The sequence below is a fragment of the Enterobacter sp. JBIWA005 genome (genome assembly GCF_019968805.1).
Taxonomy (GTDB): domain Bacteria; phylum Pseudomonadota; class Gammaproteobacteria; order Enterobacterales; family Enterobacteriaceae; genus Enterobacter; species Enterobacter vonholyi.
Genome location: NZ_CP074159.1, coordinates 2,473,657 through 2,935,029, shown reverse-complemented (window position 1 = coordinate 2,935,029; position 461,373 = coordinate 2,473,657). Strand labels below are relative to the sequence as shown.

General features: G+C 54.8%; 445 protein-coding genes, 6 tRNA genes, 1 other RNA gene, 6 pseudogenes, 1 riboswitch and 1 other annotated feature (2 of these 460 cut by a window edge). Of the genes and pseudogenes, 278 read left to right on the top strand and 180 right to left on the bottom strand.

From position 1 onward, the window contains the following. Positions 1-316: the 5' end (the start) of a bifunctional UDP-sugar hydrolase/5'-nucleotidase gene (locus KGP22_RS13980; RefSeq protein WP_111966050.1), read on the bottom strand. 1,238 nt of this gene lie to the left of the window's left edge; 316 of the gene's 1,554 nt are visible here — the first part of the coding sequence; its start codon is at positions 314-316; its stop codon lies beyond the left edge, outside the window. A gap of 130 nt (positions 317-446) precedes the next feature. Here KGP22_RS13980 and KGP22_RS13975 point away from each other — a divergent pair, with 130 nt between their 5' ends. Then, positions 447-1,580 carry a cytoplasmic protein gene (locus KGP22_RS13975; protein ID WP_223582454.1) on the top strand — a complete coding sequence of 378 codons (1,134 nt, stop codon included), beginning with the start codon at positions 447-449 and terminating at the stop codon, positions 1,578-1,580. Positions 1,581-1,710: 130 nt separating this feature from the next. Here KGP22_RS13975 and KGP22_RS13970 read toward each other — a convergent pair whose 3' ends face one another. Both KGP22_RS13970 and KGP22_RS13965 read right to left on the bottom strand, forming a co-directional pair. Beyond that, positions 1,711-2,208 carry a hypothetical protein gene (locus KGP22_RS13970; RefSeq protein ID WP_223579616.1) on the bottom strand — a complete coding sequence of 166 codons (498 nt, stop codon included), beginning with the start codon at positions 2,206-2,208 and terminating at the stop codon, positions 1,711-1,713. A gap of 249 nt (positions 2,209-2,457) precedes the next feature. Further along, positions 2,458-3,378 carry a LysR family transcriptional regulator gene (locus tag KGP22_RS13965; protein ID WP_223579614.1) on the bottom strand — a complete coding sequence of 307 codons (921 nt, stop codon included), beginning with the start codon at positions 3,376-3,378 and terminating at the stop codon, positions 2,458-2,460. Between the two features lie 141 nt (positions 3,379-3,519). Here KGP22_RS13965 and KGP22_RS13960 point away from each other — a divergent pair, with 141 nt between their 5' ends. Next, complete coding sequence (locus tag KGP22_RS13960) at positions 3,520-3,909, top strand: RidA family protein (RefSeq protein WP_223579612.1); 390 nt, start codon at positions 3,520-3,522, stop codon at positions 3,907-3,909. A gap of 192 nt (positions 3,910-4,101) precedes the next feature. On the opposite strand, the gene KGP22_RS13955 is transcribed toward KGP22_RS13960, so the two are convergent. The 6 genes from KGP22_RS13955 to KGP22_RS13930 all read right to left on the bottom strand — a co-directional run bounded on the left by KGP22_RS13955 (position 4,102) and on the right by KGP22_RS13930 (position 12,308). Beyond that, positions 4,102-4,177 (bottom strand) — tRNA-Asn (locus KGP22_RS13955). Positions 4,178-4,341: 164 nt separating this feature from the next. Further along, positions 4,342-6,531, bottom strand: a complete 2,190-nt coding sequence (locus KGP22_RS13950; RefSeq protein WP_223579610.1) for a TonB-dependent siderophore receptor — start codon at positions 6,529-6,531, stop codon at positions 4,342-4,344. A gap of 26 nt (positions 6,532-6,557) precedes the next feature. After that, positions 6,558-7,883, bottom strand: a complete 1,326-nt coding sequence (locus tag KGP22_RS13945; RefSeq protein WP_223579607.1) for a SidA/IucD/PvdA family monooxygenase — start codon at positions 7,881-7,883, stop codon at positions 6,558-6,560. Continuing rightward, positions 7,880-9,622, bottom strand: a complete 1,743-nt coding sequence (gene iucC / locus KGP22_RS13940; RefSeq protein WP_282443074.1) for an aerobactin synthase IucC — start codon at positions 9,620-9,622, stop codon at positions 7,880-7,882. Before iucC ends, KGP22_RS13945 begins: the two co-directional genes overlap by 4 nt. Continuing rightward, positions 9,619-10,566 (bottom strand): GNAT family N-acetyltransferase, encoded by a 948-nt coding sequence (locus tag KGP22_RS13935; protein ID WP_223579591.1) that lies wholly within the window; start codon positions 10,564-10,566, stop codon positions 9,619-9,621. Before KGP22_RS13935 ends, iucC begins: the two co-directional genes overlap by 4 nt. Beyond that, entirely contained in the window at positions 10,566-12,308 is a 1,743-nt protein-coding gene (locus tag KGP22_RS13930; protein ID WP_111966042.1) for an IucA/IucC family protein, read from the bottom strand. Before KGP22_RS13930 ends, KGP22_RS13935 begins: the two co-directional genes overlap by 1 nt. Before the next feature lie 138 nt (positions 12,309-12,446). Here KGP22_RS13930 and KGP22_RS13925 point away from each other — a divergent pair, with 138 nt between their 5' ends. Beyond that, positions 12,447-13,658 carry an MFS transporter gene (locus KGP22_RS13925; protein ID WP_223579588.1) on the top strand — a complete coding sequence of 404 codons (1,212 nt, stop codon included), beginning with the start codon at positions 12,447-12,449 and terminating at the stop codon, positions 13,656-13,658. Here KGP22_RS13925 and mtfA read toward each other — a convergent pair. After that, a complete protein-coding gene (mtfA, locus tag KGP22_RS13920) occupies positions 13,655-14,452 on the bottom strand; it encodes a DgsA anti-repressor MtfA (RefSeq protein WP_223579585.1) in 798 nt (265 codons plus the stop codon). The two genes, KGP22_RS13925 and mtfA, sit on opposite strands and share 4 nt — an antisense overlap. Positions 14,453-14,667: 215 nt before the next feature. Here mtfA and KGP22_RS13915 point away from each other — a divergent pair, with 215 nt between their 5' ends. The 3 genes from KGP22_RS13915 to KGP22_RS13905 all read left to right on the top strand — a co-directional run bounded on the left by KGP22_RS13915 (position 14,668) and on the right by KGP22_RS13905 (position 17,332). After that, positions 14,668-14,814 carry a DUF2256 domain-containing protein gene (locus KGP22_RS13915; RefSeq protein WP_071530926.1) on the top strand — a complete coding sequence of 49 codons (147 nt, stop codon included), beginning with the start codon at positions 14,668-14,670 and terminating at the stop codon, positions 14,812-14,814. Continuing rightward, the gene (locus KGP22_RS13910; protein WP_223579581.1) at positions 14,811-16,340 is read left to right on the top strand and encodes a cryptochrome/photolyase family protein; all 1,530 of its coding nucleotides are present in this window, start codon (positions 14,811-14,813) and stop codon (positions 16,338-16,340) included. The genes KGP22_RS13915 and KGP22_RS13910 overlap by 4 nt, the downstream gene beginning before the upstream one ends. A 92-nt stretch (positions 16,341-16,432) precedes the next feature. Next, the gene (locus KGP22_RS13905; RefSeq protein ID WP_111966038.1) at positions 16,433-17,332 is read left to right on the top strand and encodes a LysR family transcriptional regulator; all 900 of its coding nucleotides are present in this window, start codon (positions 16,433-16,435) and stop codon (positions 17,330-17,332) included. On the opposite strand, the gene KGP22_RS13900 is transcribed toward KGP22_RS13905, so the two are convergent. The 3 genes from KGP22_RS13900 to KGP22_RS13890 all read right to left on the bottom strand — a co-directional run bounded on the left by KGP22_RS13900 (position 17,307) and on the right by KGP22_RS13890 (position 20,985). After that, positions 17,307-18,095: a substrate-binding domain-containing protein gene (locus KGP22_RS13900; protein ID WP_111966037.1), complete on the bottom strand. Its 789-nt coding sequence runs from the start codon at positions 18,093-18,095 to the stop codon at positions 17,307-17,309. The two genes, KGP22_RS13905 and KGP22_RS13900, sit on opposite strands and share 26 nt — an antisense overlap. Then, positions 18,092-19,405 carry an MFS transporter gene (locus KGP22_RS13895; RefSeq protein WP_223579578.1) on the bottom strand — a complete coding sequence of 438 codons (1,314 nt, stop codon included), beginning with the start codon at positions 19,403-19,405 and terminating at the stop codon, positions 18,092-18,094. Before KGP22_RS13895 ends, KGP22_RS13900 begins: the two co-directional genes overlap by 4 nt. A gap of 281 nt (positions 19,406-19,686) precedes the next feature. Continuing rightward, a complete protein-coding gene (locus KGP22_RS13890; RefSeq protein WP_223579575.1) occupies positions 19,687-20,985 on the bottom strand; it encodes a serine hydrolase in 1,299 nt (432 codons plus the stop codon). A 106-nt stretch (positions 20,986-21,091) separates the two neighbouring features. On the opposite strand from KGP22_RS13890, the gene KGP22_RS13885 reads away from it, so the two are divergent. Then, entirely contained in the window at positions 21,092-21,985 is an 894-nt protein-coding gene (locus KGP22_RS13885; RefSeq protein WP_223579572.1) for a LysR family transcriptional regulator, read from the top strand. On the opposite strand, the gene fumA is transcribed toward KGP22_RS13885, so the two are convergent. Then, positions 21,974-23,623: a class I fumarate hydratase FumA gene (gene fumA, locus KGP22_RS13880; RefSeq protein ID WP_223579569.1), complete on the bottom strand. Its 1,650-nt coding sequence runs from the start codon at positions 23,621-23,623 to the stop codon at positions 21,974-21,976. The genes KGP22_RS13885 and fumA overlap by 12 nt on opposite strands. 56 nt (positions 23,624-23,679) lie before the next feature. Further along, complete coding sequence (locus KGP22_RS13875) at positions 23,680-25,188, bottom strand: anion permease (RefSeq protein ID WP_023325580.1); 1,509 nt, start codon at positions 25,186-25,188, stop codon at positions 23,680-23,682. Positions 25,189-25,797: 609 nt separating this feature from the next. On the opposite strand from KGP22_RS13875, the gene KGP22_RS13870 reads away from it, so the two are divergent. Both KGP22_RS13870 and KGP22_RS13865 read left to right on the top strand, forming a co-directional pair. Beyond that, a complete protein-coding gene (locus KGP22_RS13870; protein WP_223579567.1) occupies positions 25,798-28,578 on the top strand; it encodes a flavocytochrome c in 2,781 nt (926 codons plus the stop codon). A gap of 95 nt (positions 28,579-28,673) precedes the next feature. Beyond that, positions 28,674-29,636 carry an FAD:protein FMN transferase gene (locus KGP22_RS13865; RefSeq protein ID WP_223579565.1) on the top strand — a complete coding sequence of 321 codons (963 nt, stop codon included), beginning with the start codon at positions 28,674-28,676 and terminating at the stop codon, positions 29,634-29,636. On the opposite strand, the gene dcuR is transcribed toward KGP22_RS13865, so the two are convergent. Next, a complete protein-coding gene (gene dcuR / locus KGP22_RS13860) occupies positions 29,617-30,336 on the bottom strand; it encodes a two-component system response regulator DcuR (protein WP_127731534.1) in 720 nt (239 codons plus the stop codon). The genes KGP22_RS13865 and dcuR overlap by 20 nt on opposite strands. Further along, positions 30,333-31,949, bottom strand: a complete 1,617-nt coding sequence (locus KGP22_RS13855) for a sensor histidine kinase (protein ID WP_223579563.1) — start codon at positions 31,947-31,949, stop codon at positions 30,333-30,335. Before KGP22_RS13855 ends, dcuR begins: the two co-directional genes overlap by 4 nt. 164 nt (positions 31,950-32,113) lie before the next feature. Here KGP22_RS13855 and KGP22_RS13850 point away from each other — a divergent pair, with 164 nt between their 5' ends. Continuing rightward, positions 32,114-32,977, top strand: coding sequence for an N-acetylmuramic acid 6-phosphate etherase (locus KGP22_RS13850; protein WP_223579560.1), 864 nt, complete (start codon positions 32,114-32,116; stop codon positions 32,975-32,977). Positions 32,978-33,030: 53 nt separating this feature from the next. Here KGP22_RS13850 and ompC read toward each other — a convergent pair whose 3' ends face one another. Continuing rightward, positions 33,031-34,137, bottom strand: a complete 1,107-nt coding sequence (ompC, locus tag KGP22_RS13845; protein ID WP_223579557.1) for a porin OmpC — start codon at positions 34,135-34,137, stop codon at positions 33,031-33,033. Between the two features lie 284 nt (positions 34,138-34,421). Here ompC and KGP22_RS13840 point away from each other — a divergent pair, with 284 nt between their 5' ends. The 3 genes from KGP22_RS13840 to KGP22_RS13830 all read left to right on the top strand — a co-directional run bounded on the left by KGP22_RS13840 (position 34,422) and on the right by KGP22_RS13830 (position 37,108). After that, positions 34,422-35,123, top strand: a complete 702-nt coding sequence (locus KGP22_RS13840) for a phosphohydrolase (RefSeq protein WP_223579554.1) — start codon at positions 34,422-34,424, stop codon at positions 35,121-35,123. Positions 35,124-35,184: 61 nt separating this feature from the next. Then, on the top strand, positions 35,185-36,600 hold the full coding sequence (locus tag KGP22_RS13835) for a DNA cytosine methyltransferase (RefSeq protein ID WP_149366552.1): 1,416 nt from the start codon (positions 35,185-35,187) through the stop codon (positions 36,598-36,600). Beyond that, complete coding sequence (locus tag KGP22_RS13830) at positions 36,581-37,108, top strand: very short patch repair endonuclease (protein ID WP_223579552.1); 528 nt, start codon at positions 36,581-36,583, stop codon at positions 37,106-37,108. The genes KGP22_RS13835 and KGP22_RS13830 overlap by 20 nt, the downstream gene beginning before the upstream one ends. Here KGP22_RS13830 and yedA read toward each other — a convergent pair. Beyond that, a complete protein-coding gene (gene yedA, locus KGP22_RS13825; protein WP_115875733.1) occupies positions 37,080-37,994 on the bottom strand; it encodes a drug/metabolite exporter YedA in 915 nt (304 codons plus the stop codon). The two genes, KGP22_RS13830 and yedA, sit on opposite strands and share 29 nt — an antisense overlap. A 178-nt stretch (positions 37,995-38,172) precedes the next feature. Between yedA and KGP22_RS13820 the strand changes: the two genes are divergently transcribed. The 3 genes from KGP22_RS13820 (at position 38,173) to dgcQ (ending at position 41,119) form a co-directional block, all read left to right on the top strand. Then, positions 38,173-39,084: a DUF808 domain-containing protein gene (locus tag KGP22_RS13820; RefSeq protein ID WP_008500306.1), complete on the top strand. Its 912-nt coding sequence runs from the start codon at positions 38,173-38,175 to the stop codon at positions 39,082-39,084. A 78-nt stretch (positions 39,085-39,162) separates the two neighbouring features. Beyond that, on the top strand, positions 39,163-39,345 hold the full coding sequence (locus KGP22_RS13815) for a DUF2158 domain-containing protein (RefSeq protein ID WP_008500307.1): 183 nt from the start codon (positions 39,163-39,165) through the stop codon (positions 39,343-39,345). A gap of 73 nt (positions 39,346-39,418) precedes the next feature. Continuing rightward, a complete protein-coding gene (gene dgcQ / locus KGP22_RS13810) occupies positions 39,419-41,119 on the top strand; it encodes a cellulose biosynthesis regulator diguanylate cyclase DgcQ (protein WP_149366554.1) in 1,701 nt (566 codons plus the stop codon). Here dgcQ and KGP22_RS13805 read toward each other — a convergent pair. Then, positions 41,104-41,904 carry a mannosyl-3-phosphoglycerate phosphatase-related protein gene (locus tag KGP22_RS13805; protein ID WP_223579549.1) on the bottom strand — a complete coding sequence of 267 codons (801 nt, stop codon included), beginning with the start codon at positions 41,902-41,904 and terminating at the stop codon, positions 41,104-41,106. The two genes, dgcQ and KGP22_RS13805, sit on opposite strands and share 16 nt — an antisense overlap. A gap of 301 nt (positions 41,905-42,205) precedes the next feature. Then, entirely contained in the window at positions 42,206-42,433 is a 228-nt protein-coding gene (gene yodD, locus KGP22_RS13800; protein WP_008500310.1) for a YodD family peroxide/acid resistance protein, read from the bottom strand. Between the two features lie 136 nt (positions 42,434-42,569). Between yodD and dsrB the strand changes: the two genes are divergently transcribed. Further along, on the top strand, positions 42,570-42,758 hold the full coding sequence (gene dsrB, locus KGP22_RS13795; RefSeq protein WP_008500312.1) for a protein DsrB: 189 nt from the start codon (positions 42,570-42,572) through the stop codon (positions 42,756-42,758). A 101-nt stretch (positions 42,759-42,859) separates the two neighbouring features. Here dsrB and rcsA read toward each other — a convergent pair whose 3' ends face one another. From rcsA to fliF, 14 genes are all read right to left on the bottom strand, one after another. Continuing rightward, the gene (gene rcsA, locus KGP22_RS13790) at positions 42,860-43,483 is read right to left on the bottom strand and encodes a transcriptional regulator RcsA (protein ID WP_008500313.1); all 624 of its coding nucleotides are present in this window, start codon (positions 43,481-43,483) and stop codon (positions 42,860-42,862) included. 294 nt (positions 43,484-43,777) lie between these two features. Further along, complete coding sequence (gene fliR, locus KGP22_RS13785; protein WP_008500314.1) at positions 43,778-44,563, bottom strand: flagellar biosynthetic protein FliR; 786 nt, start codon at positions 44,561-44,563, stop codon at positions 43,778-43,780. A gap of 7 nt (positions 44,564-44,570) precedes the next feature. After that, positions 44,571-44,840 carry a flagellar biosynthesis protein FliQ gene (gene fliQ, locus KGP22_RS13780; RefSeq protein ID WP_008500315.1) on the bottom strand — a complete coding sequence of 90 codons (270 nt, stop codon included), beginning with the start codon at positions 44,838-44,840 and terminating at the stop codon, positions 44,571-44,573. A gap of 9 nt (positions 44,841-44,849) precedes the next feature. Next, positions 44,850-45,587, bottom strand: a complete 738-nt coding sequence (fliP, locus tag KGP22_RS13775; RefSeq protein ID WP_023619313.1) for a flagellar type III secretion system pore protein FliP — start codon at positions 45,585-45,587, stop codon at positions 44,850-44,852. Then, positions 45,587-45,961, bottom strand: a complete 375-nt coding sequence (gene fliO / locus KGP22_RS13770; RefSeq protein WP_223579545.1) for a flagellar biosynthetic protein FliO — start codon at positions 45,959-45,961, stop codon at positions 45,587-45,589. Before fliO ends, fliP begins: the two co-directional genes overlap by 1 nt. Before the next feature lie 2 nt (positions 45,962-45,963). Continuing rightward, positions 45,964-46,377 carry a flagellar motor switch protein FliN gene (gene fliN, locus KGP22_RS13765; protein WP_008500318.1) on the bottom strand — a complete coding sequence of 138 codons (414 nt, stop codon included), beginning with the start codon at positions 46,375-46,377 and terminating at the stop codon, positions 45,964-45,966. After that, positions 46,374-47,378 (bottom strand): flagellar motor switch protein FliM, encoded by a 1,005-nt coding sequence (gene fliM, locus KGP22_RS13760; RefSeq protein ID WP_008500320.1) that lies wholly within the window; start codon positions 47,376-47,378, stop codon positions 46,374-46,376. Before fliM ends, fliN begins: the two co-directional genes overlap by 4 nt. A 4-nt stretch (positions 47,379-47,382) precedes the next feature. Further along, on the bottom strand, positions 47,383-47,853 hold the full coding sequence (gene fliL / locus KGP22_RS13755) for a flagellar basal body-associated protein FliL (RefSeq protein ID WP_023312306.1): 471 nt from the start codon (positions 47,851-47,853) through the stop codon (positions 47,383-47,385). 106 nt (positions 47,854-47,959) lie between these two features. Then, entirely contained in the window at positions 47,960-49,189 is a 1,230-nt protein-coding gene (fliK, locus tag KGP22_RS13750) for a flagellar hook length control protein FliK (RefSeq protein WP_223579542.1), read from the bottom strand. Next, positions 49,186-49,629: a flagellar export protein FliJ gene (fliJ, locus tag KGP22_RS13745; RefSeq protein WP_023312304.1), complete on the bottom strand. Its 444-nt coding sequence runs from the start codon at positions 49,627-49,629 to the stop codon at positions 49,186-49,188. The genes fliK and fliJ overlap by 4 nt, the downstream gene beginning before the upstream one ends. 21 nt (positions 49,630-49,650) lie before the next feature. Next, the gene (fliI, locus tag KGP22_RS13740; RefSeq protein WP_023336182.1) at positions 49,651-51,021 is read right to left on the bottom strand and encodes a flagellar protein export ATPase FliI; all 1,371 of its coding nucleotides are present in this window, start codon (positions 51,019-51,021) and stop codon (positions 49,651-49,653) included. Further along, the gene (gene fliH / locus KGP22_RS13735) at positions 51,021-51,686 is read right to left on the bottom strand and encodes a flagellar assembly protein FliH (RefSeq protein ID WP_223582450.1); all 666 of its coding nucleotides are present in this window, start codon (positions 51,684-51,686) and stop codon (positions 51,021-51,023) included. The genes fliI and fliH overlap by 1 nt, the downstream gene beginning before the upstream one ends. A gap of 34 nt (positions 51,687-51,720) precedes the next feature. Further along, a complete protein-coding gene (gene fliG / locus KGP22_RS13730) occupies positions 51,721-52,719 on the bottom strand; it encodes a flagellar motor switch protein FliG (protein WP_023312301.1) in 999 nt (332 codons plus the stop codon). Further along, on the bottom strand, positions 52,712-54,391 hold the full coding sequence (fliF, locus tag KGP22_RS13725; RefSeq protein ID WP_133294723.1) for a flagellar basal-body MS-ring/collar protein FliF: 1,680 nt from the start codon (positions 54,389-54,391) through the stop codon (positions 52,712-52,714). Before fliF ends, fliG begins: the two co-directional genes overlap by 8 nt. A 228-nt stretch (positions 54,392-54,619) precedes the next feature. Here fliF and fliE point away from each other — a divergent pair, with 228 nt between their 5' ends. Together fliE and yedD are read left to right on the top strand one after the other, a co-directional pair. Beyond that, the gene (fliE, locus tag KGP22_RS13720; protein WP_008500329.1) at positions 54,620-54,934 is read left to right on the top strand and encodes a flagellar hook-basal body complex protein FliE; all 315 of its coding nucleotides are present in this window, start codon (positions 54,620-54,622) and stop codon (positions 54,932-54,934) included. A gap of 74 nt (positions 54,935-55,008) precedes the next feature. Next, complete coding sequence (gene yedD / locus KGP22_RS13715; protein WP_223579539.1) at positions 55,009-55,422, top strand: lipoprotein YedD; 414 nt, start codon at positions 55,009-55,011, stop codon at positions 55,420-55,422. 102 nt (positions 55,423-55,524) lie between these two features. Here yedD and amyA read toward each other — a convergent pair whose 3' ends face one another. Genes amyA through fliD form a run of 4 tightly spaced genes read right to left on the bottom strand, consistent with a single transcriptional unit; the run spans position 55,525 to position 59,294 of the window. Continuing rightward, positions 55,525-57,012 (bottom strand): alpha-amylase, encoded by a 1,488-nt coding sequence (amyA, locus tag KGP22_RS13710; protein ID WP_111964881.1) that lies wholly within the window; start codon positions 57,010-57,012, stop codon positions 55,525-55,527. A 51-nt stretch (positions 57,013-57,063) separates the two neighbouring features. Continuing rightward, positions 57,064-57,438, bottom strand: a complete 375-nt coding sequence (gene fliT, locus KGP22_RS13705) for a flagella biosynthesis regulatory protein FliT (protein ID WP_033145899.1) — start codon at positions 57,436-57,438, stop codon at positions 57,064-57,066. Between the two features lie 5 nt (positions 57,439-57,443). Then, complete coding sequence (gene fliS / locus KGP22_RS13700; protein ID WP_033145898.1) at positions 57,444-57,848, bottom strand: flagellar export chaperone FliS; 405 nt, start codon at positions 57,846-57,848, stop codon at positions 57,444-57,446. A gap of 21 nt (positions 57,849-57,869) precedes the next feature. Continuing rightward, a complete protein-coding gene (gene fliD, locus KGP22_RS13695) occupies positions 57,870-59,294 on the bottom strand; it encodes a flagellar filament capping protein FliD (RefSeq protein WP_223579536.1) in 1,425 nt (474 codons plus the stop codon). A gap of 401 nt (positions 59,295-59,695) precedes the next feature. On the opposite strand from fliD, the gene KGP22_RS13690 reads away from it, so the two are divergent. The 9 genes from KGP22_RS13690 (at position 59,696) to sdiA (ending at position 67,606) form a co-directional block, all read left to right on the top strand. After that, positions 59,696-60,520 carry a flagellin gene (locus tag KGP22_RS13690; protein ID WP_111964862.1) on the top strand — a complete coding sequence of 275 codons (825 nt, stop codon included), beginning with the start codon at positions 59,696-59,698 and terminating at the stop codon, positions 60,518-60,520. 62 nt (positions 60,521-60,582) lie between these two features. Continuing rightward, positions 60,583-61,788 (top strand): flagellin lysine-N-methylase, encoded by a 1,206-nt coding sequence (gene fliB / locus KGP22_RS13685; RefSeq protein ID WP_223579534.1) that lies wholly within the window; start codon positions 60,583-60,585, stop codon positions 61,786-61,788. Positions 61,789-61,917: 129 nt separating this feature from the next. Next, the gene (locus tag KGP22_RS13680; protein ID WP_014170714.1) at positions 61,918-62,637 is read left to right on the top strand and encodes an RNA polymerase sigma factor FliA; all 720 of its coding nucleotides are present in this window, start codon (positions 61,918-61,920) and stop codon (positions 62,635-62,637) included. Positions 62,638-62,691: 54 nt separating this feature from the next. Further along, positions 62,692-63,243, top strand: coding sequence for a flagella biosynthesis regulatory protein FliZ (fliZ, locus tag KGP22_RS13675; RefSeq protein WP_008500339.1), 552 nt, complete (start codon positions 62,692-62,694; stop codon positions 63,241-63,243). An 86-nt stretch (positions 63,244-63,329) separates the two neighbouring features. After that, a complete protein-coding gene (tcyJ, locus tag KGP22_RS13670) occupies positions 63,330-64,130 on the top strand; it encodes a cystine ABC transporter substrate-binding protein (RefSeq protein ID WP_023336163.1) in 801 nt (266 codons plus the stop codon). 106 nt (positions 64,131-64,236) lie between these two features. Next, on the top strand, positions 64,237-65,223 hold the full coding sequence (gene dcyD / locus KGP22_RS13665) for a D-cysteine desulfhydrase (protein ID WP_223579532.1): 987 nt from the start codon (positions 64,237-64,239) through the stop codon (positions 65,221-65,223). A 21-nt stretch (positions 65,224-65,244) separates the two neighbouring features. Further along, complete coding sequence (gene tcyL / locus KGP22_RS13660) at positions 65,245-65,913, top strand: cystine ABC transporter permease (protein WP_014884380.1); 669 nt, start codon at positions 65,245-65,247, stop codon at positions 65,911-65,913. Continuing rightward, complete coding sequence (tcyN, locus tag KGP22_RS13655; RefSeq protein WP_008500343.1) at positions 65,910-66,662, top strand: L-cystine ABC transporter ATP-binding protein TcyN; 753 nt, start codon at positions 65,910-65,912, stop codon at positions 66,660-66,662. Before tcyL ends, tcyN begins: the two co-directional genes overlap by 4 nt. Before the next feature lie 221 nt (positions 66,663-66,883). Further along, positions 66,884-67,606: a transcriptional regulator SdiA gene (gene sdiA, locus KGP22_RS13650; RefSeq protein WP_127731506.1), complete on the top strand. Its 723-nt coding sequence runs from the start codon at positions 66,884-66,886 to the stop codon at positions 67,604-67,606. A gap of 66 nt (positions 67,607-67,672) precedes the next feature. Here sdiA and KGP22_RS13645 read toward each other — a convergent pair whose 3' ends face one another. Further along, complete coding sequence (locus KGP22_RS13645) at positions 67,673-67,897, bottom strand: DUF2594 family protein (RefSeq protein ID WP_008500345.1); 225 nt, start codon at positions 67,895-67,897, stop codon at positions 67,673-67,675. 466 nt (positions 67,898-68,363) lie between these two features. Here KGP22_RS13645 and uvrY point away from each other — a divergent pair, with 466 nt between their 5' ends. The 6 genes from uvrY (at position 68,364) to KGP22_RS13615 (ending at position 71,900) form a co-directional block, all read left to right on the top strand. Continuing rightward, a complete protein-coding gene (uvrY, locus tag KGP22_RS13640) occupies positions 68,364-69,020 on the top strand; it encodes a UvrY/SirA/GacA family response regulator transcription factor (protein WP_111964857.1) in 657 nt (218 codons plus the stop codon). Then, positions 69,017-70,849: an excinuclease ABC subunit UvrC gene (gene uvrC / locus KGP22_RS13635; RefSeq protein ID WP_223579530.1), complete on the top strand. Its 1,833-nt coding sequence runs from the start codon at positions 69,017-69,019 to the stop codon at positions 70,847-70,849. Before uvrY ends, uvrC begins: the two co-directional genes overlap by 4 nt. Before the next feature lie 56 nt (positions 70,850-70,905). Further along, a complete protein-coding gene (gene pgsA / locus KGP22_RS13630; protein ID WP_149366561.1) occupies positions 70,906-71,454 on the top strand; it encodes a CDP-diacylglycerol--glycerol-3-phosphate 3-phosphatidyltransferase in 549 nt (182 codons plus the stop codon). A 152-nt stretch (positions 71,455-71,606) separates the two neighbouring features. Next, positions 71,607-71,682, top strand: a tRNA-Gly gene (locus KGP22_RS13625). A 46-nt stretch (positions 71,683-71,728) separates the two neighbouring features. After that, positions 71,729-71,802: transfer RNA gene (locus KGP22_RS13620), tRNA-Cys, on the top strand. Between the two features lie 11 nt (positions 71,803-71,813). Beyond that, positions 71,814-71,900 (top strand) — tRNA-Leu (locus KGP22_RS13615). A gap of 126 nt (positions 71,901-72,026) precedes the next feature. On the opposite strand, the pseudogene KGP22_RS13610 reads toward KGP22_RS13615, so the two are convergent. From KGP22_RS13610 to KGP22_RS13590, 5 genes and pseudogenes are all read right to left on the bottom strand, one after another. Continuing rightward, positions 72,027-73,028: pseudogene (locus tag KGP22_RS13610) on the bottom strand (tyrosine-type recombinase/integrase). 1 nt (position 73,029) lies between these two features. After that, positions 73,030-73,449, bottom strand: a complete 420-nt coding sequence (locus KGP22_RS13605) for a hypothetical protein (protein WP_008500350.1) — start codon at positions 73,447-73,449, stop codon at positions 73,030-73,032. After that, complete coding sequence (locus tag KGP22_RS13600; RefSeq protein WP_008500351.1) at positions 73,449-73,802, bottom strand: hypothetical protein; 354 nt, start codon at positions 73,800-73,802, stop codon at positions 73,449-73,451. Before KGP22_RS13600 ends, KGP22_RS13605 begins: the two co-directional genes overlap by 1 nt. A 10-nt stretch (positions 73,803-73,812) precedes the next feature. After that, the gene (locus KGP22_RS13595) at positions 73,813-74,448 is read right to left on the bottom strand and encodes a hypothetical protein (protein WP_223579528.1); all 636 of its coding nucleotides are present in this window, start codon (positions 74,446-74,448) and stop codon (positions 73,813-73,815) included. Positions 74,449-74,457: 9 nt separating this feature from the next. After that, the gene (locus KGP22_RS13590; protein WP_071530941.1) at positions 74,458-74,850 is read right to left on the bottom strand and encodes a helix-turn-helix domain-containing protein; all 393 of its coding nucleotides are present in this window, start codon (positions 74,848-74,850) and stop codon (positions 74,458-74,460) included. Positions 74,851-75,161: 311 nt separating this feature from the next. Between KGP22_RS13590 and KGP22_RS13585 the strand changes: the two genes are divergently transcribed. From KGP22_RS13585 to KGP22_RS13530, 12 genes are all read left to right on the top strand, one after another. Beyond that, positions 75,162-75,365, top strand: a complete 204-nt coding sequence (locus KGP22_RS13585) for a hypothetical protein (RefSeq protein WP_008500353.1) — start codon at positions 75,162-75,164, stop codon at positions 75,363-75,365. Then, positions 75,346-75,576 (top strand): DUF4761 family protein, encoded by a 231-nt coding sequence (locus tag KGP22_RS13580; RefSeq protein ID WP_223579526.1) that lies wholly within the window; start codon positions 75,346-75,348, stop codon positions 75,574-75,576. The genes KGP22_RS13585 and KGP22_RS13580 overlap by 20 nt, the downstream gene beginning before the upstream one ends. After that, positions 75,566-75,739 (top strand): hypothetical protein, encoded by a 174-nt coding sequence (locus tag KGP22_RS13575; protein ID WP_223579524.1) that lies wholly within the window; start codon positions 75,566-75,568, stop codon positions 75,737-75,739. The genes KGP22_RS13580 and KGP22_RS13575 overlap by 11 nt, the downstream gene beginning before the upstream one ends. Positions 75,740-75,751: 12 nt before the next feature. Then, positions 75,752-75,979, top strand: a complete 228-nt coding sequence (locus KGP22_RS13570; RefSeq protein ID WP_223579519.1) for a phage filamentation protein Fil family protein — start codon at positions 75,752-75,754, stop codon at positions 75,977-75,979. A 17-nt stretch (positions 75,980-75,996) separates the two neighbouring features. Next, on the top strand, positions 75,997-76,269 hold the full coding sequence (locus tag KGP22_RS13565) for a hypothetical protein (RefSeq protein WP_008500355.1): 273 nt from the start codon (positions 75,997-75,999) through the stop codon (positions 76,267-76,269). Positions 76,270-76,336: 67 nt separating this feature from the next. After that, positions 76,337-76,561, top strand: a complete 225-nt coding sequence (locus KGP22_RS13560; protein WP_008500356.1) for a hypothetical protein — start codon at positions 76,337-76,339, stop codon at positions 76,559-76,561. Beyond that, entirely contained in the window at positions 76,558-77,109 is a 552-nt protein-coding gene (locus KGP22_RS13555; protein WP_008500357.1) for a 3'-5' exonuclease, read from the top strand. The genes KGP22_RS13560 and KGP22_RS13555 overlap by 4 nt, the downstream gene beginning before the upstream one ends. An 8-nt stretch (positions 77,110-77,117) precedes the next feature. After that, positions 77,118-77,345, top strand: coding sequence for a hypothetical protein (locus KGP22_RS13550; RefSeq protein WP_008500358.1), 228 nt, complete (start codon positions 77,118-77,120; stop codon positions 77,343-77,345). Further along, the gene (locus KGP22_RS13545; protein WP_223579517.1) at positions 77,342-78,307 is read left to right on the top strand and encodes a Dam family site-specific DNA-(adenine-N6)-methyltransferase; all 966 of its coding nucleotides are present in this window, start codon (positions 77,342-77,344) and stop codon (positions 78,305-78,307) included. The genes KGP22_RS13550 and KGP22_RS13545 overlap by 4 nt, the downstream gene beginning before the upstream one ends. Beyond that, positions 78,307-78,513 (top strand): hypothetical protein, encoded by a 207-nt coding sequence (locus KGP22_RS13540; protein ID WP_000152897.1) that lies wholly within the window; start codon positions 78,307-78,309, stop codon positions 78,511-78,513. Before KGP22_RS13545 ends, KGP22_RS13540 begins: the two co-directional genes overlap by 1 nt. Further along, entirely contained in the window at positions 78,510-78,683 is a 174-nt protein-coding gene (locus KGP22_RS13535; protein ID WP_001098742.1) for a hypothetical protein, read from the top strand. Before KGP22_RS13540 ends, KGP22_RS13535 begins: the two co-directional genes overlap by 4 nt. Positions 78,684-78,690: 7 nt before the next feature. Then, positions 78,691-81,321 carry a replication endonuclease gene (locus KGP22_RS13530; protein ID WP_223579514.1) on the top strand — a complete coding sequence of 877 codons (2,631 nt, stop codon included), beginning with the start codon at positions 78,691-78,693 and terminating at the stop codon, positions 81,319-81,321. Between the two features lie 62 nt (positions 81,322-81,383). Here KGP22_RS13530 and KGP22_RS13525 read toward each other — a convergent pair whose 3' ends face one another. From KGP22_RS13525 to KGP22_RS13515, 3 genes are all read right to left on the bottom strand, one after another. Further along, positions 81,384-82,214, bottom strand: coding sequence for a hypothetical protein (locus tag KGP22_RS13525; protein ID WP_223579511.1), 831 nt, complete (start codon positions 82,212-82,214; stop codon positions 81,384-81,386). A gap of 422 nt (positions 82,215-82,636) precedes the next feature. Beyond that, a complete protein-coding gene (locus tag KGP22_RS13520) occupies positions 82,637-83,689 on the bottom strand; it encodes a phage portal protein (RefSeq protein ID WP_000043651.1) in 1,053 nt (350 codons plus the stop codon). A 2-nt stretch (positions 83,690-83,691) separates the two neighbouring features. Continuing rightward, positions 83,692-85,413, bottom strand: a complete 1,722-nt coding sequence (locus tag KGP22_RS13515) for a terminase family protein (protein WP_223579508.1) — start codon at positions 85,411-85,413, stop codon at positions 83,692-83,694. Between the two features lie 160 nt (positions 85,414-85,573). On the opposite strand from KGP22_RS13515, the gene KGP22_RS13510 reads away from it, so the two are divergent. From KGP22_RS13510 to KGP22_RS13435, 16 genes and pseudogenes are all read left to right on the top strand, one after another. Next, entirely contained in the window at positions 85,574-86,407 is an 834-nt protein-coding gene (locus tag KGP22_RS13510) for a GPO family capsid scaffolding protein (RefSeq protein ID WP_223579506.1), read from the top strand. A gap of 23 nt (positions 86,408-86,430) precedes the next feature. Then, a complete protein-coding gene (locus KGP22_RS13505; RefSeq protein ID WP_057063499.1) occupies positions 86,431-87,480 on the top strand; it encodes a phage major capsid protein, P2 family in 1,050 nt (349 codons plus the stop codon). Positions 87,481-87,526: 46 nt separating this feature from the next. After that, positions 87,527-88,390: pseudogene (gene gpM, locus KGP22_RS13500) on the top strand (phage terminase small subunit). A 103-nt stretch (positions 88,391-88,493) separates the two neighbouring features. Next, complete coding sequence (locus tag KGP22_RS13495) at positions 88,494-88,991, top strand: head completion/stabilization protein (RefSeq protein ID WP_038253350.1); 498 nt, start codon at positions 88,494-88,496, stop codon at positions 88,989-88,991. Next, complete coding sequence (locus KGP22_RS13490; protein WP_000864915.1) at positions 88,991-89,191, top strand: tail protein X; 201 nt, start codon at positions 88,991-88,993, stop codon at positions 89,189-89,191. The genes KGP22_RS13495 and KGP22_RS13490 overlap by 1 nt, the downstream gene beginning before the upstream one ends. After that, positions 89,182-89,463, top strand: coding sequence for a hypothetical protein (locus KGP22_RS13485; protein ID WP_223579503.1), 282 nt, complete (start codon positions 89,182-89,184; stop codon positions 89,461-89,463). The genes KGP22_RS13490 and KGP22_RS13485 overlap by 10 nt, the downstream gene beginning before the upstream one ends. Further along, positions 89,460-90,011 carry a lysozyme gene (locus KGP22_RS13480; RefSeq protein ID WP_038253339.1) on the top strand — a complete coding sequence of 184 codons (552 nt, stop codon included), beginning with the start codon at positions 89,460-89,462 and terminating at the stop codon, positions 90,009-90,011. Before KGP22_RS13485 ends, KGP22_RS13480 begins: the two co-directional genes overlap by 4 nt. Beyond that, a complete protein-coding gene (locus KGP22_RS13475) occupies positions 90,008-90,403 on the top strand; it encodes a DUF2570 domain-containing protein (RefSeq protein ID WP_223579500.1) in 396 nt (131 codons plus the stop codon). Before KGP22_RS13480 ends, KGP22_RS13475 begins: the two co-directional genes overlap by 4 nt. A 141-nt stretch (positions 90,404-90,544) precedes the next feature. Beyond that, positions 90,545-90,994: a phage tail protein gene (locus KGP22_RS13470; RefSeq protein WP_010835077.1), complete on the top strand. Its 450-nt coding sequence runs from the start codon at positions 90,545-90,547 to the stop codon at positions 90,992-90,994. After that, on the top strand, positions 90,991-91,632 hold the full coding sequence (locus KGP22_RS13465; RefSeq protein ID WP_223579497.1) for a phage virion morphogenesis protein: 642 nt from the start codon (positions 90,991-90,993) through the stop codon (positions 91,630-91,632). The genes KGP22_RS13470 and KGP22_RS13465 overlap by 4 nt, the downstream gene beginning before the upstream one ends. After that, positions 91,632-92,216, top strand: a complete 585-nt coding sequence (locus tag KGP22_RS13460; RefSeq protein WP_198887648.1) for a phage baseplate assembly protein V — start codon at positions 91,632-91,634, stop codon at positions 92,214-92,216. Before KGP22_RS13465 ends, KGP22_RS13460 begins: the two co-directional genes overlap by 1 nt. Continuing rightward, positions 92,213-92,581: a GPW/gp25 family protein gene (locus KGP22_RS13455; protein ID WP_223579494.1), complete on the top strand. Its 369-nt coding sequence runs from the start codon at positions 92,213-92,215 to the stop codon at positions 92,579-92,581. The genes KGP22_RS13460 and KGP22_RS13455 overlap by 4 nt, the downstream gene beginning before the upstream one ends. Then, entirely contained in the window at positions 92,568-93,464 is an 897-nt protein-coding gene (locus KGP22_RS13450) for a baseplate J/gp47 family protein (RefSeq protein WP_223579492.1), read from the top strand. The genes KGP22_RS13455 and KGP22_RS13450 overlap by 14 nt, the downstream gene beginning before the upstream one ends. After that, positions 93,457-94,071: a phage tail protein I gene (locus KGP22_RS13445; protein ID WP_008500379.1), complete on the top strand. Its 615-nt coding sequence runs from the start codon at positions 93,457-93,459 to the stop codon at positions 94,069-94,071. Before KGP22_RS13450 ends, KGP22_RS13445 begins: the two co-directional genes overlap by 8 nt. Beyond that, a complete protein-coding gene (locus KGP22_RS13440; protein ID WP_223579488.1) occupies positions 94,061-95,359 on the top strand; it encodes a phage tail protein in 1,299 nt (432 codons plus the stop codon). Before KGP22_RS13445 ends, KGP22_RS13440 begins: the two co-directional genes overlap by 11 nt. Beyond that, a complete protein-coding gene (locus KGP22_RS13435) occupies positions 95,359-95,973 on the top strand; it encodes a tail fiber assembly protein (protein ID WP_223579484.1) in 615 nt (204 codons plus the stop codon). The genes KGP22_RS13440 and KGP22_RS13435 overlap by 1 nt, the downstream gene beginning before the upstream one ends. On the opposite strand, the gene KGP22_RS13430 is transcribed toward KGP22_RS13435, so the two are convergent. Together KGP22_RS13430 and KGP22_RS13425 are read right to left on the bottom strand one after the other, a co-directional pair. Beyond that, entirely contained in the window at positions 95,945-96,544 is a 600-nt protein-coding gene (locus KGP22_RS13430) for a tail fiber assembly protein (RefSeq protein WP_223579481.1), read from the bottom strand. The genes KGP22_RS13435 and KGP22_RS13430 overlap by 29 nt on opposite strands. Beyond that, a complete protein-coding gene (locus tag KGP22_RS13425; RefSeq protein ID WP_223579478.1) occupies positions 96,544-96,999 on the bottom strand; it encodes a phage tail protein in 456 nt (151 codons plus the stop codon). The genes KGP22_RS13430 and KGP22_RS13425 overlap by 1 nt, the downstream gene beginning before the upstream one ends. 141 nt (positions 97,000-97,140) lie before the next feature. Here KGP22_RS13425 and KGP22_RS13420 point away from each other — a divergent pair, with 141 nt between their 5' ends. Next, the gene (locus tag KGP22_RS13420) at positions 97,141-97,710 is read left to right on the top strand and encodes a recombinase family protein (RefSeq protein ID WP_223579474.1); all 570 of its coding nucleotides are present in this window, start codon (positions 97,141-97,143) and stop codon (positions 97,708-97,710) included. Between the two features lie 7 nt (positions 97,711-97,717). Here the strand turns inward: KGP22_RS13420 and KGP22_RS13415 are convergent, their stop codons facing one another. From KGP22_RS13415 to KGP22_RS13390, 6 genes are read right to left on the bottom strand one after another with little or no spacing between them, the layout of a single operon-like run. Further along, complete coding sequence (locus tag KGP22_RS13415; protein ID WP_023307196.1) at positions 97,718-98,206, bottom strand: phage tail protein; 489 nt, start codon at positions 98,204-98,206, stop codon at positions 97,718-97,720. Between the two features lie 9 nt (positions 98,207-98,215). Further along, positions 98,216-101,155, bottom strand: coding sequence for a phage tail tape measure protein (locus KGP22_RS13410; protein ID WP_223579471.1), 2,940 nt, complete (start codon positions 101,153-101,155; stop codon positions 98,216-98,218). After that, the gene (locus tag KGP22_RS13405) at positions 101,145-101,288 is read right to left on the bottom strand and encodes a GpE family phage tail protein (protein ID WP_039268621.1); all 144 of its coding nucleotides are present in this window, start codon (positions 101,286-101,288) and stop codon (positions 101,145-101,147) included. The genes KGP22_RS13410 and KGP22_RS13405 overlap by 11 nt, the downstream gene beginning before the upstream one ends. Before the next feature lie 29 nt (positions 101,289-101,317). Continuing rightward, positions 101,318-101,617, bottom strand: coding sequence for a phage tail assembly protein (locus KGP22_RS13400; RefSeq protein ID WP_223579468.1), 300 nt, complete (start codon positions 101,615-101,617; stop codon positions 101,318-101,320). 53 nt (positions 101,618-101,670) lie between these two features. Further along, the gene (locus tag KGP22_RS13395; RefSeq protein ID WP_010835090.1) at positions 101,671-102,186 is read right to left on the bottom strand and encodes a phage major tail tube protein; all 516 of its coding nucleotides are present in this window, start codon (positions 102,184-102,186) and stop codon (positions 101,671-101,673) included. Next, positions 102,187-103,368, bottom strand: coding sequence for a phage tail sheath subtilisin-like domain-containing protein (locus tag KGP22_RS13390; protein WP_023307193.1), 1,182 nt, complete (start codon positions 103,366-103,368; stop codon positions 102,187-102,189). Between the two features lie 151 nt (positions 103,369-103,519). On the opposite strand from KGP22_RS13390, the gene KGP22_RS13385 reads away from it, so the two are divergent. The 3 genes from KGP22_RS13385 (at position 103,520) to KGP22_RS13375 (ending at position 106,108) form a co-directional block, all read left to right on the top strand. Continuing rightward, positions 103,520-104,674, top strand: coding sequence for a phage late control D family protein (locus KGP22_RS13385; RefSeq protein ID WP_223579465.1), 1,155 nt, complete (start codon positions 103,520-103,522; stop codon positions 104,672-104,674). A gap of 45 nt (positions 104,675-104,719) precedes the next feature. Continuing rightward, positions 104,720-104,968 (top strand): ogr/Delta-like zinc finger family protein, encoded by a 249-nt coding sequence (locus KGP22_RS13380; protein ID WP_071995285.1) that lies wholly within the window; start codon positions 104,720-104,722, stop codon positions 104,966-104,968. Between the two features lie 462 nt (positions 104,969-105,430). Beyond that, the gene (locus KGP22_RS13375; protein WP_149366562.1) at positions 105,431-106,108 is read left to right on the top strand and encodes a DUF2076 domain-containing protein; all 678 of its coding nucleotides are present in this window, start codon (positions 105,431-105,433) and stop codon (positions 106,106-106,108) included. Between the two features lie 280 nt (positions 106,109-106,388). Here KGP22_RS13375 and KGP22_RS13370 read toward each other — a convergent pair whose 3' ends face one another. The 5 genes from KGP22_RS13370 to KGP22_RS13350 form a co-directional block, all read right to left on the bottom strand. Further along, positions 106,389-107,105, bottom strand: coding sequence for an ABC transporter ATP-binding protein (locus KGP22_RS13370; protein WP_033145889.1), 717 nt, complete (start codon positions 107,103-107,105; stop codon positions 106,389-106,391). Next, the gene (locus tag KGP22_RS13365) at positions 107,102-107,977 is read right to left on the bottom strand and encodes an ATP-binding cassette domain-containing protein (RefSeq protein WP_149366563.1); all 876 of its coding nucleotides are present in this window, start codon (positions 107,975-107,977) and stop codon (positions 107,102-107,104) included. The genes KGP22_RS13370 and KGP22_RS13365 overlap by 4 nt, the downstream gene beginning before the upstream one ends. After that, on the bottom strand, positions 107,974-109,248 hold the full coding sequence (gene livM / locus KGP22_RS13360) for a high-affinity branched-chain amino acid ABC transporter permease LivM (protein ID WP_223582448.1): 1,275 nt from the start codon (positions 109,246-109,248) through the stop codon (positions 107,974-107,976). The genes KGP22_RS13365 and livM overlap by 4 nt, the downstream gene beginning before the upstream one ends. An 11-nt stretch (positions 109,249-109,259) precedes the next feature. Then, the gene (locus KGP22_RS13355) at positions 109,260-110,174 is read right to left on the bottom strand and encodes a branched-chain amino acid ABC transporter permease LivH (RefSeq protein WP_223579462.1); all 915 of its coding nucleotides are present in this window, start codon (positions 110,172-110,174) and stop codon (positions 109,260-109,262) included. Positions 110,175-110,273: 99 nt separating this feature from the next. Then, positions 110,274-111,395: a branched-chain amino acid ABC transporter substrate-binding protein gene (locus KGP22_RS13350; RefSeq protein ID WP_048992270.1), complete on the bottom strand. Its 1,122-nt coding sequence runs from the start codon at positions 111,393-111,395 to the stop codon at positions 110,274-110,276. Positions 111,396-111,820: 425 nt separating this feature from the next. On the opposite strand from KGP22_RS13350, the gene KGP22_RS13345 reads away from it, so the two are divergent. After that, positions 111,821-112,489: a YecA family protein gene (locus KGP22_RS13345; protein WP_149366565.1), complete on the top strand. Its 669-nt coding sequence runs from the start codon at positions 111,821-111,823 to the stop codon at positions 112,487-112,489. Between the two features lie 623 nt (positions 112,490-113,112). Here the strand turns inward: KGP22_RS13345 and tyrP are convergent. Further along, a complete protein-coding gene (tyrP, locus tag KGP22_RS13340; protein ID WP_223579459.1) occupies positions 113,113-114,324 on the bottom strand; it encodes a tyrosine transporter TyrP in 1,212 nt (403 codons plus the stop codon). A 229-nt stretch (positions 114,325-114,553) separates the two neighbouring features. Between tyrP and KGP22_RS13335 the strand changes: the two genes are divergently transcribed. Further along, entirely contained in the window at positions 114,554-114,895 is a 342-nt protein-coding gene (locus KGP22_RS13335) for a hypothetical protein (RefSeq protein ID WP_111964847.1), read from the top strand. A 36-nt stretch (positions 114,896-114,931) separates the two neighbouring features. Here KGP22_RS13335 and ftnA read toward each other — a convergent pair whose 3' ends face one another. After that, a complete protein-coding gene (gene ftnA, locus KGP22_RS13330) occupies positions 114,932-115,429 on the bottom strand; it encodes a non-heme ferritin (protein ID WP_111964846.1) in 498 nt (165 codons plus the stop codon). Positions 115,430-115,633: 204 nt separating this feature from the next. After that, entirely contained in the window at positions 115,634-115,972 is a 339-nt protein-coding gene (gene yecR / locus KGP22_RS13325; RefSeq protein WP_111964844.1) for a YecR family lipoprotein, read from the bottom strand. A 234-nt stretch (positions 115,973-116,206) separates the two neighbouring features. On the opposite strand from yecR, the gene azuC reads away from it, so the two are divergent. Then, positions 116,207-116,290 (top strand): stress response protein AzuC, encoded by an 84-nt coding sequence (gene azuC, locus KGP22_RS13320; RefSeq protein ID WP_014884364.1) that lies wholly within the window; start codon positions 116,207-116,209, stop codon positions 116,288-116,290. Between the two features lie 109 nt (positions 116,291-116,399). Further along, positions 116,400-116,651, top strand: coding sequence for a DUF2766 family protein (locus KGP22_RS13315; protein ID WP_008500405.1), 252 nt, complete (start codon positions 116,400-116,402; stop codon positions 116,649-116,651). 42 nt (positions 116,652-116,693) lie between these two features. On the opposite strand, the gene KGP22_RS13310 is transcribed toward KGP22_RS13315, so the two are convergent. Both KGP22_RS13310 and KGP22_RS13305 read right to left on the bottom strand, forming a co-directional pair. Next, positions 116,694-118,037, bottom strand: a complete 1,344-nt coding sequence (locus KGP22_RS13310) for an anaerobic C4-dicarboxylate transporter (protein WP_111964843.1) — start codon at positions 118,035-118,037, stop codon at positions 116,694-116,696. 157 nt (positions 118,038-118,194) lie between these two features. Continuing rightward, on the bottom strand, positions 118,195-118,698 hold the full coding sequence (locus tag KGP22_RS13305) for a non-heme ferritin-like protein (RefSeq protein WP_111964842.1): 504 nt from the start codon (positions 118,696-118,698) through the stop codon (positions 118,195-118,197). A gap of 788 nt (positions 118,699-119,486) precedes the next feature. On the opposite strand from KGP22_RS13305, the gene araF reads away from it, so the two are divergent. The 5 genes from araF to otsA all read left to right on the top strand — a co-directional run bounded on the left by araF (position 119,487) and on the right by otsA (position 125,442). Beyond that, complete coding sequence (araF, locus tag KGP22_RS13300; RefSeq protein ID WP_003859687.1) at positions 119,487-120,476, top strand: arabinose ABC transporter substrate-binding protein AraF; 990 nt, start codon at positions 119,487-119,489, stop codon at positions 120,474-120,476. Between the two features lie 71 nt (positions 120,477-120,547). Further along, entirely contained in the window at positions 120,548-122,062 is a 1,515-nt protein-coding gene (gene araG, locus KGP22_RS13295; RefSeq protein WP_223579456.1) for an L-arabinose ABC transporter ATP-binding protein AraG, read from the top strand. 14 nt (positions 122,063-122,076) lie between these two features. Continuing rightward, the gene (araH, locus tag KGP22_RS13290; protein ID WP_223579453.1) at positions 122,077-123,063 is read left to right on the top strand and encodes an L-arabinose ABC transporter permease AraH; all 987 of its coding nucleotides are present in this window, start codon (positions 122,077-122,079) and stop codon (positions 123,061-123,063) included. Positions 123,064-123,239: 176 nt separating this feature from the next. Continuing rightward, positions 123,240-124,043, top strand: a complete 804-nt coding sequence (otsB, locus tag KGP22_RS13285) for a trehalose-phosphatase (protein ID WP_223579450.1) — start codon at positions 123,240-123,242, stop codon at positions 124,041-124,043. Beyond that, positions 124,018-125,442 (top strand): alpha,alpha-trehalose-phosphate synthase, encoded by a 1,425-nt coding sequence (otsA, locus tag KGP22_RS13280; protein ID WP_223579447.1) that lies wholly within the window; start codon positions 124,018-124,020, stop codon positions 125,440-125,442. Before otsB ends, otsA begins: the two co-directional genes overlap by 26 nt. Before the next feature lie 19 nt (positions 125,443-125,461). On the opposite strand, the gene uspC is transcribed toward otsA, so the two are convergent. After that, complete coding sequence (gene uspC / locus KGP22_RS13275; protein WP_223579444.1) at positions 125,462-125,887, bottom strand: universal stress protein UspC; 426 nt, start codon at positions 125,885-125,887, stop codon at positions 125,462-125,464. A 794-nt stretch (positions 125,888-126,681) separates the two neighbouring features. Between uspC and flhD the strand changes: the two genes are divergently transcribed. The 6 genes from flhD (at position 126,682) to cheW (ending at position 132,117) form a co-directional block, all read left to right on the top strand. Further along, on the top strand, positions 126,682-127,032 hold the full coding sequence (flhD, locus tag KGP22_RS13270; RefSeq protein WP_008500415.1) for a flagellar transcriptional regulator FlhD: 351 nt from the start codon (positions 126,682-126,684) through the stop codon (positions 127,030-127,032). Between the two features lie 2 nt (positions 127,033-127,034). Beyond that, positions 127,035-127,613, top strand: a complete 579-nt coding sequence (gene flhC, locus KGP22_RS13265) for a flagellar transcriptional regulator FlhC (protein WP_013096051.1) — start codon at positions 127,035-127,037, stop codon at positions 127,611-127,613. Positions 127,614-127,736: 123 nt separating this feature from the next. Then, the gene (motA, locus tag KGP22_RS13260) at positions 127,737-128,624 is read left to right on the top strand and encodes a flagellar motor stator protein MotA (protein ID WP_008500417.1); all 888 of its coding nucleotides are present in this window, start codon (positions 127,737-127,739) and stop codon (positions 128,622-128,624) included. Next, on the top strand, positions 128,621-129,550 hold the full coding sequence (motB, locus tag KGP22_RS13255; protein ID WP_109845187.1) for a flagellar motor protein MotB: 930 nt from the start codon (positions 128,621-128,623) through the stop codon (positions 129,548-129,550). The genes motA and motB overlap by 4 nt, the downstream gene beginning before the upstream one ends. Before the next feature lie 4 nt (positions 129,551-129,554). Further along, on the top strand, positions 129,555-131,594 hold the full coding sequence (gene cheA / locus KGP22_RS13250; RefSeq protein WP_223579441.1) for a chemotaxis protein CheA: 2,040 nt from the start codon (positions 129,555-129,557) through the stop codon (positions 131,592-131,594). Between the two features lie 19 nt (positions 131,595-131,613). Next, positions 131,614-132,117: a chemotaxis protein CheW gene (gene cheW, locus KGP22_RS13245; protein WP_023312262.1), complete on the top strand. Its 504-nt coding sequence runs from the start codon at positions 131,614-131,616 to the stop codon at positions 132,115-132,117. 104 nt (positions 132,118-132,221) lie between these two features. On the opposite strand, the gene KGP22_RS13240 is transcribed toward cheW, so the two are convergent. After that, the gene (locus KGP22_RS13240; protein WP_111964836.1) at positions 132,222-133,487 is read right to left on the bottom strand and encodes a dicarboxylate/amino acid:cation symporter; all 1,266 of its coding nucleotides are present in this window, start codon (positions 133,485-133,487) and stop codon (positions 132,222-132,224) included. A gap of 430 nt (positions 133,488-133,917) precedes the next feature. Here KGP22_RS13240 and KGP22_RS13235 point away from each other — a divergent pair, with 430 nt between their 5' ends. From KGP22_RS13235 to KGP22_RS13170, 14 genes are all read left to right on the top strand, one after another. Next, positions 133,918-134,490 carry a spore coat protein U domain-containing protein gene (locus KGP22_RS13235; protein WP_115875706.1) on the top strand — a complete coding sequence of 191 codons (573 nt, stop codon included), beginning with the start codon at positions 133,918-133,920 and terminating at the stop codon, positions 134,488-134,490. 12 nt (positions 134,491-134,502) lie between these two features. Next, positions 134,503-135,051: a spore coat U domain-containing protein gene (locus tag KGP22_RS13230; RefSeq protein ID WP_111964834.1), complete on the top strand. Its 549-nt coding sequence runs from the start codon at positions 134,503-134,505 to the stop codon at positions 135,049-135,051. Between the two features lie 16 nt (positions 135,052-135,067). After that, on the top strand, positions 135,068-135,823 hold the full coding sequence (locus KGP22_RS13225) for a molecular chaperone (protein WP_223579426.1): 756 nt from the start codon (positions 135,068-135,070) through the stop codon (positions 135,821-135,823). Continuing rightward, positions 135,799-138,183 (top strand): fimbria/pilus outer membrane usher protein, encoded by a 2,385-nt coding sequence (locus KGP22_RS13220; RefSeq protein WP_111964832.1) that lies wholly within the window; start codon positions 135,799-135,801, stop codon positions 138,181-138,183. The genes KGP22_RS13225 and KGP22_RS13220 overlap by 25 nt, the downstream gene beginning before the upstream one ends. Beyond that, positions 138,180-139,142 (top strand): spore coat U domain-containing protein, encoded by a 963-nt coding sequence (locus KGP22_RS13215; protein ID WP_223579424.1) that lies wholly within the window; start codon positions 138,180-138,182, stop codon positions 139,140-139,142. Before KGP22_RS13220 ends, KGP22_RS13215 begins: the two co-directional genes overlap by 4 nt. An 84-nt stretch (positions 139,143-139,226) precedes the next feature. Further along, a complete protein-coding gene (gene tar, locus KGP22_RS13210) occupies positions 139,227-140,894 on the top strand; it encodes a methyl-accepting chemotaxis protein II (protein ID WP_115875701.1) in 1,668 nt (555 codons plus the stop codon). Positions 140,895-140,938: 44 nt separating this feature from the next. Continuing rightward, positions 140,939-142,540 (top strand): methyl-accepting chemotaxis protein IV, encoded by a 1,602-nt coding sequence (gene tap, locus KGP22_RS13205; RefSeq protein WP_133294695.1) that lies wholly within the window; start codon positions 140,939-140,941, stop codon positions 142,538-142,540. Between the two features lie 19 nt (positions 142,541-142,559). Further along, complete coding sequence (gene cheR, locus KGP22_RS13200; protein WP_111964829.1) at positions 142,560-143,426, top strand: protein-glutamate O-methyltransferase CheR; 867 nt, start codon at positions 142,560-142,562, stop codon at positions 143,424-143,426. Further along, positions 143,423-144,472: a chemotaxis response regulator protein-glutamate methylesterase gene (locus tag KGP22_RS13195; protein WP_008500430.1), complete on the top strand. Its 1,050-nt coding sequence runs from the start codon at positions 143,423-143,425 to the stop codon at positions 144,470-144,472. The genes cheR and KGP22_RS13195 overlap by 4 nt, the downstream gene beginning before the upstream one ends. 17 nt (positions 144,473-144,489) lie before the next feature. Further along, positions 144,490-144,879, top strand: a complete 390-nt coding sequence (gene cheY, locus KGP22_RS13190; protein ID WP_008500431.1) for a chemotaxis response regulator CheY — start codon at positions 144,490-144,492, stop codon at positions 144,877-144,879. A 10-nt stretch (positions 144,880-144,889) separates the two neighbouring features. After that, entirely contained in the window at positions 144,890-145,534 is a 645-nt protein-coding gene (gene cheZ, locus KGP22_RS13185; protein ID WP_111964828.1) for a protein phosphatase CheZ, read from the top strand. Between the two features lie 147 nt (positions 145,535-145,681). After that, complete coding sequence (flhB, locus tag KGP22_RS13180; protein ID WP_048992249.1) at positions 145,682-146,830, top strand: flagellar biosynthesis protein FlhB; 1,149 nt, start codon at positions 145,682-145,684, stop codon at positions 146,828-146,830. Further along, positions 146,823-148,901, top strand: a complete 2,079-nt coding sequence (gene flhA, locus KGP22_RS13175) for a flagellar biosynthesis protein FlhA (RefSeq protein WP_111964827.1) — start codon at positions 146,823-146,825, stop codon at positions 148,899-148,901. The genes flhB and flhA overlap by 8 nt, the downstream gene beginning before the upstream one ends. Next, complete coding sequence (locus KGP22_RS13170; protein ID WP_111964826.1) at positions 148,901-149,293, top strand: flagellar protein FlhE; 393 nt, start codon at positions 148,901-148,903, stop codon at positions 149,291-149,293. The genes flhA and KGP22_RS13170 overlap by 1 nt, the downstream gene beginning before the upstream one ends. A gap of 56 nt (positions 149,294-149,349) precedes the next feature. On the opposite strand, the gene argS is transcribed toward KGP22_RS13170, so the two are convergent. Further along, entirely contained in the window at positions 149,350-151,083 is a 1,734-nt protein-coding gene (gene argS, locus KGP22_RS13165; protein ID WP_223579420.1) for an arginine--tRNA ligase, read from the bottom strand. Positions 151,084-151,322: 239 nt separating this feature from the next. Here argS and KGP22_RS13160 point away from each other — a divergent pair, with 239 nt between their 5' ends. After that, positions 151,323-151,883, top strand: a complete 561-nt coding sequence (locus tag KGP22_RS13160) for a VOC family protein (protein WP_127731458.1) — start codon at positions 151,323-151,325, stop codon at positions 151,881-151,883. 78 nt (positions 151,884-151,961) lie between these two features. Beyond that, positions 151,962-152,705 carry a copper homeostasis protein CutC gene (cutC, locus tag KGP22_RS13155; protein WP_223579418.1) on the top strand — a complete coding sequence of 248 codons (744 nt, stop codon included), beginning with the start codon at positions 151,962-151,964 and terminating at the stop codon, positions 152,703-152,705. 99 nt (positions 152,706-152,804) lie between these two features. Here the strand turns inward: cutC and cmoB are convergent, their stop codons facing one another. From cmoB to KGP22_RS13130, 5 genes are read right to left on the bottom strand one after another with little or no spacing between them, the layout of a single operon-like run. Then, a complete protein-coding gene (gene cmoB / locus KGP22_RS13150; RefSeq protein ID WP_111964822.1) occupies positions 152,805-153,776 on the bottom strand; it encodes a tRNA 5-methoxyuridine(34)/uridine 5-oxyacetic acid(34) synthase CmoB in 972 nt (323 codons plus the stop codon). Further along, entirely contained in the window at positions 153,773-154,516 is a 744-nt protein-coding gene (gene cmoA, locus KGP22_RS13145; protein ID WP_111964821.1) for a carboxy-S-adenosyl-L-methionine synthase CmoA, read from the bottom strand. Before cmoA ends, cmoB begins: the two co-directional genes overlap by 4 nt. 40 nt (positions 154,517-154,556) lie before the next feature. Further along, positions 154,557-154,952 carry an MAPEG family protein gene (locus tag KGP22_RS13140; protein WP_021240443.1) on the bottom strand — a complete coding sequence of 132 codons (396 nt, stop codon included), beginning with the start codon at positions 154,950-154,952 and terminating at the stop codon, positions 154,557-154,559. 51 nt (positions 154,953-155,003) lie between these two features. After that, positions 155,004-155,822 carry a DUF72 domain-containing protein gene (locus tag KGP22_RS13135; RefSeq protein ID WP_223579415.1) on the bottom strand — a complete coding sequence of 273 codons (819 nt, stop codon included), beginning with the start codon at positions 155,820-155,822 and terminating at the stop codon, positions 155,004-155,006. Further along, positions 155,819-156,385: a hydrolase gene (locus tag KGP22_RS13130; protein ID WP_223579413.1), complete on the bottom strand. Its 567-nt coding sequence runs from the start codon at positions 156,383-156,385 to the stop codon at positions 155,819-155,821. Before KGP22_RS13130 ends, KGP22_RS13135 begins: the two co-directional genes overlap by 4 nt. Positions 156,386-156,648: 263 nt before the next feature. Here KGP22_RS13130 and aspS point away from each other — a divergent pair, with 263 nt between their 5' ends. The 6 genes from aspS to ruvB all read left to right on the top strand — a co-directional run bounded on the left by aspS (position 156,649) and on the right by ruvB (position 161,904). After that, positions 156,649-158,421, top strand: coding sequence for an aspartate--tRNA ligase (gene aspS, locus KGP22_RS13125; protein ID WP_111964818.1), 1,773 nt, complete (start codon positions 156,649-156,651; stop codon positions 158,419-158,421). A gap of 1 nt (position 158,422) precedes the next feature. Then, positions 158,423-158,866, top strand: a complete 444-nt coding sequence (gene nudB / locus KGP22_RS13120) for a dihydroneopterin triphosphate diphosphatase (RefSeq protein WP_008500446.1) — start codon at positions 158,423-158,425, stop codon at positions 158,864-158,866. A 27-nt stretch (positions 158,867-158,893) separates the two neighbouring features. Continuing rightward, entirely contained in the window at positions 158,894-159,634 is a 741-nt protein-coding gene (locus KGP22_RS13115) for a YebC/PmpR family DNA-binding transcriptional regulator (protein ID WP_008500447.1), read from the top strand. Between the two features lie 34 nt (positions 159,635-159,668). Beyond that, positions 159,669-160,190 carry a crossover junction endodeoxyribonuclease RuvC gene (ruvC, locus tag KGP22_RS13110; RefSeq protein ID WP_003859749.1) on the top strand — a complete coding sequence of 174 codons (522 nt, stop codon included), beginning with the start codon at positions 159,669-159,671 and terminating at the stop codon, positions 160,188-160,190. An 80-nt stretch (positions 160,191-160,270) separates the two neighbouring features. Continuing rightward, positions 160,271-160,885, top strand: coding sequence for a Holliday junction branch migration protein RuvA (gene ruvA, locus KGP22_RS13105; protein WP_223579409.1), 615 nt, complete (start codon positions 160,271-160,273; stop codon positions 160,883-160,885). A gap of 8 nt (positions 160,886-160,893) precedes the next feature. Next, positions 160,894-161,904: a Holliday junction branch migration DNA helicase RuvB gene (gene ruvB / locus KGP22_RS13100; RefSeq protein WP_045372540.1), complete on the top strand. Its 1,011-nt coding sequence runs from the start codon at positions 160,894-160,896 to the stop codon at positions 161,902-161,904. Between the two features lie 58 nt (positions 161,905-161,962). On the opposite strand, the gene znuB is transcribed toward ruvB, so the two are convergent. Together znuB and znuC are read right to left on the bottom strand one after the other, a co-directional pair. Next, positions 161,963-162,748: a zinc ABC transporter permease subunit ZnuB gene (znuB, locus tag KGP22_RS13095; protein ID WP_149366578.1), complete on the bottom strand. Its 786-nt coding sequence runs from the start codon at positions 162,746-162,748 to the stop codon at positions 161,963-161,965. Then, positions 162,745-163,500: a zinc ABC transporter ATP-binding protein ZnuC gene (gene znuC / locus KGP22_RS13090; RefSeq protein ID WP_023312233.1), complete on the bottom strand. Its 756-nt coding sequence runs from the start codon at positions 163,498-163,500 to the stop codon at positions 162,745-162,747. The genes znuB and znuC overlap by 4 nt, the downstream gene beginning before the upstream one ends. 77 nt (positions 163,501-163,577) lie before the next feature. Here znuC and znuA point away from each other — a divergent pair, with 77 nt between their 5' ends. The 3 genes from znuA to lpxM all read left to right on the top strand — a co-directional run bounded on the left by znuA (position 163,578) and on the right by lpxM (position 166,950). Continuing rightward, complete coding sequence (znuA, locus tag KGP22_RS13085) at positions 163,578-164,522, top strand: zinc ABC transporter substrate-binding protein ZnuA (protein ID WP_127732807.1); 945 nt, start codon at positions 163,578-163,580, stop codon at positions 164,520-164,522. A gap of 15 nt (positions 164,523-164,537) precedes the next feature. Then, complete coding sequence (gene mepM, locus KGP22_RS13080; RefSeq protein WP_045326742.1) at positions 164,538-165,857, top strand: murein DD-endopeptidase MepM; 1,320 nt, start codon at positions 164,538-164,540, stop codon at positions 165,855-165,857. A 121-nt stretch (positions 165,858-165,978) separates the two neighbouring features. Beyond that, positions 165,979-166,950 (top strand): lauroyl-Kdo(2)-lipid IV(A) myristoyltransferase, encoded by a 972-nt coding sequence (lpxM, locus tag KGP22_RS13075; RefSeq protein ID WP_029741765.1) that lies wholly within the window; start codon positions 165,979-165,981, stop codon positions 166,948-166,950. A 44-nt stretch (positions 166,951-166,994) separates the two neighbouring features. Here lpxM and pyk read toward each other — a convergent pair whose 3' ends face one another. Then, positions 166,995-168,437, bottom strand: coding sequence for a pyruvate kinase (gene pyk, locus KGP22_RS13070; protein ID WP_008500455.1), 1,443 nt, complete (start codon positions 168,435-168,437; stop codon positions 166,995-166,997). A gap of 140 nt (positions 168,438-168,577) precedes the next feature. Beyond that, on the bottom strand, positions 168,578-169,447 hold the full coding sequence (locus tag KGP22_RS13065; RefSeq protein ID WP_115875687.1) for a MurR/RpiR family transcriptional regulator: 870 nt from the start codon (positions 169,445-169,447) through the stop codon (positions 168,578-168,580). 356 nt (positions 169,448-169,803) lie between these two features. On the opposite strand from KGP22_RS13065, the gene zwf reads away from it, so the two are divergent. From zwf to kdgA, 3 genes are all read left to right on the top strand, one after another. Next, positions 169,804-171,279 (top strand): glucose-6-phosphate dehydrogenase, encoded by a 1,476-nt coding sequence (gene zwf / locus KGP22_RS13060; protein ID WP_008500457.1) that lies wholly within the window; start codon positions 169,804-169,806, stop codon positions 171,277-171,279. Between the two features lie 233 nt (positions 171,280-171,512). Next, positions 171,513-173,324 carry a phosphogluconate dehydratase gene (gene edd / locus KGP22_RS13055; RefSeq protein WP_223579406.1) on the top strand — a complete coding sequence of 604 codons (1,812 nt, stop codon included), beginning with the start codon at positions 171,513-171,515 and terminating at the stop codon, positions 173,322-173,324. Between the two features lie 39 nt (positions 173,325-173,363). Next, complete coding sequence (gene kdgA / locus KGP22_RS13050; RefSeq protein ID WP_063409039.1) at positions 173,364-174,005, top strand: bifunctional 4-hydroxy-2-oxoglutarate aldolase/2-dehydro-3-deoxy-phosphogluconate aldolase; 642 nt, start codon at positions 173,364-173,366, stop codon at positions 174,003-174,005. A 41-nt stretch (positions 174,006-174,046) separates the two neighbouring features. On the opposite strand, the gene purT is transcribed toward kdgA, so the two are convergent. Continuing rightward, positions 174,047-175,225, bottom strand: a complete 1,179-nt coding sequence (gene purT / locus KGP22_RS13045) for a formate-dependent phosphoribosylglycinamide formyltransferase (protein ID WP_223579403.1) — start codon at positions 175,223-175,225, stop codon at positions 174,047-174,049. Between the two features lie 171 nt (positions 175,226-175,396). On the opposite strand from purT, the gene KGP22_RS13040 reads away from it, so the two are divergent. Together KGP22_RS13040 and ptrB are read left to right on the top strand one after the other, a co-directional pair. Further along, on the top strand, positions 175,397-176,044 hold the full coding sequence (locus KGP22_RS13040; RefSeq protein WP_223579400.1) for a tellurite resistance TerB family protein: 648 nt from the start codon (positions 175,397-175,399) through the stop codon (positions 176,042-176,044). 85 nt (positions 176,045-176,129) lie between these two features. Continuing rightward, the gene (gene ptrB / locus KGP22_RS13035) at positions 176,130-178,190 is read left to right on the top strand and encodes an oligopeptidase B (protein WP_223579397.1); all 2,061 of its coding nucleotides are present in this window, start codon (positions 176,130-176,132) and stop codon (positions 178,188-178,190) included. On the opposite strand, the gene exoX is transcribed toward ptrB, so the two are convergent. The 3 genes from exoX to KGP22_RS13020 all read right to left on the bottom strand — a co-directional run bounded on the left by exoX (position 178,187) and on the right by KGP22_RS13020 (position 179,865). Further along, on the bottom strand, positions 178,187-178,849 hold the full coding sequence (gene exoX / locus KGP22_RS13030) for an exodeoxyribonuclease X (RefSeq protein WP_010432611.1): 663 nt from the start codon (positions 178,847-178,849) through the stop codon (positions 178,187-178,189). The genes ptrB and exoX overlap by 4 nt on opposite strands. Before the next feature lie 24 nt (positions 178,850-178,873). Further along, entirely contained in the window at positions 178,874-179,524 is a 651-nt protein-coding gene (locus KGP22_RS13025) for a carbon-nitrogen hydrolase family protein (RefSeq protein ID WP_223579394.1), read from the bottom strand. 110 nt (positions 179,525-179,634) lie between these two features. Next, positions 179,635-179,865 (bottom strand): DNA polymerase III subunit theta, encoded by a 231-nt coding sequence (locus tag KGP22_RS13020; protein ID WP_008500465.1) that lies wholly within the window; start codon positions 179,863-179,865, stop codon positions 179,635-179,637. 137 nt (positions 179,866-180,002) lie between these two features. Here KGP22_RS13020 and yobA point away from each other — a divergent pair, with 137 nt between their 5' ends. The 3 genes from yobA to KGP22_RS13005 are packed head-to-tail and all read left to right on the top strand — an operon-like array spanning position 180,003 to position 181,600. Beyond that, positions 180,003-180,374 (top strand): CopC domain-containing protein YobA, encoded by a 372-nt coding sequence (yobA, locus tag KGP22_RS13015; protein WP_111964809.1) that lies wholly within the window; start codon positions 180,003-180,005, stop codon positions 180,372-180,374. Position 180,375: 1 nt separating this feature from the next. Further along, a complete protein-coding gene (gene copD, locus KGP22_RS13010) occupies positions 180,376-181,245 on the top strand; it encodes a copper homeostasis membrane protein CopD (protein WP_223579391.1) in 870 nt (289 codons plus the stop codon). A gap of 16 nt (positions 181,246-181,261) precedes the next feature. Beyond that, positions 181,262-181,600, top strand: a complete 339-nt coding sequence (locus tag KGP22_RS13005; protein WP_223579388.1) for a YebY family protein — start codon at positions 181,262-181,264, stop codon at positions 181,598-181,600. 440 nt (positions 181,601-182,040) lie between these two features. Here KGP22_RS13005 and KGP22_RS13000 read toward each other — a convergent pair whose 3' ends face one another. Then, positions 182,041-182,937 carry a benzoate transporter gene (locus tag KGP22_RS13000; protein WP_223579385.1) on the bottom strand — a complete coding sequence of 299 codons (897 nt, stop codon included), beginning with the start codon at positions 182,935-182,937 and terminating at the stop codon, positions 182,041-182,043. 172 nt (positions 182,938-183,109) lie between these two features. Beyond that, complete coding sequence (locus KGP22_RS12995; protein WP_223579382.1) at positions 183,110-184,051, bottom strand: VirK/YbjX family protein; 942 nt, start codon at positions 184,049-184,051, stop codon at positions 183,110-183,112. A gap of 166 nt (positions 184,052-184,217) precedes the next feature. Between KGP22_RS12995 and pphA the strand changes: the two genes are divergently transcribed. Beyond that, positions 184,218-184,862 carry a protein-serine/threonine phosphatase gene (gene pphA / locus KGP22_RS12990; RefSeq protein ID WP_223579379.1) on the top strand — a complete coding sequence of 215 codons (645 nt, stop codon included), beginning with the start codon at positions 184,218-184,220 and terminating at the stop codon, positions 184,860-184,862. Between the two features lie 34 nt (positions 184,863-184,896). Here pphA and KGP22_RS12985 read toward each other — a convergent pair whose 3' ends face one another. The 4 genes from KGP22_RS12985 to yebS form a co-directional block, all read right to left on the bottom strand. Then, the gene (locus KGP22_RS12985) at positions 184,897-185,136 is read right to left on the bottom strand and encodes a YebV family protein (protein ID WP_008500472.1); all 240 of its coding nucleotides are present in this window, start codon (positions 185,134-185,136) and stop codon (positions 184,897-184,899) included. Positions 185,137-185,243: 107 nt separating this feature from the next. Further along, positions 185,244-186,692, bottom strand: coding sequence for a 16S rRNA (cytosine(1407)-C(5))-methyltransferase RsmF (gene rsmF / locus KGP22_RS12980; protein ID WP_223579377.1), 1,449 nt, complete (start codon positions 186,690-186,692; stop codon positions 185,244-185,246). Between the two features lie 71 nt (positions 186,693-186,763). Further along, positions 186,764-189,397 carry a PqiB family protein gene (locus KGP22_RS12975; RefSeq protein ID WP_223579375.1) on the bottom strand — a complete coding sequence of 878 codons (2,634 nt, stop codon included), beginning with the start codon at positions 189,395-189,397 and terminating at the stop codon, positions 186,764-186,766. Further along, the gene (gene yebS, locus KGP22_RS12970; RefSeq protein ID WP_045908227.1) at positions 189,366-190,649 is read right to left on the bottom strand and encodes a membrane integrity lipid transport subunit YebS; all 1,284 of its coding nucleotides are present in this window, start codon (positions 190,647-190,649) and stop codon (positions 189,366-189,368) included. Before yebS ends, KGP22_RS12975 begins: the two co-directional genes overlap by 32 nt. Before the next feature lie 132 nt (positions 190,650-190,781). Here yebS and KGP22_RS12965 point away from each other — a divergent pair, with 132 nt between their 5' ends. The 4 genes from KGP22_RS12965 to htpX all read left to right on the top strand — a co-directional run bounded on the left by KGP22_RS12965 (position 190,782) and on the right by htpX (position 195,205). Then, entirely contained in the window at positions 190,782-191,279 is a 498-nt protein-coding gene (locus KGP22_RS12965) for a GAF domain-containing protein (RefSeq protein WP_149366585.1), read from the top strand. Positions 191,280-191,375: 96 nt separating this feature from the next. Next, positions 191,376-192,062: an RNA chaperone ProQ gene (gene proQ, locus KGP22_RS12960; RefSeq protein ID WP_223579359.1), complete on the top strand. Its 687-nt coding sequence runs from the start codon at positions 191,376-191,378 to the stop codon at positions 192,060-192,062. A gap of 19 nt (positions 192,063-192,081) precedes the next feature. After that, entirely contained in the window at positions 192,082-194,130 is a 2,049-nt protein-coding gene (prc, locus tag KGP22_RS12955; RefSeq protein WP_223579356.1) for a carboxy terminal-processing peptidase, read from the top strand. A 193-nt stretch (positions 194,131-194,323) separates the two neighbouring features. Then, a complete protein-coding gene (htpX, locus tag KGP22_RS12950; protein WP_014884290.1) occupies positions 194,324-195,205 on the top strand; it encodes a protease HtpX in 882 nt (293 codons plus the stop codon). Positions 195,206-195,255: 50 nt separating this feature from the next. Here the strand turns inward: htpX and KGP22_RS12945 are convergent, their stop codons facing one another. Continuing rightward, on the bottom strand, positions 195,256-196,629 hold the full coding sequence (locus KGP22_RS12945; RefSeq protein WP_223579353.1) for an MFS transporter: 1,374 nt from the start codon (positions 196,627-196,629) through the stop codon (positions 195,256-195,258). Between the two features lie 180 nt (positions 196,630-196,809). On the opposite strand from KGP22_RS12945, the gene kdgR reads away from it, so the two are divergent. Continuing rightward, positions 196,810-197,601, top strand: a complete 792-nt coding sequence (gene kdgR, locus KGP22_RS12940) for a DNA-binding transcriptional regulator KdgR (RefSeq protein ID WP_111964800.1) — start codon at positions 196,810-196,812, stop codon at positions 197,599-197,601. A gap of 61 nt (positions 197,602-197,662) precedes the next feature. Here kdgR and KGP22_RS12935 read toward each other — a convergent pair whose 3' ends face one another. After that, positions 197,663-197,902: a YobH family protein gene (locus tag KGP22_RS12935; protein ID WP_111964799.1), complete on the bottom strand. Its 240-nt coding sequence runs from the start codon at positions 197,900-197,902 to the stop codon at positions 197,663-197,665. A gap of 161 nt (positions 197,903-198,063) precedes the next feature. Here KGP22_RS12935 and mgrB point away from each other — a divergent pair, with 161 nt between their 5' ends. The 7 genes and pseudogenes from mgrB to rlmA all read left to right on the top strand — a co-directional run bounded on the left by mgrB (position 198,064) and on the right by rlmA (position 203,296). After that, entirely contained in the window at positions 198,064-198,207 is a 144-nt protein-coding gene (gene mgrB / locus KGP22_RS12930; protein ID WP_013096124.1) for a PhoP/PhoQ regulator MgrB, read from the top strand. Positions 198,208-198,281: 74 nt separating this feature from the next. Then, positions 198,282-198,572 (top strand): YebO family protein, encoded by a 291-nt coding sequence (locus KGP22_RS12925; RefSeq protein WP_111964798.1) that lies wholly within the window; start codon positions 198,282-198,284, stop codon positions 198,570-198,572. A 23-nt stretch (positions 198,573-198,595) separates the two neighbouring features. Beyond that, positions 198,596-199,585, top strand: coding sequence for an MBL fold metallo-hydrolase (locus KGP22_RS12920; protein WP_223579339.1), 990 nt, complete (start codon positions 198,596-198,598; stop codon positions 199,583-199,585). 524 nt (positions 199,586-200,109) lie between these two features. Further along, positions 200,110-200,254, top strand: a pseudogene (locus tag KGP22_RS12915) (DUF2627 domain-containing protein). 13 nt (positions 200,255-200,267) lie between these two features. Then, complete coding sequence (gene cspE / locus KGP22_RS12910; RefSeq protein ID WP_001062678.1) at positions 200,268-200,477, top strand: transcription antiterminator/RNA stability regulator CspE; 210 nt, start codon at positions 200,268-200,270, stop codon at positions 200,475-200,477. Positions 200,478-200,696: 219 nt separating this feature from the next. Then, a complete protein-coding gene (ftsI, locus tag KGP22_RS12905; protein ID WP_223579335.1) occupies positions 200,697-202,415 on the top strand; it encodes a peptidoglycan glycosyltransferase FtsI in 1,719 nt (572 codons plus the stop codon). A 65-nt stretch (positions 202,416-202,480) separates the two neighbouring features. Continuing rightward, entirely contained in the window at positions 202,481-203,296 is an 816-nt protein-coding gene (gene rlmA, locus KGP22_RS12900) for a 23S rRNA (guanine(745)-N(1))-methyltransferase (RefSeq protein WP_223579332.1), read from the top strand. Here rlmA and mntP read toward each other — a convergent pair. From mntP to manX, 5 genes are all read right to left on the bottom strand, one after another. After that, positions 203,293-203,859: a manganese efflux pump MntP gene (mntP, locus tag KGP22_RS12895; RefSeq protein ID WP_047074362.1), complete on the bottom strand. Its 567-nt coding sequence runs from the start codon at positions 203,857-203,859 to the stop codon at positions 203,293-203,295. The two genes, rlmA and mntP, sit on opposite strands and share 4 nt — an antisense overlap. A gap of 10 nt (positions 203,860-203,869) precedes the next feature. Then, a riboswitch (yybP-ykoY riboswitch) is annotated at positions 203,870-204,059 on the bottom strand. Between the two features lie 198 nt (positions 204,060-204,257). Then, positions 204,258-204,716 (bottom strand): DUF986 family protein, encoded by a 459-nt coding sequence (locus KGP22_RS12890; RefSeq protein WP_223579329.1) that lies wholly within the window; start codon positions 204,714-204,716, stop codon positions 204,258-204,260. A gap of 55 nt (positions 204,717-204,771) precedes the next feature. Next, positions 204,772-205,623 carry a PTS mannose transporter subunit IID gene (locus tag KGP22_RS12885; RefSeq protein WP_028018668.1) on the bottom strand — a complete coding sequence of 284 codons (852 nt, stop codon included), beginning with the start codon at positions 205,621-205,623 and terminating at the stop codon, positions 204,772-204,774. A gap of 12 nt (positions 205,624-205,635) precedes the next feature. Next, positions 205,636-206,436, bottom strand: coding sequence for a PTS mannose transporter subunit IIC (gene manY, locus KGP22_RS12880; protein WP_008500490.1), 801 nt, complete (start codon positions 206,434-206,436; stop codon positions 205,636-205,638). A gap of 46 nt (positions 206,437-206,482) precedes the next feature. Further along, positions 206,483-207,448, bottom strand: a complete 966-nt coding sequence (gene manX / locus KGP22_RS12875) for a PTS mannose transporter subunit IIAB (protein ID WP_223579323.1) — start codon at positions 207,446-207,448, stop codon at positions 206,483-206,485. 463 nt (positions 207,449-207,911) lie between these two features. Here manX and yoaE point away from each other — a divergent pair, with 463 nt between their 5' ends. Beyond that, positions 207,912-209,471 carry a CNNM family cation transport protein YoaE gene (gene yoaE / locus KGP22_RS12870; RefSeq protein WP_111964792.1) on the top strand — a complete coding sequence of 520 codons (1,560 nt, stop codon included), beginning with the start codon at positions 207,912-207,914 and terminating at the stop codon, positions 209,469-209,471. Between the two features lie 6 nt (positions 209,472-209,477). Here the strand turns inward: yoaE and KGP22_RS12865 are convergent, their stop codons facing one another. The 4 genes from KGP22_RS12865 to pabB all read right to left on the bottom strand — a co-directional run bounded on the left by KGP22_RS12865 (position 209,478) and on the right by pabB (position 214,666). Further along, the gene (locus KGP22_RS12865; RefSeq protein WP_223579320.1) at positions 209,478-211,076 is read right to left on the bottom strand and encodes a cyclic diguanylate phosphodiesterase; all 1,599 of its coding nucleotides are present in this window, start codon (positions 211,074-211,076) and stop codon (positions 209,478-209,480) included. A 130-nt stretch (positions 211,077-211,206) separates the two neighbouring features. Further along, complete coding sequence (gene sdaA / locus KGP22_RS12860; RefSeq protein ID WP_023312197.1) at positions 211,207-212,571, bottom strand: L-serine ammonia-lyase; 1,365 nt, start codon at positions 212,569-212,571, stop codon at positions 211,207-211,209. Positions 212,572-212,755: 184 nt separating this feature from the next. Then, complete coding sequence (locus KGP22_RS12855) at positions 212,756-213,334, bottom strand: CoA pyrophosphatase (protein WP_223579317.1); 579 nt, start codon at positions 213,332-213,334, stop codon at positions 212,756-212,758. Positions 213,335-213,340: 6 nt separating this feature from the next. After that, entirely contained in the window at positions 213,341-214,666 is a 1,326-nt protein-coding gene (gene pabB / locus KGP22_RS12850) for an aminodeoxychorismate synthase component 1 (protein WP_223582446.1), read from the bottom strand. A 61-nt stretch (positions 214,667-214,727) separates the two neighbouring features. On the opposite strand from pabB, the gene KGP22_RS12845 reads away from it, so the two are divergent. Further along, complete coding sequence (locus KGP22_RS12845) at positions 214,728-214,910, top strand: YoaH family protein (protein WP_008500497.1); 183 nt, start codon at positions 214,728-214,730, stop codon at positions 214,908-214,910. Positions 214,911-214,916: 6 nt separating this feature from the next. Here the strand turns inward: KGP22_RS12845 and KGP22_RS12840 are convergent, their stop codons facing one another. After that, complete coding sequence (locus KGP22_RS12840; protein ID WP_008500498.1) at positions 214,917-215,261, bottom strand: RidA family protein; 345 nt, start codon at positions 215,259-215,261, stop codon at positions 214,917-214,919. 133 nt (positions 215,262-215,394) lie between these two features. On the opposite strand from KGP22_RS12840, the gene KGP22_RS12835 reads away from it, so the two are divergent. The 5 genes from KGP22_RS12835 to rnd all read left to right on the top strand — a co-directional run bounded on the left by KGP22_RS12835 (position 215,395) and on the right by rnd (position 221,774). Then, positions 215,395-217,305, top strand: a complete 1,911-nt coding sequence (locus tag KGP22_RS12835) for an ATP-dependent DNA helicase (RefSeq protein ID WP_223579313.1) — start codon at positions 215,395-215,397, stop codon at positions 217,303-217,305. Between the two features lie 66 nt (positions 217,306-217,371). Continuing rightward, on the top strand, positions 217,372-218,067 hold the full coding sequence (gene tsaB / locus KGP22_RS12830; protein WP_223579310.1) for a tRNA (adenosine(37)-N6)-threonylcarbamoyltransferase complex dimerization subunit type 1 TsaB: 696 nt from the start codon (positions 217,372-217,374) through the stop codon (positions 218,065-218,067). Between the two features lie 37 nt (positions 218,068-218,104). Then, on the top strand, positions 218,105-218,686 hold the full coding sequence (locus tag KGP22_RS12825; protein WP_111964786.1) for a Slp family lipoprotein: 582 nt from the start codon (positions 218,105-218,107) through the stop codon (positions 218,684-218,686). A gap of 203 nt (positions 218,687-218,889) precedes the next feature. Continuing rightward, positions 218,890-220,575, top strand: a complete 1,686-nt coding sequence (gene fadD, locus KGP22_RS12820) for a long-chain-fatty-acid--CoA ligase FadD (protein WP_072253790.1) — start codon at positions 218,890-218,892, stop codon at positions 220,573-220,575. A 71-nt stretch (positions 220,576-220,646) separates the two neighbouring features. Next, positions 220,647-221,774 carry a ribonuclease D gene (rnd, locus tag KGP22_RS12815; RefSeq protein WP_127732801.1) on the top strand — a complete coding sequence of 376 codons (1,128 nt, stop codon included), beginning with the start codon at positions 220,647-220,649 and terminating at the stop codon, positions 221,772-221,774. Between the two features lie 74 nt (positions 221,775-221,848). Here rnd and minE read toward each other — a convergent pair whose 3' ends face one another. The 3 genes from minE to minC are packed head-to-tail and all read right to left on the bottom strand — an operon-like array spanning position 221,849 to position 223,665. Further along, positions 221,849-222,118: a cell division topological specificity factor MinE gene (minE, locus tag KGP22_RS12810; protein WP_008500504.1), complete on the bottom strand. Its 270-nt coding sequence runs from the start codon at positions 222,116-222,118 to the stop codon at positions 221,849-221,851. Between the two features lie 3 nt (positions 222,119-222,121). Further along, positions 222,122-222,934: a septum site-determining protein MinD gene (minD, locus tag KGP22_RS12805; RefSeq protein ID WP_023312187.1), complete on the bottom strand. Its 813-nt coding sequence runs from the start codon at positions 222,932-222,934 to the stop codon at positions 222,122-222,124. A 23-nt stretch (positions 222,935-222,957) separates the two neighbouring features. After that, complete coding sequence (gene minC, locus KGP22_RS12800; RefSeq protein WP_111964785.1) at positions 222,958-223,665, bottom strand: septum site-determining protein MinC; 708 nt, start codon at positions 223,663-223,665, stop codon at positions 222,958-222,960. Positions 223,666-223,788: 123 nt separating this feature from the next. Between minC and KGP22_RS12795 the strand changes: the two genes are divergently transcribed. From KGP22_RS12795 to KGP22_RS12785, 3 genes are all read left to right on the top strand, one after another. Then, positions 223,789-224,064, top strand: coding sequence for a YcgL domain-containing protein (locus tag KGP22_RS12795; RefSeq protein WP_029742143.1), 276 nt, complete (start codon positions 223,789-223,791; stop codon positions 224,062-224,064). 47 nt (positions 224,065-224,111) lie between these two features. Beyond that, positions 224,112-224,771, top strand: coding sequence for a fumarylacetoacetate hydrolase family protein (locus tag KGP22_RS12790; protein WP_024909871.1), 660 nt, complete (start codon positions 224,112-224,114; stop codon positions 224,769-224,771). Positions 224,772-224,864: 93 nt separating this feature from the next. Beyond that, entirely contained in the window at positions 224,865-225,305 is a 441-nt protein-coding gene (locus tag KGP22_RS12785) for a YcgN family cysteine cluster protein (protein WP_024909872.1), read from the top strand. Positions 225,306-225,420: 115 nt separating this feature from the next. Here KGP22_RS12785 and dsbB read toward each other — a convergent pair whose 3' ends face one another. After that, entirely contained in the window at positions 225,421-225,951 is a 531-nt protein-coding gene (gene dsbB, locus KGP22_RS12780) for a disulfide bond formation protein DsbB (protein WP_063408593.1), read from the bottom strand. Positions 225,952-226,094: 143 nt separating this feature from the next. Continuing rightward, positions 226,095-227,633, bottom strand: a complete 1,539-nt coding sequence (gene nhaB, locus KGP22_RS12775; protein WP_223579307.1) for a Na(+)/H(+) antiporter NhaB — start codon at positions 227,631-227,633, stop codon at positions 226,095-226,097. Positions 227,634-227,833: 200 nt separating this feature from the next. On the opposite strand from nhaB, the gene fadR reads away from it, so the two are divergent. Then, positions 227,834-228,553 carry a fatty acid metabolism transcriptional regulator FadR gene (gene fadR / locus KGP22_RS12770; protein ID WP_023336056.1) on the top strand — a complete coding sequence of 240 codons (720 nt, stop codon included), beginning with the start codon at positions 227,834-227,836 and terminating at the stop codon, positions 228,551-228,553. Between the two features lie 44 nt (positions 228,554-228,597). Here the strand turns inward: fadR and KGP22_RS12765 are convergent, their stop codons facing one another. Then, on the bottom strand, positions 228,598-230,130 hold the full coding sequence (locus KGP22_RS12765) for a SpoVR family protein (protein WP_023293929.1): 1,533 nt from the start codon (positions 230,128-230,130) through the stop codon (positions 228,598-228,600). Positions 230,131-230,451: 321 nt separating this feature from the next. On the opposite strand from KGP22_RS12765, the gene KGP22_RS12760 reads away from it, so the two are divergent. Both KGP22_RS12760 and dadX read left to right on the top strand, forming a co-directional pair. After that, positions 230,452-231,750, top strand: a complete 1,299-nt coding sequence (locus tag KGP22_RS12760) for a D-amino acid dehydrogenase (RefSeq protein WP_223579302.1) — start codon at positions 230,452-230,454, stop codon at positions 231,748-231,750. Positions 231,751-231,759: 9 nt separating this feature from the next. Continuing rightward, positions 231,760-232,830, top strand: coding sequence for a catabolic alanine racemase DadX (gene dadX / locus KGP22_RS12755; protein ID WP_223579293.1), 1,071 nt, complete (start codon positions 231,760-231,762; stop codon positions 232,828-232,830). A 47-nt stretch (positions 232,831-232,877) separates the two neighbouring features. Here dadX and KGP22_RS12750 read toward each other — a convergent pair whose 3' ends face one another. Both KGP22_RS12750 and ldcA read right to left on the bottom strand, forming a co-directional pair. Further along, positions 232,878-234,611 carry a potassium/proton antiporter gene (locus KGP22_RS12750; RefSeq protein ID WP_111964781.1) on the bottom strand — a complete coding sequence of 578 codons (1,734 nt, stop codon included), beginning with the start codon at positions 234,609-234,611 and terminating at the stop codon, positions 232,878-232,880. A 97-nt stretch (positions 234,612-234,708) separates the two neighbouring features. Further along, complete coding sequence (gene ldcA / locus KGP22_RS12745; RefSeq protein ID WP_111964780.1) at positions 234,709-235,623, bottom strand: muramoyltetrapeptide carboxypeptidase; 915 nt, start codon at positions 235,621-235,623, stop codon at positions 234,709-234,711. A 106-nt stretch (positions 235,624-235,729) separates the two neighbouring features. Here ldcA and emtA point away from each other — a divergent pair, with 106 nt between their 5' ends. Next, the gene (emtA, locus tag KGP22_RS12740) at positions 235,730-236,341 is read left to right on the top strand and encodes a membrane-bound lytic murein transglycosylase EmtA (RefSeq protein ID WP_024909815.1); all 612 of its coding nucleotides are present in this window, start codon (positions 235,730-235,732) and stop codon (positions 236,339-236,341) included. Positions 236,342-236,378: 37 nt separating this feature from the next. Here the strand turns inward: emtA and KGP22_RS12735 are convergent, their stop codons facing one another. Then, positions 236,379-237,110, bottom strand: a complete 732-nt coding sequence (locus KGP22_RS12735) for a flagellar brake protein (RefSeq protein ID WP_023312174.1) — start codon at positions 237,108-237,110, stop codon at positions 236,379-236,381. Between the two features lie 207 nt (positions 237,111-237,317). Here KGP22_RS12735 and KGP22_RS12730 point away from each other — a divergent pair, with 207 nt between their 5' ends. Together KGP22_RS12730 and KGP22_RS12725 are read left to right on the top strand one after the other, a co-directional pair. Continuing rightward, the gene (locus KGP22_RS12730; protein WP_008502662.1) at positions 237,318-237,572 is read left to right on the top strand and encodes a GlsB/YeaQ/YmgE family stress response membrane protein; all 255 of its coding nucleotides are present in this window, start codon (positions 237,318-237,320) and stop codon (positions 237,570-237,572) included. Between the two features lie 112 nt (positions 237,573-237,684). Next, complete coding sequence (locus KGP22_RS12725) at positions 237,685-239,787, top strand: TonB-dependent siderophore receptor (protein ID WP_223579290.1); 2,103 nt, start codon at positions 237,685-237,687, stop codon at positions 239,785-239,787. 63 nt (positions 239,788-239,850) lie between these two features. Here KGP22_RS12725 and KGP22_RS12720 read toward each other — a convergent pair whose 3' ends face one another. Then, entirely contained in the window at positions 239,851-241,536 is a 1,686-nt protein-coding gene (locus tag KGP22_RS12720) for an alpha,alpha-trehalase (RefSeq protein ID WP_223579287.1), read from the bottom strand. A 102-nt stretch (positions 241,537-241,638) separates the two neighbouring features. Beyond that, entirely contained in the window at positions 241,639-242,595 is a 957-nt protein-coding gene (locus tag KGP22_RS12715) for an AraC family transcriptional regulator (protein WP_111964777.1), read from the bottom strand. A 115-nt stretch (positions 242,596-242,710) separates the two neighbouring features. Between KGP22_RS12715 and KGP22_RS12710 the strand changes: the two genes are divergently transcribed. Then, complete coding sequence (locus KGP22_RS12710) at positions 242,711-243,898, top strand: MFS transporter (RefSeq protein WP_127731392.1); 1,188 nt, start codon at positions 242,711-242,713, stop codon at positions 243,896-243,898. Positions 243,899-243,939: 41 nt separating this feature from the next. Here the strand turns inward: KGP22_RS12710 and gap are convergent, their stop codons facing one another. Together gap and KGP22_RS12700 are read right to left on the bottom strand one after the other, a co-directional pair. Continuing rightward, positions 243,940-244,950: a type I glyceraldehyde-3-phosphate dehydrogenase gene (gap, locus tag KGP22_RS12705; protein ID WP_223579284.1), complete on the bottom strand. Its 1,011-nt coding sequence runs from the start codon at positions 244,948-244,950 to the stop codon at positions 243,940-243,942. A gap of 78 nt (positions 244,951-245,028) precedes the next feature. After that, positions 245,029-246,009 carry a helix-turn-helix domain-containing protein gene (locus KGP22_RS12700; protein WP_223579281.1) on the bottom strand — a complete coding sequence of 327 codons (981 nt, stop codon included), beginning with the start codon at positions 246,007-246,009 and terminating at the stop codon, positions 245,029-245,031. Between the two features lie 149 nt (positions 246,010-246,158). Here KGP22_RS12700 and KGP22_RS12695 point away from each other — a divergent pair, with 149 nt between their 5' ends. Beyond that, the gene (locus KGP22_RS12695) at positions 246,159-247,130 is read left to right on the top strand and encodes a fatty acid desaturase (protein ID WP_223579279.1); all 972 of its coding nucleotides are present in this window, start codon (positions 246,159-246,161) and stop codon (positions 247,128-247,130) included. After that, a complete protein-coding gene (locus KGP22_RS12690) occupies positions 247,123-247,881 on the top strand; it encodes a PhnD/SsuA/transferrin family substrate-binding protein (protein ID WP_223579276.1) in 759 nt (252 codons plus the stop codon). Before KGP22_RS12695 ends, KGP22_RS12690 begins: the two co-directional genes overlap by 8 nt. Here the strand turns inward: KGP22_RS12690 and KGP22_RS12685 are convergent. Beyond that, complete coding sequence (locus KGP22_RS12685) at positions 247,860-248,756, bottom strand: LysR family transcriptional regulator (protein WP_111964772.1); 897 nt, start codon at positions 248,754-248,756, stop codon at positions 247,860-247,862. The genes KGP22_RS12690 and KGP22_RS12685 overlap by 22 nt on opposite strands. Positions 248,757-248,777: 21 nt before the next feature. Continuing rightward, positions 248,778-251,066, bottom strand: coding sequence for an FdhF/YdeP family oxidoreductase (locus KGP22_RS12680; protein WP_223579273.1), 2,289 nt, complete (start codon positions 251,064-251,066; stop codon positions 248,778-248,780). A gap of 1,001 nt (positions 251,067-252,067) precedes the next feature. Between KGP22_RS12680 and KGP22_RS12675 the strand changes: the two genes are divergently transcribed. From KGP22_RS12675 to KGP22_RS12475, 41 genes and pseudogenes are all read left to right on the top strand, one after another. Further along, a complete protein-coding gene (locus KGP22_RS12675; RefSeq protein ID WP_223579271.1) occupies positions 252,068-252,562 on the top strand; it encodes an SH3 domain-containing protein in 495 nt (164 codons plus the stop codon). 23 nt (positions 252,563-252,585) lie between these two features. Further along, complete coding sequence (gene tssJ, locus KGP22_RS12670; protein ID WP_047652274.1) at positions 252,586-253,089, top strand: type VI secretion system lipoprotein TssJ; 504 nt, start codon at positions 252,586-252,588, stop codon at positions 253,087-253,089. A gap of 28 nt (positions 253,090-253,117) precedes the next feature. Further along, on the top strand, positions 253,118-254,461 hold the full coding sequence (tssK, locus tag KGP22_RS12665; RefSeq protein ID WP_133294655.1) for a type VI secretion system baseplate subunit TssK: 1,344 nt from the start codon (positions 253,118-253,120) through the stop codon (positions 254,459-254,461). A 17-nt stretch (positions 254,462-254,478) separates the two neighbouring features. Then, positions 254,479-255,717 carry a DotU family type VI secretion system protein gene (locus KGP22_RS12660; RefSeq protein WP_223579268.1) on the top strand — a complete coding sequence of 413 codons (1,239 nt, stop codon included), beginning with the start codon at positions 254,479-254,481 and terminating at the stop codon, positions 255,715-255,717. Between the two features lie 3 nt (positions 255,718-255,720). Next, on the top strand, positions 255,721-259,341 hold the full coding sequence (gene tssM, locus KGP22_RS12655; protein ID WP_223579265.1) for a type VI secretion system membrane subunit TssM: 3,621 nt from the start codon (positions 255,721-255,723) through the stop codon (positions 259,339-259,341). A 16-nt stretch (positions 259,342-259,357) separates the two neighbouring features. Continuing rightward, positions 259,358-260,074, top strand: a pseudogene (tagF, locus tag KGP22_RS12650) (type VI secretion system-associated protein TagF). Between the two features lie 11 nt (positions 260,075-260,085). Further along, a complete protein-coding gene (gene tssA / locus KGP22_RS12645; protein WP_223579263.1) occupies positions 260,086-261,102 on the top strand; it encodes a type VI secretion system protein TssA in 1,017 nt (338 codons plus the stop codon). A 75-nt stretch (positions 261,103-261,177) separates the two neighbouring features. After that, a complete protein-coding gene (gene tssB / locus KGP22_RS12640; protein ID WP_008502644.1) occupies positions 261,178-261,702 on the top strand; it encodes a type VI secretion system contractile sheath small subunit in 525 nt (174 codons plus the stop codon). Between the two features lie 3 nt (positions 261,703-261,705). Continuing rightward, positions 261,706-263,205, top strand: a complete 1,500-nt coding sequence (gene tssC / locus KGP22_RS12635) for a type VI secretion system contractile sheath large subunit (protein WP_014884232.1) — start codon at positions 261,706-261,708, stop codon at positions 263,203-263,205. A gap of 337 nt (positions 263,206-263,542) precedes the next feature. Further along, entirely contained in the window at positions 263,543-263,962 is a 420-nt protein-coding gene (locus KGP22_RS12630) for a T6SS amidase immunity protein Tai4 family protein (protein WP_223579260.1), read from the top strand. A 180-nt stretch (positions 263,963-264,142) separates the two neighbouring features. Continuing rightward, positions 264,143-264,625 (top strand): type VI secretion system tube protein Hcp, encoded by a 483-nt coding sequence (locus KGP22_RS12625; RefSeq protein WP_008502640.1) that lies wholly within the window; start codon positions 264,143-264,145, stop codon positions 264,623-264,625. A gap of 56 nt (positions 264,626-264,681) precedes the next feature. Further along, positions 264,682-265,224: a hypothetical protein gene (locus KGP22_RS12620; protein WP_021240381.1), complete on the top strand. Its 543-nt coding sequence runs from the start codon at positions 264,682-264,684 to the stop codon at positions 265,222-265,224. After that, positions 265,215-265,622, top strand: coding sequence for a putative T6SS immunity periplasmic lipoprotein (locus KGP22_RS12615; protein ID WP_348984601.1), 408 nt, complete (start codon positions 265,215-265,217; stop codon positions 265,620-265,622). Before KGP22_RS12620 ends, KGP22_RS12615 begins: the two co-directional genes overlap by 10 nt. Positions 265,623-265,703: 81 nt before the next feature. After that, entirely contained in the window at positions 265,704-267,467 is a 1,764-nt protein-coding gene (gene tagH / locus KGP22_RS12610; protein ID WP_223579253.1) for a type VI secretion system-associated FHA domain protein TagH, read from the top strand. After that, positions 267,464-268,261, top strand: a complete 798-nt coding sequence (locus KGP22_RS12605; RefSeq protein WP_014884226.1) for a protein phosphatase 2C domain-containing protein — start codon at positions 267,464-267,466, stop codon at positions 268,259-268,261. The genes tagH and KGP22_RS12605 overlap by 4 nt, the downstream gene beginning before the upstream one ends. A 16-nt stretch (positions 268,262-268,277) precedes the next feature. Beyond that, complete coding sequence (locus KGP22_RS12600; RefSeq protein ID WP_111964762.1) at positions 268,278-269,276, top strand: hypothetical protein; 999 nt, start codon at positions 268,278-268,280, stop codon at positions 269,274-269,276. A 9-nt stretch (positions 269,277-269,285) separates the two neighbouring features. Further along, on the top strand, positions 269,286-270,098 hold the full coding sequence (locus KGP22_RS12595) for a type VI secretion system accessory protein TagJ (RefSeq protein ID WP_111964761.1): 813 nt from the start codon (positions 269,286-269,288) through the stop codon (positions 270,096-270,098). After that, positions 270,091-270,654 carry a type VI secretion system baseplate subunit TssE gene (gene tssE, locus KGP22_RS12590; RefSeq protein WP_111964760.1) on the top strand — a complete coding sequence of 188 codons (564 nt, stop codon included), beginning with the start codon at positions 270,091-270,093 and terminating at the stop codon, positions 270,652-270,654. Before KGP22_RS12595 ends, tssE begins: the two co-directional genes overlap by 8 nt. 2 nt (positions 270,655-270,656) lie before the next feature. Further along, complete coding sequence (tssF, locus tag KGP22_RS12585) at positions 270,657-272,528, top strand: type VI secretion system baseplate subunit TssF (RefSeq protein WP_223579250.1); 1,872 nt, start codon at positions 270,657-270,659, stop codon at positions 272,526-272,528. Then, on the top strand, positions 272,525-273,568 hold the full coding sequence (gene tssG, locus KGP22_RS12580) for a type VI secretion system baseplate subunit TssG (protein WP_223579247.1): 1,044 nt from the start codon (positions 272,525-272,527) through the stop codon (positions 273,566-273,568). Before tssF ends, tssG begins: the two co-directional genes overlap by 4 nt. 38 nt (positions 273,569-273,606) lie before the next feature. After that, complete coding sequence (tssH, locus tag KGP22_RS12575; protein WP_223579235.1) at positions 273,607-276,222, top strand: type VI secretion system ATPase TssH; 2,616 nt, start codon at positions 273,607-273,609, stop codon at positions 276,220-276,222. 24 nt (positions 276,223-276,246) lie between these two features. Continuing rightward, the gene (locus tag KGP22_RS12570) at positions 276,247-277,665 is read left to right on the top strand and encodes a serine/threonine-protein kinase (RefSeq protein WP_223579226.1); all 1,419 of its coding nucleotides are present in this window, start codon (positions 276,247-276,249) and stop codon (positions 277,663-277,665) included. Between the two features lie 122 nt (positions 277,666-277,787). Then, positions 277,788-278,489 carry a hypothetical protein gene (locus KGP22_RS12565; protein ID WP_223579223.1) on the top strand — a complete coding sequence of 234 codons (702 nt, stop codon included), beginning with the start codon at positions 277,788-277,790 and terminating at the stop codon, positions 278,487-278,489. Further along, positions 278,473-278,925, top strand: coding sequence for a hypothetical protein (locus KGP22_RS12560; RefSeq protein ID WP_045404275.1), 453 nt, complete (start codon positions 278,473-278,475; stop codon positions 278,923-278,925). Before KGP22_RS12565 ends, KGP22_RS12560 begins: the two co-directional genes overlap by 17 nt. 71 nt (positions 278,926-278,996) lie before the next feature. Next, entirely contained in the window at positions 278,997-280,925 is a 1,929-nt protein-coding gene (gene tssI, locus KGP22_RS12555) for a type VI secretion system tip protein TssI/VgrG (protein ID WP_223579219.1), read from the top strand. An 11-nt stretch (positions 280,926-280,936) separates the two neighbouring features. Next, positions 280,937-281,731, top strand: coding sequence for a DcrB-related protein (locus KGP22_RS12550; protein WP_223579208.1), 795 nt, complete (start codon positions 280,937-280,939; stop codon positions 281,729-281,731). Between the two features lie 2 nt (positions 281,732-281,733). Continuing rightward, the gene (locus KGP22_RS12545; RefSeq protein WP_045404269.1) at positions 281,734-282,996 is read left to right on the top strand and encodes a polymorphic toxin type 46 domain-containing protein; all 1,263 of its coding nucleotides are present in this window, start codon (positions 281,734-281,736) and stop codon (positions 282,994-282,996) included. Further along, complete coding sequence (locus tag KGP22_RS12540) at positions 282,989-283,336, top strand: immunity protein Tsi6 family protein (RefSeq protein ID WP_045404268.1); 348 nt, start codon at positions 282,989-282,991, stop codon at positions 283,334-283,336. The genes KGP22_RS12545 and KGP22_RS12540 overlap by 8 nt, the downstream gene beginning before the upstream one ends. A gap of 199 nt (positions 283,337-283,535) precedes the next feature. Further along, positions 283,536-284,605: pseudogene (gene tri1 / locus KGP22_RS12535) on the top strand (ADP-ribosylarginine hydrolase Tri1). Positions 284,606-284,685: 80 nt separating this feature from the next. Further along, positions 284,686-285,066 (top strand): immunity protein Tsi6 family protein, encoded by a 381-nt coding sequence (locus KGP22_RS12530; protein ID WP_223579206.1) that lies wholly within the window; start codon positions 284,686-284,688, stop codon positions 285,064-285,066. A 37-nt stretch (positions 285,067-285,103) separates the two neighbouring features. Next, entirely contained in the window at positions 285,104-286,201 is a 1,098-nt protein-coding gene (gene tri1, locus KGP22_RS12525) for an ADP-ribosylarginine hydrolase Tri1 (protein ID WP_223579204.1), read from the top strand. A gap of 107 nt (positions 286,202-286,308) precedes the next feature. Then, a complete protein-coding gene (locus KGP22_RS12520) occupies positions 286,309-286,755 on the top strand; it encodes a hypothetical protein (RefSeq protein ID WP_223579202.1) in 447 nt (148 codons plus the stop codon). A gap of 63 nt (positions 286,756-286,818) precedes the next feature. Continuing rightward, positions 286,819-287,256 (top strand): hypothetical protein, encoded by a 438-nt coding sequence (locus KGP22_RS12515; protein ID WP_223579198.1) that lies wholly within the window; start codon positions 286,819-286,821, stop codon positions 287,254-287,256. 59 nt (positions 287,257-287,315) lie between these two features. Continuing rightward, entirely contained in the window at positions 287,316-289,238 is a 1,923-nt protein-coding gene (locus KGP22_RS12510) for a type VI secretion system tip protein VgrG (protein ID WP_223579194.1), read from the top strand. Then, positions 289,231-289,728 (top strand): hypothetical protein, encoded by a 498-nt coding sequence (locus KGP22_RS12505; RefSeq protein ID WP_223579190.1) that lies wholly within the window; start codon positions 289,231-289,233, stop codon positions 289,726-289,728. The genes KGP22_RS12510 and KGP22_RS12505 overlap by 8 nt, the downstream gene beginning before the upstream one ends. Positions 289,729-289,803: 75 nt before the next feature. Further along, positions 289,804-290,358 (top strand): hypothetical protein, encoded by a 555-nt coding sequence (locus KGP22_RS12500; protein WP_223579188.1) that lies wholly within the window; start codon positions 289,804-289,806, stop codon positions 290,356-290,358. Positions 290,359-290,361: 3 nt separating this feature from the next. After that, positions 290,362-291,438 (top strand): hypothetical protein, encoded by a 1,077-nt coding sequence (locus KGP22_RS12495; protein WP_223579185.1) that lies wholly within the window; start codon positions 290,362-290,364, stop codon positions 291,436-291,438. A gap of 75 nt (positions 291,439-291,513) precedes the next feature. Then, on the top strand, positions 291,514-291,954 hold the full coding sequence (locus KGP22_RS12490; RefSeq protein ID WP_149367120.1) for a DcrB-related protein: 441 nt from the start codon (positions 291,514-291,516) through the stop codon (positions 291,952-291,954). Between the two features lie 3 nt (positions 291,955-291,957). Next, positions 291,958-296,382: an RHS repeat-associated core domain-containing protein gene (locus tag KGP22_RS12485; RefSeq protein ID WP_223579172.1), complete on the top strand. Its 4,425-nt coding sequence runs from the start codon at positions 291,958-291,960 to the stop codon at positions 296,380-296,382. A gap of 8 nt (positions 296,383-296,390) precedes the next feature. After that, on the top strand, positions 296,391-296,954 hold the full coding sequence (locus tag KGP22_RS12480; RefSeq protein ID WP_115875499.1) for a hypothetical protein: 564 nt from the start codon (positions 296,391-296,393) through the stop codon (positions 296,952-296,954). A gap of 114 nt (positions 296,955-297,068) precedes the next feature. Further along, positions 297,069-297,494, top strand: a complete 426-nt coding sequence (locus KGP22_RS12475; RefSeq protein WP_223579169.1) for a tetratricopeptide repeat protein — start codon at positions 297,069-297,071, stop codon at positions 297,492-297,494. A gap of 59 nt (positions 297,495-297,553) precedes the next feature. Here KGP22_RS12475 and ychF read toward each other — a convergent pair whose 3' ends face one another. Both ychF and pth read right to left on the bottom strand, forming a co-directional pair. Then, positions 297,554-298,648 carry a redox-regulated ATPase YchF gene (gene ychF, locus KGP22_RS12470; protein WP_223579165.1) on the bottom strand — a complete coding sequence of 365 codons (1,095 nt, stop codon included), beginning with the start codon at positions 298,646-298,648 and terminating at the stop codon, positions 297,554-297,556. A 126-nt stretch (positions 298,649-298,774) separates the two neighbouring features. Then, a complete protein-coding gene (gene pth, locus KGP22_RS12465) occupies positions 298,775-299,359 on the bottom strand; it encodes an aminoacyl-tRNA hydrolase (RefSeq protein ID WP_008499504.1) in 585 nt (194 codons plus the stop codon). Between the two features lie 274 nt (positions 299,360-299,633). On the opposite strand from pth, the gene ychH reads away from it, so the two are divergent. Together ychH and KGP22_RS12455 are read left to right on the top strand one after the other, a co-directional pair. After that, positions 299,634-299,909: a stress-induced protein YchH gene (ychH, locus tag KGP22_RS12460; RefSeq protein ID WP_111965910.1), complete on the top strand. Its 276-nt coding sequence runs from the start codon at positions 299,634-299,636 to the stop codon at positions 299,907-299,909. 123 nt (positions 299,910-300,032) lie between these two features. Then, a complete protein-coding gene (locus KGP22_RS12455; protein ID WP_223579152.1) occupies positions 300,033-301,091 on the top strand; it encodes a MerR family transcriptional regulator in 1,059 nt (352 codons plus the stop codon). Here KGP22_RS12455 and dauA read toward each other — a convergent pair. From dauA to lolB, 4 genes are all read right to left on the bottom strand, one after another. Next, positions 301,077-302,756, bottom strand: a complete 1,680-nt coding sequence (gene dauA / locus KGP22_RS12450; protein WP_223579150.1) for a C4-dicarboxylic acid transporter DauA — start codon at positions 302,754-302,756, stop codon at positions 301,077-301,079. The two genes, KGP22_RS12455 and dauA, sit on opposite strands and share 15 nt — an antisense overlap. Before the next feature lie 124 nt (positions 302,757-302,880). Further along, positions 302,881-303,828: a ribose-phosphate diphosphokinase gene (gene prs, locus KGP22_RS12445; RefSeq protein WP_003856663.1), complete on the bottom strand. Its 948-nt coding sequence runs from the start codon at positions 303,826-303,828 to the stop codon at positions 302,881-302,883. 125 nt (positions 303,829-303,953) lie between these two features. Next, positions 303,954-304,823 (bottom strand): 4-(cytidine 5'-diphospho)-2-C-methyl-D-erythritol kinase, encoded by an 870-nt coding sequence (ispE, locus tag KGP22_RS12440; RefSeq protein WP_111965913.1) that lies wholly within the window; start codon positions 304,821-304,823, stop codon positions 303,954-303,956. Beyond that, positions 304,820-305,431 carry a lipoprotein insertase outer membrane protein LolB gene (lolB, locus tag KGP22_RS12435; protein ID WP_223579147.1) on the bottom strand — a complete coding sequence of 204 codons (612 nt, stop codon included), beginning with the start codon at positions 305,429-305,431 and terminating at the stop codon, positions 304,820-304,822. The genes ispE and lolB overlap by 4 nt, the downstream gene beginning before the upstream one ends. Positions 305,432-305,632: 201 nt before the next feature. Between lolB and hemA the strand changes: the two genes are divergently transcribed. Genes hemA through kdsA form a run of 6 tightly spaced genes read left to right on the top strand, consistent with a single transcriptional unit; the run spans position 305,633 to position 310,936 of the window. Then, positions 305,633-306,889: a glutamyl-tRNA reductase gene (gene hemA, locus KGP22_RS12430; protein WP_024907067.1), complete on the top strand. Its 1,257-nt coding sequence runs from the start codon at positions 305,633-305,635 to the stop codon at positions 306,887-306,889. 41 nt (positions 306,890-306,930) lie between these two features. Continuing rightward, the gene (prfA, locus tag KGP22_RS12425; protein WP_021240360.1) at positions 306,931-308,013 is read left to right on the top strand and encodes a peptide chain release factor 1; all 1,083 of its coding nucleotides are present in this window, start codon (positions 306,931-306,933) and stop codon (positions 308,011-308,013) included. After that, positions 308,013-308,843: a peptide chain release factor N(5)-glutamine methyltransferase gene (gene prmC, locus KGP22_RS12420; protein ID WP_149367112.1), complete on the top strand. Its 831-nt coding sequence runs from the start codon at positions 308,013-308,015 to the stop codon at positions 308,841-308,843. The genes prfA and prmC overlap by 1 nt, the downstream gene beginning before the upstream one ends. Beyond that, positions 308,840-309,232: an invasion regulator SirB2 gene (sirB2, locus tag KGP22_RS12415; protein WP_111965916.1), complete on the top strand. Its 393-nt coding sequence runs from the start codon at positions 308,840-308,842 to the stop codon at positions 309,230-309,232. The genes prmC and sirB2 overlap by 4 nt, the downstream gene beginning before the upstream one ends. A 3-nt stretch (positions 309,233-309,235) precedes the next feature. Then, positions 309,236-310,045: an invasion regulator SirB1 gene (gene sirB1 / locus KGP22_RS12410; RefSeq protein ID WP_024907069.1), complete on the top strand. Its 810-nt coding sequence runs from the start codon at positions 309,236-309,238 to the stop codon at positions 310,043-310,045. A 36-nt stretch (positions 310,046-310,081) separates the two neighbouring features. After that, positions 310,082-310,936 carry a 3-deoxy-8-phosphooctulonate synthase gene (gene kdsA, locus KGP22_RS12405; RefSeq protein ID WP_104950756.1) on the top strand — a complete coding sequence of 285 codons (855 nt, stop codon included), beginning with the start codon at positions 310,082-310,084 and terminating at the stop codon, positions 310,934-310,936. Positions 310,937-311,027: 91 nt separating this feature from the next. Here kdsA and chaA read toward each other — a convergent pair whose 3' ends face one another. After that, positions 311,028-312,128 (bottom strand): sodium-potassium/proton antiporter ChaA, encoded by a 1,101-nt coding sequence (gene chaA, locus KGP22_RS12400; RefSeq protein WP_223579145.1) that lies wholly within the window; start codon positions 312,126-312,128, stop codon positions 311,028-311,030. 270 nt (positions 312,129-312,398) lie between these two features. Between chaA and chaB the strand changes: the two genes are divergently transcribed. After that, positions 312,399-312,629: a putative cation transport regulator ChaB gene (chaB, locus tag KGP22_RS12395; protein ID WP_045908986.1), complete on the top strand. Its 231-nt coding sequence runs from the start codon at positions 312,399-312,401 to the stop codon at positions 312,627-312,629. Between the two features lie 177 nt (positions 312,630-312,806). Continuing rightward, positions 312,807-313,502 carry a gamma-glutamylcyclotransferase gene (locus tag KGP22_RS12390; protein ID WP_061097960.1) on the top strand — a complete coding sequence of 232 codons (696 nt, stop codon included), beginning with the start codon at positions 312,807-312,809 and terminating at the stop codon, positions 313,500-313,502. A gap of 30 nt (positions 313,503-313,532) precedes the next feature. On the opposite strand, the gene KGP22_RS12385 is transcribed toward KGP22_RS12390, so the two are convergent. The 3 genes from KGP22_RS12385 to KGP22_RS12375 form a co-directional block, all read right to left on the bottom strand. Beyond that, positions 313,533-313,772 (bottom strand): DUF1883 domain-containing protein, encoded by a 240-nt coding sequence (locus KGP22_RS12385; RefSeq protein ID WP_111965917.1) that lies wholly within the window; start codon positions 313,770-313,772, stop codon positions 313,533-313,535. 211 nt (positions 313,773-313,983) lie between these two features. Further along, positions 313,984-315,768 (bottom strand): methyl-accepting chemotaxis protein, encoded by a 1,785-nt coding sequence (locus tag KGP22_RS12380; RefSeq protein ID WP_111965918.1) that lies wholly within the window; start codon positions 315,766-315,768, stop codon positions 313,984-313,986. A 106-nt stretch (positions 315,769-315,874) separates the two neighbouring features. Beyond that, the gene (locus KGP22_RS12375; RefSeq protein WP_008499522.1) at positions 315,875-316,228 is read right to left on the bottom strand and encodes a DsrE/DsrF/TusD sulfur relay family protein; all 354 of its coding nucleotides are present in this window, start codon (positions 316,226-316,228) and stop codon (positions 315,875-315,877) included. Positions 316,229-316,300: 72 nt separating this feature from the next. Here KGP22_RS12375 and nasR point away from each other — a divergent pair, with 72 nt between their 5' ends. The 7 genes and pseudogenes from nasR to KGP22_RS12340 all read left to right on the top strand — a co-directional run bounded on the left by nasR (position 316,301) and on the right by KGP22_RS12340 (position 328,615). Next, a complete protein-coding gene (gene nasR, locus KGP22_RS12370; RefSeq protein ID WP_223579142.1) occupies positions 316,301-317,485 on the top strand; it encodes a nitrate regulatory protein NasR in 1,185 nt (394 codons plus the stop codon). A gap of 227 nt (positions 317,486-317,712) precedes the next feature. After that, positions 317,713-318,960: a CmpA/NrtA family ABC transporter substrate-binding protein gene (locus tag KGP22_RS12365; protein WP_223579138.1), complete on the top strand. Its 1,248-nt coding sequence runs from the start codon at positions 317,713-317,715 to the stop codon at positions 318,958-318,960. Positions 318,961-318,962: 2 nt separating this feature from the next. Then, positions 318,963-319,841 carry a nitrate ABC transporter permease gene (gene ntrB / locus KGP22_RS12360; protein WP_127731329.1) on the top strand — a complete coding sequence of 293 codons (879 nt, stop codon included), beginning with the start codon at positions 318,963-318,965 and terminating at the stop codon, positions 319,839-319,841. 9 nt (positions 319,842-319,850) lie between these two features. Next, entirely contained in the window at positions 319,851-320,639 is a 789-nt protein-coding gene (locus KGP22_RS12355) for an ABC transporter ATP-binding protein (protein ID WP_033145769.1), read from the top strand. Between the two features lie 13 nt (positions 320,640-320,652). Continuing rightward, a complete protein-coding gene (gene nirB, locus KGP22_RS12350) occupies positions 320,653-324,639 on the top strand; it encodes a nitrite reductase large subunit NirB (RefSeq protein WP_223579135.1) in 3,987 nt (1,328 codons plus the stop codon). Beyond that, positions 324,636-327,161, top strand: a pseudogene (locus KGP22_RS12345) (nitrate reductase). The gene nirB and the pseudogene KGP22_RS12345 overlap by 4 nt, the downstream one beginning before the upstream one ends. Before the next feature lie 47 nt (positions 327,162-327,208). Beyond that, the gene (locus KGP22_RS12340) at positions 327,209-328,615 is read left to right on the top strand and encodes a YchO/YchP family invasin (protein ID WP_223579131.1); all 1,407 of its coding nucleotides are present in this window, start codon (positions 327,209-327,211) and stop codon (positions 328,613-328,615) included. Between the two features lie 3 nt (positions 328,616-328,618). On the opposite strand, the gene narL is transcribed toward KGP22_RS12340, so the two are convergent. Together narL and narX are read right to left on the bottom strand one after the other, a co-directional pair. Continuing rightward, positions 328,619-329,269 carry a two-component system response regulator NarL gene (gene narL, locus KGP22_RS12335; RefSeq protein WP_008499531.1) on the bottom strand — a complete coding sequence of 217 codons (651 nt, stop codon included), beginning with the start codon at positions 329,267-329,269 and terminating at the stop codon, positions 328,619-328,621. Beyond that, positions 329,262-331,058, bottom strand: a complete 1,797-nt coding sequence (gene narX, locus KGP22_RS12330) for a nitrate/nitrite two-component system sensor histidine kinase NarX (RefSeq protein ID WP_111965926.1) — start codon at positions 331,056-331,058, stop codon at positions 329,262-329,264. Before narX ends, narL begins: the two co-directional genes overlap by 8 nt. Positions 331,059-331,367: 309 nt before the next feature. Here narX and KGP22_RS12325 point away from each other — a divergent pair, with 309 nt between their 5' ends. The 5 genes from KGP22_RS12325 (at position 331,368) to narI (ending at position 339,806) form a co-directional block, all read left to right on the top strand. Then, complete coding sequence (locus KGP22_RS12325) at positions 331,368-332,765, top strand: NarK family nitrate/nitrite MFS transporter (RefSeq protein ID WP_014884177.1); 1,398 nt, start codon at positions 331,368-331,370, stop codon at positions 332,763-332,765. A 381-nt stretch (positions 332,766-333,146) separates the two neighbouring features. Continuing rightward, positions 333,147-336,890 (top strand): nitrate reductase subunit alpha, encoded by a 3,744-nt coding sequence (locus tag KGP22_RS12320; protein WP_223579128.1) that lies wholly within the window; start codon positions 333,147-333,149, stop codon positions 336,888-336,890. Beyond that, complete coding sequence (narH, locus tag KGP22_RS12315; RefSeq protein ID WP_223579125.1) at positions 336,887-338,422, top strand: nitrate reductase subunit beta; 1,536 nt, start codon at positions 336,887-336,889, stop codon at positions 338,420-338,422. Before KGP22_RS12320 ends, narH begins: the two co-directional genes overlap by 4 nt. Continuing rightward, positions 338,419-339,129, top strand: a complete 711-nt coding sequence (gene narJ / locus KGP22_RS12310; protein WP_223579121.1) for a nitrate reductase molybdenum cofactor assembly chaperone — start codon at positions 338,419-338,421, stop codon at positions 339,127-339,129. The genes narH and narJ overlap by 4 nt, the downstream gene beginning before the upstream one ends. Then, the gene (narI, locus tag KGP22_RS12305; protein WP_023312107.1) at positions 339,129-339,806 is read left to right on the top strand and encodes a respiratory nitrate reductase subunit gamma; all 678 of its coding nucleotides are present in this window, start codon (positions 339,129-339,131) and stop codon (positions 339,804-339,806) included. The genes narJ and narI overlap by 1 nt, the downstream gene beginning before the upstream one ends. Here narI and KGP22_RS12300 read toward each other — a convergent pair. Further along, entirely contained in the window at positions 339,803-340,699 is an 897-nt protein-coding gene (locus tag KGP22_RS12300; protein WP_223582444.1) for a DMT family transporter, read from the bottom strand. The genes narI and KGP22_RS12300 overlap by 4 nt on opposite strands. A gap of 107 nt (positions 340,700-340,806) precedes the next feature. Here KGP22_RS12300 and KGP22_RS12295 point away from each other — a divergent pair, with 107 nt between their 5' ends. Further along, positions 340,807-341,250, top strand: a complete 444-nt coding sequence (locus tag KGP22_RS12295) for an Lrp/AsnC family transcriptional regulator (protein WP_223579118.1) — start codon at positions 340,807-340,809, stop codon at positions 341,248-341,250. A 100-nt stretch (positions 341,251-341,350) separates the two neighbouring features. Here KGP22_RS12295 and KGP22_RS12290 read toward each other — a convergent pair. The 5 genes from KGP22_RS12290 to KGP22_RS12270 form a co-directional block, all read right to left on the bottom strand. Further along, positions 341,351-341,481: non-coding RNA, RtT sRNA (locus KGP22_RS12290), on the bottom strand. Positions 341,482-341,525: 44 nt separating this feature from the next. Further along, a tRNA-Tyr gene (locus KGP22_RS12285) sits at positions 341,526-341,610 on the bottom strand. A 35-nt stretch (positions 341,611-341,645) separates the two neighbouring features. Further along, positions 341,646-341,730, bottom strand: a tRNA-Tyr gene (locus tag KGP22_RS12280). Between the two features lie 158 nt (positions 341,731-341,888). Further along, a complete protein-coding gene (gene purU, locus KGP22_RS12275; RefSeq protein ID WP_023312104.1) occupies positions 341,889-342,731 on the bottom strand; it encodes a formyltetrahydrofolate deformylase in 843 nt (280 codons plus the stop codon). 46 nt (positions 342,732-342,777) lie between these two features. Further along, positions 342,778-343,236 (bottom strand): YchJ family protein, encoded by a 459-nt coding sequence (locus KGP22_RS12270; protein WP_111965930.1) that lies wholly within the window; start codon positions 343,234-343,236, stop codon positions 342,778-342,780. A gap of 114 nt (positions 343,237-343,350) precedes the next feature. Between KGP22_RS12270 and rssA the strand changes: the two genes are divergently transcribed. The 3 genes from rssA (at position 343,351) to galU (ending at position 346,467) form a co-directional block, all read left to right on the top strand. Beyond that, positions 343,351-344,253, top strand: coding sequence for a patatin-like phospholipase RssA (gene rssA, locus KGP22_RS12265; protein ID WP_149367100.1), 903 nt, complete (start codon positions 343,351-343,353; stop codon positions 344,251-344,253). A 91-nt stretch (positions 344,254-344,344) separates the two neighbouring features. Continuing rightward, positions 344,345-345,358, top strand: a complete 1,014-nt coding sequence (gene rssB, locus KGP22_RS12260; protein WP_223579115.1) for a two-component system response regulator RssB — start codon at positions 344,345-344,347, stop codon at positions 345,356-345,358. Between the two features lie 200 nt (positions 345,359-345,558). Then, positions 345,559-346,467 (top strand): UTP--glucose-1-phosphate uridylyltransferase GalU, encoded by a 909-nt coding sequence (gene galU / locus KGP22_RS12255; RefSeq protein WP_008502780.1) that lies wholly within the window; start codon positions 345,559-345,561, stop codon positions 346,465-346,467. 203 nt (positions 346,468-346,670) lie between these two features. Here the strand turns inward: galU and hns are convergent, their stop codons facing one another. Further along, the gene (gene hns, locus KGP22_RS12250; protein WP_223579112.1) at positions 346,671-347,084 is read right to left on the bottom strand and encodes a histone-like nucleoid-structuring protein H-NS; all 414 of its coding nucleotides are present in this window, start codon (positions 347,082-347,084) and stop codon (positions 346,671-346,673) included. Positions 347,085-347,632: 548 nt separating this feature from the next. On the opposite strand from hns, the gene tdk reads away from it, so the two are divergent. Beyond that, positions 347,633-348,247, top strand: coding sequence for a thymidine kinase (gene tdk / locus KGP22_RS12245; RefSeq protein WP_111965933.1), 615 nt, complete (start codon positions 347,633-347,635; stop codon positions 348,245-348,247). A gap of 68 nt (positions 348,248-348,315) precedes the next feature. Here tdk and adhE read toward each other — a convergent pair whose 3' ends face one another. Beyond that, positions 348,316-350,994, bottom strand: a complete 2,679-nt coding sequence (gene adhE, locus KGP22_RS12240) for a bifunctional acetaldehyde-CoA/alcohol dehydrogenase (RefSeq protein ID WP_223579109.1) — start codon at positions 350,992-350,994, stop codon at positions 348,316-348,318. A gap of 478 nt (positions 350,995-351,472) precedes the next feature. On the opposite strand from adhE, the gene KGP22_RS12235 reads away from it, so the two are divergent. The 7 genes from KGP22_RS12235 to KGP22_RS12205 all read left to right on the top strand — a co-directional run bounded on the left by KGP22_RS12235 (position 351,473) and on the right by KGP22_RS12205 (position 359,358). Continuing rightward, positions 351,473-352,120 (top strand): YchE family NAAT transporter, encoded by a 648-nt coding sequence (locus KGP22_RS12235; protein ID WP_223579106.1) that lies wholly within the window; start codon positions 351,473-351,475, stop codon positions 352,118-352,120. A 770-nt stretch (positions 352,121-352,890) separates the two neighbouring features. After that, positions 352,891-354,522 (top strand): oligopeptide ABC transporter substrate-binding protein OppA, encoded by a 1,632-nt coding sequence (gene oppA, locus KGP22_RS12230; RefSeq protein ID WP_111965934.1) that lies wholly within the window; start codon positions 352,891-352,893, stop codon positions 354,520-354,522. A gap of 84 nt (positions 354,523-354,606) precedes the next feature. Beyond that, positions 354,607-355,527, top strand: coding sequence for an oligopeptide ABC transporter permease OppB (gene oppB, locus KGP22_RS12225; protein WP_008502786.1), 921 nt, complete (start codon positions 354,607-354,609; stop codon positions 355,525-355,527). A 12-nt stretch (positions 355,528-355,539) separates the two neighbouring features. After that, the gene (gene oppC / locus KGP22_RS12220; protein ID WP_008502787.1) at positions 355,540-356,448 is read left to right on the top strand and encodes an oligopeptide ABC transporter permease OppC; all 909 of its coding nucleotides are present in this window, start codon (positions 355,540-355,542) and stop codon (positions 356,446-356,448) included. A gap of 11 nt (positions 356,449-356,459) precedes the next feature. After that, a complete protein-coding gene (locus KGP22_RS12215) occupies positions 356,460-357,473 on the top strand; it encodes an ABC transporter ATP-binding protein (RefSeq protein WP_008502788.1) in 1,014 nt (337 codons plus the stop codon). Then, the gene (gene oppF / locus KGP22_RS12210) at positions 357,470-358,474 is read left to right on the top strand and encodes a murein tripeptide/oligopeptide ABC transporter ATP-binding protein OppF (protein ID WP_045404928.1); all 1,005 of its coding nucleotides are present in this window, start codon (positions 357,470-357,472) and stop codon (positions 358,472-358,474) included. The genes KGP22_RS12215 and oppF overlap by 4 nt, the downstream gene beginning before the upstream one ends. 14 nt (positions 358,475-358,488) lie before the next feature. Beyond that, on the top strand, positions 358,489-359,358 hold the full coding sequence (locus tag KGP22_RS12205) for an ion transporter (protein WP_188035101.1): 870 nt from the start codon (positions 358,489-358,491) through the stop codon (positions 359,356-359,358). A gap of 31 nt (positions 359,359-359,389) precedes the next feature. Here the strand turns inward: KGP22_RS12205 and KGP22_RS12200 are convergent, their stop codons facing one another. Beyond that, positions 359,390-359,719 (bottom strand): HI1450 family dsDNA-mimic protein, encoded by a 330-nt coding sequence (locus KGP22_RS12200; RefSeq protein ID WP_006810881.1) that lies wholly within the window; start codon positions 359,717-359,719, stop codon positions 359,390-359,392. Between the two features lie 33 nt (positions 359,720-359,752). Then, entirely contained in the window at positions 359,753-361,213 is a 1,461-nt protein-coding gene (gene cls, locus KGP22_RS12195; RefSeq protein WP_008502791.1) for a cardiolipin synthase, read from the bottom strand. 144 nt (positions 361,214-361,357) lie between these two features. Between cls and KGP22_RS12190 the strand changes: the two genes are divergently transcribed. From KGP22_RS12190 to KGP22_RS12180, 3 genes are all read left to right on the top strand, one after another. Continuing rightward, positions 361,358-361,531: a YciY family protein gene (locus tag KGP22_RS12190; protein ID WP_086379783.1), complete on the top strand. Its 174-nt coding sequence runs from the start codon at positions 361,358-361,360 to the stop codon at positions 361,529-361,531. Positions 361,532-361,641: 110 nt separating this feature from the next. Then, positions 361,642-362,277 carry a leucine efflux protein LeuE gene (leuE, locus tag KGP22_RS12185; protein WP_045404924.1) on the top strand — a complete coding sequence of 212 codons (636 nt, stop codon included), beginning with the start codon at positions 361,642-361,644 and terminating at the stop codon, positions 362,275-362,277. 94 nt (positions 362,278-362,371) lie between these two features. Continuing rightward, positions 362,372-363,325 (top strand): helix-turn-helix domain-containing GNAT family N-acetyltransferase, encoded by a 954-nt coding sequence (locus KGP22_RS12180; protein ID WP_223579103.1) that lies wholly within the window; start codon positions 362,372-362,374, stop codon positions 363,323-363,325. 41 nt (positions 363,326-363,366) lie between these two features. Here KGP22_RS12180 and KGP22_RS12175 read toward each other — a convergent pair whose 3' ends face one another. After that, on the bottom strand, positions 363,367-363,663 hold the full coding sequence (locus tag KGP22_RS12175) for a YciI family protein (protein ID WP_023327637.1): 297 nt from the start codon (positions 363,661-363,663) through the stop codon (positions 363,367-363,369). Between the two features lie 220 nt (positions 363,664-363,883). Between KGP22_RS12175 and tonB the strand changes: the two genes are divergently transcribed. After that, complete coding sequence (gene tonB, locus KGP22_RS12170) at positions 363,884-364,606, top strand: TonB system transport protein TonB (RefSeq protein ID WP_111965936.1); 723 nt, start codon at positions 363,884-363,886, stop codon at positions 364,604-364,606. A 37-nt stretch (positions 364,607-364,643) separates the two neighbouring features. Here tonB and yciA read toward each other — a convergent pair whose 3' ends face one another. From yciA to KGP22_RS12150, 4 genes are all read right to left on the bottom strand, one after another. After that, a complete protein-coding gene (gene yciA, locus KGP22_RS12165; RefSeq protein ID WP_008502796.1) occupies positions 364,644-365,039 on the bottom strand; it encodes an acyl-CoA thioester hydrolase YciA in 396 nt (131 codons plus the stop codon). 104 nt (positions 365,040-365,143) lie between these two features. After that, positions 365,144-365,683, bottom strand: a complete 540-nt coding sequence (locus KGP22_RS12160; protein ID WP_025756566.1) for a septation protein A — start codon at positions 365,681-365,683, stop codon at positions 365,144-365,146. Between the two features lie 56 nt (positions 365,684-365,739). Then, positions 365,740-366,483, bottom strand: coding sequence for a YciC family protein (locus tag KGP22_RS12155; RefSeq protein WP_033145752.1), 744 nt, complete (start codon positions 366,481-366,483; stop codon positions 365,740-365,742). A 25-nt stretch (positions 366,484-366,508) separates the two neighbouring features. Next, positions 366,509-366,913, bottom strand: coding sequence for a YkgJ family cysteine cluster protein (locus tag KGP22_RS12150; protein WP_032674935.1), 405 nt, complete (start codon positions 366,911-366,913; stop codon positions 366,509-366,511). Here KGP22_RS12150 and KGP22_RS12145 point away from each other — a divergent pair. After that, positions 366,806-367,081, top strand: coding sequence for a hypothetical protein (locus KGP22_RS12145; protein WP_223582514.1), 276 nt, complete (start codon positions 366,806-366,808; stop codon positions 367,079-367,081). The genes KGP22_RS12150 and KGP22_RS12145 overlap by 108 nt on opposite strands. 114 nt (positions 367,082-367,195) lie before the next feature. After that, a complete protein-coding gene (gene ompW / locus KGP22_RS12140; RefSeq protein ID WP_223579092.1) occupies positions 367,196-367,828 on the top strand; it encodes an outer membrane protein OmpW in 633 nt (210 codons plus the stop codon). Between the two features lie 46 nt (positions 367,829-367,874). On the opposite strand, the gene KGP22_RS12135 is transcribed toward ompW, so the two are convergent. The 8 genes from KGP22_RS12135 to KGP22_RS12100 form a co-directional block, all read right to left on the bottom strand. Then, complete coding sequence (locus tag KGP22_RS12135; protein ID WP_127731309.1) at positions 367,875-368,213, bottom strand: hypothetical protein; 339 nt, start codon at positions 368,211-368,213, stop codon at positions 367,875-367,877. Between the two features lie 126 nt (positions 368,214-368,339). Further along, on the bottom strand, positions 368,340-368,573 hold the full coding sequence (gene yedF / locus KGP22_RS12130; protein ID WP_003856774.1) for a sulfurtransferase-like selenium metabolism protein YedF: 234 nt from the start codon (positions 368,571-368,573) through the stop codon (positions 368,340-368,342). After that, a complete protein-coding gene (gene yedE / locus KGP22_RS12125; protein ID WP_111965940.1) occupies positions 368,570-369,781 on the bottom strand; it encodes a selenium metabolism membrane protein YedE/FdhT in 1,212 nt (403 codons plus the stop codon). Before yedE ends, yedF begins: the two co-directional genes overlap by 4 nt. A gap of 181 nt (positions 369,782-369,962) precedes the next feature. Then, a complete protein-coding gene (trpA, locus tag KGP22_RS12120) occupies positions 369,963-370,772 on the bottom strand; it encodes a tryptophan synthase subunit alpha (RefSeq protein WP_223579089.1) in 810 nt (269 codons plus the stop codon). After that, positions 370,772-371,965, bottom strand: coding sequence for a tryptophan synthase subunit beta (gene trpB, locus KGP22_RS12115; protein WP_024907111.1), 1,194 nt, complete (start codon positions 371,963-371,965; stop codon positions 370,772-370,774). Before trpB ends, trpA begins: the two co-directional genes overlap by 1 nt. Positions 371,966-371,975: 10 nt before the next feature. Next, on the bottom strand, positions 371,976-373,334 hold the full coding sequence (trpCF, locus tag KGP22_RS12110) for a bifunctional indole-3-glycerol-phosphate synthase TrpC/phosphoribosylanthranilate isomerase TrpF (protein WP_223579085.1): 1,359 nt from the start codon (positions 373,332-373,334) through the stop codon (positions 371,976-371,978). A gap of 3 nt (positions 373,335-373,337) precedes the next feature. Then, on the bottom strand, positions 373,338-374,933 hold the full coding sequence (trpD, locus tag KGP22_RS12105) for a bifunctional anthranilate synthase glutamate amidotransferase component TrpG/anthranilate phosphoribosyltransferase TrpD (protein WP_223579082.1): 1,596 nt from the start codon (positions 374,931-374,933) through the stop codon (positions 373,338-373,340). Next, positions 374,933-376,495 (bottom strand): anthranilate synthase component 1, encoded by a 1,563-nt coding sequence (locus KGP22_RS12100; protein WP_136194979.1) that lies wholly within the window; start codon positions 376,493-376,495, stop codon positions 374,933-374,935. The genes trpD and KGP22_RS12100 overlap by 1 nt, the downstream gene beginning before the upstream one ends. Before the next feature lie 23 nt (positions 376,496-376,518). Continuing rightward, positions 376,519-376,613 (bottom strand) — a sequence feature (Trp leader region). A gap of 160 nt (positions 376,614-376,773) precedes the next feature. On the opposite strand from KGP22_RS12100, the gene rnm reads away from it, so the two are divergent. From rnm to rluB, 3 genes are all read left to right on the top strand, one after another. After that, positions 376,774-377,655, top strand: coding sequence for an RNase AM (gene rnm / locus KGP22_RS12090; protein WP_115875441.1), 882 nt, complete (start codon positions 376,774-376,776; stop codon positions 377,653-377,655). Next, the gene (locus tag KGP22_RS12085; RefSeq protein WP_003856793.1) at positions 377,652-378,272 is read left to right on the top strand and encodes an L-threonylcarbamoyladenylate synthase; all 621 of its coding nucleotides are present in this window, start codon (positions 377,652-377,654) and stop codon (positions 378,270-378,272) included. The genes rnm and KGP22_RS12085 overlap by 4 nt, the downstream gene beginning before the upstream one ends. Positions 378,273-378,368: 96 nt before the next feature. Then, complete coding sequence (gene rluB / locus KGP22_RS12080; RefSeq protein ID WP_023312076.1) at positions 378,369-379,244, top strand: 23S rRNA pseudouridine(2605) synthase RluB; 876 nt, start codon at positions 378,369-378,371, stop codon at positions 379,242-379,244. 35 nt (positions 379,245-379,279) lie between these two features. Here the strand turns inward: rluB and cobO are convergent, their stop codons facing one another. After that, positions 379,280-379,870: a cob(I)yrinic acid a,c-diamide adenosyltransferase gene (gene cobO / locus KGP22_RS12075; protein WP_223579079.1), complete on the bottom strand. Its 591-nt coding sequence runs from the start codon at positions 379,868-379,870 to the stop codon at positions 379,280-379,282. Then, positions 379,867-380,628, bottom strand: coding sequence for a YciK family oxidoreductase (locus tag KGP22_RS12070; RefSeq protein ID WP_223579077.1), 762 nt, complete (start codon positions 380,626-380,628; stop codon positions 379,867-379,869). Before KGP22_RS12070 ends, cobO begins: the two co-directional genes overlap by 4 nt. A gap of 251 nt (positions 380,629-380,879) precedes the next feature. Here KGP22_RS12070 and sohB point away from each other — a divergent pair, with 251 nt between their 5' ends. Beyond that, positions 380,880-381,926 (top strand): protease SohB, encoded by a 1,047-nt coding sequence (gene sohB / locus KGP22_RS12065; protein ID WP_223579072.1) that lies wholly within the window; start codon positions 380,880-380,882, stop codon positions 381,924-381,926. A 34-nt stretch (positions 381,927-381,960) separates the two neighbouring features. Here the strand turns inward: sohB and KGP22_RS12060 are convergent, their stop codons facing one another. Beyond that, a complete protein-coding gene (locus KGP22_RS12060) occupies positions 381,961-382,212 on the bottom strand; it encodes a YciN family protein (RefSeq protein WP_223579070.1) in 252 nt (83 codons plus the stop codon). A gap of 399 nt (positions 382,213-382,611) precedes the next feature. Here KGP22_RS12060 and topA point away from each other — a divergent pair, with 399 nt between their 5' ends. From topA to acnA, 6 genes are all read left to right on the top strand, one after another. After that, positions 382,612-385,209: a type I DNA topoisomerase gene (topA, locus tag KGP22_RS12055; protein ID WP_149367044.1), complete on the top strand. Its 2,598-nt coding sequence runs from the start codon at positions 382,612-382,614 to the stop codon at positions 385,207-385,209. A 187-nt stretch (positions 385,210-385,396) separates the two neighbouring features. After that, positions 385,397-386,371, top strand: coding sequence for an HTH-type transcriptional regulator CysB (gene cysB / locus KGP22_RS12050; protein ID WP_223579066.1), 975 nt, complete (start codon positions 385,397-385,399; stop codon positions 386,369-386,371). Between the two features lie 338 nt (positions 386,372-386,709). Then, positions 386,710-386,850: a YmiA family putative membrane protein gene (locus tag KGP22_RS12045; protein WP_213327741.1), complete on the top strand. Its 141-nt coding sequence runs from the start codon at positions 386,710-386,712 to the stop codon at positions 386,848-386,850. 2 nt (positions 386,851-386,852) lie between these two features. Then, a complete protein-coding gene (locus KGP22_RS12040; protein WP_032656727.1) occupies positions 386,853-387,023 on the top strand; it encodes a hypothetical protein in 171 nt (56 codons plus the stop codon). Positions 387,024-387,161: 138 nt separating this feature from the next. Next, positions 387,162-387,260 (top strand): small membrane protein YmiC, encoded by a 99-nt coding sequence (ymiC, locus tag KGP22_RS12035; RefSeq protein ID WP_032623144.1) that lies wholly within the window; start codon positions 387,162-387,164, stop codon positions 387,258-387,260. Between the two features lie 161 nt (positions 387,261-387,421). Then, complete coding sequence (gene acnA / locus KGP22_RS12030) at positions 387,422-390,097, top strand: aconitate hydratase AcnA (protein ID WP_223579061.1); 2,676 nt, start codon at positions 387,422-387,424, stop codon at positions 390,095-390,097. 37 nt (positions 390,098-390,134) lie between these two features. Here acnA and ribA read toward each other — a convergent pair whose 3' ends face one another. Continuing rightward, the gene (gene ribA / locus KGP22_RS12025) at positions 390,135-390,725 is read right to left on the bottom strand and encodes a GTP cyclohydrolase II (RefSeq protein WP_008501210.1); all 591 of its coding nucleotides are present in this window, start codon (positions 390,723-390,725) and stop codon (positions 390,135-390,137) included. Between the two features lie 197 nt (positions 390,726-390,922). Between ribA and pgpB the strand changes: the two genes are divergently transcribed. The 5 genes from pgpB (at position 390,923) to yciH (ending at position 394,573) form a co-directional block, all read left to right on the top strand. Further along, complete coding sequence (gene pgpB, locus KGP22_RS12020; RefSeq protein WP_223582441.1) at positions 390,923-391,690, top strand: phosphatidylglycerophosphatase B; 768 nt, start codon at positions 390,923-390,925, stop codon at positions 391,688-391,690. A 148-nt stretch (positions 391,691-391,838) separates the two neighbouring features. Beyond that, positions 391,839-392,147, top strand: coding sequence for a LapA family protein (locus KGP22_RS12015; protein WP_023312067.1), 309 nt, complete (start codon positions 391,839-391,841; stop codon positions 392,145-392,147). 6 nt (positions 392,148-392,153) lie between these two features. Next, positions 392,154-393,323, top strand: a complete 1,170-nt coding sequence (gene lapB / locus KGP22_RS12010; protein WP_111965952.1) for a lipopolysaccharide assembly protein LapB — start codon at positions 392,154-392,156, stop codon at positions 393,321-393,323. A gap of 186 nt (positions 393,324-393,509) precedes the next feature. Continuing rightward, positions 393,510-394,247, top strand: a complete 738-nt coding sequence (pyrF, locus tag KGP22_RS12005) for an orotidine-5'-phosphate decarboxylase (protein WP_023335943.1) — start codon at positions 393,510-393,512, stop codon at positions 394,245-394,247. Beyond that, a complete protein-coding gene (yciH, locus tag KGP22_RS12000; protein ID WP_223579059.1) occupies positions 394,247-394,573 on the top strand; it encodes a stress response translation initiation inhibitor YciH in 327 nt (108 codons plus the stop codon). The genes pyrF and yciH overlap by 1 nt, the downstream gene beginning before the upstream one ends. A 105-nt stretch (positions 394,574-394,678) precedes the next feature. Here yciH and osmB read toward each other — a convergent pair whose 3' ends face one another. The 3 genes from osmB to KGP22_RS11985 all read right to left on the bottom strand — a co-directional run bounded on the left by osmB (position 394,679) and on the right by KGP22_RS11985 (position 396,139). Next, a complete protein-coding gene (osmB, locus tag KGP22_RS11995) occupies positions 394,679-394,897 on the bottom strand; it encodes an osmotically-inducible lipoprotein OsmB (RefSeq protein WP_008501216.1) in 219 nt (72 codons plus the stop codon). Between the two features lie 263 nt (positions 394,898-395,160). Beyond that, positions 395,161-395,913 carry a DNA-binding transcriptional regulator YciT gene (locus tag KGP22_RS11990; RefSeq protein WP_111965954.1) on the bottom strand — a complete coding sequence of 251 codons (753 nt, stop codon included), beginning with the start codon at positions 395,911-395,913 and terminating at the stop codon, positions 395,161-395,163. A gap of 43 nt (positions 395,914-395,956) precedes the next feature. Beyond that, positions 395,957-396,139: a hypothetical protein gene (locus KGP22_RS11985; RefSeq protein ID WP_111965955.1), complete on the bottom strand. Its 183-nt coding sequence runs from the start codon at positions 396,137-396,139 to the stop codon at positions 395,957-395,959. 193 nt (positions 396,140-396,332) lie between these two features. Between KGP22_RS11985 and KGP22_RS11980 the strand changes: the two genes are divergently transcribed. Continuing rightward, the gene (locus KGP22_RS11980; RefSeq protein WP_111965956.1) at positions 396,333-397,202 is read left to right on the top strand and encodes a crotonase/enoyl-CoA hydratase family protein; all 870 of its coding nucleotides are present in this window, start codon (positions 396,333-396,335) and stop codon (positions 397,200-397,202) included. Here KGP22_RS11980 and pdeR read toward each other — a convergent pair. The 4 genes from pdeR to fabI form a co-directional block, all read right to left on the bottom strand. After that, the gene (gene pdeR, locus KGP22_RS11975) at positions 397,199-399,190 is read right to left on the bottom strand and encodes a cyclic di-GMP phosphodiesterase (RefSeq protein ID WP_111965957.1); all 1,992 of its coding nucleotides are present in this window, start codon (positions 399,188-399,190) and stop codon (positions 397,199-397,201) included. The two genes, KGP22_RS11980 and pdeR, sit on opposite strands and share 4 nt — an antisense overlap. A gap of 322 nt (positions 399,191-399,512) precedes the next feature. Next, positions 399,513-401,447, bottom strand: coding sequence for an exoribonuclease II (locus KGP22_RS11970; RefSeq protein ID WP_111965958.1), 1,935 nt, complete (start codon positions 401,445-401,447; stop codon positions 399,513-399,515). 88 nt (positions 401,448-401,535) lie between these two features. Next, the gene (locus KGP22_RS11965) at positions 401,536-402,522 is read right to left on the bottom strand and encodes a CMD domain-containing protein (RefSeq protein WP_223579057.1); all 987 of its coding nucleotides are present in this window, start codon (positions 402,520-402,522) and stop codon (positions 401,536-401,538) included. Between the two features lie 154 nt (positions 402,523-402,676). Continuing rightward, a complete protein-coding gene (fabI, locus tag KGP22_RS11960; RefSeq protein WP_003856831.1) occupies positions 402,677-403,465 on the bottom strand; it encodes an enoyl-ACP reductase FabI in 789 nt (262 codons plus the stop codon). 978 nt (positions 403,466-404,443) lie between these two features. Here fabI and KGP22_RS11955 point away from each other — a divergent pair. Both KGP22_RS11955 and KGP22_RS11950 read left to right on the top strand, forming a co-directional pair. Beyond that, on the top strand, positions 404,444-404,971 hold the full coding sequence (locus KGP22_RS11955) for a hypothetical protein (protein WP_223579055.1): 528 nt from the start codon (positions 404,444-404,446) through the stop codon (positions 404,969-404,971). Positions 404,972-405,419: 448 nt separating this feature from the next. Beyond that, complete coding sequence (locus tag KGP22_RS11950) at positions 405,420-407,078, top strand: O-antigen ligase family protein (RefSeq protein WP_223579053.1); 1,659 nt, start codon at positions 405,420-405,422, stop codon at positions 407,076-407,078. A gap of 29 nt (positions 407,079-407,107) precedes the next feature. Here KGP22_RS11950 and KGP22_RS11945 read toward each other — a convergent pair whose 3' ends face one another. Further along, complete coding sequence (locus tag KGP22_RS11945) at positions 407,108-407,845, bottom strand: helix-turn-helix domain-containing protein (RefSeq protein WP_223579050.1); 738 nt, start codon at positions 407,843-407,845, stop codon at positions 407,108-407,110. A gap of 364 nt (positions 407,846-408,209) precedes the next feature. Between KGP22_RS11945 and KGP22_RS11940 the strand changes: the two genes are divergently transcribed. The 10 genes from KGP22_RS11940 (at position 408,210) to KGP22_RS11895 (ending at position 416,831) form a co-directional block, all read left to right on the top strand. Further along, positions 408,210-408,746: a fimbrial protein gene (locus tag KGP22_RS11940; protein WP_111965113.1), complete on the top strand. Its 537-nt coding sequence runs from the start codon at positions 408,210-408,212 to the stop codon at positions 408,744-408,746. A 55-nt stretch (positions 408,747-408,801) separates the two neighbouring features. Continuing rightward, positions 408,802-409,320: a fimbrial protein gene (locus tag KGP22_RS11935; RefSeq protein ID WP_149367036.1), complete on the top strand. Its 519-nt coding sequence runs from the start codon at positions 408,802-408,804 to the stop codon at positions 409,318-409,320. A 19-nt stretch (positions 409,321-409,339) separates the two neighbouring features. After that, positions 409,340-411,859, top strand: a complete 2,520-nt coding sequence (locus KGP22_RS11930) for an outer membrane usher protein (protein WP_338070373.1) — start codon at positions 409,340-409,342, stop codon at positions 411,857-411,859. Positions 411,860-411,886: 27 nt separating this feature from the next. Continuing rightward, the gene (locus KGP22_RS11925) at positions 411,887-412,639 is read left to right on the top strand and encodes a fimbria/pilus periplasmic chaperone (RefSeq protein ID WP_149367034.1); all 753 of its coding nucleotides are present in this window, start codon (positions 411,887-411,889) and stop codon (positions 412,637-412,639) included. Between the two features lie 4 nt (positions 412,640-412,643). After that, positions 412,644-413,213, top strand: a complete 570-nt coding sequence (locus KGP22_RS11920) for a fimbrial protein (protein ID WP_149367033.1) — start codon at positions 412,644-412,646, stop codon at positions 413,211-413,213. Further along, entirely contained in the window at positions 413,213-413,737 is a 525-nt protein-coding gene (locus KGP22_RS11915; protein WP_149367032.1) for a fimbrial protein, read from the top strand. Before KGP22_RS11920 ends, KGP22_RS11915 begins: the two co-directional genes overlap by 1 nt. A 10-nt stretch (positions 413,738-413,747) precedes the next feature. Beyond that, positions 413,748-414,290 carry a fimbrial protein gene (locus KGP22_RS11910; protein ID WP_188035097.1) on the top strand — a complete coding sequence of 181 codons (543 nt, stop codon included), beginning with the start codon at positions 413,748-413,750 and terminating at the stop codon, positions 414,288-414,290. Then, positions 414,290-414,796 carry a fimbrial protein gene (locus KGP22_RS11905; protein ID WP_338070381.1) on the top strand — a complete coding sequence of 169 codons (507 nt, stop codon included), beginning with the start codon at positions 414,290-414,292 and terminating at the stop codon, positions 414,794-414,796. The genes KGP22_RS11910 and KGP22_RS11905 overlap by 1 nt, the downstream gene beginning before the upstream one ends. Beyond that, positions 414,783-415,715, top strand: a complete 933-nt coding sequence (locus KGP22_RS11900; RefSeq protein WP_149367029.1) for a fimbrial protein — start codon at positions 414,783-414,785, stop codon at positions 415,713-415,715. Before KGP22_RS11905 ends, KGP22_RS11900 begins: the two co-directional genes overlap by 14 nt. A gap of 204 nt (positions 415,716-415,919) precedes the next feature. Continuing rightward, positions 415,920-416,831, top strand: a complete 912-nt coding sequence (locus KGP22_RS11895; protein WP_223579045.1) for a fimbrial protein — start codon at positions 415,920-415,922, stop codon at positions 416,829-416,831. Between the two features lie 34 nt (positions 416,832-416,865). Here the strand turns inward: KGP22_RS11895 and KGP22_RS11890 are convergent, their stop codons facing one another. The 3 genes from KGP22_RS11890 to KGP22_RS11880 form a co-directional block, all read right to left on the bottom strand. Next, positions 416,866-419,961 (bottom strand): multidrug efflux RND transporter permease subunit, encoded by a 3,096-nt coding sequence (locus KGP22_RS11890; RefSeq protein ID WP_223579041.1) that lies wholly within the window; start codon positions 419,959-419,961, stop codon positions 416,866-416,868. Between the two features lie 4 nt (positions 419,962-419,965). After that, complete coding sequence (locus KGP22_RS11885) at positions 419,966-420,877, bottom strand: ABC transporter six-transmembrane domain-containing protein (protein WP_223579038.1); 912 nt, start codon at positions 420,875-420,877, stop codon at positions 419,966-419,968. Positions 420,878-421,002: 125 nt separating this feature from the next. Further along, complete coding sequence (locus KGP22_RS11880) at positions 421,003-421,389, bottom strand: transporter (RefSeq protein ID WP_223579035.1); 387 nt, start codon at positions 421,387-421,389, stop codon at positions 421,003-421,005. 271 nt (positions 421,390-421,660) lie between these two features. Here KGP22_RS11880 and KGP22_RS11875 point away from each other — a divergent pair, with 271 nt between their 5' ends. Further along, on the top strand, positions 421,661-422,365 hold the full coding sequence (locus KGP22_RS11875) for a response regulator (RefSeq protein WP_111965101.1): 705 nt from the start codon (positions 421,661-421,663) through the stop codon (positions 422,363-422,365). Then, positions 422,362-423,426 carry an ATP-binding protein gene (locus KGP22_RS11870; protein ID WP_149367023.1) on the top strand — a complete coding sequence of 355 codons (1,065 nt, stop codon included), beginning with the start codon at positions 422,362-422,364 and terminating at the stop codon, positions 423,424-423,426. Before KGP22_RS11875 ends, KGP22_RS11870 begins: the two co-directional genes overlap by 4 nt. Here KGP22_RS11870 and KGP22_RS11865 read toward each other — a convergent pair. From KGP22_RS11865 to pspF, 7 genes are all read right to left on the bottom strand, one after another. Further along, the gene (locus KGP22_RS11865) at positions 423,407-424,348 is read right to left on the bottom strand and encodes an ATP-grasp fold amidoligase family protein (protein WP_223579032.1); all 942 of its coding nucleotides are present in this window, start codon (positions 424,346-424,348) and stop codon (positions 423,407-423,409) included. The genes KGP22_RS11870 and KGP22_RS11865 overlap by 20 nt on opposite strands. A gap of 161 nt (positions 424,349-424,509) precedes the next feature. Beyond that, positions 424,510-425,316, bottom strand: coding sequence for a putrescine export ABC transporter ATP-binding protein SapF (sapF, locus tag KGP22_RS11860; RefSeq protein WP_023312051.1), 807 nt, complete (start codon positions 425,314-425,316; stop codon positions 424,510-424,512). 1 nt (position 425,317) lies between these two features. Then, positions 425,318-426,310, bottom strand: coding sequence for a putrescine export ABC transporter ATP-binding protein SapD (gene sapD, locus KGP22_RS11855; protein WP_008501228.1), 993 nt, complete (start codon positions 426,308-426,310; stop codon positions 425,318-425,320). Beyond that, complete coding sequence (gene sapC, locus KGP22_RS11850; RefSeq protein ID WP_111965098.1) at positions 426,310-427,200, bottom strand: putrescine export ABC transporter permease SapC; 891 nt, start codon at positions 427,198-427,200, stop codon at positions 426,310-426,312. The genes sapD and sapC overlap by 1 nt, the downstream gene beginning before the upstream one ends. Further along, entirely contained in the window at positions 427,187-428,152 is a 966-nt protein-coding gene (gene sapB / locus KGP22_RS11845; protein WP_069719064.1) for a putrescine export ABC transporter permease SapB, read from the bottom strand. The genes sapC and sapB overlap by 14 nt, the downstream gene beginning before the upstream one ends. Continuing rightward, entirely contained in the window at positions 428,149-429,789 is a 1,641-nt protein-coding gene (sapA, locus tag KGP22_RS11840) for an ABC transporter substrate-binding protein SapA (protein ID WP_223579029.1), read from the bottom strand. The genes sapB and sapA overlap by 4 nt, the downstream gene beginning before the upstream one ends. Positions 429,790-429,876: 87 nt before the next feature. Next, positions 429,877-430,854 carry a phage shock protein operon transcriptional activator gene (pspF, locus tag KGP22_RS11835; RefSeq protein WP_136194970.1) on the bottom strand — a complete coding sequence of 326 codons (978 nt, stop codon included), beginning with the start codon at positions 430,852-430,854 and terminating at the stop codon, positions 429,877-429,879. Between the two features lie 166 nt (positions 430,855-431,020). On the opposite strand from pspF, the gene pspA reads away from it, so the two are divergent. The 15 genes from pspA (at position 431,021) to KGP22_RS11760 (ending at position 445,456) form a co-directional block, all read left to right on the top strand. Then, the gene (gene pspA, locus KGP22_RS11830; protein ID WP_023335926.1) at positions 431,021-431,689 is read left to right on the top strand and encodes a phage shock protein PspA; all 669 of its coding nucleotides are present in this window, start codon (positions 431,021-431,023) and stop codon (positions 431,687-431,689) included. Between the two features lie 49 nt (positions 431,690-431,738). Beyond that, positions 431,739-431,963: an envelope stress response membrane protein PspB gene (gene pspB / locus KGP22_RS11825; protein ID WP_023312045.1), complete on the top strand. Its 225-nt coding sequence runs from the start codon at positions 431,739-431,741 to the stop codon at positions 431,961-431,963. Further along, on the top strand, positions 431,963-432,322 hold the full coding sequence (gene pspC / locus KGP22_RS11820) for an envelope stress response membrane protein PspC (RefSeq protein ID WP_008501237.1): 360 nt from the start codon (positions 431,963-431,965) through the stop codon (positions 432,320-432,322). The genes pspB and pspC overlap by 1 nt, the downstream gene beginning before the upstream one ends. Before the next feature lie 12 nt (positions 432,323-432,334). Next, complete coding sequence (gene pspD / locus KGP22_RS11815; RefSeq protein ID WP_111965095.1) at positions 432,335-432,559, top strand: phage shock protein PspD; 225 nt, start codon at positions 432,335-432,337, stop codon at positions 432,557-432,559. Between the two features lie 196 nt (positions 432,560-432,755). Next, positions 432,756-434,453, top strand: coding sequence for a sugar phosphorylase (locus tag KGP22_RS11810; RefSeq protein ID WP_282443073.1), 1,698 nt, complete (start codon positions 432,756-432,758; stop codon positions 434,451-434,453). 14 nt (positions 434,454-434,467) lie between these two features. Continuing rightward, complete coding sequence (locus KGP22_RS11805; RefSeq protein WP_223579026.1) at positions 434,468-435,760, top strand: ABC transporter substrate-binding protein; 1,293 nt, start codon at positions 434,468-434,470, stop codon at positions 435,758-435,760. Positions 435,761-435,782: 22 nt separating this feature from the next. Next, entirely contained in the window at positions 435,783-436,664 is an 882-nt protein-coding gene (locus KGP22_RS11800) for a sugar ABC transporter permease (RefSeq protein ID WP_114977065.1), read from the top strand. Then, entirely contained in the window at positions 436,651-437,493 is an 843-nt protein-coding gene (locus tag KGP22_RS11795) for a carbohydrate ABC transporter permease (protein ID WP_223579023.1), read from the top strand. The genes KGP22_RS11800 and KGP22_RS11795 overlap by 14 nt, the downstream gene beginning before the upstream one ends. A gap of 28 nt (positions 437,494-437,521) precedes the next feature. Further along, positions 437,522-438,574 carry a zinc-binding alcohol dehydrogenase gene (locus KGP22_RS11790; protein ID WP_115875353.1) on the top strand — a complete coding sequence of 351 codons (1,053 nt, stop codon included), beginning with the start codon at positions 437,522-437,524 and terminating at the stop codon, positions 438,572-438,574. A 17-nt stretch (positions 438,575-438,591) separates the two neighbouring features. Beyond that, positions 438,592-439,380 carry a sugar phosphate isomerase/epimerase family protein gene (locus tag KGP22_RS11785; RefSeq protein WP_223579019.1) on the top strand — a complete coding sequence of 263 codons (789 nt, stop codon included), beginning with the start codon at positions 438,592-438,594 and terminating at the stop codon, positions 439,378-439,380. An 11-nt stretch (positions 439,381-439,391) separates the two neighbouring features. Next, the gene (locus KGP22_RS11780) at positions 439,392-440,450 is read left to right on the top strand and encodes a Gfo/Idh/MocA family oxidoreductase (RefSeq protein WP_223579017.1); all 1,059 of its coding nucleotides are present in this window, start codon (positions 439,392-439,394) and stop codon (positions 440,448-440,450) included. Continuing rightward, positions 440,444-442,723 carry a glycoside hydrolase family 65 protein gene (locus tag KGP22_RS11775; RefSeq protein WP_223579015.1) on the top strand — a complete coding sequence of 760 codons (2,280 nt, stop codon included), beginning with the start codon at positions 440,444-440,446 and terminating at the stop codon, positions 442,721-442,723. Before KGP22_RS11780 ends, KGP22_RS11775 begins: the two co-directional genes overlap by 7 nt. Then, positions 442,713-443,378 carry a beta-phosphoglucomutase gene (gene pgmB / locus KGP22_RS11770; protein WP_223579013.1) on the top strand — a complete coding sequence of 222 codons (666 nt, stop codon included), beginning with the start codon at positions 442,713-442,715 and terminating at the stop codon, positions 443,376-443,378. Before KGP22_RS11775 ends, pgmB begins: the two co-directional genes overlap by 11 nt. Before the next feature lie 13 nt (positions 443,379-443,391). Continuing rightward, positions 443,392-444,474 (top strand): ABC transporter ATP-binding protein, encoded by a 1,083-nt coding sequence (locus KGP22_RS11765; protein ID WP_223579011.1) that lies wholly within the window; start codon positions 443,392-443,394, stop codon positions 444,472-444,474. Positions 444,475-444,541: 67 nt separating this feature from the next. Further along, positions 444,542-445,456 (top strand): OmpG family monomeric porin, encoded by a 915-nt coding sequence (locus KGP22_RS11760; RefSeq protein WP_223579009.1) that lies wholly within the window; start codon positions 444,542-444,544, stop codon positions 445,454-445,456. A gap of 34 nt (positions 445,457-445,490) precedes the next feature. Here the strand turns inward: KGP22_RS11760 and KGP22_RS11755 are convergent, their stop codons facing one another. Next, the gene (locus tag KGP22_RS11755; RefSeq protein WP_223579007.1) at positions 445,491-446,501 is read right to left on the bottom strand and encodes a LacI family DNA-binding transcriptional regulator; all 1,011 of its coding nucleotides are present in this window, start codon (positions 446,499-446,501) and stop codon (positions 445,491-445,493) included. A 155-nt stretch (positions 446,502-446,656) separates the two neighbouring features. Here KGP22_RS11755 and KGP22_RS11750 point away from each other — a divergent pair, with 155 nt between their 5' ends. From KGP22_RS11750 to tyrR, 3 genes are all read left to right on the top strand, one after another. Further along, a complete protein-coding gene (locus KGP22_RS11750) occupies positions 446,657-448,054 on the top strand; it encodes a YcjX family protein (RefSeq protein ID WP_223579005.1) in 1,398 nt (465 codons plus the stop codon). Beyond that, positions 448,051-449,103, top strand: coding sequence for a YcjF family protein (locus KGP22_RS11745; RefSeq protein WP_223579001.1), 1,053 nt, complete (start codon positions 448,051-448,053; stop codon positions 449,101-449,103). Before KGP22_RS11750 ends, KGP22_RS11745 begins: the two co-directional genes overlap by 4 nt. A gap of 112 nt (positions 449,104-449,215) precedes the next feature. After that, positions 449,216-450,757 carry a transcriptional regulator TyrR gene (gene tyrR, locus KGP22_RS11740; protein WP_133294547.1) on the top strand — a complete coding sequence of 514 codons (1,542 nt, stop codon included), beginning with the start codon at positions 449,216-449,218 and terminating at the stop codon, positions 450,755-450,757. 36 nt (positions 450,758-450,793) lie between these two features. Here the strand turns inward: tyrR and KGP22_RS11735 are convergent, their stop codons facing one another. After that, positions 450,794-452,002, bottom strand: coding sequence for an aldose 1-epimerase family protein (locus KGP22_RS11735; RefSeq protein ID WP_223578996.1), 1,209 nt, complete (start codon positions 452,000-452,002; stop codon positions 450,794-450,796). Positions 452,003-452,277: 275 nt separating this feature from the next. Then, entirely contained in the window at positions 452,278-452,784 is a 507-nt protein-coding gene (gene tpx / locus KGP22_RS11730) for a thiol peroxidase (protein WP_023335907.1), read from the bottom strand. Positions 452,785-452,891: 107 nt separating this feature from the next. On the opposite strand from tpx, the gene ycjG reads away from it, so the two are divergent. Beyond that, positions 452,892-453,857 (top strand): L-Ala-D/L-Glu epimerase, encoded by a 966-nt coding sequence (gene ycjG / locus KGP22_RS11725; RefSeq protein ID WP_223578993.1) that lies wholly within the window; start codon positions 452,892-452,894, stop codon positions 453,855-453,857. Here ycjG and mpaA read toward each other — a convergent pair. After that, the gene (mpaA, locus tag KGP22_RS11720) at positions 453,848-454,561 is read right to left on the bottom strand and encodes a murein tripeptide amidase MpaA (protein ID WP_111965078.1); all 714 of its coding nucleotides are present in this window, start codon (positions 454,559-454,561) and stop codon (positions 453,848-453,850) included. The two genes, ycjG and mpaA, sit on opposite strands and share 10 nt — an antisense overlap. Positions 454,562-454,746: 185 nt before the next feature. Here mpaA and KGP22_RS11715 point away from each other — a divergent pair, with 185 nt between their 5' ends. Next, a complete protein-coding gene (locus tag KGP22_RS11715) occupies positions 454,747-456,363 on the top strand; it encodes a peptide ABC transporter substrate-binding protein (RefSeq protein WP_111965077.1) in 1,617 nt (538 codons plus the stop codon). 120 nt (positions 456,364-456,483) lie between these two features. After that, on the top strand, positions 456,484-457,239 hold the full coding sequence (locus KGP22_RS11710; protein ID WP_223578991.1) for a hypothetical protein: 756 nt from the start codon (positions 456,484-456,486) through the stop codon (positions 457,237-457,239). A 98-nt stretch (positions 457,240-457,337) separates the two neighbouring features. Here the strand turns inward: KGP22_RS11710 and KGP22_RS11705 are convergent, their stop codons facing one another. The 4 genes from KGP22_RS11705 to KGP22_RS11690 form a co-directional block, all read right to left on the bottom strand. Next, on the bottom strand, positions 457,338-457,901 hold the full coding sequence (locus tag KGP22_RS11705) for a DJ-1/PfpI family protein (RefSeq protein WP_223582435.1): 564 nt from the start codon (positions 457,899-457,901) through the stop codon (positions 457,338-457,340). A gap of 217 nt (positions 457,902-458,118) precedes the next feature. Continuing rightward, complete coding sequence (locus KGP22_RS11700) at positions 458,119-458,259, bottom strand: Ecr family regulatory small membrane protein (protein ID WP_143345725.1); 141 nt, start codon at positions 458,257-458,259, stop codon at positions 458,119-458,121. A 74-nt stretch (positions 458,260-458,333) separates the two neighbouring features. Then, a complete protein-coding gene (locus KGP22_RS11695; protein WP_223578989.1) occupies positions 458,334-459,566 on the bottom strand; it encodes a sensor domain-containing diguanylate cyclase in 1,233 nt (410 codons plus the stop codon). Positions 459,567-459,658: 92 nt separating this feature from the next. Further along, on the bottom strand, positions 459,659-461,373 hold the 3' portion of the coding sequence (locus KGP22_RS11690) for a bifunctional diguanylate cyclase/phosphodiesterase (protein WP_223578987.1). Its footprint extends 415 nt past the window's final position; only the last 1,715 of its 2,130 coding nucleotides appear in the window; its start codon lies off the right edge, out of view — the gene reads right to left on this strand; it ends in the stop codon at positions 459,659-459,661.

The window sequence follows — 461,373 nt, the reverse complement described above, 5'->3', positions numbered from 1 at the left end:
TGACAGCATCAAACGACATAGTATTCATAATATCAATAATAGCCTTTCCCTTCGTTAAGCTACTGATATAAGGCCCCGTAAAATAGTCACCCGCATCAAAAAACCATGTTGCTTTACTTTTTTGTTTTTCCTCTTTTACCAGGGTAGTGATATTAGCCCAACCCCCAACATCACGTTTACCTTCCGCGATCCATGGGACTTTATAAGGTTCCACATGCGCGTGGAGATCGTTGGTGTAAATAAGGGTGATATCCCTGGCGCAGGACCAAAATGGTAACGCCAACAAAATACCTGCGGTAATCGCTTTTATATTCATAACCTGTTCCTTTCAGTTATATAAAGATGCGTTACTTTACATTCTGAAAGGGTTTATTATGCGAGTCTGCTCACAATTAGTCTGAGGAGATGAGGCAAAATCAGCGACCTCTTGAAATCGTTGGTGACGCATATTGGCTCAATTTACGATTAATACCTGCAAATCGTTTGGTTGCCGAAATTTAGGGCTACCCATATCAGCCTCTGCAGACTACAGCTGGCCAGACTACAGGCTGGGATTTCCGGCATTACACTGTCGGGCATGCGGGAGTTATCCCCCGCTTTTTGATGAGCAACACTTTAATGAATGGTTGTCTGCGCACTTACGCGCCTATGCTTCAGAAAACGGTTATTTTTGTCCTGAATGTTATAGGCAAGAAATTATTTGTTATGGTTATAACCCGCAGGGAACACAGCGCGTTCAGTGCCGAATTTGCAGAAAAGTCTGGACACCCAAACAGCAAAAACAAAGAAAAAGAAAAAGAGTAACCCCTGCATGCATTGAAACGGTTCCACTTATTGTGCCGTTCCAGGGAAGTTGTGCAGAACAGAAACTGTATGTTCTGCTTAGCTTCGATGCTGACAGTGGTCATATTCTTCATATTTCCACAAATTTTACTCAGCATGATATTGGTGAGACTCTGCGTTATCGCTGGCGAGGGAAGCGTGAGCCCGATCTGCATCAACATGATATTGTCAGTCGTGTTGATATGCGTGAAATGCAATTTCTACGTCGGAGCCAGTTTGATGAAATTCAATATGGCAGTGCGGCCCTCAAGCGTAATGCCAGAGGTGCGATACTGCGTCCCGTCATCGCCGCTCACGGGCATTTTCGCGTGCTGAACATCCTTTTTCCTGAGGTAAAAATGCACGTTTTTTCACACGAATGCTTTCTTCGTGGAGCCGCCATTACCGCCTGGGCAGATCTGTTTCGCGAGCGGCAAGGTGAGCTTTGGTTTATAGAAGAGGAGATCAATGAGGAGGAGTGCGATATACCCTGGACTTTTCAGCGAACAACACAGCACGGCTGGTGGCAAACTCAGTGGCAGCTTTGGAGGCAGGGCAAAAATTTCAAGATGGTTTGCCCGTTAACCGGTGGTGATATCAATAATGCTAAAATGCTCTCTTTAACGGCCAGCAGGCACTTTATCGATTGGCTATACAAACAAACGAATTTTACCCATAGTGCCAAACTATCTGCAGGTCGTGTAACGCAGGTTCTTCTTTCCCTGATGCATGACTATAACGATAAAATTGCGGGATAGGTTCTCAATACGTGGTCTATTTCGTCAAGGGTTCATGTAGATACATGAACCCTTTTAATTTATGCAGAGAAGTCAATTGTTTATAAAAGTCTGATGATCAATTGCATCTATTTATTATAATTATACTTTTTTACAAATTTGCATGAATGGATGCCGTAGTGATTACGTCAGTAAGCTCCGTTTCGTTAAACAATCTTGCACGATAGGCCTCCCCATGGAATTGAGGCGCACCATCAGGTAAAGAAATTACATCGTAGATAGTTGCAATCATATTACCATTCACATCGCTAATAAAGAATGAACGAGCGTGGCAGGTAAAAATAGCGAAGTAATCATCATGGTCAAAAACGCCACCCATAAAATCATTCCACTGGACGATAGGTTTTGTGGGCAGTTCAATCGGTGCATGAATTTCCACAGCTGTTTTGGCAGCTAAGTCTACTGCATAGAAAAGAATGCGAGCCGGAGGTGTTGAATAAGCATCGCTTGTTGCATTGTCATTCATCGGACGAATAACAGGATTTTCATTTGCATCAAGACAAGATCGATTATCAAAGACAGATAAAACGAATTTTCCTACTGTCGGGTCGATATATTCTGCAAATGCACTATTATTCGTGATGCACACAGTGTGAGCATCATTTTTAGCAATGGAATATATAAGAGGAACCAGTAGGAGAGGGGATATTACGGTAGCGCGGTAATTAACGGATTCAGTAAAGAAAGTATGCTGTAACCGTGACGCTCTGGCCTTCAGCGTTCGTGGTCTTACCCGAGATGATTTCGCTCCGGTGGCAGAGCGGGGAAGTGATTTTTATTTGGTGACGGCAGGAGATAAAACAATACTCAGAAAAGCGAATCAGAGGCTGGGATATTGCTACTTATTATTGGAATTTGGGACATGCTGCTGCATCAATTCAACGATCCAATCAATAAAAACGCGCAGTCTGGCGTTGACATGGCGGTTAGGCGGAAATGCCAGGTACAGGGGCATTGGCTTAATACGCCAGTCTTCAAATAGCGGAATTAAAGAGCCAGCAGTCTGATGCGCTGCCGCCATATAGACGGGGAGCGCAATCACGCCTAATCCCGCTAGCCCAGCCTCGAGATAGGCGTTGCCATCATCCACTGCAAGCACATAGTTTCCCGTGATTTCAATATGTTCACTCTCACAGCGCAGTACCAGAGGATCAATCTTACCGGTGCGTGAGGATAAGAACCCCACTATGCGATGGTCGGTGTTTTCCAGCTCTCGCGGGTGCGCAGGGGCGCCGAGGCGTTGCACATAGCTCGGTGCGACGTAAACACCGATTTGCAAATCGCCGACATGGCGTGCGATCAGGGACTGGTCGTTGATTTCGCCGCCCCGAACGACACAATCCACGTTGTCGCCGATCAGATCCACCACCCGGTCACTCACGCCCATGTCGAACTGGATATCAGGGTAGCGCGCGTGAAAAGCCGGTAGCGCCGGCACCAGCACCAGGCGGGCGAGAGGCGTCGGCACATCTACCCGCAGGCGTCCCCTGGGCGTCATTGTCGCACTGGACAGGCTGTTTTCAGCATCTTCCATGTCCGCCAGCAGGCGGATGACGCGCTCGTAGTAGATCGCGCCATCAGGAGTAACGCCGAGCCTGCGGGTGGTGCGATGGAGCAATTTGACGCGCAGGCGCACCTCCAGCTGCTGAATGAGCTGCGTCACCGTGGTTTTGCTCATATGAAGCGTTTGGGCAGCCTTTGTGAAACTGCCTGCCTCCACCACGCGAGCAAAGGCGCGCATCGCGTCGAAACGATCCATTCCTTATCCTCTCTTTTCACCGATTGTTTGGATATTACAAACAATGATGGACAAAGTCGCTTGTTTATCCGCCCGAACCCGCACCTGTAAAGTGTCTTTATGTTCAACGGGCTGATTTCGCCCTATTGCAAAGGAACAAACATGACAACACGCGAAGCTGTTTTTCCCCTCGGACGCCAGGCGCTCTATGAGCGCAATCGGTATTCACCGGCCATTAAATCCAACGGTTTCTTGTTCGTTCCGGGGCAGGTGGGTAGTCGCGAGGATGGTTCGCCTGAGCCCGATCTGAAAGCGCAGGTCAGGCTGGCCTTCGATAATCTTATTGCTGTCCTCGCGGCTGCGGGCTGCACGTTCGATGACGTGGTTGACGTGACCCTCTTTGTCGTCGATCCCGAGTCAAACCTCGACGCTATCTGGAGTATTCTGCCTGAATATTGGGGAGAAGCGCCTTACCCTACGCTGACCGGGGTCGGCGTGACGTGGCTGTACGGGTTCCAGTTTGAAATTAAGGTGATTGCCAGGCTGCCCTGAGTATTACTGGTCTTTCCGCCAGTCGAAAATAAGACAGAGGAAAAATGATGAGAGCAGCGGTTTATTGCCTGGAGGCGCTGCGCTTACCGTGCCCCAGGGTCCCCTAGGCCGGGTAAGGCGAAGCCGCCACCCGGCAAATTTTCCGAATTCAGAAAAGCAAAAAGCCTGCTTCAAAAGCAGGCTTTTCAAATTTGGCTCCTCTGACTGGACTCGAACCAGTGACATACGGATTAACAGTCCGCCGTTCTACCGACTGAACTACAGAGGAATCGTGTGAACGAGGCGCATAGTAGCGACCTCGGTACGCCTTGTCAAAGGGTGAAAACGCACTTTTCTTTCGTTTGCCGAGAATTTCAGCAAATCGCTGATTTTATAGCAAATTCGCGTTGAAATTACACAGCAAAATGCGCCGCCCGCAGGCGGCGCGCAGGATTAGAACAGTACGGAGTAGTTCAGACCAAACGTCCGTCCACGGCCTTTATAGGTATACAGGCCCGGTGCACCGTAGGTTGGGCTATACAGCCCCGGCGCGCGCTGGCCCCAGGCGGTGGTGTAGTCTTTGTCCAGCAGGTTCTCCACGCTGAAGCTGACTTTACCCACCGGCAGGGCGTAGCTGCCCAGGAAGTCGACCGTGTTATAGCCATCGATCTTCTTGCCGTCGGCGTCAGAGACGTCAAAGGTCTGCGTGCTCTGCACGCGCAGGGTCCAGTCGCCCGGCGCCCAGTTGACCCACGCGCTGGCTTTCAACGGGCTGGCGCTGTCAACCGTCAGCTTCTCCCATTTCCCGTTTTCGCGGGTTTCTGACTTGATGGCGTTAAAGTTCGCGCCCGTGCTCCAGTCGCTGTCGGTGAAGAAATAGTCCACCTGACCTTCCACCCCGTAGATACGACGCTTGTCGTCTTCCAGGTTGATGGTCATATCCGTCTTGTTGATGGTGATGGTTTTATCCGAGAGCGAGTAATATGCCGCGACCTGGGTGCGCAGGTTATCCCCGGTGTAGCGCCAGCCCAGCTCATAAGCGTTGACCTTGATACCGTCCAGCTTTGAGTCGTTCACGTTGACGCTGTTCAGCAGGCGATAGTGACCGTTGTTGAGCTGATAGGTGCCGGAGCCGTAGTACTTCGCCAGGTCCGGAATTTCGAAGCCCTGGGAGAAGTTAAACCACAGCTGCTGCTGTTCGGTCAGGCGACCGAGGATCCCGGCGTTAAACAGGAAGTTGTTGTAATCGGTTTTCCCGCCCGGCACCGCGTCGGCGGAGGCTGCTTTCCCGGTGGCAATGGCCTGCTGCTGGGTGTAACCGACAAAGTCGTCCACCTTGTTCTCGGTGTACTGGTAGCGCACGCCGCCGCTCAGGGTGATGGCGTCAATGTCATAGCTGGCCTGCAGGAACGGGGCGAGGTTGGTGATGCTATAACCCGGGTAGCGACCCACGTTGTAGGCGTTATCCAGCTCCATGCCGCCGCTCGCCGCGGCCTTGCTCAGGTTAAAGAACTGCTGGTTGGCGTCGAAGGTTTCGTGGTCGGCATCCACACCCCAGGTCAGCGTTAAATCGTCCACCGGCTTGCTGTTCAGCGTCAGCTTGCCGCCGTAAAAATCGGTTTTCTGCTGCGACGCGCCGATGCTGGTGACCACGCCTTTGGTCAGGGTCGGGAACGGATAGTAGGTCAGGCTCTCGTCGCGATAGTAAATCTGCGCGACCAGATCCTGTCCCCAGAAGTCGGTATTGGAGTATTGCAGGTTGATCAGACGGCGCTCGGTACCCGGCACGCGGTCAGAATCGAGGTTACCTTTGTTGTACGCTGTCGCATCCCCCGTTACCGCCGAGAAGTTCTTCCCAAGATACAGCCCATGCTTGCCGTCGGACTCGCTCTTGTAGTACTGGGTAGTCAGCTGCAGCTGCTGATGATCGTCGATGTTAATGGTGCCTGTGCCCATCACGTCAATACGGTCGGAATACTGTAATCCGGTCTGGGTGTTATCAATGATCACCTCGTCGCCGTTGCCGTCATACCAGCCGCCGTAGCGCTGATACGACACCGACAGACGACCGGAAGCGTTATCGTTGCCGCCGCTGACCGCTGCCGACACGTTCTCATCGTGGTCGTTATGGCTGTTAAACCCGCTCTTTGTCCCGGTCTGGAACTCGACCTCGGTCTCCGGCTGGCCCTTTTTGGTGACGATGTTCACCAGGCCGCCGGTGCTGCCGCCGCCGTAGAGTGACGTGGCGCCGGAGATGACTTCGATACGGTCAATGTTGAACGGATCGATAGAGTCCAGCTGGCGGCTGTCGCTGCGGGACGAGTTCAGGCGTACGCCGTCCACCATCACCATCATGGAGCGGCCGCGCAGGTTCATACCGTAGTTGGTACGCCCCTGGCTGCTGACGTCCATGCCCGGAATCAGCTGCGCCAGCACTTCTTTAATCTCTTTCCCGCCCTGAACCTGCTGTTCAATTTCAGCCCGCTCAATGACCCAGGTGGTCTGCGCCATCTCCGCCACGCTGCGGTGCGCGCGGCTGGCGGAGACTACGATATTTTCTTCCTTTTGTTCTTCCGCCCACGCAGAGGTAGAAAGCATTGCAAGCAAGCAAGGATTTAAAACCCAAAGATGAGAACGTTTCATTGTTATGTTGACCCTGATTGTGTGTGTCAGTACTCGGTGGTTTTTGCTAAGGATTTAAAAACCTGACTATTCTCCGGGCTGGTGGTGCTTCGCCAGTGGATAACGCCAGGGGTGGTAGCCAGCTCAAACGGCTCGTCGCCGTGCGCGCGATTCAAAATTCGCGCCGCACGCCAGGCCATCAGGCTGAGCTGGGGTTCGGCAATGCCGAGACGGTGCATCCCGGCATTCACGGCAAACAGGCGGTTGCTCTGCGGGCCGTCCCATTCGAGGGTGAAATCGTTGTTGATGCAGAAGGCTTCGTCCGTATCCAGATGCAGGCGGTGAGACAGCGGCGCGAGGAACGCAGGCTGCACGGCGCGATAGCCGGTGGCGAAGATCGTCACGTCGCTCTCCAGCTGCTCGCGGCCGCCGTCGAGGTGATGCTTTATGCTCAGGCGCTGTCCGTTTTCCAGGCGCGTCAGGGCCGTCACCGAGCGGGACGGCATCAGGTGCGCCCAGGGTTTTTCACGCAGCACTTCAAAGCGGTGGTACATGGCGCGGTAAATCGCCAGCAGGGACTCGGTGGTGATGCCGTCGGAGGTCATCTTCTGCTCGTGAAGCATTTGGCGACGCGCCTCTGCACCGAGCGTAGAGAAGCTGTCCACGTACTCCGGCGTGAAATACTCGTTAGCAAAGGCGGCTTCATCCAGCGCGTTGTAGTTGTTGCGGCGCGAGACCCAGTTCAGGCTCAGCGGCTGGCCCCATTCGCCACGGAAAATATTCAGGAACAGGTCGGCGCCGCTCTGGCCGCCGCCGACGACGGTGACGCGTTTGCCGGTGAGATCCGGCGTGCGCAGCATCATCTCGCTGGCATGGAAGCAGCTATCGTCCTGCGTCGTTACGCAGTCCGGCAGGTTGATCTGCTTACCGATCCCCACGCAGACGTGGCGCGCCAGGAAGCGATCGCGTTGGGTCACTACCTCAAACAGGCCGCTTTTCTCATCAAAGTTCACCTGCTGCACCTGCTGGCTGAAGGCAAGGTTGGTGAGGTTGTCTGCCGCCCAGCACAGGTAGTCCGCAAACTCTTCGCGGGAGACGGTGCGCTGCTCGGTGGTCAGGAAGCGGTAGAACTTTTTGCGCTGCACCAGGTAGTTCAGGAAGCTGTGGCGGTTGGTCGGCTCAACGGCGCTGACCAGATCCTTCAGGAAGCTGGTCTGCATGTGGCAGTCCGGCACCATCATTCCCGGGTGCCAGGAGAAGTGCGGTTTACGCTCAAGAAACAGCGAGCTAAAGCCGTCCAGCCCTTCCGCCAGCGCGGCGACGCTGAGGTTAAAAGGGCCGATACCAATGCCGATGAAATCATAGGTTTTCATTGCGCTGACTCCCTGGAGGCCAGAAAAAGAGGGTTGTCTAGGTCGGTGACGTAGTTCGGCAGCATGCGGCTGCCGCCGTCGTGTTCGGAGAAGGTCAGTTTGACCGGGTTGAGGATCACGCGAATAATCTGCGGCTTGAAGAGATCGAATTTGGCGAAGCGTTCCGCAAGCTCGGGGTGCGCGGCCATATAGCGGTGCAGAACCCCGGCGAGGAGCTGATAGAACCGCGTTTCGCTGACGCCGCTTTGCAGCGTGAGACGCGAGATAAAACGCAGCACCGTCACAAAGTTGCCGGTTTGCAGATCGTGGATGATGTAATCCGCGCTCAGGCGCGCCGTGACGGCCTTCACCTGTTCCGGCAGGCTCTGGGCCTGCGGGAAATCCTCGTCCACCAGGCGCATATCGCCCTGGAAATCCTTCAGCAGGATGCGCTGCGGAACATAATCCTTCATCACCAGCGTCACGTTCTGCCCGTGGGCGATCAGCGCCACTCCGTAGCGGCAGAGCAGGTGATAGAACGGGATCACCGTTGCCTCAAACATCTTTTCCAGCCACGCTTCGGCGCTGAACCCCGATCGTTTAATCCACGCGTCGATCAGCGGGCGCCCGTTGTTGTCGGTTTCCATTAGCGCCGCCAGCAACAAAGCCTCTTCGCCATCCTGAAGATAACAGGATGGGTTCTCGCGCCAGATCACCCCCAGCATCTCCTGATAGCGATAGGGCGCTTTCGGCAGCGCCGCATAGCCCGGATGCGACAGGTATCCGGCGGCGGGTTCGCCAAGCACCTGCGCGCCAGAGCGCGCAAGCGTAGCGTCGCTGGCGAACTGCTGCTGCAGCCAGCGCGAGGCCAGCGGCCCGGCGGCAATGTATTTGCCGGGAATACCGCGATAGCAGGAGGTGTTGTAAATAGTCAGCGGAAGCTTGATGTCATAAGGCGCGCGACGGCTGGCGTTAGTGAGCGTGCGCAGGGACTGCTGGGCAAGATACTCGTCGCCAAATTCGCCCAGCTCAACCATCTCACCGCGCGCCAGCTGCGCCAGGAAATGAATGGCGATCTTCTGCTGCCACTGCCACGGGTGCAGCGGTACGGGCAGCCAGCCGTCGTTGAGACCCAGCGCCTGCCAGCGGGCGTCAAAGCGGGTGCGCTCGGCGTTGTCCATGGCGCTGGCCAGCAGGGCGCTGATATCGCAATCGACGTCGCTGCTCCAGACCAGATGCTCCCGCTGAACGGCAACCCAGTGCAGACGAAAACGCCCGCGATACTCAGGCGCGTACTGACGCAGCGCGTCCAGACCCCAGCCGCGGCGGCCTTTGTTGAAAATAAACTTCGGGTGGCCGCGCATCAGACACTGTAATTCGTCCGGGTCGAGGTGGATCAGCGCGTCCGCGTCCAGCGCGTCACGCGCCTGCAGCAGCTGTATGTCGCCGCGAAGCGTGGAGTAGAGGTCTTCCATGTGCTCCGCCGTTTGCGCGTCGCTCATCTCCAGCACCTTCGCCAGCTGCAGCAGCGCGCTCTCCGCCTCCACGGCGGCACCGCTGGCGGCGATCAGGCTGTTCGGGTCGATATGCAGCCAGCCCCAGATCCCGCGCGCGGCGCTAAACTGCCAGGACTCGTTGCCCATGACGATGCGCCAGGCGTCAGACGAAACTGGCTCGGCGCGCAGGGTGCGTTCATACTCCAGCTCGGCGAGGATCTTCGCCACCATCTCGCGGTTCACTTTCTCCCAGAGCGCGTTCACAGGCCCACCTCGCTGAAGAAGCGGTGACGCTGGCTCATGATGAGGCGCGAGCGCTTGTGCGGGAAGTCGAACTCTTTCACCGTGTCGAAACCGGCAGAGGCCAGATGGCGGAACAGGCGCTGGTTGTCGAAGCGCGGCTCGGCGACAATCCGCGCGGTGCGCGGTTCATCGAGATACAGATAGTGGCTCAGGCCGCGCAGCCAGCTGCGGATGTAGTGCGCGCCGCGCCAGTTCTCTTCGCCCACCAGCATGTGCAGCCCGCGATCAAACGGCTGCCAGCGGTAGTGACGACCAATGCGGTCTTCCGCCGCCCAGTAGAGTTCAAAATAGCCGAACGGCTGGTCGTCGAAGCAGCCGATAACCGGGTAGCAGTAGGTCGAGTCAAGCTGACGGCGCAGGTAGTTTTCCTGCTCGGCCTGCGGGCCCGCCATCTCCCAGAAGGCGTTCACGCGCGGGTTGTTCATCCAGCGGGTAAAACGCTCGCCGTCCAGCGCCACGTCGGCCACGCGGAAGCTGAGGGTGCGCTTAATCTGCGGATCGTAACGGCGATACACTTCGCCCTGCGGGCGGCGAGGGCGCAGCGGGAAGTACAGCTGACGGCTCTCGTCAAACTGCATTCCGCCGCTCGCCTGCGGCCGTTCGCCTTTCAGCCACAGCGGCAGCTGCCAGAAGGCGTCGCGCGCCAGATAATCTCCGTGGGCCAGGCCAAACAGCGCCCGAGCCTGGGGTTCATCCTGCCAGTCCGCCCACGGCAACGTAACGCCGGTCAGCGCGGGGGCGGCAACAAACAGCTGATCCAGCGCTTGCACCAGCCAGCCGTCCGGGAGCCCCTTCAGACGCTCCAGCACCGCGCTGCCGTCGAGACCCAACGTCAGCGGCAGCGTGCGATCCGTTGCGGTGCAGCGAAAGCCGTAGCCGGAATGGACAATATTCGCGATGGCCATCACGCCTTCTCCTTGTAAAACGGGTTGCTAAAGTCGAAATAGATCACCGCCGGATCGGCGATGGTGTTTTCATTGCGATCGTGCAGGTAGCAGAAGAAGTTGCCTTTGCAGTTCCAGGTCGGGCTGTCGAGAACGTAGTCGAGGCAGCGGGTCTGCTTCGCCGTGCGGCGCAGTTGGGCCAGCGCAGCACGCACCCGGGACATCAGGCTCTCTTCGCTGTCGAAACCGGCGGCAGCGAGGGCGGCGGTTACGGCAAGGGTAGAGTTCAGCAGCAGGTAGTAAGGGAAGTAGCGCAGCAGCTGGCTCTCGCCGAAGCGGTTTTCCACCTCAGTTTCGCCAGCTTCTTTCAGCCACGCGTCGGCACTTTCGGTCCACGCGCTGCCCTGGCAGTCGCGGTAGATAAGTCCGATCGGGAAATCCTGCTGCATCTCAACGAGGATATTTTGCTGGTGCGCCAGCAGGACCAGGCCGTAGTCCGCCTCGGCGCTGAACAGCGGGATTAATACGCGGTCGCAATAGGCGTCCAGCCAGCAGCGGGCGGCCTGGGCGAGCGGTAAATCGAGACGCTGGCTCAGACGGCGCACCGCCGCGGCCAGCAGGCTGTCGCCGCCGTCCGGCGCGGCCTGCGTCAGGCTGACCAGCACGTTGGTCTGGGTGTCTGGCGTATCGAACAGCAGATTGACGCGCAGGGCCATCAGGCTCTCTTCCTGAATAGCGCCACTTTCGTCGCGCAGCCCCGCCCAGCCGTCTTCCTGCATCACGCGCATGGTCGGGTAGCGTGCCTGTAAATCTTGCCAGCGTTCCGTTTTCGCCAGGCGCGCCAGGCGCATGCCGCGCTTAACTTCTTTGACCGACAGCGTGCGCACGGAGTTGGTCAGGCGCACGCTGAGGGAGAACTTAATCATGTCGCAGTTAGTTTCGCTGTACAGCGAGCGGGAGGAGCTGGTGGGCAGCCACTGTGCGCCCGCTTCACCCAGGTCCTGCAGTGAACCGTTTTCTGCCAGACGCTGGCACCAGTCCTGCTCCAGCAGATAGTCGGCCTGCCACGGATGCATGGGCAGCAGCCAGCGGGTGTCGGTGAAGTGGCTGAGCAGCTCGGGCGCGCTCTGGGCCGCGAAGCGCAGCAGACGTTCGCGCAGGGAGACGTTCAGGCTGTCGCCGGCAACGAGCGTGCTCTCAACGGCAAACCAGCGCAGCGGGAAGCGTGAGGCGAAATCGGGCAGGTAGCGGCGCGCCTCGGCTTCGTTAAACGGCTCGTGCGACTTTGGTGCCGGGTGAAACGCGTGGCCGACCAGCAGCGCCTGTTCCGCGTCGGCAAACGTCAGCGGCTTATCGCGCAGGGTTGCCCAGTTGTGGCGTAAATCGATCGCCTGCCAGGTGTGGGCATGGCTTTCGAGGACGCGCTGCTTAAAACGCGCCAGCGTGTCGGCATCCAGCGAGCCTTTTACGGATGGTTTTTCAAGAATTAAATCAACCAGTTGAGAGAATGTGACGGCGTCACTACTATCTAGGTTGCTCTGAATAAGCGTTGCCGGTAAACGGTACTGATGGTGCTGGGTGGGAGAGAAATAGCGTACCGGCACCCGAAGCGCCTGGGTCTGGGAAAGCGGGATATGGATCTCAGATAGCGCATCCGCATCGGTAGCGGGGAGATAGCGCCAGTCCTTCGTTTCGCGCAACAGGGCGTTTAAAAAACACTGGGCTGCAACGTCTGTACCGGCTGAGCGGGGCAGAGCACGCATAGATGTACCTCATTCCATGATTGATAATGATTCTCGTTATGATATTCATTCTGTTTACAGTCGCAACCATTTTTGCAATATTTGTTTTCATAAATTTCATAATTTCCACACATTTATTGACACTATGTTCACATTCTCATGCGCGCTGACTCTGAAATATTGACCGAAAACGTCACCTCAAAATCCAACTGGCCCCTGGCGTTATGTGCGGGTTTATTAGGTATCGGGCAAAACGGCCTGCTGGTGATGCTCCCGCAGCTGGTGAACCTGACCGGGCTGTCGCTCTCTGTCTGGGCCGGGCTGTTGATGTTTGGATCCATGCTCTTTTTACCCGCATCGCCCTGGTGGGGGCGTCAAAGCGAGCGAAAGGGGTGTAAGTACGTGATGCTCGCCTCGCTGGGCGGCTATCTGGCCAGTTTTGTCGTGATGGCGCTGGTGGTCTGGGCGATGGCAGACGGAAGGCTGGATACCGTCTGGGGACTGGCGGGGCTTATATTCTCGCGCCTGCTCTACGGACTGACGGTCTCGGGGCTGGTGCCTGCAGCCCAGACGTGGGCAATTCAGCGTGCGGGACTGGAGAAAAGAATGGCCGCGCTGGCGACGATAAGCTCCGGCCTGAGCTGCGGGCGTTTGCTCGGCCCGCCGCTGGCGGCGCTGATGCTCAGCGTTAATCCGGTGGCGCCGCTCTGGCTGATGGCGGTTGCGCCGCTTATCGCTCTGCTGCTGGTGCTTCGCGAAGTCGCTGATCCGCCGCTGCCGCCGGTAGCCCACCAGGCAACCCGTCTGCAGGCCTCCATGCTGCCGTTCCTGCTGCTGGCGCTGCTGCTGGCGGCGCTGGTGAGCCTGATGCAGCTTGGCCTGTCGCCGCATCTTAGCCCGTTGCTGGACGGCAACGCCCGGGAGATCAGCCATCATGTCGCGTTTCTGCTGAGCCTTGCCGCGCTGGCCACGCTCGCGGCACAGTTTCTGGTGGTCCGCCCGCAGCATTTCACCCCGATGACGTTGCTCTGCATCGCGGCGGTGTTGATGGTGGCAGGACTAGGGCTGATGACTGTCCCCGGTTTAGCGCTGTTCTACGTGGGGATTGTTATCACGTCACTCGGGGCGGCGATGGCCACGCCGGGCTACCAGTTGCTGCTTAACGACAGGCTGACCACCGGGAAAGGGGCGGGCGTCATCGCCACCAGCCACACGTTAGGCTACGGCGTCAGCGCGCTGCTGGTGCCCGTGGTGACGCGTTTTTACGGCGAGCAGTCTTTAACGGTAGCCGCATGGGGAATGGCATTGCTGTTTTTAGCGTTGAGCATAGGGGTACGGTCAACCGAGCGTCCCCCTGCTGAAAAACCTTAATGGATCTGGCGGGAGGAATGGCCGCCAGACTCCTCATTTTGCCGCAGACGCTGCAGCGGATCCTGCTGATAAAACTGGCAGAAACGCTGCCACAGCGCCGGGAAACGGGGCGCGAAGAGCTCGGGCGCGCTGAAGAAATACTCCGAGAGCACCGCAAAGCACTCGGCCGGGTCGGTTGCCGCATAGGCGTCAATGCTGGCCGCGCTTTCGCCTACAAGGTCTATTTCATCCTGAATGTTATCCATCGCCGCGTGCAGATCGTGCTCCCAGCCCGCCACTTCGCGAAGCGGGATAAATGGAACGCCGCTGGCGCGATCGCCGTTGCGGGTATCCAGCTTATGCGCTACCTCATGGATAATCAGGTTAAAACCGGAGGCGTCGAACGAGTCCTGAATATCGAGCCAGTTGAGGATAATCGGCCCCTGCTGCCAGCTTTGTCCGGACTGCACCACGCGCTGGTTGTGCACCAGCCCGATATCGTCCTGCCATTCGTCATCCACTACGAAGGGAGCGGGATAGATTAGCACTTCGTGGAAACCGTCCAGCCACTCAATGCCGAGCTCAAGCACCGGCAGACAGAATAGCAGGGCGATGCGGGCGTTTTTAAGCGGATCGAGCTCGAAACCCTGCAGTGGAACCAGGCGTTTTTGCTGTAAAAAACGATCCGCAAGCTGAACCAGTTTCGACTGCTCATCCGGCTTAAGATTAGCCAGAACAGGGATTGTCAGCGCGTCATTCCATGGCAGCGCCATATCCCGGCCAGCTTCATTCGTTTTCCAGGGCCACTTTATCATCGCTTTGCTCGCAAACTCGTCACTTGAACAAAAATGGGAAAGTCAGGTTCGGTTAAGATGCCAGAAAATCGCGCACTGCGACAATTCCAGCCTGAATAAACTATCATTCGTACGTAGCGGTGGGTAGCGGTTTGCGGGCATCACCTTCATTTTGTGAAGTCTGTCGTAGCCTTCATCCACAGGTTCAGTGAAAAAATCAGTACGGTATTGAAAAGATGAGCGATTTTAAAGGTAACAAGCAGGACCTGCCCAGTCGGCTGTGTGTGCACTGCCAGCGACCCATGACGTGGCGCAAGAAATGGGCGAAATGCTGGAATGAGGTTAAATACTGTTCCGAGCGTTGCCGCAGGAGCCACCGTTGACCGAGCTGCGTCTGATCCTGGGCGATCAGCTTAATCCGCATCACAGCTGGTTTGATACCTGCAGTCCGAACGTCATTTACGTGATGCTGGAACTCCGGGCAGAAACCGCCTATGTGCTTCATCACGCCCAGAAAGTTATCGCTATCTTCGCCGCCATGCGCGCGTTTGCCTCTGCATTAAAGGAGAAGGGGCATCGGATGAGGTATGTCCGGCTCTCTGACGGCTCAAACCGCGGCGCGCTGGAAGACAATCTCAACGCGCTTGTCGCGCATTACGGCGCGGGTAGGGTGATATGGCAGGAGCCCGACGAATGGCGTCTTGATACGCAGCTGCAGGCGTGGGCGAAAACGGTCTCCGTTGAAACGGCCTGCGTCAGCAGCGAGCATTTTTTCACCGTGCGGGAACAGGTCAGCGCGTTCTTTGCGTCACGCAAAAGCTGGCGAATGGAATACTTTTACCGGGAAATGCGTCGTCAGCACGGCGTGCTGTTAACCTCTGAAGGCGATCCGGAAGGGGGGAAATGGAACTTCGATGCTGAAAACCGCAAGCGCTGGTCCGGCGAGCCGCCCGCGCCGGGCGACTCGCGTCCCGGCCACGATTATTCAGCCTTATGGGCGGAGATCCAACGCTGTGGGGTAAAGACCTTCGGCGAACCGCAGGCCGACAATTTTCGCTGGCCGCTTAACCGTTCGGAAGCCAAAGCCAGGCTGGAGGAATTTATCACTCACGTGCTCCCCCATTTTGGCGCCTGGCAGGACGCGATGCACGCGGAGGAACCTTTTCTTTTCCACTCGTTAATTTCATTCGCGCTAAACACCAAAATGCTTAATCCGCGGGAAGTGGTCGCAGCCGCCCAGCAGGCATGGCGTTCGGGCCACGCGCCGCTGCCTGCCGTTGAAGGGTTTATCCGGCAAGTTCTCGGCTGGCGGGAGTACGTGCGTGGGATTTACTGGTCGCAGATGCCGGGCTATCGGGATCTGAATGCCTTAGACCAGCAGGCTCCGCTGCCGGACTGGTTCTGGACCGGCAGGACGCAGATGCGCTGCCTGGCGCATGCCGTTGGACAGTCGCTCACCGAGGCTTACGCCCACCATATCCAGCGCCTGATGGTCATCGGGAACTTTAGCCTGCTCAGCGGCCTGTCGCCGCAGGCGGTTCATGAATGGTATCTGGGGGTCTATATTGATGCCTTTGAATGGGTGGAGCTGCCCAACACCCTCGGCATGAGCCAGTTTGGGGATGGCGGGTTACTGGCGAGTAAACCCTACGTCTCGAGCGCGTCATATATTTATAAGATGAGTAATTACTGTCAGGGGTGCCGGTATCAACATAACCAGCGCACTGGGGAGCTGGCGTGCCCCTTTAATGCCCTTTACTGGGATTTCTTTGCGCGCAATCAGGCGCGTCTGGGTAACAATCCCCGCCTGGGCATTGTCTTTAAACAGCTTGCGGACATGAAGGAAGAGGAGCGGCAGGCCATTGCCGATCGTGCAGGGTATGTTCGCCTGCATCTCAACGACCTCTGACCTATTTCATCGCCGTACAGGTTGCGGTGGTTCAGTAAGACGCTATTATTTTTGACTTTGTTGCGTATTCCCTGACAGGACATCCAGACGCTATGCCCGTGAATTTTGACCTTAACGATCTTTATGCTTTCAGAGCGTTAGTGGAATACGGTAACTTCCGTGTCGCTGCTGAATCTATCTGCTTATCCCAGTCGGCCCTGAGCCGCAGGATTGAAAAGCTGGAAGCCGCGCTGGGAAACCGGCTGTTCGATCGTACCACCCGCCGCGTGGCCTTAACGTTATACGGGCAAAACTTTGCCGAGCGCTCCGCGCAGCTGCTCGACAACGTTGAGTCAATGCTGGCGGATGTCGATAAAGCCAGCGAAGAGCGGACGGGGCTGATCACGGTTGCCACGGTACCTTCCGCCGCCTGTTACTTTATGCCTGATGTGATCCGTCGCTTTCAGTCTCGCTATCCGCGCGTGCGCATTAAGCTCATCGACAGCAGCGCGGGGAATGTGATTGACGCCGTGGCCCGAAGCCAGGCGGATTTTGGTATCTGCTTCGCAGGAAACCTGCCGTCTGAAATCGAATTTTTCCCGCTGGTGGAGGATGTCTACGTCGCGGCGTGCAGAAAGGATCATCCGCTGGCGCAGAAGAGTCACCTGACGTGGCAGGCATTTTATCAGCAGGATTATATCTCTCTCGATAAAACGTCAGGTAACCGCAATCTGCTCGATCGGATGCTGGGGGATATCGTTCCCGAGCGGCCCAGCGTCTGCGAAACACGTCACGTTACCACGATGCTCGGTATGGTTGAGGCGGGGATCGGCATCGCTGCCGTTCCCGCCATGTCGATGCCGACCTCAGAGCACACGCTGCTGACGCATCTGCCGCTGGTGGCGCCGGAGGTCAAACGCACCGTAGGGCTTATCCGGCGCCGGGGGCGCATCCAGTCTTATATCGCGGCTGAACTGGAAAAGCAGATCACCGAGCAGTATCGCCGGACGTAACGGGGATCATCCCCGTCTTCTCGATGACGGCGCGTGAGGGCGGTGAGGCGAGATAGGTCAGCAGCGCTTTCCCCTCGTCAGGATGTTCAGCGTGACGGGTGACCGCACCCGCGAAGCGCGTGATGTACTGCAGATTATCCGGGATTTTACCGATAAAGGTGACGCCCTGAACGGGCAGCAGCTCGCTAACCTGCTGGAAGCCCACGGCGTATTTTCCTTTCGCCACTTCAGAGGCGACCGGGATACGCTCGACCATTGTCGCTTTACCCGCCACTTCTTTTTCAATCCCCAGCTTTTTGAACAACGTCTGGCTGACGTACCTGCCGCTGGCGCTGTCAGAGTAGGCGATGGAGCTGGCCTGCAGCAGCGTTTCACGCAGTTTCGCATCGCTGCTGATATCAGGGACATCCGCACCTTTTTTCACCACCATGCCAACGGGAGAGTCCGCGAGTTCAGTTCGCGAACCCGGCTGGGTCTGGCTGGCTTTTTCGAGTTTCTCCAGCGCATCGCCCACCATAATCACCACGTCGGCCTTCTCGCCGCGCGCCAGACGGTTTGGGATCGCCTGCGGCGTAGCGCCCATTGAGGGGCCGGGGATGATCACGATTTTATCCCCGGTCTGGCGTTCATATTCCGGAGCCAGTTTTTCAAGGGCGGCTTTGAAGCCGCCTGAGATCATGACCTTTACGTCCTGGGCAAAGGCATTGACGCTCAGGAACATCAGCACCAGCGCGCTGGCGGTATAGCGATAAGTGCGTTTCATACTGCCCCCTGTGACTTGACGGTGTTTTGCAGCGATACCGCACGGCGGCGGTAGAGGTAGAGCGTGGCCAGCAGGGCACACACCGCAGCGAAGCTCATCCAGTAGCCCGGCGAGGCTTTGTCACCGGTGTATTCAATCAGCGCGGTGGACATTACCGGGGTAAAGCCGCCAAAGACCGCCGTTGCCAGGCTGTAAGCCAGCGAGAAGCCCGCCACGCGCACTTCGGCAGGCATGATCTCCGTGAGGGCCGGGATCATCGCGCCGTTATACAGGCCGTAGAGGAAGGAGAGCCACAGCAGCACGCTCAGCATCATGGAGAAGCTGGGCGCGTTCGCCAGCAGCGTCAGGGCCGGGTAGCTGGTCGCCAGCGCCAGCAGGGTCATGGCAATCAGCACCGGCTTGCGGCCAAAACGGTCCGACAGGGCACCGCCCACCGGCAGCCAGATGAAGTTAGAGATCGCCACCAGCAGCGTGACCAGCAGGCTGTCTGACGCGCTGAGCATCAGCACTTTTTTACCAAAGGTGGGAGCGTAGACGGTGATCAGGTAGAACGCGGTGGTGGTCATCGCTACCATCAGCATGCCCGCGACCACCACCTGCCAGTTGCCAAGCAGCGTTTTAAAGACCTGACGCATCTCCAAATGCTGGCGGCGCGCGCTGAACTCTTCCGTCTCTTCCAGCTTGCGGCGCAGGAAGAAGATAAACGGCACGATTAAACAGCCGAACAGGAACGGGATGCGCCAGCCCCATTCGCGAATGGCGCTCTCCGCCATCAGGGCATTCAGCGCAAAGCCCATCGCCGCGGCGACCATAATGGCGACCTGCTGGCTGCCGGACTGCCAGCTGGTGTAAAACCCTTTGCGGCCCGGCGTGGCGATTTCAGCCAGATAGACCGAGACGCCCCCAAGCTCCGCACCGGCGGAAAAGCCCTGCAGCAGACGGCCCGTCAGCACCAGCAGCGGCGCCCACAGGCCGATGCTTTGATAAGAGGGGATAAGCACGATCAGAAACGTCCCCGCCGCCATGATGGAGAGCGTGACGATCAGTCCCTTTCTGCGCCCCACCTTGTCGATATAGGCGCCAAGCACGATGGCCCCGATGGGACGCATCAAAAAGCCCGCGCCGAAGACGGCGAAGGTCATCATCAGCGACGCAAATTCACTGCTCGCCGGGAAGAACGTGTGGGCGATATATGTGGCATAGAAGCCGAACAGAAAGAAATCGAACTGCTCAAGAAAGTTGCCGGACGTCACGCGAAGTATGGCGCCCGCTTTCGAGCGTACGGTTGCAGGTGAGGTTGAGGAAAACATGGTTATCTCCAGTTTTATTGTTGACGTTTTACGCGTCTGTTTCTGAAAACTGGATCAGGATGAGGAATTAGATAAGCGCAAATGCCGCATCGACTGATGCATTTCTTGCATGAATATAATCCGACGAATAAATACAATTAATGGCAACAATAACTTAACAAACGGTTGGCTTTTTATTCACCAATATTCTGTAAGTCTCTGATATTGCGATTTTGTGATGTGGCGCAGAGGCGCGTTTCAGAATGAGCCGGGTAACCGCTTCATTACCCGGCGGATGCAATTTAGCGCAGCGCCCTGGCAATCGCGCTAAACATCAGAGAGGCTTCCAGCGGCTGGGCACTGAAGGACGGTTCCGCCTGCGGCCAGGTAGACCACTGGACGATGACCAGATTTTCCTTTGGGTTCACCACGATCATCTGCCCGAAAATGCCCAGCGCCCAGAGCGAACGTTTCAGCGAATCCTGTGCCGTCGGCTCTACGCCCGTGGCGTTGGCGGGCACTTCATTGTTCCACCACTGATAGCCGTACAGCCCCTCGGGATGGGCGTCTGACACCGAGCCTTTGGCCTTCGTCCAGTCTGACGACTGCCTGATCCAGTTTTCCGGCAGTATGGTCTTACCGTTCGGTAACGTACCGTTGTTCAGGATAAATTGCCCAAAGCGTCCCCAGTCCTCCAGCGTGGCGTTAAAGCCGTGCGCGCCGACGTCGTGCTGGCCTTTGCTGTAGGCATGCCACACGCCGTCGCTCGCCATGCCGTAAGGCTGCCAGATGCTTTTCTCCAGATAGGCTGCGAGCGTCATGCCGGTGGCCCGCTCCAGCACGTCACCCAGCAGCCAGGCACCGCCCGAAGAGTAAGACCAGTTCTCTCCGGCCGGATGCGCTCTGCGCAGCCCCTTCACCAGCTTGCGCACGCAGTCATAGGTACCCGGCTTCGCCTCGCACTCGGTGAGCTGCGCAAAGTCGGAGTGGGGGTTGGTGTAATCCTCGTTCCAGGCCACGCCGGACGTATGGGTGATCAGCTGTCTGAGCGTCACGCCGTCCCACGCGGTGCCTTTCAGATCGGGTTCATACCGCGTGATCCGATCGTCAAGCGAGTGGATCTTTCCCTCTTTGAGGGCTACGCCCACCAGCGCCGATACCACCGATTTCCCAACCGAGCGCGAGGTCCAGAGCGTCGAGTCGGTATTGCCCTCTCCAAGATACTTCCAGGCGATTTTGCCGTCCTTCAGCACCAGCATGCCGCTGACGTTCTGCCGCTGGAGGTAGTCCTTAAGGCCGTAGCGCCTGCCGTTAACCTGATAGTGTGCGTCCGTGAGCGGCTTGTCCGACATTTCCAGCGGCACGGCGCTACCGTGGCGGAAAACATCCCCGGGGTAGTTGCGGTAGTCATTGCGAAAGCCCACCACGCGATCGGCCTGACTCCAGGTGAGCATCTTATGGGTGTCAGGCAGCGTGGTGTCGAAGGGGGCAGGGCAAGCGCTGAGGTCGGTGCCTTTACAGGCGGCCACTGCCGCAGGGGAGATCAGGGTGCTGAAGATGAGGCCCGCCAGCAGGGCATGGTTTACTTTTCTGTTTTTCATATCCGTCTCTTACAGGTTAGGAACGGCTTCAGTTTAAAAACCCCGGGGCTATAATAAAAAACGCGTAGCGGGGGAAAATCCCCCTAAAAAACAGAGGGAGCGTAGCGTGGCGGGACTGATTTACTCTTTTGCACAGCTCGAGGCATTTACCGCCGTGGCCGAGAACGGGAGCCTGAGTAAAGCCGCGGTGGCGCTGAAGAAGGACCGAACGACGCTTCGCGATCTGGTTGATTTTCTTGAGGATGGGTTAGGCTACGCGCTGTTTATTCGCGACGGCCGCACCCTGCGGCTCACGCCCGAAGGGGAACAGCTTCAGCGCCAGGCGCACCTCCTGATGCGGCAGGTAAAAGCCTTTGAGGCGTTTGCCAGAGAGGTGCCGCACGGTGCCACGCAGGACCTGACGCTGGTCTACGATCCTTTTACGCCCAGAACCTTTCTGCATGGGGTGATTGCTGAAATGGCGGTGCGAAAAATCCGCCTGAGCCTTATCTGCGCCTCGCGGGATGAATCGGAACGGCTGCTGGCGAATAACGACGCGGATCTGGCCATCTGCCAGGCACGCAACCGCAGCGTGGGCAACGATATGGAGTGGCGTGCCCTGGGTGCCATCGAGATGGATTTTTATGCCGCCAGCGGGCTGTTTGCGGACAGTGCTTCCCCTCTGTCGCTGCTCGATCTCTCCCTGGTACCTCAGGTCATCATGCACCCCGCCTCGGACGAGCCGGTGGCGCGCCGCCTGCAGATTTCCGGGCATACCCTCTTTACCAATGAACCGGAGATGCTGCGCGGTCTGCTGGAGCGCGGCTGCGGCTGGGGATTCTTACCGACGCATTTTCACGCCGGTCAGTGGCAAAACGTAAAAAGGCTGCACACCGAAGTGGGCAGCCAGGGAATTGGTCAGACGATGGTCACCATCTGGAAGCCGGGGAGCGACAAGCGCAGCACAATCGCTGAAACGCTGTCGCTCTTGCCGGACGTATGGAAGCACTCAGCGCTGTGAACAGCCTTTACACTGCTGGTTCTGGATCTGCTGGAAGAAATCGTTGCCTTTGTCATCCACCAGGATAAACGCCGGGAAGTTTTCCACTTCTATCTTCCAGATAGCTTCCATGCCCAGCTCCGGATACGCGACACATTCCAGGCTCTTAATGCTGTTTTGCGCCAGCACCGCCGCCGGGCCGCCAATGCTGCCCAGGTAGAAGCCGCCGTGCTTATGGCAGGCGTCGGTTACCTGCTGGCTGCGGTTGCCTTTTGCCAGCATGATCATGCTCGCGCCGTGAGACTGCAGTAAGTCCACATACGAATCCATGCGTCCCGCCGTGGTTGGGCCAAGTGAGCCAGACGCGTAGCCTTCCGGAGTTTTGGCCGGGCCCGCGTAGTAGATCGGGTGATCTTTGACGTACTGCGGCAGTTCTTCACCGTTGTCGAGCAGCTCTTTCAGTTTCGCGTGGGCGATATCGCGCGCCACGATGATGGTCCCATTTAGCGACAGGCGGGTAGAGACTGGGTGCGCGGAAAGCTGCGCCAGGATCTCATTCATCGGCTTGTTCAGGTTGATGCTGACCACGTCGCCTTCGCCCTGCTGGCGCAGTGACTTCGGAATGTACTGGCCCGGGTTGTGCTCCAGCTTCTCAATCCAGATCCCGTCGCGGTTGATTTTCGCTTTGATGTTGCGGTCCGCGGAGCAGGAGACGCCCATGCCAATCGGGCAGGACGCGCCGTGGCGCGGCAGGCGGATCACGCGGATGTCGTGGGCGAAGTATTTACCGCCAAACTGCGCGCCCAGGCCGAGGTTCTGTGCTTCCTGTAGCAGCTCCTGTTCGAGCTGAACGTCGCGGAAAGCCTGGCCGTGTTCGTTACCTTCCGTCGGCAGGGCGTCGTAGTAGCGCGTGGAGGCCAGCTTCACGGTTTTCAGCGTGCTTTCCGCCGACGTGCCGCCAATCACGAATGCGATATGGTACGGCGGGCAGGCAGCGGTACCGAGAGTGCGCATCTTCTCAACCAGGTAGTTTTTCAGCTTTGCCGGGGTGATCAGCGCTTTGGTTTCCTGGTAGAGATAGGTTTTGTTGGCAGAACCGCCGCCTTTTGCCATGCACAGGAATTTGTATTCGTCGCCGTCCACGCTGTAGAGGTCAATCTGCGCGGGCAGGTTGGTGCCGGTATTCACCTCTTTATACATGTCCAGCGCAGCGTTCTGGGAGTAGCGCAGGTTGTCTTCAATGTAGGTGTTGTAAACCCCCTGGCTCAGCGCCGCTTCGTCACCGCCGCCGGTCCAGACGCGCTGGCCTTTTTTACCCATGATAATGGCCGTGCCGGTATCCTGGCAGGTCGGCAGCACGCCTTTGGCCGCGATCTCAGAGTTACGCAGGAACTGCAGGGCAACGTATTTGTCGTTCTGGCTGGCTTCCGGGTCGTTGAGAATGGCGGCAACCTGCTTCTGATGGGAAGGACGCAGCATAAATGCGGCGTCGTGGAAGGCCTGCTGCGCCAGCAGGGTCAGGGCTTCCGGCTCCACCTTCAGGATTTCCTGGCCTTCGAACTCGGCAACGGAGACGTGCTCTTTGGTCAGCAGGTAGTATTCGGTGTCGTCATGCGAAAGAGGGAAGGGGTTCTGGTAGATAAACGGTTTGTTTGACATAGCGTATTGCTCCACAAAAAATAAAACCGCCGGAGGAGAAGTCCGGCGGTCAGGAATCAGAACATCATGGACATCCACGGATAGCCAATCAGCAGGAGGGCCGCCAGGAAGATGGCACCGAAGATGGTGCCGAGGCGCCAGTAGTCTTTGGTTGGCAGGTAGCCGCTACCGTAGTAGATCGGGCTTGGGCCAGTACCGTACGGGGTGATGATCCCCATCACACCCAGCGAGGTCACCATCAGCAGAACAAACACTTCCATATTCATGCCCGGGATGGTGGAAGCGATGGTCAACATCGCTGGCAGCAGCGCCGTAGTGTGCGCGGTGGTGCTGGCAAACAGGTAGTGCAGCAGGTAGAACGCCAGCAGCAGGACGATGGTCGCCACGCCCGGAGAGATACCGCTCATCAGCAGACCGCCTTCTTTACCCAGCCAGCTGATAAAGCCGGTAGAGGAGAGACCATCCGCCAGCGCCACCAGGGTGGCGAACCAGACGAAGGTGTTCCACGCGGCTTTGTTACCGGTGATGTCGTTCCACTCCAGCACGCCGGTCCACAGCATCAGGCCGACGATGAGCAGGGCAGCCATAGCCGGTTCAATCCACGCAGCGGCGAAGATCCACATCAGCAGCGCGCAGCACACGAACACCAGCAGCAGAATTTCATTGCGGGACAGTTTGCCGAGTTTTTCCAGTTCGCGGGTCGCCCACAGCGGCACTTCGTTGTTGACCTTCACTTCAGGCGGGTAGAACCAGTAGGCCAGCAGCGGCATGGTCAGAATCAGCAGAATACCCAGCGGCAGGAAGGCGAGGAACCAGGTGCCCCAGGAGATATCAATCCCAACCGTACTTTTCACCAGCGCCAGGGCCAGCAGGTTTGGCGCGAGGGCGGAGAGGAACATTGAACTTGTGATACAGGCCGCGGTGATCGCCACCCACATCAGGTACGAACCAATCTTACGCGCGCTTGGGTCATTAGGTTTTGAACCGTACAGCGGCGGCAGGTTAGCGATGATCGGGTAGATGGTCCCGCCGCTGCGCGCGGTGTTGGACGGGGTGAACGGTGCCAGCAGCAGGTCAGCAAACGTAATTGCGTAACCGAGCGTCAGGCTGCGACGGCCGAGGTATTTCACCAGAATCAGCGCCAGACGGCGGCCGAAGCGGGTTTTGTCATAGCCTGCGGCGAACATAAAGGCACCGAAAATCAGCCAGACGGTAGAGTTACCAAACCCGCTTACCGCCCATTTAAAGGAGGCGCCAGCCAGCTTGAATTTAGGATCGGCCAGCTGTTCAGGGCTAAACAGCACCCACTGGCTGCACAGGGCAATGGCGACCACGCCGGTCAGACCGATCACCGCACCTGGCAGGGGTTCGAAGATCAAACCGACGATCACGCCGACAAAGATTGCGAAGTAGTGCCACGCGTAAGGAGGCAGGCCTTCCGGTACCGGAACAAACAGCAGCAGTACGGCGACGATGACGGGCAGTGCCATCATCAGCAGACGTTTTGCGTTTCCATTTGATGCCTGGTTCGCCACAGGGGGCGTTACAGCAGTTTTTGTATTCATAGTTTCACGTCTTAAGTTGTCAAAGATTCGGTCGTACTGAAAAACAAAATCACTTTCTTAAGTTTCTTTGCTTTCTTTAGTTATTAAAGGTGCGGTTTTGTATTTTCAGTAATAGCAATTTAACGCTTTTGTAGAGGCGCCAAATTAAAAATTGATGATGTTTTTATATTGCGCCTTTGGATGCCATAACTATTGATCGCGATCAAAAAAACAGAATTGCAGCGTTATTTTTATGCTTTTATTAATAACCACTCAGGCGTATGTGGGTATTACCTGTTTTATTGGTTTGTTTTATCATTTTTGTAACATCTATGCCTTCTTTGTTTTTTTATCTTATTGTTTTTTATTGTTTTTCATGTGATACGGAAATTGGTTTTACCAATTTTTATTTAACGAATTTTAAATTATTGTGAATGACTAAATTACATTCGCTAACACCAATGTGTTATTTGTGTTATTGCAGGGATTAAATAGTTTATTAACTAACGTAATAACTTTAGAAACTAAAAAAATCATTATATTAATATCATGACATCGGCAAATAACGACGAACTAAAAAATCACTCCGATAACGAATTCTTAATTTTTTAAAAGTTTGGAGTTTCTATTATGAGCACTAACGAACGCATTCTTAGCCCCTTCACATTACCGAATGGCACTGAACTGAAAAACCGTTTGTTAATGGCCCCTATGACCACCTGTACCGGCTATTACGACGGCACCGTTACCAGCGAACTGGTGGAGTACTATCGTGCTCGTTCCGGCAGCATCGGCACCATCATTGTGGAGTGTTGCTTCGTTGACGATCTCGGCCTCGCCTTCCCGGGTGCGATCGGGATTGATAATGACGAGAAAATTGCCGGGCTGGCGAAAATCGCGGAGGCGATTAAATCCAAAGGGTCAAAGGCCCTGCTGCAGATCTACCACGGCGGCCGCATGGTTGACCCGAAACTGATCGGTGGCCGTACGCCGGTTGGCCCGAGCGCTGTTGCCGCGCCGCGTGAGGGCGCAGCAACGCCAGTGGCGCTGACTGGCGAAGAAGTCGAAGGCATGATCGGCAAGTTTGGTGAAGCGGTGCGCCGCGCGATCCAGGCCGGCTTCGACGGCGTGGAAATCCACGGGGCGAACACCTATCTGATTCAGCAGTTCTATTCGCCAAACTCTAACCAGCGTGACGACGAGTGGGGCGGCAGCCGCGATAACCGCGCGAAGTTCCCGCTGGCGGTTCTGGATATCACCCACAAAATGGTGCGCCAGTACGCGGACGACGCCTTTATTATTGGCTACCGCTTCTCTCCTGAAGAGCTTGAAGTGCCGGGCATTCGCTTTGAAGACACCATGTACCTGCTGGAAAAACTGGCGGCTCGCGGCGTGGACTACCTCCACTTCTCCGTCGGCGCGACCCTGCGTCCTTCCATTGTTGACACCCAGGACCCGACGCCGCTTATCGAAAAATACTGCGCGATGCGTTCTGAAACGCTGGCTCAGGTACCGGTGATGGGCGTGGGCGGCGTGGTGAATGCCGCCGATGCCAATGAAGCGCTGGACCACGGTTACGACCTGATTGCCGTTGGCCGTGCCACCATCGCTTACCCGGACTGGACCGACCGCATCGCGGCCGGGGAAAACCTGGAGCTGTTTATGGACAGCACCCAGCGCGAGGCGCTGAACATTCCTGAACCGCTGTGGCGCTTCTCGCTGGTGGAAGCGATGATCCGCGACATGAGCATGGGCGAATCAAAATTCAAACCGGGTACCTTTGCTGAGAAAGTGCAGGATGACGCTAACGAACTGGTGATTAACGTCAGCCTGGAAACCGATCGCATTGCGGACATCGAGCTGGCCTCCGGCCCGAGCGAAGACGTTGAGTTCGTCACCAGCTTTGAAGAGATCCGTACCCGCATTCTGGATGCTAATACTCCGCACGTGGATGCCATCACCGGCGCAACCAGCCAGAGTGAAGCGGTGAAGAAAGCGGTCTCTAAAGCGATGCTGAAATCCAGCAAAGCGCTGGCAGCGGAAGAGGGCGTTGACCCGAACGAAACCCGCAGTGTGGACGTGGTGGTTGTCGGCAGCGGCGGCGCCGGTCTGGCTGCGGCGATTCAGGCTCACGACGAAGGCGCGAGCGTGCTGATCGTCGAGAAAATGCCAACCATCGGTGGGAACACCATTAAAGCCTCTGCCGGTATGAACGCCGCCGAAACCCGCTTCCAGCGCGTGAGGGGCATTCAGGACAGCAAAGAGCTGTTCTACCAGGAAAGCCTGAAAGGCGGCGGCAACAAGAACAACCCGGAACTGCTGCGCCGCTTCGTCGAGAACGCGCCGCAGGCTATTGAGTGGCTGGCAACGCGCGGCATCATGCTGAACGACATCACCACCACCGGCGGGATGAGCATCGACCGTACTCACCGTCCAAAAGACGGTTCTGCGGTGGGCGGTTACCTGATTAGCGGCCTGGTGCGTAACGTCAACAAACGCAACATCGAGGTAATGCTGGATACCTCCGTCAGCGACATTATCTTCGAAAACGGTGAAGTCACCGGCGTGCGCCTGACCACCGAAGAGAATGAAAACGTCACCGTAGCAGCGAAAAGCGTGATTGTCGCCACAGGCGGCTTCAGCGCCAACAGCCAGATGGTCGTGAAATACCGTCCGGATCTGGAAGGTTTCGTCACCACCAACCACAAAGGGGCGACCGGTGGCGGTATCGCGCTGCTGGAGCGCATCGGGGCTGGCACTGTCGATATGGGCGAGATTCAAATTCACCCAACCGTAGAGCAGAAAACCTCGTACCTGATTTCCGAATCCATCCGCGGGGGCGGGGCGATTCTGGTCAATCAGAAAGGGGAACGCTTCTACAACGAAATGTCGACCCGCGATAAAGTCTCGGCTGCAATCATCGCGCTGCCGGAGAAATACGCTTACATCGTCTTTGACGAGCACGTACGCGCCAAAAACAAAGCCGCTGATGAGTACATTGCCAAAGGCTTCGTGACCAGCGCCAGCTCGCCAAAAGCTCTGGCGGAAGCGCTCGGTATGGATCACCACGCTTTCCTGGCGACCCTGGAACGTTACAACGGTTTCGTTGAAAAACAGCACGATGATGACTTTGGTCGTACCACCGCGCTGCGTGCGCCAATCAATGAAGGGCCATTCTACGCCATTCAGATTGCGCCGGGCGTGCACCACACCATGGGCGGCGTGACCATCAACACCGAAACCTGCGTGCTGGACAGCAACCATAACGTGCTGCCGGGCGCGTTTGCGGCCGGTGAAGTGGTCGGCGGGATCCACGGTGCTAACCGTATCGGCGGTAACGCGGTGGCAGATATCATTATTTTTGGTACCCTTGCAGGACATCAGGCGGCTCTGCGTTCGAAAAAGATGTGAGGCACCTGCTTCCCGGGCCGGATACGCGCAGCGCTATCCGGCATTTTCCCCGGCGGCGCGGTGCCAGCCGGGGGCTACAGCTGAGGACTCCTGCCATGCCTGATAGCCATCGCGTTTACAGTTACTCCGCCGTTCTGATGGGCTCGCCCATCCTCCTGAAGCTCTTCTCCCATGACGAAGCCCTCGCGTCCCGCGTGTTTCGCCTGATCAAACAGTATGAAGACCTGCTTACCGTCAACCGCGCGCACTCGCAGGTGATGGACATCAACCATGCGGCGGGCCAGCATCCGGTCACCGTCAGTCGGCCGGTGTTTGATCTGATCCGCTGTGCAAAAGCGGCAAGCCTGCTCAAAGACAGCGCCTTTAACCTGGCGATCGGTCCGCTGGTGAAGCGCTGGAAAATTGGCTTTCAGGGGGACAGCGTTCCGCCTGCCGATGAAATCGCCTCGCTGCTGGCGATTACCCGTCCCGAGGATGTTCTCCTTGATGAGGCCAGCAGCAGCGTGTTTCTGAGCCGGGCGGGGATGGAGATCGATCTGGGGGCGATTGCCAAAGGCTATATCGCCGACAGGGTGCGGGATTACCTGCATAAAGAGGGCGCGGAGCTGGGGCTGATTAACCTCGGCGGTAACATTCAGACGTTAGGCTCGCCGGAAGGGGGCTGGAGCGTCGGGCTGAAAAAACCGTTCGCCGGCGACGCGCTGATCGGCACTATGAACGTAGAGAACCTGTCGGTCGTCACGTCGGGAACGTACGAGCGCTATTTTGAACAAGAAGGCAAACGCTATCACCACATTCTCGATCCGCGCACCGGTTACCCGCTCGATAACGAACTGGAGAGCGTGACCATCATTTCAAAAGATTCCATCGACGGCGATATCTGGACCACGCTGATGTACGGCATGGGCGTGGAGAAGGGCCGCGCTGCGCTGCGCGCGCGTCCCGACATAGAAGCGATCTTTGTGACCAAAACAAAAGAAGTGGTGTTCTCTTCAGCACACCACTTCCGCTTTACCCTGCTGGATGATACCTACCGCGTTACTGGCAGTATTGTTTGAGCAGGCCCGTCTGCTCCGGCTGGAGGCGGTAGCGATACACCGGACGCCCGGTGGCGCCGTAGTGAATGCTGGTGAACAGAATGTTGATTTGGGCGAGCCAAATCAGGTATTTGCGACAGGACACGCGGGAGATATTGACCGCATTTGCCAGGTCATCGGTAGAAAACTCCGTCTCCGGATGAGCGTCAATCCACTGGCAAATCGTGCGCAGCGTTTGCGGCGTTAATCCCTTCGGCAGCTTTTTGCTGTCCGCCAGTTCCGGTGCCCCGCCGTGGATCAGCCGGTCGACGTCGGCCTGCTCGTAATACTGGTGCGAACCCATCAGGCTATGCTTTGCCTTCCAGCCGTTCAGCGCCTCTTCAAAGCGCGGGAACTGGAAAGGCTTGATCAAATAATCCACCACGCCGTAGTGAATGGAGGTCTGGATCGTGGCGGCGTCGGCGGCCGAGGTGATCATGATCACGTCGATTGGGCGGCCGGATGCGCGAATGACGGGCAGCAGATCCAGCCCGTTATCCTGCTGCATATAGACATCCAGCAGCACCAGATCGACAGGATGGCTGGGGTCATTAATGATGGCCTCGGCCTGGTTTAGCGTGGAGGCGACGCCACTGCAGGTAAAGCCTTCAACACGGTTGACGTACAGACGGTTGAGGTCGGCCACCATGGCGTCATCATCGACAATTAACACATTTATCACGCGATTTTCCTCTCGCTATCCCAGGGGATGTGAACAAAAAATTGGGTAAATACGCCGGGCTCAGACTCGACGGAGATATCGCCGCCGAGGTTCTGAATCTGCTGGCGAGCAAGGAACAGCCCAACGCCGCGGTTTTCACCTTTTGTTGAGAAGCCCTTTGTAAAAATAGACTCCAGCTGAGTGGGATCAATGCCGGGGCCATCGTCGCTGACTTCACAGCTGAGCCAGCCATTCTGATAATGCAGCAGCAGGCCGATCTCGCCCTCCTGCTGTCCTTCCATCGCGTCGAGCGCGTTTTCAATGAGGTTGCCCAGCGCGGTGATCAGCACCGCGACCTGCTCTTCACTTGCTGTATCCGGTATCTGGCTTTCATCCGCCAGCGTCAGGGTGACGCCCGCTTCTTTCGCCCGGTTGATTTTACCCAGCAGGAACCCGGCAACCACCGGGGATTTTACCTTGCTCTGTATCGTACCGATATCCGTCTGGTAATGATGTGCCGTCTGGAGAATGTACTCTTCCAGCTTGTCGTAGCGCTTAATATTCAGCAGGCCGAGTATCACATGCAGTTTATTCATAAACTCGTGGGTGTGGGCGCGCAGGGCATCGACGTAGTTAACCATGCCGTCCAGACGCTGCATCAGCTGGCTGACTTCCGTTTTATCACGGAAGGTGGTGATGGCGCCGATCACCCGATCCTGACTTTTCACGGGGACCATGTTGCACAGCAATAGCCTACCGTTGCAGCTGATCTCCTGATCCTGGCGTGCGACGCCCGTCTTCGAGACGTCACGCAGGCTGGCCAGCAGGGGCGCGCTGGCGTTTTCGGTCTGCTTACCGGAGGGGAGAAGCAATATTTCTCTGGCGGTCTGGTTGATCATCGTCACGCGCCCGTGAATATCGACGGCCAGAACCCCTTCGCGAAGCGACTGCAGCATTGCCTGACGCTGTTCGAACAGGGCGGAAATTTCGTAAGGTTCGAGCCCGAACAGGATGCGTTTAAGTACCCGCACCAGACCCCAAATCGCCATCGAACTCATAAAAATACTGAATAAAATGGTCCAGACGGCGTTTAGCCGCCCGCGGGCAATCTGCTCTTCAACCTTATTCAGGGAGATACCGACCACTACCACGCCTATCTGCTCGTGCTGGCCGTCGTAGACGGGCGTAAAAACGCGCAGCGCTTCGGCGAGCGCGCCCCGGTTAACCGATACGTTCTCTTTGCCTTCCAGCGCAGGGGTTAAATCATCGCCGATAAAATGCAGCCCCAGCAGCGCCTCGTTCGGGTGTGAATAGCGGATCCCGCGCATATCGGTGACCACGGTGAACAGCAGATCGTTTCGCTTCGTCACCGCCTGGGCGATGGGCTGAATAATATTCTCCTGCGGTGCCTGCATCAGGCCGCGCTGTATCTCGGGGCTGTCGGCGAGGGTGCGGGCAATGCCGAGCGCAGTGTCTTTAACATCATCGCGGGTCGCCCGAGTGATTTGTACGGAGTAGAGCGCAAAGACCACCAGCAGCACAGAGGCAATAATCGCGCACACCATCAGCGTGACCAGCGTATTGAGTTTCATGGGGCGCTTGCGCGTCGGAAGGAAAGGCTGCAAATCGCTCATCAACACTCCGCGATGATTAAGAAAGGGGTAATTATCGCCGATGACGCGCTTTTCTTAAAGCCATGTAAAGGCGTGGATTTGGTCCTCTTTTCGTGACCCTCCTCGCAGGTCATCTATATAAAACACTTTATAGTGTATGGGTACTCATAATAAGGAGGCTGTTTATGAGCGTTATGCTTACCGGTTCGGTCAGGGAAAGACGGCACGCCAGCACGATGAATATTGATAGATTGTCCACGCTGGACATGCTGAAAGTCATTCACCAGGATGATGAACTCATTTCTGCTGCCATTACCCCCTGTTTAGATACTATTGCACGCGTGGTGGACAACGCCGCCGCGGCGCTCAGCCACGGTGGTCGCCTGGTCATCGTTGGCGCGGGGCCGTCTGGGCGCGTTGCGCAACAGGTTACCGATGAGTATGCGCCGGGCAAAACCCCGGTGATTGCCGTTACGGCACAGGAAGGGGAAGGGAGCTACGAGCGCGGCGTTGCCGATCTGCAGGCCATTAAGTTTGGTGAACACGATATGATGCTGGCCGTGACCGTCAGCGGAAAAACGCCGTGGGTCTGGGGGGCAATGCGCCATGCATGGTCGCTGGGTTCGCCGGTGGCCATCATTACCGGCGATGCGCAAAGTGAAGCCGCGCATCTGGCGAGCATGGTTATCGCTCCGGAGCTGGGTGCGGATGTTGTCGCAGGCTATATCAACACCAAAGCGGGGATCGCGCAGAAAATGATCCTCTCAATGATCGCCACCGGGCTGGCCGTTCGGACCGGACGGGTTTATAGCAACCTGCGCGTGGATCTTGAGGCAAGCAACACCAAATGGGCCGAACGCCAAATCGCCATCGTGATGGAAGCGGGGGGATGCTCCCGGGCTGAAGCAAAAGCCGCGCTGGAGAGCTGTAACCATCACTGTAAAACGGCGGTATTGATGGTGCTCACAGGGCTGGATGCGTGGAAGGCCCATGAACTGCTGGCGCATAATAACGGGTTTATTCGGGTGGCGCTGCAGGAAGCGCCATAATAAAAATGAAGAAATAAAAAAGGCCGCAATTGCGGCCTTTGGTATTTTGGGGATTAGAACTGATAAACAAGACCGACTGCTAAGATGTCATCGGTGCTGATGCCATTCGCGTTGTAGAAATTGTCATCTTCATCCAGCAGGTTGATTTTGTAGTCAACATAGGTGGACATATTTTTGTTGAAATAATAGGTCGCACCCACGTCAGCATATTTCACCAGATCTTTATCACTTCCGTAGAAGGAATTCAGATCCTTACCTTTAGACATCAGGAAAGAGACCGCAGGGCGCAGGCCGAAATCAAACTGATACTGCGCTGTCACTTCAAAGTTCTGAGTTTTATTAGCAACGCCGAAGTCACCGTAAGGCGTCATATTGCGGGTTTCTGCATACATGGTTGCCAGATAGATATCGTTGGCATCGTATTTCAAGCCAACAGTCCAGACGTCAGCCTTGTCACCACCGGCTGTTGTTTTGGTAACCTGGTCGTTGGTACGGTCAGATGAAGCATATGCCGCGGCGGCGTTGAATCCCATACCGAAATCGTAGGAGGTTGAAATACCCCAACCGTCTCCGTTTTCTTTGCGGATATCACGGCCATTGTTGGTACCTTCCTGATCGTTAGAGGCGCTTTCGTTATTGCCTTGATACTGAATAGCGAAATCCAGGCCCTGAGCCAGGCCAAAGAAATCATTATTACGGTAGGTTGCAACACCGTTTGTACGGCCGGTCATAAAGTTATCGGTATAGGTATAGGAATCTCCGCCGAACTCAGGCAGCATATCGGTCCAGCCTTCAACATCGTAAACCACGCCGTAGTTACGACCGTAGTCGAATGAACCGTATTCACCAAATTTCAGACCAGCGAAGCCAAGGCGTGTCCATGACTGATTGCCTGATTTCTCAGTTTTGTTAGCCTTAATATTATATTCCCACTGGCCATAGCCGCTAAGCAGGTCGTTGATCTGCGTTTCGCCTTTGAAGCCCAGACGAACGTAGCTTACGTCGCCATCTGAACCCGTGTCGTCAGAGAAATAATGCAGACCATCTACTTTACCGTACAGGTCGAGTTTATTGCCATTGCTGTTGTAAATTTCAGCCGCGTTTACTAAGCCTGCCATTAATAACGCGGGTGCAAGAATTGCCAAAACTTTTCTTTTCATTATATATTCCCTTAAAGGATAAATTATATGAATATATGTAACCACCCTCCGTGGTTACTGGGTTGATACTATTTCAATAGATGTAATTTAGTTTCAGAAATAAGTGTAATTAAATTATTTGTAATATTTCCAAATGTTTCTATAAGTCTCTTTATTTTTCTCGTGAATTAATTCATTGAATTTATATGGTGTAATTATTATTAAGTATTTCGTGGTTCTATTTTTAGATTGGTTTAATTCGGCTGTGTTATAATTCATCCTCTTTTAAACAACAGGACATGACGATGGAACTTGCCCGGTGGCAGCAACGATTTGAGCACTGGCTCGAGGAGAATCACAGCACCGACGATACCGCACATGATATTTCGCATTTTCGTCGGGTCTGGATGACGGCGCAAAAAATCATGGTTCACCACATGGTCGAGCCGCTGGTGATTCTGGCCGCATGCTATTTTCACGATATTGTCAGCCTGCCGAAAAACCATCCTGAACGCAGCCAGTCGTCACGGCTCGCGGCGCTTAAGACGAGCGACATTCTGCGCCGCGACTTCCCTGACTTTCCGCCAGAGCATATTGCCGCCGTCGGGCACGCGATTGAGGCGCACAGCTTCAGCGCCGGAATTGCGCCGCAGAGCATGGAGGCCAAAATTGTGCAGGATGCAGACCGGCTGGAAGCGTTAGGCGCTATCGGCCTGGCGCGCGTTTTTGCCGTTTCGGGCGCGCTTGGCGTGCCGCTTTTTGATGCCAACGATCCCTTCGCCGATGCGCGTCCCCTCGACGACCGTGCGTTTGCCCTCGACCATTTTCAGACCAAGCTGCTGCGATTGCCTGATACAATGCAAACGGACATGGGCCGCGAACTGGCACGTCACAATGCCGATTTCCTGATCCAGTTTATGGCGAAACTCAGCGCCGAATTACACGGCGACTGCCTCGGGCTGGATAGCCAGGTGCTGGGCCGTTTCCGTCGCAGTTTGCGCAACTGAACTGTGGTAATCTGTTCCCAGTCTTTATTCTCCGGTTAAAAGAATGCAGGAAAATCGATCAGTGACAGAGCCCGCGCCCGCGCAGGCTGAGAAATCAACGGCAACGGTGCAGGCCTTACTGCGCCAGCTGTTGGATATCTATGATGCTAAAACGCTGGCCAGTTTGCTGATGGCGCACGGCGAGAGCCACTGGAGCCCGGCGATCCTTAAACGCCTGCTGACCAGCGAGCGAGCAGGGCGTCGCCTGAGTGAAGGCGAGTATCGTTATCTGCAAAATCTGCTTCCGCGTCCTTCTGCCGCGCACCCGAACTATGCCTTCCGCTTTATCGATCTTTTTGCCGGTATCGGCGGCATCCGGCACGGTTTTGAAGCCATCGGCGGACAGTGCGTGTTTACCAGCGAGTGGAACAAACATGCCGTACGAACCTACAAAGCTAACTGGTACTGCGATCCGAACGAGCATCATTTCAACGCGGATATCCGCGATGTGACCCTGAGCCATAAAAGCGGCGTGAGCGATGAACAGGCCGCCGAGCACATTCGTCAGACGATCCCGGCGCATGACGTGCTGCTGGCAGGCTTCCCTTGTCAGCCCTTCTCGCTGGCGGGTGTCTCCAAAAAGAATGCCCTTGGACGCGCCCACGGTTTCGCCTGCGATACGCAGGGAACGCTTTTTTTTGATGTGGCGCGCATCATTGACGCTCGCCGCCCGCCCATCTTTGTGCTGGAAAACGTCAAAAACTTAAAAAGCCACGACGGCGGGAAAACCTTCCGCATTATCATGCAAACCCTGGATGAGCTGGGTTATGACGTGGCCGATTCACAGGACATGGGGGCGGACGATCCTAAAATTATTGATGGGAAACATTTCCTGCCCCAGCATCGCGAACGTATCGTGCTGGTGGGCTTCCGACGCGATCTCAATCTGAAAGGCGATTTTACCCTGCGGGATATTCCCTCTCTGTATCCCGAGCGGCGTCCCACCGTGGCCGACCTGCTGGAACCGGTCGTCGACGCGAAATTTATCCTGACTCCGGTGCTATGGAAATACCTCTACCGCTATGCCAAGAAGCACCAGGCGAAAGGCAACGGCTTCGGCTTTGGGATGGTAAACCCTAACGATCCGCACAGCGTCACCCGCACGCTGTCTGCTCGCTACTACAAAGACGGCGCGGAAATCCTGATCGACAGAGGCTGGGACAAAGCGCTGGGTGAAAAAGATTTCGACGACCCGCACAACCAGCGTCACCGTCCGCGACGCTTAACGCCGCGGGAATGTGCCCGGTTGATGGGTTTTGAAACGCCGCAAGGCTACGGTTTCCGCATTCCGGTTTCGGATACCCAGGCGTACCGGCAGTTTGGTAACTCGGTGGTGGTGCCCGCGTTTGCGGCGGTCGCAAAGCTGCTGGCCTCGCGCATCAGACAGGCGGTGGCGCTCCGCCAGAGTGAGGCCGTCAATGACGGACGTTCACGATAAGGCGACGCGCAGCAAAAACATGCGTGCCATCGGCACGCGTGACACCGCGATTGAAAAGCGCCTGGCCGCGCTGCTGACGCAGGCGGGGTTTGACTTCCGCGTCCAGGATGCCGCCCTGGCGGGGTTTGACTTCCGCGTCCAGGATGCCGCCCTGGCGGGGCGTCCCGATTTCGTCATCGACGCCTGGCAGTGCATCATCTTTACTCACGGCTGTTTCTGGCACCATCACGACTGCTACCTGTTTAAAGTCCCCGCGACGCGCACCGATTTCTGGCTGGATAAGATTGCTAAAAACGTCGAGCGCGACGAGCGGGACCTCTCGACGCTTATTGAGCAAGGCTGGCGGGTGCTGATTGTCTGGGAGTGTGCGCTGAGAGGCAGATTAAAGCTGAATGATACCGATCTGACCGAACGGCTTGAAGAGTGGATCTGCGGCGGCGGCCAGACCGCGCAGATCGACACGCAGGGCATTCACCTGCTTACGGTTTCTCCGCCTCGCAAGGCGTGACTACCGGTTTTGCCGGCAGCAAATATTTGCCCAGCGTGACCAGCACGACGGCAAACACAATGATCCCTAATGCAATCCATTCCACTGGCGAGAGCGTTTCTCCCCCCAGACCTGTCCCGAGCAGCACGGCCACGACCGGGTTAACGTAGGCGTAGCTGGTGGCGACAGCCGGAGAGACATTGCGGATCAGGAACATATAGGCGTTAATGGCGATGATAGAGCCGAACAGCGCCAGGTAGCCTACCGCCAGCAAGCCCGACAGCGGCGGCAGGGTTGTCAGCTTTTCTCCCGTAAGCATGGAGGCGAGCAGCAGTACAATCCCGGCGGCAAGCATCTCGATTGCGCCCGCCATCATGCCGGTAGGCAGTTCGATACGCGAACCGTACACGGAACCAAACGCCCAGCTCATCGAGCCAATCAGGATGATGACTGCACCCCACGGATTCCCGCTCAGGTTACCGCCGCTATTCAGCAGAATGATGCCGGCAAGGCCAATCCCAATACCCAGCCACTCCAGCTTGCGGGTGCGGATACCAAAGAGGCGGCTGAAGCACAGGGTAAACAGCGGTACGGTGGCAACGACCACGGCGGCGATCCCGGACGGTACGTTCTGGTGCTCGGCAATCGTCACAAATCCGTTCCCCACAGCCAGCAGCAGCAGGCCGATCAGGGCGGCATTCAGCATCGGACGCAGCGGGGGAAGCTTATGCCCGCGCAGCAGCAGGAAGGCAAGCAGCAGGATGCCCGCCGAGAGAAAACGAATGCCCGCCATCATCAGCGGCGGCCAGCTTTCCACGCCGATGCGAATGACAAAGTAGGTTGACCCCCAGATGATGTACAGCGAAAAGAGTGCCCCGATGAGCGGTAGCAATTGCCGGAAACGCATAATCCCTCACGACGAAATAAAAAGTTCGCTGATAGTAAACGCGAAAACTATCTCGCTGGCGAGCCCTTTAATTGTGTGGCAGATGTGAATTTTTTGTTGACGTAAGGTGCCTGTTTCCGGGTTGGCGCTTTTGCTCCATACTATTCACTTAATTACCAAAAAATGAAGGATTAAGATTTTGGCAGGAAGTAGCTTATTAACATTGCTGGATGATATTGCCACCTTACTGGACGACATTTCAGTGATGGGGAAACTGGCGGCGAAAAAAACCGCAGGCGTGCTGGGCGATGATTTATCGTTGAACGCCCAGCAGGTGAGTGGGGTAAGGGCTAACCGTGAACTGCCGGTGGTGTGGGGCGTGGCGAAAGGCTCTTTCCTGAATAAGGTGATCCTGGTGCCGCTGGCGCTGCTGATCAGCGCCTTTATCCCCTGGGCCATCACGCCGTTACTGATGATTGGTGGGGCATTTCTCTGCTTCGAGGGCGTGGAGAAGGTGCTCCACTCCTTTAGCGCGCGCAAGCAGAGCGATACGCCGGAGGTGCGCCAGCAGCGTCTTGAAGCGCTGGCCGCTCAGGATCCGAAAACCTTCGAGCGTGATAAGGTCAAAGGCGCCATTCGGACCGACTTTATCCTGTCTGCGGAAATCGTCGCGATTACGCTGGGGATTGTCTCTGACGCGCCGCTTCTGAACCAGGTGCTGATCCTCTCCGGCATTGCGATTCTGGTCACCGTGGGCGTGTACGGTCTGGTGGGACTGATCGTCAAGCTGGACGATATTGGCTACTGGCTGGAAGAAAAGTCGAGCGCGGTAGCAAGAGGCATCGGCAAAAGCCTGCTGGTGCTGGCGCCCTGGCTGATGAAGAGTTTGTCTGTGGTGGGCACGCTGGCGATGTTCCTCGTAGGCGGCGGAATTGTGGTTCACGGCATCGCGCCGCTGCACCATGCCATCGAACATTTCTCCTCCACGCAGGGGGCCGTTATCGCGGCGATTCTACCCACCCTGCTGAATCTGGTGCTGGGCTTTATCATTGGCGCTATCGTCGTTGCGGCGGTGAAGCTGGTTGAGAAAATTCGCGGCACGTCGCACTAATTGTTACCCGCGGCAGGATGCAAAAAGACCATTCCTCGTCTAAATTGAAACAGTTTCACCCTGATACAGGAGGCAGGTATGGTCTTTTTGGTCAGTGATGAAGTTAAGCCTAAAAAGGGCGGCCCACGTATGATCGTCACCGGGTATTCCAGCGGAATGGTGGAATGCCGGTGGCACGATGGCTATAGCATCAAGCGGGAAGCATTTCGTGAAGATGAGCTTCAGCCGGGTGACGGGCAGCACAAGCGGGACAAGGCTTAATCACATAACGCCCGGCTTTGCCGGGCGTTTTTATCTCTGGTACTGGGTGTTAGGTAGCGATCATGGAGTGTGTGTGCAGCGCGATACCTTTGTTGTAAGACAATCTTTTTTGCAATGGCTGCATAAGCGTAGCAATCCGGGGCGGATTGTTAATCTCTGTTTTCTGATCGTTCTGGTATTTTCCACTCTACTTACCTGGCGTGAGGTGGTGGTGCTGGAAGAGGCATACATCTCCAGCCAGCGCAATCATCTGGATACGGTGGCCAGCTCTCTGGACAGGCAGTTACAGAACAGCATCGACAGGCTGCTGTTATTTCGCCAGGGCATGCATGATGCAATCGAGACGCCGCTGGCCTTTGAAGTCTTACAGGATGCGGTGTCACGCTTCAATACCGTCCGCATGCTCTCCACCTGGCAGCTTGCCGTTGATAAAAAACGTACCCTTCCCATTAACGGGGTCTCGGACGCCTTTGTCGAAAAAACCACGCTTCTCAATCGGGACGCTGAACGCATAAGCCATGAAATTTCTGCCGCGCTCGAAGTGGGCTATTTGCTCAGACTGGCGTCGTCGAGAGCGCAAACGGAAGCGCGAGTGATCTACGTCTCCCGCGCCGGATTTTTCCTTTCCACGGATACGCCGGATCGGGCGGGTGATATTACCGCCCGCTATTATAATCTGGTCACGCAGTCCTGGTTTACCCAGCAGTCAGAACGTAACAACCGCGCCCGCGCCGTGCGCTGGTTTATCTCCACGCCTTCATCCTGGACCGGGGATGAACGAACGATCACCGCCAGCGTCCCCATCTATTTCGATCGTTACTGGTACGGCGTCGTGGCGATGGACTTTACATTGAGCACGATGCAGCGTCTGCTGGCCGATGCGACGGAAGACCGAACGGAGGGAGAGTATCAGCTGTACGATACCCGGCTAAATATGATCGCCACCTCAGCCCATGCGGGAAGCCCGGTTAACCATTTTGACGAACGCGAAGCGGCGCAGATTGCCCAGGCGATTGAGCATGATACCGGCGGCGGTATCCGCCTCGGGAGCCGGTTTATTACCTGGGAGCGGCTCGATCACTTCGATGGCGTCGTCCTGCGGATCCACACTCTGCATGAAGGGGTACAGGACGACTTCGGTAGCATCAGTATCGTACTGGCGCTGCTGTGGGCGCTCTTTACCGCCATGCTGTTGATCTCGTGGCTGGTGATCCGCCGGATGGTGAGTAACATGTATACGCTTCAGCACTCCCTCCAGTGGCAGGCCTGGCACGATCCGCTTACGCGGTTGAATAATCGCGGCGCGCTGTTCGACCGCGCAAAAATGCTGGCAGAAACCTGCCGCCAGCAGTCGCTGCCGTTCTCGGTGATTCAGATCGATCTCGACCATTTTAAAAACATCAACGACCGGTTCGGCCATCAGGCCGGTGATAAGGTGCTCTCCCACACGGCAGGACTGATTGCCAGCGCGTTACGCAAGAATGATGTGGCAGGGCGTGTAGGCGGAGAAGAGTTTTGCGTCGTCCTGCCGGGGATTGGTCTGGAGGAGGCGAGAGGCGTCGCGGATCGCATTCGTTGCCGAATCAACAATAAGGAGATCCTGGTGAAGAAGAGCACGACCCTGCGCATCAGCGCGTCACTGGGGGTCAGCAGCGCGGATGAAGCGGGTAACTATGATTTTGAGCAGCTGCAATCCGTGGCGGACGTCCGGCTCTATGAGGCCAAGCAGAGCGGGCGTAACCGGGTCGTGTGGCGAGATCAGGACAGGAAGTGATTCAGCCCCTCCCGCCAGCCTGCCGGGCCGGGCTGTTGGGTGTGATAAACGCGGGCAGGGTTATCATCCCGTAGCGTGATGCCCTGGCGGTTAATCCCCTTGATGACCACCGCGAAGTCAACGCTGTCGAGCAGCGGCGCATCGTTAGGGCCGTCGCCGAGCCCCAGCGTGGTGGGCTCGATCTCGTCCTGCTCGCGATACTGTTCAATCAGCCAGTTCACCGCTACGTCTTTGCCGCAGCTGGCGTCCAGAATATGCCAGAACCGCGCACCCTGCAGGCATTTCAGGCCGATATTCGCCAGTTCCTCTTCAAACTGAACCATTTTCTCGTCGGTATCGCGCCAGATGAGCGTGACGGACGCTTCATGCTTGCGGGCAAGCGCCGAACGGTAGCGCGTCAGCCCGGTCCACTCGCTGATAACATGCTCATCCACATCGTCAAAGGTGGTGAATTTAGAGCCCGTCTGCAGACGAATCTGCTCGATCCGAGGACGAATATCCCGGTGAGTCATCCCTCTGGTCTGGCGCTGAACCTTATCCCAGCGCACGTCAGGCTGAATCACCGCGCCGTTCTCGGCAATAAAAGGCAAGCCTTCAAGCCCAAGATCCTGCTGGATATCCAGCATCTCTGCCGCGGTCTTGCTGCTGCAGAGAATGACCGGAATCTGATTATTCAGCAGTTTGTCCAGCCAGGGCATGGCGGGTTGCCACTCATAGGTATGAATATCCAGCAACGAGCCGTCCAGGTCAGAAAAAATCAGCAAGTTATCCCGCAGTGAAGGCATAGTGGCTCCCGGTAACGGCTGTGCCCTTATCTAAGAAAATTCCTAAAAAATAACCGAATTGTTAACAGGAGAAATGAGAGTATTCCCTGGCAAACCCGCATTCGGCGTATGTTATTGCTCATTGCGAAAAGCATTATGTTAAAAATATTATATTCATCATAAGAATATATGCTTTTCAGACAAATTCGTTGGGGATAGTGTGGCTTGTACATCAGATTTCCTGGTGTAACGAATTTTCAAGTGCTTCTTGCATAAGCAAGTTTTGATCCCGGTCATCCCCATGACCGGGATTTTTTTCGCCCTAACGATTGGCTTCAGACACGCTAAAGTCGTGAATATCGAGCTCGAAGGCCTCCGCCAGCTCACGATAGGTGTGATAATCCCTTCCGTTGACAATGACGCGGTCCGAATTGTCGTCCGACCGGCGGACTTCTGACTCACTGATCTCATTGATGGCGGCCAGCAGGGCATCGACATCCACCTCGACTTCGCGCTTGATGGTGTCGCTGTACTCTTTATCGGTCTTCATTGCGGGACTCCTCTTTCAACCTGCAAACGTGTCTAGGGTTAAGTATAGCCTGTGTATAAAAACGCCATTCACGCCGGGCGGCGATGTGTGTTTTTGCGTTTTGTTCTACACTGGCTCAAAACCAGAGGAGGAATGTATGAAGGTCAACGATCGGGTAACCGTTAAAACGGACGGTGGGCCGCGCCGCCCGGGTGTGGTGCTGGCAATTGAAGAGTTTAGTGAAGGGACAATGTATCTGGTATCACTGGAAGACTACCCGCTCGGCATTTGGTTTTTTAACGAACTGGGGCATCCTGACGGTATCTTTGTTGAGAAAGCAGACTAACACGGCGTCGGGTAGCGCATCGCGGCCCGACATCCTCTGCAGAAGCAAAAATCTCTGGCCAGGCCAGAGATCAAAGGTAGGGTGCACAGGGTCTTAAGCGACTAACGCATGTTAACGAAAATCCCGTTCGTCACATTATCGGTCAGGCGTACCACATGGTAGATCACTTGCTTATTATGCGTTTTAATTTTCCGTTTAATATTTCCTTTGTGTGACGAAACGGTTTTCGCTTTAATATTCATCTGGTCGGAGATCTGAATAGTTCCTTGTCCCGCCATCCACATTCGCAGCATACTTGATTCAGTCCTGCTTAATGATAGGGTGGGTAAGTTAACCGCTCCTACATTTTTAACTTCTTTATTCAAATAATCACCCAAAATGTCATCCAGCGACTCGGGTTTAATCGATTTAGAACTGATCAATAAATTTTTACGGACCAACAAATACTCATCGAAATGGATATTCGCGATCGCCATAAAAACAATAAACAGGGTTTTTGGATGCTGATTAATGATTTGCTTAATGTGCTGACTGTTGGCTGGATCGTGAATGAAACAGTCCTCATTAATAAACACCACGCCTGGTTTTAGTTCGTCACAAGCGGCTGCGAGTTCGTCAACGGTGTGTGCATCGTTGATGTCTCTCTTTCTTACCCCTCTGCTTGCCAGGTACCCGGTTAACCCTAGCCGGGTGTAGCTGCATAAATCCATAATGATCGTTGACATGGCATACCCTCACTCAATGCGTAACGATAATTCACCATCTGCCTGAGAGCTCAAAACAGCCATACGGGATGGAAAAAAATAATAAACCTGTGAGCATGACAAAGACTTTCAGGCGGACTCACTATCCCGTAAAGTTACGTATAATTTGCCAGGAATCTTCTTAAAGTAAAGTAAATATTAAGTATTGTGAGGTGGTTAGAAACAATTAAACCGCGTCAGATATATCCTGGAAGATGTTTTTCGCATTTTATTTTAGGAATATCCTCAGAAAGACAATAGCAACAGTGAGGGCTATTATTTACGTGGCAGCTCGCTGACAATATCCGCTAACAGGTTGAATATCTCGCCGAATAAATGTTCACAGAAGGGAGCGATCAGTGGCATCAGTAATGACATTAATAAAATTCCGACCGTCAGCGTCAGCGGAAAACCAATGACAAACACCGAAAGCTGCGGTGCCATTCGGTTGAGTAAACCTAAAGCCAGGTTGACGGTCAGCAGCAGGGTGATGATGGGTAACGCCAGCATCAGCCCGTTCAGGAAGATCAGCCCCGCCGCTCGGGTGAGCGCCAGGAAAGCGTTGCTGTTCACCGGGTTTTCGCCAATCGGCAGGGTATGGAACGTGTCCACCAGCATGGAGATAAGCCACAGATGGCCGTTGAACGACAGGAACAGCAGCATGGCGAGCAGATCGATAATGCGCGCCAGCACGGGCATGTTGAGATGACTGCCGGGATCGACAAACGTGGCAAAAGATAACCCCATCTGCAGGCCAATCAGTTCCCCCGCGGTACGCACGGCGGCAAAGGCCAGCTGCATGGTAAAGCCGACGGCGACGCCAATCATCACCTGCTGCAAGGCCACCCACACCGCATTCGCCGAGAAGATCGGAATATCCACGGGGGGCAGAGAGGGCGCGACGATAATGGAGATAATAATCCCCAGTCCCACCTTGACGCGTTTGGGTATCGATTTCTCGCTGAGAATGGGGGCGGTGGAGATCAGCGCCATGATGCGCAGCATCGGCCAGAAGTAGACGCCGAGCCACTGAACCCACTGGTCGCTGGTGAAGTGCAGCATCGTCAGATCAGCCGATGATGTACGGCAGGTTGGTAAACAGGTTGCGCATATAGTCCAGCAACAGGTTCAGCATCCACGGCCCGGCTACGATGATCGCCACGAACACGGCGATGATTTTCGGGATGAATGACAGCGTCATTTCGTTAATCTGCGTGGCGGCCTGCAGAATACTGATAATCAGACCGGTAACCAGCGCGACAAGCAGCAGCGGAGCGGCAACGGCAATCGCGATTTTCATCGCCTCCGTGCCCATCATCATGACCGATTCGGGTGTCATTGCCGTTCCTTAACTGTAGAAACTCTGCGCCAGCGAGCTGACCAGCAGCTGCCAGCCGTCGACCAGCACAAAGAGCATGATCTTAAAGGGCAGGGCAATGGTCGCGGGCGGCACCATCATCATCCCGAGCGCCATCAGGACGCTGGCGATCACCAGATCGATAATCAGGAACGGAATAAAAATGGTAAAGCCAATCTGGAACGCGGTTTTCAGCTCGCTGGTGACATAGGCGGGCAGCAGAATACGCATTGGCACCGCTTCCGGTCCCTGCAGCTCGCCGGTGTTGGACAGGCGGGCGAAAAGGGCCAGGTCGGCTTCGCGCGTCTGGCGCAGCATAAATTCCCGCAGCGGCTGTGCGCCTTTGTCGAGCGCCTCCTGCATGGAGATTTTGTCTTCGCTGAACGGCTGATAGGCGTCGGTATAAATCTTATCGATCACCGGCGACATAATGAAAAAGGTCAAAAACAGCGCCAGCCCGAGCAGAACCTGGTTTGGCGGAGCGGAAGGGGTGCCCAGCGCGTTTCGCAGCAGACCGAAAACGATGATGATGCGGGTGAAGCTGGTCATCATCAGCAGGATGGCCGGAATAAACGTCAGCGAGGTGATGAACACCAGCGTCTGAACGGGAAGTGACCAGCTTTGTCCGCCGCCCGCGAGAGGGGTTGAGACCAGACCGGGCAGCTGTGCATAGACCGCGGGAGCAAACAGGGCAACGCCCGCAAGCGTCAGGGATAACAAACGGCGCATCAGGATCTCCCGGAACGCTTAAGCAAACTCTTCATGACGGACTGAAAATCCGCAGGGGCCTCTGCGCGCTCGTCCACCACAACAGGGGCGGGCGGCAGCTTGTGTAATACGCTGATGTTTGAGGTCGTTACGCCCAGAACCAGACGCGCATCGTCCACCTCGACGATGACCACGCGTTCGCGTGGACCCAGGGTGGTGCTGGCGCTGACCTTCAGGCCGCGGGCACCGGCGGTTTTACCCGCCAGGCCAAAGCGCTTCGCCAGCCAGGCGGCGATAAGAATAAAGGCAATAATACCGAACAACGCCCCGCTCACCTGGAGCAGAGGTGAGCCGGGAACGGCAGAAGGCTGTGATATTGTTGCCTGGGTTTTCATGCTTAACGGCTCAGACGACGCATACGTTCAGACGGGGTAATGATGTCGGTGATGCGTACGCCGTATTTATCGGCAACCACTACGACTTCACCCTGGGCAATCAGATAGCCGTTGATCAGGATATCCAGCGGCTCACCGGCCAGACCGTCAAGGGCCACCACGGAACCCTGCGTCAGGCGCAGCAGCTCTTTAATGGTCATACGGGTGCGTCCCAGCTCAACGGTCAGCTTAACCGGGATATCCATGATCAGGTCGATGTCCTGCAGCGTGCCGCTGACGTCACCGCCGCCGAGCTGCTGGAATACGGCATCCGCTGCGCTTTTGGCCGGGGTCGCTTTTTGCTCGTTTAACGCGTCAGCCCACAGATCGTCCAGTGCTCCGCTGTTTTCATCGGACGGATTGTTCATGTCACTCATTTGGGCTGTTCCTCATTCAGCGAATTCAAAATCGGGTTGATCAAGTGCTCAACGCGTAACGCATACTGACCGTTAATCGTGCCGTACTGGCTTGTCAGCACGGGGACACCATCCACATGGGCAATAATGCGGTCGGGTTTTTCTATCGGCAAAACATCGCCGGGTTGTAATTTCAGGATCTGAGATAACCGCAGCGGGATATCGGCGAAGCTCGCCACCAGTTCAAGCTGCGAATGCTGGACCTGGCGGACCAGGTTTTCACGCCAGTTCTGGTCTTCGTTGCGGGAGTTCTCCAGCGGCGGGTTAACCAGCAGCTCGCGCAGCGGTTCGATCATGCTGAACGGCAGGCAGATGTTGAACTCGCCGGTCAGATTACCGATCTCCACGTGGAACGGCGTGTTAACGACGATATCGTTCGGGGAGGTGGTGATATTGGTAAATTTCACCTGCATCTCAGAACGGACGTACTCCACTTCCAGCGGGTTAATCGCTTTCCACGCGTCGCTGTATGATTCCAGCGCCAGCTTCAGCATGCGGTTAATGACGCGCTGTTCGGTGTGGGTGAATTCACGACCTTCTACTTTGGTCGGGAAACGCCCGTCGCCGCCGAACAGGTTATCCACCGCGATGAACACCAGGCTTGGCGAAAACACCACCAGACCGGTGCCGCGCAGCGGCTTCAAATGAATCAGGTTAAGGTTGGTTGGCACCGGCAGGTTGCGGGCAAACTCATGGTACGGCTGAATGCGGATCGCACCGACCGTAATATCCGGGCTACGACGCAGCAGGTTAAAAAGCCCCATACGGAACTGACGTGCAAAACGTTCGTTAATGATCTCCAGCGCCTGCAGACGTTCACGTACCACGCGACGCTGGGTATTCGGGTCATAGGGACGAATATCGCTATCGCCGCCAATACCCGGTTGCGGATCATCACTTTTATCGCTGTCGCCGTTGAGCAGCGCATCGATTTCTGCCTGAGAAAGAATACTGTCGCCCATGTCGTTACCGCAGAATGAATGCTGTATACAGAACGTCAGTGACTTCCTGCTTAGGTTGGCCGTTTACCAGCGGGGTCGCCAGCGTTTGTTTAATAGCGTCGACCAGCTTTTGCTTACCCACATCGGTGGCCAGCGCCGAAGCGTCCTGACGAGAGAACAGCAGCAACAGACGGCTACGCACTTCAGGAAGGTAATCGTTCAGACGTGAACGGGTGGCTTCATCTTTCAGGCGCAGCGTAATGCCAACGTAAAGCACGCGATCCGCATCACCGAGATTGACGGTGAAGGTATCCAGCGGGAAGAACACTGGAGCCGGCGGAGGAGGTGCTTCAGCTTTGGCCGCAGCGGTGGTCGGTTCCTGCTGCATACGCCAGTAACTATAGCCCGCGGTAGCGCAGGCGGCGAGCGTGATCAACACCAGCAGCGGGATCCAGATGGAACGCTTACTTTTTTTGGTGATAGCGGAGTCAGTCATCTGATACGAGCTTCCTGTTTCGGTACAGCTTAATAAGGTGATTATCCCGTGTCCTGCTGTCGTCAAAGCGTGGAAAAGACGGGGATAATCACGCTACCTCTGGCGTTTAGGCGAAGATGTCTACGGCACTGTTACCCCGCGCTGCGGACTGCAGGGCGGAAGGAACAGGCAGCAACTCATCGCTCTCTTCATTAAAACCGCCGGTATTGCCGGAACGCGAAGCCTGGTGCTGCTGCTGGGATGAGGACTGCTGCTGCCCGGCGAAGCTCTCGCTGCTGACGCTGCTCTGTGCAAGCTGAATGCCGTTTTCCGCCAGTGAGGTCCGCAGTACCGGCAGCGCGGCTTCCAGCGCCGCACGAACATGGCTGTGCGCAGAGACCATCTGCAGCTGGGCCTGGTTGTCATCCAGCTTAAGTGAAATTTGCACCTGACCCAGATCTTCCGGGTGCAGGCGCAGCTCTGCCGTCTGCTGGCCCTGCTTAGTGAACAGGGTGATGTGCTGGCTCAGAGACTGCTGCCACTCGTGGGTTCCCAGAGGCTGGCTTAACACCGGCGCGGTGGCAACGGTAGCGGCCGTCTGGCTGGTCGCATGGCTGGACATAATCGGTGCCAGGGTGGCCGTTGGAGATGATGAAGACGAACTGGCGAGCTCCTGCTTCTCTGCTGCTGCGGCCACGGCCGGTGTAGCAGGCATGTTGCCCGACAGAGCGGGTTCGTTGGTTTTCGCCTGGCTCTGATAAGGCGTAGAACTCTGCGCTTTATCGTGGCTTCCCGCGGACGCGTTCAGGGACGGCTGGCCCACGCCGTTTTGCGAAAACGTCGCGGAACTCAGCGTTGAGGTGGCGGAAACGCCCTCACTGCCTGCCGCGCGAGAGGCGGTAGTTTGCTGGTGAGGCAGCATCGCCATCAGCGCGCTTAATCCGGCCAGTTCTTCTTCGCTCAGCTCGCTTTTACCGTCATCTTTGCTGTTCGCCGCATTGAGCGTCTTCAGCGCGTCGCCCTTAGACAGCGGCACCAGCCCGGAAACCAGCGTATCAAGCGACGTGACGGGCGACGTTTCATCGCCATTCAGCGCCGTCTGGCGCGAGAGCAGGTCGGCAATTCTGGCCTGCAGGGTGGTATCACCTTTTGCGTCCTGGGCCACTTTTGACAGTTTACTGCCGGCGGCTTTCAGGTCAGCCAGGGTCAGCGGCGCATCTTTGCCCTTGCCCGTTGCGTCCGACAGGGCGCCCGCCAGCAGAGAGAGAAAGTTCTGAGCACCGTCGGTGCCTTTCCCTGTTTGCGTGCCGCCTGACAGGTCGCTGTCGCTCATCAGCAGTTGTTGCAGTGTGATCATTCCGGTTTCCTCATTGATGCGCGCTGGGCAAACTCATCCATTTTCTTCTGATCCAGACGGTTTTCCGCCAGGGTCGTTGCCGCGATCTGTCGGTCCTGTAAAGTCTGCCAGGCCTGCAGCCGCTGCTTCTTCTCGCGCCAGAAATTCAGCGCGGTATCGACTTTCTGGGTCCACTGGTTAAGCTGCTGGCGATGCTGATCTATCGCCTTCTCCAGCGTCTGGATAAACTGCTGATAGTTAATCCAGCGCTGGCTTCCAATGCCCTGTGTCATATCGGTATTGAGGTTGGTGCGATATTCATGCTGATAGTCGATTAACATCTTCAACTGTTCTTCAGCCTGCTGGCACCCGCGTCGCATTGCGCCAAGCTGCAATGCGGCATCATCAACTTCTTTCTCAGCCAGATCTTTCAGCGTTGATAACGCGCTGTTTTGCGCCATGACCTTCGCCCTCCACCTGTGTTACACCTGCGGGAAAATCAGCTCCAGTGCCTGAATTGAATCTTCCCAGTCGGCGCGTTCAAAAATGCCTTGTTGCAAAAATGCTTCCAGCTGCGGCCACAGGCTAATCGCCTTGTCGAGCATCGGGTCGCTGCCTTTGGCATACGCCCCCACGCTGACCAGATCGCGGTTGCGCTGGAAGCTGGAAAGCAGTTGTTTGAAGTTACGCACGCGAGCGTAGTGCTTCTCGGTTATCAGCGCCGTCATTGCGCGGCTGATAGACGCTTCAATATCAATGGCCGGATAGTGCCCGGCTTCGGCCAGACGACGCGACAGCACAATGTGACCGTCAAGAATTGCGCGCGCGGAGTCGGCAATCGGGTCCTGCTGGTCATCGCCTTCCGTCAGAACCGTGTAGAACGCGGTGATGGAGCCGCCGCCGCTGATGCCGTTCCCCGCGCGTTCCACCAGCGCAGGAAGTTTGGCGAAGACCGAAGGCGGGTAGCCTTTGGTTGCCGGTGGCTCACCGATGGCCAGCGCGATTTCACGCTGCGCCATCGCGTAGCGGGTCAGGGAATCCATGATCAGCAGCACGTGCTTGCCGCGGTCACGAAAATCTTCGGCGATGCGGGTGGCGTACGCGGCACCCTGCATACGCAGCAGCGGCGACACGTCCGCCGGCGCGGCAATTACCACCGAGCGGGCACGGCCTTCCGCACCCAGAATGTTTTCAATAAAGTCTTTTACTTCACGACCGCGTTCGCCAATCAGCCCCACGACGATCACATCGGCCTGGGTATAGCGCGCCATCATGCCGAGCAGGACGGATTTACCCACGCCAGACCCGGCGAACAGGCCCATACGTTGTCCACGTCCCACGGTGAGCAGGGCGTTAATCGGGCGCACGCCGGTGTCAAGCACATGCTCGATAGGGGTACGCTGCAGGGGGTTGAACGGCTGGGTGATTAGCGCACCGGTTTCGGTGGTGTCGGGGGAGGGCAGGCCGTCGAGCGGTTTACCGCTGCCGTCCAGCACGCGGCCCAGCAGGGCAGGGCCAAGCGGCAGCTGTTTCCCACTTTGCAGCCCATCGCCAGAAATGTTTTTGGCATAGACGCGCGCGCCGGGCAGAATGCCTTCCACCTCTTCAAGCGGCATCAGGAACAGGCGCTGGCCGTTAAACCCAACCACTTCGCTTTCAACTTCGCGCGTTTCCAGACCGTCCTGACGCTCAATCACGCAGGTCGCGCCCAGCGGCAGCTGCAGGCCGGTGGCTTCGAGAACCAGCCCGGTGGCGCGCGTGAGTCGTCCATAACGACGAACAGATGGCAGTTGCGCCATCTTCGTCTCAAAGTTGTCGAGCGTGGTGAGCCAGCGGGTGAGGCGAGCGGTCATCAGACGACTCCCGGTGCCGCCAGGCGGCACAGTTCCTGCCAGCGGGTAGCAACGCTGGCATCCAGGTCGCCTTCATCGGCAGAGACTTTGCAGCCGCCATGATGTAACGACGGGTCACCGCGCAGACGCCAGCCGTGCAGGTTTAGCGTCGCGCCCAGGCTCTCTTCAACGCGCTGCAGATCGTCCGGATGGACGCGCAGCTGAGGTTTCCCGCTGAACAGCGGCTCCTGCTGAAGCAGACCCTGAATTTGTTTGATAAGTGCGGTGTTATCCACCACGGGCGTCTGGCCGATCACCTGACGCGCGGCTTCCAGCGCCATCTGCATCAGTCGCGAGGCAATCACGCTGTCCAGCGCGTCAAGAGTGTGCTGGAACTCGCTGACCAGCTGCTGCATGCGGGCATGGATCGGCGCCTGCTGCTGGCGCGCCTGATCGATACCGTGCTCTAACCCTTTCGCCAGACCTTCCTGATATCCCTGCTCGTGGCCTTTCTGCCGGCCTTCGTTCAGACCGGCATTGTAACCCTGCTCGTGCGCCTGCATTTGCAGCTGAGCCAGCATTTGAGCTTGCTGCTCTTCTTCGCTCAGCTCGGGCTGCTCGACGTCCGGGTCAAGCTCCTCGGTCGGTATCACGGCTGGCGTGAACTCGGAGAGGGGAGGAGCCAGATCGTCCGGCGTCCAGCGTTTCTACGGCAGCTCATTAGACATAGGTGTCGTCTCCGCTGCCAATCACCATCTCGCCGGTTTCCGCCAGACGACGAACAATAAGCAGAATGGCTTTCTGTTCGTTTTCCACCTGAGAAAGACGAACCGGGCCGCGGTTGGCAAGGTCGTCGCGCAGGATATCGGCCGCGCGCTGAGACATGTTGCGCAGGAACTTCTCGCGCAGCGGCTGCTCGGCGCCTTTGAGGGCGATAAGCAGCGACTCGGAATCCACTTCCTGGAGCAGGCGCTGGATGCTGCGATCGTCCACTTCGACGAGGTTTTCGAACAGGAACATCTCGTCGATGATTTTCTGTGCCAGCTCGCCGTCGAATTCGCGAACCGCCGTAATGACGGCCTCTTCCTGCTGCGTTTTCATCAGGTTGATGATTTCCGCCGCCGTTCTCACGCCGCCCATTTTGCTGCGCTTGAGGTTCTGGCCGTCGAGCAGGTTGTTCAGCACCTCGGTCAGCTCCGCCAGCGCGGCCGGCTGGACGCCGCCGAAGGTGGCGATACGCAGCATCACATCGTGACGCAGACGCTCTTCGAACAGCGCCAGAATATCGGCCGCCTGACCACGTTTGAGGTGGACAAGGATGGTGGCGATAATCTGTGGGTGCTCGTCGCGAATAAGGTCGGCGGCACTCTGCGGTTCCATAAAGTTGAGCGTTTCGATACCGCTGGCGGTATCGCGGGTTTCCAGAATGTCTTCCAGCAGGCTGGAGGCACGTTCTTCGCCCAGCGCCTTGACCAGCACGGAACGGAGGTAGTCGTTGGCGTTGATGTTCAGCGCGGCAAACTGTTCGGCTTCCTGTTCAAACTCTGCCAGCACTTCAGTCAGCTGCTTGTTGGAGATCTGACGCACGTTGGCCATGGCCGCACTGAGAATTTGCACTTCTCGCTGGGAGAGGTGTTTAAACACCTCTGCCGCGCGATCTTCGCCAATGGTCATCAGCAGGATGACGCTTTTATCGGTGCCCGTAAGCGTATTACTCATGTTCGTTACCCATCCACTGGCGGATGACCAGCGCCACGACGCGCGGATCGTTATCTGACATTTCGCGAATGCGCTGGCTCATGACCTCAGCGCCCATGCGCTGGTTAGCACGACGCTGCTGCATCTGTTCATCTTTGCTGAGGCGCACTTCAACCGCTTCTTCCGTTTCCTGACGCGCATTCATCTGCTCGCGAGCCGCTTTTTCGGCTTCAGCACGGCGCTGGAGCTGCGGACGAACGCCCTTACGCCACAGCAGCCACGCGACAATCAGCACCAGCAGCCAGCGTCCTGCGGACATCAGCTGATCGATAAACGCCTGCTGTTGCCAGAACGGCAGTTCGCCGCCGGTCTCATCAACCGAGTTGAACGGTGAGTTCACCACGTTGAGGGTATCGCCGCGCTTCTCGGAGTAACCCATCGCTTCACGGGTCAGGTTTTCAATCTGCTTCATCTGCTCGGCGGTCAACGGCAACGGTTTGCCATCCGCCAGCGTTTTGTAGTTCACCACTACCGCAACGGAAAGACGCTGAATATCGCCCACGTTCAGTTTAGTGTGGCGAATCGTTCTATCCACTTCGTAGTTCGTGGTTTCATTACGGCTGGTGTTTCGAGGGCCGCTGTTATTCGCCGTTGAGGTGGTCTGCTGATTAGTCTGCTGACCGTTCTGCTGATTGGCCGGCGGCGTAGAGATCGGCGCCGCGTTAGCCGGGGCAGGCTGGTTAGACAGCGCGCCCGGCACGCCGCCCGGGTTTGCACCGCCAATCTGCTCGCTGGTATTGATCTGGCGCGAACGCATCACCGCCTGAGCCGCATCGCCGTTCGGGCTGTATTGTTCTTCAGTTTGTTCTTTATTCGCGAAGTCGATCTGGGCGGTTACCTGCGCGTGCACGTTGCTGTTGCCCACTACCGGGCCCAGGATCGCTTCGATACGACGCTGGAGACGGCTTTCGACATCGGCGGCATATTTCAGCTGCGCGTCATTCAGATCGCGACCGGCGGTATTGGATTGCGTCAGCAGGTGACCGCTCTGGTCAACCAGCGTCACGTTACCCGGCGGTAGACCGGCCACGGCGCTGGAGACGAGGTGCGTCACCGCGCTGATTTGCCCTTCGTCCAGCGCGCGGCCGGGTTCGAGGTTCACGGTAACGGAAGCCGAAGGTGATTTCTGTTCGCGGACAAATAAGGAAGGCTTAGGCATCGCCAGATGCACGCGGGCACTCTTCACCGGGCCTAATGTTTCAATGGTGCGGGCCAGTTCACCTTCCAGCGCACGCTGGTAGTTCACCTGCTCGCTGAACTGGCTGATACCGAATTTTTCCTGATCCAGCAGCTCAAAGCCCACCGCGCCGCCTTTCGGCAGCCCCTGCTGAGCCAGACGCAGACGCAGTTCGTGCACCTTATCTGCCGGTACCTCAAGCGCACCGCCATTATCGGCAAAGCGATAAGGGATGTTCATCTGGGTAAGCTGGGTGACGATGGCGCCGCCATCCTGATCGGAAAGATTGCTGTAGAGCGTCCGGTAATCAGGGCTTTTCGCCCACAGGACCATCGCTACAAGGATCGCAATTGCGGCAGCGCCTGCCACGATCAACGGGATTTTAGGATTCGCGCGAAGGCGGTTCATCCACTCGAGTGATTTATTCTGCGGCGCTGTCGATGCTGTTGCACTCATTGCGCACCTCTTAAATCCTGGTGGTTTACGTTATTCGTGTAGAGAAACAAAACTGACTCCCGGGTCGGCAAACACGACAAAAGTTCCATATTGATGGCCCTGCCATTATTTGATGATTCGTGATTTTCTATGCGTCAAATAACCTGGTTTTTTCATGCTATTTACCGCCATTATCTTATTGACAAGCTGTTAGTCTTGACCGCGTAAAAAACCATCCAGGGGAGAGTCATGGCTATACAGGGCATTGAAGGGGTAATCAGTCAGCTGCAGGCAACGGCAATGACGGCCCGTAATCAGAATGTGGCAGATCAGCAGCCGAGCATCAGCTTCGCAGGGCAACTGCATGCCGCTCTTGACCGTATCAGTGATACCCAGACCGCTGCGCGCACTCAGGCCGAGAAGTTCACCCTCGGCGAGCCGGGCGTGGCGTTGAATGATGTGATGACCGATTTGCAAAAAGCCTCGGTTTCCCTGCAGATGGGGATCCAGGTGCGTAATAAGCTGGTGTCGGCCTATCAGGAAGTGATGGGGATGCAGGTTTAAGACCTGTCGATCTCCGCTGGCAGCCGCAGCGCTTTAATGCCACAATATTTTTTTCTTCGAATGCAGGAAAGATGATGAAAAAAATAGCAATTGCTGGCGCGCTGCTGGCACTGACCGGGTGCGTTAAGGTCGATAATTATAAAGACGTGATTAAGCACCCTGTCCCGGCGCACCTGGCGGGATACTGGCAGTCGAAAGGGCCGCAGAGCAACATGGTCAGTCCGAAGGCGATTGCCACGCTGGTGGTGACGGAGGAGGGCGATACGCTGGACTGCCGTCAGTGGCAGCGCGTGATTGCCGTGCCGGGTAAAATCATGCTGCGTTCAGACAGTTATTACAACGTGACGCGTAAGCTGGATATCTATCCGCTGGAGCGCGATGGCTCGACGCTTGAGTACGACGGGCTGGAGCTGCAGAAGGTCGATCGCCCAACGGTTGAGTGTGCCGATTACCTGAGCAAGAATCCGCTGGAGAGTAAACTGCCCTAAGGGTAAAAGCAAAACGGCAACCTCGTTGCCGTTTTTGGTTTTTACGCCCTCTCCCTGTGGGAGAGGGACGGGGTGAGGGCATCAGGCCGCACGTTTCCCGTTCTACAGCGCTTCCTCTATTACCCACACGCTCACGCTTCCGCCTTTGCATGTAAACGTCCCTTCGCCATCCGCCGCCGTGGTGATGGTTTCTTCGCGATTGCCGAGAAAATCCCGCCACGTTTTGTTGCCGTAGTTTTCCCCAAGACAAATCACTTTTTCACCGTCGTCCCCGTTCGACATCACCACCACGCAGCCGGGATCGTCTTCCGTACCGCTGCGGCTGAAGGCGATGCAGTTTGGATGGTCGAAAAACAGCGTTTGCACGCCGTGGGCAAAACGCTGGCGCGCGAGGATCAGCTCGTGAAGCTGCTCAATGACCGGCATATCAATATGGTACGTTTCACCGTCACCTCCCGCGTCGTCATAGCTGGCGCCGAAGAGATCCGGATAAAAGACGCTCGGCACGCCATTTTCCCGCAGCAGGATCAACGCGTAGGCCAGCGGCTTAAACCAGGCTTCGACCGGCGCTTCCAGCGCCTGCAGAGGCTGAGTATCGTGGTTCGCGACGAGGGTGACCGCATGAAACGGATCGGCTTCCACCAGGGTACCGGTGAAGATTTGGCTCATGTCGTAATCCCGGCCCTGACGTGACGCCTCGTGGAATTTCATCTGCAGGGGGGCATCAAACAGCATGGTTTTGCCTTCGACCTGGTCAATATAGGCCTGAAGTTTATCCACCTCATGGGACCAGTACTCCGCCACGATAAACAGCGGCTGGTCGGCAACTTCCTGGACGTGCTCAATCCACTCTTTGTAAAACCAGGCGGGAATATGCTTGACGGCGTCCAGACGAAAACCGTCGCAGCCCGTCTGTTCCATGACCCAGCGGGCCCAGTATTTGATCTCCTCGGTCACGGCGTGATTGCGAAAGTCGATATTTTCGCCCATCAGATAATCGAAGTTACCCATCTCATCATCAACCTGATCGTTCCAGCCTTCGCCGGTGTAGTCGTTGACGATTTTAAAGATGCCGTCCTCATCGGGGTTTTCAATATGGTCGACGCCGCTGAAGCATTTGTAGTCCCAGATAAACTGTGAATACTGCCCGGCGCGGGCAGGGAAGGTGTAGCGGGTCCAGGCTTCGCACTCGATGACCTCGTCATCAATTTGCGTGCGGTCCTGCTCGTTCACGCGCTGAACGCGCACGGGCTCTTTTTCATCGGCGCCCATTTTGTGGTTGACCACCACGTCCAGCAGCACGGCAATGTCGTTGCTCTTGAGGGCATCAATGGCCTCCAGCAGCTGTGCTTTGTCGCCATATTTGGTGGCGATACTGCCTTTCTGGTCAAACTCGCCAAGATCGAACAGGTCATAGGTGTCATAGCCGACAGAATACCCGCCGGATGCCCCTTTACAGGCGGGCGGCAGCCAGATCATGTTGATGCCGATTTCGTTAAGATTGGGAGCTAACGCCGTGACCTCTCGCCACAATTCACCGCCAGCAGGGTAGTACCAGTGAAAACATTGTAACAGGGTGGGGTTTTTCATCATCCTTGCTCCAGAAGCCATTGGCAGACTTCTGGAGTATGGATGAAGAAATCATAGTTGTGTGTCGCGGGTCAAACTTTCTGGATAAAGAATATTCCCTGACAGCTTTCCATAGGTAGACGTGATGGATTGCTGTTTACCGGTTTGATCAATCAGATTACGCAGTTCGTCCATCCGGACTTTCAGCAGAGCCTTTAGCGCATTCTCATTTTCAAGGATCATTTCCAGCAGCGCACGCGCTTGCTCAACCTGAGCCGGAGGGCATGACATGATGGGTGTTTGCGAAATTTTTTCCACCAGTTGAACGTAATGCATTTCCTGCTCGATAAGCGCATCCCATTGACCAGAATGTGCGAGATTGAGCATAGCAATGCTCTGAGCATGTAACGCCTGCCAGTGGCTAAGCGCTGCGCTGGGATTATTCATCAAAATTATCCTGAAATAGAGGACGCATTGGGGCCGATTTGCTTCCACGCATCCGCAATGTTGTTTAATAAACCCTCGACTTCAACAATTGCGTCTACGTCGTTACTGACATTCGCCAGCAACAAACGTCGAACCATATATTCGTACAAGGAGGCAAGATTACCGGACAACTCGCTCTCAACCTCCATGTTCAGTCCTGCTTTTAAACCGTTGTCGATGATGTTGATGGCTTTCGTTAACGCTTCGCCTTTCTCACGAATTTGTCCGGCTTCCATGAACAAACGCGCGCGAACAAGGGCGCTATGCGCCCCGTCGAATAACATGACAATCAGCTGGTGTGGACTGGCATTCATGACTGCGCTTTCGACTCCTATCTGCTGATAGGATTGAACACCAGAGGTCTTATACATATCCACTCCTGAAGGCTACGACTACTTTTGTGAGAACTGTTGGGTCAGGTAGTTGGCTGTACTGGTCATTTTGGTGACTAATACGTCCAGACTGGTGAACTGGGTTTTGTAACGCGCCATGGTGGCATCAATAGTGGCTTCCATAGCATCGTAACGCTCACCCAGCGTTTTTAGCGTTTTGTTGATCCCGTCTTTCGCGTTCTGGATCACCCCGGCGCTGCCGGTACTGGTGCTGAGCATGGTGGTCAGCGTGTTGTTCATCTGGGTGGCCATACCGGTTTTCTTTCCGTCACCGACAAAATACTGCTGTACGGCGTTTGGGTTATCGGTCAGCGCTTTTTTCAGCTTATCGGTATCGACTTTCAGGTTACCGACGGTACCGTCAGAACCTTTAACCGGGTCCTGGGTAATCCCCAGCTGGGCCATGATCTGTACCGAGCCGCTCTGCACTTCGGTCAGCAGGCCGCGCAGCTGAGACTGGATCCCGCGCACGTTCGCATCACCAACAAGTGCCCCGTTGCTGGCTGACTGGCTGCCGGAGCCAGCATCAACCGGAACATATTTCGTCAGGCTGTTAATGGTGGACTGCAGGGAGTTATACGCCGTTACCCAGTCCGTGATCGCTTTCTGGTTAGCATCCGTTGCGCGAGTCACCTCTAATGTTTCATCTGCCTTGCTTTCTGCTTTCAGCGAGAAAGTCACGCCAGGCAGGGCATCGGTAATGGTATTCGACTGGCGCTCGATGGAGATGTTGTTCACTACCACAATCGCGTTCTGCGCGTCGGTGTTCACCGTCAGCGCGCCCGTTTTGGTGGTTGAGTCGTAGCCAATGGCGCTTTGCAGCTTGGCGTCGCCAGTGACGCTTACCGTCATCGCACCATCCATACCGGTGGTTTTAGATGACAGCATCAGGCGGTAATCACCGTCTTTCGCTTTAATGACGCTGGCGGTGACGTTGCCGTTCGCTTTATTAATGGCGCTCGCGATCCCGGCCAGAGACGTATCGCCATCCGCCAGGGTGACCTCTAAAGGCGTTTTCGTGCCCGGCTGGGTGATGGTGATTTTACGCGTTGTACCTGTCGTATCGCCCAGCAGATCAGTGTTGTTTGCATAGGAGCCGGTAGTGAGTGCCTGTGCCTTGGCAACCTGGTTGACGTTTACAACAAAGGAACCGACAGATGCGTCAGCCGTTGTCGTGGCGGTAAAGGCCGTATTGGTACTGCTAACGGACGTTGAGTTCCAGGTGGTTGCTTTACCCAGCGCAGCGGTCGCGGTCTGCAGCGATGTCATGGCGCTCTGCAGCTTGCCGTAAGCGCTTAACTGCGCGTTATACGTTGATTGCTGGGAAGTAATCGTCGTCAGCTTGGTTCTTTCTGCTGCATCCAACTGATTATATAAATCCCCGAGTCCTGCAGAACCTATCCCGAGGTTACTGATAGTAGCCATGCATATTTTCCTTAAAATACGAAAGTAGTTCAGGACTCTTATCGGCCTCTCAACGTAAAAGTTTACGATGGTGAGAAAAAAATAATCCAAAGAATAGACGCGTCCTGGCGGGGTAAATGAAAGGATTGCACTTTAGGATCATTATCTGCGCTTTGAAAACACGAATAAGTGTGTGCCTTTTTAGTCATCTCTTTGCGCGTTAAAAAAGCATAAATAATAACGCTCTGTTGGACCTTAATTGATTTTTTAAAAATAAATCTGTTAATAATCAGCTGGTTGTAATTTTTTCAAAATTGATTCTAAAGTCTTTTGGGGACCCGTCGATAACCTTGTTGACGGTGAGAGACGCTGTGAGTGTTAGGCACCGGACCTAAAACCCAATTTTTGAAGGAAAGAAAATTATGGCAGTTATCAATACTAACCTGTTGTCCCTGACCACTCAGAACAACCTGAACAAATCTCAGTCTTCTCTGGGCACTGCTATCGAGCGTCTGTCTTCCGGTCTGCGTATTAACAGCGCGAAAGACGATGCTGCTGGCCAGGCGATTGCAAACCGCATGACCGCTCAGATCAAAGGTATGAACCAGGCAGCACGTAACGCCAACGACGGTATCTCCATGGCGCAGACTGCTGAAGGCTCTCTGAACGAAATCAACAACAACCTGCAGCGCGTTCGTGAACTGGCTGTTCAGGCAAGCAACGGCACCAACAGCACCTCTGACCTGGCTTCTCTGCAGGATGAAGTTACCGCTCGTCTGGCTGAAATCAACCGCGTTGCGGGCAAAACTGACTTCAACGGCATCAAACTGCTGGACGGCACTGCTGGTACTGCTGGCGTAGTTAAAATTCAGGTTGGCGTTAACGACGGCGACACCATCGATCTGGACCTGAGCGGTGCTAAAGCTGACACCACCACTCTGGGCGTGAACGCTATCGACCTGAAAACTATGACCGCTACTGACCTGGGCACCATCGACGCAGCTATCGCTAAAGTTGATAAAGCACGTTCTGGCCTGGGTGCTGTGCAGAACCGTTTCACTTCTGCAATCAACAACCTGAACAACACCTCTAACAACCTGTCTGCTGCTCAGTCCCGTATCCAGGACGCTGACTACGCAACTGAAGTTTCCAACATGTCCCGCGCGCAGATCCTGCAGCAGGCTGGTACTTCTGTTCTGTCTCAGGCAAACCAGGTTCCACAGACCGTTCTGTCTCTGCTGCGTTAATTTTACGCGTGAAACCCCGCTTCGGCGGGGTTTTTTTATCTCTGCTATTTGAGAATCCGCCTGTGAAACAAATCAGTGTCACTCAACCAAAGCTGGTCGCAGATTTTTCATGTGTCGGTGGGGAATGCCGTGAACATTGTTGTCAGGGCTGGACCATCGCGTTTGATAAATCCTCCGTTAATCGCTATCTGAACAGTAAAAATGCCGCTATTCGTCAGACGGCGAAAACGGCGATAAAAGTCACCAAAAAAAACTATGACCACTGGGGTGAAGTGATTTTCCATACGGAAAGTAAAAACTGCCCGTTTATGGATACGGAAAAACTCTGTTCTGTTCATGGCGCCATGGGCGTCCAGGCCTTAAGCCCAACCTGTTCGACATTTCCACGGACAAGCCGGGTCTATAAAAATGAAATCGAAAAATCGCTGAACCTGTCGTGTCCGGAAGTGACCCGACTTCTGTTGAACGATCGGGAGTCTATGTCGTTGATGGAATCTGTCATTGTTCAGCAGGACGTCAATAATGCGCCGATGATTGATTTGAAGGCCAAGGTCATCAATCTCTTCTGCCAGAATATTTTCAGCGTTGAGGGCGTCAGCGTTGAGGAACAGGTTTACGCCGTAGTGAAATTCCTCATGGTGGCGGAAAAGCTCGATAATATCGCAGAGAATATCGGCACGCTCGAAACGGTCTATTTCTCACTGGTTAACGAACTGGTGAGCGGTAAAATCAAAACGGAATTATGCGGCTTTAATCAGAACTACAGCCTGAAGTTCGCGTTAATTTCGCTCATCCAGAGCTACTTCACGAAGAAAGTAACAGCCCGCGGCGGTGCGGTATTAAACCGTTATTTTACCCAGCTTTATCAACAATTTGACTCTGCGGGTGACACCGTGCCGGCAGAGAAGGTCATGGAAAACATCGAGTCCGTCTGGCGCGATGTGGCGGGCAGTTATCTGGCGACCAATGACCATTTATTCAAGAACTTTTTTAAATACAAACTTTGGGAGCAGGGCTTCCCGCAGAACAACGGCCGCAGCATGTTGAATAACCTTTATTTAATCGTTGCGGAGTTCTATTTCCTTAAAACGTTACTTGCCGGTCAGGCTCTCGTGGCGGGGAAAATTGAACAAGATAATATCATTGATGTTATTTACAGCTTCCACTCCCTTAGCCAGCATAATCAGGAAGCAGGAAAGCTCTTTCATCAACATATAGATAGCGTCAAACTGGGCGACGATCTTTCATTGTTACAACTGTTAATTTAGGCAGAAAAGTTGCCCCTGTTGTGGGCAACCTCAGAATAACCTCACTTTATCCCCCTTTTTCATCCAATTGAACGCCCTGCAGAATCGGATAATCATGCCGATAACTCAACTAACGCAGGGCTGTTTATCGTGAATTCACTCTATACCGCTGAAGGTGTAATGGATAAACACTCGCTGTGGCAGCGTTATGTCCCGCTGGTGCGTCACGAAGCATTGCGCCTCCAGGTGCGCTTGCCGGCGAGCGTGGAACTCGACGATCTGCTACAGGCGGGCGGTATCGGGTTATTGAATGCAGTTGACCGATACGACGCTCTGCAAGGAACGGCATTTACGACTTACGCAGTTCAGCGTATTCGTGGTGCGATGCTGGACGAGCTGCGCAGCCGCGACTGGGTGCCGCGCAGTGTTCGCCGCAACGCGCGCGAAGTGGCGCATGCGATGGGGCAGCTGGAACAGGAACTGGGACGTAACGCAACTGAAACCGAAGTGGCGGAACGTCTTGGCATTGCTGTTGAAGAGTATCGTCAGATGTTGCTCGATACCAATAATAGCCAACTCTTCTCATATGACGAGTGGCGAGAAGAGCATGGCGATAGCATCGAGCTGGTGACGGACGAGCACCAGCAGGAGAACCCGTTACACCATTTAATGGAAGGGAATTTACGCCAGCGCGTCATGGAGGCTATTGAAGCTCTGCCTGAACGCGAACAGCTGGTATTGACCCTTTACTACCAGGAAGAGCTTAACCTCAAAGAGATTGGCGCTGTTCTGGAGGTGGGAGAGTCGCGGGTGAGCCAGCTGCACAGCCAGGCCATTAAACGCTTACGAACCAAGCTGGGTAAGTTATAGGTGATTGATTCACCTTAAAAATGCCGCACAACGTATTGACAACCAGGAGTTATCATGACGGTGCAGCAATCTAAAAGACGGCCTTTAAGCCGCTACCTGAAAGACTTTAAACACAGCCAGACGCATTGCGCCCACTGTAACAAGTTACTCGATCGTATCACGCTGGTTCGCCGGGGCGAAATCGTCAATAAGATTGCGATTTCGCGTCTCGACACGTTGATGGACGAAGCAGCATGGCTCGAAGAGCAAAAAGAGTGGGTGGCGCTTTGCCGTTTCTGTGGGGATCTCCACTGCAAAGAGCAAAGCGACTTCTTCGATATTATCGGCTTCAAACAGTTCCTGTTTGAACAAACGGAGATGAGCCACGGCACCGTTCGCGAATATGTCGTTCGCCTGCGCCGCCTTGGGCAACATCTGACCGTAAACAATATTTCTCGCGATCTGCTGAAAACCGGTTATCTGGATGAAAATCTGGAGCCGTGGCTGCCTGCGACCAGCACCAACAACTACCGAATTGCGCTGCGCAAGTATGCGCAATACAAGGTACAAATGCCGGGTGCCATAAAGCAGAAAGCCCACGCCGGAACAACTTCTGATATATATTAAAAAAGAATAAGATGTAGCGCAGTCGCCTTTGACGTTGCAGGCGATTTCTCTACACTACGTAAAAATTCCACTATATCGGGGTATTTATGAAATTTGCACTTCTGGGTCGTCAGGCGCTGATGGGTGTTATGGCCGTTGCGCTGGTTGCGGGCATGAGCGTGAAAACGTTCGCCGCAGAAAACCTGCTGAATAAAGTAAAAGAGCGCGGTACGCTGCTGGTCGGGCTGGAAGGAACCTATCCTCCGTTCAGCTTCCAGGGCGATGACGGTAAGCTGACCGGTTTTGAAGTGGAGTTTGCTGAAGAGCTGGCGAAGCACCTCGGCGTGAAAGCGTCCCTGAAACCGACCAAGTGGGACGGTATGCTGGCGTCGCTGGATTCCAAACGTATTGATGTGGTGATTAATCAGGTGACCATTTCTGACGAGCGTAAGAAGAAATATGACTTCTCTACGCCGTACACCGTGTCCGGTATTCAGGCGCTGGTGAAGAAAGGCAACGAAGGCGGAATTAAAACTGCCGCGGACCTGAAAGGGAAGAAAGTCGGTGTTGGTCTGGGTACTAACTATGAAGAGTGGCTGCGCCAGAACGTGCAGGGCGTTGATATCCGCACCTATGATGATGACCCGACGAAATACCAGGATCTGCGCGTGGGCCGTATCGACGCCATTCTGGTTGACCGCCTGGCCGCGCTGGATCTGGTGAAGAAAACCAACAATACCCTGGCGGTAGCGGGTGATGCGTTCTCTCGTCAGGAATCAGGCGTTGCCGTTCGTAAAGGTAACGAAGACCTGGTCAAAGCGATTGATTCCGCGATTGCTGACATGCAAAAAGACGGCAGCCTGAAAGCGCTCTCCGAGAAGTGGTTCGGTGCAGACGTCACGAAATAAGTTTCTGCCGTAAAAAAAGGCGCTTTTAAAAGCGCCTTTTTTATTTCTTTCGCGTCTGCGTGCATAATGAAAAATATCACATTTTGTCAGAGTTACCGGAGAACCCATGTCACTACAGAATTTAACGCGCTTTCCCCGCCTGGAGTTCATCGGCGCGCCGACGCCGCTGGAGTACCTGCCGCGATTTTCTGATTATTTAGGGCGCGATATTTTTATTAAGCGTGATGACGTGACGCCGATGGCGATGGGGGGCAACAAGCTGCGCAAGCTGGAGTTTCTGGCTGCTGACGCCCTGCGCGAAGGCGCGGATACGCTCATTACTGCCGGGGCCATCCAGTCCAACCACGTTCGCCAGACGGCGGCCGTGGCGGCAAAGCTTGGGCTCCACTGCGTGGCATTGCTGGAAAACCCGATTGGCACGCGGGCAGAAAACTATCTCACCAACGGTAACCGTCTGCTGCTGGATCTGTTTAATGTGCAGGTAGAAATGGTGGATGCGTTGACCGATCCGGCCGCCCAGCTCGACGAGCTGGCGACGCGTCTGGAAGCGCAGGGGTTCCGCCCCTACGTTATCCCCGTCGGCGGTTCGAACGCGCTGGGCGCGCTGGGGTATGTGGAAAGTGCGCTGGAAATTGCGCAGCAGTGCGAGGGCGCAGTGAGCCTCTCCTCTGTGGTTGTCGCGTCCGGAAGCGCGGGCACGCATGCCGGGCTGGCGGTGGGGCTCGAACAACTGCTGCCGGACGTCGAGCTTATTGGGGTGACGGTGTCCCGCAGCGTCGCGGATCAAAAGCCGAAAGTGGTCACTTTACAGCAGGCGGTAGCCGCGCAGCTGGAGGTGAAGGCCAAGGCCGATATTTTGCTCTGGGACGACTATTTTGCGCCGGGTTACGGTACGCCTAACGAAGAGGGCATGGAAGCGGTGAAGCTGCTGGCGCGCCTCGAGGGGATACTGCTCGATCCGGTCTATACCGGCAAAGCGATGGCCGGACTGATTGACGGCATTGCACAGAAACGCTTTAAGGATGAAGGGCCGATTTTATTTGTCCATACCGGCGGGGCGCCTGCGCTGTTTGCCTACCATCCTCATGTCTAAAAGTCAGGTCGAAAAATAATAATGCAAGAAAGTATTCAACTGGTTATTGATTCTCTGCCGTATCTGCTGAAAGGTGCGGTATTTACGTTACAGCTCAGTATCGGCGGGATGTTCTTTGGGCTGGTTCTGGGATTTGTGCTGGCCTTAATGCGCATGTCGCCCATCCTGCCGGTGCGCTGGCTGGCGCGTTTTTATATCTCCGTGTTTCGCGGTACGCCGCTCATCGCCCAGCTCTTTATGATCTACTACGGCTTGCCGCAGTTTGGTATCGAGCTGGATCCGATTCCGGCAGCGATGATTGGTCTGTCTCTCAATACCGCGGCGTACACCTCTGAAACCCTGCGTGCGGCCATCTCCTCCATTGACAAAGGGCAGTGGGAAGCGGCGGCCAGTATCGGGATGACGCCATGGCAGACGCTGCGCCGGGCCATTCTGCCTCAGGCGGCGCGCGTGGCGCTACCGCCGCTCAGCAACAGCTTTATTAGCCTGGTGAAAGATACTTCCCTGGCAGCAACGATTCAGGTTCCGGAACTTTTCCGTCAGGCACAGCTTATTACTTCGCGCACGCTTGAAGTCTTTACCATGTATCTGGCCGCCTCGCTAATTTACTGGGTGATGGCGACGGTACTGTCTGCTCTGCAAAACTACTTCGAAAACCAGCTTAACCGCCAGGAGCGTGATCCAAAATGAGTGCTATCGACGTCAAAAACCTGGTGAAAAAATTCCACGGTCAAACGGTGCTCCACGGGATCGATCTGGAAGTAGAGCAGGGGGAAGTGGTGGCGATTATCGGACCGAGCGGTTCGGGAAAAACGACGCTGCTGCGCAGCATTAACCTGCTTGAACAGCCGGAAGGCGGCACCATCCGGGTAGGCGAGATAACGATTGATACAGGGAAATCAATCAGCCAGCAGAAAGGTTTAATTCGCCGCCTGCGCCAGCATGTCGGTTTCGTTTTCCAGAACTTTAATCTCTTCCCGCACCGTACGGTGCTGGAGAACATTATCGAAGGGCCGGTTATCGTTAAAGGTGAGCCAAAAGAGGAGGCGACGGCGCGCGCGCGCGAACTGCTCGCCAAAGTCGGGCTGGCGGGGAAAGAGACCAGCTATCCGCGCCGTCTGTCGGGCGGCCAACAGCAGCGCGTGGCGATAGCGCGCGCGCTGGCGATGCGTCCTGACGTGATCCTGTTTGATGAACCGACCTCTGCGCTCGATCCTGAACTGGTGGGTGAAGTGCTGAACACCATTCGCCAGCTGGCGCAGGAAAAAAGGACGATGGTGATCGTAACGCATGAAATGAGCTTTGCACGCGATGTTGCTGACAGAGCCATCTTCATGGATCAGGGACGGATTGTTGAGCAGGGGCCGGCGAAAAGTCTGTTCGCCAATCCTCAACAGCCGCGAACCCGTCAGTTCCTTGAAAAATTCCTTATGCAGTAGCATTTATGCACTAATTTGCTCCAGAAATTTAGGCTGGAGCAAATTATTCTCCCTACGGGCGCCGTCCTTTGATTTTTTATTCCGCCCAGCTCGGATAAACCTTATGAATACTAAAGTTAATTGGGCTATTGCCGATATTTTGCAGTTAGAAAAAAGTTTTATGTGTTAGTTTATATTCACCATAATAATGATTATCTTTTCAGAGGCTTCATTTAGTAAGTATGAAGGATTCAGACTTTTTCAACTGGCGACGGGACTGCTCACTCCGGTTTCAGCAATTGACGAGTACCGATGAGGTATATCAGGAGCTAGAGCGGCAAACTCAGGCGCTGGAATTCGATTATTACGCGCTCTGCGTGCGGCATCCCGTACCCTTTACGCGCCCTAAAATCTCTTTGCAGACTACTTATCCAAAGCCGTGGATGGCGCAATATCATTCCGCGAACTATTTCGCTATCGATCCGGTTTTAAAAGCGGAAAATTTCATCCAGGGTCATCTACCCTGGACAGACGCATTATTTGCCGAGGCGCAGGAATTATGGCATAGCGCCCAGGACCACGGTTTACGCGCGGGAATAACGCAGTGTCTGATGCTGCCTAACCACGCGCTCGGCTTCCTGTCAGTATCTCGTACGAGTCTTAAGGAAGGGCCATTTGCCCGTGAGGAAATAGAACTGCGGTTGCAAATGCTGGTGCAAATGGCTTTAACCTCTCTGACGCGTTTTGAAGATGAGATGGTCATGCCGCCAGAAATGAAATTCAGTAAACGCGAGCGCGAAATTCTGAAATGGACTGCGGAAGGGAAGACGTCAGCGGAAATAGCGATCATTCTCTCTATCTCAGAGAATACCGTTAACTTCCATCAGAAAAATATGCAGAAGAAATTCAATGCGCCTAACAAAACCCAGATTGCGTGTTACGCAGCGGCAACGGGGCTGATCTGACAGGATAATACGTTCTGCGTGACAGACGAGGGAACGGCTGAATGCACTGCATCCAGCCGTTTTTTGTTACTGGCGATAGGCTTGTTTGATTTGCTTAACGGTGTTAGCAAATACCGCAGATTCAGCCTGGTCTTCCATCTCCGCGATTTGTTTTTCCATTTTAATGATCACACGACCGGCATCAGCCTGGCCCATCGCCTGCAGCATCAACGTTAGCAATGCTTTCAGGCAGTTTACTTCCTGTGCCAGTTCCTGGTTATTCTCCGCAGTGGCAAATTCAGGTGTGCTCATTTATTTTCCTCATTATTAAACGGCGCTAAAGCGCGACGACGAAAGTCAAGGCGGCGGAGTATACCACAAGCTGAAGCAAAAAATGCAGTGGTTGTTTTTTGTACTTTTACGTGGATGTTTAATTGCGTAAACAGAACGTACCGGTAAACTTAACAGCCGTTAAAGGCTATTAATTGTTTATGCCCGGTTCGCTTGCCGTTAATTATTGTTACAAAAATTTGAGATCTGTTTTTTTGCAGAAAAAGCCTGCTAGTTTTTTGTAACTTTTTGAATACAGATGCTTAAAAAAAGCTGCAAAAGCCCTGACTGCATGGTCTCTCTTTCCACGGACTGTACAGCCTAATTTCCAAAAACGAGAGCAAAATCGAATAGCCGGTTTTTTAACGTTTTAATCTTGTGAGGAAAACCGTTAATATAAACCAAATTATCACTCAGTAGCGTTATCCCTATTCTGGAGACATTTCCTTTGATCAACGTCCTTCTTGTTGATGACCACGAACTGGTGCGCGCAGGGATACGACGCATTCTTGAAGATATTAAAGGTATTAAAGTTGCCGGTGAGGCGTGCTGTGGCGAAGATGCGGTAAAATGGTGCCGCACAAACTCGGCAGATGTGGTACTGATGGATATGAACATGCCCGGTATCGGTGGTCTTGAAGCAACACGCAAAATCGCGCGTACTTTTGTTGATACAAAAGTCATCATGCTGACCGTGCATACCGAAAACCCACTGCCCGCGAAAGTGATGCAGGCGGGCGCAGCGGGCTATCTGAGCAAAGGAGCGGCGCCGCAGGAAGTCGTCAATGCGATCCGTTCCGTGTATGCAGGACAGCGTTACATTGCTTCCGACATCGCACAGCAGATGGCCCTGAGCCAGATCGAGCCCGAGAAAACCGAATCACCGTTTGCCAGTTTGTCCGAGCGTGAATTGCAGATTATGCTGATGATCACTAAAGGTCAGAAGGTGAATGAGATCTCGGAACAGCTGAATCTCAGCCCGAAAACGGTCAACAGCTATCGTTACCGTATGTTCAGTAAACTGAACATTCATGGTGATGTGGAACTGACGCATCTGGCCATCCGGCATGGTTTGTGTAATGCGGAGACGTTGTTAAGTCAGTGAGTGATGTGTTCGATTCAAAAACATTTCTGAAAACCGTAACCAGCCAGCCTGGCGTCTATCGCATGTATGACGCTGGCGGTACGGTTATCTACGTGGGGAAGGCAAAAGATCTTAAAAAACGTCTCTCCAGCTATTTTCGCAGCAACCTGGCCTCCCGTAAGACTGAAGCGCTGGTCTCACTCATTCAGAATATTGATGTCACCGTCACGCACACGGAGACAGAAGCGCTGCTGTTAGAGCACAACTATATTAAGCTCTACCAGCCGCGCTATAACGTCCTGTTGCGTGATGATAAATCCTACCCGTTTATTTTTCTGAGCAGCGACACCCATCCGCGCCTCGCCATGCACCGCGGTGCGAAACATGCAAAGGGTGAATATTTCGGGCCGTTCCCTAACGGCTATGCCGTGCGTGAAACGCTGGCGCTGCTGCAAAAAATCTTCCCAATCCGCCAGTGTGAAAACAGCGTTTACCGTAACCGCTCGCGCCCGTGCCTTCAGTACCAGATTGGTCGCTGCCTGGGGCCGTGTGTAGCCGGGCTGGTGAGTGAAGAGGAGTATGCTCAGCAGGTGGAGTATGTGCGCCTGTTCCTGGCCGGTAAAGACGATCAGGTCTTAACGCAGCTTATCGCGCGGATGGAAAAAGCCAGTGCCGCACTCGAGTTCGAAGAGGCCGCACGGATCCGCGACCAAATCCAGGCGGTGCGCAGAGTCACTGAGAAACAGTTTGTCTCGAATACCGGTGACGATCTCGACGTTATCGGCGTAGCCTTTGACGCCGGGATGGCCTGCGTGCACGTGCTGTTTATTCGCCAGGGCAAAGTGCTCGGCAGCCGCAGCTATTTTCCGAAAGTGCCTGGCGGTACCGAACTGGGTGAAGTGGTGGAAACCTTTGTCGGCCAGTTCTATCTGCAGGGGAGCCAGATGCGCACGCTGCCTTCTGAGATCCTGCTCGATTTTAATCTTGACGATAAAACCCTGCTGGGCGAGTCGCTCTCTGAGCTGGCGGGGCGTCGGGTCAATGTACAAACCAAACCGCGCGGCGATCGTGCGCGTTATCTGAAGCTGGCACGCACCAACGCGGCGACGGCGCTCACCACTAAGCTGTCGCAGCAGTCGACGGTGCACCAGCGTTTAACGGCCCTGGCAACGCTGCTGAAGCTGCCGGAAGTGAAACGGATGGAGTGTTTCGACATCAGCCATACGATGGGGGAACAGACGGTGGCCTCCTGCGTGGTGTTCGATGCTAACGGCCCGCTGCGCGCCGAGTATCGTCGCTATAACATCACAGGCATCACGCCGGGCGATGACTATGCGGCGATGAATCAGGTGCTGCGTCGTCGCTATGGTAAAGCCATTGAGGAGAGCAAAATCCCGGATGTGATCCTGATTGACGGTGGGAAAGGGCAGCTCGGCCAGGCGAAAGCGGTATTTGAATCGCTTGATGTCAGCTGGGATAAAAAACATCCGCTGCTGCTGGGTGTCGCAAAAGGGGCCGATCGTAAGGCCGGGCTGGAGACACTGTTCTTCGAGCCGGAAGGTGAGGGCTTCAGCCTGCCGCCGGATTCGCCGGCGCTTCACGTCATCCAGCATATTCGCGATGAATCACACGATCATGCCATCAGCGGTCACCGCAAAAAACGGGCGAAGGTGAAAAATACCAGTAGCCTGGAAACGATTGAAGGCGTGGGGCCAAAACGTCGCCAGATGCTGCTGAAATATATGGGCGGATTGCAAGGATTACTCAACGCCAGCATGGAGGAAATTGCAAAAGTGCCGGGTATTTCGCAAGGGCTGGCAGAAAAGATCTACTACTCGTTGAAACATTGAGGGCTCTGTAGCAACATAGAGCTAAATTTTACTGACAACAAATAGTTACCGTCACTATGCAATATAATATCCCTACGTTGCTCACTCTTTTTCGTGTTGTACTCATCCCGTTCTTTGTGCTGGCGTTTTACCTGCCGGTTGTCTGGGCACCCTTTGCGTGCGCATTGATCTTCCTTATCGCAGCGGTAACAGACTGGTTTGATGGCTATCTGGCGCGCCGCTGGAATCAAAGCACCCGTTTCGGCGCCTTCCTCGATCCGGTGGCGGATAAAGTGATGGTCGCGATTGCCATGGTGCTGGTGGCCGAGCACTATCATACCTGGTGGGTGACGCTGCCTGCGGCAACCATGATTGGCCGTGAGATTATTATCTCTGCGCTTCGCGAGTGGATGGCGGAACTGGGAAAACGCAGCAGCGTGGCGGTCTCGTGGATTGGTAAAGTGAAAACGACGGCGCAGATGGCGGCGCTGGTCTGGATGCTCTGGCGTCCGAACGCCTGGGTTGAGTGGGCGGGAATTGTCCTGCTGTGGGTAGCGGCAGTGCTGACGCTGTGGTCAATGCTGCAATATTTGAACGCTGCCCGAGGGGATTTGCTTGATCAGTGATCGTTTCGCCGTAATTTTCAGCAAACGATCCGGGGATGCAAAAAATAACGTTGACTCATAACGTCATATCAGTAGAATGCAACGCATCGAACGGCGGCACAGTCAGCCGGACGATAATGAAATCAAGTAGTTAGACATTTACTTGATGACATGCGGGAATAGCTCAGTTGGTAGAGCACGACCTTGCCAAGGTCGGGGTCGCGAGTTCGAGTCTCGTTTCCCGCTCCAGATTAAAGACATGCGCAATAGCGGGTGTCAGTTTGAAAAGTTTTACGGCGCGTTAGCAAAGCGGTTATGTAGCGGATTGCAAATCCGTCTAGTCCGGTTCGACTCCGGAACGCGCCTCCACTTTCTTCCCTGGCCGGATGGTGGAATCGGTAGACACAAGGGATTTAAAATCCCTCGGCGTTCGCGCTGTGTGGGTTCAAGTCCCACTCCGGCTACCATGGGAAAAGTAGAATAAAATCAATGATAAGCAGTGTCGTATAAACCACCGAAAGGTGGTTTTTTTATGTCTTCAATATGGGGCAGTGGCAGCAAAATGGCAGCAGCATGGCAGCACACCTTTAAATTTACTCTGCACGATTATCAAAGGGGTTGAGTGCAACGGCTGCATCAAGATGATTTGGAGCGAAGTGAGCGTATCTCATAGTCATCATGATCGTGCTGTGCCCGAGAATTTGCTGTAATACCAGAATGTTTCCTCCTCGCATCATAAAGTGGCTGGCAAAGGTATGTCTGAGCACATGGGTGCGCTGACCTTTAGGCAGCTCTATCCCAGCCCGTGTAAGTGCTGATTTGAAAGCCTCATATGCAGGGGAGAAAAGTGAACCGCGTTTTTTGGGAAGCATTTCTTGTAACTGCGGCGAAATGGGTACTGTTCGGTTCTTTTTGCTTTTGGTCTGTGTAAAGGTCAGACGTCCGGGAAGAATTTGAGATTGTTTTAAATCCTGCGCTTCACTCCAGCGTGCACCAGTGGCCAGGCAAATACGCACGATAATTCCCAAATCTTTGTTTGCTGACTGGTCACATGCTTCAAGTAGACGAGCAATCTCCCCCTCGTAAAGAAAAGCCAGCTCCTGATCTCCTTCCTTAAACTGCCTGATACCTGAAAGCGGGTTATCTCCCTCCCACTCACCCAGCCGTTTCATTTCCGAGAATACAGCATGCAGGTATGACTGCTCGCGATTTACTGTCGCTTCACTTAGCTTCTTCTTGCCTTTCTGATTCCACTCCCCGCTTAATCGTCGTTCGCGGTATACGGCGAACGTATTTTTATCGAAGTGGGAGGCGAGAGGGTTACCGAGGCGCTCACAGATAGCCAATAGCTTCACTTTTCGCTCATCGCCAGAAGAGAGCGTTTTGCCATGCATTTCGTACCAGCGTTCAACGAATGCCGCTAGCGTTAAAGCATTGTCGCCTATCGCCTGGCTTGAGGCACTATTCATAGTGCGACGCTCAAATGAAAGCGCCTCGCCTTTGGTGGCGAACTGTTTGCGAATGCGCTTTCCATCGCGCCCATAGGGGAAACATTGGCAAAGTCATTTGCCAGAGGGAAGTTTTCGAACCGTCATATTAACTGAATAAGTATTTGGCAATGGCCAAGGCGATACCGGTTGTACCAATCATGGTCGCCGCAATCCATTTAGTCTGATTTGCTATCTCTTTATGCACTGAAATAAGCTCTTTTTGTAATTCTGACTTCAGAGATGCGGTTTCGGTTTTTTGTTCGTTCCGTAGGCTGGCTATTTCTGTTTTCAGCTCCGTCTTGAGTGCCAGAACATCACTTTTTGTTGAAAATTCTTCAGCACGCGCATTGAGCTTGGCTAGGTCGATTTTTATCTGAGTGATGTTTTCTTCAGTTCGCTCTACGCGTCTCTTCAGATCGTCCATACCATTACCCCCATCGTTGCCGTCTGAGCCTCCTTTTTTCCATTTATCACGTGGAAAATCCTTGAGGTTCAAGATGTTGCTAGATTCTGCATTGTTAGCCATCAGAAGCTTCCTTTTTCTTGCTCTATCCAGTTTAACACTGGATAAACCGCGTAATGACTGGTAAACCCGCAATTTTTACAAATCAATCGGTATTCATAATTTAGCAAAGAGTACTGTGGTTCAAACGATTCGATTTGCACAAAGCTGACGTATGCTTCGTTGGAGGCACCTTCTGGTCCAGCAGTCATCACTTGAGCTTGAGGAATGCCAATATCGAGACTACCGCAACTAAGGCACTTGATGTCCTTGCCGACCTTTGCATCCAAAAACTCAGCGAACAGCTCAGGAGTTACCTTTTCTAGTCGTGAGAACAATAAGCGTTTTAACTGTTCAGGCCTTTTTTCTTCACTCATGATCCTGTCCTTAAAAAATAAGAGCGCCTAAAATGAACCCAACTAGGAACGTAAGTCCGATTTCCTTAGGGTATCTTTGAAGTAATGCAACAAAACCGAGTCGGGAAACTTCTTCTCCGCTAGATTTAGATATAGGGAGAACTGAGTTGTTTTGTTGATCAAGCCATAAAAGAGCCATTTGAAGTTGATTACGAGTGAGATCATTTAAACGCCCAGTGCCAAAGTTGACGTGGCAGTAATGAATCAACTTTTGTCGTAGCTCGCTATCTTCACTATTACGAAGAAGGAGACTGACTAAAGCTTTGCTGGCATCTTTTTCTTTACATCGCTCAACCATCGCCTGCAAGTAGCTAAGTGCCGTCTGGTACTGATTGACGGTCATTTCCTCTATGCTTGACACACCAATCTCTGCGTGCACTTTTTGCCAAACTTCATACGCTTCAGAATTAGAGGTTTCTGACACTTCTGCAACAAGGGCATTCAGTTCTTTTCTTTGCGCTTTGACGAGCGGCCGCTCGTCATGAGCATCTGAGGGGATCGCAATGTTGATGGTGTGACGACCATCAAATTTATGTATTTGAACGCGGTTTTCTGTGAAGTCGCGTCCAGCTGTCCGGTTTAGATCTCCTGAGGAATTCACTTCCATACTACTTCCCTATTTATTGTTTTCGTTGTAATCCCTGCCAGCAACACGGTTGCCACTTCCTGACACGTTGACTGAGTTTGAAACTGAGTTGCCAGCTGTTAAGGCTGCAAATACAGCAGCTTTGATAGCTAATGGAGCGTTTCTGAAATGATTAATTAGCTCATGCTCGTCCCTTGTTAGTGCAACTCCTCCTGACTCTTGCCCCGTCAAAATGAACTGGACGTTAGCCCCATTCATTGCAAATGAGAGTAAAACATCTCCTCCGGGCACTATTGAGCCTCTCTCGTATTTTCCCCATGTTTCACGCGAAACACCGCACAGAGCCGCTGCCTCAGCCTGACTTAGGGCTAAACGCTTCCTTTCTGATTTCAATCTAATGACGCAATGAGATGTAAAGCTCACATTTACCACCTTGACAAAAGAGATCTATAGATCTCATAATGTTTTCCACAGACACTTAGCAGATCACAATATACCACTATGACACAAGTACAAAACACACAGCGGGCACGTACGCCCAAAAACAGCGTAGCTGGCGGTTCTTTGCCACTGCGTTTGTCCCCTGAAGAACGCTCAGAGATCGAGACCATGGCAGAGGCTGAGTGCCGTTCAGCATCAAACATGGTACGCATCGTCTTTTTGCGTGGCCTTGAATCCATGAAATCTGAGCCGCAACAGCATTCTGGTAATTAACATCGGACACCGAGGTAAAAATGACGGGCGTAACCATCAATATGAATGTTGCAGCTCCTTATATATCTCTGAAGGAGTATTCCAGAATAACCGGGATTCCATTCGAAACATGTCGGCTAATGGTTCGTGATGGGAGAATAATTATCAGACCTAAAGAGTTAACGGGGGGCAAGGTGGAAGTGAATATGATAGCCATGCTCAAGGATGCTATCGCAAACAGTTAACAGGAAAGCCATGCATCAGCTCATTCAACTTAGTCGGCATAGTTATGTTTATCGCGGATTCACGATTCATATGTGTCCAAGAAGATCACGAACTATGCAGAGAGCGTATAGCGTTTTAAATGACGGTAACTATTTCGGCAGAGACTTTGCACTAGCAGAGGCAATGCAGACAATTGATAAACTAAGAAGTGGGGGAAGGAATGAAGCTTGAAATGATTGTTGGGCTTTTATTTTTCTCAATCGTGGTATTGAGCATTATTCAGTTTCTAATCAGATTGCACTGTAAGAAAGTAAGGCAGAAAAGAGAAAAAGCCTTATCAGAATTTAAAGCGCGTCGGGAAGAGGTAGAGCGCAAAGCACGCGGGCAACTTTAACAGGTATACGATATGAACGAAGAGATCCCTTCACTCGCAAGCCTCCTGAAAAATGGTTGTCAGATAACGCACTACCGTAATACGCGGGGCTGGATTGAATGCCCGGACGGGCGTTTCTTTAAGCCGGAACCTAATAAGGTTCGTTTTGTTAAGGGTATGAGCAAACCTTTTATTTATACAAAAAAGATAAATAAAGGTGTGCTGGCTACTCTGGCAAGAGCATTTAAAAAACTCTTGTAATAAGAAAAGGGGCTTACATGTTTACTGAAGAGAAAACATCGTGGGAACGGGAAATGCTGATCCGCGAGGCGGTAGAAAATGCGGAGCAGGGTTTTACCGTAATTTTGAAAAACGGAAATCGCATTATCGTTTCGCCAGATAGCCCATCTATTGATCTGATTATTTACGGGCTAGAGAAAACAATCCGAGGTAATCACGAGCGTGCGCGAATGACCTTTATTGATTTTCTTTATTACTGGCACGAAAGGTTGTTTAAACAGGTTAAAAGAAAACCTCGCCCTAACCACTAATTAAGCAGGCTTAAATTAACGGCATTTATTTTGCCGGGGATTCGTTTTGCCTTTTTCAGGAGGTTGCATGTCGGTTAAGTCAATAAAGCTGGATGGCGAAATAAGTGATCCGGAGTTTGTAGAGATAAGCACCAACGCACGAAAACACGAACGCGCCCACCTTTTGGGGTTGCTTCGTATTTTTGTCGGCCAGCTGAAAAAGGAAAGCGCCACACCAGAAGAGATTTATTCATCAGTCGAGCGGTGGATCGCAAGCCGCGAATTAACCATTAACGAGGGTAACAAACAATGAATAACTTCATGTTAGATATTCGCGCGCTGGGGAAAGCGCCAGACTCGCCGATCTTTGCTATTGAGTGCGTATTCTTCGAGCCATCAACGGGGAAGATTGGCCCGCAATTCTATCGCGCTATAAATATCAGGACGATAGGGGCTATTTATCCTGAAGCTGTTTTGCAGCTCATGAAGGGGGACAACGCGCAGCGTGCTGAGGTTATCAGTGCGGCATGTAGCGAGGTAAGCGCTATACGGTTAGCCTGCCAGTTTATTAACACCACCGCATCAAAACACGAAAACCTCTATTGCTGGTCTGCGGCCAATTCAGCTGATGTGGCTACGCTGGCTCATGCTCTCTCTCGTTATGGCATCTCAGAGCAGCTTCTGCCTCCTTTTGAAATTCGGCATCTCTCAACGTTAATCCACATCGCCGGTATCACCGGATATACACCACACCCGCGCCGCTCGACGGCAACCTACATGCTGACCGATGCCGTATATCGGGCAGAGCAGGTTTGCGAGGTCTGGCAGCGTCTGACCAGTCCTCACTTTGAATCCCTGTGAGGCCAGCCATGCATCCGCGTCTTTCAGTCGTTTGCAGCGCGCCATTGCCTGTATGCACCAGGGCGATTGCCGCCCTGAAATGTTTTTCACGTGGTCAGCGCAACTTCACCCGCATCAAGCCGCACGCCTATCTCGTGATCCGTATTGGCCGCCGCTGGCGCTTGCTTAGCAAGAACGGCGGCGCTCAGTGGCGACTCATGACCCATGAAACCTACAACCAGGAGTTTCGCAAATGATCAGATCGCCAATTAAATGGGTGGGAGGAAAAACCCGCGTTATGCCGCAGCTGCTTAAGCGTTTGCCGAAAGCGGATTGTCTGATTGAGCCGTTTGTGGGCAGTGGAACTGTGTTTATGAACACGGATTACCGCCGCTACGTTCTCTGCGACAGCAATATCGCGCTGATTAATTTTTTCCGACAATTAACCGGCCGCAAAGAAGACGCTATTGCCGCCTGCCGCTGGGCTTTCAAAGGCGGAAACAGTGCGGAGGAATACTACAGACGGCGCACAGAGTTCAATTCACTGGCCCGCCAGGCTGACTCCGATCCGGACGCAGCAATGCTTTATGCCGCGTATTTCCTGTATCTGAATCGCCATGGCTATAACGGTCTGTATCGCGTTAACCAGAAGGGTGAATTCAACGTTTCATTCGGTAAGTATGCCGAACCTTACTTTCCTGAAGCGGAAATGCGCTTATTCGCCGAAAAGGCCAGCGACACAAAAGCGGTCTTTATCCATAGTGATTTCCGCCAATCTATCCCTGACGTTATGCAACTCGCGCATGACGCGGTGATTTATTGTGACCCACCCTATATCCCTGCGAGCGACACCGCCAATTTCACCGCATACGGCAAACCCTTTACCCTAGATGATCATCGCGCTCTGGTAGCGGCTCTTGTGGCTGTTAACCGTCAGTACGCCACCCGCTCGATCATCTCAAACAGCGACACGCCTGATACCCGCGAAATTTATTCCGCCTTCAACCTTCACTCCCTGAGTGTCCGCCGCTCTGTGAGCGCCAAAAGCCGCGATATGGCTGGCGAGGTTATTGGCGTTCTTCGCGTGTGTGATGGCTGCGAGCGTGCTGGCGGTGGTTGCTGTCCGGATTGTGGGCCGGTAGTGGGGAATGCGACTTACGGCGAGATGTTTTTAGGCTTTGACCCTGCCAAGGGCTGTGAAACGCAGGAGCCTTTCTGATGACCATTAAAAAGACTCATACGGGCATCGTTATAACCAAAGACGGCCCGCAGCGCAAGAAGCTGCACCAGACGGAATCCATGTGGGTAGTCGGCAAAACAGAGTGCTACCGGAAAGACACCGGCAAACGTCACTTTGCCGAACATACCCGCCGTCGATTGCTGCTTGACTCAATCGAAGAGATTCGGGAGGTCGCCACCCGATGAACACAGTTGATGCAGTGATCACTCGCGTGCTCGACGTTCGCCCATACCGCCATTTCTGGATCGTTGAGGTGGAGGTATTGAGTTGGGGCAGGTACAGCCGTACGACCATTATCCGTGATACCGAAAAAGATGCTCGCCAGGTTCAGCCCGGTGACACAGTGACGGTTTAGGTGGTGTATGTCAGATCTCACCGCCTTAGCATGGGAATGGAATACCAAACGGCAGGCCATCAACCCCCATAAAACCGAAAGTTCAGCCATTGAGTATCTGACACCGAAAGGCGAGCGCAGGGCGCTCGCTTATGGTGATCTGGTTGATACGGTCTACCGCGCACCATTGCGCCCGCGCGAGGGCGATGCGCGTGAGGCATTTGATCGAAAAGGCCGCGCTAACTACCTCCGCCGCCGGGTGCAAACGCTCCCGGCGTTTATCCGTAAGCGCTTCTCGCAGCACCTTGAAAACCTCGAACGCAGCAAACCAAAAGACGTCGTGCGTTGGCTGTTCGGTACGTTTGAGCGTCATGTCTTACGCCGTGTTGATGCGGTTAACGCGCAATACCTCCCACAAAGTACGCTCCCGGCGCTTCTTCTTCCGCTGCGTGATGAATTTCACCTGCTGCCGTGGGCGGACAAAAAGCGTCTGAAAAGACTGGCGTATAAGCTTGCGAACTTGATGAAAAGCGAGTTTATGCGCGAGTTTGATTTTCAGTATGAGCAAACATCCGATCTCGAGTTTTCGTCGATTTACGCGTACGGGGCTATAGCGAGCAAAGCGGCGACGCTCAATATCGCGATCCCCGGATGGGCGCGTTATTGCGACGAAGAACTGGACGCCGACGAGGCGCTGCGTGCCGCTGGCAGACTTCATTCCGAAAAATGGTGGCTTAACAAAATCCGCCGCATCCATGACTGCTGGCGCGAACATCTAATGATCGCGACCGGCTACGTCAGCAAAGTGGCTTCACCATATTGCTCTGATCCCTGCTTCAGGGAATGGGTGGCGCAGAAAAAAGCGAACTTCGAATTCCTTCAGGCGATGGACCTGGAAGACCAGGACACCGGCGAGCGCAGCTCATTACTGGATAAGGTGATGGGTAGTGTTTCCAACCCGAAGATCGCGCGGCATGAGCTGATGGTGCGCATGCGCGGGTTTGAGGATATGGCGAATGAAATGGGGCTGGTTGGCATGTTCTACACGCTGACAGCGCCGTCGCGTTACCACTCAACGCATGTCCAGTCAGGCAGACGAAACGATAAGTACCAGCACACCAGCCCGCGACAGACGCAAAAATACCTTTGCAAAGTCTGGGCGCGCGTCAGAGCCAAATGGAGTCGTGAAGGTATCCGCACGTTTGGTTTTCGTGTTGCAGAGCCACACCACGATGGAACCCCTCACTGGCACCTGCTGCTCTTCCTCCGTCCTGAGGAGGTGGAGTATGCAACAGCCATTTTCCGTAAGCATGCCATGAGAGAAGACGGGCAGGAGCCGGGGGCACAGGAGCACCGCTTTACCGTTAAGCCAATCGACGAGCAATTTGGCTCGGCGACGGGCTACATCGCCAAATACATTTCCAAAAATATCGATGGATACGGCATGGATGGTGAGCTTGATCTTGAGTCAGGCCAGCCAGTAAGGGATATGGCAAAGCGCGTGCGTGCCTGGGCTTCACGATGGAATATCCGCCAGTTTCAGCAGATTGGCGGCGCGCCGGTGACCACCTGGCGGGAGCTGCGCCGGTTAGGTGACCGTGAGCTGGTATTGCATCCGGAGCTGGAAGCGGCACGCGCCGCAGCCGATGCGCCAGACTGGCCGGGATATACCAACGCTCAGGGCGGGCCATTTGTCGCGCGCGATTGCCTGCGCGTTCGGCTTAACTATGAATTCACCGAAAACGGCAATGATTATGGTGACACGGTCGCCAAAATTACTGGCGTTTATTGCCCTTATACGGGCAGCGAATCAGTCATTTTCACCCGTACCACCGATTACAAGATTGTGCCGAAGCGTAAGCCGTCGTCGGTCGAGATTTTGACCTTAGAAGGCCGCGCAGCGGCCCCTCGGAGTTCTGTCAATAACTGTACGGGGTGCTCCGGAACGGACGAAAAACCACCGTTAAAAGCGGCGGTGCCAGCTGGTACCACACCGTCAAAACCGGCGATGCATGCCGGTTTTGATCACCCGGACAGTCAAATGACAGAACTTCTGCTGAATATCGAAGACTTGCGCCGATATTCACGCCAGCAGCGGCAGGAAATCACCAGCAGACTGAAAAACTTTGGCCGCGAAAGCTCAGATCAGGCCTTCGAACGTACCGCGCGCGGCTTGCGCACGTCTGTTGATGATGAAACTGCGTTGACGTGGGGGCCAAAAGTGGCAGCTGCGCAAGATCTGAGCCTGACACCGGAAGAGGCAGAACAGCGTTGGCGCGAACAGCTAAGAACCGAGAGTGAGCGGCGCGCGGAAAACTATGCCGCCGCAGTTGCGGAATACCAGCAGAAAAAAGCCGAAGCGGCGCTGCGGCTGGTACAGCAAAGAGTTGCGGAGAAACAAAATGCAGTTAGCCAAGAAACCATCGCCAGCATTGGCGCGCAGCTGCGTAGCTGCAGAATTTTCGTCACTGATGACGTTGTGCGGTCGATTGCTTGCGGTGCGCGAGTTCGTCAAGGGATAAGGCTGCTCGCTATAAATAAAGGACGATTGCAGGAGGTAAGAGTATGGCGAGCAGGTGATAAAAATAAATTAACGACCGAATACATGGCTGTTTGGGATATGATCACTCGTTTGAAGAGTGCGAGTGATCATAAATAACAATCCCAATACCCTTTAAAAATTCCCCTAGGATTAGTCTTTACTAAAAGGTGATTATATTTTCAATTTTTAATCTTTGCCTTTAAGTGTTCATTAATACAATCTTCATTGAAAAGGCTTGGGTAGCTTTTAGTTCCGTATATTTCATAGGTGTCATTGTTTTTGTCGTCGTAATAAATAACGACATCTTTTGGAGTGAGATCCCATATATAAAATCTCTCTTGGCATGGAGTGATGCTCCCGAAATTGTTAATTAAAAAATCTTTAAGAGATAGGTTTTCTAAAAACTTCCTCTTTTCCTTATCAAGAGTTAAAGTATTTTCTTTAAAAACAACGATGTGAGATATTTTGTCTTTTGGGTTTTTACTTCTTGAGGAAAAGTAATACACAATATGATCAATGCCACCATAACCATATTTAACAGAAATATAGCCATAATCTTCATCAGTGATTGCCCTGGGGGTGCCGTAGTATTTAATTAGAGACTCTCGATCATCACCAATGCTAATTCCATCATAACCAATGGGTAATAATGCACCTTTTTGATATAGGTTACTTAATTTTGAAAAGCTCAAAAATTTTTGCATGTTGTCAAGTTTTTCGACGGCACTATCTCGTTCACTTTGGATTTTTTTTATTTCACTATTTTTGAAATTATTTAGAATTGTTATTTCATTATCTTTCTTTTCTACAGAGGAATTGTTTTTATTTGTTAGCTCATTTATTAATAATTCTTTGTTTTCAATATTCTTTTGAAGATCGATGATTTTATTATGATCTTCTTTCTGATACACAGGGATTACATAAGTAAATACGATGAATAGAGTTGTGGTCAAAACGGCTGAACCCGCAATAAAAGCAGTTATAATAGGATTGCTCTTCCAGTCGGACACTTCAAAAATCTCCAATAAATATCGTTGAGATGCCATAGTAATGGTTTGAGCAAATTTGCACAATTATGCACAATTTCAGAAAAGTAGTTACTGACCCTTCAGGCCAGAATTGGCGAGGCTTTGACTGACTGCACAAAGTGCACAAAAAGAGGCCGGTTTAGCGCGCAGGCGAGGCGGGGGAGCAAGCGCGCGCAAAGGGGGTCAGGCAGGGGGGGGCATATCCTTCGCCACTCGCCGCCTGCTGGGCGCTCATGTTGATGGTTGAGCGAAGCGGCAGCGCGAGAGAAGTCGCGCCAGAAGCTCGCATGCTGCGTCTGGTAGGGGGAGTGATTTATTTGTGTTTCGTGAGTGGCCTATATGGCCGGAAATGATGGTGCTGCGGGTGGTACCGCACCGCCAGAAATGACGATGCGGCCAGGAGATCACTTCGTGGGTTCAAGCAAAGCGTAAGGGTTGAAGCGAATCACTTCCTCACCCAGCCAGTCGTTAACATGCTTCATGGCCTCCATGCAGGGTGTCAGCTCGTTGACGGCGAACACGCGGGCGGCTTTCTCAATATCACCGAATGAACCGTTCCCTTCCGGAATGGCGCCCATCAGTTGCGGCGGCACCCGGTGCGCTGCCAGCATGTCATCGCGGGTGGAAGACTTTACCCCCACAAACTCATCCTTAGCCGATATCTGGCTGAATGGCAGTATTTGCACTGAGTCTTTGCCGCCGTTAGGTGCGTGCAGAAGGATGTTCTTAAACGCACCGCCGCGCCGGGTATCCGTCAGCGTCTTTTTGAGCTTATCAAGGCTCTCCTGGTCGGCCATCGCGCTGTTAACGTAGACGATGCAGCCAGCGTGTGAGCCGTTGTCGTAGTAGAGCTTTCTGAACTTGTCAGCAGAATGGGCCAGGTTTGCAGACAGCAGGCCAGCGAAATACTCAGGCATGCCGTATATTTCCTGGTGAATATCCGGGCTGAGAACGTGGCATACCGAGCCCGTTGAAAACATGTGATCCTGTAGCCCGGCCTGAATAAACCAGTAAGTGTCCAGGTCAGAACCACGGCGTGTGTATTTTGCCAGCGAGTGACGAAAGCCAAAGGAACCACCAAGCCGGTTTTTTCGCATCTCAAGATAGCCATTCCCGAAGACAAACCAGTCCAGCGCGAAGGCGGAGAACACCTGGCGGGAAAGAAGTTTGTGCGGGATAAAGCATCCGGCAAGGACATTGCGCTTGAAATAAAGCGCCGACTGGTGCCAGCTCGCATAGCCAAACTGACGGGCGAGGCCATACCAGTCAATAGGGGTTTCGTAGTATCGCCCGTTGTCTGCGCAATACATGTTATCAAGCAGGTCGCTGGCACCACTCACCGGCCATGGGCCGTCGAAGGTGAATGAGTTCAGCTCCGGTGATGCTTTCAGTGAGGCGGCGAGATCTGCCTGCTCCCTGGCATACTTCCTGCCGCGTGTGGGTCTTTGTTTGCTCAAGGTTAATACTCCGTAACTGTCATACTGCTGCCGCCTTCTTGTCCCAGCGGTTCGTTAATGGTGGCAAGCATCGTCGCCCATGCGAGATCGCCATGACTGACGCCGCGAGAGCGGTCCGTGTCGTAAGTGACAACGCCTCCAGGGGTAACGATCTTGCGGACAGAGTTGAATGCACCAACCAGGTCAAGCTCACCACGATCAAACTCCCAGCGCCCGCCACGAATCAGCTGTTGCATCTTCAGCACGAGCATTCGCTTGCTGGACGGTGAGAACTGGTAACAAACCGCTGCCGGGAAATGCTTTTTAACCAGCTGATAAACCGCTTCACCAATACCGGTGCCATCGATCCCAATGTGCTGCACGTTGTACCGGGTGAGCATGCCGATAATGAGATTGGCCTGCTCTTCGAACTCCATCCCTCGTATGCTTAGTGTCTCAATCGTGCGGAACTTGCCGCCGGGCACCATCGGCACAGCGTTAACGGATATGGCTCCACTGTCCCCATTGCCGCTGGCGCCGTTCGGGTCGTAGCCAATCCAGACGGGACGATCAGCCATGGGGCGGGCCGCATATGGCCGCCAGTCGGGCCAGTCGTCATAACCATCAGCGCCGCATGCCAGTAGCCTGTTATAGTCAAAGGCGCTTTCACCGCTTTTGATGAACTGGCATCCGTACAGGTTGTCGTATTCCTCCGGGCTGTTCTCTTCCCTGATTTCGTCGATATCAGTCAGATCCCATCCATGGTCGATAGCATCCTGCAACGTGACAATCTGCCTCCAGATCTTGTCCGGGCACATCAGGCCGCTGTTAAGTGTTTTCCAGGATGTATCAAACTCAATGCGCTTGCCATGGCTGCGACCTTTGTTAAATGCTTCACCTGTCCAGAATGGATAAGCCTCATGGCTTTCGGCTGAAGGGGTGGAGAAATAGGTACGCGTTAGGCCTTTTAGCGTTGCCATGGCGCCCGCGACTTTTTTCAGGTTGGCAAACTGGCCTACCCAAAAGAATTCGTCGAAATACAGGTTGCCCGTGTATGACTGAGCGGTAGCCGCTGACGTGCCAAGAAAATGCAGCTCGGCGCCGTTGAACAGCTGGATCATGTCGCCGCCCTTAAGCTCCACGTCAACTTCTTCGGCGGCCGAGCGAATGAAACTACGAAACTGGTACGCCTGGCGGCGGCTTGCCGATAAAAAGATTTGGTTGCGCTGATGCTTATATTTCACATCCTCAGACAGGGCGCGCACCAGAGCTTCACGTGCGAAATACCACGTCGCGCCAACCTGACGGCTTTTCAGGATCATGCGGTTGCGCCAGTGGTGATTGTCATACCACCCTTTCTGGTGCCAGTGCAGAGAGCCGAGAATGTTCTCCCGCAGCGCGGCAATCTGCGACTCTGAGAAATAGTTTTGCTTTTTGCGGATCTTTTTCTTCGGCTGGGTGGCTGCTGTGCCGTTATCCAGCTTTTTCAGCTGACGGGTGAGCAGGTCAATCTCTTTGAAATCACCGCCGGTCTTTTTGTCTTTGCCAGTGAGCTGAATTAGCCTGGCATCAATGGATGTTGTCACGCGCTGGATCGGCGGTGTGGCGTCCCATTCATCTCGCTTTTTCCATGAGTAAACCGTGTTCTGGTTGATCCCCATCAGGCGTGCGATCTCTGCTGGCGGGTAGCCCTGCCAGTAAAGCTGTCGTGCACGCTGCATGATGAATGCTTCTTCAATCGCCATTAATCCTCCTCGCTTCCTGCCGGGGAGATTAACCCGCGCGCGCGTACCCTTGCGCTCGCTTTAGGTTGTAGTGCTCCGCTCACAACAACAACGCGTTGAGGGGGGATGCGTCCCCCTGCCATCATCTCCGGGAACTCAGAAAACAAGCGAGTAAACGAACATGGCAGGCACAGCAAAACCACGTAAGAAGTTTCGCGTGGCCGTCTCCGGAAATACCGTTGACGGGCGCGAAATTCAACCGCAGCACCTTCGCGATGCGGCAGCAAATTACAACCCTGAGGTGTATGGCGCGCGGGTCAACATTGAGCACTATCTCTCTATGTTCCCGAACAGCGATTTCGGGGCGATGGGGGATGTGGTAGCCCTCAGCACTGAAGACATCACCGAAGGTGCACTGGCGGGGCGCACTGCGCTTTATGCCGAAATCGAACCATCCGAGCGCATGGTGCAGATGACCGACAAAGGGCAAAAAGTCTATTCCAGTATTGAGCTGCATCCGCAGTTTGCCCTCAACGGCAAAGCCTATGTTGTCGGGCTGGCAATGACCGATACCCCGGCGAGCCTGGGCACTGAGCGTCTTAAATTTGCCTCACAGCAGCGTGCATCGGTGATGGCCTTCAATAACCAGCAGGGTGAGGCGCCGATGTTCACCGAAGCGCTTGAAGCAGAGGTGCTCGAGCTGACCGCCCAGCGTAGCGATGAAGGTGCTAAGTGGTTTAATCGCGTGATGAGCATTATTGGCAAAGGTCAGAAAACGGACGATCAGCGCTTCAGTCAGATGCATCAGGTCGTTGAGGCCGTGGCGCAATCTCAATCCGAGCAAATTGATCGCTTCAGTGTCGCAGAGCAGGAGCGCCAGGAGGATAAGGCCGCTATCCAGAAGCTGACCACTGAGCTTGCGGAGCTGCGCCAGAAGCTGGTGAGCACTGAAGCTTCCTTCAGTCAGCGACCACCTGCGAACGGCGGCGCCAACGCGCAGCTGGCTGATTACTGATATCCACTACGAGAGCAGAGAACATGGAAAACAATACCCGCCAGCTGTTTGATCAGTACATTGCACAACAGGCGCGCTTAAACGGCGTATCGACTGCGGCAGTCGCTGCGAAATTTGCGGTAGACCCTGCGCGTCAGCAGCGCATGGAGCAGGCCGCACAGGAGAGTGATTCTTTCCTGAGCAAAATTAACGTGTTTGGCGTTAATCAGCAGATTGGTCAGAAAGTGCTGATTGGCAGCAAAGGCCCGATGGCTGGCGTTAACAACAGCACCACCAACCGTCGTAATCCAGGGGCTAACCATTCAATGGAGCCGTTTGATTATATGTGCCGCAAGGTCAACTACGACTACGGGATCAGCTATGAACAGCTTGATGCCTGGGCGCATATGCCGGAATTCCAGCCCTTGATCAGCAAGGCGATGGCTCGCCAGATGTCACTTGACCGCATCATGATCGGTTTCAACGGCACCAAATACAGCGATCCATCAGACCGCGCGGCTAACCCGCTGTTACAGGATTGTGGTATTGGCTGGCTGGAGAAAATCCGTACCGAAGCCTCACACCGCGTGATTTCCGGCGTCACGATCACTTCCCGTGATGAAGATAACAAGGTTATTGCGAAAGGGACTTACGGCAACCTGGGCGCGGCGGTGTATGACGCCAAAAACAGCCTGATGGATGAGTGGCACAAACGTAATCCTGACAACGTGGTGATCCTGGCGGGCGACCTGTTGACCACCGGCAACTTCCCGGCGATTAACGCCATGAGCCAGACCAACCCGAACACCGAAATGCTGGCCGGTCAGCTGATTGTCGCGCAGGAACGTGTCGGCAATATGCCGACCTTTATCGCGCCGTACTTCCCGGTCAATGGCGTACTGATCACGCCATTTAAAAACCTGTCCGTGTACTACCAGCGCGGTGGAATGCGTAGGACGATCAAGGAAGAGCCGGAATACAACCGTATTGCGACCTATCAGTCATCGAATGATGACTTTGTGATCGAGGACTACGGCAACGTCGCATTCATTGACGGCATTACTTTTGCCGAGGCGCCGGAAGGCGGCGCATAACCGCACACTGGCGGGCTTAGGCCCGCCGTTCATCGGGGAAGAAACAATGCTGACACCGGCACAACGACATTTTCAACGCGTCATGGCTGAGCGCCATGGCAAGGCAGATGATCTGTCAGAAACGGCGCGTACTGCGCACGAGCAAATTCTGCACCGCATGCGTATGGATATGAGTGCGCTGAAGAAAATTCAGGGCGAACAGGCGAAAGCCGCGCTTAAACGCCAGCTGCTACCCAATTATGAGGGGTAGATTGAAGGAACGCTGGAGGGAGACAGCGGGCGACAGGATGAAGTGATCACGCGCCTGATGATTTGGGCGATTGATATTCGGGATTATCCGCTGGCCGTGCGCATCGGGCGGTATGTCATCGCGCACAATCTGGCAATGCCAGACCGGTTTAACCGCACGGCAGCGACAGCGCTGGTCGATGAGATTTGCGATCCCATTCTGGTGCAGGTCAAGGCGGATGACAGCACTGATGTTAAGCCATATCAGGCGGTGCTCGATGAGGTCCAGGAGATCACTGAAAACAGCGATATGCCAGACGTCGTCCGGGCCAAGCTGTATAAAGCCCGCGCTTTTGCATTGTGCAACGGCACTGCTGATGAACAGGCGACTGCGCTGGAACTGTTGCGCCGCGCGCTGAATCTCGACTCCGGCGCCGGGGTGAAAAAGCTGATCGATAAGCTTGCCAGGCAGGTAAAAAAAGCCTCTGCGGAGAATGCATCAGGCAGTGAGGGTGCAGACCAGAGCGGGGGCGAAGAGGGCAATAATCATGCTGCAGCAACGCCGGAAGTGACGGTGCCAGATGCCAGAAAGCCAGCCGCCAAAAACAACCCTGGCAGCACAACACGTAAAACGGCGGCCCGCAAAACAACGACGAAAAAGCCCACCGCCGATAAAAAATAACCGACTTGCGCCCCGTGCGCTGGCGGCGCGGGCGGAGATCTGCAACGCATCGCGTTAGCTTTTCTCCGTCCGCTCACCGCCAACCTTTTCTGGAGACTACACGATGAGCCTTGTGGCCCCTCGCACAGTTACCCCCTCTGCGGAGGATGTGCCGGACGTGGATGACGGCGGAGAGAAAGTCACCGCCGGGGAGTTCTGGCCCGAGATAGTGCTGAGCAACGTCCGTAAGGAGATGCGGATCACCGGTGCGGTTACCACTTCGCGTTTAAAGCAGGTGGTCATCGAAGCCGTAGCCCACACAGCTGACCAGCTGAAGCAATGGCAGGCTGAACAGATCGGGGCCGGATATGCCAGTTTAGCCGCTGTACCGGCCATGGTGATTAACGACGAGAGCGTAAAGGTATATCGCTGGCGCCGCGCAGTTTACAGCATCTCGCGGGCCCTGCTGATCGAGACTTTCCGCGATGTTGACACCACGGGCGACGCGGGCGAAAAGCGCGCCGCCGCGCTCGCAACCCAGGCGAATGATCACTGGCGTGATGCGCGCTGGGCTATCTCGGATATTCAGGGCGTGGTCCGTAACTCTGCGGAGGCGTTCTGATGAAAGTGAAGGCATTGCAGGGCGATACAGTGGATTTGTTGTGTCAGCGTCACTACGGCATCACCCAGGGCGTGACCGAGATCGTACTGGCTGCGAATCATGCGCTGGCCGGTCAGATCTTCCTTGATGCAGGGCAGGAAGTTGAACTGCCTGACGTCGACACCTCTGCGACAAAGGAGACCGTTCAATTATGGAGCTGATAAACCGCCTCTGGAACTGGACGGTGTACCTCTGGTCGATGCTGCTGACGGGCGTCGGCATGATGACGCAGAAGGACTGGCTGGCTTTCATTGCTGCGCTCACCGGGATCGTGGTTGCCGTGCTGGGTGAGCTTCATCGCCGCCGGATGTCCCGCATCCATGAAACCAATAATATTCTGCTGAATGAATTGATCGATGCGATTCGGGACGATACCGAGAACCGGCAGGACGTGAAGGAGTTAATCCGGACTATCAGGGAGTCACCGCGATGAAAAGAGGAATTATTGCCTGTTCTGTTGCGGCGATTGTTTCTCTCGCAGCGGCACTCTGGCCGCAGACGCTGCGCACAAGTCCTGAAGCGCAGCTGAAGATGGCGAAATACGAGGATTGCCGAAAGACGCCGTATTACTGCCCGGCGGGTGTGCTGACCGTTGGCATGGGGTCGACCAGCAACGTGCAGAACCGCGAATACGCCGAGCGCGAGATCGCCGAGCGATGGGTGAATGACCTGTTTCGTGCTGAGAAATGCGTAAACCGCGAGTTTAATGGCACAGCTGCACCACAACGGGTTTTCGAAGCGCTGACTGACGGCGCATTTAACGTCGGTTGTGGTGGTCTTGGCTGGTACACCAACAAAAAGGGCCAGAAGGTCAGAACAACAATCTGGCGCAATGCGCAGGATGGCAACTGGCAGGGCGTTTGCGAGCGACTCACAGACTTTGTCAACTCCGGCGGAAATCGTCTGCCGGGGCTGGTAAAGCGCCGGGAAGAGTTTCGGGACTGGTGCCTCTCAGAGCCTGAGCTGAAGGGGGCGAAATGAAAGCGCTGGGTGTATTTACCGTTTTTATTTCCCTTCTGCTGGTCATCGCAGGCGTCAGGCTGACGCTGGAGAGCAGTAAGCGAGAGGCCGCAGAGACGGCCCTTGGAGAAGCCAACCAGAAGCTTAAGCAAACCGGTGATGTGCTGGCCGAGATCAGGGCGTTACGTAACGACGTGAACGAAGTGGCCGCTGGTCTGAAAACACTGGCTCAGAAGCGTAGCGATACAGGGGAAAAGCGCCGTGAAAATATCAAAACTGAGCTGGCCGGTGATAAATGTGCCGCTGTGCCTGTACCTGACCGTGTGGCTGACAGCCTGTACCAGCGAGCCGCCGAAGTCAGCGCCGGTGATTATTCAGGAACCTTTACCGGAAAGCCTGACGGCAAAAACTGAAACGCCAGCACCGCCAAAACCAATGACATACGGGAGCCTCGCTCCGTGGTCCGATGCGCTGCTGGATGCGCTGGACACATGCAACGCCGATAAGGCGGGTATCAGAGAGCTGGAACTGCGGCGAATCGCCAGGGGGATAAAGTGAAAAAAGCAGAGTTGATGCGTGAAGCCCTGATAGCCGGTAACACCTGGTGTAAGGCCAACCCGGAGCAAATTACCGTCTGGGTGGAAAAAGGCAATATCGGCATTGAAGCGACCGGCGAACCGTCTTTCATGTACCTCTACACCATCAATATTCTCGCCGTGGAATTCCCCGGGGCGGTTGATGATCTGATGCTGCCGATCATGGCCTGGGCCTGGCAATATCAGCCTGATTTACTGCTGAATCCTGACAATAACCGCAAGGTGGAGTTTGACGCTGACATTATCAGCGACGACCTGGCCGATCTTCTGTTCAAGGTGCCGGTCTGGGAGCGCGTCATGGTGGAAACCGTTGACGGGAAGCCCGTCGCGAAGCACCTGAGCGAAGACCGCCCGCGCATCAATGGCGGAGAGTGGGAAGTGGTATTTGGCGGAGGAGAGCTGGCATGACCGATGATGCCGCGCTGTTTCATCAACTCGATCAGGTTTTTGCAGACATCCTGTCCGCAATGGCGCCAGCACGCCGGTTGCGTACAGCGCGCGGAATAGCGACTGCCCTACGTCGAAGTCAGAGCCAGCGCATCGGTAAGCAGACTGCTCCGGATGGTACGAAATACCCGAAGCGCCGCCGTCGCGTACTGAAGTCACGCGCTGAGATCGGCTTTATCTGGAAAGGGGAAGAGCGCCATCTGCGCAACTGGCGGGCAACCCGTGGAAGTCGCGGGCGTATGCTGACCGGATTTGATGAAGGGAAAGGTGCCGTGCGTTCGTTCTATCGTGCGGATATTGAGCGTTACCTTGAACTCAACGCCAGCGAGACGCGCCGCGATACCACGAAAAGCGATCCTATGTTTCGTCGACTGCGCACAGCTCGTTTTCTGAAAGCAAGCGCCACTTCTGAGGGGGCTGTAGTTGGTTTTTCTGGTGCAGTTGCCCGTATTGCCCGCGTTCACCAGTACGGACTGCGGGACCGGGTAAACGACAGTGGCGCGATGGCAAGCTATCCGCGCCGTGAGTTGCTCGGCCTGAGCAAGGCGGACCGCATGGCTATTGCCCGGCAGGTCATTGATTCTCTGGGGGTGAGCTGATGGATCTGGCTGAAGTCATTCGCCTGCTGGAAAACATCGTTCGCACCGGTACGGTGACGGAGATTGACGAGGAAAAGTGGCGGGTAAGGGTAAAAAGCGGAGAGCTGGATTCCACCTGGCTGCGCTGGAATGCACAGCGTGCAGGCGCTTTCAGCTTCTGGGTGCCGCCGTCTGTTGGCGAGCAGGTATGGTTCCTGTGCCTTGGGGGTAACACTACCGCCGCGATCATCGGGGGAAGTCTTTACAGCAACGACAATCCGGCGCCAGGTATATCGGCAAAAGAAATGATCGTGACCGCGCCGGATGGAGCGAAGTTTCGCTATGACGCAGAAGCAGGGGCTTTGCAGGTCAGCGGCATCAAATCAGCAACGATTGAGGCGTCGGTTAAGGTCTTGCTGAAAACGCCACTGGTCGAGTGTACCGAGATGCTGAAAACCAAGAATTTCACCGTTACGGAAGGCGGCGAAATGCAGGGGGACTTTACGCACACTGGCGGTGCATTCATCTCAAACGGTGTGCAGGTTGATGATCATGGACATGGTGGAGTGCAGCGTGGCGGAAGCTGGACGGAGGGCACGCGATGACGGTGCGTTATACCGGGATGAATCCTGATAGCACGGGAACGCTGACGGACTCCGCCCACGTGTGGCAGTCAGCCAGTGACATTCTTAACACCCCGATCGGCTCGCGGGTCATGCGCCGTGACTACGGCTCTCTCGTTCCTGATCTGATTGATGGTCCGCAAAACGACGTTACACGCATGCAGCTGATGAGCGCGGTGGTTATTGCGCTGGCGACATGGGAACCGCGGATCACGCTGAGCATCGTGGATGTGCGTTATTCGCAGTCCGGAGCAGTGGAGGCGGGATTGTCAGGGGCTCTGACGGAATCTATGGAACAGCAGACGACAACCTTAACACTCAGGAAAAGCAGCAATGGCAACAGTTGATTTGGCGCAGCTACCGCCGCCGCAGATTATTGAGGCGCTGGATTTTGAAGTGATTCTGGCGGATGTCAAAGCCGTCATGATCGCGGCTTTCCCTGATGAACAACAGGCTTCTGTTGCCGCTGCGTTAAAACTTGAGTCTGAACCCCTGACCATACTGGCGCAGGTGATTGCCTACCGGGAATTAATACTGCGCCAGCGAATCAATGAGGGGGCTGCGGCCTGCATGTTGAGTCATTCCGTCTCCACCGATCTTGATAACCTTGCGGGTAACCTGAACACCGAGCGCCTGGTTCGTATTCCGGCTACCGAAACCACCGATGCAGAGATGGAAAGCGATACCGCACTGCGTCTGCGCGCGCAATCCGCTTTTGAAGGGTTGAGCGTTGCTGGCCCTACCGGTGCATACGAATATTTTGCGAAGAGTGCCAGCGGAAAAGTTGCAGATGCCAGGGCAACCAGCCCATCACCCGCTGTTGTCGTCGTGTCCATTCTGTCTACCGAAGGGGATGGCACGGCGAGCGACGAGCTGATCGCAACAGTAAACGATACGCTCTCAGCGGATGATAAGCGGCCTGTCGCTGACCGGCTAACCGTCCAGTCAGCGGAGATTGTGAATTATGAAATTGACGCTCTGCTTTATCTCTATCCGGGGCCGGAATCTGAGCCGATCCTGAGTGCGGCAGATGATGCACTGCGGGCATGGCTGGCAGAGCAGGGGAAAATCGGTCGCGATGTTGCGCGTTCGGCCATTATGGCCGCTCTGCATGTGCAGGGGGTGCAGCGTGTAGTCTTGCTGAACCCTCCGGAAGATATCGTGATCGATGATACCCAGGCGGCACGATGTATTTCGCACACCATCAACGTAGGGGGAACGGATGAATAACAGCCTCCTGCCGCCTTCAGCCAGCACCTTCATGCGGAATGCGGAGAAACCGACGGCGCGGATCAGCGGTATTCCTGTCGACCTTCGAAAGCTCTGGAATCCGGATGAATGCCCCGTGGAGTTTTTACCCTATCTTGCCTGGGCGTTGTCTGTTGATCGCTGGGATAAGCGCTGGTCTGAACAGACTAAGAGGCAGGTAATCAAAGCCTCCTGGCTTGTCCATCGTCACAAAGGCACGATTTCAGCGCTGAGGCGCGTTGTTGAACCTTTCGGCTATTTGCTGAGGGTGATTGAGTGGTGGCAGAACGGCGAGGAGCCAGGCACTTTCCGGCTTGAAATCGGCATTCAGGATGAGGGGATCACCGAGGAAACTTATCGGGAGCTTGAGCGCCTGATCGACGATGCAAAACCCAGAAGCCGTCACCTCACCGGCCTTTCACTTTCGCTTCAGTCTCAGGGTTATATCGAAATAGGGGCGGGGTGTTACGTGGGAGATACGTTGACGGTATATCCCTATTTTCCTGAAACCATCGCTGTGGGTGGCAATGACTACACCGGCGCAGCAATCCATTTAATTGATACCGTGGAGATCGCAAGTGGCGACTAAATATCTTGCCCTGTTGACCAATATCGGGGCGGCAAAACTGGCAAAAGCCACGGCGTTGGGTACGAAAGTTGAGATTACCCAACTGGCCGTTGGTGATGGCAATGGTGTACTGCCTACACCGAATCCGGCACAGACTGCCCTCGTACATGAGTTACGCCGCGCCCCTCTGAATATGCTGACGGTGGACCCGGCGAACGCCAGCCAGATCATTGCGGAACAGGTCATACCGGAAGACGTCGGCGGGTGGTGGATTCGTGAGATCGGCCTTTTCGATAAAGATGGCGATATGGTGGCGATTGCCAATTGCGCTGAAACCTATAAGCCTCAGTTGCAGGAGGGGAGCGGGCGCGTTCAGGTTATTCGCGTGATCCTGATTGTCAGCAGCACCGAAGCCGTTACGTTGAAGATTGATCCGGCTGTTGTACTGGCAACACGCCAGTATGTTCACAGCCAGCTGCGCGCGCATGAGCAGTCACGTAATCACCCGGATGCGTCAACGACAGAGAAAGGGCTTGTGCAGCTCAGCAGCAGTGTGACCAGTGACAGCGAATCGCAGGCGGCAACATCGAAGGCCGTTAAAATTGCGATGGATAACGGGAGCGCACGGCTGGCAAAAGATCGCAACCTGTCGGACTTACCCAATACCGCATTAGCACGGCAGAATTTAGAGCTGGGTGACAGCTCGACGCGAAATGTTGGAACAACGGCCGGAACGGTAGCCTCGGGGGATGATGCTCGAATTACCGGGGCGATGCAGAAAAGCCAAAACGGCGGGGATATTCCTGACGTGGCGAAGTTTCTCCAAAACCTTGGTTTAGGGGAAGGCTCTGCGTTACCGGTTGGCGTACCTGTTCCGTGGCCATCAGCAACGCCACCAACGGGGTGGCTTAAGTGCAACGGTTCGGCGTTCACGGCCTCCCAGTATCCTAAGCTGGCTCAGGCCTATCCGGCGCTCAGACTGCCTGATTTACGCGGGGAGTTTATCCGTGGCTGGGATGACGGGCGTGGGGTTGACTCCGGGCGCTCGCTACTGAGTTCACAGACGGGAATGCTGGAAAAACACCGTCATATTATTGTTGCGAATGAAGGCTACGACGCAGCAGAGGAATGGGATATCGGCGTAATTGTTAAATCATCATATGTCCAAGGCAGAGGAATAGATGCTGCTGCACCAGGCACGTTAATTGCCTCCCCAACATTACATACCAAGGGGCGTATCGGAAATACCGGCGGTACTGAGACACGTCCGCGCAACATTGCATTTAACTACATCGTGAGGGCTGCATAATGGCTACAGCAGAACTAAACCAGGACATGATTGCCACGGTAGCCGGTGATATTACTGTGTTTAACTATGACGGTGATACGCGCGAATATCTCTCTTCATCAGTGGAGTATCTGGCTGTGGGGGTCGGTATTCCAGCTTTGTCCTGTACTGACGCGCCAGGAGAGGAAAAAAACGGTTTTACCATCTGCCGTACAGCAGATTTTACCGCTTGGGAATATGTCACGGATCACCGGGGTGAAATGGTCTACAGCACTGAAACCGGCGAGTCCTACATCATTTCTTTGCCCGGTGATTACCCAGAAAAGACCACCATCCTTGCACCCGTCACCCCATACGATATGTGGGATGGCAGCAAGTGGGTCACTGATGCTAACACCCAACATTTAGCTGATGTAGCCAGTGCTGAAGCTGATAAACACTCCAGAATCGATAAGGCCAATGATTACATCAATAGTAAACAGTGGCCCGGCAAAGCAGCTATTGGCCGCCTGAAAATAGACGAACTGGCGCAGTACAATCTGTGGCTGGACTATCTTGATGCACTTGAGGCGGTAGATACATCCAGCGCACCAGACATCAAATGGCCTACACGTCCGGCTTTGGTGGGAGGGTAATGGCAGGCGCGGTGCTGGTATCGACTTTAGTTAGTTTATAGCGGTACCGCTGCCATTCAGCCAAGCGTGGCACGTCATCATCGTCGATATAGCCTCCGGTCTGAGCATCTGCCAGTGGGGTGATTATCGCCGTTGCTTCCGCCAGCAACGCGTTTTTCTGCCGTTCGGCCTCGGCCACATCCGCAGCATGCTGTGCCTTTGTGTCGGTCTCCCACTCGCGCCCGTTCCACTTATCGTATGGTGTGGCAGGAGTCTGCGTGGTGGTATCCTCTGGATAATCACCAGGCTTGGTGATAACAACCTTTTCACCTGTAACTGTGCTGTATAACGTCTCGCCGCGATGGTCGACAATAACCTCCCAGGCTTTGCCATTCTCTGCTCTGCAAACTGTAAAGCCTTCATTAATTGTGCCGGGGGCATCGAGGCACGAATTGGCGGGAATACCCACACCAACTGGCAAGAACTCAACGGATGAAGAGAGATATTCACGGGTCTCACCATCGTAATTAAATACGGTGATATCACCAGCCACTATAGCGATAAGGTTTTTGTCTAACTCTGCTTTTGCCATTATGCGGCCCTCACAATGTAATTAAATGCAATGCTGCGTGGACGGTTTTCAGAGGCGACAGGGACTACTTTAGAGGCATCAAAGCTAAAGTTGACCACCCCATTTCCCTGACCGGGAGGTGACATTGTTAAACCATTTGTTTGAGAAATATTATCCAGAACCCCTCCGAACGCCCCATCGCGATAAATGCTTGGAAACAGCTGGGCATTACCGAACTTACCAGTGATGTTTCTAATCGCGTCCGACTGAGCCGACAGCAGGCTACGCCCGGAATCCACACCTCGTCCGTCATCCCAGCCTCGGATGAATTCACCACGCAGGTCTGGCAATTTGAGTGCGGGATAGGCGAGCGCCAGCTTTGGATATTGTTCGGCAGTGAACGCAGCACCATTGCACTTTAGCCACCCGGTGGGTGGTGTCGCAGATGACCACGGAACAGGTACGCCAACTGGCAAAGCAGAGCCTTCCCCTAAACCAACGTTTTCCGGAAGACATAGTTACTTCTGACGGTGCGGTACCTAACCTGCAGTACAGCCAGAAATGACGATGCTCGATACAATGCGAGGAACTATGGCATCTAAATAAAGGGGATTTTTATGCTGATCGGGTATGTAAGGGTGTCAACAAATGACCAGAACACCGCGCTGCAAAGAAACGCACTGGAAAGCGCAGGATGTGAACAAATATTTGAAGAGAAAATAAGCGGAACAAAAGCGGAGAGGCCGGGGCTTAAGCGTTTATTACGAACCTTATCGGAGGGTGATACGCTGGTTGTCTGGAAGCTTGATCGTCTCGGGCGGAGCATGCGCCACCTGGTGACCATGATCGAAGAGCTACGCAATCGCGGTGTTAACTTCCGCAGCCTGACAGACAGCATTGATACCTCAACACCTATGGGGCGCTTTTTCTTTCACGTCATGGGGGCGCTGGCAGAAATGGAGAGAGAGTTAATCGTTGAGCGCACCCGCGCCGGTTTGGTTGCAGCTCGTGCAGAAGGAAGGATAGGCGGGAGGCGACCAAAACTGACAAAGCAGCAATGGGAACAGGCGGGAAGACTGATAGCCGCAGGGGAGAAACGACAGCGGGTGGCTATTATTTTTGATGTCGGAATGTCGACGCTTTATAAAAAGTTCCCTTCAGCAAGAAGGGAACATGAAGGGGCTTAAGGCATCACTAAAACAGACCGTTGAGCGAGTCTTTCACCTGGTTTATCGCATTATTTGCACTTGTCTTTAACCCGGCCAGGGCATCGCTGACGGTCGAGCTTTGCAGCTTCTCCCTGTAATCCGCATCGACACGGCTCAGGCTGAGGGTAAATTCGATTTTTTTTGGATTCCCAAATCGGTCGAACTCGGACTTGCCCCGCTCCAGACGTGTTAAAACGTACATACCATAAATACGCCCCGTACCCTCAATAAGGGGCCATGGGCGCCCTGCGTAGCCGATAGTTTCAAGGGCTGACAGCGAGAGATTTCCACCGGTGATTTCCGGGTAAAGGACGCCTGACAGCGTTATATTGTCATCACCGGCGCCAATGTACTGCCAGCCAGCTGACTGGTTAACCCGCTCGTTTTTTACGTGCCTCCACTCCTGCGAGTGCTGGAGTTGCTGGTAAGGGGTGGTGCGAAGCATAAAAACGAACATTCCAAAAACCATCATCATAATTGTCACCTAATCTCTGTCGCGGAAAGAACCACGGTTAATTCTGCCGGTGCTGGCCATCGCATCACGCACCACATTGCGCATCATTCTTTCCAGCTCCTGATCCGTGCGCTTACCAACATCGTTAAAGGTAATGTTAAAAATTGGGGCGCCGCTGGTTGGAGCGGTAACGGGAGCTGATACCGGGGCCTGTGTGGCTGCTGTCGCTGAAATAATTCCGCCAGCTGCGGGCGTTGCCACTCGCGGTACTGATTGCGGTGTGACGCGCGCTTCCTGATATGCGCCACGCAAAGCCAGAGCACGCGGCAGGTTTTTGAAAATAATGTCGCCAGGACCGACTTTCTTGGTGTTGTCAGCGGTTGCTTTTGTATTGTCTGCGATGCTTTGCAGACGTCGTTGCGTACCGGTATTTCCTGACAGTGGCGAGGCCGCGGGTGGTGCGCCAGTAGTAACTGGCGACTCTGCTTTTTTGGGGGCAACTTTAGCCATATCACCGGCAAGGAAAGCCACCTTATCCTGAAGGAGGGCGGAGCGTTGCGCATCCTCAATTTTCTTGCGCGCCCTCTCTGCTTCATCGGGTAATACACCAAGTTTTTCAAGTATCCAGCCAAGGGTATCAAGAAGCATCTTGGCTGGGGTCAGGACGAGATTTATTGCACCGCCGAGCACGTTACCGAAGATCTCGCCAGCGCTAGTGCATTTATCAAGCGTCTCCTTGCTGGTCTGCACTGGCGATAAGAGGTTCGTAAACCACTGCCAGACGGATTTAACCCCATCGCTGATCATGTCAAAGATGGGGGAAAAGGTGGCAAAGGTATCCCTGAGAGGAGAGATCGCCTGCATAACTCCGGTAAACACACCGAGGAAAAACGCCTTAATGGGTTCCCAGTATCGCCAGATTAGCAATCCCGCAGCGACAAATGCGGCACCAATCAGGCCTATTGGACTGAGTAAAAAAGATAAAGCCCCACCAAGAATAGATACCGCACCGGTGATCATGCCCCAGATTGCTGGTAAGCCAGTGAGGCGCAACAGCAACATGCCAATGTTTTTAGTCAGCGATCCCAAAAGTGCGCCGGGAGACAGGAATGCAGTAAGCAGACTAGAGCGAACCGCGGGGAGAATAGCTGAAATTCTTCCCAGTTTAGGGGCGATTCCTGACAGTAAGACGGACCACCCTCTGACGTTCGCCATGGCCGGGCCCGCGGCAGTGCCGAGAGTGCGAAAAGCTGCAATGGTGCCGAGTAGCCCGCGACCACCGGTCAGCAGTGAAAAACCGAGCTGTAGTTTGGTGAGGGGGCCAATAAGAATACCCATCGCCAGTGATGCAGCGCCAATTGCCGCCACCAGTGCAAGTGCCCCACCCACAACCAGAATGATTGTTTGTGTCAGGCGGGGGTTTTCTTTTACCCAAGTGCTGGCAGCGGTGATCATATCGCTAAGCCCCTGAGTGAGAGAGCGCAGAGGGCCGTCGGCAGTCTCCTCAACCTGAATGCGGAAACCTTCCCATGCGCTGTCCAGGTTTTTCAGATCACCGCTGAGGTTGTCAGCCATGACCTTCGCTGCCTTCTGCGCTTCGCCCTGAGAGCCGCGCAAATCGGCAAGGAGTTTTTGCAGCTCACCGCTACCAGCCGATCTTACCAGCGCCTGAAATGACTTTGCTGCTTCCTCGCCCGCTATGTCTTTAAAGAATGACAGCTGGTCTGTATCGCCGTACTTTTTGATAGATTTATAAATATCAGACAAGACCACTTCGGCCGGTCGCATTTTCCCTGTGGCATCGGCAACAGAAACGCCCAATTCTTTCAGGGCTGCCTGGGCTTTACCTGTTGGTGCGGCCAGACGCGAGAAGGTGGTTTGCAGTCCCGTACCTGCAATACTGCCGCGCAGGCCAACGTTCGCCATTACGCCGATCATGGCGGTTGTGCGTTCAACATCAACGCCAAGACCGGCCATCCCCGTTCCTGCATACTTCATCGCCTCACCGATGTTCATTAAATCGGTGTTAGTACGGGTAAATGCTGCGGTCAAAACATCGCTGACCCGATCCATTTCCTTTGGATCGAGACGGAACTGCGAAAGAATGTTGGAGCTGATGTCGGCACTTTCACCAAGGTCCATGCCGCCAGCCAGCGCCATATTCAGAACGCCAGGCAATGCAGCTTGAATAGCTTCTGGAGTAAAGCCAGCCATTGCAAGAAACGCCTGCCCACTGGCAGCATCTCGTGAAGTAAATGCAGTTTCTGCACCGAGTTTTTTAGCCTGCGCGCGCAGATCCCCCATTTGGGAAGAGTCTTTATTAAGGCGGGTTAATGCCTGGACGCGTGACATTTCCTCGTCGAAACCAATTGCAGGCGCCAGGAATGATCCGCCAGCGTAACCCGCAGCGGCGGTGCCGAGCATCATCCCCATACCCGCACCGCGAAGTTTGCCCGCAGTCTCTTTTGCCCGATCGTATCTGGCCTGGGCTTTCTGAGTAGCAGCCAGCTGGCGCCGTTCGCGCTCAAGTGTCTGGTTGTATTGCTCCGTGCGCCTGATGGCACTCTGGATGGCGCCGCTGCCGGTGGTGAGGTTAACGCCATGCTGGCGCACTGCCTGTGCAGCTGTGCGAAGCTGCGTCGTTTGCCTGCCGTATGTTTCAGTCAGCCGGGAAAGTTTGGTGCGAAGTGACTCAAGTCGCGCCGTCTGGGCTTCAGTAAGCTGGCCGCCTTCGCGTTGTTTCTGGTTGAGACCGTCAAAGGCCCGCTGGGTGCTTTTCAGCTTCAGCGCAGTGTCATTGGCTTGCGAGCGCAGCTTATCAAATGACGTTGCGCTTTTTTCCAGGTCTCTGATGGAAGACTGTGTTTTTTTGAGGGAGTCAGAAAGGCCGCCAATGGCTTTACTGGCGGCGCTGACCGGGCGGGTGAGCTTGTCAATTGCACTGAACGCAACGCGAATACTAAGATCCATCGTCGTCATCCTCCTTCTCATGGTTACCGCTTCTGATGGCCGCCCGTTCGCGCCAGGCCATCAGCTCGCGCAACTCCATGCTGTGCATTTCGGAGGGCGGCCAGTGAAATATCACAGCGATGTCGGCGATCAGATCGTCGACATCGCTGAATACTGCCTCTCTTACTTGCTCGCCGTCGCCGCCTCGCTCGGTGCGGACGGCGCCGCTTTCGTCAAAAAAGGCGTGATTTCTTCGCACAGCGCCGTAAAGTCGCCGGTCGCCATTGAGGAAATATCGGCGGTTGTCAGCTGAGGCGCGGTGACGCGAGTCAACAGAGTTGATACCGCGTCATAGTCGAAGTTGAGAACATCAACCAGACGCAGCCCGCGCAGTGAGCCAGCCTGCTTGATTGTATCGGTGATTGCGACGGATTTAATTTCCTGGTCGCCGCGTTTAATGGGTTGGCTGAGAGTTACTGACATTATTCATTCTCCGGGCGGCCAGGCTGGCCGCCATTGGTAGTGGTTAAAAAAGATTACTGGCCGAGACCCAGGGCGGACGCAATGCGATCCGGGTAGAGACTCTTGCCGTTGCGCTTGTAGATGAAGTTCAGCAGGTCGATTTCCAGCAAAGGCTTGTCATCCACAGACAGCTTGTAATACGTATTTTTGAGCGCATAAGTATGGCTGGTGTCATCACCCTGCTTGGCCTCGCCTTGGTCGACTTCGGTAATACGTCCGCGCATCTCGACCTCAAGCAGGGAGCTTGTACCGCCGCTGTAGATCTCACCGACAAAGCGCGTGCGTAGTTCGTCAATATCCCCACCCCATTTCAGGATCAGCTCCTCGACCATGCCACCAACAACCATTGAGGCATCCAGCGCGCCTGAATCAAGGCCGAGGTCAACAGCAGCGGAGCCAAGCATCCCGCCACCCTGGTAATCTTCCGTTTTACGGGTAATTTTCGGGAGCGTGACGCTGGGAATTTTCCCGATGTAGTTGTCACCGTCGACAAACATCGTGAACAGACGGAGTTTCTTAGGAATAGCCATTTATGCACCTCCCAGCGATGCAAATGCTGGCTCGTAATACTGATCGGTAAACGTCTGAATCAGCGTCAAGTTTTCCAGCGGTGGTACGGGGCTGTAGTTGTAGCGAACAACAGCCTTACCCTGGCGAATACCGGTGGTTGGGTTATCGACAATATCAAACCAGCATGCAGCACCAATCAGTTTGCCAGCAGTGACCAGCGCCTGAAGTTTGGCATTGATCCCACTCACGACGTCTTTGACGTTAGCCGGGGTAAGCGGTTTGTCCACGGTGGTGAACTGTGCTTCCGCAATGCTGTCCGCCAGAATTTGGGCCGTACGGGTAAACACCTCGAAAATATACTCTTCGGTGTCGGTGGTGCGGTTCCCCCAGAACCGGAAGCCGTCGCGTTTGATCAGCGTGGTAATCTCGTTGGCGTTCAGCTCGTTAGCGTCGGAGTCCTCCGCCTGTAACGCCCAGAACACGTCTTTGGAGATACCCAGGACGTTTTTCACCGCAACGTTAGAAAGTGACTTGTGCCAGCCCTGCTCATTGTCAATCAGTGCCCGCAGGCCAAGCGCATAGGCAACAGCTGGGAATTCTTCATTAACGCCGGTCTGCGGGTTGTAGGCGATGAAGTTAGGCCAAATCATCATCCCTTCACGTTCGGCAAACTGCTCGCGGTAGGTTTTCGCTTCGGCAATAGTCTCGCAGCTATCGCAGTAACTGTAAGAGAATGCACGCAGCTGCTTCGCAATTACGCGCAGCTGTGCGGTTACTTCCTGCGTGTCGTACATCGGAATGCCGAGGATACGAGGGCGATAACCGGTTTTCTGCTCTGCGGTCAGCAGGGCAAACATCCCGGTATAGCTTCCGTCAGCCTGTGTGCCACCGATAATGAGCTGGGATTGAGTTTTGGCATTTTCTCCTTCCTTTGCTTCGGCGACACGAACAACAATTACACGTGTGCTGACCTGGTCGGAAATAGCCTTGAGAGATTTATACAGTGAGCCTGTTTTGCCCGCCTTACCCAGCACGCTAATCACACGAGTGATCAGGACTGGCGTATCAAGTGGAAAGGTTAGGGGATCGGCATCATCGGCCACCGCAACCAGACCAATGACCGTTGAATCAATGTCATTGATCGCGGTCTGGAGGTCGGTGTTTTCTTTGGTGCGCGCCCCGTGGAAAAAGTTGTCGGTCATACTCTACCGCCATCATGTTTAGTGAGTTCATGGTGATATTCGCTGAATTCCGGGCGGCAGACACGTTGCGATGGATGTAGCAGAAAGGCGACAACAAAAGGCTGTTTGTCCTATCGCGCGCGCATGGAAATATTTGCGGGAGGAGAAAGTGATGGCACTGACAACTGACGCAATAGAGAGTGCAAAAAGCCTGCTGAATGCAGGTGCTGAGAAATTCAAAAATTATCCTGGCGACCTGTCACGTGTGCCAGCGTTTAACGTCATGCTTGGCGGCAAGGCGCTGATCGTGCTGGATGAGAAAATACTCTCGTTAGAATTAACAGATAACAGGGGCTTTAATGCTGATGAACTGACTATCACTGTTGATGACAGCCAGGGAGATATTGAGTTACCGCCACGTGGCGCTGAATTATCGGTAGCGATAGGCTGGCAGGGAGAAAAACTGGTACACAAAGGGATTTTCATCGTGGATGAAATTGCGCACTCAGGGCCGCCGGACCGTATCGAGATCACAGCCAGAAGTGCAGATTTCCGCGATGAATTTAACGTTAAGCGGGAGGTGTCGTGGCATGACGTTACAGTAGAGCGCATCGTCTCTGCTATAGCTCACAGGTACAAGTTAAAACCTCTCATCTCAGAGCAACTGATGTCCGCCGAGATCGATCATGCAGATCAGACGCAGGAAAGCGATATGTCGTTTCTGACGCGCATGGCGGAAATGCTGGGCGCTATTGCAACTGTGAAAAATGGTTACCTGCTCTTCATCCTGCCTGGTGGTGGTGTTAGCGCAAACGGCAGAGCGTTGCCGGAGTTTTCCATCACGCGCAGCAGCGGAGATCGCCATTCTTTCCGGATTGCAGATCGCGACGCATACACTGGCGTGCAGGCGTACTGGCTTGATATGGAATTCGGGAAAAAGAAAAAGGTTACTGTTAAAAAGCGGAAGAAAACCGCAGACAAAAAGCCGCGTAGCAGCAGCCGGGAAGGGGACTATATTGCCGGTGAAGATGGTAACGTTTTTGTACTCCGTACGACGTACAGCAGTGAGATGGCCGCACAACGTGCAGCAGCTGCAAAATGGCAACAACTCCAGCGCGGAGCTGCTGAGTTCTCTTTAACCCTGGCTTACGGGCGCGCGGATCTTTATCCGGAGATGCACGGAACGGTAACGGAGTTCAAAGATGTTATTGACGGCCAGGACTGGATAATTGCGAAGGCGAGCCACACTATTGACGATGGTGGGTTTAAAACACGTCTGGAGCTGGAAGCAAAAATACCTGAATGGATTGCAGAAATCGAATCATAGCGGCCATAATATGAGCGAGTTCAACTCCCGCCATGGGAGGCCATTATGTTTAAGTGTCCTGTTTGTGGTGCCGTCGCACGTACGCGCACCAGTCGCCCTCTTAGCGAAATGACAGTTCGGCATTATCACCAGTGCCAGAATTTCGAATGCAGTATTACGTTTACTACGCTCAACAGCGTTGAGAAGCTGGTAACCAAACGCGCCCCCCGCGAAAAGTTACCGGCTGATTTCATTCCATCCGATGCTTTTCCCGCTTCGCACTATGGGAGGGATCAGCTTAATTTGGCCCTCTAAATAGTGGCAGCAAAAGTCCAGCCATTACCTGTGATTACCAGCGATTACCTTCAGAGAGAGTCTTATTTATCATAAGCTTATGATTAATAAGACTCTCTAATAGTTTTTAAAATCCCTCGGCGTTCGCGCTGTGTGGGTTCAAGTCCCACTCCGGCTACCATGGGAAACAAAGAATAATCAAAGCAATAAGCAGTGTCGTGAAACCACCGAAAGGTGGTTTTTTTGTGCCTCTGGCTTAGCGCGAAGTGATCATATCTCATCATCATCCCGATCCTGCTGTGCCCAAGGATTTGCTGCCATACCAGAACGGTAAGCCTAACTTTCTAATATCAAGCCCGGAAAGCAGGGCGATTTTCAGATAACCTGCAACCAATCTTAAACAAACATTTCACTGGTCAGACACAGGTTGCCGCCGCTGATAAACTGGTTGGTATCCACCCCGGAGAGCGGAAGGTTATTGTCATGCAATATGAAGAACAGCAGCTTATCAACGGCCTTTTCGAGCGTCTTAAACAGGCCGGACAACAAAACAGCCAACGGGATGCAGATGCGGAGCGTCAGATCGCTGAATTCGTCAGACAGCAGCCTGCGGCCCCCTACTATATGGCGCAATCGATTTTGATTCAGGAAGCGGCGTTGAAACGCCTGCAGTCCAGGGTTCAGGAGCTGGAAAGCGAATTAGCCGCGCAAAAAAGCAAACCCTCGACGGGCGGCAGTTTCCTCGGCGGCCTGTTTGGTGGCGGGAAAAGTAACCCGCAGCCTGACAACAGCTGGAATGCCCAGCCGCAACAGCCGCCGGCGCAGGATTACTCTCGGGCGCCAGTGCCGGCTACTCGCGGCGGCGGTTTTATGGCTGGCGCGCTCAAGACAGCGGCTGGCGTGGCCGGTGGCATCGCGCTTGCTGAGATGCTTACCAGCATGTTCCATCAGTCGCGGCCGGAAGAGATAGTGAACATCATCGAAGAACCGACAATACCCGTCGGTGGTGAACCGTTTGTCGGTAATCAATACGGCGACTTCAATAACGTCTCTGACACCCGTTTCCTCAACCAGAACGATCCGCTCGGCAATAATAACGACGCCTGGCTGAACGACGATGTAGATGACGACTACAGCAATGACGACGACAGTTTTATTTAACGACGTTATCGTGTGACCACCGAAATGAAGTGAACCCCGAAAGTTGGACATCCAACGATTAGGGGTTTTGCGTTTCCGGGTCAAAAGAATCCTTCGACGCTACCCCTGAAGGCTCATAAATGAGATTCGTTTTACTACTTTCCTTACTAGCAAACCTGTAAGAATTGCCGGAAGCAATCTAAATAAAGAGGCGATATCGACTAAGATATCCTCTAATTCTTCTATTCCGTATGTGCCGAAATGGTCCATCACTGTATAAGCGCATTAGGCAGGTATCAAATCACACCCCGCCCAAATACGCCTTCCTCACCTCCTGATTCCCCAGCAGCTCCTCGCCGCTGCCGCTCAGCCGGATCTGTCCGTTCACCATCACATACCCGCGGTCAGAGAGCTTCAGCGCGTGATGCGCATTCTGCTCCACCAGAAAGATAGTCATGCCGTTGCGGGCCAGCTCGCGCAGAGTCTGGAAGATCTGTTTCACCACAATCGGCGCCAGACCGAGGCTCGGTTCATCCAGCAGCAGCAGCTTCGGACGGCTCATCAGCGCCCGGGCGATCGCCAGCATCTGCTGTTCGCCACCGGACATGGTCATCGCGCGCTGCTTGCGACGCTCTTTCAGGCGAGGGAAAAGGTCAAACATGGTTTGCATATCTTCAGCCGCAAACTGGCTGCCGATGGGGATAGTCCCCATCAGCAGATTCTCTTCAACGGTCATATCCGGAAAAATTCGTCTGCCTTCAGGCGCCTGCGCAATGCCGCCGGACGCGACGTAGTGGGTGGATTTATGGCTGATATCTTCACCGCCGAAAAGGATCTGCCCGCTGCGGATACGCGGCTGGCCAAAGATGGACATCAGCAATGTCGATTTTCCCGCGCCGTTTGCGCCGATCAGCGCCACGGTTTCCCCCTTATTCACCTCGAGGGAGACCTGCTTCAGTGCCTGAATGACGCCGTAAAAGACATCCACTTCGCGAAAAGCCAGCAGCGGTTCGCTCATAGGGAGACCTCACTTTCGTCCGTACCCAGGTAGGCGGCAATGACCTTTTCATCATGCTGGATCTGCTCGGGTTTCCCCCTTGCGATCACATCGCCGTGGTCGAGCACGATAATGTCGTCCGAAATTTCCATCACCATCCCCATATCATGCTCAATCAGCAATACCGTGATGTCATGATGATCCCGCAGAAAGCGAATAATGCTGCTGAGCTTATGCGTTTCAACCGGGTTAAGCCCGGCGGCGGGTTCATCCAGACAGATCATTTCCGGCCCGGTGCACATTGCCCGCGCGATTTCCAGACGCCGCTGCTGGCCGTACGACATCTCTCCCGCCAGGCGATTGGCGCACTCCACCAGATCCACCACTTCAAGCCAGTAAAAGGCTCTGTCCAGGGCGTCGCTTTCTGCCCGCCGGTAGGACGGCGTATTCAGGATCCCGGCAAGCAGATTGCGGTTAACGCGCATATGCTGCGCGACCAGCAGGTTTTCAACGACCGACATCTCACGAAAAAGACGGATATTTTGAAACGTGCGCGCCAGCCCGGCTCGGTTAACCAGATGCGTGCCGCCGAACATTTTGTAGAACAGACGCTGCCCGAACTGCGCGGGGTTAATCCAGTCGCCGGGCTGGAATTTTTGCCCGAGTACCTGAATGACGTTGGTCGTTTTATGGCGGGTATTAAATAAAATGTTGCCGCCGGAGGCTCTGTAGAAGCCCGTCAGGCAGTTAAACACGGTGGTTTTTCCCGCTCCGTTTGGCCCAATCAGGGCGGTAATGGAGCCACGCTGCACGTTCAGGTTGACGTCGTTTAGCGCTTTAATCCCGCCGAAGTGCATCATCAGATGTTCAACGCGTAGTATCGTTCCGTTCATGGTGCGACGCCCTTACGCACGGCAAACCCGCTGCGGTTGATGCGGATCAAACCGCGTGGACGCCAGATCATCATCACCACCATCAGCATGCCAAACAGCAGGACGCGGTATTCGGCAAAACTGCGCAGCAGTTCCGGCGTTACCGTGAGCACAAAGGCGGCCAGCACCACGCCAAGCGTAGAGCCCATACCGCCCAGCACCACAATGGCGAGGATCAGTGCCGATTCAAAGAAGGTAAACGAGGTAGGATTCACGAACCCCTGATAGGTGGCGAAGAACACCCCGGCAATGCCCGCGGTCGACGCGCCCAGCGTAAAGGCGGAAAGCTTAACCAGAACATGATTCAGCCCCATTGAGCGGCAGGCAATTTCGTCTTCACGCAGCGCTTCCCACGCCCGACCAATCGGCATTCGCGTCAGGCGGTGCTTAATGTAGAGCACCAGCATCACCACCAGGAACAGCACCGCGTAGATAAAAATAAACTTCATGTTCGGGTTGTAGGTCAGGTGGAAAAATTCGTGGAAGGGCACGCCGCCTTCTTTCGCGCGTCGTCCAAATTCCAGGCCGAAAAAAGTGGGGGGAGGGGCCGACACGCCGTTGGGTCCGCCGGTGAAGGTCAGCCAGTTGTTCAGTATCAGGCGAATAATCTCCCCGAACCCGAGGGTGACGATGGCCAGATAGTCACCGTGCATGCGTAGTACCGGGAAACCGAGCAGGGCGCCTGCGGCGGCGGCCATGATCGCCGCCAGCGGCAGCATGCTCCAGAAGCCTAAGCCGAGATACTGGTACCCCAGCGCCAGACCGTACGCCCCAATCGCGTAGAACGCGACATATCCCAGATCCAGCAGACCGGCCAGACCCACGACGATGTTAAGCCCCAGACCGAGAAGCACGTAGATCAGCCCGAGAATGGCGACGGTCAGCACATATTTAGTGGCAACAAACGGAAAGCAAATCGCAAGAGCAATCACCAGAGGAATAATCCAGCGCATGCGGCTTTTGTATTCCGGTGGCCGGACATATACGCCTGCGCTATCGGCTTCGAAGCGTGCCTGGAAACGGGCGCGCGCGGCGGTACCTAAAAAGGCGCTCAACAGAAAACGTCCGAGCATTACGGTGCCAACCATCCAGGCCAGGCGCTGCCCGGCGAAGGTAAAGCTGTACCCGTCCAGCACCACGCCCGCAATGGGGCCGAAGATTATCAGCGCAACCAGCCCGGAAAAAATCGCGTCCAGCATGCAGCGTTTAAGTGAAAAGCCGTGTGATGTCATCATTCTCTCCTTCACACCTTGGCCACAACCGGGCGCCCGAGCAGTCCCTGGGGACGGAAAATAAGGATCATGACCAGCAGGCTGAACGAGAAGACGTCTTTATAGTCCGAGTTCACCATGCCCGAAAACTGGGCTTCCGCCACGCCCAGGATAAGGCCACCGAGCATGGCGCCAGGGAGGGAGCCGATGCCGCCGAGTACCGCCGCCGTAAAGGCTTTTATACCGATCACGAACCCGACGTAGAAATCAAAGGTGCCGTAGTTCATGGTGATCAGCACCCCCGCCAGGCCCGCCATCGCCGCGCCGATAACAAAGACAAGCGAAATAATCCGGTCGGTGTTAATCCCCAGAATGGAGGCCATCTTACAATCCTGCTGGACCGCGCGGCACATTCGCCCCAGCCGGGTACGATTGATTATCCAGGTGAGCACCAGCATGCCGGCAAACGAGGCCACCAGAATAAACACTTTGGTGTAGGTTATCTGCACGAACCCGTCGCCCAGATGCAGGCGAATCACGCCGTCCAGCATGGTCGGCACCCCTTGCTGGCGCGGGCCCTGGCTCAGCTGCGCGTAGTTTTGCAGGATAAGCGACATCCCGATGGCGGAGATCAGCGGCGCCAGGCGCGTGGAGTTACGCAGCGGCTTGTAGGCGATACGCTCGATGGTCCAGCCGTACACCCCGGTGACCACAATCGTGAACACCAGCGTCCCGAGGATCAGCAGCGGGAAGGACTGCAGTCCGAAGAACGAGAGCAGCGCCAGGCCAATGGCGCAGAGATAGGCGGAAATCATATACACTTCGCCGTGGGCGAAATTAATCATGCCGATAATGCCGTACACCATGGTATAGCCGATGGCGATCAGGCCGTAGACGGAACCCAGCGTTAAGCCATTGATTAACTGTTGCAGGAAGAATGTACTCATCTTAGCGCGCTCGTTTTATGGGCCGCGCGAGACGCGCAGCCTGATGTTTATTACGCGCCGACGGGCAGGCCCGCCGACGTTGAGCGTGACTCCGTCCCGTTACTGCACTTCCTTATATTTTCCTTTGTCGTCCCACTGGTAAACCACGTAGTCAGAGACCTTCAGGTCGCCTTTGCTGTCCCAGGCTTTTTTGCCCATCACCGTGTCGACGGAATTGGCCTTTAGCCACTCGCTGGCTTTGGCAGAGTCCTTGCCGCCGGTGGCCTTGAAGGCCGCGGCAATGGCCTGTACGGAGGCATAGGAGTAAAGGGTGTAACCTTCCGGCTCGAATTTACCGGCGCGGAATTTCTCTATAACCGCTTTGCCGTCCGGGATCAGGCGCGGGTCTTTACCGAAGGTCATGTAAATGCCGTTGGTGTACTGCGGGCCGCCCGCCGCGGTCACCATCTCCTCGTTGACGATACAGTCGCCGGAGAAGAATTTGGCCTGCACGCCCTGTTCACGCATCTGGCGAACCAGCGGACCGGCTTCCGGGTGACAGCCACCGAAGAATACGACGTCCGGTTTTTGCGCGCCGATCTTGGTGACCAGCGCGTTAAAGTCTTTTTCACCGCGGGATAACCCTTCGTACATCACATCCTGAACCCCGCGTTTCGCCAGCGCCGCTTTGGTGGCGTCAGCCAGACCCTGACCATAGGTGTCTTTGTCGTGAATAATCACCACGCGCTTGGCTTTCAGCTTGTCGATGATGAAGTCGCTGGCAACTTGGCCCTGCTGGTCGTCGCGGCCGCACATGCGGAACATGTCGCTCATACCGCGTTCGGTAATCAGCGGGTTAGTGGAGCCGGGGGTAATCGTAATAATGCCCGCATCGCTATACACCTCGGAGGCGGGCATGGTGGAAGAGGAGCAGAAATGGCCGACCACGGCGTTGACTTTATCCTGGTCAACTAAACGGTTAGCGACGGCCACGGCCTGCTTGGGCTCGCAGGCATCATCCCCCTGAACCAGTTTGATCTTCTCGCCGTTAATGCCGCCTGCGGCATTAATGTCTTCAGCGGCCTGCGTTGCGCCGTGCCAGTACTGATCGCCATAGGTGGCATTCGGACCCGTGAACGGCCCGGCCACGCCAATCACAATATCTGCCCGGGCGGAAAACGCCGTCACCAGGCAACCGGCCAACACAAGAGAAAGAGGAGTTCTGATAAATTTCAGCGACATTATTATGTTCCTTAGCAAAGAGGTTTTTGCACCACGGCGTAAACCCGAACGCCCGACGGCGCAGCCAATCCGAAACACGAGCAAGAACAAAATGCACTAAACGAACAAGATACAGACGGCATCCTGCATATTACGGCGAGATTTCCCTGCGCAGAGACGCGCGAAGAACGTTAAGCAAAAACGTTGCCAGAATGGCTAACCCATTGACGGGCATGTGACATGTTTGAGTATAGAGCGCCGCGTTATGCCGCCTTAGGGGAGGAGAAGAAATTACAGCGGAGATCACATATCGTTAACAATAAAGCCCATAAGTTGTGCAAAGGTCACGGTTTGCACGTTTTTGCAGCAATAAAGACCTAAACTTCAGCCCGGAGAGGGGTGAGATATGTGTTAGGATCGTTTCCTTTTTTGCAGGAGTATCAGCGATGACTGAAGGCCCATTGAATGAAAGCGAAATGGCGTGGCTTGAAGAGACGTTAATGTCTTACGGTCATGATGACGCGTCCGTGATTGACGTGTCCGAACTGGACGGCATGCTTACCGCAGTGCTTTCCGGTCCTGTTGTCGTTGAGCCAGATGCCTGGCTGGTGGCGGTGTGGGGTGGCGAAAAGTACATTCCGCGCTGGAAAAACGATCGTGAGATGAACCGTTTTATCGATCTCTGCTTTAAGCACATGAACGATATTGCCGAGCGCCTGAGCGAATACCCGGATCAGTTTGAACCGATGTTTGGCTATAACGACGTGAACGGCGAGAGCTATACCGTGGTGGAAGAGTGGTGCTATGGCTACATGCGCGGCGTGGCGCTGACGGACTGGTCTGCCTTGCCGGAAGCCCTGAAGGCCGATCTTGATGTGATTGCGCTGCACGGGACGGAAGAGAACAGCGAAAAGCTGGATGAACTGTCCGAAGAGGAATATATCGCCAGCATCGAGAGCATCCAGCCTGCGGCGCTGCGCCTGTATAATTACTGGGTAAACAACCCGCAGCAGCCGGAAGCGAAGAAGCCGATTGTGAACGGTACGAAAGTCGGGCGTAACGATCCGTGTCCTTGCGGCAGCGGGAAGAAGTTTAAGAGCTGCTGTTTGCACTGATCAATTTTTTATTAACTTAGGTGGATTTGTTTCGTTCACCTCCAGTCAGTAGAAAATAATACGATCTTTACCTGTGAACGAGATAAGGGGGCTACCGCGGCCCCCTTATCGATCCCCGCGGCCCCGCGGAAAATCGGTGCTTCGCACTGCGCTCACCTCACGACCGTCTGCCTGCGGTCGGCTCAACTCGACATCCTGTCTCGCTTCGCCTCTGGCCGCCATCCATGGCGTCCAGCCCTTGTCCCCCGGTCTCCGGTTCGCCGATTTTAGCGGGGATGCAACCCCCGTGCCCCATGCAGACTATGAAGAAGGTGGAGGGAGCGGGAGTCCGGCTAAAATCGCCGAATCGTTTCCTGGAGGCCGGGGCGACGCGCACGGATGCGCGGCGAGGGCGGCTTTACAGGGACGTTGCATCCGCCCGTCCCCGAAAAGCCGTAAGGAATAAGATGAGGGCACCGCGAAGCGGCGATTTTCTTGCCGGGAGCCGGGATTGTTAAGGGGGCGGCGATAGCCCCCTTAACACGTTCACCGCAGCGGGCAAAACAGGTAGCAGAAGAGTATAAGTGAACGGAATTATCCCCCGATATTACATATAAAATGGACTTGCCATTGAGATAAACAATTCAACCCACTTCCGGCAGCATCCCTGCTGCAATCAACACCTGCACCAGAATAATCACCACCCCGCAGCCAAACACAACGCACAGCAGCGGTTTTCCGCCCGCCACGCGGTACCCCTGCTGAGAGTGCTGCTGACGGCTTTTCCATGCCAGCAGGGAGGGGAGGAGGAGGGCAAGGATCGAGAGCGCTACCCCTGCGTACCCCAGCGCCATCACAAACCCGCGTGGGTAAAACAGCGCGAACGCCAGCGGCGGCAGGAAGGTGATTGCGCCCGTCTGTAACCGTCCCGCGGCGGTATTACGACGCTGGAACAGGTCGGCCAGGTAATCAAACAGGCCGAGCGCCACGCCCAGGAACGAGGTTGCCAGCGCCAGGTCGGCAAACAGGTGTACCGCCAGCTCAACGTGCGGGGAGGTGACGACCTCGCGCAGGGCGAGCAGAAAACCGTTCAGGCCAGCGTGTTGCGCCATGAGCCCAATAAAGGTTGAAGAGTCAATGCTGCCCAGCGTTACCAACTGCCAGAAAATATAGGCGATCAGCGGGATCGCGCTGCCGATAACAAAAACGCGGCGCAGCTTGCGGATATCGCCGTTCATATAGCTGACGATGCTCGGCACGCTGCCGTGGAAGCCAAACGAGGTGAAAATGACCGGGATAGCGGAGAGCGCCAGACCTTTTTCCAGCGGCAGCGTAAGCAGGTTGACCTTGTGCACGTGCGGGGCCAGCAGCACCAGCATGATAATGAGGAAGAGAATTTTGGCGCTGAACAGAAAGCGGTTAAACAGATCGACCAGCGACGTTCCCACGCAGACCACGCCGCCGCCGATGAGTGCAAAGAAGATGGCGCCCGTTGCAGGGGGAATGTCAGAGCCAAACCAGTCGTTGACGCTGGAGGCAATCAATTCCCCAGCGCCGCTAATGTAAGCGGCGGTCAGGGCGTACATCAGGAACATCATGCTAAAGCCGGTTATCCACTGGCCGTAGCGTCCCAGATAGCGCGCCGCAAGCGAACCCAGACCGGTGTCAGCGGGCACGTGCTGGTAAACCTCAAGCAGCAGCAGGGCGGTGTAACACATCAGCGCCCAGAGCGTTCCTAGCAGCAGCAGGGTCATGCCAAATCCCACGCCCGCGGCCGCCAGTGGCATTGCCAGCATTCCTGCGCCAATCGTCGTTCCGGCGACGATAAAAATACTTCCCAGGGTTCTGTTTTTCACGCTTTCCTCTACAACGATGCTTAACCGCGACAAAATCTGCGGCGCAGAGTAAGGGAAAAGCCGTAATTCGTCAAATCACCGTTACAAGTAGTGTAATGAATGATTTACGAAATAATGACCCTCTGATCCTTTATAGGCCTCTGCCTACTTCATAAGGGCAATGTTGCTGCGCGACGTTCCGGCGTAACGTAAACAATAAGTATAAATTATCAAATTAAGTGAGGGTTTTATGGCAGGTGAGAATCCTTTTACCGCGGCGTGGAGTCGGGGAGGTAACCTGTTGTGCCATGGCCACTGGATAATCAGCTGGCAGAACCAGCCCCTGAATCTTCCCGAGTCCCGTTGCGAAAAGGATATGGGCACCTGGGGGATCTATTCGGTTATCGATCCTGAAGATGAAACCTTTGCGCAAGGCTTACAGGAAGATGAGTGGATAATCGAGAATGTCGACTGGTTAACGGATATGTTCTTCGAGGTGGGTATTCCGCTCGAGACGGCCAGCTACCGCTATTTTTACCAGGCCGTGAATCCCCACGACTGGCGCTGCACCAGCTGTGCGGGGTGTATGTAAATTAACGCGGTGCAGGGAACCCGCACCGCGCTGATATTAATTCTGAGTATCGAGAGTGGAAAGTTCTTTATCAATAAAGTAAAGACCTTCACCGGATTTCCCCACCAGCGATAATTTATCCAGCACGGATTTAAACAGCTTCTCTTCTTCGTGTTGTTCAGCGACGTACCACTGCAGGAAATTAAAGGTTGGATAATCCTGGCTGGTCATCGCAGCATGAACCAGTTCGTTAATTTTCTGGGTGATCAGCTGCTCGTGCTCGTAGGTGGCGCGGAACAGTTCATCGAGAGAATTATACTCAGCAAACGGTGAGGCCACGGTGTCAATGCGCGGCAGGCTGCCCGTATCTGTCAGATAATCAAACAGACGCTGCATGTGGGTCATCTCTTCCTGAGCGTGACGACGCAGAAACGCGGCCGCACCTTCGAAGCTGTGGTAGCTGCACCAGGCGCTCATCTGCTGGTAGAGCAGGGATGAAAAAAGCTCAAGATTCATTTGTGCGTTGAGCTTGTCGATCATTTCAGTTTTCAGCATGTTGACGCTCCGGATTATTATTTCTGGTCCACAATGAGCGACACTATAATTTGTTATTTAATTATTTGCAAAACGTAAAATTATTATTTTATTTATTCAAAATACGAATGGGAATAAAACGCATTGGCGATTTTTATAATGTATTAATGAGAATTATTTTTGTTCATAATGAAATAAACTGCCAGCACACGCTGGCAGCTTCGATTAATACCACGGATTATTTGACTTAGGATTAACGGCGTAACCCATACATTTGTACTGGATAGTCACGCTCTCGTTCAGGCACAGAGAACCGCTTGTCAGGGTACAGGTTTTAATGGGCTGACCATAGGCTGAGGCGGTGGCATACCCCATGCTCTGACACGCTTTTGCCGCCGTGCCGTTATTCACATACTCATCGGAATACGCATTTTGCAGCGCTGCCTGGCCGTAGTCGAGGCGGACGATGCCGTTCGGCGCGTCGAGGCTGCTGACTTCAGCCTGGCGGTTAATACTGCACCCCGCGAGCAGCAGGAGTGTGCCGGCTACAATGACTCTTTTCATGGTTCGCTCTGAGTGGATGGAAATACGTTATCGTACCCGCAGATGTCCGCTGCAATGCCTGGAATAGCCGGACAATCTGCCCTCACTCTTTGCAACGGGTCCGGGATGAACGCTGTCAGGCCACACGCTAAGAAAATTGTGATGTGAATCACAAAAATATTGATTTTTGAGACAGTGGTCATATTATAGGCGCATTGACAATAAAGTTGTATAACAAGTTAATGGAGCCTCATCGTGAAACTGCGCAAAATCCTGAAAAGCATGTGGGCCAATTACTGCCGCACGTTCAAAGACGTGCCGCCGGGCGCCATGTTCTGATAAAAAAACCTGCTTCGGCAGGTTTTTTTATACCTGCAGGCGTTGAAGGGAAGATGTCAGGGGGCGTGTTTTGGTACTATGGCGGCCTTTAAATAAGGAGAAAGCCCCCATGTCACAAAACCTGAGCGCCGATCAGGAACTTGTCTCTGACGTTGTCGCCTGTCAGCTGGTTATCAAACAAATCCTTGATGTTCTGGACGTGATTGCGCCGGTCGAAGTGCGCGAGAAGATGTCTACCCAGCTCAAAAACATCGATTTCGCCAGCCATCCTGCTGCCGCAGATCCGGTAACGCTTCGTGCGATCCAGAAAGCCATCGCGCTGATCGAACTGCGATTCACGCCGCAGGGTGAATCCCACTAAAGCAGGGAAATGGGCGACGGTACGTGTCGCCCTTTGATGCTGTCAGAAGAACGTCTGGACCAGCAGGTAGCTCGCCGCGCACGCGCAGCTCACGCCAATCAGCCCTGGCAAAATGAAGCTGTGGTTGATGATAAATTTCCCGATGCGGGTCGTGCCTGACCGGTCAAAGCCGATGCAGGCCAAATCACTTGGATAGGTTGGCAGCACAAAATAGCCGTATGATGCCGGGAAAAAGGCGATCAGCATTTTCGGGTCGATGCCCAGCATGAGGCCCATAGGCGCAACGGCCGTCAGCGCCGCCGCTTGGCTGTTCACCAGTTTCGACACCAGAAACAGTACAATGGCATACGTCCACGGGTGGCTTTTCACCACGCCTTCCAGCGCCAGCTTTAACTCCTCGAGATGTGCCTGAAAAAAGGTATCGCTCATCCACGCCACGCCGAACACCGAGAAGATCGCGACCATACCGGCTTTGAATACCGCGCCGTTGGAAATGGCCGACGCATTGACCTTGCAGGCCATCAGCATCACCGCGCCCGCAATTAACATCATCATCTGAATGACAAGGTTCATCGACAGCGCCGTCATTTTGCCTTTCACTTCAAAGGCGGGGCGCAGTTCAGGGAATGCACCCAACAGAACGACCACGGCAATACCGGCAAAGAAAATCCACGTGGACCAGTAGGCCTGTTTAGGAAAACGTTGATTCATTAACGTCTCCGTTCCGCCGTAGATAAATTCGCGCTGCTTAGGATCTTTCAGCTTTTCCTGAAACTCCATGTCATCGGCCAGATCTTTCCCACGGCGTAAGCTCCACAGGGCCGCTATGGCCACGCCAAAAAGTGAAGCGGGAACCGAGACGGCAAGTATTTCCAGGATCCCCCACGCGTGGCCGAGCCCATGCTGGGCCGCCAGGATGGAGACCAGCGACACGACGGCAACGGAAACGGGGGAGGCCGTGATCGCCATCTGCGACGCGACCGATGCCACGGCCATAGGGCGCTCCGGGCGGATCCCTTTTTTCAGGGCGATATCCGCAATGATGGGGAACATGGTGTAGACCACATGCCCGGTGCCGCACAGAAAGGTCAGCATCCAGGTGGTGAAAGGGGCGAGCAGGGTGATGTGCTGCGGGTGTTTGCGCAGAAGACGTTCAGCAAACTGCATCATGACGTTGAGACCACCCGCCGTTTGCAGGGTAGCGGCACAGCCAATCACCGCAAGGATGGTCAGCATAACGTCAACCGGCGGTTTACCCGGCTGCAGACCAAAGACAAAACATAAAATAAAAAGACCAATACCGCTGATTAACCCAAGCCCCATTCCGCCGAAACGCGTACCCGTCAGCAGGCAGAGGAGAATGACAACAAACTCAATGGTGATCATGATGCTCCCTCGTCAATGATTATGTAACTAAATAAATCATCACACGTTGTGTGGTTAATCATTGGGAGCCAGATCTGATTTGTTAAATTTCAGCAAAAGCAGAAGGTTGGAGAGGGGAAGGGAGCCTGCTCCTCCGGATGGGAGCAGGCCAAAAAACTCAGTGGTGCTGCACCGCCACGATGTCGAGCAGATGACGGTCGGTTTGCTCAGGACATAAACCCGCCTGCTGCGCATTATGGATCTCATCCGCCAGCGTCTTCAGCAGAAGGCCATCCTGCTGCTGCTCTTTATCCATATCGCGTAAGAATCTGAGCGTCGTAATGTCCTGCTGCGCTTTGGCTTCATCGGCCAGTTTGCTGAGGGTGCTGCAGCGTTGTTCATACTCTTCAAGCGTTTTCTGAAACAGTTCTTCCAGGCAAGAGTAGTTCTCGTTGATCCCATCAAGAGCTTTAACGACAGGATTTGCCCCTGCGGCTTTCAGGAAGTTAAAGACACGCATCATATGAGTGACGTTACTTTGCGCCTGAGAGCGAAAGAATGTGGCAGATCCCGTGAGGCTATTCTCGGCACACCATGCACTTAAGTGAAGGTGCAGATTCGAGGCGTAGAACTCAAGGTTCATCTGCGCGTTAAGTTTTTGCATCATCGTTTGGGTAGCCATACTCATATCCTTATTGACTGTGGGACGTGATGTCCGTTGCTTAACCTGAGCGCCAGGCAAATATGAAGAAAAGAGCAGAAATACACATTCTGCCGTGACCGAAGTCGACCGAAATACACTTCCTGTGTTCGATATAAATAAGCATACCCTTGTCAGTGGTCTAAGAAAACTCTTAATTAGGCTGTGTTTACCATACATTACAAAGCTTAATATAGTACAGAAAAGCAATTAGCTCGCCATGAAGTGAGTGCTTTTTAAGTGTCTAAATATTAAGGTTTTTTACTGAGGTGACACACTGTTACTCTTTCGAAAATATTAAGTTGGAATAATGCTCCGTGAAAAAGAGAAATACGGCTTAATCGTTTCGAATATATGATGTGCCAATAAAATTGCGCTAAATCAAATTCTGCGGAATAACGTTTTTCCTGGTGCGTTATACATTCTTGATAAAACAGCATGTGAACCCGTTTAACGCCAGGCGCCGTTTTGCCCGCTGAGGAGCATCAGGGATATCTTAGCTAATCTTATGGATAATTCTGCTTAACCCCCTTCTATTTGTCAGACAAATCCTGCCTTTTTTATGTCATTTTTCGCTGAATTTATGTACGCAATTACTGTAATTCTGCGGTGTGATGGGGCTCTCTTATGGATGATTAATTTCCCGCTAAAACTATCACCAGCAATAACGCTTATGACGAGGTAAGCGCTAATGCCTTGTTTTAAGTCCGATTAAATTAGAAGCACGCACATATTCCCTACAGAAAAGAATGCTAAAGCTGGAGTTTACCATGCACAAATTTACTAAAGCGCTGGCGGCCATCGGTCTGGCTGCCGTTATGTCACAATCCGCTATCGCTGAGAATTTAAAACTCGGTTTTTTGGTAAAACAGCCCGAAGAGCCCTGGTTCCAGACTGAGTGGAAATTCGCAGATAAAGCCGGGAAAGATTTAGGTTTTGAAGTCATTAAAATCGCCGTGCCTGACGGCGAAAAAACCCTGAACGCCATCGACAGCCTTGCGGCCAGCGGTGCAAAAGGTTTCGTTATCTGTACCCCTGATCCAAAGCTGGGATCGGCGATTGCGGCGAAGGCGCGCGGTTACGACATGAAGGTCATCGCGGTTGACGATCAGTTCGTCAACGCTAAAGGCAAGCCGATGGATACCGTCCCGCTGGTCATGATGGCGGCGACAAAAATTGGCGAACGCCAGGGCCAGGAGCTCTATAAAGAGATGCAAAAGCGCGGCTGGGATGTCAAAGAGACCGCGGTGATGGCTATCACGGCTGACGAGCTGGACACCGCACGTCGTCGTACTACCGGTTCAATGGATGCGCTAAAAGCAGCCGGCTTCCCGGAAAAACAGATCTATAAGGTCCCAACAAAATCCAACGATATCCCAGGCGCTTTCGACGCCGCGAACTCTATGCTCGTCCAGCATCCGGAGGTCAAACACTGGCTGGTGGTCGGCATGAACGACAACACCGTGCTGGGGGGGGTACGCGCGACGGAAGGCCAGGGCTTCAAAGCGCCTGACGTGATCGGTATTGGCATCAACGGCGTTGACGCCGTCAGCGAGCTGTCCAAAGCGCAGGCTACCGGTTTCTACGGTTCTCTGCTGCCAAGCCCGGACGTTCACGGCTACAAATCCAGTGAGATGCTCTACAACTGGGTCACCAAAGGGGCCGAACCGCCGAAATTTACCGAAGTGACCGACGTGGTGCTGATCACCCGCGACAACTTCAAAGAGGAGCTGGCGAAAAAAGGACTGGGCGGTAAGTAATACGCTGTGATTGCGCCCCTCATACATCGTGAGGGGCCAGACGTACACACTACAGGAATCACGGAGACGTTATGCGACAGTCTGATCCGTATCTCTCTTTTCGCGGCATCGGGAAAACCTTCCCCGGTGTGAACGCGCTGACCGATATCAGCTTCGACTGCTATGCCGGCCAGGTTCACGCCCTGATGGGGGAAAACGGTGCGGGAAAATCCACGCTGTTGAAGATCCTCAGCGGCAACTACGCGCCCACGACCGGCACGCTGGCCATTCGCGGCGAAGAGTTGGCGTTTGCAGATACCACGGCGGCGCTCAATGCAGGGGTTGCCATTATCTATCAGGAGCTGCACCTCATCCCTGAGATGACCGTGGCGGAAAATATCTATCTAGGACAGCTCCCGCATAAAGGCGGCGTGGTGAATCGTTCGCTACTTAATTATGAAGCGGGGCTGCAGCTTAAACACCTGGGTCTGGACGTCGATCCCCAGACGCCGCTGAAATATCTCTCCATCGGCCAGTGGCAGATGGTTGAAATTGCCAAGGCGCTGGCGCGTAACGCCAGAATTATTGCCTTTGATGAACCCACCAGTTCGCTCTCTAAGCGTGAAATCGAAAATCTGTTCCGCGTGATCCGCGAATTGCGTCAGGAAGGCCGTACGATCCTGTACGTTTCGCACCGAATGGAAGAGATTTTTGCCCTGAGCGATGCCATCACCGTGTTTAAAGATGGACGCTATGTGCGCACCTTTACCGACATGGCGCAGGTGAACCATGACCAGCTGGTTCAGGCAATGGTCGGACGCGAGCTGGGTGACATCTATCACTGGCAGCCGCGCCAGTACGGTCCGGAACGCCTGCGCCTGGATAGCGTAAAAGCACCGGGTGTCAGAACGCCGATTTCGTTATCGGTTCGCAGCGGCGAAATCGTCGGCCTGTTTGGTCTGGTGGGCGCGGGGCGTAGTGAATTAATGAAAGGCTTGTTCGGCGGCACTCGTATTACCGATGGGCAGGTCTCCATTGACGGCGAGCGGATAGATATTCAGAAACCGGCCCACGCGATCAGGGCGGGCATGATGCTCTGCCCGGAAGACCGTAAAGCAGAGGGGATCATTCCGGTGCATTCGGTACGCGACAACATCAATATTTCCGCTCGCCGCAAGTTTATTCGCGCAGGCTGCCTGATAAACGATAGCTGGGAGTCGAGCAACGCCGACCACCATATTCGCTCGCTGAATATCAAAACGCCGGGTCCGGAACAGCTGATCATGAATCTTTCCGGCGGAAATCAGCAGAAAGCCATTTTAGGCCGCTGGCTGTCAGAGGATATGAAGGTGATTTTGCTGGACGAGCCGACGCGCGGTATCGATGTGGGGGCAAAACACGAGATCTATAACGTGATCTATGAACTGGCAAAACGCGGCGTGGCGGTGCTCTTCGCCTCCAGCGATCTGCCGGAGGTGCTTGGCGTGGCCGACCGCATTGTGGTGATGCGTGAAGGCGAAATTGCCGGTGAATTACTTCATGAACAGGCGAATGAACAACAGGCGTTGAATCTCGCCATGCCTAAAGTCAGCCAGGCTGTCGCCTGAGTAAGGAGTTAATGATGTCCTCTGTTACTACATCCGGGGCGCCGAAATCGAAATCGGCGCTGAGTTTTGGGCGTATCTGGGATCAGTACGGCATGCTGGTCGTCTTTGCCGCGCTGTTCCTCGCCTGTGCTATTTTCGTCCCTAATTTTGCCACCTTCATTAATATGAAGGGACTGGGGCTAGCTATTTCCATGTCCGGGATGGTGGCCTGCGGTATGCTGTTCTGTCTGGCCTCCGGCGATTTTGACCTGTCGGTGGCGTCGGTGATTGCCTGTGCGGGCGTCACGACGGCCGTGGTGATCAACATGACGGAGAGCCTGTGGATTGGCGTCCTGGCCGGACTGCTGCTCGGCGTCGTCAGCGGTCTGGTGAACGGGTTTGTTATCGCTCGCCTGAAGATTAACGCCCTGATAACCACGCTTGCGACAATGCAAATTGTCCGCGGGCTGGCCTATATCATCTCCGACGGTAAAGCCGTGGGGATTGAAGACGAGCGCTTCTTTACCCTGGGTTACGCCAACTGGCTGGGTCTGCCCGCGCCTATCTGGCTGACCGTGGCCTGCCTGATCCTGTTCGGCTTCCTGCTTAACCGGACCACCTTTGGCCGTAACACGCTGGCGATTGGCGGTAACGAAGAGGCCGCTCGTCTGGCAGGGGTGCCGGTGGTGCGAACCAAGATTATTATCTTTGTGCTCTCAGGGCTGGTTTCTGCCGCCGCGGGGATTATTCTGGCTTCGCGTATGACCAGCGGCCAGCCGATGACCTCTATCGGTTATGAGCTGATCGTCATTTCAGCCTGCGTTTTAGGGGGCGTTTCCCTCAAGGGCGGCATCGGAAAAATCTCATATGTTGTGGCCGGTATCCTGATTTTAGGCACGGTGGAGAACGCCATGAACCTGCTGAATATTTCGCCGTTCTCTCAGTACGTGGTACGTGGCCTGATCCTGCTGGCAGCGGTGATTTTCGACCGTTACAAGCAAAAAGCGAAGCGTACCGTGTAACCCTTTTCCCCGTCTTTTATTGCTCAACTTATAACCATAGTTGACCCCTGAACCGCCCCGCCAGTAAAACTGGCGGGGCGGTTGTCAAATGGCGAGCCACGTCACACTGTCTATACTTACATGGCTATGAAAGAGGTAAAGGCGTTTACCTCTCGTAAACCGTAAGGAGGAAAAGGGTGGCTGACATGTTAACCGCACCGCCTGTACTGCCCGGACATTATGCTTTCTTTTTTGATCTCGACGGCACGCTCGCCGGGATAAAACCGCACCCCGATCAGGTGTCTATTCCGGAGGCGGTGTTACAGGATTTGCATCAGCTCTCGCTCATGAACGAGGGAGCACTGGCATTGATATCAGGGCGCTCAATGGCCGAGCTGGATATGCTCGCCAGTCCTTACCACTTTCCGCTGGCCGGTGTACACGGAGCGGAGCGCCGCGACATCCATGATCACACGCATATCGTTTCACTCCCCGACGCACTCACGCAAACGCTGCATAAGCAGCTCTCTGCAGCGCTGGCCGTACTGCCCGGCACCGAGCTGGAAGCCAAAGGCATGGCCTTTGCCCTGCATTATCGTCAGGCGCCGCAGCACGAAGATGCCGTGCTCGCGCTTGCTCATACGGTTGCGGATGCGCATCCACAGCTGGCGCTGCAGCCGGGCAAATGCGTAGTCGAGTTAAAACCGAGGGGGATTAATAAAGGTGCAGCCATCGCCGCATTTATGGCGGAGGCACCATTTAAGGGCCGGACGCCTGTTTTCTTAGGGGATGACCTGACCGATGAGGCCGGGTTTCGCGTGGTGAATCAGGCCGGAGGTATCGCCGTCAAGGTGGGGCCTGGTGACACCGTTGCCGAATGGCGACTGGCGGATGTCGCCAGCGTCTGGCAGTGGATATCTGACATCGCTAACCAGCAACAACAACAAATAGCGCAAAGCAAAGGGGGAAACTATTATGGGTCGCTTAGTCGTCGTCTCTAACCGAATCGCACCGCCTGATGACAAAAAAGCCAGTGCAGGTGGCCTGGCGGTAGGGGTGTTAGGTGCCTTGAAAGCCGCTGGCGGGCTGTGGTTTGGCTGGAGTGGGGAAATCAGTGAAGAAGAGAAGCCGCTTAAAAAAGTGACGCGCGGAAACATTACGTGGGCTTCATTTGCATTAAAAGAGAAAGACTATGACGAGTATTACTCGCAGTTCTCGAATGCCGTCCTGTGGCCTGCGTTTCACTATCGTCTTGACCTGGTCAAATTCCAGCGTGAATCCTTCGAAGGCTACTCGCGCGTGAATGCGCTGCTGGCGGATAAACTGCTGCCATTAATAGAAGAAGACGATATTTTATGGATCCACGATTATCACCTGCTACCCTTCGCGAGAGAGCTGCGAAAGAGGGGGGTGAATAACCGGATTGGCTTCTTCCTGCACATTCCTTTTCCGACGCCGGAAATTTTTACCGCGCTGCCGCCGCATGAAGAGCTGCTGGAGGCGCTGTGTGATTACGATTTGCTGGGCTTTCAGACCGAAAATGACCGCCTGGCATTCCTTGACTCCGTGTCAGGGAAAGCCCGTCTGGTGACAAAAGGCGGAAATACTCACACGGCCTGGGGGAAAACCTTCCACACCGAGGTGTATCCAATAGGAATTGAACCAGACGAGATCGCGGAGCAGGCCTCCGGTCCGCTGCCGCCGAAGCTTGCGCAGCTTAAGAATGAACTTAAGCACGTGAAAAATATCTTCTCGGTTGAGCGCCTTGATTATTCCAAAGGGCTGCCGGAACGCTTCCTGGCGTATGAAACGCTGCTGGATAAATATCCGCAGCATCACGGTAAAATCCGTTATACCCAGATCGCGCCGACGTCGCGCGGTGAGGTTCAGGCCTATCAGGATATTCGCCACCAGCTGGAAACAGAGGCAGGGCGCATTAATGGCCGCTACGGTCAGCTGGGCTGGACGCCGCTCTTTTACCTGAATCAGCACTTTGACCGTAAGATCCTGATGAAGGTTTTCCGCTATGCGGACGTTGGGCTGGTCACGCCGCTGCGCGACGGGATGAACCTGGTGGCGAAAGAGTATGTGGCGGCCCAGGATCCTGCCGACCCGGGTGTTCTGGTTCTTTCCCAGTTTGCCGGGGCTGCAAATGAGCTCACGTCTGCGCTTATTGTTAATCCTTACGACAGGGATGACGTGGCTAACGCGCTGAATCGTGCCCTGACAATGCCGCTCACGGAACGTATTTCCCGCCATGCCGACATGATGGAGACGATCCGGAAGAACGACATTAACCACTGGCAGGCGCGTTTTATTCAGGATCTCCGGGATATCGCCCCGCAAAGCCATGAAGGCGATCTGCAAAAAAAGATCGCGACCTTCCCTAAACTTGCCTGATTTTCCGCTGGGGGGTTAATTACCCCCCAAGCGGCACTAACAGCACATCGACCTGGCTTGATGCGACAATAGATTTCGCCGCGCAGGCTGCGCGCGAAAAAAAGCTGTGGTTATGATTCCCGCAAATCACTAAATCAATATTTTGTTTGCGACACATGTCGAGAATATGGGCGTTAAGCTCCCCGGTCGCAATAATTGTCTCATAAATCGGATATTGTGCTTTTTCCACTAATTCGCGCATAAATTGCTGCGTTTCTTCCTGAAGAACCTCACGAATATCCTCCAGCATGGGGGCGGCCAGCTGATTATACATCTCAGGCTCTGCGGCCAGTGTGATAAGGCTGATGCGGGCATTGTGGGGCCTGGCAATGGAAACTGCTCTGGCGACGAGTTGATGACTTTCGGGGGAAACTGCTACGGAAACAAGAAGATGGGAGTAACTCATGGCGCACTCCTTAGATGTCTGAAAGACAGCGTTTAACCACCTTTACCGCGAAATCTTCACTTCTGCAAGAGCTGAATACGACATTAGTGTGAAGCTTATCATAATTATTCATTAATTATTCTTATAAGAAGAATAACTGAAAAATGCGTCTAAATGAAAAAAATTAACAACTTAACGTAAATCACACAAATTCGCGCTTTCACTGTTAAATCGTTTTGATGCGTTACAAACTCATTTCGAATGATCACGTCCTGAAACATCTTTTTTGTACTTCTTGCATAACTATATGTTTTTTCACGGTAAGAAAAATGTTTACCGAAGAGGGGGTTGTTGTAAATGTTTCAGCGTGTCGCTTAAGGCAGGAAAAGCACGCTGTATGCCAGTTTGGATCACCCGTCTGCATGAGTATTCGTCAATTAAGAATACAAAACAGTACTGATTGGCGAAATATTGAACAAATTACAAGTCATACTGATGGATTTATGGGTCATATTCACTTAAATTGTGTGACACAGATCACATTTTTTTTAAATTTGAGGGTAGCTGGATTGTATGTGGCAAAACTGACGAGTAGAGTTTGCGTCGAATTAGGAAAAATCTTAGTTATTTGTAAGAAATGATAAATCATGTAAGAGACGCATTCGCGGTTTCTCTCTTACGGTTTCAGTGAATACAAACCTAAATTCAACTATGCATTTAGCCTTTTCTTTTTTATACCGGGTGATTTCCCGGCGACATCACGGGGTGCGGTCTTTCCGCATAAAAATAATAGTTGGTTATTCGGGATGGGAACAATGCATACATCCGAGTTGCTAAAACATATCTATGACATCAATTTGTCGTATTTACTGCTCGCGCAGCGTTTGATTAGTCAGGACAAGGCGTCCGCGATGTTTCGTCTGGGTATTAACGAAGAAATGGCAACCATGCTGGGCGGCTTAACCCTCCCGCAGATGGTTAAACTGGCTGAAACGAATCAACTGGTTTGCCAGTTCCGTTTCGATGATTCACAGACAATAACGCGTCTGACGCAGGAGTCCCGTGTGGACGATCTTCAACAGATCCATACCGGTATTCTTCTTTCCACTCGCTTGCTTAACGAAATCAGCCAGCCTGATGACGTAGCCCGTAAGAAAAGGGCCTAGCAATGAGCGAGAAAAGCATTGTTCAGGAAGCGCGTGACATACAGTTGGCCATGGAGCTGATTACACTGGGTGCTCGTTTACAAATGCTGGAAAGCGAGACTCAGCTGAGCCGTGGTCGTCTCATCAAACTGTACAAAGAGTTACGTGGTAGTCCCCCGCCGAAAGGCATGCTGCCGTTTTCTACCGACTGGTTTATGACGTGGGAGCAGAATATTCACGCTTCCATGTTCTGTAATGCCTGGCAGTATCTTCTCAAAACCGGTTTGTGTAGCGGCGTTGACGCCGTGATCAAAGCATACAAACTTTACCTTGAACAATGCCCACAGCAGGAAGAAGGCCCTCTGCTGGCGCTGACCCGCGCATGGACGCTGGTGCGTTTTGTTGAGAGCGGAATGCTTGAGCTGTCGCGCTGCAACTGCTGCGATGGCAATTTTATTACCCATGCTCATCAACCTGCAGGCAGCTTCGCCTGTAGTTTATGTCAGCCTCCATCCCGCGCAGTAAAAAGACGTAAACTTTCCCGGGATGCTGCCGATATTATTCCACAACTGCTGGATGAACAGATCGAACAGGCTGTTTAACCCGAACGTGTGGGAAAGATTCCAGCAGCGGTAAGCAATTACCGCTGCTTTTTTTTACCCCGCAATCGGTCAACGCTGCGAGCTGGACATCCTTGCCATAGTCACTAGCGGAAGGATGATGTCGTGCTTATCTTATTAGGTTACCTGGTAGTTCTCGGTACAGTTTTCGGCGGTTACATGATGACCGGCGGGCACCTTGGAGCACTCTATCAACCGGCTGAACTTATTATCATCGGCGGCGCAGGGGTAGGGGCTTTTATCGTTGGTAACAACGGTAAATCGATCAAGGGCACGCTGAAAGCAATTCCGTTGCTGTTCCGTCGCTCGAAATACACGAAAAGCATGTATATGGATCTGCTGGCACTGCTCTATCGCCTGATGGCGAAGTCGCGTCAGCAGGGCATGTTCTCGCTTGAACGGGATATCGAAAACCCGAAAGAGAGCGAAATTTTTGCCAGCTATCCGCGTATTCTTGCTGACGCGATGATGCTGGATTTCATCGTCGACTATCTGCGACTGATCATCAGCGGCAACATGAATACCTTCGAAATCGAAGCGCTGATGGACGAAGAGATCGAAACCCACGAAAGCGAATCAGAAGTTCCGGCCAATAGCCTGGCGCTGGTGGGCGACTCGCTTCCTGCATTCGGTATCGTTGCAGCGGTGATGGGGGTGGTTCACGCCCTGGCCTCGGCAGACCGTCCGGCAGCCGAGCTCGGTGCGCTGATTGCCCACGCGATGGTGGGAACCTTCCTCGGTATTTTGCTGGCGTACGGCTTCATCTCTCCGCTGGCTAGCGTTCTGCGCCAGAAGAGCGCCGAAACCACCAAAATGATGCAGTGCGTGAAGATTACGCTGCTCTCTAACCTCAACGGTTACGCGCCACCGATCGCGGTTGAGTTTGGCCGTAAAACGCTTTACTCCAGCGAGCGTCCGTCGTTTATCGAGCTTGAAGAACACGTGCGTGCGGTGAAAAACCCAAACCAACAGACGACAACTGAGGACGCATGAAAAACCAGTCCCATCCGATCGTCATCGTAAAAAAACGCAAGCACAAGGGCGGCGGGCATGGCGCACACGGCTCGTGGAAAATTGCGTACGCCGACTTTATGACGGCAATGATGGCGTTCTTTCTGGTGATGTGGCTGATCTCCATCTCCAGCCCAAAAGAACTGATCCAGATTGCCGAATATTTCCGCACGCCGCTGGCAACGGCGGTAGCCGGCGGGCCGCGTATCTCTAACAGCGATAGCCCGATCCCGGGCGGCGGCGATGATTACACCCAGCAGAAGGGTGAGGTGAAAAAAGAGCCGAACATCGACGAGCTGAAAAGAAAGATGGAGCAGGCGCGTCTGAAGAAACTGCGTGGCGATCTCGATCAGCTGATTGAAGCAGATCCGAAACTGCGCGCGCTGCGCCCGCATCTGAAGATCGACCTGGTGCAGGAAGGGCTGCGTATTCAGATTATCGACAGCCAGAACCGCCCAATGTTTAAAACCGGGAGTGCGGAAGTCGAACCGTATATGCGCGACATTCTGCGTGCCATTGCACCGGTGCTGAACGGCATTCCTAACCGAATCAGCCTGTCAGGACACACGGATGATTTCCCGTACGCCAGTGGGGAGAAGGGATACAGCAACTGGGAGCTTTCTGCCGATCGTGCCAACGCCTCGCGTCGCGAGTTGGTGGTAGGTGGGCTTGATGATGGCAAGGTACTGCGCGTAGTCGGCATGGCCGCAACCATGCGCGTTTCCGACCGCGGGCCGGATGATGCCATCAACCGTCGTATCAGTCTTTTAGTGCTGAACCAGCAGGCGGAGCAGGCCATCCTGCATGAAAACGCCGAAAGTCAGAATGAGTCACTGGACGATTTAAAACAGCCTGGGGCCGTTCCTTCGGCTGCCGTTCCAACATCGCCACCAGCCAATCCGAGGTGATAGCGTGAGCATGGATATTAGCGATTTTTACCAGACATTCTTTGATGAAGCCGACGAATTGTTGGCCGATATGGAGCAACACTTGCTCGATTTGGTGCCCGAAGCACCGGACTCCGAGCAGCTCAATGCCATCTTCCGTGCGGCGCACTCTATTAAAGGCGGAGCCGGAACGTTTGGATTTACCATCCTGCAGGAAACGACCCATTTAATGGAAAACCTGCTTGATGAAGCACGACGCGGTGAGATGCAGCTCAATACCGATATTATCAACCTGTTTTTGGAAACCAAAGATATTATGCAGGAACAGCTCGACGCCTATAAAAGTTCGGCAGAGCCTGATGCCGCCAGCTTTGAATACATCTGCAATGCGCTGCGCCAGCTCGCCCTGGAAGCAAAAGGTGAGGTCGCTGCAGCCGTTGTCCCTGCGGCGAAACTGAGCGTTGTCGATGCGGTTGCTGTCGATGAGGCCGCGCCAGCCGCTGCACTGACGGGAAAACTGCGCGTTGTGCTGTCACGCCTCAAAGAGAATGAAGTTAACCTGCTGGAAGAAGAGCTGGGCAACCTGGCGAAGTTAAGCAACGTGGTAAAAGGCAAAGACAGCCTGGCCGCGACGCTTGATGACGGTATTGGCCAGGACGATATCGTAGCGGTGTTGTGCTTCGTGATTGAAGCTGACCAGATTGCCTTCGAAACCGAAACTGCTGCGGTTGACGCCCCTGCCGCTGCGGAAGAGGTGGCTGTTGTGGCTCAGGCCGCCGCACCGGCTGTGGCACCTGCGGCCCCGGCGCTGAAGGCCGTACCAAAAGAGGCTGCGGCACCAGGTGGACGTGGTGAGAAACCTGCCGCTCGCTCCAGCGAGTCAACCAGTATCCGCGTTGCCGTTGAGAAGGTTGACCAGCTGATTAACCTGGTTGGCGAACTGGTGATCACCCAGTCGATGCTGGCGCAACGTTCTAACGAACTGGATCCGGTCACGCACGGCGACCTGATTACCAGCATGGGTCAGCTGCAGCGTAACGCCCGCGACCTGCAGGAATCGGTCATGTCCATCCGTATGATGCCGATGGAATATGTCTTCAGCCGCTTCCCGCGTCTGGTACGCGACCTTGCCAGCAAGCTGAACAAACAAATTGAACTGACCCTGATGGGCAGCTCAACCGAACTGGATAAGAGCCTGATCGAGCGCATTATTGACCCTTTAACGCACCTGGTGCGTAACAGCCTCGACCACGGGATCGAACTGCCGGAAAACCGCATTGCTGCCGGTAAATCCCCGGTCGGCAACCTGATCCTCTCTGCGGAACACCAGGGCGGAAACATCTGCATCGAAGTGACCGACGACGGCGCGGGTCTTAACCGCGAGCGCATCCTGGCAAAAGCGATTTCGCAGGGGATGGCGGTTAATGAAAACATGACCGACGAAGAAGTGGGCATGCTGATCTTCGCGCCGGGCTTCTCTACCGCGGAGCAGGTGACCGACGTCTCCGGACGCGGTGTTGGCATGGACGTGGTGAAACGTAACATCCAGGAGATGGGCGGCCACGTTGAGATCCAGTCTAAACAGGGTTCCGGCACCACCATTCGCATCCTGCTGCCGCTGACGCTGGCGATCCTCGACGGCATGTCCGTCAAAGTGGCGGACGAAGTCTTTATCCTGCCGCTGAACGCCGTGATGGAATCCCTGCAGCCGCGTGAAGAAGATCTGCATCCGCTGGCGGGCGGCGAGCGCGTCCTCGAAGTGCGTGGTGAGTACCTGCCGCTGGTGGAACTGTGGAAAGTGTTCGAAGTGGACGGGGCGAAGACCGAGGCCACGCAGGGCATCGTTGTGATCCTGCAAAGCGCGGGCCGCCGCTACGCGCTGCTGGTCGATCAGCTGATTGGTCAACACCAGGTGGTGGTGAAGAACCTCGAAAGCAACTACCGCAAAGTGCCGGGTATTTCTGCCGCCACCATTCTGGGTGATGGTAGCGTGGCGCTGATCGTCGACGTGTCGGCGCTTCAGGGATTAAATCGTGAACAACGTGTGGCGTACACAGCCGCCTGATTAAGTAGAAGGTAATAACATGACCGGTATGAGTAATGTAACGAAACTGGCGGGCGAGCCATCAGGGCAGGAATTCCTGGTATTCACTTTAGGCGATGAGGAGTACGGCATCGATATCCTTAAAGTGCAGGAAATCCGTGGTTACGACCAGGTTACCCGCATCGCTAACACGCCTGCGTTTATTAAAGGTGTCACCAACCTGCGTGGCGTCATTGTGCCAATCGTGGACCTGCGCGTGAAGTTCAGCCAGGGCGACGTTGACTACGACGACAACACCGTGGTGATCGTTCTGAATCTGGGGCAGCGCGTGGTAGGTATCGTGGTGGATGGCGTATCTGATGTGCTTTCCCTGACCTCTGACCAAATTCGTCCTGCACCGGAGTTTGCGGTCACGCTGTCGACCGAATATCTGACCGGACTGGGCGCGCTCGGCGAGCGTATGCTGATTCTGGTGAACATTGAGAAGCTGCTGAACAGCGATGAGATGGCGCTGCTGGACATCGCCGCGAGTCACGTCGCGTAAGTAAATGCAAAACGGCAACCGAGGTTGCCGTTTTTTGTATTTGCTCCCTCACCCTGTGGGTGAGGGCTGGGGTGAGGGCATCAGGCCTCACCCTTTTTTTCACCTTACGCTTCCTGCTTTACCAGTTCAGCTTCAGCGTCCGCTTCCCGCGCACCTTCATTCTGCGACAGCATCGCGGTCGCAATACCATTCCCCAGAACGTTAATTGCGGAACGGCCCATATCCAGGAAGTGGTCGATCCCCATGAGGAGCAGAATACCCGCCACCGGAATATTAAAGCTCGGAATGGTTGCTGCCAGCACCACCAGGGAAGAACGCGGTACGCCTGCAATCCCTTTCGACGCCAGCATCAGGGTCAGCATCAGCACCGTCACTTCAGAGAAGCTCAGGTGAATGTTGTATGCCTGCGCGATAAACATCGAGGCGAATGAGCAGTACACCATCGAACCCACCAGGTTGAAGGAGTAGCCAATCGGCAGAACGAAAGAGGCGATGTTGCGCGAGCAGCCAAAGCGCTCCAGCTGTTCCAGCGTTTTAGGATAGGCGGCTTCAGAGCTGCTGGTGGTAAACGCCACCAGAACAGGGTCTTTCAGCATGCTGACCAGGCGAAACACCTCTTTTTTCAGCACCATGTAACCCACGGCCAGCAGCACCATGCAGGTAAGAAGAATGGCAACATAGTAGCCACCAATAAACGAGGCGTAGTTCAGCAGAATGCCCAGACCCTGCGTGGCAATGACGGAGGAAATCGCCGCGAAAATAGCCAGCGGCGCAACGTACATCACGTAACCTGTTACCTTCAGCATGATATGGGAAACCACATCCAGCGCGGCCACCAGCGGGGCGTTGAATTTCTGTCCCAGCGACGCGCCGCCAATGCCGAAGAACATCGAGAACACCACAATCTGCAGGATCTCATTGTTTGACATCGCCCCTGCGATACTGGTTGGAATGGTGTGCGACAGGAACGCTTTCAGCGTCATGCCTCCAACGGCCAGACCGGTATCTACCGCCTCGGTTGGGATCGTCAGGTTCAGACCGCTTCCCGGATGCTCCAGCGTGACGATAAACAGTCCGACCAGAATAGAGAGCACGGATGAGCTGATAAACCACACCATCGCTTTACCGCCGACGCGGCCAATGGTGGAAGTTTCGCCCAGCTTCATAATGCCAACGGTGAGCGTACTAAAGACCAACGGTGCAATGACCATTTTGATCAGACGGAGGAAAATATCGGTCAGAAGGGTAATATTATCCGACCAGGCTTTGATGGCATCCGCAGATGCATACTCATGAATTGCTGCCCCTGAAAGAATACCCGCCAGCATGAATATCACGATGAAGAGTGTGAGTTTGTTTGCACTTGCCACGAAAAAAGACCCTCTATGCGCTTCAGATGTAGCCCGCATCGATACATATAAATTTTTTATTACGATGCAGGAAATTATTCGGCACATAAATTGACGCAAAGTGTAGGGGGATAAAACTCCTTTTTAAGTTTTATTAAATTTGTTGGTAATGTGCAGACGATATATTGTGATCGCTGTCACACTTTAATGGATATATTCTCCTCAGATATAATAAAATCGCTGCCTGTTTTAATTTAACTCTCTGTTATTTATAGGGAAAATTAGTCAATAAGACATATGGCTTATGCGTTGTATGGCAGGTGGTCGAAGCGATATCCGTAAACTAAATTCTCAATAACCCCCCTCAGAGGAACATTAAGCGGGGCTAACATCTTGAACGACAAAAATAAAACGTGGCAAGGGAACGGAGACGTCTTCTGGAGGGTGGTAAATGAAAAGAAAACTCCTTTTGATCTGCGCAGGCACCTTACTGACTGCGGCAACGGTCCATCAGGCGCTGGCCGTTACCAGCAGCGGCACCATCGGGGCGACGCTGACGCTCACGAATGGTTGTCTGATAAACGGATCGCCCACGCAAAACGGCATTAACTTCGGGACACTGGATTTCGGCACCCATCCCGCAACGTTTTCCACTCTGACCACGCAGCTAACCGGCGCCAGCGGCGGAAACACCTTCACCATTCAATGTACAACCGCCAGCTATACGGTGGCGATCACCGGCAACACCAACTCTACCGCCCCCGGCACCGTTGTCGGCACCCCGGGAACACCTGCGCGCTATCTGGTTAACACCGCCAACGCGGCTCAGGGTGTGGCATACAGCCTGTACAGCGACAGCGGGTTTAACAGCGTGATTGCCAATAATGCCGCGCTGCCGATCGCCTCAACGGCCGGAGGGGTGGACAGTTACACCCTCTACGGACGGATTACCGGCGGCGGTAACAGCGTGACGGTCGTCCCGGGCACCTACACCGACACGATAAACGTCAGCGTAACCTATTAGTCCTGCACCGCCATGAAGGCAACTCTTACTGGTCTGCGCAATCGCGCAGAGGGAATCGTGCAGCCTTTTTTCGCGCTGATCGCCGGATTGCTCATGATGCCCGCAGCGGATGCGGTGACATCCCAGTCCTTTAAGGTCAGCGCGACGATTGTTCCAGGGTGCGCGGTGGCCACCGGTAGCGGAGGGCTTCTCGGTACGCTGGATTTTGGCAGCCATAACGGCGTCGAGAGCGCGCCGGTCAGCACCAGCTTTGTGCCAAACGGGGCGTTGTCTATCGCCTGTACGCCGGGCGTGTCGCTGAGCATGAGCATTAATGGCGGGCAGAATTATTCATCCGTTCGCCGCATGAAGCGGTCCGGTGGAACAGAGCTGGTGCCATACCGGCTCTACAGCAGCAGCTCGCTGGCCGCAAACAGTGAAATTGGCGTCAACCAGGCGATACCGGTGACCTATACCAACAGCAATAACATCGCGCTACCGCTTTTTGGCGTAGCGCTACTGACCGGGTTTAGCCCGGCGGGAACCTATTCCGATCAGCTCACCGTGACCTTGTCATGGTAATAAAGGGAGAGTGTTGATGAAGCCATTTTTCAGACCCGTTTGTCTGGCGGGCGCGTTGGGAATGGCGGTTGCCGGCCAGGCGCAGGCCGCAGCCACCATTCTGCTCTGGCCTATCGACCCGTGGCTTGCTGCGGACGCCAACGCCACTGAACTGTGGATCCAGAACCAGGGAAACAGCGCCACGACGATGCAGGTCCGCATCGTGCGCTGGAAGCAGGAGGACGGACACGAGCGATATACCTCGCAGCAGGACGTGGTCGCCAGCCCGCCCATCGTCACGATTGGCACAGGCAGCAAGCAGCTTATTCGCCTTATCAAACAGGCTGCGGTTCCCGCGGGCGTCGAACAGGCTTACCGCATTATCGTGGATGAAATCCCCCAGCCTGATGCAAAAGCCGAACCTGCCATCGGCCTCAAATTGCAGATGCGTTACTCCATCCCTCTGTTCGTGTATGGACAGGGGATCCGAACCATGAAAGAGGGCGCGCATCACGCGCTGGCGGAACCCCAAAACCTGAGCTGGCGTGTGACGCGCGCGGAGGGGCAGCCTGTGCTGGAGGTCAGAAATCGGGGGGATGTCCATGTCAGGCTGAGCCAGGTGACGCTGGAGCAGGGAGGGCAGAAACGCACGGTAGCGGAAGGACTACTGGGTTACGTCCTCCCGGGCAGCAGCCGCAGCTGGCCCATACCCGCTGGCGTTCGTCAGCCAGAGCGGATGAGCGCACAGATTAATGCCAGGGACGCACAATGGCAGTCGACGCCCGTCAACTGAAGCCGGCGATGATGATACTGCTTTGCGTCAGTTCCGCGACCCTGGCCGAGCCCGGCGACGACAGTTTGCCGCCACCACCCCAGGCGCAGGCGATAAATGATGAAGCGGTTTTCCAGCTTGCCCTCGTGCTGAACCACTACGATACCGGTCTGGTCGTGCCCGTGACGCAGCGTAAAGGCGCTTTCTTTATATCAAGCGCCGATTTGCTGCGCGCGGGGCTGCCCCCAGCGCATGTTCCCACCGGAGAGGTGAATCTCTCCTCGCTTGCTCAGGTTCGGGTCGAGTATGACAGCGCCGCGCAGCGCCTGCTGCTGACCGTGCCCCGTGACTGGGTGACGGCCCGCGTGACGTCTTTTAGTGGGCAAACGGCGCAGGCCAAACCGCACTTTGGCCGCGGGGCGCTGCTGAATTACGATCTCTACACTAACCACACGGAACATATCGGCGGTCAGGCGTCGCTCTGGCATGAGTTCCGCTACTTCAACGAGAACGGCTCGTTTTCCTCCACCGGTTACGCGCGGGAAAATTTCACCGGTAATGACGGCCAGCAGGAAGGGTATGTCCGCTATGATACGACCCTGCTGTTCACTCACGAAGATGACGCGATGAGCTGGAGCGTCGGGGACGTGATCAGCGATGCCCTGAGCTGGAGCTCCAGCGTGCGGATGGGGGGCGTAAGCGTAGGGCGGGATTTCTCCCTGCGACCTGACCTGGTGACATGGCCGCTGCCCGAGTTCGCAGGGGAAGCCGCGGTACCCACCTCGGTCGATCTTTTTATCAACGGCTATCGCTCCGGTTCGACCCAGCTTCAGCCCGGCCCCTTCACCCTGACTAATTTACCCTATATCAACGGCGCCGGGGATGCGGTACTGGTCACAACGGATGCGCTGGGACGCCAGGTCAGCACCACGCTCCCGTTTTACGTCACCAGTGACTTACTTAAACAAGGGCTGAGCGACGGCGCCGTGACGCTCGGCAGCCTGCGGCGTAATTACGGTATCAAGAATTTTGACTACGGCTCGGCGGCAGGCAGCGGCTCGTATCGCTACGGGGTGACGGACTGGCTAACGCTGGAAGGGCATGCAGAAGGGGCGCAGGAGCTGGCGCTGGGTGGCGCGGGGACGGTAATAAAACTCGGCCAGTTTGGCGTGGTAAATACCTCTTACTCGCAGAGCCGCATGCGCGGGGATGCGGGCGGGCAAATCAACTGGGGTTACCAGTACAGTACCAGCGAATTTAGCGTCGCCACTCAACACACGCGTCGCGACCGCGGCTTTGGCAATCTGGCCCTCTACGATCAGCCGACGGTATATGACGAAAACGATAAGCCCATCGCCAGCTTTAGCCGTAATACGGATCAGTATTCTCTGACCTTCAATCTGGGACGGTATGGAAATATCGGCGCGGCCTGGATTGGGGTGGAGAGTTTTGACAGTCAAAAAACCGAACTGCTCAATCTCTCCTGGAGCCGCAACCTGTGGGGGGCGAGCAGCATTTACCTGGCCGGCAGCCGGGACCAGCAGCGGGGAGACTGGACGGTCGCGCTGTCGCTGCAGGTGCCGCTGGGGGCACGCGACAGCGCTGCCGTCACCGTTGAAAATACCCCGGATGCCGGCAGTACCCAGCGCATTAACTACAACCACTCTATGCCTTCTGACGGCGGTTTCAGCTGGAACATGGCCTGGGCCAACCAGTCAAGATCCAGCGATTATCAACAGGCTACGCTGGGCTGGCGCAATAACAACATAGAGCTGCAGGGCGGCGGCTATGGCGAAAGGGACACCATGACCTGGTGGGGCGAGGCGATGGGCGCAATTGTGCTGATGGACGGCGAGCTGTTTGCGGCGAATAAGATCAACGATGCATTTGTGGTTATCAGTACCGACGGCCATCCGGACGTGCCCGTCAGCTATGAGAACCAGCCCGTCGGTAAAACCAATAATAACGGCTACCTGCTGATCAGCGGGGTGTCGGCGTATTATCCGGCAAGCTACCGGATTGATACCCTGAATCTGCCGGCGGATACCCGTTTGAAAGAGACCGAACGGCGGATCGCGATCCGCCGTCACAGCGGCTATCTGGTCGATTTCCCGATGGAGCAGGAGCGGGTGGCAAGCGTCATTCTGCATGATGCGCGCGGCCAGGCGCTGCCGGTGGGAAGCCAGGTCCGACGCGTCTCGCGCAGCAATGCGGTGGTGGGGTATGACGGCATCGCATGGCTGGAAAATCTCAGCGATGTGAACCCGCTCGAGGTGATTGCACCTGACGGTAAACGCTGCAAGGCCACTCTGACCGTGGGGGCCAATCCGGAGCACAAGCTAAAAACCTACGGGCCGCTGATTTGTCGGGAGGAGCCATGACGCGCCTGCTGCTGTTGATCCTGCTGCTTTTTTCCGGCGGCGGCTGGGCGGCGTGTACCGTCAGTACGGTTAATGCGTCGTTTGGCAGCGTCACTTCGTTCGCGCTCAGCGGAACCGGGGAAGTTCAAACCACCGGCACGCTGGTGGTGGCCTGTGATGCCGTATTGAATCTGCTGACCAGCGACTCGGTAACGCTGACCTACACCGCGGCATCGGTTTCGGGCAACAGTCGGGCCACCATGAAACGCACGGATAATGCGGCCATCACGGACGTGATCCCCACCCGGCTGTGCGGGCTATCGGGGTGCGCGAGCAGCAGCGAGATACAGATAAGTAAATCGTATACCTGGAGCGGGAATACCTTGCTGGGGTTACTGGGGTCAAAGCAGTACAACATTCCACTTTATTTCCGCACCGTCGCCGGGCAAAACGTGACTGCCGGGCCATATCAGGTGCAGTTAACCTTCAGCGTTAACTACAGCGTCTGCTCCGTGGGCGCACTCGGCCTTTGCTCAATCAATCAGACGGGTACCGCGACAACCACCATCCTGTTAGATATGACCGTCACCAACGACTGCAGCGCCATGACCACGCCGGACGTCAACTTCAACAGCGCGCCGCTGGTGCAAAGTTTCCCTACCGTCTCGCAGGCGATTGCCGTCACCTGTACCAAAGGCAGTACGTATACCATCGGCATTAATAACGGTGCCAACGCGCTGAACAACGTGCGGCGCATGATGAGCGGCAGTAACGCCATGAGCTACGACATCTATAAGGAAGCCACCGGTAACCGCTGGGGCGGCAGCGGCAGCGAGCGCTGGTCCAGCGCGACGTCGTCGCAGGTAAGTGCCGACGGTTTACTGCGCACCTACAACTACACCGCGAAAGTCCTGACCAGTCAGGCCACGCCTCCTGCCGGAACCTACACCGACACGCTTATTGTCGACGTGGCGTTTTAACCCCGCGCTTTTCCCTTTCGCAAATGTAAAGTTCCTGTGGGCTGTGCCGATAACACCGTTAATAAATCTATGAGAAGGTGTTGTATGTTGAACCGTATCCGCGTTGTCACAATGCTCATGATGGTGCTGGTCATTTTCGCACTTCTTCAGCTCATCTCCGGCGGGCTTTTTTTCTCGTCATTAAAACAGAACCAGGACAGTTTCGCGGCCTCGAACGATCTCCGCCTGCAGCAGAGTGAACTCACGTCGACGTGGGATCTAATGCTGCAAACGCGTATCAACCTGAGCCGCTCGTCCGCGCGCATGATGATGGACCCTAACAATCAGCAGAGCAGCGCGAAAACCGATCTGTTGAAAAATGCCCGTGCCACCCTCGCTGACGCCGCGAAACATTACGACGCCTTCAAAAAGATCGCCCCGCAGCCTGCTATGGAGCAGGTGAGCCAGAATATCGATGAAAAATACAATGCCTACCATACCGGTCTGACAGAGCTCATTCAGTTCCTGGAGAGCGGAAATATGGACGCCTATTTCGCGCAGCCGACGCAGGGGATGCAAAACGCACTCGGCGCGGCGCTGGGGGAATACGCGAAGGCCAGTGGCGATCTCTATCACTCGGCCTTTACGGCAAGTCAGAATGACTACCGCTTTGCGAAATGGCAGATGGCCGTAATGGCGCTGGCGCTGGTCATCGTGCTGGTCGCGGTCTGGTACGGCATTCGCCATATCCTGCTGAATCCTCTTGGGCGCGTCATTGCCCACATTCGTGAAATTGCCGGAGGCGATCTGACTAAAACGCTGACCGTTTCCGGGCGCAATGAGATCACCGAACTGGCAAACAGCGTTGACCATATGCAGCGTTCGTTAATCGAAACCGTCGCCAACGTGCGTAACGGGTCGGAGGCTATCTACACCGGCACCAGCGAAATTGCGATGGGGAATAACGATCTCTCATCCCGTACCGAACAGCAGGCTTCCGCCCTGGAAGAGACGGCCGCCAGCATGGAGCAGCTCACCGCGACCGTGAAGCAGAACGCCGATAACGCTCGCCAGGCGTCTCAGCTGGCAGAAAGCGCCTCCGAGACGGCGCAGCGCGGCGGACGCGTGGTGGATGGCGTAGTGAAAACCATGCACGAAATCGCCGACAGCTCGAAGAAAATCGCCGACATCATCAGCGTCATCGACGGCATTGCTTTCCAGACCAACATTCTGGCGCTGAACGCCGCCGTGGAAGCGGCGCGAGCGGGCGAACAGGGACGCGGTTTTGCCGTGGTGGCCGGGGAAGTGCGCAACCTGGCAAGCCGCAGCGCCAACGCGGCAAAAGAGATCAAGTCGCTGATTGAAGACTCTGTCTCCCGCGTGGATACCGGCTCCGTGCTGGTGGAAAGCGCCGGGGAGACCATGAATGACATCGTGAATGCCGTTACCCGCGTGACGGACATCATGGGGGAAATCGCCTCTGCGTCTGATGAGCAGAGTCGTGGTATCGACCAGGTTGCCCTGGCGGTATCGGAAATGGATCGCGTGACACAGCAAAACGCCGCGCTGGTGCAGGAGTCCGCTGCGGCGGCCGCTGCCCTGGAAGACCAGGCGAGCCGTCTGAAGATGGCCGTCTCGGCGTTTCGTCTCGCTTCACTCGCTGGAAACACGGTCACTCCGCAGGCGACGTACCGCGCGCCAGCCGCTGAACAGGCTGCACTCCGTACGCGTACCGCGACGACCGGACAAGATGAAAACTGGGAAACATTTTGACTGACAATTAAACCGCGGCTGCTTGCCGCTTGATGGGAGCGTGGATGTTAAATCGTATTCGTATCTCGACCACACTGTTTTTGATTCTGATCCTTTGCGGTGTGTTGCAGGTTGGCAGTAACGGGTTGTCTTTTTGGGCGTTTCGCGATGGCTATCAGAATTTGCAGGAAGTTGAGGCGAGTAATCAGCAGCGCTCCGCACTGGCACAAACGCGTGCCGTGCTGTTGCAGGCAAGCACTGCGCTGAACAAGGCGGGAACCTTAACCGCGCTGAGCTATCCGCCGGATGACATTAAAGCGCTGATGGCAACCGCGCGCGACAGCCTGAAACAGGCTGACGCACAGTTTAAAGCCTTTACGGCGCAGGCCGCCGACAGCGAGAAAGAGAAAGCGCTGAAGGCCGCCATGAAGACGAACTTTGAGCAGTGGTACAGCGATCTGGACCACCAGGCGACGTGGCTTGAGAACAACCAGCTGTCGGACTTTATGACCGCACCGGTCCAGGCGTCTCAGGCAGCGTTTGACGGCAGCTTTAACGCCTGGCAGCAGGATATCAACCAGTCTGTACAGCGTGCCGGTGACCAGAGCCGTCAAAGCTATCACATGTCGGGCGTCATCTTCGCCGTGGTGGTGATTCTGGCAGGGTTGCTGACCGGCGGGGCGCTGCTCTGGTCGCGCAGAATGATTGTGCAGCCGCTGGCGATCGTCAGCAGCCATTTCGACAGTATTGCAAAAGGCGACCTGGCGCGTCCGGTGGCGGTGTTCGGCAAAAACGAAATTTCGGCGATTTTTGCCAGCCTGAAGGCGATGCAGGGATCGCTGCGGGAAACGGTGAGCGACGTGCGGCAGGGCAGCTATGCCATGCACACCGGGATCTCAGAGATTGCTGCGGGTAACAACGATCTCTCATCCCGCACAGAGCAGCAGGCGGCCTCGCTGGCGCAGACGGCGGCCAGCATGGAGCAGCTGACGGCGACGGTAAGCCAGAACGCCGATAACGCGCGTCAGGCGTCTGACCTGTCAAAACAGGCGGCGATGACGGCGAAGAAAGGCGGTGACCAGGCGTCCCATGTCGCCAGCACCATGCAGGAGATTGCCACCAGCTCGCAGAAAATTGGTGACATCATCAGCGTGATTGACGGTATCGCGTTCCAGACCAACATTCTGGCGCTGAATGCCGCTGTGGAAGCGGCGCGAGCCGGGGAGCAGGGGCGCGGGTTTGCGGTGGTGGCGGGGGAAGTACGTAACCTGGCGAGCCGCAGCGCCAACGCGGCGAAAGAAATCAAGGTCCTGATCGAAGAGTCGGTCTCGCGCGTTCAGCAGGGCTCAACGCTTGTGGATACGGCGGCGAAAACCATGCACGAGATCGTCACCTCCGTGACGCGGGTTAACGACATTATGGGCGAAATTGCCTCGGCCTCGGATGAACAGCGTCGCGGCATTGAGCAGGTTGCCCAGGCGGTCAGCCAGATGGATCAGGTGACGCAACAGAACGCCTCGTTAGTTGAGGAAGCGGCAGCGGCAACCGATCAGCTGGCCAGCCAGGCGGATCGTCTTACCGGACTGGTCGCGGTATTTAATGTGAAAGAGCACGTTGAAGCAGTAACAGAAGTCGGGCGGTCGCAGGCCGTGCCAGTTGTATCCTGAATGTAATTAAGAAGGCGCTATGACATCACCAATGCCCCCTGGGCAAACGTCATTATTGTTGCAGATGACACAGCGCCTCGCGCTGTCCGACGCGCATTTTCGTCGGATATGTCAGTTAATCTACCAGCGTGCGGGGATCGTGCTTGCGGATCATAAGCGGGACATGGTCTACAACCGTCTGGTGCGGCGCTTGCGTACGCTGGGGCTGGATGATTTTGGCCGCTATCTGAGCATGCTCGAGGCGAACCAGAACAGCGCCGAGTGGCAGGCTTTTATTAACTCGTTAACCACCAACCTGACGGCATTTTTCCGTGAAGCTCACCACTTCCCGGTTCTGGCCGAGCATGCGCGCCGTCGCACCGGGGAGTATCGCGTCTGGAGTGCGGCCGCCTCGACGGGTGAAGAGCCATACTCGCTGGCGATCACCCTTGCCGATACGCTGGGAATGACGCCGGGACGCTGGAAGGTCTACGCCAGCGATATCGATACTGAAGTGCTGGAGAAGGCGCGTAACGGTGTTTATCGCCAGGATGAACTGAAAACGCTGTCGCCGCAGCAGCTGCAGCGTTATTTCATGCGCGGGACGGGCCCGCATGAAGGCCTGGTGCGCGTACGCCAGGAGCTGGCGAACTGCGTCGAATTCGCGCCCGTTAACCTGCTGGATAAGCAGTACAACGTGCCGGGGCCGTTCGACGCCATTTTTTGCCGTAACGTCATGATCTATTTTGATAAAACGACGCAACAGGACATTCTGCGTCGGTTTGTTCCGTTGCTCAAGCCTGACGGTTTACTGTTTGCCGGGCACTCGGAAAACTTCAGCAATCTCGTGCGTGAGTTTAGCCTGCGTGGGCAAACGGTATATGCGCTGAGTAAGGAAAAAGCATGAGTAAAATCAGGGTGTTGTCTGTCGATGATTCAGCGCTGATGCGTCAGATCATGACTGAAATTATCAATAGCCACAGCGACATGGAGATGGTGGCAACCGCGCCCGATCCGCTGGTAGCGCGGGATTTAATTAAAAAATATAACCCCGATGTGCTAACGCTGGATGTCGAGATGCCGCGCATGGATGGCATCGATTTCCTCGAAAAATTAATGCGGCTGCGGCCTATGCCGGTGGTGATGGTCTCCTCCCTGACCGGGAAAGGATCTGAAATCACCCTGCGCGCGCTGGAGCTGGGGGCGGTGGATTTTGTCACCAAGCCGCAGCTTGGCATTCGCGAAGGGATGCTGGCCTACAGCGAGATGATCGCCGAGAAGATCCGCACCGCGTCGCGTGCGAAGCTTGCCGCCCACACGCCGATGGCCGCGCCGGCGACCCTGAAGGCCGGTCCATTACTCAGCTCGGAAAAACTGCTGGTCATTGGAGCGTCAACCGGAGGAACAGAGGCAATTCGTCATGTACTCCAGCCATTGCCGCTTTCAAGTCCGGGTATTCTGATCACTCAGCATATGCCGCCAGGCTTTACCCGTTCGTTCGCCGAACGCCTGAACAAGCTGTGCCAGATCAGCGTGAAAGAGGCGGAAGACGGCGAGCGCGTGCTCCCGGGGCATGCCTATATCGCGCCGGGCGACAAGCATATGGAGCTAGCGCGCAGCGGCGCTAACTATCAAATCAAAATTCATGACGGACCGCCGGTCAACCGGCACCGTCCGTCGGTGGATGTGCTGTTTCATTCGGTGGCGAAACATGCGGGGCGCAACGCCGTAGGGGTGATCCTGACGGGGATGGGCAACGACGGTGCCGCCGGAATGCTTGCAATGCACCAGGCTGGCGCCTGGACGATTGCGCAGAATGAAGCAAGTTGTGTGGTGTTCGGCATGCCGCGCGAGGCCATCAATATGGGTGGCGTGAGCGAAGTGGTCGATCTTAGCCAGGTAAGCCAGCAGATGCTGGCGAAAATCAGTGCCGGACAGGCAATACGTATTTGACTCAGGAGTATTATTTTATGGCGGATAAAGAGCTTAAGTTTTTGGTTGTGGATGACTTTTCCACCATGCGTCGCATCGTACGCAACCTGCTGAAAGAGCTGGGCTTCAACAACGTTGAAGAAGCAGAAGATGGCGTTGATGCGCTGAACAAACTGCAGGCTGGCGGGTTTGGTTTTGTTATCTCCGACTGGAACATGCCAAACATGGACGGTCTGGAACTGCTGAAAACTATTCGTGCCGATGCGGGAATGGCCTCTATGCCGGTTCTGATGGTCACTGCAGAAGCGAAAAAAGAGAACATCATTGCCGCTGCACAGGCGGGCGCAAGCGGCTATGTGGTGAAGCCATTCACCGCGGCAACCCTAGAAGAGAAGCTCGGTAAGATCTTCGAGAAACTCGGCATGTGAGGTGATGGAAATGTTGCAACCTGCTATGAAACCCGTTGAAGAACACTCGCCGAGCGATATCATCGTCCGCATCGGCAGCCTGACGCGCATGCTGCGTGACAGCCTGCGCGAGCTGGGTCTGGATCAGGCGATTGCCGAAGCGGCGGAAGCGATTCCTGATGCCCGCGATCGTCTGGACTATGTCGTGCAGATGACCGCTCAGGCTGCGGAACGTGCGCTGAACAGCGTTGAAGCATCACAGCCGCACCAGGATGCGATGGAAAAGGGGGCGAAAGCCCTGAGCAAACGCTGGGACGAGTGGTTTGAAAACCCTATCGAGCTGGCTGATGCCCGCGAGCTGGTAACGGATACTCGTCAGTATCTTGGCGATGTGCCGGGCCACACCAGCTTCACCAACGCCCAGCTACTGGACATTATGATGGCGCAGGATTTCCAGGACCTGACCGGTCAGGTCATCAAGCGCATGATGGATGTTATCCAGGAGATTGAGCGCCAGCTGCTGATGGTTCTGCTGGAGAACATTCCGGAACCTGCAGCCCGTCCAAAACGCGAGAACGAAAGCCTGCTCAATGGTCCACAGCTCGACGCCACCAAGGCAGGCGTTGTGGCAAGCCAGGATCAGGTAGACGACCTGCTGGACAGCCTCGGCTTCTGATAGTCCTTTCCGCCTCAGGAGGTTACGCCGCCTGAGGCGGTTTGCGACAAAATCACCGAAAAGAGCCCGAATAAACGGGCTTTTCCCGCCATTGGATTTCCGCTGCGCTGGCATGATACCCGTGACGTAATGGGCTGAGCATGCACTGTGGCAGAAGAGAACGACGACAAAACGGAAGCCCCCACACCCCACCGACTAGAAAAGGCGCGTGAGGAAGGGCAAATCCCCCGATCCCGAGAATTGACCTCCCTGCTGATCCTTATCGTAGGCGTGTGCATTATCTGGTGGGGCGGGGAGTCGCTGGCCCGCAAGCTGGCGGGAATGCTGTCAACCGGCTTGCGTTTTGACCACAGCATGGTCAACGATCCGAATCTGATCCTCAGCCAGATTATTCAACTGATTAAAGGGGCCATGGTCGCGCTGTTGCCCCTGATTACCGGGGTCGTGCTGGTCGCGCTGGTCTCGCCGGTGATGCTCGGCGGTCTGGTTTTTAGTGCCAAATCGCTGCAGCCGAAATTTTCCAAACTGAACCCGCTGCCGGGCATTGCGAAAATGTTCTCTGCTCAGACCGGGGCCGAGCTGCTCAAAGCCATTCTCAAATCGGTGCTGATGGGCAGTTCCGCGGGGTTTTACCTCTGGTACCACTGGCCGGAAATGATGCGTCTCATCAGCGAATCGCCGCTCACCGCGATGAGCAACGCGCTGAATCTTGTCGGGCTTTGCGCACTGCTGGTGGTGCTCAGCATTATCCCGATGGTGGGTTTTGACGTGATCTTCCAGCTTTATACCCACTTCAAAAAGCTGCGCATGTCACGTCAGGACATCCGTGACGAATATAAGCAGATGGAAGGTGACCCGCACGTGAAGGGGCGTATCCGCCAGATGCAGCGTGCCGCCGCCCGTCGCCGCATGATGGAGGATGTGCCGAAGGCCGACGTCATCGTCACCAACCCGACGCACTATTCCGTTGCCCTGCGCTATGACGAAAACAAAATGAGCGCGCCGAAAGTGGTGGCGAAAGGGGCAGGGCTGATCGCGCTGCGCATCCGGGAAATCGGCACGGAACACCGCGTGCCGATCCTGGAAGCCCCTCCGCTGGCGCGTGCCCTGTACCGCCATGCGGATATTGGACAACAGATCCCGGGACAACTCTACGCCGCCGTGGCGGAAGTGCTGGCCTGGGTATGGCAGTTGAAGCGCTGGCGTCTGGCCGGCGGTCAACGGCCTGTGAAACCTGAGAACCTTCCGGTGCCTGCCGCGCTGGATTTTATGAACGAGAAGGACACTGATGGCTAATCTGGTGGCAATGTTGCGCCTGCCCGGCAACCTGAAATCGACCCAATGGCAGATTCTGGCCGGGCCGATTCTGATCCTGCTAATTCTGTCGATGATGGTACTGCCGCTTCCGGCGTTCATCCTCGATCTGCTTTTCACTTTCAATATTGCGCTCTCCATTATGGTGCTGCTGGTGGCGATGTTCACCCAGCGTACTCTGGAGTTCGCCGCGTTCCCGACCATTCTGCTGTTTACCACCCTGCTGCGACTGGCGCTGAACGTGGCGTCCACGCGTATCATCCTGATGGAAGGTCACACCGGGGCGGCAGCTGCAGGTAAAGTGGTGGAGGCGTTCGGCCACTTCCTGGTGGGTGGCAATTTCGCTATCGGTATCGTGGTGTTCGTCATCCTCGTGATCATCAACTTTATGGTCATCACCAAAGGTGCAGGGCGTATTGCGGAAGTGGGCGCGCGCTTTGTGCTCGACGGAATGCCGGGCAAGCAGATGGCGATCGACGCCGACCTGAATGCCGGTCTTATCGCCGAAGATGAAGCCAAAAAACGCCGTGCGGAGGTGACGCAGGAGGCGGACTTCTACGGCTCCATGGACGGTGCGAGTAAGTTTGTGCGCGGTGACGCCATCGCGGGCATTCTGATCATGGTGATTAACGTGGTCGGCGGCCTGCTGGTGGGCGTGCTGCAGCATGGGATGGACATGGGCCACGCGGCGGAAAGCTATACGCTGCTGACTATCGGTGACGGTCTGGTCGCGCAGATCCCGGCTCTGGTTATCTCCACTGCGGCGGGTGTGATTGTGACCCGCGTGAGCACCGATCAGGACGTTGGCGAGCAGATGGTGGGCCAGCTGTTCAGCAACCCGCGCGTGATGCTGCTGGCCGCTGCGGTTCTCGGGTTGCTCGGCCTGGTGCCGGGGATGCCAAACCTCGTCTTCCTGCTGTTTACGGCGGGGCTGCTGGGGCTTGCCTGGTGGATGCGTGGCCGTGAAACCAAACCGGCAGCGGAACCTGTTCAGGTCAAAATGCCGGAGAATACCCAGGCCGTCGAAGCGACCTGGAACGACGTTCAGCTGGAAGATTCCCTGGGAATGGAGGTCGGGTATCGCCTGATCCCGATGGTCGATTTCCAGCAGGACGGCGAGCTGCTCGGCCGTATCCGCAGTATCCGTAAAAAATTCGCGCAGGATATGGGCTTCCTGCCGCCGGTGGTACACATCCGCGACAATATGGACCTGCCGCCCGCGCGCTATCGCATCCTGATGAAAGGTGTCGAAATTGGCAGCGGTGATGCCTATCCGGGCCGCTGGCTGGCGATTAACCCCGGCACCGCCGCAGGCACGCTGCCGGGCGAGCAAACTATCGATCCGGCCTTTGGCCTGGCCGCTATCTGGATTGAAAGCGCCCTGAAAGAGCAGGCGCAGATCCAGGGGTATACGGTTGTTGAAGCCAGTACCGTGGTGGCGACCCATCTTAATCACCTGATTGGGCAATTCTCGGCGGAGCTGTTTGGCCGTCAGGAAGCGCAGCAGCTGCTGGACCGCGTCACGCAGGAGATGCCGAAGCTGACGGAAGATCTGGTCCCGGGCGTGCTGACCTTAACCACGCTGCACAAGGTGCTGCAAAACCTGCTCGACGAGAAGGTGCCGATCCGCGATATGCGCACCATTCTGGAAACCCTTGCCGAACACGCGCCGATACAAAGCGATCCGCACGAGCTGACGGCGGTGGTGCGCGTGGCGCTGGGACGCGCCATTACCCAGCAGTGGTTCCCGGGAACCGGGGAAGTGCAGGTGATCGGCCTCGATACGCCGCTTGAGCGTCTGCTGCTGCAGGCTCTGCAGGGCGGAGGCGGTCTGGAGCCGGGCCTGGCGGACCGTCTGCTTGCGCAAACGCAGGAGGCGCTGGCGCGTCAGGAGATGCTCGGCGCGCCGCCGGTGCTGTTGGTGAACCACGCGCTGCGTCCGCTGCTGTCCCGCTTCCTGCGTCGTAGCCTGAACCAGCTGGTCGTGCTGTCGAATCTGGAGCTGTCGGATAACCGTCATATCCGCATGACCGCGACGATTGGAGGAAAATAATGCGTAAATGGCTTTGGATGTTGCTCTTCCCGCTGGCGGCGCAGGCTGCCGGGGGGGGCACCTGGCAGGCGAGCAGCATGGGGGTGACCCTCAGCAATCGCGGTGTTGCTATGTCGTCTAACCCGCTGGCGCCTTCAGAAGAGGTCTCCGGTCAGATGGGCCTTGTGGTCTGGAACTATCGGCTGATTGGCCCTACGCCAGCGGGCTTGCGGGTGCGCCTCTGCTCTCAGACGCGCTGTACCGAAATCGACGGCGAAAATGGGACAACGCAGGCGTTCAACGGCGTACCGGCTATTGAACCTTTGCGTTTCATCTGGGAAGTGCCGGGTGGGGGGCGTTTGATTCCGGCGCTGAAGGTGCAAAGCAATTCCGTCATCGTGAACTATCGCTGACGGTTGGATTACCAGGACTGCAAAAACAAAACCCGGCGATTGCCGGGTTTTTTGTATTACATGCGTTCTACGGTTTCGATACCCAGGGTATCCAGACCCAGCTTCAGGGTCTTCGCCGTCAGCTGCGCCAGCTTCAGGCGGCTGTTGCGAACCGATTCGTTTTCCGCAGACAGAATAGGGCAGTGCTCGTAGAAGCCGGAGAACAGACCCGCCAGGTCGTACAGGTAAGCACACATTACGTGCGGCGTGCCGTCACGCGCGACAACCGTCAGCGTCTCTTCGAACTGCAGCAGACGCGCCGCCAGCTGTGCTTCACGATCTTCGGTGATGGTCACGGCGGCATTCGCCAGCACGCTTTCGTCGATACTGGCTTTACGGAATACCGAGAGCACGCGGGTATAGGCGTACTGCATGTATGGCGCCGTGTTACCTTCAAACGCCAGCATGTTATCCCAGTCGAAGATATAGTCGGTGGTACGGTTTTTGGAGAGATCCGCGTATTTCACCGCACCGATACCCACGGCGTTGGCCAGTTTTTCCAGCTCGTCGGCCGGCATGTCCGGGTTCTTCTCGGCCACCAGACGACGGGCGCGTTCCAGCGCTTCGTCCAGCAGGTCGGACAGCTTCACCGTACCGCCCGCACGGGTTTTGAACGGCTTGCCGTCTTTACCCAGCATCATGCCGAACATGTGGTGTTCCAGCGGAACGCTGTCCGGCACGTAACCGGCTTTACGCACGATGGTCCACGCCTGCATCAGGTGCTGGTGCTGACGGGAGTCGATGTAGTACAGCACGCGGTCGGCATGCAGCGTTTCGTAACGGTATTTCGCGCAGGCAATGTCGGTCGTGGTGTAGAGATAGCCGCCATCCTTTTTCTGGATGATCACGCCCATCGGTTCACCTTCCTTGTTTTTGTACTCATCAAGGAACACAACCGTTGCGCCTTCGCTCTCCACCGCCAGGTTTTTCGCTTTCAGGTCAGCCACAATGCCGGGCAGCATTGGGTTGTACAGGCTTTCACCCATTACGTCATCGCGGGTCAGGGTGACGTTCAGACGGTTATAGGTCAGCTGGTTCTGGGACATGGTGATGTCAACCAGCTTGCGCCACATTTCGAGGAAGTATTGATCGCCGCCCTGCAGTTTAACCACGTAACTACGCGCACGTTCGGCAAAAGCTTCGTCTTCGTCGTAGTGTTTTTTGGCTTCGCGATAGAACCCTTCCAGGTCCGCCAGCGCCATTTCACCCGCGTTTTCCTGCTGCTGTTTTTCCAGGTAAGCGATCAGCATGCCAAACTGGGTGCCCCAGTCGCCCACGTGGTTGGCGCGGATCACCTTGTGACCGAGGAACTCGAGCGTGCGCACTGCGGCATCACCGATGATGGTGGAGCGCAGGTGGCCAACGTGCATCTCTTTCGCCACGTTCGGCGCAGAATAGTCGATCACGACGGTCTGCGCTTCCGGCTGGGACACTCCCAGACGATCGGATTTCAGCGCCGCGTCAACGTGGCTTGCCAGGAAAGCAGGCTCAAGGAAGATGTTGATAAAGCCCGGACCGGCGATTTCGGTTTTGCTGGCAATGCCGGAAAGATCCAGATGCGTCAGTACCTGCTCAGCGAGCTGTCGCGGCGGCATGCCCAGTTTTTTAGCCACTGCCATCACGCCATTAGCCTGATAGTCGCCAAACTGTACTTTTGCTGACTGACGAACCTGCGGTTCGCAATCCGCAGGGGCACCTGCGGCAATCAGTGCCTGACTGACTTTTTCGGAGAGAAGAGCCTGAATATTCACCTGGATACCTTACGTTTTTGATGCGGGCTTACAACCGCCCGCGCCAGTTAAAGAATTTAGGGCGGGAGTATACTGCAAATGCCTTCTGACGTCAGCAGTGCGGGGCCTGAAGATTGCTCAGAATCCAGGCAGTGAAGGTGTGCATAATCATGCAGTCGCAAAAAGCCGGTTTCTGAGGTTGGTCAAAACAGGGCAACAGAGTAAATTAGCGGCTTTGCGACATGAAAAGAGAATGACTTATGGCGAACTGGCAATCCATTGACGAACTGCATGATATTTCCGCAGATTTACCGCGCTTCACCCAGGCGTTCACAGAACTTGCCACCCGTCTGGGTCTGGATATTGCGCCGCTTGAGGCCGATCACATCTCTTTGCGCTGTCATCAGAATGCCACCGCCGAGCGCTGGCGTCGCGGGTTCGAACAGTGCGGCGAGTTACTGTCCGAGAATATCATTAATGGCCGCCCCATTTGCCTGTTCAAACTGCATGAGCCGGTGAACGTGGCGCACTGGCAGTTCAGCGTGGTTGAACTGCCGTGGCCAGGCGAGAAACGCTATCCGCACGAAGGCTGGGAACATATCGAGATTGTCCTGCCGGGTGAGCCGGAGACGTTAAACGCGCGCGCGCTGGCCCTGTTAGCGGACGAAGGCTTAAGCCAGCCGGGAATTTTTGTGAAGACCAGTTCTCCCAAAGGCGAGCGCGAGCGGTTACCTAACCCGACGCTGGCCGTTACTGACGGACAGGTTACGGTGAAGTTTCATCCGTGGACCATTGAGCAGATCGTTGCCAGTGAAGCATAAGAGATGTGAGTTCACGCCGGGACCGAAAACGAACGGCGTGTCATGATGTTTCGCTTAGTGGAATTTCAGGAGGATTAAATGGCGCTGCTGGAGATTTGTTGTTACAGCGTGGAGTGTGCCGTGACCGCGCAAAAGCACGGGGCTGACCGCATTGAACTGTGCGCGGCACCCAAGGAGGGCGGGTTGACGCCGTCTTACGGCGTGTTGAAGTCAGCCCGTCAGGCCGTCACTATTCCCGTTCACCCAATTATTCGTCCGCGCGGCGGTGATTTTTGTTACACGGCGGGCGAGTTCAGTGCCATGCTTGATGATATCGCCCTCGTTCGGGACCTGGGGTTTCCAGGGCTGGTGACCGGGCTGCTGGATGAAGACGGCAATATCGATATACCGCGTATGCGTCAGATTATGAGCGCCGCGCAGGGGATGGCCGTCACTTTTCATCGCGCATTTGATATGTGTAAAGATCCGCTTCAGGCCTTTGAAATGCTTGGAGAACTTGGCGTGGCGCGCATCCTGACATCGGGTCAGCAGGCGTCAGCTGAAAAAGGACTGCAATTAATTACGGAACTAAAAGCACATTCTGGTGTTCCAATAATAATGGCGGGTGCGGGAGTCCGCGCCAGCAATCTGGAACGGTTTTTAAACGCCGGGGTAGAAGAGCTGCACAGCTCCGCGGGGAAATGGATACCTTCGCCCATGCGTTATCGCAATACAGGATTGTCAATGTCGACGGATGCTGAAGCGGATGAGTATTCACGCTATGGCGTAGAGGGAGAGTCGGTTGCGGAAATGAAGTCGCTGATTGAGCGCCATCACGTGTAGCAACGTACCGATTTTTACCGCGCATCATGTCGCCCAATATGATGCTTGCTTGTACCAGGCCCCTGCCAATTACACAGGGGCCTTTTTTTCTCCTTAAGACTACGGCTTAGTCGCTATTAACACCGCACGCATCGGGGCCGGATAGCCTTCGATGGTTTTGCTGTGATCGGTTGGGTCGAGGAATTGCTCCAGCGATTCGGTGATCATCCAGTCGGTGCGGCGCTGCTCTTCGATTGAGGTCACGCTGACATCGGCAATCCGCACATCCACAAACCCGCATTTCTCCAGCCAGTTCTTTAGCGCCAGCGCGGAAGGGATGAAGTAAACGTTGCGCATCTGCGCGTAACGATCGCCCGGCACCAGAACGGCGTGTTCATCGCCTTCAATCACCAGCGTTTCGAGCACCAGCTCGCCGCCGCTGACCAACTGATCTTTCAATTGCCACAGGTGTTCAAGCGGGGAGCGGCGGTGATAAAGCACGCCCATGGAGAACACGGTATCAAACGCTTTCAGAGCTGGCAGCTGCTCAATGCCCAGCGGCAGCAGGTGCGCGCGCTGGTCGTTACCCAGCAGCTTACGTACCGCTTCAAACTGGCACAGGAACAGCTGCATCGGGTCAATGCCTACCGCCAGATGCGCGCCCGCGCCAATCATGCGCCACATGTGGTAACCGCTGCCGCAGCCCACGTCCAGAATGGTGCGCCCGGTCAGGTCGGAAAGGTGGGGCAGAACGCGATCCCATTTCCAGTCCGAGCGCCATTCGGTATTGATGTTCACGCCGTAAAGTGAAAACGGCCCTTTGCGCCACGGCATCAGGTTACGCATCAGCGTTTCGATGCGGTTGATCTGCCCTGGCGGAAGCGGTTCTTCACTCTCTGCAGTGACGCTGTGCAGAAGATCCAGACGATGCGGGGTCAGTTCGGGCAGAAACTCCACAGCATTTGACCACTGCTTTAACAGGCCGTGCTGCTGGTCCCGCTGCCAGGCGGCAATCTGCGCGGGCAAGGTTTCCAGCCAGTGGGAGAGCTGGTTTTTGGCAATCAGCTGATAGAAGTTACTGAACTCGATCATGCCGGTTTCCCCGCTTTCAGCGCCACCAGCGAACCAAAGTTAAAGCACTGGAACCACAGTTCGCTGTGCTCAAAACCGGCTTTACTCAGACGCGCTTTGTGGGTTTCTACGGAATCCGTCAGCATCACGTTTTCGAGCATGCTGCGCTTCTGGCTGATCTCCAGCTCGCTGTAGCCGTTCGCACGCTTGAAATCGTGGTGCATATTGAACAGCAGCTCGCCAACCTCGGCATCTTCGAAGCTGAATTTCTCCGAGAGCACCAGCGCGCCGCCAGGATTCAGCCCCTGATAAATTTTGTCCAGCAGCAGCTGGCGGTCTTCCGGTACCAGGAACTGAAGCGTGAAATTCAGCACCACCATCGACGCGTTGTTGATCTCAATCTCGCGGATATCGCCTTCCACCACGTCCACCGGAACAGGGGCTTTGTAGGCGTCAATATGGCGGCGGCAGCGTTCCACCATGGCCGGAGAGTTATCGACGGCAATAATTCGGCAGCCTTCATGGTGAACGTTACGACGAACCGACAGCGTTGCCGCGCCGAGCGAGCAGCCCAGGTCATAGACCTGCGTGCCGGGTTGAACGAAGCGCTCAGCCAGCATGCCGATCATAGAGATAATATTGGAATAACCGGGAACAGAGCGCTGGATCATATCCGGGAAGACTTCGGCTACCCGTTCATCGAAGGTCCAGTCGCCCAGGCTGGCGATAGGCGCGGAAAAAAGCGTGTCGCGATCTGACATAACGTAAAAATCCGGGAAAAATAAAGTGGCGTATTGTGCGCTAATGGAGGGAGAAAACCAACTCCCACGGCATATACCACAGGTTAGCCAGCACCATCAGCAAAAGTGAACACCAGGTTGCACTCATGCCGGAACGACGCCAGCGAATTAAGCGATGGTGAAAGCCGTAATAGTGCATCAGGCGGCCAGCAATAAGCAGCAGGCCACAGATGTGCACCATCCAGGTTTCTGCGCCATTCATCTCCATAAACAGCAGCAGGATTAAGGCTGCAGGGATGTATTCGACCGCGTTGCCATGAATGCGGATAGCGCTTTGTAGCTCTGAAAACCCGCCGTCACCGTAAGAGACGCGGTAGAGCGTTCTGAGGCGCACAACATCAAATGAAAACTTAATCAGCAGTAATGCACCTAACACCGCATACAGCGCGCTGACCATACAAACTCCCTGTTTTTGGCAGATGGCACTTCACTATGATAGGGGGTGATATCAGAAAAGAGAAGATTGTTGTGGGATGGAAGGGGCGCTTCCCACGGACGGCACCGCAGCCTGCAAGGCCTGCCATAGAGCATCGACCAGTTCCGGGGCCTGGGCAATATCCGGCGTGTGCAAAAAAAGATACGGCGTGGTGGTGTGTTCCCACGCTGCCAGTTTTTCCAGCCAGACGGTGAACAGCGCCTGGTTTTGCTGCATGTTATCGCTGCCGATAAACCTGACCATTGGGTTCTGTGCGGTCACGATGGCGTGGACCGGCACTTTCGGTTTTTTACGCTGAGCTTCAACGATGGCTTCGCTATGCGGGATAGCGCTGTGCACCGGACGGCTGTCGAGGATCACCCGGTTAACGGAACGCTCAAGCAGGCCGCGATTGAGCGCTTTTTCCGCTTCGCCCTTAGCAAAAAACTCGGGATGCCTGACTTCAACGCCGTAGGTAAACTCCCGGGGCAGGGCGTCCAGAAACGTCCACAGCGTGGGCAGGTCGCGCGGGCCAAAGACGGCCGGAAGCTGCAGCCAGTACTGGCCGATGCGGTTTGCCAGAGGCGCCATCCGGGCAAAGAATTCGTCAGTCAACTCACCACAGTTTCGCAGCGCGGCCTGGTGCGAAATGGTGGCCGGAAACTTGAAGCAGAAGCGGAAGTCATCGGTCGTTTGTTCCCGCCAGCGCGCAACAATCTCGGCTTTCGGGAGCGCATAGAGGGTGGTGTTACCCTCGACGCAGTTGAAGTGCCGGGCATATTCCTCAAGGCTGGTGATGCCAAGGCGCACCCATTTCGGGTGCGACCACTGGGGTAAACCGACATACATCATAGCGCGCTGACAATCTCATCCGTGCTGCGCACGCGGCCGATGCGCGGGAAGATGTGGGTCATGCTGCCCTGATGCTGTTCCGCGGAGGCCGCGCTGCAGGCATCTTCGGCGATCACCAGGTTAAAGCCCAGCTCCCACGCGTTGCGGGCGGTCGACTCCACGCCGATATTAGTGGAAATACCGCACAGGATGAGGGTGTCGATGCCGCGACGGCGGAGCTGCAGTTCAAGATCGGTGCCGTAGAATGCGCCCCACTGACGTTTGGTCACTTCAATATCGCTGTCGCGTTTACCCAGTGAGGCCGGGTATGTCCACCAGTTTTCCGGCAGGGCGCGTGCAGGAGCCTGGGCATCAACGGGCTGTTTTAACGCTTCGGCGTAATCCGCAGACCAGCCGACGCGCACCATGACAACAGGCGCACCGCTGGCACGACATGTTTCCGCCAGGCGAGCGGCGCGGCTGACCACATCATCCGCGGTATGCGGGCCGCCGGCGAAGGGCAGAATGCCTTCCTGTAAATCAATCACGACAAGCGCGGTTTTTTTGGCATCAAGGGTTAACATCGTTACTCCCGTTAAATGAATCACTTCCGGACACCATACGACGTGATGGCCTGTTCCTGGGCGGATAATTTTGTTAATTTTTGTGAGAATGCGCAATAAGAGTGCAGCAAACGACCGCCAGGCCGTGGTTCGCTCTTATCGTCCGGCGGAATTTCCAGTATAATAGCCGCCTTTTTTCATCCAGTTGTGACATACAGAAAGCTGCGACATAGTAGCCTGCATACCAGGCGACATTTAGCCTGCGGCTAATTAAGGGATATCTCATGCGTACAGAATATTGCGGGCAGCTGCGTCAGTCCCACGTCGGACAGCAGGTAACCCTGTGTGGTTGGGTCAATCGTCGTCGTGATCTTGGTAGCCTTATCTTCATCGATATGCGCGACCGCGAAGGTATCGTTCAGGTGTTCTTCGATCCGGATCGCGCTGATGCGTTGAAGCTGGCCTCTGAGCTGCGTAATGAGTTCTGCATTCAGGTCACCGGCACCGTGCGTGCGCGTGACGAGAAAAACGTTAACGCCGACATGGCGACGGGTGCCATTGAAGTGCTGGCGTCCGATCTGACGATCATTAACCGTGCTGAAGCGCTGCCGCTGGACTCCAACCACGTCAACACTGAAGAAGCGCGTCTGAAATACCGCTACCTGGATCTGCGTCGCCCGGAAATGGCTCAGCGCCTGAAAACCCGTGCGAAAATCACCAGCCTGGTGCGTCGCTTTATGGATGACCACGGTTTCCTCGATATCGAAACCCCGATGCTGACCAAAGCCACGCCGGAAGGTGCGCGCGATTACCTGGTCCCATCCCGCGTTCATAAAGGCAAATTCTACGCGCTGCCGCAGTCTCCACAGCTGTTCAAACAGCTGCTGATGATGTCCGGCTTCGATCGCTACTATCAGATCGTGAAATGCTTCCGCGACGAAGACCTGCGTGCTGACCGCCAGCCTGAATTTACCCAGATAGATGTGGAAACCTCCTTCATGACCGCCGAGCAGGTGCGTGAAGTGATGGAAGCCCTGGTGCGTAGCCTGTGGAACGACGTTAAAGGCGTTGAGCTGGGCGATTTCCCGATCATGACCTTCGCGGAAGCCGAGCGTCGCTATGGCTCTGACAAACCAGACCTGCGTAACCCGATGGAGCTGGTGGACGTTGCAGACCTGGTGAAAGCCGTTGAGTTTGCCGTCTTCTCCGGCCCGGCTAACGATCCGAAAGGCCGCGTGGCGGCCCTGCGCGTACCGGGTGGTGCAGCACTGAGCCGTAAGCAGATCGACGATTACGGCAACTTCATCAAGATCTACGGCGCTAAAGGTCTGGCCTATATTAAAGTGACCGAGCGTGCGAAAGGTCTGGAAGGTATCACCAGCCCGGTCGCGAAATTCCTGAACGCTGACATCGTGGAAGCGATCCTTGAGCGCACCGGCGCGCAGGACGGCGACATGATCTTCTTCGGCGCAGATAACAAGAAAGTTGTTGCGGATGCGATGGGCGCGCTGCGTCTGAAGCTCGGCAAAGACCTGAACCTGACCGACGAGAGCAAATGGGCGCCGCTGTGGGTTATCGACTTCCCAATGTTTGAAGACGACGGTGAAGGCGGCCTGACCGCGATGCACCACCCGTTCACCTCGCCAAAAGAGATGACGGCGGCAGAGCTGAAAGCGGCACCGGAAGAGGCCGTCGCCAACGCCTACGATATGGTCATTAACGGCTACGAAGTGGGCGGCGGTTCCGTGCGTATTCACAGCGGTGAAATGCAGCAGACCGTGTTCGGCATCCTGGGCATCAACGAGCAGGAGCAGCGCGAGAAATTCGGCTTCCTGCTGGACGCGCTGAAATACGGTACGCCTCCGCACGCGGGCCTGGCCTTTGGTCTTGACCGTCTGACCATGCTGCTGACCGGCACCGATAACATCCGTGATGTTATCGCCTTCCCGAAAACCACTGCCGCAGCGTGTCTGATGACCGAAGCGCCAAGCTTTGCCAACCCGGCCGCACTGGCTGAGCTGGGCATTGAGGTGGTGAAGAAGGAAGAGAAAAACTGATATGACATATAAGCTCCCCGTTTCGGTCCTGGTGGTCATTTATGCAGAAGACACGAAGCGGGTGCTGATGTTGCAGCGGCGCGATGACCCTGAATTCTGGCAGTCGGTTACCGGCAGTCTGGAAGAGGGGGAGACCGCGCCGCAGGCCGCCGCGCGTGAAGTAAAGGAAGAGGTCGCCATTGACGTTGCCCGCGAGCAACTGACCCTGAAGGACTGTCAGCGCACGGTGGAGTTCGAAATTTTTAGCCATTTACGTCATCGCTACGCGCCGGGTACCGAGCGCAATACGGAATCGTGGTTCTGTCTCGCGCTCCCCCATGAACGGGAGATCGTGTTTACCGAACACCTGACCTACCGCTGGGTGAATGCGGCGGATGCCGCCGCGCTGACCAAGTCGTGGAGCAACCGGCAGGCGATTGAAGAATTTGTAATTAACGCTGCCTGAAAAGGCGCGCTCTTTGAGGATATTTTTATGGCAGGTCATAGTAAGTGGGCCAACACCAAACACCGCAAAGCGGCACAGGATGCCAAGCGCGGTAAGATCTTTACCAAAATCATTCGCGAGCTGGTGACGGCAGCGCGTCTGGGCGGCGGCGACCCGGCGTCTAACCCGCGTCTGCGCGCGGCGGTAGATAAAGCGCTGTCTAACAACATGACGCGTGACACCCTGAACCGTGCAATCGCACGTGGCGTGGGCGGCGATGAAGACGCGAACATGGAAACCATCATTTATGAAGGTTACGGTCCTGGCGGTACGGCGGTGATGGTTGAGTGCCTGTCCGACAACCGTAACCGTACCGTTGCGGAAGTGCGCCACGCGTTCACCAAAACCGGTGGCAACCTGGGCACTGACGGTTCCGTTGCGTACCTGTTCAGCAAAAAAGGCGTCATCTCTTTCGAGAAAGGTGACGAAGATGCGATCATGGAAGCGGCGCTGGAAGCCGGTGCGGAAGACGTAGTGACCTTCGACGACGGTGCTATCGACGTTTATACCGCATGGGAAGAGATGGGTGCCGTGCGCGACGCGCTGGAAGCGGCAGGCCTGAAAGCGGACAACGCTGAAGTCTCCATGATCCCGTCCACCAAAGCGGACATGGATGCGGAAACCGCACCAAAACTGCTGCGTCTGATCGACATGCTCGAAGACTGTGACGACGTGCAGGAAGTGTACCACAACGGTGAAATCTCTGATGAGGTTGCAGCGACTCTCTGATGAGAGCGTATAAATCCGTTACAGGAGACGCGTGATGTCGATTATTCTCGGGATTGACCCAGGCTCACGCGTCACCGGTTATGGCGTTATCCGTCAGGTGGGACGCCAGTTAACCTACCTGGGCAGCGGCTGTATCCGCACCAAAGTTGACGATCTGCCGTCGCGCCTGAAGCTCATTTATGCGGGCGTATCGGAGATCATCACCCAGTTTCAGCCGGACTATTTCGCCATCGAGCAGGTCTTCATGGCGAAAAACGCCGATTCGGCGCTGAAGCTCGGCCAGGCGCGTGGCGTTGCCATTGTCGCTGCCGTGAACCAGGATTTGCCGGTATTTGAATACGCGGCGCGTCAGGTTAAGCAGACGGTGGTGGGTATTGGTAGCGCGGAGAAAAGTCAGGTGCAGCACATGGTGCGTACCCTGCTGAAGCTCCCTGCGAACCCGCAGGCCGATGCCGCGGATGCGCTGGCGATTGCGATTACCCACTGTCACGTGAGCCAGAACGCGATGCAAATGAGCGAGTCGCGGCTCAATCTGGCGCGAGGCAGGTTACGATAATGACAAATCAGGCTGGATGTTTATCCAGCCTTTTTTTATTATGTCGGCAGTTAATTTCTTCCAGAACGCAGGAGCGTCACGTGATAGGCAGACTCAGAGGCATCATCAGTGAAAAACAACCCCCGTTAGTGCTGCTGGAAGTGGGTGGCGTGGGCTATGAAGTCCATATGCCGATGACCTGCTTCTACGAGCTGCCGGACGCGGGCAAAGAGGCGATTGTCTTTACTCAGTTTGTGGTGCGTGAAGATGCCCAGCTGCTGTACGGCTTCAATAACAAGCAGGAACGCACGCTGTTCCGCGAGCTGATTAAAACCAACGGCGTCGGGCCAAAGCTGGCGCTGGCGATCTTATCCGGCATGTCTGCACCACAGTTTGTGAATGCCGTTGAGCGCGAAGATCCTGCGGCGCTGATTAAGCTTCCGGGCATCGGTAAGAAAACGGCAGAGCGTCTGATTGTCGAGATGAAAGACCGCTTTAAAGGCCTGCATGGCGATCTCTTCACGCCGGCGGCCGATCTGGTACTGACCTCTCCAGGTGCGCCTGCGACGGATGATGATGCCGAGCAGGAAGCGGTTGCCGCGCTGGTGGCGCTGGGCTATAAACCTCAGGAGGCCAGCCGTATGGTGAGCAAAATTGCCAAACCGGACGCCAGCAGTGAAACCCTGATTCGTGAAGCGCTGCGCGCTGCATTGTGAGGTAAAGGATGATTGAAGCAGACCGCCTGGTTTCGGCAGGCACTATTCAGGCAGAGGATGTGGTGGATCGCGCGATTCGCCCAAAACTGCTTGATGAGTACATTGGCCAGCCGCAGGTTCGTTCCCAGATGGAGATTTTCATCCAGGCGGCAAAGCTGCGCGGCGATGCGCTCGATCACCTGCTGATTTTTGGCCCTCCCGGTTTAGGCAAAACCACGCTGGCGAATATCGTCGCCAATGAGATGGGCGTTAACCTGCGCACCACCTCCGGCCCGGTGCTGGAGAAGGCGGGCGATCTCGCTGCGATGCTGACCAACCTCGAACCGCATGACGTGCTGTTTATCGATGAGATCCACCGTCTCTCACCGGTGGTAGAAGAGGTGCTCTATCCGGCGATGGAAGATTACCAGCTGGATATCATGATCGGCGAAGGTCCGGCCGCGCGCTCCATCAAAATCGATCTGCCGCCGTTTACCCTGATTGGCGCAACGACGCGAGCCGGGTCGTTGACCTCCCCACTGCGCGACCGTTTCGGGATCGTGCAGCGTCTGGAATTTTATCAGGTTGCCGATCTCCAGCACATCGTTGGCCGCAGCGCCCGCTATATGGGGCTGGAAATGAGCGAAGAGGGCGCGTTTGAAGTGGCGAAGCGTTCCCGCGGTACGCCGCGTATCGCCAACCGCCTGCTGCGCCGCGTGCGTGACTTTGCTGAGGTGAAGCACAACGGTTCGATTTCCGCCGAGATTGCCGCCCAGGCGCTGGACATGCTGAACGTCGACGCCGAAGGTTTTGACTACATGGACCGCAAGCTGCTGCTGGCGGTGCTGGACAAGTTCTTCGGTGGCCCGGTCGGGCTGGATAATCTGGCGGCGGCAATCGGGGAAGAGCGTGAGACGATTGAAGATGTGCTGGAGCCGTATCTGATTCAGCAGGGTTTCCTGCAGCGCACCCCGCGTGGACGTATGGCAACGGTGCGGGCGTGGAATCATTTCGGCATTACGCCACCGGCAATGCCGTAATCCTTAATTCCCTCTCCCGGTGGGAGAGGGGCAGGGTGAGGGCTCAGTGCCCTCCATATTAATTTACGGTCTTTTTCATCATACTGAAAATAAACAACACCGCCGCACTCAGCACCACGGACGGCCCCGCAGGCGTGTCATAGAACGCCGAGAAGGTGAGTCCACCCGTTACCGCAATCATCCCGACGATCACGGCCACACCGGCCATCTGCTCAGGCGTACGGGCAAAACGACGCGCCGTAGCGGCAGGGATGATCAGCAGCGACGTAATAATCAGCGCGCCGACAAACTTCATCGCTACGCCAATGGTTAACGCCGTCACCAGCATCAGCAGCAGCTTAACGCGCTGCAGCTTCACGCCGTCGACAAACGCCAGGTCCGGGCTGACGGTCATGGCCAGTAAATTCCGCCACTGCCAGAGCAGAATAGCGAGCACCACCAGCACGCCAATGGCTATAGCGATGAGATCCTCCGGCGTCACAGCCAGCAGGTCACCGAAGAGGTAGGCCATCAGATCCACGCGGATGTTCGACATCAGGCTGACCACCACCAGGCCCAGAGACAGGGCACTGTGCGCCATGATGCCAAGCAGGGTATCGATGGCGAGGTGAGGGCGTTTTTCCAGCCAGACCAGACCGGCCGCCAGCAGCAGCGTGACTACAATCACCGCATAGAACGGGTTGACGTTAAGCAGCAGGCCAAAAGCCACGCCCAGCAGGGACGCGTGGGCCAGGGTATCACCGAAGTAAGACATTCTGCGCCATACCACAAACGAGCCGAGCGGGCCCGCGGCACAGGCAAGCATAATCCCGGCCAGCCAGCCGGGCAGTAACAGTTCAATCATGAGTGTCCATTTCCCCGACGCAGTACGATTCGTCCCTGCAAATCATGGCGATGATTATGATGATGGCGATAAATGCCAAGCTGCTCGGCGCCGCGAGGGCCAAACATAGAGATGAATTCCGGATGCATGGAGACGACTTCAGGCGTACCTGAGCAGCAGATATGATGGTTGAGGCACAGCACTTCGTCGGTTTTTGCCATCACCAGATGGAGATCGTGAGACACCATCAGCACTGCGCAATCGAGCTCTCGACGTAGCTGGTCGATCAAATCATAAAGCGCAACCTGACCATTAACATCCACACCCTGAGTCGGCTCATCCAGAACCAGAAGCTGCGGGCTGCTCAGCAGCGCGCGGGCAAGTAAAACACGCTGAGTTTCACCGCCGGAGAGTTTTTGCAGGGGCGCATCGACAAGATGGCCCGCCTGCACGCGTTTCAGTGCCGGGAGAATATCGGCTTTACGCGTGCCGGGGCGCAGACGCAGGAAACGGCTGACCGTCAGCGGCAGCGTGGCGTCGAGATGAAGTTTTTGCGGTACATAGCCAATACGCAATTTTTCCTCGCGCTTAATCACGCCTTCATCGGGTGCGACCAGACCCAGCACCACGCGTACCAGGGTGGATTTACCTGCGCCATTGGGGCCGAGAAGCGTCAGAATTTTGCCGGGCTTCAGATCCAGCGACACGTCAGAGAGGACGCGGCGCTGGCCAAATGAGACCGAAATATTTTCAAGAGAAACCAATGTCGTCATGTCATTTTAAGCTTGAAGAAGTCAACGAATGTTATAATATCACATTCCACGCATTCACTACGATGATTAGTCGCATTATGTTACATAAAAATACGCTTCTTTTCGCAGCATTATCTGCTGCCCTTTGGGGGACAACCGCACAAGATGTTAACGCTGCGGTTGTCGCTTCGCTTAAGCCACTTGGATTCATCGCGTCCGCCATTGCAGACGGCGTAACGGAGACCCAGGTTCTGCTCCCTGATGGTGCATCTGAGCATGACTATTCCCTGCGCCCGTCAGATGTAAAACGCTTGCAAAACGCGGACTTAGTCGTCTGGATTGGTCCTGAAATGGAAGCGTTCATGCAGAAGTCAGCAAAACAGGTGGCGGGTGAAAAACAGGTCGCGATTGCCGACCTCCCCGGCGTGAAACCGTTGCTCATGAAAGGGGCGGATGACGACGGCGACGAACATGACCACCATGCTGCAGACGGTGAAAAAGGTGATGGAGATCACCATCACGGCGAGTACAACATGCATCTTTGGTTATCCCCAGAGATAGCGCGGCTTTCAGCGGTTGCAATCCATGACAAATTAGTGGAACTTATGCCGCAAAGTCGAGCCAAACTAGACGCCAACCTGAAGGATTTTGAGGCACAATTAGCCGCAACCGATAAGCAGGTGGGTAATGAGCTCGCACCGTTGAAAGGAAAAGGGTATTTCGTTTTTCATGACGCCTACGGCTATTACGAAAAACACTACGGTTTGACCCCGCTGGGCCACTTCACCGTCAACCCTGAAATTCAGCCTGGTGCGCAGCGTTTACATGAAATCAGAACACAGCTGGTTGAGCAGAAAGCGACATGCGTTTTTGCTGAGCCACAGTTCAGGCCAGCGGTCGTAGAAGCCGTGGCCAGGGGAACATCCGTGCGCATGGGAACCCTTGACCCGCTAGGTACGAATATCCAGTTGAGCAAAGCGAGCTATTCGCAGTTCCTCAGCCAACTGGCGAACCAGTATGCGAGCTGCCTGAAAGGAGAATAACGAGGAAGTGAATACGTGCAACAGATAGCCCGCTCTGTCGCCCTGGCATTTAACAATCTGCCTCGACCCCACCGCGTTATGCTGGGGTCGCTTACAGTACTCACCTTAGCGGTCGCCGTCTGGCGGCCCTATGTGTACCACCCGAGTTCTGCCCCTATCATCAAAACCATTGAGCTTGAAAAGAGCGAAATCCGTTCTTTGCTGCCTGAAGCCAGTGAGCCTATCGACCAGGCGGCTCAGGAAGATGAAGCTATCCCGCAGGATGAACTGGACGATAAAACCGAGAACGAAGCGGGTATCCACGAATATGTAGTGTCTACCGGTGACACGCTGAGCAGCGTGCTGAACCAGTACGGCATCGACATGGGCAATATCAGCCAGCTGGCGGCTGCGGATAAAGATCTTCGTAATCTGAAAATCGGACAGCAGCTCTCATGGACATTAACGGCGGATGGCGATCTCCAGCGTCTGACCTGGGAAATGTCCCGCCGCGAAACCCGCACCTACGATCGCACTGCAAACGGTTTCAAGATGACCAGCGAAATGCAGAAGGGTGACTGGGTTAACAGCGTTCTGAAAGGCACCGTGGGCGCGAGCTTTGTATCCAGCGCGCGCGATGCAGGCTTGACCAGCGCTGAAATCAGTTCGGTGATCAAAGCCATGCAGTGGCAGATGGATTTCCGCAAGCTGAAGAAGGGCGATGAGTTCTCCGTCCTGATGTCACGCGAAATGCTGGACGGCAAGCGCGAGCAAAGCCAGCTGCTGGGCGTCCGACTGCGCTCTGAGGGTAAAGATTATTACGCGATTCGTGCCGAAGACGGTAAGTTCTACGATCGCAGCGGTACGGGCCTTGCGAAAGGCTTCCTGCGCTTCCCGACGGCAAAACAGTTCCGCGTCTCCTCTAACTTTAACCCGCGTCGTCTGAACCCGGTAACCGGGCGCGTCGCGCCGCACCGTGGCGTTGATTTTGCCATGCCGCAGGGTACGCCGGTACTGGCGGTAGGGGATGGCGAAGTGGTGGTGGCCAAGCGTAGCGGTGCCGCCGGATATTATGTCGCGGTACGTCATGGTCGTACTTATACGACCCGCTACATGCACCTGCGCAAGCTGCTGGTCAAACCGGGCCAGAAGGTGAAGCGTGGTGACCGTATCGCGATTTCCGGCAATACCGGACGCTCCACCGGCCCGCATCTGCACTATGAAGTGTGGATTAACCAACAGGCAGTGAACCCGCTGACGGCGAAACTGCCGCGCACCGAAGGCCTGACAGGTAAAGATCGTACTGATTATCTGGCGCAGGTGAAAGAGGTGATACCGCAGCTGAGCTTAAACTAAGCCCTCTGTTTTTGTTAAAAAAGCCGGCGCACACTGACGCCGGCTTTTTCTTTTGTGCGGGGACGACTGCCTCGCTACACTATCTGAATAAAATTTTGCGTCATCAGACCCTGGATCCAGCATGGAAACCAAAAAAAACAATATTGAATACATTCCTGAGTTTGAAAAATCCTTCCGCCATCCGCGCAACTGGGGCGCCTGGCTTGGTGTTTACGCCTTTGCGGGGATGGCGTTGCTGCCGGCTTCCGTCCGAGACCCAGTTCTGGGGAAAATTGGCCGTCTGGCCGGGCGTTTAGGCAAGAGCGCTCGCCGCCGCGCGCAGATTAACCTCTACTACTGTTTTCCTGAGAAAAGCGACGCCGAACGTGAGGCAATTATTGATGAGATGTATACCACTGCCCCGCAGGCAATGGCGATGATGGCGGAACTGGCGCTGAAAGGGCCGGATAAAATCGTCGATCGCGTTGACTGGAAAGGGCTGGACATCATCGAGGAGATGCGTCGCAATGACGAGAAAGTGATTTTCCTTGTCCCCCACGGCTGGGGCGTTGATATTCCGGCGATGCTCATGGCGTCTCAGGGCCAGAAAATGGCGGCGATGTTCCATAACCAGGGAAATAAAATCTACGATTTTGTCTGGAACACGGTGCGTCGTCGTTTTGGCGGACGTTTGCATGCGCGTAACGATGGCATTAAGCCCTTCATTCAGTCGGTACGTCAGGGGTACTGGGGCTACTATCTCCCGGATCAGGACCACGGCCCAGAGCACAGCGAGTTTGTCGATTTCTTTGCGACCTATAAAGCGACGCTTCCCGCGATTGGTCGACTGATGAAAGTCTGTCGTGCCCGCGTGATCCCGCTATTCCCGGTCTATGACGGCAAAACGCATCGCCTGAGTATTGAGGTCCGTCCGCCGATGGACGATCTGCTCACCGCGGACGACCACACCATCGCGCGTCGAATGAACGAAGAGGTGGAGATCCTGGTGGGGCCGCATGCCGAACAGTACACGTGGATTTTGAAGCTGCTTAAAACGCGTAAACCGGGTGAAACAGAGCCCTACAAACGCAAAGAGCTTTATCCGAGGAAATAAAAAAGCCCTCTCCAGACGGAGAGGGCTTTTTAACACAAACGTTATTACTCGACGGTCATAACGCGCGTGGTGTTGGTTGAGCCGATGGTGCTCATCACATCGCCCTGGGTCACGATAACGATATCACCGGACACCAGATAGCCTTTGTCGCGCAGCAGGTTTACGGCATCGTGCGCTGCAGCTACGCCATCATTGGTGCTGTCGAAGTGAACCGGCGTCACGCCGCGGTACAGCGCCGTCAGGTTCAGGGTACGTTCGTGACGGGACATGGCGAAAATTGGCAGGCCAGAGCTGATACGAGAGGTCATCAGCGCGGTGCGGCCAGATTCGGTCATGGTGATGATCGCGGTAACGCCCTTCAGGTGGTTTGCCGCGTACATCGCAGACATCGCAATCGCTTCTTCCACGTTGTCGAACTGCACGTCCAGACGATGTTTAGAGACGTTGATGCTTGGGATCTTTTCAGCGCCCAGGCAGACGCGCGCCATGGCGGCCACGGTTTCTGCCGGATACTGGCCCGCAGCGGTTTCCGCAGAGAGCATCACCGCATCCGTACCGTCCAGCACGGCGTTGGCCACGTCCATGACTTCCGCACGGGTTGGCATTGGGTTGGTGATCATCGATTCCATCATCTGAGTGGCGGTGATCACTGCTCGGTTCAGCTGACGTGCGCGACGAATCAGCGCTTTCTGGATACCGACCAGCTCAGGGTCGCCGATTTCCACGCCCAGGTCACCACGCGCAACCATGACAACGTCAGAGGCGAGGATCACATCGTCCATGGCATCCTGATCGCAAACGGCCTCCGCGCGTTCAACTTTAGCGACGATTTTAGCATCGCAGCCTGCATCACGTGCCAGGCGACGCGCATAGTTAAGATCTTCGCCGCAGCGCGGGAAGGAGACGGCCAGGTAGTCAACGCCGATCAGCGCGGCAGTTACGATGTCCGCTTTGTCTTTATCGGTAAGCGCTTCTGCTGAGAGGCCGCCACCCAGTTTGTTGATGCCTTTATTGTTGGAGAGCGGGCCGCCAACGGTGACTTCGGTGAACACTTTCATGCCCTGAACTTCCAGCACCTTCAGCTGTACGCGACCGTCGTCGAGCAGCAGGATATCGCCAGGCACCACGTCAGCCGGCAGGCCTTTATAGTCGATACCAACTTTCTCTTTATCGCCTTCGCCTTTGCCCAGGTTGGCATCAAGCAGGAATTTGTCGCCGATATTGAGGAAAACTTTACCCTCTTTAAAGGTCGATACACGGATTTTTGGACCCTGCAAATCGCCGAGGATAGCAACGTGGCGGCCCAGTTTTGCTGCAATTTCTCGCACTTTATCGGCACGTAATTTATGGTCTTCTGGCGTACCGTGAGAGAAGTTCATACGCACCACGTTGGCACCGGCGGCGATAATTTTTTCGAGATTATTATCGCGATCGGTGGCCGGGCCTAAGGTGGTTACGATCTTGGTTCTGCGAAGCCTTCTGGACATGTAATACTCCGTTGACTGAAACAACTTTGGTGTTGCGTGAACATTGAATCGGCCTTCATCTGCTGCAAGGCAGCGGCGAGGGGACCGAATGCCGTAAATCGTTACATCGTCATTATTCGTGACGTATTCGTTATCAACTATCAGGGAACATCGCTCTTTATAAGCAATTCTTTATCAAAACGCGATTCCTTCAGCGCTTCCTTGACCCGCTTCAAGTTATCCCGGAATTTTGCCCCGCGACGGAGGGTAAAACCGGTCGCCAGCACGTCAATCACGGTGAGCTGGGCCAGTCGGGAGACCATCGGCATATAAATGTCTGTGTCTTCAGGCACGTCGAGGGTGATTGCCAGCGTTGCCTCTCGCGCCAGCGGCGTGCCGGCTGTAGTGAGGGCAATCACCATGGCATCGTTTTCACGGGCAAGCTGCGCCAGCTCAACCTGACTTTTGGTGCGGCCGGTATGCGAAATCAGTACCACGACGTCATCTTCACTGCAATTCATACAGCTCATGCGTTGCAGCACAATGTCATCGGAATAAATAACCGGAACGTTAAAGCGGAAAAATTTGTTCATGGCGTCATGCGCTACGGCCGCCGACGACCCGAGCCCAAAGAACGCAATTCGCTTGGCCTGGGTGAGTAAATCCACCGCGCGATTTACAGAGCTCATGTCCAGAGACTGACGGACGTGGTCAAGCGAAGCCATGGCCGACTCAAAAATTTTCGTGGTATAGGCATCAACGCTGTCGTCTTCATCCACATTACGATTAACATAAGGGGTGCCGTTAGCCAGACTTTGTGCCAGATGCAGTTTAAAATCAGGAAAGCCGCGCGTTTCCAGACTGCGGCAAAAACGATTGACCGTGGGTTCGCTAACACCCGCTTCCTGTGCCAGAGCGGCGATGCTTGAATGAATCGCCTGAGCGGGGGAGGCCATAATGACCTCGGCCACTTTTCGCTCGGATTTGCTAAGGTGTTCCAGTTGAAACTGGATTTTTTCCAGCATGTTCATGTTAACAGGACGCTCATGGGTGTAAACGATTTCATAAATTGATGAAATCGAGATTCGATTTAGCCGATATTACCCTTGTGGCTTCCATTAAGGGTAACAATCGACAAGATAATGTTGTTGTTTTTTTTCATTACTTGATCGATGTCGGGTTTTGCTATGACCCTGTTGCGCAAAGAAACGACGGTTGTTGCGTCATTAAGCCGTCGAAATCATCCGAAGGGTGAAAAATCGCGGTATCGCACGCGACGATAAGCGCTAATGGTTTCGGGAATGACGTAAAAGCAGTACAGTGCATTGTAATAAAATTACAACGATACCTGGCAGAAGTACCAGGTGATCCAACTGAGGAGAATGACATGGCGGTAACGCAAACAGCCCAGGCATGTGACCTGGTCATTTTCGGCGCGAAAGGCGATCTTGCACGCCGAAAATTGCTGCCTTCCCTGTATCAACTGGAGAAAGCGGGCCAAATTCATCCGGATACCCGTATCCTGGGTGTTGGGCGCGCCGACTGGGACAAGGACGCTTATACCAAAGTCGTCCGCGAGGCGCTCGAAACTTTCATGAAAGAAAAAATTGATGAAAGTTTGTGGGATACCCTGAGTGGACGCCTCGATTTCTGCAACCTGGACGTGAATGACGTCAGCGCATTCGCCCGCCTGGGCGCGATGCTGGATCAGAAAAACCGTGTCACCATTAACTATTTCGCCATGCCGCCAAGCACCTTCGGCGCCATTTGCAAAGGTCTGGGCGAAGCCAAACTGAACGCCAAACCGGCGCGCGTCGTGATGGAGAAGCCGCTGGGTACGTCGCTGGCAACCTCGCGCGAAATCAACGACCAGGTGGGCGAGTTCTTTGAAGAATGCCAGGTCTACCGTATCGACCACTACCTCGGTAAAGAGACGGTTCTGAACCTGCTGGCGCTACGTTTTGCTAACTCCCTGTTTGTGAATAACTGGGACAACCGCACTATCGACCACGTGGAAATCACCGTGGCGGAAGAGGTGGGGATTGAAGGTCGCTGGGGTTACTTTGACCAGGCCGGTCAGATGCGCGACATGATCCAGAACCACCTGCTGCAGATTCTGTGCATGATTGCCATGTCTCCTCCGTCTGACCTGACGGCTGACAGCATCCGCGACGCCAAAGTGAAAGTGCTGAAGTCGCTGCGCCGCATCGACCGCTCCAACGTGCGCGAGAAGACCGTTCGCGGCCAGTACACCGCCGGGTTTGCGCAAGGCAAAAAAGTGCCAGGCTACCTGGAAGAAGAGGGCGCGAACAAGTCCAGCAACACCGAGACGTTCGTGGCGATCCGCGTGGATATCGACGACTGGCGTTGGGCGGGTGTTCCGTTCTACCTGCGCACCGGTAAGCGTCTGCCGGCCAAATGTTCCGAAGTGGTTGTCTACTTTAAGAACCCGGAACTGAACCTGTTCAAAGAGTCCTGGCAGGAACTGCCGCAGAACAAACTGACCATTCGTCTGCAGCCGGACGAGGGCGTGGATATCCAGATCCTGAACAAAGTGCCGGGCCTGGATCATAAACACAACCTGCAGACCACCAAGCTGGATCTGAGCTATTCCGAAACCTTCAACCAGACGCACCTGGCCGATGCTTACGAGCGTCTGCTGCTGGAAACCATGCGCGGTATTCAGGCGCTGTTCGTGCGCCGTGATGAAGTGGAAGAAGCATGGAAATGGGTCGACTCCATCACCGAAGCCTGGGCAGCCGATCAGGATGCGCCAAAACCGTATCAGGCGGGCACCTGGGGACCTGTCGCGTCGGTGGCGATGATCACCCGCGATGGCCGCTCCTGGAACGAGTTTGAGTAAGATAATCCGCTAGCCCGAAAGTGTTATTTTACCGGTAACATGATCTAACACAGCTAGTGGCACAATTTTCAACTTTTAAGCTCCGCGTGGATTCACCCGCGGAGCTTTTTTTATTACACTGCCGGAAGTGATTTTGCCCCTGAGCTCCGGACAGCAAGCGTTTCAGCGTTGTTAACAACTGCCAGCGACTTTGTAAACTCCCGAGCCCGGACAGATAAATGAGAGGAGCTTTTATGAATCCGACATTGTTACGCGTAACACAGCGCATTATTGAGCGCTCGAAAGAGACCCGTTCGGCCTACCTCGCCCGGATTGAGCAGGCAAAGAGCAACACCGTCCACCGATCTCAGCTGGCCTGCGGTAACCTGGCGCACGGCTTCGCCGCCTGCCAGCCTGACGATAAAGCGTCGCTGAAAAGCATGTTGCGTAACAATATCGCCATCATTACCGCCTATAACGATATGCTCTCCGCGCACCAGCCCTATGAGGTTTACCCGGATATCATCCGTAAAGCGCTGCACAGCGTGAATGCGGTGGGCCAGGTCGCGGGTGGGGTACCCGCCATGTGCGACGGCGTAACCCAGGGACAGGACGGTATGGAGCTCTCCCTGCTGAGCCGCGAAGTGATTGCCATGTCCGCAGCGGTTGGCCTGTCACACAACATGTTTGATGGCGCGCTTTATCTCGGCGTGTGCGACAAAATTGTCCCGGGTCTGGTGATGGCGGCGCTGTCGTTTGGGCATCTGCCTGCTATCTTCGTGCCGTCTGGTCCAATGGCAAGCGGTCTGCCGAACAAAGAAAAAGTGCGTATCCGCCAGCTGTACGCGGAAGGGAAAGCAGACCGTCAGGCGCTGCTGGAGGCGGAAGCCGCGTCCTATCATGCGCCGGGGACCTGTACGTTCTACGGTACGGCTAACACTAACCAGATGGTGGTGGAGTTTATGGGGATGCAGCTTCCGGGCTCGTCCTTTATCCAGCCGGATGCGCCGCTGCGCAAGGCGCTGACCGAGGCCGCGGCCCGTCAGGTTACGCGTCTGACCGGAAACGGCAACGAATGGATGCCGATGGGTAAAATGGTCGATGAAAAAGTCATCGTCAACGGGATTGTCGCGCTGCTGGCAACCGGGGGGTCAACCAACCACACCATGCACCTGGTGGCTATGGCGCGTGCGGCGGGCATTCTGATTAACTGGGATGACTTCTCCGAGATCTCTTCCGTGGTGCCGCTGATGGCACGCCTCTACCCGAACGGTCCGGCGGATATTAACCACTTCCAGGCCGCAGGCGGCGTACCGCTGCTGATGCGCGAGCTGCTGAAGGGCGGACTGCTGCACGAAGACGTGAATACCGTGGCTGGCTTTGGCCTGCAGCGCTACACCCAGGAGCCGTGGCTGAACAACGGCGAGCTGGACTGGCGTGAAGGAGCGAGCGCGTCTCTTGACGCGCAGGTGATTGCTACTATCGACAAACCTTTCTCTCCTCACGGGGGCACCAAAGTGCTGAGCGGCAACCTCGGTCGCGCGGTGATGAAAACCTCTGCAGTACCGGAAGAGAACCAGATTATCGAAGCGCCGGCGGTGGTATTTGAAAGCCAGCACGATGTATTACCTGCCTTTGACGCCGGCCTGCTTGATAAAGACTGCGTGGTGGTGGTGCGCCACCAGGGGCCTAAAGCTAACGGGATGCCAGAATTACATAAACTTATGCCACCACTTGGTGTATTATTGGACCGCCGTTTCAAAATTGCGTTAGTAACCGATGGACGCCTCTCTGGGGCATCCGGTAAAGTGCCTTCAGCCATCCACGTGACGCCTGAAGCTTACGACGGCGGTTTACTGGCGAAAGTACGTGACGGTGACACGATCCGCGTGAACGGTCAGACAGGTGAGTTAACCCTGCTGGTCGATGACGCCGAGCTGGCGGCACGTCAGCCCCATATTCCTGACCTAAGCGCATCGCGCGTGGGGACCGGACGCGAAATGTTCAGCGCGCTGCGTGAGAAACTCTCCGGTGCGGAGCAGGGCGCTACCTGTATTACGTTTTAAGACGACTTGATTTTAACGATCTGGCGAGAGAAAACTCTGATGAAAAACTGGAAAACAAGTGCAGAATCAATCCTGACCACTGGCCCTGTCGTGCCGGTTATCGTGGTAAACAAGCTGGAGCACGCTGTACCGATGGCGAAAGCGCTGGTTGCGGGTGGCGTTCGCGTTCTGGAAGTGACCCTGCGCACCGCCTGCGCAATGGATGCCATTCGCGCGATTGCCAAAGAAGTGCCGGACGCCATCATCGGTGCGGGTACCGTGACGAACGCAAAACAGCTGGCTGAAGTGACCGAAGCGGGCGCACAGTTTGCCATCAGCCCGGGTCTGACCGAGTCGCTGCTGAAAGCCGCGACCGAAGGCACTATTCCACTGATCCCGGGTATCAGCACCGTCTCCGAACTGATGCTGGGCATGGACTACGGTCTGAAAGAGTTCAAATTCTTCCCGGCTGAAGCGAACGGCGGAACCAAAGCGCTGCAGGCCATTGCGGGTCCATTCTCTCAGGTACGCTTCTGTCCGACGGGCGGCATCTCTCCTGCCAACTACCGTGACTACCTGGCACTGAAAAGCGTCCTGTGCATCGGTGGCTCATGGCTGGTTCCGGCGGATGCGCTGGAAGCGGGCGACTGGGATCGCATCACAAAACTTGCTCGCGAAGCGGTGGAAGGCGCGAAGCAGTAAGTCTCTCGTCGCATGAAAAACGGGCCTTACGGCCCGTTTTTTTATCCTGCAACCTTGACGCTCGCAGCGGCCGCTTTGGCTCTCGCCACGGCGTCGTCAACGTTATCCCCGGTGGCTAACGCCACGCCAAGCCGGCGGGTTCCGTCGATCTCCGGCTTACCGAACAAACGTACCTGCAACCCGGCACCCACCGCCGCGTCAACGTTATCAAACGTAACGTTCTGGCTGGTTAGCTGCGGCAGGATCACCGCCGAGGCGGCCGGGCCGTACTGACGGATACCGCCGACTGGCAGGCCGAGGAAGGCGCGTACGTGCAGGGCGAACTCGGAGAGATCCTGCGAAATGAGCGTGACCATGCCGGTGTCATGCGGGCGAGGGGAGACTTCGCTGAAAATCACCTCGTCGCCGCACACAAACAGCTCCACGCCGAACAGGCCATAGCCGCCCAGCGCCAGGACGGTTTTACGGGCGATCGCCTGCGCACGCTCCAGCGCCAGGGCGCTCATCTGCTGCGGCTGCCAGGATTCGCGATAATCGCCATCTTCCTGGCGGTGGCCAATCGGGTCGCAGAAATGGACGCCGTCAACGGCGCTGACGGTCAGCAGGGTGATCTCGAAATCAAACTTCACGACGCCTTCGACGATGACGCGACCGGCGCCTGCGCGGCCACCCTGTTGGGCGTACTCCCACGCCTTTTCCAGCGTGCTGCTGTCGCGAATAAAGCTCTGTCCTTTACCGGAGGAGCTCATCACCGGCTTAACGATGCACGGGTAACCCATCTCCTCAACGGCCTGCAGGAATGCCGCCTTATCGCCAGCAAAACGATAGCTCGACGTGGGCAATCCCAGCTCTTCTGCCGCCAGGCGACGAATGCCTTCGCGGTTCATGGTCAGCTTTGCGGCTTTCGCGCAGGGCACCACGCGCTGGCCTTCCTGCTCAAGCGCGATCAGCGTATCGGTGGCAATGGCTTCAATTTCCGGCACGACAAAATCAGGTTTCTCGCGCGTAATCAGCTCGCGAAGGGCATCGCCATCCAGCATGTTAATCACATAAGAACGATGGGCGACGTGCATGGCTGGCGCGTCGGCGTAACGATCCACGGCAATCACTTCCACGCCTAAACGCTGGCACTCAATGGCGACTTCTTTGCCCAGCTCGCCCGATCCCAACAGCATCACTCGCGTCGCCGCAGGTCGCAGCGCGGTTCCTAAACGAATCATAACAATCCCCCTGAAAAAGTTGCGGGCAGTATAAACGAAAACGTTTGCGTCTGTCTTGTACACGGCCAGGTGAGGGGAGAAGAAATTTGCGCTTCTTTAGCCCGTCCAGACATTTCCTGACGCCTGCTCGCTTACGCTGTGGATCATGTTCACCGTTAAGTGAGGGAAATCATGTCTGGCTGGCTAAATCAATTGCAATCCCTGTTAGGGCAGAAAACATCGTCTGGCGAGCGGGACCTGAGCAAACTGCTTGTACCCGGGGCGCTCGGCGGGCTGGCAGGCCTGCTGGTCGCGAATAAATCCTCGCGCAAGCTGCTGGCAAAGTACGGGACAGGCGCACTGCTGACCGGTGGGGGCGCCATTGCGGGTACCGTCCTGTGGAACAAATACAAGGACAGGGTTAGGACCGCGCACAGCGATGAACCGCATTACGGCGAGCACACCTCGCCGCTGGATCTGCGCACCGAACGGCTGATCCTGGCGCTGGTCTTTGCCGCGAAAAGTGACGGACATATCGACGATAAGGAACGACTGGCGATCGAGCAGCAACTGCGTGAAGCCGGCGTTGAAGAGAAGGGCAGAACGCTGGTGGCGCAGGCCATCGAACAGCCTCTGGAGCCGCAGCGTCTGGCACAAAGCGTGAAAAATGAGGAAGAGGCGCTTGAACTCTATTTCCTCAGCTGTGCCGCCATCGATATCGATCACTTTATGGAGCGGAGCTACCTTAATGCCCTGGGCGATGCGTTAAAGATCCCACAAGACGTGCGCGAAGGTATTGAGCGGGATATCCGGGAACAAAAACAGGCGTTACAGGGATAGTTCTCGCCGTTGCGACCCTGTTTCGCTTGCATCATGCGTGGGTTTTGCCAACCTTATAGGGTGTAAAACGAAAAAGAATGATGACATGCCACCGAAAGCCCGACGTATACCTTATGCGATCACCACGCATGGCGATACGCGTATAGACAACTATTACTGGCTACGGGACGATTCGCGCTCCCGGCCAGAGGTGCTCGACTACCTGCACGAGGAAAACTACTATGGCCGCAAGGTCATGTCCAGCCAGCAGACGCTTCAGGACCAGCTGCTGAATGAAATGGTGCAGCGTATTCCTCAGCGCGATATCTCCGCGCCCTGGACCAAAAACGGCTATCGCTATCGCCATATTTACGAGCCCGGCAATGAGTATCCCATCTATCAGCGTCAGTCGGTGTTAAGCGCCGAATGGGACGAGTGGGATATTCTGCTGGATGCCAACCAGCGCGCTGCACACAGCGAGTTTTATACCCTGGGCGGCATGTCCATTTCGCCTGACAATGCGGTGATGGCGCTGGCGGAGGATTATCTCTCCCGCCGCCAGTACGGCCTGCGGTTTCGCAATCTGGAGAGCGGCAACTGGTATCCGGAAATGCTGGAAAACGTCTCCCCGGATTTTGTCTGGGCGAATGATTCCGAGACGGTTTACTACGTCAAAAAGCACGCCTCGACGCTACTGCCTTATCAGGTATGGCGGCATACCGTGGGAACGGACTCCGCTGACGACGAGCTGGTTTATGAAGAGAAAGACGAAACGTTCTATGTCAGCCTGCATAAAACCTCCTCGCGCCACTATGTGATTATCTTCCTTGCCAGCGCGACGACGTCGGAAGTTCTGCTGCTGGATGCCGAACTGCCTGACGCCCAGCCGCTCTGTTTCCTGCCGCGCCGCAAGGATCACGAGTACAGCCTGGATCACTTCCAGCATAGCTTTTATCTGCGCTCCAATCGTGAGGGCAAAAACTTTGGTCTCTATAAAACCAAAGTGCGCGATGAACGCAAGTGGGAGGTGCTTATCCCCGCGCGTGATCAGGTGATGCTGGAAGGGTTCACCCTGTTTACCGACTGGCTGGTGGTGGAAGAGCGCCAGCGCGGGCTGACCAGTATCCGGCAAATCAACCGCAAAACGCGGGAAGTGGTGGGGATTGCGTTCGACGACCCGGCCTATGTGACGTGGATTGGATTCAATCCCGAACCCGAATCATCGCGGTTGCGCTACGGCTACTCATCCATGACCACACCGGACACCCTGTTTGAGCTGGACATGGATACCGGGCAGCGCCAGGTGATTAAACAGACCGAGGTAAAAGGTTTTGAGTCTGAAAACTACCGCAGCGAGCACCTCTGGGTCACCGCCCGGGATGGCGTTGAGGTCCCCGTCTCGCTCGTCTATCACCAAGCCCATTTCCAGAAAGGCAAAAACCCGATCCTGGTTTACGGCTACGGGTCGTATGGCTCAAGCATGGACGCCGATTTCAGCAGCAGCCGATTAAGCCTGCTCGATCGCGGTTTTGTTTTCGCCATAGCCCATATTCGCGGCGGCGGTGAGCTGGGCCAACACTGGTATGAAGACGGGAAATTCCTGAAAAAGAAAAACACCTTCAATGATTATCTCGACGTCTGCGATGCGCTAATTGAGCAGGGCTATGGCGATCCGCAACTCTGCTTTGGCATGGGAGGCAGCGCGGGCGGCATGCTGATGGGGGCGGTTATCAACCAGCGTCCCGACCGCTTTAAGGGGATTGTCGCGCAGGTACCGTTTGTCGATGTGGTCACGACCATGCTCGATGAATCTATCCCTCTTACCACCGGGGAGTTTGAGGAGTGGGGAAATCCGCAGGATGAGATGTACTACCGCTATATGAAAGAGTACAGCCCGTACGATAACGTGGAGGCGAAAGCCTACCCGCACATGCTGGTCACCACCGGTTTGCATGATTCTCAGGTGCAGTACTGGGAGCCGGCAAAATGGGTGGCAAAGCTGCGGGAGCTGAAAACCGATGACAATCTGCTGCTGTTGTGTACCGATATGGACTCCGGACACGGCGGGAAATCGGGACGATTTAAATCCTACGAAGGGGTTGCCCTGGAATATGCCTTCCTGATTGGCCTGGTGCAGGACACGCTGCCAGGCCGTGCGGAGGGTTAAGCGTCGCCCAGATAATGTTTCAGCGTTAAGCGCAGTTCCGGACTCATTCTGTCGAGGTTGTTATACAGCCAGCGCAAATAGCCCGGGTCTTTGTCCGCTACCTCGGACACCGGCTTCCCGCGATATTTACCAAAGGTAAATGTGGTCAGTAACGCGGGGCGTCCGGTGATCGTCGCCATATCATCCGGCGTCCAGCCAGAGATATTCATAATATCAATCAGCAACGCGGCGGTGATATAGCAGTCATACAGGGCGCGGTGATGGTGAAGCCCCTCAGGCGTTCTGACGCTGAGCTTGCGCGATTTATACAGCGCCATATTGCTGTATTTGATGCCCGGCCAGAGACGACGCGCCAGCTTCATTGTGCAAATCCATTCGCCCGGCATTTCAGGTAGGACCCGGCGGTCAAAGCTGGCGTTATGCGCGACGTACCACGGGCTACCGTAGTAGTGCGGAATGATCTCTTCGATCCAGGGCTTATCCGCCACCATCGATTCGGTAATGCGATGGATAGCCATCGCCTGGGGGCTGATGGGGCGATCGGGACGCACCAGATGGCTCATTGGGTTGACGATTTTACCATCAACCACGTCGACAGAGGCCACTTCCACTATTCCGCCCTGAAGATCGCAAGTTTCGGTATCGATGACGCGCAGCATTGAAAACTCCTGAGCTTAAAACGCCTAGCCTAAAGGAATGATATCGCCTTGCCAACCCTCGCCGCCGAGCGTGCCGGTCACCAGAAGCTCGCCCTTATCCGCGCGGACGATCAGCTGGCCTTTATCATCCCACAGCGCGCTGCCGCCGCAGGCGTTCGCCATCAGCACCGCAATAGCATATTTATGCGCGAAGCGCTGCAGGTTACTGATGGACTGCCGCCAGCGATTTTCCCCCACCGACTGGCAGCTGGTAACAAGCGTTGCTCTGGGATCGAGATTGGGAGAATCGGGATGTGCATCAATGATGCTAAGGTGCTTGTCCCCCGGCACCAGGCTGGCTCCGCGCCCTTGCGGATAGCGCAAAATGCGATGGCAAGCAGGCGAAAACAGCACAAGACCTTTCTGTCTCTGCCCATCCTGATCCAGGGGGAGTCCTGCAATAACGGTAATCTGGTAAAAATGTGCCGCGTTAAGCAGCGGCTCCAGCTGCGCGTCATCGGGTGGGGGAGGTAGCGTCGGCGCGCCAGAGCCCGTTAAGGAGAGTTCAGGGAAGACCAGCAGATCGCACCCCTGTCGTGCGGCTTCGGCGATGAAGCGCAGGTGGTGCGTAACATGGTCATTCACACTCTGATGCAGCCCGCCATACTGGGCTGCCGCTATGTTCCAATGTGACATCGTGACTTCCTTATACACTGAGTCGCAGGGATTTAAGAATACACCTAAATTTATCAGGGTTTTCTTATCCTGCCAGATTCCGCGTAAGGAAGTGTAACGACTCGTTAAGCTTATTTAACTTTAGGTTCGTACGGTAAACGGGAGAGGTTAACCGAGGCGAGACGGTGGGCGATTAATCTTTCGCGAAACCAGTCGCGCAGATGGGCGGGTTGTTCCCGTTCAACGACTTCAGCCACGACAGGCATGTTGTAACGCTCTTTGAACGCGACGCCAGCGGCAGCGAGATCGACATTCACTTTATCCATCTCGTCCTGCGGAAGGGCGGCCAGATTGATCTTCATTACCTTCTCCTTTTTCTGCGGCGGCAACGTTACCGCGATTGCACGACGATGACAAGCGGAGGCAGGATGATCCTCGACTCGTTTATTATACAGCGTTATTCTTTAGCATACAGACATAACAAAAAGGAATGATTGCGATGGGTTTTTCCGCCTCCCGCGCGGTATGCGCACTGGTTTTTGTGGCCTCGACAATGATGGCGCCCTCCGCGCTGGCACATGCACATCTTAAACAGCAGAGACCGGCAGCGGACAGCGTGGTGAGCGCTCCGCAGGCACTTACGCTGAATTTTTCAGAAGGCATCGAACCGGGGTTTAGCGGTGTGGTGGTAACGGATGCGCAAAAGCAGGTCATCAAAACGGGAACCGCCACGCGCGACGAAAAGAACAAGGCGCAACTCACCGTTCCGCTGGAACAAACGCTGACGTCAGGGACGTACCAGGTAGACTGGCATGTCGTCTCCGTAGACGGTCATAAAACCAAAGGCAGCTATCACTTTAGCGTGAAATAGCATGCTGGCGCTGTGTTATATCGGGTTGCGCTTTATCCATTTCGGGGCGCTGATGCTTGTTTTTGGCAACGCGCTTTACAGCGTCTGGTTTGCGCCTTCCTCTCTCCACCGCCTGATGTGCCGGCGATTTCAGCTGCAGCAGAAAGTGGCGGCCTTAATGAGCCTGGCGGCAGCGCTCCTGATGTTTATGCTTCAGGGCGGACTGATGGGTAACGGCTGGGGAGATGTGTTTGCCCCGCAGGTCTGGTACGGCGTAATGAGGACGCAGTTTGGCGGCGTCTGGCTGTGGCAAATCATACTCGCTGCGATCACGGTCGGCACAGCATGGCTCGCACCGCTGAAAGGTTCGCGGCTGCTGCTGCTTACGATGGGACAGCTTATCCTGCTGGCTGGGGGAGGGCACGCGGCAATGAACGACGGTCCGATGGGGGCGTTGCAGCGTCTTAATTATGCTTTTCACCTGATCTGCGCCGCAACCTGGCTTGGCGGATTACTGCCTCTGCTGTTCTGCATGCGTCTGGCCAAAGGACGCTGGCAGAATGCCGCCATTTATACCATGATGCGCTTTTCGCGCGTGGGCCATTACGCCGTCGCGGGCGTGCTGCTCAGCGGAGCGATCAATGCGCTCATGATACTGGGTGTCCATATTCCCTGGCAGGCTGGTTACGTACAGTTTTTGTTGTTCAAATGTGCGCTGGTGGCGTTGATGGTGGTAATTGCGCTGGCAAATCGGTATTTTCTGGTGCCACGGTTTCGTCCGGAGAGCGGGCGAGCACAACAGATTTTTATCAGGATGACGCAGGCAGAAGTGGTGCTGGGAGCGCTGGTGCTGGCAACGGTCAGTCTGTTCGCCACCTGGGAACCCTTCTGATAAGGTTAAATATCATATGAAAAAGACAGTACTTTCTCTCATCTTGCTGGCCTGTACGGGGAGCGCGCTTGCCGCACCGCAGGTTATCACCGTCAGCCGTTTTGAAGTGGGTAAGGACAAATGGGCTTTCAATCGCGAAGAGGTGATGCTGACCTGCCGTCCGGGCCATGCGCTGTATGCGATCAACCCGAGCACGCTGGTGCAATATCCGCTGAATGATATCGCAGAGCAGCAGGTAGCCAGCGGAAAGAGCAGCGGACAGCCGATTAGCATTATTCAGATCGATGACCCGTCGCATCCGGGAAAAAAAATGAGTCTGGCACCGTTTATCGAGCGCGCCGACAAGCTCTGCTAACGTTCGGGTTTCCAATAAAAAACCGCAGATGCTTGCAAAAGCACTGCGGTTTTTCACATTTAATGATGCTCTGGCGCTTTTTTTCCGACCGCTTTAGCTGTGGACTGGAAAACCTGGCGTCGTCATCTATTCTTAAAAGGCAAGGCGACTTAGCCTGCATTAATGCCAACTTTTAGCGCACGGCTCTCTCCCAAGAGCCATTTCCCTGGACCGAATACAGGAATCGTATTCGGTCTCTTTTTATCTGTATGTTTTTCAAAGCATTTTTCGGTACTGACTCGACATCACCCGAAACTTTCTCGAACTTTCCATATCCTCTCTAAACCATAACATACTCAGGACCGCGTGCGTCCAGGGTTTTTTGGGATCTTTGTTAAAATTTTGTGGCCGAGCGACCGCTGAGCAAACGCCTTCTGACGTTCGAAAGGGCAACCCTTAAGTTAAATAATGAACGCGCTGAATTTGTCTTTGTGTTGGACAATGTACTCAGGGAAGTTTTCAACCGTTAGCTCTTGCTTGATTAACGTCCTGTCCCGCCCCCATATATCTTCCGCGTTTTTAATGACCTTCATGATGTGTTCCGGGTTGTTAAACTCAGGGAGATTGTATTCAGTATGGGAAATGGTCGACATTTTTTCTGAGATGCGCTCGGGTGTCATCACCCATGAGAAATGCCAGCCACCATTTTCAATGATGCGGTTGTTAATCTTGAACCAGTTCCACTTTAGCCAGGACCAGTTTTTAACACTTCTGGTGCGTTTAAGATTCCTGAATGATTCAGGTTCACCGCCAAAGAAGTTAACGAGATTTTTATACTGGGTGGCTCTCGGTAATTTACATTTTCTTGGCGTGTTATCTGTATTAAAAACCTGCAGGTTAAACTGATAATTATAAAAATTCTGATAAATAGTAGTGCAGAGCTTTTTGGGGTTTATCGATGCTACTGCCTGAGGTGAAAATATCTCGTCCACATCGGAAACTAAAATCAAATCATCATCGCTGGCATGGGACAAACCCTGCATGATGGCATTCCTCTGCGCGGCTTCATTTGCCCACGCATCCACTACCATTCCCTCTGGCAAACCCGGGATCACCTCTCGGGCCGGATGTGATTCTTCAGCGGCTTTCGTAATCGGTTCTTTATCATGCACAACGTAGATAATTTTATCTTTAAACTGACTGTATTTATTAATGTCAAAATGCAGCTGCCTCTTTTTACCGGTAAAGGTATGCGTTGACTCAACGATAACGAAGCGATCGACAACGTCCGCTAGCGTGTTCAGCCTGATTTCGAGAAGCATATCTTCATCGTAATATAAGAAGCAGTCATAGATCATTACCGAAGTCCCTCATTTTTGCGCCCACATTGCGCTTTTCCCAACGCATCGCCGGTATCATTTCGCGCAATGCTAACTGAGCGCACTCGCCCTGCGCAATAGTACACTGCTTTATTATTCATCCTATAAATAGATTGCATCCACTATGCGGTGAGCGAAGACGCCAGCCAGGCTAAAAGTGGGACTTAACGGATACCTCTATTTCATCAAGCAGCTCAAAGCGGCGGCGGTATTCGGCACGTTTTTTACTGGCGATCTCTTCAAGCGATTTACGCTCCATCTGTAGCGGCAGTTGCCAGCAGAAGGCCGAGAGCTTTTTACCGTCCAGCGATGCCCAAAATTCATCGTAGCTGGCATGGAAATGGCGACCTTTGCTCAGGCGATACCGCAACGCGCGGAAAACGTGACCCTCATCGCTGACGGCAAAAATCGCCCGGACGGATGACTGCGCAGCCAGCTGGAAGAGGACTTCCATCAACACCCGTTTGGGGAAAAGGCCATGACAGGCGCGGGTGGCCTGTTTAATGACGTCTCGCGATACGCAGCGACGGGGTCCCTGAAGCCCGCCAATCACCATGACTTGCTGACCATTGCTGCGCGCGACGCTAAAGGTCAGGCTGGCCAGCAGCGTGTCTTCGTTGTCGCGTAGCCACAGCGTGCTTTCGCCTTCGCGCTCGGCTTTCCCCGCAGAGGAAGCATTGACCGTATAGGTTGCACCGTCTTTTGCATGGAACTGCGCAACGGCTTGTTCCTGCGGGCTGGTCAGGGCCTGGGCGAGACCGCTCTCTTTCAGGCTGTCAATCCAGTAATAATGGCTAACGATAGCGTCGGCGCGATCGTTAGCCTTCAGGCCGCGCATCAGGTACTGCCGGTGGGTCTTGCTCGGCAATGTAATTTGAGAGGCCAGCAGCCTGTCAAAATCGTCGCGACCCGAAAGGGCTTCCAGCATGCGATGTGTAGAAGACCAGAACACCAGCGAACGTAACAGGAACTTCAGGCGATATTCGCGTTTGCGCCAGATTGGCCCCGGAACGCGTTTGCCGTTCACCAGCTCGGAAATGATATTTGTGCGATGTGGATAGAAAACATCGTTATGCAGGTGCGTATTAGACACGTGAAGACCCCTCTTTTTTTCTGCCCTTATTCTAAAGAGCCAGGAAAAGGGGATTAATAGCGCGAGGATCTTTATTTCTGTTTGGTTTACCGTTTGTTTGATTTCGTGATGACCACGCCTGTCCGTCGACTTTTCTGCGGCGGCTATACTGTTTAAAGGAGGTGCTATGTATCAGCGAATTGAAGGTGGCATGTGGCGTCACGTCTGGGTTGTCAGCGATATACACGGTTGCTACCAGTGGCTTATGGAGGAACTTAAACGCCGTCATTTTAATCCGTATGAGGATTTACTTATTTCTGTCGGGGATATGATCGACCGCGGCCCTGATAGCGTTAAATGCCTGCAGTTAATTAATGAAAAATGGTTTCGTGCCGTGCGGGGAAACCATGAGCAAATGGCGCTCGACGGCCTGGATAATAACGATTTTTCTCTCTGGATGATGAATGGCGGAATGTGGTTTTCGCATCTTGAACGCGATCGGCAACAGCTTGCGCTGTCGTTGCTCGACGCCTGTCGCGACTTACCGCATATCATCGAGATAACCTGTGCGAACGGTCTGAATGTGATTGCCCATGCTGATTATCCGGCCGCGGAATACCGCTGGCAAAAACCGGTCAGTGACCAGCGCGTCTTATGGAACCGCGGTCGGTTGATGGGGTTTATGGTGGGCAAAGGGGAGGGCATCAGCGGCGCGGATCATTTCTGGTTCGGACATACGCCCGTCGACAGAAGGTATGATTTTGACAATCTCCACTACATTGATACGGGTGCCGTATTTGACGGTTACTTTACGCTGGCTCAGCTGCAGTAATAAATAACCCGCCTTCGGGCGGGTTCTCTTTAGGTCAGGCAAGACGCATGACCCAGGCATCGGTTTTACTATCGTAATGCTCACGGTAAAGGACTGAATGTTCGCCATCAAGTATTGCCGGGACGCTGGTATCTGCATCCCATGCATCAAGCTGCATGCACAAATCCGGGTCGGATTTGCAGGGAATACTTAACGTTCGATCGCCTTGTGCTTCGCCGCGCAGCTCTGCGTCGTCGATCTCAAAAGCGCCAATACGCACGCTGGTTTTCGTCATAGTGCTCTCCGGGTCGGTTGTCAAAAATCTGGTATGACCAGTGTGGCCACCCATTTTTGATCGTAGACAAAGAGAGCAAAATCGCCAGTAAAAAAATGCGCTTTTTATCAATCCGTGCGATCGTTACCGGTAAACAGCCGACCGTCCCGAACCAGCTCGCGTGGATAGCTGTTTTTCAGCCTTGAGCCGACCTTTTTTGCCAGGCCCAGCGGGTATCCCTGATACGTCACAATCACTTCATCGCCTGATGGCGTGCTCTCCGGATAGACATCGCGACCACGGTACCACTCTTCGGCTTCCTGATGCGTCAGGGCAAAGGTATTGTCGCGTCCGGCAAGGGCGATTACGGCCTCATGCTGCCAGCGATACCCTTTATTATGCACTTCCGCCAGGCGGATCCCGATTCGGGAAAAACGGACCTTTCCGATGAGCGGCTCGATCTGTGCCGGGAACAGCCATATCTCTTTATCACGCATCCAGGGGCGCAGGCTCTCATCCCAGACCAGTCCCGCTTTTTTAGCGGCGGCTTCAAGCTGTGCGGTTTCTCGACCTTTAAGGGGGGAAAACGGGAAGTTACCGACCTTGAATTTAGGTGCGGGCAGGGGAGCCACCGCCTGCGTTTTACGCAGACGCGCCACAAAGAACCCTTCGCAGTCGTAAATCTGCGGGAAAACATGGAGGAACCCCTCCGGGGTGACAGCCTCCTGTGCTGAGGCGAACAGATCGTCGAGCGGCAGAAACTCGACCGCATCCGGATATTGCGCTTGCAGCCACAGGCAGACATCTTCGTTCTCATCGCGGTTTAAGGTGCACGTCGAATAAACCAGCGTGCCGCCGGGGCGCAGGGCATGGAATGCGCTGTCGATCAGCTCTCGCTGCGTGGCCGCGATCTCAAGGTTGCTCTCAACTGACCAGTTTTTTAACGCATCGGGATCTTTACGCACCACCCCTTCGCCTGAGCAGGGGGCGTCCAGCAGAATGGCGTCGAAGGCTTCCGGCAGGGCGGCGCCAAACACGCGTCCGTCGAAGTGCGTCAGGGCAACATTATGAATACCGCAGCGGCTGATGTTGGCATGTAACACCTTCACGCGGCTGGCGGAAAACTCGTTGGCGAGGATCGCCCCTTGATTACCCATACGGGCGGCAATTTGGGTGGTTTTTGAGCCGGGCGCGGCGGCAACATCCATTACGCGCTCTGGCGAATTGCCATCGGCAAACAGGGCGGCAACCGGAAGCATCGAGCTGGCTTCCTGAATATAGAACAGACCGCTCAGATGTTCAGCGGTACTGCCCAGCGGCAGTGAAGCTTCGTCATCGCGTTCTATCCAGAACCCCTCAGCGCACCACGGTACCGGCGTAAGCTGCCAGCCGTACGGAGCGACCAGCGCCAGAAAATCATCGACGCTGATTTTCAGCGTGTTGACGCGAATACTCCGGCGTAACGGACGCTGGCAGGCGGCGATAAAATCGTCTAACGACAGGTGAGAAGGAAGCGCCTCGCGCATCTGCGCCAGGAATTGTTCAGGAAGAAATACGGAGTTTTGAGCCACGGGCACACCACAGGGAAAAATTCAGGTGCGCAGTGTAGCATAAAGGCTCCGGTGCGTTGACACCGGAGCCTGTCAGATTAACGCGGCAGGGCGGTTCCCCATTCGCGCCACTCTTTTGGTTCGCTCTCGAGCAGCAGGAAGTGTTTACCCGGCTGCGCTTTTGGCGCCAGCGGCGTTCCCGGCGGCGTGGCAAACGCGATACCGCCGCGAATGAACTGGTTGAAGGTTCCGGTTTTCACCACGCCTCCCGTCAGGCCAAAGTCCAGCGAATAGCCGGATGCCAGCCAGAATACCGAGTTATTTCGAACCAGGTGCTGGTAACGTTCGCTAATACGTAATGCCACCATGACTCGGTCGGAGAGCGTACCGAGCGTCAGCCCCGTGACCGTACCCACTTCAATACCGCGGAATAGTACCGGAGTGCCGATGTTCAGCGAACCCGCTTCCGGCACTTCCACCACGATGCTCAGGCCGCCAAGGTAGCGCGAGTCGGTAATCGTGGCTTCCTGCAGCTCGAAATCACGGCGGGCATTGCCCTGGCCTGGCTCAACGTTGATATACGGCTGCAAAATGGTGTCGAGGTGCTCAACGCCAGCGGCCGAGATCTGCGGCGTGACCACCGAGAAGCGCGAGCCGGTGCGGGCGAAGGTCTGCACATATTCCGGGTAGAGCACGGCAGTGGCCTGCACCTCGTTGCGCGAGGTGATCAGCGTCAGCTTCTGGATCTGCCCGATATCAATGCCCAGATAGCGGATTGGCATGCCTTCCGCCAGCTTGCCGGCATCAAAGGCGTGCAGGGTAATCTGCCCACCCACCGCGCGGGCGGCGGTCTCGGATGGGAAGAGAATACGCTTATCGCCTTTACGCAGATTCGCGCCCGCACCGCTGAGGTTATCGAAGCTAATCGCCCCCCGCAGCGCGCGTGACAGCGGAGAGGCCTGTACGGTTAGCCCGTTACCGTTAAGCTGAACTTTCGCGCCGCCTTCGGCCCAGAAGACGCTGTTTGGCGTCAGCAGCTTGCGGTACTCCGGCTTGATATGCAGTTCGATATCGAACGCGTCCGCACGCGGGCGAACGGTGATCACTTCCCCGACTTCAAACTTGCGATACAGCACCACGGAACCCGCCTGTACGTCCGGCAGCGTCTCGGCGCTTAAGGTCAGCGTGGTGGTAGGAAGATCGCTCAGGCTGTTTTCAACCGCTTTCTCCAGGTTGGCATACAGCGGATAGCTGTCGCGCACGGGGCCTTTATTCCCTGGCAAAATGCGGATACCGCCGTTAACCCATTCGCTGGCGCTGGCGCCGAGGAACTCCACGCCGTCCAGACCCACCTTCACGTCGACGCGACTGTTCACCACGAATTTGCTGTCGCCATGCACCAGGTCGCTGTATTGCGGATCGATAGCGACCGAGAAAGTCACGCCATTCGCTGAGAGCTTACGCTCCAGCACCTGACCGACCTGCACGCCGTGTAAAATTAACGGCTGTCCGGCTTCGATACCGTAACTTTCTTGCGCATTCAGCGTGACCGTCACTACGCCCGGCTTTTGCAGCAGGGCTTTATCAGCCGGGGCAATCACGAAGCTATTGCTGGGTTCACCTTCGCCGGGGATGAGCTCAAACGTATTGCCGGTCAACAGCGTGCTGAGGCTGGCATCGTTCAGAGAGAGCTTTGGACTGCGCATTTCGATACGCGTTTTCTCGCGCAGGAGATCGACCACGCTCGGGTCGACCGTCATTTCGCCGGTGACCGAGCCGCCCGGGTTGAGGGTCATTTTGGTGAGCTGACCAACCTGCAATCCCTGATACATCAGCGGTGTTGAACCCGCTTTTAGCCCTTTAGCATCGGGCAGGGCGAGTTTGACGATCACGCCGCGCTGGCTGTGCGCCAGGTCAGCGTACAATCCAAATGAATCATCAGCGGTGGCAGGGCTTGAGTTTTCCGGCGAGTCAAAGGCGATGGCGCCATTAACCAGCGCGGCCAGACTCTCCAGCTTCACTTTCGCACCGCTCAGGCTGAGATCCGCGTCCACGCCGGACACGTTCCAGAAGCGGCTGCCTTTTTTCACCAGATTGGTGAAGCGACGCTCGATCAGCACGTCAATGGTGACGCCCTGTTTATTTGGGTTGATCGCGTAATCGTACACACGGCCAACCGGGATTTTGCGGAAATAGACCAGTGAGCCACTGTTCAGAGAACCGAGATCCGGCGCCTGCAGATGGATCATTAAATCGCCGTTATTGAGGCGGTACTTCGGCTGTGTATCCAGGGCAACAAAGTGATCCTGCGGCTCTCCTTTACCCGGCATCATGCCAATATAGTTACCGCCCACGAGCGCATCCAGCCCGGACACACCGGCCAGAGAGGCTTTTGGCGTCACCAGCCAGAACTGCGTTTCACTGCGCAGGGCATCCTGCATGTCAGATTTAATACTGACCCGCACCTGAATCTTGTTCAGCCCTTTTCCAAGAGAGATGTCCTGAACCGTACCCACTTCAACCCCCTGGAAGCGAACGGGCGTTCGCCCGGCGACGATGCCGTCGGCGGTCTGGAAATCAATGGTGACGGTGCTACCGCGATCTTCATAGCTCGTCCAGATAAGCCAGCCTGCAATCATCAGGGCGATGACGGGCAGCAACCAGAATGGCGAAATGCGGCGTTTTGTTTTAATTCTCGCTTCAGTCGGCGAAGCGGGGGTTTCCTGACTCATGTGCATCCCAAAGTAAGCGGCTATCCAGCCATTCCACAGCAAGAATAGTCAATATCACCGCAGAGCCGAAATAAAAAGCCGCGGGTCCCATTGTAAAAGCAAGTAACTGGTCGCGATTGATGAGAGACATCATCAGCGAAATTACGAACAAATCTAACATTGACCAGCGGCCAATCCAGGTGACGAATCGCAGAAGCAGAATGCGGGTTCGTAAGCCTTGTTCACACTTTAAGTGAATGCTGATGAGCAGGGTAATCATCACCACCACTTTGGTAAAGGGAACCAGAATACTGGCAATAAAAACGATCGCCGCCACCCCGACATTGCTGTGCGCAAGGGAGATAATCCCGGAGAGGATAGTATCCTCCTGACGTCCGCCATTCACGTAAATGATGGAAATAGGCAGCATATTGGCGGGGATCAGAAACACCAGGGAGGCGATCAGCGCCGCCCAGCATTTTTGCAGGCTGTTGTTTCGACGCAGCCTTAATGGAATGTGGCACCGCGGGCAGCGTCCGCGCGGGTCGGGTAACCCGGTATAGTGGCAACCCAGACAGACGCGCAGATTTTCATCGGGACGGGTGGCGGGGCGCTGCGGGTAAAATCGCTCCCAGAGCTGCTCAACGTTCAGGTGTATCAGCGTCAGGATGCTCAGCAATACCAGACAGATGAAGGCAAAGAGTCCGATGCCGGGCTGCAAAAAGGCATAGTCCTGTACCTTTATTGACGCAACGCCCACGCCGACCAGATAAATATCCAGCATCACCCACTCTTTGAGTTTATCCAGCATCAGCAGCACCGGGCGAAGGTTCATGCCGAGAATATTGCCAAACCAAAGATAGGCAATGGCGGCGACCAGCACCAGCGGAGCGCCAACGGTGCAGAACAGCACCATGGCGGCGGTGATGGGATCGCCCTGACGGGTCATCTGCCAGATACCCTGCAGCACGTTGGCGTCAATGCGCACGCCAAGCAGGTAGAGTTTCAGCAGCGGTTCGCTCCAGGCGAAGGGCATCAGCAGCAGCATGGTGACGGCCATGGCGGCGAGGCGGGTCAACGACCAGTCGCGACCATCGCGAATTTTAGCGTCGCAGCGAGGACAAAAGGCACTTTGGTGCGATTTCATCTTCGGCAACATAAAAAGCGTATCGCACTGGGGGCAACGCTGATAATGTGCACGAGGCAAAGCTTCGCTTACCGTATGGACAGTTATCTTTCTCGTCGGCGTAATTTTGGTTGTTTTTAAGGCCATCAGCTGCGCACAAATAAGTATTGTTGAAAGTTATAATAACTCATGAACGGATTCATCTTGAGCATGAGCGCATTTAATGCTTATTTTAATAGGCTATGCGGTAAATTTGTAAGACAACTAAGTGATTGAATAATGAACAAAACAGAATTCTACGCGGATCTGAACCGCGATTTTAAGGCATTGATGGCGGGTGAGACCAGCTTCTTAGCCACTCTGGCAAATACTAGCGCATTGCTGTTTGAACGTCTCTCTGACGTAAACTGGGCTGGCTTTTACCTTCTGGAAGGTGAAACGCTGGTGCTCGGTCCGTTCCAGGGCAAACTGGCCTGCGTGCGTATTCCGGTAGGGCGTGGCGTATGCGGCACGGCGGTGGCAGAGAATCAGGTCCAGCGTGTGGAAGATGTCCATGCGTTTGACGGACACATTGCCTGTGATGCCGCCAGTAATTCTGAAATCGTTTTGCCGCTGGTGGTCAAAAATCAGATTATTGGCGTTCTGGATATCGACAGTACGGTCTTCAGTCGCTTTACAACCGAGGACGAACAGGGGCTGCGCGAGCTGGTGGCGATTCTGGAAAACGTACTCGCTGCAACCGATTATCAAAAATTCTTTGCGAGCGTCGCAGGATAATCAACGGATAACGTAGCATTTACTGATAGCGTCATTATAATGACGCCTGTTCATGCCTGCGCTTGTTGGCAACGTCCGTTGTAATCAGGAAATTTCATGGAAAATCAACCTAAGTTTAATAGCAGTAAAGAAGTTATCGCATTTCTGGCCGAGCGTTTCCCGCAGTGCTTCAGCGCGGAAGGTGAAGCTCGTCCCCTGAAAGTCGGTATTTTTCAGGATCTGGTGGCGCGTGTTGAAGGGGAAATGAACCTCAGCAAAACTCAGCTGCGTTCCGCCTTACGTCTTTATACTTCGAGCTGGCGTTACCTGTACGGTATCAAACCAGGCGCTACCCGCGTGGACCTCGACGGCAACCCTTGCGGTGAGCTGGACGAGCAGCACGTTGAGCACGCGCGCAAGCAGCTTGAAGAAGCCAAAGCACGCGTTCAGGCACAACGTGCAGAACAGCAGGCGAAAAAACGCGAAGCCGCCGCGGCAAACGGCCAGGAAGAAGCGCCTCGTCGTGAGCGTAAACCACGCCCTGCGCCGCGCCGTAACGATAATAACGATCGCAAACCGCGTGCAGACAAACCAGCAGCAAAAGCCCCGCGTGCCCCTCGTGAAGAGCCGCGCCATACACCGGTTTCTGACATTAACGCTCTGAGCGTGGGTCAGGCGCTGAAGGTAAAAGCGGGTAACAATGCTATGGACGCCACCGTACTGGAAATCACCAAAGATGGCGTTCGTGTACAGCTGACTTCTGGTATGTCAATGATTGTACGCGCAGAACACTTGTTGTTCTGAAACGGAGGCCAAGCCTGGCATGAACACTTTTTTTAAGCTCACCGCGCTGGCGGGTCTGTTTGCTATAACAGGTCACGCTTTTGCAGTGGACGATATCACGCGTGTTGATCAAATTCCGGTACTCAAGGAAGAGACGCAGCACGCGACGGTGAGCGAGCGCGTGACCTCACGTTTTACCCGCTCGCACTATCGTCAGTTCGATCTCGATCAGGCCTTTTCGGCCAAAATCTTTGACCGCTATCTGAACTTGCTGGATTACAGCCATAACGTTTTGCTCGCCAGCGATGTCGAGCAGTTCGCTAAGCGCAAATCCGAGGTGGGTGACGAGTTGCGTTCAGGCAAGCTGGATCTGTTCTACGATCTCTACAACCTGTCGCAAAAGCGCCGTTTTGAACGCTATCAGTACGCGCTGAAAGTGCTGGAGCGTCCAATGGACTTCACCGGCAACGACACCTTTAATCTGGATCGCAGTAAAGCGCCCTGGCCAAAAGATGAAGCCGAGTTGAATGCGCTTTGGGACGGCAAAGTTAAATACGACGAACTGAGCCTTAAGCTGACCGGCAAAGACGAAAAAGAGATCCGTGACACGCTGACGCGTCGTTATAAATTTGCTATTCGTCGCCTGGCGCAGACCAACAGCGAGGATGTTTTCTCACTCGCGATGACCGCCTTTGCGCACGAAATCGATCCGCACACCAACTACCTCTCTCCGCGCAACACTGAGCAGTTCAATACCGAAATGAGCCTGTCTCTGGAAGGTATCGGCGCGGTTCTGCAGATGGACGATGATTACACGGTGATCAATTCAATGGTCGCGGGTGGCCCGGCATCCAAAAGCAAAGCGATTAGCGTAGGCGATCGCATTGTGGGTGTTGGACAAACCGGCCAGAACATGGTCGATGTGATCGGCTGGCGTCTCGATGACGTGGTTGCGCTGATCAAAGGTCCGAAAGGCAGCAAGGTACGTCTGGAAATTCTGCCTGCCGGTAAAGGCACCAAAACCCGTATTGTTACCCTGACCCGCGAGCGTATCCGTCTGGAAGACCGCGCGGTGAAAATGTCGGTGAAAACCGTGGGTAAAGAGAAGGTAGGTGTCCTGGATATTCCTGGCTTCTACGTGGGGCTGACTGACGATGTGAAAGTTCAGCTGCAGAAGCTTGAAAAGCAGAACGTTAGCAGCGTCATCATCGACTTGCGCAGTAACGGCGGCGGTGCGCTGACGGAAGCGGTTTCACTCTCTGGCCTGTTCATCCCATCTGGCCCGGTGGTTCAGGTGCGCGATAACAACGGTAAAGTGCGCGAAGATGCGGACAATGACGGTGTGGTCTACTACAAAGGCCCGCTGGTTGTTCTCGTTGACCGCTTCAGCGCTTCCGCGTCTGAGATCTTTGCCGCTGCAATGCAGGACTATGGCCGCGCGCTGATCGTCGGTGAGCCAACCTTCGGGAAAGGCACCGTTCAGCAGTACCGCTCTCTGAATCGTATTTACGATCAGATGCTGCGTCCGGAATGGCCTGCGCTGGGCTCGGTTCAGTACACCATTCAGAAATTCTACCGCGTAAACGGCGGCAGTACGCAGCGTAAGGGCGTCACGCCGGACATCATCATGCCGACTGGCACCCAGGAGACGGAAACCGGCGAGAAGTTTGAAGATAACGCGTTGCCGTGGGACAGCATCAATGCCGCGACTTACGTGAAGGCGGGTGATATGACGCAGTTTGGCCCTGAACTGCTGAAAGCGCATAACGACCGCATCGCGAAGGATCCGGAATTCCAGTACATCATGAAGGATATTGCACGATTCAATGCCCTGAAAGATAAGCGGAATATTGTTTCTCTGAATTACGCACAGCGTGAGAAAGAGAACAACGAAGACGATGCAACTCGCCTGGCGCGTATCAACCATCGCTTCAAGCGCGAAGGTAAGCCTCTGCTCAAGAAACTGGACGATCTGCCAAAAGATTACCAGGAGCCGGATCCGTATCTGGACGAGACGGTGCATATCGCTCTCGACCTGGCGAATCAGGAAAAAGAGAAACCTGCCGTACAGCCCGCTCCGGCAAAATAACCTCCTGACAGGCACAAGAAATTGTGCCTGTTTCTTTTTGTTCTGCATCCTTCCGTCAGTCAGATTTCCAATTGTGTAAAGTTGTGTCTTTCTGGTGACTTACGCCCGTCGGATGCTTGAAAATAGCCGCAATACCCATACGATGTGGGTAATCGCATAGTGCGTTTTGTTAAACTGAGGTAAAAAGAAAATTATGATGCGAATCGCGCTCTTCCTGCTCACCAACCTGGCGGTTATGGTGGTTTTCGGGCTCGTGCTAAGCCTGACAGGAATTCAGTCGAGCAGCGTTCAGGGTCTGTTGATTATGGCGCTGCTGTTTGGTTTTGGTGGCTCGTTCATCTCCCTGCTGATGTCGAAGTGGATGGCATTGAAATCGGTGGGTGGTGAGGTTATTGAACAGCCGCGTAACGATATGGAACAGTGGCTGATGAATACGGTGGCTCAGCAATCCCGTCAGGCCGGGATCGCCATGCCGCAGGTGGCGATTTACCATGCCCCGGACATCAACGCTTTTGCCACGGGCGCCCGTCGCGATGCGTCGCTGGTGGCCGTCAGCACCGGCTTGCTGCAGAACATGAGCCGTGATGAAGCCGAAGCGGTTATCGCCCACGAAATCAGCCATATCGCCAACGGTGACATGGTGACCATGACCCTGATTCAGGGCGTGGTAAACACCTTCGTAATCTTCATCTCCCGTATTCTGGCGCAGATCGCGGCAGGCTTTATGGGCGGAAACCGTGACGAAGGTGAAGAGAGCAACGGCAACCCGCTGATCTACTTCGCTGTTTCAATGGTTCTGGAACTGGTCTTTGGTATTCTGGCCAGCATCATCACCATGTGGTTCTCCCGCCACCGTGAATTCCACGCGGATGCCGGCTCGGCGAAGCTGGTTGGTCGTGAGAAGATGATTGCCGCGCTGCAGCGCCTGAAAACCAGCTATGAGCCGCAGGAAGCGAACAGCATGATGGCCTTCTGCATTAACGGTAAGTCCAAATCGCTGAGCGAGCTGTTTATGTCTCACCCGCCGCTGGATAAACGTATTGAAGCGCTGCGCAGTGGGGAATACCTGAAGTAAGGCAAAGAACCCTACTAAGCCGGGCAGGAGAGCACTCCGCCCGGCTTTTTTTATGCCTGAACCCTGGGTTGGGTCACCCGCAGGCCGCTGACGATGGCGGCGAGGGTGGCAAGTACACCGGCGGTGAGGAGTGCAACATGGTTGCCGTTCTGGCCTGCGAGGTTAAACATCAGGGCGACCAGCGCCGCACCGCTGCTTTGCCCCAGAAGTCGAGCGGTCCCCAGCATGCCGCTGGCACCCCCGCTGCGATGACGCGGCGCGGAGGTGATGATGGTGTGATTGTTAGGGGACTGGAAAAGGCCAAACCCCGCGCCACAGAGGATCATGCGCCAGATGATGTCCAGATCGGTTGGCGATGACGGCAGCAGAGCCAGCGCGAAAAGGCCTGTCGCCATCACCGCCAGCCCCAAAGCGCCCAATAAACCGGCATGGACGCGTTCAATGAGGTAACCTGCCAGCGGCGCCATCACCATTGTCGCCAGCGGCCAGGGGGTTAACAGCAGGCCAGTCTCCACTTCTGAACGGCCTACCGCGCTCTGCAAAAAGAAGGGCAGAGAAACCAGGGCCAGCATCTGGGCGCAGAAGGAGCAGACGGACGTGCAAATGGAGAGGGAAAAGAGGGGGATACGCAGCAGGTCAACGGGCAGCAAAGGCACGGGGAGAGTGAGCTGGCGGCGAACAAAGAAGAAGCCGATCGCCAGCAGAGCGATAAGCTCCACACCGGTAAGCATCAGGGACTGTCCCTGCGCAAAGCCGCTCAGCGCCGTAATCAGCAGGCCAAAGGTCAGGGCATTCATCACCGCACTTGCCACGTCGAAGCGCGGCATGGTGCTTTTGGGACCGTTAGCGGGTAGAAAGCGCAGGGCAAAGAAGATGGCGACAATACCCAGCGGCACGTTAATGGCGAACAGCCATTGCCATGACGCAACGGAAAGGATCGCCGCCGCAATGGTTGGTCCGGCGGCGGAAGAGACGGCGACAATAAAAGAGTTTATCCCCATACCGCGCCCCAGATGGCGTTGCGGATAAATTAAGCGGATCAACGCCGTGTTTACGCTCATGAGCGCCGCGCCGCCAAAACCCTGCGCTATGCGGGCAAGCGTCAGGGTATGCAGTGAATCTGAAAGGGCGCATAACAACGACGTAAAGGTGAAAACCACCAGACCGCACTGATACACCCGACGGTAACCGAACATATCGCCCAGGAAAGAGAACGAGAGCAGGGAAACCACGATCGCAATCTGGTAGGCATTAACTATCCATATCGAACTGGCGGGAGAGGCGTGCAGGTCGCTGGCGATGGTTGGCAAGGCAACGTTCGCGATTGCGCCGTCAAGGACGGCCATTGAGATACCGATAATGATGGTGGCTATCGCGCCATACCGCTGGGGTAAAGGCAGGCCATCGGAAAGGGTCTTTTCCATTAAGATTAAAAAAAGCTCAGCGTGAAATTATTCTCAGGATAACTATTTTAGCATTGTTACAGCCGCGATATGTCGCAGATTTGTAACGAAGTAAACGCGGATTGATTGCAGGTGACATGACGGGAACTTATAATAAAAACCGGTTCTGATTTTTATAAAACACTCTCTATGAGGTGGTAAATGGCTATTGCGGATTTGGATAAACAGCCAGATTCTGTTTCTTCCGTGCTGAAGGTGTTTGGCATCTTACAGGCGCTGGGAGAAGAGCGTGAAATAGGTATTACAGAGTTGTCGCAGCGCGTGATGATGTCTAAAAGCACCGTATATCGCTTTTTGCAAACCATGAAGTCGCTGGGCTATGTCGCCCAGGAAGGCGAATCTGAAAAATATTCTCTGACGCTGAAGCTGTTTGAACTGGGTGCCCGCGCGCTACAAAATGTTGACCTGATCCGCAGCGCTGATATTCAGATGCGCGAAATCTCTCGTCTGACTAAAGAGACCATCCATCTCGGTGCGCTGGATGAAGACAGTATTGTTTACATCCATAAAATCGACTCCATGTACAATCTGCGCATGTATTCGCGCATTGGTCGTCGCAACCCGCTCTACAGTACCGCGATTGGTAAGGTTCTGCTGGCGTGGCGCGATCGTGAGGAAGTGAAGCAGATCCTCGAAGGGGTGGAATACAAGCAAAGTACCTCACGGACCATTACCAGCACAGACGCGCTGTTAACGGTGTTGGATCACGTACGCGAGCAGGGGTATGGCGAAGATAATGAAGAGCAGGAAGAGGGGCTGCGCTGCATCGGCGTTCCGGTGTTTGACCGCTTTGGCGTGGTGATTGCGGGCTTAAGTATCTCCTTCCCGACTTTACGCTTCTCTGAAGAGCGTTTGCATGAGTATGTGGCTATTCTGCACACTGCCGCACGTAAAATTTCTGCACAGATGGGATATCACGAATACCCGTTTTAATCCCTCTGCGTAAAAAACGCCGCATCTGATGCGGCGTTTTTTTGCGTCATAATCAGACTGATTAGCCATTATCAATCACGACGGATGTTTTACGCAGTACAGGGCAGTGGGTTAAGCCAACGATCCCGCTGTCAGTATGCAGATACTGGGCTGTGCTCATTCCTTGTGCTGTTAAATATTTACACTGAATGCCTAACCCGGCTGCGTTTTCGGTGCTCCCCACGAGCACGCCATAGCCCGATAACAGAAGGCCAATCCAGACAAGGGCGAGTACAATAATTGTTCGAACAATAAAGCGCATCATTACCTCTTTTATCGTTGTTATCGTAATGCTAGCGTAATGTGTTTACGTGATGAAACAAGTGCATGATTCTGAAAAAAAGCGTGATAGAGGCACAGTTAGTCCTTGTTTAAGATAAGCGTGATAACCTCGCTACATCAGGTTTTAAGACGGAGTTTGGAGTGAAAAAAATACGCTGGGTGATTCTGGTTATCGTGCTGATAGCGTGCGTGGTGTTATGGACGCAGACGATCAATGTGATGTGCGATCAGGATGTACAGTTTTTTAGCGGCGTTTGCGCAATCAACAAGTTTATTCCGTGGTAAGAGACATTTTTTCTCAACGTGATTTCCTTCCTTCGCGCCAGTGGTAAAATAGACGTTTTTATTGAGGTGGTGAAATGGGTGAGTTACTGAATTCAGGGCTGCTGAATATAGCATCCCTGATGATTTCTTTGGTTGTTCTGCTCGTGGGTCTGGTCATTTGGTTTTTCGTGAACCGAGCCAGCTCCCGGACTAACGAGCAGATCGAACTGCTTGAAGCGCTGCTCGATCAGCAAAAACGTCAGAATGCGCTGCTACGCCGTCTGTGTGAGGCTAACGAACCGGAAGAGAAAGACGCGCCGAAAGACGCGGTCGTCGAAGAAAACAAAGACGAAGATGACTTTATCCGCCTGGTGGCTGAGCGTTAATCTTTTTGTCCTGGGAGGTGGCTGTGGTCTGGAAAAACCCCTGGTATGACCCCTCCCTGAAACATCACACCCCGAACGGTTTTCGTAATACCCTCCCTGTCGGACATCAACCCGGCGACATTGACCGTTGGCGTAAAGCGCGTAAAGAGGCCGGTTTACCGAAACCACCTGCGCTGGGTTATGAAGATTTTATCCAACATTGGTGGCAACCTGTAGATCTCACGCAACCTCATGGAGATGGGGTGTGGTGGCTCGGACACGCGAGCGTGTTGCTGCAGCTGGACGGTAATATCATCCTTACCGATCCGGTGTTTTCACGGCGCGCTTCTCCGCTCCCTTTCCTGGGACCACAGCGCAAAACGCCTCCCGTACTGTCTGTCGAGCAACTTCATCAGCTTGATGCGGTCGTCATCTCCCATAATCATTACGATCATCTTGATGACGCGACCATCCGCCGAATTCTCAAGCGCTTTCCCGACGTTAGTGTTTTTGTTCCCCTGGGTCTGGCCGACTGGTTTCGTCGTCGGGGAGCAAAGCGCGTAGTTGAGCTTGACTGGTGGCAGAGTTTCACCTGGCAGGGGATGACGCTGACCGCCGTACCTGCACAGCACTGGAGCATGCGCACGCCATGGAACCGCAATCGTTCCTTGTGGTGCGGCTGGGTGATGGAAGGACGGCATCACCGTTTCTGGTTCAGCGGTGATACCGGCTATTCACCTGAGCTGCTGTTGATTCCTGAACGCCTGGGCCAGATAGATGTTGCCGCGTTACCGATTGGTGCCTATGCCCCACGATGGTTCATGGGTGTCCATCATATGGATCCGCAATCTGCGGTGGCATTGTGGCAGCAGCTGGGCTGTCCACTGACGTTTCCCATCCACTGGGGCGTATTTGAACTGGCAGATGAAGCGCTAGATGAACCTGTGCAGGAGTTAACTAACGCGCTCGATAATTTAGCACCAGTTAATCATTCTTTCAGGATACTGAAAATTGGTGAATATTTATCCTTATAAACGAAGCGTTAAATTGTTGCATATATTCTTGATGTAAACGCTCGCAGGAATGTTTTATTTTTATCGAAACGTTTTGCTTGCCTTCTTTTGATGCAGAGTCATAAAAATTTCATTATTTTGGTGCATAACGCTGTTTATTAACTGATGCATTTTAATACAGACGGAAGTGGTTTTTTAACAGTGTTTTTCTCTGAAACAATTTGGTCGCGTTACAATGATTTAAGCATAAGTTTTCACAAATTGTTCTAACTTAATCAAGACGTAAGATTTCTTTTCCCGGTTGCTGGACGGTTCGTAATGATTGAGCTATGTTAAAAAAGTCTTAGATTACAGCGGTTGTGCAAGCAATGCTGGGTCTTTGTTACGCAGCAGGGCTGTCTGTACATGATGCGCATAATTGTGCAAAACCTGACAGGCACTGTTCGAATTTGTGCGGCGGATCGAGACATGTTTAAAAATGGCTTGCCATATTAAACATAGTGTGTGATAACACGTTTTGGGTCAAACGAGGTACAGTTCTGTTTATGTGTGGCATTTTCAGTAAAGAAGTCCTGAGTAAACACGTTGTCGTTGAATACCGCTTCTCTGCCGAACCTTATATTAGTGCCTCATGCAGTAATGTCTCAGTTTTATCTCATTTAATGCCTGCGGGCTAAGAAAACACTCTAAGGAATTTTGCAAAATGGCAAAGATTAAAGGTCAAGTTAAGTGGTTCAACGAGTCTAAAGGTTTTGGTTTCATTACTCCTGCTGACGGCAGCAAAGACGTGTTCGTACACTTCTCTGCAATCCAGGGTAACGGCTTCAAAACTCTGGCTGAAGGCCAGAACGTTGAGTTCGAAATTCAGGACGGCCAGAAAGGCCCAGCTGCAGTTAACGTAACTGCTATCTGATCGAACCGCTGCTGACTGAAGCGCTTAGCACTTCACTCTCAGACATAAAGCCTCGCATACCGCGGGGCTTTTTTATGTCCCTTATCTTTCAAAATATTACCATTCGCGGTCTTGTTAGTAACTTGTTGCAAAGCTGCGAGGTTAGTAGCACTGTTTTGCCACCCTAAACGCATCTTTTCCCGTTAAATCAGGGCGTTGTTTTACAGTCCTGGGGTTCAGGTGAAGAAGAAATTGATTACGACCGCTGGCAATTTCACGCCGGCGCGTTTTGCACTGCTCTGCTTAGCAATTTTTTGTAGTCTGGCTTTTTTGCTGGGCCGTGTTGCCTGGCTGCAAATCATCAAGCCTGACAATCTGGTGAAACAGGAAGATAAGCGATCCCTCCGCCAGCTGACGATTGATGCGCCGCGCGGCATGATAATGGATCGCGCAGGTCGACCCCTGGCGGTGAGCGTGCCTGTCCAGGCCGTTTGGGCCGATCCTAAAACGGTGCTGGCAAAAGGGGGCGTTGGCGTTGATGAACGCTGGCAGGCGTTGGCAAATGCGCTGCATCTCTCCCTGGGCACACTCTCGGCGCGAATTAACGCCAACCCGCAGGGGCGTTTTATTTATCTTGCCCGCCAGGTCGATCCCGCACAGGCAAAGTGGATCGATAAGCTGAATCTGCCCGGCATCAATTTACGTGATGAATCCCGCCGTTTTTATCCTGCAGGCCATGTGGCAGCGAACCTGATTGGCTTCACCAATATTGACGGGCAGGGCATTGAAGGCGTGGAAAAAAGCTTTAACGCGCAGCTGATCGGCAAGGCCGGAGTTCGGCAGGTAAGGGAAGACCGCTACGGTCGCGTGGTTGAAAACCTGACGGAAGTGGCACCCTCGCCAGCGCATAACATTCAGTTGAGTATTGACGAGCGGCTGCAGACCATTACTGAAGATGCGCTCGATAATGCCGTGGCCTGGAATAAGGCCGAGTCGGGTGCTTCGGTGCTCATTAATATCCCAACCGGGGAAATACTCGCGATGGCGAGCTATCCGGATTTCAATCCCAATAATCGAGAAGGTGCGACGATAAATGATTTTCGCAACCGCGCGATCAGCGATACGTTCGAGCCCGGTTCGACCGTCAAGCCGCTGGTGCTGATGACGGCCCTGCAGCAGGGGCTGGTTCAGCCCGACAGCGTGATTGACACTCATCCGTATACCCTTGACGGGCATCGTATCCGCGATGTGGGCTATTATCCTGAACTGACGATGACCGGGATCCTGCAAAAATCGAGCGACACCGGCGTGTCCCGACTTTCGCTGGCGATGCCTGTTCAGCATCTTATTGATACCTATCGAAACTTTGGTTTTGGTACGAATACGGGGCTTGGCTTAACGGGTGAGAGCGCGGGGCTGCTGCCCCAGCGTAAATACTGGAGCCAGCTCGACCGGGCGACCTTTGCCTTCGGCTACGGGTTGATGGTAACGCCGCTCCAGCTGGCTCACGTCTACGCCACGATTGGCGGCTTCGGTCTCGAGCGACCTCTTTCGATTACGCGTATCGATCCACCCGTTATCGGGCACCGCGTCATGCCGGAAGAGATTGCGCACGAGGTGGAGCACATGATGGAGAGCGTCGCGCTGCCCGGCGGCGGGGGCGTGAAGGCGGCCGTTCGTGATTACCGGGTGGCGGTGAAAACCGGTACGGCGAAGAAAATTGACGATAGCGGGAAGTACGTCGATAAATACGTCGCCTATACTGCCGGCGTTGCGCCTGCCAGCGATCCGCGATTTGCCCTGGTGGTGGTCATTAACGATCCGCAAAATGGCGCCTACTACGGCGGGGCCGTCTCCGCGCCTGTCTTCAGTGAAATTATGGGTAACGTGCTGCGTCTGGAAAATGTGAAACCTGACGGGCTACCGGCGGGTTCCGATCACCTGATCGTTATGCGTTAACCGGGCGTTTATAACCAGGGCGAATAGCGGTACACTTCGCCCTTTGATTATGCTCCGGAGTCACCATGTCCTTCAGCTGTCCTCTTTGCCACGCCCCCCTGACGCACTCAGATAAAAGTTATACCTGTCCGCAGGGGCATCAGTTTGATATGGCAAAAGAAGGCTATGTGAATCTTCTGCCGGTGCAGCATAAGCGTTCCCGCGATCCAGGCGACAGTGCAGAGATGATGCAGGCGCGTCGCGCGTTTCTTGATGCCGGGCACTATCTGCCGCTGCGGGAGGCCGTCGCGCATATGGTGAATGACATCCTGCCTGCTTCAGCCACCGCCATGCTGGATATTGGCTGTGGGGAAGGGTACTACACCGCACGATTTGCAGAGGTTGCCCGTGAGAAGGGGGCAAACATATTCGGTCTGGACGTGTCGAAAGTGGCCATTCGTGCGGCGGCAAAGCGTTACGCGGACGTGATGTTCTGCGTGGCATCGAGCCACCGGCTGCCGTTTGACGATGCCAGAATGGACGCTGTTATCCGCATTTACGCGCCCTGCAAAGCGGAAGAACTGGCTCGCGTGGTGAAACCGGGCGGATGGGTGATCACCGTGACGCCGGGCCCGCGTCATCTGATGGAGCTGAAAGGTCTGATCTACGACGAAGTACGTCTGCATGCCCCTCATTCTGAACAGCTGGCCGGTTTTAGCCTGAAGCAGGAGCAAACCGTGGCGTATGATATGTCGCTCACAGGGGAAGAGGCCACCGCGTTGCTGCAGATGACGCCGTTCGCATGGCGGGCAAAACCGGAAGTATGGGGAACGTTAGCTGCACATTCAATATTTCACTGCCAGACGGATTTCAGCATCCACGTCTGGCAGCGCGAAGATTAACCGGCGAAGTGTGCCCAGAGGATCTGGGCACCAATGCCAATTAGCACAATCCCGCCCAGGATCTCGGCGCGTTTACCCAACAGCGGGCCGATAAACCGTCCGACCATCATGCCCAGCGTGGACATGATCAGGGTTGCACAGCCAATAGCCAGCGCTGTGGCGATAATATTGACCTGCAGGAATGCCAGACCGACGCCGACAGCCATCGCATCAAGGCTGGTGGCAATTGCCGTGGTGACCAGCAGCCAGAACCCGTGGCGGTGCAGCGGCTCCTCGTCTTCATCATCACCGCCGCGAAAACCTTCTATCACCATCCGGCCACCGAGGAACACCAGCAGGACGAAGGCAATCCAGTGGTTCCACTCCAGCACGAACTGGCTGGCGAGCATGCCAAGTCCCCAGCCGATAAGCGGGGTCAGCGTTTCGATAGCACCGAAAATCAGGCCGGTACGCAGTGCTTCTGAGAATTTAGGTTTATGAAGCGTGGCGCCTTTTCCGATGGATGCAGCAAATGCGTCCATGGACATGCCAAAAGCGAGGAGGATCGTAGCGGAGATATTCATAACAGCGTCCAGACCGGGGATATCCATATGACACATCACTGCCCCCAGTAAACAGCAGTTGATGTATCTATGGTCTCGCCTGATCGCAACGCACATAAGATGTGCAGTAAGCGATCCGTACGCGCCACGTTTTTCAACGAGTATGTTGACACGTACATTTCCTGTGAACAGGAAATCGGCTACTCCCCAACGACGGGCGCAACCTTAACATATTTTGAGAATATAAAACAACAATGAGGAGGCATTATTTAAAACGTTTGTTGATAACGATTTTCATTTGTCTTTAAGCGTGAAGCTATCGTTAACAAATAGAGATCAAATTAACGAATGGGATATAGCTTCGGCTATATTTTTTGCGCAAGACAAACGCAGAATATAGCCGTTGCTATATATCTAAGCTATTGAGTTTTCAAGAGTAAATTGTATATCTTTTCCAGATCGTCAATATTATTCACCCGAATAAGCAGGCGGCGTTGTTCTAATTGCATCACCAGCACGCCGTCTTCTGATAAATTCATCTCTTTAATACGGTTATATTCTATCCATACATTGGCGAAGAAAAATCCGCGTGATTTAAAAATGATTTTCGGCGTACGGATCCAGAACAGATAAACAGCCATTAATGCCAGCGCACATAATAACCATGTGGTTAATATTGCACCATGGCTGGTGACGTTATTGTAAATAAGAATAACGATGAGACCCGCGAAGATAAACGCATCCACGCGCCCGCGTCGCAGAAGGGGAAGGGAGAGCAGCGTCTCGCCGTGACGGCGCGGCATGATGAACTCGTCATAGATCGCGTAAGCCAGAAGGGCAGCAATAAATAGAACCAGTACGATGTCCGTGACAGTCATTCATCCTCCAGATAAAAAAAACCGGGGGCAAGCCCCCGGCCTATAGCGTTGAAACTTAGAGACCCAGCAGGCCGACAGCGTAGCCCGCGATACCGATGATGAAGAAGCCAACGATAATCCACAGCGGGTTCACTTTCTTACGCAGCAGCCACATGCAGGCGAAGGTCAACAGCAGCGGCACCAGGCCCGGCATCAGCTGATCCAGAATCGTCTGCACGGTGGTGACGCGGGTCTGACCATCCTGACCGGTGATGGTCGATACCACCAGTGGGATGTTCACGTGCGTCCACTTGTTAACAAGTGCCCCCATGACAAACAGGCCGAGGATTGATGCCCCCTCAGTCAGTTTCTGCAGGAAGCCGCCGCCCATGTCCTTAACGATGTCCACCCCTTTACGGTAGCCGTAGGCCACGCCGTAGTAACGGGTCAGCAGACGCACGGCGTTAAACAGGATGAAGAACAGCAGTGGGCCAAGCAGGCTGCCGCTCATCGCGATACCTGCCCCCAGCGCTGCGAAGACCGGACGCACGGTACCCCAGAAGATAGGGTCACCGACACCGGCCAGCGGACCCATCAGGCCGACTTTAATACCGTTGATGGCACCATCGTCAATCTCTGCGCCGTTTGCACGCTGTTCTTCCATCGCCAGCGTTACGCCCAGAACCGGAGCCGCAACGTAAGGATGGGTGTTAAAGAATTCCAGGTGACGCTTGATCGCCTGACGGCGCGCTTCGTTGTTTTCCGGATACAGGCGTTTGATCGCCGGAACCATGGAGAAGCAGAAGCCCAGCGCCTGCATACGTTCGAAGTTCCATGAACCCTGAAACAGATTAGAACGGATGAACACGCCACGAATATCACCCGGAGTGAGTTTTTTCTCGGTGGTAGTTTTTGTCATATCAACCATTTCGCTCACCTGTTAGTCCAGTTCGTTATCGAGATCGTTGTTACCAGCAGCCTGCGCTGGGGCACCCGCGACGCGGTTATATTTCGGGCTGAGCTGGATGTAGAGAATCGCCATTACCGCACCAATAACACCCAGTGCAACCAGGTTGAAGTTGGTGAAGGCAGCGGTCACGAAGCCGAGGTAGAAGAACGGCATCAGGTAGCCTGCGCGCATCATGTTGATGACCATCGCATAACCGACGACCACGATCATACCGCCCGCGATATTCAGACCGCCGGTGACCACTTCAGGAATGGCGTTCAGCATGCTCTGCACTTCGCTGGTACCGACAGAGATCGCCACGATAACCGCCGGGATCGCGATACGCATCGCCTGCAGGAACAGGGATGAAACGTGGATCCACGACAGTGCAGTGAGGTTGCCGTTTTCGGCCGCCTTATCCGCCGCGTGCTGGAAGGCAACGGTGATAGTACGAACGATGATAGTCAGAACCTGGCCTGCTGCAGCCAGCGGGATCGCCAGGGCGATACCGGCACCGATACTCTGGTGACCGGCAATAACCAGAACGGTCGAAATGATAGAGGCCAGTGCGGCATCGGGCGCAACTGCCGCGCCGATGTTCATCCAGCCCAGGGCGATCATTTCCAGGGTACCACCGATGATGATACCGGTTTTCATGTCACCCAGAACGGCCCCAATCAGCGTACAGGCTACCAGAGGGCGGTGGAACTGAAATTCATCAAGTACGGATTCCATACCCGCAATACATGCGACGACGAACACCAGCACAATCTGAAGAGTGGTAATCTCCATTGCACTTCTCCTATTACATAAACTTTATATGAGAACCGGCGGGGGCTTATTTCCCAACTTTGCCGATCAAATCCATCATTTTCAGTTTTTGATCCGTGGAAACCTTACGGGCTTCCAGTTCAATACCGCGCGCATTCAGCTTGTTGAATGCCTCGATATCTTTCGCATCGACTGAAATGGCGTTGTTGACCTGCGTTTTGCCCTGACGGAATGCCATACCACCAATGTTCACGGAGGTGATTTTCACGCCGCCTTCAACAATGCGCTCAACGTCTGTCGGGTTAGTGAACAGGAGCATCACGCGTTCGCCCGCATATTTCGGGTTGTTGTAAACGCGAATCATCTTGGCGACATCCACGACGTGCGCGGTAACGCCAGGAGGAGCAACCTGAGTCAGAAGGGTTTTACGTACGGTATCGGCGGCCACTTCGTCGCTGACCACGATGATGCGTCGAACGTTGGTCTCTTTGGTCCAGCGCGTGGCAACCTGACCGTGGATTAAGCGGTCATCAATACGCGCAAGGCCGATCACCATGTAATCGTTCGGGCCCATTTGTTTTGCCGGTGCAGCTGCTTTTGGTGCCGCAGCAGGCGCAGGGGCAGGTTTTTCAACCGGCTGTGCTTTCAGGGCTTTTACCCCTTCGCGACCGGTTTCAACGGCCAGCGCCACCAGCTCATCGAAGCCTGGGTTATCGTCGCGCGCCATAAAGGTTTCCACCAGCATGGGGATGTTAACCCCGGCGACGACTTCATAATGCTCTTTATCGACGACAATGCGGCTGGCGGCATTGAACGGGCTGCCGCCCCATGTATCAACGAGAAACAGCACGCCTTTGCTGGTATCCAGCTTCGCGAGTTGAGCGTTGTATTTCTCTATCAGCGTCTCGGCGTTTTCACCGGGAACGAAATCGATCCAGCCGACGTTTTCCTGCTCGCCCAACAGCATCTCTGCCGTTTTGAGTAGCTGCTCAGCAGCCCAACCATGTGTGCCTATGACAATAGCAATGGTCACTTGCTACCTCCTTTTATTATCATTAATACGCCTGCCAGGCAGCCGTACTGAGAATCGTATTGGCGAACCGAATCGATTCAGATAAGGGTTAGAGTTCAAAAAAACTAAGACTTCCGCGAATTATTTTAGATAGTGAAAAAATAATTTATGTGATGAAGATCCGTAATTTAGCCTCGCGTTAGAGATTTATCCGTAGAGTAAAGCCGCTGTGTTACAGAACTTTGCAAAGGAACGTAAATCTTTGCTAAAAACACATTGTCTCTGATATGTTTAGCCTCCGTTTAATTGTTCAGGAGTATAGGGCTACAGCCCACTATATGGACCGTCACCGACGTCAGTCATCTGCCAGGCCATTTCGCGCCTTATTCACCGGCGATCCTCGCCACGTATCGACTCTGTCTACCTCTGTTTTGCCCACGTTGAGTGGGGCACCGTTTCGTCATTCCTTTAGCAGGAGCTTGTCATGGAATTCTTAATGGACCCGTCAATCTGGGTGGGATTGCTCACGCTGGTAGTGCTCGAGATTGTTCTCGGCATTGATAACCTGGTGTTTATCGCCATCCTTGCGGACAAACTGCCGCCAAAACAGCGTGATAAAGCGCGTCTGATTGGTCTCTCGCTGGCGCTGGTCATGCGACTGGGGCTGCTCTCCGTCATCTCCTGGATGGTCACGTTGACCAAACCGCTGTTCTCCGTCATGGATTACACCTTCTCAGGGCGTGATTTAATCATGCTGATCGGGGGGATATTCCTGCTTTTCAAAGCGACGACGGAGCTACACGAGCGGCTGGAAAACCGTCAGCACGATGATGGGCACGGTAAAGGCTATGCCAGCTTCTGGGTGGTGGTGCTGCAGATTGTGGTGCTTGATGCCGTCTTCTCGCTGGATGCGGTGATCACGGCGGTCGGCATGGTGAACCATCTGCCGGTAATGATGGCGGCTGTCGTTATTGCAATGGCGGTCATGCTGCTGGCCTCAAAGCCTTTGACGCGCTTCGTGAACCAGCATCCGACGGTGGTCGTGCTGTGTCTGAGCTTCCTGCTGATGATCGGCCTGAGCCTGGTGGCGGAAGGTTTTGGCTTCCATATTCCAAAAGGCTACCTGTACGCCGCGATTGGCTTCTCGATCCTGATCGAGCTGTTCAACCAGATTGCGCGTCGTAACTTTATTAAGCAGCAGTCGAATCAGCCGCTGCGCGCCCGTACCGCAGATGCCATTCTGCGCCTGATGGGCGGTCGCCGTCAGGTGAACGTTCAGTCTGATTCCGAAAACCACAACCCGGTTCCGGTGCCTGAAGGGGCATTTGTGGAACAGGAACGCTACATGATTAACGGCGTGCTCTCTCTGGCCTCCCGTTCGCTGCGCGGCATCATGACGCCGCGCGGTGAAATCAGCTGGGTCGATGCTAACCTGAGCGTGGATGAAATTCGCCAGCAGCTGCTCTCTTCACCGCACAGCCTGTTCCCGGTTTGTCGCGGTGAGCTGGATGAGATCATCGGCGTCGTGCGGGCGAAAGAGATGCTGGTGGCCCTGGAAGAGGGCGTCAACGTGGAAGCCGTTGCTGCCGCATCGCCTGCGATTGTCGTACCGGAAACGCTGGATCCGATCAACCTTCTCGGGGTGCTGCGCCGCGCTCGCGGTAGCTTTGTTATCGTTACCAACGAGTTTGGCGTGGTGCAGGGGCTGGTCACGCCGCTGGACGTGCTGGAAGCGATTGCCGGTGAATTCCCGGATGAAGACGAAACGCCAGAGATCGTTGCCGACGGTGAAGGCTGGCTGGTTAAAGGTACCACCGACCTGCACGCGCTCTCGCATACGCTGGGGCTGGAAAACGTCATCAACGATGAAGAAGACATCGCGACCGTTGCCGGTCTGGTTATCGCGGTTAACGGGCAAATCCCTCGCGTCGGAGATGTGATCGAGCTTTCGCCGCTGCACATTACGATCGTTGAAGCCAACGACTATCGCGTTGATATGGTGCGCATTGTTAAAGAACAATCTGCCCACGACGAAGATGAGTAATTCTGCTTAGCGCAGCGGCATTAAGGGCACGATGTGCCCGTTATGATGCGCTGGCGGGGACGCGCTTCCCGCCAGCCACTTAGGAAAATCCCGTAGCGGCATAGGCCGCGCATAGAAAAAGCCCTGCAGAACAGGCACGCCATGGCGGCGCAAATAGCGCGCCTGCTCCTCTGTCTCGACCCCTTCAGCAACCAGTTCAATATTCAGCCGCTGGCCCAGCGCAATAATCATATCCGTCACCGTTGAATTCACGGCGTCTGTACCAATGGCTGTGGTGAAGGACTGGTCAATTTTCAGCACGTCAGGATGCAGCTTTTCAAGCCAGGAGAGAGAGCTGTTACCGGTGCCAAAATCGTCGATAGCGAGCTTCACCCCTTTGCGATGCAGTTCGCGCACGATGCGATAATCCGCATCCAGCAGCGCATCCCGTTCCGTTAGCTCAATCACCAGCTGCTGGCGCGGACGGGCGCTGAACCAGAGGCGGTTCAGATCCTGTATCAACACCGCGTCACGGAAATGGCTGGCGGCGACGTTAATGCCGATGTGAAAACCGGCGCTGGCGGGAAAGTAGCCTATCTGGCGCACCGTTTCGGCGATCACATAGCGGGTCAGGGGGACAATCAGGTTATGTTCTTCTGCCAGAGGAATAAACACTTCCGGGGAGATCCATCCCTGACGCGGATTATTCCAGCGCAGCAGGATCTCCACGCCAGTGCACGCCTGGGTACGGGCATTCACCAGCGGCTGGCAGAAAAGCTCAAATTCCCGGCCCGCAATCCCCATATCGATCTCCCACGTGAAGCTCATCCGGTTTGCCGTTGCCAGCCAGGCGAGATAGCCCAGCAGCAGGCTCAGCATAAGCCCGAGAGGCAGCTGGGCTGGCAGGCTTTTTAAGGCTAACTCTCCAGGGCCTGGCCCGCTGACCGTAATGGTGAAAGGATTTCGGGTTGATGATTGCTGGAAAAGCGAGCCTTCCTTATCAAACGTCAGGCTGTCGCTGACGCGTTGTCCATAGCGCAGAAAGCGATCGCCTACGGTCAGCGCCACGTCATTGATGAGCGGGCGCTGGGGCTCCAGAATCATTTTGGCGATCAGATCGATATTAATGATCTCGATGACGCCTGCTTCACCGTCCTGAGAAACAGGATACCACTGGATCAATATCGGGCTACCCTTAAGCAGCCACTGGTCGCTCGATAAAATCAGCTTCGCTGTGCTGGCGGGTAATTCTTTCAGGAAGTCGCGAACGGGCACATTGCGGCTGCCGAAAATACTCGAGCAGTACAGAATACCGTCTTTAATCAGGGCGATGGAGCGTACCGTCTGCAAAATGGCTGCCTGCTTTCGCAGCGCGAGGTGCGCCTGCGGGCTGGGCTGCCCCACCAGGGGCTGCAGCACGCTGCGGCGGTTCTCTAAAGAAAGCAGGACGTTATCAAGGGCGCGAACGGTGTGGCTGGTAAAATCGAGGATCCGCTGTTGGTTAACATTGCGCTGCGAAATAAAGCGAATGCCTAACGTCAGGATGAGCGTGAGGAGCGCAACCGTCACACAGACGATAACGCGTTTTCGGCGATAGTTTTTAATGATCGTTTGTGCAGTTTGCATGAACGGTCGCCTGATAAGCCACCAGCCACAAAAGCCGGACGCAACAGTGAAAGTGTAGTGGGGAAAGCAGAAGGAGACGAGGAAGAAGAGGGAAATTCGCCCATCCGTTGCAGATGGGCGAAAGGCAGTATTAGTCGCACTGCACCTTAATGGCCAGGCCACCACGGGACGTCTCGCGGTATTTCGCGTTCATGTCTTTACCTGTTTCGTACATGGTTTCAATCACCTTATCCAGCGATACGCGAGGTTCGCTGGTACGGCGCATCGCCATGCGTGAGGCGTTGATGGCTTTCACGGAAGCAATTGCGTTACGCTCGATGCACGGCACCTGCACCTGGCCCGCGACCGGATCGCAGGTCAGACCGAGGTTATGCTCCATACCGATTTCAGCCGCCACGCAGACCTGCTCAGGGCTTGCGCCCAGCAGCTCTGCCAGGCCCGCCGCCGCCATGGAGCAGGCCACGCCGACTTCACCCTGACAGCCTACTTCAGCACCGGAGATGGATGCATTCATTTTGTACAGCGCACCGATTGCACCTGCCGCCAGGAAATAGCGGATGTAGATATCAGGCGTCACGGGCTCAATAAAGTGATCGTAATACGCCAGCACTGCCGGAACGATACCGCACGCGCCGTTAGTTGGCGCCGTCACGACGCGTCCACCGGCGGCGTTTTCTTCGTTAACCGCCAGGGCAAACATGTTTACCCAGTCGACCACGTTCATCGGGTCATTGGAAAACTTGTCCGTGGTCACCAGCATACGGCGCAGGGCGGAGGCACGACGCGGCACGCGCAGTGGACCCGGCAGAACGCCTTCGGTGTTCATCCCGCGGTCGATACAGGCGCGCATGGTTTGCCAGACGTTGGCAAAATAGTCTTCAATCTCTTTCTTGCTGTGCAGGGCCAGTTCGTTCTGCATCACCATGCCGGACAGTGAAAGACCGGTCTCTTTGCAGTAGCCCAGCATCTCGGTAGCCGATTTGAACGGGTACGGTACGCTGACGTCGCCGACGCTATCTTTGCCAAAATGCTCTTCATCCACGATGAAGCCACCGCCGATGGAGTAGTACGTTTTGCTGTAAATCTCTTTTTCACCGCTGTAAGCGTGAATGGTCATGCCGTTTTCATGCAGCGGCAGGTTGTCGCTACGGAAACGCATGCCGTCATCCTGCGGGAAATCGACTTCCTGCTGGCCGTTTGCCAGCAGCAGGCGGCCGCGTGTTTCCACGTCGCGGATGAATGCCGGGATGGCATCAATATCAACGGTATCCGGCATATTGCCTGCCAGACCCATAATAATGGCGATATCGGTGTGGTGGCCTTTACCCGTTAATGACAGCGAGCCGTAAACATCCACGGCGACACGGGTAACGCTTTCCAGTAATCCTTTTTCGACCAGATCATCGACGAACTGTTTACCGGCCTTCATCGGGCCAACAGTATGGGAAGACGAAGGGCCAATTCCCACTTTGAACATGTCGAATATACTAATCACTTTCACACTCCTGACAGGGTTACCGGGGTTCCAGTAACGATGTTATAACTGCGCATAGTGTAAGAGGGAACACCGACCTCGGCTTAACTATTCACATGAATTAAACTAATGGTTGACGATGGGTTTTGCTAATAGCGCGACGCGGATCGCAAACCTGCGAAAAAGGATGGAATGTAAAGTATAGTCAAGGCTTCAGGCCGATTTGCAACGCCAGTTCACGAATAATGCCCGCCGTCATGCCCCAGACAAAATAATGCTGATACCAGGACAACCAGACCCGATGGTCATGCCCTCGTCGATGTATATCCAGCGGATGATAACGGCTTAGCCGGAGCGCCTCTTCAAGCGGCATTTCAAACACTGCAGAGACTTCATCGATGCTGGCGTGATACTGCAGGTCAGGCGGGATAATACCTACCACCGGCGTGACCTGAAAACCGGTGACGCTATCTACGGGCGGCAGCACGCCAATGACCTCCACCGTCTCAGGCGGAATGGCAACTTCTTCCTGCGCTTCCCGCAGCGCGGCGGCAATCAGCGAGGCGTCGGAGCTGTCCACTGCGCCGCCAGGAAAGGCGACCTGACCCGCGTGCTTGCGTAAATGGGGAGAACGTTGGGTGAGCAGCAGGCCCGGCTGCGCGCGACGCACGACCGGGATCAGCACGGCCGCCTGACGCTGATTCAGCGCCTCGCGGTTGACCTGCGGTCTTAGTAGCTGAAAGCGAGATAAAAAATCATCCAGCGTCAGGTTCTCTTTTTCCACCCGTGATTACTCCAGTTGTTTCAGGATACGGTTAACTTTATCAAAGGTTTCCTGATATTCCGCATCGACCAGGCTGTCGGCAACAATACCGCCCCCGGCCGAACAGTAGAGATTTCCGTTGCAGGCGGTCAGCGTGCGAATGGTGATGCTGGTATCCATGGTGCCGCACAGGCTGATATAGCCGATGCTGCCGCACCAGGCGTTGCGGCGGTGCGGTTCCAGTTCGTCGATGATTTCCATGGCGCGAATTTTGGGCGCACCGGTGATGGAGCCGCCCGGAAACGCGGCACGGAGCAGATCGCAGGCGGTGCGAGAGGCGGGCAGACGCGCGGTTATGGTGCTGACCAGATGATGCACTGCCGGGAAAGGCTCGACGACAAACAGTTCCGGCACGCGCACGCTGCCCGGTTCGGCGACACGGCCGATGTCGTTACGCATCAGGTCCACAATCATCAGGTTCTCGGCGCGGTCTTTCGGCGAGGCGGCAAGTTTTTCCGCCTGCTGGCGATCGGCGTCGGGATCGGCAAGACGCGGCAAGGTGCCTTTAATAGGACGGGTTTGAATCGTGCCCTCGGCCAGATGAATAAATCGCTCGGGTGAAAGACTGAGTATTGCACCCTGTTCCAGACGCACAAACGCGCTAAACGGCGCCTTGTTGCTGGCATTAAGACGGGTAAACGCCTGCCACTCGTCTCCCTGATACGTCGCCTGGAAACGCTGGGCGAGGTTAACCTGATAGCAGTCACCGCTTTGCAGGTATGCCTGAACGCGAGCGAATTTTTCGGCATACTCCGCTGCACTCATATTTGAGCGCCAGCCGGAGGTCAATGTGAACGTCTGTGCCGGTGCAGGCTGCTGCGATTCAAGCCACGCCAGACGCGCCTGCACGTCATGATGGCTCAGCAGGGAAACCGTTTTTTTCTGATGATCGACAATTAACGCCCAGTCGTACAGCCCCACGGCCATGTCGGGCAGGGAAATATCAGCCTGCGCATGCTCTGGCAGCGCTTCGAAACGGCGACCCAGATCGTAGCCAAACAGGCCCAGCGCGCCCCCCTGAAAAGGGAAGTCCGAGTTCGGCGCGGCAGATAAGCCCAGCGCGTTAATGGCTTGCTGAAGCTGCGCCAGCGGATCGCCAGTTAAGGACAGGTCTTCGGTTGTCAGCGTCTTTAGCGGATCGGCCACCAGAATGTCGAAGCGGCTGTAGGGGTGGTCCGCATGACCGGAGTGCAGCAGCATCGCAAACGGAAGATGGCTCAGGCGGGCAAACCAGTATTCAGCGGCGTCTGTTCGCCAGGGCAGGGTAATAACAGTGGGGAAGCGCATGTTCATGTGTGGCATACTACCGGGCAGCGTGAAATAATTAGCGCGAATAATTTAGCAGGAGTTGACGATGTTTGCAGGTTTACCTTCTCTGAGCCATGAACAGCAGCAGAAAGCGGTTGAGCGAATTCAGGAACTGATGTCCCAGGGGATGAGCAGCGGACAGGCGATTTCCCAGGTGGCGGAAGAACTGCGCGCCACGCATACCGGCGAGCGGATCGTGGCGCGTTTCGAGGATGAAGATGAAGAGTAATCGTGCTTAAACCGCCGCGATAATCTTAATCTCTACCTTGTATTCCGGCTTCATCAGCGTGGCCTGTACGGTGCAGCGTACAGGCGCGTGACCCGCCACAACCCACGCATCCCAGGCTTTGTTCATTGCCGCGAAATCATCTTTGTTTGCCAGGAAAATCGTCGCATCCAGAATGCGGGATTTGTCGCTGCCCTGTTTTTCCAGCACCGCATCAATCTGCGCCAGAGTGTTAGCCGTTTGCTCGAACGCATCCGCATCCAGGTTAGCCGGTACGCCGGTGTAGTAGAGCGTCTGGTTATGGATCACCACATCAGACCAGCGGGCTTCGGCATCAATGCGCACAATTGTCATAAACGTTTCCTCGTTATTTTTCGTCGTCAGGCGGCAAGACTGCCATATTGTTCTCGTGTCGTCACTATTTGGGGTGGCACAGGAGAGGATGGGCTGACATAATCCCTGTGCAAAAATACAGTGAGAGAGCACCGTGGCAGACGATTTTTCCCCTGAAGGTCAATTAGCGCAGGCTATTCCCGGCTTCAAACCCCGTGAACCTCAGCGCCAGATGGCGCACGCCGTTGCACGCGCCATCGATAAGGCTCAGCCGCTGGTGGTCGAAGCCGGAACCGGCACGGGTAAAACGTATGCTTACCTTGCGCCAGCGCTGCGGGCGAAAAAGAAGGTGATCATTTCCACCGGATCGAAGGCGCTGCAGGATCAGCTCTACAGCCGCGATTTGCCGACGGTGGCCAAGGCGCTGAAATACAAAGGCCGTCTGGCCCTGCTGAAGGGACGCTCTAATTATCTCTGCCTGGAACGTCTTGAGCAGCAGGCGCTGGCGGGCGGCGACCTGCCGGTGCAAACCCTCAGCGACGTCATTATCCTTCGCGCGTGGGCGAACCAGACGGAAGAGGGCGATATCAGCACCTGCGCGAGCGTGCCGGAAGATTCCCCGGCCTGGCCGCTGGTGACCAGCACTAACGACAACTGTCTCGGCAGCGACTGTCCGCTGTATAAAGACTGCTTCGTGGTGAAAGCGCGCAAAACGGCGATGGATGCGGATGTGGTGGTAGTGAACCACCATCTGTTCCTCGCGGATATGGTCGTCAAGGATAGCGGTTTCGGCGAGCTGATTCCGAAAGCGGACGTGATGATCTTCGACGAAGCCCACCAGCTGCCGGATATCGCCAGCCAGTATTTCGGCCAGTCGCTCTCCAGCCGCCAGCTGCAGGATCTGGCGAAAGATTTCACCATCGCTTACCGGACCGAACTCAAAGATACCCAGCAGCTGCAGAAGTGCGCCGACCGCCTGGCGCAGAGCGCGCAGGATTTCCGTTTACAGCTCGGCGAGCCGGGCTATCGCGGCAACCTGCGCGAGCTGCTGGCGGACAAAAATATCCAGCGCGCGCTGCTGCTGCTCGATGACGCCCTTGAACTCTGCTACGACGTGGCGAAACTGTCGCTTGGTCGTTCCGCCCTGCTGGACGCGGCCTTTGAGCGCGCCACGCTGTATCGCGGGCGGCTCAAACGGCTTAAAGAGATCAATCAGCCGGGGTACAGCTACTGGTACGAATGCACTTCGCGGCATTTCACGCTGGCGCTCACGCCGCTGACGGTGGCGGATAAATTTAAAGAGGTGATGGCGCAAAAGCCGGGAAGCTGGATCTTCACCTCGGCAACCCTGTCGGTGAATGACGATCTGCATCACTTCACGGAACGTCTGGGCATTGAGCAGGCGGAATCCTTGCTCCTGCCCAGCCCGTTCGATTACGAGAAGCAGGCGCTGCTCTGCGTTCCCCGCAATCTGCCGCTGCCGAACCAGCCGGGTGCGGCACGCCATCTGGCCGCGATGTTAAAACCGATGATCGAGGCCAACAACGGCCGCTGTTTTATGCTCTGCACCTCTCACGCTATGATGCGCGACCTCGCCGAGCAGTTCCGCGCCACCATGACGCTGCCGGTGCTGCTGCAGGGCGAAACCAGCAAAGGCCAGCTGCTCCAGCAGTTTGTCAGCGCCGGAAATGCCCTGCTGGTAGCCACCAGCAGCTTCTGGGAAGGGGTGGACGTGCGCGGCGATACGCTCTCGCTGGTGATCATTGATAAGCTTCCGTTTACCTCCCCGGACGATCCGCTGCTCAAGGCGAGGATGGAAGACTGCCGCCTGCGCGGCGGCGATCCGTTTGATGAGGTTCAGCTCCCGGATGCGGTCATTACCCTTAAGCAAGGGGTAGGGCGATTAATCCGCGACGTTACCGATCGCGGCGTGCTGGTCATCTGCGATAACCGACTGGTGATGCGCCCTTACGGAGCAACCTTCCTTGCAAGCCTGCCGCCCGCGCCGCGGACGCGGGACATAAAACGCGCGGTGCGTTTCCTGGCAAACCCAACGGCGGAGTAATTTACCCCGGAGTATGCTAAGATGCGCGCCATTTTGTGACTGACCCTTGCGAGAGCGCGACGACTGATGCGAATTCTGGCTATTGATACCGCGACAGAGGCTTGCTCTGTCGCTCTGTTGAACGACGGTGCTGTTTCTGCCCATTTCGAAGAGTGCCCCCGGGAACACACCCAACGCATTCTGCCCCTGGTAAAAGCCATTTTAACCCAGGGCAACACCTCCTTAACCGACCTCGACGCGCTGGCCTTTGGCCGCGGCCCCGGCAGCTTTACGGGCGTACGTATCGGGATTGGCATTGCGCAGGGCCTGGCGCTGGGCGCCGAGCTGCCGATGATCGGCGTCTCTACCCTCGCCACCATGGCGCAGGGCGCATGGCGCATGACCGGGGCAACGCGCGTTCTGGCCGCGATTGATGCCCGCATGGGTGAAGTTTACTGGGCCGAATACACCCGCGACGAGCAGGGCGTGTGGCACGGTGAAGAGACGGAAGCCGTGCTTAAGCCGGAAGTGGTCACTGAACGACTGAAGCAGCTGTCAGGCGAGTGGGCAACCGTCGGCACCGGCTGGCCGGCGTGGCCAGACATGGCGAACGACACCGGGGTGACGCTGGTGGACGGCAACATGCTGCTGCCTGCTGCGGAAGATATGCTTCCGATTGCCAGCCAGCTGCTCGCAGCAGGCAAAACCGTGGCCGTTGAACACGCGGAGCCGGTTTATTTGCGAAACACCGTTGCGTGGAAGAAACTTCCGGGCCGCGAGTGAATCTCAGTAACAGGAACTGAGAAAAAGGAGTCGCATCATGGCGGTCCAGACTAAAGTAGTACGCCTTATTATGGCAGGCGCAGTTGCCATAGCACTGAGCGGATGCGTTTCCGTTCCTGATGCGATTAAGGGCACCAGCCCGACGCCACAGCAGGATCTGGTTCGGGTGATGAATGCCCCTGAGCTGTACGTCGGCCAGGAAGCGCGCTTTGGCGGTAAGGTGATAGACGTACAAAACCAGCAGGGGAAAACCCGCCTCGAGATCGCAACCGTTCCGCTGGACAGCGGCGCGCGGCCTGTACTGGGTGAGGCCTCTCGCGGGCGTATCTACGCGGACGTGAGTGGTTTCCTCGATCCTGTCGATTTTCGCGGACAACTGGTCACCGTCGTCGGGCCGATTACCGGCGCCGTGCAGGGTAAAATCGGCAGCACGCCGTATAAATTTATGACCATGCAGGTCAACGGGTATAAGCGCTGGCGGTTAGCACAGCAGGTGATCATGCCGCCTCAGCCGATCGATCCGTGGATGTGGGGTCCGCATCCTTATCGTTACGGCTACCCGGGCTGGGGTTGGTATAACCCGGGACCTGCACAGGTACAGACGATCGTTACTGAGTAACTTACTGTTATTGCTAGAAAAGAGACAGCGGCTCAGCCGCTGTCTCTGTTTTTTTACGGATAAAACGAAAAAAAAGAGTGACGCGCTTCGCAACCTTAAATCTGAACAATTAATAAACTGGTACGCTGAGTTAATATAATGTTAACAAACTGTTTATTATCGGGGTTGTGATGACGACGAACACTCATTTCAGAGGTGATGCATTGAAGAAGGTTTGGCTTAACCGTTATCCCGCAGATGTTCCTGCTGAGATCAATCCTGACCGTTATCAATCCCTGGTGGAATTATTTGAGCACTCGGTAAGGCGCTACGCGGACCAGCCCGCATTCGTGAATATGGGCGAGGTCATGACGTTCCGTAAGCTTGAAGAGCGTAGCCGGGCGTTTGCGGCGTATCTTCAGGAAGGGCTGGGGCTGCAAAAAGGGGACCGCGTCGCGCTGATGATGCCAAACCTGCTGCAATACCCGGTGGCGTTGTTCGGTATCCTGCGAGCCGGGATGATTGTCGTCAACGTCAACCCGCTGTACACCCCGCGCGAGCTTGAGCATCAGCTGAACGACAGCGGCGCGGTTGCGATTGTCATTGTGTCCAACTTTGCCCATACGCTGGAAAAAGTGGTCGACAAAACCCAGGTGAAACACGTCATCCTGACGCGCATGGGGGATCAACTCTCCACCGCCAAAGGCACGCTGGTTAACTTTGTCGTCAAATACGTCAAGCGTCTGGTGCCAAAATATCACCTGCCGGACGCTATCTCCTTCCGCAGGGCGCTGCATGCGGGCTATCGTATGCAGTACGTCAAGCCGGAAGTGGTCTCAGAAGATCTCGCCTTCCTGCAGTATACCGGCGGTACCACCGGCGTGGCGAAAGGCGCAATGCTGACCCACCGCAACATGCTGGCGAACCTTGAGCAGGTCAACGCAACCTACGGGCCGCTGCTGCATCCCGGCAAAGAACTGGTCATTACGGCGCTGCCGCTGTACCACATTTTCGCACTGACCATGAACTGCCTGCTGTTTATTGAGCTGGGCGGTCAGAACGTGCTGATCACCAACCCGCGCGATATACCGGGGCTGGTGAAAGAGCTGGCAAAATACCCGTTCACCGCCATGACCGGGGTAAATACCCTGTTCAACGCGCTGCTTAATAACAAAGAGTTTCAGCAGCTGGATTTCTCCACGCTGCACCTCTCTGCGGGCGGCGGCATGCCGGTCCAGCAGGCGGTTGCCGAGCGCTGGGTGAAGCTCACCGGTCAGTATCTGCTGGAGGGCTATGGCCTGACGGAATGCGCGCCGCTGGTCAGCGTCAACCCGCATGATATCGACTATCACAGCGGAAGCATTGGTCTGCCCGTTCCTTCCACTGAAGCGAAACTGGTCGATGATAACGATAATGAAGTTGCGCCGGGTGAGCCGGGTGAGCTGTGCGTCAAAGGTCCGCAGGTGATGCTGGGCTACTGGCAGCGTCCCGACGCGACCGACGAAATCATCAAAGACGGCTGGCTGCATACCGGTGACATCGCGGTGATGGATGAGGAAGGCTTCCTGCGTATTGTCGATCGCAAGAAAGATATGATTCTGGTCTCCGGCTTCAACGTCTATCCTAATGAGATCGAAGACGTGGTTATGCAGCACAGCGGCGTACTCGAAGTGGCAGCAGTAGGGGTGCCTTCCGGCAGCAGCGGTGAAGCGGTGAAGATATTTGTGGTCAAGAAAGATCCTTCTCTCACCGAGGAAGCGCTGATAACGTTTTGTCGTCGTCAGCTGACGGGCTATAAAGTGCCGAAGCTGGTGGAATTCCGCGACGAGCTGCCGAAATCCAACGTCGGGAAGATATTACGACGAGAATTACGTGACGAAGCCCGTGCCAAAGTAGACAATAAGGCCTGAGCTTCACGTTAATCGTCCAGACGCCGGTTAAGCCGGCGTTTTTTATGGGCGCAAACAAAAGAGAATACGATTTGAATTACCAGATGATCACGACCAACGACGAGCTGGCTTCGCTGTGCGAAGTGACGCGCGACTTTCCTGCCATTGCCCTGGATACCGAGTTTGTCCGTACCCGAACCTATTATCCGCAGCTGGGTTTGATTCAGATGTACGACGGTAAACACGTGTCGCTGATCGACCCTCTCGGCATTACCGACTGGACGCCGATGCGTGACCTGCTGCTCGATACCGCCGTGACGAAATACCTGCACGCGGGCAGTGAAGATCTGGAAGTCTTTCTGAACACCTTTGGCATCATGCCTCAGCCGCTGATTGATACGCAGATCCTCGCGGCGTTCAGCGGTCGTCCGCTGTCGTGGGGTTTTGCCGCCATGGTGGAGGAGTATACGGGCCTGACGCTGGATAAGAGTGAATCCCGCACCGACTGGCTGGCGCGTCCGCTAACCGCACGCCAGCTGGAATATGCGGCGGCAGACGTGTTTTACCTGCTGCCGATCGCCGGACAGCTGATGAAAGAGGCGGAAGCCTCCGGATGGCTCGCTGCTGCGCTGGACGAGTGCCGAATGACCCAGCAGCGCCGTCAGGAAGTGGTGGATCCGAAAGAGGCCTGGCGCGACATCAGCAACGCCTGGCAGCTGCGAACGCGTCAGCTGGCATGCCTGCAGTTGCTGGCAGACTGGCGCTTGCGTAAAGCGCGGGAGCGCGACCTGGCCGTTAACTTTGTGGTTCGCGAAGAGCATCTCTGGGCGGTGGCGCGCTATATGCCGGGCAGCCTCGGCGAGCTTGACAGCATTGGGCTTTCGGGCAGCGAGATCCGTTTCCACGGTAAAACCCTGCTGGCGCTGGTCGCAAAAGCGCAGGAGCTGCCGGAAGATGCGCTGCCGGAACCGCTGCTGAACCTGATGGACATGCCGGGCTATCGCAAGGCTTTCAAGGACATCAAAGCGCTGGTGCAGGCAGTTGCAACCGAAAGCAAACTGAGCGCGGAACTGCTCGCCTCACGTCGTCAGATTAACCAGCTGCTGAACTGGCACTGGAAGCTGAAGCCGCAGAATGGCGTGCCGGAAATGATGGCGGGATGGCGCGGGGAATTGATGGCCGATCGCCTGAATACGCTGCTGGAAGGCTATCCGCGATAAAAAATATGCCGGGTGATAAACCCGGCATATTCCTCCGGTGGCGCTGCGCTTACCGGGGCTATGAAATCACAAACCTACGGACGCGACTCTTCCGCTTCCGGGAGCGTCACGTTCAGCTCCAGAATCGAAATATCCCCGTCTTTTTGTTCCAGCTGCACCGTCACCATCTCCGGGTCAATCTGCACGTACTTACAGATCACTTCCAGGATGTCCTTGCGCAGCTGCGGCAGGTAGTGAGGCTCGGCGTCGCTACGACGACGCTCCGCAACGATAATTTGCAGACGTTCTTTTGCGATGTTGGCGGTGTTCTTTTTCCGCGAGAGAAAAAAGTCCAGTAATGCCATAACTTATCCTCCGAACAGGCGTTTGAGGAAACCTTTCTTCTCTTCTTCAATGAAGCGGAAAGGACGTTCTTCTCCCAGCAGACGGTCAACGGTATCGGCGTAAGCTTTACCTGCATCTGCCATTGTATCAAGGATCACTGGCTCGCCCTGGTTAGAGGCGCGTAACACGGACTGATCTTCCGGGATAACGCCGACCAGCTTAATGCGCAGGATCTCAAGCACGTCTTCCATGCTCAGCATGTCACCTTTGTTCACGCGGCCCGGATTGTAGCGGGTGAGCAGCAGGTGTTCTTTAATCGGGTCTTCGCCATTTTCCGCACGACGGGATTTAGAGGCGAGGATCCCCAGAATGCGGTCTGAGTCACGCACGGATGAAACTTCAGGGTTGGTGGTGATGATCGCTTCATCAGCGAAGTAGAGCGCCATCAGGGCACCGGTTTCGATGCCGGCAGGGGAGTCGCAGACGATGAAGTCGAAATCCATTTTTTTCAGATCGTCGAGCACCTTTTCCACCCCTTCACGGGTCAGGGCGTCTTTGTCACGCGTCTGAGATGCCGGGAGAATGTAGAGGTTCTCGGTGCGCTTGTCTTTAATCATCGCCTGGTTCAGTGTGGCATCGCCCTGAATGACGTTCACAAAGTCATACACGACGCGACGCTCACATCCCATGATGAGGTCGAGGTTACGCAGACCGATATCGAAGTCGATAACGATGGTTTTCTTTCCCTTCTGGGCCAAACCAGTAGCGATGGCCGCGCTGGAGGTGGTCTTGCCAACGCCTCCTTTACCCGAAGTAACAACAATAATGCGTGCCATAGAAATTCCTTGTTAAAAAGGGATCAATTCAACGGTTGAACGGTCAACGCGTCGTCTGCCAGAAGCAGGCGAGCCGCTTTGCCATAAAATTCGGCTGGGATCTTGTCGCTCAGCCAATATTCACCTGCGATGGACACCAGTTCCGCCGTCAGGTGAGTACAAAATATTTGCGCATCTCGATCGCCACTTGCACCTGCGAGCGCACGTCCACGCATCATACCGTATACGTGAATATTGCCATCTGCAATCAGCTCAGCGCCAGCACTGACGTGGCTTGTAACAATCAGATCACAGTTTGGTGCATAAATGCGCTGACCGGAACGAACCGGCACATCAATCATTCGCGTTTTTGTGACGGTAGTAACGTTTTGCACCGCAGGAGGGGGCGTTTCGACGGCAACGGGTGCCGCACGCGAGGCTTTTTCTTTGCCCTCATTCAGAAGGGGCAGCCCCGCACGCTCAATTTCCGCTTTCAGCTCAGAATCTTTGCAGCCGCTGATGCCCACGATACGCAGTCCGGTGGAGGAGACGGCCTGCTGGAGAAGTTTCCAGTTAACCGGCGCCTCAAGACCGCTGACGTTGATAACAACAGGGGCGTGTTTCAGAAAGGCGGGAGCCTGGGCGATTTTGTCTTCTAACGCCTGACGAATAACCTCGGGTTTTGCATCATGCAAATGTACCACTGATAAGGTGAAGCTACTGCCTTTAAGCTCGATGGGCGTGTTTGACATCCTGGCCTTACTCAATTTGCTATTAACCGCAACCACTCGCTGCGATATTCCGAAGAGTATCAGGCATGTTATAGTCAGGAGTATATTGAGGCAAGCAACCACCCATTAATTCAGAGTAAAAACATGTTTTGTGTGATCTACAGAAGTACAAGCCGTGACCAGACCTATCTTTATGTCGAAAAGAAAGACGATTTTTCACGCGTGCCTGAAGAATTAATGAAGAACTTTGGCCGACCACAGCTGGCTATGCTGCTGCCGCTTGATGGTCGTAAGAAACTGATTAATGCCGATCTGGATAAAGTGAAAACGGCCTTAGCCGAGCAGGGCTATTATTTACAGCTTCCACCGCCACCCGAGAATTTATTAAAACAGCATCTTGAGGCGAACGGTAAAAAATAGCCTCAACTGTTTTTGGGCACAACACATCAACCGTTTAGGGGTCGACCATGTATCAACATCATAACTGGCAAGGTGCATTACTGGATTATCCCGTCAGCAAAGTGGTTTGCGTAGGGAGCAACTATGCAAAACATATTCAGGAGATGGGCAGCGCGACGCCAGAAGAGCCGGTTCTGTTTATTAAGCCTGAAACGGCGCTTTGCGATATCCGCCAGCCGCTGGCGCTGCCGCAGGGGCTCGGCTCGGTGCATCACGAAGTGGAACTTGCCGTGCTGATTGGTGCAACGCTTCGCCAGGCCTCAGAAGAACATGTTCAGAAAGCGATTGCCGGATACGGCGTGGCGCTGGATCTGACCCTGCGTGACGTGCAGGGCAAAATGAAGAAAGCAGGGCAGCCGTGGGAAAAAGCCAAAGGGTTTGATAATTCCTGCCCGATCTCGGCGTTTGTGCCGGTGAGCGAATTTACCGGCGATCCGCAGGATACCCCGCTCAGCCTGAAGGTTAACGGCGAGATCCGCCAGCAGGGCACCACGGCAGACATGATCCATAAGATTGTGCCGCTGATCGCCTACATGAGCCGCTTCTTTACCCTTAAACCAGGTGATGTGATCCTGACCGGCACGCCGGAAGGCGTTGGTCCGCTCGTGAGCGGTGATGAACTGGAGGTCGGTTTTAACGGCCTGTCGCTGAAAACCCGCGTGCTGTAATCCCATCTTGCCGCCTGAAGAGGGCGGCAAAACTTGCAACAACGTGCCAGACTCGTTATAAGGTGCGCTTTCTTTTGACGTGTGGACATCCTGATGAACGACATCCCTTTCTGGCAAAGCAAAACTCTCGACGACATGACTGACGCGGAATGGGAATCATTGTGCGACGGCTGCGGGCAGTGCTGCCTGCACAAGCTGATGGATGAAGATACGGATGAAATCTACTTCACCAACGTTGCCTGCAAGCAGCTAAACATTAAAACCTGCCAGTGCCGCAACTATGAGCGCCGGTTTGAATTTGAGCCGGACTGCATTAAGTTAACCCGGGATAATCTGCCGACGTTTGAATGGCTGCCGCATACCTGCGCGTATCGCCTGCTGGCGGAAGGGAAAGGTCTGCCTGACTGGCATCCGCTACTGACCGGTTCAAAAGCGGCGATGCACGGCGAGCGTATCTCTGTGCGCCACATTGCGGTGAAAGAGTCCGAGGTTCGGGACTGGGAAGATCACATCATGAACCACCCGACCCGTTGAGATTAAAAAACCCGCCGAAGCGGGTTTTTTATTATGCGCGGTTGTGTCGGATGGCGCTGCGCTTACCCGACCTACAAAACCGTAGGCCCGCGCAAGCGAAGCGCCGCCGGGCAACTTAGCGCCCAAATAGATCGCGTTTCTTCGGTTTGAACGGCTGAGCGATCAGCACCAGCAGCGCCACGATGAAGTAGGCGGCAAAAATGCCTACCAGCCACTGCGGCATCTCCAGCGTCAGGAATTCCCACTGACGAACGGAGCAGTCACCGGATGCGACAAACACCTGCGGCAGCCATTTATCCAGCGGCAGCCAGCTCGGGAAGCGGGCGGCAAAATCGCAGGTCATAAACGGTGACGGATGCAGCTGCATCATGGTGTGCTGCCAGGAGAGTTCAATCCCTTTCCAGGCGCTGTACAGCCAGATCGCGATAGCGGCATAGCGAAGCGGCGATTTCGGCGCAATTGCGCCCACCAGGCCCGCCCCCATAATGCCGAACAGCGCGCAGCGTTCATAAATACAAAGCACGCAAGGTTTCAGTCCCATTACGTGCTGGAACCACAGCGCGACCATTTCCAGCGCAAAGGCGGTCAGGGCCATTAACAACCACGCTCCGCGACCGCGGGAGCACTGGTTTAAAAATCTCAACATAATCATTTCCCTGGAACATGCTTAGAAAGCGCAGTGTAAACGAATTCGTTTTTCGCGCCACCTGTACCTGGCGAAATAAAACGTAATTGGATGTTTATCGTGCGAAAAGGCAAACGGGCAGCGAACTGCCCGAGATGCATAGTTTACTGCGCCGCAAGTATACCCGCTTGTATCAACCATTGCGTACAGGGAATGAGGGTAATTTTGACGCAAAGCAATCCCACGATCGTGAGCACCAGCGTGTAGGGCAGCGCCATCCACACCATCCGGCCATAAGAAAGACGTATGAGCGGCGCGAGAGCGGAGGTCAGCAGGAACAGGAAGGCGGCCTGGCCGTTTGGCGTCGCCACCGACGGAAGGTTGGTGCCGGTATTGATCGCCACGGCCAGCAGTTCAAACTGTCCGGCGCTGATAACGCCTTGCTCCATAGCGGCTTTGGCCTCGTTGATGTAGACCGTCCCGACAAAGACGTTATCTGAGATTGACGAGAGCAGGCCGTTAAACAGGTAAAACAGCGACAGCTGAGCATCCGGTGACGCCTGTAATACAAAGGCAATAATCGGCGCGAAAAGATGCTGGTCGATAATCACCGCCACGACCGCAAAGAACACCGCCAGCAGGGCGGTAAACGGCAGGGCTTCGGTAAACGCTTTACCGATGGCATGTTCGTCCGTCACGCCGGTAAAGGTGGTGGCGAGAATAATGACTGACAGGCCAATCAGCCCCACTTCGGCAAGATGAAACGCCAGCGCGGCGATAAGCCAGACGCCGATGATCCCCTGAGCAATCAGGCGCAGCGTCTCCTGGCGGGTCCGCTGGCGTCGGCTTTGCAGATCGAATTTATGCAGTTCCTGACGTACCGGCTCCGGGAGCTGGGCCCCATAGCCAAAGAGGCGAAATTTTTCCACCAGCAGACAGGTCGCCAGGCCGCAGATAAGCACCGGTACGCTGACCGGGGCCATTCTCAGGAAGAAATCACCGAAGTGCCAGCCCGCCGCTTTGGCAATGATCAGGTTTTGCGGCTCGCCCACCATGGTCATCACGCCGCCCAGCGCGGTACCGACCCCAGCGTGCATCATCAGGCTGCGCAGAAACGCGCGGAACTGTTCCAGCACGTCACGGTTATGCGCATCGACGTGGCTGTCATCCTGCAAATCTTCACCCGGACGAGAGGAGGCCACGCGGTGATAAATACCGTAAAACCCAACCGCGACGCTTATCACCACCGCGACGACCGTCAGCGCGTCCAGGAAGGCCGACAGGAAGGCGGCGGCAAGGCAAAACGCCAGCGAGAGGAACATTTTTGACGGAATGCTGAGCAGCAGGCGCGTGAAGATAAACAGCAGGAGCTGTTTCATGAAGTAGATGCCCGCCACCATAAATATCAGCAGCAGAAGCACTTCGAGATTTGACGCCAGCTCTGCTTTGACATGCTCGGCGCTGGTCATGCCGATGACGACGGCTTCAAACGCCAGCAATCCGCCCGGCAGCAGGGGATAACATTTTAGCGCCATGGCCAGGGTGAAGATAAACTCCGCCACCAGCAGCCAGCCGGCGATAAAGGGATTCACACTAAAAATGATGGGATTAACGACCAGGAAAACCAGCAATATCAGCTTATACCAGTCAGGAGACTGACCTAAAAAATTGCGCCATAGCGCGCGCCCAAAAGAAATTTCCACAACAGACGTCCTTCCCGTCAAGTAAGACAAAACATCAGTATACGCAAAAAATGCGGCCTGGAGGCGGATAAGGCGGCATTGTAAATTTCACAAAAATGAAACGGCGATCCCTCTTTTCTCTCTTTGCCGCGCTACCTGCCACTGGCTGCCTCTGGTATGATGAGTCCAATTTGCTAAAGCTGTGTAATGGAAATCTCACTATGGTCATTAAGGCGCAGAGCCCGGCGGGTTTCGCGGAAGAGTACATCATTGAAAGCATCTGGAATAATCGTTTCCCTGCGGGGTCCATTCTTCCGGCTGAACGCGAACTCTCTGAACTGATTGGCGTCACTCGCACCACGCTGCGTGAAGTGCTTCAGCGGCTGGCGCGCGATGGCTGGTTGACGATCCAGCATGGTAAGCCTACGAAAGTAAACAACTTCTGGGAAACATCCGGGTTAAACATTCTTGAAACGCTGGCGCGTCTCGACCATGAAAGCGTGCCGCAGCTCATTGATAATCTGCTCTCCGTTCGCACCAACATCGCAACGATCTTTATTCGTACAGCTTTCCGTCAGCATCCGGAAGACGCCCTTGCGGTGCTGGCCAGCGCGAACGAGGTGGAAGATCATGCCGATGCCTTTGCCACCCTCGATTACAACGTGTTTCGCGGCCTGGCGTTTGCCTCCGGCAACCCTGTTTACGGCCTGATCCTCAACGGTATGAAAGGGCTTTATACCCGCATTGGCCGCCACTACTTTGCCAATCCGGAAGCGCGTAGCCTGGCGCTGGGCTTCTACCATAAGCTGAGCAAGCTCTGTACTGAAGGTCTGCACGATCAGGTTTATGAGACGGTGCGCCGCTACGGTCACGATTCCGGTGAAATCTGGCACCGTATGCAGAAAACGCTGCCGGGTGATTTAGCGATTCAGACCCGCTAAAAGAAAAACCTCTCGTATGAGAGGTTTTTTTTCGTCGGGTGGCGCTACAGCGTGTTCAACCGCGCCGGGCAGCGTTCCAGCAGCTCGACGCTGCCGTCTTCATTCTGCTGCTCCAGCTGCACGTCAAAGCCCCACAGGCGATGCACGTGCTTCAGCACCTCTTTACGCCCTTTATCCAGCGGCGCACGATTGTGCGGAATATAGCGCAACGTCAGGGAGCGGTCACCGCGCAAATCGACGTTCCATACCTGAATATTCGGTTCAAGGTTGCTCAGGTTGTACTGGGAGGAAAGGCGAGAGCGGATCTCACGGTATCCCTCTTCGTTATGGATTGCTGAAATCTCCAGATAGTTGTTGCGATCGTCGTCCAGCACGGTGAAGAAGCGGAAGTCACGCATGATCTTCGGCGACATAAACTGGCTGATGAAGCTCTCATCCTTAAAGTCGCGCATCGCAAAGTGCAGCGTTTCCAGCCAGTCTGACCCGGCGATATCCGGGAACCAGTACTTGTCTTCTTCCGTCGGCGACTGGCAGATACGCTTAATGTCCTGGAACATGGCAAAGCCAAGGGCATACGGGTTAATCCCGCTGTACCACGGGCTATTGTAGGGCGGCTGGAACACCACGTTAGTATGGCTGTGGAGGAACTCCATCATGAACCGCTCGGTGACTTTCCCCTCGTCGTACAGATGGTTGAGGATAGTGTAGTGCCAGAAGGTCGCCCAGCCTTCGTTCATCACCTGCGTCTGCTTTTGCGGGTAAAAATACTGGCTCACCTTGCGCACGATACGCAGGATCTCACGCTGCCACGGCTCCAGCAGCGGGGCGTTCTTCTCCATAAAATAGAGCAGGTTTTCCTGCGGCTCGGACGGATAACGACGCGCTTCGGCGATCGTTTTTTCCTCCTCACGCTTCGGCAGGGTGCGCCACAGCATGTTCACCTGGCTCTGCAGATACTCTTCGCGGCTTTTCTGCCGGGCTTTCTCCTCCTGCAGGGAGATTTTCTGCGGACGTTTGTAGCGGTCCACGCCGTAGTTCATCAGCGCGTGGCAGGAGTCGAGCAGTTTTTCCACTTCGTCCACGCCGTAGCGCTCTTCGCAGTCGGTAATGTATTTACGGGCGAAGATCAGGTAATCGACGATGGAGCTGGCATCCGTCCAGCTGCGGAACAGATAGTTATTCTTGAAAAAGGAGTTGTGCCCGTAGCAGGCGTGCGCCATCACCAGCGCCTGCATGGTAATGGTGTTCTCTTCCATTAAATAGGCGATACACGGATTGGAGTTGATGACGATCTCATACGCCAGACCCTGCTGCCCGTGCTTATACAGCCGCTCCGTTTCAATGAATTTCTTACCAAAAGACCAGTGCGGATAGTTAATCGGCATCCCGACGCTGGAGTAGGCGTCCATCATCTGTTCGGACGTAATGACTTCAATCTGATGGGGATAGGTATCCAGGCGGTACAGTTTTGCGACCCGGTCGATCTCGGCGAGGTAAACATCCAGCAGCTCGAAGGTCCAGTCGGGTCCATCGCTCAGACGTGTGTTGTCCTTGTTCAGGGAATCAATAGTAGCCATTAGCGCGCCCTCGTTGTGGGTGCTCTCTCTGTCTGGAGAGCCTCCTTTCAAGCATAGATCAACGTGTTAAAAAGCGTGCTGGGGCAGAAATTATTTCTTTGCGATTTCGCGTTTTTGATACGGCAAAAAAACGGTGTCCATCAGCATTTTATGCTGGTTAAAAATAACGCGCAGCAGGAGATCCCAAATTAGCACTATCCCCTGATGCTGGGGGATGTGTGAGGTAAGTCACCATAAAAAAGTCGTATGTTGAATAATATTTTCAACTAGGTTATCAATCTGTAATTAGAAGATTGTTCTTTTGCACATAATGGAGTGGCTATGCGTGTTGTCATACTGGGAAGTGGTGTCGTTGGGGTAACCAGCGCCTGGTATTTAAGTCAGGCGGGACATGACGTCATCGTTATCGATCGTGAGTCCGGTCCTGCGCTTGAAACCAGCGCGGCGAACGCCGGGCAAATCTCTCCGGGGTATGCGGCACCGTGGGCTGCACCGGGTGTTCCGCTGAAAGCGATTAAATGGATGTTCCAGCGCCATGCGCCGCTGGCCATCAGCCTTGACGGCACGCAGTTCCAGCTGAAGTGGATGTGGCAGATGCTGCGCAACTGCGACACCCGCCACTACATGGAGAACAAAGGGCGCATGGTGCGCCTGGCGGAATACAGCCGCGACTGCCTGAAAGCGCTGCGCGCGTCGACAGGTATTGAGTATGAAGGCCGCCAGGGCGGGACGCTGCAGCTGTTCCGCACCGAGCAGCAGTACGAAAATGCCACCCGCGATATCGCCGTGCTGGAAGATGCTGGTGTACCTTACCAGCTGCTGGAAGCCAGCCAGCTAGGCCAGGTTGAACCGGCGCTGGCGGAAGTTGCGCATAAGCTGACGGGCGGCCTGCGCCTGCCGAATGACGAAACCGGCGACTGCCAGCTCTTTACGCAGCGTCTGGCGCAAATGTGCGAACAGGCGGGGGTGAAATTCCGCTTTAACACCTCTGTCGACAAGCTGCTGTCGGAAGGGGAAAAAATTTACGGCGTGAAGTGCGGCGAGGAGGTGATCAAAGCCGATGCCTACGTGATGGCGTTTGGTTCGTACTCCACCGCCATGCTGAAAGGTATTCTCGATATTCCGGTCTACCCGCTGAAGGGCTACTCGCTGACCATTCCGGTAAAAGAAGAGAGCGGCGCTCCGGTGTCGACCATTCTGGATGAAACCTACAAAATCGCCATTACCCGCTTCGATAACCGCATCCGCGTAGGCGGCATGGCGGAGATCGTCGGCTTCAACACCGAGCTGCTGAAGCCGCGTCGTGAAACGCTGGAGATGGTCGTGGGCGATCTCTTCCCGCGAGGAGGTTTTGTTGAGCAGGCGACGTTCTGGACCGGCCTGCGTCCGATGACCCCGGACGGCACGCCGATCGTGGGCCGCACGCCGTTTAAAAACCTGTGGACCAATACCGGACACGGCACGCTTGGCTGGACGATGGCCTGCGGATCGGGCCAGCTGCTGAGCGACCTGATTTCCGGGCGCACGCCGGCAATTCCGTTTGACGATTTAAGCGCCGCGCGCTATCAATCGGGGTTTACGCCGTCGCGTCCACAGCACCTGCACGGCGCGCATAGCTAAGGAGTTGTCATGTCCCGTCCTGTTCTGGCCCAGCTGAACCTGCAGGCCCTGAAGGATAATCTGCAAATTGTTCGCCGGGCGGCGCCTGGTTCGCGCGTCTGGTCTGTGGTGAAAGCGAATGCCTACGGCCACGGTATTGACCGTATCTGGAGCGCCCTGAGCGCCACCGACGGCTTTGCGCTCCTGAACCTGGAAGAGGCCATTCTGCTGCGCGAGCGCGGCTGGAAAGGGCCGATACTGCTTCTGGAGGGCTTTTTCCACGCGGACGATCTGCCGCTGCTGGATAAGTATCGGCTGACCACCAGCGTTCACAGCAACTGGCAGATTAAGGCGATTCAGGATGCGAAACTCCATGCGCCGCTGGATATTTACCTCAAGGTGAACAGCGGTATGAACCGCCTGGGCTTCCAGCCTGAGCGCGTGCATACGGTCTGGCAGCAGCTGCGCGCCATGAAAAACGTGGGCGAAATGACGCTGATGGCCCATTTTGCCGACGCGGAAAAACCGGACGGCATTGCCGATGCCATGGTCCGCATTGAGCAGGCGGCAGAAGGGCTGGACTGCCCGTGCTCGCTGTCAAATTCGGCGGCCGCGCTCTGGCATCCTGAGGCGCACTATAACTGGGTGCGTCCGGGGATCGTTCTTTACGGTGCGTCACCCTCGGGCCAGTGGCAGGACATCGCCAACAGCGGCCTGAAGCCGGTGATGACCCTGCGCAGCGAAATCATTGGCGTGCAAACCCTGAAAGCCGGCGACACGGTGGGCTACGGCAGCCGCTACCGGGCAAAGGGCGAGCAGCGGATTGGCATCGTGGCGGGCGGCTATGCCGACGGCTACCCGCGCATCGCGCCGACCGGCACGCCTGTCTGGGTCGATGGGGTTCGCACGGGAACGGTGGGCACCATATCAATGGATATGCTGGCCGTGGATCTTACGCCATGCCCGCAGGCGGGCATCGGTTCACCGGTCGAGCTGTGGGGTAACGAAATTAAGATTGATGACGTTGCTGCCGCTGCGGGTACGGTGGGGTACGAATTGATGTGCGCGCTGGCACCGAGAGTGCCGGTTGTGACGGTGTAACGAATGGTTGTGTCGGGTGGCGCTAGCGCCACCCGGCAAAAAAACCGCTACTCCGCTTCATCTTCCATCGGCCTGACGCCGACTTTCCTGACCGCGTTATCTTCTTTCTCCGCAACCGTCCAAATCATCCCGGCGAACTCCACCTGGTCGCCGACAACAGGGGCCGCCCCCAGCAGTTGCTGAATGATTTCCCCCAGCGTTTGCTGCTTGTCGCGGTACTCCAGCCCTTCATCCAGGCCGTAAATCAGCGCCACATCGGCAAACTTGGCGCTGGCTTCCAGAATAAAATCGCCGAAGAAACGCTGATCCAGCGCCACCGGCGGCGACTGGCTAAACAGTTTGCCCAGCGCGGGCAGGTCGCGCTCGCGGCCAATCACGCAGAGAATATCTCCTTCGCGCAGGCGGGTGCTGCCTGTAGGGTGCAGCAGGACATTATCGCGGAACAGGGCGGCAATGCGCGTTTCAGTAGGCATGTGCAAATCGCGCAGCGAGGCCCCCACGCACCATTTGTCAGCGCTCAGCTGATAAACAAACTGTTCCCAAGGATTCTCTGGGTGAATATCGAGCCCCACGCGAGAGACCGGCCAGCCCACGGGAGGCACCACAACTTTGGCTTTCTTCGCCGCCCACCCGAGCGACGTTCCCTGGAACAGCAGCGAAATCAGCACCACGAAGAACGCCACGTTAAAGAACAGCCGGGCGTTATCCAGACCGGCCATCATCGGAAAGACCGCAAGAATAATCGGTACCGCGCCGCGCAGGCCCACCCAGCTGATAAAGACCCGCTCGCGCAGGTTGAAGCCGCGAAACGGCAGCAGGCCTGCAAATACCGACAGCGGACGGGCGAAGAAGATCATCCACGCGGACAGCAGCAGCGCCGGAACGGCGATCGGCAGCAGGTCCGAAGGCGTAACCAGCAGGCCCAGCACCAGGAACATGCCAATTTGTGCCAGCCAGGCCAGGCCGTCGAAGTTCTGCAAAATGGCATGACGGTTACGGATCGGTCGGTTGCCCATCAGGAAACCGCAGAGATAGACGGCGAGAATGCCGCTGCCGTCCAGCGCGGTGGTAACGGCAAAAATAAGAATGCCGCCGCTCAGCGCCAGCAGGGGGTAAAGCCCCGCGGGCAGGGAGATGCGGTTGATCATCTGCTGTAAGAGGTATCCCCCCGCCAGGCCAATAACAATCCCCAGCCCGAACTGCTGCAGGATATGCCAGACGAACATCCAGCTCAGGCCCGTCTCGTGCTGCTGGATCATCTCAATCAGCGTGATGGTGAGAAACACCGCCATCGGATCGTTACTGCCGGATTCAATCTCAAGCGTGGAGCCGACGCGTTCGTTAAGCCCTTTTCCGCCGAGCAGGGAAAACACCGCTGCCGCATCGGTTGAGCCAACAATCGCGCCAATCAGCAAACCTTCCATGATGTTGAGATGGAAAAGCCATGCGGCCATCATTCCGGTGAGGCCTGAGGTAATCAACACGCCAACCGTCGCGAGCGACAGCGCGGGCCCTAAGGCCACGCGGAAGGAGCTTGCCTGGGTGCGCATCCCGCCGTCCAGCAGGATCACCGCCAGCGCGAGGTTACTCACCATGTAGGCGAAAGGGTAGTTATCGAATGGGATACCACCAATACCATCAATGCCGGCCAGCATGCCGATGGCGAGGAAAATGACAAGAATAGGTATGCCGAGACGCGATGAAAATGAACTTAATAAAATACTGCTGGTTACAAGGACCGAACCCAGAATGAAAAGGCTGATTATCGCTGCGGCATCCAATGTTCTCTTACTCCCACCTCAATGTTAACGCTGTTACTAAAACCCTAACATATTAACGACGGCAACAGCGTTTTATTAAGGGGGTATAACGGCTTTTTTATGCCTTTATGACAGGATGGCCGCTGATGGTCAGCCGACTGCCTGAATCATTGTGGATCAGGGAGGCGTGCGCCCCCAGCGCCAGGGTCACGGTTTGCTGCTCATGACCAAAATCCAGACCGGTGATGACCGGAACATCCAGCCTCGAGCGAATGAACTCAACCATGGTTTCCAGGGAGTAACCCGCGTCATAGTCATTCGGGGCAGAGCCGCTGAAGCTGCCCAGCACAATTGCGGACTGGCGCTCAAGAATACCGGCATGATAGAGCTGCAACAGCATGCGCTCGACGCGGAACGGATGTTCGTTGATATCTTCCAGCACCAGAATGCCGTCCTCGATTTGCGGCATCCACGGCGTGCCGATAAGCGAGACCAGCATCGCCAGGTTACCGCCCCAGAGCTGACCTTCACATTCCCAGTGCGGTCCATTGCCTTGCCACTCCACGCTGTAGGTGGAATTGCCCAGCGCGCGCCAGAAGTGTTCCACTGTAAACGCATCCAGCTCCGGTGCGCCGAAGTTACCGGCCAGCATTGGGCCACTGAAGGTGATAATGTCATGCAGCGCCAGCAGCCCAAGCTGGATGACGGTGAAATCGCTGTGGCCGCAGATCAGCAGCGGATCCTGCTGCTGACGCTGTGCCAGCCCCTGCCAGTCAATGCTCTCCAGTAACCGGCTCGCACCATATCCGCCGCGCACCGCCAGCACAATCCGGTTTTCGCCCGTCAGGCTCACCAGACTATTGATATCATTCAGCCGCTGCGCTTCGGTACCGGCAAAACGCTGCTGGCGGCGGGGGATAATTGTCTGATTTTCTACCTGGTGGCCCGACTCCAGTAAACGCTGAACGCCCCGCTGCGCCGCTTCCTGGTTAATGCAGTAGCCCGACGGCGCGATGAGATGAAACTGAGACATGGCAAATCCTTGCTGAATGAGAAACTAATTGTCTATATCATGCCGCTTATTCGCCGCCTGCTTCAAGAGCGGCGCACCGCAATGACCGGCTATAAGGATAGATGACGTGAAATTGAGATGGTTTGCTTTTTTGATTGTGTTGCTCGCTGGCTGTAGTTCAAAACATGATTATCAAAACCCGCCCTGGAATCCGGAAGTGCCGGTGAAGCGGGCCATGCAGTGGATGCCGATCAGTGAGCAAGCCGGGAAGGCCTGGGGCGTCAGTCCGCGCCTCATCACGGCGATCATCGCGGTGGAGTCAGGCGGTAATCCCACCCTCGTCAGCAAATCCAACGCGGTGGGCCTGATGCAGCTTAAAGCGTCAACGGCGGGGAAAGAAGTTTACCGCTATATGGGCTGGAGCGGCCAGCCGTCGACCAGCGAGCTGAAGAATCCGGAACGCAACATTTCAATGGGCACGGCCTATCTGAGCATCATGGAGCATGGCGTGCTGAAGGGCATTAAGGATCCGGAGGTGATGCAGTACGCGCTGGTGGTGTCTTACGTTAACGGTGCCGGCGCGTTGCTCAGAACCTTCTCTTCTGACCGCAAAGAGGCGATTGAAGAGATTAACGGCATGGACAAAGACGAATTTTTTGAACATGTGGCGAAAAATCATCCGGCACCACAGGCGCCTCGTTATATCTGGAAAGTACAGAAAGCGATGGATGCCATGTAATGCCGCAGACGGGCGGCGGTCACGCTGCCCGATTTCTTCACAGGACTTTATTTGCGCGTTCCCGCGCCTCCCGCTCCAGGGAATAGATAATACGCTGAAGCTCACGCTCTGCGCCTGGCCCGACGTTCAGGAAACGGAAGCTCAGACGCGGCGTGGTGATGGTTTCGTTTTTGCTGTCCACGACGGTGCGGTCGCTGATGGCAATCAGCTGCGCATCGAAATAGAAGCGACCCCAGCCACCCATATCCAGTTCAATTTGCGTAAACCGCATGCCCTCTACCAGTCCGTCGGGTTTCGGCGTATCCATCAGTGCGCCCATGCCGCCAAGCGACAGATCGAAGAGGCGAAAGCGGATCTCTTTTTTGTCCGGCATTTTGGCCTTACAAAAATAGGCGGGATGGAGCGGGGCGCTGATGCGGAAATATTCACGACGCTGAACAAACCAGAGATTGGTCGGAAGGGGGGTCACAAAAGCCGGAAGTCCCTGGTATTCGCTTAGTTCCAGTCGCGACAGGACAAACTCCACTTTGGCCCCCTGCGTTTCGGCCATCACCGCGATGTTCTCCGCTTTCAGCGCCGCGCGGTTTTCGTACTCCTGACTGCCTAAATCAATCACCAGCCGATCCTGCGAGGCGTCAAGGATCTTGCTGATGAACTGATTATTCGACCAGCTGATGCGCAGCGGCACTTCACCTTTTTGCAGGTCGCGTAATACCCCTAATACAGCCAGCGGATTTTGCTTGAGGAACTGCTCACTGTAATGACTCACGCCGGATGGCTCCTTGATTGATGACAGACTGTCTTAGCGTTATCGGCAATCTGCAATGAAACTTAATACAAACCGGTGAGTTTTTTTGCCTGTTTAACCAAAGATAAGTCGGTGAGATGAAAATGGTTTTCCGGCGATGACCTATACTTAAGTTAGCTGTGCAGAAGGTTTTCTGCGCATGCGTTAAACCTGCAAGAGGGCATCGCTATGGGTATCATCGCCTGGATTATCTTTGGTCTTATTGCTGGCGCTATCGCTAAACTGATCATGCCGGGAAACGATGGCGGCGGTTTTATTTTGACCTGTGTACTCGGGGTCGTTGGTGCGGTTGTGGGCGGCTGGCTGGCGACGATGTTTGGTTTTGGAGGCAACATAAGTGGTTTCGACCTGCACAGTTTTCTCGTCGCTGTCGTGGGTGCCATTGTGGTGCTGGGCATATTCAGGTTACTGCGACGAGCATAAATTCACATAAACGGCTCTCTGAGGAGGGCCGTTTTTTTGCCTGCGTATTGATTTGTTAATCTAAATGATAATAATTGTCGTTCCGTATTGCATCTAACAACAAGACGACATTATGAATACCTCACGTTTTACGCTATGCGCCCTGGCAGGCGCCGTCACGCTCGCACTACATGTTCCGGCATTCGCCGAAGAATCCACTATCGTCGTCACCGGCTCAGAGCAGGGCAGCGCGCTGCCTGCCTGGACGAACAGCGCCACGAAATCGGCCGTTGCCGAAAGTAAAACGCCGCAGGTCATCACGACCGTCTCTGCGCCGGAAATTGAAAAGCGTCATGCTAATTCCGTGAATGAAATCCTGCGCTATGCTCCGGGCGTTTCAACCGAGGTGCGGGGGAATACGTCGTACATGAGCGAATACAAAATTCGTGGCTTTACCGTCGACCAGGAGTTCTACAACGGGCTGCAGCTGCCCTATAACGTTACCGGCAATACCAAAGCGCGAATCGATCCGCTGTTGATTGACAGCGTTGATATCCTGAAAGGCCCCTCATCGGTACTTTACGGCGGCGGTTCACCGGGCGGGCTGGTGAATATTCAAAGCAAAAAACCGCAGAGTGAAGCCCGAACCGAAATCGGCGTTAACACCGGAAACCGTAATCTGAAAGAGGGCTATCTCGATTCAACCGGGCAGGTTGCCGACAGCAACTGGAACTACCGTCTGCTGGGCAAAGCCACGGAAAACGACGATCAGCCGCACACCACCCGGTATGAAAACTACCTGGTTGCCCCGTCCGTTGCCTGGCAACCCGACAGCAAAACCCGCCTCACCCTGGACGCGCTGGCGCAAAACACACCGAGCCTCACGCCGTCTAACCCGCTGCCGCTCGCTTACCTGCGCTCGAAATACGCGGGCAAGCGCGACTACGCCGGTGATGAGTGGAGCGGGTTTAAGCAGCGTCAGTGGATGCTGGGCTACAGCTTTGAACATGAATTTGACAGCGGCTGGGGCTTTAATCAGAAGGCTCGCTATTTTGATGTCGATACCCATCAGCGCAGCGTCTATGCAACGGGGACGGGAAGCGAGGCCTATCAGCTCAACCGCTTTGCCTACACTACGGATGAAGATCTGCAGAGCTTCAACATTGACAACCAGGTGACCAAAACCGTTGCGCTGGGTGAGTGGAAACACCACCTGCTGGCCGGGTTTGACTACCAGAAGCTGAACTCCCACTTCCACTACCGCTACGCGTCGGCCACGCCGGGTATCGATATGCGGCATCCTGACTATTCGCAAATCCAGGAAAGCGCGCTGGGGCTCTACACTGCTCAGAAAAACCGCCTCAGCTATCAGCAGAACGGCTATTACCTGCAGGATCAGGTGGAGTTTGGCGGCTTAAATCTACTGGGTAGCCTGCGCTACGACGATTACCGCTCCGTCACCACCAACTACCTGCAAAACGGTGATAAAGCCTGGGTATCGCAGGATCGCGTCACCAAGCGCCTGGGCGCGCTTTACGCCTTCGATAGCGGAATTTCGCCGTTTATCAGCTATTCCGAAGGTTTTGCGCCGGTGTCGCCGCAGGGCACGCTCGTGGCGAAAGACGTTAAGCCGACCACCAGCAAGCAGGTGGAAGGCGGGGTAAAATATCTGCTGGCCGACTACGCTACCACCTTTACCGCCTCGGTGTTTAACATCCGTCAGAAAAATGTCGTTACCTCCGATCCGGGCTTCCTGAACTATCGTCAGACCGGGGAAGTGGAATCTAAAGGGGCAGAGCTATCCGCCATTAGCCGTCCGACGGACAACCTGACGCTGATTGCCAACTATGCGTACACCCACGCGATCAACAGGGAAGATGACAAGTACAAAGGTAAACGTCCGACGCAGGTGCCGGAGAATGCCTTTAACCTCTGGGGGGATTACACCTTTGAGAACACCGCGCTGAAAGGGCTGATGCTGGGCGCAGGCGCCCGCTACACCGGTCCGATGGAAATCTCTCCGGCAAACGACGCGGGTAAGCTGGGCGGCTCCACCCAGTACGATCTGGCGGCTTCATATCGGATGGGCGAGATCCTGCCTTCGCTGGCAGGGCTGACGCTTAAGGCCAGCGCGCAGAACATCACCAACAAAGAGACGCTGACCTGCTACGATGCGACCAACTGCTGGATTGGGCGTGACAGGACGTATCAGCTAGGGGCGAGTTACAGCTTCTAGGTAACTCCCTGTGAGTTCAAAATGTAGGCCGGGTAAGGCGTAGCCGCACCCGGCATTACTCCCTTACTGCGCCGTCGCTTTTACCGGCGCAGCCTCATCATTCGCCGCAGGCCGATTCTCCGGCACGCTGTCGCAAGGTTTCTCTTTTGGGCAGACCCGATCCAGCATTTTCAGCGTCACGCCGTTGCTCCAGCCGAAGCCGTCCTGCAGCGGATACTCGCCGCCGCCGCCGCCCGTACCGGTGGTCGACACGTCATACTTTTCAACCAGTTTCTTTTCCCGGTCGTAAGTATGCTGAACGTTCTTCAGGAAGCGCCAGGTCACGTCCATCGAGACCTTCTCTTGCCCGTAATTCTGCAGCCCTTCCGCAGCCACCCATTGCAGGGGGGCCCAGCCGTTTGGCGCATCCCACTGCTGGCCGCTGTTTACGGTGGTGGTCGCTATCCCGCCCGGTTTCAACAGGCGCGACGAGGTTGCCGCGGCGACTTTATCGGCACGATCCTGCGCCGCCGCCTTCACGTAAAGCGGGAACAGGGCTGCGGCGGTGAGCTGATTGCGTACCTTCTTGCTCTTCAGATCGTAATCCGCGTACCAGCCCTCTTTATCATTCCACAGGTGGCTCTCGATGGCTTTCTGACGCGCCGTAGCCAGCGCTTCGTATTTACTTGCGCTGGCGGCGTCGCCGCTCTCCTGGCTAGCCCGCGCCAGCAGTTTCTCCATCTTAAACATCAGGGCGTTCAGATCCACGGGAACAATGCTGGTGGTCCGGATGGTGCCGAGCTTTTGCGGGTCGTCCATCCAGCGGGAGCTAAAGTCCCAGCCCGAGGCCGCGGCGGAACGTAAATCACGATAGATCTCGGTCGCGGGTCGGTTAGGGTTACTTTTGGCAGTATTCACATCGTCAAGCCAGGACTCCGGACGCGGGGTATCGCGGTCATCCCAGTAGCGGTTGAGGATAGCGCCGTCGTCCAGCTTCACCACGCGCTTGTTGGCCTGGCCCGGCTGAAGGGCATTAACGCCATCCATCCAGTAGGCATACTCTTTTTCCATCTGCGGACGATACTTCTTCAACGCATCGCTGTCGTGGGTCGCCAGCAGTTCAACCATCATTGAGAAAAACGGCGGCTGGGAGCGGCTCAGGTAATAGCTGCGGTTGCCGTTGGGAATGTGGCCGAAGGTGTCTATCTCATATGCAAAGTTATCCACCATGTCGCTGATTTTGTCCCAGTGATCGCTTTCTGCCAGGCCCAGCATGGTGAAATAGCTGTCCCAGTAGTAGACCTCGCGGAAACGTCCGCCGGGCACAACGTAAGGTTTCGGTAACGGCAGAAGGGAATCCCATTTGTTGCTGGCTTTATCGGTGGTGCGCGTCAGCACGGGCCAGAGATCGTCAATGTGCTCACGTAAACTTTGTCCAGCAGGCGGAACATATTTTTCCCCTTCCGCAGGGAGCGTAAAGTTCATCTCGACAAAGTGGCGTAAGTCAAAGCTGGACTGCGTGTGCTGCATCCGGTAGTCCGCCAGAATCATCAGCGGGTCGCTTTTGGGGACGGCATCAGCAAAGGTTTTCTGATCGGGAAACAGTTTGGCGCTCTGCACATCGTTAAACAGAGGGCCCAGCAAAATATCGGGTGAGGTTGTCTGGGCTGCGGGGCTATCGTCGGCATATCCCAGTGTCGTTACGCCGAGCAGCGCGCCGCCTAACGCAAGGGGCAAAAACGCGGGGCGTAGTGTACGAGGTCTTATCATCAGTTCGTCTCCTGTCTTCACTAAACAGCGTGACCGCTGTTGTCAATCACCTGAAAACCTTAGACGAATATTGTCCGCTTCGCGTTAAATATTGCCGGTATTTCAGACCTCTTCCGCGGTCTGGCTGGCTTCCCGCAGCGTGCCCGGCGCATGTCCAATAATGCGCTTGAATGCCCGGCTGAAGGCCGCCAGAGAGCCGTATCCCAGCCGCAGCGCGACGGTTTCAATGGGTTGATTTTCATGCCGAATGTACTGAATCGCCAGCCGCATTCTCAGCTCGCTGAGATATTTTGCCGGAGTGGTTCCCGTCGCGGCCAGAAACCGTTCGGCGAACACGGAGCGGGACGTGCCCGCTTCTTTTGCCAGATCCGCGACGCTCCAGTTCAGGCCTGGCTGCTGGTGCATGGCGTAAATGGCACGGCTCAGGCGCGGGTCGCGCAGAACCTGCACCCAGCCGGTGGCTTTACCGCAGCCGCCTTCAACCCAGCCGCGCACGATTAATGCCGCCACCACGTCGGCAAGGCGCGCAAGGATCCCGGCATACCCGGCCTGACGCGCCGCGGATTCCCGCTCCATCGCCGCCAGCAGCGGATGAATTTCCGGCCAGGTGGACATCAGCCGGCTGACCATCATCACTTCCGGCATCGCTTTGATCAGCGGCTGCATCCCGCCCAGCTCAAAATCCATGCACCCGCTGAAGATGAGGGTGTTCTCGCTTTCCGGGCAGGGCTCGCAGGTGATAGCACAAACCGAGCTGCAGATAGGCTCGCTCGGGAAGGCGTTGATGGGCGTAATGGTGGCCTGCTCGTCAGAGAGCAGGGCATGGGAATTCCCGCCGGGAATAAAGAGGGCGTCGCCACCGCTCAGTTCGAACGTTGCACCGCTCTCCATGCGCAGCAGGGCGCTACCGTGGCTCACAAAATGAAACTGTGCCCGGCCGGGCGCCTGATGAAACGCGACGCCAAACGGCGCGCTGGCCTGGATCCGCCGGTATTTCACGCCTGAAAGACGCATGCCGCGTAAAAGTTCGCTGATCAGATCGGGTGACTGTACGGTCATGGCACAACTCCGGACGAATAATCAATAAGTGGAGATTATATGTCATAGATCGTCCTGGGTGAACCTTCTATTCTTTTGCGACAGTAGTCACATTTTTATAACGGGAGATCAACAGATGAGTTCATGTGTCGCGGCGAGCGAGGCGGTAGCGCCTGCAAAACCCGCCTGGCGGGCCGTCTATTCACTGGGGCTGGGGGTATTTGGTTTGATTACGGCAGAATTTCTGCCGGCGAGTTTGTTAACGCCCATGGCCGCGAGCCTGGGCGTGACCGAGGGGATGGCCGGACAGGCCGTCACTGCCACCGCGCTGGTGGCGCTGGTCACCGGGCTGCTGATTACGCCTGCCACCAAAAGTATTGACCGCCGCTGGGTGCTGATGTTTTTCTCGGTGCTGCAAATTATCTCCAGCCTGCTGGTGGCCTTTGCGCCCAACCTGCACGTCCTGCTGATGGGGCGTCTGCTGCTGGGGGTAGCCATTGGGGGATTCTGGGCGATGTCGACGGCGACTACGATGCGTCTGGTTCCGGCAGATAAAGTGCCGAAAGCGCTGGCGGTGATCTTCTCCAGCGTATCAATTGCCACGGTGGTCGCGGCGCCGCTCGGCAGCTATCTGGGCAGCCTGATCGGCTGGCGCAACGTCTTTATACTCTGCATCCTGCCGAGCATGCTGGCGCTGCTGTGGCAGCTCTGGGTCCTGCCGTCCATGAAGCCGGAAAGCAGCGGCAGCCTGAGTACGCTGTTCCGCGTGCTGCGTCGTCCGGGAATGATCGGCGGCATGCTGGCGACCATTCTGATCTTCAGCGGCCATTTCGCCTTCTTTACCTACCTGCGTCCGTTCCTGGAGACGGTGGGGCAGGCGAGCGTGGAGACCATTTCGCTGATCCTGCTGGGCTTTGGTATCGCCAACTTTGTGGGCACTTCTGTTGCAGGGCATCTGCTGGCACGCAATCTGCGCCTGACGCTGGCGCTGGTGCCGTTTGCGATGGGTGTTCTCGCGCTCATGATGGTCGCCTTTGGTCATCTGGCGATGCTGGACGGGCTGCTTGTCGCGCTGTGGGGCTTTGCATTTGGTCTGGTTCCGGTGGGCTGGTCAACCTGGCTTGCCACTACCGTTCCGGATGAAGCCGAAAGTGCAGGAGGGCTGCTGGTGGCCTCAATTCAACTGGCAATCAGTGCCGGTGCGGCCGGGGGCGGGGCGGTCTTTGACCTCAACGGTGCCAGCGGCGTGTTCGCGGGAAGCGGTTTCCTGCTGGTGACGGCGATGGTGATTGTGTTTATGGGCGTGAAAGTTAAAGCGGAGTGATTTTTTAGCCGGGTGAGCGTTCGTGCCACCCGGCCTCAGGTTTACAGCCCTTTCTTATCCATCAGCACCGCCAGATCCACCAGGCGGTTAGAGAAGCCCCACTCGTTGTCATACCACGCCAGGATCTTCACCATGTTCCCGCCTATCACCAGCGTGGAAAGCCCGTCGATAATTGAGGAGCGTGGGTCGCCCTGGTAGTCGCTGGAGACCAGCGGTTCATCGCTATAGCCCAGAATGCCTTTAAGAGGCCCGCTGGCGGCCGCGTTGCGGAATGCGTCATTCACCTCTTCGGCGGTTACATGACGGCTCAGCGTTACCGTTAAATCCACAATCGACACCACCGGCACCGGCACGCGCAGGGAGTACCCGGTCAGTTTGCCGTCAAGGGAAGGGATCACTTTCCCCAGCGCTTTCGCCGCACCGCTTGAATAAGGCACAATCGACAGCGCCGCCGCGCGTGCGCCGCGCAGATCTTTTTCCGGCTGATCGTGCAGCGCCTGGCTGTTGGTGTAGGCGTGCGTCGTGTTCATCAGGCCATGCTCAATCCCGAACTGCTGGTGCAGCACCTGAGCGGCCGGCGCCAGACCGTTCGTGGTGCAGCTCCCGTTGCTCACCACCGCGTGCCGGGCGGGATCGTACAGGTCATGGTTGACGCCCATCACAATCGTCAGGTCGTCGTTCTTCCCGGGTGCGGAAATGATGACGCGCTTAGCGCCGCCGTGGGTGATATGCACCGCCGCTTTCTCTCGCTCGGTAAAGAAGCCGGTGGCCTCAATCACCACGTCTACCCCAGCATCACGCCACGGGATATTCGCCGGATCGCGTTCGCTAAATACGGCGATCTGCTGGCCGTCTACCTGCAGCGCGCCGTCACCCGCTTCAACGGGCGCGGGCAGTTTGCCCAGAAGGGAATCATGCTTCAGCAGATGGGCGAGGGTTTTACTGTCCGTCAGATCGTTAATGGCCACAATCTGCAGAGCCGGGTTGCCCAGCGCCGCGCGCAGGAAATTACGTCCGATACGGCCGAAACCGTTAATACCGACCTTAACCATAGTGCACTCCTTATCTCTGTTGTCTGGAGTCACTGTAGGCGTCGGGTCGGTTGGCGTAAACGACAAAAAAGGATCAGATTACGCCATTTTGCGGCAGTGGAAGCGCTGGCGGTACTCGCCGGGCGTGAGGTGAAGTTGTTTCTCAAAGATGCGGCGCAAGTTAATGCTAGTGCCAAACCCGCTTTGCTCGGCAACGCGCTCAAGGGAGTCATGGGTCTGCTCAAGCAGCTGACGGGCCGCGGCCAGGCGCGCTTCGGTCACATAGCGGGCGGGAGAAACTCCCGCGTCGCGGGTAAACACGCGGGTGAAATTACGCGGGCTCATTGCCGCTTTCTCGGCCAGATTTTCCACGCACAGATCGGCGGTGAGGTTCTGCAGGATCCAGGTTTGCAGTTCGCTTATCGGACCGGATGTGCCGGGCTGCTGAAGGCTGTAGCGGCTGAACTGCAGCTGCCCGCCGGGACGGCGCAGGTACATCACCATATCCTGCGCGACGTCGCGGGCGAGGGTAAATCCGTAATCGTCCTCGACAAGCGCCAGGGTCAGATCGAACCCGGAACTGACGCCGCCTGAGGTCCAGATGGGGCCGTCCTGAATGTACAGCGGGCCGCCTTCGACCCGGATTGACGGGTACTGTGTCTGCATTGTCTCCAGCAGCCGCCAGTGGGTGGTCGCGCGGCGACCGTCCAGCAGGCCGGTCTGGGCCAGCAGCATCGCGCCGCCGCAGATAGAGGCTACCCGCCGGGCGTGCGGCGCAGCGAGGTGCAGCCAGTCCACAACGGCCGTGCTCTCCTGCTCGTTCATGCCGCGTCCGGTGATGATAATGGTATCCAGCGGTTCACGCGGATCCAGCTCCGGCAGGCGATAGTCCGCCAGCAAATTCAGGCCGGACTGGCCGTGGATCACCTGGTGAGGCTGCGTGGTGGCGATGATAATCCGGTAGCGGGGCTGCGCAAGCTCTTCCGGATGCAGCCGGTTGGCCTGCATCAGAATGTCGGCGATACCGGCGGCTTCAAACAGCATGCCGCCGTCGGGAACAATAATCAGGATCTTTTTCATGTCCTGAAACGTACCTTTATTACAGAATAAGTCAAGGAGCGCATGACCCCCACGTTTCTGGCAAAGCAAAGCGATTAATGTTCTTTGTTATTTCAGGCGTTTTCCCCGATCGTCAGAGAATTATCTCTGGCGAAACGGCGTCTGAAGGAATGAGTCAACGAAGCTCCCTCTATTTACATCCGCAGCAACGCGAACAAATCCGCCACCTCGCATCGGGTTTTTTATGGCGAAGCGAACTGCCCACGTGGCTGCTGATTATCACTATTTATGCAGGCTGGTTTACCACGCTGGCGTTCTGGCAAACGCTGGGCCTGCTGCCCGCCACGCTGCTGCTCATCGGGTTTACCGCCTGGTACATGTCGCTGCAGCATGAGCTGATCCACGGGCATCCCACCCGTTTTGCCTGGCTGAACCAGCTGTTCGGCACGCTCCCGCTGGCGGTCTGGTATCCGTACGGCCTGTACCGGGACTCCCATCTCGCCCATCATCGGCACCATAGCCTGACCCATCCGGTGGATGACCCGGAGTCGTACTATTTTACCGACGAGAGCTGGGCGCGCTTTTCTCCCTGGCAGAAACGGCTTATCAGGGCCCGGAATACCTTTGCCGGACGGCTGATGCTGGCACCGCTGCTGGATATCCTTCAGACGCTGGGCAGCGCCGCGGCGGCATTTCGTCACCTTCACCTGCGCGCAATGACGATGTGGCTGGTGCACGCTTTGCTGCTGGTGGTGCTCTTCGCCTGGATGACGCACGTCGGTTTTTCACCCGTCTGGTTTGTGCTGGCGGTCAGCTATCCGGCGCTGGCGCTGACCAAGGTCCGATCGTTTTTCGAACATCGCGCGGCGGACGATCCGCTGGCACGCTCCGTCATTAACGAGGCCGGGTTATTCTGGCGGATACTGTTTTTGAATCTCAACTACCATTCAGTACATCACGATCTGCCGGGCGTACCCTGGTACGGGCTGAAGGCGATCTACCAGCAAAACCGGGAGGCGTACCGGCAGCGAAACCACGGTTTTCTCGTCAGAGGCTATGGTGAATGGCTGCGTCAGTTCTGGGGCAGGCCCGTTGACGTCACCGTTCACCCAGGAAAACAACAGGGGGAAGGGTATGAGTAACCTGCTGGCGTTTCCCATGTATGCTGTGGATCGCGCCGACACCCGCGCGCTCTGGCTGGCGGTAAAAGGGCTGCTGGCTGCGCGCGGTGTGTCCGTCGATCGCGATCCCGGCTGGCCGGAGTCCGATCTGCTGACCCACTGGCGACAGCCTGCGCTTGTCCTCAGCCAGACCTGTGGTTATCCGCTGGTTACCCAGCTTCCGGACGTGCAGGTGGTCGGCTGTTTTCACTACGTGGCACCTGGCTGCAAAGGGATCCAGTACCGCAGCTTTCTGGTGGTGCGCGAGGAGGATCGCCACCTCACGCTAGCGGATTTTCGCGGACGACGGGCGGTCTGTAATTCTCCGGATTCGCAGTCCGGCTACAATGCGCTGCGAAAAATAGTCGCTCCCCTGGTGAGCAACGGTCCATTTTTCGCGCAAACGTCCTTCAGCGGCAGCCATCGCCAGTCGCTGATTGATGTGAAACGCGGTGCAGGGGATATCGCGGCCATCGACTGCGTGACCTGGGCGTTGCTGCAGCGTCACGAGCCGGAAAGACTGACGGGGCTGGCGGTGATTGACCATACCCCTCTGACGCCGGGGCTGCCGCTCATTACCTCGCACCACACCTCGCCTGACACCCTTGATGCCCTTCGCGATGCGCTCCGCGCGCTGGTGAGTTTGCCGGAATATCGGGCCGTGTGCGGCGCGGTGCTGATTGACGGTTTTAGCGTGGTGACGCGCCAGGCCTACGCCTCATTATTGGCGTGATAAATCTCCAGCGCGTCGGTAAAACAGCGCAGCGCCAGCGAGGAGACGGGCTTCTGCCTGCGCATAATCAGGCCGACAGGGGCCTCAATGTTCGCGTCGGCGATGGGGACAATCCTGAAATTACTGTTCAGATCTTCCAGACCGTTATTCAGCGGCATCACGGCGCAGCATACGCCGCTTTGCACCGCCTGGATGATCTGAAACGTGGAGTCGCTCTCGAAAACGGACGTCGGTTCGATGCCGACAGACTTAAAGCTGGCCTCCATATGCGCCCGGTAATGCATCCCTTTAGTCAGAAACCCCAGCGGAAAATCCGTCAGATCGCGCCAGGTCAACGTCTCCTGGCCGAGCTGGAAATGGCGGACATCGTGCAGCAGGCCCATCTTCGTTTTGGGTAGCTGGATAATATCGAACAGGCTGGTGTCGATGCTGTTGAGGTAGCAAATGCCCAGCTCAAGCTGATTGCGGCTGACGCCGTCGGCAATCTGCGCGGAGGACATGGAATAGAGGCTGTAGGTCAGCTCCGGATATTTTTGGGTCAGCAGGCGAATAAAGATCATCGGATCCACGCTCGCCAGCGGCACCATCCCGAGACGTAATTCGCCCACCACCTGGCCTTTGCACAGCGCCGCTTCCGCCTGCAGCCCGTCGTGCGCGGCCAGCAGCGCGCGGGCCCACGCAAGGATACGCTCCCCTTCCGGCGTAAACCCTTCAAAGCGCTGTCCGCGCAAAATCAGCACCAGCCCCAGCTCCTCTTCCAGGCTGCGGATGCGCATGGAGAGGGTCGGCTGGGTGATGTTGCACTGCGAGGCCGCCTTGCCAAAATGGCGGGTCTCGTCGAGCGCGATTAAATATTTTAACTGTTTAATATCCATCTTTTCTCTGCGCGAACAGCCTTACAGCATGCGGATCTCTTTAGAGCGCAGGGTGATGCGAACCGGAACGGATTTATACGACGGCGTACCGCTGTCCTTATCCAGATAATCCAGCGGTACCAGCACGTTGGCCTCCGGATAATAGGCGCCGACGGTCCCCGGCGCGATGTTGTACGCCACCACGGTAATGTCTTTTAGACGCTGAACGCTGCCGGGGAGGGCGGTTTCGATATCCACGCGGTCGCCGTGTTCCAGCCCTGACTGCGCCATGTCGTCCTCGTTCATGAACAACACGTCGCGGCGGCCAAATACGCCACGGTAACGGTCGTCAAGGGCGTAAATGGTGGTGTTGTACTGGTCGTGGCTGCGCAGCGTGATTAGCCGCATAACATGCTCACCTTCGCCGCTGGCGTTCTCGTGAACACCGTCGAACACCGAGAACATCGCTTTTCCCGTCGCCGTTGGCCAGATGCGTTGCGTGGGCGGCAGCGGCATACGGAAGCCACCGGGAACGCGGATCCGCGCATTGTAGTTCTCAAAGCCCGGGATGGTCTGCTCGATCAGATCGCGGATGCGGTCGTAATCCTCAATCAGCATCAGCCAGTCCACGCGGGTTTCCGGCAGTGTGGCTTTCGCCATGCCGGCGACGATAGCCGGTTCCGAACGGAGTAACGGTGAGGCGGGTTTCAGCTTGCCGGATGAGGCATGGACCATCGACATCGAGTCTTCGACGGTAATGGACTGACGACCGGTAGCCTGAACATCCAGCTCGGTACGGCCAAGACACGGGAAAATAAAGGTCTCTTTGCCCACCAGCAGATGGGTGCGGTTCAGCTTGGTGCCGACGTGCACGCTCAAATCCAGGTTACCCATCGCCGGAAAACCACGTTCGTGATCGGGCATCGCCACCGCAAAATTACCCCCGAGGCAGATGAGCGCCTTCGCGCGGCCGTCGATCATGGCCTGCGTGGCCTGCACCGCATCGTGTCCATGGTGAGACGGCGGCTCAAAGCCGAAAACGTCCTTCAGACGGTTCAGGAAGGCCGGCGTGGGTTTCTCGCTAATCCCGACGGTTCGGTTCCCCTGAACGTTTGAATGACCGCGCAGGGGGCATATTCCCGCACCGGGCTTGCCAATATTCCCGCGCAGCAGCAGCAGGTCCGCAATCAGGCGGACGTTCGCCGTGCCTTTATTGTGCTGGGTAATGCCCATCCCGTAGGTGATAATGGTGGCATTCGATTTCGCATAGGCCTCGGCTACCGTTTTGAGGGCCGCCTGACTGAGACCTGACTCCTGCTCGATTTCGTCCCAGCGGGTCTGTGCGATATCGACGGTGAAATCTTCAATGCCCTGGGTATGTTCGGCGATAAACGCGCGATCGAGCACGTCGCCGCGTTCGGCCTCCATTTCAAGCAGGTGTTTAGCTATGCCTTTCAGCGCGGCGGCATCGCCCCCGGCCTTCACCTGGAAGTAGGTTGAGGCAATATCCGTAGAGCCGTAAGTTGCCATTTCAATCACGCTTTGCGGATCGGCAAAACGTTCGAGGGCGCGCTCGCGCAGCGGGTTAAAGACGATAATCGGCACGTTGCGGCGGGCCAGCTCATGGAGGGTGCCCATCATTCGCGGATGGTTCGTGCCGGGGTTGTGACCGATGGAGATAACCAGCTCGGTCTTGTCGAAATCATCCAGCGAGACGGTGCCTTTCCCGATGCCAATCGAACGCGGCAAGCCGACGCTGGTGGCCTCGTGACACATATTAGAGCAGTCGGGGAAGTTGTTGGTGCCGTATTCGCGAGCGAACAGCTGGAACAGATACGCCGCTTCATTAGAGGCCCGCCCGGAGGTATAGAATTCAACCTGGTCCGGTTCAAGCCCGCGCAGCACTTCGCCGATGCGTTCAAACGCCTCGTCCCAGGCGACGGGCCGGAAGGTATCGCTTGCCCGGTCATAGCGCAGGGGATGCGTGAGTCGACCGTAACCTTCCAGCTCAAAGTCCGATTTTGCCAGCAGCGAGGAGACGCTGTTTTCGGCCAGAAACGCGGGGGTAACGCGTTTGCTGGTGGCTTCCCAGGTCACCGCTTTGGCGCCGTTCTCGCAGAACTGGAAGGTCGATTTGTGTTCTTTATCCGGCCACGCGCAGCCCGGGCAGTCAAAGCCGTCAGGCTGGTTGGTGCGCAGCAGCGTCGCGGGGGCATCAAGGGTATCCATTTGGGTACGTACTGCAATGGCCGTCGCTTTCAATGCGCCCCAGCCGCCGGCAGGGCCGTCATAGTGTCTGATACCCGGCACCGAGCGTCTTTTCTTGTTCATACCCACTCCTGATTTGTTCGGTCACACAACGTCTGAACCCCTAAAAGCGCTGCAAAGAACGATAGGCGAAAGCAATGACGACCGGATGGCGACGCGCGTGCGGTACGAAAAGATGCTTTAACTAAAATTCTTTTCATTACAGTTGTTTATAGGGTCTGATGTTGAAACATTTAAAGAAATTATAACGATTTTTTATCATTTTAATAATAAATCTTATCTATCGCACGGTAAGCAATATAGATGGGGCGAGCAGGAGAAGATGTAGCACCAATAAAGTTTCGAATGAAGCCTTTGAGCGGTGACAATAAAAAACATTCACAGCTGGCGGGCTATCGCGAGCATTTTCGGCTGCGATAAGGTCAGGAAGGTTAACTCAGGCTTAATGATTAATGGATAAAATTTAGGCCTGACGGGATAATTGCCATAACGAGAAATATAAAGTTATTTTTAGGCGTGAAATTAACGCCCTGCAACATAAGTGAAATAGTCACATTCAAGTTTTAGAGTCCGATCGATATTAAAGATACTCTGTTAGTGCAACAAATAATTCATCGTTGATATATTCTGCTGACCTCATCAATACGCAAATTCTACTAATTATGGTAGTGGCGATAATAGCAGTATTGCGTTAATGAAAGTATTTCTCTTTTATGTTTTTGGTATATAAAACATTAAGTTGCAGTGTATTTTGGTAGGAAAATAAGAGAGTTTGGGCCATACCGAGTTTTTTCATAGGATTAATCCTATAATTTTCCGACTGCTTCATTTAGCAACAGTTACGCAACGGTAAATATTGAATTGAGGCAAAGCTCATGTAAACTTGCTTACCGTTTGTCAAAATATGTCAGGAAGACGCTGGGCCTTATTCTGAAGGGCTCGTGCGGTAGCTATGCCCTTAAAATAGTAACGCCCCGAAAATATCCTGGCTATTTTAACAATAGCACTTAAGTCAAACTTCACCCCCTTATCTTCATCATCGAAATATCGCTACGGAAAAGCATATGAAAATGCGCGTACTGTTTTCACTTCTGTTTGTAATGGCGGTGGCGGGCTGTAAAGCGCCGCAGAAACCTGTGATCAACGACGATACGATCGAGACCAGTCAGGTCAACGGCGTCACCTTAACCCACCGTCACGCTGTTACCCCGCCGGCGGAGTTCACGCCGGTCAATGAGCCGTATCGTGCTATGTATCCGGCCTCTCTGATGAGCCGCCCTGACTTCGGCGGTAAAGTTATCCGCACTCTTGATCCCGGAAAAACGTACGTGGTGCTGGGTCAGGTTGAACACTACTGGATGGCGCTTGCCGATGAAGGTAACGAGCAGCTGATTGGTTACGTCCCGATGCGCGCCGTGATCAAGGCCGACCTGTACGACGCCGCCGTGCGTAAACAGGCTATTCGTCCGAAGACGCGTAAAAAAGCGACCTGTGTCGATGTCGATGGCAACAGCAAAGCCTGCAAAGACAGCGCTAACGGTACCTGGATCCTGAACTAAACGGCTTTCATGAGCGCATTTTTATGAATAATAAAAATTTTCATAAGCTGTGGTTATTCTTTTACGCGGTGATTTTCGCCCTGGTCAGTGGTTGTACGTCGTCTTCACACAGCGACCCCTCCCGCTACAATCTGCAGTTTCAGGCTCATCCACAAATCAATGAATCTGCGCCGCTTAAGGTTCGGGTGCTGTTGCTGAAATCCGATGCGGATTTCATGTCCAGCGACTTTTACTCCCTGCAGAACAACGCGTCAGCCACGCTTGGCGCGAATCTGCTGAACAGCGACGTGTTTTTCCTGATGCCGGGACAGCTGTCCAAAACCCTCAGCGGGCAAAGCTCTCCGGAGGCCCGCTACATAGGCGTGATGGCGGAGTATCAAGTGCTGGATGGCAAAAAATGGCGCGTTTCACTTCCTCTGCCCGTGCCTGGCGAAAATCATATCTACCAGTTCTGGAAATGGTCCGCAGATGAACTCCAGGCCAATGTTTTTCTCGACGTGAACGGCATTCGGGTCATCAGCCAGTAACGCGCTTCAAAACAGGAAATACATCATCATGACGAAAGCAGAAAAGGTCGTCTGGACCGAAGGCATGTTCCTGCGTCCACACCATTTTCAGCGGACTGAAAGCTATCTGCTCAACCATGTTCGTGAATGGGGCGCGCTGCAGCGATCGTATCTCTGGGGCTTTCTTGACGTTGAACTGGATGAAGCGATGCTTCGTCAGGGATGCATAGCCCTGAGCTACTGCAGTGGGTTGCTGCCGGACGGAACCTTTTTCCAGGTCCGTAACGGGCGCAACGGCCCTGTACCGCTGAAAATTCCTGACAATCTCACTAACGAAAAGGTGGTGCTCGCGCTGCCGGTTCGTCGTGGCGAGAGAGAAGAGGTGATTTTCAGCGAAGAGCCTGCCTCGCTGGCGCGCTTTATCGCTTTCGAGCAAGAGGTGGAAGACGACAACGCCATGTCGGTGGGAGATGCCACCGTTCAGTTTGGCCGCCTGCGTCTGACCCTGATGCTGGAAAAAGACCTCACGGCAGAATGGACCGCCATCGGCGTGGCGTTTGTGACGGAGAAACGTAACGACAACCACGTGCGGCTCGACAACAGCTACATCCCGCCGATGCTCAATGCCAACAACAGCCCGCAGATCTACAGCATGATCAACGATCTGCACGGCTTGCTGGTACAGCGCAGCCAGCAAATTGGCGGTCGTTTGCGCCAGCCCGGTCGCTTTAATACCTCTGAACTGATTGAGTTCACGCTGCTGTCGCTGGTTAACCGTCATCTGGGCGAGGTGTCTCATTTAAAAACCCTCCCGCTGCTGCATCCGGAAACGCTCTGGCGCAGCTGGCTGCCGTTTGCGACCGAACTTGCCACCTGGACGTCGCAGCGGACCGCCGAAAGCGTGCTGCCGATTTACGATCATGACGATCTGGCAAACTGCTTCAGCAAGCTCATGCTGATGCTGCGTCAGGGGCTGTCGCTGGTGATGGAAGACCACGCGATTCAGATCCCGCTTAACGAACGCTCTCACGGCCTGAACATCGCCACGGTGCCTGAAACCAGCATGGTGCGTGAGTTCGGCTTCGTGCTGGCGGTAAAAGCCAACGTGCCGGGCGAACACCTGCAAACCCATTTCCCGGCGCAGATGAAGGTCGCACCGGTGTCGAAAATCCGCGATCTGGTTCAGCTTCAGCTGCCGGGCATTATGCTGCGGGCCATGCCGGTCGCGCCGCCGCAAATCCCGTGGCATGCCGGCTACAGCTACTTCGAGCTCGAGAAGGGCAGCGAGCTGTGGCACGAGATGGATAAGTCCGGCGCATTCGCCCTGCACCTTGCAGGGGAGTTCCCGGGGCTGGATATGGAGTTTTGGGCCATCCGTAGCCCGACAGAATAATAAAGCGAGCGCTTAATATGCAGGAACGACAGGACACCGGCAGCGATGCCGCGTTTACCGGGGCCAGTAGCAACAATCAGCTGGTGGCGGCCGCCAATCCGCTGCTCAATGCGATTCCGCAGATCCGTCATTCGGTCTCCCATGACGATCAGGTGGCGTTACGCCAGCGCCTGATCGATGAAATTCGCCGTTTTGAAGTCCGCTGCCAGCAGGCAGGGCTGCCCTACGAAGTGATCGTCGGGGCACGTTACTGCCTGTGTACGGCGCTCGACGAGGCCGCCGCGCTCACCCCCTGGGGCAGCAGCGGCGTCTGGTCCAGCAACGGTCTGCTGGTGACGTTCCATAACGAAACATGGGGTGGCGAGAAGTTCTTCCAGCTGCTGGCGCGCCTGTCGCAGAACCCGCGCGAGCACATTCTGCTGCTGGAGATGATCAACTACTGCCTGCTGCTGGGCTTCGAGGGACGCTATCGGGTTCTGGATAATGGCCGCACCCAGCTTGAGACCATCAAGCAGCGGCTGTGGCAGATGATCCGCGGCGTGCGCGGCAGCTATCCGCCGCCGCTTTCTCCCCATCCGGAAGATCGTCCCGTGCTGCGTAAGCTCTGGCGGCCGATGGTTCCCCTGTGGGCCTGCGTGGCGCTGGCCGGGTTTATCGCCTGTCTCTTCTATATCGTGCTTAACTGGCGTCTTGGCGACAGCACCAACCCGGTGCTGGCGAAGATTTACCAGTCCCAGCTGCCGGAAACCACTATTCAGCAACCGGCCCGTCAGCTACCGGCGGTGCTTAACCTTCGCGGCTTCCTGAAACCGGAGATCGAGGCTGGCCTCGTCGCGGTGAAAGACGAAGCGGATCGCAGCGTCGTTATCCTGAAAGGCGACGGGCTGTTTGCCTCTGCCTCGACCGTCGTGCGTGAGCGCTATGAACCGGTCATCAACCGCATTGCGCAGGCGATGAATAACGTCAGCGGCAAAATTCTGGTGGTGGGCTACAGCGACAACGTGCCGATCCGCAGCGCGCGCTTTGCCTCCAACTATGAACTCTCTCTGGAACGCGCCCGCTCGGTACAAAAAATGCTGCAGGGAAGCCTCTCTCAGCCTGGCCGCGTGAAAGCGGAAGGGCGGGGAGAGATTAACCCGGTAGCGCCGAACACGACGCCTGAAAACCGCGCCCGTAACCGCCGTGTGGAAATTACTCTGCTGGTGTCGCCTGAAAACACTCAGGCCGAGCTGAACGGATTGCCGCAAGGAAACTAAGGAATGCTGACTACACTTCTTTCCATTTTGACCAACCGCATTCTGTGGAGCTTCCTCGGCGTAACGGCGCTTGCGGCGGTGATCTGGATGATTGGTCCTCTGTTGTCCATCGTGGACACCCGACCGCTTGAATCTGAACAGAACCGTATTATCAGCATTGCCGTGGTCTATCTGCTCTGGGCGCAGGGCCACATTCTGCCGCGCCTGTACAATGCCTGGCTGAACCGCAAGCTGATGGACAAGCTCAAGGAGAATACCGCCAGCCCGGAAGCCGCGGATCCGCAGAAGCGGCTGAACAGCGAGGAGCAGATCCTCGCCAGCCGTTTTGATGAAGCCGCGCAGATGCTTAAAAAAGCGCACTTCAGCAAAGCGGGTCACGGCGCCCAGTGGACGCAGCGCTTCAGCACGCAATATCTCTATCAGCTGCCGTGGTACGTCATTATCGGCGCGCCGGGATCCGGTAAAACCACGGCGCTGGTCAACTCCGGGCTGCAGTTCCCGCTGGCCGATCGCTTCGGTAAGACCGCGCTGCGGGGCATTGGCGGTACGCGTAACTGCGACTGGTGGTTTACCAATGAAGCGGTGCTGCTGGACACGGCGGGCCGCTATACCACTCAGGAGAGCGAGCAGGTGCAGGACGCCGGTGAGTGGCTGCAGTTCATGGGGTTACTGCGTAAGTATCGCCGCCGCCAGCCGATTAACGGCGTCATCGTCACGATCAGCATTTCGGACCTGCTGACCCAGTCTGCCGAGGCGTCCCGCCAGCAGGCGGTGAACCTGCGCCAGCGCCTGTCCGAGCTGCATGAACAGTTGGGTATCCGTTTCCCGGTGTACGTGATGGTGACCAAGGCCGACCTGCTTAAAGGCTTCCGCGCCTGGTTTGCCGACTACGATAAAGCGCAGCGCGACCAGATCTGGGGCTTTACGCTGCCGTGGGAGCAAACCAAACACGCCGATTACGACCTGATGGGCAACTTCCAGCAGGAGTTTTCGCTGCTGCAGCAGCGCCTCGATGCCGGGCTGCCGGAAACCATGCTGAAAGAGCATGACGCGAAAACCCGCGCAGAAGCGTATCTCTTCCCGCAGGAGTTCGCTGCGCTGCGTCCGCTGCTTGCGGACTACCTGAGCACGGTATTCGCCCGCTCCAACTTTGAAACCGAGTTCTCTCCGCGCGGGATCTACTTCGCCAGCGGGACGCAGGAAGGCATGCCGTTCGACCGCGTGATGGGCGAACTGAACCGCGCGTTGTCGCTGCCGGAAGGGGGAGAGGCGGATAACTGGGATTCGGTCAGCAAAGAAGCGCCTATCCCGGGGGCAAAAGGCCAGAGTTTCTTCATTAAGAACCTGCTGCAAAACGTCATCTTCCAGGAAGCCGGGATCGCAGGCGAAAACCGCTGGTGGGAGCTGCGCAACCGGGCGGTGATCTGGTCCGGCTACGCGGCGCTGCTGGCCCTGCTGGTGATCCTGGGCGGTCTGTGGCTGACCAGCTATGCCAAAAACAAGGCCTATCTGGAAGAGGTGGATGCGAAGGTGCCGCTGCTGGACCAGCAGAGCAAAGTATTGCAGAACCAGACCCAGCGTGACCTGTTCGATCTGCTGCCGCTGCTGAATAGCCTGGTGGATCTGCCGAAAAGCGACGCGTTTGATGTGAACGATCCGCCCGTATCCCGCCGTATGGGACTCTATCGCGGGGATGACGTCAGCGACGCCTCGCAGTCGCTGTACCAGAAAGCACTGGATCAGATGCTGCTGCCTGCCGTTGCCATGCACATCACCACCTGGCTTCGTAACGACAACGGCAGCGATGTGGAATACAGCTATGAAGCGCTGAAAGCCTATCAGATGCTCTATCAGCCAAAGCACTACGACGGTAAATTCCTGCATTCGTGGGTGATGCTCAACCTGCAGCGGAATCTGCCGCAGAACGTCACGAAGGCGCAGCTGCAGCAGCTTGAATGGCACCTGACGCAGCTGCTGGAGCCGAAAATTCAGGCCTCGCCGTACGCGCAGGACGAATCGCTGGTTGCCCGCGAAAGGGCGATGATCGGCCAGCAGCCGCTCTCCACGCGGGTGTACGGTCGCCTAAAGCGCCTGCTGGAGCATGATGAAAACCTGAAGCCGGTCTCCCTTTCCGACCTGGGCGGGCCGCAGAGCGAGCTGGTATTTTCCCGTAAAAGCGGCAAGCCGGTCAGCGAAGTCGTACCGGGGCTCTATACGCCGGACGGCTATTGGAAAAGCTTTAACGGCCAGATTGACAGCGTAACCACCGCTCTGCACGAGGACGACGCCTGGGTGCTGGGGGCCGCGACGGCGCAGGAGGATAAACAGCAGATCGACAACGCCGTGCGCCAGCTCTACATGCGCGACTTTATCGCGAACTGGGATCGCTTCCTCGCCGACATTCAGCTGAACAACAGCGCCGATCTTTCCCAGCGCATCAACACCGCGCGCCTGCTCTCCGGCGCCAACTCGCCGCTGCGCCGTCTGGTGCAGAACCTGAGCCAGGTCCTGACGCTCTCCCGCGATACGCCAGCGCCGGAAGATGCGGGCAAAGCGCAGGCGCAAAGCAACCGCGCCACCCGCACGCTGGAAGCGCTGTTCAGTAATAATGACAATGCGCCGACGCAGGCCGCCGCGGTTACCCATGCGCCGGAGCAGCTGGTGACCGACCATTACGCGCCGATGGTTGAGCTGGCCCAGCCGCTGGAGAAGGGCGGGAAGACCATCGTGTTTGACGATTTTCTCAAGCAGGTGGATGAGCTGTATCGCTACCTGACCGCCGTTCAGGATGCGGCCAACAGCGGCATGCCGGCGCCGGGCGGGGAGGCGATCAGCCGCCTGCAGGCCAGCGCCGGTCGTCTGCCGGGCGGGCTGCAAACCATGTTCAGCAACATGGCTGTGGGCGCCAGCAGCGATACCCAGCGTCGTGACCTGGAAAACGTACGGAAGCGGATTAACGTTGAAGTGGGCGGGTTCTGTCGCCAGGCAATTGCCGGTCGCTACCCGCTGGTGCGCAGCGCCAGCACCGAGGTAACCCCTGACGATCTCGCGCGCATGTTTGCGCCGGGGACCGGGCTGATGGATACCTTCTTTCGCGATAACCTGACCAGCAAAGTGGACACCACCCAGGCAAACTGGCGCTTTATGCCGGGCATCGACGGTAAAACGCTGCCGGGCAGTGAAGGGTTGCTGAGACCGTTCCAGCAGGCCCAGTCGATTCGCGACGCCTTCTTTGCTAACGGCGCAACCACGCCGTCCTTTAAGGTGACGGTTCGCACCGTGCGAATGGATAACTCCATTCTGAACCTGACGCTGGACGTTGACGGCCAGCTGCTGCGCTACAGCCACGGCCCGCAGGCCGTGCAGATCATGAACTGGCCGGGGCCGGGCGGCACCAACCAGGTGCGCATGCAGCTGGGGCTGACGAACGGCAGCACGGCGACGCTGGTGACCAACGGTTCCTGGGCGCTGAACCGCTTCTTTGATAAAGCGAGCACCAGCCCGGGGGCGGGTAGCCTGAGCCGTCAGGCCACCTTCAACGTCGACGGACATCAGGTCACGCTGGAGTTTGCGCCAAACAGCATTCGTAACCCGTTCCAGCTTCCCCGTTTCTCATGCCCATAACCGCAAGGACAGCCGTATGACGAATACCCCTGCGATGAACCGCTACAGCTGGTATGGCAAGTTACCCAGCGCCGGAGATTTTTTGCAGCGTCGCTTTCCTGACACTTTACAGCGCCAGTGGTCACACTGGTTCCAGGTCGGTCTGCTGGCCTGGCAGCAGGAAGAGCAGCGCAGCGGCGAGCGCCAGTTTCAAAAAGCGCCAGTCTGGAATTTTGTGGTACCGCCCATGCTGGGCAGCCAGATGATCCAGATGGGCTGTCTGCTGCCCGGCCGCGACAGCGTTGGCCGACAGTATCCTGTTTGCCTTCAGCTGAGCTTCGCGCCGTCCGAATGGTCGACCAGCCTGCTCAGCCAGGCCGAAAGCTGGTATCAGCAGATTGGGCGCCTGGGGCTGCACGCGGTGCGCAACAGTTTTTCCGCCTCGCAGCTCGACGAAATGCTGATGACCATTCCGGCGCCGCAGCCGGTCGAGCCGCAAAAGCGTTCCGACATACTTGATGTGATTGGCTATGACGAGGACGGCCAGAGCACGCTGGGCTGGCCTCAGGCGGCTGAATGTTTTGATCCTCTGCGTCAGACCAGCTACTGGTGGACCAACCGCTGCGACGGCTACCCGCTGTACACCCACGTGCACAGCGGTAACTTTACCGGGTAGCTTTTCACCCTGCTGTTCGACCCGGCAGGGGGCGCTCGTCCGGGCCGTCACGGTCTCTATCCGCCTATGTTTGAATAAGCAGGGATCTCATGAATATCGAAGAATTTCTCGCGCCAATAAGTCCCGAAAAACCCTGTGGCGAAAACCTGGAGTACGACGCCGAATTCCAGAGCATGAATCAGGCAAGTCTTGGGAAAGCGGAACAGCAGTTTGGCGACACCATTATTCCGGCAGAACCAGCTGACTGGAACACGGTGGAAAAATACGCCATCAGCCTGCTGACCCGCACCAAAGATCTTCGCGTCCTGCTGGCGTTAACCCATGCCTGGACCCGCCGTCGCGGGCTGGCGGGCTACGCGGACGGATTGCTGCTGGTGCAGGAGGCGATCGCCCGTTACTGGGAGACGCTCTATCCGCTGCTGGAAGAGTATGGCGAAACCGACCCCTTCTACCGCATTAACGCCCTGGCAGGGCTGAGCGATAAGTCCGACCTCACCATCGCCGTGCGTAACGCCTCGCTGCTGCGTTCAAACGGCGATGAAATTTCGCTCCGGGATGCTCAGGCCCTGCTGGACGGCAGTAAAACCGAATGCCCGGACTATCCCGGCGGGCGTCCACGGCTGATTGACGAGCTGGCCCGCGGCGATCAGCCGGGAACCGCCGCGGTTATCGTCATTAACGAACGTCTGCTGGCGATTCGCGAGCTGCTCACCGGGCATCTCGGTGAAAGCGGCGTGCCCGAGATGGAGCAGCTGCTTAAAACCGTCGGACTGGTAGCAAGCGCGTGTCAGGTAACCGACATCAGCAAGCTGCTGCCGAACCGTGAGGCGCATGCAGAACCACAGGCAGAGCAGCCGTCGTCGGCAGCGCAGCCCGCTCAGCCGGTCACCGACTGGCGCAGCGTGCAGGTCACCAGCCGCGCCGACGCGCAGCTGATGCTGGAAAAAGCAAAACAGTATTTTGCGCAGTACGAACCGAGCCACCCCGCACCGCTGATGATTGAACGGGTGCAGCGGCTGTCAGAACTCAACTTTATGGACATTATTCGCGACCTGGCGCCAGACGGCGTTAACCAACTTGAAAACATCTTTGGGCGCCGCGAATAACGCGTCCAGGCATTATGACGACAGGCATGGAGCCTGCCGTTTCACCTTCACCGCGCATCTTTGATGGAGAACATCATGGCAATGAGTAACAGTGGGCAGAAATTCATCGCACGTAACCGTGCCCCCCGCGTGCAGATCGAGTACGACGTAGAGATCTACGGTGCAGAACGTAAGATTCAGCTGCCGTTTGTGATGGGCGTCATGGCCGATCTGGTCGGCAAACCGGTTGAAAACCTGCCGGCCGTCGACGAGCGTAAATTCCTCGAAATCGACATCGACAACTTTGACGAACGCATGAAGGCGCTTAAGCCGCGCGTGGCGTTCCAGGTGGATAACACCCTGACCGGCGAAGGTAAGCTCAACGTAGACCTGACCTTCGACAGCATGGACGACTTCCTGCCGGATGCGGTGGCCCGCAAGGTTGAGCCGCTGAACAAGCTGCTGGAAGCGCGTACCCAGCTTTCCAACCTGCTGACCTATATGGACGGTAAAAACGGTGCGGAAGAGCTGATCGCAAAAATTCTGCAGGATCCGACGCTGCTCAAATCCCTGAGCCAGTTGCCGAAAAATGACGAAAGTGCGAAAGGTAGCGAGGAATAATCGATGAGCAACCAGACTCAACAACACGAGCAGCAGGCGGGTCAGGCGTTCAGCCAGGATGAATTCAGCGCGCTGCTGAACAAAGAGTTCCGCCCGAAAACCGACCAGGCGCGTTCCGCTGTAGAAAGCGCGGTTAAAACCCTGGCGCAGCAGGCGCTGGAAAATACCGTCACCTTCTCGAACGATACCTACCGTACCATTCAGAACCTGATTGCCGGTATCGACGAGCAGCTTTCGCAGCAGGTAAACCAGATCATTCACCACGAAGAGTTTCAGAAGCTGGAGAGCGCCTGGCGCGGTCTGAGCTACCTGGTGAACAACACTGAAACTGACGAGATGCTGAAGATCCGCTTTATGAGCATCTCCAAGCAGGAGCTGGGCCGCACCCTGAAGCGCTTCAAGGGCGTGGGCTGGGACCAGAGCCCGATCTTCAAAAAAATCTACGAGCAGGAGTACGGTCAGTTCGGCGGCGAGCCGTTTGGCTGCATCGTCGGCGACTATTACTTCGACCACAGCCCGCAGGACGTTGAGCTGCTGGGGGAAATGGCGCGCATCGGCTCTGCGGCGCACTGTCCGTTTATCACCGGTACCGCACCGGGCGTGATGCAGATGGAGTCCTGGCAGGAGCTGGCTAACCCGCGCGATCTGACCAAGATCTTCCAGAACACCGAATACGCCGCCTGGCGTTCGCTGCGTGAATCCGAAGATGCCCGCTATCTGGGGCTGGTGATGCCGCGCTTCCTGTCGCGTCTGCCGTACGGCATTCGCACCAACCCGGTGGACAGCTTCGATTTTGAAGAGCAGACCGACGGCGCGAACCACAACAGCTACTCGTGGGCGAACGCCGCGTATGCGATGGCCGCCAATATCAACCGCTCCTTCAAAGAGTACGGCTGGTGTACCTCGATTCGCGGCGTGGAGTCCGGCGGGGCGGTGGAAAATCTGCCGTGCCACACCTTCCCGAGCGATGACGGCGGCGTGGACATGAAGTGCCCGACCGAGATCGCCATCAGCGATCGTCGTGAAGCCGAGCTGGCGAAAAACGGCTTTATGCCGCTGGTTCACCGCAAAAACTCCGACTTTGCCGCCTTCATCGGCGCGCAGTCGCTGCAGAAACCGGCCGAGTACCATGACCCGGATGCCACCGCCAACGCGCGTCTGGCCTCTCGTCTGCCGTACCTGTTCGCCTGCTGCCGTTTTGCGCACTACCTGAAGTGCATCGTGCGCGACAAAATCGGCTCCTTCCGCGAGCGCGAAGAGATGGAGCGCTGGCTGAACGACTGGGTGATGAACTACGTCGACGGTGACCCGGCTAACTCCTCCCAGGAGACCAAGTCCCGTAAACCGCTGGCGGCTGCAGAAGTGCAGGTGCAGGAGATTGAGGACAACCCGGGCTACTACGCCGCGAAGTTCTTCCTGCGTCCACACTACCAGCTGGAAGGTCTGACCGTTTCTCTGCGTCTGGTATCTAAACTGCCGTCGCTGAAGACGAAAGACGCGTGATGATGAGTGCCGGCCCTGGAGGGTCGGCACCATTTCGGTGAATACGAGATAGCTAATGAATTTGACTGTGAAAGCGTTAATACGAAAATTCATCAGCTATTTAACCGTTTATATATTGCTAATAATTTCATTTATGCTGTTTATGGCGGTATCCGGCTACTATCTGTTTATCTTTGACTGGCCGGAAGATGTTCCGCGAATCGCAATGCATGGATTCTTATGTGCTGGACTTAATGCATTTGCGATAGGGATATACGTTGTCGCAGAAAAATGGAAAGATAAAAGTTAGTATTTTGGTCGGACTGATGCGCTGTGGTTCTATGGCAAAGGATATAAGGTGAAGCATTTCTGTTTTTTCCTCGCATTTATGACTTTTTATGTGTGTGCTGGAAATAACTATCCTGATTTTTATCAGCAGCAAACATACCGGCAGGTTTTAAAAGATTTAGTTCTGTCGCGCTGTCTTGCTCAGGTGGCAGATAAAGGCAGTCAGTTTTCTGCTGATGCGGCCCGAAGTGCGAGCGCATTTATTGAGTGGATACCTTTTGATGCTGAAAATGGCACGGATAAAGTGAATGCCCTCATCGAAAAATATAAAAATCAAATTAATGGTTTTCATTCAGAGCGAAAACCCGATGTCAAAGGTGTAACCTTAAACTGTCTACGTCTTTATCATAGCGACGAACTGAACAAACTGGTTCCGCAAGTCATCATTGGCGATCCTGATCGTAGCTGGATCCAGGATAACCCAGAGTAGTAAAAGACTTCACATTCTTTCCGTTCATTCAGGGGGAATGTAAGACTGTCAAATGACACGGGTCATTTGATATGAGGCAGAGGTAAAATATGGACGGTTTTATTCAGCCCCATGCTTTCCTGTTTGCCATATAAGTGCTTTTTCGAAAGCAATATTGTTCATCCACGAAGAGTAGATATTATGGCTATTGATATGTTTCTGAAGGTCGAGGGTGTTACGGGCGAATCTAAAGATTCTAACCACACCGGCTGGACTGATATTACCTCCTTCTCCTGGGGTGCTTCCCAGCCAGGTAATATGAGCGTTGGCGGTGGCGGCGGTGCCGGTAAAGTTAACTTTAACGACCTGCACGTTAACGCGCTGATCGACAAATCCACCACCGCTATCCTGAAACACTGCGCCAGCGGTAAACACCTGACCAAAGTTGAACTGTCCGTCTGTAAAGCCGGCGGCCAGCAGGTGGAATACTCCCGCATCACGCTGGAAGATGTGCTGGTCACCTCTGTTCAGTACACCGGTGCAGACAACGGCGATACCGTTGGTGTGACCTATGCGTTCCAGGCTGCGAAAGTGAAACAGCAGTACTGGGAGCAGACCACTTCTGGTGGTAAGGGTGCTGAAAGCAGCGCTGGCTGGAACATCAAAGAAAACAAAGAAGCGTAATTGCGTATGTGGCCGGGGAGTTTCCCCGGTCATTATCAACCGGGAAGGAAGATAGCATGGCAAGTTTGCAGGAAGGAGGCGCCCGTCCTCTCACCATTGGCGAAATAGCACTGGCGCGCTCGGTTTTTGGTGACGCAATAAAGTATTCAGAAGTTAAAGTCCATAATAAAAGCTATTTGCCGTTTAATATGCAGTCGACAGATGTCGCGATGACCCCCAATGGTGAGCTCTATTTTCGCGAGCCGCATTATCGGGATGACTTCTCAATAGAGGTTCCGCGATATAAACACTGGTTTATTCACGAAATGGTGCATGTATTGCAGCATCAGATTGGAATGAATGTTCGAACCCGAGGCGCATTCAGTTGGGCAGCAAGTTATAATTATTCTCTGCCCCCCGATAAAAAACTATCGGACTTTGGTATGGAGCAGCAGGCTTCTATCATTTCTGATTTTTATTATCTTATAAATTACGGCCTGGGTGATTTCCGAAACATTGCTGGGTTTGAGGGAATAATCGGCCCCGACCTGAAGGATAAATACCTGCAGGTATTATCGTTGTTTATTCAAAATCCTAAAGACCGGCGGGTATGGTTATGAAACAGTTACTCAGTGTTGTAGCAATCGCATTAACGGTGAGTGCCTGTGTATCTCATCCTGCACAATATCAGTCGCTTTCGGTTACGCTAAAGAACAACGAACCCTGCTTTGCTATTCCCGCTAACTCCGGGTTAGACGCGCCTGTCACCAGCCATTCGCCCACCATAATGAAACGCGCGGGAAATGAGTGGAAAGCGGTATCGCCGCCGTCAACGTTTAGCCCTGAAGTGACGTTAACGACCCAACAGTGTCACCAGTGGAAGGGGATTGCGTGGCAAGCCGGAGAATATGATGTTGCTCTGAAAGTGTCAGGGAAAAACGATTCTGTTCGCTATGCTGCCCGTTTCACCTTACAGGAAGGTCCTTCAGGCCAGTTTAAGCTTACGCAGACTGAATAGAATGTGTTAACCCCAAACGCCGCCGTTCTCGCCCCGAGAGCGGCAGCGTTTGAGCGCTAATCATACCAGCAGGAATACGCCATGCGATTCACGATTATTTCTACAAAACCCGGTCATCAGCCGCCGCAAAGCAGCTGTGATTTTTACGCCCCGGGCGGCACCATTGGGCGCGGTACGGATAACAATCTGGTGTTGCCGGACAATGACCGCACCATCTCTCGTCTGCAGGCCATTGTTCACGTTGACGCCCAGGGCGAATGCCGCGTGACCAACCGTGGCAGCGTCACCCGCGTGGTATTAAATGACATTCCGCTGGAGCGAGGGCGTCAGGTTGAGCTGCAGGATGGCGACATTCTCGGTATTGATGACTACCGTATCGAAGTGACCGAACTGATCCACGATACGCAGCCCGTGAGCCGCATGGCGGCCAGCATGCATCAGCAGGCGCGTCCGGCAGCCGCGTCCGCGCCCGCTCCGCACCCGAAGCCGGCGAGCACCGCACCGCGCGGGAAGGCCGAGCCGACCGCCGTGCCAACGGAAATATGGGATAGCCTGATGCAGGAGTTCTCCATCTCCGACAGCATCTCCAGCAACCGTACAAAACCGCAGCCAGCTGCATCGCACGATCCATTCTCCCAGCCAGCGGCCCCGGAGCGTAACGCTGAAGATCCGCTGGCGATGTTCAACGACAGCGATCCAAAACTTGAGCGTAAGAACGTTGACCCGGACACGCTGTTCAGCGACGAAGCGTTGTTCAAGAAAGAGAGTATTTTTGACGACGTCACCCCGTCAACGCTGGTGCCGCCGGGCGAGAATAGCCCCGCTAAGCCAGAAGACGAGGCGACTGATGAGCTCGATCCGCTGGCCCTGTTTGGCGGCAAGGCCAGCGCGCCAGCCGCGCGTAATGACGACCCGCTCGGGCTGATGGGCGGCGCGCCGTTAACCCATCCGGATGACATAGTCGCCGAAAAGCCTGCGCCAGTGCCGGAGCCTGAGCAGGAAGAGGACGTGCTGGCCGATTCTCCGCTGTTCGCCCCTGAGCCGCAGGAAGAACCGCGCGCTGAAGAAGAGCCCGCGCGACCGGATTACGCAGGCTTCACCATGCCTACGCCGCAGGCCGTTGCCCGCAGCAGCGCCCAGGCCCCTAAGGGCCGTCTGCGCATCGACCCGGTCAATAACGCCGCCGCCCCAGCCGCCACGGCAAACAGCGGTGAGAAGGGCGAAGTGCTGCAGGGCGAGCTTCTGGAGGCGCTGCTGGAAGGCATGGGCCTGAGCGAAATGCAGCCCGTTCCGCAGTTTGACCGTGAAAATATGCGTCAGCTCGGGCAAATCCTCGGTATGTTCTCTCAGGGAACGGTGGCGCTGCTCTCCTCGCGCTCCATCCTCAAGCGCGGCGTAAAAGCCGATATGACCATGGTGCTGGACGATGCCAACAACCCGTTCAAGCTGTTGCCGACCGGCAAAACCGTGCTGATCCAGATGTTCGGCACCCCGATGCCGGGCTTTATGCCGCCGACCAAATCCGTGCGCGATGCGCTGATCGATCTGCAGGCGCACCAGCTGGGCATGATCTCCGGTATCCGCGCCATCATCGCGGCAATGCTGCAGTCCTTTAACCCGGAGCAGCTGGAAGAGCAGGCGAAGCAGAACGGCATGACCTCGCGTCTGGCGCTGCCGGGCAGCCGCAAAGCCGCCCTGTGGGACTATTTTGTTCGCAGCTATGGCGAGACGGCGGGCGAGATTGAGGACGACTTCCACACCCTTTTCGGCGAGGCCTTCCTTCATGCGTATGACATGGAGGTGAATCAGTACAAAGACTCACAGAGCGGATCGGAAGACAAATGAATATCGCAACGGCTTCTCTCTCCCGCCAGGGGACGCGCGCCAGCAACCAGGATCAGACGGGAGAAACCATAGGGGAACGTTCAGCCTGCTTTGTCGTCTGCGACGGCATCGCGGGCCTGCCGGGCGGTGAGGTAGCTGCAGAGCTGGCACGCAACAGCATTATCTCCCGCTTCGATGGCGACAAACATCTTAATGCGCAGCACATCCGCGACTACGTGCAGACGGCGAACCGCACCATCCTCAGCGAGCAGCAGGCCGTTCAGGACTATCGCCGGATGGGCACGACGCTGGTCAGTCTTTTCATTGACCGTGATTACGGCCTGGCCTACTGGGCGCATGCCGGAGACAGCCGTCTGTACCTGTTCCGCCGGGGATGGCTGTGGCATGTGACCACCGACCACAGCCTGGTGCAGCAGATGAAAGATGCCGGACACCAGACCGACAACCTGAACAGCAACCTGCTCTATCTTGCGCTGGGGATTGAAAACGGCGGTCCAGAAGCGAGCTACAGCGACGTGGTGCAGGTTGAAGACGGCGATGCATTCTTACTCTGCACCGACGGGTTCTGGCACGGCGTCAGTGAAGAGCAAATGAAGCAGTCGCTGCATATGGTCAATACGCCGCAGGAGTGGCTGACCTTAATGAACCAAATCATTCAAAAGAATGGTGAACAGGAAGGGAATGCTCAGGATAACTATACTGCCCTGGCGGTATGGATGGGCAACCCTCAGGACACCACTTTGCTGCACACCCTCTCTGACGCAGCACAATTTCTTCCCTGCGGAACTGATTAGACACACAAGGAACGATATGAAACTTTGGCTATCGGGTTTGGCACTTCTGGCGGTCACCTCCACCGCGCAGGCTGAGAATTTCCGCATCGTGCAGTCTCCTGCACAGAAGCTGGATATCTGGATCGACAACATTAAAGACAACACGCCGCAAAGCTGGTGTAAGCCTGAGGTGGCGCTGCGCATTGTGGCGAACGGCAAGAAAGACGTCTCCGTGCTGGAGAACTTTGTACCGCGTCTTGGCTCACTGCTGGAGCACCAGTGCAGCAAAGTGAATAAACTCAGCTGGACGCTCAACGATCCGGCAGGTACCACGCTGGCGCAGGGCACCGCAGGCAAAGCGCAGGACTGGGCGCTGGTGGTGAAACAGGAGCAGGCCACGCCTGCCGCAACCGTCACCGCTGCCACAGCCAGCGGCACGTTAATGCCGCCAGATCAAAATGTGGCTTCCCGCACCGTTCCCGCCGACCGTACGCCGTGGCAGGAGTTTACGCTTCAGGACGGCTGCCACCTGCGCACCTTCTGGGAAGGGGGCGCCTCTGCTCCGGCGCTCTTTATTCCGGATTCTGACACCACCCGCTGCGGCAACGGCAGCTGGCTGAGCGGACACACCGTAGTTTCGCAGTCCCGCAACGGCGGACAGAAAGAGATGGCGGTGACGTACATCCACGGTTTCCCGGTGACCGGACTAAATCAAAGCGCCGACCCGGAAAACGCGCTGATCACCTCCGTCAACAAAGAGCGCATGGTATTCAGCACCCCAAACAGCGACCAGAGCTGGATGATCCTGCCTTACGATAACAGCCTGAACAGCTGGAAGAGCAACGGCACCGTAGCGGTGGAGATTTCCCGTGAAATCGCCAGCGATGACGCAAAACTGCAGGCGCGTATCGCGGCGGTGAAAAAAACGTGGAGCGCCTGGGTCGCACCGGGTACTCCGCTGAATATCGTTCTGATTGACACCCTGCGTCCTCAGCTGCGCGATCCGGCCGTCGGCGCATGGCGCGCGGCGAATTAAGGAATGGCTATGAATACGCTTTATCAACACCTGGCGGGCGAGTCGCTCAACGATGCGCTGGCGCGTCTGGAAGCTGAAATCAAAGCCCGTCCGGCGGATGCCGACCTTCGCGCTGCGTTTGTGCAGTTTTTAACCCTCAGCGGCAACTGGACGCGGGCTCTTACCCAGCTGAAAAGCTGGCTGGCGCTGAAGCCTCAGGCGAAACCTACCGTCACGCTGCTGGAGCAGTCCATTCAGGGCGAGCTGCAGCGCGCGCAGGTAATGGCGGGACAGGCGCGTCCGGCCATGCCTGAAACCCAGTGGCCGTGGCTGACTACCCTTGCCGCGGCGCTGAGCGAGGATGGCGAGCGCGCGCATGCGCTGCGTCTTGAAGCCCTTGAACAGGCGCAGGCCACTGCGGGTCACATCACCCTCGAAAACGAGGAGACGCAGGCTTTTGACTGGCTGATGGACGGCGATGCCCGTCTCGGCCCGGTCTGCGAAACCATAGTGAACGGCCGCTATTTCTGGCTGCCGTTTAACGCTATCGCGGAGATCCGTTTCCAGGCGCCTGCCAGCGTCACCGATCTGGTCTGGCGTCACGCGCTTGTGCGCCTGACCGACGGTACGGAGCAGGTGTGTCAGATCCCGGCGCGTTATCCTTTTGCTGCCGATGCCGCTGATGCGGTCAAATTAGGCCGCACCACCGAATGGCAGGCGCTCGACGAAGACGGTACCCTTTACGAAGGCAGGGGCCAGAAAGCCTGGCTGAGCGAGCAAAGCGAAAGCCCGCTGCTGTCCTTGAGCCTCGTGACGTTTGCGACGGATGGAGCCGATGAGTAATCCCGCTGGCGAAGGCGATCTGCTGCGCAGCGGTTGGCAAGCCCGCAGCAAGCAGGAGAAGGTGGGGGCGCGCGACAAAATGCAGCCCTCGCTGCTCGATCGCCTCACCGATGACGACCCGGAAAAAAAGCGCGAGTCGGCCAACAGCAATCTGATCACCCACGCCGCCCTGCGCCGCAACGTCCTGCGCGATCTGCAGTGGCTGTTTAACACTATCAACCACGATGCCTCCGGCGATTTGAGCGCCTTGCCGCACGTGAACCGCTCGGTGGTCAACTTCGGCGTCGCGCCGCTGGCCGGGAAAAGAATGTCGGACATCGAATGGCACGATATTCAGCGCAAGCTCACCGAGGCCATCATTAATTTTGAGCCGCGCATTTTGCCGCAGGGGCTGCAGGTTCGCTGCGTGTCGGATACCTCCTCGCTGGATCTGCACAACGTGCTCTCCATTGAGATCAAAGGGCGTTTATGGTGCGTGCCGTACCCGCTGGAGTTTCTGTTTCGTACCGATGTCGATCTGGAAAACGGCCATTTTGAACTGAAAGATGCGGGGTAATCATGGAAAGTAAACTGCTCGAATATTACAACCGCGAGCTGGCCTACCTGCGCGAAATGGGGGCCGAGTTTGCCGAACGCTACCCTAAAGTCGCCGGACGGCTGGGCATGCGCGGCATCGAAGTGGCGGACCCGTATACCGAACGTCTGATGGAGGGCTTCGCCTTCCTGACTTCCCGCGTGCAGATGAAAATGGACGCGGAGTTTCCGCGCTTCTCCCAGCGTCTGCTGGAGATGATCGCGCCTAACTATCTCGCGCCCACGCCGTCGATGGCGATTGCGGAGATTGAGCCCGACAGCAGCCGGGGCGACCTGAGCAAAGGCTTTATTGTCCCGCGTGGCACCATGATGGACAGCCTGGCGCTGAAAAAAACCGGCGTGACCTGCAGCTATACCACGGCGCACGAGGTCAACCTGCTGCCGCTGAAAATCGATAAGGTTGAACTGGGCGGCGTCCCCGCCGATCTGCCGCTGGCGCAGCTGGGACTGAGCCAGCGGGGGATCGGCAGCGCCCTGCGGATCCGCATTGCCTGCGACGGCCCGCAAAACCTCGGGCACCTGGATTTCGACCGCCTGGAATTTTTCCTCGGCGGTCCGGATATTGAAGCGCTGAAGCTGCTGGAGCTGGTGATGGAGCACCACGCCGGGATCGTCTGTCAGACGGTCAGCCCGCAGCCGCAGCGACAGCTGCTGGCGTCAGATGCGCTTCGCCAGGAGGGCTTTGAGCCTGACCAGGCGCTGCTGCCGGACGATCTGCGCAACTTTGACGGCTATCGCCTGCTGCAGGAGTACTTTGCGTTTCCGGCCCGCTTCCGCTTCATCAGCCTGAGCGGTCTGAGCACGCTGATCCAGCGCTGTGAAGGCGAAAAAGCCTTCGACATCTTCATTCTGCTGGATAAGTCAGATGAACAGCTGGAGCGCGTGGTCGATGCCAGCCATCTGGCGCTGCACTGTACGCCGGTCATCAACCTGTTTCCAAAGGTCGCGGCGCGTCAGAAGCTGAATGAAGGCCAGCATGAATACCATCTGGTGGTCGATAACATTCGTCCGCTGGATTATGAAATTTACGCGGTCAAAAAAATTTATGGCAGCGCGGACGGTCAGCGTGATGATCAGACGTTTCGTCCGTTCTGGAGCACCTGGAGCGGCGATGCGGGCAACTACGGGGCCTATTTTTCGCTGCGACGCGAGCAGCGCGTGCTGTCCGAGCACGCCCTGCGCTACGGCACCCGTACCGGCTATATCGGCTCGGAGGTGTTTGTTTCGCTGGTGGATGAACAGCATGCCCCCTGGCAGGATAACCTGCGCTATATCTCTGCCGAGGTGCTCTGCACCAGCCGCGACCTGCCGCTGATGCTGCAGCAGGAACTCGGGCAGTTCATTGTGGCCGATTCCATGCCGGTGAAATCCCTCACCCTGCGTAAAGGGCCGACGCCGCCGCGTCCGGCGCTGGCGGAAGGGTTCAGCACCTGGCGGCTTATCAGCCAGCTGCAGATGAACTACCTCAGCCTGATGGACAGCGAAAACGAAGAGGGAGCGGCCGCGCTGCGCCAGCTGTTAGGGCTTTATGCCAACCTGGCCGAAACGCCCGTTGCGCGTCAGGTGGAGGGGGTGCGCCACTGCGTGCTGGAGCCGGTTCACCGCCGCGTGCCTGAACCCGGTCCGGTCGTGTTCGCCCGCGGGATCGGCATTACGCTGACGGTGGATGAGCGAGCCTTTTCCGGCGCCAGCCCGTGGCTCTTTGGCAGCGTGATGGAGCGCCTCTTTGCCCGTCTGGTCTCTATCAACAGCTTCACCGAGTTCACCCTGAAAAGTCAGCAGCGCGGCGAGATTGGCTACTGGGCGCCGCGCATGGGTAAAAGGGCGCTGATATGAGTGACGCTGCCACTGCACCGCTGCGCGTGCATCGCCTGACCAGGCTGCCGGACGCGTTCTGGCACGGCGTCCGTGAGACGCCCTGGCGCTACGATCTGTTTCAGCTGTTAAGGCGCATTGATGCCCAGGGCGGCGAGCGCTACCCGCTGGGACGCGCGCCGCTGCCGAAATTTGAACCGCTGCGCATCGGCCAACAGCCGTCGATGAGCTTTGCGCCGTCGACGCTGGCCCACGTACGTCAGCGGGAAGAGAGCGGGCTGCACGAGGTGTCTATCCTCAGCTTCGGCCTGTTTGGCCCGAACGGCCCGCTCCCGGTCCATATGACCGAGTACGCCCGCGAGCGTATTTATCATCATCAGGACACCAGCCTCAGCGCGTTTGCCGATCTGTTCCATCACCGTCTTGCGCTGCTGTTTTACCGCGCCTGGGCGGATGCGCAGCCCACCGTCTCGCTGGACCGCGCCGATAACAAGCGCTTTGAGGGCTATCTGGCGTCGCTGATTGGCATGGGCCAGCCGGGGCAGATGAACAAAGGCAGCCTGAGCTCGCACGCGCGCTTTACCCACGCCGGGCACCTGACCCGTCACGGGCGGGATCCGGAGGGGCTGGAGAAGATCCTGCGCAGCTATTTTAAAGCGCCGGTCAAACTGGTCAGCAACGTGCCGCAGTGGATGCCGCTCTCCACGCGCGAGCAGGCGCAGCTTGGCGCAGGACGCCGCACGCCGCGCATGGGGGAATCGGCCTTTCTCGGCGTCGCCGTCCGCGACGTGCAGCACAAGTTTCGCATCGAGATTGGCCCGCTGAGCGCGGAGGAATACAACCGCTTTTTGCCGGGTGAAGCGTGGGTGACCGAGCTGCGCGACTGGGTGCGTCAGTACGCCGGGGTGGAGTTTGAATGGGAAACGCGGGTGATCCTGCGTGAAGACGCGGTGCAGGGCACCACGCTCGGCAGTCATGGGCGATTAGGTTATAACACCTGGCTGGGCCTTCAGCCGCAGCCTGTCCCGCGTGGCGATCTGGTGTATCGCGCAGAGCGGTAATCCTTCCGTATACCGAATCATTGTTAATGGAAACTAACATGTCAGAAATTAGCCGTGCCGTGCTTTTCGGCAAACTGGATACGCTGTTATTTACCTCTCTGGAAAGCGCGACTGCGTTCTGCAAGCTGCGCGGCAACCCGTACGTGGAGCTGGTGCACTGGCTGCATCAGCTGATGCAGCAGCAGGATGGCGATCTGCAGCAGGTCATCCGCCACTTTGCCCTCGACGAACAGCAGCTGACGCGCGATATCGTGGCCGCGCTGGATGTCCTTCCGCGTGGCGCCAGTTCAGTTTCCGATCTTTCCGAGCATATCGACAGCGCCGTGGAGCGCGCCTGGGTCTTCGGCTCGCTGAAGTTTGGCGTCAGCCGTATTCGCGGCGGCCATTTGCTGATCGGCATGCTGAAAACCTGGAACCTGGCCAACGTGCTGAAAAGCATTTCGGCGCAGTTTACCCGCCTTAACGTCGAGGTGCTGATTGAGCAGTTCGACGCTATCTGCGCCAACAGCAAAGAGACTCAGCAGGCCGCTGCCGCCGTCGACGCACCGGCGGGTGCGGTACCGGCTGCACAGGGGACGCTGGCCCAGTACGGTCAGGACCTGACCGCCCGCGCCCGCGAAGGGAAGATTGACCCGGTTGTCGGGCGCGACGAGGAGATCCGCCAGATGGTGGATATCCTGATGCGTCGCCGTCAAAACAACCCGCTGCTGACCGGGGAAGCCGGGGTCGGCAAAACCGCCGTCGTTGAAGGACTGGCGCTGCGCATCGCCGACGGCGACGTCCCGGAGCCGCTGCAAAATATTCAGCTGTGGCTGCTGGATATCGGCATGCTGCAGGCCGGCGCAGGCATGAAAGGCGAGTTTGAAGCCCGTCTGCAGGCGCTCATTAACGAAGTCCAGTCCAGCGCCACGCCGATTATTCTGTTTATCGATGAGATACACACCCTGATTGGCGCAGGCGGCCAGCAGGGGACCGGCGATGCGGCGAACCTGCTGAAGCCAGCCCTGGCTCGCGGCCAGCTGCGCACCATCGGCGCAACTACCTGGGCAGAATATAAAAAGTACATTGAGAAAGACCCGGCGCTGACCCGTCGTTTCCAGACGGTGCAGGTGCACGAGCCGGATGAAGCGAAAGCTATTCTTATGCTGCGCAGCACCGTGTCGCCGCTGGAGACGCACCATCAGGTCCTGCTGCTCGACGAGGCGGTCAGCGCGGCGGTGAAGCTGTCGCATCGCTACATTCCGGCGCGTCAGCTGCCGGACAAAGCCGTTGCGCTGCTCGACACCGCCTGCGCCCGCGTCGCGGTCAGCCAGAGCGCACCCCCTGCGCAGCTCGAAGACTGCCTGCGCCACCTTGCCGCGCTGGACGTGGAAATTGAGATTGCTGAACGCGAAGCGCGCGTGGGGGCCGGTGACGCCGAGCGCGTGACGACGTTACGCGCAGAACGCGGCGCGTATGAAACAAAACGCGAAGCCCTGGCCCTGCGCTGGGAAGAAGAACGCAGCCTGGTGCAGGAAATTATTCGCCTGCGCGCGGCGCTGTTCGCGGCGGGTGATGAAGATAGCGCCGATCTGCGCAGCCAGCTGGCGGAGCAGCAGCAGGCGCTGAACGCCCTTCAGGGCGATGAACCGCTGCTGTTTGCGGCTGTAGATGAAAACGTGGTCGCCGCGGTGGTCTCCGACTGGACCGGGATCCCGCTGGGCCGGATGGTGAAAAACGAGATCGACGCGGTGCTAAACCTCGCCGACACGCTCAACCAGCGCGTTATCGGCCAGCGTCACGGTCTGGATCTGATTGCCCGCCGCGTGAAAACCTCGCGGGCTAAGCTGGACGATCCCAACAAACCGGTGGGCGTCTTTATGCTCTGCGGACCGTCCGGCGTCGGTAAAACCGAAACCGCGCTGGCGCTCGCCGAATCCCTGTACGGCGGCGAGCAGAACGTCATCACCATCAACATGAGTGAGTTCCAGGAAGCGCACACCGTTTCCACCTTAAAGGGTGCGCCTCCGGGGTACGTAGGGTATGGTGAAGGCGGCGTGTTGACCGAGGCCGTGCGCCGCCGCCCGTACAGCGTGGTGCTGCTGGACGAAATTGAAAAAGCGCACCCGGACGTCCACGAGATCTTCTTCCAGGTGTTTGATAAAGGTTGGATGGAAGACGGCGAGGGACGCCACATTGATTTCCGTAACACCATCATTATTCTGACCTCCAACGTCGGCACCGACCTCATTAGCGCCATGTGCGCCGATCCGGACCTGATGCCGGAGCCTGAGGCGTTAAGCGGCGCGCTGCGCCAGCCGCTGCTGGAGGTCTTCCCACCGGCGCTGCTGGGCCGCCTGCTGGTGGTGCCGTACTACCCGCTCAGCGACGAGATGCTGGGGCAGATTGTTCGCCTGCAGCTCAAGCGCATTCAGCGTCGTCTGGAAGAGAATCACAGCATTATTTCTGAGTTTGACGACAGCGTGGTGGAACAGATTGTTCAGCGCTGTACCGAGGTGGAGTCCGGGGGACGCATGGTGGACGCTATTCTGACCAACACCCTGCTGCCTCAGATGAGCCAGATCTTACTTACCGCCAGCCGCAGCGACGAGCAGTACCGACGTCTGCACGTCACCTGCGAGCAGGGCGAGTTTCACTGTCAGTTTGCCGCGTAATAATCATCAAGAGAACTGTAAAAGATGACGGATAATGATAACAATCGGACTGTCCCAAACGCGCTCCCGGTCGGGTACCGCTTCAACGAGTTTGAAATCAAAGAGGTGATCGGCGGCGGGGGTTTTGGCATCGTCTATCGCGCGTGGGATCACCAGCTCGAACGCACTATCGCTATCAAAGAATTTATGCCTTCCTCGCTCGCCGTGCGCGGCGACGACATGACCCTGGTGCTGCGCAGCGAGCGTTTTGGCAAAGCGTTTTCCGCAGGCCTGAACAGCTTCATTCAGGAAGCCCGTCTGCTGGCGCGCTTTAACCACCCGAACCTGCTGCACGTCCTGCGCTTCTGGGTGCAAAACGACACGGCCTACATGGGGACGCTGTTTTACAGCGGCACCACGCTTTCGCGCCTGCGCGAACAAAAGCCGGAGCTGATTAACGAAGCCTGGATCCGCCGCACGCTGCCGATGCTGTTTGGCGCGATCAAGACTATCCACAACGAAGGCTACCTGCACCGCGACATCTCTCTGGATAACATTCAGATCCAGGATAACGGCCTGCCGGTGCTGCTTGATTTCGGCTCCGCGCGCCGCACCATCGGTAATCTCTCCGACGAAACGGAAACCATGCTGCGCCCGGGCTTTGCCCCGATTGAGCAGTACACCGACGACAACGAAAGCGAGCAGGGCCCGTGGACGGACATTTACGCCCTCGGCGCGGTGCTGCGTACGCTGATTGTGGGTTCTCCGCCGCCGGTCAGCGTGGTGCGCTCTATTCAGGATACCTGCAAACCGCTGGTGGAAATCATGCCGCAGGGCTATTCCATTCCGCTGCTGCAGGCCATCGACCGCGCGCTTGCGCTGCACATGGAAGACCGTCCGCAGTCAATCGACGAGTTCGCCGCGCTGATAGAGATGCCGGTCGCCGGTATCAACGACGTGCTGACGGCGAAAAAGCCCGGCACGATGCTGGTACCGGTGGAGGAGGAACAACCGGCTTCGCTACTCGACTGGCGCCGCTACAAGATCCCGGGCTTGGTTGCCGCAGGCGTGCTGGTGGGCGTTGTCGCCGGGGCGATGCTGTTCAGCGGCGGTAACGATGCGCCTGAGCAGGCTGCACAGGGACCGGCCGAGACGCGTCCAACCGAAACCGCCGCGAACACGCCGGACGTGAAGCCGGAAACGGCGAAGGTGAGCGAGCAGGCGACGGCACAGCAGACGCCACCGCCTGTCGAGAGCCCTGTTGCGTTGGTCTATATCCGCATCCTCGACGGCGAAACGCTGAAAGTGAACGGCGAGCCAAAAGCGCTGCGTCCGGCGACCAACGGCTATGCATCGCTCAAGCTGCCGGCCGGTGAGGTGAAGATTGAACTGCAGGGCAACGGAAGAACGCGTGGGCAGACGCTGGATATCACCAGGCCGGGTACCTGGCTGGTGAATCCGTAGAAATATAAACAGGAGATGCTATAGAAGCGTACGATCTTCGAAGCCAAAGGCTTCATCCAAAGGAATTCGATAAGATTGTCTCTCCTGTTTATGCGCGGAGCGACGTAGGACGTGAATTTGTTGTGGTGCGCGGTGCTTTAAATCCATTTCACAGCATTGATGGTTTAACGTTGCGACGTCGCTTCGAATTTAATCCTAATGCCGTGTTTGATCCTCTCTACGCACAAAATCTTAGTAAAATTGAACGGTTAATTGACTCAGGAGAAGTAGTTTTAACAGACCACCGTCAACGGACAAAAGCCATATATCCCTTTTTCATCTCTGAGTCAGGAGAGTTGTTTTGTGTAGATGAGAAGATGTACAGCTCAGCTTTCGTGAGTTACATCCTCGAACGTTACCGAAACAATGTCGCTCTATTTGGAAAACCAGCCCCAACGCGTGATTCATTTATTCCATCGACCGCTTACTACGGACCGGGTTACTGGAAAACTGTGGAAGATGATTATCATGGCACAAAAAATGTTGTGATCATGGCGATTAATCGCCTGACGAGCATGGGGGACGAGGGACGGGTGTTTGGATCGGACGGTAAAGATTACATGAATACGTCGCGCGATAAAATCCAGCGCTGGACAGCACTACCCGCAGACCTGGACGGAGTATCACGCGCGTTGATATCTGAAAAATCTGTAATTAGACGCTTCGGAGAACAACGATCCATTTATCAGAAATACCTTGAGAGCGATGATGCCTGGGCAGTAAGTGGTAAATCATGGCAATGGATACCTAGAGTCAGAGAAGAGGATTATGAATTTAAAAAGTAAATTATGGTATTTCTGGGGATGTATGGATGTACTGGCTATCTTGCTTTACGCTATAAATTCACTTCGCCAGGACAGGATCCCCTTCATTTCAGATATCATCGCGTTCACAGGGAACTCAGATGTCATTTCAGGAGGCGGTTACAGCTTTATCGTAACCCTCTTTTTTATATTTGATTTGCTTTTGTTGCTTTCTCTTTTTGCTTCGGCCTGGATGTTTTTTAAGAGAAAAAATGTTGCGATTAAGTTTGCCCTTATTCAGGAAGTCTTTCGTCTCATTTCATTCAGATGTTCGGTTTCTCTTTTCCCACTTCTGATAAGTGTGTTTGGTATTTCAAATGTGTGGGTGAATTTAGGGTTGTTTGTTATATCGGAGTTTCTGAAGATATATTCTCTCATTTACGTAATGGGCAAAAGAGAAAAAACTCATTCACTTTGATATATAAATGACGCTCATGCATAGATGCGAACCTCTTTTCTGAATCGCATAAGCAATATGGAATAAAGATTATGCTCAACCGAATTACCGTTCAGCTCCCGGTGGAGGGGCTTCTGTTCTGGAAACTGACGGGCCGCGAGGCGATGTCCGAGTCGTTTGCGCTCACGCTGACCGTGCTCGGCACGGACGCGCGCATTGACCGCAGCAAGCTGCTGGGCCAGCCGGTCACGGTGACCATCCCGACGCAGAACCTGCTGACGTCCCGCTATGTTAACGGCAAGATTACCCGGGTGGCGGTCAGCGCCGTTGAGCTGACGGGCACCCGCTATGCGGTGTACCAGCTGACGGTGGAGCCGGACCTGTGGCCGATGAAGCGCGACCGTAACCTGCGTATCTTCCAGGGCCAGACGGTGCCGCAGATTGTGAAAACCCTGCTGGGTGAGCATCAGGTCAACGTTGAGGATAAACTCACCGGCAGCTACCGGGTGTGGGACTACTGCGTGCAGTATCAGGAGTCGAGCCTGGACTTCATCAGCCGTCTGATGGAGCTGGAGGGGATTGCCTATCACTTCCGCCATGAGGCGGACAAGCACACCCTGGTGCTGACTGATGCCGCCACGCAGCATCAGCCGTTCAGCGGCTATGAGGTTATTCCTTACCACCAGACGCCGTCAGGCGGCAGCACGGATGAAGAGGGCATCAGCCAGTGGGCGCTGGAGGACAGCGTGACGCCGGGGATTTACAGCCTCGACGACTATGACTTCCGCAAGCCGAACGCGTGGCTGTTCCAGGCCCAGCAGAACCCGGCGTCGCCGACGCCGGGCAGCATCGACGTGTACGACTGGCCGGGGCGCTTTGTGGACAAAGGGCACGGGGAGTTCTATGCCCGCATTCGTCAGGAGCGCTGGCAGGTGGAGCACCAGCAGATTCAGGCCACCGCCACGGCGGCGGGGATTGCGCCGGGCCACACCTTCACGTTAACCAACGCGCCGTTCTTCAGCGACAACGGTGAGTATCTGGTCACGGCGGCGGGCTATCACCTCGAAGAGAACCGCTACGCCAGCGGCGAGGGGGAGACCATTCACCGTACCGATTTCACGGTCATCCCGTCGGCGGTGGTCTACCGTCCGGCGCAGACCACGGCGTGGCCGCGCACCTACGGCCCGCAGACCGCGAAGGTGGTGGGCCCGAACGGCGAGAGTATCTGGACGGACAAATACGGCCGCGTGAAGGTGAAGTTCCACTGGGACCGCCTGGCGAAGGGCGATGACACCAGCTCCTGCTGGGTGCGCGTGTCGAGCGCGTGGGCAGGCCAGGGCTACGGCGGAGTGCAGATCCCGCGCGTCGGCGACGAGGTGGTGGTGGACTTTATCAACGGCGATCCGGACCGTCCGATTATTACCGGTCGCGTGTACAACGACGCGAGCATGCCGCCGTGGGCGCTGCCGGCTGCGGCGACGCAGATGGGCTTTATGAGCCGCACGAAAGACGGTTCCGTGGACAACGCCAACGCCCTGCGCTTTGAGGATAAAGCGGGTGCAGAGCAGGTGTGGATCCAGGCCGAGCGGAATCTGGATATTAACGTCAAAAACGACGAGTCTCATTCTACTGAAAAAAATCGTACCCAGTTTGTTGGTGAAGATGAAACCTTACGGGTAGCGAAAAACCAGAAATCAGGAATTAAAGGCGATGTGGTATGCCTGACGGGGAACAGTCGAAACGATAAAGTCGTTAATAATTTTATACTTTCCGCAGGAAATACGCTGAGACTGGAATGTGGTGAAAGCGCCATCGAGCTATCAAAAGACGGCAGCGTCCATATCATTGGTAATAATTTTAACTTTACTGCGAAACAGAACGCGCAAATTAATACGCTTTCCGGCGAATTACATTTGAACCCTGATGATGGACAAAATGTCATCGATCCGCCTGGCGCATCCCTTCAGGGTGAAATCCAGCAGGAAGTGGATAGTTTTTTTGTTATTAATGGCAATAAATAAGAGTAACCCGAATGGCTGAATATATTCTTCAGGAAGCATCCCTCGCCTTACCTGATGTGTTTAAAGACAGAACCATGAATTTATTTACTCTGAGTGATAATGGAGCCAGCGAGTTTACTTTTGTTGTTTCTCGTGCGAGTGCTAAAAACGAAGATAAAGTCCATGATGCGGCAACACGGCTGGTACGTGAACTGGAAATTACGGTGCCCGACTTTCGTCTCGAATCCTCTCAGATGACCTCTGTTGATGGTCACCCTGCGGTTGAGCTTTTTTATCAGTTCAAAAATGATAATGCGATCATTTTCCAGAGGCAGACCGTTATTTTGCTCGGTGACCATCCTGGCGGCCAAAAGATGGTGTGTTATATCGGTACTTGCCCGGGCGAGTTTAGCGATTATTATCATAATCAATATCAGGAAATTATCCGTAGTATTAAGTTCCACAAACCGGCTCAGACTGAAACCCAGGAAATGCTCGCTGCGGACAGCCAGGGGCCATTTTTTGCGCTTGATAGTGAGAGTAAGGTACTCAGTGTCTTTGAAAACATTCAGGAACTGTATGGACACCTTTCGCTTCAGCGGGCGAAAGAGGGGCAGTATTTGCTTTTTGAAAAGCGGGGTAAACCACTCAGTATTGCACCCGTTCCGGACAGCCAACCCCTTCGTTACGCGCTCTGGACGACTTCCTCAGACAAATCACATCACTTGCTTTCACAGCTTTCCGTATGCCGCCAGGTCTCTGGTTCTGACCAACTTAATACACCCGATCGGATACGTGGGTATCTGATGGCACAGCCAACCGAATAGTTATGTCCGAATGTCTGGCCGCTCGCGTAGATGATGAGATTGCTCATACAGCCTCAAAAGGCTGGATGATCGCAGGATTGGTTGGTGGGGCAATTCTGGGCGCAGCTGCCGTTGTCGTCACAGGAGGGACCGCGTTGGTTGCTGTTTCTGCCGTTGCGGCTGGGGCATGTGCTGCGGGTGGGTTGGGTGAGCTCCTCGGCAGTATGTCATGGGCTCCACGCCATACCACCGGTACGCTAAAAGAAGGTTCACCCAATGTCTTTATCAACAGCCGAAAGGCTATCCGCGCTCATCTGTCAGCCGGAGAGTGTGATGAGCACAGCGGTAGCCTGCAACGGGTTGCGGAAGGTTCGATAAAAGTTTACATCAATAACTTTCCCGCCTCTCGCACAGGCGATAAGTTGACTTGCAGCGCCGAGATTAGTCAGGGATCGCGTAATGTTATTATCGGTGGAAGCAAGGTTCAGACCGATGAAATAAGTCCTGAAATCCCGGAATGGGTTAACTGGACGATGCTCGCCGTTGGTGCCGGAGCCATGGCGGTGCTGGCCAGTCCGGCAATCGCACTTCTGAGTACCCTCGGTGCGATGGGCGGTGGCACTGTGGGTAGCTACGCGGGTGGAATGCTGTTTGGCGAAGGCAGCGACGGTCAGAAATGGGGGATGCTGATCGGCTCTGTTATCGGCGGCGGGGCCGGCATGAAGGGAGGGGCAAGGTTTGATGCGTGGCGGGCTGGTAAGCCTGTTCTCGAACCGGTTAAGCCAAATATTTCGGCCCGAAGAGCTGAACTTAATGAAAAATTTGGACGCACGGGTGATCTCAATAGAGATATTACAGCCAGAGGAAATAAAGAGCTGGCAAGAAACTGGCTCGAATCTAAGGGCTTCACTCCGCAACAGATTCGTGACTTTGATAATGGCATTGACTATACAAATAGAGTGAGTGTTGAAACAATAAACAGAAATAAAACACTCTATCAAAACCAAGTGCCAGGAGGACGACAGGGAAACTGGTATGCTCTTCGAGAAGATGTTGAGCCAACAGAGTTGGGTATCAATCCAAAAGGTACTATTTATGGCACTGATCAAGTTGTTGATAAAGTAGCAAAACCGTATGTTTCACAACAAAAAGTTGAAATGTTACGTAGTACTTCTTTGCCCGCACTTGATACTTGGTCAGTGAAAGATGTACCCTATCAGACAAAAGGTGGGGCAATACAGATGCTTTCAAGCGAAAAGGATATATTTAAGGTGGCTCATGAATAAAGAAAATTACACCGCGCTAGATTATATCAATGATGCTATTGATGCAATTAATAATCGATTAGAACAAAATCCTACATTTTCTTTATATGTTATGGCGAAAAATCAGTTGGATTATATTAAATCTATTCTAACTGGTGCTGAAAAAGATAAAAGTAAATTACACACATTGAATCTTGGAGTGCTTGCGTCTAAAGAGTTTGATACTACCGATGCCGAACTTGCTCAGCATTTGTCCAATGCTAATTATATAGCCTCGCAGATGGGGCAAGGATTAAAGGTTATTCTTCCCCATGAGCAAGACGTAGAGTACCTGAAAAGGCAAAAAAGATATCGTAAGTGATAGGCAGTTTTTTTGATTTTTAAATGTGATTGTCCGGTATCGTTAACACTTTTTGCTGTAACTATCATATACACTTGATTGCTATCTCCATTTTTTAATGTAATTAAGTCTTCTGTTTCACGGAAAAAAAGAGAGAATGATAGATTATAATCTGTCATGCGCAGTTTCCCTGGTTTAATCCTTTTATAAAGAATGCATAATGGAAGATCTTCACAGTGAAGACTCGGTAATCAATCGTTATGCCGATCGTTATCGTAGCTACATGCCAATTAATATCCGTAATGGAAGAAGAAACACTAGTCTTGATGCGTCGAATTCATCTCACTCATGGGATGCAACATTACCTTTAACCATAACTGAAGATGTTTCACGTGATAAGGCACTTGGATCGCTGGTCGGTTTGGCAGCCGGGGACGCCGTCGGCACCACTCTTGAGTTTAAGAAAAGAGACAGTGAACATGTAGAGGATATAATTGGTGGCGGGCCTTTTCAATTAAAACCTGGTGAATGGACAGATGATACGTCCATGGCATTATGTCTGGCAGAGACTTATCTTTCAGAAAAAAGAATGCATACCGATGTGCTTAGAAAATATCTCTTGAAATGGTATCTTAACGGAGATAATAGCAGTAATGGTCGGTGCTTCGATATCGGGAATACGACGCGATTCGCGCTTGACAGTATATGCGTGTCGGACCTTCCTGGTATGGCAATACAGAGAAACACACTGCTGGTAATGCTGGGGTTATTCGTCAAGCCCCGGTATCTATCTTTCGTCGAAAATCGCTGCGTGCGATTTACTTCGAATCCCAGGCTCAGAGTAGAGCAACGCATGGCGCGGTAGAATCAATTAACGCATGCCAATTTCTCGGATTGGTATTGCACTATTTAATTAACGGTTATCAAAAAGAAGAAGCTTTTTCGCCTCATATTTTCCCACTCTGCGCGCGTGTAATGATCATAAGCGCGGGTGAGTATAAGCAAAAAACTCGCGATCAGATTCGTTCAAGTGGTTATGTTATCGATACGCTTGAGGCCGCGATGTGGTCCGTATGGAATACTGACAACTTCCGGGATGCGATTCTGCTGGCTGCCAATCTTGCCGATGATGCTGACAGCGTTGCGGCGACGGCGGGACAAATAGCGGGAGCATTATATGGTTATTCCGGTATCCCGCAGGGGTGGAAAGATAAACTCGTGCAACACGAACGTATCGCCACAATGGCAGGTGAGTTATTCGATAGAGCACCTGAGGATAATTTTTTATAGTTAGAATTAATAGGGGGAAGCGAGGTGATAAAACAACTCGCACTAAGGTGTCGTATTTTAATTTAACTGAATCTACTGCAATGAATGTAATGACAACCTTTGGTTATGTTGATAAAGCATTAACTTTAGCACAAAAGAGATATGCAGACGTCACGAATCGTGATTCTCACGCCCCGATTTTACAAATGTACGACTCTATTGTACAACAATTAATATTTTTACGGGACTTAATCGAAGGCAAGGAAAAGGATAAAGCAAAGTTATGGAAAATGACTTTCGGTATGTTTGCAGCGAAGGAGTTTGATAATTCTGATGAGTTGTTTTTTGAAAGGTTGTCGGATGCCTGGTTTATTGTGGATCAAATACGTCGAGGGTTAAAGGTTAGACTACCGCACGAGGTTGACGCCAATTACACAATAAAACAACAAAACCTAAAGATGAAATATCCTGATGAGTTTTAGGATACGATATTGAATGTAACTATATTTTAGGTGATGGATGATAGATTTACATGCCAATTTGCATGTCCTGATAAAATATGTGGATAAATATCGCGAATACTTACCGATTAGCAATCCTTCCGTCCAGCGGAGGCTGCAGTATATTTATGATAATAAACCCTTAGAATCATCCTCGAATAGTGATGTACAAAAACAATGGGACTTAACGCCATCATGTAACATCTCACTAGCGGAATCGCGAGACCGTGCTGTCGGTGCGCTTATAGGTCTTGCTGTTGGAGATGCTGTAGGTACGACGCTCGAATTTTTACCTCGTGACAAAGCACATGTCAAAGATATGATAGGTGGTGGGCCATTTCGACTCCGCGCAGGTGAATGGACGGATGATACATCCATGGCATTATGTCTTGCGGAAACGCTTCTTGAGAAAGGTGATGCTGATACTATATGCTTCAGGAATAAACTTCTGGAATGGTATCAGCATGGTTATAATAGTTCAAATGGCGTCTGTTTTGATATAGGAAATACAACACGGTTTGCTTTAGAGCAATATTTAACTGTTGGTCCCGGGTGGAGCGGTAATACAGCGCCAGAAACTGCAGGTAATGCTTCCATCATCAGGCAAGCACCTGTCTCTATTTTTTTTAGAAAGTCATTAAGTAAAGCGTTTTATGAGGCTAAAAAACAAAGTATAGCAACGCATGGAGCCGCGGAAGCAATAAATAGCACACAGTATTTAAGTTATTTGCTCGTGCATATGATTAACGGTAGCAATAAAGATTTTGTTTTTTCTCCGCACGTCATGCCGCTACAGCCACGTGTAATGATTATCAACGCGGGTGAATATAAGCAAAAAACTCGCGATCAGATTCGTTCAAGTGGTTATGTAATCGATACGCTTGAGGCCGCGATGTGGTCCGTATGGAATACTGATAATTTCCGGGATGCGATTCTGCTGGCTGCCAATCTTGCCGATGACGCTGACAGCGTTGCGGCCACGGCGGGACAAATAGCTGGGGCATTATATGGGTGCTCCGGTATTCCGAAGGAGTGGAAAAACAAACTCGTTCAATACGAACGGATTGCTACAATGGCAGGTGAATTGTTCGATAGAGCTCCTGAATACATCGCTTAGAAATTGTTCATCATCTATGGCACGGAAGGATATCCGTGTCATAAATCTGAAGAAAAGTAGTGACTGTTTTTTTACTCTGGCAAAAAGCATGAATAAAAGATGAAATAATGAAATGGACTGGCTTTATAATTTTTATACTCATCTCTTTAGTCTATATCTGGAGCGGGAAAGATCTTTACACCCTAAAAGAGTGGCGAGACTTTAGAATTAAATTCATTTCAGTGTTGGTTGGTGCGCTTGCATTGACACTCATTTTAATTGGCGTATCAAAATTAACCCCGTTACTGGACAGAGAAAGCGCGCGGGCGATAGCATTAATATTACCGGCATCCCTGGTGGCAATGTTACTGTCGAAATTTTTTGTTGTGATGTTGAATGCTATTTTCGAGAGTATTATGCGATTTCATAAACGGTATAATACCAAAGAAATGTATTTAAAACTATCGTCTCTGTCTGCCCGGTACGGGGCCAAATTACACCTGGTAGCAAAATGTTTCGCCTCGTTAGGCTGTATCTTGATGCTCTATGGCATCTGGTTTGGCAGTACAGGCTGATATAAAGAGGTTAGTTAGATGCCAGCAATGCCAGGATATGAAAATAAGTAAATGCGGGATGTTATGATGCATTTGTTTTTCTTTTTTATTTTTATGATTTGGACGCTAGCACTTATCTGGAATGGAAAGGATTTGTTCAACAAAAAACAATGGTTCCTTGCTGGTGTGATGTTCGTTCTGGTGCTAGCGGTTACGGTTGTTATTGGCTTTACATTGAAATGGCTCGCGCTGTCAATGTCATTATTCTCCGTCGCAACGGCGAAACAATATTCGATTATCTTTTCCATGTCTTTCCTGTGCGTATGGGGACTAAAAGTTACCGTTGTGCTGCTCTGTACGATCTTTTCCGGGATTACAGGAGGGCACAAAAAATACAATGCTGAAAATTATGAAGCAATATCGTCTATAACACGCGTTGTTGCGCCTTGCTTACTTATCGTTGCTAAAAGCGTAGTTTCCCTGGGTAGCGTCCTTATGTTTTCAGGTTTATGGCTTAAATAAGCACGATTTAAAAAATATCTCAATGAACACCGAGATTAGTCCATAGTGGAATAAAGATTATGCTCAACCGAATTACCGTTCAGCTCCCGGTGGAGGGGCTTCTGTTCTGGAAACTGACGGGCCGCGAGGCGATGTCCGAGTCGTTCGCGCTCACGCTGACCGTGCTCGGCACGGACGCGCGCATCGACCGCAGCAAGCTGCTGGGCCAGCCGGTCACGGTGACCATCCCGACGCAGAATCTGCTGACGTCCCGCTATATTAACGGCAAGATTACCCGCGTGGCGGTCAGCGCCGTTGAGCTGACGGGCACCCGCTATGCGGTGTACCAGCTGACGGTGGAGCCGGACCTGTGGCCAATGAAGCGCGACCGTAACCTGCGAATCTTCCAGGGGCAGACGGTGCCGCAGATTGTCAAAACCCTGCTGGGTGAGCATCAGGTCAACGTTGAGGATAAACTCACCGGCAGCTACCGGGTGTGGGACTACTGCGTGCAGTATCAGGAGTCGAGCCTGGACTTCATCAGCCGCCTGATGGAGCTGGAGGGGATTGCCTATCACTTCCGCCATGAGGCGGACAAGCACACCCTGGTGCTGACCGATGCCGCCACGCAGCATCAGCCGTTCAGCGGCTATGAGGTTATTCCTTACCACCAGACGCCGTCAGGCGGCAGCACGGATGAAGAGGGCATCAGCCAGTGGGCGCTGGAGGACAGCGTGACGCCGGGGATTTACAGCCTCGACGACTATGACTTCCGCAAGCCGAACGCGTGGCTGTTCCAGGCCCAGCAGAACCCGGCGTCGCCGACGCCGGGCAGTATCGACGTGTACGACTGGCCGGGTCGCTTTGTGGACAAGGGGCACGGGGAGTTTTATGCCCGTATCCGTCAGGAGCGCTGGCAGGTGGAGCATCAGCAGATTCAGGCCACCGCCACGGCGGCGGGGATTGCGCCCGGGCACACCTTCACCTTAACCAACGCGCCGTTCTTCAGCGACAACGGTGAGTATCTGGTCACAGCGGCGGGCTATCACTTTGAAGAGAACCGCTACGCCAGCGGCGAGGGGGAGACCATTCACCGGACCGATTTCACGGTCATTCCTGCGTCGGTGGCCTACCGTCCGGCGCAGAGCACGGCGTGGCCGCGCACCTACGGCCCGCAGACGGCGAAAGTGGTGGGGCCAAAGGGCGAGAGTATCTGGACGGACAAATACGGCCGCGTGAAGGTGAAGTTCCACTGGGACCGCCTGGCGAAGGGCGATGACACCAGCTCCTGCTGGGTGCGCGTGTCGAGCGCGTGGGCGGGCCAGGGCTACGGCGGGGTGCAGATCCCGCGCGTCGGCGACGAGGTGGTGGTGGACTTTATCAACGGCGATCCGGACCGGCCGATTATTACCGGTCGCGTGTACAACGACGCGAGCATGCCGCCGTGGGCGCTGCCTGCCGCGGCGACGCAGATGGGTTTTATGAGCCGCACGAAAGACGGTTCCGTGGACAACGCCAACGCCCTGCGCTTTGAGGATAAAGCGGGTGCAGAGCAGGTGTGGATCCAGGCCGAGCGTAACATGGACACCAGCGTTAAAAATGATGAAACGCACAGCGTCGGCGGCGAGCGCAGCCATTACGTGAAGAAAAATGAACTGCATCGCGTGGAAGCGAATCAGACTCAGGCCGTGAAAGGTGGCACCGAGATCCTGACGGGGAAAGGCAAGCTGGATGCGGCGGTGGAGCAGTACGTCATTGCTTCCGGGACGAAGCTGCGGCTGGTCTCCGGTGAGAGTGCCATTGAGCTGAATGCTAACGGCAAGATTAACCTGATCGGTAAAGAATTTAACTTCTTCGTGGAAGGGGATGGGTATATCACCACTGGCGGTAAGCTGCATCTGAATACCTCTGGTACAAAACCGGGCACCACGGCACCGGGATCGGGGCATAAAGGGGATATTGATGCGGCGGTGCAGGCGAAATTTACGGCCAAAGATGAGTAAAGCAGGTGCGGTGCTTATCGCGTTACTAACGACGGGAATGGCTGGAGGAGGTGCACAGAAAAAGGATCTTTGGATGTTTATTTCCGGGATGAGTGCATCGCTTAAGACGTTATCCGTTACAACCCTTAGTAACGCGCCGTTATCGTTTAAGATGACCAGGCAAAATGAATATATCAATTTCTACAATGCCGACGATATCAAACTGGCGGATGGAACGAACATAACCGCAATTGAGTTACGTTTAAGCAAAGATAACGACGGCATGGCGCCTTTACTGAATTTTTCACCCTCCTCAGGTCAATGCATAACGCTTGATACCGTTAAAAAGCGCTATCCGCAGTTGAGGTTAACTGATTATCCGCGCGGTCGTTCGGAGAACGAAGTGACCAGCTATACAGCCCGAAAAGATATGAATGGACAAAAAGTGAGCTTCAGCTTCACCGTGAAAAATCCTCACTGTCTGGGTTCAGTCGTCATTAGCGCCGACTAAGAAATACTGCACTCATGTCCTGACGGTTTCTTCAGGGTGATAATGGCCATACACATTTAATAAATGACGATTAACGTGAAAAAACATACGCCAATATTTCTTTGTTCGGTCCTGATGTTTAGCTGTCCTGGCAGCAATGTGGTTTTCGCTCAAGGTAAGCCATCCATTCTGACTAAACAGGATTTTTCAGTACAGATCAAAGACCTGCCTGTCGCCTTGGGCGACAGATGGACGCCTGATATTGCCCGTAAAATTGGCGTGCCGGTGGAAGGCAGTTTTACCGGTGAGGTTCCTTTTGATGGAGTCCAATATAAATTCTTTCAGCATCAAAACGCTGGAGTAGAGATATTCACTTCCAATCTCTGGTGGGATAAAGCTGAACGAAGCGTTGATAATTATATCGTGTCGCAGATTACGCTGACTGCCGAAGAATTCTCAACGCCGCGCGGTGTCCATGTGGGTTCAACGAGAAAGGAACTGAACAGCGCATACGGTACCGGTCAGGTCGAAAATGATGCCGGGGAGCAGTGGATTACCTACGAATTGGATAAAGAATTGCTCTCTTTTGAGATAAAAGGCGGCAACGTTATAAAAATAACGATGAATTACAACAATGATTCTCAAGAATAATTTATGACCAAAAAATATCTGGCAGTCGCATTGTTCACGGCTTTATTGACAGGCGTCGTTGAAACGTCATCGGCACTTGAATTATCGCAATATAATAAGCTCGATACGGTAGGTCGCATCCTTAACGACAGTGAAGTGACAGACAATCTCAGGACGCTGCTGGGAAATCATTACCAGACCTTTATTGATAACTTTGACGTCTTCGGCGAACCGCATACCACCACAGGTGGAGGATTGTTTGTTGAGGGCTGGCTAAAAGATCTTTATCTGGAGAACGCGTCAGCGCTGGTTATCAATCCTGACGGCAAAATCTTTGCGGCCTGGGTGGTTCCGGAGTCGGACGTAATCCATTACCAATCCTCTGATAATAGCCCGGTTATTCATGCCGATATTCAGCAATGGGCCGCCAGGTTCCATACGATGCAGTTTGCAGCGAACAGCCAGTCGAGACCTGCGTTTGACGGGGTTTGGGCAGGCGGAGCTGGCGACGACTCGACGTTAACCCTGCGGTTAGCTGAATCAGGCAACCGTATCACCGGGTCCTATTGCTATATATCCCGGAGAGGCAACCGCATTGATTGCCCGGAAAATGATGAGCGAAATCTTAGCGGTACGGTCGCTGGCAATCGTGCCAGCGTAGCGTTTAACTCATCGTTTGGCGGCACAGACGGACGAGCTGTTCTGGAAATAAAGGGGAGTGTAATGGAATGGCGTCTGGTAACGCCTCCTCAAAAAGGAAATGATTATGCTCCACAGCGCTATACGTTACGTAAAGCCGCTTCGGTTCATCACGCTGAAACCAGAAAACTGGATACCGAAAAGTTCGCTATTTCTCTGATAAACAGGTGCGGTCATTTTGAGAGCGAATGTGACGAGATGGTCTATCTCGGCGTGCGAAAAAGCGATAACAGTACGGTCTCCTTAAAGGGAAAAACGTTACGCGACTCCGCAGGTAAAATAATCGGCTCAACGTACAAGAATGGCGAGGTCGCTTATACCGTGACGTACGCCCCCGTGAATCTGGTTGTCAGCAAAGGCAACCATATTTTAGTCGAGCAGTCAGGCCAGTGGCTTAAATAACTATACAGCCAGCCAAAAGGCCAGCATGGATTGGCCTTCTTGTTTCTCTCAATATCAATCATCCCGAGTTCACTTATGAAATACACCCTCCAGGAAGGTTCGTTTTCCCTTTTTCCTGCTGCCTGGCAGGATAACAGCATGAACATTATTCGCGATGACGAAAGCGGGCTGTCCGTGGTGGTCAGCCGCGGCGTGATCCCCGATGGCAGCGACTATGAACAAGAGTTCCACCGCCAGTGGGATGTACTGCGTCCTCAGATGGGTGAGATCGCCCAGAGCGAATTTAGGAACGTAAAGGCCGGGCCTGACGGCAACATTAACGGGCTGGAAGTTGAGACCACGTTTGACCGTAACGGGCAGCGCCTGTGGCAAAAACAGCTGGCCGTGCAGACGCCGGGCAAACCGGTATTGATGATTTTTACCCTCTCGGCACTCAGAGCCTTTATCGAAGAGGACGAGGTGCGCTGGAGCGCGCTTAAGCAGAGTCTGACGCTAAACGACAACCGGAATGTGTAAGGCATGAGCGATAACAACGCGGCCCGTAAGGGCGACGAGATTATTCACTCCAGCATTTTTGCTGACATCACCAGCATTGTGGCGGAAGGTGCCGCCTATGCGGTGATCGGCGCGGCGGTAGGCGCAGCAGCAACCGTAGCGGCGCCATTGCTGGGGGCGGGGGCAGCAGCTGCAGGCGTGGCAGCAATTGGATCCAGCTGTCTGTTAAGCGGCATCATTGGCGGCGTGCTGGCGAACGTCGCGGGGATCACCGACGATATCAGCAACGCCGCTGAGGGGTTAGGCAATGCGCTTTTCCCGCCGTCGCCTGCGGGTACAATCACGACCGGTTCCAGTAACGTTCTCACCAACGCAATCCCCGCCGCACGCGCGGCAGGCACGCTGACGCCCGCAGATACTCCTTCACCTGAGCCGCAGTCGCCGGGCAGCTTTGCCGATTACGCGGGCATGCTGCTTTCTGCCGCCGGACAGTTTGGCAGCGAAATGTGGCAGCCGAGCGTGGCCTCTGCCGCTGCCGGAACTTCGCCGCTGGAAGAAGACAAGGTGGCGTGCGAAAAGCACTCCGGGCCGCAGTATCTGGCGGAAGGCTCTAAAAGCGTCTTCATCAACGGGCAGCCCGCGGTGCGTGCGAAAGATCGCACCACCTGCGAAGGTACTGTGTCCGACGATGTTTCCCCGAACGTAATCATCGGCGGGGACACGCTCACGGTTCGCGATATCAAAAGCGGTAAAACGCCGGGTCTGGCGCTGGGGATGATTGCGCTCTCCCTGCTGCGCGGGCGTCCGGGCAAGATCCTGAAAAATATGCCCTGCGCGCTTGCGGCGGCCGGCGGCGGGATGCTGGCCGATATGGCGGTCAACGCCGTGTTCGGCTCCTCGCACCCGGTTCACGCCGCTACCGGCGTGAAGGTGCTGAATGACGACGACGAACTCGACTTCTCGCTGCCGGGGCGCTTCCCGCTTCGCTGGCAGCGCAGCTACAACAGCCTGACCACCCGCGAAGGGCTGTTTGGTCTGGGCTGGGCAACCACTTTTGACAGCTACCTGGCGCTAGAAGAAGACAACGCGACCTGGTTCGACGAAACCGGGCGCGAGCTGAGCTTCGAGCTGCCGCCGGTCGACCGGGCATTTTACAGCATCAGCGAAGGCATTATTATCCGCCGCAACGAGAGCGGCGACGTGGCGATTGCTGACGATGACGGCGCGGTGTGGCGTCTGTATAAACCAACCCGGGCGAACCCCTCCATCCTGCGTCTGGCCTCCCTCAGCGACGAATACGGCAACGCGCTGCTGACGGAGTGGGACGAGCACGGCAGGCTGACTGGTATTCATGACGAGCCGCGGGCAATCGACGTCACCCTGCGCTATGACGATGAACGTTTCCCGCAGCGCGTGACCGCAGCCAGCCATTTCGACGGCAACCAGACCTGGCCGCTGATGCAGTGGGGCTACGACGCGCGCGGCCAGCTGGCGAGCGCGACGGATGCCTCAGGCGTGGTGACGCGTGAATACCGCTACAACGACCACGGCCTGATGGTCTGGCACCGGATGCCGGGCGGTCTGGAGAGCGAATACCGGTGGCAAAAATTCGACCACTGGCGCGTGGTGGAAAACCGTACCAGCACCGGCGACGGGTGCCGCTTTAGCTACGATTTAGCCGCCGGGCTGACGACCGTCGAGCACTACGACGGTCAGACGCGCCGTCACTACTGGAACGCGCAAAATCTAATCGTTCGCTACGTTGACGAGCGCGGTGAAAACTGGCGCTACGAGTGGGACGAAAACGAGCTTCTCACGCGTCGCATCGATCCGCTCGGCAACGCCGTCACCTTCGTCTACGACGAGATGGGCAACCGGGTGCAGGAGACCGATGCCGACGGCAACACCCGCACCACCACCTGGCTGGAGCACCGCGCGCTTCCTGCGGCCATTATTGAAGCCGACGGCAGCGCCACCCGGTTCTGGTACGACGAACATCACGGGCTCAAGCGCGTGGTAGACCCGATGGGGCAGACGACGCAGCTGCGCCGGGACGAGTTTGGCCAGGTCGTGGAAGAGGTCGATGCCGCTGGCAACAGCCGTTACCAGGAGTACAACGAGGCCGGGCAGATCGTACGTTCGACCGACTGTTCCGGGCGTATTACCCGCTATCGCTATCACCCGCTGGGCTGGCTGGAGGCTGAGACTGGCGCCGACGGGGAAGAGACGCGCTACCGCTACGACGCCGCAGGGCGTCCGGTGCAGCTCGATCGCCCGGAAGGCTGGACGGAATCGCTCAAATGGAACGAACGCGGTCTGCCGGTGAAGCATGCGGGCGCCGACGGGAAAAAAAGTGAGTTCAGATACGACGAGGCGGGGCGCTTAACCGCCACCCGTAATACGCAGGGTGAAGAAGTGCGACGCCGCTGGGACAGCCGCGGGCGTCTGATTGCCCTGGAAAACGAGAACGGCGAAGCGTATCAGTTCCGCTGGGGGCCAGATTCGCTGCTGCTGGAAGAGGTGGGGCTCGATGGCGTGGCCTCGCAGTATCGCTATGATGCCTGCGGGCGCACGATTGCGCGCACCTTTGCCGCCGGTCATCCGGAGGCCATCACCCACGCCTTCGCCTGGAGCGCGAGCGGCCAGCTGGTCGCCCGCACCACGCCGGAAGGCCAGACCCGCTATCACTACACGCCGTCCGGGCTATTAAGCCGGATTGGGCTGCATCCTGCACTTGCAGCCGACGTGTGGACCACCGAGGCAGAGCAGGAGCTTGCCTTTGAGTATGACGCGCTCGGTCGCGTGACGCGCGAAGCGGGCGAGCACGGCGAGCTGGCGTGGGAGTATGACGCGCTGGGCAACCGCACCTCCGTCACGCTGCCCGATGGCCGCGAGCTGAAGCAGTTCTACTACGGCAGCGGGCATCTGCTCAGCATTGCGCTCGATAAGCTGTCGGTCTCCGACTTTACCCGCGACGAACTCCACCGGGAGACCAGCCGCACCCAGGGGCTGCTGACCACCCGCAGCGAATACGATCGTCTTGGCCGACTGCATCGCCGGGACGTCTTTACCGGCAATGCCCAGCGTCCGTCGCCGCGCCGCTGGTCCCGCCGCTGGGATTACGACTACCGCAATAACCTGGTGCGTGAAGAGCGGGACGATAACCCCTTCAGCTGGTACCGCTGGCAGTACGACAGCGCCGGGCGCCTGCTCGTTCAGGACGGCACGCTGCCTGGCCAGGAGCAGTGGCGCTGGGATGCTGCCGGTAACCCGCTCGAAGGGGCTGCTGAGAAGGTCACGCACAACCGCCTGACGCAGCTGAACGGCATTCGCTGGCGCTATGACATCCACGGCCGCACCATAGAGAAGGATAACGGCCAGACCCGCTGGCACTACCGCTACGACGGTGAACACCGCCTGACGGAGGTCATCAGCCAGCCGCGGGATCGCAACAAACCGCAGACGCAGGTCAGCTTCCGCTACGATCCGCTCGGGCGACGCATCAGTAAAACGCGATGCCAGATGCTGGGCGGACAGCCAACCGGCAAGCCGGTCACTACCCGGTTTGTCTGGGAAGGGTTCCGCCTGCTGCAGGAGGTGCACGGAGATGTGCCGCTCACCTACGTCTACAGCGACCAGGACAGCTACGACCCGCTGGCGCGTATTGACGGCGTTGATGCTCCGGAGATTTTCTGGTTCCACTGCCAGCCCAACGGCACGCCGGAGCGGATGACGGATATCGAAGGGCAGGTGCGCTGGGAAGGGGTCAACAGCGCCTGGGGCAAGCTGCTGCGGGAAAGCGAGTCGCAGGTATCAGGATATTCTCAGAACCTGCGCATGCAGGGGCAATACCTGGACCGTGAGACAGGGCTGCACTACAATCTGTTCCGGTATTACGACCCGGACTGCGGGCGGTTTACGCAGCAGGACCCGATAGGGCTGGCGGGGGGGATAAACCTTTACCAGTATGCGCCGAATGCGCTGGGATGGGTGGATCCGTGGGGGTTAACTCCTGAAGATCTGATTCGCTACCGCCCACACGATTCTCTTTCTGCTCAAAACGGAGCTAGAAGCTCTGCTATCTCTAGGGCATGGGTACAAGAAAAAGCCTTATTGCAGGATGGTGGGGCTGGCACCAGGAATTGGACAGCGCAAGAGAGAGATTTAATATTGAAGACTCCGAACAAGAGTCTTACCTCCGTGATGTCACGGGCAGGTTATACTGGGCATCATATCAACTCGGTAGAAGGCAATGGTACACTTGGTTCTAAATGGCAAGGTGATCCGAGGAATATTGTTTTCTTGAAAAATCATAACCATCCCGACAAGTTCAATGAGCATGTCCATGGTGATCAAGGACATAGAGGGAATACTAAAAACTCGACGCGCGGGCGCTTAATTGATAGAGAAAGAACACTAAAATCCAGACAACGATGTAAGCAATTATAGGGGGAAAGATGAACATAAAAAATGCAGTCCAAGACTTTGTTAGCAAATTCAAAATGAATGATTTAAATATGGGAGAGATAGACTATACAGACGATGAAAATGAAACTTCTTTTCCAGTGAATTTAAATGGCGAAATTCGTTTTTTTTATAGCCATTTGATTTTAAATGACCACCCAACATTTGATGGTACTTTCTTTATACAGATTGTTGAGCCCCAAGAGCTTAATGAAATGTTATCAGGCTGGCGAGTTCAAAATGACACGACCTGGCGCGATGAATATATAATCTTTGCTGAAAGAAATGGAGATGTTCTTTTTTGTGATACCCAAAATATTACATCTCCTGTTTATGGTAGTATTCAAAAAAGAAATTTCATTATTTCCAATTCGTTAGCCGACTTTTTGGATGCTTTTTGTTCTGCCATTGAGATAGAACAAAGTAAATATGATGGTGATGCTACAGATGATGATTTTAATTTCAGAGAGGACTTTCTGGAAGATATCGATTTAATGCTAAAAAGCAAGCTTAAGGATGTTGAGGCAGAAGCTTTTAAATATTTCTTTTTTGGTTAGTTAACAATAAAAACTTACTCTTTTAGAGACCTCCATGCTTCTGAAGACATTTATTGCTTATATCCCTTTTATATAGGCAAGGAGGTCTCTTTTCGAATGATAATGAATAAATATATGAAAAACGTATGCTATAAATTCGATGAAAAAAGAGTTACATCTCTTGTAGAAAAAGGAAACGAGTTTCACGACAACCAAAAATACGCCGAAGCTTTAGAGCAATACCAAAAAGCCTGGCAAGCTCTTCCTGAGCCAAAGTTTGAATCGGAATTTGCTAACTGGATCGCTGCGTGCATGTACAGCGCTTACTTTGATCTTGAGGATTACGATGAGGCGAAGAAATGGGGAGAGACGACTTTGCGCACACGTGAATCGGATATAGACACCGCACCATCAATCGACCTCGGCATGGTCTGTTACGAGTTGAATCAATTCGATGAAGCGTATAAATATTTCAACGATGCTTATAACTACGGCAAAGAGCGTGCGTTTCAGGATAGACCTAAAAAATACCTTGAGTTCTATCTGCGCAAGAAGGTGTAAAATCGGTAATTTATGAAAAAAATCCACGCCAAAGCGTGGATTTTTTCATTCAAAACAACTCAAACGTTAAACAAGAAGTTCATCACATCGCCATCTTTAACGATGTAATCTTTCCCTTCTGCACGCATCTTGCCTGCTTCTTTCGCGCCTTGCTCACCCTTGTAGGTGATGAAGTCTTCAAACGCGATAGTCTGCGCACGAATAAAGCCTTTCTCGAAGTCGGTATGGATTTTACCGGCCGCCTGAGGCGCAGTCGCACCCACAGGGATGGTCCAGGCACGCACTTCCTTCACGCCAGCGGTGAAGTAGGTCTGCAGGTTCAGCAGCTCATAGCCTGCGCGGATCACGCGGTTCAGGCCCGGCTCTTCCAGACCCAGCTCGGCCATGAACTCTTCACGGTCGGCATCGTCCAGTTCGGCGATGTCGGATTCAACGGCAGCGCACACGGCAACAACCACAGAACCTTCCGCCGCGGCGATTTCACGCACTTTGTCGAGGTACGGGTTGTTCTCGAAACCGCCTTCGTTAACGTTGGCGATGTACATGGTTGGCTTCAGGGTCAGGAAGCTCAGGTATTTGATTGCCGCCTTGTCTTCGTCAGTCAGGTTTTTCAGCGCGCGCAGCATGCCGGCGTTTTCCAGCTGTGGCAGACATTTTTCCAGCGCAGCCAGTTCCGCTTTCGCGTCCTTGTCGCCGCCTTTGGCTTTCTTCTGCACGCGGTGAATCGCGCGTTCGCAGGTGTCGAGGTCAGAGAGCGCCAGCTCGGTGTTGATAACGTCGATGTCGTCAGCCGGATCCACTTTGTTGTTTACGTGGATGATGTTGTCGTTCTCGAAGCAGCGCACAACGTGGCCGATCGCTTCGGTTTCACGAATATTGGTCAGGAACTGGTTGCCCAGGCCTTCACCTTTGGATGCGCCTTTTACCAGGCCCGCGATGTCCACGAATTCCATGGTGGTTGGCAGAATGCGCTGCGGCTTCACGATTTCCGCGAGCTGGTCCAGACGCGGGTCCGGCATTGGCACAACGCCGGTGTTAGGTTCGATGGTACAGAACGGGAAGTTCGCCGCTTCGATACCCGCTTTGGTAAGCGCGTTAAACAGGGTGGATTTGCCCACGTTTGGCAGACCGACGATACCGCATTTGAATCCCATTTCTAAATCACCTTAATATCTTGATAATCAATCCGTTAGTCATAACCGATTGATGAAAAGTAAATAACTACGCCTATTATACACGTAACCCGCATGACGCGCGGTAAAAAAGCCGTATCGGGCGGATTATTGCGCTTTAAAAGCGTGCAAGCGGTTTGTCGCTTTGGTTAAGCCGTCTTGCAGCCAGATTTCAGTGCAGCGCGCCGCTTCGTCTACCGCTTCGTCAATTAGTTTCTGCTCGGAAACCGGGGGCTTACCGAGCACGAAACCGACAACTTTGTTTTTATCGCCCGGATGGCCGATTCCCACGCGTAAACGGTGGAAATTCGGGTTATTGCCCAGCTTGCTGATGATGTCTTTAAGACCGTTGTGGCCGCCGTGGCCGCCGCCAAGCTTGAATTTCGCCACGCCAGGGGGGAGATCCAGCTCATCGTGGGCGACCAGAATTTCATCCGGATTGATGCGATAAAACGTTGCCATCGCCGCCACGGCTTTACCGCTCAGGTTCATAAACGTGGTGGGTACCAGCAGGCGAACGTCCGCGCCTGCAAGGTTGATACGTGAGGTATACCCGAAGAATTTAGGTTCTTCACGCAGGGGCGCACGTAACCGCTCGGCCAGCAGATCGACGTACCATGCCCCGGCATTATGGCGGGTAGCCGCATATTCTGCGCCCGGGTTGGCGAGGCCGACAATCAGTTTAATCGTCACGATTCAATTCCTAATGGGTTCCAGATCTGGCGCGTAGTTTACTGTCTGGCGCGCCGCTTGACAAAATTCTGCGATCGTCGCAGCGAAACACGAATAATTACTTGTTTGAACAATTAGAATTTCAAGCTGTTCAAAGTCTTATTTGTAAACTTTTGTTTGGGAGTTATCTGTAATTGTGATCATTCACGCAACTCATAAAAGGGGCGTTGTCTATACTTTACACACAAGGATTAGGGGCTTTTCCCCTGACAACCCAAAGTTCCGGAGGTGACACATGAAACGCAAAAACGCTTCGTTACTCGGTAACGTGCTGATGGGGTTGGGGCTGTTCGTGATGGTAGGCGGCGTGGGTTATTCCATTTTGAACCAGTTGCCGCAGCTTGATCTCCCGCAATACTTCGCTCATGGCGCGATACTGAGCATCTTCCTCGGTGCGGTATTGTGGCTCGCCGGGGCGCGCATGAGCGGACATGAGGAAGTGTGCGATAAATACTGGTGGGTGCGCCACTACGACAAACGCTGTCGTCGCGACCAGCATAAGCACAGCTAGCGCTGCGATTAAGAACACCGAAACGGCTCCCGAGGGAGTCGTTTTTTTTTTTGCATCAGGGGTTGACCCTCACGTAACGTAAGGCTCCAGAGTGGCGCCACTGGCAAAGAAAAAGGAGCAGTTATGTTGATTCAGGTGGGTGAGCTGGCGAAACGTGCCGGGATCACCGTGCGGACATTGCACCACTATGAGCAAACAGGGTTGTTGCTGCCTTCTGCCAGAAGCGCGGCAGGTTACCGGCTTTACAACCTGGCGGATGTCCAGCGTCTGCACATGATCCAGGCGCTGGCAAAAGCGGGGCTGGAACTTGCTGAAATCAGGGATTTCCTGGAGCAGGAGTCGCTGTCGTTAACCGAGTTACTCGATGCGCAAATCACGCTGCTGGATAAACAGTTGCGCAGCATACATACGCTGCGCGACCGGCTGGTGGAGCTGCGAGCCGGGCTTCTCGACGATGCGACGCCGGATCTGGAATCCTGGCTACAGACTCTGGAGTTAATGAATATGTACGATCGCTGGTTTAGCAAAGAAGAGTTACAGCAGCTGCCGTTTGCGGTACACAAGGATGCGCTGACGGCAATCTGGTCAGGGCTGGTTGCAGAGGCCAACACGCTGCTGGAACACCGTATACCCGCTACGGACGCGCGAGCGATGGATCTGGCGACGCGCTGGATGGAGCGCCTGGAGCAGGACACGGCGGGCAAGCCGGAGTTTCTCACCCGGCTGAACGAGATGCACAGCGTTGAACCGCAGATGCAGGCGCAGACCGGCATCACGCCGGAGATGACCGATTACATCACGCGGGCGTTTGCCGAGTCGAAGCTGATTATCTGGGAGAAATATCTTTCTGCCGAGGAGATGGCCTTTACCCGGAAGCACTATTTTGACCGCATGATGGAGTGGCCGCCGCTGGTGGCGAAACTGCATCAGGCGCAGCGGGAAAATACCGATCCTGCCTCGGAGGAGGCGCAAAAGCTAGCTGAAAACTGGCTGGCATTGTTCCAGTCTTACGCGGGCACCAGCCCGGAAACTCAGCAAAAGTTTCGCGCTGCCATGCAGCAGGAGCCGCACCTGATGAAAGGAACCTGGATGACGCCTGCCGTGCTTGCATGGCTCCAGCAGGCGATCGGAGCGATGATGCAGAGACGTTTCTCTGCATCAGATAACTCACATATCCGCTAGCGCGGCTTCACGGTTAGGATAGAAGGAGAGTCGGCCAGGGATAGGCTGGACACCCGCACGCGCCATGGTGCGCAGGGGCTGGAACTCCAGATTACTTACCCGCAGTTCGCAGCCTTCCGGCAGGCGTGTCACAAAGCGCTGGAAGGCATCCAGACCGCCGGCATCCAGCACCGGTACGGCATCCCATTTCAGCACCACAACCCGTTTGCCCGCGATGCGGGACTCCAGGTCGCTGAACAGACCTTCCGCCGCGGCGAAGAACAGCGGGCCAATCACGCGCAGCACCAGCACGTCGTCAGGCACCTCGACGTTAACCGGGGAAAGGCGCGTCATCTGCGCGATACGGCGCATAAACAGCAGGGAAGCCAGCACGATCCCGACGCTGATGGCGATAACCATATCGAACAGCACGGTCAGCGACATGCAGATCAGCATCACGATGATGTCGTCTTTCGGCGCGCGACGCAGCAGGTTCACGACCTTATGCGCCTCGCTCATGTTCCATGCCACCATCAGCAGCAGGGCGGCCATGGCGGACAGCGGTAGCCAGGAGAGCAGCGGGGCGAGGATCAGCAGGGCAAGGATCACCAGCACGGAGTGGATAACCGCCGAAACGGGTGACGTTGCACCCGCGCGCACGTTGGCCGCAGAGCGGGCGATAGCTGCCGTTGCGGTAATACCGCCAAAGAACGGCGCGACGAGGTTGCCCAATCCCTGACCGACCAGTTCGCTGTTAGCTTTGTGCTTGGTGCCGGTCATGCCGTCCAGAACGACGGCGCAGAGCAGGGATTCAATCGCTCCCAGCATCGCCATCGAGAACGCGGCGGGAAGCAGGGCGCGCAGGGAATCCCAGCTTAGGGTAAAGCTGGAGCCGGGCATGTCCCACGGCAGCACCAGCTGCGGTAGCAGTCGCGGAATGCCGCTACCCTGTGAACCGTCCGCCAGAACATAGTGGAACTGCGAGCCGATAGTCGCGACGTGAACACCGAACATATTGACGATGGCCATCACCGCGCAGCCCAGCAGCAGCGCGGGCAGGTGACCCGGCAGACGGACCCCCAGACGAGGCCAGACGATCAGCGTGCCCAGCGTCACAATCCCGATGGCGGCGTCGCCCAGGTTCACAGTTGGCAGCGCCATAAACAGCGCCCCCACTTTTTGCAGGTAGTGCTCCGGTACGTGGGGCATCTGCAGGCCGAGGAAATCCTTGATCTGCATGGTTCCGATGGTGATACCAATCCCCGAGGTGAACCCCAGCGTCACGGAAAGGGGAATGTACTCTATCAGGCGACCAAAGCGAGCCAGGCCAAACAGAATCAAAAAGACGCCGGACATCAGGGTGGCGACCAGCAGACCTGCCAGACCAAACTGTTGCGAAACGGGGTAGAGGATCACCACAAAGGCGGCAGTTGGGCCGGAGACGCTGAAGCGCGAGCCGCCCGTCAGGGCAATGACGATCCCGGCAACGGCCGAGGTGTACAGACCGTACTGCGGCGCAACGCCGCTGCCAATTGCCAGCGCCATCGCCAGCGGGATGGCAATAATACCGACGGTGATCCCGGCAATCAGGTCACGGACAAAGCGTGACGAGGTGTACTTCTCTTTCCAGCAGGCGTCGATGAGGGCGCGAAAGGGCAGAACATGTGAGGAGGCTACGTTTTTCACAATTATCTATCATCCGTATGCGCATCATCTGTCATATGAATGGCAGGTGAAGGAGGCATTAATCATACAAATTAAACCCGGAGACAAAAAAACCCGCCGCAGCGGGTTTTTAGGCCGTGTTCGATTAGTGTTCGAACATTGCAGAGATGGATTCTTCGTTGCTGATACGACGAATCGCTTCGGCCAGCATCCCGGACAGGGTCAGGGTACGCACGTTTGGCAGTGCCTTGATCTCGTCGCTCAGTGGGATGGTATCGCATACTACAACTTCGTCAATGACGGAGTTGCGCAGGTTGTTTACGGCATTACCGGAGAAGATCGGGTGAGTGGCGTACGCGAACACGCGCTTGGCACCACGCTCTTTCAGCGCTTCAGCCGCTTTACACAGCGTACCGCCGGTATCGATCATGTCGTCGACCAGCACGCAGTCGCGGCCAGCCACGTCACCGATGATGTGCATCACCTGAGAAACGTTAGCGCGCGGACGACGTTTGTCGATGATCGCCATGTCGGTATCATTCAGCAGCTTAGCGATAGCACGGGCACGTACCACGCCGCCGATGTCCGGAGAAACCACGATTGGGTTATCCAGGTTCAGCTGCAGCATGTCTTCCAGCAGGATTGGGCTGCCGAATACGTTATCAACCGGGACGTCGAAGAAGCCCTGGATCTGCTCAGCGTGCAGGTCAACGGTCAGTACGCGGTCAACGCCGACGCTTGACAGGAAGTCAGCGACAACTTTAGCGGTAATTGGCACACGCGCGGAACGGACGCGACGGTCCTGACGTGCATAGCCGAAGTAAGGGATTACAGCAGTGATACGGCCTGCGGAAGCGCGACGCAGAGCGTCGACCATAACAACCAGTTCCATCAGGTTGTCGTTCGTTGGAGCACAGGTGGACTGGATGATGAAAATATCACCACCGCGTACATTTTCGTTAATTTGTACGCTGACTTCGCCGTCGCTAAAGCGACCTACGGCGGCGTCGCCGAGGGAAGTGTACAGGCGGTTGGCAATACGTTGTGCTAGTTCCGGGGTGGCGTTACCAGCAAAAAGCTTCATATCAGGCACGAGAAGAACCTCAGGCATGCGTCCAGTGGTGGATAGCGTTCGCCGTAAACTGTGCGGGCCAGGCAAAGGCTATCCAGGCGGTGTATTAAAGAGCGCGATGCAACGTCTGGAACAGGGTGACGTTGTCACCGAAACTCAGTCTGCGCCAGAATGGCCTGCTGTAGGGGGGAGGTGTTCATCCCACGTGCTACAAAACCATGCAGCCAAACCGGCGCTTGCTCAAGCACCTGACGAGCGGCGGATTCGGTGTCAAATTCAGCAAAGACACAGGCTCCTGTACCAGTCAGGCGCGACGGCGCGTATTCTAACAGCCAGGAAAGCACCGCATCAACCTCGCGAAAACGTTTTCTTGCGATATCCTCGCAATCGTTGCTGAATTCACAATTTAATAACGTTTCTATTGACCGAACCGGGGTATTCCTTTTCAGGTCAGGATCTTTAAAGATGACCGGGGTCGGAATGCTTACGCCAGGATGGGCAACCAGGTACCATTTTTCCGGCGGTTCTACAGGGGAGAGGATTTCCCCCACGCCTTCGGCAAAAGCCGCATGACCGCGCACAAATACCGGGACATCAGCCCCCAGCGTCAAGCCCAGTGCTGCCAGTTCATCCTTCGACAGCCCGCAGCCCCAGAGATGGTTCAGCGCAACCAGCACGGTTGCAGCGTTGGATGAGCCACCGCCCAGACCGCCGCCCATCGGCAGCCGCTTCTCGATACGGATTTCCGCGCCGCTTCCCGCGGGTAGACGGCCCGATTCCGCTGCGGCTTTCATCAGCAGACGCGCGGCGCGCACGATCAGGTTCTCCTCATGCGCCACGCCCTCGACCGGGGTCAGGAGGCAAATCTGCCCGTCCTGGCGCTGTTCAATGGAGATCGTGTCGCCATAGTCAATAAACTGAAACAGCGTCTGCAGCGTGTGATAGCCATCAGCGCGCTGGCCGGTAATGTATAAAAACAGGTTTAGCTTTGCCGGAGAGGGCCAGTGGGTCATCATTTAACGATCCAGTTGTCCATTTTCAGCTTGATGCGCTGGCTTCCCTGAGTCAGTTCCATATTCGATGGCAGCGACGGTTTACTCTTACTGTCATAGGCGCTGTACACCACTTTCCCGGTTTTGCCGTTCTGGGTGTAGTTCACCTGGCTCAGACGGTACTGGTCGTCCAGGGTGTAGTCGGTGGCGTCACCCGGCAGGCCCAGGATCCACTGGCGCAGACTGTTGAGCGGGATTGGCATCCCGGTCAGCTTGCCAATCATCTCTTCGGCATCGGTCGCGGTATAGTGCTGGCCTTTGTTATCGGTGATCTGCGCTTCGCCCGGTTTCGCGATAAGCTCCAGTTCGGTGCTGCCCAGCGGGTTCAGCAGCAGCAGGCGGTAGTTGTCCTGCCCCGTCTGCTGCCAGAAGAAGCGGGCATAAACCTTTTGTTCGTCAGAGAGATAAGCGAAAGCGCCGCGGGTCTGGTACTGGTTCAAATTACGGACGTCCTGCTGGTGCTGACGCCACTGCGGTGAATCAGGGCTTTTGCCCGGGCCTTTTGGTTGGGTGACGGTACAGGCGGTCAGAACCAGTGCTGCCAGCGGCAGCAGGCGAATCAGTCGGGTCATAATGAGGACAAATCCTTGAGATACGTTGCAGTTATGACTGTTAATGCTAGCGTCGAAGGGGGCTACCGTCTACGTTCAAATTATCTCAAAGCGCTGTGTAACCTATTACTCCGAAAGGGGGCTGTCTCTTTTATTGATCTCGCGCATCCTGTATGATGCGTTCTGCTAACCTTATTAACGCTGGTACTACTCCCGCTCAACATGACCCTATTAGCACTCGGTATCAACCACAAAACAGCCCCGGTTTCGCTGCGAGAACGCGTAACGTTTTCGCCGGATACGCTTGACCTGGCGCTGGACAGCCTGCTTGCACAGCCGATGGTGCAGGGTGGCGTGGTGCTCTCGACGTGCAACCGTACCGAGCTCTATTTAAGCGTGGAAGAGCAGGACAACCTGCACGAAGCGCTGATCCGCTGGCTATGCGACTACCACAATCTCAACGAAGACGAGCTGCGCAACAGCCTGTACTGGCATCAGGATAACGATGCCGTCAGCCATCTGATGCGCGTGGCCAGCGGTCTGGATTCGCTGGTGCTGGGCGAGCCGCAAATTCTCGGTCAGGTGAAAAAAGCGTTTGCCGACTCACAAAAAGGGCATCTGAAGGCCAGCGAGCTGGAGCGCATGTTCCAGAAGTCGTTCTCTGTGGCGAAGCGTGTGCGAACCGAAACCGACATTGGTGCCAGTGCGGTTTCTGTTGCTTTCGCGGCCTGCACCCTTGCACGCCAAATCTTTGAATCCCTTTCTACCGTCACCGTGATGCTGGTGGGCGCGGGCGAAACCATCGAACTTGTGGCGCGCCATCTGCGCGAGCATAAAGTGAAAAAGATGATCATCGCTAACCGCACCCGCGAACGCGCGCAGGTGCTGGCGGATGAAGTGGGGGCAGAGGTGGTTGCCCTGAGCGACATCGATGAACGCCTTAAAGAGGCGGACATTATCATCAGCTCTACCGCCAGCCCGCTGCCGATTATCGGAAAAGGGATGGTGGAGCGTGCGCTGAAGTCCCGTCGTAATCAGCCGATGCTGCTGGTGGATATCGCCGTCCCGCGCGATGTAGAGCCGGAAGTGGGCAAGCTGCCTAACGCCTACCTTTACAGCGTGGATGACCTGCAAAGCATCATTTCGCACAACCTCGCGCAGCGTAAAGCGGCGGCGGTTCAGGCGGAAACCATCGTTGAGCAGGAAACCAGTGAGTTTATGGCCTGGCTGCGCGCGCAAAGCGTCAGCGAGACCATCCGCGAGTATCGCGGACAGGCGGAGCAGGTGCGTGACGACCTGACTGCCAAAGCGTTAGCGGCCCTTGAACAGGGTGGTGACGCGCACGCAATTATGCAGGATCTGGCGTGGAAACTTACCAACCGCCTTATCCATGCACCAACCAAATCTCTTCAGCAGGCCGCCCGTGACGGGGATGATGAACGCCTGACTATTCTGCGCAACAGCCTCGGGCTGGAATAGCGCCCTATACCCATTTTCTAAGACAAGGTGCACTTACGCCTATGAAGCCTTCTATCGTCGCTAAACTGGAAGCTCTGCACGAGCGCCATGAAGAAGTACAGGCGCTGCTCGGGGATGCCGGGACCATTGCGGACCAGGAACGTTTTCGCGCGCTTTCACGTGAATACGCGCAGTTAAGTGATGTTTCTAAATGCTTTACCGACTGGCGGCAGGTTCAGGAAGATATCGAAACCGCGCAGATGATGCTCGACGATCCTGAAATGCGCGAGATGGCGCAGGAAGAGCTGCAGGATGCGAAAGCGCGTTCTGAAGAGATGGAGCAGCAGCTTCAGGTGCTTCTGCTGCCGAAAGATCCGGACGATGAGCGTAACGCCTTTGTGGAAGTTCGCGCCGGTACCGGCGGTGACGAAGCGGCGCTGTTTGCCGGGGATCTGTTCCGCATGTACAGCCGCTACGCCGAGTCGCGTCGCTGGCGCGTGGAGATCATGAGCGCCAACGAAGGCGAACACGGTGGCTATAAAGAGGTTATCGCCAAGATCAGCGGCGACGGCGTGTATGGACGTCTCAAGTTTGAATCCGGCGGTCACCGCGTGCAGCGCGTACCGGCCACTGAATCTCAGGGCCGCATTCACACCTCCGCCTGTACGGTGGCGGTGATGCCGGAGCTGCCGGAAGCGGAACTGCCGGACATCAATCCGGCGGACCTGCGTATTGATACTTTCCGCTCCTCTGGCGCGGGCGGTCAGCACGTTAACACCACCGATTCCGCCATTCGTATTACCCACCTGCCAACCGGTATAGTTGTCGAATGTCAGGACGAGCGTTCCCAGCATAAAAACAAAGCCAAAGCGTTGTCGGTGCTGGGCGCGCGTATCCACGCGGCCGAAATGGCTAAACGCCAGCAGGCGGAAGCATCCACGCGTCGTAACCTGCTGGGCAGCGGCGATCGCAGCGACCGAAACCGCACCTACAACTTCCCGCAGGGGCGCGTAACCGACCACCGCATCAACCTGACGCTGTACCGTCTGGACGAGGTGATGGAAGGCAAGCTGGACATGCTGATTGAGCCTATCGTGCAGGAATACCAGGCCGACCAGCTGGCGGCACTGTCCGAGCAGGAATAATGGATTTTCAGCGCTGGTTACGTGAGGCTGCCGGTGAGCTTTCCGAAAGTGAAAGCCCTAAACGCGATGCCGAAATTTTGCTTGAGCATGTGACGGGTAAAGCCCGCACGTACCTGCTGGCCTTCGGCGAAACTGAACTGACCGCGGAACAGGAAGCACAGCTCGCCGCGCTGCTTGCCCGCCGTAAAACCGGCGAGCCGGTGGCGCACCTTGTCGGCGAGCGCGAGTTCTGGTCGTTACCGCTGTACGTTTCGGCGGCAACGCTGATCCCGCGTCCGGACACCGAGTGTCTGGTTGAGCAGGCGCTGGCGCGTTTACCTGCGGAGGCCTGCAGCATTCTCGATCTCGGTACAGGCACCGGGGCCATCGCGCTGGCGCTCGCCAGCGAGCGGCCGGACTGCACCGTTACGGCGGTGGACGTGATGCCTGATGCGGTCACGCTGGCGCAGCGTAACGTGGAACGAATCGGGCTCAGTAACGTGACGGTGCTGCAAAGCAGCTGGTTTGCCGCGCTTGAGAATCGTTCATTTGCGATGATTGTCAGCAATCCTCCCTACATCGACGAACATGATCCGCACCTTGCGCAGGGAGATGTTCGCTTTGAACCGCTCACGGCGCTGGTTGCAGCCAACGCGGGATTAGCCGATCTTGATCACATTGTGACAACGTCACGACAACATTTACTTCCCGGTGGCTGGCTGCTCGTGGAGCATGGCTGGACGCAGGGGGAAGCCGTGCGAGCGCTGTTTATGCAAGCAGGCTACGCCGCTGTCGAAACCTGCCGCGACTACGGCGGCAACGAGCGCCTGACGCTGGGGCAGTGGTTATGAGCCTGTTTACCGTACTTATTACCGTCCACTTGATTTCCGTTGCGCTGACCATCACCTTTTTCATCGTCCGTTACTGGTGGCGCTACAGCAACAATCCGCTGATGGATGCCCGCTGGGTGCGTATCGCGCCACACTGTATCGACACGGTGTTGCTCCTTTCCGGTGCCGGGCTTATGTGGAAGACCGGCTATCTGCCATTTACTGATAAAGGCGCATGGCTGACTGAAAAGCTGTTTGGCGTTATCATCTACATCGTTTTGGGTTTTATCGCGCTTGGGCGTCGTCGTCCGCGCAGCCAGCAGGTCGGGTTTATCGCCTTTCTGCTGGGTCTGGTGGTGCTGTACATCATCATTAAACTCGCCACCACAAGAATACCGTTACTGGGGTAAGTCATGAGGTCCTTAGCCGATTTCGAATTTAATAAAGTGCCGCTTTGCGATGGCATGATCCTGATTTCAGAGATGATTCGCGACGATTTTACGTCGCAGTTTGTCTACGATGAGCTGGAGAATCTGGTCAGCCTGGCGCGTGAAGAGATTAATCAGGCTCGCCCGCAAGACTGGCAATTAGAGAAGCTGCTGGAGCTTTTCTACGGCGAATGGGGTTTCTGCGACACGCGGGGCGTGTATCGCCTGTCTGACGCATTATGGCTGGACCAGGTCTTAAAAAATCGTCAGGGCAGCGCCGTGGCGCTGGGTTCTATTTTGCTGTGGGTCGCGCACCGTCTGGATATTCCGCTGGTCCCGGTCATTTTCCCGACGCAGATGATCCTGCGTGCTGAGTGGCTGGACGGCGAAATGTGGCTCATTAATCCTTTCAACGGCGACACGCTGGATGAACATACGCTGGACGTATGGCTGAAAGGCAATATCAGCCCGGTGGCTGAACTCTTCAACGAAGATCTCGACGAGGCGGATAACGCAGAGGTCATTCGTAAGCTGCTGGATACGCTAAAGTCCGCGTTAATGGAAGAGCGTCAAATGGAGCTGGCGTTGCGCGCCAGTGAAGTACTGCTGCAGTTCAACCCGGAAGATCCGTACGAAATCCGCGACCGAGGGCTGATTTATGCCCAGCTCGACTGCGAGCACGTGGCGCTGAACGATCTGAGCTATTTCGTCGAGCAGTGCCCGGAAGACCCTATTAGCGAAATGATTCGTGCGCAGATCAACGCGATCTCGCACAAACAAATTACACTGCATTAATCTTAATTCCGATTCACACCTGAATAAGGCGATCCTATGAAACAAAAAGTGGTTAGCATTGGTGATATCAAGGTAGCAAACGACCTGCCGTTCGTACTGTTTGGCGGCATGAACGTGCTGGAATCCCGCGATCTCGCCATGCGTATCTGCGAACACTACGTTACCGTGACCCAGAAGCTGGGCATCCCGTACGTGTTTAAAGCCTCTTTTGACAAAGCCAACCGCTCCTCCATCAACTCTTACCGTGGCCCGGGCCTGGAAGAGGGTATGAAAATTTTCCAGGAGCTGAAGCAGACCTTTGGCGTGAAAGTGATCACCGACGTGCATGAAGCCTCCCAGGCGCAGCCGGTGGCAGACGTGGTGGACGTGATTCAGCTTCCGGCATTCCTGGCTCGCCAGACCGACCTGGTGGCCGCGATGGCGAAAACCGGTGCCGTGATCAACGTGAAAAAACCACAGTTCGTCAGCCCGGGCCAGATGGGTAACATCGTCGATAAGTTTATCGAAGGTGGTAACGATCAGGTCATCCTGTGCGACCGTGGTGCAAACTTCGGTTACGACAACCTGGTCGTGGATATGCTGGGCTTCAGCGTAATGAAGAACGTCTCTAACCAGTCTCCGGTGATTTTCGACGTGACCCATGCCCTGCAGTGCCGCGACCCGTTTGGCGCCGCGTCCGGCGGCCGCCGTGCTCAGGTGACCGAACTGGCGCGCGCCGGTATGGCAACCGGCCTGGCTGGCCTGTTCATTGAAGCGCACCCGGATCCGGATAACGCAAAATGCGACGGTCCATCCGCGCTGCCGCTGGATAAGCTTGAGCCGTTCCTGAAACAGATCAAAGCGATTGACGATCTGGTGAAGAGCTTCGACGAGCTGGATACCAGCAAATAATAAAAAAACCCGCTTCGGCGGGTTTTTTTATGCCTCCCTCTCCCTGGCGGAGAGGGTTAGGGTGGGGGCATCAGCCTGCACCGGCCCACTCTTACGCAAATATCGTCATCAGATACGCAACAAACAACGCCATATGCGCCGCTCCGTTCAGCACGTTGGTGCGCCCGGTGGAGAACGAAATCTGGCACAGCAGCAATGATGCTACCATCACGATCATCTCCGGCGCACCCAGCGCAAACTGCAGCTCGTTACCGGTCATAAAGGCAATCAGCGTCACCACCGGTACGGTGAGTGAAATCGTCGCCAGCACGGAGCCGAAGAACAGGTTCATTGCGCGCTGCACCTGATTATTCAACACCGCTTTCAGCGCGCCCAGCCCTTCAGGGGAAAGGATCAGCAGCGCCACCAGGAAGCCGGTAAACGCCACCGGCGCGTTCAGCTCGGTTAACAGCGTCTCCAGCGGGTTAGCGTTCATCTTGGTAACGGCAATCACCGCAATCAGATGTACGATCAGCCAAACCGTATGCCACGCGCTGCTGTGGGCCGACGGCTTACCGTGGTGCGGATCATCGTCGTCGCCGTCGTCTTCATGCTCATACACAAACAGGCTCTGGTGCGTTTTGGTCTGAATCAACAGGAACACGCCGTACATGGCGGCGGAAATCAGCGCGACCAGCAGCGCCTGACCGGTGGAGAAGTTTGCACCCGGCAGCGCCATCGGGAAGACCAGCACGATAATGGCAAGCGGGAAGAGGGCAATCAGATACTGTTTGATGCCAAACAGGTTCATATACTGGGTCGCGAATTTACGCCCACCCAGCAGCAGAGAGAAGCCTACCAGACCGCCCGTCACAATCATAATGATCGAGTAAAGCGTGTCGCGCATCAGCGTCGGCGCGGCATCGCCGGTCGCCATGAGCGCGGAAATCAGGCTAACTTCGAGAATAACAACGGAGAGGCTGAGAATTAAAGAACCGTACGGCTCGCCCAGACGGTGGGCCAGGACGTCCGCATGGCGAACGACGCTAAATGCGCTGGTTAAGATGCCGACCAGGGCAAGAATATTGATACCAATCACCACTGGCAGTGACTGACTGCTTCCCCAGAAGAGCAGCACAGCCAGTGCCAGAACCGGGAAAATGAGTGACGTCTCCTTGTGGCGGGTCTTTACCGCCTCGTGTGTTGCTGTCATGTGCTTCTCCATCAATGCAGGTGCTTGTAATTATAGATAGATTTTTAAGGGCATTAAACTAACAGATCTCTGTTAAATACCCTTTATTTTTTACTTAATTTTACCCTTTTCTTTGAAATTTGCGCCTGACCCATGTAATTTACTTTATCTCTAAAATAGATCTTAAATAACAATGAATTAGAGTTTTAATCAATGCATAAATTAAGTCCGGGTGGCACCATGCTATATCGTCGTCCACACTTATCTCTTTAAGCAAAAGAGAGGTGAGTGATGCCATATAAAACGAAACGCGAATTACCCGATAACGTGCAAAACGTGCTGCCCGCTCACGCGCAGGATATCTATAAAGAGGCGTTTAACAGCGCCTGGGATCAATACAAAGACAAGGAAGATCGCCGGGATGATGCCAGCCGTGAAGAGACGGCCCACAAAGTTGCCTGGGCCGCCGTAAAACATGAATATGAAAAAGGAGACGACGATAAATGGCATAAAAAGAAATAGCCGTGAAATAATTCGCTGCCTTCATTTTGACTTTTCAGGCGGTTGAATTGCCGCTGTATTGCAACTGGTCCGCTAATTGCTTATCGTTATTCAACTGCTGGTAAAATGACCAGCACCTAAGGCCGGGAAGGCGAATTACAGATGTCGCAAGGAAGCATGCAGTGGCGGAGGTGGAAAGTGTTAACGCGTGATTTCTTAATGAAGGCAGATTGTAAGACGGCATTTGGTGCTATTGAGGAATCGCTTCTCTGGTCAGCTGAACAACGTGCGGCGTCGCTCGCTGCCACGCTTGCCTGCCGCCCGGATGATGGCCCGGTATGGATTTTTGGCTACGGCTCCCTGATGTGGAACCCGGCGCTCGAATTTGTCGAATCGGCAACGGGAACGCTGCCTGGCTGGCACCGCGCATTTTGCCTGCGTCTGACGGCCGGACGCGGCAGCGCGTGCCAGCCCGGGCGCATGCTTGCACTGAAAGAGGGCGGGCGCACCACTGGCGTGGCGTATCGCCTGCCGGATGCCACGCTGGAAGAGGAGCTTACGCTGCTCTGGAAGCGCGAGATGATCACCGGCTGCTACATGCCAAGCTGGTGCAAGCTGGAACTGGACGACGGACGCACCGTCAATGCGCTGGTGTTTATCATGGACCCCCGCCATCCGCTGTATGAAGCGGATACCCGCACGCAGGTGATTGCTCCGTTAATTGCCGCCGCCAGCGGACCGCTGGGTACCAACGCGCAGTATCTCTTCTCCCTCGATCAGGAGTTGACCCGCCTCGGCATGCAGGACGATTGTCTGAATGAACTGGTGGTGAAGGTGAAGGCGCTGCTGGAAGGGAACCCGCTCAACGGCACGCTGCGACCGGGTTTTGCCTGATATTACGCCCGGCTTGCCGGGCGTTTAATATTATGCTGCCACGTAGCTGATGGAATGCTCCAGAGACTGACTGTGGCTGTCAATCAGCACATCCCATGTGCCGGTGTAGGGCACTGTAAGCCAGGCCTTATCATCCTGTACGGTGAGAATATCCGCCTGGGACTGTTTTTGTGCTTTCGAACTCATCAGATGAATACGACAGCGTTCTGAGCAACGCACCACCACCGTATCCCCGCCAAACAGTTTCAAACTTGTTTTTACCAGTGCCATTTTTTACCCCGTAGTCTTAAACAACGCTCTCCCTGCAGCCATATCCGAGCGTGATGTTGTTCACAATTCACTCATGGCATAACACCAAAGGGGAGGGGGTGGGATGCTGATTTTGATCAAAAAATGGCATAACGATTAAACAAAAATGACAAAATCCCTCAAAATTTCAGCTGGCGCGCGTTTTACCCGCTAAACGCGCGCCGCGAGAAAATTAAATGCGGAAATGACCGGCTGTTTCAGCAAGGTCGCCCGCCTGGCTCTGCAGGGCACCCGCAGCGGCGGCGGATTCCACGACCAGCTCGGCGTTCTGCTGAACCATTCTGTCGAGATGGGTCACCGCGTGGTTGATCTCATGAATCCCTTTCATCTGCTCGCTGGTGGCGATGGAAATTTCGCGCATAATGCCGGAGACGCTGCCGATGCTGGAGCGGATCTCGTCCATGCTTTCCCCGGCCAGGTGCACGTAGCGGGAGCCGGTGGCCACGCTGTCGGTGGTGGAATCGATCAGCGATTTGATCTCTTTCGCCGCCTGGGCGCTGCGGCTCGCCAGGTTACGCACTTCGCCTGCCACCACGGCAAACCCGCGTCCCTGCTCACCCGCACGCGCCGCCTCGACGGAGGCGTTCAGCGCCAGAATGTTGGTCTGGAACGCGATGCCGTCAATCACGCTGGTGATATCGCCAATTTTAGCCGACGCGACTTCGATGGACTGCATAGTGCTGATCGCCTGGGATACCACCTCGCCGCCGCGCGCAGCGGCCGCTGAGGCTTTGCTCGCCTGGTCATTCGCTTCTGCCGCCGATTCGTTCGACTGGGTCACGGAGGCGGTGATCTGCTCCACGGCGCTGGCCGTCTCGCGCAGGCTGGATGCGGCCTGCTCGGTACGTCCGGAAAGATCCTGGTTACCGGCGGCAATCTCCTGCGCAGCGTTTTTAACCGATTCGCTGGCATCACGGAGCTGCACCATCACCACCGACAGCTTATCGCTGAAGGCGTTAAAGGCCTGCGCAATCTGCGCAACCTCGTCCTCGCCGTTGTCCGGCAGGCGCTGGGACAGATCGTTAGTCCCGTTAGCAATGTTGTGCATCGCGTCGCGAATGTCTGACAAACGCTTGAGCAGGCGGGCAATCAGGAAATGCACAATGGCCGCGCTCAGCAGTGCCAGGATCACCAGCGAAATCGCCGAGGCTTTAAGCAGGGAACGCATGCCGGAGGTGGCATCACCGTTGTCGAGCGCGACGACTAACAGCCAGTTTGTGCCCGGCACGGCTGTCGCCACGAAGGTTTTTTCAGCGCCGTTCAGCGTTCCGTCGACGAGGTTACCGCTTTTCAGCGCAGCAAAATCAATGCCTTTGATCGTCTCAGCGAATGGTTTAAGCGTGAGCGCCGGATCGTTAGCGGCAATCACGCTGCCGTCACTGTTCAGAAGCAACCCGCTGCTGGCTGGGGTTGGATGGATCCCGCGCACGTTAGCCACCACGCTGTCCATCGCCACATCGCCCGCCACCACCGCTTTCAGCGTACCATTCTCTTTTACCGGCACGGCGAAGGTTACCACCAGTTTGCCGGTCCCCGCGTCAACGTAGGGCGCGGTGACAACCGGACCGTCCGTGCTGACCACCTGCTGATACCACGGGCGGATAGTCGGGTCATAGTCCGCCGGGACACCCGCCGGTTCAGAGAATTTCGCCGTTTTGCTGGCGTAGCCAACATAAACGTTGGTGAAGCCACCCGCCTGCGCAAGCTGTTTAAACACCGGAACCGGGTCTTCACTCAACGCAACGGTTTGCGCGGAGGCGATCACCGCCATCTTGCTTTTTACCCAGTCGGCAATCGCCATGTTATGGCTGGCGCTGGTGCTGGTCAGAATATCGCGCTGGGACTGCTGGTTATCCTGGCGCGTGACCTGGAAGTTAATAACGGTATTAAGGAGAAGTGCGACGACCAGACAGCCTGCCGTCGTCGCGATGATGCGTGCACGAATCGATCTGAACATAAGTGAAATACCTGCTGTGTTGTTTCCATGCCTATCGGCAACCCCGCAGGTAAACTTGATGCTGAAACCGCGTCCATAAGAAAATAATATTTTTACGGGTTTATTATTAAAAAGTTAATACTTTATCCGCGGACAGCGTCCACTCGGCCAGCTCAACCAGCGTACCAATCTCTACGCCATCAATCAGCGGCAGACCGGTAATACCGCGGCCATCGGTGCAGGTCTTGCAAAGCTTCACCGGTACGTTTTGCGCGGTCAGGATCTCCAGCATCTGCTGAATGTTATAGCCCTCGGCTGGTTTTTGTCCCTTCAGGCCCGCGGTGACCGCGTCCGACATTAAAAAGAGTCGCAACGCGAGGTCACTCTCTTTTTCACGCAGCGCAATCGCCAGGCGCAGGCTGTTAAAAAGGGATTCGCTGCCGTAGGCCGCACCGTTGGCGACGATCACAATCTTTTGCATGTTGACTCCTGTTCTTATAAAGGCACGAATATTGCTTAGCATTCCCGAGTTTCGCTGTTCCGGAGAGAAAGCATGACATTAATGGCTGGCATTTCGCCAGGCGCTGCCGAATGGCTCGAGCGCGCAAAGATGATGCGCCGGGAGCAGCTCAGCAAGCTGGCACAGCTTGGCGAGCTTGTGCATGGCATTAGCCAACTGGTGCACATGTTACAGTGCGAGCGCGGGGCGTCCAACGTCTGGCTCTGCTCACAGGGTAAGCTTTACGCCCCCGAATGCAAAGCCAGCCGGGCGCTGGTGGATGAAAACCTCGCAGCCCTTTACGGCATTCTTGAAACACAGTCGCCGATTCCGGGAAGTGCCGTCTGTGAACGCATCGGCGGCGCGCTCCTGAGCCTGGATATGCTTCCCGCGCTGCGCGACGGTGTGATTCAGCAAACGGTAACGGCACCCCAGGCGATGGAACACTACTCCCGCATGCTTCGCCATCTGCTCAGTATCGTACCGCAGCTTAATGACAGCATTGACGATCCGCAAATAGCCGGGCGTTTTGTCGCCCTGTATAGCCTGATGCAGGGGAAAGAGCTGGCGGGACAGGAGCGGGCGCTGGGGGCGATTGGCTTCACGCAGGGTTTTTTCGATGATGTGACTCGCCAGAGGCTGGTTGACCGCATCGATGGGCAGCAGGCCTGCTTTGAAATCTTTCTCTCGCACAGCCACGCTGAGGTACAGGCCACCTTTGCCTTAAACTGCCAGCCCGATCGTGAAACGGAACAGCTACGAAGGGTGGCCTGCACCCGCCAGCCCGCCGCCGATAACGGCCATACCGCACTGGCCTGGTTTGCGCTGCAAACCGCGCGCCTTGAGCATCTGCGCGCGCTGGAGGAGATGCTCATCGCCGATCTGATGACGGCGGTGGACGAGCGTATTTACCGTAACGATGAGTACGTGCCTCCCGCCGATGAGCAGGACGATCCGCTGATACAGTACCCGGAAAAACCGTTGCTCACCCTGGTGCGCCAGCAGGCGCGCGAGATAGAACAGCTCTCGCGCCAGCTTGCGTCGCTGCGCGATACGCTTGAAGAGCGCAAAGTCATAGATAAAGCGAAAAGCGTTTTGATGACCCACCAGAATATGAGTGAGGAACAGGCCTGGACGGCGCTGCGCAAAATGGCGATGGATAAGAACCAAAGGATGGTGGATATCGCCCGCGCGCTGCTCATGGTGAAGAATTTGTGGCAGGTAATACCAAAGGAGTAGCTGCACGGTTAGCGGGCATTTTGTGCCTGATTGAGGTGCGTAAACCTGAGGGTAAAGCGGGATACACCGCGAAAAGCGCGTGTTAAAACCTGGCATTCGCTTTGCATTATCAGATTAACCATTTTTGACGATGCGCCAACGGCGGTGCATTCGTCTTCGGGATAAAGGCGTCCACTGGTGCTTCGGCATCGTGGGCGCTTTTTTTTGGTTTTTATTCAGGAGTGGTCATGGCGGATTTGTCGAGACGGCGTTTTTTGCAGGCCAGCATGCTGGCGAGTGGCGCAATGCTGTTACCGGGTATCATGCAGGCCGCATGGGCGGCAGGCTCGGATAAACCGGAGCAGGAAACAGTGCGCATCGGGTTTATCCCGCTGACAGACTGCGCGCCCGTGGTTATCGCGGCGCTGAAAGGCTTTGATAAAAAATACGGCATTACCATCGTGCCCACCAAAGAGGCGAGCTGGGCGGCGGTGCGCGACAAGCTGGTGGCGGGCGAGCTTGATGCCGCGCACATTCTCTACGGCCTGCTGTACGGCCTGGAGCTGGGCATTGCCGGCAAGCCGCAGCAGATGGCAAACCTGATGACGCTTAATCAGAACGGCCAGGCGATTACGCTTTCCAGCGATCTGGCGGAGAAGGGCGTTCGAGACCTTGACGGGCTGAAAAAGCTAATTGGTCAGCAGGCGCCCGGCACCTACACCTTCGCGCACACCTTCCCGACCGGGACGCACGCCATGTGGCTCTACTACTGGCTGGCCAGCGCGGGCATTAACCCCTTTGACGACGTGCGCACGGTGGTGGTGCCGCCGCCGCAGATGGTGATGAACATGCGCATTGGCAACATGGTCGGCTTTTGCGTCGGCGAGCCGTGGAACGCGCGGGCGATTAACGACCGCATCGGCTTTACCGCCGCGACGTCACAGTCTGTCTGGGCCGACCATCCGGAAAAAATCCTCGGCACGCGTCGCGACTGGGTGGAGAAAAACCCGCACACCGCGCGGGCGCTGGTCAGCGCGGTGCTGGAGGCCGCACGCTGGATCGAAGCCTCCCCGGAAAACAAGCGCGAGACCGCGCGGATCCTCTCCCGCCGGGCGTGGCTCAACTGCAAGGAACAGTTTCTCACCGGGCGAATGCTCGGCGAGTACGACAACGGCCTGGGCCAGCGCTGGCAGGACGCGCACCCGATCCGTTTCTTCAACGAGGGGGCCGTCAGCTACCCATATCTCTCCGACGGTATGTGGTTCTTAACACAGTTCCGCCGCTGGGGCTTGCTCAAAACCGCGCCGGACTACGCGGGTATTGCACAGCGCATTAACCAGACTGCTGTCTGGCAGGATGCCGCCACGGCGGTGGGGGGCATCACCACACCGACTTCACCATTACGCAGCAGCACATTGATGGACGGCACCGTCTGGAACGGTACCGACCCGGAAGGATACGCCAGCCGTTTCGCCATTCATCGTAAAGGGGCCTGATTATGCAGCATCTGCAAAAGACGAAATCACCAGATACGCCAGAGAGTGGGGAGGTGATTGTCCTCCCTCCGGTGCAGGTTCGCCGCCGTACGCCGACGTTTGCGCGTCGGATTAACGCGATCATTCAACGCATCATTCCGGCGTTAATCGGTCTGGGACTGCTGGTCGTGCTGTGGCAGCTGGCGGCGATTAACAGCAAAGGTTTCCCGACGCCGCTCAGCACGCTCGATTCCGCCATTACTCTGTTTGCCGATCCGTTTTATCGCGACGGGCCTAACGATATGGGCATCGGCTGGAACGTGCTCGCCTCATTACAGCGCGTGGCGGTGGGCTTTGGCCTGGCCGCGTTCGCCGGGATCCCGCTCGGCTTCCTGATTGGCCGCTTCACCTTTTTTTCGCGCATGTTCGGCCCGCTGATCGCGCTGTTACGCCCGGTTAGCCCGCTGGCCTGGCTGCCCATCGGCCTGCTGCTGTTCCAGAAAGCGGAGCCCGCGTCGAGCTGGACCATTTTTATCTGCTCTATCTGGCCGATGGTGATCAACACCGCCGAAGGCGTGCGCCGCATTCCGCAGGACTACCTCAACGTTGCCCGGGTGCTGCAGCTTTCCGAGTGGACCATCCTGCGCCGCATTCTCTTCCCGGCGGTGCTGCCCGCGGTGCTGACCGGGGTGCGCCTCTCCATCGGCATCGCCTGGCTGGTGATTGTCGCCGCCGAGATGCTGACCGGAGGGCTGGGGATCGGCTTCTGGATCTGGAACGAGTGGAACAACCTCAACGTCGAAAACATTCTCATCGCCATCGTCATCATTGGCGTGGTCGGGCTGCTGCTGGAGCAGGGGCTGATGCTGATCGCCCGGCGCTTTAGCTGGCAGGAAAAATAAGGAGCGAACATGAAACCATTAATTCAGGTCCAGGCCGTGAGCCAGCGTTTTTCCACCGCTAGCGGCGAGTTTCTGGCGCTGCAGAACGTCTCTTTTGATATCCACGAGGGCGAAACCGTGAGCCTGATTGGGCACTCTGGCTGCGGCAAATCGACGCTGCTGAACCTCATCGCCGGTATTACCCTGCCGACGGAAGGCGGGCTGATTTGTGACAACCGCGAAATCGCCGGGCCGGGGCCGGAGCGCGCGGTGGTGTTCCAGAACCACTCGCTGCTGCCGTGGCTCACCTGCTTCGACAACGTGGCCCTGGCGGTAGATCATGTGTTTCGCCACAGCATGAGCAAGGCTGAGCGCCGGGAGTGGATTGAACACAATCTCGACCGCGTGCAGATGGGGCACGCCCTGCACAAGCGCCCGGGGGAGATCTCCGGCGGCATGAAGCAGCGCGTCGGGATTGCCCGCGCGCTGGCGATGAAGCCGAAAGTGCTGCTGATGGATGAACCCTTCGGCGCGCTCGATGCGCTGACGCGTGCTCATCTGCAGGACTCGGTAATGCAGATCCAGCAGGCGCTGAACACCACCATCGTGCTCATTACCCACGACGTGGACGAGGCGGTGCTGCTCTCCGATCGCGTGCTGATGATGACCAACGGCCCGGCGGCGACCGTCGGGGAGATCCTGCGCGTCGATCTGCCGCGCCCGCGCAACCGGGTGCAGCTGGCGGACGACAGCCGCTATCACCACATGCGCCAGCAGATCCTTCATTTCCTCTATGAAAAGCAGCCAAAAGCGGCGTAGCGAGGGGGCTTTGATGCGACTGGTCATTATCGGAAATGGCATGGCGGCTACGCGGCTGATTGCCTCGCTCACCGGGAGTGCTGCCGGTCGTTTCGCTATCACCGTCATCGGTGACGAGCCGGAACTTGCCTATAACCGCATCCAGCTTTCGCCGGTGCTGGGCGGTGAAAAGCAGGCTGTAGACATCTGTCTTCAGGATGACGACTGGTACCAGGCGCGCGGCGTGACGGTGCTGCGGGGCGAAAAGGCGATCGCCGTAAACGTGGACACGCGGGAAGTGCAAACCGCCGCCCGCACGCTGGACTGGGATGCGCTGGTGTTTGCCACCGGATCAACGCCCTTTATTCCGCCAATCCCCGGCTGCGATGCGCCGCATGTGTTCACGTTCCGTACCCTGGCAGATACCCGGGCCATTCAGGCGATCGTCGGTCCTGCGGTGGTGCTGGGCGGCGGCGTGCTCGGGGTTGAGGCGGCGGCTGCGCTGGCGCGTTCAGGTGACGAGGTCACGCTTGTTCATCGCGGTCCGTGGCTGATGGAGCAGCAGCTGGATCGGCAGGCGGGAATGCTGCTGGAAGAGGCGCTGGCGGCGCGGGGCGTGCGCTGTGAGCTCGTCTCTGGCATCGCAGCGGTGAACGGAGATAGCGTGACGCTGCTTAACGGACGCAGTATCGCCGCCGCGCGCGTAGTGCTAGCGACCGGCGTGCAGCCCAGCGTCGCGCTAGCGCAGGCCAGCGGCATTCGCTGCGCGCGCGGCATCGTGGTGGATCAACAGATGCAAACCTCCGAGCCGGACGTCTACGCCATTGGCGAGTGCTGCGAAATTGACGGCCAGACGTTTGGCCTGGTCGCCCCCTGTCTGGCGCAGGCGGATATCCTTGCCGCGCGGCTGGCGGGGGACGTCACCGCGCCGTTTGTCCTGACTGACAACGGCGTACGCCTCAAGGTGACCGGCGTGGAGCTGTTCAGTCTCGGTCGCGCGGCAGAGCGGGAGGGCGACGTGGTCTGGAGCACATGGGATCCGCTGACCCGTCACTATCGCCGTTTACTGATCAATCAGGGGGCGCTGGCTGGCGTACTGCTGATGGGCGACTGCCGCAGCGCGGCAACATTTACCGATTTACTGGCAACGGCTGCGCCCGCCCACGCGGACTGGCTGTTCGATCGTTTTACTACGCAACCGCAGGTTGCAGGACACAATGCTATGACAAAACCTACTCTGGTGGTGGTTGGGCACGGTATGGTCGGCCATCATTTTCTCGAAGACTGCGTTAACCGCAATCTGCATCAGCAGTATCAGATCGTTGTCTTTGGCGAGGAGCGCTATGCCGCCTATGACCGGGTGCATCTGTCGGAATATTTTGGCGGCCGCAGCGCGGCGTCGCTCTCGCTGGTGGAGGGGAATTTCTTTGCCGACAACGGCATTGAGCTGCGCCTGTCGCAGCAGGTCGTCGCTATCGATCGCGACGCGCGCGTTGTACGCACCACCAGCGGGCACGAAACCCACTGGGACAAGCTGGTGCTGGCGACCGGCTCATACCCGTTCGTGCCGCCCGTGCCGGGCAACGATTTGCCGGGCTGTTTTGTCTACCGCACCCTTGACGACCTGGACAACATTGCGGCGCATGCGGCGGGCTCGCGCCGCGGCGTGGTGATTGGCGGCGGCCTGCTCGGGCTGGAGGCGGCGAATGCCCTGAAGCAGCTCGGGCTGGAAACCCACGTGGTGGAATTTGCGCCTAACCTGATGGCGGTCCAGCTCGACAACGACGGCGCGATGATGCTGCGCAAGAAAATTGAGGCGCTGGGCGTCGGCGTTCACACCAGTAAAGCGACAACGGAGATCGCCACGGCGGACGGCGGGCTGGTGCTGCGCTTTGCCGATGGCGAACAGCTGGAAACGGACATGGTGGTCTTTTCTGCCGGCATTCGTCCCCAGGACGCGCTGGCGCGCAGCAGCGGGCTGGCTATCGGCGAACGCGGCGGGATCTGCATTGACGACGGTTGCCAGACCTCCGATCCGGACGTGCTGGCCATCGGCGAATGCGCGCTGTGGGAAGGGAAAATCTTCGGTCTGGTCGCGCCCGGCTATCAGATGGCGCGGGTGGCCGCCGCCGCGCTGGCGGGTGAGGATAAAACCTTCGCCGGCGCGGATATGAGCACTAAGCTCAAGCTGCTCGGCGTGGACGTCGCCTCGTTCGGCGACGCTCACGGGCGCACGCCGGGGGCGCTGAGCTATCAGTGGACGCACGGTCCGCAGCAAATATACAAGAAAATCGTGGTCAGCCACGACGGCAAAACGCTGCTCGGCGGCGTGCTGGTGGGTGACGCCAGCGAATACGCCACGCTGGTGCAGATGATGCTTAACGGGATAGCCCTGCCAAAAGAGCCGGAAACGCTGATTTTACCCGCGTCGTCAGGCAGCGCGCCGAAAGCGCTCGGCGCGGCGGCGCTGCCGGAAAGCGCGCAAATCTGTTCGTGTCATAACGTCAGCAAGGGCGATATCTGCCGGGCGGTGAGCTCGGGCGCAGCGGATATCGGCGCCGTTAAGCAGTGCACCAAAGCGGCGACCGGCTGCGGGGGATGTAGCGCGCTGGTGAAGCAGGTGATGGAGTTCCAGCTGGCGGAGCAGGGCGTGGAGGTGAAAAAGGACATCTGCGAGCACTTCCCGTACTCGCGCCAGGAGATTTACCACCTCGTGCGCGTCAACCATATTCGCACCTTTGACCAGCTTATCAGCCGCTACGGACAGGGACACGGATGCGAAATTTGTAAGCCGCTGGTGGGGTCAGTGCTTGCCTCGTGCTGGAACGAGTATCTGCTGAAACCGGCACACCTGCCGCTGCAGGACACCAATGACCGCTACTTCGCCAATATCCAGAAGGACGGTACCTACTCCATCGTGCCGCGCATGCCGGCGGGGGAAGTGACCGCGGACGGGCTGATCGCCATCGGGCAGATTGCGAAACGCTACAGCCTGTACAGCAAAATTACCGGCGGGCAGCGTATCGACCTTTTCGGCGCCACTCTGGAACAGCTGCCTGAGATCTGGCAGGCGCTGGTCGAGGCCGGGTTTGAAACCGGGCACGCTTACGGGAAATCCCTGCGCACGGTGAAATCCTGCGTCGGTTCAACCTGGTGCCGCTACGGGGTGCAGGACTCCACCGGCCTCGCGGTCAGGCTTGAGCACCGCTACAAGGGCCTGCGCGCGCCGCACAAAATCAAAATGGCGGTCTCCGGCTGCACCCGCGAGTGCGCGGAGGCGCAGAGTAAAGACGTGGGGGTGATTGCCACCGATAAAGGCTGGAACCTCTATCTCTGCGGCAACGGCGGGATGAAGCCGCGCCATGCGGATCTCTTCGCCAGCGATCTGGATGACGAAACGTTAATCCGCACCGTCGACCGCTTCCTGATGTTCTACATCCGCACGGCGGATCGCCTGCAGCGCACCAGCACCTGGATGGATAACCTGGAAGGCGGTCTCGACTACCTGCGGGAGGTGATCCTCAACGACAGCCTGGGTATCGCCCACGAGCTGGAGCAGGAGATGGCCCGGGTGGTGGAAACCTATCAGTGCGAATGGCAAACAACGCTTAACGATCCCAACCGGCTGGCGCTGTTCCGCACGACGGTAAACGACACCACGCCGGATGAAAGCAAGCGCTGGCAGGAAATTTGCGGCATCGACGATATCCCCGAGCAGGCGGGCATCGGCGCGCGGCTTGGACGTAAGCCGATTGCGCTCTTCCGTTTTGGCAAAACCGTTTACGCCCTCGACGATCGGGAACCGGGCGGTAATGCGAACGTGCTTTCACGCGGCATTCTTGGCGATGCGGCGGGCGAGCCGGTGGTGATTTCACCGCTGTATAAGCAGCGCATTCGCCTGCGCGACGGCTGTCAGGTAGAGAACGGCGAACCCGCGGTGCGCGCCTGGCCGGTGAAAATTGAAAACGGCAAGGTATGGGTTGGCAGCGACGCCCTGGTAATGCGTGCGGAGGCTTCATGACGGAAACCCGGACAACGTGCCCCTACTGCGGGGTCGGCTGCGGCGTAGTTGCCAGCGTGGAAGGTGAAGCGGTCAGCGTTCGGGGAGATGAAACCCATCCTGCGAACCTGGGGCGCCTGTGCGTGAAAGGATCGGCCCTGGCGGAAACGACGGGGTTACAGGGGCGATTGCTGCGCCCCGTTGTTGACGGACTTGAGGTGGACTGGGCGCAGGCGCTGGACGCGGCAGGGGAGCGTCTGCGGGAGATTATCGATACATGGGGACCGCAGGCGGTGGCGTTTTACGCCTCCGGACAATTGCTTACCGAGGACTACTACGCCGCCAACAAGCTGATGAAAGGGTTTATCGGTGCGGCAAACATCGATACCAACTCCCGGCTCTGCATGTCTTCGGCGGTGGTGGGCTACAAGCGCGCCTTCGGCGAAGACGTGGTGCCGTGCAGCTACGAGGACGTCGAAAACAGCGAGCTGGTGGTGCTGGTGGGTTCAAACGCGGCCTGGACGCATCCGGTGCTCTATCAGCGGCTGGTGCAGACGAAGCGCAACAACCCGCAGATGAAGGTGGTGGTAATCGATCCGCGCAGAACCGCCACCTGTGATATTGCTGACCTGCATCTGGCGCTCGCCCCCGGCAGCGACGCCGGTCTGTTTGTAGGATTGCTCAATCTGATTCAGGGGACCGAGGCGTGGCCGATTGCCCGCGTGGCGGCGTTTTGCGATCTTCCGTCAGAAGACATTGGTACCTTTTACGGCTGGTTTATCACCGCGCCTCGCGCAATTACGCTCTACACCATGGGTATCAACCAGTCCGCCAGCGGCAGCGACAAGTGTAACGCTATTATTAACGTTCATCTTGCCAGCGGGAAGTTCAACCGTCCGGGCTGCGGCCCGTTTTCGCTGACCGGACAGCCAAACGCGATGGGAGGAAGGGAGGTGGGCGGACTGGCGAACCAGCTGGCGGCACACATGAACTTTGAGCCGGACGATCTTTCGCGGGTGGCGCGTTTCTGGGGAACGGAACGGCTGGCGCAGACGCCGGGCCTGATGGCGGTGGAGTTGTTTGACGCCATTGCCCGCGGCGATGTGAAGGCGGTGTGGATCATGGGCACCAACCCTGCCGTGTCGCTGCCGGACAGCCACGCGGTGTGTCAGGCGCTGGCGGGCTGCCCGCTGGTGATGGTCTCAGAGGTGATGAACGATACCGACACCAGCCGGTTCGCCCATATCCGTTTTCCGGCTTTGGGCTGGGGAGAAAAGGACGGGACGGTGACCAATTCCGAGCGGCGCATTTCACGCCAGCGCGCGTTTCTGCCTGCGCCGGGCGAGGCGAAGCCGGACTGGTGGATCGTCGCGCAGGTAGCGAAGCGGCTGGGCTACGGCGAGGCCTTTGCCTGGCAACATCCGCACGAGATTTTTTGCGAACATGCGGCGCTGACGGCCTTTGAAAATGACGGCGCGCGGGCATTGAATCTTCATGACCTGGCTGCGCTAACCCGTGAGGAGTGGGATCAGCTTGAGCCTTATCAGTGGCCGACGGGGGATTTCCCGCGCCGAAACATTGTTCCCGTTAATCCTCTGTCGCACGGTGCGACGGTCAGCGCGTTGTACCCGCTGATTCTTAACTCGGGGCGCATCCGCGATCAGTGGCATACCATGACCCGAACGGGATACGTAGCCAGACTGATGCAGCATATCGCCGAACCGTTTGTTGAGGTTTGCCCCGCAGACGCCGTTCGGTTTTCCCTGTGCGACGGCCAGCTGGCGTGAATTAGTTCGCCGCGCGGCGTGATGGTCGTCAGAGTACGAATCAATGACGGGATACGGGAAGGCGAGGCGTTTGCCCCGATGCACTGGAACGCTGAGTTTGCCCGCCAGGGAAAGGTGAATGCCCTGGTGGAAGGGCGCTGCGATCCGGTTTCGGGCCAGCCGGAGAGTAAACAAACCGCGGTCAGAATTCTGCCGTGGCAGCCTGCCTGGCAGGGGGAACTCTATGCCCGAGAATGGCCGGAAATGCCTTCTTCGGTTTACTGGTGGCGCAAAGCCTCACGTCTGACGGTGGCGTGCGATAAACCTTTGCTGTCGTGGGTAATGGAATACGCCGGCGTCCGGGGCTGGCAGCTGCAGGTTGCCCAAACCGGCGAACGCAGCAGCGTGCTGGCCTGGCATGAAGGCCAGCTGATGCTGGGCTTCTGGGAGGGCACCGCGTTACCGGCGCTGGCGCATACGGTGATTGAGGCCGCTTTTCAATCACCACCCGTGCTGGCCTCAGAACGTCACGCCTTGCTGAACGGACAGAGCGTCGGGAAGGAAACGGATCCGGGACGCATCATCTGCAGCTGTTTCAGCGTCGGGGAGAATACGATACGGGAGGCGATCGTCGGAGGGTGTGATTCCGTCAACGCGCTGGGGGCGAAGCTGCGCTGTGGTACGAACTGTGGTTCCTGCGTGCCGGAGCTGAAAGGGCTGTTTCAGGATAATCCTGAAATGTCCGCCAGGACTGCATTTCAGGACTTATCGCGTTAACATAATAAGAGTTTATTCATAAACACAGGTTCTTATTGACGACGTTGATGGCTGTATCGTCCCGCATTCGTTTGCTGTTTTTACTCCCCCTTCTTACGGTCGGAGCCGTTCACGGTGCGCCGAATTCCTTTATCCAGCAGGCACAAAATCCCTTTGATAATGACGGGGATAATCTGCCCGACCTCGGTATGGCCGCCCCAACCGGGGAGGGGGAAAAACACCTGGCCGAAATGGCGAAAGCCTTTGGTGAAGCCAGCATGACCGACAATGGCCTGACAACGGGCGAGCAGGCGCGTCAGTTCGCGTTTGGTCAGGTGCGAGACGCGGTAAGCGGCGAAGTGAACCAGCAGATTGAATCCTGGCTTTCGCCCTGGGGGAACGCCAGCGTGAACTTACTGGTGGATAACGATGGCAAATTTAACGGCAGCAGCGGGAGCTGGTTTATCCCGTGGAACGATAACAACCGTTATCTGAGCTGGAGCCAGCTTGGCCTGACCCAGCAGACGGATGGCCTGGTGAGTAACGCTGGAATCGGCCAGCGCTGGGTCGCCGGGAAATGGCTGCTGGGTTACAACACTTTTTACGATAACCTCCTGGATGAAAACCTGCAGCGTGCCGGGCTGGGCGCGGAAGTGTGGGGGGAAAATCTGCGCCTGTCAGCCAACTATTATCAGCCCTTTGCCGGCTGGCGCGAGCGCTCTGACGTCCAGGAGCAGCGCATGGCGCGCGGATATGACGTCACCGCTAAAGCCTGGCTGCCGTGGTTCCATCACCTGAACACCAGCGTCAGCTTCGAGCAATACTTTGGCGATAACGTCGATCTCTTCAACAGCGGAACCGGCTACCACAATCCGGTAGCGGTGAATCTGGGGCTTAACTATACCCCCGTTCCGCTGGTCACGTTGACGGCCGCGCACAAGCAGGGCGAAAGCGGCGAGAGCCAGAATAACCTCGGGCTGAAGCTCAACTATCGCTTTGGCGTGCCGCTGGTGAAACAGCTTTCCGCCGGTGAAGTCGCCGCTACGCGATCCCTGCGCGGAAGCCGCTACGACTCGCCGGAGCGCAATAGCCTGCCGGTGATGGAGTTCCGTCAGCGCAAAACGCTGTCCGTGTGGCTGGCAACGCCGCCGTGGGATCTGAAAGGGGGCGAGACCGTCATGCTGAAGCTCCAGGTTCGCAGCACGCACGGCATTCGTCAGATCCACTGGCAGGGAGATACGCAGGCATTGAGCCTGACGTCACCGGCGAAAAGCAACAGCACCGACGGCTGGAGCGTGATTATGCCTGCCTGGGATGACAGCGAAGGGGCGACAAACCGCTGGCACCTGTCGGCGGTGGTGGAAGATGAGAAAGGCCAGCGCGTCTCGTCCAATGAGATCGCGCTTGCTGTGGTGCAGCCGCTGGTCGCATTGCCTGACGACGATCCGCGCTGGAAGCTGCTGCCGGATGAGTAGCCCTTAAAAAATGCGTTCCTGATGCACCCACACCGCGGCTTCGACGCGGGATTTAAGCTTCATTTTCTTCAACATATGCTTCACGTGCACTTTGACCGTACTTTCCGTGATGTCCAGACGACGGGCGATCATTTTATTCGGCAGCCCCTGGGCAATGAGCTTGAGAATGTCGCGCTCGCGCGGCGTTAGCTGGCTGACGTCGCGGTCAGAGGTGGCGCGGTTGGCGCGCAGGCTGGCGGCCAGCACCGGCGTTAAGGCTTCGCTGAGAACCATCTCGCCCGCCGCAGCCTGCTGCAGCGCCTTAAGCAAGTCTTCCGGCTCCATGTCTTTGAGCAGATAACCATCCGCCCCGCGCTTCAGCGCCGTGACCACATCCTCTTCATGGTTCGACACGCTAAAGACGACGATGCGCCCGGAAAGCGATTTTTCCCGCAGCTTGTCGAGGGTCTCCAGACCGTTCATGCCCGGCATATTCAGATCGAGCAGGATCAGATCGGGATCGAGGGATTCGGCAAGCTCAATGCCCTGTTCGCCGTTGCTGGCTTCGCCAACCACGGTGATATCGGGTGCCATGCTGACCAGCTGTTTTACGCCAGTACGCAGCATCGGATGGTCGTCGATCAACAGGATGGATGCCGGTTCCTGATTAGTCATGGGTTTCTCCTTGAGCAGTTGTAAGCGGTTTCTCGGGAATAAAGGTGACGACAACTTCCGTGCCGCCCGTCTCTCTCCGGCGAACCTGGCAATCACCGCGCAGGCTTTGGGCGCGGTCTCGCATAATGATTAAACCATAGTGGTTAGTGCGTTCGGCATTTTCCGGCACGCCGCGGCCGTTGTCGTGAACCGTAAGCTTCACCTGGTTGTTGTGCTGGCTGACGGTGACCGTTACCGCCGTCGCGCCGGAATGCTTGAGCACGTTGCTCAGCGCTTCACGGGCGATCTGCAGTAAATGTATGGCCTGATGGGAGGGGACAAACCGCGGCGGCAGCTGGTAGTCAAGCTTCACCGGGAACCCCAGCCGGGCGCTAAATTCATGACAGCTGGCCTCCAGCGCCGGACGCAGGCCCGGCTCGGTCAGCTGCAGGCGGAAGGTGGTCAGCAGCTCGCGAAGCTGCACCCAAGAGGTGTTCAGCTCGTTGCGGATCTGGCTAAGCAGCTGCTTATTGCTTTCCGGCATCTCTGCATCCTGCATCTGCAGGCAGCTCACCTGCATTTTCATACAGGAGAGCGACTGGGCGATAGAGTCGTGAAGCTCGCGGGCGATGGTTGCGCGCTCCTCCATGACGATAAGCTGCTGCTGCTTTTCCTGATGCCGGTCGAGCGCCAGCGTGGCCGTTAGCTGTTCGACCAGCGTATCGACCAGCTGCTGCTGGTCGTGGCTCAGATGACGCCCGGCTGGCAGCGTTGCCAGCAGAATACCGTACTGAGTGTGGCTGTCGGTCAGGCGCCACTTCAGGGTGGTGCCGCCGGACGTCAGCGGCGGCAGGCCACGAGGGCAAAGATGGCAGCCTTTGTCATCGCACGACATATCCGACTGGCAGGTAAATTCCTGATGGTTATCTTCGTCTTCCACGTCGTAGACGCGCAGCTCAAGGTCGTGCAGCAGGGTCAGATTTTGCAGGCCGTTCAGCACCGGAGAGAGGCGCTCGCATAGCGGCACCTGCATGTGCAGACGGCGGTTGGCTTGCCACAGGAAGGAGAGGATCTCGTTTTTCTGCTCCAGTCCCGCCGTTTTTTCCTGAACGCGCTGTTCCAGTACCGCGTAGCTCTCGGAGAGCTCTGCCGACATGGTGTTGAGCGCCTGGCCAAGCATGGCCATCTCGTTGCGCCCGCTGATGTGCGTGCGCTGGGTAAAATCGCGTGCGGTCACCGCGCGGGCCATCGCCAGCAGCTGTTTCCACGGGTTCAGCAGCCGCGCGCGGAGCCAGACGATGGTGAAGATCAGCAGCAGCCCCATAAACAGCGCCATTGCGCGGTGCACCATCACCACCCGGTCGATGCGTAATTCGGTCGTCTGGTCAAAAGCGGAGACCAGCGCATCAATGCGTGAGACGAACCCCGCAACGTCCTGCGCAACGGTTTCCGTGCTGCGAGCCTGTTTCAGCCCGGGCTGCAGCTGGGTGTGCCAGTAACCCTGAAGGGCGTTAAGCTGGGACTGCTGACCGGCGCGGATGGCGGCGTTTTCCAGCTCGGGGCTGAAGACCGTGCGCTCCATTTCATCAATCAGAGGCCGATCGTCCTGCGTCAGGGGGACCGACGCCAGCAGGCGATAACTCTGCATGCGTAGCGAGCCTGCCTCGTTGATGGCATGCGCATTACCCTGTACTCCCTGTACCAGCCAGCCGGAGATCGCCATGCCGGTTACGCCGATGGCGGTGGACAGCAAAACGATCAGGGCTAGCTGATTCACGAGCGTCAGTGGAGATAAACATCTTTTTAACATAGAGGTGGCGTGCTCCTGACGTGGCCTGCTTGCAGGAATGGCGCTATTCTGGTGCATACCCTGGAGTATACCCATACCAATAAAGGATTACCCCTAAATTGCCAACGGAGTAGGGGGAAGGAGGTGGGAGTAGCCAGGAACCGTCAGTGCCGTGAAAAACCACGTCTTTTTTACCGAATTAGCCTACTCACTAAGGGTGAGACCTTATTTTGCGCCGCAAATCCTCCCACTTTTCCTTTGATTTATATCAACTTACCGCCGCCTTAAAACCCTAATGTTTGCAGCATCATTCGAGAATCAGAGGTGTCTATGAGTCACTCATCCGCTCCCGAAAGGGAAAATGGTGCCGTTATTACAGACTGGCGTCCAGAGGATCCGGCGTTCTGGCAACAGCGCGGCCATCGTGTAGCAAGCCGGAATCTTTGGATTTCCGTGCCGTGTTTGTTATTGGCGTTTTGCGTATGGATGTTGTTTAGTGCGGTGGCGGTAAACCTGCCGAAAGTGGGTTTTACGTTTACGACCGATCAGCTGTTTATGCTGACCGCGCTGCCGTCGCTGTCAGGCGCGCTGCTGCGTGTGCCTTACGCGTTTATGGTGCCGGTCTTTGGCGGCCGTCGCTGGACGGCATTCAGTACGGGCATCATGATCGTCCCCTGCGTCTGGCTCGGCTTCGCGGTGCAGGATACCTCTACGCCGTTCAGCGTGTTCGTGATTATCTCCCTGCTGTGCGGTTTTGCGGGTGCGAACTTCGCCTCCAGTATGGCAAACATCAGCTTCTTCTTCCCGAAAGCGAAGCAGGGCGGCGCGCTGGGTATTAACGGCGGTCTGGGCAATATGGGCGTGAGCGTGATGCAGCTGATTGCCCCGCTGGCGATCTCTGTTTCTATTTTTGCGGCCTTTGGCGGCGGTGGCGTTGAGCAGGCGGATGGTTCTTCCCTCTATCTGCAAAACGCCGCCTGGATCTGGGTACCTTTCCTGGTGGTCTTCACCCTCGCAGCCTGGTTCTTTATGAACGACCTGTCCGCGTCGAAGGCGTCGCTGAGCGAACAGCTGCCGGTGCTGAAGCGTGGACACCTCTGGGTGATGGCGCTGCTGTATCTGGCCACCTTCGGTTCGTTTATCGGCTTCTCGGCGGGCTTCGCAATGCTGTCGAAAACGCAGTTCCCGGACGTGCAGATCCTGCAATTCGCCTTCTTCGGCCCATTTATTGGCGCCCTTGCTCGCTCGCTGGGCGGCATGGTGTCTGACCGTCTGGGCGGTACCCGCGTGACGCTGGTTAACTTCGTGGTGATGGCGGTCTTCTGCGCGCTGCTGTTCCTCACGCTGCCGGCCGACGGACAGGGCGGTAACTTCATCGCCTTCTTCGGCGTGTTTATGGTGCTGTTCCTGACGGCGGGGCTGGGGAGTGCGTCCACCTTCCAGATGATCTCCGTGATCTTCCGTAAGCTGACGATGGATCGCGTGAAAGCGCAGGGCGGGAGCGAAGAGCAGGCAATGCGCGAAGCGGCGACGGATACGGCTGCGGCGCTGGGCTTTATCTCAGCCATCGGCGCGATTGGCGGCTTCTTTATCCCGAAAGCGTTCGGTATCTCTCTGGATCTGACCGGCTCTCCGGCTGGCGCCATGAAAGTTTTCCTCGTCTTCTATATCGCCTGCGTTGTGATTACGTGGCTGGTATATGGCCGAAATACCAAGAAAAATAAGTAAGTGTGATTATCCGTTTACGCGGCCTTCGGGCCGCGTTTTTTTTAGCCTGAATAATAGTTACAACATACTTACGGCTTTTACGGCGGACGCCTGCGGTGACACTGCGATCGCCATCGCTTTGCAGGTGGGTCTACCCCTTAATACCTGAGATGTTAAATTTCGACTGGCTTTTTGTACGATGAAATAAAATTAACCTTATTTTTCATATTGATATGGATTTTTTGGAGATACCGCTTTGGTGGTATTTGGTGTAACCCCTCGCCTGAAAGTCCCTCCTCGTCTTGATCGTTATCAATTCTCCCCCTCTTTCAGGGCGTTACCTTCGCTGCAAATCAGCAATGTCGATTTAGAGAGCCACAGGCTCCATACAGGAGATACCCGATGAGCAAATTTTTGGACCGGTTTCGCTACTTCAAACAGAAGGGTGAAACTTTTGCCGATGGGCACGGCCAGGTTCTGGATACCAACCGGGACTGGGAAGACGGTTACCGTCAGCGCTGGCAGCATGACAAAGTCGTCCGTTCGACCCACGGCGTGAACTGTACTGGCTCATGCAGTTGGAAGATTTTCGTTAAAAATGGTCTGGTGACCTGGGAAATGCAGCAGACCGACTACCCGCGCACCCGCCCGGATATGCCAAACCATGAACCGCGCGGCTGCCCGCGTGGCGCCAGCTACTCCTGGTATCTCTACAGCGCTAACCGTCTGAAATACCCTCTGATGCGCAAGCGCCTGATGAAGATGTGGCGTGAAGCGAAAGTGCAGCACAGCGATCCGGTGGATGCCTGGGCATCCATCATCGAAGACGCGGACAAAGCAAAAAGCTTCAAGCAGGCTCGCGGTCGCGGTGGTTTCGTTCGCTCCTCATGGAAAGAAGTGAACGAGCTGATTGCCGCATCCAACGTCTACACCGTCAAAACCTACGGTCCTGACCGCGTGGCTGGCTTCTCGCCGATCCCGGCGATGTCGATGGTCTCTTACGCTTCCGGCGCGCGCTATCTGTCACTTATCGGCGGTACCTGCCTGAGCTTCTACGACTGGTACTGCGACCTGCCGCCGGCGTCTCCGCAGACCTGGGGCGAGCAGACCGACGTGCCGGAATCCGCGGACTGGTACAACTCCAGCTACATCATCGCCTGGGGTTCAAACGTTCCTCAGACCCGTACGCCGGACGCGCACTTCTTTACTGAAGTCCGTTACAAAGGCACCAAAACCGTGGCGGTAACTCCTGACTACGCGGAAATCGCCAAGCTCTGCGATCTGTGGCTGGCACCGAAACAGGGTACCGATGCCGCGATGGCGATGGCGATGGGTCACGTCATGCTGCGCGAATTCCATCTTGATAAGCCAAGCCAGTACTTCACCGACTACGTCCGCCGCTACACCGACATGCCAATGCTGGTCATGCTGGAAGAGCGTGACGGGTACTATGCCGCAGGACGTACGCTGCGTGCTGCCGATCTGGTGGACGCGCTGGGTCAGGAAAATAATCCTGAGTGGAAAACCGTTGCCTATAACAGCAACGGCGAGCTGGTGGCGCCAAACGGCTCTATCGGCTTCCGCTGGGGCGAGAAGGGCAAGTGGAACCTTGAGCAACGTAACGGCACCACCGGCGAAGAGACTGAGCTGCGCCTCAGCATGCTGGGCAGCCAGGATGAGATCGCCGAGGTCGGGTTCCCGTACTTCGGCGGCGAAGGTTCCGAGCACTTCAACAAGGTTGAACTGAAAAACGTACTGATGCACAAGCTGCCGGTGAAACGCCTGCAGCTTGCCGACGGCTCTACCGCGCTGGTCACCACCGTCTATGACCTGACCATGGCGAACTACGGTCTGGAACGCGGCCTGGGCGATGAAAACTGCGCAACCGGCTATGACGACGTGAAGGCCTACACCCCGGCCTGGGCGGAACAGATTACCGGAGTTCCTCGCGCGCACATTACCCGTATCGCACGCGAGTTCGCAGAAAACGCGGACAAAACGCACGGCCGTTCGATGATCATCGTCGGTGCCGGTCTGAACCACTGGTATCACCTCGATATGAACTACCGTGGACTGATCAACATGCTGATCTTCTGCGGCTGCGTCGGTCAGAGCGGCGGCGGCTGGGCGCACTACGTCGGCCAGGAGAAACTGCGTCCGCAGACTGGCTGGCAGCCTCTGGCATTTGCCCTCGACTGGCAGCGTCCGGCACGCCACATGAACAGCACCTCCTACTTCTATAACCACTCCAGCCAGTGGCGCTACGAAACGGTCACCGCGCAGGAGCTGCTCTCGCCGATGGCGGATAAATCCCGCTACAGCGGCCACCTGATTGACTTCAACGTGCGCGCCGAGCGCATGGGCTGGCTGCCGTCGGCGCCGCAGCTGGGCACTAACCCGCTGCGCATTGCGGAAGAGGCGAAGAAAGCGGGCATGTCGCCGGTGGATTACACCGTGAAATCGCTGAAGGATGGCTCAATCCGCTTCGCGGCGGAACAGCCGGAGAACGGTAAAAACCACCCGCGCAACCTGTTCATCTGGCGCTCCAACCTGCTGGGCTCGTCCGGTAAAGGCCACGAGTACATGCTGAAGTACCTGCTCGGTACCGAAAACGGTATCCAGGGGAAAGATCTCGGCAAGCAGGGCGGCGTGAAGCCGGAAGAGGTGGAGTGGAAAGATAACGGTCTCGACGGCAAGCTGGATCTGGTGGTAACCCTCGACTTCCGTCTGTCCAGCACCTGCCTGTACTCCGACATCGTGCTGCCAACCGCGACCTGGTACGAAAAAGACGACATGAATACCTCGGATATGCATCCGTTTATTCATCCGCTGTCTGCGGCCGTTGACCCGGCGTGGGAATCGAAAAGCGACTGGGATATCTACAAAGACATCGCGAAGAAATTCTCCGAAGTCTGCGTGGGGCACCTGGGCAAAGAGACCGACGTGGTGACGCTGCCAATCCAGCACGACTCTGCCGCCGAACTGGCGCAGCCGCTGGATGTGAAGGACTGGAAAAAAGGCGAATGCGACCTGATCCCGGGCGTGACCGCGCCGCACATTATTCCGGTTGAACGCGACTACCCGGCAACCTACGAGCGCTTTACCTCTATCGGTCCGCTGATGGAGAAAATCGGCAACGGCGGGAAAGGGATCGCCTGGAACACCCAGAGCGAAATGGACCTGCTGCGCAAGCTCAACTACACCAAAGCGGACGGCCCGGCGAAAGGCCAGCCAATGCTCAATACGGCAATTGATGCGGCGGAGATGATCCTGACCCTGGCACCGGAAACCAACGGCCACGTTGCCGTGAAGGCCTGGGCGGCACTGAGCGAGTTCACCGGTCGTGACCATACACACCTGGCTACGAATAAAGAGGAAGAGAAAATCCGCTTCCGCGATATTCAGGCCCAGCCGCGCAAGATTATCTCCAGCCCGACCTGGTCAGGCCTGGAAGACGAGCATGTGTCCTATAACGCGGGCTACACCAACGTTCACGAGTTGATCCCATGGCGCACCCTGTCCGGCCGTCAGTCGCTGTATCAGGATCACCAGTGGATGCGCGACTTCGGTGAAAGCCTGCTGGTTTACCGTCCGCCAATCGACACCCGCTCCGTGAAAGCGGTGATGGGCGCGAAATCGAACGGTAACCCTGAGAAGGCGCTGAACTTCCTGACGCCGCATCAGAAGTGGGGTATCCACTCCACCTACAGCGACAACCTGCTGATGCTGACCCTGTCGCGCGGCGGTCCGATTGTCTGGATGAGCGAAACGGACGCCGAAGACCTGGGTATTGAAGATAACGACTGGATTGAAGTGTTCAACAGCAACGGTGCCCTGACGGCGCGTGCGGTGGTGAGCCAGCGCGTACCGGCTGGGATGACCATGATGTACCACGCGCAGGAACGTATCGTTAACCTGCCGGGGTCAGAAATTACCGAGCAGCGCGGCGGGATCCACAACTCCGTGACCCGCATTACGCCGAAGCCGACCCACATGATCGGTGGTTATGCACAGCTGGCCTACGGCTTTAACTACTACGGCACCGTAGGATCGAACCGCGATGAGTTCGTGGTGGTACGTAAGATGAAGAACATTAACTGGTTAGACGGCGAAGGTAATGACCAGGTACAGGAGAGCGTAAAATGAAAATTCGTTCACAAGTCGGCATGGTGCTGAATCTGGATAAATGCATCGGCTGCCATACCTGCTCGGTCACCTGTAAAAACGTCTGGACCAGCCGTGAAGGTATGGAATACGCCTGGTTCAACAATGTGGAAAGCAAGCCGGGCACCGGCTTCCCGACCGACTGGGAAAACCAGGAGAAGTGGAAGGGCGGCTGGATCCGTAAAATCAACGGCAAGCTGCAGCCGCGCATGGGCAACCGCGCTTGGCTTCTGGGAAAAATCTTCGCCAACCCGCACCTGCCGGGCATCGACGATTACTACGAGCCGTTTGATTACGACTACCAGAACCTGCACAACGCGCCGGAAAGCAAATACCAGCCGATTGCCCGTCCTCGCTCGCTGATCACCGGTCAGCGCATGGACAAGATCACCAGCGGTCCAAACTGGGAAGAGATTCTGGGCGGCGAGTTCGAGAAACGCGCCAAAGACCAGAACTTCGAGAATATGCAGAAGGCGATGTACGGCCAGTTCGAAAACACCTTCATGATGTATCTGCCGCGTCTGTGCGAGCACTGCCTCAACCCGGCGTGCGTGGCGACCTGCCCGAGCGGCGCGATCTACAAGCGTGAAGAAGACGGTATCGTGCTGATCGACCAGGACAAGTGCCGCGGCTGGCGTATGTGCATCACCGGCTGCCCGTACAAAAAGATCTACTTCAACTGGAAGAGCGGCAAGTCAGAGAAGTGCATCTTCTGCTACCCGCGTATTGAAGCCGGGATGCCAACCGTCTGTTCCGAAAGCTGCGTAGGCCGTATTCGCTACCTCGGCGTGCTGCTGTACGACGCGGACGCGATTGAAAACGCCGCGAGCACCGAGAACGAGAAAGATCTGTATCAGCGTCAGCTGGACGTGTTCCTCGATCCGAACGATCCGAAGGTGATTGAGCAGGCGCTGAAGGACGGCGTGCCGCAGAGCGTGATTGACGCGGCGCAGCAGTCACCGGTGTACAAAATGGCAATGGACTGGAAGCTCGCGCTGCCGCTGCACCCGGAATACCGCACCCTGCCGATGGTCTGGTACGTGCCGCCGCTGTCGCCGATTCAGTCCGCGGCTGACGCGGGCGAACTGGGCAGCAACGGCATCCTGCCGGACGTTGAAAGCCTGCGTATTCCGGTTCAGTACCTGGCGAACCTGTTGACCGCAGGGGACACCCAGCCGGTCCTGCTCGCGCTGAAGCGTATGCTGGCGATGCGTCACTTTAAACGTGCGGAAACCGTAGACGGCGTGATCGATACCCGCGCGCTGGAAGAGGTCGGTCTGACCGAAGCGCAGGCGCAGGAGATGTACCGCTATCTGGCGATTGCCAACTACGAAGACCGTTTCGTGGTGCCGAGCAGCCACCGTGAGCTGGCCCGCGAAGCCTTCCCGGAAAAAAATGGCTGTGGCTTTACCTTTGGCGACGGCTGCCACGGGTCAGACAGCAAATTCAACCTGTTCAACAGCCGCCGCATCGACGCCATGGATGTGACCAGTAAAACGGAGCCGCACTCATGATTGAACTCGTCATTGTTTCGCGCCTGCTCGAATACCCGGATGCTGCGCTTGCGCAGCATCAGCAGGAGCTCTTTGATGCACTCGCGTCATCTGAAAACCTGGATAAAGACGATGCCCAGCGGCTTGGCGTTTTCCTCCGCGATCTGCTGGCGCGCGACCTTCTGGATGCCCAGTCGGACTACAGCCAGCTGTTTGACCGGGGGCGTGCGACCTCGCTGCTGCTGTTTGAACACGTTCACGGTGAGTCCCGTGACCGCGGGCAGGCGATGGTGGACCTGATGGCCCAGTACGAACAGCATGGCCTGCAGCTCGACAGCCGCGAGCTGCCGGATCATCTGCCGCTGTATCTGGAGTACCTGGCGCAGCTGCCGAAAGAAGAGGCGCTGAGCGGTCTGCAGGATATCGCGCCGATCCTGGCGCTGCTCGGCGCGCGCCTGCAGCAGCGCGAGAGCCGCTATGCGGTGCTGTTCGATCTGCTGGTGAAGCTGGCCAACGCCTCGGTCGACAGTGAAAAAGTGGCGGAGAAAATTGCGGATGAAGCCCGCGATGATACGCCACAAGCGCTGGATGCGGTCTGGGAAGAAGAGCAGGTGAAATTCTTTGCTGACCAGAACTGCGGCGAGTCTGAAATCTCCGCTCACCAGCGTCGTTTTGCCGGCGCGGTTGCCCCGCAATATTTGAATATCTCTAACGGAGGACGGCACTAATGCACTTCCTGAATATGTTCTTCTTTGACATTTACCCGTATATCGCGGGCACCGTGTTCCTGGTGGGAAGCTGGCTGCGTTACGACTACGGCCAGTACACCTGGCGTGCCGCCTCCAGCCAGATGCTGGATCGTAAAGGGATGCATGTGGGTTCTAACCTGTTCCACATCGGTATTCTGGGGATTTTTGCCGGTCACTTCCTGGGGATGCTGACGCCGCACTGGATGTATGAAGCATGGCTACCGATTGAGGTGAAGCAGAAGATGGCGATGATCGCCGGCGGTGCCTGCGGGGTGATGACCTTAGTAGGTGGCCTGCTGCTGCTGAAACGTCGCCTGTTCAGCCCGCGCGTGCGTGCGACCACGACCGCCGCGGATATTCTGATCCTCTCCCTGCTGATGGTGCAGTGTGCGCTGGGCCTGCTGACCATTCCGTTCTCGGCGCAGCATATGGACGGGAGCGAAATGATGAAGCTGGTCGGATGGGCGCAGTCCGTGGTGACCTTCCACGGCGGAGCGTCCGCGCACCTGGACGGCGTGGCGTTTATCTTCCGCGTTCACCTGGTGCTGGGAATGACGCTGTTTGTGCTGTTCCCGTTTTCTCGTCTGGTGCATATCTGGAGCGCGCCGGTGGAGTACCTGACGCGCAAATACCAGATTGTGCGCGCCCGTCGCTAATTCGCCGTTTTGATACCAACCCCGCACTGGCGGGGTTTTTTTTCGCCCCAGCCCAGGTTATTGCCCGCGGCAGCAAACAGGATCAGCGCGCCGCCCGCCAGCTGCGTCAGGTTAAGCGAGTGTCCGAACACCAGATTATCGACAACGATCGCCACCACCGGATAGATAAACGACAGGGAGCCGGTTATAGGCGTCGGCAGCTTCTGAATTGCGCTGTAGAGCAGCTGGTACATAATGCCGGTATGGACGATGCCCAGCGTCAGCAGGGTAGGCCAGGGAAAATCACCGGTAAATGACGGCATGCTGGCAAACGGCAAAAGCATCACGACGCCCGTCAGCACCTGGATAAAGGCAATATGCTGCGGCGCGATTGTTTTCAGCTTGCGCGCAATGATTGCCGTCAGCGCGTAGAAGAAGGCCGCGGCCATTGCCAGGCCGATTCCGGCGAGCCATTCACTGCCATGCGCGCCGGTCAGCTCGCTGGAGAGCAAGATCACCACGCCGCCAAAGGCGAGGAACAACCAGCCCCATTTCACCAGGCTGACGCGCTCGCCTAAAAACATCCCCATCAGGACCAGCATAAACGGCTGGGTGTTATAGACCACGGTCGAAAGACCAATCGAGATCCGTTCATAGGCCGCGAAGAGCAGCAGCCAGTTCACCACTAGCGCTACGCCGCCGAGCATAGCCAGCATCAGCGAGGTGCGGGTGAGGGGGCTAAAGGGCTTTTGACTCACCCGGATAAAAATAAAAAGCGCCATTACCCCGATAAGACAGCGCCAGAACACCACTTCCGTCACCGGCAGGCCGCTGAGCAAAACAAACGCACCGATAGAGCCGGAAATTAACATCGCCAGGCTCATTTGCCAGACGCCTTTATGTAAATCACGCATCATCCACCTCCTGAGTAATGACGTTATTGTCGAAAATCGCTGTCGGGTTTTACAGGGATGAGATAAGGTGAAATGCAGTAATGGCTTTTTAAAATTAGGTGAAAGCGATGGATTACCTTCTTGATGATATAGACCGACAAATTTTAGCCTGCCTGGTTGAGGATGCGCGCATGTCGTTGAAGGTGCTCAGCGGCCGCATCGGTCTGACGTCTCCCAGCACGGCAGAACGTCTTAAAAGGCTGGAAGAGCGCGGTGTGATTCAGGGGTATGGTGCTCGGGTGAACCTGGCGGCGCTGGGGTATACGCTGCAGGCGCTGGTGCGCGTGCGGCCTTTGCCGGGGTTGTTGCATAAGGTGGATAAGTATATTCAGGCGATGCCGGAGTGTATTGAGAGCGACAAGGTGACCGGGGAGGACTGCTTTGTCATCAGGCTTGTGGTGCGGTCAATCGAACAGCTTGATGCGCTGCTGGATGGGCTGGCGGAACATGCCCAGTGTAATACGTCGATTGTGAAAAGTTCACCGGTCATGCGTCGTTTGCCGCCGATGTAACCATCTTTTGCCGGGGGGCGGCTGCGCCTTACCCGGCCTACAGAGGCGGATTCGGTTGAGTGTTTGGTTTTAATATGACTTGGGATGTTGCTGGAAGTGATGGTGGTGGGGGAAGGATTACTCGGCGCGTTGCGCCTCGCCCTTCGGGTCGTTGCCTGCGGCAACGCTTTCTCGCTGCGCTCGAATCGAGCCTTAGTCGAAGCTTCTCATCCTTCCCCTTGCGGAAATACATGATGCACGGTGCTAGCTGAATGTTAAGTGTCGTTTGAAAGTGATGGTGGTGGGGGAAGGATTCGAACCTTCGAAGTCGATGACGGCAGATTTACAGTCTGCTCCCTTTGGCCGCTCGGGAACCCCACCAGGGGTAATTCAAATTTTGAGGTCGTGCTGAGAGATGGTGGTGGGGGAAGGATTCGAACCTTCGAAGTCGATGACGGCAGATTTACAGTCTGCTCCCTTTGGCCGCTCGGGAACCCCACCACGGGGTAATGCTTTTTTACTGGCCTGCTTCCTGCTGTAAGCGGGGCGCATCATATCAAATGAGACGCCCCTGTAAAGCATTCCTTTAGGGAAATGAAGCTGTTTGCCTGCTTTTTATCCGTAAAGGCGCAAAGCTAATCAATTCATTTTCCGAAAGATTAAAGAATGATGGTTCTGTTGCCATAGACAAAGACACGCTGCGCCAGCACCTGATATAGCGCGCGGCTTAACACATTCTTCTCAACGTCACGCCCTGCACGCATCATGTCCTCAGCGGTGTAAGTGTGATCCACATGAATCACGTCCTGCATGATGATGGGACCTTCGTCCAGGTTGTCATTCACGTAGTGGGCTGTCGCGCCAATAATCTTCACGCCACGCTCGTACGCCTGGTGGTATGGACGCGCACCAATAAAGGCCGGCAGGAACGAGTGGTGAATGTTGATGATCTTGTTCGGGAAACGCGCCACGAAAGATGGCGTTAACACGCGCATGTATTTCGCCAGCACCACATAGTCCGGGTTATGCGCTTCAATGGCCTGGGCCATCAAATCGTCGTGTTCTTCACGGGTATGGCCTTCGTGGCTGACCAGCTCGAACGGAATATCAAAGCGTTCGACCAGCGTGCGCAGCGTCTCGTGGTTGCCAATAACGGCAGCAATTTCGACGTCCAGACCGCCGTAGTTTGCTTTCATCAGCAGGTCGCCAAGACAGTGTGCTTCTTTGGTCACCAGGATCACGATGCGGCGTCGACCGGCTGGAGTCAGTTCGCGCACGGAACCCTCCGGAAGCGCGCTGTCCAGATCGGCCAGCAGAGTGGTGTCGTTGAAAATACCTTCCAGTTCGGTACGCATAAAGAAGCGGCCGGTACGGTGGTCAACGAACTCGTTGTTCTGCACGATATTCAGTTCATGTTTATAGCAAATGTTTGTAATTCGTGCGATCAGCCCTTTTTGATCGGGACAGATGGTGCGCAGAACTTTACGTTGTAATGATTGCATCGCCGGGAAATCCTGTTTGTATTTGCGAAATCTGGGTTGTCAGGCATTACTGCCCGCAACACTTTTTGAATTTTTTACCTGAACCACACGGGCAGGGATCGTTACGACCAAACTGTGGGCGCGTTCCGTCAATATAATACCACTGCCCGCTTTCCTTTAAGAACCGGGAACGTTCGATAATGGCCCCCGGTTTATTATTCTCGTTAAAACGGGCTACAAAGCTGACGTAACCTTCATCAACATGACTGCCAGTTGAGGATTCATAGACGGTGAGGCCGAGCCACTGCGTGTTCGCGAAGCCGGCTTCGATGTCCTTTCTGAATTCGGCAGCGTGGCAGGAGGGATGCCAGGTTTTAATCAGGTAGTCTGCGTCTTTGATCACAAAAGCGGTGTAACGTGAACGCATGAGGTGTGACGGGTCTGGTGCAACCTGATCGCCAGACAGATATCGCTGGCAACATAGGCTATACTCCAGAGCGCTACCACAAGGGCAGAGTTGAGACACGATTCTCTTCCTGGAACAAAAAATAAAGGCGTAAAACGCTTCGGGTAGCACTATGTTAACTGAGCTGTTGCGTTGACGCTATGTCAGGAATCCAGGGGAAGTAAAACAGGGCTAATGAGAAAGGTTAAAATTGGACTGGCGCTGGGCTCAGGTGCAGCCCGGGGATGGTCACACATCGGCGTGATTAATGCCTTAAACAAGATGGGCATTGCCGTAGATATTGTCGCAGGATGTTCTATCGGGTCGCTTGTCGGATCCGCTTACGCGTGCGGAAAGCTTACGGAACTCGAGACTTGGGTGCGTTCCTTCAGCTACTGGGACGTGCTGCGTCTGATGGACCTCTCCTGGCAGCGTGGTGGACTGTTGCGCGGCGAACGCGTTTTTAACCAGTTCCGCCAGGTTATGCCTCTCGAAGACTTCACTGATTGTCAGATGCCTTTCGGCGCCGTCGCGACGAACCTCAGTACAGGACGCGAACTTTGGCTAACCGAAGGGGATATCCATCTTGCCGTGCGCGCCTCCTGCAGTATGCCGGGGCTCATGGCGCCTGTCCCACACAACGGTTACTGGCTTGTCGATGGTGGCGTCGTTAACCCGGTTCCCATTTCTCTGACCCGTGCAATGGGGGCGGATATCGTGATTGCCGTCGATCTGCAGCACGATGCCCACCTGATGCAACAGGACCTCATGCCGGTCAATCTGCAGAGCGAAGATGCTGAGGACGAGAAACTGGCCTGGCACGAGCGCCTGCGCGGCAGAATCGGGCGTATGGCCGCGCGACGCTCGGTTACCGCGCCGACGGCGATAGAAATCATGACCACGTCAATACAGGTACTCGAGAATCGCCTTAAACGTAACCGTATGGCAGGCGACCCTCCGGATATCCTTATTCAGCCGTACTGTCCGCAAATCTCTACTCTTGATTTCCATCGGGCTGAGGCCGCCATCGCAGCGGGCTCGTTAGCCGTCGAAAAGAAAATAGACGAATTGTTGCCTTTTGTGCAGACCGCACGTTAAGCACCTTTTTTTGACTACTTCAGCAAAATCTGACAGGCGATAGTGCCGATCGCATGCCACTATTTAGTTACTGTCAGCCAGGGGAGGAACCATGACGCAGCCATTGGCCGGAAAACACATTTTGATTGTTGAAGACGAGCCCGTTTTCCGATCGCTACTGGATTCGTGGTTATCCTCGCTGGGCGCATTGACGTCACTGGCTGAAGATGGCATCGACGCCCTGGAAAAAATGATCGGCATTACGCCCGATTTGATGATTTGCGACATAGCGATGCCGCGCATGAATGGACTGAAGCTGGTTGAACATCTGCGTAACGAAGGTAACCAGACGCCGATTCTGGTGATCTCTGCCACAGAGAATATGGCGGATATTGCCAAAGCATTACGTCTTGGCGTCCAGGATATTCTGCTTAAACCGGTCAAGGATCTGAACCGGCTGCGTGAAACGGTCCTGGCGTGCCTTTATCCCAATATGTTTAATTCCCGAGTAGAGGAAGAGGAGCGTCTTTTCCAGGACTGGGATGCCCTGGTGAGTAATCCGCCTGCTGCGGCGAAACTATTGCAAGAGCTCCAGCCGCCCGTGCAGCAAACTATTTCACACTGTCGCGTAAATTATCGCCAGCTGGTAGCGGCTGACCAGCCCGGACTGGTGCTGGATATCGCACCTTTATCTGATACCGACCTTGCGTTTTATTCTCTGGATGTCACCCGGGCAGGGGATAACGGTGTATTAGCCGCGTTACTTCTTCGCGCTCTATTTAATGGTTTGTTGCAGGAACAGTTATCGCATCAGGGACAACGGCTACCGGAGTTAGGCAGTTTACTCAAACAAGTAAACCAGCTTTTTCGTCAGGCCAATTTACCTGGACAGTTCCCGCTGCTGGTCGGCTATTACCACAGCGGTTTAAAAAATCTGATCCTCGTCTCAGCAGGTCTCAACGCTTCACTGAATACCGGTGAACATCATATTCAGGTGAGTAATGGCGTGCCGCTTGGGACATTGGGAACGGCATATCTTAATCAAATTAGCCACCGCTGTTCCTCCTGGCAGTGCCAAATTTGGGGCGCCGGGGGACGGCTACGCTTAATGTTGTCCACGGAATAAGCAATTGGATCTTAATTTTAAGATTGCTTTACCTGTGTTTTACGGGGAGTGCTACTATCGCTGCCCAGATTCATGCGTATTTGTCCTAATTGATCGGCAACGCGTTCTTTTCAGACCCGGACTGCGGGGCGAGGCTGATATACTCAACGCGTTATTTATTGCATAAAAGTTCAAAACTTGAACAGCTCAGGAGAATTTGAATGGCTGCCCTAAATTCGAAAGTCAGAAAGGCCGTTATCCCGGTAGCGGGATTGGGGACCAGGATGTTACCAGCAACTAAGGCGATTCCTAAAGAGATGCTGCCTCTGGTTGATAAGCCATTAATCCAGTATGTCGTTAATGAATGTATCGCAGCCGGCATCACTGAAATTGTGCTGGTTACGCATTCATCTAAAAACTCTATCGAAAACCATTTCGATACAAGCTTTGAACTTGAAGCCATGCTGGAAAAGCGTGTTAAGCGTCAGCTCTTAGAAGAAGTTCAATCTATTTGCCCTCCACACGTCACCATTATGCAGGTTCGTCAGGGCCTGGCTAAAGGTCTGGGCCACGCTGTTATGTGCGCGCATCCTGTTGTAGGTGATGAGCCTGTAGCGGTAATTCTGCCTGACGTAATTCTGGACGAATACGAATCCGATCTTTCTCAGGATAACCTGGCTGAAATGATCAAACGTTTCGACGAAACCGGCAGTAGCCAGATTATGGTTGAGCCTGTTGAAGACGTAACGGCATACGGTGTGGTTGACTGCAAAGGCGTTAACCTTGAGCCGGGCGAAAGTGTGCCAATGGTTGGTGTCGTAGAGAAGCCTAAAGCCGACGTAGCGCCTTCAAACCTTGCCGTTGTAGGTCGCTATGTCCTGAGTGCTGAAATCTGGCCTCTGCTGGCTAAAACGCCTCCAGGAGCGGGTGATGAGATCCAGCTGACGGATGCCATCGATATGCTGATCGAGAAAGAGACCGTTGAGGCCTACCATATGAAAGGTAAGAGCCATGACTGCGGTAATAAGCTCGGTTATATGCAGGCGTTTGTTGAATATGGTATCCGCCACAATACCCTTGGTGAAGAATTTAAAACCTGGCTCAAAGAGAGCGTAGGTATTAAGAAATAAGCCACGGTTGTAAATGTTCGAAACCGGTGAGGCATTGCCCACCGGTTTTTTTATGCCCATAACACTCCCAAAAACCTGTCTGAAAGTACAGTCGATGAAATTGCTAAATAATGCTTTATGACAGAGTGTAAGAGGATGTATGCGACAAATTTAGGTTAAAAAAAAATCCCGCAATATGCGGGATTTTTCTGAATATGGCTCGATTAATCCTTGATCAGGAAGTCGTCCAGCTGTTTACCCTGCTCATCCATCGCTTTCTTGATTACAGCAGGAGTACGACCCTGGCCAGTCCAGGTTTTAGTTTCGCCGTTCTCGTCAACGTAGCTATATTTAGCAGGACGTGCCGCACCCTTGGCTTTAGTACCGGTTTTAGCGGCAGCCATGCTGTTCAGCAATTCATTTGGATCGATACCATCAGCAATCAGCATTTCACGATATTGCTGCAGTTTACGAGTACGCTCTTCGATTTCAGCCGCTGCAGCGCTTTCTTCTTCGCGACGTTCATTAACTACAACTTCTAATTTTTCCAGCATTTCTTCAAGCGTTTCGAGGGTGCATTCTCTTGCCTGCGCACGAAGAGTACGGATGTTGTTCAGAATTTTAAGTGCTTCGCTCATTGTAGTAATCTCAAACTTATAATGGGGGTGGTTTGTTGACCTAATAATAGAGCCATAAATTCAGTTGTGCAATAGCCAGGAATGTAAGGAATTCAAAAAATACTAAATAATGGCGCTATTATTAATTACGCTAACTTAAATTTCACCGCCCAGCAGTCTCGGTTGTTATCACCGGAAGCTGCTTAACCCGGTCGATTGTGTCTTTTTTTTGTGACATTTCCCGCAGGAATTATAGTTGCGGCGGAGAAATATCAGCCTTTTGTATTAGTTCCCCTCCGTGATGTTAAGACTGAAATAGTTAATAAATAGTGAATTTTAATGAACGGGGATTCCACTATAAAAAGCAGTGTTATGTTTTGCTGAACATATAACATATTGGCCGAGGAGAGGGTGTTTACTACATGTTTTAACGGGCTATTTTCATAAAAAGAAGGTTGTAAACTCCTCGCTGAAACGCTTCCCCTGTGTGCTACATCGCTGATGACCAGACAAAATATGGTACAATGACTCATCGGGAATATTACACATTGATTAGGGTTTTACGGCCAATGGCACAACTTTATTTCTACTATTCGGCAATGAATGCCGGGAAATCCACCGCGTTGCTGCAATCCTCGTACAATTACCAGGAGCGCGGGATGCGTACCGTTGTTTATACGGCTGAAATTGACGATCGCTTTGGTGCAGGGAAGGTGAGCTCAAGAATAGGACTCTCGTCGCCTGCGAGGCTTTTTAACCCGAAAACCGATCTGTTTGAAGACATTCATGCAGAACATGCTGCACAGCCGATTCACTGTGTCCTGGTCGATGAGAGCCAGTTTCTGACGCGTGAACAGGTATATGCCCTGTCAGAAGTGGTCGATGAGCTTGATATCCCCGTTCTTTGTTACGGTCTGCGCACGGATTTTCGCGGTGAGCTGTTTGCCGGGAGTCAGTATTTGCTCGCTTGGTCGGATAAACTCGTCGAATTAAAAACGATCTGCTTCTGCGGTCGCAAAGCCAGTATGGTGCTTCGTCTTGACCAGGCTGGTAAACCTTATGCAGATGGTGAGCAGGTGGTGATAGGCGGTAATGAACGCTATGTTTCGGTCTGCCGTAAGCATTATAAAGAAGCGTTGTCTGTAGGCTCGCTGACGGCGATTCAGCACGACAACAGAAAATAATGTCAGTCTTGTTATTCAGACATAAAAAAACCCGCCATTAAGGCGGGTTTTTCATCTGCTGCTGTCAATTAAGCGCTTTTCTTCGCTTTCTTGTCAGCTTTGATGACAGGAACTTCTGTTTTCACAGCGGCAACATCACCTTCTTTGAACTCACGACCATAGTAGGTATCCAGCAGAATCTGTTTCAGCTCAGAGATCAGTGGGTAGCGCGGGTTAGCACCAGTACACTGGTCATCGAAGGCATCTTCAGACAGCTTATCTACATGAGCGAGGAAGTCAGCTTCCTGAACGCCTGCTTCACGGATAGATTTAGGAATACCCAGCTCAGCTTTCAGGCTTTCCAGCCATGCCAGCAGTTTCTCAATCTTCGCAGCAGTACGGTCGCCCGGTGCGCTCAGACCAAGGTGGTCAGCGATTTCAGCATAGCGACGACGTGCTTGTGGACGGTCGTACTGGCTGAAAGCAGTCTGTTTAGTTGGATTGTCGTTAGCGTTATAACGGATAACGTTGCTGATCAACAGGGCGTTCGCCAGACCGTGAGGAATGTGGAACTGTGAGCCCAGTTTGTGCGCCATTGAGTGGCAAACACCCAGGAAGGCGTTGGCAAACGCGATACCTGCGATGGTTGCTGCACTGTGAACGCGTTCACGTGCTACCGGGTTTTTAGACCCTTCATTGTAGGACGCTGGCAGGTTTTCTTTCAGCAGTTTCAGAGCCTGCAGAGCCTGACCGTCAGAGAACTCAGATGCCAGTACAGAAACGTAGGCTTCCAGGGCGTGAGTTACCGCATCCAGACCACCGAACGCACACAGTGACTTAGGCATTTCCATGACCAGGTTTGCATCAACGATAGCCATGTCTGGGGTCAGCGCGTAGTCAGCCAGTGGGTATTTCTGACCTGTCGCATCGTCTGTTACTACCGCAAATGGTGTAACTTCTGAACCGGTACCTGAAGTAGTGGTTACCGCGATCATTTTGGCTTTTACGCCCATTTTCGGGAACTTGTAGATACGTTTACGGATATCCATAAAGCGCAGCGCCAGTTCTTCGAAGTGGGTTTCAGGGTGCTCGTACATGACCCACATGATTTTCGCGGCATCCATTGGGGAACCACCGCCCAGTGCGATAATCACATCTGGTTTGAAGGAATTAGCCAGCTCAGCACCTTTACGTACAACGCTCAGGGTAGGGTCAGCTTCAACTTCAAAGAACACTTCAGTTTCAACGCCAGCCGCTTTCAGCACAGAGGTAATCTGGTCAGCGTAGCCGTTGTTGAACAGGAAACGGTCAGTCACGATGAGCGCACGTTTGTGGCCATCAGTAATCACTTCATCCAGCGCGATTGGCAGTGAGCCACGGCGGAAGTAGATAGATTTCGGAAGTTTGTGCCACAACATGTTTTCAGCTCGCTTAGCAACGGTTTTCTTGTTGATCAGGTGTTTTGGACCAACGTTTTCAGAGATGGAGTTACCACCCCAGGAACCACAACCCAGAGTCAGGGAAGGTGCGAGTTTGAAGTTGTAAAGGTCACCTATACCACCCTGGGAAGCAGGGGTGTTGATCAGGATACGCGCAGTTTTCATCATCTGACCGAAGTGAGCGACGCGTTCTGGCTGGTTATCCTGGTCGGTGTACAGGCAAGACGTGTGACCGATACCGCCCATGGCAACCAGCTTCTCAGCTTTCTCTACCGCGTCTTCGAAATCTTTCGCACGGTACATGGCAAGCGTAGGAGACAGTTTTTCGTGTGCAAACGGCTCGCTCTCGTCGACAACTTTCACTTCACCGATCAGGATTTTGGTTGTAGCCGGGACGGTAAAGCCTGCAAGTTCAGCGATTTTGTACGCTGGCTGACCCACGATAGCGGCGTTCAGCGCGCCATTTTCCAGGATAATGTCCTGAACTGCTTTCAGCTCTTTGCCCTGCAGCAGGTAGCCGCCGTGGCTGGCGAAACGTTCACGAACTGCGTCGTAAACAGAGTCTACGACAACAACAGACTGTTCAGATGCACAGATAACGCCGTTATCGAAGGTTTTAGACATCAGTACAGACGCAACGGCTCGTTTGATGTCAGCGGTTTCGTCGATAACAACAGGGGTGTTACCGGCGCCAACACCGATCGCTGGTTTACCGGAACTGTATGCAGCTTTAACCATGCCAGGACCACCGGTCGCCAGAATCAGGTTAATGTCCGGGTGATGCATCAGCGCATTGGAGAGCTCAACGGAAGGTTGGTCGATCCAGCCAATCAGATCTTTTGGTGCCCCAGCAGCGATCGCCGCCTGCAGGACGATATCCGCAGCTTTGTTAGTCGCGTCTTTCGCACGTGGATGTGGAGAGAAGATGATTGCGTTACGGGTCTTCAGGCTAATCAGTGATTTGAAGATAGCAGTAGACGTTGGGTTAGTGGTCGGAACGATACCGCAGATGATGCCGATAGGTTCAGCGATGGTGATGGTACCGAAGGTGTCGTCTTCGGACAGCACGCCACAGGTTTTCTCATCTTTATAGGCGTTGTAGATATACTCGGAAGCGAAGTGGTTTTTAATCACTTTATCTTCCACGATACCCATGCCGGATTCGGCAACGGCCATTTTAGCGAGAGGGATTCGAGCATCTGCAGCAGCCAGTGCGGCCGCGCGGAAGATTTTATCAACCTGTTCTTGGGTGAAATTGGCATATTCACGCTGGGCTTTTTTAACGCGCTCGACGAGGGCGTTCAGTTCAGCGATATTAGTAACAGCCATAATGCTCTCCTGATAATGTTTAAACTCTTTTAGTAAACCAGCGCTCGATACGTCACACAGTATAGACAGAGCCGATACGACTTGCGTAACACAAAGTAAAACAAAGAGTTACTTTCTGCGTCAGCACACTAATTTACTAAAAGAGCCTTACCTTAGCATCATCCCTTTTTGTCAGGTGACCTCCCTGGGGGTGTAACCAAGATTACTCACTTCTGAGTACTGAAATCATGATCTGTGTCAATTTTTCCCCAAGCTGATACCTTTCAGCAGGGTTATTTCTTTGAGATTTTTCCAGTGTTAAATAATTAAGTAAGTATTGGAAGCAACGCTATCATTGATTATACATATGTTTAACATCCTGAAATGATAACGTTTTGGTACAGATTTCAAGTGAAGTATGCTGATAAAAAGGGTATCTTCAGCGCGATTTCTCACGACAAATTGTCAGTCCCGGGCATGTGTATAAGCGGAGCAAAACGTGATCCAAACGCTCTTTGATTTTCCAACGTATTTTAAATTTTTTATTGGTTTGTTTGCCCTGGTCAACCCGGTGGGGATCATTCCAGTCTTCATTAGTATGACCAGTTACCAGACGGCGGTGGCCAGGAACAAGACAAACCTTACCGCTAACCTGTCGGTCGCTATCATATTGTTGACCTCCCTTTTTCTCGGAGACACGATTCTTCAGCTGTTCGGGATTTCAATTGATTCTTTCCGCATTGCGGGTGGGATCCTGGTCGTGACCATCGCTATGTCCATGATCAGCGGTAAGCTCGGCGAGGATAAGCAGAACAAGCAGGAGAAGTCAGAAACCGCCATCCGCGAAAGTATTGGCGTGGTGCCACTGGCCTTACCGCTCATGGCCGGTCCTGGTGCCATTAGTTCAACCATTGTCTGGGGGACGCGATACCATAGCCTGATACATCTGATCGGTTTTTCCGTCGCAATTGCTATTTTTGCGCTCTGCTGTTGGGGAGTGTTCCGCATGGCGCCCTGGCTTGTACGCCTGTTAGGGCAGACGGGAATTAACGTCATAACGCGTATCATGGGCCTGCTATTGATGGCATTAGGGATTGAATTTATCGTGACGGGAATTAAAAGTATTTTCCCCGGTTTGCTGCACTGATATTTCGTATGAAAGAACGGAGCAACGGCTCCGTTTTTTTACGTCATTATCAGTAAATCCTATAACTAAAGTTGAAATGCTCACATATCATAATAAATTCTACTAATAATGTTCATTGCTTGTATTTCAACAAGTTATTAATCCCCCTAAAACCCGCCTGCACAGAAAATCTTCGATCGCTCTGTTATTTTACTCACATGATACTCTGGGGCTTGCTGAGAGATAACCGAAATGATATTAGTAATTTCAACATTCCCCTAGATGAATGTGCTAAATAATAACCAGTTGTTAAATTTTTGTACAAAATCACTCGATAATAGCGCAGCGACGCGCTTGTAGAGAAAATTTTCTCTATCCTATTGAATGTCATGTTTTTCTTGTGATGTTCAATGTCCGGCAAGGCTGCCCTCAACGATACGGTACTCACCGTAAAAGAGAATTGCTTAACAAATTTGCAAAATGTATTGGCGCACGTTTACGCCATTTGATACTTTCCGGCCTAATATTTTGCAGCATAAAACAAGCAGATGAGAATTATTTTCATATGGTTCTCATCTCAGATATCCAGCCCAGGCCTCAAACAGGGGAGGCCTGTAAAGAATCGACGCAAGACGGCCATACGAGCGGTCAGTAATAAAAAAGTCGGTGATAGCAAGCAGTAAAAGAAGAACCTGACAGCAGCAAAAAAAACTCCTGCGCTGTACAGGCCCCAACAGGGGATTACACAGCTGGCGAAGGCCAGTCATTATAATGAGTGGAGTACCAACACAATGTCCATCATCACAAAAAAAAATCTGGTAGCGGCGGGGATTTTAACTGCGCTAATCGCGGGCAACGCTGCAATGGCTGCGGACGTTCCTGCAGGTGTTCAACTGGCTGAGAAACAGACGCTGGTGCGTAACAACGGTGCGGAAGTTCAGTCTCTTGACCCGCACAAAATTGAAGGTGTTCCTGAGTCTAACGTTAACCGCGACCTGTTCGAAGGCCTGCTGGTGACAGACGTAGACGGCCACCCGGCACCGGGTGTCGCAGAAAAATGGGAAAACAAAGATTTCAAAGTCTGGACCTTCCATCTGCGTAAGGATGCGAAATGGTCCGACGGTACGCCGGTCACGGCTGAAGATTTCGTTTATAGCTGGCAGCGTCTGGCGAATCCTACTACCGCCTCTCCGTATGCGAGCTACCTGCAATATGGCCACATCGCCAATATTGATGACATCATCGCGGGCAAAAAACCAATCACCGATCTGGGCGTTAAAGCGATCGATGCCAATACCTTCGAAGTGACGTTGAGCGAACCTGTTCCGTACTTCTATAAGCTGCTGGTTCACCCGTCCGTCTCCCCGGTACCAAAATCTGCCGTGGAAAAATTTGGTGAGAAATGGACCCAGCCTGCCAATATCGTGACCAACGGTGCCTATAAGCTGAAAGACTGGGTGGTCAACGAGCGTATGGTGCTTGAGCGTAACCCGCAATACTGGGACAACGCTAAAACCGTTATTAATCAGGTGACCTACCTGCCAATTTCGTCCGAAGTAACTGACGTTAACCGCTACCGCAGCGGTGAAATCGACATGACCTATAACAACATGCCGATTGAGCTGTTCCAGAAACTGAAGAAAGAGATCCCTAAAGAAGTTCACGTCGATCCGTACCTGTGCACCTATTACTATGAAATCAACAACCAGAAAGCACCGTTTACCGACGTACGTGTTCGTACCGCGCTGAAGCTGGCACTGGATCGCGATATCATCGTCAACAAAGTGAAAAACCAGGGCGATCTGCCTGCGTACAGCTATACCCCTCCATACACCGATGGCGCAAAACTGACCGAGCCAGACTGGTTCAAACAGACTCAGGAACAGCGTAACGCAGAAGCGAAGAAACTGCTGGCCGAAGCGGGCTACACCGCAGATAAGCCGCTAACCTTCAGCCTCTTGTACAACACCTCCGATCTGCACAAAAAACTGGCTATCGCCGTCGCCTCGATCTGGAAAAAGAACCTGGGCGCGAACGTGAAGCTGGAGAACCAGGAGTGGAAGACCTTCCTCGACAGCCGTCATCAGGGTACCTTTGACGTGGCGCGTGCTGGCTGGTGTGCGGACTATAACGAACCGACCTCCTTCCTGAACACCATGCTGAGTGACAGCTCAAACAATACCGCGCACTATAAGAGCCCGGCATTCGACAAGCTGATTGGCGACACGCTGAAAGCCACTGACGAAGCACAACGTACAGAACTGTACTCTAAAGCCGAGCAGCAGCTGGATAAAGATTCCGCGATCGTTCCGGTTTACTACTACGTTAACGCCCGTCTGGTGAAACCGTGGGTAGGTGGGTATACCGGTAAAGACCCGATGGATAATATCTACGTTAAAAACTTGTATATTATCAAGCATTAATGGCAATGAGTGGGGCGGGCTCGCTCGCCCCACGGTGTCTAACCAACGTCACACTATATAGGCACACGCCAGAAGGTACGGGCAATGTTGAAATTTATCCTACGTCGCTGTCTTGAAGCGATTCCAACGCTATTTATTCTTATCACGATTTCCTTCTTCATGATGCGCCTCGCGCCGGGAAGTCCATTTACCGGTGAGCGTACGCTGCCGCCAGAAGTCATGGCGAATATCGAAGCGAAATACCACTTAAACGATCCTATCTCTACCCAGTACTTCAATTACCTGAAGCAGCTGGCCCACGGTGATTTTGGACCGTCATTTAAATATAAAGACTATTCCGTTAACGACCTGGTGGCCTCCAGCTTCCCGGTTTCGGCGAAATTGGGTGCTGCGGCATTCATTCTGGCGATCGTTTTCGGGGTCACCGCAGGCGTTATCGCCGCGCTCAGACAAAATACCAAATGGGATTATGCCGTAATGGGGGTGGCGATGACCGGGGTAGTCATACCCAGCTTCGTTGTTGCGCCATTACTGGTGATGATATTTGCCATTACGCTGAAGTGGCTGCCTGGCGGCGGCTGGAACGGCGGGGCATTGAAGTTCATGATTTTGCCGATGGTGGCATTATCTCTGGCGTACATCGCCAGTATCGCGCGTATCACCCGTGGTTCAATGATCGAAGTGCTGCACTCGAACTTCATTCGTACCGCGCGTGCTAAAGGGCTGCCGATGCGTCGGATTATCTTCCGCCACGCGCTTAAGCCGGCACTGTTGCCCGTGCTCTCCTACATGGGACCGGCATTCGTCGGGATCATTACCGGCTCGATGGTTATCGAAACAATTTACGGCCTGCCGGGCATCGGCCAGCTGTTTGTTAACGGCGCGCTTAACCGCGACTATTCGCTGGTACTGAGCCTGACTATTCTCGTCGGTGCGCTGACCATTCTCTTTAACGCTATCGTTGATGTCCTGTACGCCGTCATCGACCCGAAAATCCGTTACTAACTGGAGCACGCCATGATGTTGAGTAAGAAAAACAGCGAGGCGCTGGAAAACTTCAGTGAAAAACTGGAAGTGGAAGGTCGTAGCCTCTGGCAGGACGCGCGCCGTCGCTTTATGCACAACCGCGCGGCGGTTGCGAGTCTGGTGGTTCTGGTGATCATCGCGCTGTTTGTGACCCTGGCGCCGATGCTGTCGCAATTTACCTATTTCGACACCGACTGGGGCATGATGTCCAGCGCGCCGGATATGGAGTCTGGCCACTATTTTGGCACGGACTCCTCAGGACGCGATCTGCTGGTGCGTGTCGCTATCGGTGGTCGTATCTCTCTTATGGTCGGTATTGCTGCCGCTCTGGTGGCGGTGATCGTGGGGACGCTCTATGGCTCTCTGTCCGGCTACCTTGGCGGCAAAGTGGACTCGGTGATGATGCGTCTGCTTGAAATCCTGAACTCCTTCCCGTTTATGTTCTTCGTCATCCTGCTGGTGACCTTCTTTGGTCAGAATATCCTGCTGATCTTCGTGGCCATCGGGATGGTGTCATGGCTGGATATGGCGCGTATTGTTCGCGGCCAGACGCTGAGTCTCAAACGCAAAGAGTTTATCGAAGCGGCGCAGGTAGGCGGTGTCTCTACCGGGAATATCGTGGTTCGCCATATCGTTCCTAACGTGCTGGGCGTGGTGGTGGTCTATGCCTCACTGCTGGTGCCAAGCATGATCCTGTTTGAATCTTTCCTGAGCTTCCTGGGTCTCGGTACACAAGAGCCGCTGAGCAGCTGGGGCGCGCTGCTCAGCGATGGCGCAAACTCAATGGAAGTGTCACCGTGGCTGCTGCTTTATCCGGCGGGTTTCCTGGTCGTTACCCTGTTTTGTTTTAACTTTATCGGCGATGGCCTGCGTGATGCCCTCGACCCTAAAGACCGTTAAGGAGCGCCGTCATGACAATTATTGAAACGGCAACCGCGCCACAGGCGCAGCAGCGGAGCGACCTTCTGCTGGACGTAAAAGATCTTCGCGTCACCTTTAAGACCCCTGACGGGGATGTGACCGCCGTGAACGATCTCAACTTTAACCTGCGCGCGGGTGAAACGCTCGGCATCGTCGGTGAATCCGGTTCCGGGAAATCTCAAACCGCCTTTGCGTTAATGGGCCTGTTGGCAGCAAACGGTGTGATTGGGGGCTCCGCGAAATTCAACGGTCGTGAAATCCTCAACCTGCCGGAGCAAGAGCTGAACAAGCTGCGCGCCGAACAGATCTCGATGATTTTCCAGGATCCGATGACTTCGCTGAACCCGTACATGCGCGTTGGTGAGCAGCTGATGGAAGTCCTGATGCTGCACAAAGGTCTGGGCAAAGCCGAAGCCTTTGAAGAGTCGGTCAAAATGCTCGATGCGGTGAAAATGCCGGAGGCACGCAAGCGCATGCGCATGTTCCCGCACGAGTTCTCTGGCGGTATGCGTCAGCGCGTGATGATTGCGATGGCGCTGCTCTGCCGGCCTAAGCTGCTGATTGCCGACGAACCTACTACCGCGCTGGACGTTACCGTTCAGGCGCAAATCATGACCCTGTTGAACGAGCTGAAGCGTGAGTTCAACACGGCGATTATCATGATTACCCACGACCTGGGCGTGGTGGCGGGCATATGTGACAAAGTGCTGGTGATGTACGCCGGGCGAACGATGGAATATGGCAAAGCGCGCGATGTCTTCTATCAGCCAGCTCACCCGTACTCCATTGGCCTGCTGAACGCGGTGCCGCGTCTTGATGCGGAAGGGGAATCCCTGCTCACCATTCCTGGCAACCCGCCAAACCTGCTGCGCCTGCCGAAAGGCTGTCCGTTCCAGCCGCGCTGCCCGCACGCGATGGAAATCTGCAACAGCGCTCCGCCGCTGGAAGAGTTTGCACCAGGCCGTCTGCGCGCCTGCTTTAAGCCGCAGGAGGAGCTGGTATGAACGCATTAGATGAAAAACGCAACGTGCTGCTCGAAATTGCTGACCTTAAGGTGCATTTCGACATTAAAGACGGAAAACAGTGGTTCTGGCAGCCGTCGAAGACCCTGAAAGCGGTGGATGGCGTTACGCTGCGCCTGTACGAAGGGGAAACCCTGGGCGTGGTCGGAGAGTCCGGCTGCGGTAAATCGACCTTTGCGCGCGCCATTATCGGTCTGGTAAAAGCGACCGACGGCAAAGTTGCCTGGCTGGGTAAAGATCTGCTGGGCATGAAACCCGACGAGTGGCGCGAGGTGCGCAGCGATATCCAGATGATTTTCCAGGATCCTCTGGCATCCCTTAACCCGCGTATGACCATCGGCGAGATTATTGCCGAGCCGCTGCGGACCTATCATCCGAAGATGTCTCGTCAGGAAGTGCGCGATCGCGTTAAGGCGATGATGATGAAAGTCGGCCTGTTGCCTAACCTCATCAACCGCTACCCGCACGAATTCTCCGGCGGCCAGTGCCAGCGTATTGGTATCGCCCGTGCGCTGATCCTCGAACCGAAGCTGATTATCTGCGACGAGCCGGTTTCCGCGCTGGACGTGTCCATTCAGGCACAGGTGGTTAACCTGCTGCAGAAGCTGCAGCGTGAAATGGGGCTGTCGCTGATCTTCATCGCGCATGACCTGGCCGTAGTGAAACACATTTCAGACCGCGTGCTGGTTATGTATCTGGGTCACGCCGTGGAGCTGGGTACCTATGACGAGGTGTACCACAATCCGCTGCACCCTTACACCAAAGCGCTGATGTCCGCTGTGCCAATCCCCGATCCGGATCTGGAAAAGAATAAGACCATCCAGCTGCTGGAAGGTGAATTGCCCTCGCCGATTAACCCACCGTCGGGCTGCGTCTTCCGCACGCGCTGCCCAATGGCCGGGCCGGAATGTGCGAAAACGCGTCCAGTTCTGGAAGGCAGTTTCCGACATGCGGTTTCCTGCCTGAAAGTAGACCCGTTATAATCGCAAGGGCTGACATGATGTCAGCCCTTATTTTTTGCGAGGTTACTGTGTCGCGTTTATTAACGTCAGCCCGTCGGCGGCTTTATCATTTTTTATTCGATCCTGAAACGGTATCCGGACGTCGCTTCGAAGGTCTTTGCGGTTTATTTGCGCTTCTCAGCGTGGTCGTCATCTTTATTGAATCGGGTGCCGGGACGCAATATCACCTGACGTTTGACGAATGGCACATCTTTGTCTGGCTTGAGCTGGCGATTACCCTGGTTTTTACCGCTGAATATCTCCTCCGGGTAATAGCCTGGCCCAACCCGGCCCGATATGTTTTCAGCTTCTGGGGATTTATTGATTTAGCCACCATTCTGCCGCTCTACGTCATGTGGTTGTGGCCGGAAATCAGCCTGAGCTATGTCTTTGCCTGGCGAGCGATGCGCGTGATTCGCGTATTACGTATTCTGAAATTACTGCGCTTTATGCCCTCATTACGCGTGTTCTGGAGTGCAATCGTCAGCGCACGGCATCAGCTCATTCTGTTCTACTCGTTTATCGCCATCGTCATGATTGTTTTTGGCGCGCTGATGTATTTAATAGAAGGGCCCAAATATGGCTTTACGACGCTCAATGCCTCCGTCTACTGGGCGATTGTGACCGTCACGACCGTGGGTTATGGTGATATTACTCCCCACACGCCGCTGGGCCGCATTGTGGCGTCAGTGCTGATTTTGATTGGCTATTCGGTGATTGCCATTCCGACTGGACTTATTACCACACACATGAGCAGCGCGTTTCAGAGCCGCAAGCAGCAGCGCAAGTGTCCTCATTGCCAGCAGGGTGAACATGATCATGACGCGCGGTTTTGTAACCGCTGCGGAAGTGCGTTGCCGGAGTAAATAAAAAAGGCTGCAATCGCAGCCTTTTTTATTATTCGCGCCAGAGTATATGGCACAGCTTATGGTCTTTCTCTCGACAGAGCAGGACGCGGGCGAAAATATCGTTAATTTCGCCACCGTCTTCATCTGCCAGCCCAATCACCACTTCGGCAAAAAAGTCAGGGTTCAGGTCGAAATCCACATGCTCAGCCCAGTCTTCTGAAGGGTCGAACAGCTCGGCACCGCCACGCTCTTCGAACTGCAGATTAAAAAGGATCACGTCTGCGGGATCGAGGTTATCAACCGCCAGTTCGAGAAAAATGTCATAGGCCTGCTCGAGCGTTTCGTCTTCGGTCAGGCGATTGTTCAGATCCATTTCCATGATGACTACCTGTTTAACATCGTTGGGCACGTTTTACAGCAACGGACTAAAGAAGTAAAACAGTCGTTCGGCAATTCTCTGCCACAGCGGACGTTTTACCCACAGTCTGGCATCCAGCAGACGCGAGCGGGAGATATAATCATCCTGCACCGCCGCGAGATCGCCGCCAAAGCCGGCATCATCAATGACCAGCGTGATTTCAAAGTTGAGCCACAGGCTGCGCATATCCAGGTTGACCGTGCCCACCAGGCTCAGCTCACCGTCGACGAGCACGCTTTTGGTGTGGAGCAATCCGCCTTCAAACTGGTAAATTTTCACCCCGGCGGCCAGCAGTTCGCTAAAGAATGCCCGGCTGGCCCAGCCAACCAGGAGAGAGTCATTTTTGCGCGGCAAAATGATGCTCACATCGACACCGCGCTGCGCGGCTGTACAGATCGCGTGCAGGAGGTCGTCGCTGGGGACAAAGTAGGGCGTCGTCATGATCAGATATTCACGCGCCGAGTAGGTTGCCGTCAGCAGCGCCTGATGGATCAAGTCCTCCGGAAAGCCCGGCCCGGAAGCAATGGTATGAATGGTATGACCGCTGGCCTCCTCAAACGGCATAATATTGCCGTCCGGCGGCGGCGGCAGGATACGCTTGCCGGTTTCAATCTCCCAGTCGCAGGAATAAACGATGCCCATCGAGGTGGCAATCGGCCCCTCCATTCGCGCCATCAAATCAACCCATTGACCTACTCCTGAGTCCTGTTTGAAGAAGCGCGGGTCGACCATGTTCATGCTGCCGGTGTAGGCAATATAGTTATCGATCATGATCATTTTGCGATGCTGGCGGAGATCCATCCGGCGCAGAAACACGCGCAGGAGATTCACCTTCAGCGCTTCAACCACTTCGATCCCGGCATTACGCATCATGCCCGCCCAGGGGCTACGGAAAAATGCCACGCTACCCGCGGAGTCAAGCATCAGGCGGCAATGAATGCCGCGCCGCGCGGCGGCCATCAGCGACTCAGCGACCTGGTCAGCCATCCCGCCGGGCTGCCAGATATAAAAAACCATCTCGATATTATGACGAGCCAGCTGAATATCGCGGATTAACGCCTGCATGACGTCGTCAGACGAGGTCAGCAGCTGCAGTTGATTGCCCTTAACGCCGCCAATCCCCTGGCGGCGCTCGCACAGCTTAAACAGTGAGGAGGCGACGCTGCTGTTCTCCTCGGCAAAAATATGTTTGCAGGCTTTAAGATCGTTCAGCCACTTCGCGGTGGAGGGCCACATGGCACGGGCGCGCTCGGCACGGCGTTTACCAAGATGAAGCTCACCAAAAGAGAGATAGGCAATAATTCCCACCAGCGGGAGGATGTAAATGATCAGAAGCCAGGCCATGGCAGAGGGTACGGCTCTGCGCTTCATCAGGATGCGTAATGTCACACCCGCGATTAACAGCCAGTATCCCAGAATGACCAGCCAACTCACCACGGTGTAGAAGGTTGTCATAGGTAAAAAAATCCTTTTGAAAGCGTATTGTTATGAGTGTACGCATCAGGATTCATCTGGCAAATAAAAACGCCAGGTAAAAGCGCTGGTTTGCTGCCGGGTTGGGTTTATAATGGCGGCTCAGTTAGTTTAAGAGTTGTAGACATGAAGCGCAGTAGAACAGAAGTAGGGCGCTGGCGCATGTTGCGACAGGTGAGTCGTCGCAAGGCTCGTTGGCTGGAAGCACAATCCCGCCGCAATATGCGTATTCACGCCATCAGAAAATGTGGATTGACGCGGCACCGCAATGCGTTGCTGTTCGCAGTCCAGGATATCTGAGAAACATGAGGGCACCGTAACTGGTGCCCGCTGATTTTATAGCGTCTGATTTTTTGGGGATAGCGTATTTGCAGCGTTGTTCCTGTTGTGTTTAGCAAAAGGAGGGAGAAGTGTTTGCGGAGTTTGGCGTACTGAATTTCTGGACGTATGTTGTTGGCGCATTTTTTATCGTTCTGGTGCCAGGACCGAATACCCTGTTCGTGCTAAAAACCGGGATCGGTCACGGTGTTAAAAAAGGGTATCTCGCCGCTACGGGCGTATTTATTGGCGATGCGGTGCTGATGTTTCTCGCATGGGCGGGCGTCGCGGCATTAATCCAGACCACGCCGGTACTGTTTAATATCGTGCGCTATCTCGGGGCTTTCTATCTGCTCTGGCTGGGGGGCAAAATGCTCTGGTCGGTGGTAAACCGTCAAAAAAACGCGCATGAGAGCGGCCCCGAACCTGCCAGTATGATCATGAAACGTTCCCTGGTGTTAAGCCTGACCAACCCCAAAGCGATTCTGTTCTACGTATCGTTCTTCGTTCAGTTCATTGACGTGAATGCGAAGAGTACCGGCACTTCTTTCCTGATCCTCGCGACTACGCTGGAGTTGATAAGCTTTATGTACATGAGCTTCCTGATCTTCTCCGGCGCGTTTGTCACGCGTTATCTGAAAACAAAAAAGAAACTGGCAAAGCTGGGGAACGGGCTAATAGGGCTGCTGTTTGTCGGGTTTGCGGCGAGATTAGCGTCGCTGCATTGATGATTTGAAAGGCTCCTGCGGGAGCCTTTTTTATTCTGTTTGACAATCCCTCACCATTTAGTTGTATAGTACAACTAAATGGTGAGGACATAACATGCACAGCGAAACCCCGGTAGTCAGTGTTATTCGACGTTCCTCGCGCCTTATGGTGCGAGAGTTAGGTTTTATGGGGTCTACCCTGGCCTCAACGAATTACTCGCCTTCGGCCGTCCATACTCTGGTCGAAATTGCTCTGCGTAAGGAGATGACGGCGAGTCAGCTGGTGCAACTGCTGGGCCTGGAAAAGTCCAGCGTCAGCCGGATGCTGGCTCGCCTGATTGCCGCGGGCGAACTTGAGGAGGTCATTTCTACTGAGGATGCGAGAGCAAAGAGCCTCAGGCTGACCGCGAAAGGTCACGAGACGGTCAGCAAAATTAATGCCTTCAGCAATGAGCGGGTGGTCACAGCAATAAAGCGTCTTGCCCCTGCCCAGCAGCAGACCATTTCTGAAGGGCTCTCCCTTTATGCCAACGCGCTGCTGGCATGCCGTGAGGGGGGTAACGATATGCAGCCCGACGAGTTGAAGATAGTGCAGGGGTACATCCCCGGCATGATTGGCCGTATTGCGGAGATGCATGGCAGCTATTATTCGCGGGAGCATAACTTTGGTCGCTTCTTCGAGGCCAAAGTGGCTTCAGGGCTGGCCGAGTTCAGTGAAAGACTGGAGAAGCCCTGTAACCAGATTTGGCTGGCAGTACTCAACGACAAAATTGTCGGCTCGGTGGCGATCGATGGCGAGGATTTGGCTCCGGGTGAGGCCCATCTTCGCTGGTTTATTCTTGATGATGGCTGTCGGGGACACGGCGTGGGTAAAAAACTGCTGAATGAAGCGATGCGGTTCTGCGACAGGGCCGGTTTTTCTGCTGTGCACCTCTGGACATTCAATAAGCTGAACGCCGCCCGGCGTCTGTACGAGTCGTTTGGGTTTACGATGGTAAAAGAGTGGGAAGGCGACCAGTGGGGGAGCCTGATTACAGAACAGCAGTTTACCCGGCACAGAGACGCGTAATCGCCACCATAAAAAAGGCTCCTTTCGGAGCCGCTTCGGTATCAGAACACTTTTTTATACGGTCTCACCGTCACTTTTGCATACACACCCGCTGCAACGTACGGGTCTGCGTCAGCCCAGGCCTGAGCGGCTTCCTGGGATTCAAATTCAGCAATAACCGTGGAGCCGGCAAAACCGGCAGCACCCGGATCGTTGCTGTCGACTGCGGGCATGGGGCCAGCGGTCAGTAATCGGCCTTCATCCTGGAGCAGCTGCAAACGTGCCAGATGCGCAGGGCGCACAGACTGGCGTTTTTCGAGCGAATCAGCAACATCTTCAGAGTAAATTACGTAAAACACGGCGAAGCTCCTTAACCGGTAAAAGTGTCAGTTACGTTATGTGAAAGGGCAAACGACTGCAATGTAAAATAAAAACAATGTTAATACCCTGATCTGACTGCGACTTTTTTGGCCTCTCAGGCGCTAAAGTTGCCCCAGAACAAAGTGTCTTATTGAATATGATTGCTATTTGCATTTAAAATCATGGTTCGGTTTTTTAACGTTGATGAATATGACTTCGATGACCCTTGATTTACCTCGCCGCTTTCCCTGGCCGACGCTGCTTTCTGTCGTGATTCATGGTGCCGTTGTGGCGGGTTTGCTGTATACCTCGGTTCATCAGGTTATTGAAATGCCCGCGCCCGCGCAGCCGATTTCGGTGACGATGGTCTCGCCAGCGGACCTTGAACCGCCGCAGGTTGCCCCTCCGCCGCCACAGCCGGTAGCTGAACCTGAGCCAGAACCCGAGCCCGTTCCGGAGCCACCGAAGGAAGCGCCGGTGGTGATCCACAAACCTGAACCGAAGCCAAAACCTAAGCCGAAGCCAAAGCCGGTGAAGAAGGTCGAGGAGCGTCCGAAACGTGAGGAACGTCCGGTTGAACCGCGTGCGACCCAGCCGGTTGAAAATGCAGCGCCTTCACGTCCAGTGATGAACAATACGGCAACGACACCAAAGCCAACGGTTAGTGCGCCAGCGGGCCCGCGTGCCGTAAGCCGCAACCAGCCTCAGTATCCGGCGCGAGCTCAGGCTTTGCGTATTGAAGGCCGCGTGAGGGTGAAATTTGACGTGACTGCGGATGGCCGAGTGGATAACGTGGAAATCTTGTCCGCTCAGCCTTCTAATATGTTTGAGCGCGAAGTGAAATCTGCAATGCGCAGATGGCGTTATGAGCCAGGCAAGCCGGGCAGCGGATTGATTGTGAATATCGTTTTCCGCCTGAACGGCGGGGCGCAGATGGAATAAAAAAAGCCTCCGAAAGGAGGCTTTTTTTACTTGTCGATCAGGCCTGCGGAAGTTGACGAGGTTTACCCTCGCTGTCCACGGCGACATAAATAAACAGCGCTTCAGTGGCCTTATAACGCTGCCCAATCGGCTCAGAAGAGACTTTCTTAACCCACACTTCGATGTTGATGGAAATGGAGGTGTTGCCGCGTTTGACGCAGCGCGCGTAGCAGCAAACCACATCACCTACCGCAACCGGGCGCAGGAAGGTCATGCCGTCCACTCGCACAGTCACCACGCGCCCGTGGGCGATCTCTTTTGCCAGAATTGCGCCGCCCATATCCATCTGCGACATCAGCCAGCCGCCAAAAATATCGCCATTGGCATTGGTGTCAGCGGGCATTGCCAGTGTGCGTAAAACCAGTTCGCCCTGTGGGGCGTTAGTTGTTGTCATTGTTTTAACTCGTAACGGAAGACTTCAGGCGGGATGCTACTATGATTTTACAGCGGAGAGAATAGACCAGAACGCCTGTCTCTGACGTTCTGGTCAGTCGTTAATCAGTGCTTGTCGTCTTGCGGCATGTGGCGATAAATGTATACGCCGCTTAACAGCGTGAAAATAAGGGTCAGCGCGGTCAGGCCGAAGACCTTAAAGTTAACCCAGATATTCTGCGGCAGCCAGAAAGCAATATAGATGTTAGCGAGACCGCAGAGAATAAAGAAGACCGCCCAGGCGATATTCAGACGGGACCAGACTTCCTGAGGCAGCGTCAGCTCTTTGCCCAGCATGCGTTGGATCAGCGGTTTTTTCATCACCCACTGGCTGATTAATAATGCGCCCGCAAACAGGGCGTAAATCACGGTCACTTTCCACTTGATAAATTCATCGTTATGGAAGAACAGAGTCAGTCCGCCGAATACGGCGACCAGGACGAAGGTGACCAGCGCCATTTTTTCGACTTTACGATAGCGAACCCAGCTGTAGATCAGAACAACTGCCGTTGCAACGATCAGCGCAGTGGTCGCGGCATAAATATCGTACAGCTTATAAAAAGCAAAAAAGACCACGAGCGGTAAAAAATCAAGAAACTGCTTCATTCTGTGATTCCATCTTCTGAGCGGGGCGGGAGGCTGCGATGCCTCCCGCCTCTGGATTACTGACGAATTAACATATACAGGCGGAACAGATAGACCAGCAGTACCGCTGAAATCAGGTTGCTCAGCGTATTCGCCACTACCGCGCCAACGTTCGGCGTTAATACCGCAAAATTCGGTGCAAACAACAGCAGGAGCGTTTTGGCGAGCAGCCAGCCGATCACGGCGGGAGCCACCAGACGCATATTAGCCCATGCCAGTCGGATGCTGCTGCGCATCGCGGTAAAAATACCCATCTTATCCTGCACGACCATCACCGGGGCAAACGAGAGCACGATAGCCAGCAGTACGCCCGGCACCACGACCAGCATTATCCCCATCTGCACCAGCAGGGTAGTCAAAAAGATCAGGATAAACAGCTTAGGTAAGACCGGCGCGCTGGCACCAATCGCCCGTAAGGCGCTGACCCGGTGACCCGCCGATACAAGCTGAATCATCAGCAAAACGCCGCCCGCCAGAACTGCATTACCAATCAGGCCCGAGAACGTGGACGCGGCAGAGGCGCGCAGCAGGATTTGCTGCTGTTCCGGCGTCATGTTTTGCACCAGCTCAAACAACCCCACGCTACCCGCAAGATGGTCGCCCTGGCTCAGGCTGGCAATCTGTTCTTCACTCGGTGAAAACGCATGACCCAGCACCACCGTGATAAAGGCGCAAAGCAACGCGATCAGTAAAAAGGTAATGAACTGATTGCGGAAAAAGTTTCCCGTGTCACGGTAGACAGACTTCGCCGTGATAGACATGCACTCTCCTTGAGTATTGCAGGTGTTAATTAGCCGGCAATTGTACACCGGATGCACCTGCTGTGGCAGCATCAAGGCTTGTATGGAAAAGCATATCTTTGTAAAGCGGCGGTAATCCCACGCGTGCGCGTGCGCGATTGCAGGCTTCGTTGACCTGGCCATCTTCCCCCGACATGGCAAATTCCCGACACGGGCTGGGCCGATCCTCATAGATGGAACAGCGGGTCGCGACCCCAGGTTCACCCTGTAGCGCCACACAGCGGGCCTGCTTTTGGTTCGTGCCGCTCATGCAGCGCAGAAAGGGGGTTAACGGCTCGGTAAGATGAACCGGAACGGTACCGCCGCCATCGCTGGCTTCGGCCCAGTAGAAAGAGACTCGAAAATACGCACAACAGGCTCCGCACGTCATGCACGGGTTGATATCACTCATGGCACACCTGCAAAAGAAGAACGCATCAAATCAATTTGTGAGAGCGATAAATTATCCAGCCGCCAGAGGAAGAGCAAGAGGGGGGAAAGGGAAAATTTTGTAACCGTGAAATGCCAAAAATTGACATGCAAACAACTTATCGCTTTTGAACGCGCCACAAAAAATTAACCCAGATCAATGAATGTTAAGTTACTGGTTTTAATGTGATCTGTGGCAGATCACTTATTACCCTTTTGTGAGTATATTCTCATCCGCGATTAAAACCACAACGATGGAGCGGATATGAAAAAATTAGCGGTGGCAGCCCTTGTATTAAGCAGTCTCTCTGGCGGCGCGTACGCGCATGAAGCAGGCGAATTCTTTATTCGTGCCGGTTCGGCTACGGTTCGCCCAACTGAAGGATCGGATAACGTGCTGGGTATGGGCGGTTTTAACGTCAGTAATAACACCCAGCTCGGTTTAACCTTTACCTGGATGGCGACGGATAACGTGGGGGTTGAGCTTCTGGCGGCAACCCCATTCCGTCATCGCGTGGGTCTGGGCGCAACCGGTGATATCGCCACGGTTCACCATTTACCACCAACGCTGATGGCGCAATGGTACTTTGGCGATGCCAGCAGCAAGGTACGTCCTTATATTGGCGCTGGTGTGAACTACACCACCTTCTTTGATGAGAAATTCAACGATACCGGTAAAGAGGCGGGTCTGACGGACCTCAGCCTGAAAGATTCGTGGGGCATGGCGGGGCAGGTCGGTCTGGATTACCTGATTAACCGCGACTGGTTAATTAACGCCTCCGTCTGGTATATGGATATTGATACGGACGTACGCTTCAAGGCGGGCGGTCAGCAGCAAAGTATCAACACGCGACTGGATCCGTGGGTGTTTATGTTCTCCGCGGGTTATCGTTTCTAATCCCCCTTCAAACTGGCCACCCTGTGGCCAGTTTGCTTTGCTCACTTCAAAACGACGGATAAACCGGCCGCTCATCAAGCTTTACGCAGTGCCTCAGGATCGTCTCCCCATCATATAAATAGCTGAAAGCGTCGCTGGACAGGGAATGGAAGAGAATATCGCCGTTGGCAAACGGGATAATTTCTGTATCACCCGCACGTTTATGTCCCGCGCCGGTTTCAAAATGACCGCGCCATCGTTCCTGGGTATGGTCATAAACGTGCAGAATAACCTCGACAAGTCCTCTTTGCGGACAATCAAGGCGCAGGAAGGTGGAAGAGAAATTCAGGGACAGCGCATGGAAGGGAATCAATAAGGCGAAAACCAGTAAAGCTCGTAAATACATCAAACCGCGAAAACCTCCTTCAAAAGGGAAATGAGATTTTACTTAAGTCAAAAATCGCGTTTTTGCCGTGGATCAACACGGCTTATAATTCAATACGATAAAGGCCCCTGGCGAGGCCCTTAGCGATCATTTTTGAATCAGATAGCGAATGGTCGGGCCATCCTGCTGGATATCCAGCACCGTATAACCGTGGTTTTTCGCATCCAGCGGTATGTTGTTGATGGACTGCGGGCAGTCGCTCACCACCTCCAGAATTTCCCCTTTCTTTAGCTGCGGTAGCGCTTCAAGCGTAGCCACCGCCGGATATGGACAGGGCTCGCCAACCATATCCAGACGATAATCAGGCACAATCTCTTTCATGCTGCATTCTCCTGCGTTTCTGTTTTAACGCTCGCACGGCGGAAAAAACGTTTCTCCTGCGCGACAACCAGTAAAAAAGCGACCAGCAGCAGGGCGTAGGTGACCAGCAGGCCGCCGAGAGGCCCAAAGGTGCTCAGCAGGTTGACCTTGTCCCAACTTGTGGCAAGCGCCGGGGACAAATCGTCCCAGAAGTACGCCAGGATCGTCGAGCCAATCACATTCCCAAGACCCACCCACCAGTAGTGCACCTGACCTTCAACGGCGCGATACATCCAGCCGGTTTCACACCCGCCGGCCAGCACGATCCCGAAGCCGAACAGCAGGCCGCCAATGACCGCGTTAGGACCGGCCCACATGATTTTTGGTTCGACGCCCAGTTGAACATAGCTGAAGATGCCGATGGCGCTGACCGCCATCCCGGCGATAATCGCCTTCGCCATCATCGTGCGGCCGGTGATCCACATATCGCGAAACGCGGAGGTGAAGCAGATCTGCGCGCGTTCAATGAGCAGACCAAAACCCACGCCGAACAGCATCGCCAGACCGAGTTTGGGCTGGTTCAGAGCTGTACACAGCGCCCATGCCACCATAGCGAAAAAGACCAGCATTCCGAGACGGAAACGGCGGCGTGCCTGAGAGGGCTTCTGGGTTAACGGAGACGCTGCGCTGACTTTTGTCATTTTCACTGGAATGCGGAACAGCGGCAGCAGGGTAAATTTTGCCCCAAAGTAAGAGCCGATGGCCGTGGCGACGGCAAAAAACCATGCGTGCAGCGAAAACTGAGGAATACCGGTAAAGAAGGCTGCAAGGTTACAGCCCATTGCCAGACGGGCCCCAAACCCGGCAATGATACCGCCGACAACTGCCTGAAGAATGCGGATCCGGCTTTTGGGCATCCGCAACTTAACGTTGTTTGCCCATAGCGCCGCCGCGAAGCAGCCGCCAAACATGCCGATGATCATCATCCCGTCGATGCGGGTAAGCGGGGTGCCGTCCAGATGAATGAGTTTAAAGTAACCCCACTCTTCGGCATGCACGCCTGCGAGCTGCAGCAGCTGACCACCCCAGCGGGTGAACTCGCCGGTCACTGCCCAGAACGTACCGGTAATGCCAAAATAATAAGTTGAGAGAATGCCAGCCGCGATAACGGCCGGAACGGGTGACCAGAACTTAACCAGGTAAGCCTGTTTGAAGGATTGCCATGACATGAATAAGCCTCTGAACTCAGAAGGATTAAAGATAAAAAAGAGTCCAGATCATACGCTTACATAACAGTTTGAAAAGCCATTCACACCGAAAATATCGAAAGGATCAATTTTGACGTAATACTTTGTTGAAGGCGGGGAAGAAAGGGTAACCGTCTGGCAGGGGTGCCAGACGGTGGAGGTGTCAGGCTTTACGCGTCGCCGCCTTCATGGCAGTCACAAACGCTTTCAGCTCGGCCAGCATCTGCTCGGGTTTATCCACGTTCTTCTCGATGATCTTCACAATTGCAGAGCCAGAGATGGCACCCGCAGCCTTCGCGTCAATCGCCGCGGTGACCTGATCCGGAGAAGAGATCCCGAACCCCTGCAGCGGCGGCGCGGCATGGTACTCGGCCAGCTTTTCCACAAGATGATGCAGCGGCAGGGCGGCTTTATTCTCGGCACCGGTCACGCCTGCGCGGGAGAGAAGATAGGTATACCCGCGCCCGTAAGAGGCAATCTGGCGCAGCAATTCGTCATCAGCGTTTGGCGGGCAGATGAAAATCGGGGCGACATTGTGACGCATCGCAGCCTGGCGGAACGGCGCGGACTCTTCGACCGGCACGTCTGCCACCAGAACGGAGTCGACGCCTACGCGTGCGCACTCGGCGTAAAACTCATCGATACCGCGGTTGAACACCAGGTTGGCGTACATCAGCAGGCCAATGGGAATGGTCGGATGCTTCTGGCGAATTGCCGCCAGCATCTCAAAGCACTGGGTTGGCGTGACGCCCGAGGCAAACGCGCGCAGCGTCGCATTCTGAATGGTTGGGCCATCCGCCAGCGGGTCAGAGAACGGGATCCCCAGCTCCAGCGCGTCGGCACCGGCCTCAATCAGGGTGTCGATAATATTTAGCGACTGTTCCGGGCCCGGGTCGCCCAGGGTGACGAAGGGAACGAACGCGCCTTCCTGGCGGGATTTCAGTTCTGCAAATACGTTATCGTAGCGTTCCATCAGATTTCCCCTCGTGCTTTCAGAATATCGTGAACGGTGAAGATATCTTTGTCACCGCGTCCGGAAAGGTTTACCACCAGCAGCTGCTCTTTTTCCGGATTGTCTTTCATCATTTTCAGCGCATGGGCCAGAGCGTGTGAAGACTCCAGCGCCGGGATGATCCCTTCGCTGCGACACAGCGTTTTAAACGCTTCCAGCGCTTCGTCATCGGTAATGGAGACATAGTCCGCGCGACCCGTACTGTTCAGATAGGCGTGCTGCGGCCCGACGGACGGGAAGTCGAGGCCGGCGGAGATAGAGTAAGACTCTTCAATCTGGCCTTCATCGGTCTGCATCATCGGGGATTTCATGCCGAAGTAGATCCCCACGCGGCCATGCTTCAGCGGCGCGCCGTGTTCACCCGATTCAATGCCGTGACCGGCAGGCTCGACGCCAATCAGACCCACGCTGGTGTCGTCGATAAAGTCTGCGAACATGCCGATGGCGTTTGACCCGCCGCCGACGCAGGCGATCACCGCATCCGGCAGGCGACCCTCTTTTTCAAGGATCTGCGCTTTGGTCTCTTCCCCGATCATGCGCTGGAATTCGCGCACGATGGTCGGGAACGGGTGCGGGCCCGCCGCGGTTCCGAGCATATAGTGCGCGGTTTCGTAGCTGCCGGACCAGTCGCGCAGCGCTTCGTTACAGGCATCCTTCAGCGTCGCGGAGCCGCTGTGTACCGGGATCACTTCCGCACCCATCAGACGCATACGGAAGACGTTCGGAGACTGACGCTCAACGTCTTTCGCCCCCATATAGATGCGGCATTTCAGGCCGAGCAGGGCGCTGGCGAGCGCCGAGGCCACGCCGTGCTGGCCCGCGCCGGTTTCGGCGATGATTTCAGTTTTGCCCATACGCTTCGCAAGCAGCGCCTGGCCCAGCACCTGGTTAGTTTTATGTGCGCCGCCGTGCAGCAGGTCTTCACGCTTAAGATACAGCGTGGTTTTCGTACCTTCCGTCAGATTGCGGCATTTGGTCAGCGCGGTCGGACGACCGGCGTAATTTTTCAGCAGGTCGGTAAATTCAGCCTGAAACGCCGGATCCTTTTGCGCGCTGACAAACGCTTCTTCCAGCTGGCGCAGCGCGGGCATCAGGATTTGCGGGACGTACATCCCGCCGAACTCACCAAAATACGGGTTAAGTAATGTCGTCATCTTCTCTTCCTTAATATGCACGCAGAGTTTTAAAAACCGAGGCCAGCTTGCTGGCATCTTTGATACCCGGTTGGGACTCTACGCCTGAATTGAAATCGAGGCCTGCGCAGCCGGTTTTCGCGGCTTCTACGCAGTTGTCCGGGCTTAATCCGCCCGCCAGCAGGACGTTGTCCAGCTTTTCGCCGTTCAGCAGAGACCAGTCAAAACGCTGGCCGCTTCCGCCCTGGCCGTTATCCAGGACGTATTTATCCACGTGGTTCAGGTTACGCGGGGACAACGTATCGCTAACGCTTTGCGCTTTCCAGATCTGTACCTGCGGCGCCAGCGCGGCGCGCAGGGCATCGATATAGGTCTGATCCTCATCGCCGTGCAGCTGCACCGCGCTCAGGGATAACGCGTCGGCTTTTACAACCATCTCTGCGATATCCGCATTGCGGAACACGCCAACATAGCTGAGCGGTGCCGCGGCGATGATCTTACGCGCCTGCTCTTCGCTAACCGCGCGAGGAGAGGAATCCACAAAAATCAGCCCGCCATAAATCGCTCCGGCTTCATACGCGGCCTGGGCGTCCTGTTCGCGGGTTAAGCCGCATACTTTGTTTTCACCCAGCAGCACGCGACGCACTGCTGCATTGAGATCGTCATGTTCCATCATGGCGGAGCCAATCAGGAAACCGTTGGCGAAGTGGCTCAGCTCGCGCACCTGGGCGTAGCTGTTAATGCCGGATTCGCTGATCACCGTGACGCCAGCGCCCAGACGCGGCGCCAGCTGGCGCGTGCGGTTCAGGTCGATTGACAGATCGCGCAGATCGCGGTTATTGATGCCGACCACTTTGGCTTCCAGCGCAATCGCGCGTTCCAGCTCCTCTTCGTTGCTCACTTCGGTCAGCACGCCCATTTTCAGGCTGTGCGCGACGGCAGAGAGCTGGCGGTACTGCTCGTCGTCAAGCACCGAGAGCATCAGCAGGCAGGCGTCGGCCTGGTAAAAGCGCGCCAGCCAAATCTGATAAGGGTCGATAATAAAGTCTTTGCACAGGATCGGCTGCGGCGCGATGCCGCTAACGATCGGCAGAAAATCGAAGCTGCCCTGAAAATATTTCTCATCCGTCAGCACGGAGATGGCTGAGGCATGATGCTTATAAATACCGGCAATGCGCGCCGGGTCGAAATCGTCACGGATAACGCCTTTGGACGGGGACGCTTTTTTGCACTCAAGAATAAACGCGGTGCGCGCACCCTGCAGGGCGTCATAGAAACGACGGCTGCTCGGGACGACGTCGTTCTGAAAACTGGCAAGCGGCTGCTGTTGCTTGCGGGCTTCCACCCAGATGGCCTTATCGGCAACGATTTTCGCTAAAACGGTCTGCATTCTTTACCCTCTTGCCGCAAGTGCGGTAACGCGATCGTAAGCTGCACCGGAGCGCAGTACATCCAGAACTTTTTGAACGTTGGCCTTCAGGTCTTCCTCACCGTGCAAACGCATCAGCATGGCGACGTTGGCGGCAACGGCGGCCTCATGGGCGACCTCTCCCTTACCTTGTAATAAGCGCGTCAGAATGTCACGGTTTTCTTCCGGGGTACCGCCTGCCAGCGCATCCTGGTGATACGGAGTTAAACCAAAGTCATCGGCTTCGAGCTGGTAGCTCAGGATTTCACCGTCGCGCAGTTCGGCCACCAGCGTCGGCGCATGCAGTGACACTTCGTCCATTCCGCCGCTGTGCACCACGGCGGCACGCTGGTAACCCAGCACGCGCAGCGTCTCGGCAATCGGCAGGACCAGCTCCGGGCTGTAGACACCGATCAGCGCCAGCGGCGGGTGCGCCGGGTTGATCAGCGGGCCGAGCACGTTAAAGAGCGTGCGGGTTTTAAGCTGCTGACGAACCGGCATCGCGTGGCGGAAACCGGTGTGATACTTCGGCGCAAACAGGAAGCAGACGCCCAGGTCATCCAGCGCTTCACGGGAACGTTCGGCGTTCATATCGAGATTAATGCCGAATGCGGCGAGCAGATCGGAAGAACCTGACCGGCTCGACACGCTGCGGTTACCGTGCTTCGCGACCTTTAAACCACAAGCCGCCGCTACGAAGGCGCTGGCGGTTGAAATATTGATACTGTTGCTGCCATCACCGCCGGTACCGACGATATCGGCAAACTGATAGTCCGGGCGCGGGAACGGGGCGGCATTTTCCAGCAGAGCCGTGGCGGCACCGGCGATCTCCTGCGGGCTTTCGCCGCGGACCTTCATGCTCACCAGCGCGGCCGCCAGCTGCTCAGGCTTCAGCTCGCCGCGAACCACGGCGGAGAAGAGCTGGTGGCTCTCCTGCTGGCTCAGGGTCTGCGCCTGATACAGTTTTTCCAGAATCGGCTGCAGGGTGTTGGTCTGCTCCAGCTTCTGCAACGCCCAGTCGAGCGTCTGCTCCAGCAGGCGGGCACCGTGGGAGGTCAGGATGGATTCCGGATGGAACTGCATCCCGCAGACGCGATCCGCGTCGTGACGTACCGCCATCACCATCCCTTCAAACGAGGCGTTGATGGTCAGCCCGGCGGGAATGTTACTGCCGACCAGCGAGTGGTAGCGCGCGACCGGGAGCGGATTCGGCAGCCCGGCAAACATTGCCTGGCCGTCATGTTCGATGCTGGACGCTTTACCGTGGAGGATTTCACCTGCCTGGCCAACGTAGCCGCCGTAGGCTTCCACAATCGCCTGATGGCCGAGGCAGATACCGATAATCGGCAGCTTGCCGCGCATACGGGTCAGCAGCTCCGGCATACAGCCCGCTTCGCTCGGTGCGCCCGGACCCGGGGAGAGCATCAGCACCGGGTTTTGCATGGTTGCCAGACGGTCAATCAGGGTCTGGGCCGGCACGTGGTTGCGATAGATAACGACGTTATGGCCATTCGCACGCAGCTGATCTGCCAGGTTGTAGGTAAAGGAATCGATATTATCGAGCAGCAGAATGTCAGCCATCAGAAAATCTCCTGTGCATGGTGTGCGGTAGCAATGGCGCGAAGGACCGCTCGGGCTTTACTGCGCGTTTCGTCAGCTTCAGACTGCGGAACGGAATCAAGAACAATCCCGGCTCCCGCCTGGACGGTGGCAATGCCGTCTTCGACATAGGCGGAACGAATTACTATGCAGGTATCAAGGTCGCCGTGGGCGGTGAAGTAACCCACCGCGCCGCCGTAGCTGCCGCGACGACGCCCTTCGGCGGCGGCAATCAGCTGCATGGCGCGCACTTTCGGCGCGCCGCTCAGGGTGCCCATATTCATGCAGGCGCGGTAGGCGTGCAGCACGTCGAGGTCGTGGCGCAGCTCACCGACCACGCGAGAGACCAGGTGCATCACGAACGAATAACGGTCAACTTTGGTCAGATCCGCCACGTAGCGGCTGCCCGGGGTGCAAATGCGTGCCAGGTCGTTACGCGCCAGGTCAACCAGCATAAGATGCTCGGAGAGCTCTTTGTGGTCGGTGCGCATTTCCAGCTCGATGCGGCTGTCGAGATCGCGATCCAGCGAGCCATCGGCGCGTCGTCCGCGCGGACGGGTTCCGGCGATCGGGTAAATTTCAATCTGGCGGCTGGTGGCGTCGTACTTCAGCGAGCTTTCCGGCGAGGCGCCGAAAAGCGTGAATTCGTTGTCCTGCATAAAGAACATGTACGGGCTCGGGTTGCTCTTTTTCAGCACGTCGTAGGCTGCCAGCGGAGACGGGCAGGGCAGCGAGAAGCGACGGGACGGTACAACCTGGAAAATTTCCCCGGCGCGAATCGCTTTTTGCATCTGGCGAACCACGGCGCCGTACTGATCGTCGGTCTGGTTCACATCGCAGGTCATTTTTTCCACTCGCTGCACCGGAAGCGCAGGCGGCGCTTCCGTCATCTGCTGCTGAAGCTGCGCGATGCGATGCTCAAGACGGTTTTTCTCAGCGGTCGAAGGCGTGAACAGGCTGGCCTGAATGCGGGTGTATTGTTTCTGATGGTCGATCACCAGCAGGGTTTCGGCCAGATAGAAACAATAGTCCGGGCAGCGATTGCCCTGCTCGGTTTCCGGTAAATCTTCAAAGCCAGCGACCAGATCGTAGGCAAACAGCCCGCCAAAGAACATCGCTTCACGCTCATCGTGCGGAACGGTGACCAGGTTCTGCAGCAGGCGGAAGGCATCAAAGACGGACAGGGAGCAGAGGCGCGCGTCTTCATCCAGCAGTTGGCTAACCGGCGGGAAATGCAGAATGCGCATTTCTGGATGACGTTCGTTTTCAATGCCTGAAGGCAGGGCGGCATCCAGCAGCGGCAGCAGCGAGGCGCCATTGTCTGATAAAGCCTTAATTGTGACGGTGTCACCTAGAGCGGTAATGCGCAACGCGCTGTCGACCAGCAGCAGGCTCTTGAGATCGTCCTTGCTGTCGATGTCCGCAGATTCCAGCAGCAGCGTCGCCGGACGTGCACCGCATACCTGATGAAACAGCGCGGTCGGGTTGTGGCGGTAGGCCGCCTCGCAGGTCAGCAGTTCGAGATGAGGTTTGGCTGTTTGCATTATATTGTTCTCATTTTCTGTTCAAAAAAAAGCCCGCTTGGAAGCGGGCTGGGTATCTGTTTGCATTTCGCAGACGCGTGACACTGCCCGAAGATCAGGAAGTACGCCACCAACCGTGCAGAGTGAAATGTGCTGTCATTTTCAGATACCTTTCTCGTGTGAACTTGCGTACTAGTTAACTAGTTCGATGGCGTGTTGTCAACCCTTGATTTCAGAATTTCGATATAAGTCGGTATCATGATGGTTTCGGATGTCTCCAACCTGTTATGGGAAGTGCTTTGAGCGATACCACCTACGCTATTATTTATGATTTACACAGCCATACTCAGGCCTCTGATGGCCTGCTGACACCCGAAGCCCTGGTTCATCGTGCCGTTGAAATGCGCGTTGGTACGCTGGCGATAACCGATCACGATACGACGGATGCAATACCGGCGGCGCGCGCCGAGATCGCCCGCAGCGGGCTGGCGCTCAATCTGGTGTCCGGCGTCGAAATTTCGACCGTCTGGGAAAACCATGAGATTCATATCGTTGGCCTGAACATCGATATAGACCATCCGGCACTTACTGCCTTTTTGCAAGAACAAAAAACGCGCCGCAACCAGCGCGCAGAGATGATCGGCGAGCGTCTGGAAAAGGCGCATATTCCGGGCGCGCTGGAAGGTGCCCAAAAGCTGGCGAACGGCGGGGCGGTCACGCGCGGTCATTTCGCCCGTTTTCTGGTAGAGGCGGGTAAAGCCACGACGATGGCGGATGTCTTTAAAAAATATCTGGCGCGCGGGAAAACCGGATACGTTCCTCCACAGTGGTGTACAATAAAACAAGCTATTGATGTGATTCATCATTCTGGCGGTAAGGCCGTGCTGGCCCATCCGGGCCGGTATAATCTTTCTGCTAAATGGCTGAAAAGGCTGCTGGCGCACTTTGCCGAATGCGGTGGCGAGGCGATGGAAGTCGCCCAGTGTCAGCAGGCGCCCAACGAGCGCGCCCAGCTCGCGACCTATGCCCGCCAGTTCGGCCTGCTTGGGTCACAGGGCTCTGATTTTCATCAGCCCTGCGCGTGGATCGAACTGGGGCGCAAGCTCTGGCTGCCCGCTGGCGTTGAGCCGGTCTGGCAGCTCTGGGAACAGCCGCAGCAAATTGAAGAGAGGGAAGTATGAGTCAGTTTTTCTATATCCATCCGGATAACCCGCAGCCACGTTTGATTAACCAGGCGGTGGAGATCGTCCGCAAAGGCGGCGTGATTGTCTACCCGACCGATTCAGGCTACGCGCTGGGCTGCAAAATTGAAGACAAAGGGGCAATGGAGCGTATTTGCCGTATTCGCCAGCTGCCGGACGGGCATAACTTTACCCTGATGTGCCGCGATCTCTCTGAGCTGTCCACCTATGCTTATGTGGATAACGTGGCGTTTCGCCTGATTAAGAACAATACGCCGGGTAACTACACCTTCATCCTGAAAGGGACGAAAGAGGTGCCGCGCCGCCTGCTGCAGGAAAAGCGCAAGACTATCGGTATGCGCGTGCCGTCGAACCCGATAGCGCAGGCGCTGCTGGAAACCCTCGGCGAACCGATGCTTTCTACCTCGCTGATGCTGCCCGGCAGCGAGTTTACCGAGTCCGATCCGGAAGAGATCAAAGATCGTCTGGAAAAGGTGGTCGAGCTAATTATTCACGGCGGCTATCTCGGCCAGCAGCCCACTACCGTGGTCGACTTAACCGAAGATGCGCCGGAAGTGATTCGAGAAGGCGTGGGTGACGTAAAGCCTTTCTTGTAATGGTATAAGCAGATATACTACGCGGCCATCAAAGCAGGGCTCAGCCCTCTTTTGACCTGATTCGACGCCTGTGAAGGCGACACCTGAGGAAGCTCAATGAGCGAGAAGTTACAGAAAGTGCTGGCGCGTGCCGGCCACGGTTCACGCCGTGAAATCGAAGCCATTATTGAAGCGGGCCGCGTGAGTGTGGACGGTAAAATCGCCACGCTGGGTGACCGCGTAGAAATCGTACCGGGGCTGAAGATCCGTATCGACGGTCATCTTATCTCCGTGAAAGAGTCTGCCGAACAAATCTGCCGCGTGCTGGCTTACTACAAGCCGGAAGGCGAGCTGTGTACCCGCAATGACCCGGAAGGTCGCCCGACGGTGTTTGACCGTCTGCCTAAACTGCGTGGCGCTCGCTGGATTGCCGTTGGTCGTCTGGACGTGAATACCTGCGGTCTGCTGCTGTTTACCACCGATGGTGAACTGGCAAACCGTCTGATGCATCCAAGCCGTGAAGTGGAACGTGAATACGCGGTGCGCGTGTTCGGCCAGGTTGATGAGAATAAACTGCGCGACCTGTCGCGTGGCGTTCAGCTGGAAGACGGTCCTGCGGCGTTCAAAACCATCAAGTTCACCGGTGGAGAAGGTATCAACCAGTGGTACAACGTGACCCTGACCGAAGGCCGCAACCGCGAAGTGCGTCGTCTCTGGGAAGCGGTAGGCGTGCAGGTTAGCCGCCTGATCCGCGTCCGCTACGGCGACATCCTGCTGCCGAAAGGTTTGCCGCGTGGGGGTTATACCGAACTGGATCTGACCCAAACCAACTACCTGCGCGAGCTGGTCGGCCTGACGCCGGAAACCACCTCTAAAGTGGCGGTGGAAAAAGACCGCCGTCGTATGAAGGCGAATCAGATCCGTCGCGCCGTGAAGCGCCACAGCCAGGTGAGCAGCAGCCGTCGCTCCGGCAGCCGTAATAACAACGGTTAATGTAAAAGCCCGGTCAAGACACCGGGCTTTTTTCTTTAGTAATCAATCCCCATTTGCGCTTTGATGCCCGCATCAAACGCATGTTTAACCGGACGCAGCTCGCTGACGGTATCTGCCAGCTCCAGAATATCCCGATGACACCCGCGGCCCGTGATGATGACCGTCTGATGGGCGGGACGGTTTTTCAGTGCATTAAGCACGGCGTCCAGCGGCAAATAGTCGTAGGCGACCATATAGGTGATCTCATCCAGCAGAACCATATTGAGTGAAGGATCGGCCAGCATTCTTTTAGCGTGCTCCCAGACGGCCAGACAGGCTGCGGTGTCGGTTTCACGATTCTGGGTGTCCCACGTAAATCCGGTCGCCATCACCTGAAACTCAACCCCGTGGGGCTCAAGCAGATTACGCTCGCCGTTAGGCCACTCACCTTTAATAAACTGAATAATGCCGACCTTCTGCCCGTGGCCGACCGCGCGGGTAGCGGTGCCAAACGCGGCGGTGGTTTTGCCTTTGCCGTTGCCAGTAAAGACGATGACGATCCCTCGCTCGTCCTGGGCTGCCGCGACGCGCGCATTGACCTGTTCTTTCAGACGCTGCTGGCGCTGCTGATGACGTTCTTCACTCATTGCGAAATTCCTGGTTTACGGCCCGGCTGGGCGTCGAAGGTCATCCCGGTTTTGCGGCGGCTGTCGTCGCCCATCAGCCAAAGATAGAGCGGCATAATGTCTGCCGGGGTTTTCAGCTTCTGCGGATCTTCGCTCGGGAACGCGCTGGCGCGCATTTTAGTGCGCGTACCGCCCGGGTTAATGCAGTTTACGCGCAGATGGCGGCTTTGATACTCCTCCGCCAGTACCTGCATCATGCCTTCGGTCGCGAATTTTGATACGGCATAGGCTCCCCAGTTTGCGCGTCCTTCACGACCAACGCTGGAAGAGGTAAAGACCAGAGACCCTGACTCGGATTTGAGTAATAAAGGAAGCAATGCCTGTGTGAGGAAAAACGTGCCGTTAACGTTGACCTGCATCACCTGCTGCCAGATATCAGGGTCCTGTTCATCCATTGGACGCACTTCGCCTAACAAACCGGCGTTATGCAGCACGCCGTCGAGTCTCGGATAGTGAGCGCTAATGCGCTGGGCTAATTCCTGGCACACTGCGGGCGTGCAGGTCAGTAAATCGAGGGTATACCACGGGGCTGGCGCACCAGATACCGACTCAATCTCCAGAGCGACGTTTTTCAGTTTTTCTTCGTTCCGTCCGATCAGAATGACGTTCGCGGCATATTCGGCGTATGTCAGGGCCGCCTCGCGGCCAATCCCGTCGCTCGCACCGGTAACAAGAATGATCCGGTTTTGCAGCAGATTTTTTTGCGGTTGATAATGCACGGTGACTCCTCAGGCGACCGGTAACGCAATGGCGCCTTTATGATGACTTTTCGGCTTTATGCCCGAATTCGCCTGATAATTCAATCAGTCTACAGGACGCATTACAGTAAAATTAACAATTTGCAAATATTTAAACTCCAGTTCGGGGATTCCTGAAGGCGGCTCGCAGAGGTAATGTCACGAGCGAGACGCATGGGCAGGGCTGTTGTACACTGCCGTGAAAGATTCGTGGTTAAATCAAGGTGGAACGCGTGGAATTACTTTCTCAATATGGGTTGTTTTTGGCCAAAATCGCGACGGTGGTGGTTGCCATTGCGGTAGTTGCCGTTCTGATTGTCAACCTGACGCAGCGCAAGCGTCAGCGTGGGGAGTTACGCATCACCCGCCTGAGCGAGCAGTATAAAGAGATGCAGGATGATATGTCTCTGGCGCTGCTTGATAGTCATCAACAGAAACTCTGGCTGAAAGCGCAGAAGAAAAAGCATAAACAGGAAGCTAAAGCGGCAAAGGCAAAAGCAAAACTCAATGCGCCGCAGGATAAGGCCACGCCACGGGTCTATGTGCTCGATTTTAAAGGCAGTATGGATGCGCATGAGGTTTCTTCTCTGCGGGAGGAGGTGACTGCCGTTCTGGCCGTGGCGACACCGCAGGATCAGGTTGTCGTGCGTCTTGAAAGCCCGGGCGGGGTGGTTCACGGTTACGGACTGGCCGCCTCACAGCTGCAGCGCCTGCGTGAAAAACAGATCCCGCTGACCGTGGCCGTAGATAAAGTGGCAGCGAGCGGTGGCTACATGATGGCCTGCGTGGCGGACAAAATTGTTGCCGCGCCGTTCTCCATTATCGGCTCGATCGGCGTTGTTGCGCAGATCCCGAACTTTAACCGCTTCCTGAAAAATAAAGAGATTGATATTGAACTTCATACCGCGGGTCAGTACAAACGCACCCTGACGCTGCTGGGGGAAAACACGGAGGAAGGGCGCCAAAAATTCCGTGAGGATCTCAACGAAACGCATCATCTCTTTAAAGATTTTGTACACCGTATGCGCCCGACGCTGGACATTGAGCAGGTTGCGACGGGCGAGCACTGGTATGGCGTCCAGGCGCAGGAGAAAGGGCTGGTAGATGAAATCGGAACCAGCGACGATCTGCTGCTCAACCTGATGGAAGGCCGGGAACTGGTGGGCGTGCGCTTTACCCAGCGTAAGCGACTCCTTGACCGCTTTACCAACAGTGCGGCAGAAAGTGCTGACCGCCTGCTGCTGCGCTGGCTACAGCGCGGGCAAAAACCCCTGTTGTAAACAAAAACGCGAGGCAGATGCCTCGCGTTTTGCATTAATCGACCAGGTGATATTTCTCTGAAAGCGTATGCGCCAGATATTTAAACATGTTAAACACGGCGGTGCTTTTCGGGGTCGGCAACCCCTGTTCGTCAAGGAAGTATTCGCCGCTGAAAACCAGCAGCCCATTGCGCTGTTCTACGCCGGTGGCTTCAATACCCGCCAGCGTATCTTCATGGTCACGGATAAGCTTGTTTGCTTCGATAAGCAGAGAGGCTCGGTCAATAGGTTGGGTCGTATTCTGCATAATCCACTCCTTAAACAGTGACAATAGTCTACGCCGGGGGCGCTTTGGGGGCAAATTTTCCCTGTAATGTGAGGGGATAAGCTGCAGGGGCCTGGCTGGCGGGATTTGCTTTTGCATGCTAATAAAGTTGCGTAACGAATTTTATCAGGTAGAGTGTGCGCTTTCGTCATTCTGGCAACAGAATTGCTTGACATTCAACCGGGAATTCGTCACGAATTACACGAGATGTGAGAAAAATACCCGAGAACTCAATCACCTGGGCGTCTTTTCTTTAACGCCCGGTAAGACAAAGGGGTTGATATCTCCTGACGCAGTCGCAATATCATTGGCTCGTCGTCAGCGGAAGGGAAATCAACGTGCGGCGTATTCCTGGAAGAATTAAATTAGGTAAAGGTGAATATGGGTAAAGCTCTCGTCATCGTTGAGTCCCCGGCAAAAGCCAAAACGATCAATAAGTATCTGGGTAATGACTACGTGGTTAAGTCCAGCGTTGGTCATATCCGCGATTTGCCGACCAGTGGCTCAGCCAGCAAAAAGAGCGCAGACTCTACCTCCACCAAAGGGGCTAAAAAGCCTAAAAAGGATGAACGTAGCGCGCTTGTCAACCGCATGGGTGTTAACCCATGGCATAACTGGGATGCACAATATGAAGTGCTTCCAGGGAAAGAAAAAGTCGTTAACGAGCTGAAGCAGCTTGCTGAAAAAGCAGACCACATCTATCTCGCAACCGACCTTGACCGCGAAGGGGAAGCCATTGCGTGGCACCTGCGGGAAGTGATTGGTGGTGATGACAAACGCTACAGCCGTGTAGTGTTTAACGAAATTACGAAGAATGCGATTCGTCAGGCGTTTGAGAAGCCGGGCGAACTGAATATTGACCGTGTAAACGCCCAGCAGGCACGTCGCTTTATGGACCGCGTTGTGGGCTACATGGTTTCTCCACTGCTGTGGAAGAAGATTGCCCGTGGCCTGTCCGCAGGGCGTGTGCAATCCGTCGCAGTGCGTCTGGTCGTTGAGCGTGAGCGCGAGATTAAAGCCTTCGTCCCGGAAGAGTTCTGGGAAGTTGACGCCAATGTGACCACGCCGGGCGGTGACGCTCTGCCGCTGCAGGTAAGCCATCAGAACGATAAGCCTTTCCGTCCGGAAAACCGCGACCAGACCATGGCCGCCGTGGCGCTGCTTGAAAAGGCACGCTATCAGGTGCTGGAACGCGAAGACAAACCGACCAGCAGTAAGCCTGGTGCGCCTTTTATCACCTCCACCCTGCAACAGGCTGCAAGTACGCGTCTGGGTTATGGCGTGAAGAAGACCATGATGATGGCCCAGCGTCTGTATGAAGCGGGCTATATCACCTACATGCGTACCGACTCAACCAACCTGAGCCAGGACGCGGTCAACATGGTGCGCGGCTACATCAGCGACAACTTCGGTAAGAAATACCTGCCGGAAAGCACTAACCAGTTTGCCAGCAAAGAGAACTCTCAGGAAGCGCACGAAGCGATTCGTCCTTCTGATGTCTCTGTCCTGGCTGAATCGCTGAAGGATATGGAAGCCGACGCGCAGAAGCTGTATCAGCTGATCTGGCGCCAGTTCGTGGCGTGCCAGATGACGCCAGCGCAGTACGACTCCACCACGCTGACCGTTGGCGCGGGTGAGTTCCGTCTTAAAGCTCGCGGTCGTATCCTGCGTTTTGACGGCTGGACGAAAGTGATGCCTGCGCTGCGTAAAGGCGATGAAGACCGAACGCTGCCGGCAGTGAACAAAGGGGATGAACTCTCGCTGGTTGACCTCGTGCCTGCCCAGCACTTCACCAAGCCGCCTGCGCGCTTCAGTGAAGCGTCCCTGGTGAAAGAGCTGGAAAAACGCGGTATTGGTCGACCGTCGACCTACGCGTCCATCATCTCGACGATTCAGGACCGTGGCTACGTGCGCGTTGAAAACCGCCGTTTCTATGCGGAAAAAATGGGCGAGATCGTCACCGACCGTCTGGAAGCAAACTTCCGCGAGCTGATGAATTACGATTTCACCGCGCAAATGGAAGACAGCCTCGACCAGGTTGCCAGCCACCAGGCGGAATGGAAAAAGGTACTCGACAGCTTCTTCAGCGACTTTACTGACCAGCTTGAAAAAGCGGAGAAAGACCCTGAAGAGGGCGGTATGTTGCCTAACCAGATGGTTCTGACCAGCATCGACTGTCCAACCTGTGGTCGCAAGATGGGGATCCGTACTGCCACGACGGGCGTATTCCTTGGCTGCTCCGGCTATGCGCTGTCGCCAAAAGAGCGCTGCAAAACCACCATCAACCTGGTGCCTGAGAACGAAGTTCTCAACGTGCTGGAAGGTGACGATGCGGAAACCAACGCGCTGCGGGCCAAGCGTCGCTGTCAGAAATGCGGCACGGCGATGGACAGCTACCTGATCGATCCCAAACGCAAGCTGCACGTCTGCGGTAATAACCCGACCTGCGACGGATATGAGATCGAAGAGGGTGAGTTCCGCATTAAGGGCTATGATGGCCCGATTGTGGAGTGCGAGAAGTGCGGTTCTGAAATGCACCTGAAAATGGGGCGCTTCGGTAAGTACATGGCGTGCACCAACGACGACTGTAAAAACACGCGCAAAATTCTGCGTAACGGTGAAGTGGCTCCGCCGAAGGAAGATCCGGTTCCGCTGCCAGAGCTGCCTTGTGAGAAATCCGACGCGTACTTCGTGCTGCGTGACGGCGCTGCGGGTGTCTTCCTGGCCGCCAACACCTTCCCGAAATCGCGTGAAACCCGCGCGCCGCTGGTGGAAGAGCTGCATCGCTTCCGCGATCGTCTGCCTGAGAAACTGCGTTATCTGGCCGATGCGCCACAGCAGGATCCGGAAGGCAACAAAACCGTGGTGCGCTTTAGCCGTAAAACCAAGCAGCAGTATGTTGCGGCAGAGAAAGAGGGTAAAGCGACCGGATGGTCAGCCTTCTTTGTCGATGGCAAATGGGTTGAAGGCAAGAAATAATCTTCCCTTACCGTAACTTACCTGTAAAAGGGCCGGATTTCCGGCCCTTTTTTATTGCCTTGTTATTATTTTTTGTTCCGTACTATACAGTCAGGCTATAAATGATATAGTGGTTATAGTTAACCTGTTTCTTATTATTAAATCGTCTTAAGCGATTGACCGCATGCGCTAAATCGGATGGTCTGGCATGAAATTACAGCAGCTTCGTTATATCGTTGAGGTGGTGAATCATAACCTTAACGTCTCTTCTACCGCCGAGGGGTTATATACCTCGCAACCGGGCATCAGCAAACAAGTTCGTATGCTGGAGGATGAGTTAGGCATTCAGATCTTCGCCCGCAGCGGTAAGCATCTTACCCAAGTGACGCCTGCGGGGCAGGAAATCATCCGCATTGCGCGGGAAGTCCTCTCTAAAGTCGATGCGATCAAGTCTGTGGCCGGGGAGCATACCTGGCCGGATAAAGGCTCGCTGTATATTGCCACGACGCATACTCAGGCGCGCTATGCGTTACCTGGTGTCATTAAAGGCTTTATAGGGCGTTATCCTCGCGTCTCTTTGCATATGCACCAGGGGTCGCCAACGCAAATCGCTGAAGCCGTTTCCAAGGGGAATGCAGACTTCGCCATCGCCACCGAAGCGCTTCACCTCTATGACGATCTGGTGATGCTCCCGTGCTACCACTGGAACCGTTCTATCGTGGTGACCCCCGATCACCCCCTGGCAGGTAAAGGGTCCGTCACTATCGAAGAGCTGGCCCAATATCCTCTGGTGACGTATACGTTTGGCTTTACCGGACGCTCCGAGCTTGATACGGCCTTTAATCGGGCAGGGTTAACGCCACGCATTGTCTTTACCGCGACGGATGCCGACGTGATTAAGACCTATGTGCGGCTTGGTCTGGGGGTGGGTGTTATTGCCAGCATGGCGGTGGACCCGGTGTCAGACCCTGATCTGGTGCGTCTTGATGCGCACGATGTTTTCAGTCATAGCACCACTAAGATTGGCTTCCGTCGCAGCACCTTCCTGCGCAGCTATATGTATGATTTTATTCAGCGCTTTGCCCCTCATTTAACGCGTGACGTTGTTGATACCGCCGTTGCATTACGCTCAAATGAAGATATTGAAGAGATGTTTAAAGATATCAAACTCCCCGAAAAATAATCACACCCGGTATCTTTCCCTAAGGGAAAGATACTGAAATAACGCCTCAAAGCTAAATTAGAATTATCATCATCTGCGTATCCCCTGTCATATAATGTCATTATCCATTTAATCAGTAGGGTTATAATGTCGTGAATTGACGACAAAAGTAGAAACTAATTAACGCCTTCGCAAATTTTTCTTTTCAATTATTTATTTCTGGTCAAAAGAATGAATATTTCATACCTTCCGGTGCGTAAATTCACTGGCTTTTCGGCTAAAGTTTCTTTAGGATTTATCTCAACAGATGATTAATTGTACCAATTGTTTGGTCCTAAATGATAAGCGATGTCGATTGTATGAGGTTAGCAATGCCTTCAGGAAGTGAAGAACCGCAAAGGGATCCTGCGCTCAAGCGTAAAGCCTGGCTGGCGGTCTTTCTCGTCTCTACCCTGTTTTGGGTGGTGGTTGCTCTCCTGGCCTGGAAATATTGGGGTTGAATATGGCAGTGACGGTACGTACAGAAACGGTAAAACAGATGTGTCAGCATCGTGACAACGGCCACAGAGGGCGTAAAGCACCTGCGACTGTTGTACCCGCGTCCTGGAAACTGACGCCGCAGCAGCAGGCGTTTATTGATGTGTTCGCAGAAGACGAACCCAAAAAACAATAATTTAGTTTATTGCGTAATGATGCAAATAGTCTGAATATCGACTCTGCACTTTTGTACTCTTTAATAAATACACATCAGCAATATAGCACTGAGGACAAACCTCGGAACTTTTTATAAATAATGCCTGGTGTCCCTATGATGAATAACATGACGTCTCACAAATACTGGTCATGGATCGGCGTTTTTACCGTGTCGATTCTGTTCTGGAGTCAGCTCATCTGGTTGGCCCTCCACTAAATTGTAAAACCTCGCTACGGCGGGGTTTTTTGTTTTCCCGTTCGGGACCAATCCTAAATTTATCAATTTGGGTTGTTATCAAAACGTTACGACATCTTTGTGTTATCTTTAATTACGGCCCTGATGATTGTCGGGGCATCTCTGTGATTAAGGAGGAGCTTATGTCGTTAACCCTACGCGAAGCCAGTAAGGACACATTACAGGCAGAAAATAAAACCTGGCATTACTACAGCCTGCCGCTGGCTGCCAGAACGCTTGGGGACATTTCGCGTTTACCCAAGTCATTGAAAGTTTTACTGGAAAATCTTTTACGCTGGCAGGACGGTGACTCTGTCACCCTCGATGATATCAAGGCGCTGGCAGGGTGGCTTGAAAATGCCCATGCCGACAGAGAAATCGCCTATCGCCCGGCCAGGGTGCTGATGCAGGACTTTACCGGTGTCCCTGCCGTCGTTGATTTAGCCGCGATGCGCGAGGCCGTTAAGCGTCTCGGCGGAGATACGGCAAAAGTGAATCCGCTTTCCCCTGTAGACCTTGTCATTGACCATTCCGTAACCGTTGACCGCTTTGGCGATGATGACGCCTTTGGCGAGAACGTGCGTCTCGAGATGGAACGTAACCACGAGCGGTATGTATTCCTGAAGTGGGGGCAGCAGGCATTCAGCCGGTTTAGCGTGGTCCCGCCGGGTACCGGGATTTGTCACCAGGTTAACCTTGAATATCTGGGGAAAGCCGTCTGGAGTGAGTTGCAGGATAAAGAGTGGGTCGCCTATCCGGACACGCTGGTGGGCACGGACTCCCATACCACTATGATTAACGGTTTGGGCGTGTTGGGCTGGGGCGTCGGCGGTATCGAAGCAGAAGCGGCCATGCTCGGCCAGCCGGTGTCCATGCTTATTCCTGACGTGGTGGGCTTCAAGCTTACCGGTAAGCTGTCTGAAGGCATTACTGCCACCGATCTGGTGCTCACCGTCACTCAGATGCTGCGTAAGCATGGTGTGGTGGGCAAGTTTGTAGAATTCTACGGTGATGGTCTGGATTCGCTGCCGCTGGCCGACCGTGCCACCATTGCCAATATGGCGCCGGAATACGGTGCAACCTGTGGCTTTTTCCCCATTGATGATGTCACGCTGGAATACATGCGCCTTAGCGGGCGCAGCGAAGAGCAGGTCGCGCTGGTGGAGGCCTATACCAAAGCGCAGGGCATGTGGCGAAACCCGGGTGATGAACCGGTCTTCACCAGTACGTTAGAACTCGATATGGGAAGCGTCGAGGCGAGCCTCGCCGGGCCGAAACGTCCGCAGGATCGGGTTGCGCTGAGTGACGTGCCAAAAGCCTTTGCCGCCAGCAATGCGCTGGAGGTGAACGTGGCGCAGAAAGACCATCGCCCCGTCGACTATGTTCTGAATGGACATCAGTATCTGCTCCCGGATGGCGCGGTAGTTATTGCGGCCATTACCTCCTGCACCAACACTTCAAACCCCAGCGTGTTAATGGCGGCTGGTTTGTTGGCTAAAAAGGCGGTAGAGCTTGGGCTAAAACCTCAGCCATGGGTTAAGGCCTCGCTGGCACCGGGTTCCAAAGTGGTATCTGATTACCTGGCGCAGGCCAAACTGACGCCGTACCTTGACGAACTGGGCTTTAACCTCGTGGGCTACGGCTGTACGACCTGTATTGGTAACTCCGGCCCGCTGCCTGAACCCATTGAAACGGCGATCAAACAGGGTGACCTGACGGTAGGCGCCGTTCTATCCGGTAACCGTAACTTTGAAGGGCGCATTCACCCGCTGGTGAAAACCAACTGGCTCGCCTCGCCGCCGCTGGTTGTGGCTTATGCCCTGGCAGGGAACATGAATATCAACCTGGCGACCGATCCAATTGGTCACGATCGCAAGAATGACCCTGTCTATCTGAAAGATATCTGGCCATCATCGCGTGAAATCGCGCTGGCCGTTGAGAAGGTTTCTACCGAGATGTTCCGTAAAGAATACGCGGAAGTCTTTGAAGGCACTCCGGAATGGAAAGCCATCAACGTTGCAGGTTCGGATACCTATGGTTGGCAGGATGACTCGACCTATATTCGTCTGTCGCCGTTCTTTGATGAGATGCTCGCCGAGCCGGCACCGCTTAAGGATATCCACGGCGCGCGCATCCTGGCGATGCTGGGAGATTCCGTCACGACGGACCATATCTCTCCGGCGGGGAGTATCAAAGCCGATAGCCCGGCGGGCCGTTACCTGCAGAGCCGGGGCGTCGAGCGTCGCGATTTTAACTCCTACGGATCGCGTCGTGGCAACCATGAGGTCATGATGCGCGGGACCTTTGCCAACATCCGCATTCGTAACGAAATGGTACCGGGCGTGGAAGGGGGCATGACCCGTCATCTGCCGGGGACGGAAGTCGTGTCGATTTATGATGCGGCAGTCAAATATCAGCAGGAAGGTACGCCGCTGGCGGTGATCGCCGGGAAAGAGTACGGTTCCGGCTCCAGCCGCGACTGGGCGGCGAAAGGTCCGCGTCTGCTTGGCGTTCGTGTGGTCATCGCCGAATCGTTCGAACGTATTCACCGTTCGAATCTGATCGGTATGGGGATCCTGCCGCTTGAGTTCCCGCAGGGGATGACGCGTAAAACGCTGGGCCTGACCGGGGAAGAGCTGATTGAGATTAGCGGTCTGCAAAGCCTGCAGCCAGGTAAAACGGTGCCGGTAAAGTTAACCCGTGCAGACGGGAAAACCGAGGTGCTGGATTGCCGGTGCCGTATAGATACGGCAACCGAGCTGACCTATTACCAGAACGACGGCATTTTACATTATGTGATTCGTAAGATGCTGGATTGATGAAACGAGCCCGGCACGCGTGCCGGGCTTTTTAGCATTACTCTTTCAGCAGATGGCCCATTTTGGCGGCTTTGGTATCAAGGTAGTGGGCGTTTTTCGGGTTACGGCCGACAATCAGCGGTACACGCTCGACGATGTTGATCCCCGCTTCGGTCAGGATCTCCACTTTTTTCGGGTTATTGGTCAGCAGGCGAACTTCGTCCACGCCCAGCAGCTTGAACATATCGGCGCACAAGGTGAAGTCGCGTTCGTCAGCGGCAAAGCCGAGCTGATGGTTTGCTTCAACCGTATCGTAGCCCTGGTCCTGAAGCGCGTAGGCGCGAATTTTATTTAGCAGGCCAATATTACGACCTTCCTGACGGTGATAAAGCAGCACGCCGCGGCCTTCTTCTGCAATATGGGACAGGGCGGCTTCCAGCTGGAAACCACAATCACAGCGCAGGCTGAACAGCGCGTCGCCGGTGAGACACTCTGAATGGACGCGGGACAGTACCGGCGTCTGCCCTGAAATGTCGCCATACACCAGCGCGACATGATCCTGTCCGGTTGCCAGTTCTTCAAAACCCACCATCAGGAAATCGCCCCATGGGGTTGGCAGTTTGGCTTCTGCCACACGTTTAAGCTGCATGTGATTCTCCAGAGTAGGCTGACACGTTTCGTGCCTTTGCCCTGTTTTGCTTTCTGTATCAGTTCATTTTGCCACAAGCTCAGCAGGTTCGCCTAATGGGCACCATGCTATATGAACGTTAAACGCACGATCCGACATATCCACCCAAAGGATTAATTTCAGTTATGATTGTGACGCTTAGCGAAAAAGGAGAAGACATGCTTTCAATCGCCAGACGTACGGCAGCAGGTGCGGCCATTTTACTGATTATGCCTCTGACCGTATGGCTTTCAGGCTGGATGTGGCAGCCCGGGCATAATGCCATGTGGCTGAAAACCTTATACTGGATAACGGAAACGGTCACCCAGCCATGGGGAATAATTACCCACGTACTCCTCTGCGCCTGGTTTCTGTGGTGCCTGCGCTTTCGCCTGCGCGCGGCACTGATGCTCTTTGCTATCCTCGGTGGCGCTATCATTGTCGGTCAGGGGGTGAAGTCCTGGGTGAAAGATCGCGTCCAGGAGCCGCGTCCTTTTGTCGTCTGGCTGGAAAAAACCCATCATGTTCCGGTGGATGAGTTCTACAATTTAAAGCGTAAAGATCGTGGTGCGCTGGTAAAGGAACAGCTTGCGGAACAGCAGGATATCCCGAAATTCTTGCGTAAACACTGGCAGAAAGAGACGGGGTTCGCGTTTCCTTCTGGTCACACCATGTTTGCGGCCAGCTGGGCGTTGCTGGGGGTTGGGCTGCTTTGGCCTAGGCGTCGAACGATTACGATCGCGATTTTACTGGTCTGGGCGACGGGGGTTATGGGAAGCCGCTTGCTGCTGGGGATGCACTGGCCGCGCGACCTGGTCGTCGCCACGCTCATCTCATGGTTGCTGATCGTGCTGGCGACCTGGCTCACTGAACGATTCTGCGGCCCGCTAACGCCACAGCCAGAAGAGAAAGCAGAAATAGCCGAAAGGGACCAAACCGACGCCTGACGGTTGATATTCCGTATTTCGCCCATAGATCCATGACCTGCGCGTCACTTTTTCCGTTTCGCGCTCGTCGCTAAAATGGTAGTTTATAAGGCTGATTGCGGTGAATTGAACACACTTTATTCGCTTGAACCACATAACGGGAAGTAATGTGAAATATTTACTCATTTTCTTACTGGTATTGGCGATTTTTGTCATTTCAGTCACGTTGGGTGCACAAAACGATCAGCAGGTGACGTTTAACTATCTGCTGGCTCAGGGTGAGTATCGCGTCTCGAGCCTGCTGGCGGTCTTATTTGCTGCCGGCTTTGCCATTGGCTGGCTGGTTTGCGGTCTGTTCTGGCTGAAAGTCCGTGTTTCGCTTGCGCGCGCTGAACGTAAAATTAAGCGACTTGAAAATAACATTGCCCCTGCGTCTGACATCCCGGAAAGCTCTGGTGTGCCGGTCGTGAAGGAATAATCGACTATGCTGGAGTTGTTGTTTCTGCTTTTGCCTGTAGCCGCAGCCTATGGCTGGTATATGGGCCGCAGAAGTGCGCAACAAACAAAACAGGATGAGGCCAATCGGCTCTCCCGCGACTACGTTGCGGGGGTAAACTTCCTCCTGAGCAATCAGCAGGACAAAGCGGTAGACCTGTTCCTCGATATGCTGAAAGAGGATACCGGGACGGTTGAAGCGCATCTCACCCTGGGAAACCTGTTCCGCTCGCGCGGCGAGGTTGACCGCGCCATTCGTATTCACCAGACGCTGATGGAAAGCGCCTCTCTGACCTACGATCAACGTCTACTTGCAGTGCAACAGCTGGGGCGGGATTACATGGCCGCGGGGTTGTACGATCGCGCTGAAGATATGTTCTCCCAACTGGTGGATGAAACAGATTTCCGCATCGGCGCGCTGCAGCAGCTCCTGCAGATTTATCAGGCCACCAGCGACTGGCAGAAAGCCATTGATACGGCTGAACGTCTGGTGAAGCTGGGGAAAGATAAGCAGCGCGTTGAGATAGCCCATTTCTACTGTGAGCTTGCGCTTCAGCAGATGGGCAATGACGACATGGACAAAGCCATGGCGTTACTGAAGAAAGGTGCCGCCGCGGATCGCAACAGCGCGCGAATCTCCATCATGATGGGGCGTGTCTTTATGGCGAATGGCGACTACGCCAAAGCCGTTGAAAGCCTGCTGCGGGTGATCGACCAGGACAAAGAGCTGGTCAGTGAAACGCTGGAAATGCTGCAAACCTGCTATCAGCAGTTGGATAAGCAGGAAGAGTGGGTCGCATTCCTGCGTCGCTGCGTGGAAGAGAACACCGGTGCCACCGCTGAACTGATGCTCTCAGACGTCGTTGAACAGTATGAAGGAAGCGACACTGCGCAGGTTTACATTACGCGTCAGCTGCAGCGTCATCCGACCATGCGGGTCTTCCATAAGCTGATGGATTACCACCTTAACGACGCGGAAGAAGGGCGCGCCAAAGAGAGCCTGATGGTGCTGCGCGACATGGTTGGCGAGCAGGTGCGCAGCAAGCCACGCTATCGTTGTCAGAAGTGTGGTTTTACCGCGTATACGCTCTATTGGCACTGTCCTTCCTGCCGCGCCTGGTCCACTATCAAGCCAATCCGTGGCCTGGACGGGCAGTAATTTTTTTAAAAGCCTTCATTTTAGTTACAACATACTGATGGCATTTAACGATTTCTCAACACCGTGCGGTTTGCTGGCCTGTCAGGGAAATAAATGGATTCTGTCAATTTGCGACGACGGCAGGTAGAATGCTGGCCGTTTATCTGTTCCGCGCCGCTGCGCGCCCATAGACGAAAAGGGCTGGTCATGACGTCTGTTACATCCTCCACTTCCCGAGTAATTACGGATTCTCCTGTTGTTGTTGCGCTTGATTACAATAAGCGTGACGCTGCACTCGCGTTTGTCGACGGCATTGACCCTCGCGACTGCCGTCTGAAAGTTGGCAAAGAGATGTTCACGCTGTTTGGACCGCAAATCGTTCGCGATCTGCAGCAGCGCGGTTTTGACGTTTTCCTCGATCTGAAATTCCATGATATCCCGAATACCACGGCGCACGCGGTTGCCGCAGCCGCAGAACTGGGTGTATGGATGGTTAATGTCCATGCGTCAGGTGGGGCAAGAATGATGACCGCTGCCCGTGAGGCGCTCCTGCCGTTCGGTAAAGATGCACCGTTGCTGATTGCGGTCACCGTGCTGACCAGTATGGACGAAAACGATTTACGCGACCTGGGAGTGACGTTGTCACCCGCCGAGCATGCCGAACGTCTCGCGCGTCTGACCCAGCATTGCGGCCTGGATGGCGTCGTCTGCTCCGCGCAGGAAGCGGTACGTTTCAAATCAGCGCTGGGCAAGGATTTTAAACTGGTCACGCCGGGTATCCGTCCTGCAGGCAGCGACGTGGGCGATCAGCGCCGCATTATGACGCCTGAGCAGGCGCTGGCTGCAGGCGTTGACTACATGGTCATTGGGCGTCCGGTGACGCAGTCTGCAAACCCGGCTGAGACGCTTAAGGCTATTAACGCATCGCTGAAGAAGGGGGCGTAATGACCGATTCCAACAGCCGCCTGGTCTATTCAACCGATAGCGGGCGTATTGACGAACCGAAAGCGAAAGTGGAACGTCCAAAGGGGAACGGCATCGTTCGGATCCAGCGCCAGACCAGTGGACGAAAAGGAAAAGGGGTTTGTCTAATCTCCGGCATTGACCTTGATGATGCTGAACTGACAGCGCTGGCCGCCGAACTTAAAAAGAAATGTGGCTGCGGCGGTGCCGTGAAAGACGGCATTATTGAAATACAGGGTGATAAACGTGATTTAATTAAAACTCTGCTGGAAGCCAAAGGTATGAAAGTCAAACTGGCAGGCGGCTAAAATAAATGAGCCACGGCAAATGCCGTGGCTCGTGTTATATACGTGCGTATGTCAGACCTGAAATGCGTTTAAATATCGCATTACCGGGGAAGGCTTGGATAGTTATTATTTGCCAACCTGGTGACCGATAATACCACCGACGGCAGCGCCACCTAATGTACCCAGCGTACTACCATCCGTTAATACTGCACCACCGAGAGCACCGGCACCGGCACCAATAGCGGTGTTACGGTCGCGTTTAGACCAGTTAGAGCACGCGCTCAGGGACATTGCTACAGTGATTGCCAGAACAGCGGCGGCTAATTTTTTGCTGGTTAAGGTCATAATACTTTCTCCTGAATTATCGATTCACGGAAAGATGTGCGCATTAAGTATAGACGAATCGAATACTTAATTCTTTTTCCCGTGAAAGCTGGTCGCGCAGGCGTTACTTCATCACGCAGGTGATAGTCACTTCCTGTTATATCGCTAACAGTAATTTTACGACTTTAATGCAGGTTAAACAGGTAAAAACTCTTAAAGCAGGGTTAAGAATCATCTCAGAGAAAGAAGGGCGTATGCGCCCGAAGTTCGGGCGCGGAGGGGAGTCAGGCGCTGGTTTTAATAATATTGACGATCAGACCACTGTCTTCCAGTTTAATACGGTGCGCGTCGCTCAACCGCTCGTCGGTAATCACGCGGCTAAAGCGTGAAACGGGGCCCATCGTGTAAGGGTGAACGGCGCCAAATTTAGAGCTGTCAGTGAGCACAATGGCTTCACACTCTTTTTCCAGCACCGCATTCACCACGTCAGAGCGCATCATATCCCGACCGGTAAAACCTGTCTCTGGTTGCCAGCCGTCAATCCCGATAAATGCCTTGCTGAAATGAACCTGCTGGACATACTGACGGGTCAGCGGGCCTACCATGCTTTCGCTTTTTTTCTGGTAAATTCCGCCGAGCAGTATCACCTCGCAGCGCGTCTCTTTGAGCAAATGCGCGATATAGCTGCTGACGGTGATAATGGTCACGTCTTTTTGATCGGCAAGCGTGCGCGCCAGAAGGGCATTACTGCTGCCGTTTTCAATAAAGACGGTCTCGCCGTTGTTCACCAGGGACGCGGCAAATTCCGCCAGTTCACGTTTGAGCGCGTAGTTGTTCATCATGCGCGTCTCAACGTCATCACTGTCCAGCGGGACAGCATATCCGTGCGCACGACGCAGATAGCTCTGTTTTTCCAGCAGATTAAGATCCTGACGGATGGTGACTTCAGAAACGCCAGTGGTTTTAGCGAGATCGACTACGCTTACGCGTCCCTGATCGATGACCATCTGCAAAATGAGTTGTTGTCGGGAATTCATAGCATCCATTTAATAAAGCGAAACGAGGTCGGAGACAGTGGGGTTAAACTTCCCACGGCGCTTTTGGCTGTCCGTTTTCAGGCGTATTGTCAGCGCCATTCTGAGCGAGAAGTTCAGACTTCAGGATCTCGAGATTACGGATAGCAGAGTGATAATCGCCTGCCACCAGGATATCCAGCACGGTATCAATTCGTTGTGCTACAGCTTGTGCGTCAATAGTCGACATAATCTCACTCCAGGCGCGAAAAGTTAATATTTTCAATGATGCAGAAATTAGGGTCAAAAGAGAAGGGAAAAAATGCAATAACTAAATTACATAAACGTAAGTGATAAATTTATTCCCCCTCATGCAGCAGGCTTAATGAGTGGATTAGTCTAAAACTGCGCGCAAGGCGCTTTTTTATAAGAGGAATTAGACTATGACAGTTATCAATCAGCCTACCTGTACACTGTTTACCGATACTGAACGGTTCACTCAGCTGTCGGGTTATTACGAGGCGGAGCGTCACACCGTCTGGATGATGCTGCGGGCTCAGCCGCGACCTTGCTTTAACCATGCGTTAATTGAGGAGATCATGAACTTTTCATGGCTGGTTCGCCAGTCTGGTTTTGCGGTTGATTTTTGGGTAACCGGATCGCTGGTTCCGGAGATGTACAATGTGGGCGGTGACTTACAGTTCTTCGTCGAGTGCATTCAGAACGGACGTCGGGAAGCGTTGCGGGCGTACGCGCGCGCCTGCGTTGATTGCGTCCATGCGGCCTCACGGGGGTTTGATACGGGAGCCATCACTCTGGCAATGGTCGAAGGCAGTGCTCTAGGAGGCGGTTTTGAGGCCGCTCTGGCGCACCATTTCGCCCTGGCTCAGCGCGATGCCCGTTTAGGTTTCCCAGAGATTGCCTTCAATCTGTTTCCGGGCATGGGGGGATATTCCCTGGTCGCACGCCGTTCGGGCATGAAGCTGGCGGAAGAACTCATCTACAAAGGGGAATCCCATACGGCTGAATGGTACGAACAGCATGGGCTGGTGGATGTTCTGTTTGAACCCGGACAAAGCTATGTCTCCACCCGAACTTTCATCGATACGCTGCGGCCAAAACTGAACGGCGTAAGGGCGATGCTGCGCGCCCGTACCCGCGTTCTACAATTGCCTCGCAGTGAACTGATGGACATAACCGAAGACTGGGTGGATGCTGCTTTCTGCCTGGAGCCGAAAGATATCGCCTACATGGAGCGTCTGGTCACGCTGCAAAACCGCCATCATGCGGCGGGTCTGCGTAAAGCCAGTTAACGTTGATTTCGCGCTTGATATCGTTTTAGCCATCGCTCGAATGCGGCAGCGGGCATAGGCTTAGCAAACAGAAAACCCTGCCGTTCGTTGACGCCGTTCTTGGTCAGAAAGGCGTCTTCTTTTGCATTTTCCACACCTTCGGCAATCACCTGAAGATTTAACGCCTGCGCCACCGCGACGATAGCGCGCACCAGTGACTGTGAAATGGACTGCTTATGAATGTCCCTGACAAAGGATTGATCGAGTTTAATGGCGTCGATAGGGAAGCGGGCGAGCTGCGAAAGAGAAGAGTAGCCGGTGCCAAAATCATCCAGATGAATTTGCGCCCCGAGTCTGCTGAACTGCTGGATCACGGACAGCGCCAGCTCTTCGTTCTCGATAAGACAGCTTTCGGTCAACTCAACGTCGACAGGGCAGTATTCAAAATTCAGATCCTTCAGCGCCTGCTTTAAGTCGCTGAAGATAGTCTGGTCGGCCAGCTGTCGTGCAGAGACGTTCACCGCCACGCGCAGGTTAATTCCCTTATCGCGCCATTTCGCCACCTGGCGAACCACATCAAGCATCACCCAGCGGCCCAGCGGCACAATCAGCCCCGACTCCTCGGCATAAGAGATAAACTCCAGCGGCGGGATCAGGCCGCGTTCTGGTGATTGCCAGCGGACCAGTGCTTCAAGGCTTCTGACTTCCCCACGCCAGGTTATTTTGGGCTGATAGTGAATTAGAAGCTGATCGTTATCCAGAGCTTTACGCAGGTTGGTATCGAGCCAGAGATACTCAAATACGCGCTGGTTCATCTCGGGTGAGAAGACGCAGAACTTGCCCCGGCCGTTCTCTTTGGCGGTGTACATGGCGGTATCGGCGTTACGAATGACGCTTTCCCGGTCGCTACCATGCTGCGGGGCGAGGGCGATACCCAGAGAGCAGCCGGTATAAATCTCAATCAGACCGATTCGGAACGGCTGGCGCAGACGGGTTAAAATGCGCGACGCCATCGCCTCCAGAGAGCCCTGTGAGGTATTGGTGGCCATGACGATAAACTCATCACCGCCCAGTCGCGCCAGCACCTGTTCCTCATCCAGACAGCTCAAAATGGCGAGGGCGACAGCCTGTAACAGCTGATCGCCAAACATATGCCCGTAAGCGTCGTTGACCTTTTTAAAGTTATCCAGATCGAGATACACCACGCCTACCTGCGTGTCGCCGCGGTTGACGATGGCGTCAGAAATCAGATCGTGGATCGCATTGCGGTTTGGCAAGCCGGTGATGGTATCGGTATTGGCCAGCACGCGCAGCCGCTCCTGAGCGCGGCGTTCCTCGGTAATATCTGTCCCGGAACAGATAAGGAAAATTTCATTTTTACCGCTGCCGCTGTGAACGAATTTGTTTCTGAACAGAAACAGCCGCTGCCCTTTACGCGTTTTGATCCAGCGTTCGACTTCGTAGGAGCTGCCGTTGCGAAAAAAACCGGTAATATTGCGCTTTGAAGCGGCCGCTTCGCTGCGGCTCATAAACAGCTTAAACACGTTCTGGCCAATCACTTCTTGCTCTTTCAGGCCGGTATACTCTTCGCTAAGCCGGTTAAAACGCTGGATATTGCCGTGCCGATCGAGAATAACAATGACGGAGTTGGCCTCAGAGACAACCTGTTCCGCAAAAGAGAGCCCTTGAGCCAGATCGCGTGCCACGGAGGGCGTATCGTTCCAGGCGGAAGCGGTTCCGGCCCACTCGTTACGGGTAATTTTACGACCCACAAGATGAACCGGGACATCTTCTCCGTACAGGGAGAGCGACATGGAAATGCTGGAGGTAATAACGGTTAAATGACGGATGAGATCGGCCTGTTCATCGTCCAGCGCCACGACCTGAGTGACATCGGCATTTTCGCTGGTGGAAAGGTGCAGAGCGTTGCTGTCAGCTGATAAGCGCCACCACGGGCTGTGAGTCCCCATGTAGCGAAACAGCAAATTCTGCTCCAGATCGTCCATCATGTTTTCTCCCGCAGCTGTTCATTAGCGCACAAATTATTCATTTGTTGTCGACTTTTCCGTTGAGAAACAGCGGCAAAACCGAAGTGAACCTGTTGTTTTTCCCTGCTTTCTTATAATAAAACGAGTCAGGTTAAAAAGGATACTGAGCGTATAAAAATTCATGCAACCGAATATAACAACACTCTTTTACTGTAGATAATTATGGCGGTTTTAGGCGAAGGGATACTGAAAATAGTAAGGAAAAATAATGATTTTGTGGCGAGGATTAAAATAAAAATTGTCGGCCCTTCCGAAACGAAAAGACCGACAATGTAAGCGGTTATCAGGCGACAGGACGCGCGATAATACTGCGGGTTTCCATGCGAACTTCGGCGATATTAACGTCAATCACGTCGGTGACTTTGTAAACTGTTTCACCTTTAATTTGCACGGTACCGTTTTCCTGACTACAGACCATTTCGTCGCGAACCGCATGCAGGAATGGCGCAGGAATAAACGCGACAGCGCCGTTATCGACCAGACGGACGCGCATCCCCCCACGGCTGATATCGATGATCTCTGCGGCAAAACGGGTATCCGTACCTGCTTTATCCTGCAGGAAGCGTGCGTACAGCCAGTCCCCGACGTCACGTTCCGCCATGCGGTTCAGACGGCGACGATCGGCCATCTGCTGCGTGGTGTCCTCCTCAGGACGGGCAATGGTTTCACCTTTGATAATCGCTTTCAGCAGACGGTGGTTAACCATATCGCCATACTTACGGATCGGCGATGTCCAGGTGGCGTAAGCTTCAAGGCCAAGACCAAAGTGCGGCCCAGGCTCGGTGCTGATTTCAGCGAAGGACTGGAAGCGACGAATGCGGCTGTCCAGGAAACCTGACGGCTGCGCGTCCAGTTCGCGGCGAAGCTTGCAGAAGCCCGGCAGCGTCAGCACTTCTTCCGGATCAACGTGCACATCGTGATTCTTCAGCAGGGCCGCCAGCGCTTCGGTATTCGCCGGGTCAAACCCGGTGTGAACGTTGTAAATGCCAAAGCCCAGTTTGTCGCGCAGCACGCGTGCGGCACAGATGTTGGCGGAAATCATCGCCTCTTCAACGATGCGGTTTGCAATGCGTCGCGGTTCGGCCACGATGTCCAGCACTTCGCCTTTCTCGCCCAGAACAAAGCGATAATCCGGGCGGTCTTTGAACACCAGCGCGTGAGTTTTACGCCACTCGCCGCGGTTGAGACAGATGCGATGCAGCAGACGGATCTGCGCGGCAATGGCGTCTGATTCAGGTTTCCAGCTACCGGTATTTTCCAGCCAGTCTGAGACGTTATCGTAGGCAAGCTTGGCTTTCGATTCGATAGTGGCGGCGAAGAACTCGATATCGTCTTCAATCGCGCCATCTGCGGCGATAGTCATGCGGCAGGCAAGGACCGGGCGCACTTCATTTGGACGCAGCGAGCAGAGATCGTCTGACAATTCGCGCGGCAGCATCGGAATATTGAAGCCCGGCAGGTAGTTGGTGAACGCACGGATTTTCGCCGCGTCATCCAGCTTGCTGCCTTCGGCAATCCAGGCGGTGGGATCGGCAATGGCAACGGTCAGGTGCAGTTTGCCATCGGCGCTCTCTTCAGCGTACAGCGCGTCATCCATATCTTCTGTGCTGGCGCTGTCGATGGTGACAAACTCCAGAGCGGTGAGATTTCGACGGGTCAGACCCTCATCCTGCATCTCGGTTGCCACGCCGTTCGGCGCTTCTTTTTCAAGATTGTGGCGTGCCAGCGTGACCCACCATGGTACGAAATGGTCGGCGCCAAAGGTGATGAACTGGGTCAGTTCAGCATAAAAACCACGATCGCCTTTCAGAGGATGACGGCGCATTTCTGCTACGGCCCAGTCACCTTCTTTAAAATCGTGCTCAACGCCACGGGCGGCGCGGCAGGGAATAGCATCTTTCAGCAGGGGATGATCCGGCACGATAGAAAGACGATCGTCTTTTCTCTGTACCTTACCCACAAAACGGGTCAGGAACGGTTCGATCAGTTCTTCCGGCTCGGCAGACTCGCGGTCCTTCTCGGTATGAATGACGGCCATGACGCGATCGCCATGCATCACTTTCTTCATCTGCGGAGGCGGAATGAAGTAGCTTTTCTGCGCGTCAACCTCAAGGAAGCCAAAGCCCTTTTCCGTGGCTTTTACGACCCCTTCTGCACGCGGCGTCTGGGAATGCAGTTGCTGTTTAAGCTGCGCTAGCAGCGGGTTGTCCTGAAACATAATGTTCTATTTTCGTAGCCATTGAGCGGCTGACAGTTTTACGCGATTCTCACTGTCTCAGCAAGCGGTCTTTGGGTAATGAGTGTGGTTATTCCTCTTTACCAAACGCGACTTTCAGACGATTAAGCCAGCCATCAAATGCACTCCGGGTAAGCAGCTTGATGGCTTGTTCGCCCGGGAGCCCTTGATCCGTGATCGGGGTAAACTGCGCGGCGCTGAAGCGGTCCGGAGAGCGTGTCAGCAGTTCGAGCGCCGCTGAAAGTGAGGTGGACGTCAGCAGGATCTCTTCGCGAGTGTTTAACAGGATTTCGCCGGTCAGATCGAGCAGCGTCGGCTCATGACAAAGAACCGGCGTCAACGCCTGAAGCGCGGGTTCAGCCTGCCAGCGGGACAAGGACTCAAGCTGATGCGCATTCGCATAGCGCAGCTCAACGACAGGTAAAAGCGGCGTCCACGCATCGTGGCTCGCGGGGAGCGTGTGCGGCTGAATATGATGTCCCGGCAACCAGCGAACAGGATGTCCCAGCAGGGCCTGAAAAATTGCGACCACGCGCGCCTGAAAACCGATAAAGCCGATAATCTGGCTAATTACCACGATGTCGTACGTGGACAGGCCCACCTCGTCAAGCTGGTTGCGGGCTTTATCATCGATCACATCAGGAGAGCTGGAAAGCTGGCGGGCATACTGCGTAATTTGCGCCAGACGTCGGTTGCTTTCGCGCGAGGAGTCCGGGCCGGGAAGCGGAGCGAGGAGGGCGGCATAGTGGTTACAGAGCCGCTGAACGCCGCAGGCCTGTGCGACGGTTAGCGCGGTACTGAGCCGATCGTAGGCGCTGAGCGTATGCAGGCGGTTCACGGGAATCGAGAGTGGAAACAGCTGGTGGCATAAGGCTCTGGCAGGAGCAAGCCAGCCAGAACAGGCGGCGACAATCTCATCAGGCAAGGCTAAATCGAGCAAAAAACGATCGTCGACGTTAGCGGCTTCGGGCACCAGGGGCAGAACATCCGTCTGCGCGTTGTTTGACTGGGTCTCGTGATACCAGTGGCCTTTGCCGGAAAAACGGCGTTGTTCCATGTGCGTTCCTTGATCTCAAAATGGCGATCAATATCCTGGCGTAAGGCAGATAAAGGGAAAAATATTGTTAGGTGATAACAAATAGCAGAACGGAATAACGAAGGGGTGACGCGGGGGGAAATACTCTCTTCCCGTGCGGGAAGAGAGTCACAGCTTATTTAATTTCCAGCTCGTTCATTGCAGCGATGTTGAAGCCGCCGTCAACGTGAACCACTTCGCCGGAAATACCCGCGGAAAGATCAGAGCACAGGAATGCTGCAGAGTTACCCACATCTTCAATGGTAACAGTACGACGAATCGGGGTAACCGCTTCGCAGTGAGCCAGCATTTTACGGAAATCTTTAATACCGGAAGCTGCCAGGGTGCGGATAGGACCTGCAGAGATGGCGTTAACGCGTACACCTTCAGGACCCATTGCGTTCGCCATGTAGCGTACGTTCGCTTCCAGAGATGCTTTCGCCAGACCCATAACGTTGTAGTTAGGGATAGCACGTTCAGCGCCAAGGTAGGACAGAGTCAGAAGAGCTGCGCCCGGGTTCAGCATCGCACGGCATGATTTTGCCATCGCAACGAAGCTGTAGGAGCTGATGTCGTGAGCGATTTTGAAGCCATCACGGGTAACCGCGTTCACGTAGTCGCCGTCCAGCTGGTCGCCAGGAGCGAAGCCGATGGAGTGAACAAAACCGTCGAATTTCGGCCATGCTTTTGCCAGTTCAGCAAACATCCCGTCGATGCTTTCGTCTTGTGCAACGTCACATTCCAGAACAATGCTGGAACCCAGCTGCGCGGCAAACTCTTCAACACGGCCTTTCAGCTTGTCGTTCTGGTAGGTGAACGCCAGCTCAGCGCCTTCGCGATGCATTGCCTGAGCGATGCCGTATGCGATGGACAGTTTGCTGGCAACGCCAGTCACCAGAATGCGCTTACCGGAAAGAAAACCCATAGCTTTAATCCTTATATTCATTGCTTATTTTGCCATGTAATTCATAGCGTTACAGGCGGTATTTCAAAATCATTCGAAATTAGCTCGAAATTATAGCCCACTCACAGCCCCTTGTGTCACGATATTTCTCGCACTTCTCGCGAGACGTATGCCCGGGCGAACTCATCATCACGTTGTGTCGCATCTAGCCGGACAGACAAACGCGAAGCTCATGGAGGGCGGTGGGGCATTTCCCGGAGTAGCCCCGTAGCTTTGCGTGCCGTGGCAAAGTGAGTAGTAATATTGGCTGCTGGAATTCTCGCCTGTATGTAGTAGTAAAAAAGGCTGTAAGCACCAGCATCCGTCCAGTATATCATTGGGCTTTAGATTCGCCTCATCCAACCAGAGGGAAAGTGTGGCCAATTCTGATGTGTTTCACGAACAGCAGACCATCACCTCCTCATTAGGGACTCTACGTAATAGTCATCTCTGGTGTATTGATTGGGGGTAACGGCGCGCTACATTTGTTAAGTATTTGTTTTGCTCCTGAATCAGCGAATAACATAATGTCTATTTATAAACAAATTTCGCCCTGTCATTAACGTACATGAACGTATATTCTCGGCGGGTCTATGGGCCATTATGTTTTAGTTCCTTCAGGTATAAATTTTGTTTGCAGGTGACGGGTGAACACCTTTCAGCATGAATAAGATGCAGGGAAACATTTTATCTTAATATTGTGTTGATCACGAAGTGATTTTAGCAGAAATACAGTGTTCATTTTAAGGCCGGGTAAGATCCATATTTGATACATAGCAGCAATATAACGGACATCTCCTTATTTCCGGCGCTAAAAACAGTATGACGAATAAATGATGTGGCCTGGTATATTTGTATCGCAATGATTTTTAAAGTGTATAAGGCTGTTTTTATACTAAAGGTTATTCTTTTTGCAAATTCACGCAATATTTTTGTGCTGGTTGGGTGTGGTGAAACTTTATGTCATTGGTTGTACTTACGAAAAATAATTTCCTGCGACTTGCGCTTCACTCTGTTTATGATGAGCTTAATTTAACAGAAGATACCTGTGTAATTGATACTGAATCTTTCAATGCACTTATAGATATATTATACGAAATATACTCCAGGGATTTGGTATCTTGTCGCCGAATTCTATTGGTGGGAGATGATATTGGCTCAAAGATATTATTTCCTTTGAATGTCATTTCTCTTGATTCACCGCTCACAGTATTGAAGAATCAAATGCATACTGGTTATAGCCTAAAGGCTGTGCTGGAGCGTATTTACGAGTGTAGAAGACTGGTAGCGCTGACTGATAGCGAGCGTTTGTTTGTTCAATACTACAGTTCGAGAAACTCGATTAAAAACATAGCGCGCAGAATTGGTTTAAGTGAAAAAACGGTGTATCAACAAACGGCGAGTGCTGCGGCTAAACTTAACCTGCGCTCTGGAAAAGAGTTTCTGCTTTTCCTGGACCGAGAGTTTAGTAATAATCTTGGTCGTTAAGTTTTAAGAAATGCAGTTCGCAAGGTAATGGAGTTCGTTTAGTTCGGCTAGTCGGTTGTGTGATGACATGATAAACCTGCGAGATTAGATTTATCACACATAATCCTAATTCCTGCTGTGACAAAGAACACATGGATGCCCAGGTCAGGAACGGCTACTCTAAATTGTTCTGTGACGGGTTACTTTCTAATGGTATATATCAAAAAACTGCGGCGTACTTCGCAACGTTGTTCGACCGAGGTGCATATTTCCTGTGGCGATTTTAAGTAGGTTATATAAATCGAAATGTGTTTATGACGCTTGTAAATATTCTACGCCTGGCATTCTTTGTATTTCACAAGTGAGTATTTATGGGGGTGTTATCCATTTCTGGACGATATATTTGATGTGAAAATACCGGATGCAGGTGTAAAATATAAGAATAGTTTAATAAAATTGGCTATGATGAATGAAAAACGCTAGTCGTCAATATTGCAACCCATCATTCTTACTATTTGGTATTCTAAGTGTGTATTTCCTTGTGGCACTGATAGTTTACGTGCCTAACATGGGAGGGGATGGTCTCAGATTGCCGCATAATATAATTTGCTGGGCGGTGATGCTATTTATGATATTAATGTCAGGCTATTATGTTATACTGCGCGGAAAAATAAAACTGAATGAAGCTTTAACCTTCTTCATTGGCGGTGCTTGTTTAATGTCGCTTCCATTCTTATGGGGAAAGAAAGATGTAATGATATTTGCATTACCAAGATTTGCAGGTCTCTGGGGGGGGATCTTTTTCTATCTGGCGTTGCTGCAAATTCCAATGCGATTCTCGATGAAAACCCGATTGATTATTGTCTTTGTGTTAAGTGCACTGATTCAGTCGTGCCTTGCTTTTTGGCAATTGCTCGTCACTTCACCAGATAACTTTATGGAGTTTTTACCCGGCACAAGGCCTTACGGGATCTTTCAACAAGTCAATGTGTTGGCGAGTTTTGTTGCTACGGGTTATGCATGTACCTTGTGGCTATTATTTAAGGCAAAAACAAAGCTGTCTTGTTTTTTACTTCTTTTCTCAACGGTTGTTTTCACGGTAACTTTAGAGATCTTGCAATCCAGGGCTGGGATGTATGGCATCGTTCTTTACTTAGCCTTGATTTTGCTAGCCCGCCATCGCCCAAAGATAAAAGGTGTCTTTATTGTCTACATTATGTTGGTGATATTGACATTATTAACCATCCATTGTTTAAAAAGCTTCGGCATCGCCGATCACTTTTTACGTTTTATTGGTTCGGTGGACAAAGAAGGTACGAACGCTGAACGGTGGAAAATAATTACTATAACCTTATCGATGATTCAGCAGCATCCTTTGAGTGGTTGGGGGTACGGAAGTTATGAGTATAATCTTTCGAGATTCGCGCTTCATCATTTTGATTATCTTTTCGGCAGGGTTGATAATGCCCACAATGAATTTTTATTTGAATGGGCAGAGGGTGGGGTTCTTGCTATTTCAGGAATGATTTTTATTGCTATTGGGTATTTCACTCTTTTGAGGAGGTACTCACCATCACGAATTGCTATGTGGGGGTTGGCCTCACCGATAACGTTTCATATGATGGTCGAGTATCCATTACTGCTTTCTACGCCGCACTGGATGCTGCTATTGCTGATTTGCCGTCTGGCGACATCAGAAAAATGTAAGATACGGAGAAATAATAGTAAGCGAGATGGGATGATAATGCTTTCTGTTGGAATTACAGGTGTCCTCTTTATGCTAACTGGGTTTCGTACGGGCATGGCGCTGACGGAATTTGAGCGTAACAAAATGCAGGATTTTACAGCAGCATCTAAAGTATTGAATCCATGGGCTCAATTGGAGCGCTGGCAATACGACTCGCATACATCATTGCTGTTTAAATATTATCAGACCCATCAGCATGAGCTATTAATAAGTTACGAAGATTGGGGTAAAAATTATCTTATGCACAGAAATGATATAAGGGTGTTTAAAAATATAGTGCAGATAAATAGAAAGTATCCTCAACAAGCGACAACAATGTGGTTGCAGCAACAATGGTACGATTACTACCAGTTTGTCGAAAGTGCTCATAAAGTAAATTGAATCATGAAGGGCCATCCGGCCCTTCATTTTTAGAAATTTTTGGGGAGGGGCTTTGCGATTTCGATAAGTTTACCGTTACTGGTCTTGATGTATCCACCCTCAGCCAGTTGAGAAATGATGTTATAAATCAAACTGCGGGACAAGTGCGTAGTCTCCTGAATATAAGCCACAATGCCGGTTCGACTTAAATCACTTACCTCTCGTTTTTTCATGTACTCAATAAGCTTAGCACGAATTATTGAGTAAGAAGTTTTACTGACCAAATGTTCGTCCCGGTAGATCATCATATGAACTGTAAAGGCGAGTACTTCTGCAACATCCTGCCAGAGTTGTTTCTCAGTGATAATCGATTTGGCATACTCACCTGGCAAGTATGAAACCCTGGAATTGCGCGATGCCCGAAAATAGTAACGACCAATTGGTTCAAATAAGTCCCCGAGCCCTGCAACAATGGGGCCTGATGTTACTGAAACTTTAAGATCATCATAAGCTCTGTGAATTGATATAGAACCATTGCTCACTAGCCAAAGTATGTTGGTAGATTTTTGCGACTTTATCCTGGACCGGTTGGATGTTGACTCATAAGGTGTTGAAAAGGGGAGCAATGCATCATGGATTTTTCGCAATGCCTCGCCTGGAAATGTGATCGCCTCTATCGCCATATAACTTTGCGGGGGGAGAAAATCAGGCGAAATCGCCTGTGATGCGCTCCCTTCTGTTGTGGTGCTTTTTGCATGTTCATTTATTGATTTTGGTTCTGTTGACATTGTGTCACCCTTCAGTATCGAAGCAGTACTAATGATAGCAGTGAGAATCAGTACTAATGATAGCAGCAAATGACCCAGACACTCATGAGAACTCAGAGGATAGGGGGTTTTCCGCATATGGTTCTTTTTTAGGGGGGATTATCGCTGAATATAAACGGACGTCAAGAATGATAGTTTAATCTTTAATTCTTAACATTATCACAACAATGATTCCAAAAGTGTACGATTTATTTTCTTTAGCCAGTTTACTATTTTTTATAAAATAATATTTGTAATGATGTTAGTGATTTGTGAAGCACGAAATGGCTCAACTTATTACTCATCATAGTAATAAAGTTTAAATTTAAAGAAAAGGATTTAATCAATGAACGCGAAAAATAAATTGCTGGTAATGGCACTTTCTTCCTTAATAACCGCAGGTGCTCATGCGGCAACCGATCAGGGACACGGTAAAATTACATTCCTTGGATCTGTTATTGATGCACCGTGCTCAATCGATGCAAAAAGCCTCGATCAGACAATTCAGTTGGGTGCAATTTCAAAAAACCAGCTCGCTGATGGTGGTAAATCTACGCCAGTAAGCTTTGATATTCAACTCCATGACTGTGATTCCGCAACGGCGAATAAAGCGTCCATTACTTTTAACGGCATAGCGGGTGCTAAGACTGATGGTCTGGATAGTGCCTTTGCTGTAACCGGTCAGGCAAGTGGCGTGGGCGTAGGTATTACCGATATGGGTGGCAAAGTGATTAAGCCGGGTACCAAGTCGTCTCTCTCAGCCATGAGTGATGGCGATAACGAACTGCAGTTTCTGGCTTATGTGCAGGGGTCAACTGCTTCAGGCGCAGTCATCCCGGGTAATTTTACCTCTATCGCTAACTTCATGATGACTTACGAGTAAGTAAAAATTGTCTACCCGAAAGGGTAGACATCTGTTCATGAAATTGTGAGGGCTTATGTTGACAGCTGTAGTGCTTCGCCAGTGCTTTGCTGTTGGTGTGTGTTTATTGTTTTCTTCCGTATGTCACGCTTCAGATCGCGGGCGCGTTAGCATGACAGGCAGCATTTATGAGAGCTCTTGCTCAATTGAGATGGCTTCAAAGAATCAGGTGATAGTGATGAAAACCGTTTCTGTAGGCCAATTAACGCAGAATGGTGAAGCCGGGAGCACATTGCTAAGAATTCATCTGGTGGGATGTTCTACTCAATTAGATGCTCGTCATTTTTACATAACATTTTACGGTTCCAAAGAGGATCATGAAACATTCCATGTACTGGGAAATACGCAGGGCGTAGGTATACGTATTACAGATGCGAATGGAGTACCTATAAAACCGGGTGAGCCATCTTATATTAATCAATCGATGGCTAAAATGAATACCCTGGACTACAACCTCACATTGACTGGTAATGGGGGAATACTACACCCTGGTTTCTATGCAGCTGTTGTGCGTATGAGGCTGGATTATTTTTGACTGATTAAAGGTGATGTTAGTGTATAAAATACAAATATCTCGTCGGTCAATTATTGCCAGTGTATTAATTGCAGTATTAACCAGATATGCATATGCTGAAGAAAAGATCATTCAGTTCAATACTGACGTTCTGGACGTGCAGGATCGTGGTCATATTGATTTAAGCCAGTTTTCACGGGCGGGTTACGTTATGCCCGGCACATACGCATTATCAATTCAAATTAATAAAAGCTCATTACCCGAACAACAAATCACGTTTATGGTGCCCGATAATGATAAAAATGGAAGTGAAGCGTGCCTGACTAATGACATTGTTACTCAGTTTGGGCTAACCACGGCAGCAAGTAAAAACTTATCCTGGTGGCATAACGGTGAATGTCTTGACCCGACTTCACTTCAGGGGATGGTTATGCGGACTGACATGTCCAGCAATACGCTTTTTATTAACCTTCCTCAGGCCTACCTGGATTACGTGGCTGAGAACTGGGACCCACCTTCACGCTGGGATGAAGGGGTCGCAGGAATTCTGTTTGACTATAATTTGAACGGTCAGGCTATACGTCAGCACGATAGTGGTATGACTGAAGAAAGTAAAACTCTCAGCGGTAATGGAACTACCGGGATCAACGTTGGCGCATGGCGTTTTCGCGCAGACTGGCAAGGTCAAATGGAAAAACGTTCAGGGAGCATGGCACGCAATACACAAAATTTTGATTGGAACCGCTATTACTTATACCGGGCAGTGCCCTCTATGCGGGCCAAAATGACATTAGGTGAAGATTACCTCACCTCGGATATGTTTGACAGCTTCCGCTTTACCGGCGTGAGCCTGGTGTCCAGTGACAATATGTTGCCGCCGAACCTGCGTGGCTACGCGCCGGAGGTCACGGGCCTGGCGAAAACAAACGCCAAAGTGACGATCAGCCAACAAGGGCGTGTGCTCAATGAAACAACGGTGGCAGCCGGTCCTTTTCGTATCCAGGATTTGAATAATGCGGTGTCTGGCACGCTTGACGTGAAAATTACTGAACAGGATGGCTCTGTACAGACCTATCAGATGAATACGTCGACCATTCCTTATCTGACTCGTCCAGGGCTGGTTCGATATAAATTAGCAGCAGGGAAACCTTCAGATTTTGATCATCACAGCGATGGCCCTGTCTTCGGTACAGGCGAATTCTCCTGGGGGGTGAACAACGGATGGTCACTGTATGGCGGCGCGCTGGTTGCCGGTGACTACAACGCAATGTCTATAGGGGTCGGGCGAGATTTATTGGTTCTCGGGGCAATATCTCTGGATGCAACTGAATCACGAGCTCGCCTGCCGCAGCAGGAGTCACGGCAGGGTGGTTCGTACAAATTAAGCTACTCAAAACGGTTTGACAGCACTGATAGCCAGGTGACTTTTGCCGGGTATCGCTTCTCTGAGCGTGGTTTTATGAGTATGACTGACTACCTGGATGCGCGTTACCACGATAACGACAACGGTGGCAGTGGCAAAGAAATGTATACGGTGACGTTTAACCAACAAATAAAGCCGTTGAACATGAGTATTTATTTAGACTACAGCCGTCAAACCTATTGGGATCGTCCTGCTAACACAACTTATAACGTGTCGCTTTCGCACTATTTTGATTTCAGAAGTTTTAAAAATCTTAGCCTGAGTATATCTGCGTTCCGCACTACAAATAACGAGACTGACGATCGTGGTGCCTACATGAGTTTATCCGTTCCCTGGGGAGAATCAGGTTATTTCAATTATGGCAATCAAATCAGCGAGGATGGAGCCAGTCATTCCATCTCATACAGCGATCGAATCAATAAGGATAACTCATACCAGATTAGCCTCAACTCCGATCAAAACGGCGTTATAGGGGGGAGCGGGTATCTTACGCATGATGGTGATAATACTGAAGTAACGGCCACCGCAACCCAGCAGGGTAATAAATACAGTTCGATGGGATTGTCAGTACGCGGTGGCATGACGGCAACAACGCAGGGTGCGGCGCTCCATCGTATGTCGGTGGCAGGTGGCACTCGCATGATGGTGGACACTGATGGTGTAAGTGGCGTACCCGTTAAAACAGGCGGAAACAATACTCATACTAATGTTTTTGGTAAAGCCGTGGTCGGAGATGTGAGTAGCTATTACCGAAACAGCATGAATATCGATATGGATGAACTGGGTGATGATGTGGACGCCAGTCGTTCAGTGGTGCAAGGCACCTTGACGGAAGGTGCGATCGGCTATCGTAAGTTCGGCATTCTTGCCGGTAAAAAAGCGATGGCGATATTGCGCCTGACGAAAAATAGCGTGCCGCCATTTGGCGCTACGGTGACTAACAAGGATAAGGAACAGACCGGGCTGGTCAGCGAAGACGGCTTCGTTTGGCTAACGGGAATTAAGCCTGGTGAGGTGATGAGTGTGAGTTGGGACGGTTCAGAAAAATGTCACATTAATCTCCCCGCAGTGTTGCCCCCTGACCTGGAGAGTCAGAAATTGCTGTTGCCATGCACCACGGTAGACAGCATCAATTAATTCCTATTTGTTTGAGAGAAAAGAGTCATGATTCGCAATACATTAATACGTAATCGTTGTTTGCTCGCATTGGCATTCACCACACTGGTCGCGCAACAGGCGAATGCTGCACTTGCGCTGGATCGTACCCGCGCGATCGTTAATGCTGGCGATAAATCGATGAGCCTGGTGGTGAATAATCAAAACCGCGAGCTGCCTTATCTGGCACAAGCGTGGGTGGAGGATGCTCAGGGTAACAAGATAAGCGATCCGCTGGTCGCCCTCCCGCCGGTACAGCGTATTGAACCTGGCAGCAAAAGCCAGATCAAAATTCAGATTACGCCTGCAATGAAGCTGTTAGCGCAGGATAAAGAAACGCTTTTCTTCTTTAACCTGCGTGAAATCCCGCCAAAGACGGACAAACCGAATACCTTGCAGATAGCGCTGCAAACCCGCATCAAGCTGTTCTATCGTCCGGCATCGCTGGTGGTGGAGCAGAACAGCAAACCATGGCAGGAGCAAATGACGCTGACGCGCCAGGGAGAAGGTTACACGGTGAATAATCCAACTCCTTATTACATCTCTGTTGTTGAAGTTGCTCCATCGCTGAAAGGTGAGCCGCTGAAAAGCGTGAAGCCGTTACTGGTCGCCCCAAAAAGTAGCGCCCGGTTAGAAGGTGATACTCACAATCTGGGAAACAACCCGGTTATTACCTATATCAATGATTTCGGGGGACGCCCGAAGCTGGTCTTCAGCTGCAGTGGTAGTAGTTGCAATCTTACATCTGCGCATGCGGGCTAAACAGATGAAAAAAGTATGCATGTTGCTATCTCTGCTGTCGGTCATTAGCTCCACAACGCTGGCTGATGAAAAGAGCGTGAGCGGCGATGTTCCTTTTATTGTTGTAGGAATGATGGTTGAAGGGGCATGCATACTTGAAATGCAATCAGCATCACAGGAAATTTCACTCAGTACTCTGTCTGCATCGCTGCTGAAAAAAATCGGTAATCGTGGCGCACCTGTACCTCTTGTCCTGCACCTCAAAAATTGCATAAGAATGCAGGGCTCAAGTACGGACAGACGCACCGGGAGTCGTTCGTGGGATGCCATCCAACCCATCGCCACCTTAACGTTTTTGGCTCCTGCTAATAGATATAGCCCGGAACTGGTGCAGGTAACTGGAGCACAAGGTATTGGTCTACGTATCACAGATGTCAGACAGAATGACATACGTTTAGGGGAACGCAGTAAGCCACAGTTTCTCACGCCTGGTAGTGACGAGCTCATTTTTTACATCGCACCTGAGAGAACACCTGAACAGTTGATTTTGGGCCCGTATAAGGCAGTGGTGAACTTTTCGCTGGAGTATGATTGATGACGCGACTTTTATGGCTGTTGGGTTTTATTTTTTTTATACCCTATGCTTGTGCAGGGAATAATAATGTAAAAATCAGTGGTGCTCTGGTTTCAGAGCCTTGCACGCTATCTGAAGAATCATCAGATATTCAACTTGATTTCGGTAACCTTGTAAGCACCTTCTTCTATCACAGCAACCGCACGCCGGGACAACCGTTCATTATTACGCTGGTTAACTGTGATACGACATTGGGCAGCAGTGCCACTATCACCTTTAAGGGGAGCGAGAGTCAGGCCTTGCCGGGTTTATTAACGCCTGATGCGGGTAATACGCAGGGTATCGCCATTGGTATCGAAACCAATAGCGCAGATCCACAACAGCTAGCGCTGAATAAGCCAAGTCCCGTATTCAGTTTGACGAACGGTAATAATATCATCGCTCTGAAGGGATATGTCCAGGCTGAGCCAGCCGCTATTGCCGCTCACAGCATTACGGCCGGGGCATTTACGGCTACAGCCACATTTGAGATTGCGTATCCATGAGGTTAATACGATGAAATTATGGTGCCCGATTATTATTGCTGCAGGGTTATTAGCGAGTGTGTTACACGTCAGTGCGGGTGAACCGGCCAAATTAAACCTCAATATTACTGGAACTGTAATAGCCAACGGTTCCTGTACCTTTAATAAAGGCAAAACCTTAACCGTGGATTTTGGTGATGTCAATTTTTCAACTGTTAACGGAACTTCCACACTTGACGGAACCTATCGGAAACCTTTGTCATCAACGATGACCTGTACGGGTGACAGCGCTGGTAAAACTCAGCTCACTTTTAAATCTTTAGCTGGGGGGACGATTGATTTCAAAGGACAGAAATTGTTACCCGTAAGCATAAATGCATCGAATCCTGGGAAGCAGTTGGGAATTAAATTACTGGTTAATGGTGTTGCGCAGGATGTTGATTCAGCATTTGCTGTCGATATGCTCGCTCAGCCAGGATTGCAGGTAGAACTTGTGCTGGTAGGTGATGGTACCGGTTTAATTAATGGGGCACCTATTAGCGCCAGCGCAACGCTGGTAATGGAGTTTATGTGATGCGTATAAAAACAATTTTTTTAACATGTTTTACGTTCTTACTTTGCGCGCAGACGAATACAGTTTTTGCTGCCCAGACGGGTGACACGATGTCAATAACGTTCACCGGTCGGCTAAATAATCATAAACCTTGTGTGGTAAATAATAACCAGGATATCAACGTCGCTTTCGGTAACGTAAATATCAACAAGGTTTCTACCGATCATATAACTCAGTCTATGGATTATAGCTTAGACTGTTCAGGGAGTCAGGCGGGTAATACAGTAGAGATGACTATTAAGGCAACACCTGTTACCGGTGACACAGCTGCAATTGCGTCCAATATACCGGGGTTATGGCTCAAGTTTATCAAAGATGGGCAACCGCAGGATTTGAATGAGGCGTTTACTGTTGCGGACTGGCAATCCCCGCCCACGCTTGAAATTGAACTGGAAAAAGATCCTGCGGTAGAATTAGAGGCTGCTGCCTTTTCAGCAACAGCGACATTAATGAGTGAGTATTTTTGAGATGTGCAATATCCGATTTGGTATTGATAAAATAAGTGTAATAGCAATATTTTTGCTAGGTTTTATATTTCTTCCTGTCTTGTGTCATGCTTCCTGGACAAATACCCCTGGGATGTATTCGCACATAGCGAAAAAACTGGTTTGTCCCGAAACACCTGATACGAATCTGAATCTGGATGAATCAGATTATATCATGCAGGGATGCGAATTTACAGTTGGGGATGGTAATACTGTTCCAAGCTCAGATAGGTATACAATCGTTCTTGCCGTTGTTGACTCTACCGGTGAATACAAACTAAATTTGATAAGTGCAAATAAGTATATTGATGCTGGCGTGGAATTGAATACTTTGAACCTGGACTGGACTGTTTTAAACCGATTAATGATCACATATCCTGCTAATCATATTTGCTATATGTTAAGTAATTATTACAGTGGCCTTAACTACACTTTCAACAATACTCCTCAAAGTTGCCCTGAAGGTTCTGGAGGATCAACGCCGTTACCTCCACCATTCCATTGTGCATTTGGCGATGGAAGCACGCTGAATATTTCATTAGGCAATGTGGACAGAGCTGAAATCGGAACGGTTCCCGGTACGCTGTCCGGGACTGAGAAAAATATCAGCATTACCTGTACGGGCGATGGCTCGGCGACCTACACAATTGGTTTTGAATACACGCCCATAAATATCGCGGGGACGGAAATGATTTCCTCAACGACAAATGGACTCGCGGTAGCTATATCGTTGAATGGTAAGCTTGTCAACCCAGCCGATACGTATAGCCGAACCTATAGTACGGGGACTCAGACAGAGAAATTAACATTCGAACCTATCCGTGACCCTTCGGTGAAAATCGGTGATATCCAAACGGGGGCCTTTTCGGCGAATGCAGTTATGATATTAACTGTTCAATAGCGCAAAGTTAAGACAGAAGGTGCATATTATTGCTTCAGGAAACGGTGCCAAAGTGATGTAATTATAATTTATCCAGAGGCTGGTGAGTGGCAGAAAATATGCATGAGTCGAACAATTAGTACGCGACATGGTGCAAAGTGAAGTCATGAATTTAAACCTTGCACTATTTTCAGGAACAGCACATTAATGTGAGCGGCTTTTGAAATGCACAATATTAAATCTATTATTGAAATGCTGGTTTTTATTTTTTTTACGATGCTACCTTTTCTGCCTGCCTCATGTTTTGCAACATGGACAAACACTCCGGGAATACATGAGAATAGTACGGGGAAGCTCGTTTGCCCTATTACACCTGATACAATCATGTCAAACTTGACAGCTGATGATTATAGCCAGGCGGGATGTACGTTAGACGTTGGAGAGGGAAATGAAGTTCCATACTCTGGTAATTATCATCTTATCCTTGTCCACATTACCTCTGATGGGATCTCTTCTTTCGGGCAAGATAGTGCAGCTGTGTATATTAAGGCTGGAGTGGAATTAAATACACTGAATCTTGTGTGGGCAACGACCTCAATATCACAGCTAGGGAGGTCTCCTAATCGTATTTGCTATGTGCTTAAAAGTTCACGAAGCCAGTACTTTACTTTCAATAATACCGAAAAAGGTTGTAAATCTGGCACTGGAGGAACAACTCCCTTACCTTCACCATTCCATTGTACATTTGGCGATGGCAGCACGCTGAATATTTCGTTAGGCGATGTGGACAGAGCTAAAATCGGAGCGGTTCCCGGTACGCTGCCCGGGACGGAGAAAAATATCAGCATCACCTGCACGGGCGATGGCAAGGCGACCCACACAATTAGCTTTAAATACACAGCCGTAAATATAGCAGGGACGGAAATGATTTCCTCAACGGCAAACGGACTCGCGGTGGCTATGTCGTTGAATGATGAGCTGGTCAGCCCAACGGATACCTATAGCCGAACCTATAGTACGGGGACTCAGACAGAAAAATTAACATTCGAACCTGTACGGAATCCTTCGGTGAAAATCGGTGATATCCCAACGGGTCCCTTCTCGGCGAGTGCAGTCATGATATTAACTGTTCAATAGTTTGCAGAGAAGAAGCGCGATCCCTCAAAGGTATTCACGTTTTCCTTATGTTGTCGACAAAACGCGCGATGACTATAAAGAATACCGGCACGAAGAAGATCGCGAGAAGCGTACCGCTAATCATGCCACCAAAGACTCCGGTACCGATGGCATGCTGCGTACTGTCGCTCGCACCACTGGCCAGCATCAACGGAACAACCCCTAATGTGAAGGCTAACGATGTCATCACAATGGGGCGCAGGCGCTGGCTAGCGGCATGAACGGTAGCCGCCAGCAGGGGTTGCCCCTGACGGTGGAGCTGCCTGGCAAATTCAACAATCAGAATGGCGTTCTTGGCCGACAGGCCGATGAGCGTAATCAGGCCCACCTTGAAGAAAACGTCATTCGTCAAGCCGGCAACTGATACAGCTATCACCGCGCCGATAAGTCCCAGTGGAACGACCAGCATGACCGCGAAAGGAATAGACCAGCTCTCATACAGCGCGGCGAGCACCATAAAGACGACCAGTATCGACAGGGCGATAAGGCCCGGAAGCTGAGATTCCGATTTTCTTTCCTGCAACGAACTCCCGGCCCACTCGCCAGCCATACCCTGAGGCAGGCTCCTGGATAAACCCTCCATGACCTTCATTGCGGTGCCGCTGGACTCTCCCGACGCCGCATTTCCGGTAATGCGAATAGCAGAATAACCCTGGTAACGCGTCAACTGCTGCGGCGCAACGTTCCAGGAAAGCGAGGCAAATGTAGATACCGGCACCATCTGACCCATCCGGTTTTTCACTGATAATTTGAGTATCTGCTCAGGCTTCATTCGGTAGGGCGCGTCGGCCTGAATAATCACCTGTTGAACGCGGCCGTTGTTCGTATAGTCATTGACGTAATTTGAGCCCAGGGTGACGGAGAGCGTCTGGTTGATTTCATCAAATGAAACGCCCATCGCTTCTGCTTTTTCTCTGTCCACCTGTAGCGCAAGGCTTGTTCCTTCCGCAAGACCGTCTATATACACGTCACTCAGTTCAGGACGCTGATTGGCCTGCAGGACCAGCGCATCGGCAGCTCGCTTTAAAGCCTCGTAGCCGAGTCCCGCTCTGTCCTGCACGTACCAGGTAAAGCCCGACGAGGTGCCCATATCCGAAATTGCCGGCGGAAGCAGGCTCATCGTGACGGCATCAGAGACGTTCGCCATGCTGGCCTGTATATGGTCGGCTTCACCCTGGGCCGTCGAACCCTGCCGATATTTCCAGTCCTTCAGCGTGGTGAAGGCCATAGCCGAATTCGACCCTGAACCTGAAAATCCAAACCCCAGGATCATAATGTTGCTTTCAATATCCGGCCGGGCCGCAATTTCCTCTTCAAATTTTTTAACCACGTTCAGGGTTCGCTGCATGGTTGCATCAGAAGGCAGCTGGATTGAAGACATAAAGTAGCCCTGATCTTCGTCAGGCAGAAAGGACGACGGTAAGGAAGACATCCCCAAAAACAGCGCAGCACATAGCGCAACGTACAGGAGCAGCATACGCCCGGTTCGCTTCAGAACGGCACCCAGCCCGGCTTCGTAACAGGCGGTAAGCGAGCGGAAGCGCGCGTTAAACCTGACCGCGAACCATCCGCCTTCGCTCTTTCCTGCCTTATGCGGCTTGAGTAACGTTGCGCACAGGGCAGGCGTCAGCGTCAGGGCAAGAAACGCGGACAGCAGTATAGAGACAGCCATGGAAATACAAAATTGTCGGTAGATAATCCCGACGGATCCTTCAGCAAACCCCATGGGGATAAACACGGCAGTGAGCACCAGCGTGATCCCGATAATCGCCGGTGTGATTTCCTGCATGGCTTGCCGCGTAGCGTCACGCGGGGAAAGGCTTTTTTCCTCCATCAGTCGTTCAACGTTTTCTACAACCACAATGGCATCATCGACAATAATCCCTATCGCCAGCACCATGCCGAACATCGTCAGAATATTGATGGAGTACCCGCTCAATAGCATTACCGTGAAGGTGCCAAGAAGTGCAACGGGGGCAACAATCGCCGGGATAAGCGTGCAGCGTATCTTGTGCAGAAACAGCAGCATAACCAGGAAGACGAGAACCATCGCTTCCACAAATGTCTGAACAACCTTCATGATAGAAAGTTTCACAAACGGGGCGGTATCGAAGGGAACCGTAAATGCCATTCCTTCGGGTAACACCTGGGAAAGTTCGTCGATGCGCGCGCGTACGCCTGAAGCCGTGCTCATTGCGTTGGCGCCAGGCGAGAGCTGGATAGCCGCTGCCGTTGCAGGAACCCCATTTTCGCGGATACCGAAAGCGTAGCTTTGCAGGCCAGATTCAATGCGTGCAATGTCGGACAATTTCAGACGGGCGCCGGATGCGTCAGACTTCAGAGTAATATTCCTGAACGCCTCTACCGAGGAGAGTTGTCCCTTCACCGTGATGGGATACGTTACCCCTTGTCCTTCAGATGCTGGCTCATCTCCCGTTTTACCGGGCGAAACGAGGGCATTCTGCTGGCCAACAGCGGTAAGCACATCGCTCACCGAAAGGCCGTAGGTGTGGAGCTTCATCGGATCCAACCAGATTCGTAGCGCTTTTTCGCCGCCAAACAGCTGAACTTTTCCTACGCCGGGCACGCGACGAAGCTCGTCACTGACGTTTCGGGCAAAATAGTCGCTTAAGTCGGCTTCCTCAAATTGACCTGTCGTGGACTTAAGCCCCACCATCATCAGAAACCCGGAATTAGCGGCCTCGACGTTAATACCGTTTTGTCTTACCGCCTGAGGGAGACGAGGCTCGACAATCTTAATCTGATTCTGCAGGTCCATCTGCGCCAGCTTGATGTCCGTACCCGGTTTAAACGTGACGGTAATTGATGCCGAACCGGTTGTGTCGCTGGATGATTCGAAATAGAGCAAATTATCGACCCCAGAGATTTCGCGCTCGATTAACGATACCACCGACGTATTCATGATATCGGGGCTCGCCCCCGGGTAACTGACGGAAATAATGATCCCCGGCGGTGCCACCGCCGGATACTGCGCAACCGGCAAACGGGGAATAGACAGGAGTCCTGCCAGCACGATAAAAAGCGCCACTACCCAGGCGAAAACGGGGCGTTCAATAAAAAAATGAGGCATTAAATTAACGTCCAGTTACGTGAATTTCTTCATCAGTGGATACGCGTTTACCGATATCCCTGAGCTGCGAAAACTTCTCAAGAAGCTGCGGTGCGTCATCAAGGCTCGTCGCGAACATCCACATGTAGGTCATCACGGAATAAATATGTCCGGCGGTGATGCCGGTTGAGCGCGTCATCCAGATGATGGTCAGCGTAAAAAGCGCGGCAACAAGTACGCCAACCCACAAATAGCCCCACGCCTCGCGGTCAGATAATGCGATACGTAAACGGGCAAGCGTGGAGTAATGTCGGTGAAGAGTGGCCGTTCCCGCCTTATGAACATAATCCACTTCTTTTTCCAGACGATTATTCAGGCGCATGAATAGCCATTCATTTTTACGGGCATATCCGGAGACAAATCCGAGCAGGACAAATACAATCGCAAAGCACATGACCCCGGCCCAAAATTCAATAAACAGCAACATGATTGCGGCGCCAAACAGTGAACTCAGCGATGTAATCAGCAGGGGAAGGTGCATTTCAAAGAAATCCACATACTCACGCGAGAGCGTTACCCTGGCGGCGATTGCCGAATGGTTTAGCTGATACTTGCGCTGTGCCAGAACGACGGATACCGCGAGTCCGGCGTAAATGCGTGCAAAAGTGCGGGTATCGACGCTTCGTCTGGCCGCGCCGATGAACCACATACAAAGCACCATCAGGCCATATAGCGCGGCGTTAAGCGTCTTCCCTGCGAGGATGGCATTTATCGCGATGCCTTCCAGAACGGGGTAAAGTAGAAACGTTACGTTTTCAGCCACCACCAGGAAGAAAGTGACAACCAGTTTTTTCCGGTGCCGAATCGCAAGTTTTTTAAGCGAGTGCATCACTCCGGCAGGTTCAGAAGGACTAAGATTATTATTACGGTTCATCATTATGGGCAAATCGCGTCAGACTTTTTTTAGTGAATTATTTTTGTGCAAAATAGTGTGATGGAGAGCCTACCGAACGCCTGTTTAGCGGAAATGGGCGGTTTGTGGAGGATGTGTGGAGCGGTGGCTCAAATCATTCTCATAAGGAGGTACAGCGGGGCTCCACCAAAAAAAATGATCAAATAACACTCGTAGTAAAAGACCAGATCCTCAATGTCGGGCAATGTGTTTAACAACACGGTGAACGTAATAATGAGATAAACAAAAATCACTATTAGCCAGAAGGAGATGACAAGCAGCTCAGTCAACGCACCGGCTTTATTTTGGATTATCAGAGAGACAACCGACAATGCGATGCAGCCATAGATGATGGGTGACGAGGGTAGCGTCGAGGCGACTTTCTCATCCATTCTGTGTACCAGCACCAGCCAGGTATAAAGTAATCCCCACGACAGCAGCAGAAACAGGGAATATATGCCCAGTTTTTTAGGGGAGAAATATTTTGAAAGTTCCATGTTCATTATTTCAGCCAACTTCATAAAGTCTTTAAGAAACAGTGGTAATTTGCAACGCTCAATGCACAAAGGCTTATGCCTCAATAGCGATTTTGAACGGACATTGTCGAGTCTTTATTGACTGAATGTGTAGGTTGTGTGGAGAAATAACCGGGCATTTAAATCAACCGGTAAATTCTCGTGACCATGGCACTTTTTCGCGGAGGCTGTGTCTTATTGTGCTAAAGATATCTGATAGCGTGCTTAAAGGGATTTCACCCGCGGAGATAACATGCACAAAAATACGCTGATCCTTGTTGTTGAAGATGAAGACGAAATTGCCGAGATACTGATGAGTTACTTAGAGCGTTCGGGAATGAAAACGCTCAGAGCCAGGCAGGGCGAGCAGGCGATAACGCTCAATCGCCTGCATAAACCGGATCTCATCTTGCTGGATATTCATCTGCCCGTATGTGACGGCTGGAGCGTACTTACCACGCTTCGTCAGGAAAGTTCTGTGCCCGTCATTATGGTTTCCGCTCTCGATCAGGATGTCGATAAGCTCATGGGACTGAGACTGGGCGCGGATGATTACGTGATCAAACCCTTCAACCCCTCTGAAGTTGTCGCACGGGTTGAGGCGGTGCTGCGCAGGACAAAACCCGCGCTTCAGCAGGCGGGTTCCCTGCCGCTCAGAACGCCCTTTATTACGGTCTATCCGGATGACTTCTACGTGGAAGTCACCGTGGGCGAAGAGGTTATCTCCCCGGTATTAACGACGACCGAATTTAAATTGCTCACCTGGCTGGTACGATATCCGCGAAAGGTCTGTTCCCGCGAAGAGTTACTCAATGCGTGCCTGCCAGAAGGTGATACGCTCGACAGAACGGTCGACAGCCATATGAGCAAGTTGCGTAAAAAACTGGAACTTGCTGGCCTTTATGGCGTTCCCGAGAGCATAAGAGGCTTGGGTTACCGGCTTGGGGAAAAGAAATGAACAAAGAGTCTGTCCTGAGTCGTCAGATCTTAACGTATATGCTGTTGCTGACGTTTACGATAATTGCCATCGCCATACTGGGTTCCTGGTTTTTTTACTCTTTTATACTGGATCACCTCCCGGGCGGTCCTGCTGCGGGCGATGACGAGCAGATGACGATGTGGGACTGGGTGTGGATTGGGACCGCGACGACGATCAGCCTGATTATCGCACTCTTTTTCACGGTCAAACTTTCATCGCGAATACTCACCCCGCTAAACGCGGTAGCATCCAGCCTGAAAAAGATTTCACAGGGCGATCTTGACGCACGGGCATTCTGCGCCAGCTCCCGGCTGGGTGAGATCAATCACCTGGTGACGGATTTCAATGAAATGGCGGAAAAATTACAGACGCTGGATATACAGAGGAAATCCTGGAATGCTGCGATTGCGCACGAGCTGAGAACCCCGGTCACGATCTTACGTGGACGGCTTCAGGGGCTGGTTGACGGTGTTTTTACCCCGGACCCGGTTCTGTTTAATAATCTTCTCAAACAGACGGAAGGGTTAACCCGTCTGATTGAAGATCTCCGGGTTATCAGTTCGGATGGCGGGGCGGGATACTCGTTATGCCTGTCCAGAACGGATCTTAAAGGGGCAATACAGAATGCGCTCGATACCTTCATGCCCGAGTTCAACCGTAAGGCATTTACCATCAAAACAGAACTGAGGGATCAGCAATGCGTATTCGACCCATTACGCATCAATCAGTGTCTGACCGTTTTATTTGATAATGCCTTACACTATTCAACCTCGCGCACACTCATCGTGAAAAATGGCGTTTCTGATAAAGGCAATTATATCCTTATTCAGGACGGGGGACCTGGCATCCCAAGGGAGTTTCATGATTTCTTATTTCAGCCCTTTCAGCGCGATAATGGTGCCAGAGATTTGAACCCGGAAGGCTGTGGTTTGGGCTTGTCGGTGGTAAAAGCCATCATGCTGGCGCATGGTGGCGATGTTACCTATACCTTATCGAAGCAAAACCATTCTATATTTAAACTCACCTGGCCCGACTCGTGAGTGTGAGCGGCAGGTCAAATGTGCCTGCCGGCGATAAATGCCATATTTTTCCTAGCTTAGCATCCCATTCCTGCGGGGTAATAGACAGTTTACCGCGTCTCGGGCTTAAGGTTATTTCACTGAAATAGATTTCATCTTTTTTTAGCATAAGGTCAACGCGGCAGTAGTCAATGCCATCCGCCAGTTCCTGGGATGCCAGCAACGCCTCTCGGAACAAGACCGGTTCGCCCGGCGCTAACGGTGTATTCGGATATTCCATCTTGAAGGGTTGTAAGTTCCAATGCCTGTCGTAAACGTTGATAAAACCCTGGCCGTTATCATCCGTAAAATCCGCTTCAACATAGTGCGCAACGCCATGAAAGCAATGGATCCGCAGCATTTCCGGCGTTGTGTTTCTGTCAGCATTATCAAAGAGATCGACAAACGGCTCGCAGAGTATACTGGGCGTAATATTTTTGTACTGCCATTCACGCGTGGTGTAGTACAGATTTTTCTTTAACGCGAGACTCAGTTTTTTACACGCTTCCCTGATGTTAAATTGCGCTTTGTTTGTACATATTATAGTGCTGCCGCTGTCATGGTTGCACTTAAGGACGAATTTGTCAGGGAGTACTGAAAAATCAATCTGCGACGCCCGGGTATAAACGCCAATTAATGGCACCGTTTTCACGCGCGTTGTTCTGGAGGAAACGTATGCCCGAACGGCGAGTTTATCGGCAAGCATGGTGTAGAAGTTATTATGGTCATAGACCAGACGATAGCATATTTTTTCACTCAGCGTAGTGGGGGATTTAATGTCGGGGCTTTGCCCGGATATTTTCTTTAACCTGATAGTATGAAAGTGCAGGTCCGTCATTAAAAAAGAACGGCATCTTCTGATGAGATACTCGGTATATTTTAGAACATAGGTAGTGGTGTTCATTTCTTCTCCTCCGTAATGTCCCGGTATTCTGGAGAAGAACTGTTGATTGATATTGCATAAAATATGGAGCAGGGATGGAGACGAAAGGGTTAAGGATTAAATAGCGAATGAAGTCTATTTAATCCCTAATTTAGTGGGGCGATTTTTGTTTGCCGTCGCGCTTAGCGGTCCTTTCTCCATGCATCGGCAGTCAATGCTTCACCAAAGTGACCCGCAATCAGTCGTTTTGTCAGCTCATGAAGCGGGGAGGCCATCACATCCGCGGTGCTGCCGCGCTCGACCACTTCACCCTGGTGCATGACCATCACCTGATCGCTGATATGTTTCATCATTCCCAGATGCTGGGTGACGTAGATATACGAGATCCCCTGTTTTTCCTGTAATTCCAGCATCAGGTTAATCAGCTGCGAGCGCATCGACATATCCAGCGAGGCAAGCGCTTCATCCGCAATGATCACTTTTGGCCGCAAAATCAACGCACGCGCCAGACCCAGGCGCTGTTTCTGACCGGGTGCCAGCATGTGCGGGTAGTAGCTTTCGTGGTCCGGTAACAGCCCAACCATACGCAGGGTTTCGAATACGCGCTTACGGCGTGCCTCCGGCTCCAGGTCAGTGTTCAGACGCAGCGGAAAATCGAGGATCTGCGAAATGCGCTGGCGTGGGTTAAGCGAGGTAGACGGATCCTGAAAGATCATGCGGATGCGCTGGCTGCGGAAAGAGTAATCGCCGAAGGTCAGAGGATGATCGTCAATCAACACTTCGCCTGCAGTCGGTTCAACCATGCCGGCGAGCATTTTCGCCAGGGTGGATTTCCCGGAACCGTTCTCGCCGATGATCGCCAGGGTCTGTTTTTCACGCAGCGTAAAGCTCAGCGGCTTCACCGCGTCGACGGTTTGACGATGAAACAGCCCCGTGCGGTAGCGAAAGGTCTTACTCAGGTTGCGCACTTCCAGCAAGGTTTCGACCATTTCACTCTCTCTCCATGTTCAGCGGGAAATGACAGGCGTAAAGATGATTTTTTGCCCCGGTCAGGCGTGGCGTCTCGATACATTTACGCTGAGCGTAGGGGCAACGCGGCCCCAGACGACAGCCTATCGGCAAAGATTCCAGCAGTGGAATCGCCCCGGGCAGGGTATTCAGGCGGCTTTTATGCGGCATGGCGCTGCCAAAATCCGGAATGGCGCGGATAAGCGCCTGCGTATACGGGTGGTGCGGCGCGGTGATCAGATCTTCACTCGGCGCGGTTTCGACCGTTTGCCCGCAGTACATCACGTCAATTTTATCCGCCCATTTGCTGAGCATTTGCAGGTCATGGCTGATCAGCAAAATAGTGGTGTTGTTATTCTGGTTGAGGCGCGACAGCAGGCGGAAAATTTGCGCCTGCGTGGTGGGTTCCATCGCGTTCGTTGGTTCATCCGCAATCAGCAGGCGCGGCTGATTGGCCAGCGCGATGGCAATCATCACTTTCTGACATTCGCCGTCGGTCAGCTCGTAAGGGAAGCTGCGCATCGCATCTTTGTGGTCTTTGATCCCGACGCGGTGTAAAAGCTCGATGGCGCGACGCTTGCGCCAGCCAACGCGTTGCCACCAGCGGCCTTTGTAGGTCCAGCCGGGAATGTTCTGCATCAACTGTTTACCCACGCGTTCGGATGGGTCGAGACAGGACTGCGGCTCCTGGAAAATCATCGAGACGTTGTGGCCGACCAGCTTACGCCGCTCACGAGGGGAGAGGCGCAGCAGATCGATATCATCAAACCGCATACGGTCTGCGGTCACGCGCCAGTTGTCTTTCGCCACGCCGCAGATAGCTTTGGCAATCAGGCTTTTTCCTGAGCCGGATTCTCCCACCAGCCCGCGAATTTCCCCCTCCGCGAGGGTGATACTGATGCGATCGACGGCTTTAACCCAGCCTTCACCGGTTTTGAATTCGATGGTGAGGTTGCGGATATCAAGAAGCGGCATTATTGCACCCCCGCGTTAATTGCACGGCGAATACCGTCGCCCAGCAAATTGATCAGCAGCACGCTTACCATAATGGCCGCACCCGGCAGCATGACCGTCCACGGTGCTACGTAAATTAACTCCAGCGCGTCGCCAAGCATCGCCCCCCATTCGGGCGACGGCAGCTGCGCGCCGAGGTCAAGGAAGCCGAGCGCCGCGATGTCCAGGATCGCCATCGACAGGGCGCGAGTGATCTCGGTGACCAGCCCTGAGGCGATGTTAGGCAGCACGGCAAACCACAGAATGTTGAAGGTCGTCGCGCCGTCCAGACGCGCGGCGACGACATACTCTTTTTCCAGCTCATCATGCACCATGCTGTAAACCGAGCGCACGATGCGCGGCAGGATAGCCAGCCAGACGGCGAACATGGCATGCGATAGATGCGGACCGGCAAAGGCAACAACAATGATCGCCAGCAGCAGGGACGGAATTGACAGCAGCGTATCCAGAATGTGATTAAGCACCGCCGAACGGAGACCATGCGTGGAGCCCGCAAAAATACCGAGCGCCAGCCCGCAGATCGTTGCCGCGAGCGTCACCACAAATGCGCCGCCGACCGTCGGGGCCGCACCGCTCAGCAGGCGGCTCAACACGTCACGTCCGAGATCGTCCGTTCCCAGGAAGAAGGAGACTTCGCCGTAGCGCGACCAGGACGGCGGCAGCAGCTGATAGCCGAGGAACTGCTGATCGATGCCATACGGCGCAAACCACGAGCCAAAGACGCACAGCAATACCAGACCGGCGCAGCCATAAAGGCCGATCATTGCCGTGGTGTCACCATAGAATTTACGCCACACGGTACGCAGCACGCCGGGCGTGCGCTTTTCACTGTATACGTTATCGTAAGGCATACCATTCCTTATGCTTCAATGGGTTAGCCATGGCACCCAGAATATCGGACAACACGTTAACAATAATGACCAGAGAACCAATCACCATCACACCCGCAGAAATAGCGGCATAATCCTGCTGGCGGATGGCGTTAATCAGCCATCGCCCCAGGCCTGGCCAGCTAAAGACCATCTCGGTGATCATGGCCAGCGTCAGCATGGTGGAAAACTGTAATCCCAGGCGCGGAATAACCGGCGGCAGCGCGTTGTGCAGGACGTTGCGGCGCAGTATGGTCAGGCGCGACAGTCCGCGCGTGGCGGCGGCTTTGACATAGTTCTGGTCAAACACCTCGATGGTGCTCAGGCGCATCAGGCGGATCACTTCGGTTGTTGGCGCAACCGCCAGCGTCAGCACCGGCAATACCATATGGCGCAGGGCGCTGACGATCATCTCGTGGCGCCATACGGAATCGGACAGCCACGCGTCAATGATGGCAAATCCCGTCACCGTTTTAACCGTATAGAGCAGATCAAAACGGCCAGAAACCGGAAGCCAGCCCATCGTCAGCGAGAAGAAAAGCGTCAGCAGCAGCGCCAGCCAAAAGACCGGGATGGAGAAGCCGAGCAGGGCGAGGGCGCTGATAAATTTATCCTGCCATTTGTTGCGATAAATCCCGGCCAGCATGCCCACTGGGATCCCGACCATCAGGGCAAAACCGAAGGCCAGAATGCACAGTTCCATCGTGGCCGGGAAAACCTCTTTCAACTGATCGGAAATAAGCTGCCCGTTAATGCTGGATACGCCGAAATCCCAGTGCAGCAGCCCGTTAAACCAGAACAGCCAGGCATCCCACAGCGACGACCCCTGGAGCGGGGCGTGGGGCGTGAAATAGCTCAGGCTGAAGCCGACAAAGTTCAGGAAAAAGAGCGTCACCAGCAGTAAAAGGAGCCGACGCAAGGTAAAAATAATCATGGTTTTTTCACCTCTTGTTCTTTTTCACGCGATACGCCGGCGAACGAGGCGTTGCCGAACGGGCTCAGCACCAGGCCCTTAATATCATAACGATAGGCCTGAAGACGCAGGGAAGAGGCCAGCGGCAGCACCGGCAGTTCCTGGGCCAGGATCTTCTGCGCTTCATCATAGGCGTCGATGCGCGAGGCCAGCTGTTGGGAAGACAGCGCTTTTTGCAGCACGGCGTCAAACTCCCGGTTACACCAGTGGGCGTAGTTGGTCTGCGAGTTTATCGCTGCACAGCTCAGCAGCGGCCGGAAGAAGCTGTCCGGGTCGTTACTGTCGGTAGCCCAGCCGGTCAGGGTTAAATCATGATTCATGTCCATCAGGCGCGCCTCCTGGAAACGGCCCTCAACCGGTACGATGATCACTTTGACGCCCACCTGCGCCATATCCGCCTGCAGCAGTTCGGCGGTCTTGAGCGGGCTCGGGTTCCACGCCTGGGAACTGGTTGGCACCCAAAGCTGCAGCGTCAGGTTTTCCGCCCCCAGCGCTTTCAGCTGTTCACGCGCTTTTGCCGGATTGTATTCCGTAATTTTAGCCTCACCGTCGTAGGCCCACGAGGCGCGCGGTAAAATTGAGGCGGCGGTTTCCGCCGTGCCGTAGTAGATCGACTGCATCAGGCGCTGGTTGTTAATCGCCAGCGCCAGAGCGTGTCGAACGGCAGGGTTATTCAACGGCGGCTTATCCGTGTTAAAGGCCAGATACGCGATGTTCATCCCCGGGCGTAACGTCAGGCGCAGGCGCGGATCGTCGCGCAAAATCGTGAGCTGGCTGGCCGCGGGCCAGGCAAGCACGTCGCATTCCCCGGTGAGCAGTTTCGACAGACGCCCCGTCCCGCCAGAACCCAAATCGACCACCACCTGCGGCATCAGCGGCGTACCGCGCCAGAAGTGTTCATGGCGTTGCAGACGAATATATTGACCGGCGCGGTATTCGGTCAGCTGGAACGGACCGGTGCCGACCGGCTGGCGATCGAGCAGTTCCTGACGATCTTTTTTCGTCAGCTGAGCCGCGTATTCGGCCGACATGACGGATGCATAGTGGGTCGCCAGGTGCCAGAGGAAGGAGGCATCCGGGCGCCTCAGCGTGAATTCAACCGTGCGGTTGTCCAGCTTACGCACGCTTTTCACGGTGTCGGCAAACTGCAGGCTGTCAAAATAGGGGAAGTTGCTGCCGTTAACGTTATGCCACGGGTGGTTGCGGTTGAAGATACGCTGGAAGGTAAAGACCACGTCATCCGCATTCAGCTTGCGCGAGGGGGTAAACCACGGCGTGCGCTGGAACGCGACATCATCGCGCAGGTGAAAACGGTAGGTTGCGCCGTTATCCAGCACTTCCCAGCTTTCCGCAAGCTCGGGCACCAGACGGTAGGTGTACGGGTCGACGTCAAGCAGACGATCGTAAAGCTGCGCGGCAAGGGTATCCACGATCAGGCCGCTGCCCGCTTTTTGCGGGTTGAAGGTGTCCACTTGTCCGCTTACGCAATAGACGAAGCCGCTGTCACGAATGTCAGGCTGTGGCGTTTGCCCGGGCGCGGCAAAGGCCAGGCTGCTAAACAGACCAAGTGCAAAAAAGGACGATAAAACCAGACGCATAATTTTTAAGGTTTTTAGGTTCGATCTGCAAAGTGTATCGCACTTACACCTGCTTCGTAAAAATGTCTATGGTAAGTGCTGATATTGTCAGCGCATTTGATGCTTTTTAAGCAATGCCCTTAACTGATGGTAGGTCAGACCCAGCAGTTCAGCCGCCCGTTTCTGGTTATATTTCGCCGTCTTAAGGCTGTGCTCCAGCAGCTGTTTCTCCTGTTCGTGCTGGAACTGGCGTAAATCGAGAGGCAGAGAGGGGAGATCGCCTGAAGACGCTGGTGCCGGCAGCGGAGTCGCGCTGCGCTGAAAAGGATCGATAATGATGTTGTCCAGCTCGGTCTCGCTGCTGCCGTGGCGATAGACGGAACGCTCCACGACGTTTTTTAGCTCGCGGATATTTCCCGGCCAGTGGTAAGCCAGCAGCGTCTCCCGAGCATAATCGCTGAAGCCGGGGAAGAGCGGCAGTCCGAGCTCGCGGCACATCTGAATCGCAAACTGGTCTGCCAGCAGCATGATGTCGCTTTTGCGCTCGCGCAGCGGAGGAAGCTGAACGACGTCAAAGGCCAGGCGGTCAAGCAGGTCGGCGCGGAATTTCTCCTCCGCCACCATCTCCGGCAGGTTGGCGTTAGTGGCGCACACCAGGCGCACGTTCACCTGCAGCGGCTGGCTACCGCCGACGCGCTCCAGCTCGCCGTACTCAATCACGCGCAGCAGTTTTTCCTGCACCAGCATGGGCGCGGTTGCCAGTTCATCCAGAAACAGCGTACCGCCGTCGGCGCGCTCAAAGCGTCCTGGATGGCGTTTCTGGGCACCGGTAAACGCACCCGCTTCATGGCCGAAGAGCTCGGTGTCGAGCAGGTTTTCATTCAGCGCCGCGCAGTTCAGGGAAATGAAGGGGCCGTCCCAGCGCCCGGATAAATAGTGCAGACGGTTGGCGATGAGTTCCTTACCCGTACCGCGCTCGCCGATGATTAGCACCGGTTTGTTAAGCGGCGCCAGGCGAGAGACCTGTTCCAGCACTTCGAGAAAGCTATTTGCTTCGCCGAGTAAATTGTCTTTGTATCCAGGCATGATGAAATTAACCACTCCTTAGCGATATTCACCAGGAAAGAGTAAACCTTCATTGCATGAAAATCAATCAGGCTCAGTGAAATCAATAAGATAAAAAGTTGGCATGATGTTTGTATTATCAGTACAGCAGGGCATAGCCCGATAACAGAACTATGAGGATTAGATTATGGGTATTTTTTCTCGTTTTGCCGACATCGTGAACGCCAACATCAACTCACTGCTTGAGAAAGCAGAAGATCCGCAGAAGCTGGTGCGTCTGATGATTCAGGAGATGGAAGACACGCTGGTTGAAGTGCGTTCAACCTCCGCCCGCGCCCTGGCGGAGAAAAAACAGCTTACGCGTCGTATTGAACAGGCGACCGCTCAGCTGAACGAATGGCAGGAAAAAGCGGAACTGGCGCTGCGCAAAGACAAAGAAGATCTGGCCCGTGCGGCGCTGATCGAAAAACAGAAGCTGGCTGATATGGTCGCGACGCTTGAGCATGAAGTGACGCTGGTGGACGACACGCTCACCCGTATGAAGAAAGAGATTGGCGAGCTGGAAAACAAGCTGAGCGAGACCCGCGCGCGTCAGCAGGCGCTGACCCTGCGTCACCAGGCTGCGAGCTCCTCCCGCGACGTGCGTCGTCAGCTGGACAGCGGTAAGCTGGATGAAGCGATGGCCCGTTTTGAATCGTTTGAACGTCGTATCGATCAGATGGAAGCTGAAGCCGAAAGCCACGGCATCGGTAAGCCGAAGTCGCTGGATCAACAGTTCGCCGACCTGAAGGCTGATGATGAAATCAGCGAGCAGCTGGCGGCACTGAAAGCCAAAATGAAGCAAGACAACCAATAATAATTCCTGCGGCACCTGAACGTGCCGCATCGTAAGACAAGGAGTACACATGAGCGCGCTTTTTCTGGCCATTCCCCTGACAATTTTCGTGCTGTTCGTTTTGCCGATTTGGCTGTGGCTGCACTATAGCAACCGTTCTTCACGGGGCGAACTTTCCCAGAGTGAACAACAGCGTCTGGTACAGCTCTCCGATGAAGCGAACAAAATGCGCGAACGCATTCAGGCGCTGGAAGCCATCCTGGATGCTGAACATCCAAACTGGAGGGACCGTTAATGTCTGGACTGAATCTGAACAAAAAGCTGTGGCGAATTCCACAGCAGGGCATGGTGCGCGGCGTCTGTGCCGGGCTGGCGCATTATCTTGACGTCCCGGTTAAGCTGGTACGCGTGGTGACGGTGCTGTCGATCTTCTTTGGTCTGGCATTTATCACCCTGGTAGCTTATATCGTGCTGTCGTTTGTTCTTGACCCGATGCCGGAAGGAGAGCTGGCTGCGGAGGGTGCCCCAACCAGCAGCGATCTTCTTAATGCGGTTGATGCGCAACTCGCCGCCGGTGAGAAGCGGTTACGGGAAATGGAACGCTATGTCACGTCGGATACCTTTACGCTGAGAAGTCGTTTTCGTCAGCTTTAAGAGAGAGATGAGATGAAACAACACTGGCAACAGGCCGGTCAGAAGGTAAAACCCGGCCTGAAAATCGCAGGTAAACTGGTCCTGCTGACCGCGTTACGGTTCGGCCCGGCAGGCGTGGCGGGCTGGGCGATCAAATCCGTTGCCCGCAAGCCGATCAGAATGGTGCTGGCCGTGGCGCTCGAACCGCTGTTGCAAAAGGTGGCAAAACGGCTTTCTCGCCGCTACTTATCCCAATAATTCCCGCTGGCGCTAGTCCTTTCCCTGACGGGCGAGGGACTGGCGATAGCTCACCGCATTTCCTCTTTACCCGTTCTTTCTTTGCGGCAGCTCACAATATTGTGCTGAGCTGCTTTGCAATCACCTTTTTCACCTCCCCGGTCCGTTGACAGATATTTTTCATGGGAGTAGATTGCCACTTCGTGGGACCGCTACCATGGAAAATGAAATGAATCCAAAAATTAAAGAGCTCATTAATCTTGTTTACGGGGAAACGTTTTCTGAAGCCCATTTGAATGTGCTGCTGGAAAATATCGGAAAGATCGCCTCTGTTATTACAGAAAAACGTAAAACGGGTTGGGATGAAAAAGACGTTGTCCTGATCACTTATGCCGATCAGTTTTCAGCGGAAGGGAAGAAGGCGCTACCGGTTTTTACACGGTTTTATAACAAATGGCTTTCTCATTCTTTTTCTCATGTCCATCTCTTGCCTTTTTATCCATGGTCTTCTGACGACGGATTTTCTGTTATTGATTATCATGAGGTTGCACCTGAAACCGGAACATGGCGAGACGTTGCCGAATTAAAACAGTCAGCCAGTTTAATGTTTGATTTCGTATGCAACCATATGTCAGCCAAAAGCAAATGGTTCGCTAATTACCTGAAGCAAACGCCAGGGTATGACGATTTCTTTATTTCTGTCGATCCTGAAACAGACTTATCCGCGGTGACGCGTCCGCGTGCCTTGCCGCTTCTTACGCCTTTCACACTGCATGATGGCAGCGTGCGATACCTGTGGACTACCTTCAGCGAGGACCAGGTTGATCTCAACTTCGCCTCCCCGCAGGTGCTGATTGCGATGGTCGACGTGCTGCTGCATTACCTGATTGAAGGGGCGCGATACATTCGTCTGGATGCTGTGGGCTTCATGTGGAAAATACCCGGAACAACCTGCATCCATCTTAAGCAAACCCATCAGCTCATCCAGCTTTTCCGCGCCATTACCGAGGCTGTTGCTCCGGGCACGGTGATTATCACCGAGACGAATGTTCCGCATAAAGATAACGTTGCTTACTTTGGTGACGGTGAAAATGAAGCGCAGATGGTTTATCAATTCTCTTTGCCGCCGCTGGTGCTGCACGCGGTGCATTCTCAGGACGTCCGTACGCTGAGCCAGTGGGCGGCGTCGCTTGCGTTACCTTCGACAAAAACGACCTGGTTCAATTTCCTGGCCTCACATGATGGCATTGGTCTCAACCCATTACGCGGAATATTATCTGAGTCAGAGATCCTCTCGCTTGTAGAAAAGCTTCAGACCGAAGGTGCGTTGGTTAACTGGAAAAATAACCCGGATGGCACACGAAGCCCGTATGAAATTAATGTGACCTATCTGGATGCTTTGAGTACGCGAGAAAGTCATGATAGCGAACGCATTGCCCGGTTTATTCTGGCGCATGCCGTCCTCTTAAGCTTCCCCGGTGTGCCTGCTGTTTATATCCAGAGTATTCTCGGCTCCCGTAATGATTATGCAGGTGTTAAACGTCTGGGATATAACCGTGCGATAAATCGCGAGAAATATACCGCAGGACAAATTGATAGTGCGCTTGAAGATAAAAGCAGTCTGCGTTATCAGGTCTATTGCGCGTTAAGCCAGTTAATCGCGCTGCGTCGTGCGGAAAAAGCATTCCACCCTGACAGTCAGGCTTATTTTAGTGCGTCAGGTGAACATGTTTTAAAAATCGTTCGTGTGGCGGATTGTGGCGAGAAAATAACGGCGCTGTTTAATTTCAGTGATGGCTTTCAAACGGTAGAGTCCGATATTCAATCCGGAACGGATTTGATTTCAGGAGAAGTTATTACAGATAAAACGCTGACCCTACATCCATGGCAGGTGTTGTGGATTAAAGAAAACTAAAAAGGACCTTAAAAATGAAAATGCCCAGAATTGTGCTGATTTCAGCACTGGTTTCGTGCGCTTTGTTATCAGGCTGTAAGGATGACAAAAAGTCCACTGTCACCATTGAGTTTATGCACTCATCAGTCGAGCAGGAGCGTCAGGCGGTTATCACGAAGCTGATCGAAAAGTTCGAGAAAGAGAACCCTGGCATCACGGTAAAACAGGTACCGGTGGAAGAGGATGCCTACAACACTAAGGTGATTACGCTGGCTAGAACCGGCGCGCTGCCTGAAGTGATTGAAGTCAGCCATGACTACGCAAAAGTAATGGACAAGGAACAGCTGCTGGATCGCAAAGCTATCGGCGAAGCCATTAACGCGGTAGGCGAAAACACTTTCTATGACGGCATCTTGCGTGTTGTTCGTACGGAAGACGGTTCAGCCTGGACGGGCGTGCCGGTCAGCGCCTGGCTTTCCGGCGTCTGGTATCACAAAGATGTGCTGGCCGCGGCGGGCATTCAGGAGCCACATAACTGGGAACAGCTACTGCAAGCCAGCCAGCGCCTTAACGACCCGGCTAAAAAGCATTACGGCATCGCGCTGCCGACGGCGGAAAGCGTGATGACCGAGCAGTCGTTTTCTCAGTTTGCGCTTTCCGGCGGCGCAAACGTGTTTGATGCCAAAGGGAACGTCGACATCGATACCCCTGAAATGGCAAAAGCCCTGGCGTTTTATAAAGCGCTGGCCGCGACCACAATGCCGGGTTCAAACGATGTCATGGAGATCAAAGACGCCTTCATGAACGGTTCAGCGCCTATGGCGGTTTACTCCACCTACATCCTGCCTGCCGTCTACAAGGACGGAAACCCCTCTAACCTGGGCTTCGTTGTCCCGACTGAAAAGTCATCGGCGGTGTACGGCATGATCACCTCCCTGACGGTCACCACCGGACAAACTGAAGAGGAGACCGAAGCGGCCGAGAAGTTTGTGACCTGGATGGAACAGGCTCAAAACGCGACGGACTGGGTCATGATGTCGCCTGGCGCGGCACTGCCGGTGAACAAGCTAGTGGTGGGCACCGATACCTGGAAAAACAACGACGTGATTAAAGCGTTTGGGCAACTGCCTTATGAACTGATTGCGCAGTTCCCGAACGTGCAGGTGTTTGGCGCGGTTGGGGATAAAAACTTCACCCGCATGGGCGATGTAACGGGCTCCGGCATTATCAGTTCCATGGTGCATAACGTCACGGTGGGGCAGAAGGACCTTAATACAACGTTAAGCAGCAGCCAGAAGCGACTGACTGATCTTATTTCACAACGATAGGAGCGCTCTGCGGAAGGAAATTATGAAGACGTTGTTTTCTGGTCGTTCAGATATGCCTTTCGCCATGCTGCTGTTGGCCCCCAGCCTGATTCTGCTGGGGGGCCTGGTGGCCTGGCCAATGATTTCCAATATTGAAATCAGTTTTTTACGACTGCCGCTTAACCCGCGCATTAGCGCTGTGTTTGTCGGGCTGGATAATTACATTCGCATCCTCAGCGATGCCGCCTTCTGGCACTCGCTGTGGATGACGTTCTGGTACACCGCGCTGGTCGTGCTCGGCAGTACCGGGCTGGGGCTTGCCGTCGCCATCTTCTTTAACCGGGAGTTTCGTCTGCGGAAAACGGCACGTTCACTGGTGATTTTATCCTACGTTACCCCGTCCATTTCGCTGGTGTTTGCATGGAAATACATGTTCAACAACGGCTACGGCATCGTGAACTATCTGGGCGTTGACCTACTGCATCTGTATGACCAGGCGCCCCTGTGGTTCGACAATCCCGGCAGCAGCTTTGTACTGGTGGTGCTGTTCGCCATCTGGCGTTACTTCCCGTACGCGTTTATCTCATTCCTGGCGATTTTACAGACCATTGATAAATCCCTGTATGAAGCGGCGGAAATGGACGGCGCGAATGCCTGGCAGCGTTTTCGAATCGTTACGCTGCCCGCGATTATGCCGGTGCTGGCAACGGTGGTGACGCTCCGCACTATCTGGATGTTCTACATGTTTGCGGATGTCTACCTGTTGACTACCAAGGTCGATATTTTGGGCGTCTACCTCTACAAAACGGCATTCGCTTTCAATGACCTGGGTAAAGCTGCGGCGATCTCCGTCGTGCTGTTCGTGATCATCTTCGCGGTGATTCTGCTGACCAGAAAAAGGGTAAACCTCAATGGCAACAAATAAACGCGTACTGAGCCGTATTGGTTTTTATCTGGGGCTGTCGGTGTTTCTGGTTATCACGCTGTTCCCGTTCTTCGTGATGCTAATGACGTCGTTTAAGAGTGCGAAAGAGGCGATCTCGCTCCATCCGACCATTCTGCCCCAGGAGTGGACGCTGCAGCATTACATCGACATCTTTAACCCGCTGATCTTCCCGTTTGTGGATTACTTCAAAAACAGCATGATGGTATCGCTGACCTCCTCGGTGATTGCCGTATTTCTCGGCACGCTGGGTGCTTATGCCTTGTCCAAACTGCGTTTTAAAGGACGCACGACGATCAATGCAAGCTTCTACACCGTCTATATGTTCTCCGGGATCTTGCTGGTGGTGCCGCTGTTCAAAATCATCACTGCCCTCGGGATCTACGACACCGAGTTGGCGCTGATCGTCACCATGGTGACCCAGACATTGCCGACAGCGGTGTTCATGCTGCGCAGCTATTTCGACACCATCCCGGACGAAATCGAAGAAGCCGCGATGATGGACGGCCTCAACCGCCTGCAAATCATCTTTCGCATCACCGTCCCGCTTGCGATCTCAGGACTCGTATCGGTGTTTGTCTACTGCTTTATGGTTGCGTGGAACGACTACCTGTTTGCGTCAATTTTCCTGTCCAGCTCTGGCAATTTCACCTTGCCGGTCGGGCTGAACACGCTCTTTAGCACGCCAGATTATATCTGGGGCCGCATGATGGCGGCATCGCTGGTGACGGCGCTTCCGGTGGTCATCATGTACGCCCTGTCTGAACGTTTTATTAAAAGTGGTTTGACCGCCGGTGGCGTGAAGGGCTGAGGCGGCCAATATTAACAAGGAGTCAGTCATGAAAAAATTAGTTGCGACAGCGCCACGCGTGGCGGCGCTGGTGGAATATGAAGATCGTCCGGTTGCAGTCCATGAAGTAAAAATTCGCGCCCGTTTTGGCGCGCCGAAACACGGTACAGAAGTGGTGGATTTCCGCGCCGCCAGCCCGTTTATTGATGAAGAATTCAACGCAGAGTGGCAGATGTTCACGCCGCGTGAAGAGGGCGCAGCGCGCGGTATTGAGTTCGGTAAGTTCCAGCTGGGTAACATGGTTGTTGGCGACATTATTGAATGCGGTGCGGACGTGACGGATTACCAGATCGGCGATCTTGTCTGCTGCTACGGCCCGTTGCAGGAAACGGTCATCGTCAACGCGGTGAACAACTATAAACTGCGTAAAATGCCGCAGGGCGCGTCCTGGAAGAACGCCGTCTGCTACGATCCGGCGCAGTTCGCCATGAGCGGCGTGCGTGATGCCAACGTCCGCGTGGGTGACTTTGTCGTCGTGGTCGGTCTGGGAGCAATCGGGCAGATTGCGATTCAGCTGGCTAAAAAAGCCGGTGCGTCAGTGGTTATCGGCGTTGATCCAATCGAACACCGCTGCGAGATCGCCCGTCGTCACGGCGCGGACCACTGCCTGAACCCAATCGGCACCGATGTCGGCCTGGAAATCAAAAAGCTGACCGGCAAGCAGGGCGCGGACGTGATCATCGAAACCAGTGGTTTTGCCGATGCGCTGCAGTCCGCGCTGCGCGGGCTCGCCTACGGCGGCACCATCTCCTACGTAGCCTTCGCGAAACCGTTCGCTGAAGGCTTTAACCTGGGCCGCGAAGCGCATTTCAATAATGCGAAGATTGTCTTCTCCCGCGCCTGCAGCGAACCAAACCCGGACTATCCGCGCTGGAGCCGCAAGCGTATCGAAGAGACCTGCTGGGAACTGCTGATGAACGGTTATCTCAATTGTGAAGATCTGATCGACCCGGTCGTGACCTTCACCACCAGCGCTGAAAGCTACATGAAATATGTGGACCAGCATCCGGAACTGAGCATCAAAATGGGCGTCACTTTTTAAGCTAAGGAGAGCAAATCATGAAAATCGCAACACAGAACCAGGGCTTTTTCCCGGTCAATATCATGGAGAAATTCGAGTACATCAAAGCGATGGGTTTTGATGGCTACGAAATTGACGGCAAGCTGCTGGTGGAAAACCTCGCCGAGGTGAAAGCGGCGATTAAGGCCACCGGCCTGCCGGTCACGACCGCCTGCGGCGGATACGATGGCTGGATTGGTGACTTTATCGAAGAGCGTCGTCTGAACGGTTTAGCCCAGATTGAACGCATTCTGGAAGCGCTGGCTGAAGTGGGAGGTAAGGGCATTATCGTGCCTGCCGCGTGGGGGATGTTTACCTTTCGACTGCCGCCAATGATCTCTCCACGCAGCCTTGAAGGCGACCGCAAAGCGGTGAGTGCTTCGCTGCGCTGGCTGGATGAGGTGGCAGCGCGCACCGGAACCACCGTCTATCTGGAGCCGCTGAACCGCTATCAGGATCATATGATTAATACCCTGGCAGACGCGCGTCGATACATCGAAGAGAACGGCCTCAAGCATGTGCAGATCATCGGCGATTTCTATCATATGAACATCGAAGAAGACTCGCTGACGGATGCGCTGCATCGGAACCGCGATCTGCTTGGCCATGTGCACATCGCCGATAATCACCGCTACCAGCCGGGCAGCGGCAGCCTCGATTTTGCCAGCCTGTTCGATCAGCTGCGTGCGGATAACTACCAGGGTTACGTGGTATATGAGTGCCGTGTTCGCGCCGATGATCCGGCTCAGGCATACCGGGATTCGCTCACTTATCTGCGTAAATGCTAAGGATGACGAGCGTGATGAGTGCTTCTACACCTTCGCCTCTGCGCGTCGCCATCATTGGCGCCGGGCAGGTCGCGGATAAAGTGCACGCCTCGTATTACGCCACGCGCAGTGATGTTCAGATGGTGGCTGTCATGGACAGCCACTCTGAACAGGCTCGGGCGTTTGCGGAACGTCATGGTATTCCCTCGGCATGGCAGGATGCGCGAGAAATGCTCGAGGCGGTTAAGCCGGATGCGGTGAGCGTCTGCTCGCCTAACCGGTTTCATTTCGAGCACGTCATGGCAGCGCTGGAAGCAGGCTGCCATGTGATGTGTGAAAAACCGCCTGCTATGACGCCACAGGAGGCCGATCGGATGCGCCTGGCTGCGCGCAAGGCGGGAAAAGTGCTGGCGTATGATTTTCACCATCGTTTTGCCCTGGATACTCAGCTGCTGCGTGATGCGGTAATGAACGGAACGCTTGGAGAAATTTACTTCACGTCGGCGCAGGCGCTGCGTCGCTGCGGTGTGCCAGGGTGGGGCGTTTTTACCAATAAATCGCTACAGGGCGGTGGTCCGCTGATTGATATCGGCATCCATATGCTTGATGCAGCAATGTATGTTCTGGGGTTCCCGGCGGTAAAACGGGTGACCGCGCATAGCTTTCAGAGGCTGGGCAACCGTAAAAGCAGCGGTCAGTTTGGCGCGTGGGATCCCACGCAGTTTACCGTGGAAGATGCTCTATTTGGCACGATTGAATTTTGCAATGGCGGCATTCTGCGTCTGGACACGTCGTTTGCGCTCAATATCCGCGAGCAATCGATCATGAACGTCGCATTCTGCGGTGAAAAGGCGGGTGCCACGCTGTTCCCGGCGCACATTTACAACGACGAAGCTGGTGTTTTACAAACTCTTACCCAACGCGAAGAGGCTGACGACCAACGCCACCTGCGCAGTATGGATGCCTTCGTGCGCCATGTGCAGGGAGAACCCGTCATGATCGCTGATGCGGAACAGGGGCTGATTATCCAGCAGCTTGTCGCCGCGCTGTATGAATCAGCAGAAACAGGGGGAAGCGTGACGTTATGCTAAACGTGTCTGTATTAACCGACCCGGGCTTTTGTCCGCACAGTCTGAATAAATACGCCTCCATCATGGCCTGCGGTAATGGCTACATGGGGATCCGCGCTGCGCATGAAGAGGATTACACCCAGCAAACCCGAGGCATGTATCTTGCGGGTCTGTATCATCGTGCTGGTCGCAACGAGACCACTGAGCTGGTCAATTTGCCCGATATCACCGGTATTGAGGTTGAGCTGGACGGGGTAAATTTTACCCTTCTGTCGGGGGACATTCTCGAGTGGCAGCGCGAGCTGGTGTTTGCTAATGGCGAACTTCGTCGCAGCGTAATCTGGCGCTCGCCCGACGGGAAACGCTATCGACTGGAGAGTCGCCGTTTTGTCTCTCTGGATCAGCTGCAGCTGGTGGCCATGCAGCTTGCGATCACCCCGCTCGATGCTGCCTCGCAGGTGGTGATGAAAACCGGCATTGATGCGACACAAACCAATACCGGCCGGCAGCATCTGGATGAAATTTCTGTCAGGGTGTTCGACCAGCACTATATGCAGGGTGTGTATGAAACGCAGGACCGGGCCGCTGATGTTGTTATCTCGGCCTTTTGTCAGCTATCAGCCGACAGCGAAAGCTGTTTTACCGCTAAAAATCGTCGGGTCTCTGCCCACTATTGCCTGACGATAGCGCAAGGTGACACTGTCACACTGGATAAGATTGTCTGGGTTGCCCATCGCAGCGATAAAGCCCTTTCGCAGGAGTCGTTCGCGCGAAGGGCGCTGGCGGATCTCAAGGTTTGTTCGGCAAGGGGGTATGCCTCGCTGCTGGAGAGTTCATCCTGCGCATGGGCAGACGTATGGCGTAACGCCCGGGTGGAAGTGGCTTCTGCAGTTCCTGACGATCAGATGGCGCTGGACTATGCCGTCTGGCATCTGACCACCATGACGCCAGCCCATGATGAGCGGAGCAGCATTGCCGCTAAGGGATTGACCGGCGAGGGGTATAAAGGACACGTCTTCTGGGATACCGAAATATTCCTGCTGCCTTTCCATCTTTTCACCCGTCCGCAGGTGGCCCGCAATCTGCTGCGCTATCGCTGGCTTAACCTGGCCGGGGCCCGGGAAAAAGCCCGCCGCAACGGCTGGCCGGGCGCACTTTTCCCGTGGGAGAGCGCCTTGAGCGGCAAAGAGGAAACGCCGGAGTTCGCGGCTATCAACATCCGAACCGGCATGCGCCAGAAGGTGGCCTCCGCGCTGGCTGAACACCACATCGTGGCGGATATTGCCTGGGCCGTCGTCGCTTACTGGCAGGCGACACACGATGATGCCTTTATGCGAAATGAAGGCCTGACGCTGCTGATGGAAACCGCCGCGTTCTGGATGGGCCGCGCAACGGAGGTAGACGGGCGCCTGGAAATTCATGATGTGATTGGGCCTGACGAATACACCGAGCATGTGAACAACAACGCCTATACCAATTATCTGGCGTGGCATAACGTTGCCTGCGCGCGCCGGTTTATGGCGCAGTTTGGGCGTGAAGATGCGCGTTTTACGGAGAATGCCACGCGGTTCCTGACGCGCTTATGGCTGCCGGAGGCCAATTCAGACGGTGTGATCCCGCAGGATGATACCTTCATGGCGAAACCGGCCATTGATCTCAGCCGCTATAAAGCAAAAGCAGGGAAGCAGACCATTCTGCTCGATTACTCCCGCGCGGAAGTAAACGACATGCAGATCCTGAAGCAAGCTGATGTGGTAATGCTTACCTACCTCTTGCCGGAGCGGTTTACCCCACAGCAATGTGCCGCCAATCTGGCTTTCTACGAGCCCCGCACGATCCATGACTCTTCGCTGAGCAAGGCCATACACGGCATTGTGACCGCCCGCTGTGGTGACACCGAAGGTGCCTACGCCTTCTGGCGTGATGGCGTCGCCATTGACCTTGGGGACGATCCACACAGCTGCGATGACGGTATTCATGCCGCGGCGACCGGCGCTATCTGGTCCGGCGTCATCCAGGGGTTTGCCGGTATGCAGATTGTGGAAGGGGAACTACACCTTGCGCCCAGCCTGCCTGCCCACTGGCGAAGGCTTGCTTTCCCCCTGCGCTGGCGGAACGCAACGCTGCACGTCACCTATGAAAATGAGGTGTTAACCATTGAAACGACGACACCTGTCACGCTGACGCTGTGGGGCAAGACGCTACGCGTATCGGGGCGCAAGGTATGCGCTTATAAGGATTTTCTTGCACCTGTAAATGGGACCGCTACCACGGAGGGGCGCCATGACGCTTAAGGCTGTTGTATTCGATCTGGACGGTGTTATCACCGATACCGCACACCTCCATTTTCTGGCCTGGCGTGCAGTGGCTGACGAAATCGGCATCACCTTCGACGAAGTGTTTAATGAACAGCTGAAGGGAATTAGCCGCATGGATTCCCTTCAGCGCATCCTGAAGCATGGCGGGAAAGAGGGGATGTTTAGTGAAGAGCAGTGCCTCGCGCTGGCGACGAAAAAAAACGCGCTTTATGTCCAGTCTCTGGCGTCGCTGACGGAAGATTCACTGCTTCCGGGTATTCGTGACGTGCTGACGGATATACGTAAAGCGAACGTCAAAACTGGACTCGCCTCCGTTTCCCTGAATGCCCCAGGGATCCTGCACGCGCTGGGCATTTATCAGGCCTTCGATTATTGCGCCGATGCTTCCCGTATTCGCCGCTCAAAGCCAGATCCGGAGATCTTCCTTGCAGCCTGTGCTGGCCTGAAGGTGCGTCCTGAAGAGGCCATGGGCATCGAAGATGCACCTGCAGGCGTAGCGGCGATCAACGCGGCGGGCATGCTGTCGGTTGGGGTGGGTTATGGCCTGAACCATGCGGGACTACAGCTTCATTCAACGCGGGAACTGACCTGGAAATGCCTTACCGAGTTTTGGGCATCCCGGACGTATTGATAAGGAATTAACAATGGCTCAACTGTCTCTGAAAAACATTCAGAAAATCTATGATAACCAGGTCCACGTGGTTAAGGATTTCAATCTCGAAATCGAAGACAAGGAGTTCATCGTCTTCGTCGGGCCTTCAGGCTGCGGTAAATCGACGACACTGCGCATGATCGCCGGTCTGGAGGAGATCACCGCTGGCGAACTGGTGATTGACGGCGTTTGTATGAACGATGTGCCCGCCAAGTCACGCGATATCGCCATGGTATTCCAGAACTATGCGCTTTATCCGCATATGACGGTCTACGACAACATGGCGTTCGGCCTGAAGATGCAAAAAATTGCGCCTGCGGTTATCGAAGAGCGCGTTAACTGGGCGGCACAGATCCTCGGATTACGTGAATACCTAAAGCGTAAACCCGGCGCGCTGTCCGGCGGCCAGCGCCAGCGCGTGGCGTTAGGCAGGGCGATCGTACGTGAGGCGGGCGTGTTCCTGATGGATGAACCGCTCTCAAATCTCGATGCCAAGCTTCGCGTGCAGATGCGGGCTGAAATCAGCAAGCTGAATCAGAAGCTTAACACCACCATGATTTACGTGACCCACGATCAGACGGAAGCCATGACGATGGCGTCCCGCATCGTGATCTTAAAAGACGGCATTATTCAGCAGGTCGGTGCACCTAAGCAGGTGTATAACGAACCGGCAAACATGTTTGTCGCAGGGTTTATTGGATCGCCAGCCATGAACTTTATTCGCGGTGCTATCGACGACCGCTATTTCGTCACGGAAACGCTGCGTCTGGCGATCCCGGAAGACAAGCTCGCTTCACTGAATGCCGCAGGGTATCAGCGCAAAGCCGTGGTCTTTGGGATCCGCCCGGAAGATATTCTCACTCTGCAGAGCAGCGGTAAAAATATCGAGGCGAAAGTCAGCGTAGCCGAACTGACCGGCGCGGAGTTCATGCTCTACGCCACCGTTGGCGGTCATGAGCTGGTTGTTCGTGCTGGCGCTGCGAATGATTATGCCGCTGGGGATAATATCGGCATCCAGTTCGATATGAATAAGTGCCATTTCTTCGACGCTGAAACCGAAGCGGCTATTAGATAAGAAAGGTGTTCGCCGGAAATACCTATTTCCGGTTTTTTTTGTTTGTTACTTATAAAGGGAATATTTGATGAGTACTCTACTAAAAAGTGCTGCGCTCGTGCTGTGCGCAGGGGTTAGCTGCGCACATGCAACAGAAAGCGCTAAAAAGTGGGAATTTAATATTGGCGCGATGTATGAAATAGAAAACGTCGAAGGCCAGGGGGAGGATAAAGACGGGTTATATGAACCTTCCGTGTGGTTTAATGCGACCTGGGATGCCTGGACTATTTCGCTGGCGATGTATCAGGAAGGGCCGGTTGATTATAGCAGCATGACCCGTGGCACCTATTTCGATCGTCCTGAATTTGAATTACGCTATCGCTTTATCGGAACAGATGATTTTACGTTCGGTCTGACCGGAGGCTTCCGTAATTACGGCTATCACTTTAAGGATGAACACGGCGCCAGAGACGGCAGCGCTAATATGCAGCGCTACAAAATTCAGCCTGACTGGGATATAAAATTAACCGACGACTGGCGTTTTGGCGGCTGGTTTGCCATGTATCAGTTTGCTAACGATCTGGAAAAAACCGGCTATTCAGACAGCCGCGTCGAAACCGAAACGGGCTTTACCTGGACCATTAACGACACCTTTGCCGCTAAAGTGAATTACTATTTAGAACGCGGGTTCAACATGGACGGTTCCCGTAATAACGGAGAATTCTCCACCCAGGAAATTCGTGCCTATCTGCCTATTTCGTTAGGCCAGACCACCTTAACGCCTTACACACGACTGGGGCTCGATCGCTGGTCGAACTGGGACTGGCGGGACGATCCCGAGCGTGAAGGACATAATTTCAACCGCGTGGGTATGCAGTACGCCTATGACTTCATTAACGGTTTATCCATGACGCTTGAATACGCCTATGAATGGGAAAACCATGACGAGGGTAAAAACGACCGCTTCCACTATGCGGGCGTTGGGGTAAATTACGCTTTCTGATCGTGTGTCTTCCAGGGGCTAACTGCCCCTGGTTTTAGCGCAGCGAGGCCGCCAGTATAAAATGGGTATCAACCAGCACTTTTTGCGGGGCGGGATGACCTGCAATACGCCTGAAAAGTAGATCGCAGCTCTCTTCCCCCAGCTTTCGGGTGGGGATATCAAACCCGCCAGGTGCGGGTGTTAAAATGAGAGACAGCATCGGGTCACTGTATCCGGCTATCACCACCTGCTCTGGAATCATCAGATTCAACTCATCCGCCGCACGATAGAGGCTTAGCAACTTCATGCTGTCGGTAGCAAATACCGCATCGGGCGGCGTGGATGAAGACAACAGCTCCAGAGCCGCAGTAAGCGCGCTCTCATGGGTATAACCGCCATCCCTGATCCAGTCCGGGTTAAGGGCAATATGGTGCTTTTCCAGGCTGGCTTTATAGCCCGCAAGACGATCGATCGAAACATGATAATCAAGCGGGGCATGCAGACAGGCAATTTTACGGCGTCCGTTTTTAATAAAGGTTTCGGTCAGCGTGGCGCTGTCATGGAAATTATCTGTGTCGACGGAATAGATATTTTGATACTCCCCTTCCACTTTGCCGATAACCACTACCGGTACGCCATACTCATCCAGCGTGGTGAAAAAGGATTCATTTGCCGGTGAGCTCAGCATAATGATCCCTTTGATCATCTTTTGTTTAATTTTACTCACGCATTTCAGCAGATCGTCCTCGCTGCTTTTTGAGGTTTGTAAAATAACGTCAAATCCTTCTTCTTCCGCTTTTGCCGTAATGGCATGAAGGATATCGGAGAAAAAGGGATTACCGGCAGTGGTTTTGGTTGAACGGGTCGAAATAACCATGATGGCATCAAAGCCTGAAGAGGTCAGGGCACGGGCCAGTTTGTTGGGCTGATAATTTAATTCGTCAATCGCCTTCAGCACTTTTTCACGCGCTTCGGGAGAAATATTCGTTTGTTTATTCAGAACGCGGGAAACGGTTGATTTCGATACGCCCGCAACCCGTGCGATATCATAGATGGTGGGTGACATACACCTTACTCACTCCGGACTGACAGCAATGCCGTTCATCTTACTGGAGAGAAAACGGCAATAGCAATAAATAAGAATTGATAATCAACGATCTGCCCCCATTTATTGTATTCTGAAGCCATGCATTCAAGGCTTCCGGGCAACGAAGGACGGTGATGAAGCGACTTAAAAACGAAATTAATTCACTGGTTAACCGTGGCGTTGACCGTCATCTTCGACTGGCGGTAACAGGATTGAGCCGCAGCGGTAAGACGGCGTTTATCACTGCGATGGTAAACCAGCTCATGAACCTGCATGCCGGGGCGCGTCTGCCGTTGCTCAGCGCGGTGCGGGAAGAACGTCTGCTGGGCGTGAAGCGCGTCCCTCAGCGCGATTTTGGTATTCCTCGTTTTACCTATGACGAAGGGCTGGCGCAGCTGTATGGCGATCCGCCCGCGTGGCCGACCCCGACGCGAGGGGTCAGTGAAATTCGTCTTGCGCTGCGTTTTCGCTCGAATGAATCCCTGATGCGCCACTTCAAGGATACTTCCACGTTGTACCTTGAAATCGTCGATTATCCCGGCGAATGGCTGCTCGACCTGCCGATGCTGGCGCAGGATTACCTCAGCTGGTCCCGCCAGATGACGGGCTTGTTGCAGGGGCAACGCGCAGGGTGGTCGGCCAAATGGCGACAGCTTTGCGAAGGACTGGGCCCGCTTGCGCCAGCAGATGAAAACCGTCTTGCGGCCATTGCCGACGCATGGACGGCGTATTTGCACCAGTGTAAACAGGAAGGATTGCACTTCATTCAGCCGGGTCGCTTTGTTCTGCCGGGTGATTTAGCGGGCGCACCTGCGCTTCAGTTCTTCCCCTGGCCGGATGTGGATGGGGTGGGTGAGTCGACGCTGGCGCAGGCTGATAAGCACACGAACGCCGGGATGCTCCGCGAGCGTTACAATTACTACTGTGAAAAAGTGGTCAAGGGATTCTATAAAAACCACTTCTTGCGATTTGATCGTCAGATTGTGCTGGTGGATTGCCTGCAGCCTCTCAACAGCGGGCCGCAGGCCTTCAACGATATGCGCCTGGCGCTGACGCAGCTGATGCAAAGTTTTCACTACGGGCAGCGGACGCTGTTCCGTCGTCTTTTCTCACCGGTGATCGACAAACTGCTCTTTGCGGCCACGAAGGCCGATCACGTCACGGTCGACCAGCATGCCAATATGGTATCGCTGCTGCAGCAGCTGGTGCAGGACGCCTGGCAAAACGCCGCCTTCGAAGGGATCGGCATGGATTGCCTTGGGCTCGCGTCAGTGCAGGCGACACAAAGCGGGCTGATTGATCTTAACGGCGAGAAAATACCGGCATTACGCGGGAACCGGCTCAGCGACGGTGAGCCGCTTACCGTCTATCCGGGCGAAGTGCCTGCGCGGCTGCCGGGTCAGGCCTTCTGGCATAACCAGGGCTTCCAGTTTGAAGCCTTCCGCCCGCAGGCAATGAGTGTCGACAGGCCTTTACCACACATCCGTCTGGATGCGGCGCTGGAGTTTTTGATTGGAGATAAATTGCGATGACGGAACCGTTAAAACCGCGCATAGACTTTACCGGAACGCTTGAGCACGACCCTCAGGAGGCGTTCAAAACCGCGCAGACGTTCAGCGGCACGCAGGCCGATAACTTTTCCCAGGCCCTGACAGAGGAGCCCGCCGTTGAGGAAGGTCCGGCAGAGGCGGTTGTGGAAGCCGCTCTGCGTCCAAAACGAAGCCTGTGGCGCAGGATGGTCACCGCCGGTCTGGCGCTGTTTGGCGTAAGCGTGGTTGGTCAGGGCGTGCAGTGGACGATGAATGCCTGGCAAACTCAGGACTGGGTCGCGCTGGGCGGATGTGCCGCAGGCGCGCTGATTGTGGGGGCGGGCATCGGGTCGGTTACCACCGAGTGGCGTCGGCTCTGGCGTTTGCGCCAGCGCGCGCACGAGCGTGATGAAGCGCGGGATCTGCTCCACAGTCACGGCACCGGCAAAGGTCGTGCCTTCTGTGAAAAGCTGGCCAGCCAGGCCGGAATCGATCAGTCGCACCCGGCGCTTCAGCGCTGGTACGCCGCCATCCATGAAACCCAGAACGATCGGGAAGTGGTGACGCTATATTCCCACATGGTTCAGCCGGTGCTGGATGCCCAGGCGCGGCGCGAGATTAGCCGTTCTGCGGCGGAATCCACCCTGATGATTGCCGTCAGCCCGCTGGCGCTGGTCGATATGGCCTTTATCGCCTGGCGTAATCTGCGCCTGATCAACCGTATCGCGAACCTTTACGGCATAGAGCTGGGTTACTACAGTCGGCTCAGGCTGTTTAAGCTGGTCCTGCTCAATATCGCGTTTGCCGGGGCGAGTGAGCTGGTGCGCGAAGTGGGAATGGACTGGATGTCGCAGGATCTGGCGGCGCGTCTTTCTGCTCGTGCCGCCCAGGGGATTGGCGCAGGATTATTGACGGCGCGTTTGGGGATTAAAGCGATGGAAGTCTGCCGTCCGCTGCCCTGGATTGACGGCGATAAGCCGCGACTGGGGGATTTCAGGCGCGAGCTGATCGGCCAGCTCAAAGAGACGCTCAATAAAAAACCGGCTCCATGAGGTTTTGTTCACTAATCGTGCTGGCTGTCAATATTTGTTGACAGCCATCTTCCCGATCACCGTGTTCTGACATATCATTTTACTGTTACTGGCTTAAAACGGTGAATTTCCCATGCGTCTTGAAGTCTTCTGTGAAGACCGTCTCGGTCTGACCCGCGAATTACTCGATCTTCTTGTTTTACGTAGCATTGATTTACGTGGCATTGAGATCGATCCTGTCGGGCGAATTTACCTCAATTTTGCCGAAATTGAATTTAATACATTCAGTAGCCTGATGGCGGAAATCCGCCGTATCGCTGGCGTTACGGATGTACGCACCATTCCCTGGATGCCTTCTGAACGTGAGCACCTGGCACTGAGCGCGCTGCTGGAGGCCATGCCTGAACCGTTCCTCTCCCTGGATTTGAAAAGCAAAGTTGAGCGCGTTAACCACGCGAGCTGCCAGCTTTTCGCGCAGAGCCAGGAGAAGCTCAGCAATCATAACGCCGCGCAGCTGATCCCCGGCTTTAACTTCCAGCGCTGGCTGGACAGCAATCCGCAGAACACGCTTAGCGAGCATGTGGTGATTAACGGGCAGAATTTCCTGATGGAGATCACGCCGGTCTATCTGAAAGGGGAAGGGAACACTCGCATGCTCACCGGGGCGGTGATCATGCTGCGCTCGACGCTACGCATGGGTCGCCAGCTGCAAAACCTCTCCAGTCAGGACGTTGGTGCGTTCAGCCAGATTATTGCCGTCAGCCCGAAAATGCGCCATGTGGTTGATCAGGCGCGTAAGCTCGCAAGCCTGACCGCGCCGCTGCTGATTACCGGGGACACCGGCACAGGGAAAGACCTCCTGGCTCATGCGGTGCATCTGGCGAGTCCGCGTGCGGCTAAGCCTTATCTGGCACTTAACTGCGCCTCTATTCCGGAAGATGCCGTTGAAAGCGAGCTGTTTGGTCACGCGCCGGAAGGTAAGAAAGGGTTCTTCGAGCAGGCTAACGGCGGCTCCGTGCTGCTGGACGAAATCGGCGAAATGTCGCCACGTATGCAGGCTAAGCTGCTGCGTTTCCTGAACGACGGAACCTTCCGCCGCGTCGGTGAGGATCACGAAGTGCATGTGGACGTGCGCGTTATATGCGCCACCCAGAAAAACCTGGTTGAACTGGTGCAAAAGGGGATCTTCCGCGAGGATCTCTATTACCGCCTCAACGTCCTGACGCTCAACATTCCGCCGCTGCGCGATTGCCCGCAGGACATCATGCCGCTTACTGAGCTGTTCGTCGCCCGCTTTGCCGACGAGCAGGGTGTGCCGCGTCCGAAGCTGTCTGCCGATCTCGGCACGGTGCTGATGCGCTACGGCTGGCCGGGCAACATTCGTCAGCTTAAAAACGCCGTCTATCGCGCGCTGACCCAGCTTGAAGGCTACGAACTGCGCCCGCAGGATATCCTGCTGCCGGATTACGACGCCGGAACGGTATCGGTAGGGGAAGAGGCGATGGAAGGTTCGCTGGACGATATTACCAGCCGTTTTGAACGCTCAGTGCTGACGCAGCTGTACCGCAGTTATCCCAGCACCCGCAAGCTGGCAAAACGCCTTGGCGTCTCGCACACCGCGATCGCGAACAAGCTGCGCGAGTATGGTTTGAATCATAAGAAAGGCGACGAATAACAAAAAGCCTCTGTAAAGAGGCTTTTTACTTTACGTTTATTCCTTCGCCATCGGCGTGTTAACGATTTCTGTTTTTGTCTCGCCCTGAATCGACGCAATCCTGCTTTCAACCTCTTTCACCTGCTGCGGGCTGTGGAGCAGGGTGTAGGTCAGATCAAACTGCGCGCTGGCACCGGGCTGCAGCTGCTTAACCCGCTTCTGCTCACGTTCAATCGTGACGGGGTAGGCGTAACTAGTGCCCGGTTCGATGCCCGTGACGTAGCCCTGCTTCAGCGTGTCGGTGTTTTTCCATAAGGTCAGCACGGGCAGCTGGCGGGTATCAAACTGGATTGACGCGCCTTTATCACCGGCTTTATTGACCACCGCCGCGAGCGTTTCGTGGTTATTGTCTGCCAGCGGTTTAATATTAAAGACCATCTCATCAAAGCCTTTTGTCGGCCCGGCGTAGGTTTGCCAGTCGTTAACCCCCGCTTTGGCGTAGTCATTGAACGGGCTCACGCTCGCCGCAGGCGCAAGGAAACGGGCGCCTTCCTCTAGGATCGGCGTGCCGAAGTTGCTGTGATAGATGATTTGATAATCATGAGGGTAATCGGCATGGTTTGTCAGAACATCGTGCAGGCTGAACCGGTTGGTTCCGGGAACGTAGCGCAGCTCGGTCATGGTTTGCAGATCCGATTTTTTAAACGTGCTCTCTTTGATCAAACCCCGAACGCGGATCTCATGCGGAGCGGTATCCGCCACCTCAACTTCCACCTGCGATACCGGTGTATTTCCGGCCCTGCCGTGAAGGGTGTAAATTTGCCCATCTGCGGTGACCGGATGACCAGTCCACTCGTAGCCACAGCGCACCATCATCTCGTTGAAACCATCCAGCCAGCCGAGACCGTTGCGGCTTTCAAGATTGATGTAAGCCGGGTTCACGACCTCTTTAACAGGAGAATTCCAACCCAGTCGGGTGCCAAACCCTTCCACGTGCAGAAGGTTCATGCCACGGGTAGGGCTCAGGGTAATCGTCAGGCCATCTTTACTGCTAATAATGATGACTTTACTGCCTTCCTGCTTGCCGCCGTGTAAGATTTTTTGCTCAATGCTGAACGTCTGATCTTTAACTTTCAGCTCATCACTGGAAATCTTCCAGTTTCCTTTCTCTACGCTGCTTTCAGCGCTTGTCAGCACCCAGGTTTTAGCCGCGGCATGGCCAGAAACTAGGACCGCCAGAAGCGTAAAAGCGAATTTGATCTTCATATTTTATCCTTTTTGCTGAAACGATTATTTTCTTTCGTAAGCAAATCTAATGTTTAGACAAAAAGGGAAATGTGATGGGCTTCACTCGGGATGAAAATAGGGGATTTTAACGATTATTATGCGTTTCTGATCACGATCATGTTACATATTGCTCTGATTATTGCAGGATTAATGTGACATGCGAGCATTTATGCTTTAACGATTCAGCTTTAAAGTAATAAAAAACCCCGCCGCGGCGAGGTTGAGAATGAGTTGTATAGAATGCTAAGGACTTATTATGCTTTTAGCACGTCCAGCGCGGCAGTGTAATCTGGCTCGGTGGTGATTTCATTAACCAGTTCGCTGAAGACAACAGTGTCGTTTTCATCAAGAACCAGTACAGCTCGTGCTGCCAGACCTTTAAGTGGGCCTTCCGCGATGCTGACGCCATATTTCTCAAGGAAATCAGCGCTGCGCAGGGTGGAGAGGGTGATGACGTTGCTCAGGCCTTCGGCACCGCAGAAACGGGACTGGGCAAACGGCAGGTCAGCGGAAATGCACAGCACAACGGTGTTGTCCATTTCAGTCGCCAGCTGGTTGAATTTACGCACGGATGCGGCACAAACACCGGTATCAATGCTTGGGAAAATGTTCAGTACTTTGCGTTTGCCCGCAAACTGAGCCAGTGTGACGTCAGACAGATCTTTAGCCACCAGAGTAAAAGCCTGCGCTTTGCTGCCAGCCTGCGGAATGGAACCTGCAACAGCAACCGGGTTGCCCTGGAAATGAACGAGTTGTGACATAGATATCTTCCTGTTTACATATAGTTAACGTCGGGGCTAGTGTATGCCATCAGCGGATAACACGGCAAACCAAATTTTTCGCCTTTCCGGGCCGCAAGGAGTCAGTGATGAGAAGCGTTAAGATCTATGAAGAAGCCTGGCCATTGCATACCCCGTTTGTGATCTCCCGCGGCAGCCGAAGTGAAGCCAGCGTGGTCGTGGTTGAAATCGAAGAAGAGGGGTTTAAAGGCGTCGGGGAATGTACGCCTTACCCGCGCTATGGGGAAAGCCTTGCGTCGGTGATGGCGCAGATCATGACCCTTGTGCCTGACCTGCAAAAAGGTCTCACGCGTGAGTCGTTACAGCAGCGTTTGCCCGCCGGGGCGGCGCGTAACGCTATCGACTGTGCGCTCTGGAACCTTGAAGCCGCTCAGCAGCAAAAATCGCTGACGTCCTTGCTGGGTGTGGCGCTGCCTGAGTCCGTCGTGACGGCGCAAACGGTCGTGATTGGTGAGCCGGAGCAGATGGCCGCCAGTGCGAAAGCGCTCTATGACGCCGGGGCCACGCTCTTAAAAGTGAAGCTCGACGATCGTCTGATCAGCGAGCGGATGGTCGCCATTCGCTCTGCGGTGCCCTCAGCCACGCTGATTGTTGACGCCAACGAGTCGTGGCATCCTGAAGGGCTGGCAGCGCGATGCCAGCTGTTGGCCGATCTGGGCGTGGCGATGCTGGAGCAGCCTCTGCCAGCAAAAGATGATGCGGCGCTGAAGAATTTTATCCATCCGTTGCCCGTCTGCGCGGATGAAAGCTGCCATACCCGCGAAAATTTGAGCGAGCTTAAGGGCCGCTATGACATGGTCAATATCAAGCTCGACAAGGCAGGCGGACTGACAGAAGCCCTGGCTCTGGCGGCGGAAGCCCGGGCGCAGGGGTTTGCCCTGATGCTGGGGTGCATGCTTTGCACCTCCCGGGCGATCGGCGCGGTGCTTCCGCTGGTCAATCAGGTCCGTTTCGCCGATCTCGATGGTCCGACGTGGCTGGCTGTTGACGTTTCACCGGCGCTTCATTTTACCAGCGGCGTGCTTCATCTCTGAGGCTGCCAGCGCAGAAGCTCCACCATCGCTTTTAAGTATTTTTCGCTGGCTTCGTCGGAGGAAATCGGCGGGAATTCAGCGGTGATGCAGGGCAGGCTCAAATCGGCGCACCAGCTACCAAAGGAACCTGGGGTTTCATAGCCCACGCTGGTGACGAGCGGCAGGGCGAAAGCCTGCGCCAGCCACTCGCCCAGTTCGGAGTGGCGCGGATCTTCAATACAGGCCAGCGGATCGTGGAAGGAGACAACCCATGCTGGGTGGATTTTATGGATAAGCTGGCACAGCGCCTGCGTTTCCGGCTCCGATCCGGGCTTATCTCCTGTTAGCAGCACCACGTCCCGCTCCTCGGCGGAGCTGTTCCAGCGATATACCGTTTCCCCTGCGCGCCAGTTTGCCGCCGGGAAATTACGGTTCAGGTCGATTCCTCTCGCATTCGCCCGCAATCCCAGCTGGCAGCCGTCCGGATTGACGGCAAGAATCACATGGTGACGTCGCAACGAAGGCGTCAGCGTCCTCAGCGCGCAGGAAAGCGTGACGATGGAAGAGTTCTCGTCTCCGTGCGTGCCGGCAATGATCAAACCGCTGTTGCGATCGGCATCGGGCGCCGGGAACCAGATCAGCGATGCGCCTAAAAATGAGCGGCCATATTGCTCGGCGCCCGGCGGAAAGGCGCCGCGCTCCGCTCGCGGTCGGGTGGTTGCCATACGAAATCCTGATAAAGAAGTCTCTACAGGCAGTGTTGTGCAAAACCCGCTGTTAATCAAATAGTTTCCGTGACGGCTGAGAATTGCCTCAAATCACTATTCCGGACGAAGGTATTTGCATTTCTCTGTTTCGAAACAAATAATTACGCATCTGCTTGTTACCTGAATTCACTAAAGGGGATCTTATGAAGCATCCTGTTTCGCGTCTCTGTGCTGCACTGTACCTGTGCGGACTCTCTACACTCTCGTACGCTGCTGATGTGCCACAGGGCACGGTACTGGCGCAAAAACAGGAGCTGGTCAGGCATATTAAAGACGAACCCGCTTCGCTCGATCCGGCAAAAGCGGTGGGATTACCCGAGATTCAGGTAATTCGCGATCTTTTCGAAGGGCTGGTGAATCAGAACGAGAAAGGGGAACTGACCCCAGGGGTAGCGACGCGCTGGCAGAGCAATGATAACCGTATCTGGACGTTTACCCTGCGCGATAACGCGAAATGGTCTGACGGTACGCCCGTCACCGCTCAGGATTTTGTCTACAGCTGGCAGCGCCTGGTTGACCCGAAAACCACGTCTCCGTTTGCCTGGTTTGCGGCGCTGGCAGGCATCAACAACGCGCAGGCCATTATTGATGGCAAAGCGGCGCCAGATACCCTGGGCGTGACGGCGGTGGATGCCAGAACCGTACGCGTCCAGCTGGACAAACCGCTCCCGTGGTTTAGCAACCTGACGGCGAACTTCGCCTTCTATCCGGTGCAAAAAGCGAACGTTGAAAGCGGTAAGGAGTGGACACGTCCCGGCGCACTGGTAGGTAACGGCGCGTACGTCCTGAACGACCGCGTGGTGAATGAAAAACTGGTCGTCGTTCCGAATACCCATTACTGGGACAACGCGAACACCGTCCTGCAAAAAGTGACTTTCATTCCGATTAATCAGGAATCGTCCGCCACAAAACGCTATCTGGCAGGGGATATCGATATCACCGAATCGTTCCCGAAAAACATGTATCAGAAACTCCTGAAGGACATTCCGGGACAGGTGTATACGCCGCCCCAGCTCGGGACCTATTACTACGCGTTTAACACACAAAAGGGGCCGACTGCCGATGCCAGGGTGCGTCTTGCGCTGAGCATGACTATCGATCGCCGCATTATGGCAGAGAAGGTGTTAGGTACCGGCGAGAAGCCGGCCTGGCATTTCACCCCTGACGTGACGGCGGGTTTCAGCCCTGACCCTTCACCGTTTGAACAGATGTCGCAGCAGGAGCTGAACGCTCAGGCCAAAACTCTTCTCCAGGCCGCTGGCTACGGCCCTCAGCGTCCGCTGAAGCTGAACCTGCTGTACAACACCTCGGAAAACCACCAAAAAATCGCCATTGCGGTGGCGTCCATGTGGAAGAAAAATCTCGGTGTGGATGTCAAACTGCAAAACCAGGAGTGGAAAACTTATATCGACAGCCGCAACACCGGCAATTTTGATGTGATCCGCGCGTCATGGGTAGGTGATTATAACGAGCCTTCGACCTTCCTGTCCCTGCTGACCTCAACCCACAGCGGCAATATCTCGCGTTATAACGATCCGGCCTACGATAAAATTATCCACCAGGCGACACTCGAAACTACGGCGAAAGCGCGTAATACGGACTACAACATGGCGGAGAAAATCCTCATGGAGAAAGCACCTATCGCGCCAATTTATCAGTACACCAACGGTCGCCTGATTAAGCCCTGGGTGAAAGGTTACCCTATTAATAACCCGGAAGACGTGGCGTATAGCCGGACCATGTATATTGAGAAGCACTGACGAGCCCGGATTATGCGGTAACTGTCGTTAATGAGAGTACATTAAGAACTGGCGCATTTAGCGCCAGTTTCTTTATTCCAGAAAAGATGTCTGTTTCACATATAATCGCAGGGATAAATTATGACGGAAGAAAAGAAAGATAAACCCTCTTTTCCGGCAGGCTTAGGCATTATGGATAAAATCTGGGAATGGCAGTGGATTATACGCTTCATCTATATTGTCCTTTTCGCCGATCTGGCGCTGCTGGCTTACAGCGGACAGGGGATTTTGACCTGGCCCATACAGGCCATTAGCTGGACCGAACACCTTGGTTTCTTCTGCGTCGCGCTGGCGGCTCTGGGGCTGATAGCCACAACCCTCATGCCCTTTGTCGCCAGTATCTTCAGGCAAGTGCTGAATGAGATCATATACAGCAGCATCTTTCCGGATATTCTTCGCCCGCAGAGTGATTACGAGAGATACCCTGGTAAGGTACCCTCAAGAGAAGTCCTTGATTTAGCACTGGAAGAGAATAATCAGTTTTTACTTAATTACTATGAAAAACATGATTCAGCCTGGCACAGTAAATTCACTGAAAGATTCAAAGTTGGCGATTTACTTTTTGGTATCCTGTTTTTCATGATACTTGATTACCATCCGCACTGGTTCAGTCACGCTCAGCATTCCTTAGCCAGCGATCTTCTTAATCTAGGTGGTGATGAGGGTTTTGTTATATTTTATATCGTCCTTATCATTATATTTAGCGCCCTGATGAATATCTGGTTCGGCAAATGGGACTGGGGAAATATTTATTATCCACCGCTGTATCGTAAAAAAGAAGAAGCTCGAAGAAAGGAGCGAGAGAGAGAAGCGCAATGGCGTCGCCAGAATGAGTAAATAATTCCCTGTTAACCAGTGCTCCATACATACTATTTTTTTGGCTTTGTCTGAGATATCGCTCCCGCCCATGCGGAGCTGGCGGGAGCAGAGGTGGGCTATTCTAACAACTCACTAAACTTCGCCAGCCACTGCGGATGCGCAGGCCAGGCGGGAGCCGTCACCAGGTTGCCGTCTACATGGGCCTGATCGATGCCGATAGTGGCGTAGTGTCCACCCGCGAGACGTACCTCAGGTGCGCAGGCCGGGTAGGCGCTACAGGTTCGTCCTTTCAGAATGCCCGCAGCAGCAAGCAGCTGCGGGCCGTGGCACACCGCAGCAATCGGCTTACGCGCGGCGTCAAATGCCTGTACCAGCTTTAACACGTCCTCATTTAGCCGCAGATACTCGGGGGCTCTCCCGCCGGGGATGAGCAGCGCGTCGTAATCCTGCTCCTTTACGGTTGAAAAATCGGCGTTGAGGGTAAAGCGGTGACCGTGCTTTTCGCTGTAGGTCTGGGCACCGTCAAAATCATGGATTGCCGTCATGATGTAGTCGCCTTTCGGTTTGTCGGGGCAGACCGCGTCAACCTGATGGCCAATCATCTGCAAAGCCTGAAAAGGCACCATGGTTTCGTAATCTTCGGCGTAATCGCCAACCAGCATCAGGATCTTCTTGCTCATCATTCCTCACCTTTATCAATAAAGATGATTAAGATATAGCCTGGCATGGCTGAATTGCCGGAAATAAAAAAGCCCGTCAGAGCACGGGCAACATAAGCAAATGAATAAATGATTCGTTATCAACGTTATTGGAGGATAACGCCGTATATTTTACGCGGCAGTAAGACAAGCAGATACCTGACATATTCGGTAGGTGAAACAAGTCATTAAACGTGCGTTACAGTGCGTCGAAGGTCGGGTAAAGGCTATTTTCAAGGAATTCTACGAGATACCAGATCTCACCGCTAAAAATAAACCAGAAGCCAAATATAATAAGGAGCAAAATAATAAAGGTGAGTATTATTTCAGTTTTTCCCATTGCTGCTTTTACCCACCTGAAGCTAATTGATTCGAAGTGGGCATTGTAGCGGGGCTTTTCCGGATACTCCAGTTTCATGCAGCAAGGACTTTATTGCGTCCGTCATTTTTAGCGCGATACAGGGCATCGTCCACACGCTTAAACAGCTCGTCAATACTCTCCCCCTGATTGTGCCGCGCCACCCCAATGCTGACGGTAAACCGCGGCAAACCCGGAATCGTAATGCGTGCTACGGCTGCACGGATTAACTCGGCAATCTGCAGGGCGGTATCGAGAGAGGTACGCGGCAGCAGGATAACGAACTCTTCGCCACCCCAGCGGAACACCATGTCGCCCTCCCGACTACAGGCTTCCAGCGTTCGGGAAAGGGCGATAAGCACCTCATCGCCTTTCAGATGACCGAACAGGTCATTAATGTTTTTGAAATGGTCGGTATCCACCAGCAGCAGGCTAAATTGCTGCTGCGCAGGAAGTTTATTCCGGTTGCTTTGATCGGTAATTGCGTAGAACTGGCGCCGGTTGAGTAGTCCCGTCATGGAGTCACGTAACGCGGCATGTTCAAGCTCCTGCTCCAGCCTTTTTTGCTCGGTGATATCGTGGATGATGCACAGCATCAGCTTGTCGCCGTAAATCTCAATGGGCCCGGCATACGTCTGAACGTGGCGGGTGGTTCCATCGGCAAGGCGGTGAATAAAATTGAGCGGCTTATGACCACCGGGCAGCGCGGCAATCGCAGTCATAATGGGCATCACATCTCGCCCCAGCGTATTGATTTCCCAGGTATGCTTACTGCACATGTCATCATGTGAGTAACCATAAAAATTGAGTGCGGCCAGATTTGCATCGACGATTTGCCCGTCGCGGGCCGGATCGATTAACAGCATCGGGGCGCTGTTGGTCAGAAAAAAGCGCGCATAGAAACCCTGTTTTTTCCGTCGATAGGTGGCGGAACGGCTTGCCTTCAATCCTGAGAGCATTTGTTGGGAGATGCCTTCGAAAACAATCACATCTCCCCAGGGAGCGTAGTGGGCGAGCGAGAGCCGACAGCTTAACGGCGTGTCCTGTCCATCCCGGCTAGCCGTCAAGATTTCGACGATCTCCTGTTCTGTTTTCAGTTCAGGTACATACATCGTCAGGAGGGTTTGCGCCCTGGCAGAATAGATCCCTTTGCGCAGGTCCTCGAGGGTTTTATCCCCCATGAGCTGCCTTGCTGCCACATTCGCAAAAATGATCTTTTCCGACACGGGTGAAACGAGCCACACGGGTGTTTTAATTACATTCAACGCATCAAAACAAGGTTGCGACATAGGCGTTTCCTGTTCATCGACAACATGTGCCTGACAATCATGCCAGAATTGACTCGCGTGTACTCCTTTGAAACATACTCCACTTAACCCCGTCAGGCATGATTTTTTTGTGAAATAAATGCGGGGTCCGTTTGAATTTTATTAATGGGGATAATCTGTTTGTCTGAGTTTATCTGCAGCAGTAGCCACGGTACCTGTTCGGCAGGTAAGGGCCGGGAGAAAAGATACCCCTGCAGGTAATCGCAGCCGAGACGGGTGAGGACCGCCTGCTGTTCTTCAGTTTCGATCCCTTCTGCCACCACATTCATCTCCATGGTCCGGGCGATACTGATTATGGTCTCGACCAGCTTGTAGCTTTTTTCATTTCCCAGCATCGATGTGACAAAGCTTCTGTCGATCTTGAGTTCTTTTGCGGGAAGCACGCTAAGCATCAGCAGGTTGGAATAGCCCGTACCAAAATCATCAATTGAGACAACGATCCCCGCGTGATTAAACGCGTTAAGCAACTCAATGCTGCGGTCGAGATTTTTAAGCGCGGTGCTTTCCGTTACCTCCAGGATCAGTCGGGACGGAGGCAGGTTATATTTTTCCAGCATCGACGAGATGATCTGGAAAATGTCCGGCTGTTCGAACTGAACGGGGGATAGGTTGAGCGACAACGTCCACTGGCTGAACCCTTGTTCAGTCCAGAAATGAAGCTGTCGACAGGCGGCTTCAATGGCCCAGTTACCTACCGGAATAATTAAGCCTGTTTGTTCCAGCGAGGGGATAAACAGATTGGGCAATACAACGCCTTGCTCTGGATGTCGCCAGCGCAGAAGGGCTTCAAAACCATGAATCGTTTTCTCTCCCGCATGCCAGGTTGGCTGATACCAGAGTTCAAACTGATCCCGTTCAAGCGCCTGCGAGAGTTCCTGCAGAAAGCCGGGTTTCGCCGGGATCGCTGTTGACATCTCGGCCCGGTAAATCGCCCAGCCGTTACGGCCATCTTCCTTGACGCGGTGTAAAGCTGCATCCGCCTTGAGTTTCAGCTCATGCAGCGTTTCGCCATCCTGAGGATAGAGGCTGACGCCCGCGCTGATGGTCGTGCTTAACGTATGCCCGCATATCGACAGAGGGCGTCGTACATCTTCGAGCAACGCGGTGAGCAGGGCGCTGAGCTTGTCGTCATCACATTCAGGCACCAGCAGGATAAAGGCGTCTCCTCCCAGTCTTGCCAGGGTCATCTCACGCGTGAGCCTTGCCGTGATGCGCTGCGCGACAGCGATCAATAGCTCATCACCGACGCTGTGACCCCACGTATCGTTAACGCGTTTGAAGTGATCGACGTTCAGGAAAATAACCGCAAATGGCTTCTTGCTCAGCAGCGCGCTGCGCAGACAGTCCTGCATGCGGAGATCCATCTGGTGGCGGTTTGCGAGCCCGGTGAGCGCATCAAAACGCGCCTGCAGCTCTAGCTGACGGTTGAGCTGCTGCAAATTATCCGTCAGCCGGCCGGTGCGCCGGTGAGAATCGATAAGTGAAATGATTAACATCACGCCGAGCAGGCAGAGCGTGGTGACTGAAACCCAGATGGATAAACCCAGCTCGCCGATCCCTCCGGGGACGGCATGCGCCATTTCCTGAAATTGCGCGGCGCTCATGCCGGTATAATGCATCGCACAAATCGCGGCAGCCATAACGAAGGCCGCGATAATTCGATCGATAAAGACGCCTTTATGTTTATCGCGCAGTCGGAAAGCCAGCCACAGCGCCGTACCTGAGGCAACAACGGCAATGACCACTGATAACCCCACAATCCGGCGAT

Excerpts from the sequence above, each read along its gene's own strand:
- KGP22_RS13965 (WP_223579614.1), bottom strand. The coding sequence starts at position 3,378 with ATGGATCGTTTCGACGCGATGCGCGCCTTTGCTCGCGTGGTGGAGGCA.
- KGP22_RS13960 (WP_223579612.1), top strand. The coding sequence starts at position 3,520 with ATGACAACACGCGAAGCTGTTTTTCCCCTCGGACGCCAGGCGCTCTAT.
- KGP22_RS13950 (WP_223579610.1), bottom strand. The coding sequence starts at position 6,531 with ATGAAACGTTCTCATCTTTGGGTTTTAAATCCTTGCTTGCTTGCAATG.
- KGP22_RS13945 (WP_223579607.1), bottom strand. The coding sequence starts at position 7,883 with ATGAAAACCTATGATTTCATCGGCATTGGTATCGGCCCTTTTAACCTC.
- KGP22_RS13935 (WP_223579591.1), bottom strand. The coding sequence starts at position 10,566 with ATGGCCATCGCGAATATTGTCCATTCCGGCTACGGCTTTCGCTGCACC.
- KGP22_RS13930 (WP_111966042.1), bottom strand. The coding sequence starts at position 12,308 with ATGCGTGCTCTGCCCCGCTCAGCCGGTACAGACGTTGCAGCCCAGTGT.
- KGP22_RS13925 (WP_223579588.1), top strand. The coding sequence starts at position 12,447 with ATGCGCGCTGACTCTGAAATATTGACCGAAAACGTCACCTCAAAATCC.
- mtfA (WP_223579585.1), bottom strand. The coding sequence starts at position 14,452 with ATGATAAAGTGGCCCTGGAAAACGAATGAAGCTGGCCGGGATATGGCG.
- KGP22_RS13915 (WP_071530926.1), top strand. The coding sequence starts at position 14,668 with ATGAGCGATTTTAAAGGTAACAAGCAGGACCTGCCCAGTCGGCTGTGT.
- KGP22_RS13905 (WP_111966038.1), top strand. The coding sequence starts at position 16,433 with ATGCCCGTGAATTTTGACCTTAACGATCTTTATGCTTTCAGAGCGTTA.
- KGP22_RS13900 (WP_111966037.1), bottom strand. The coding sequence starts at position 18,095 with ATGAAACGCACTTATCGCTATACCGCCAGCGCGCTGGTGCTGATGTTC.
- KGP22_RS13895 (WP_223579578.1), bottom strand. The coding sequence starts at position 19,405 with ATGTTTTCCTCAACCTCACCTGCAACCGTACGCTCGAAAGCGGGCGCC.
- KGP22_RS13890 (WP_223579575.1), bottom strand. The coding sequence starts at position 20,985 with ATGAAAAACAGAAAAGTAAACCATGCCCTGCTGGCGGGCCTCATCTTC.
- fumA (WP_223579569.1), bottom strand. The coding sequence starts at position 23,623 with ATGTCAAACAAACCGTTTATCTACCAGAACCCCTTCCCTCTTTCGCAT.
- KGP22_RS13875 (WP_023325580.1), bottom strand. The coding sequence starts at position 25,188 with ATGAATACAAAAACTGCTGTAACGCCCCCTGTGGCGAACCAGGCATCA.
- KGP22_RS13870 (WP_223579567.1), top strand. The coding sequence starts at position 25,798 with ATGAGCACTAACGAACGCATTCTTAGCCCCTTCACATTACCGAATGGC.
- KGP22_RS13865 (WP_223579565.1), top strand. The coding sequence starts at position 28,674 with ATGCCTGATAGCCATCGCGTTTACAGTTACTCCGCCGTTCTGATGGGC.
- KGP22_RS13855 (WP_223579563.1), bottom strand. The coding sequence starts at position 31,949 with ATGAGCGATTTGCAGCCTTTCCTTCCGACGCGCAAGCGCCCCATGAAA.
- KGP22_RS13850 (WP_223579560.1), top strand. The coding sequence starts at position 32,114 with ATGAGCGTTATGCTTACCGGTTCGGTCAGGGAAAGACGGCACGCCAGC.
- ompC (WP_223579557.1), bottom strand. The coding sequence starts at position 34,137 with ATGAAAAGAAAAGTTTTGGCAATTCTTGCACCCGCGTTATTAATGGCA.
- KGP22_RS13840 (WP_223579554.1), top strand. The coding sequence starts at position 34,422 with ATGGAACTTGCCCGGTGGCAGCAACGATTTGAGCACTGGCTCGAGGAG.
- KGP22_RS13830 (WP_223579552.1), top strand. The coding sequence starts at position 36,581 with ATGACGGACGTTCACGATAAGGCGACGCGCAGCAAAAACATGCGTGCC.
- yedA (WP_115875733.1), bottom strand. The coding sequence starts at position 37,994 with ATGCGTTTCCGGCAATTGCTACCGCTCATCGGGGCACTCTTTTCGCTG.
- KGP22_RS13815 (WP_008500307.1), top strand. The coding sequence starts at position 39,163 with ATGGTCTTTTTGGTCAGTGATGAAGTTAAGCCTAAAAAGGGCGGCCCA.
- KGP22_RS13805 (WP_223579549.1), bottom strand. The coding sequence starts at position 41,904 with ATGCCTTCACTGCGGGATAACTTGCTGATTTTTTCTGACCTGGACGGC.
- yodD (WP_008500310.1), bottom strand. The coding sequence starts at position 42,433 with ATGAAGACCGATAAAGAGTACAGCGACACCATCAAGCGCGAAGTCGAG.
- dsrB (WP_008500312.1), top strand. The coding sequence starts at position 42,570 with ATGAAGGTCAACGATCGGGTAACCGTTAAAACGGACGGTGGGCCGCGC.
- rcsA (WP_008500313.1), bottom strand. The coding sequence starts at position 43,483 with ATGTCAACGATCATTATGGATTTATGCAGCTACACCCGGCTAGGGTTA.
- fliR (WP_008500314.1), bottom strand. The coding sequence starts at position 44,563 with ATGCTGCACTTCACCAGCGACCAGTGGGTTCAGTGGCTCGGCGTCTAC.
- fliQ (WP_008500315.1), bottom strand. The coding sequence starts at position 44,840 with ATGACACCCGAATCGGTCATGATGATGGGCACGGAGGCGATGAAAATC.
- fliP (WP_023619313.1), bottom strand. The coding sequence starts at position 45,587 with ATGCGCCGTTTGTTATCCCTGACGCTTGCGGGCGTTGCCCTGTTTGCT.
- fliO (WP_223579545.1), bottom strand. The coding sequence starts at position 45,961 with ATGAAAACCCAGGCAACAATATCACAGCCTTCTGCCGTTCCCGGCTCA.
- fliN (WP_008500318.1), bottom strand. The coding sequence starts at position 46,377 with ATGAGTGACATGAACAATCCGTCCGATGAAAACAGCGGAGCACTGGAC.
- fliM (WP_008500320.1), bottom strand. The coding sequence starts at position 47,378 with ATGGGCGACAGTATTCTTTCTCAGGCAGAAATCGATGCGCTGCTCAAC.
- fliL (WP_023312306.1), bottom strand. The coding sequence starts at position 47,853 with ATGACTGACTCCGCTATCACCAAAAAAAGTAAGCGTTCCATCTGGATC.
- fliK (WP_223579542.1), bottom strand. The coding sequence starts at position 49,189 with ATGATCACACTGCAACAACTGCTGATGAGCGACAGCGACCTGTCAGGC.
- fliJ (WP_023312304.1), bottom strand. The coding sequence starts at position 49,629 with ATGGCGCAAAACAGCGCGTTATCAACGCTGAAAGATCTGGCTGAGAAA.
- fliI (WP_023336182.1), bottom strand. The coding sequence starts at position 51,021 with ATGACCGCTCGCCTCACCCGCTGGCTCACCACGCTCGACAACTTTGAG.
- fliG (WP_023312301.1), bottom strand. The coding sequence starts at position 52,719 with ATGAGTAATACGCTTACGGGCACCGATAAAAGCGTCATCCTGCTGATG.
- fliF (WP_133294723.1), bottom strand. The coding sequence starts at position 54,391 with ATGAGTGCAACAGCATCGACAGCGCCGCAGAATAAATCACTCGAGTGG.
- fliE (WP_008500329.1), top strand. The coding sequence starts at position 54,620 with ATGGCTATACAGGGCATTGAAGGGGTAATCAGTCAGCTGCAGGCAACG.
- yedD (WP_223579539.1), top strand. The coding sequence starts at position 55,009 with ATGAAAAAAATAGCAATTGCTGGCGCGCTGCTGGCACTGACCGGGTGC.
- amyA (WP_111964881.1), bottom strand. The coding sequence starts at position 57,012 with ATGAAAAACCCCACCCTGTTACAATGTTTTCACTGGTACTACCCTGCT.
- fliT (WP_033145899.1), bottom strand. The coding sequence starts at position 57,438 with ATGAATAATCCCAGCGCAGCGCTTAGCCACTGGCAGGCGTTACATGCT.
- fliS (WP_033145898.1), bottom strand. The coding sequence starts at position 57,848 with ATGTATAAGACCTCTGGTGTTCAATCCTATCAGCAGATAGGAGTCGAA.
- fliD (WP_223579536.1), bottom strand. The coding sequence starts at position 59,294 with ATGGCTACTATCAGTAACCTCGGGATAGGTTCTGCAGGACTCGGGGAT.
- KGP22_RS13690 (WP_111964862.1), top strand. The coding sequence starts at position 59,696 with ATGGCAGTTATCAATACTAACCTGTTGTCCCTGACCACTCAGAACAAC.
- fliZ (WP_008500339.1), top strand. The coding sequence starts at position 62,692 with ATGACGGTGCAGCAATCTAAAAGACGGCCTTTAAGCCGCTACCTGAAA.
- tcyJ (WP_023336163.1), top strand. The coding sequence starts at position 63,330 with ATGAAATTTGCACTTCTGGGTCGTCAGGCGCTGATGGGTGTTATGGCC.
- dcyD (WP_223579532.1), top strand. The coding sequence starts at position 64,237 with ATGTCACTACAGAATTTAACGCGCTTTCCCCGCCTGGAGTTCATCGGC.
- tcyL (WP_014884380.1), top strand. The coding sequence starts at position 65,245 with ATGCAAGAAAGTATTCAACTGGTTATTGATTCTCTGCCGTATCTGCTG.
- tcyN (WP_008500343.1), top strand. The coding sequence starts at position 65,910 with ATGAGTGCTATCGACGTCAAAAACCTGGTGAAAAAATTCCACGGTCAA.
- sdiA (WP_127731506.1), top strand. The coding sequence starts at position 66,884 with ATGAAGGATTCAGACTTTTTCAACTGGCGACGGGACTGCTCACTCCGG.
- KGP22_RS13645 (WP_008500345.1), bottom strand. The coding sequence starts at position 67,897 with ATGAGCACACCTGAATTTGCCACTGCGGAGAATAACCAGGAACTGGCA.
- pgsA (WP_149366561.1), top strand. The coding sequence starts at position 70,906 with ATGCAATATAATATCCCTACGTTGCTCACTCTTTTTCGTGTTGTACTC.
- KGP22_RS13605 (WP_008500350.1), bottom strand. The coding sequence starts at position 73,449 with ATGGCTAACAATGCAGAATCTAGCAACATCTTGAACCTCAAGGATTTT.
- KGP22_RS13600 (WP_008500351.1), bottom strand. The coding sequence starts at position 73,802 with ATGAGTGAAGAAAAAAGGCCTGAACAGTTAAAACGCTTATTGTTCTCA.
- KGP22_RS13595 (WP_223579528.1), bottom strand. The coding sequence starts at position 74,448 with ATGGAAGTGAATTCCTCAGGAGATCTAAACCGGACAGCTGGACGCGAC.
- KGP22_RS13585 (WP_008500353.1), top strand. The coding sequence starts at position 75,162 with ATGACGGGCGTAACCATCAATATGAATGTTGCAGCTCCTTATATATCT.
- KGP22_RS13580 (WP_223579526.1), top strand. The coding sequence starts at position 75,346 with ATGCTATCGCAAACAGTTAACAGGAAAGCCATGCATCAGCTCATTCAA.
- KGP22_RS13575 (WP_223579524.1), top strand. The coding sequence starts at position 75,566 with ATGAAGCTTGAAATGATTGTTGGGCTTTTATTTTTCTCAATCGTGGTA.
- KGP22_RS13570 (WP_223579519.1), top strand. The coding sequence starts at position 75,752 with ATGAACGAAGAGATCCCTTCACTCGCAAGCCTCCTGAAAAATGGTTGT.
- KGP22_RS13565 (WP_008500355.1), top strand. The coding sequence starts at position 75,997 with ATGTTTACTGAAGAGAAAACATCGTGGGAACGGGAAATGCTGATCCGC.
- KGP22_RS13560 (WP_008500356.1), top strand. The coding sequence starts at position 76,337 with ATGTCGGTTAAGTCAATAAAGCTGGATGGCGAAATAAGTGATCCGGAG.
- KGP22_RS13555 (WP_008500357.1), top strand. The coding sequence starts at position 76,558 with ATGAATAACTTCATGTTAGATATTCGCGCGCTGGGGAAAGCGCCAGAC.
- KGP22_RS13550 (WP_008500358.1), top strand. The coding sequence starts at position 77,118 with ATGCATCCGCGTCTTTCAGTCGTTTGCAGCGCGCCATTGCCTGTATGC.
- KGP22_RS13545 (WP_223579517.1), top strand. The coding sequence starts at position 77,342 with ATGATCAGATCGCCAATTAAATGGGTGGGAGGAAAAACCCGCGTTATG.
- KGP22_RS13540 (WP_000152897.1), top strand. The coding sequence starts at position 78,307 with ATGACCATTAAAAAGACTCATACGGGCATCGTTATAACCAAAGACGGC.
- KGP22_RS13535 (WP_001098742.1), top strand. The coding sequence starts at position 78,510 with ATGAACACAGTTGATGCAGTGATCACTCGCGTGCTCGACGTTCGCCCA.
- KGP22_RS13530 (WP_223579514.1), top strand. The coding sequence starts at position 78,691 with ATGTCAGATCTCACCGCCTTAGCATGGGAATGGAATACCAAACGGCAG.
- KGP22_RS13515 (WP_223579508.1), bottom strand. The coding sequence starts at position 85,413 with ATGGCGATTGAAGAAGCATTCATCATGCAGCGTGCACGACAGCTTTAC.
- KGP22_RS13510 (WP_223579506.1), top strand. The coding sequence starts at position 85,574 with ATGGCAGGCACAGCAAAACCACGTAAGAAGTTTCGCGTGGCCGTCTCC.
- KGP22_RS13505 (WP_057063499.1), top strand. The coding sequence starts at position 86,431 with ATGGAAAACAATACCCGCCAGCTGTTTGATCAGTACATTGCACAACAG.
- KGP22_RS13495 (WP_038253350.1), top strand. The coding sequence starts at position 88,494 with ATGAGCCTTGTGGCCCCTCGCACAGTTACCCCCTCTGCGGAGGATGTG.
- KGP22_RS13490 (WP_000864915.1), top strand. The coding sequence starts at position 88,991 with ATGAAAGTGAAGGCATTGCAGGGCGATACAGTGGATTTGTTGTGTCAG.
- KGP22_RS13485 (WP_223579503.1), top strand. The coding sequence starts at position 89,182 with ATGGAGCTGATAAACCGCCTCTGGAACTGGACGGTGTACCTCTGGTCG.
- KGP22_RS13480 (WP_038253339.1), top strand. The coding sequence starts at position 89,460 with ATGAAAAGAGGAATTATTGCCTGTTCTGTTGCGGCGATTGTTTCTCTC.
- KGP22_RS13475 (WP_223579500.1), top strand. The coding sequence starts at position 90,008 with ATGAAAGCGCTGGGTGTATTTACCGTTTTTATTTCCCTTCTGCTGGTC.
- KGP22_RS13465 (WP_223579497.1), top strand. The coding sequence starts at position 90,991 with ATGACCGATGATGCCGCGCTGTTTCATCAACTCGATCAGGTTTTTGCA.
- KGP22_RS13460 (WP_198887648.1), top strand. The coding sequence starts at position 91,632 with ATGGATCTGGCTGAAGTCATTCGCCTGCTGGAAAACATCGTTCGCACC.
- KGP22_RS13455 (WP_223579494.1), top strand. The coding sequence starts at position 92,213 with ATGACGGTGCGTTATACCGGGATGAATCCTGATAGCACGGGAACGCTG.
- KGP22_RS13450 (WP_223579492.1), top strand. The coding sequence starts at position 92,568 with ATGGCAACAGTTGATTTGGCGCAGCTACCGCCGCCGCAGATTATTGAG.
- KGP22_RS13445 (WP_008500379.1), top strand. The coding sequence starts at position 93,457 with ATGAATAACAGCCTCCTGCCGCCTTCAGCCAGCACCTTCATGCGGAAT.
- KGP22_RS13435 (WP_223579484.1), top strand. The coding sequence starts at position 95,359 with ATGGCTACAGCAGAACTAAACCAGGACATGATTGCCACGGTAGCCGGT.
- KGP22_RS13430 (WP_223579481.1), bottom strand. The coding sequence starts at position 96,544 with ATGGCAAAAGCAGAGTTAGACAAAAACCTTATCGCTATAGTGGCTGGT.
- KGP22_RS13420 (WP_223579474.1), top strand. The coding sequence starts at position 97,141 with ATGCTGATCGGGTATGTAAGGGTGTCAACAAATGACCAGAACACCGCG.
- KGP22_RS13415 (WP_023307196.1), bottom strand. The coding sequence starts at position 98,206 with ATGATGATGGTTTTTGGAATGTTCGTTTTTATGCTTCGCACCACCCCT.
- KGP22_RS13410 (WP_223579471.1), bottom strand. The coding sequence starts at position 101,155 with ATGGATCTTAGTATTCGCGTTGCGTTCAGTGCAATTGACAAGCTCACC.
- KGP22_RS13400 (WP_223579468.1), bottom strand. The coding sequence starts at position 101,617 with ATGTCAGTAACTCTCAGCCAACCCATTAAACGCGGCGACCAGGAAATT.
- KGP22_RS13395 (WP_010835090.1), bottom strand. The coding sequence starts at position 102,186 with ATGGCTATTCCTAAGAAACTCCGTCTGTTCACGATGTTTGTCGACGGT.
- KGP22_RS13390 (WP_023307193.1), bottom strand. The coding sequence starts at position 103,368 with ATGACCGACAACTTTTTCCACGGGGCGCGCACCAAAGAAAACACCGAC.
- KGP22_RS13385 (WP_223579465.1), top strand. The coding sequence starts at position 103,520 with ATGGCACTGACAACTGACGCAATAGAGAGTGCAAAAAGCCTGCTGAAT.
- KGP22_RS13380 (WP_071995285.1), top strand. The coding sequence starts at position 104,720 with ATGTTTAAGTGTCCTGTTTGTGGTGCCGTCGCACGTACGCGCACCAGT.
- KGP22_RS13375 (WP_149366562.1), top strand. The coding sequence starts at position 105,431 with ATGCAATATGAAGAACAGCAGCTTATCAACGGCCTTTTCGAGCGTCTT.
- KGP22_RS13370 (WP_033145889.1), bottom strand. The coding sequence starts at position 107,105 with ATGAGCGAACCGCTGCTGGCTTTTCGCGAAGTGGATGTCTTTTACGGC.
- KGP22_RS13365 (WP_149366563.1), bottom strand. The coding sequence starts at position 107,977 with ATGAACGGAACGATACTACGCGTTGAACATCTGATGATGCACTTCGGC.
- livM (WP_223582448.1), bottom strand. The coding sequence starts at position 109,248 with ATGACATCACACGGCTTTTCACTTAAACGCTGCATGCTGGACGCGATT.
- KGP22_RS13355 (WP_223579462.1), bottom strand. The coding sequence starts at position 110,174 with ATGAGTACATTCTTCCTGCAACAGTTAATCAATGGCTTAACGCTGGGT.
- KGP22_RS13350 (WP_048992270.1), bottom strand. The coding sequence starts at position 111,395 with ATGTCGCTGAAATTTATCAGAACTCCTCTTTCTCTTGTGTTGGCCGGT.
- KGP22_RS13345 (WP_149366565.1), top strand. The coding sequence starts at position 111,821 with ATGACTGAAGGCCCATTGAATGAAAGCGAAATGGCGTGGCTTGAAGAG.
- KGP22_RS13335 (WP_111964847.1), top strand. The coding sequence starts at position 114,554 with ATGGCAGGTGAGAATCCTTTTACCGCGGCGTGGAGTCGGGGAGGTAAC.
- ftnA (WP_111964846.1), bottom strand. The coding sequence starts at position 115,429 with ATGCTGAAAACTGAAATGATCGACAAGCTCAACGCACAAATGAATCTT.
- yecR (WP_111964844.1), bottom strand. The coding sequence starts at position 115,972 with ATGAAAAGAGTCATTGTAGCCGGCACACTCCTGCTGCTCGCGGGGTGC.
- KGP22_RS13315 (WP_008500405.1), top strand. The coding sequence starts at position 116,400 with ATGTCACAAAACCTGAGCGCCGATCAGGAACTTGTCTCTGACGTTGTC.
- KGP22_RS13310 (WP_111964843.1), bottom strand. The coding sequence starts at position 118,037 with ATGATCACCATTGAGTTTGTTGTCATTCTCCTCTGCCTGCTGACGGGT.
- KGP22_RS13305 (WP_111964842.1), bottom strand. The coding sequence starts at position 118,698 with ATGGCTACCCAAACGATGATGCAAAAACTTAACGCGCAGATGAACCTT.
- araF (WP_003859687.1), top strand. The coding sequence starts at position 119,487 with ATGCACAAATTTACTAAAGCGCTGGCGGCCATCGGTCTGGCTGCCGTT.
- araG (WP_223579456.1), top strand. The coding sequence starts at position 120,548 with ATGCGACAGTCTGATCCGTATCTCTCTTTTCGCGGCATCGGGAAAACC.
- araH (WP_223579453.1), top strand. The coding sequence starts at position 122,077 with ATGTCCTCTGTTACTACATCCGGGGCGCCGAAATCGAAATCGGCGCTG.
- otsA (WP_223579447.1), top strand. The coding sequence starts at position 124,018 with ATGGGTCGCTTAGTCGTCGTCTCTAACCGAATCGCACCGCCTGATGAC.
- uspC (WP_223579444.1), bottom strand. The coding sequence starts at position 125,887 with ATGAGTTACTCCCATCTTCTTGTTTCCGTAGCAGTTTCCCCCGAAAGT.
- flhD (WP_008500415.1), top strand. The coding sequence starts at position 126,682 with ATGCATACATCCGAGTTGCTAAAACATATCTATGACATCAATTTGTCG.
- flhC (WP_013096051.1), top strand. The coding sequence starts at position 127,035 with ATGAGCGAGAAAAGCATTGTTCAGGAAGCGCGTGACATACAGTTGGCC.
- motB (WP_109845187.1), top strand. The coding sequence starts at position 128,621 with ATGAAAAACCAGTCCCATCCGATCGTCATCGTAAAAAAACGCAAGCAC.
- cheW (WP_023312262.1), top strand. The coding sequence starts at position 131,614 with ATGACCGGTATGAGTAATGTAACGAAACTGGCGGGCGAGCCATCAGGG.
- KGP22_RS13235 (WP_115875706.1), top strand. The coding sequence starts at position 133,918 with ATGAAAAGAAAACTCCTTTTGATCTGCGCAGGCACCTTACTGACTGCG.
- KGP22_RS13230 (WP_111964834.1), top strand. The coding sequence starts at position 134,503 with ATGAAGGCAACTCTTACTGGTCTGCGCAATCGCGCAGAGGGAATCGTG.
- KGP22_RS13225 (WP_223579426.1), top strand. The coding sequence starts at position 135,068 with ATGAAGCCATTTTTCAGACCCGTTTGTCTGGCGGGCGCGTTGGGAATG.
- KGP22_RS13220 (WP_111964832.1), top strand. The coding sequence starts at position 135,799 with ATGGCAGTCGACGCCCGTCAACTGAAGCCGGCGATGATGATACTGCTT.
- KGP22_RS13215 (WP_223579424.1), top strand. The coding sequence starts at position 138,180 with ATGACGCGCCTGCTGCTGTTGATCCTGCTGCTTTTTTCCGGCGGCGGC.
- tar (WP_115875701.1), top strand. The coding sequence starts at position 139,227 with ATGTTGAACCGTATCCGCGTTGTCACAATGCTCATGATGGTGCTGGTC.
- tap (WP_133294695.1), top strand. The coding sequence starts at position 140,939 with ATGTTAAATCGTATTCGTATCTCGACCACACTGTTTTTGATTCTGATC.
- cheR (WP_111964829.1), top strand. The coding sequence starts at position 142,560 with ATGACATCACCAATGCCCCCTGGGCAAACGTCATTATTGTTGCAGATG.
- KGP22_RS13195 (WP_008500430.1), top strand. The coding sequence starts at position 143,423 with ATGAGTAAAATCAGGGTGTTGTCTGTCGATGATTCAGCGCTGATGCGT.
- cheY (WP_008500431.1), top strand. The coding sequence starts at position 144,490 with ATGGCGGATAAAGAGCTTAAGTTTTTGGTTGTGGATGACTTTTCCACC.
- cheZ (WP_111964828.1), top strand. The coding sequence starts at position 144,890 with ATGTTGCAACCTGCTATGAAACCCGTTGAAGAACACTCGCCGAGCGAT.
- flhA (WP_111964827.1), top strand. The coding sequence starts at position 146,823 with ATGGCTAATCTGGTGGCAATGTTGCGCCTGCCCGGCAACCTGAAATCG.
- KGP22_RS13170 (WP_111964826.1), top strand. The coding sequence starts at position 148,901 with ATGCGTAAATGGCTTTGGATGTTGCTCTTCCCGCTGGCGGCGCAGGCT.
- KGP22_RS13160 (WP_127731458.1), top strand. The coding sequence starts at position 151,323 with ATGGCGAACTGGCAATCCATTGACGAACTGCATGATATTTCCGCAGAT.
- cutC (WP_223579418.1), top strand. The coding sequence starts at position 151,962 with ATGGCGCTGCTGGAGATTTGTTGTTACAGCGTGGAGTGTGCCGTGACC.
- cmoB (WP_111964822.1), bottom strand. The coding sequence starts at position 153,776 with ATGATCGAGTTCAGTAACTTCTATCAGCTGATTGCCAAAAACCAGCTC.
- cmoA (WP_111964821.1), bottom strand. The coding sequence starts at position 154,516 with ATGTCAGATCGCGACACGCTTTTTTCCGCGCCTATCGCCAGCCTGGGC.
- KGP22_RS13140 (WP_021240443.1), bottom strand. The coding sequence starts at position 154,952 with ATGGTCAGCGCGCTGTATGCGGTGTTAGGTGCATTACTGCTGATTAAG.
- KGP22_RS13135 (WP_223579415.1), bottom strand. The coding sequence starts at position 155,822 with ATGATGTATGTCGGTTTACCCCAGTGGTCGCACCCGAAATGGGTGCGC.
- KGP22_RS13130 (WP_223579413.1), bottom strand. The coding sequence starts at position 156,385 with ATGTTAACCCTTGATGCCAAAAAAACCGCGCTTGTCGTGATTGATTTA.
- aspS (WP_111964818.1), top strand. The coding sequence starts at position 156,649 with ATGCGTACAGAATATTGCGGGCAGCTGCGTCAGTCCCACGTCGGACAG.
- nudB (WP_008500446.1), top strand. The coding sequence starts at position 158,423 with ATGACATATAAGCTCCCCGTTTCGGTCCTGGTGGTCATTTATGCAGAA.
- KGP22_RS13115 (WP_008500447.1), top strand. The coding sequence starts at position 158,894 with ATGGCAGGTCATAGTAAGTGGGCCAACACCAAACACCGCAAAGCGGCA.
- ruvC (WP_003859749.1), top strand. The coding sequence starts at position 159,669 with ATGTCGATTATTCTCGGGATTGACCCAGGCTCACGCGTCACCGGTTAT.
- ruvB (WP_045372540.1), top strand. The coding sequence starts at position 160,894 with ATGATTGAAGCAGACCGCCTGGTTTCGGCAGGCACTATTCAGGCAGAG.
- znuB (WP_149366578.1), bottom strand. The coding sequence starts at position 162,748 with ATGATTGAACTGTTACTGCCCGGCTGGCTGGCCGGGATTATGCTTGCC.
- znuC (WP_023312233.1), bottom strand. The coding sequence starts at position 163,500 with ATGACGACATTGGTTTCTCTTGAAAATATTTCGGTCTCATTTGGCCAG.
- znuA (WP_127732807.1), top strand. The coding sequence starts at position 163,578 with ATGTTACATAAAAATACGCTTCTTTTCGCAGCATTATCTGCTGCCCTT.
- lpxM (WP_029741765.1), top strand. The coding sequence starts at position 165,979 with ATGGAAACCAAAAAAAACAATATTGAATACATTCCTGAGTTTGAAAAA.
- pyk (WP_008500455.1), bottom strand. The coding sequence starts at position 168,437 with ATGTCCAGAAGGCTTCGCAGAACCAAGATCGTAACCACCTTAGGCCCG.
- KGP22_RS13065 (WP_115875687.1), bottom strand. The coding sequence starts at position 169,447 with ATGAACATGCTGGAAAAAATCCAGTTTCAACTGGAACACCTTAGCAAA.
- zwf (WP_008500457.1), top strand. The coding sequence starts at position 169,804 with ATGGCGGTAACGCAAACAGCCCAGGCATGTGACCTGGTCATTTTCGGC.
- edd (WP_223579406.1), top strand. The coding sequence starts at position 171,513 with ATGAATCCGACATTGTTACGCGTAACACAGCGCATTATTGAGCGCTCG.
- kdgA (WP_063409039.1), top strand. The coding sequence starts at position 173,364 with ATGAAAAACTGGAAAACAAGTGCAGAATCAATCCTGACCACTGGCCCT.
- purT (WP_223579403.1), bottom strand. The coding sequence starts at position 175,225 with ATGATTCGTTTAGGAACCGCGCTGCGACCTGCGGCGACGCGAGTGATG.
- KGP22_RS13040 (WP_223579400.1), top strand. The coding sequence starts at position 175,397 with ATGTCTGGCTGGCTAAATCAATTGCAATCCCTGTTAGGGCAGAAAACA.
- ptrB (WP_223579397.1), top strand. The coding sequence starts at position 176,130 with ATGCCACCGAAAGCCCGACGTATACCTTATGCGATCACCACGCATGGC.
- exoX (WP_010432611.1), bottom strand. The coding sequence starts at position 178,849 with ATGCTGCGCGTCATCGATACCGAAACTTGCGATCTTCAGGGCGGAATA.
- KGP22_RS13025 (WP_223579394.1), bottom strand. The coding sequence starts at position 179,524 with ATGTCACATTGGAACATAGCGGCAGCCCAGTATGGCGGGCTGCATCAG.
- KGP22_RS13020 (WP_008500465.1), bottom strand. The coding sequence starts at position 179,865 with ATGAAGATCAATCTGGCCGCCCTTCCGCAGGACGAGATGGATAAAGTG.
- yobA (WP_111964809.1), top strand. The coding sequence starts at position 180,003 with ATGGGTTTTTCCGCCTCCCGCGCGGTATGCGCACTGGTTTTTGTGGCC.
- copD (WP_223579391.1), top strand. The coding sequence starts at position 180,376 with ATGCTGGCGCTGTGTTATATCGGGTTGCGCTTTATCCATTTCGGGGCG.
- KGP22_RS13005 (WP_223579388.1), top strand. The coding sequence starts at position 181,262 with ATGAAAAAGACAGTACTTTCTCTCATCTTGCTGGCCTGTACGGGGAGC.
- KGP22_RS13000 (WP_223579385.1), bottom strand. The coding sequence starts at position 182,937 with ATGATCTATGACTGCTTCTTATATTACGATGAAGATATGCTTCTCGAA.
- pphA (WP_223579379.1), top strand. The coding sequence starts at position 184,218 with ATGTATCAGCGAATTGAAGGTGGCATGTGGCGTCACGTCTGGGTTGTC.
- KGP22_RS12985 (WP_008500472.1), bottom strand. The coding sequence starts at position 185,136 with ATGACGAAAACCAGCGTGCGTATTGGCGCTTTTGAGATCGACGACGCA.
- KGP22_RS12975 (WP_223579375.1), bottom strand. The coding sequence starts at position 189,397 with ATGAGTCAGGAAACCCCCGCTTCGCCGACTGAAGCGAGAATTAAAACA.
- yebS (WP_045908227.1), bottom strand. The coding sequence starts at position 190,649 with ATGGCCTTAAAAACAACCAAAATTACGCCGACGAGAAAGATAACTGTC.
- KGP22_RS12965 (WP_149366585.1), top strand. The coding sequence starts at position 190,782 with ATGAACAAAACAGAATTCTACGCGGATCTGAACCGCGATTTTAAGGCA.
- proQ (WP_223579359.1), top strand. The coding sequence starts at position 191,376 with ATGGAAAATCAACCTAAGTTTAATAGCAGTAAAGAAGTTATCGCATTT.
- prc (WP_223579356.1), top strand. The coding sequence starts at position 192,082 with ATGAACACTTTTTTTAAGCTCACCGCGCTGGCGGGTCTGTTTGCTATA.
- htpX (WP_014884290.1), top strand. The coding sequence starts at position 194,324 with ATGATGCGAATCGCGCTCTTCCTGCTCACCAACCTGGCGGTTATGGTG.
- KGP22_RS12945 (WP_223579353.1), bottom strand. The coding sequence starts at position 196,629 with ATGGAAAAGACCCTTTCCGATGGCCTGCCTTTACCCCAGCGGTATGGC.
- kdgR (WP_111964800.1), top strand. The coding sequence starts at position 196,810 with ATGGCTATTGCGGATTTGGATAAACAGCCAGATTCTGTTTCTTCCGTG.
- KGP22_RS12935 (WP_111964799.1), bottom strand. The coding sequence starts at position 197,902 with ATGCGCTTTATTGTTCGAACAATTATTGTACTCGCCCTTGTCTGGATT.
- KGP22_RS12925 (WP_111964798.1), top strand. The coding sequence starts at position 198,282 with ATGGGTGAGTTACTGAATTCAGGGCTGCTGAATATAGCATCCCTGATG.
- cspE (WP_001062678.1), top strand. The coding sequence starts at position 200,268 with ATGGCAAAGATTAAAGGTCAAGTTAAGTGGTTCAACGAGTCTAAAGGT.
- rlmA (WP_223579332.1), top strand. The coding sequence starts at position 202,481 with ATGTCCTTCAGCTGTCCTCTTTGCCACGCCCCCCTGACGCACTCAGAT.
- mntP (WP_047074362.1), bottom strand. The coding sequence starts at position 203,859 with ATGAATATCTCCGCTACGATCCTCCTCGCTTTTGGCATGTCCATGGAC.
- KGP22_RS12890 (WP_223579329.1), bottom strand. The coding sequence starts at position 204,716 with ATGACTGTCACGGACATCGTACTGGTTCTATTTATTGCTGCCCTTCTG.
- KGP22_RS12885 (WP_028018668.1), bottom strand. The coding sequence starts at position 205,623 with ATGGTTGATATGACAAAAACTACCACCGAGAAAAAACTCACTCCGGGT.
- manY (WP_008500490.1), bottom strand. The coding sequence starts at position 206,436 with ATGGAGATTACCACTCTTCAGATTGTGCTGGTGTTCGTCGTCGCATGT.
- yoaE (WP_111964792.1), top strand. The coding sequence starts at position 207,912 with ATGGAATTCTTAATGGACCCGTCAATCTGGGTGGGATTGCTCACGCTG.
- KGP22_RS12865 (WP_223579320.1), bottom strand. The coding sequence starts at position 211,076 with ATGCAAACTGCACAAACGATCATTAAAAACTATCGCCGAAAACGCGTT.
- pabB (WP_223582446.1), bottom strand. The coding sequence starts at position 214,666 with ATGAACATGCGCTTCCCCACTGTTATTACCCTGCCCTGGCGAACAGAC.
- KGP22_RS12845 (WP_008500497.1), top strand. The coding sequence starts at position 214,728 with ATGTTTGCAGGTTTACCTTCTCTGAGCCATGAACAGCAGCAGAAAGCG.
- KGP22_RS12840 (WP_008500498.1), bottom strand. The coding sequence starts at position 215,261 with ATGACAATTGTGCGCATTGATGCCGAAGCCCGCTGGTCTGATGTGGTG.
- tsaB (WP_223579310.1), top strand. The coding sequence starts at position 217,372 with ATGCGAATTCTGGCTATTGATACCGCGACAGAGGCTTGCTCTGTCGCT.
- KGP22_RS12825 (WP_111964786.1), top strand. The coding sequence starts at position 218,105 with ATGGCGGTCCAGACTAAAGTAGTACGCCTTATTATGGCAGGCGCAGTT.
- minE (WP_008500504.1), bottom strand. The coding sequence starts at position 222,118 with ATGGCATTACTGGACTTTTTTCTCTCGCGGAAAAAGAACACCGCCAAC.
- minD (WP_023312187.1), bottom strand. The coding sequence starts at position 222,934 with ATGGCACGCATTATTGTTGTTACTTCGGGTAAAGGAGGCGTTGGCAAG.
- minC (WP_111964785.1), bottom strand. The coding sequence starts at position 223,665 with ATGTCAAACACGCCCATCGAGCTTAAAGGCAGTAGCTTCACCTTATCA.
- KGP22_RS12795 (WP_029742143.1), top strand. The coding sequence starts at position 223,789 with ATGTTTTGTGTGATCTACAGAAGTACAAGCCGTGACCAGACCTATCTT.
- KGP22_RS12790 (WP_024909871.1), top strand. The coding sequence starts at position 224,112 with ATGTATCAACATCATAACTGGCAAGGTGCATTACTGGATTATCCCGTC.
- KGP22_RS12785 (WP_024909872.1), top strand. The coding sequence starts at position 224,865 with ATGAACGACATCCCTTTCTGGCAAAGCAAAACTCTCGACGACATGACT.
- dsbB (WP_063408593.1), bottom strand. The coding sequence starts at position 225,951 with ATGTTGAGATTTTTAAACCAGTGCTCCCGCGGTCGCGGAGCGTGGTTG.
- fadR (WP_023336056.1), top strand. The coding sequence starts at position 227,834 with ATGGTCATTAAGGCGCAGAGCCCGGCGGGTTTCGCGGAAGAGTACATC.
- KGP22_RS12765 (WP_023293929.1), bottom strand. The coding sequence starts at position 230,130 with ATGGCTACTATTGATTCCCTGAACAAGGACAACACACGTCTGAGCGAT.
- KGP22_RS12760 (WP_223579302.1), top strand. The coding sequence starts at position 230,452 with ATGCGTGTTGTCATACTGGGAAGTGGTGTCGTTGGGGTAACCAGCGCC.
- dadX (WP_223579293.1), top strand. The coding sequence starts at position 231,760 with ATGTCCCGTCCTGTTCTGGCCCAGCTGAACCTGCAGGCCCTGAAGGAT.
- ldcA (WP_111964780.1), bottom strand. The coding sequence starts at position 235,623 with ATGTCTCAGTTTCATCTCATCGCGCCGTCGGGCTACTGCATTAACCAG.
- KGP22_RS12730 (WP_008502662.1), top strand. The coding sequence starts at position 237,318 with ATGGGTATCATCGCCTGGATTATCTTTGGTCTTATTGCTGGCGCTATC.
- KGP22_RS12725 (WP_223579290.1), top strand. The coding sequence starts at position 237,685 with ATGAATACCTCACGTTTTACGCTATGCGCCCTGGCAGGCGCCGTCACG.
- KGP22_RS12720 (WP_223579287.1), bottom strand. The coding sequence starts at position 241,536 with ATGATAAGACCTCGTACACTACGCCCCGCGTTTTTGCCCCTTGCGTTA.
- KGP22_RS12715 (WP_111964777.1), bottom strand. The coding sequence starts at position 242,595 with ATGACCGTACAGTCACCCGATCTGATCAGCGAACTTTTACGCGGCATG.
- KGP22_RS12710 (WP_127731392.1), top strand. The coding sequence starts at position 242,711 with ATGAGTTCATGTGTCGCGGCGAGCGAGGCGGTAGCGCCTGCAAAACCC.
- gap (WP_223579284.1), bottom strand. The coding sequence starts at position 244,950 with ATGGTTAAGGTCGGTATTAACGGTTTCGGCCGTATCGGACGTAATTTC.
- KGP22_RS12700 (WP_223579281.1), bottom strand. The coding sequence starts at position 246,009 with ATGAAAAAGATCCTGATTATTGTTCCCGACGGCGGCATGCTGTTTGAA.
- KGP22_RS12695 (WP_223579279.1), top strand. The coding sequence starts at position 246,159 with ATGAGTCAACGAAGCTCCCTCTATTTACATCCGCAGCAACGCGAACAA.
- KGP22_RS12690 (WP_223579276.1), top strand. The coding sequence starts at position 247,123 with ATGAGTAACCTGCTGGCGTTTCCCATGTATGCTGTGGATCGCGCCGAC.
- KGP22_RS12685 (WP_111964772.1), bottom strand. The coding sequence starts at position 248,756 with ATGGATATTAAACAGTTAAAATATTTAATCGCGCTCGACGAGACCCGC.
- KGP22_RS12680 (WP_223579273.1), bottom strand. The coding sequence starts at position 251,066 with ATGAACAAGAAAAGACGCTCGGTGCCGGGTATCAGACACTATGACGGC.
- KGP22_RS12675 (WP_223579271.1), top strand. The coding sequence starts at position 252,068 with ATGAAAATGCGCGTACTGTTTTCACTTCTGTTTGTAATGGCGGTGGCG.
- tssJ (WP_047652274.1), top strand. The coding sequence starts at position 252,586 with ATGAATAATAAAAATTTTCATAAGCTGTGGTTATTCTTTTACGCGGTG.
- tssK (WP_133294655.1), top strand. The coding sequence starts at position 253,118 with ATGACGAAAGCAGAAAAGGTCGTCTGGACCGAAGGCATGTTCCTGCGT.
- KGP22_RS12660 (WP_223579268.1), top strand. The coding sequence starts at position 254,479 with ATGCAGGAACGACAGGACACCGGCAGCGATGCCGCGTTTACCGGGGCC.
- tssM (WP_223579265.1), top strand. The coding sequence starts at position 255,721 with ATGCTGACTACACTTCTTTCCATTTTGACCAACCGCATTCTGTGGAGC.
- tssA (WP_223579263.1), top strand. The coding sequence starts at position 260,086 with ATGAATATCGAAGAATTTCTCGCGCCAATAAGTCCCGAAAAACCCTGT.
- tssB (WP_008502644.1), top strand. The coding sequence starts at position 261,178 with ATGGCAATGAGTAACAGTGGGCAGAAATTCATCGCACGTAACCGTGCC.
- tssC (WP_014884232.1), top strand. The coding sequence starts at position 261,706 with ATGAGCAACCAGACTCAACAACACGAGCAGCAGGCGGGTCAGGCGTTC.
- KGP22_RS12625 (WP_008502640.1), top strand. The coding sequence starts at position 264,143 with ATGGCTATTGATATGTTTCTGAAGGTCGAGGGTGTTACGGGCGAATCT.
- KGP22_RS12620 (WP_021240381.1), top strand. The coding sequence starts at position 264,682 with ATGGCAAGTTTGCAGGAAGGAGGCGCCCGTCCTCTCACCATTGGCGAA.
- KGP22_RS12615 (WP_348984601.1), top strand. The coding sequence starts at position 265,215 with ATGGTTATGAAACAGTTACTCAGTGTTGTAGCAATCGCATTAACGGTG.
- tagH (WP_223579253.1), top strand. The coding sequence starts at position 265,704 with ATGCGATTCACGATTATTTCTACAAAACCCGGTCATCAGCCGCCGCAA.
- KGP22_RS12605 (WP_014884226.1), top strand. The coding sequence starts at position 267,464 with ATGAATATCGCAACGGCTTCTCTCTCCCGCCAGGGGACGCGCGCCAGC.
- KGP22_RS12600 (WP_111964762.1), top strand. The coding sequence starts at position 268,278 with ATGAAACTTTGGCTATCGGGTTTGGCACTTCTGGCGGTCACCTCCACC.
- KGP22_RS12595 (WP_111964761.1), top strand. The coding sequence starts at position 269,286 with ATGAATACGCTTTATCAACACCTGGCGGGCGAGTCGCTCAACGATGCG.
- tssE (WP_111964760.1), top strand. The coding sequence starts at position 270,091 with ATGAGTAATCCCGCTGGCGAAGGCGATCTGCTGCGCAGCGGTTGGCAA.
- tssF (WP_223579250.1), top strand. The coding sequence starts at position 270,657 with ATGGAAAGTAAACTGCTCGAATATTACAACCGCGAGCTGGCCTACCTG.
- tssG (WP_223579247.1), top strand. The coding sequence starts at position 272,525 with ATGAGTGACGCTGCCACTGCACCGCTGCGCGTGCATCGCCTGACCAGG.
- tssH (WP_223579235.1), top strand. The coding sequence starts at position 273,607 with ATGTCAGAAATTAGCCGTGCCGTGCTTTTCGGCAAACTGGATACGCTG.
- KGP22_RS12570 (WP_223579226.1), top strand. The coding sequence starts at position 276,247 with ATGACGGATAATGATAACAATCGGACTGTCCCAAACGCGCTCCCGGTC.
- KGP22_RS12560 (WP_045404275.1), top strand. The coding sequence starts at position 278,473 with ATGAATTTAAAAAGTAAATTATGGTATTTCTGGGGATGTATGGATGTA.
- tssI (WP_223579219.1), top strand. The coding sequence starts at position 278,997 with ATGCTCAACCGAATTACCGTTCAGCTCCCGGTGGAGGGGCTTCTGTTC.
- KGP22_RS12550 (WP_223579208.1), top strand. The coding sequence starts at position 280,937 with ATGGCTGAATATATTCTTCAGGAAGCATCCCTCGCCTTACCTGATGTG.
- KGP22_RS12545 (WP_045404269.1), top strand. The coding sequence starts at position 281,734 with ATGTCCGAATGTCTGGCCGCTCGCGTAGATGATGAGATTGCTCATACA.
- KGP22_RS12540 (WP_045404268.1), top strand. The coding sequence starts at position 282,989 with ATGAATAAAGAAAATTACACCGCGCTAGATTATATCAATGATGCTATT.
- KGP22_RS12530 (WP_223579206.1), top strand. The coding sequence starts at position 284,686 with ATGAATGTAATGACAACCTTTGGTTATGTTGATAAAGCATTAACTTTA.
- tri1 (WP_223579204.1), top strand. The coding sequence starts at position 285,104 with ATGATAGATTTACATGCCAATTTGCATGTCCTGATAAAATATGTGGAT.
- KGP22_RS12520 (WP_223579202.1), top strand. The coding sequence starts at position 286,309 with ATGAAATGGACTGGCTTTATAATTTTTATACTCATCTCTTTAGTCTAT.
- KGP22_RS12515 (WP_223579198.1), top strand. The coding sequence starts at position 286,819 with ATGATGCATTTGTTTTTCTTTTTTATTTTTATGATTTGGACGCTAGCA.
- KGP22_RS12510 (WP_223579194.1), top strand. The coding sequence starts at position 287,316 with ATGCTCAACCGAATTACCGTTCAGCTCCCGGTGGAGGGGCTTCTGTTC.
- KGP22_RS12505 (WP_223579190.1), top strand. The coding sequence starts at position 289,231 with ATGAGTAAAGCAGGTGCGGTGCTTATCGCGTTACTAACGACGGGAATG.
- KGP22_RS12495 (WP_223579185.1), top strand. The coding sequence starts at position 290,362 with ATGACCAAAAAATATCTGGCAGTCGCATTGTTCACGGCTTTATTGACA.
- KGP22_RS12490 (WP_149367120.1), top strand. The coding sequence starts at position 291,514 with ATGAAATACACCCTCCAGGAAGGTTCGTTTTCCCTTTTTCCTGCTGCC.
- KGP22_RS12485 (WP_223579172.1), top strand. The coding sequence starts at position 291,958 with ATGAGCGATAACAACGCGGCCCGTAAGGGCGACGAGATTATTCACTCC.
- KGP22_RS12480 (WP_115875499.1), top strand. The coding sequence starts at position 296,391 with ATGAACATAAAAAATGCAGTCCAAGACTTTGTTAGCAAATTCAAAATG.
- KGP22_RS12475 (WP_223579169.1), top strand. The coding sequence starts at position 297,069 with ATGAAAAACGTATGCTATAAATTCGATGAAAAAAGAGTTACATCTCTT.
- ychF (WP_223579165.1), bottom strand. The coding sequence starts at position 298,648 with ATGGGATTCAAATGCGGTATCGTCGGTCTGCCAAACGTGGGCAAATCC.
- ychH (WP_111965910.1), top strand. The coding sequence starts at position 299,634 with ATGAAACGCAAAAACGCTTCGTTACTCGGTAACGTGCTGATGGGGTTG.
- KGP22_RS12455 (WP_223579152.1), top strand. The coding sequence starts at position 300,033 with ATGTTGATTCAGGTGGGTGAGCTGGCGAAACGTGCCGGGATCACCGTG.
- ispE (WP_111965913.1), bottom strand. The coding sequence starts at position 304,823 with ATGATGACCCACTGGCCCTCTCCGGCAAAGCTAAACCTGTTTTTATAC.
- lolB (WP_223579147.1), bottom strand. The coding sequence starts at position 305,431 with ATGACCCGACTGATTCGCCTGCTGCCGCTGGCAGCACTGGTTCTGACC.
- hemA (WP_024907067.1), top strand. The coding sequence starts at position 305,633 with ATGACCCTATTAGCACTCGGTATCAACCACAAAACAGCCCCGGTTTCG.
- prfA (WP_021240360.1), top strand. The coding sequence starts at position 306,931 with ATGAAGCCTTCTATCGTCGCTAAACTGGAAGCTCTGCACGAGCGCCAT.
- prmC (WP_149367112.1), top strand. The coding sequence starts at position 308,013 with ATGGATTTTCAGCGCTGGTTACGTGAGGCTGCCGGTGAGCTTTCCGAA.
- sirB2 (WP_111965916.1), top strand. The coding sequence starts at position 308,840 with ATGAGCCTGTTTACCGTACTTATTACCGTCCACTTGATTTCCGTTGCG.
- sirB1 (WP_024907069.1), top strand. The coding sequence starts at position 309,236 with ATGAGGTCCTTAGCCGATTTCGAATTTAATAAAGTGCCGCTTTGCGAT.
- kdsA (WP_104950756.1), top strand. The coding sequence starts at position 310,082 with ATGAAACAAAAAGTGGTTAGCATTGGTGATATCAAGGTAGCAAACGAC.
- chaA (WP_223579145.1), bottom strand. The coding sequence starts at position 312,128 with ATGACAGCAACACACGAGGCGGTAAAGACCCGCCACAAGGAGACGTCA.
- chaB (WP_045908986.1), top strand. The coding sequence starts at position 312,399 with ATGCCATATAAAACGAAACGCGAATTACCCGATAACGTGCAAAACGTG.
- KGP22_RS12385 (WP_111965917.1), bottom strand. The coding sequence starts at position 313,772 with ATGGCACTGGTAAAAACAAGTTTGAAACTGTTTGGCGGGGATACGGTG.
- KGP22_RS12380 (WP_111965918.1), bottom strand. The coding sequence starts at position 315,768 with ATGTTCAGATCGATTCGTGCACGCATCATCGCGACGACGGCAGGCTGT.
- KGP22_RS12375 (WP_008499522.1), bottom strand. The coding sequence starts at position 316,228 with ATGCAAAAGATTGTGATCGTCGCCAACGGTGCGGCCTACGGCAGCGAA.
- nasR (WP_223579142.1), top strand. The coding sequence starts at position 316,301 with ATGACATTAATGGCTGGCATTTCGCCAGGCGCTGCCGAATGGCTCGAG.
- KGP22_RS12365 (WP_223579138.1), top strand. The coding sequence starts at position 317,713 with ATGGCGGATTTGTCGAGACGGCGTTTTTTGCAGGCCAGCATGCTGGCG.
- ntrB (WP_127731329.1), top strand. The coding sequence starts at position 318,963 with ATGCAGCATCTGCAAAAGACGAAATCACCAGATACGCCAGAGAGTGGG.
- KGP22_RS12355 (WP_033145769.1), top strand. The coding sequence starts at position 319,851 with ATGAAACCATTAATTCAGGTCCAGGCCGTGAGCCAGCGTTTTTCCACC.
- nirB (WP_223579135.1), top strand. The coding sequence starts at position 320,653 with ATGCGACTGGTCATTATCGGAAATGGCATGGCGGCTACGCGGCTGATT.
- KGP22_RS12340 (WP_223579131.1), top strand. The coding sequence starts at position 327,209 with ATGGCTGTATCGTCCCGCATTCGTTTGCTGTTTTTACTCCCCCTTCTT.
- narL (WP_008499531.1), bottom strand. The coding sequence starts at position 329,269 with ATGACTAATCAGGAACCGGCATCCATCCTGTTGATCGACGACCATCCG.
- narX (WP_111965926.1), bottom strand. The coding sequence starts at position 331,058 with ATGTTAAAAAGATGTTTATCTCCACTGACGCTCGTGAATCAGCTAGCC.
- KGP22_RS12325 (WP_014884177.1), top strand. The coding sequence starts at position 331,368 with ATGAGTCACTCATCCGCTCCCGAAAGGGAAAATGGTGCCGTTATTACA.
- KGP22_RS12320 (WP_223579128.1), top strand. The coding sequence starts at position 333,147 with ATGAGCAAATTTTTGGACCGGTTTCGCTACTTCAAACAGAAGGGTGAA.
- narH (WP_223579125.1), top strand. The coding sequence starts at position 336,887 with ATGAAAATTCGTTCACAAGTCGGCATGGTGCTGAATCTGGATAAATGC.
- narJ (WP_223579121.1), top strand. The coding sequence starts at position 338,419 with ATGATTGAACTCGTCATTGTTTCGCGCCTGCTCGAATACCCGGATGCT.
- narI (WP_023312107.1), top strand. The coding sequence starts at position 339,129 with ATGCACTTCCTGAATATGTTCTTCTTTGACATTTACCCGTATATCGCG.
- KGP22_RS12300 (WP_223582444.1), bottom strand. The coding sequence starts at position 340,699 with ATGCGTGATTTACATAAAGGCGTCTGGCAAATGAGCCTGGCGATGTTA.
- KGP22_RS12295 (WP_223579118.1), top strand. The coding sequence starts at position 340,807 with ATGGATTACCTTCTTGATGATATAGACCGACAAATTTTAGCCTGCCTG.
- purU (WP_023312104.1), bottom strand. The coding sequence starts at position 342,731 with ATGCAATCATTACAACGTAAAGTTCTGCGCACCATCTGTCCCGATCAA.
- rssA (WP_149367100.1), top strand. The coding sequence starts at position 343,351 with ATGAGAAAGGTTAAAATTGGACTGGCGCTGGGCTCAGGTGCAGCCCGG.
- rssB (WP_223579115.1), top strand. The coding sequence starts at position 344,345 with ATGACGCAGCCATTGGCCGGAAAACACATTTTGATTGTTGAAGACGAG.
- galU (WP_008502780.1), top strand. The coding sequence starts at position 345,559 with ATGGCTGCCCTAAATTCGAAAGTCAGAAAGGCCGTTATCCCGGTAGCG.
- hns (WP_223579112.1), bottom strand. The coding sequence starts at position 347,084 with ATGAGCGAAGCACTTAAAATTCTGAACAACATCCGTACTCTTCGTGCG.
- tdk (WP_111965933.1), top strand. The coding sequence starts at position 347,633 with ATGGCACAACTTTATTTCTACTATTCGGCAATGAATGCCGGGAAATCC.
- adhE (WP_223579109.1), bottom strand. The coding sequence starts at position 350,994 with ATGGCTGTTACTAATATCGCTGAACTGAACGCCCTCGTCGAGCGCGTT.
- oppA (WP_111965934.1), top strand. The coding sequence starts at position 352,891 with ATGTCCATCATCACAAAAAAAAATCTGGTAGCGGCGGGGATTTTAACT.
- oppB (WP_008502786.1), top strand. The coding sequence starts at position 354,607 with ATGTTGAAATTTATCCTACGTCGCTGTCTTGAAGCGATTCCAACGCTA.
- oppC (WP_008502787.1), top strand. The coding sequence starts at position 355,540 with ATGATGTTGAGTAAGAAAAACAGCGAGGCGCTGGAAAACTTCAGTGAA.
- KGP22_RS12215 (WP_008502788.1), top strand. The coding sequence starts at position 356,460 with ATGACAATTATTGAAACGGCAACCGCGCCACAGGCGCAGCAGCGGAGC.
- oppF (WP_045404928.1), top strand. The coding sequence starts at position 357,470 with ATGAACGCATTAGATGAAAAACGCAACGTGCTGCTCGAAATTGCTGAC.
- KGP22_RS12205 (WP_188035101.1), top strand. The coding sequence starts at position 358,489 with ATGATGTCAGCCCTTATTTTTTGCGAGGTTACTGTGTCGCGTTTATTA.
- KGP22_RS12200 (WP_006810881.1), bottom strand. The coding sequence starts at position 359,719 with ATGGAAATGGATCTGAACAATCGCCTGACCGAAGACGAAACGCTCGAG.
- cls (WP_008502791.1), bottom strand. The coding sequence starts at position 361,213 with ATGACAACCTTCTACACCGTGGTGAGTTGGCTGGTCATTCTGGGATAC.
- KGP22_RS12190 (WP_086379783.1), top strand. The coding sequence starts at position 361,358 with ATGAAGCGCAGTAGAACAGAAGTAGGGCGCTGGCGCATGTTGCGACAG.
- KGP22_RS12180 (WP_223579103.1), top strand. The coding sequence starts at position 362,372 with ATGCACAGCGAAACCCCGGTAGTCAGTGTTATTCGACGTTCCTCGCGC.
- tonB (WP_111965936.1), top strand. The coding sequence starts at position 363,884 with ATGACCCTTGATTTACCTCGCCGCTTTCCCTGGCCGACGCTGCTTTCT.
- yciA (WP_008502796.1), bottom strand. The coding sequence starts at position 365,039 with ATGACAACAACTAACGCCCCACAGGGCGAACTGGTTTTACGCACACTG.
- KGP22_RS12160 (WP_025756566.1), bottom strand. The coding sequence starts at position 365,683 with ATGAAGCAGTTTCTTGATTTTTTACCGCTCGTGGTCTTTTTTGCTTTT.
- KGP22_RS12155 (WP_033145752.1), bottom strand. The coding sequence starts at position 366,483 with ATGTCTATCACGGCGAAGTCTGTCTACCGTGACACGGGAAACTTTTTC.
- KGP22_RS12145 (WP_223582514.1), top strand. The coding sequence starts at position 366,806 with ATGAACCGGAACGGTACCGCCGCCATCGCTGGCTTCGGCCCAGTAGAA.
- KGP22_RS12150 (WP_032674935.1), bottom strand. The coding sequence starts at position 366,913 with ATGAGTGATATCAACCCGTGCATGACGTGCGGAGCCTGTTGTGCGTAT.
- ompW (WP_223579092.1), top strand. The coding sequence starts at position 367,196 with ATGAAAAAATTAGCGGTGGCAGCCCTTGTATTAAGCAGTCTCTCTGGC.
- KGP22_RS12135 (WP_127731309.1), bottom strand. The coding sequence starts at position 368,213 with ATGTATTTACGAGCTTTACTGGTTTTCGCCTTATTGATTCCCTTCCAT.
- yedF (WP_003856774.1), bottom strand. The coding sequence starts at position 368,573 with ATGAAAGAGATTGTGCCTGATTATCGTCTGGATATGGTTGGCGAGCCC.
- yedE (WP_111965940.1), bottom strand. The coding sequence starts at position 369,781 with ATGTCATGGCAATCCTTCAAACAGGCTTACCTGGTTAAGTTCTGGTCA.
- trpA (WP_223579089.1), bottom strand. The coding sequence starts at position 370,772 with ATGGAACGCTACGATAACGTATTTGCAGAACTGAAATCCCGCCAGGAA.
- trpB (WP_024907111.1), bottom strand. The coding sequence starts at position 371,965 with ATGACGACATTACTTAACCCGTATTTTGGTGAGTTCGGCGGGATGTAC.
- trpCF (WP_223579085.1), bottom strand. The coding sequence starts at position 373,334 with ATGCAGACCGTTTTAGCGAAAATCGTTGCCGATAAGGCCATCTGGGTG.
- trpD (WP_223579082.1), bottom strand. The coding sequence starts at position 374,933 with ATGGCTGACATTCTGCTGCTCGATAATATCGATTCCTTTACCTACAAC.
- KGP22_RS12100 (WP_136194979.1), bottom strand. The coding sequence starts at position 376,495 with ATGCAAACAGCCAAACCTCATCTCGAACTGCTGACCTGCGAGGCGGCC.
- KGP22_RS12085 (WP_003856793.1), top strand. The coding sequence starts at position 377,652 with ATGAGTCAGTTTTTCTATATCCATCCGGATAACCCGCAGCCACGTTTG.
- rluB (WP_023312076.1), top strand. The coding sequence starts at position 378,369 with ATGAGCGAGAAGTTACAGAAAGTGCTGGCGCGTGCCGGCCACGGTTCA.
- cobO (WP_223579079.1), bottom strand. The coding sequence starts at position 379,870 with ATGAGTGAAGAACGTCATCAGCAGCGCCAGCAGCGTCTGAAAGAACAG.
- KGP22_RS12060 (WP_223579070.1), bottom strand. The coding sequence starts at position 382,212 with ATGCAGAATACGACCCAACCTATTGACCGAGCCTCTCTGCTTATCGAA.
- topA (WP_149367044.1), top strand. The coding sequence starts at position 382,612 with ATGGGTAAAGCTCTCGTCATCGTTGAGTCCCCGGCAAAAGCCAAAACG.
- cysB (WP_223579066.1), top strand. The coding sequence starts at position 385,397 with ATGAAATTACAGCAGCTTCGTTATATCGTTGAGGTGGTGAATCATAAC.
- KGP22_RS12045 (WP_213327741.1), top strand. The coding sequence starts at position 386,710 with ATGAGGTTAGCAATGCCTTCAGGAAGTGAAGAACCGCAAAGGGATCCT.
- KGP22_RS12040 (WP_032656727.1), top strand. The coding sequence starts at position 386,853 with ATGGCAGTGACGGTACGTACAGAAACGGTAAAACAGATGTGTCAGCAT.
- ymiC (WP_032623144.1), top strand. The coding sequence starts at position 387,162 with ATGAATAACATGACGTCTCACAAATACTGGTCATGGATCGGCGTTTTT.
- acnA (WP_223579061.1), top strand. The coding sequence starts at position 387,422 with ATGTCGTTAACCCTACGCGAAGCCAGTAAGGACACATTACAGGCAGAA.
- ribA (WP_008501210.1), bottom strand. The coding sequence starts at position 390,725 with ATGCAGCTTAAACGTGTGGCAGAAGCCAAACTGCCAACCCCATGGGGC.
- pgpB (WP_223582441.1), top strand. The coding sequence starts at position 390,923 with ATGCTTTCAATCGCCAGACGTACGGCAGCAGGTGCGGCCATTTTACTG.
- lapB (WP_111965952.1), top strand. The coding sequence starts at position 392,154 with ATGCTGGAGTTGTTGTTTCTGCTTTTGCCTGTAGCCGCAGCCTATGGC.
- pyrF (WP_023335943.1), top strand. The coding sequence starts at position 393,510 with ATGACGTCTGTTACATCCTCCACTTCCCGAGTAATTACGGATTCTCCT.
- yciH (WP_223579059.1), top strand. The coding sequence starts at position 394,247 with ATGACCGATTCCAACAGCCGCCTGGTCTATTCAACCGATAGCGGGCGT.
- osmB (WP_008501216.1), bottom strand. The coding sequence starts at position 394,897 with ATGACCTTAACCAGCAAAAAATTAGCCGCCGCTGTTCTGGCAATCACT.
- KGP22_RS11990 (WP_111965954.1), bottom strand. The coding sequence starts at position 395,913 with ATGAATTCCCGACAACAACTCATTTTGCAGATGGTCATCGATCAGGGA.
- KGP22_RS11985 (WP_111965955.1), bottom strand. The coding sequence starts at position 396,139 with ATGTCGACTATTGACGCACAAGCTGTAGCACAACGAATTGATACCGTG.
- KGP22_RS11980 (WP_111965956.1), top strand. The coding sequence starts at position 396,333 with ATGACAGTTATCAATCAGCCTACCTGTACACTGTTTACCGATACTGAA.
- pdeR (WP_111965957.1), bottom strand. The coding sequence starts at position 399,190 with ATGATGGACGATCTGGAGCAGAATTTGCTGTTTCGCTACATGGGGACT.
- KGP22_RS11970 (WP_111965958.1), bottom strand. The coding sequence starts at position 401,447 with ATGTTTCAGGACAACCCGCTGCTAGCGCAGCTTAAACAGCAACTGCAT.
- KGP22_RS11965 (WP_223579057.1), bottom strand. The coding sequence starts at position 402,522 with ATGGAACAACGCCGTTTTTCCGGCAAAGGCCACTGGTATCACGAGACC.
- fabI (WP_003856831.1), bottom strand. The coding sequence starts at position 403,465 with ATGGGTTTTCTTTCCGGTAAGCGCATTCTGGTGACTGGCGTTGCCAGC.
- KGP22_RS11955 (WP_223579055.1), top strand. The coding sequence starts at position 404,444 with ATGTCATTGGTTGTACTTACGAAAAATAATTTCCTGCGACTTGCGCTT.
- KGP22_RS11950 (WP_223579053.1), top strand. The coding sequence starts at position 405,420 with ATGAAAAACGCTAGTCGTCAATATTGCAACCCATCATTCTTACTATTT.
- KGP22_RS11945 (WP_223579050.1), bottom strand. The coding sequence starts at position 407,845 with ATGTCAACAGAACCAAAATCAATAAATGAACATGCAAAAAGCACCACA.
- KGP22_RS11940 (WP_111965113.1), top strand. The coding sequence starts at position 408,210 with ATGAACGCGAAAAATAAATTGCTGGTAATGGCACTTTCTTCCTTAATA.
- KGP22_RS11935 (WP_149367036.1), top strand. The coding sequence starts at position 408,802 with ATGTTGACAGCTGTAGTGCTTCGCCAGTGCTTTGCTGTTGGTGTGTGT.
- KGP22_RS11925 (WP_149367034.1), top strand. The coding sequence starts at position 411,887 with ATGATTCGCAATACATTAATACGTAATCGTTGTTTGCTCGCATTGGCA.
- KGP22_RS11920 (WP_149367033.1), top strand. The coding sequence starts at position 412,644 with ATGAAAAAAGTATGCATGTTGCTATCTCTGCTGTCGGTCATTAGCTCC.
- KGP22_RS11915 (WP_149367032.1), top strand. The coding sequence starts at position 413,213 with ATGACGCGACTTTTATGGCTGTTGGGTTTTATTTTTTTTATACCCTAT.
- KGP22_RS11910 (WP_188035097.1), top strand. The coding sequence starts at position 413,748 with ATGAAATTATGGTGCCCGATTATTATTGCTGCAGGGTTATTAGCGAGT.
- KGP22_RS11905 (WP_338070381.1), top strand. The coding sequence starts at position 414,290 with ATGCGTATAAAAACAATTTTTTTAACATGTTTTACGTTCTTACTTTGC.
- KGP22_RS11895 (WP_223579045.1), top strand. The coding sequence starts at position 415,920 with ATGCACAATATTAAATCTATTATTGAAATGCTGGTTTTTATTTTTTTT.
- KGP22_RS11890 (WP_223579041.1), bottom strand. The coding sequence starts at position 419,961 with ATGCCTCATTTTTTTATTGAACGCCCCGTTTTCGCCTGGGTAGTGGCG.
- KGP22_RS11885 (WP_223579038.1), bottom strand. The coding sequence starts at position 420,877 with ATGATGAACCGTAATAATAATCTTAGTCCTTCTGAACCTGCCGGAGTG.
- KGP22_RS11880 (WP_223579035.1), bottom strand. The coding sequence starts at position 421,389 with ATGGAACTTTCAAAATATTTCTCCCCTAAAAAACTGGGCATATATTCC.
- KGP22_RS11875 (WP_111965101.1), top strand. The coding sequence starts at position 421,661 with ATGCACAAAAATACGCTGATCCTTGTTGTTGAAGATGAAGACGAAATT.
- KGP22_RS11870 (WP_149367023.1), top strand. The coding sequence starts at position 422,362 with ATGAACAAAGAGTCTGTCCTGAGTCGTCAGATCTTAACGTATATGCTG.
- KGP22_RS11865 (WP_223579032.1), bottom strand. The coding sequence starts at position 424,348 with ATGAACACCACTACCTATGTTCTAAAATATACCGAGTATCTCATCAGA.
- sapF (WP_023312051.1), bottom strand. The coding sequence starts at position 425,316 with ATGGTCGAAACCTTGCTGGAAGTGCGCAACCTGAGTAAGACCTTTCGC.
- sapD (WP_008501228.1), bottom strand. The coding sequence starts at position 426,310 with ATGCCGCTTCTTGATATCCGCAACCTCACCATCGAATTCAAAACCGGT.
- sapC (WP_111965098.1), bottom strand. The coding sequence starts at position 427,200 with ATGCCTTACGATAACGTATACAGTGAAAAGCGCACGCCCGGCGTGCTG.
- sapB (WP_069719064.1), bottom strand. The coding sequence starts at position 428,152 with ATGATTATTTTTACCTTGCGTCGGCTCCTTTTACTGCTGGTGACGCTC.
- sapA (WP_223579029.1), bottom strand. The coding sequence starts at position 429,789 with ATGCGTCTGGTTTTATCGTCCTTTTTTGCACTTGGTCTGTTTAGCAGC.
- pspF (WP_136194970.1), bottom strand. The coding sequence starts at position 430,854 with ATGCCTGGATACAAAGACAATTTACTCGGCGAAGCAAATAGCTTTCTC.
- pspA (WP_023335926.1), top strand. The coding sequence starts at position 431,021 with ATGGGTATTTTTTCTCGTTTTGCCGACATCGTGAACGCCAACATCAAC.
- pspB (WP_023312045.1), top strand. The coding sequence starts at position 431,739 with ATGAGCGCGCTTTTTCTGGCCATTCCCCTGACAATTTTCGTGCTGTTC.
- pspC (WP_008501237.1), top strand. The coding sequence starts at position 431,963 with ATGTCTGGACTGAATCTGAACAAAAAGCTGTGGCGAATTCCACAGCAG.
- pspD (WP_111965095.1), top strand. The coding sequence starts at position 432,335 with ATGAAACAACACTGGCAACAGGCCGGTCAGAAGGTAAAACCCGGCCTG.
- KGP22_RS11810 (WP_282443073.1), top strand. The coding sequence starts at position 432,756 with ATGGAAAATGAAATGAATCCAAAAATTAAAGAGCTCATTAATCTTGTT.
- KGP22_RS11805 (WP_223579026.1), top strand. The coding sequence starts at position 434,468 with ATGAAAATGCCCAGAATTGTGCTGATTTCAGCACTGGTTTCGTGCGCT.
- KGP22_RS11800 (WP_114977065.1), top strand. The coding sequence starts at position 435,783 with ATGAAGACGTTGTTTTCTGGTCGTTCAGATATGCCTTTCGCCATGCTG.
- KGP22_RS11795 (WP_223579023.1), top strand. The coding sequence starts at position 436,651 with ATGGCAACAAATAAACGCGTACTGAGCCGTATTGGTTTTTATCTGGGG.
- KGP22_RS11790 (WP_115875353.1), top strand. The coding sequence starts at position 437,522 with ATGAAAAAATTAGTTGCGACAGCGCCACGCGTGGCGGCGCTGGTGGAA.
- KGP22_RS11785 (WP_223579019.1), top strand. The coding sequence starts at position 438,592 with ATGAAAATCGCAACACAGAACCAGGGCTTTTTCCCGGTCAATATCATG.
- KGP22_RS11775 (WP_223579015.1), top strand. The coding sequence starts at position 440,444 with ATGCTAAACGTGTCTGTATTAACCGACCCGGGCTTTTGTCCGCACAGT.
- pgmB (WP_223579013.1), top strand. The coding sequence starts at position 442,713 with ATGACGCTTAAGGCTGTTGTATTCGATCTGGACGGTGTTATCACCGAT.
- KGP22_RS11765 (WP_223579011.1), top strand. The coding sequence starts at position 443,392 with ATGGCTCAACTGTCTCTGAAAAACATTCAGAAAATCTATGATAACCAG.
- KGP22_RS11760 (WP_223579009.1), top strand. The coding sequence starts at position 444,542 with ATGAGTACTCTACTAAAAAGTGCTGCGCTCGTGCTGTGCGCAGGGGTT.
- KGP22_RS11755 (WP_223579007.1), bottom strand. The coding sequence starts at position 446,501 with ATGTCACCCACCATCTATGATATCGCACGGGTTGCGGGCGTATCGAAA.
- KGP22_RS11750 (WP_223579005.1), top strand. The coding sequence starts at position 446,657 with ATGAAGCGACTTAAAAACGAAATTAATTCACTGGTTAACCGTGGCGTT.
- KGP22_RS11745 (WP_223579001.1), top strand. The coding sequence starts at position 448,051 with ATGACGGAACCGTTAAAACCGCGCATAGACTTTACCGGAACGCTTGAG.
- tyrR (WP_133294547.1), top strand. The coding sequence starts at position 449,216 with ATGCGTCTTGAAGTCTTCTGTGAAGACCGTCTCGGTCTGACCCGCGAA.
- KGP22_RS11735 (WP_223578996.1), bottom strand. The coding sequence starts at position 452,002 with ATGAAGATCAAATTCGCTTTTACGCTTCTGGCGGTCCTAGTTTCTGGC.
- tpx (WP_023335907.1), bottom strand. The coding sequence starts at position 452,784 with ATGTCACAACTCGTTCATTTCCAGGGCAACCCGGTTGCTGTTGCAGGT.
- ycjG (WP_223578993.1), top strand. The coding sequence starts at position 452,892 with ATGAGAAGCGTTAAGATCTATGAAGAAGCCTGGCCATTGCATACCCCG.
- mpaA (WP_111965078.1), bottom strand. The coding sequence starts at position 454,561 with ATGGCAACCACCCGACCGCGAGCGGAGCGCGGCGCCTTTCCGCCGGGC.
- KGP22_RS11715 (WP_111965077.1), top strand. The coding sequence starts at position 454,747 with ATGAAGCATCCTGTTTCGCGTCTCTGTGCTGCACTGTACCTGTGCGGA.
- KGP22_RS11710 (WP_223578991.1), top strand. The coding sequence starts at position 456,484 with ATGACGGAAGAAAAGAAAGATAAACCCTCTTTTCCGGCAGGCTTAGGC.
- KGP22_RS11705 (WP_223582435.1), bottom strand. The coding sequence starts at position 457,901 with ATGAGCAAGAAGATCCTGATGCTGGTTGGCGATTACGCCGAAGATTAC.
- KGP22_RS11700 (WP_143345725.1), bottom strand. The coding sequence starts at position 458,259 with ATGGGAAAAACTGAAATAATACTCACCTTTATTATTTTGCTCCTTATT.
- KGP22_RS11695 (WP_223578989.1), bottom strand. The coding sequence starts at position 459,566 with ATGTCGCAACCTTGTTTTGATGCGTTGAATGTAATTAAAACACCCGTG.